Genomic DNA, 429,069 nt, shown 5'->3' with positions numbered 1-429,069 from the left:
ATCTGAGCCATGATCAAACTCTTCAGTTAAAAAGTTTGCTTACTCAAAATCTATTACACTAACAATAACTTAATCATTTCATCGTCCCGAAAGACAACAAAACAACATAAAGCGAATTGACGTGTTAGACGTTTCGCAAGACTTCAATTTTTTGACCATCTCGAATCAGTTAAAAACCAACCCGGACAATCTTCTGAAGCCTCCAGCGAGCGCCCACACAAATTATCTGATTATCTATTTTAAAGAGCGTCTGATTCATCGTTGAACTTGCTTACCTTAGTAAGTTGCAAACCGTTGTTTGCGTCGTTCTCCGTGTCAGTGGGTGCGTATAATACATCCCCAAAAATTCTGTGCAAGCTCTTTTTTTAAATTCTTTTAATAATTTTAGTTTCTTCATAACAAGCCCTAGTTAAACAAAAAGACACCTCAGTGTCTTTCTGTTTAACTCATTGCTTTAGTAGCCTAACCCTCTACCCTACAATACGAACAAATGATGCTTTTTCTTACCCAGCTTAACAAGGAAGTATTTACCGAAGTAACCATTCTCAGCAGTAAAAATATCTGACGCTGCCATATTGTCACCCACCCCTCTTGCGACGCCATTAACAAACACAGAGTTACGCTGTAGTGCATCTTTAACCTGCTTACCGCTAGCAGCCAATCCTGCATCAGCCATTAGACTAGTAAGCGGAGTCTCAGTCAGATCAACCCCAACCAAAGAACTACTTGGCAAACCATCAAGTTGAATTTGCTCAAGATCTTGCTCACTTAATTGGTCTGCCTCACCACTAAATAAGGCATTGGTAATACGTTCGGCAGCTTGCAAACCGTCTTCACCATGAACTAATTTAGTTGCCTCTCGAGCAAGAATAGACTGAGCCTGAGGTTTACCACCACTTTCTTTATCAGCTTTTTCAATTGCATCAATCTCTGCAAGACCTAAAAAGGTAAAAAATTTCAAAAATTTATAAACATCAGCATCCGCAGTATTCAGCCAAAATTGGTAGAATGCATATTGGCTTGTTTTAGTAGAGTCTAACCAAACCGCGCCAGATTCAGTTTTACCAAACTTCGTCCCATCTGATTTTGTAACCAAAGGAACCGTCAAGCCAAAAGTCTGAGATTGATTTTGACGACGTGAAAGATCAATGCCACCAACAATATTTCCCCACTGATCACTCCCCCCAACTTGCAAAGTACAATCGTAAGCTCTATTTAATTCTGCAAAGTCCATCCCCTGTAACAAGGCATAAGAAAATTCTGTAAAAGAAATACCAGCACCTTCTCTATTAAGTCGCTGCTGAACAGACTCTTTATTGATCATTGCATTGACAGAGAAATGCTTACCGATATCTCGCAAAAAATCCAGCACACTCATTTCACCAGCCCAATCGAGATTATTCACCACTCGCGCAGGGTTAGGTACATCATCAAATTTTACAAACTGACTAACTTGCCCTCGAATTTTTTCAGCCCAACTAGCAACAATATCAGATGTATTAAGTTGACGTTCAGCCGCTTTAAAGCTGGGGTCACCAATAAGGCCGGTCGCACCACCGACCAAAGCTATCGGATTGTGCCCTGCATCTTGGAAACGCTTTAACACAAGAAGCGGAACAAGGTGCCCCAAATGCAAGCTGTCTGCGGTCGGATCAAAACCACAATAAAGAGTACGACTTCCACCATCAAGATGTTTTTTGAGCTCATCTTCTGCCGTCATTTGGGCGATAAGTCCGCGAGCTTGCAAGTCATTTAAAAGGTCTTTACTGCTTACAGTCATTATTTTGATCCATATCCTAGTTAGTTTATCTTACTTAAGCATTCAATTATAAAAGTAATGTTGGTAGGATTATAAGGCTTTTATTAAAGATTTTTTCAGGTACGTATTTTGACCAAGCTATTACCAACAAAGCACCTACTCCTAATTTCTGGAGTAAGCGCACTACTCGCCATAGTTCTTATTGCATTTCCTGAAAAGGAAACGGACGATAACAACCTCATATCCATCGAAGCTAACTTTGAGGTGATAGATCAGTCCCAACTTATGTTGCAGGATCTACAAAAACTCACACCCAGAAGCAACGTAACTCCACTAGCCGCCATCCCAGCTAGCGATACAAGTTCCACATACGATATCCCAGCACCTCAAAATCTAGTAAAAAAGAGTAGCCCTGCAACATTTAAAGAACAATCCGTTGAAGTAAAATCAGGAGACTCTCTGTCTAAAGTACTATCACCCGAAGGGATATCTGCACAAGACATCTACAAGGTATCTTTAGCTGACAAAAAACAAAAAACACTACTCCAAATGAGACCTGGACAGACAATTAACTTTACAAAAAATGAGACAACTGGCGAGCTTACACAACTCACTCTCATACTTAATCGACTGGACAGCGTGACCTTTGAACGCGACAACGATAAATTCAACAGAACAGAAACCTCTAAAACACCAGAAATCGTCCAAGCCTATAAAGAAGCAGAGATTAACAACTCACTTTTTGTTGATGGCCTAAAAGCAGGAATCGATCAACCCCTACTTATTGAGTTAGCTAATATTTTTGGTTGGGATATAGACTTTGCTTTAGATATAAGAAAAGGCGACAGCCTTAGTATCCTCTATGAAGAGAACTTCCTTGATGGAGAGAAAATCGGACACGGCAATATAATAGCTGCCCAATTCATCAACAATGGTCGAACCTATCAAGCAATAAGGTTCAAGACAGAGAAGGGAGCAAGCTATTACACACCTGACGGGCTTGCTATGAGAAAAGCATTTATACGTACCCCCGTGGACTTCACAAGAATATCGTCAAAATTCAACCCAAATAGATTACACCCTATTTTCAAAACCAGTCGACCACACAGAGGGGTAGATTATGCCGCTGCAAGCGGCACCCCTGTGAAGGCCGCAGGCGATGGAAAAATATCCTTTGCAGGAAAGCAAAATGGATACGGAAATGTCGTTATTATTGATCATGGCAAAGGCTACCAAACCCTTTATGCCCACCTAAAAGGCTTTGCTAGAGGAACAAAACGTGGAGCCAGAGTTCAACAAGGAAAGATTATTGCATACGTAGGTCAAACCGGCTGGGCAACAGGACCTCACCTACACTATGAATTCAGAATAAATGGCACCCATAAAAACCCAGTAACAGTGAAGCTGCCAAATGATGATCCGATGCCTAAAAACGATTTGAAAAAATACCTACCTTACGCAAAGCAGGTAGTCGTGACACTATCAAACTCACACTCTCCATCGTTTGCACAAAAATTTGCATCCTTAAAAGACTAACATAACACCCTCCCTATGCATGACCCTCATTATTGTATGCGGGACATGCAAGCCACCCCGTCGCCCCTATACTGAGAACAACATAAGACCTATACAAAAAAGGCCCACCTAACAGCGTTAGGCGGGCCTTTAAAACCAATCAAGCTAATTGCTATAGAGCCTTAGCTTTATACACAATGCCAGGATGACACTGAACGATCTCAAAATAATCAGACAACCCACTTAACGCTTCAGACCCACCGAGAAACAAATAACCGCCCGGCTTCAATGAAGCGTGCATCCTTTTTAATATGTCCAGCTTAAGGTCAACGGTGAAATAAATCAGAACATTTCGACAAAAGATGACATCAAACTTACCTAACATAGAAAACGAATCAATAAGGTTTAAGTACTTAAACTCTACACGAGAGCTTAAATGAGGTTTAATTTTCCAAGTTAAGTCATTTATTTTATCAAAATAACGACGCTGCAAATCTGCACCAAGACCTCGAGCAATCGCTAAACTGTCGTACTCTCCCTGCTTTGCATGCTTCAGTATATTAGTACAAATATCTGTCGCCACTATCTTCTCGCCCGGCTTCAATATACCAGGGCGAGAAGACTTAAACTCTTCAATAACCATACTGATCGAATATGGCTCTTGGCCAGTAGAGGATGCCGCAGACCAAATTTTCAAAGGCGCTGCCGTCATTTCTGGCAATACTTTATCTTTTAGGATTGCAAACGGATGAGAATCCCTAAACCAAAGAGTCTCATTTGTTGTCATTGCATTAATGACTTCTTCTTTTAATTTAGATCCACTCAATCTTTCTAGAGCATCAACCAATTGCTCAATCTTAGAAAAGCCTTCTCTCTCCAAGATTTTGCCTAGCCGACTGGCGACTAAATACTGCTTATTATCACTCAGTGAGATACCGCACACTTTCTGCAGGTAGTCTCTGAACCTGATATATCCATTAGGTGTAATTGCATTTGTACTACTGAGCATTAAAACTCCATAAGTGACAGGTTCAAGAAATAGGACTCCGTAACAAAGAGCCTAGAAATTACTCTGACTGTACCTGCACTGTTTCTATCGCTAATCGAGCTAATTCGTCCGGCTGAAACTTCGCTAAGAAGCCATCCGCCCCAACTTTTTTCACCATCGCCTCATTAAACACACCACTTAAGGAGGTATGAAGAAGGATAAATAAATCCTGTAAGCGACTATCATTACGAATTGCCGTTGTTAACGTATAACCATCCATCTCAGGCATCTCGATATCAGAAATAACCATAGAGAACTCCTTAGTTACATCTTTACCCTCCGCCACCATCCCTTGAAGATAAGTAAGTGCTTCACGACCATCACATAAAACAGTAGTCGCAAAACCAACTTGTTCCATACAACGTTTAATCTGCTTACGCGCAACAGAAGAGTCATCAACAATAAGAATATGATGCTTTTGCGCGTTCTCCGTTACACCAGCGTTAACAATACCCTCTGATATATCCTGACGAGTAGGCGCAACTTCAGAGAGTATTTGCTCAACATCAATTATCTCGACCATTTCTTTGTCAACCTGACAAACAGCGGTCAGGTAATTATCATTGGACAAACCCTTTGGAGGTGGCTGAATATCACTCCAGTTCATATTCACAATACGCTCGACACCACGAACCAAGAACCCTTGAATACGACGGTTATATTCCGTAATAATTACAAAGCACTGGCTAATGTTTTCGATTGGGCTAGCCCCTGTCGCCAACCCTAAATCTAAGATTGGGATAGTACCACCACGAATATGCGCCACCCCTCTAACAACAGGAGAGCTGTGAGGCATAGTGGTTAACTTAGGACACTGCAACACTTCCTTAACTTTAAAGACGTTAATGCCATAAATTTGCTTACCATTTAAGCGAAACAACAGCAATTCAAGTCGGTTTTCCCCTACAAGCTGCGTACGTTGGTTAACAGTATCCAAAACTCCAGCCATAAACGCCTCCAAAATGTGTAAACATTGTATGAGGTATTACCTCAAAATTGTTAAAATGCATCATCCAATGATAAAGTGAATTTAAATATTTTACTAACTATCTTATTTATAACGTAATAATAAACAAAGAGTACAAATCATGCTAATTATAAGGCTAATAATAGCCTTCATATACTTCCAAGCTGGGCCGCTACAGGCCGCATCGACAGAAGAACAAATTAACCACTACATAAACCAAGTAGAGATCCCTCGGCTATCAGAAGTATACCCAGATGCAACAATCAACATTACACTAAACAATCTCGCCGCACTTAATTACTTACCAGATTGCGAAAGCAAATCGATCCAAATCAGCAACCAAAGGCCGGAAGCAACGAAACGCACAAACTATGAGGTTAGTTGCGACTCACCAACATGGAAGTCTTATATTCCCGTTACCCAGTCCATAACCATACCAGCAATTAAAACCATCACCCCAATCAATCGCGGCCAAGTCATTTCTAAATCAAATACCGACACCGGCGAAGTGGACATAGCTAACCTAAGAGGACATGTCTATACCAAGAGAAATCCGCCTTATGGCCTAATCGCTTCCCGCAACTTACGTATTAACACCATCATAACAGACGACCTAACCAACCAACCAACCCTGATAAAAAAAGGCGATTCCGTGCTAATTACCGCTAGCAGTGGGACTATTATAGTCAGAATGAACGGAGTTGCTTTGGAAAATGGTATAAAAGGACAACAAATCCGAGTCAAAAACACAAGTTCTGAACGAATTATATACGCCAAAGTTGTAACTAACAGTGAGGTTCTTGTAAACTATTGAGTATAAACTCATCGGCAATCAATAAATTCTTTTTTTAAGGGCTTTTTACTAAAGTTCCTGTAGACCAAGCCGACAATATAGACAGGCAAATCATTAAAGGGCGGAAAACCCAATGGCAATACATTTTACAGGTCTATCAAACCAGAGCACGATCAACAAAAGCGAACGATCGCAAAAAGACGATGCTGCAAGCAGTGCAACAGAAAAACAAAGTGCAGTCCAAAGTGGAGGCACATTAGCAGAAGATACCGTAAAGCTAAGTGGCACGGCTCAAATACTGCAAAACCAGCAATCGAAAATTAACAGCATGCCAGATGTTGATATGGATAAAGTGGAACAAATAAAAAACGCGATTGCATCTGGCGAATACAAAATCGACACACAGAAGCTAGCAAATAATATGGCTTCTATGGATTCGCTGTTCTAGACTGTACAACTTATACAGTCTGTAAACGGTTTGTCTTATGATTCCTATCGCGCCTATATTTGTCAGAAGCAAAGAGATACTGCAAGAGCTCTCTTCGCTTCTTGATAAAGAACGATTGGCATATGGTGAACTGGACAGCGAAGTCATAATCAATCTATCTGAACAAAAGCAGACCCTTCTTGATGAAATGAATTTACTCAATGAGAAAAGAATCAACATTCTCATTAAATTCGATATTGTCGACAGAAAAAAACCCACCGAAGAAGAATTTAAGAATTGGCTTAACAAACAAGATAGCTCAATGGACAGTGTTCGTCTTTTAATGCAAGAGTGCGAAACATTACTCAAGAAATGCAAAACACAAAACAACACCAACGCCCGAGTACTAAACACCCTACAAAAGCGCAACAAGCATCTTTTTGAGTTGCTTCAAGGCCACAGCAGTAAAAATAAAGTGTATACAGCAAGAGGTTCCACTCGCCCAATAAGTAGCAAACACACACTTGGACGCGCTTAAAAATTGATAAAAATCAACATCATACTTTGCTTGCATTTGTATTTTACGACCAATTAATGTATAAATCCTACCTTAAAATAAGTCCTCATAGGTAAACAGGATATACCGGCCGCCTCCTAAGCAGCTATTCCAGGTTCGAGTCCTGGTGGGGACACCATTTTAGATATTCCAAAAAAAAGAGCCTTTCGACTCTTCTCTAAAATCATCTTACCGTCAATAGTCTATTCAACTTCAATAACTTCAAAACTATGCACGATTTTAACACCACCTCTCTCCAACATTAGAGAGGCAGAGCAGTACTCTTCTGCAGATAACTTCACCGCACGAGCAACCACACTTTCTTTAAGGTTACGACCTGTAACGACAAAATGTACTCGAATCTCTGTAAATACCGCAGGAACAGCGTCCGCTCGATCTGCATCAATCTGAGCCACACAGGACACAACATCTTGACGGGATTTTTTTAAAATACCGACTACATCATAAGAGGTACAGCCGCCCAACCCAGCAAGCAAAAGCTCCATCGGCCTTGGCCCAGCCACCTGATTACCGTCAATCTCTACCTTAAAACCAGAACCTGTTTCTGCAGTAAAATGCACATCTTCTTGCCAACTAACATTCGTCTTCATATTTCTACCTTACCTAATTTTGCTACAACCAAAGCTATGGCTACGACTGAAACAGCTCAGCCAATTTTTCACCTGGGTCATCAGCAACCATAAATGCCTCCCCAACTAAAAACGCATGAATACCTTTTTGTCGCATTAACGCCACATCACTACGAGTATGAATCCCGCTCTCTGTCACAATCAATCGATCGGAAGGCACACTTCCCATTAATTCAAACGTATGATCTAAACTAAGTTCAAAGGTATGAAGATCTCGATTATTAATTCCAAGCAATTCTGTTTCAGTATATTCCAAAGCTAAATCCAACTCTGGACGATTATGCACTTCTACTAAAACATCCATACCCAAATCACGAGCCATTTTATCTAGCTCACGTAATTTATCGCCACTTAAACATGCGGCAATAAGTAAGATACAATCTGCACCAATCGCTCTAGATTCTAGCACCTGATACTCATCAACAATGAAATCCTTACGAATCACAGGTAATTTACAGGCTGAACGCGCTTCAACTAAATAATCTTCATGCCCTTTGAAGAAATCACTGTCCGTTAGAACAGATAAACAAGCGGCCCCAGAGCGCTCATAGGAACGAGCGATATCGGCTGGAACAAATGGATCCCTTAATACACCTTTGCTTGGAGAAGCTTGCTTAATCTCAGCAATAACACCAGATTTACCGATCGCTATTTGATGCCTTAGTGCATGAGCAAAACCACGAGGCTCGTTATGAACATTCGCAACAGATGCAGCGACCTCTAAGTTTCCATAAGGTGTATGAGATTTACGCTCAGTAATCTCTTCGTATTTTCGAGCTACAATTTTCTTTAAAATTGTCGGTGTTTCTATTTGCATTAGGCTACCGCTCCTATAATTACAGTGAGTCAGGACTCATAAAACAACGTGTAAAACTAGCCAATTCAGACATCTTAACTTTGGCTGTACCACCACCAATCACGTCTTCCGCAATATTCACCCCTTCCGCTAAACTATCTGCAATACCTGACACGTAAATGGCGGCACCAGCATTTAAAGCTACTATGTCTCTAGCGGGGTTGACCTTCCCTTTGCCATCCAACGCCATTTTCACTAAAGCAAGACTTTCAGTTGCATCGACAGCTTGAATCGTATCAATAGATTGCAATGGAATCCCAAAATCCTCAGGAGAAATTTTATATTCTAGGATCTCTCCATTTTTTAACTCAGCAACATACGTAGGTGCTGCAATACTAATTTCATCCAAACCGTCTTCAGAGTGAACCACCATCACGTGCTCACTTCCAAGCGCCTTTAAAACCTCAGCAATAGGACGAACCCATTTTCGATGAAAAACGCCCATCACTTGGCATTTTGCATTGGCCGGATTCGTTAACGGCCCAAGCAGATTAAAAATAGTACGTGTGCCCATTTCTTTTCGAGGGCCTACCGCGTACTTCATGGCGGAATGGTGATTCGGCGCAAACATAAAACCTAAACCAATTTCTTCAACACAACGGCAAACCTGCGCTGCATCCAGACCAAGATAAATCCCAGCTTGTTCTAGCACATCGGCACTGCCCGATTTCGAAGACACAGAACGCCCACCATGCTTAGCTACCTTGCCACCAGCAGAAGCAACGACAAAAGCCGATGCAGTAGACACATTAAATAAGTTACCACCATCTCCGCCAGTACCACAGGTATCAACCACATGCTCAAGATCCAAATGAACCTTACTGGATAATTCGCGCATAACCTGAGCAGCTGCCGTAATTTCTTCGACCGTTTCACCTTTCATTCTTAGGCCAATTAAAAAACCGCCTATCTGTGCTGGCGTAGCTTTTCCCGTCATGATGCCATTCATCACTATTCGCATCTCATCAGCGCTCAAATCTTGGCGCTCAACAACAGCAGCAATCGCCTTCTGAATATTCACCAGCCTCTCCTATCGTGTAAAAACTATCTTGTTAAGAAATTGGCCAATAAAGCATGGCCCGACTCAGTCAGAATCGACTCAGGATGAAATTGCACTCCTTCAACGGCAAGCGTTTTATGTCGAATTCCCATAATTTCCTCTCTATCACCTGCTACGTTTTGGCTCCAAGCAGTTACCTCTAGACAATCGGGCAGCGTGTCAACAGAAACAACCAAAGAATGATAACGCGTCGCTGTCTGTGGGTTTGGCAAACCAGAAAACACAGAGGTGTTTTGATGATAGATTAACGAGGTTTTACCATGCATAACATTTTTAGCACGAATTACCTCACCACCAAATACCTGACCAATACTTTGATGACCTAAGCAAATACCCAATATTGGAATTTTCCCAGCAAACGCCGCAATGGCAGCCAATGAAACACCCGCTTCATTGGGCGTGCATGGCCCTGGTGAAATTACCAAATGCGAAGGCGCAAGCCGCTCAATTTCTTCAACACTAATTTCATCGTTACGATAAACCTGCACATCCGCACCCAACTCACGAAAATACTGCACAAGGTTGTAAGTAAAAGAATCATAGTTATCAATCATCAATAACATAAAGAAGGGACACGCCTATAAAACAATGTTGATATACCTGCGCCACAATCCAAAGAAGCAGACACAAAAAAAACAGAATGCATTTTCAAAGAATATAAAAACATGCATCTTTAACGTGCGCTAAATTCTACACTGTCATGAACACTCTGTCTCGCCAGACCTCACACTCCTTAGATAGAAGAAACCAAAAACAAGGTACACAACATACTCGATTCTTTCATCCGCTGGTGCAGTAATTTGCCATTCTTATTTCAGCGTTTTGGAAGGTTTTCAATAATATTGAGCAAAAACAAAGCCTTGTTTGATATACAAGTGGTTATACCGCACACTAGAAACCATGTTATCTTTACTGCCATCATTTAGTGTTTTAAGGATGCCCTGTGCATAGCCAAGTCGCCGCCCTCATCGAAACCCTCATTCATGACGAACACTCACCCGAGTCCGTTAACAAGGCCATTTCTGAGTTAACACCAGATGATGTGGCGCTAGCCCTTGAATCCATACCGCTCGTCCAACGACGACAAGCGTGGGCCAATATCAAGCAAGCAAATCGCCTTGATATCTTGGTTGAAATGCGCGGAGAATCTCGCCAGTTATTATTAAAAGAGCTAGACGACTCAGAAATAGAAACGCTGTTCACTGATGTCGACGCTGAAGACCTACTCGAGATAACCGATTCCTTACCAGACCGCTTGGTCGACATTGCTCTAAAGCAGATGGACAATAAGCAACGTGAGTATTACCAACAAGGTATTGTTTACGATGATGATGTTGTCGGTCGTTGGATTGATCACGAGCTGTTAATCGCCTCTCAATCCATTCGTACCTCAGAAGCACTAAGGTTGCTTAAAAAGAGCACTCCAGATTACACAGACATGGTGTATTTAGTAAACAGAACAGGCCGCTGGGTTGGCTGTGTAAAGTTCGACAAGCTATTCAAAGCACAAGGCCATGAACCTATTTCAAGCCTAATTGATGAAGATTGCACCTTCATCCGCGCTGACACAGAACTAACGAAAGCCGCAGAGCTATTAGAACGATCTTCTCTATCGGCACTTCCTGTAGTTGATGAAAATCAAATTTTATTAGGGCGTTTTCACGCAGGACTCGCCATGGAAACATGGCGTTTAGAGCATGAAGCTCAGCAGATGTCGACTGCAGGTCTAAACGAAGAATCAGACTTATTTGCCCCAGTAAAACGCAGCGCAGCAACGCGTGGCATTTGGCTTGGCATAAATTTATTGACGGCATTTTTAGCATCCGCTTTTATCGGGCTATTTGAAGCCACCCTTCAGCAAGTCGTTGCACTCGCCGTATTAATGCCTGTTGTTGCTTCCATGGGTGGCATTGCGGGTAGTCAGACCCTAACCCTGATTGTACGGGGTTTAGCGCTTGGGCAAATAACCCGCAGCAACTTAAAGTCTTTATTATCTAAAGAACTAAAAGTCGGTGGATTAAACGGCATTTTGTGGGCGATTGTCATTGGCGTTGTGACTTTATGGTGGTTCGAAAGCCCAATGCTTGGCATGGTCATTGGCCTAGCCATTATCGTTAATATCATCATGGCAGCCCTATCAGGTGTTTTAATACCGGTCTTACTGGATAAATTACGCATAGACCCAGCGTTATCTGGATCGGTCATTTTAACCACAGTGACCGATATTGCAGGTTTTGTTGCCTTCTTGGGCTTGGGCACCTTATTACTTATATAGTCGAATGTAACTTTCGAACCACTCACGAACAAGACAAAGGTATAGAGAAATAATAATGAACTGGGAAACAATGCAAGTATATTTAGGTCTGGGTGATACTAAGATGCACTGGATCGTTCGAGTCTTTTTAGTGGTACTGACCACTCTCACCATCAACTTTATTGCAACTCGCATTTTAATGCGCATAGACAAACAACTAGAAAAAACCAAAACACCTTGGGATAACGTTTTAATTCACGCTGCGCAAAAACCAATTGGTGTATTCATATGGTTAGCAGGGTTAAGCGTCGCGGCAGAGATATCTGGCAAAGAGTTAGACCCTAACTTCATATCTTTCATTAAGGCGACCCGCGAAGTCGGCATTATTGCCCTGCTAACCTGGTTTGTTTTACGCTGCATCTCCGAAAGTGAAAGAACGCTAACGACTTCAAATAAAATTTCAACCACCGTTGATTACACAACAGCCAGCGCAATCAGCAAGCTGTTACGAGCAACAGTCATTATTACCGCCGTATTAGTAGCGTTACAGACTCTAGGCTATAGCATTTCTGGGGTATTAGCATTTGGCGGTGTAGGCGGCATTGCCGTAGGCTTTGCTGCTAAAGATTTACTGGCTAATTTCTTTGGCGGGTTAATGGTTTACTTAGATCGCCCTTTTGCTATTGGTGACTGGGTTCGTTCACCTGACAAAAACATTGAAGGAACCGTAGAGCACATAGGCTGGCGTCAAACCCGTATTCGTACCTTTGATAAACGCCCTTTATATGTGCCTAATTCAACTTTTTCATTAATTTCAGTCGAAAACCCATCTCGCATGTCCCATCGCCGCATTAACGAGACCATAGGTGTCCGCTATTGCGACTTTAGCCTTCTCTCAACTGTCCTATCTGAGATAAAAGAGATGATTGCCAACCATGAAGACCTAGACACCAACGAAATATATATGGTGAATTTTAACCAGTTCGGTCCATCGTCTCTAGACTTCTTCATTTACGCTTATACAAAAACCGTAGATTGGCGAACTTTTCATGACGTTAAACAAGATGTACTTTTCAAAGCCATGCAGATTATTGAATCACATGACGCTGAAGTTGCCTTCCCGACCCATACGGTTCATATGGCGAATGATAGTCGAATGACACTGTTGTCAGAGCAATCAAAACCATCTGAGCAGAATTCAGCAAAGCAGTCACAGAAAGAACAAGAACCAACACAACAGCCTGCGAACGATCAGGACTCAAAGTAATCCATTAAAATATACACTTAAGCACAAAAAAGGGGGCAAACCAAAAGCAGTTTGACCCCTTTATTTTTCTCAGCAAAGATTGAATCAGACCAACAACTCGGCTAAATCATCAATGATCGCATCAGCACCTAATCCAGCAAGATCAACACCTTGATGATAACCATAGGTCACCAAGGCGCACTTAAAGCCAGCATTGTTTGCAGCGTTATAATCTGTAATGGAATCCCCGATCATTAAGCAGTTTTCAGGCAACGCCTCAATCGACTCGCTGCAATGCAGTAAAGGCATAGCGGATGGCTTTTTCTCTTCTAAGGTGTCACCACCCAACAACCAACCAAACTGCTCTGTCAATTCAAAATGATCCAACATTGGCTTAACAAACACGCTAGGCTTGTTAGTGACCAAAGCAACAGGAACACCGTTATGTTTAAAAGCTTTTAGCAAGGCTTTCACATTGGGGTAAAGCGTCGTGCCGTCGGTCAAATGCGCATGATAGTGTGTCAGAAAAATCCGATACGCCTCTTCATGTCGAGCCGAATCAATCTCCGCCCACTCAAGCGCTTGCATAATCAACTTAGCTGAACCAAAGCCAACCCAGCCACGGACAAGCTCTTCACCTGCAGGCGCTGCACCAAGCTCAACCAAAAAAGCATCCACAGCACCCGCGATATCAGGCACGCTGTCTACTAGGGTACCATCAAGGTCCAAGCAAACAAGTGCTGGCCAACCATCAAACCACTTAGAGAAATAGCTAGGTGTTTTCATTAACGTGTACTCGCCAATTCTTTGCGCATTGTATCGATGACTGATTTATAATCATCTTTGCCAAAAATAGCTGAGCCTGCCACAAACGTGTCTGCACCAGCGCGCGCGATCTCAGCGATGTTCTTTTCACTAACACCACCATCCACTTCAAGACGAATGTCGTAACCGCTGGCATCAATCAGAGCACGAGCTTCGCGCAATTTATCTAAAGTACCAGGAATAAAAGATTGACCGCCAAAGCCTGGGTTAACCGACATTAGCAAAACCATATCAACTTTATCCATCACATACTTTAAATGCTCAAGAGGCGTGGCGGGGTTAAATACCAAACCCGCCTTACACCCACCGTCCCGAATCATTTGCAAAGAGCGATCAATGTGCTCGCTGGCTTCTGGATGAAACGTAATAAAAGACGCCCCAGCCTCGATAAAGTCGCCAATCATACGATCTACTGGCTTCACCATCAGATGTACATCAATGTCAGCAGTTACACCATGCTTGCGTAACGCTTTACAGACCATAGGGCCAATCGTTAAATTAGGAACATAATGATTGTCCATCACATCAAAGTGGATGATGTCGGCTCCAGCCTCCAAGACATTATCGACCTCTTCGCCTAATCGAGCAAAATCGGCAGAAAGGATAGAAGGGGCAATGATAAAATCATTCATATCTGACTCCAGCAGTGACACAATAAAGGTCTCATAATGAAAATTTAGACCGTATTTTAACAAGGCCTTTAAAAGAAGTATTGAAAACAATGAATAAATTTACTGCTTTGCGTCACGCTATCATTGCACTTCTTTCCTTGAGCACAACGTCAAGTCTTTTGGCTGAAGAATCTCAAGCAACGCCTAACGCCCCATCAACCCAACAACAATACACACCAACACAAAACAACAAAGACTATATTATCCCTAAGCCTCAAGCTTCTCGGATTGATGCGCTAAAAACCTCGTTAACAATAAGGCGACTCGACCACCAAATACAAACCTTAGAAGCGGATGGAGCGCCTTTCCTTGCTCTTTATAGACAATCTCTCACCAGTTCAACTCAAGGCTGTGTGATCATGCTGCATTCAGACAATGAACACCCTGATTGGCCTGATGCCATCGCACCGTTACGCAACGCCATGCCCGAATACAGTTGGTGCACCTTATCTATTGAAGTACCCGACATAATCAAACGTGCAGAGCCTGTAAAAATAGACACACCACTAGCAAACAACACACAACCGACAGCGTCTGAATTGCCTAACCAAGCAATCGTTTTTGCTCGTATTCAAGCCGCTATTAATAATGCTCAAACGCGAGACGTCGATCAATTCGTTTTTCTAGGTTATGGCACAGGAGCCAGTTACGCTCTCAGTTTTTTAGTGGCGAATCCAAATGCAGGCGACGCATTAGCACTTATTGACATAGAAGCACCAAAAAACCTATCCAACTATGAGGTCGCACAAAAAATTCGCCAAGTCTCTCTGCCCATACTAGATTATTATGTAAACAAAACAGGTAACGATCAGTTTGCGTTATGGCGCAAACAAGCCGCTAATCAAAGAACAGATAGAAACGGCGAATTCATCCAGATAGACGCCCTACCAGATAGGGTCAATGGAAAAAACAACAAACAATTGTTAGTCCAGCGGGTTCGTGGCTTTTTAAAACAGAACACCACCCAAATAAACCAACGAAAGTCACTACCGGGCGCAAAAAAAGGGCTTTTCTATGAAAGCCCCATAAACAATTAACAATTTAAAAACACGTTTACTTCCGCGCGTTCTTGACCATTTCATAAGCGGACTGAATTTCTTGAGTTCGTTCTTTTGCTAACTCAATCATTTCGTCTGGCAAACCTTTTGAGCTTAACTTGTCAGGGTGATTTTTACTCATGAGACGTCGATAAGCTTTTTTGATATCGGCATCGCTCATCTCTGGCGTCACACCCAAAGCTTCATAGGCTGCCTTCAACAGATCTTTTGACCCCATATTGGACGAGGAGTCATTAGAAGAGGACTGATAACCTTGTCTAAAGTGAGCCTGCTGCTTAACCTGAATGTGTAGCGCCTCAAACTCAGCCACAGACACACCAAGATACGCACAAACTTGTGACACAAATGATTTTTCTTCAACACTAAAATGCCCGTCTGCATAAGCAGATACCAGCAATACCTCTAATAAAGTACGAGTTAAATCACCAGGACCGACAACTTGCTTAAAGTTACTTAAAACAGATGCAAGGTCAAAATTGTCTGATTTACCTTCATTAAATAACTGCTTAGCTTGCTCTTGAGCGGCAGGCGATAATCGTAAACGTTGCATGACAGATTGCGCTAATTGGATCTCAGCTTCGGAAACTTGACCATCTGACTTAGCTAATCGTCCCATCAACAAAAATAATGTACGAAAAAATGTTTCTTGCTGAAGACGCATATCAGCACGACCACGAATACTGCCGAAAGCACCGCCAGTTTGTGCTCTATCAACGACACCACCGACAATAAAGCCAAGCAGACCGCCTAAAAAACCCGCTAAAATATAACCCAAAATTGCGCAAACAATTTTCCACATAAAGATATTTCTCCAGAATCGGTAGCCCCTACGGGCCTGCTTAGATTATCATTTGTCTTATAACGTGGATCCGCTTATGGGCAGCATCCGATTTCGGACAATAATTATTGGCGACAAGTATACCCTGCATGGTTAAGCATTTACGCACCTACGCTTTATTTTTTCAAAGTCTTTTCATATTGCCTCTTGCACACGCGCAAGCAGATCAATGGGACTGGACGCCCAGAGAATCCCTAACGACGGAGCAGCAAGCGCAGCTAAGTCAGTATTGTCAGGGATCCTATATTAACGCCTGGAAAACGAACGACGTCAAAGGGACAAACCTCAAAGCGGACCTTATTGTTCGCGATAAAAATGGGGTTATTCACCTTCAAGGGGCTGCCGAAATCTTACAGCCACAATCTACTTTGTCTGCGAACAAAATAGAAGGTATCCCAAATCAGTATTATCGAGCTACTGGCAATGTAACCCTACGTGGTGAAAACCAACTAATACGCAGTTCAAGCAGTTATATTGGCGACAATGATAATGAACCAACGAAATTCAAAGACGCAAAATTCCTTAGCTATGACAGTCGCGCTCGTATAGAAGCAAAGTCCTTATCTCATAGCCAAGATGGCGTTGTGTTTATCGAAGACGGCTTTTTTACAACTTGCGAACCCAATCAAGAAAGCTGGAAGCTGTTTGGTAGCTCAATTAAACTGGATACAAAAAGTGGATTTGGCACTGCAAAGCACGTACAAATTCGTATCGGTGAACTGCCTATTTTCTATTTTCCTTGGCTGCGCTTCCCAATAAACGACACTCGCCAAACTGGCTTTTTATTCCCTAGCTTTGGCTATTCAGGGACAGATGGCCTTAGCTTTTCAGCACCCTTTTATTGGAATATTGCACCAAACTACGATGCTACAATCACGCCACAATTTATCCAAAACAAGGGAGAAGGAATTGACCTAGAGTTTCGTCATTTAAGCCCGTATGGTGAAACGACATATGAACAATCCACTTTCTCTGATAACGACGAAGGTCAGCAAACTCTTCTGAAGTTAACAACAACACAAAAGTTCAATCAATATTTCAACGCTGGATTTTTATTAGAAGACAACCCAACCAAAAACAAATTTCCAGAAGCAAACAACACCTCGATTGGTGAAAAAGATCATTATGAGCGTAGCGCGTATTTTAGCTTTAATAATGGAAACTTTCTCAATAAAGTCACTTATTTAACTTATCAAACACCAGATAATACCATTGATGAGCCATTTGAATGGTTGCCGCGCATTGATAGCTCATATCGCCTAGCAAACTCTTTTTTAGGCATAGACATAGATGCTCAATACACTGACTTCCATGATCCGGCCGAAGATGATTTCGATGGCAAACGCACAGCATTAAAGGGAGACCTCAAGCTCAATTTAAGTGGTGCTTGGTGGCGTCTTACACCGGGTATTTTGACTCAATATCGAGATTACAACCTTCACAGCTATACAAGTAATACAGACAGCAGCGTCTCTGTCGGACATGCTAGTAGCTACCTTGATTCATCATTGCTTTTTGAGCGCCATTATTTAGACAATCAAACAAAGTGGCGACAAACCCTTGAACCTCGCTTAAGCTACTTGAATTCCCCATTCCAAGCACAAAATCAAATTCCTGTTTTTGATGCAAGCGAACCAACGATGACGTACTCTCAGGCGTTTAGCCATACCCGCTTTAACGGCAATGACCGCATTGGTGATACCGAACAAGTTACGCTTGGTTTAGAAAGCCGTCTGTATGATGAAAACAATAATGAAAAATGGTCGTTTAAAGCCGGTCAGATCTTCTATTTAGAGGACCGTTATGTTGGTATTAGTGGGAATACAGTCAAAGGCTCGGCTGTAGAAGATTCAAAGCGCAGTGACCTACTAACATCGGCTAATTACAATGGCAATCGTTACAGCCTAACGGGAAATATGAATTATAACCTTGACGATAGCGAAGTAAACTTGGCTCAACTCATTGCATCCATGGAACCCGTTGACGATATCAAAATAAACTTAAGTTATTTGTACTCGATCAACAATACAGATTCAGATGACGACGCTAAGCAAGCCAGCATAGGAACCATTTTTCCAATCAACCAAAATTGGTCCATGTATACACAATATACCTACGATTTCTTAAGAGAGGACTCCACCAAAGAGATTATAGGGTTAGGCTATGAAAACTGCTGTATCAAGGTATCAATGAGTTATCAAGATTGGCTCAATGATGACAATGAATTTGATAGAGGCATATTTTTACAATTTATTTTACGTAGTTTAAGCAGTGTAGGTCGCGCTAACAGCAATGGCCACAATATTGCGGATGACTATTGGAACCAAGGAAAAGTTGGATATTAATCATGAAGTTGTTTTCTTTTATTTCTTTCATTCTACTGATATTAATCCCCCTGCAAGCTCTACATGCAGAACCTACAAAAATTGACGGTATAGCAGCCATTGTTGACTCTAAACCTATCTTAGAAAGCGACATCGTGAGCCGCTTTCAGATTGTAAAAGATCGAGTTCCTGGCGGCGTAATGACTGATAATATTCACCGCCAAATACTCAACCAAATGATAGATGAAGCATTGCAGGTCAATTATGCTCGCAAAGTCGGCATGCGAGCCTCTAGCTCTGAAGTGGACAATGCTATCCTAGGCGTAGCGAAAAATATGAACCTTGACTTACAAGGCTTAAAGAATGTCCTTGCAAGCAAAGGTATTAATTACACACGTTACCGTGAGCAAATTGAACAAGAAATCCTAATTAACAACATAAAACGAGAAATTGTTAAAAAGCGTATCGCTATTTCTGACCAAGAAATTAACGACTATCTCAGCTCAGACACTAGTATCACAAAAGAAAAAGATCAGGCACATCTGCGCCATCTACTTATTCGCGCAAGCAACCCCGAAGAAGCAGCAGCAAAAATCAATAGCATTGCCAAAAACATAAATTCTGAAAATGACTTTGTTCAACAAGCGATTGAAAACTCAGATGGCCAATTTGCCATTGAAGGTGGTGATTTGGGGTGGCGTCCACTCAATCAGTTGCCACCACTATTTGTACGAGCATTAGAAACAGAAAAAGGCCCACTAATTGGCCCCTTACAAAGTAATGCAGGCTTTCACCTATTGTGGGTAATTGAAAAGCGCTCTCCAGATGTCACCTTACAGCAACAAACCAAAGCACGACATATCCTAGTTAGGGCAAATGAAATACGAAATATGGATCAAACCAAAGCCCTTGCAGATGAACTTTATAAAAAGTTAGAAAACGGTGCGGACTTCGCTCAATTAGCCAAAGAATATAGCGAAGACCAAGGCTCAACACTACAAGGTGGTGATTTGGGCTGGGTTACCCCAGGTACAATGGTCCCAGAGTTTGAAGACATGATGAAAAAAACCAGTGTCGGAGGTATCAGCAAACCATTCCGTACACAATTTGGCTGGCATATATTAGAAGTTGAAGGCCGCCGTGAAGCCGACATCAGCGACAAAGTGAAACGTAGCAATGCAGAACGCGCTTTAATGGCACAGAAACAAGATATCGTGCTTGGCAATTGGCTTGATGAGCTACGTGCTGACGCCTTTATTGACATTAAAAAATAAGAGAAAACAATGGCACATAATCCGGTAGAGTCATTCCCCATTATTGCCATTACCTCTGGTGAACCCGCAGGTATCGGCCCAGATATTATTTTAACGGCTTTAAACGAGCAGACGTTCTCTGCTCGTTTAATTATCCTCGCGGACCCAGAATTACTGAAAGAAAGAGCGTTAGCTTTAGGTATTACGGCAGACATTCAAACACTCAACAAACCAGAAGATGCCAAAGCACATAAGCAAGGCACTATTAGCGTCTTGCCAATACAAATGGCGAAAAAAGCCATGGCAGGCACTCTGGATATTGCCAACTCAGCCTATGTTTTAGAAACCTTGAAACAAGCGGGAGAAGGCTGCATTCGAAAAGAGTTTGATGCCATTGTTACGCCGCCTGTTCACAAGGGTATTTTGTGCGAAACCGGTGTACACTTTTCTGGGCACACTGAGTTCTTTCAAGCCCAATGCCAGTCTCCTCATGTTGTCATGATGCTAGCGACAGAAGCTATGAAGGTAGCACTAGTAACCACTCACCTACCTTTAAAAGATGTTTCTGCAGCCATTACAGAACAAAGTATAAGCCTTGTAGTGAAAGCACTAAACCAAGATCTCCAAGAGAAATTTGGCGTTGCACAACCTAAAATTTTAGTTTGTGGGCTAAATCCTCATGCAGGTGAAGATGGTCACCTTGGCCGAGAAGAAATTGACGTTATCATTCCGACACTCAATAAGCTGCGCCAAGAGGGTTTAAACCTAATAGGACCGCTACCAGCAGACACACTGTTCACACCAAAATACCTAAATGATGCCGACTGCGCCTTGGCTATGTATCACGATCAAGGCTTACCTGTGTTAAAATACTCAGGTTTTGGTAATGCCGTAAATATTACTTTAGGCTTACCCATTATTCGGACATCCGTCGACCACGGCACAGCCATTGATTTGGCTGGCACAGGCAAAGCAAATAACGGCAGCCTTAAAGTGGCCATTCAACATGCTATTAACATGGCAAATAACGCGAAAAAGTTTTCTAAATGAGCAAACCACAACCCCATAAAGCCAGAAAAAGATTCGGCCAAAACTTCCTTCATGATCACGGTGTTATTCGACGCATTGTAGCCTGTATTGGACCTAAAAAAGGTCAGCGTATCGTTGAGATCGGGCCCGGTAAAGGCGCACTAACGGAAGGTATTATCAGTGTCACTGAGCGCATGGATGTCGTTGAGCTTGATCGAGACCTGATCCCTATTTTAAAAGTGAATCTGTTTCGCTTCCCTGAACTTACTGTTCATGAAGCCGATGCGATGAAGTTTGACTTCACCTCCCTAAGAACAGAAGAACAAGCTATTCGCGTTGTAGGCAACTTACCTTACAACATATCAACTCCGCTTATTTTTCACTTATTAAGCCAAGCGGATGCTATTGAAGACATGCACTTCATGCTTCAGAAAGAAGTTGTCGATCGTTTAGCAGCACGCCCTGGCGACAGCTTATATGGTCGTTTAAGTGTTATGGCTCAGTATTATTGCGCTGTCGAATCACTATTCATCGTTGGGCCAGAATCCTTTGACCCCGCGCCGAAAGTGGATTCTGCGATTGTCAGAATGACGCCACACAAAACGCTGCCTTACCCAGTAAACAACATCAAAATGCTCGAAGATATGGTAAGAATCGGCTTCCAGCAGCGTCGTAAAACCCTGCGCAATAACTATAAAGGCGTGTTAGACAATGATGATTTTGCCGCATTGAACATTGATCCAACACTGCGTCCAGAAAGATTAGACGTAGAAGACTTTGTTCGAATCACCAACTACGTCCTCAAAAAGGAAGGGTAAATGCAAAAATATGATGTCGTGGTTTCCGTTCGCACAGAATACTTAGCTAACCAATCAACACCAGCTGAGTCACGCTATGTATTTGCTTATCATATTTCTATTACCAACTGCGGAACCGAATCAGCCAAGCTTCAAACTCGTCATTGGATAATCACTGATGGCAACGAACAAGTTCAAGAAGTCAAAGGCAGCGGCGTCATTGGAGAATACCCATATTTGGGACCTGGTGAATCATTTCATTACACCAGCGGTACAGTGATGGAAACTGTGGTTGGTAGCATGCAAGGCAGCTATCAGTTTCTGGCCGATGATGGCACAGAGTTCAAAGCCCCTATTCGTCCGTTCACCTTGTCCGTTCCAAACCAGGTTCACTGAGGCTATCTATGGCAACCTATGTTATTGGTGATTTACAAGGCTGTCTGACGCCTCTTGTTCAGCTATTAGAACAAATCAATTACCACCCCGAGCAAGATAAACTTTGGTTCGCTGGGGATTTAATCAACCGCGGTGAGGAATCATTAGAAACACTGCGTTTCATCAAATCTTTAGGCAATAATGCGACCGTAGTTTTAGGTAATCATGACCTTCATTTACTCGCTGTATCTCATGGCTACGGAAAGCTGAAACGTGGCGATACGCTGGCAGAAATACTCACTGCTGGCGATCGTGATGATTTGATGAATTGGTTACGCAATCAACCTCTCTTTCATTATGATGAGCAACTTAATACCGTTATGACTCATGCAGGTATTCCACCTTGCTGGGATTTAATACAGGCACAAGCTCTAGCCAAAGAAGTCGAAGATAAACTGAAATCAGACAGTGTTGATGAATTTTTTGCCACCATGTATGGTAATAAGCCAAATAAATGGAGCGACGACCTAACAGGGCTGGATCGCCTTCGTGCGATTACCAATTATCTAACTCGCATGCGATTCTGCGATGAAAGCAGTAAGCTCGATCTAGAATCAAAAGAAGGCATCAACACAGCCGCGAAAGGCTACGCACCATGGTTTAACTACCCAACAAACGTACCTGAAAACTGCCACATTGTTTTCGGTCACTGGGCCGCACTAGAAGGCAAAACCCAGAAAGAACGCATTCATGCACTTGATACGGGTTGCGTCTGGGGTGGGAGCCTGACCGCATTACGCCTTGAAGACAGACATCGCTTCAGTACACCTTGCACAATTAATCGGAAGAACTCATGACTTACACTTGTATCGACATCGCTGACGCTCTACCAATCATTGAAAGTAACGCTGCTGTCGTAGATATCCGTGACTTGGTTAGCTTTGAAAATAGCCACATGACAAATGCTATTAACCTTACCAATGACAACGTTCAAAATTTCATTGATAACACAGATAAAAACCAACCCGTTATTGTCTGCTGTTATCACGGCAATAGCAGCAAGGGTGCGGCAGAATACCTAGCCTCTCAGGGCTTTAAAGAAGTTTACTCTTTAAATGGCGGCTTTAGTCAATGGAGCGCAATGTTCCCAGACCAATGCGAGACAGGTAACTAAATAACAATGTCACCCTCTTATCAAGTCTACCTCGTAGGCGGCGCTGTCAGAGACGCGCTACTTGAACTTCCAGTGATCGACCATGACTGGGTCGTCACAGGCGCAACACCAGAACAGCTTGAAAGAAAAGGGTTTCAACAAGTAGGAAAACAATTTCCTGTTTTCCTACATCCTAAAAGCAAAGAAGAATACGCCCTTGCCCGCAAAGAAAAAAAGCAAGGCGAAGGCTATACTGGATTTATCTGCGATTTCTCTCCAGATATCAGCTTAGAAGAAGATTTAGAGCGACGAGATCTGACCATCAACGCCATCGCACAAGATAAAAATGGCACCTTAATCGATCCATTTAATGGTCAACAAGACTTGCTCGACCGAGTGTTTCGTCACGTATCCGAAGCCTTCATAGAAGACCCACTACGCGTATTACGAGTCGCTCGTTTTGCAGCACGCTTCCAACATTTTGGCTTTACCATCGCACCAGAAACCCTATCTTTGATGCAAAAAATTAGCGACTCAGGTGAACTATCAACATTGAGTGCAGAACGTATTTGGAAAGAGCTAGAAAAAGCACTAACCACTCGCCATGCCGATGTTTTTTTCTCTGTTTTAAAAGAAGCAAATGCATTAGAAACCCTGTTTCCAGGATTTATTTGGGGGAACAATAAAACACTCACAGACACATTAAATCAGGTAGAGCTGACACCCGCTCAGCGCTGGGCCATTCTTTGTAAAGACACACCACTAGCAAAACTTACTCAACTTCATCAGCGTATTCGTTGCCCCAACCAGTTTAAGATTCTCGCAGAACAAACCCGCTCTTTTTTAGAAAACCAATGCATTCCGATGGATTCTGTTGCGTGGGAAAACTGGTTAACGTCTGTTAATGCCATAAAAAAACCTCAACCATTTATATTACTGATTGAGGTTTTAAGCCATTTAACCAATAGCAAAATTGAGCACTGGCAACTACTACGAAACACAACGGCGACAATCAATGCGGCTGGTTTAATTAAACAAGGCTTAAGCGGCGCTGAACTGGGCCAAGCACTGAAAAAGGTACGCGCCGAAGCGTTAGATAAAACCCTATCGCCACTTATATCCTAATACTGGACCACCTGCTCTCACTTACGAATGCTTAACAACTAGTAAGTGACGGCAGACTTTCGATGAATTTTCACGCCAACTGCCTGCGCTGCAGAAACAGCACCCGGCTTACGCAAGGTCAAGGTGACAGCATTCAACTTAAACTGCCCAATCAACTCTCCGACTAAATGCTCGGCCAAGGTTTCAATTAACTCAAATTGACGTTCAGCACAAAATGCCAGAATATAATTTGAGATAGCCTCATAATCTAGCGTCTTAGCAAGATCGTCCGTTTCAGCTGGAACTCGGTTGTCATGCTCCATTTCCAAATCAAACACTAAATCCTGTTGAATCTTTTTTTCCCACTCATACACGCCTATTACGGCCTGCGTTTTGAGACCTTCAATAAAGACCAAGTCTTTCATATTAAGATTCCTTCAAAGATGGCAATTCAGACAAAGGCCAGCGGGCACGTATCGATAAACTCAATTCCGAAGATTGACCATTTACTAAACGCTGCGCACCTGCATAAGCGATCATAGCACCATTATCGGTACAAAATTCTGGTCGCGCATAGAACACACTGGCCTTAATTTTTTTCAACTGGCTTTCAAGCTGTTCACGTAAGCGCTGATTTGCACTTACGCCACCGGCAATAATTAGTTGCTTCAGCCCTTCCGCTTCCAAAGCTCGACGACATTTAATTACCAAGGTATCAACCACTGCGGTTTCAAACGCTAATGCGGCATCCGCTTTAAACTGCTCATCACAACGATCGTTATCCAATGCATCATGAACGGCCGTCAAAAACGCCGTTTTCAAACCACTAAAACTAAAATCCAAGCCTGGGCGATCAGTCATAGGGCGAGGGAATTTCAACCCTGACTTTGGATCACCCTTTTTTGCCAAGGCAGCTATCTGTGGGCCACCGGGGTAAGGTAAACCTATCATTTTTGCCGCTTTATCAAAGGCCTCACCAGCGGCATCATCAAGTGATTGACCTAATAAACGATATTCACCAATACCATCCACTCGAACCAATTGAGTGTGCCCACCAGAAACCAGTAAAGCAATAAACGGCATCGCTGGTTGAGACTCTTCTAACATAGGCGCTAAAAGATGACCTTCCATGTGATGCACACCCAAAGCAGGAATACCTAACGCATACGCTAAAGAGCGACCAATTGTGGCGCCAGCCATCAAAGCACCAACCAAACCTGGGCCACTGGTATAAGCAATCGCATCCAATTCTGACTTTTTCATTCCCGCTTCTTGTAATACTTCATCAATAAGAGGCAAGGTCTTACGAACATGATCACGAGACGCTAATTCAGGCACCACACCACCGTACTCAGCATGCTGCGCTATTTGAGAATAAATCTTGTGGGCCAACAAGCCATTTTCAGTATCGTAAATCGCGATACCTGTCTCGTCACAAGAGGTTTCTAATCCCAATACTTTCATTAGAATAATCTCATCAATAATTTGAGCGCATTGTACCCTATCTATCTCGACCATTGCAGAGCAAAGAGCGACTTCCTTAGCAAACTACCCAAATGAAATTAGACATGCCAAAGTAAAAGCATTATAATGCGCGCGTTTTAAATGTTTAAATTAAAAGGCAGGTGATTTTTCTAGTTTGGCACATAGCTACTGATGTAAGCACTTCTTATATTTCGTGCTTCTTATGTAAATGATATGGCGATCCAAACACCCTCTTAAAGAATGAATACAGTTACAGACGCGACAATAGTCTGTTCAGGGTTGGGCTTTTTTTAGCCTAGAAAAATCGATCCATAGCGGATCACACTCTGTTCAACAAAAGCGCGCTTTGAAAGCCCAATAAATACGGGTATGATTCACGCCGTTTTTGTGAATGCTTAAACTTTAAAAAAATATTATTGAAGGTAATAACATGCCAGCTGTAAAAGTAAAAGATAACGAACCATTTGACATCGCTCTACGTCGCTTCAAACGCTCTTGTGAAAAAGCAGGTGTTTTGGCTGAAGTTCGTCGTCGTGAATGCTACGAAAAACCAACTACTCTTCGCAAACGTGCTGCAGCCGCTGCTGTTAAACGTCACGCTAAGAAAGTTTCTCGTGAGCAGAAGAAATTCCAACGTTTGTACTAGGCCAATCTGCCGTTTGGCAATTTGCTAAAGAACAAATGTTTGCCTAGACGTTTCTAACATTTAGGCTTATAAAAAACGGCTAGTTAAGCAACTAGCCGTTTTTTTTGTTTCCAAAGAGACCCCAGCACGACACCGCGAGCAACCGTCTCAATGAATTAAAGCACCATGAATTTAAAGAGGATCCTATGTCAGAATTAAAAAAACACATCTCAGACACACTAAAAACAGCGATGCGCGCCAAAGAAAAACAGCGTGTGACCGTAATTCGCACCATTTTATCTGAATGTAAAAAAATTGAAGTCGATGAACGCATTGAGCTAGATGATGCACGCGTATTGGCCGTGTTAGATAAAATGAACAAGCAGCGCAAAGACTCCTACCAACAGTTCATTGACGGTGGCCGCGAAGATCTAGCCGTAGTCGAAAAAGAAGAGATGGTAATCATTAGTGAATTTTTGCCAACGCCATTGACTGATGATGAAGTCGGTGAGATTGTTAAAGCTGCAATTGCAGAAACGGGTGCCAGCTCCATGCAACAAATGGGCGCTGTTATGGCCATTGTAAAACCTCAAGTACAAGGCCGTGCCGACATGGCACAGATCAGCAAACAAGTGAAAGCACAATTAGGCTAATACCATGGCGGGACGCATTCCTGATCAGTTTATAGATGAGCTACTCGCTCGAACCGACTTAACCGACGTGGTTGCGTCTCGTATTAGCTTAAAAAAAACCGGGCAAAATTACAGTGCCCTCTGCCCCTTTCATAATGAAAAAAGCCCTTCTTTTAGCTTAAACCCCAACAAGCAATTTTATTACTGCTTTGGCTGTGGCGCCGGCGGTAACGCCATTTCATTTGTGATGGAACATGATCATGTAGACTTCGTCGATGCGATTGAAACCCTCGCCAAAGACGCTGGTATGGAAGTTCCGAGAGAACAAGGCGCACCAGATAGATATGAGCAAAACGCAGAGCTACTTAAACGCCTCTCTGAAAGCTCACAGTTTTATCAGCAACAATTAACTCAGCACCCTGACAAGAAAAAGGCCACCGACTATTTATCCAAAGACCGTGGACTATCTGGTCAAATTGCCAAAGTATTTGGCTTAGGGTACGCACCATCAGGATGGGACAACCTACTCAAAAAGGTAGGTACACGCGCAGAAAGCCAAGAACAATTATTGCTTGGCGGTATGTTGATTGAAAAGAAAGACCAGCCTGGCCATTATTACGACCGCTTTCGTGATCGTATTATTTTTCCTATACGCGATTCACGAGGTCGAGTTATTGCCTTTGGTGGGCGTGCATTTGGCGATGAAAAACCCAAATACCTAAACTCTCCAGAAACGCCAGTTTTTCAAAAAAGCCAAGAACTTTACGGTTTGTTTGAAGCAAAGCAAAACACGCCTGTACTCGATCAAATTATTGTGGTCGAAGGCTATATGGATGTCATAGTGCTAGCTCAACACGGCATTACCAATGCGGTCGCCACACTAGGAACATCCGTAAATAGCCAACACATACGCAAATTATTTAAACTAGTTAGTAAGGTTGTACTTTGCTTTGATGGCGATAAAGCTGGCCGCTCAGCCGCTATACGAGGCCTAGAAGCTTCCCTTCCTGTTATGCAAGATGAAAAACAGGTGCGTTTTTTATTCTTGCCAGAGGGCGAAGACCCTGACTCTCTTGTTAGAAAAGAAGGTAAAGAAGCCTTTAACCATCGCTTAGATGACGCATCCTCTTTATCACACGTTCTATTTGATCACGCCCGAAATCAAGTCACCCTTGGCGACGAAGAAGGTGAAGCACAGTTTGCCCGCAATGCCATGGAGATGATCAAACAAATTCCGAAAGAGCTAACTTTTCGCTCGGTATTAATTCGCCAATTAAGCGACCAATCTGGCATAGATAGCGAAACACTAGGCAACACCGTTTTCAAAACTCGCCGCCAACACATACCGACGGAAGGTCACGAGCTAACACCTCAAAGCCATACACAGCAAGTTCAACATTTTGATGGCGACACACCAGACCTAAGCCACTACGATTACGAACCCTCTCATGGTGGTTATGATGATTTTCATCATGACGATTACAACGCACCAGCAGCTCAACCCAAGACACAAGGCGCATTTAAAAAACCATTTGGGAAAAAGCCTTTTTCTAAAGGGAAATTCTATAACGACGAGCCCGCACTACCACCTGCAGCGCCGAGTCTCAGTCGAATCAAGCAAGCCTCACTGTGCCTTTTACTGCACCCACACATTGCGAAAGACATTGATTTACCAGACCCATTGGTAAATCAAGCCAATGAAGAGCTGCAGATCTTTTGCAAAATATGGAGATATTTCGCAAAACACCCTAATAAAAACACGGGACATTTGTTAGGTGAAATAACAGATCCAGCCACAATATCGTCTATTTACGCACTATTAAACCACCAAGATGCAACAACCAAGCAAAAAATCACCAATGCGCAACAAGAAGTTCTTGATATGGTTTTAGCATTAGAAAAAAATCTTGGATTAAATAGCAGCATTGCACGGTTGAAAAGTCAGGGGAACGAATCCATAAAGGATAATAGCAGCAAGCAAGAACTGCGAAATTTAATGGATTTAATTAGACAGAAAAAACATTAAACAGCGTTTAATTTTCATTCAAAAAAACAGGATTCGGTGGATAAAAGTGAATAATTTTGTTATAATCCGCGGCTTGCTAAACTCCCAAATGAATTTCTAACGATAGGTTGTCGAATGCCAGACACTCAACAGTCACGTCTCAAAGAGCTGATCTCCAAGGGTAAAGAACAAGGTTACCTAACTTTTTCCGAAGTTAACGACCACCTCCCTGATGACCTTTCAGACCCGGAGCAAGTAGAAGAAATCATTGCCATGATCAACGACATGGGCATTACGGTTTCTGAAGTTGCACCAGATAAAGATAACCTTCTTATGGAAGAAGGTGACGCTACAGATGAAGCTGCAGCGGAAGAAGCTGCCGCCGCCCTAGCCGCAGTAGAAGGTGATATCACCAGAACAACGGATCCAGTGCGTATGTATATGCGTGAAATGGGTACTGTTGAGCTATTGACTCGTGCGGGCGAAATTGCGATTGCCAAGCGTATCGAAGAAGGCACACGCGAAGTCATGGCGGCTATCTCTTACTTTCCAGGTGCGGTAGACGTACTACTAGATGCTTATGCAAAAGTGCAGGAAGAAGAAGGCCGTCTAAGCGATATATTTAGCGGTTTCATCGATGGCGATGGTGAAGAACCTGTTTTCGAGGAAGCCGTAACAGAAGAGCCTGCGATCGAAGAAGACACTGTAGACAGTGATGACGACGATGATGATTCTGAAGACAGCGAAGAAGAAACCGATAACGGTCCTGATCCTGAAGAAACAGCACTGCGCTTCAATGATATTTCACGCATTTACGAAGAGCTAAAAGTCTTGCTAGAAAATAGCAATCGACAAGATCCAGCGGTAAAGAGCAAGCAAGAAGAATTAAGTATCAGCTTTGCTCCTATCAAGCTTGTACCTAAGCTGTTTGATGATTTAATTGATCGTGTTCGTTCGCGTATGGAAAAAGTACGCGACCAAGAGCGCCTTATCATGCAAGTGTGTGTACGCAAAGCGGGCATGCCAAGAACCGAGTTTTTGAAGCGCTTTCCAAGCAATGAGACAAATCCTGATTGGCTTAAGGAGCAAATTGCTTCTGGTGCTGATTACGCTGCATCTCTTGAAGAAAACGAAGCCGAGTTTATGCGTAGCCAGCGCAAGCTTCGTGCTGTTTCAAAAGACACTGGTCTGACCATCGCAGAACTAAAAGAAATCAACCGTCGCATTTCTATCGGGGAAACTCGAGCTCGTCGAGCTAAGAAAGAAATGGTTGAAGCCAACTTACGTTTGGTTATCTCTATCGCGAAAAAGTACACCAACCGTGGCTTGCAGTTCTTGGATCTTATCCAAGAAGGTAATATTGGCCTGATGAAAGCCGTTGATAAATTTGAATATCGTCGTGGTTATAAGTTCTCGACTTATGCTACTTGGTGGATTCGTCAGGCAATCACTCGCTCTATTGCCGATCAGGCTCGTACAATCCGTATTCCAGTACACATGATTGAAACGATTAACAAACTGAATCGTATCTCTCGTCAGATGCTTCAGGAAATGGGACGCGAAGCAACGCCAGAAGAGTTGGCTGCTCGCATGGACATGCCAGAAGATAAAATTCGTAAAGTTCTTAAGATTGCTAAAGAACCGATCTCAATGGAAACACCAATTGGTGATGATGAAGATTCTCACCTAGGTGACTTTATTGAAGACGATGGTGCTGAATCTCCTATTGATATCGCAACTATTGAAGGCTTACGTGAATCAACAACGATGGTACTTGCTGGTCTAACCGCTCGTGAAGCCAAAGTGTTACGTATGCGTTTCGGTATCGATATGAACACCGACCATACTCTTGAAGAGGTTGGTAAACAGTTCGATGTTACTCGTGAGCGTATTCGTCAAATCGAAGCCAAAGCACTACGCAAACTACGTCACCCTAGCCGTTCAGAGCACCTAAGAAGCTTCTTAGACGAATGATACGATTAGCTATAAAAAAACCGCTGCCATAAACAGCGGTTTTTTTATAACCAAAAAATGTTAAAAAAACCCATTAGAACAAGCATAAGCAACAAAACTGTCATACACTCTGATTAGAGTATGGATAAAGACAGTGAGGTTTGGCTTGCTACAAAACCATAATCAAAATAACTCAATTCTCTACCCTCCCTTGGCAGATGCAACATCTAGCCAGCTACTTTCTATAACATTACGATTCGTACCAACTGAAATCCCAGCTCCCCACAAAGCCACAAAGTACCATCTGTTTAGTTCGTTCATTCGCCCTTCAAAAGAAACTTCATGTTCATTGCAGGAGTAATACTCTATGGAAAAAATCTACGTTCTTGATACCAATGTGTTATTGCACGACCCGTTAGCAATTTATGCTTTTGCCGAACACAAGGTCGTTATCCCTATGACCGTCCTTGAAGAGTTAGATGTCATTAAAGACAGGAGAGACAAAGACGTGAGCCGCGAAGCTCGTGTAGCAATCAACACCATTGATAAGATCGTCGGCGATGCCACACCCCGGGAACTGCAAGCAGGCGTTCCAATCAGCACAGTTAGCAATGACACAGACTCCAAACGCTGTGAAGGCTCTTTAGCTATCTACCCGGACCAACAAATTACCCTCACTGACAACGTACCTTTTTTAAATGGCAATCACGACCACGCCAACGACAATCGCATCATCAATGTTGGACTAAGCCTACAGGCCACTCACCCACGATCTTCTGTTTGCCTTGTAACCAAAGACATCAACATGCGCATCAAAGCAAAAGGCTCTGGGCTAGAGCGCGTAGAAGACTATAGAAAAGACAAGGTTCTCGATGACCTCGACTTAATGAGCAAAGGCTATACCCAGTTCAACGGAAGTTTTTGGTCAACGATAGAAAGTGTAAAAACCGAAGCCCATGGCCGTCACACTGTACACGTCATTAACAAAAGCCATTTACCCAACATCTATTTAAATATGTTTGTGGTTGATGATGAAGATTTTATTGGATTTGTAGTCAATCTTGATCAAGAACACGTCTTTTTGCTTGATATCAACAAGCAACATCTGATGAATCAAAATTTCTGGGGCATACTACCACGCAATCTAGAGCAAGCTATGGCGTTTTATCTATTACGCCACGACAACTCCGACTTAATGGTAATGACAGGTCCAGCAGGCTCAGGCAAAACCCTATTGGCTTTAGCTTATGGACTGCAAGTCACTATGGAGGAAAAGCGCTTTAATAAGATCATCGTTGCTAGATCAACTCCACCAATGGCAGAAGATATTGGCTTCTTACCCGGCACAGAAGAAGAGAAGATGGCGCCTTGGCTAGCCGCATTTGATGATAACCTAGAAATATTGCACGGCGCCGACGAGCACTCTTTTAGCAGTATCGATTACGTAAAACAAAAGGCCAACATTCAGTTCAAATCGTTGAACTTCATGCGCGGCCGCTCCTTCAACAACGCTTTAATTATTATCGATGAAGCACAAGGCTTAACACAGTTTCAGCTCAAATCCATCGTAACGCGCGTAGGCAGCAATTCAAAAATCATCGTACTTGGCAACTTGGCACAAATCGATAACAAGTACATAACCCCACTGACATCCGGTTTAACCTATTTAGTCGAAAAAACAAAATCCTTTAAATACGCCAGTATTATGCACGTCAACGGCATAGAACGAAGCCGACTCGCTGAATTTGCTGAAGAGAACCTATAACAATAACAAACACCAACACGCAAAAAAGGGAGAAGAGCCCAAGCTCTTCTCCCTTTTTTATCAATATACAGATTCAGTTGATCTGAATGGATTAACTACTGAGCGACAGATTTCGCCAATTCAGTAATTTCATCCCATTTACCCGCACGAACCAAATCTGTTGGGACAATCCACGAACCACCCACACAAAGCACGTTAGGCAATGCTAAATACTCACGGAAGTTGTCAGCACCAATCCCGCCCGTTGGACAAAATTTAATTTGCGGTAATGGACCACCAAATGCTTTCAATGCTTTCACACCGCCATTCACTTCTGCTGGGAAAAATTTAAAACGGTCATATCCGTATTCCATTCCCAACAAAACATCAGAAATCGTTGCCACAGCAGGTAAGTATGGCACATCGTACTCTTTGCCTACCGCCAATAAATCCGCTGTCATTCCTGGACTAATGATAAATTGAGAGCCCGCTTCGATCGCTTGAATATATTGCTCACGTGAACACACCGTTCCCGCTCCAACAATGGCATCAGGCACTTCCTTACGAAGCGCAGTAATCGCTTCTAAGGCAGCAGGTGTACGCAAAGTAACTTCTAAAACAGGTACACCGCCAGCAACAAGTGCTTTACCAAGTGATACAGCCTGCGCAACATCATCAACAACAATTACAGGGACAACAGGCGTTGCTGTCATTACTTGCTCTGCAGTATAAGAAGTGGTCATATGACTTTCCTTTTTTAAGACTTCTTTGTTTAAGGACTAGTAGTCGTGCCAGTTACGGCCGTCTTTAATTGGCAACGCCATAGACGCTGCAGGACCCCACGAACCAGAAGCATATTCTTTTGGACGCTCACTCGTTTGATTCCAAGCAGACATAATTCCATCCACCCACTTCCAAGCCGCTTCTACTTCATCGTAGCGCATGAACAAAGTGGCATCATTGCGCATTACATCAAGCAATAGACGCTCATAAGCTTCCGGACTACGTTTATCGTTAAATGCTTCCGTCAAACTCAAGTTCAAATCAACTGGTTGAAGAACCATTCCTTCACTCACGCCAGGAACCTTATTCATCACAGTTAAAGAGATCTTCTCTTCTGGCTGAAGACGGATAATCAATTGGTTACGCTGAAGTTGACGGTTACTTTCATCACTAAAGATGCTGTGTGGAACCGCTTTATACTGAATAACAATCTCAGAATAACGCTGCCCCAGACGCTTCCCAGTTCTTAGGTAGAAAGGTACGCCAGCCCAGCGCCAGTTATCAATATCAGCGCGCAAAGCCACAAATGTCTCAGTTCTTGAATTAGGGTTACTCCCCTCTTCATCAAAGTAACCTTGAACATCTTTACCTTTGATCATACCTTTCGCATATTGGCCACGAACGGTTTTAGTGTAAGCATTTGCACCCGCAATTGGACGCAGCGCTTTCAGCACTTTGATTTTTTCATCTCGGACAGAGTCTGCGTCCATTCGACCAGGAGGCTCCATCGCCACCAAGCACAACAGCTGAATCAAATGGTTTTGCACCATGTCACGCATTGCACCGGCTTTATCGTAATAACCCCAGCGCCCTTCAACACCAACAGTTTCCGATACGGTAATCTGCACGTTATCAATGTGTGCACTGTCCCACAAAGGTTCGAAAAGTGTGTTACCAAAGCGAATCGCCAACAGATTTTGTACCGTTTCTTTGCCTAGGTAGTGATCGATACGGAACGCTTGTTGCTCGTTGAAATTCTTCATTACTTCATCGTTTATCGCACGAGAAGACGCAAGATCTCGACCAAGTGGCTTTTCTAAAACAACACGCATACGAGGCGCATTCAAACCATGAGTCGCTAATGACGAACAAATAGAGCCGAATAGGTCTGGAGAAGTGGCAAGGTAAAATACAACATCACGATCCTCACCACCAACTTGATGATCATTCAAGCGAGAGAAGTCAGACTCTTGCTGAGCATCAACAGAAACATAGCTTAAACGCTCTTTGAATCGGGGCCATGTTTTCTCATCACCAATACTTGCAGGTACGAACTCATCAAGCGCTGCTCGAATTTTAGTTTGGTACTCTTCTGTGCTTACTTCTCGTCTCGAAGCACCAATGATGCGGGTCGTCGGAGCAAGTAAACCATCCATATCCAAATGGAACAATGCTGGCAGCAATTTACGCATCGCAAGATCACCACCACCACCAAAAATTACAACATCACAGGCTTTTAAACTGGCCTTCATTCTTTATTCTCCAACTAATCTAGGCTTTCGACACAAGATGGGACGCATAACATGCACACCCCATCAGCCCTGGGTATTCAGACATAACAACAAAAGTCGGAATAGGGGAAACAAACTCTTCCATACGACCTTTGTCTTGCATCGCATCACGGAAATTACTTTTAAGAATCTCATTTAAATAACGAGGCACAATCCCACCGGCGATATAAACGCCACCGCGAGACTCAACCGACAACACTAGGTCTCCGATCACTCGTCCTAAAAACACAAAAAACTGATCTAAAGTGGCAGTCGCTATTGGGTCATTGCCAAGCTTTAGCGCGTCGCCAATCTCAGGGGCGGTTAAGCGTTTTTCAATCCCTTCTCGCAATGCCAGTGCTTCGTATATATTTTCAAGCCCCATACCGGACAAAACACGCTCAGCTGAAACCCGCTTATGGCGCGTCCGAAGAAATTTTAGAATGTCGTCTTCGATGTCATTGCAAGCTGATAAGTCAACATGACCACCCTCGCCAGGCAAAACAATATTAGGCCCATTGTCTTGAGGAACAACACAGGATATCCCTAAGCCAGTTCCAGCCCCAACCACCCAACAAGCCCCTTTAGGGTCGACTGTTGAACTTTCTCCAATGACTACCATATCTTCAGATGTAAGGATTTCTAAGCAATGTCCAACGGCATCAAAATCGTTTAATAAAGCAACTGGTTTATTATCACCAAAATAGGACTGCACTTCATCACGAGTAAATTTCCAAGGATTATTAGAAAACTGTATCACTGGCTGATTGATAGGGCCCGCAATCGCCAAAACAATGGCATCTATTTTATCCATAGAAATACTGCAATTTTCAATGTAGTCAGCTGCAGCATCAAAAAAATTATCGTAATTTTTACAAGGAAGCACTCTAACTTCTAGAGGCTCATATTGATGGATAGGAACCAAAGCAAAACGCGCATTAGTGCCACCAAGATCGGCGATTAAAGCATGGGACATAGACGAACCCTATTTAATTTTTTTGAAATTTTACAACAAAATTGAGGTGAAAAATACCGCAGCCTTGAAAAAATAAGCCTCATAATGTAATAAAATTACAAAATCATCTCAGCCTATTTAAAAACTTAAAGACTTTCGTTGGCACCAATCTTTTACGGTTATTTTTATAATCATAGAGGCGCTCATCTGCCACTTTCAGCAAATGCTTATAGTTACTAGGCGAATCAGACATGACGCTGGCACCACCGTAACTAATAGTAATCGGTACAAGGTTAGATTTATACCTTAATGGATTAGATTGCAGATATTCTTGGATAGATTCCGCTACTAAAATGGCTTGCTCATAGTTTTTACCTGGCATAACGAAAACAAATTCATCACCAGCGAACCGAAAGGCCAAGCCTTGTTTGTGAACGTATTTGAGCAATCGCTTCGCTATATACTCCAATACTTCGTCACCACAATTATGACCTAGTGTGTCATTGATAGACTTAAATGCATCACAATCAATAAATACAACGGTTAGGTCGCGCTCCTGCATTTTAGATCGAGCAAACTCTCGGTCCAACATCAGCTCCAACTGTCGACGATTAAGCAAGCCAGTCAAAGGGTCGCGCGTTGCCAAGTATTCTAGCTTCTCTCTTGCCGTCACGTTACTCAAACAAATAGAAATTTTTATCGCTAATTGATCCAGTAGGAAGGTGTCTTTTGTCGCGGCATCATAACGCGTACTGTCGGAGTCCGCCTGACAAAATAAGCCAACTAGCTCACCGTCAATTGTTAAAGGAGAAATAGCGACCGAAGAAATAATGTCGCGATAAACCGCGGGGATAATTTCCCAACACTGACTTAAATTAGTGTTCACCAAAACCGTTTTATTACTGGATTTGATGATATCTATCATAGAGCGGCGTCTTGTAAAAAGTACCCGATCACGCAGATCTGGCATTTTTTCTAGACTTTCTATTAAATGAGATAAAGGAGCTTCGTTTATTAGGTTTACCCAAACATAGGGAACACTGAACTGCTTCTGTACTTCTTTAGTTAATGTAGAAACGAACTGATCACAACGACCAATCGAAAGAATGCAGCGCTCTATCTCAAAAAATTTACGAGCGATCTCTTCATTGCGTCTAACATTGTCGATCAGTTCGTTAATATCATGCATTCATTATGCCTCACCGCACTGGTGTGTAAGCGGCTCATTTTTCTTAATAGAAGCGCCAAATCCTGAAAAATAATTGATCTATAATGCATTATAGTACGATGCTTACACACTTTGGGCTATACGTTGAACAAAAATTGATAGCCTGACATACAAAAAATAACAATTAAAATACTCTTACTCTCCATACCATTCAAAATGATGGAGTCTGAAGAACTGCAACCAGTTTAGAAAGAGCACGTTCAATTAATTACCTGTTTTCTTTAAGAAAAACCATTTTGTGCCGATAGCGTTATCGAAGATAATTTAATAGGCACATTAATGAATATAAGAGAAATTGTTGAGACACAGGTAACCCAAAGCAGTAAAGCGGGCAATCCGGTTTCTGGCAATGCGCATTTTGCTTTATTAATGAGCCTATTCAATCAACCAGGGCCATCTGTCATAGACACACCTGATGAACTAAGCTTTCATCAGCCACACGCCATTACACGACCAATGCAATTTTCACACAGCATTGGAGAAAATCCGATTGCAAATATCGCCTTACTAAAAGCGTTAAGCTTCGAGCCTTTAGCGCCAGGTCCAGCGTATCAATACGATGCTGTTGAAAGCCTAGAACAGCAAATCAACACTCGCATCTGAATATTTTCTACTAAGACTTTCCTCCAATAGAAACAGAGCATCTCGTAAACAAAGTACTCCACTGCTTAGCATGCAACTGAGACGCCTGCTGATAACGCTGCCATACACCATCAGACTCCGACAAAGAAAATTGATGAGAAAAATCACTCATACCACGACTCAATGGCTCACTGATCTCAAACAAACGGTTCATTAGTGGCAAGACCTGATAAGCTCCACGATTGATCCGCCCCATATAAGGCTGGATAACCTCTACATAATGCGCCTGAAATTGTTGCTTAAGGTACGTTATTGGAGCACCACAAATATCGCCATCCAATGCACTTACTTTGTTGGCAACAAGGTTCAAATAACTGGCAATACGAGCTAGGGAATACAACAATCGTCCAGCGTATTCGCTGTCCATTAATACTTTTAAATCACCTTCAAAAACATTCGCGTCTATCAGTGGCAAATCGGCAAGATTTTCGCCAATATCAAGCAGTCGATTTAAAGCATCTAATAATGCTTGCTGCTCGGCCGTCGAATAATTTAATGGAAGATAGCCATTGGATAAGCCAAAAAAAGCCTCACTCTCTGCACCGTTAAAAAGCGCATTACCAAACGCCTTGGGTAACTCAAGACGTTTTTTTTGTGCTATTTGATTCAGCTCTTTAGACAAGGACTCATTATTAATATCACACGACTCAATGGCACGAATAATGTCCAACTCATATAAAAAGCGCTGACTGTCGGGCATAACTTTACCGAGAATACTGTTCTTTCTTCCTGCAACAATGCCCACATCACACTGTTGCAAAGACAAAAAATCCAATAAACCAATATCAAATTGGGTCAAACTTTGTTGACGATCACGAGAGGCAGGTAAACTAATTGGCATAGCCATTGCTGGAGAAGATAGCGAGACAAATTGCGAACGATTTAAATCCGTTACATATTCAGACAAAACATCTTCTGCTTTAAAACGCGTGTCACAACCCGCTACTCCAGCGAGTATAATGCCGCCTAATAGAATCACTGAAAGAAAAGGTTTTTTTAACATGAACAAGCTACTTATCCAAAAACGAGAAGAAATTTCAGAAACACGCGTCGCAAAGATGGTCTTTCCCGCTACAACCAACCATTATGACACGCTATTCGGCGGCATTGCTTTGCAGTGGATGGACGAAGTTGCCTACATCGCCGCAACTCGCTTTGCCAGAAAAACCATGGTGACCATATCAACAGAGCAAGTCGATTTCAAACAACCTATACCTTCGGGTATTTTAGTCGAATTAATTGCTCGTGTGGTTCATGTTGGCAGAACATCATTGAAAGTAGAAGTGTCGATTTATCTAGAACAGTTGGATAGTGATAAACGCACAAAAGCAGTAACCGGACACTTCAACTTCGTCGCAGTGGATATCAATAAGAAACCTACCCCGATCTTTGATGAAGAAACGAATATTTAAGAAGAGATTGTAATGAGTAGCACTTCGCATTAAGTACTACTCATCACTCGAAATCACTGAGCGTGACGCTTAGCTATTTCTGCAGCCAATTCATCAAAGCTTTTTTCAGCTTCTAATTTTTGAAATAAAGCGGCTTCATTTTTCATAGAAGTACGCAAAATATCTTGCGCTACTTTTCCTGCTTGATCCGGATCTAGACCTACCAAAACAACCAAACCACCGCTAGGCGTAGGCATCTGACGAACCACCTTTGAACCAATCAGCTTTTGCTCAGTTACTTGCTTTGTTACCACACTATTTACACGGTCAACGGTTTCAGCATCGCCAGCGCCCGTTGTCTCGACATACTGCTTAACCATATTTTGCAAATCAACACTAAGCACTTGTGCCAACTCAACACGCGCCGCCGTCGAAGCCATTTGCTTCATGTAATTAGGTCCAGCCGCTGATTTTTCGCTATACCCTACGGCAGACAAAGCTACACCTTCAACAGGAGCACCACACACCCAATCAGGAGCTGGCTGGTTTGAGCCATCCGCAAAAACACAATCAGGAACAGCAGCAACTGGCGTATTCACCACATCTTTACTACAAGCAGCCAAAAGCATACTAGCAGCCAATAAACCTACAACTTTCATCGTCATGACTTTTTCCTTTATCTAAGATTCTGAATTACTAAGAGATAAATAGTGGCAAAATATAACTTAAACATTAAAAACATGATTGTTATTTTAGTCCATTCAGACTATTAAAAACAAAAAAAGGCGCTATAAATAGCGCCCTTTTACATCAATTTACACTAGTAATTACTCAGTGTAAGCTGCTTTTTCTTCTTCAGTTACATCTTTCATAGAAAGCTTGATACGACCACGAGCATCAACATCTAGTACTTTAACGATCACTTCTTGGCCTTCTGAAAGGAAGTCGGTTACCGCACGAATACGCTCTTCAGCGATTTGAGAGATGTGAACCAAACCGTCTTTACCCGGCAAGATATTTACGAATGCACCAAACTCAGCTAGGCGAACAACTTTACCTTTGTAAAGTTTATCCACTTCTGCTTCTGCAGTGATTTCATGAATCTTAAGCAAGGCTGCATCAGAAGCCGCTTTGTCTGCAGCGTAGATACGAACAGTACCATCGTCATCTAGATCGATAGAAGCGCCCGTCTGCTCAGTAATAGAACGGATTGTTGCGCCGCCTTTACCGATAACATCACGGATTTTTTCAGGATCAATTTTGATCGTTGCCATAGAAGGCGCATTTGGAGAAACTTCTGGACGAGCGTAACCAATAACTTTCGCCATTTCACGAAGGATATGCGTACGAGCTTCAAGCGCTTGGCTCAAGGCGATGTCCATAATTTCTTCGTTGATACCTTCGATTTTGATGTCCATTTGAAGCGCAGTGATACCTTCTGCTGTACCCGCTACTTTAAAGTCCATATCGCCAAGATGATCTTCATCACCCAAGATATCAGTCAATACAGCAAAGCCGTCGTCTTCTTTGATAAGACCCATTGCGATACCCGCAACTGGTGCTTTCAGAGGAACACCCGCATCCATCATAGACAAAGACGCACCACAAACAGACGCCATAGAGCTTGAACCGTTAGATTCAGTGATCTCTGACACGATACGAATTGTGTATGGAAATTCATCTTCAGAAGGCAATACCGCTTGAACACCACGACGAGCTAGACGACCGTGACCAATTTCACGACGACCAACACCACCCATACGACCACACTCACCTACAGAGTAAGGAGGGAAGTTATAATGAAGCATGAAGCTGTCTTTGCTTTCGCCCGTCAAACCATCAGTCATTTGTGAGTCACGGCTCGTACCTAGAGTACAAGTTGCAATCGCCTGAGTCTCACCACGTGTAAACAAAGCAGAACCATGAGTTTTGCTTAGCAAACCCACTTCTACGTCAATTGGACGAACAGTTTTGTTGTCACGACCATCAATACGAGGTTTGCCATCGATAACACGACGACGAACGATGCGTTTTTCAAGTTTGGAGAAAGCACCTGTAACATCTGCTTCAGAGAACTCGCCTTCTTCAGTAACAAGCGCCGCAACAGCAGCATTACGAACAACACCTAGTTGAGCGTAACGAGCCATTTTTTCACTGATGCCGTATGCTTCTTCGATTTGAGCTGCGTAACCAGACTGAAGTGCATCAGTCAAAGAAACGTTTGCTGTATCAGCAACCCAATCCCAGCGAGGCTTAGCGCACTCAGCTGCGAATTCAGTAATAGCAGAGATAGCTGATTGCATTTCTTTATGAGCATAAAGAACAGCACCTAGCATTTCGTCTTCTGTAAGCTCTTGCGCTTCAGACTCAACCATCAATACTGCGTCTTTCGTACCCGCTACAACCATGTCTAGCAAAGAACCATCTAGATCAGAATAGCTTGGGTTAAGAACGTAACCAGACTCGTCGTTAAAACCAACACGAGCTGCACCGATAGGACCATTGAATGGGATACCAGAAATAGTCAATGCTGCAGATGTTGCTAACATAGCCGCAATATCAGCGTCTAAATTAGTGTTAGTAGACATTACTGTACAAACAACCTGAACTTCGTTCATGAATCCCTTAGGAAACAATGGACGAATTGGACGGTCGATCAAACGAGAAGTTAACGTTTCTTTTTCAGAAGGACGGCCTTCACGTTTTAGGAAACCACCTGGAATTTTACCAACAGCGTAAGCACGCTCTTGATAATGAACAGATAATGGGAAGAAGTCTTGACCAGGTTTCGCTGATTTAGCACCCACAACAGTAGCAAGTACTTGTGCATCACCAATTGTACAAAGAACAGCACCTGTTGCTTGACGAGCAATGCGGCCTGTTTCTAGCGTTACGGTATCGTTACCGAACTGAAAAGTTTTAGTAGTAATACTCACACGTATTCCTTTTATTAAAAAAAATTCTTCTCCCAAAGACCTCTTTTTAAGCCAGTACTCATATGGACTCTTTTTACTTTTTCATCAAAGAAAAGAAAAGTGCATATGAAGTACAGGCTGTCCCTTGGGAGACCAATAAAAAAAGGGCCATAATCACTTATGGCCCTTTCTCAGTCTTAGCGACGCAGACCTAGTTTTTTGATCAAACTAGTGTAGCGAGTTGCATCTTTACGCTTAAGGTAATCCAACAACTTACGACGCTGGTTTACCATACGGATTAGACCGCGACGAGAATGATGGTCGTGGATATGAGCTTTAAAGTGACCTTGAAGACCTTCAATGTTCTTAGTCAACAATGCTACTTGAACTTCAGGAGAACCAGTGTCACCTTCCGCTACTTGAAACTCTTTTACCAACGCTGCTTTTGATTCTGCAGACAATGCCATAATCTTAATCTCCAAATTAATATGCTATTAAAAGTAAAGGATAGCCGAGCATATTTTCAGTCATCCTAAGCTGACAAGTTTAACACTCTTTTTAGCAGAACTCACTGCTATTTATAAAGAGAACTCGCTAGTATTTACCAATCGATAAGGTCGAATAAACGCACCTTTAATTTGCCCGAGCCCCAAGAAACGCTGCGCTCCCTGATCGTACATTCTCACCACGGTTTCATGCTCTAATGAAACAGGGCTCGGAATGGTTCGACCAAACATCATATCCTTTGTATCTGTCTCAGGTAAATCTACCTTAGCGAAATGCTCCACCGCGGTATCCATAGAGATCAAATGAGAATCTAATGCCTCATAACCCTGCTCAGCAATGGCTTCAAACTCTTCTAACGTCATCATATTCTCCGGTAAGTATCCTGCCGTCGAAATTCGATGTAATGAGTGAAGATGCGCACCACAACCTAACGCCTCACCAATATCCTCACCAATGGTTCGAATATAAGTACCTTTAGAACACTGAATATCAAGCGTCAGTGTATCTTCCGTTCTTGAAACAAGGGTTAGATTTGAAATAGTCACGCTACGGCGCTTCCTTTCTATAACGATGCCCTGACGAGCATATTCATACAAAGGTTTACCTTCGTGTTTTAACGCAGAATACATGGGAGGAATTTGCTCAATGTCACCACGAAATCCGTCTAGAATGCCTTCTAGACACTCATCTGAAAGTGCTGGAATTAAGTCTTCAGTTAAGACCTCACCTTCACGATCACCGGTTGTGGTTCTTTTTCCCAACTGGATGCAGGTTAAATAGCGCTTATTTGCATCTAACAAATATTGAGAAAATTTCGTTGCTTCTCCGAGACACAATGGCAACATTCCTGTTGCCAAAGGGTCAAGCGCCCCAGTATGCCCAGCTTTTGCTGCCTGATAAAGGCGACGGACACGCTGCAACGCTTGGTTCGAACTCAAACCTATCGGCTTGTTCAGTAGAACGATACCGTCCACTGAACGCCATTTTGCTTTAACCATACGAAATTATTACTCGTCTTCGTTACCGTTTTTTGTCTCATCATCACGAATTGCTTCATCAATCAGAGCGGACATGCGTGAACCATTTACAACACTCTGGTCATAATGAAAACGCAAATGCGGCATAACACGAAGTTTTACTTCTTGTGCTAAACGACGACGCAAGAACCCTTTTGCACTATCAAGTGCAGCCTGGTTCTCAGCCAATACTTCTGGCTGGTCATCTTTACCCAATACGGTGTAATAAATATCCGCATAGCCTAAATCTTTTGCTACACGCACTTCGTTGACAGTAACTAATCCTAAACGCGGATCTTTTACTTCAAACTGGATCAAGGACGCCAGCTCCTTTTGGAGCTGGTCACCAATCCGACTAGTACGACTAAATTCGCCTGCCATGATCTTGCCCTATTAAAGCGTACGCGCTACTTCGACGGTTTCAAAAACCTCGATCTTATCGCCTACTTTCACATCGTTGTAGTTCTTCACGCCGATACCACATTCCATACCACGGCTAACGTCATTAACCGCATCTTTGAAACGACGAAGAGACTCAAGTTCACCTTCGTAAATAACAACATCATCACGCAATACACGAATTTGCTTGTTACGGTAAACCGTACCTTCGATAACCATACAGCCGGCAATCAAACCAAACTTAGGTGAACGGAACACATCACGTACTTCTGCAGTACCTTTGATATCCTCACGAAGATCTGGAGACAACATGCCAGACAATGCAGATTTAACATCATCGATAATGTTGTAGATAATACTGTAGTAACGAAGATCGATGCTTTCACGCTCAATAAACTGCTTAGCAGAGTTGTCGGCACGCACATTGAAACCAAAAATCACGGCATCAGAAGCCAAAGCCAAAGTCGCATCCGTTTCAGTGATACCACCAACGCCGCTAGAGACGACATTCACTTTTACTTCGTCAGTGTTCAGATCAGTCAAAGACTTGATCAATGCTTCAAGAGAGCCACGAACGTCTGCCTTAAGAACCACATTCAATGTACGAACTTCGTCTTTGCCCATTTCAGAGAATAAATTCTCCAATTTAGCAGAATGTTGACGAGCAAAGCGCACTTCGCGGTACTTACCTTGGCGGAAGTTTGCTACTTCACGGGCTTTACGCTCATCAGCAACAACGATGAATTCTTCTCCCGCTTCAGGCGTTCCATCAAGACCAAGAATCTCAACAGGAATAGAAGGACCAGCAGAGTTAATTGCCTTACCTGTTTCATCTAACAAAGCACGTACACGACCCATTTGCAGACCGGCCAACACAATGTCACCTTTTTTCAAGGTACCATTTTGAACAAGCAAGGTTGCAACCGAACCGCGACCACGATCAAGACGAGCCTCAACCACAACACCTTTACCAGGAGCACTAGGCACAGCGGTAAGCTCAAGCACTTCTGATTGCAAAAGAATCGCTTCTAGTAGCTCTTCGATACCTTCACCAGATTTGGCAGAAACACCAACAAACTGAACGTCACCGCCCCATTCTTCCGGCACAACTTCTTGTGCAACTAGTTCGTTTTTAACACGATCTATATCTGCACCTTCTTTATCAATCTTGGTGATGGCAACAACCATTGGAACATTACCAGCACGTGCGTGCTGAATCGCTTCAATTGTTTGCGGCATCACACCGTCATCAGCAGCACAAACTAGGATAACGATATCCGTAGCTTTAGCACCACGAGCACGCATAGACGTAAACGCGGCGTGTCCAGGCGTATCCAAGAAACTAACCATGCCATGAGGTGTTTCAACATGATAAGCACCAATGTGCTGAGTGATACCACCTGACTCGCCCGCGGCAACACGAGTAGTACGAATGTAATCAAGTAATGATGTTTTACCATGGTCAACGTGACCCATTACAGTGACTACAGGTGCGCGTTTAATCGATTCACCTTCGTAGTCAATGGCTTCGATCATGTCATTCTCGACTGCATTCTCGTCGATAAACTTAACAGTATGACCCATTTCTTCAACAACTAAGGTTGCTGTATCACGATCAATTGTTTGGTTAATAGTCGCCATCGCGCCCATTTTAAACATGATTTTTATAACTTCAGCGCCTTTCACAGCCATTCTTTCAGCAAGGTCAGCAACCGTGATGCTTTCTGGCAATGCCACTTCGTGGATCATTTTCGCCGTCGGTTTTTGGAAACCATGCTCTTGTTTAGATGGCTTCTTATTCTTACGACCTAATTTACCACGACGAGTAAATTCATCTTCGTCATTCACATTGACACGTGAAGTACGCTTATTGTCTGGATTCACGCGACCACGAGGTTTGTCTTTATCTTTGTCATTATCGTGTCTAACTGGGCCTTTTTTGCCCTTAGGAGCAACAGTAGGCTTTTTACTATCCATTGCTGGTTGAGACACTTTTTTCGCTGCTTTAGGCTGCTTCGGTGATTCCACGGGTTCTGCCGCTCCTGTATCGGAAACATTCTGCTCCGTATCATTGACCGCGCCAGCATCCGCTACGACGGTTTTCACCGCTGCTTCTTGACGCGCTTTTTCTTCGGCTTCAGCCTTCGCTTTGGCCGCCTTCTCTTCTTCTTGCTTACGCTCTAACTCAAGACGCGCTTTCTCTTCTGCTAAACGCTCTTGCTCTTCTGCAAGACGTTTTGCCAACTCTTCCTGCTTCTGAGCTTCTTCATCTACATCATCACGCTTAACATAGGTGCGCTTTTTCTTAACAGCAACATTGACAGCTTTTCCGCCATCACCACGAGACAAGGTACTTGTTGTCTTGCGCTGCAAAGTAATTCGCTGGCTATTCTCGCCCTCTTCACCATGTTGACGCTTTAAATAATTCAATAGCGTTTGCTTTTCAACTTCAGAGACTTCTTGGCTTGCACTCGTTTGAGGTAGGCCAGCGTCTTTCATCTGAGCTAGTAGCTTATCGACTGGTGTATTTACCAGCTCGGATAGTATCTTTACGGTTTGAACTGTCATTAAGTTCCCCCTTATGTACTCAGATTTTATTCAGATTCAGTAAACCAAGGTGCGCGAGCAGTCAGAATAAGACGACCTGCACGCTCTTCAGTCATACCTTCAACGTCAAGCAATTCATCAACCGATTGTTCAGCCAAGTCTTCCATAGTGATAACACCCATAGAAGCAAGAACCAAAGCAAGGTGATTATCCATTCCATCCATCGCCAATAAGTCGGCAGCAGGTTTGGCACCATCTAATTGCTCTTCAGCCTGGAGCGCTTGATTCAGCAAGGCCTCTTTTGCACGTGAACGTAGCTCGTTTACTAAATCTTCATCAAATCCATCGATGTCTAACATTTCTTCCATTGGGATATAAGCGACTTCTTCTAAAGAAGTGAATCCCTCATCAACCATCTGGATCGCCAAATCATCATCGATATCTAATCCAGTAACGAAGATATCAATCAGCTTTTGCGATTCTTCTTGCTGTTTAGCTTCTGCATCTTCGCTGGTCATTACATTCAAAGACCAACCAGTCAAAGTAGACGCCAAACGAACGTTTTGACCATTTCGGCCAATAGCTTGCGCTAAATTATCACTCTTAACAGCCACATCCATAGAATGTGCGTCTTCATCAATAACAATCGAATCCACTTCTGCTGGCGCCATTGCATTGATTACTAACTGAGCAGGATTATCATCCCAAAGTACGATATCAACACGCTCACCATTCATTTCATTTGAAACTGCTTGAACTCGTGCTCCACGCATTCCAACACAAGCACCAATTGGATCAATACGGCGATCGTTTGTTTTTACGGCAATTTTTGCACGTAAACCTGGATCACGAGCAGCACCACGAATTTCAATAACTTCTTCAGAAATCTCTGGCACTTCAAGACGGAATAGCTCAATCATGAATGCTGGATCATTACGGGAAAGAATCAACTGAGCGCCACGGCTGTCATCGCGAATTTCAAGCAACAAAGCACGAATGCGATCATTCATTCTGAAGCTTTCACGGGCAATCAATTGATCTTTTGGCAATGACGCTTCCGCATTTTCGCCAAGATCAATGATCAAGCTATCACGAGTCACTTTTTTAACTTGACCATGAACCAGCCTGCCGACTTTCTCAGAATACAAAGCGACCATTTTAGCACGCTCAGCTTCGCGTACTTTTTGTACGATAACTTGTTTTGCTGTTTGAGCAGCAATACGGCCGAAAACTTCAGACTCAACTTCTTCTTCGTAAATCTCGCCGATAGGCACGCCAAGATTTTGTTCTTCAGAATCATCAATTGTTAACTCAAATGCTGGAGCAGAATAATCTTCATCTGCAACAATATGCCATTGACGGTAAGTTTTATAATCACCTGTACGCTGATCAATAGAGACACGAATTAATGCATCTTCTTCAAAACGGCGTTTGGCAGCACTAGCTAAAGCAATCTCAACGGCTTCGAAAATAACTTGTTTCGGAACATCTTTCTCGTTGGAAACGGCTTCTACTACCAAAAGAATTTCTTTGCTCATCCTTTTAGCCTCTCTTCAAGGTTAATTTTTAAAATTGTGGAACAACATTTGCCTTATCGATCAAATCAATAGGCAATAAGTATTCTTCTTGATCTACGCGAATAACAATATCTTCGCTTTCGATCCCCATTAGTTGCCCTTTAAATTTGCGACGCCCATCGAAAGGCACACGTAAACGCAAAGAAACAATAGAACCGATATAAGCCTGATACTGAGCCAAACTGAATAAAGGCCGATCTAAACCTGGTGACGATACTTCTAGGTTGTACTCCCCTGTAATTGGGTCCTCAACATCTAGAATAGAACTAGCTTGACGGCTAACACGGGCGCAATCTTCTACATCAATCCCTTTTTCATCATCCGTTTCAATGTAAATACGAAGCACAGAATCCTTACCTAAAGATAAGTATTCCATACCCCAAAACTCAAACCCTAAACCCTCAACGACTGGTCGAATAAGTTCTTCTAAAATCGTATATTTTGCTGACAATCGTTTTCTCCGAAAACCAATTTTGTAAAACGCAGAAACAAAAAACGGGCTCTAGGCCCATTTCCATTTATTAACAGTCACAGTACAGATAACAAAAAACCCCATATAGGGGTTCTCAGCACTCTGCTCAAATAAAACTGAGAGAGCATCCTTCCTAAGGAAGGTCGTCAATCCTGACACTAAACACTAAGAACAAACTGGTGCGGATACCTAAACTAGGAAAACCATGAGAAGAATATCTTAAAAAAGAGACTCAAATCTCGACAAACCAGATTGCCCTGCATCAATATCTCGACATCATACACAAAACACGACATCAATTCAAGATTGGTGCGGATGGGGGGACTCGAACCCCCACGAGCATAGCTCACCACCCCCTCAAGGTGGCGCGTCTACCAATTCCGCCACATCCGCAAGTTCACTTAATCATTAACACAAACACTTTATAACAAATACAACCAAATATTATTCAGTTACAGGTAGATCAGATGATGTCTTCTTCTTATCACCCAATTCTGGCAAACCTACCGTTTCATCAACCTGAGGAGCTGAAGGAATAAAATCAAGCGCACCTGAAACACTTTTCGCTTGTTCGCTGGCAAAATAAGCCAATCCGAAACTAGTCAAAAAGAATACCAAAGCAAATACAGCAGTCATTTTTCCGAAGAAACTACCACCACCTTGACTACCAAATACCGTCTGGGACGCACCACCACCAAAAGAGGCGCCAGCGTCCGCACCTTTGCCTTGCTGCAACAAAACCAACGCGATAATCAGAACCGCCGCCAGTACATGCAAAACTAAAATTAGTGCTTCCATTAATTAACCTGCTGTTTTTACAATCGCGATAAATTCTTCTGCATCAAGAGATGCACCACCAACAAGAGCACCATCTACATCAGGCATTTGAAACAAAGCCGAGCTGGTTGATGCTTTAACACTTCCACCATACAAAATCTGTACCTTTTGAGAAACAGACTCCGATGTTTTGGCCAAAAAGGCCCGAATAGCTTTATGAACGTCTTGCGCCTGCTCTGCACTTGCAGACAAACCAGTTCCTATTGCCCATACTGGCTCATAAGCAATAACCATATGCTCAAATGAGTCAATACCGACAACATCAATAACAGCCTGAAGTTGCTGCTCGCAGACTTCTAGGGTTTTGTTTGACTCACGTTCAGCCAATGTTTCACCGATACACAACATGGGAGTCAGACCAAATTCCAAAACCGCTTTTACTTTAGAAGCGACAAGCTCATTTGTTTCGCCATAGAGAGAACGTCTCTCTGAATGACCAAGCAATACATACTTAACCCCAAAGTCACCTAACATCGAAGTGGAGACCTCTCCTGTATAAGCGCCTTTCACTTCTTGACTCACATTCTGCGCAGCTAAAACGATACTGCTGTCAGATGTTAAATCGTTAACTTGTGACAAATAGGGAAAAGATGGAGCAACAACCACTTCAGAGTTAGAATTATCCATCTCAAGCAGGCCGTTAATCAGTGAAACAATAGACTCTTTAGAGCCATTCATTTTCCAGTTACCAGCTACTATTTTCTGACGAATCATATTCTAACCCCTAAATTCGAGGCGCCCATTCTATGGAATGGGCGCTATGGTTTCAAGTATTTATTATCAATCAACACATAAAATTCGTTTTATGCATCCGTTTTAGAAGAAACAACAGAGTTAACCTCTTCAACCAAATATTCAACAAGCTCATCTACGGTATCACTATCTCGACCTTCAACCATTACCCTAATCAAAGGTTCTGTACCGGACGCTCGAAGCAAAACCCTGCCAAGGCCGTTCAAACGCTCATTTGCGATAGCAATCGCTTTTTGCAAAGCTGGCTCTTCATTTGGAACAAAACGCTTAGCAACACGGATATTTTTTAGTTTTTGCGGAAACTTCACCAAGCCAACTAAAAGCTCATCAAGAGCCTTACCTTCTTCAACCATAGCCCGCAATACTTGAAGTGCCGCAATAATACCGTCACCTGTGGTAGTAATTGAGCGACAAACAATATGCCCTGATGGCTCGCCACCCAACACCCAACCATGCTGCATAAGTTTTTCGTTCACATAACGATCTCCGACCGCGGCACGACTAAAGCCAATCCCCGTTTCTGAGAAAGCTAACTCCAAGCCAAAGTTACTCATCAAAGTACCAACAACACCACCACTAAAACGCCCAGTGCGCATCAGATGATTAGCAATAATATACAGAATATCATCACCATCACGCACCACACCGTGACGATCAACCAGTATTAATCGATCCCCATCACCATCTAGAGCAATACCAAGATCAGCTTCTTCGGCCAAAACATTCTTACATAACAATTCAGGCTTAGTCGCACCGCTAAACTCATTGATATTCAAACCATCAGGGTTAGCACCAATAGAAATAACTTCTGCCCCCAGCTCGGAAAAAACTCTAGGAGCAACGTGATAAGTCGCACCGTCAGCACAGTCTACAACGATTTTCAGGCCGCTTAACTGCAAACCAATAGGGAATGTACCTTTACAATATTCTATGTAGCGCCCAGCTGCATCATCAATACGCTTAGCACGACCAATAAGACTAGACTCAACAACCACCATCGGCTGCTCTAGAAAATACTCAATTCGCTCTTCTATCTCATCAGAAATTTTACCACCCTCTGCAGAGAAGAATTTAATCCCATTATCTGTATAAGGATTATGAGACGCACTGATAACAATGCCCGCACTCGCCCGAAAAGTTCGAGTAAGATACGCGATTGCAGGTGTTGGCATAGGACCAACCAAACGCACGTCAGCACCCGCAGCAACAATGCCAGACTCAAGGGCAGACTCAAACATATAACCAGAAATACGAGTATCCTTGCCTATCAGGATTTTTTTATCGTTTTCTTTAAAAACTTGACCAGCAGCCCAACCAAGCTTCAGCATAAACTCTGGCGTAATTGGCGTCGTACCGACTTTTCCACGAATTCCATCTGTACCAAAATATTTACGCATTAAATCTCTCTCTCTCAATACGAGACATCAACGCCAGCATTTCAACATGCGGCTTAACATCATGAACTCTAAAAATACGAGCACCTTTTGAATAAGCAGAAGCATTTGCTCCCATAGTGCCATACAAACGCTCTTCAACTGGTAAACCCAAAGCTTCTCCTATCATAGTCTTTCTCGAAAGACCGATAAGAACGTCAAAACCCATACCGGTAAATATCTCAGTATGCTTAAGCAATGACAAATTATGAGCCAGCGTTTTTCCAAATCCGATACCAGGATCCAAAATAAGGCGAGATCGAGGAATACCCACCAACTCACACTCTTCAACCCTAGACATCAAGTAACTAACCACATCATCCACCACCGACACATAATCCGGTCGATCCTGCATCGTCTGTGGCATACCTTTCATATGCATCAGGCAAATAGGCAACTCAGCTTCAGCCGCCGCCTGCAAAGCGCCTTCACGTTCAAGTGCCCTAACATCATTTATCAACCCCATACCCAAATGAGCTGCACCCCGAATCACCTCTTTCGTACTAGTATCTACAGACACAACGGTGTCGAAGCGTTTTTTTATGGCCTCAACAATAGGCAAAACACGATCCAACTCCTGCTGAGTAGAAACAGGGGCAGCACCAGGACGAGTTGACTCTCCGCCAACATCAATAATACTAGCACCTTCCTGAATCATCCTTTCAGACTGGCGCAAAGCAGAATCCAAGGAATTAAAAGCACCACCATCAGAAAAAGAATCCGGCGTAACATTTAGTATCCCCATAACATGAGGAAGGGACAAGTCTAGCGACTTGTCCCCAAAAGGTATTAACGACATTAAAAAACCATATCAGTAGTTAATAATTTGAGATTATTCACCTGTTGGCTTAGGTGAAGCCTGACCCGAATTAGAATCGAGATCCTCTGACTCACTCTCATTTTCAGAAGCCCCCACCCCAGATGGAGCATCAACCTCGTCACTTACCTTGCCCACATCATCGCCTTTAGAACCAGGATCAGACCAACCCTCAGGCGCAGAAGGCTTTTTGCCATCCATAATCTCTTTGATTTGCTTAGAGTCAATCGTTTCATATTGCATCAAGGCTTCCGACATCACATCAAGCTTAGAGCGATTTTCCTCTAGAATCTGTGTGGCTTTAGCATAACAGCGACTAATAATATCCTGAACTTCGGCATCAATAATTTTACCCGTCTCAGGAGAGAAATAATTTGCCTTGCTGCCTGTTGGCCCAGAGATATAACCACCAGAATTGTCATCTTCTTCGTAAGCAAATGGACCTAGCTTTTCAGACAACCCCCATTTAGTAACCATGTTACGAGCAATACTGGTCGCACGCTCAATATCATTGGAAGCACCAGTGGAAACACCATCAAAACCATGAATCATCTCTTCAGCGATACGACCGCCGTACAAACTACATACCTGGCTTTCAAGGCCACGCTTACTAACACTGTATTTATCTTCTTCAGGTAAATACATGGTGACACCAAGCGCACGGCCACGAGGAATAATAGACACTTTATATACTGGATCATGCTCTGGCATCAAATAGCCGATAATAGTATGACCTGCCTCGTGGTATGCAGTATTGAGCTTTTCTTTATCACTCATCACCATGGTTTTGCGCTCAGCGCCCATGAGAATCTTGTCTTTTGCAAGTTCAAGCTGCTCCATGTTAACCAAACGACGATTAGAGCGAGCTGCAAACAGCGCTGCTTCATTTACCAAGTTCGCCAAATCAGCACCAGAAAAACCTGGCGTACCGCGAGCAATATTTTTTGGTTCAACATCATCATCGCAAGGCACTTTACGCAAATGCACTTTAAGAATCTGCTCACGACCACGAATGTCAGGCAAGCCAACTTGGACTTGTCTATCAAAACGACCAGGACGAAGCAAAGCTGGATCCAATACATCTGGACGGTTAGTCGCAGCAATAACGATAATACCTTCGTTACCTTCAAAACCATCCATTTCAACCAATAGCTGGTTTAATGTCTGCTCACGCTCATCATTACCACCGCCCATACCGGAACCACGGTTACGACCCACAGCATCAATCTCATCGATAAAGATGATGCACGGCGCGTGCTTTTTCGCCTGCTCAAACATGTCACGTACACGAGATGCACCAACACCAACGAACATTTCAACGAAATCAGAACCTGAAATTGTAAAGAAAGGCACTTTTGCTTCACCAGCAATGGCTTTTGCTAGCAAGGTTTTACCCGTACCTGGAGGCCCGCACATCAAAATACCGCGTGGAATTTTACCGCCAAGACGCTGAAACTTACTTGGTTCGCGAAGAAAATCCACCAATTCTGAAGTGTCTTCTTTTGCTTCGTCACAACCAGCAACATCTGCAAAGGTCGTTTTAATCTGATCTTCAGGTAAAAGGCGCGCTTTGGACTTACCAAAAGACATTGGACCACCTTTACCACCGCCACCACCTTGCATTTGGCGCATGAAAAACATGAAAATAGCAAGAATGAGAAGAATAGGAAAACTAGCCACTAACAGTTGTGTCCAAATGCTTTGCTGCTCAGGCATACGCCCCTCAACAACCACATTATTACTCAGCAAATCATCCATAATCTTTGGATCAGCTGCCGCAGGACGAACTGTATCAAAGGTATCGCCGCTAGTTCGGCTACCGCTAATGGTATAACCATCAACAACCACTTTTGCTATACGGCCATCTTGGACTTCTTTCACAAATTCAGAATACGAAATTCGATTCGTGTCAGGTGTCGTATTAAAGTTATTAAACACAGTTAGTAGTACAGCCGCTATAACCAACCACAACAGTATATTTTTCATCATATCGTTCAAGAGCACACCTCTTAAAGGTTATTTTAAATGTCTCTGGCAATCATACCAGAACATACCCTATTAACCTTTATATTGTCTTCCTAATAAGTAAACTTCGCGACTTCTTGCTCGCGACGCATCTGGTTTACGCGTTACTACAGATTCAAATTGAGCCCGCATAGTCTTGAGGTATTCTTCAAACCCCTCTCCCTGGAACACTTTCACCAGAAAATTACCACCTGGACGCAACACTTGAGCCGCCATATCCAAGGCAAGTTCTACAAGATACATAGCTTGTGGCTGATCAGAAGAACTGTTACCACTCATATTGGGGGCCATATCCGAAATTACAAGATCTGCTTTTTGATCTCCAATTTCAGCCAAAATTGCTTCGTATACTTCTTGTTCAGTAAAATCTCCCTGAACAAAACTCACACCCGGCAAAGGAGACATTTCCAAAATATCAGAAGCAACTATTGTCCCGTTATCACCCACTAGCTTTGCCGCCACTTGAGACCACCCCCCAGGAGCGGCACCAAGATCAACAACACGCATCGCGGGCTTAAACAACTTATCCTTGTCATTAATTTCTATCAGCTTATAACTCGCTCGAGAGCGATAGCCATCTTGTTGGGATTTTTTGACATAAGGATCGTCAAAATGTTCCTTCATCCAATTATTACTACTTTTTGATCTTGCCACGTTTTCATCATACCTAAATCAGTCAATATTCCGCTATAATATCGCTTAACCTCTTAAGCCTCCAATAAAGAGGGTCAACTAATATGAGAAATTTTTACTATGAGTCTTACAAACGCCCAAAAAAAGCAATATCGTCTAATCGGCCACGCTCTTAACCCTGTGGTTATGATTGCGGGCAACGGTTTAACAGAGACTGTTCTAACTGAAATAGATCGCGCTCTTGAAGATCACGAACTGATTAAAATACGTATCAGCATTGCTGACCGCGAAGTTCGCTCCGCATTAATTGAAGAAATTAATAAAATAATGAAGTCTGAAACGGTACAAACCATTGGCAAAGTAGCACTTTTCTATCGTGCCGCTTTAAAGCCAAACCCAAAGCTTTCAAACTTACTTCGTTAAGATATGGCTTAGAGATAGTCTATTTTGTGTAAAAATTAGACTATCTCTAAACTCTTCAAACTTACGGCCGATACCTTTGACAGCTAACAAAGGAGTCGTACCATGCTATTTATAGAGGCGCTCAATAGAGCCAGCACTCAGACAAACGAGAGAAAGTTGATCTCTAGAGCCAAATATCGCCCTATAATCAGCAATCAAGATTCTGTCGACTTAAGTTCTGCAGCCCATCAGGTAAAGGAAATACATCTAGATAGCCAAGCAAAATCTCAACTCACGGCATCAGCAAGCGTTTTTGCCAACCTTATAGAGCACGTTCTCAGTCATATTATAAAAAGCAACATGCACATTCACTCCCCTGAGGAGCTCGAATTAGATACGAAAGATTGGACACTTTTTCTACAAGTCCCACCCACAACAAAAGAAAAAAACGAAAAATCAGTGAAATATGTTGCTCCAGAGACATTACAGCACCCACCAGCAAAGCAGCTTATATTTCATATTCCAGTGAAGCCTTCTTACGGCATCCCCATAGATATGACACTCTTATTATCTCCAAATAGCGGCTCCCCAGAAGTGCCAAGCCTATTCCACACCTTCCCGAAAGAAAGTTGGCTTCCAGTTTTGCGCACTCCTTACCCACCTGAATTTTTAGAACAACAGGTCACTCACCACCATATTTTACTTGATCAAGACGGTGAGCCAGATCAGTTATCCCCTCTCTACGTTCACACAAACCAAAGCAAAATCATGGGAGAAAATACATTCCCCCTTCAATTTTTCGGTTTGCGCATTTGGAGATCTAAAAACAACACATTAACGCCTGTTGTCTTAGGAGACAAACAAATTGGCCTGCTATTTGTCGGTCACTACAAGCCAATTGAAGGAAACCCAATTAGCGCAGAAGAAAGAGCCCGGCAAGCGCACAATCTTTACACCAAGGCTTAAGACCCAATATTTAGACAATAAAAAACCCTTCATGCGATCCGCACGAAGGGTTCATTTTATCGACCAAGCCAAACAAAGCGCTTAGAAAGAAAACTAAATACTAAAACTCGCACCACAACCACAGGTCGATGTGGCATTAGGGTTTTGCACAACGAAGCGCGAACCCTCTAAATTTTCTTTATAGTCCACTTCAGATCCAACAAGATATTGGAAACTTAACGGATCAACAACTAAAGTCACTCCATTACGCTGCACTTCGGTATCGTCTTCTTGATGCTCTTCATCAAATGTAAAGCCATACTGAAAGCCAGAGCAACCGCCACCTGTTACATAAACTCGCAACATGAGTCGATCATTCTCTTCTTCTTCAATCAAAGATTGCAACTTTGCCGCTGCTGCGTCTGTAAACTCGATAGGATCAATCGATTCAACCATGCTCATCTCAATACCACTAAAACCATTTCAATAAATGAATTATCCGCTTATCCGAGTAATTTAGTCAAGTATAGATCAATGCTCACGAGTTGAACGGAAGCGTACCTGAGGCCATTTCTCTTCCGCCATCATTAGATTTACTCGTGTTGGCGCCAAATAGGTTAAATGACCACCACCATCAATCGCTAAATTATCACGACACTTGTTTTTAAATTCTTCAAACTTCTTAGCATCATCACATTCAACCCATCGAGCAGTATTAACGTTAACTGGCTCGTAGATACACTCAACCTTGTATTCGTCTTTTAAACGATAAGCAACCACTTCATATTGCAACTGACCCACAGCACCAACAATCAGTTCATTATTACGCTGTGGCATAAATAGCTGAGTGGAACCTTCCTCAGAAAGCTGCTGCAACCCTTTCTGCAGTGCTTTCATTTTCATTGGATCTTTCAAGCGTACACGGCGAAACAATTCTGGTGCGAAGTGAGGAATACCAGTGAACTTCAAATCCTCACCTTCAGTAAAGGTATCACCTATTTGAATTGTGCCATGGTTATGCAAACCAATGATATCGCCAGAAAACGCCTCATCAACACCTTCACGATCACCGGCAGTAAAAGATACGGCATCCGTCACTTTGATATCTTTACCGATACGACAATGGCGCATTTTCATGCCGCGGCTATAGGTCCCTGAACACACTCGCATAAACGCAATACGGTCACGGTGTTTCGGATCCATGTTAGCCTGTATTTTAAAAATAAAGCCGGAGAACTTCTCTTCTTTCGCTTCTACTTTACGAGAGTTTGTTTCGCGGTCAATCGGTGCAGGGGCCCACTTAACAAAACCATCTAGCATTTCACGAACACCAAAGTTGGACAACGCTGTACCAAAGAATACAGGCGTTAATTCACCCGCCAAATACGCATCATGGTCAAATTCATGGCTCGCACCACGAACAAGCTCAATCTCATCCATGTAAGCCGCCCAATCATCACCAAGCAACTCTTTTGCTTCATCAGACTCCAGCCCTTCGATGCGAATATCGTCCATCAAGGTATGACCACGCCCGCGAACAAATACATGAATAGTATCGGTATAAAGGTTATAAACCCCTTTAAAGAAATCACTCATGCCTATAGGCCATGTGATCGGTGCTGCTGCAATTTTCAGCACGTCTTCCACTTCATCCAACAAATCAATCGGATCACGAATATCTCGGTCCATCTTATTGATAAAGGTTAAAATAGGCGTATCTCGAAGACGACAGACGTCCATCAACTTGATCGTGCGATCCTCTACACCTTTCGCCCCATCGATAATCATCAACACAGAATCGACAGCCGTTAACGTGCGGTAAGTATCTTCGGAGAAGTCTTCGTGCCCAGGCGTATCAAGCAGATTGACGGTACGATCTTTGTATGGAAACTGCATAACAGAAGAGGTAATCGAAATACCACGCTGCTTCTCCATTGCCATCCAGTCCGAAGTTGCATGCTTATCCCCTTTGCGGCCTTTTACAGAACCGGCAGTCTGAATAAGCTGACCGAGCAATAGTAGCTTTTCTGTAATGGTTGTTTTACCCGCATCAGGGTGAGATATGATAGCAAATGTACGTCTATCGCTTACTTCATTAAGGAAATTCTGGTCTGCCATTAAAGTGTTCTTTTAGGTTATACGCGGGCTCTAAAACACTCGACCTAAAAGCCTGTGCTCAACCCCGTTATGTTAATCGTGTTTTCGTTGGCGACTATTTTCGCTGATCTCAGCGTTATAAACAATCAATGCCTATGTAATTAATCACTATTTAAAATTTCGTCCAAATTTTTCACCTCTCAAACCAAGTAAACACAGGAATGCATTTACAAATGATTTGCATTACCGTTACTAATAACAATAAAATAATCAAACTTCTGAGTATTGATCAACAAGTCTCAGACATGGTTTTTCAGTTTATCACTGTCAAGATTCGATTAAAAAATGGTAGAGCCTTAAGAATGATAGAGTCTAAAGAACTGCAGTTTAGTATCGGTGGCCGTTCACTATTAACAAATTTCTCGATGACATTTGAACCAGGGAAAATTTATGCCTTGGTTGGTCACAATGGCTCTGGAAAATCCACCCTTTTAAAATTGCTTGCTCAGCAACAAAAACCAACTGCGGGCAATATTTTACTAAATAGCCAATCTATTTCTTCTTGGTCGCAAAAAAAGTTTGCTCAACAAGTGGCCTACCTACCTCAACAAACACCTTCTACAGACAGCCTTTCTGGAAGAGATCTCGTTAGCTTTGGTCGCTACCCTTGGCATGGGTTACTCGGCAGACTGAACAAAGAAGATCAACAATATATTGACGAGGCAATGGATCTAACCGATACCACAAACTACGCAGATAGGCTGGTTGATACCTTATCGGGAGGCGAACGCCAACGTTTATGGCTAGCTATGCTACTCGCTCAACGCACTCAATATCTACTTCTTGACGAGCCTCTTTCGGCACTCGATATCGCACACCAAGTTGACATGCTTAACCTAATAAAAAAGCTAAGTGAAAAACTCAATTTAGGCGTCATTATCGTTATCCACGACATAAACATGGCGGCACGCTTTTGCGATCATATAGTGGCTCTTCATAGTGGTGAAATGATTGCTTCGGGTTCCGTTGATAGCATTTTCAATCAAGATCACCTGCAAAGAATCTACGGTATTAAGATGCATATTTCTGAACATCCCGCTGGCTATCCCATCGCCATGCCTTATTAATTAGTAATCAGGTCGTTGTTATGAAGTCTTACCTTTCCTATCTAATAGTGCTTATTGCCAGCGCCTCTAGTGCTATTGCCATGGCTGCACAAGAGCCAGAAGCAACACAGGATATACCCGCACCATCACTAAGAGTGGCAACTATTGATTGGACACAAACCGAAACATTGTTAGCGCTTGGGGTTCATCCAATTGCCGCGGCACAAGTAATTGACTATAACTCATGGGTAAAAGCACCAGTAATCCCATCAGCTACATTCGACCTGGGTTTACGAACACAGCCAAATCTAGAGCGCTTATCTGAATTAAAGCCTGATCGTATTTTTATATCGCCCATGTTCCAGTCTCTCGAATCCCAGCTATCACGTATTGCGCCAGTCACAAACATTGCTCTCTATAAAAAAAGCAACATTTCATGGCAAGCGCTCAAAGACTTCACGCGCACAATGGCATCACAAACAAAAACAGACAAAGCAGCTGAGAAATTAATCACCCAATCAGAAACAAAGCTTGCCCAATTAGCACAAAAAATTCCGCCGAATACACCAAAGCTCATCATGATTCAATTTATGGATGCTCGTCATGTTCGGGTATTCGGTGACAACAGTATGTATAAAGTCGCTGCCAATGAAATTGGTCTAGACAGTGCCTGGCTTGGTAAAACCAACGCCTGGGGATTTTCTTTAGTTGGTATAGACAAGCTGAACAACATTAAAGGGCAACTTGTTATTATCGACCCTCTTCCAGCAGGTGTAGAGCAACACCTGCAGAATGACCAATTCTGGCAATACTTAGTGAAGCAAACAGGCAACCCCGTTTTAAAGATCTCACCCGTATGGAGTTTTGGCGCCATACCATCAACAGTTAGATTTGCTACCTTACTGACAAATAAGCTTACTAAGGAGGCAAAATAATGCGCCTATTTCCGATAGGACTTATTACTCTATTGGCCGCCTTAGTTTTGCTTTTAATGGGCTGGCAATTGTCGATCACGGGAAATATCACTCAAAACATATTCAGTCTGTTTGAGACAAATTGGCAATCAAATGCATCGGTCACCTTCTCCCTAACTTGGTGGCCGCGCTTATTTACAACGCTTTTATGTGGCGCGGTGCTCGCTGTTGCTGGCGTATTAATGCAGCAAGTTCTTCGCAATCCAATCGCCTCCCCCTCGACACTAGGTGTTGCCAGCGGTGCTAGCTTCAGCCTAATGCTAGCAACAATTTATGCCCCTTGGCTTATTGAACTGTCTCATAGCTTAGTGGCTTTAGCCGGTGGCTTAATTACCATGGGGTTAGTGTTTGCTCTATCTTGGCGCAGAGCCCTATCGCCAACCATCGTCGTAATATCTGGATTGGTGATCAATTTATACTTCAGTGCTTTCAGCACCGTTTTGCTAATGCTGAACCAAGAAAAATTATCAGGCTTGATGATTTGGGGGGCTGGCTCTTTAGTACAGACAGGCTGGGACAATGTCAGCTATTTATTCCCCAGAATTATAGCCGCCGTTATTGTTGCCTTTATTTTTCTTAAACCATTGAGCCTATTAGAATTAACTGAATCAGGCGCAAAAAGCTTAGGCGTATCCTTGGCTAAACTACGTTTTGTTTGCCTTGGCTTAGCGGTGTTGCTTACTTCTTGGGTCGTTGCAAGTGTTGGTGTCATTGGCTTTATTGGTCTCGCCGCTCCCGCTATAACACGGTTAGCAGGCATTCATCGACTCGTTCCTAAACTGATCACTTCCATGATTATTGGCGCACTATTACTCACCCTAGCGGATTTACTAGTACAGCAACTACCCGGAATAATGGCAATGGTTATCCAAACAGGGGCGGCCACAGCAGCACTTGGCGCCCCGTTGATGTTATGGCTTCTTCCAAAACTCTCAATACGCAGTCAAACTCAAGTAGAAACGGTATTAACCAGGCACGTTAACCAAATTAAAAGACTACACAAATCCGCCATCATATGGGCTTGTTGCGTTCTTATTATTGGCTTATTTATTTTTTCCAGCGTCTCTATACAAAGTGATGGTTGGCAATGGCTAGTGCTCAATGGCGACTGGTCGATGTTGGAATGGCGACTGCCGCGGCTAGTAACAGCATTACTAGCTGGAACCATGCTTGCCGTTGCAGGCACAATTATTCAGCGACTCAGCGGAAACCCGATGGCAAGCCCTGAAGTGATAGGCATCAGCTCAGGTACAGCAATCGGCCTGATAGTGACGCTTTATGCAGGCTTAGCCACCAGCACAACAGGGCTTTATATTGGCGGCTTATTAGGCGCATTGGCCACCATGCTTCTGATTATACTTTTAAACAGAAAGTCTGGTTTTCAACCGGAACGAGTGCTCTTAACTGGTGTTGCTATTACCGCACTGATGAATGCCATACAAAGCTTAATTTTAGCGGGTGGAGACCCTCGCAGTTATGAATTCCTTGCTTGGCTTTCCGGTTCTACCTATTACGTAACAGTAGACACTTTATTGCCTCTGCTGATTATTACAGTGCTACTTACCTGCGTCGCTTTTGTATTTTCCAAATGGTTAGACATCTTACCGTTAGGTCAAGCAACGGCTAGCGCTTTGGGTATACGAACAGCTTCATCTCGATTAATTCTATTGTTTTTGGCCGCTTGCTTAACCGTCGCTGCAACCCTAGTCGTTGGACCACTGAGTTTTGTTGGTTTAATGGCGCCTCATTTGGCGCGTCTATTTGGCTTCAGCCGCGCCAAAGAGCACCTTATCGCCGCCGCGTTAGTCGGGGGCTTTCTAATGCTTTTATCAGATTGGCTTGGTCGGCAATGGTTATATCCGCAAGAAATTCCGGCTGGAATGGTCGCCTCTATAATAGGCGGACTGTATTTAATGTGGGGGCTACGACGACTCTAAGCCATCTTACTTATTTAAAATGAGTGACAACACACACAACAAATGAGAATGATAATGCAAATCGAAAGCACTAATTTTACAGAGTTTTTATGAACCTCTTTCGTCAACTCGCCAATAACCAATTTAAGGCACTCTTTCTTGTCGTGTTACTTAGTGTTGCCAGCGCTTTACTTACTCTAGGCGTCATCGCATTTATCCAATACAAATTATTAGTTGCGGTTAACCTAACATCGACTGTCATGTGGCAGTTTTTATTACTCTTAGTGGTATTGCTAACCATAGCAACGTGGGCTCAAGTGGCACTACATAAGCTAGGTCATCAGTTTGTCTATTTGAAACGCTGCCAACTCATCAAGCAATTGATCAATACTGATATTGAGCAAATCGACAATATTGGTAGCGCTCGCCTGCTCGCATCATTGAGCACTGACATTCGCAATGTCACTGTAGGATTTGTCCATCTGCCCCAGCTTATTTACGGCGTTGTACTTACCATAGCAGCAATGGTTTACCTATCTTTTTTATCACTTCCGCTATTTGCAATCAGCTTACTCATACTTTCTCTTACCGCCTTAATTGGCTTTAGCCTCGTCGGGAAAATTACATTTCATATCAAACAAGTACGTGACTATGACGATAAGCTGTACAAAGATTATCAAGCCATTATTGATGGCCGCAAAGAGCTGGCACTCAACCCACATAAAGCAAAGCGCTACTTCGAAGAAGAGTTTTCCCCGAATGCACAACAGTATCGAAATCAGATAACGCAAGCTGATACTTATAATGGCTTTGCCGCTAATATGGCAAACACCTTAATTTTAGCGCTCGTTGGCTTAAATTATTATGCGGCTCTTAACTTTAACTGGGCCAGTTTCGAAGTCGCCTCTTCTTTTGCCCTCGTTATTCTGTTCATGCGCGCCCCTTTAATGACGGCAATCGCTTCCTTACCAACCTTGGTGACAGCGAATGTTTCAATCAAAAAACTAGAGTCCTTGGCTCTGGACAATAACGCTGAGTTTACTCCACAACAAAAAACACTAACCCCGTTCAAAACACTCAGTCTGAAACAGGTCACTTATCAATATCAAACAGATTCAACAGACAAACCATTTCAAGTTGGCCCCATCAATTTTTCTGTCCAGCAAGGGCAAACAATTTTCATTATTGGCGGAAATGGCAGTGGGAAATCGACCTTCGCTCGGTTATTGACTGGCCTCTATCGCCCTCATTCTGGCGAAATACTTATTAACAATGCTCCGGTCCTAGCTGAGCAATGGCCAATATATCGTCTGCAATTTTCCGCTGTTTTTAGTGATTATTATCTTTTTCGCCAGATCGTCAATGGCCATGGTGAGAATATCGACGACGCAGAAATTGATGAATGGTTAGGTCATCTAGAAATGTCCCATAAAGTCTCACATAAAAAAGGACATTTATCAGACACTCGCTACTCTCAAGGACAACGTAAACGACTCGCATTGCTCATGGCGGTCATGGAGCAGCGCGGCTGTATTCTTCTTGATGAATGGGCGGCCGATCAAGATCCAAGATTTAGAAAAATATTCTACCGATCACTCCTACCACGATTAAAAGAACGTGGTGTCACTGTCATCGCAATTACCCATGATGACAAGTATTTCGATTCTGCTGATCGAATTTTCAAAATGGACTTAGGCTCCCTAACCGAGCTCAGCGTTTCTGAACCACAGCAAAACAACACCATTTTTTCACAGATCATTTCTTAGAAATGTAACCCTCAACATATAAAAAAAGGAAAAGACATGAAACCGCGCTTTACCCTGACCCCACTGTCATTTGCTATTGCTTTGGCGCTATCAATCAACACGGCTCATGCAGAAGAAATGGGAACACTTGTTATAGAAGGTGATACAGAACAAAGTTCTACTACCAATAACTTCAACTATGTAAGCAACGTTGCCCAAACGGCGACAAAAACAGACGAAAAAATCACCAAGATTCCTCGCGCCGTTTCCGTTGTAACTCGCGAACAAATGGATGATCGCGCACCGATCAGTATCTCTGATGCCTTGCAATATACGCCAAGCATTCAGACCAACTTCTATGGTGAAGACAACAAACAAGACTGGTTTGTGATTCGTGGATTTAAACAAGCAAATAACGGTTTATACCAAGACGGCACACGCCTTTATTCATCTGGCTTTTATAGCTGGCAAATTGACCCTTTCATGCTGGAGCGTATCGAAGTCTTACGCGGACCTGCTTCCACACTGAATGGTCAAACGCCACCTGGCGGCGTGGTTAATGTCATCAGTAAACGCGCTCAACTTGAAGAGGACTTTGGTTCCGTAACAGGCACGGTAGGCTCCTACGATCGCAAAGAAATCAATCTTGATGTGAACAAAGCCATCAACGATAAACTAGCGTTTCGCATGGTGGCAGTTACCCGTGAGAATGGCACCAAGGTCGACAGTGTAGAAGCGAACCGCACACTACTTGCCCCCTCTTTAGCCTGGAAAATCAGCGACGATACCAAGTTAACCGTGCTTGCAAGTTATCAAAAAGACGACTCGGATCCCTACCTGCAATTTTTACCGATGGAAGGCACCTTAACATCTAACCCAAATGGTAAAATTGGTTATGATACCGCCTTAGGAAATGCTGACTGGGAAACCTTTCAACGTGAACAAACTTCTGTAGGCTATGAGCTAGAGCACGCGTTCAATGACAGCTTAAGCTTCCAGCAGTCTGCGCGTTTTAGCCATATGGATATTAACCTGCGTCAAATGTACTTTGGCCAATATTCGGCCGATGTTGATACTTATGGATCCCTTCTTGACCCAACAAGCAGTAGAAGCGATATTGTTAGATCCGCCTCTACCGCAGATGGCTATTCTAACGCCTTCAACATTGATAACCGTTTTATCTACAAATTTGATGCAGGGAGTACCAAACACACCTTGCTAACAGGTGTCGATTATCAAAGTATTGACACCAATAACAAAGACTATGCATCTGATCCTGTTGTTGCTGATGGAAACAAGATAGTTTCCGGACTTAACATTCCAGATCCTAGGTTCAATATTTATAACCCGAGCTATAGCAACAATATTGTTTTACTAGACAAGAACAACAACTTTGCAACCCTCACAGATGCCGATCTGCAAACCACAAAGACCAAAAATCGTCAGTTAGGCTTCTACCTTCAAGACAAAGCTAACATCACAGACAAGTTCACCGTCATTGCGGGCGCTCGTTATGATGACACCAGCAATGAAACGAACAATACGTCGACCAATACAAAAACGGATATCGACCTCCACCAGTGGACAGGAAATCTAGGGGCGTCTTATCAGCTGGATAACGGTATGGTGCCTTATGCCAATTACGCCCAATCTTTTAACCCGATTCTTGCTTTGGATGCAGACAACAATCCAGCAAAACCAGAAAAAGCAGACAGCTACGAAGTGGGTATAAAATTCAAGCCGCAAAGCTTTGACGGGCAATTTGGTATAGCCGCCTATCAAGTCACCAAAGAAAATCTAAAAAGCGGTGACAGTGGTACAGCTAACTTCCGTCAATTAGGAGAAGTACGAAACCGAGGCATTGAATTTGAAGCGGTTGCTAATCTAAACAGAGCTGTCACGTTAGTCGGCACATTGAGCTATGTAGACTCGGAAGTTACCGAAGACACCAATAGCGCAAATGTCGGCAAAACACCGGCTCAAATCGCCAGTAAGCTGGCTTCTGTCTGGAGTAACTACAGCTTTATCGACGGCATACTAGATGGCTTAAAAGTGGGGGCTGGCGTGCGCTATATCGGTGAAACCTATGCAGACAATACAGAAACCAACAAAGTACCGTCTTATGCCCTTGTCGATGCCATGGCAAGCTACCGAGTAGATAATTATAAGTTCCAATTAGTCGCAAAAAACCTACTCGATAAGGAATACATCGCTACCTGTAGTGGGTTCTGCTACTACGGTGATAGCCGCAACATCATGGCCAGCGTGACTTACGACTGGTAATCGTGCCAATACTCTTTTAGCTTAAAAGAGTATTCCAAATCTAAGAGCCTAGTATTAAACGATACTAGGCTCTTTTTTATCGATTCACTTAAGGTGTAAATGAGAGGATTCAGGCACTCCAGAAGTCCAATCATCGAGTCTAATAGTCGATATAAATAGGCTTTCAGACCAAGCGACAGTAATCACGCCCCAGTCAAAAGAAAAGCTTTTTAGACCATATTGCCTGCCCTGCCAATGCAATGAATAAGACAAATCGCTTAATAAGCTTGGCAGACAATTAATACTATTCAAGTCGTCTATCAAACCGCTTCCACAAGCTTTGAGCAGCGCTTCCTTCGCTGTCCATAACGTAAAAAAACTTTTGCTTCGATCAAGACAACGGTCAAGTTGCTGTATCTCATCTGGGTGGCAGACCATTTCAATCATTGACTCAAGATCCGCCATTTCCCGAAAGCACTCAATGTCCACGCCGATAGCGTTTTTATCACTGGATTCAACAAGAGCAACCACAACAGAATTACCACTGTGACTAAGGTTAAAGGCAATACATTCTTCAACAAAAGGCTTACCAAATGGAGTTTGATCAAAATACCATTCAGATGCGTTTTTGAATGGAAAGTAATGACTCAAAGTCCGTCGTTTAAAAGCATGTGCAAAAGCATATTGCTCACGTAAGTGTTCAAAGCGAAACATTGAGGCACGTTTCTTTTCGCTGTCATCAAGCATGCTATCTACAGGGAAAGCGTTTTCACTAAATGCGATCGTCAATGCCATGCTATTCCCAAGGCTGTAAGCCACTTTCTTGATTCCATTCAAAAGTATAATCTACAAAGGACTTTCGCTTAGCTCGAGAAATACGCTTTGGCGTTCCCAAGGATATAATCCCAAGCACTTGGTCTTTTTCATCCATACCCATTACCTGACGAAGCGCGTCATCCGTTTCTTGAGTATGCCAAATCCCGCCAAAGCCCATTGCGTGAGCAGCCAACAATATATGCTCACACGCCGCTGCCCCCGCCAACTGCTGATCTAATACCGAAACACTCGTATCTTGATTTATAGCGGTATAAACACAAATCATCATTGGCGTATTAATGATCTCTTCAATAAAACGCTGAAAGTAGACTTCATTTTCCACTTCACCATCGTAAATAGTACGAAGCAGTCCCTCTAAATCTTTCATGCCTTGTCCTTGAATCACCACAAACCGCCACGGCTTTAAATTGCCATGATCAGGAACCGTCATAGCAGTCTGTAAAATTTGTGCTAATTCCTCTCTATTTGGCGCAGGCTGTAAAAGACTGCCTCGCGCATAAGAGCGCCGTGTCATTAATGCATCAATAGCATCCATCTTTCATTTTCCTTTTATAAAGCGTTTCAACACCATGCAAACCTATCACGATAAAATACATGAATAATAACACGCTAAGATGAGATTGATTCCTAAAAACGAAAGTTAAAAACAAAACAGAGTAAAAGCTTGTGATGGGACATTTTTGTCCTCAATATAAGCTCAAACCTAGCAATCAGTGCCTATCAAAGTTGGCACTAATTTTTCATTAGGTTGCTTGATAATAAAAACAATAGGACAAATACAGATGGGGATTCCCACTTTTTTACGGCTTCGCAATATAGGCATTGGCGGCAGGCTTTTTTTGGCTTTCGTCTTAATTTCTTCCATCACCATTGTTGCCAGCGGCTTGGCGACAAATACGTATTTACAACTCAGTGATCGCCTTCTTTTATTGAAATATCAGGACATTCCGGGGCTAGATGCTGCGGCTCGATTAAACGATAAAAGCCGCCAAATCGTCGCAACTGCACCGATGCTCGTGACCAGCGATGCCTCTATCTCTAGAGAAAAAACCATGAACGAATTGAGAGTTGCCATTAATGAAATGGATGCACTCATGCGCAATCTACCAGACTACAACCGATATTTTCTTGAACTGATGGCCCAAATTCAAAACAGTCTAACGCTCTTAAATCAAAGTGTTGAACGTCGCGAAGTTATAAGACGCGAGCTGGCAACACAGTCATTGCTGATTTTCCCTTTATTTCAAGATCTTATTTTTCAAGTGGGTCAATTGGAAGGCTCTGCAGAATTAGAGCAAGTCATTAATCGCCTTTACTATTTCTCCGCATTAATAGAAAAAGTCAGCAATGATGCCTCTTTTAATGAACTAGATTACACCTTTTTACGACTTGAAAAATTAGGCTCAGAGATTGCCCAATACCTTACCCTGCTGCCACAGGTGCCTCTACCATTGCGCCAATCGTTACTCGACTTATTAATCATGAGCTCTCGACAAGGCGAACTTTTCCAACTTAAAAATGAAGAGTTAGACTTGCTTTATCAACAAAGTTTTCTATTGGAAAATAGCCAACAACATATCCAACAGCTAGCAGCCCAAATCAATCAATATACAAATTACACCAACACCAGTATTCGAGGCTCTCTTGAAGGTGCTATCAAATCCATCAACAACAGCATTCGCGATATTCTATTACTGTCTCTCATCAGCCTAAGCATTGCTTGTGCTATCTCTTGGTTTTATGTTCGACGCAATGTGTTGCAGCGCATCATCGAACTACAAAGAAATATGCGTGCCATTGCAAGCTCTCAACTGGATACGAAAATACGCATTGTGGGACACGATGAAGTCTCCAGCATGGCTAGAGACTTACAATACTTCCAGAAAACGGCCATAGAAGTAGAAAAAACCAACCAAGTTCTTGCCGCAGAAATAGAAGAAAGAGTAGCGGCAGAAGCGCAGCTAAAAGCGGCTCAGAACGAGCTGGTACAAGCAGGAAAACTCGCGGCATTAGGTCAGCTTGGCGTTGGTATCACCCATGAAATCAACCAGCCATTAACCGCCATCGCCAGCCACTTACACACAGCTGGGCGACACATGGAAAAAGATCAAGTGGACAAAGCGCGAAATAGCTTAGACAAAATTGGCTTACTGCTTACCAAAATCACTCGGATAACCAAACACCTTAAAGCCTTTGCTCGCGTTGCAGGAACAGAATTGACTCCCGTCTGTTTAGACACAGTCATCCAAGATGCCATCGAGCTCATGTCGAGCCAGATCGTCGACCAACATTGCACACTAGATTATCAAACAAACTCAGCGTCACTCTATGTTCTTGCCGAGCCAATCAGGCTAGAACAAGTCATGGTGAATCTAATAAGCAATGGCGTTGACGCCCTATCAAGTGCTCCAGTGAAACAGCTCTCTATCAGAGTATATGAACAAGACGAAAGGATAATGATTGACGTTTGTGACACTGGAATTGGCATAGATGAGAGTCAGTTAGAACAAATTTTCGATCCATTTTTCACTCAAAAAGAAGTTGGCCAAGGGCTCGGTTTAGGCTTATCGATTAGCTACAACATAGTTCAAGATTTTGGCGGCCAAATAAGAGTGACATCCACACCAGAAGCCGGCAGCCGATTTACCTTGGAATTAACAAAGGCAGAAAAATAAATGCTTAATACAATAAAAATAATCATTATCGACGATGATCAAACCATCATCGAAGCATTAACCGAAATGCTCGAGCTTGAAGGCTTCCTGATAGAAAGCTATTTCAGAGCAGACAAAGCCATTAATCTACTTGATAAAAATAGCGCCGCGGTCGTGCTTAGCGATGTCAGAATGCCCCAAATGGACGGCATGAGTTTACTGACTCGCCTTCAACAACTAGACAATGAATTGCCGGTCTTGCTCATGAGCGGTCATGGCGACATCCCAATGGCTATAGAAGCGATGAAAGAAGGCGCTTACGACTTTCTTGAAAAACCACTACAACCAGCCCAACTGATAAGCAAGCTGCAACGTGCTGCAGAAAAAAGACATTTAGTGCTAGAGAACCGGAAACTAAAACAAAATCTCGCTCAACAAACAGGCTTAGCAGCCTTTATTATTGGCGAGTCTGCGGCAATCAAAAATATTCGCCAACATATATCCTCTCTGGCGCAGGCAAACATTGACACTATTATCTATGGTGAAACAGGCTGCGGCAAAGACGTGGTCGCCAGAGCTCTTCACCAGTTCAGTCTTCGTAACAATGGACGATTCATTGCGATTAACTGTGGCGGCATCAGCGAAAGCCTGATTGAAAGCGAGCTTTTTGGGCATGAAGCAGGCTCGTTCACAGGAGCTAATAAGCGTCATATCGGCAAAATTGAAGCAGCCAATGGCGGCACCCTATTTCTGGACGAGATAGAAACCATGCCACTACCGGTTCAAATAAAACTACTGCGTGTATTACAAGAGCGCACCATTGAGCGAGTCGGCAGCACCATGCCAATTCCGGTCGAACTCACGGTTATTGCGGCCAGCAAAGACAATCTCGCTCAACTGGGTGATGAAGGAAAATTTCGTAAAGATCTATTTTACCGTCTCAATGTTGCCAGCCTGACCATTCCACCGCTTAGAGATAGACCAGAAGACATTTTACCGTTATTTCATCACTATGCCCGAAAAGCGGCAGATCATTTTTCCAGAGACCTACCAAGCATCACACCAGCCTATCTGGATTATTTAATTCAGCACCAGTGGCCTGGCAATGTCCGTGAATTAAAAAACTCAGCGGATAGGTTTGTACTCGGGATAAGCGAAACCTCTCTCGCATCGATTAAACGGGATGATGACATAAACGGCAGCTATGAAGAACGTATGGACCAATTCGAGCGCCACATAATAGAAGAAGGGCTCAGAGCCACAAACGGCCTATTAAATGAAGCGGCCGAACTATTAGATATGTCTCGTAAAACGCTCTACCGTAAAATGAAGAAACACCAACTAGAAAAACAGCAGTTTAAAATACTGGAAGACGAAGGACAGGAATGACCCATTTGACATTTTCCAATGAGACTAAAGCGTCCCAAAGATCCTATCCTCACCTAAAGGAAATTCATAAGCCACTGTTTTAAAAGGATTTAAAACTATTGGCATTAGCCTTGCTCTATCTGGATCAATCCTTCATATGTGAAGGATTGATCCATCTCCGACAACGGAACCTCCCGACCGGTGATAACAATAAAAAAATACATCACGAGGAAAAAATAATGCCTATTAAATTATTAACAGGTTTAGTGCTCTCTAGTTCTTTACTATTCGGTGCCAGCTCCGCCCTAGCCGATGATTGCAGCTACCGTGGCGTTCTGGACGATAAGTTCTGCGACGAAAACTACGACCTTGTTGCCGATCTACCAAAAGATTCAAGCCAGTGGAGAGATCCAAGCACCTTAGTATTCACCTACACTCCTGTGGAAGACCCTGCGGTTTATAAAGACGCTTTCAGTGATTTCCAAAAATATCTCAGTGAAGTGACTGGCAAAAAAGTGGTGTATTACACGGTTCATTCCAATGCTGCCGAAGTAGAAGCGTTACGATCTGGCAGATTACACATAGCAGGCTTTTCTACAGGCCCAACCGGCTACGCTGTAAACCTAGGCGGCTTAGTGCCAATCGCTGTCAAAGGCACAGAGGAATCTTTCCAAGGCTACAACCTGATCACCATTGTTCGCAAAGACAGCAACATGACGAAAATGACAGACCTAAAAGGCAAAGTGGTTGCTCATACGTCTGCATCTTCAAACTCTGGCAACTTAGCGCCTCGCGCCATCTTCCCAGCATTAGGACTAACACCAGATAAAGATTATGAAGTGAAATATTCAGGCAAGCATGATCAATCTATTATGGGTGTATTATCAGGAGACTATGATGCTGCGCCTGTCGCCTCAGATGTTTTCAAACGTATGGTTGATGCAAAACGCGTGAGCAAAGATGACTTCCGTATTATTTATACCAGTCCTCGCTTCCCAACCTCATCCTTCGGTTACGCTTATGACCTCAATCCTGAACTGGTTGAGAAAATCAAAAAAGCCTTCTTCACCTTCCGCTTTCCGCCAGAGATGCAAAAAACCTTCGGTGGTGCAGATCGCTTCTTTCCTGTGACGTACAAAGAAGATTGGCAAGTTATCCGCGACATTGCTCATTCGTCTGGTACCGCTTACACCAAAGCAGGACTTAAGCAACTTGCTGAAGCTGATGCTGCTAAAGCCGCAGCAGCTAAACGTAAAAAAGAAGCTGCAAGTAAAAGCCAATAAACGATTAACTCTACTCGTTTAACTTAATTTATAAGACTTATTTATAAGGACTCCAATAGCCTGATAATTCAGGCTATTGGACCTATTCGCCTGTAGGAAATCATCATGTCTGCTACTCAAAACACAGCTGAGCGCTCAAACTTTTTAGAAATTCGAAACTTAAAAAAAGAATACACAGTAGGAAATCCCATTTTAAAAGGGATAGATATTAGCATCACAGAACCTGGCATCATTGCCATCATAGGACCTTCTGGAACAGGCAAAAGCACACTACTTCGCTGCATCAACCGCTTAATCGATCCAACAGATGGACAAATTTTATTTGATGAAGCCGATTTGTGTTTAGCCAAAGGAGCCCAACTACGTAAACTGCGCCGTCAAGTCGGCATGGTATTCCAAGAATACAACCTTGTTGAACGATTAACCGTCATTGAAAATGTTCTAACAGGTCGACTCGGTTACATGTCTGCATGGCATGCTTGGCGAAGAAAATTCAGCCAAGAAGACATTAATACGGCCTTTGAATTATTAGACGCTGTTGGCTTAACAGAGCATGCAAGCAAACGCGCAGATAGCTTGTCTGGCGGCCAACGACAGCGCGTTGGCATCGCTAGAGCGGTTATGCAAAACCCTAAAATCCTCTTAGCTGATGAGCCAACCTCTTCTCTCGATCCAAAAACCGCCGTAGAAATCATGGAGCTGCTAGAGCGCTTCTCAGCAGAAAAAAACATTCCTGCTCTGGTCAATATTCACGATGTAAAACTGGCCAGCCGTTTTGCCAAGCGCATGATAGGTATGAGCAACGGTGTTGTGGTTTACGACGGACCTCCAGAAGGTATTACTGATGAACACCTAAAACAAATTTATGGAGGTGAATCATGGCTGGTATAAACACTCCCCAAAATAGAGAAAACCCGTTTAAACAAAATTGGTTTGTCACCGCAACTTGGCTACTGGTCATTTGTTATGTGCTGTACTCTTTTAACGCTATGGGCCTAAGCTGGGAACGCTTTAACGATGGCTTAGGACACGCAAGCAACTTATTAGGGCGCATGGTGCCACCTAACTTTAGTCGCTGGTCATTGCTAATGAGCGGACTGATAGAGAGCCTTGAAATTGCTATCATTTCCAGTATTTGCGGTATTTTCATTTCATTATTTTTAGGGCTGTTTGCAGCTCGCAATATGATGCCAAGCTGGGTCAGTACACCAGTAAGAACGCTAATTGCACTTTGTCGTACCTTTCATCCAGTGATCATTGCGATCTTGTTTGTTAAAAGTGTGGGATTTGGCGCTTTGGCAGGGATTCTTACCCTTGTGGTGGCCTCAATCGGCTTTATTGCCAAGCTCTTTGCAGAAGCGATTGAAGAAATATCACTTAAACAAGTGGAAGCCATTCGAGCTACTGGCGCAGGTTTTACTAGTATTATTTTATTTTCTGTCATGCCACAGGTGTTTTCTCGCTTTATCGGTTTTTCCACCTATCAACTCGACTCTAACTTACGTAACTCAACCATGGTGGGAATTGTCGGTGCTGGCGGTTTAGGCGGCACACTTTTTTCTGCCTTCCAGCGTTTCGACTATGACTTTGTCGCGGCCATCCTTATTGTCATTATCGCTCTTATCATGTTTGGTGAATTCCTATCCAACATTGTTCGACGCATTTTCCGCTAGTTTGACCTAGGAGCTAATTTTATGAACACAATAGATCATCACTGGCAACGTTTCACGCTTAAGCAAAAACTGTCACGCTATGCCGTTTATTTAGTACTCGTTATAGCCTTTGTACAGTCTATTCAGTCTGTAGAGGTCATTCCTGAATTTCTATTAGATGCACCTGAACAAATGGCGGACATGTTTACCCGCATGTGGCCAATAGACTTTGCTTACTACCCGGTCGCTGTTCATGACGCCATGATAGAGACACTCAATATCGCGACGCTAGGCACTCTCATCACATTGATTTTTGCTATTCCATTAGCCTTGATGAATGCCAGCAACATTGTTAATTCAGCTTGGTGTCACTGGATATCTCGGTTTTTTCTAGTGTCTTCTCGATCAGTTAATTCATTAGTTTGGGCACTGCTTTTTGTCTCTATCTTCGGTCCAGGCGTTATTGCTGGCGTTTTAGCCATTGCCTTTCGCTCTATCGGCTTTGTCGGCAAGTTACTTGGCGAAGCCATAGAAGAAGTAAATATGGGGTCTATCGAAGCATTAAAAGCCACGGGCGCTTCTTGGATGTCTATTTTACTTAAGGGTTACTGGCCTCAAGTGTTACCGGCTTTCTTTAGTATCGTACTATTTCGCTGGGATATTAATGTCCGAGAGTCTGCTGTCTTAGGTTTGGTCGGAGCTGGCGGTATCGGCGTGGTGCTGGATGATTCAATGAACTTATTTCAATGGGATAGAGTTGCTATGTCTCTTTTGGCTATTTTTGTCATCGTCATATTGGCTGAAATTGTTGTGGTAAATATTCGTAAACGCTTACTTTAACACTCTTCTGTAAGAAGTTTTTTGCACAAAAAAGGAGCCTAAGTCGGCTCCTTTTCATTTTAACTAAGCAACGAATTATTTTGTACTTTCATCACTCGATAATGCTTCAGGACGCTTGGAGAAAATACGACGTACAATTACAAAGAATAAAGGTACAAAGAAGATCGCCAATACGGTAGCAGTTAACGTACCACCAACAATACCTGAACCAATTGAGATACGGCTGTTAGCACCAGCTCCTGAAGAAAGAGCCAGCGGCAAGGTTCCCACCATAAACGCCATTGACGTCATAATGATAGGACGTAGACGCAAACGAGCAGCTTGAGCCGCAGCATCCCACACATTGACCCCACGACGATAAGCCGCTTCCGCAAACTCAACAATCAAGATCGCGTTTTTAGAAGACAAACCTATGGTGGTTAATAGAGCGACCTGAAAATACACATCATTTTCTAGGCCACGCAAATGCGCAGCAGCCGCTGAGCCTATTACCCCAAGAGGAATAACTAAAATCACAGAGAAAGGCACAGTCCAGCTCTCATATAGAGCAGCAAGGCATAAAAACACAACAAGAATGGAGATAGCATAAAGCAGTTGTGTCTGACCACTAGATAAACGTTCCTGGTAAGACAATCCACTCCATGAACCAGTTACGCCCGGTAGAGCGTTGGTCACACGTTGTAATTCATCCATTGCCGCGCCAGAACTTACGCCAGGCGCACCGGAACCTTGAATTTCATAAGACGCTAAGCCATTAAAGCGCGATAAGCTTTTCGGTCCATACGTCCATTCACTCTTAGCAAAGGCAGAAAATGGCGTCATGGTATTGTCATTACCGCGAACATACCAGTGTTGCAAATCTTCTGGTGAAGAACGATATTCAGCATCGCCCTGCATGTAAACCGTTTTCACTCGACCACGGTCGATAAAATCATTAACGTAACGACCAGCCCAAGCGCTACTCAAAGTCGAACTAATATCAGACATTGACAAACCAAGCGCTGACGCTTTTTCTTGGTCTATATCAATATGCAACTGCGGCCCTTCAGACTGAGATCCCAAACGCACACCTGTCAAAAGCGGGCTTGCATTCGCATCATTCAACAAAGCATTTCGCATTTCTAATAAATCTTCACGTGTGGTATTACCCGTTGCCTGAAGCTGGAATGTAAAGCCGCTACTTTGACCCAAACCTTGGATAGAAGGTGGTATCAAAGAAAAAATTTGCGCGTCACGTATTCGAGCAAAAGCACCGTATGAACGCCCAACAATAGCGCTAGCGCTATTTGCTGGTCCAACTCGCTCACTCCAATCTTTTAAGGCGATGAATGCTAAGCCTGCATTTTGCCCAGTTCCCATGAAGTTAAAACCTGAGATGGTAAAAATAGCATTAACATTCTTTTTTTCTGTCTCTAGGAAATAGGTTTCAATCTCTCTCATAACCTTATCGGTACGGGACATAGATGCCCCTTCTGGTAAAGACACCATCACCATCACTCGACCTTGGTCTTCTGTTGGTAAAAAGCCTGACGGCAAATTCGTCATCAATCCAGCCAAGCCAGCAACAATTAACCCGTATACCAGCATCCAACGAACTGGCTTTTTAATAATGCGACTAACACCATTGAAATATTTGCCAGTAACACGATCAAAATTACGGTTAAACCAACCACCAAGGCCTTTTTTGCTAGTTTCGTGATTGGCTTTCAACAAGGTGGCACACAAGGCTGGCGTTAAGGTTAAAGCCACCACAACAGACAGCACCATCGATGCAACTATAGTGATAGAGAACTGGCGATAAATAACACCAGTTGAGCCACTAAAGAATGCCATCGGCAAAAATACCGCAGACAAAACAACGGCAATACCTATTAAGGCACTGGTAATCTCTTTCATGGATTTGATCGTCGCCTCTTTGGGAGGCAGTTTCTCTTCTTCCATGACTCGTTCCACGTTCTCCACCACTACAATGGCATCATCTACCAGCAAGCCGATGGAGAGTACAACACCAAACATAGTTAACGTATTTATAGAGAAACCAAACAACTCTAAAACACCAAATGTACCTAAAAGGACAACAGGCACCGCAATCGCCGGTATCAGTGTTGCACGCCAGTTCTGCAAGAAAATGAACATGACAATGATAACGAGAGCAATTGCCTCAAAAAGTGTTTTAACCACTTCCTCAATGGATATTTTAATGAAGTCCGTGTTATCAACAGGGAAAGAAAACTTGTACCCCTCAGGCAAGCTATTGGATAAATCGCTTAATGTCTTCTTAACCGCTTCAGAAGTCGATAAGGCATTCGCGCCCGGTGCTAGCATAACCGCTAAACCAGAAGAAGGATGCCCATTCAAACGAGGGATATATCCATAGGACTCACTGCCCAGCTCAACTCTTGCTACATCACTTAAACGAACCGTTGCACCACTGTCATCGTAAGTCAGAATAATGTCTTTGAACTGCTCAACGGTCTGAAGTTTCGATTGTGCGGTTACTGTAACGTTTAGCTCTTGCCCTTTAATGATTGGGTAAGCACCGAGGCTACCGGCTGCAACTTGCGTATTCTGCGCATTGATAGCCGCAGAAATATCAGAAGGCATTAGGCTATATGACGCAAGTTTTAGCGGATCTAACCAGACACGCATTGCATATTCAGCACCAAACACCTGAATACTACCAACACCATCAACACGAGATACTGGATCTTGAATACTTGATACTAAAAAATCTGAGATATCATTTGCAGAATCTTTATCCGTTTCATCGTAAACAGCAGCAACCATCAAAAAGTCTGAGTTAGCTTTTTTAACAGAAACACCGTTCTGCTGAACGGACGTGGGCAGATTAGATGTAATTTGTTGAATTTTATTCTGTACTTGCACCTGAGCAATATCGGCATCCGTACCTTGCTCGAAGGTCACACTGATGCTGCTTCGGCCACTAGAACTACTGGATGACGAGAAATACAACAGGCCATCAAGACCCGTAAGTTGTTGCTCTAATACCTGAGTAACACTGTTCTCAACCGTTTCGGCTGACGCACCTGAATAAGTAGCAGAAATACTAATAGTCGGCGGTGCAACATTGGGGTATTGAGATATAGGTAAGGTCGTTATCGCACCGAGGCCTGCCAGCATGATCGCGATGGAAATAACCCACGCGAATACCGGACGATTTATAAAAAATTGAGCTAACATAGATTAATTCCCTTGAGCCGCAGAACCATTAGCGTCGACAATAGCACCTGTTTTACTGTCTCGTTTCATCGCAACAGTCGTTACTTCATTACCTGGTTTTGCCTTCATAGAGCCTTCGACAATCACTTTTTCGCCAGCTTTGATACCAGACAGAACCAACCATTGATTTTCTAACGCACGCTCAACGCTTAAAACACGACGTTCAACCACATTTTTATCGTTAACAACCAAAACAATTGGGTTCCCTTTCACATCTCGTGATACCGCTTGTTGAGGCACGAGAAGAGCTGCATTATGTGTCAACTCATGAATCAAGCCACGAACAAACATCCCCGGCAATAATAAGTTATCTGGGTTTGGAAACTCAGCGCGCAACGTTACACTACCAGTAGACTCGTCCACACTAACTTCTCTCGCTTTCAGGCTACCTTGGTATTGGTATTTACTGCCATCTTCAAGAATCAAAGATACTTTATTAGACCCTTTCTCAACATCATCTTGAGCTAGAAAGCTGCGCTGTTTCAACTGATCTAAACTGGTTTGGGATAAATCGACAAAAATAGGATCCAATGAGCGAACTGTTGTCATAACCGTTGCTTGACTACCCGTTACCAAGGCCCCCACAGTCACACGCGATATACCAATTCGTCCATCAATAGGTGATTTGATTTTGGTGTAGCCTAAATTGATTTTAGCGTTTTCCAAAGCCGCTTCAGAACCCTTTTGCTTTGCTCTAGCTTCTAGGTAAGCCACTTGTGCATCATCTAGATCTTGTTGAGAGACATTGTTTTGTTTACGCAGCAAAGTGTAACGCTCTTTTTTCAACTGAGCAGACTCTAGGCTTGCATTCGCTGACTCTAGATCGGCTTGAGCCTGATTGTAAGAAGAGACATAAGTGGAGTCATCCAATTCGTAAAGTAAGTCGCCTGTCTTAACGTTTTGCCCTTCCTCAAAAAAGCGTTTCTTCACAATCCCACCGACTTGAGGACGAATTTCTGCCACCAAACTTGAAGCCGTACGTCCTGGCAATTCAGCGATTAAATCTGTTTTTTGAGGCTCAATTGTCACAACGCCCACTTGGACTTTAGGTGGTGCAGATGGTGCAGCCTCAGACTTAGGAGCCTCCTCCTGACAGCCAGCCAGCAACAAAACAAGTAAGACACTTGAAGCAAATTTAAATTTAGACAACATTGAGGAGACTTCCTTTCGAAATATTGAGAATGATCATTCACAAGCACTATAATATAAGCAATACACCTAATATATGACAAATCGTGCAAATAAATGAGAACTATTAAATTACCATGTAATAACGATCTACGAAAACAATGCATTATTGATGCCATGGAGCAACACGTCCTGACCAAAGGCTTTCATAAGGCAAGCATGAGTGAGATTGCAAAAACAGCAGGATTAAGTGTCGGCCAAATTTACCGTTACTATGCCCACAAAGATGACATTATTTGTGCTTTAGTAGAGCAGCTTACACAAAAAAGGTTACAGTTTATGGCGTCTTTTTTAGATAAAAAAGATTGGCTAGAAAGACACTTTTCTGAAGACAACCCAGAAACTCATAACATGAGAATCATACATACAGAGATCCAAGCAGAAGCCACGCGCAACCCAGTGATTGCTAAAATCTACAGTGAATCTCATCTTCGACTACAAAATCGTGCCGTCGCTATTCTACGATCACGCCATCCAACGATGACAGAAAATGAAGCCATCGCTCGGATTGAAATGCTGGTAACGTTAACGGAAGGATTACTCGTCCGCTGGGATTTTCAAACCAGACCATTTACCACAGAAACAGTCGAAATCTACCGACAAACGCTCGACAACATCTTGCCCGATAGCGTTTAACTAGACAGATTATACTGGTTTAAAAATGGCTCTAATTTGAGGCCAACGACTCACCAGCATTGCGATAAAAATCAAAAAACAACCCAGAATTTGGCCTGACGCCATAGATTCGCTAAACCAGAAAACGGCAAAAATCGCCGTCCAAACCGGCTCCAAGTTCATAATAACTGCCGCATGACTTACCGGGGTTAGACTCATCCCATAAGTTTGCAACAAGAAACGCAAACTACTTGCCACCAAAGTACTGAGCAAAAACCATCCTGCCACGGCTATACTAACACTGTGTGGAAGCGTTTCTGTTAACAGAGAAAGTAACAGTAAAAAACACCCAGCCACACTCAATTGAATGGCTGTTAACACAAGTGCATGCATACGCATGGAAAAGCGAGATAATAAATTTAATTGAAATGCCGAGCCTAAAGCAGCCCCCAAAAAATACAGGTGGGAAAACTCAAAATCCAATCCATTGTTTAAGGCCAAAAAACCCAAACCAACCACAGCAATAGGCAACGCAATCCAAATACTTAAAGGAGGCCTTGCACCAAACATAAAACGCGCAATAACAGGAACCAGCACAACACCAAGACTAGTAATGAAAGCACCCACTCCTAGGTTTGAGCCTTGATCTAGACCAGTAACCCAAAACATCATGGTGACGCCCATCACCAAGCCGACCAAACTCGCTTGCTTAATGTCTTGCCAATCTAAACCACGAAAATACTTTTGCCCAGCAAGAAACAACACAAAACCAGCAACAATAAAGCGCACCCCCATGAAAAAAAGAGGCGGCAAACCAGCCAACGCTTCTTTTGAAAAAATCCAGCCAAAGCCCGCCAGAATAGTCACCAGCACCAATATCAATTCGGCTTTTAAATGAGTACCGTGTTTCAAGAGCTTTCCTTACAGTAAAACGTACAAAAAAATAACAGTTCAATAATTAAACAAACCAATGAGCATGACGCAAAAAAGCCCACACAACCCGTCATATTCACTGGCTGTGTGGGCTTTCCTATCAAATATTTGTACTAGCTAAGACCTTATTTAGCGCCTTTTGGCCAAGCAATAAAAATAGAAATCAAAGCAGCGACAGCTAATATCCAGCTGTATTGAACATAACCAATAAGCTCTAATGGCGACACCTTCGCCAAAGACGACGCTAGTAAAATTTGCGCACCGTAAGGCAAAATCCCCTGCACGACACAGGAGAAAATATCCAACAAACTCGCACTGCGCTTCGGATCGACATTGTAACGTTCGGCAATATTTTTTGCGACAGAACCATTAATTAGAATAGAGACAGTGTTATTGGCTGTACACAAATTGGTTAATGCTACTGCTGCACTGATACTCAACTCACCAGCTCGAGTTGATCCTGCTTTTGCGCCTAAGGCTTTACTTATACGCTCTATTGCACCCACCAACCAATTCAAACCACCTTGGGATTTCATAAGTGCTGCAAGACCACCAATCAACAAGGATAGAATCAAAATTTCCTGCATCCCAGTATAACCCGCATAAATATCAGCAGACAAAGATGCTACAGAATAACCAGGCTGCATGGTCAAACCAATCACACCCGCTAAAATAATACCGCTGAACAGCACTAACATTACATTAACACCAGCAACCGCCAAACCTAAGACAACGACATAAGGCAAAACGCGAATCAAGTCATAGTCTTTAATATCCGTAATCTGCGCATTGCTGCTCTGGAAAAACAACCAAACTAAAGTCACCAAGGCGGCAGGTAAGGCAATTTTAAAATTCATGCGAAATTTATCACGCATGTCACAACCCTGAGTTCGCGTTGCCGCGATAGTGGTATCAGAAATAATCGACAAATTATCGCCAAACATCGCGCCACCAATGACCGTACCTACCGTTAACAGCAAAGGCAAATCGGCGGCTTCAGCAACACCAATAGCGATTGGAGCGATGGCTGCAATCGTTCCCATGGACGTTCCCATAGACGTTGCAACGAATGCGGTGATAACAAACAAACCGGGTAATAATAGCGAAGGCGGAACCACGCTTAAGCCAAAGTTAACGGTGGCATCAACACCACCAACGCTTTTTGCAACGCTAGCGAAGGCCCCAGCCAATAAATAAATCAGCACCATGGTCACAATAGTGTTGTCGCCCACACCTTCAATAAAGGTTTCGATGCGCTGATTAAAGTGCCCTTTGCCTAATAAAATTGCCAATGCAATAGCTGGCAAAATAGCAACAGGCGCTGATATCTGATAGAAGGCAAAATCCACACCTTCAGACTGATACCAAAGGCCGCTGCCGACAAAAAGAACGAGGAAAAGTAACAATGGCAACAATGCCAGAGGAGATTTAGAAGTCATATCGTCTGAGGATTCCAGATTAAGTTAACCCTGCAACTTTTGGTCATAGGGAAGAAAGGCGGGAATGATAGTAAAAAGTAGTCCACGAGACCAATAATAATTAGCAATGTCGTTGTCACAAAACGTTATAACAAAAACAACATGTAATAATGTTTTTTATTCAATATCGCTATATAAGATATTAAGACAACAAAAAGTCCAGTATTAAAACCGCCCGCTATCTGGCCATTCCAATACTGGACTTTGTTGTACGCTATTAAAGACAGCCTATTTATAAGAAAAATTCGGCCTGAACATTATTTTTTTAACTTATAGGCAACCACATAATCGCCAATTGTGGTGCCAATGGAACCATGGCCACCTGCAACCTGAACAACCATTTGCTCACCCTTACTATTTAAATAAGTCATTGGTGTTGCTTGGCCACCCGCTGGTAAACGACCTTTCCATAATTCTTTACCAGTAGACAAGTCATAAGCTCGCAAGTAGTTATCAACAGATGCCGCCATGAAAACCACACCGCCTTCTGTAATCACTGGACCACCAATACCGGGCATGCCCATTTCTACTGGCAACTTCAGTGGCGTCATGTCCTCAATGGTACCGTTTTTATGCTGCCAAACCGTTTTACCTGTTTTAAGGTCAACCCCAGCCACATAACCCCAAGGTGGTTGCTGGCAAGGTACGCCTAATGGTGACAAGAAAGGTTTTAACTCAACCGCATAGTCTGCACCTTCATTAGAGTTAATGCCTTGCTCACCTTTGTTTGCTCCACTCAAATCCGCTCCCTCTCTTGGTTGCAACGTTGAGGTGAAAGCTAAGTAAAGTGGCATACCAAACATTTGCTGGCGCTTAGGATCTACAGCGATACTACCCCAGTTAAACACCCCAAAGTTACCAGGGTAAACAATGGTTCCCTGCTCAGATGGTGGCGTGTATCGACCTTCATAACGCAACTGCTTAAATTGAATCCGACACATTAATTGATCCAGAGGAGTCGCGCCCCACATATCAGTTTCCGTTAACTTAGCAGGCTTAAAAGATAAAGCCGAAGTCGGTTGAGTTTTCGCTGCGTAATCGCCAGGAATGGTACCCTGTGGTGCAGGTTCCTCAGTAATAGGAAAAATAGGTTCACCTGTTTTCCTATTCAACACGTAAACATCACCTTGTTTGGTGGGCACAACTAAAGCAGGCTGTTTGCCCGTTGGCGTGTCTAAATCCAACAACGCGGGTTGAGCTGGTGTGTCCATATCCCATAAATCATGATGAACAAACTGCTGAACCCAAGCGACCTGACCTGTTTCGAGACTCAAAGCCACCACCGAAGTCGCATATTTCTCTTCTGCAGGTGAACGGTACATACCTAATTGGTCAGGTGTGCGGTTCCCCATTGGAAAATACGCTAAACCAAGCTCTTCATCCGCACTGGCAACAGACCAACTATTCGGCGAACTTGTCGCATAAGTTTCGTCTGGCCCAATAGGCGTCGTATCATCTGGATGACCAGAGTCCCAGTTCCACTTCAACTCACCCGTTTTCGCATCGTAAGCGCGAATCACACCAGATGGGGAATTGATATCGTAGTTATCATTCACCGAACCCGCGACAATGACCACGCCACCGGCTACCAATGGTGGTGATGTAGAATAATAATAACCAGACTGTTTAAATGGCATGTTATGCATTAAATCTAATTCGCCATTATCCGCAAAATTAGCACAACGAGCGCCAGTCGTTGGATCGACCGCAACTAAACGGGCATCGGATGTTGGCAAGAACAACTGAGCATCACACTGCATGCTGGTTAAACTTTCAGCTGGTACTGATGACTTTTGAACAAGCGGGAGTTTGGCTGAATTAGAGGGCGGTAAATAAGATACTCCGCGACAAGTCTGATGCTGTCGCTGACTTTCAGCTGGCACTTTTGCATCATATACCCACTGTTCTTCGCCCGTATCCGCATCCAATGCCACAATCCAGTTATGTGGCGTACAGACATAAAGAGCGTTAGCAAGTTTCAACGGTGTAGCTTCGTAAGTCGTTTCACCAACGTCTTGTGGGCCTTTTTTATCACCTGTTTGATATTGCCAAGCGACTTGAAGCTGGTCTGCATTATCTGGTGTAATTTGAGCCAATGGCGAAAAGCGCTGACCTAAGTTACTACGCCCATACGCATTCCACTCCCCCTGATTAACATCGCCAGTATCCGCATCAGACATAGTGACTGAGCGCGTCATCGTGCCTTCAACGGTAGTTGGTGATGTCATGAATAAAGGAGAAATAGTAACCAAGGCCGTTGCAAGCCAAACGGGAAACAATAAGCGCCCGCCACTTTGACGTTTAAAGTACGCCAATAAGATAAGAGGGACCGCCAACACCAAGAAAAGCCCCATTCGTGAAGCTAAAGGCCACCAGCTTAAGCCGGATTCCATAATCGACCAGATTAAGGTGCCAATTAACAACAAAGCATAAATAAGGTTTGCGACTTTATTGCGTTTTTTTAATAACAAAGCTACGGCGATAAAGGCAACGCCAGCAACAACATAATAAAGACTGCCATCTAAAGAAACTAGCCAGCCGCCACCTACTAACAAAGCCAAACCAATGGCTAAAAAGAGTACCGAGAGAACAATCATATGACACAATCCCTTCGAGTTTAATTCGTTCATTGAATCCAGTAAATCAGCAGCAAGGCGACCGCAGAACAGCCGCTCAGCCACTTATTCACCATAGATGATTACAACTCAAAGTAAAAGCGTAGAGCATAAAATGACAAAATAGACTTTTTTCTTACATATTTATCAAATAATGCTTATAACAAGGATCAAATCTTAGTAACGTCATAGCCATATACAGCATCTAACTTAGACTGAATAACATTCGGTGCAAAGCGCCCTGCGGCTTGAAGCGCCTTTAGCTTCATCTTCCCAAACACACCGCCGTGCATGTGATATAAACCGGTGTTGGCTTTAGACATATTCTGAATATTAGTTGCTCTAGGTTTACGAGATTGCTCGTATCTTTGCAAAGCTTCCTTCAAAACATAACGTGATAAACACTCAGCGAGCACATATCCGTCTTCAATCGCCATCGCGGCACCTTGCGCCATGAAAGGCAACATAGGGTGACAAGCATCCCCCAGTAAAACCACTCGACCTTGATGCCAAGTTGATAATTCAGCCCTGCCATTTAAAGCCCATAAAAAAGTACGGCTCGCGGATTTTATTAACTCGCTTACTTCAGGGTGCCAATCTGCAAAAGCACGCTTCAACTCGTTTACATCGCCCTCTTCACGCCATGATTCAGATTGCCAATCACTGCGCTCTTCCACGGCAACAAAGTTCACATAGTCACCGCCGCGCAAATAGTAGCTCACAAAATGACGGCCCGGACCCACCCAAACACAGGCATCCGGCTTGATATCAACCGTTAGATCACTGACCGGGATAACACCACGCCATGCAACTTGCCCCATAAAGGCTGGGCGCTCTTGCCCTAACATTTGCTCACGTACTTTTGAACGAATACCATCGGCACCAATTAACAAATCGGCGTAAAACTCTCGACCCTCTTCGAGCAACAAACAAACCTGTTTGAGTTCGGTATTCTCTCGATAGCCAACCACGGCAGCATTTAATACCAATTCAACACCTGCGTTTGCACAAGCTTCAGCTAAAACCTGATGCAAATCAGCACGATGCAAATGCCAGTAAGGCGCACCATAACGAGCTTCGGCATGCTCCCCCAATGGCGACTTCAGAAAATACTCACCCGACTTATAATCACGGATCGCAGCGTGTTGCGGGACAAAGGCGAATTGGCTCAATTCAGCTTCTAACCCTAAGTGTCGCAAAACTTTTAAAGCATTGGGACTTATTTGCAGTCCAGCGCCAACTTCACCTAGGCTCGCAGCTTGCTCACACACCACGACTTGAATACCTTGCTTAGCCAGCGCCAATGCCGCACACAAGCCTCCAATCCCAGCCCCAGCAATCACAACACTATTCACCTGATCCACTCACCTGCCCTCTTCGTTAATGCTGATTTTTGCAAGAATCAAAAGCGCCATAGTAGCGAATTCTTACCTAAATAAAACCGATCTATATCACTTATGGTGAAACAAAAAATATGGAAATACTTTTCAAATACTATGGCTCGATCCTTGCTATATTTCTCCAGTAGTGCGAAAACATTATAAGTAGCCTAGCAAATCAGGGTAACGATATAGCTAGATTCCACCTTACAAACTAAAGAAGTCTCCCCAATGTGGGGCGGATGCACAAAAAGAGCACGCAAATGTGTGCAAGTTTAAAGCACCCACCTCCGGCTTGATAAAGAGAACGAGGTATACATGGAAAAACTAACGAGCCATTATCAGTCAGCTGATTTTTTTGACGAGTTAATTGATGACAAAGGCACAGCAAGATCTCCTGCAAAACAACTCTTGGGATATCTAGACAGTCTTTCAGAAGACGAACTAGAAAAGAGGCGCCTCACTGCCGAAGCAACAATACAAGAAATGGGCATCAGCTTCACGGTCTACACAGAGGAAGGCAATATAGACAGAGCATGGCCCTTCGATATAGTTCCCCGCACGATAGAAGCCTCAGACTGGAAAATAGCTGAAGCAGGATTAAAACAACGCCTCACCGCCCTTAACCTTTTCATCAACGATCTATACCACGACCAAAACGTCATTAAAGACGGCATCATCCCAGAACACATTATTAAAGACTCCAAAAATTTTAGACCAGAATGTGTTGGCGTATCACCAGCCTACGGCGTATGGGCACATATTTGTGGTACCGATTTAGTACGAGATGAAAACGGCGACTTCTTTGTTTTAGAAGATAACTTACGTGTGCCCTCTGGCGTATCATACATGCTAGAAAACCGCGCCATTACCAAGCGTGTTCTCCCTGAATTGTTTGAAAACGAATCCATCTTACCGGTCGATTCATATACCTCGCAATTGTTTGACACCTTGGCGTCTTTGTCTCCAAGAGACATAGAAAACCCTGAGATCGTAGTGTTAACACCGGGTATTTATAACTCCGCTTATTTTGAACACGCTTTCTTGGCGCAACAAATGGGCGCGGAATTAGTAGAAGGCAGTGATTTGTTTGTCGACAGCGACGACTGCGTCTATATGAAAACCATCGATGGGCCAGAGCGTGTGGATGTGATCTACCGTCGTATTGACGACTTATTCATCGATCCAGAAGCCTTTGATCCAGAATCTGTACTGGGTGTTGCGGGTCTCATGCGTGCATGGCGAGCAGGCAATGTCGCCTTAGCAAACGCACCGGGCGCTGGTGTTGCCGATGACAAAGTCGTTTACGCTTATGTTCCAGCTATTATTCGTTACTACTTAAACGAAGAGCCAATTCTTAACAACGTCGAAACTTTCTTATGTGACGATCCTGAACAGCGAGCCTACGTCCTTGCTAACCTAGATAAATTGGTGGTTAAACCAGCCAACGAATCTGGCGGTTATGGCATGCTGGTTGGTCCTCATTCAACCAAAAAAGAACAAGCACTGTTTGCTGAGCTAATTACTAAAAATCCTCGTAATTACATTGCTCAACCAACATTGAAATTATCCACCGCACCAACGCTTATATCCAAAGGTGTGCTAGAACCTCGCCACTTAGACCTTCGTCCATTCATCTTACAAGCTAAGGATACTTACGTTACCACTGGCGGCTTAACCCGCGTCGCAATGAAAAAAGGCTCCTTGGTCGTTAATTCGTCACAAGGTGGTGGTAGTAAAGACACTTGGATTGTTGAAACAAAGGGGCAGTAATCATGTTATCTAGAGTCGCAGAACGCTTATATTGGAGCGCACGGTATTTGGAACGCGTTGAAAACACGGCCCGCTTGGTCAGTGTTTATGACGACCTATTGTTCGACCTGCCAAAAAACATCGAAGTATCTTGGTATAACTTAATCGAGATACTCAGTGGTGAAGAATTATTCGAACAACGCTATAAAGTCAAAGACGAACGCAACGTGGTGAAATTTCTTTTAGCCGATGACACCAACTTCAACTCCATGTTGTCATCATTGAAAATGGTTAAAGAAAATATTCGTACTACACGTGATGCTGTTCCCAGAGAAACTTGGGAGCTGATAAACGAGCTGGATCTATACGCACAACAGAATATAAAACAAGGCATCAACCGCTCAGGTCGCCATGATTTTCTCAATACCATCATTGAAGGCTGTCAAAAAATCATCGGCCTATTTGCTGGCGCCATGAGACGTGATTCAGGCTGGCACTTTCTCATTATGGGCCGCTATCTAGAGCGAGCCGACATGGGAACCCGTATTCTGGATGCCGCTGTGTCATTAATGCTGCAATCAGAGCCAGAGGCGCGAATACAACTTGGCCAAGTGACTTGGTCAAAAGTATTAAAATCTCAAAGTGCGTATTTGGATTATCGTCGCACCGTTCGAACCTCTATCAACGGAGCGAAAGCAACGACATTCTTGATGAATGACCTTTGTTTCCCAAGGTCTTTGGCTTACTGTTTGGGGCAAATAGGTGAAGCGGCGACAAAATTACCCCGCGCAGGTTTGATTACCGCTCAGGTAGATAAACTTTTAGAGTTTGATTACCCAATCCATAGCTCAGAAGATTTGGATGAAGATTTCCATAACCATCTCAATGATATACAGATTGCCATTATCGAAATAAATCACCAGATCACCGAAAACTGGTTTCATTTTCGGCAAGGAGACGCTGCATGACCATTAGAGTCGCAATACAGCACAAGACTACCTACGAGTTTGATCGTTTTATCAACGTGGCTCCCCACGTGTTAAGACTGCAACCGGCGGCGCACTCACGAACAAAAATTCACGCTTACTCATTGAAAGTGCTGCCAGAAACGCATTTTCTTAATGTGCAACAAGACCCATTTGGTAACTTTCAAACTCGCTTAGTGTTTCCTGAAAAAACCAATAAGTTAGAGTTTTACGTTGAAGTGATCGCCGATATGACGGTCATCAACCCGTTTGACTTCTTCGTGGAAAGCTACGCAGAAGAGTATCCTTTTGCCTACGACAAAGCCCTGAAAAAAGAGCTAGAACCTTATTTACAAGTCACCGAGTCTTGCTCTTTATTAGATAAATGGCTTTCGACCGTTGATCGTAAAAACACACCAATCAACGATTTCCTCGTAGCAATCAATAGTCGCTTAGCGGGAGATATTGGCTACGGAATCCGCCTAGAGCCTGGCGTTCAAACCTGCGAAGAAACTCTGACCCTGAAAAAAGGTTCTTGTCGAGACACCTCTTGGCTATTGGTACAAATTCTTCGCAGCCTTGGTTTAGCAGCGCGCTTCGCATCTGGCTATCTTGTTCAGCTAACCTCTGATGTGAAAGCACTCGACGGCCCATCAGGCCCCGAAGAAGATTTCACCGACTTACACGCATGGTGTGAAGTCTTTTTACCAGGCGCAGGCTGGGTTGGATTAGACCCAACGTCTGGTTTGTTTGCTGGCGAAGGTCACATTCCATTAGCTTGTACTCCAGAGCCAGCTTCCGCAGCACCGATCACAGGCTTAATAGACGAATGTGAATGCGAATTTAGTTACAGCAACATTGTGACTCGTATTCATGAAGATCCTCGTGTAACCAAACCCTATGCCGAAGGCGAATGGGACACCATCAAAGCCCTAGGTTTTGCGGTCGACAAACAGCTTGAAGACGGTGACGTCCGTCTGACAATGGGTGGTGAGCCAACGTTCGTATCCATCGACGACATGGATTCAGAACAGTGGAACACCGGCGCATTGGGTGCAGAAAAACTCAAATTAGCCAAAGACTTGCTAATCAAAATGAAGCAAGAATTCGGTGCTAACGGCCTACTTCATTATGGCCAAGGCAAATGGTATCCGGGTGAAGAAGTACCGCGTTGGGCACTGGGTTGTTTCTGGCGCACCGACGGCGAAGCCCTGTGGAATGATCCGAAATATTTAGCGCGCGTAGACAAAGACTACAAACACACCATCAAAGACGCACAAGCCTTTGGTGAACTCTTGTGTGATAAGCTCGCACTGGATAAGCAATACCTTCAAAGTACTTACGAAGACACCCTGTATTATTTGTGGATGGAGCAATCGCTTCCCGCAGATGCAGACCCAACCAAAGCCGATTTGAAAGACGACTTAGAGCGCCGCCGTCTAGCGAAACTGCTTAGCCGTGGTTTAAGCACTACAACAGGCTACGTTTTACCGTTAGAGTTCGATACAGTAAACAATCGTTGGAACAGTTCACTTTGGCCGATGCGCAGTGACGTTATCACCTTGATTCCAGGCGACAGCCCAATGGGCTATCGTTTGCCGCTGAATTCTTTACCTGCGCAAGCGGAAGAAGATCGCATTCCTGAACGAGATCCGTTCGATCCTCGTCAACCTTTAGCGAACAAAAAAGACAACGCAGTACTAGACAGCGTCGCCAAACAGCACTTCGCTAAAAAAACAGCACCATCAAAACCAGCGTTAGCTCCTGAGAAAACACTTAAAAACGTGATTCGTACCACATTGTGTATCGAACCACGAGATGGGCGCTTGCATGTGTTCATGCCCCCCATGACGCATCTTGAACATTTTGTCGCGGTTCTTGAGCATCTTGAAGCGGTAGCAAAAGCCCTTGATAAACCTATCGTTGTCGAAGGTTACGAGCCACCAAAAGACCCACGTTTGCAAAAGTTTTTGATCACGCCAGATCCAGGTGTTATCGAGGTGAACATTCACCCAGCGGCAAGCTGGAAAGAATTGGTTCACAATACTGAAACCCTGTATCACCAAGCTTATCTTTCTCGCCTTGGCGCAGAAAAATTCATGCTGGATGGTCGCCATACAGGCACTGGTGGTGGTAACCACGTGACACTGGGTGGTCGCACTCCAGCAGACAGTCCTTTGTTGCGCCGCCCTGAATTATTACAAAGTTTAGTCACCTTCTGGCAGCATCATCCTGGCTTGTCCTACCTTTTCTCTGGCATGTTCATTGGCCCAACCAGCCAAGCGCCGCGCCCAGACGAAGGCCGTGATGAAGCCTTGTATGAAATGGAAATTGCTTTCCAAAACATACCGGAAGGCTTAGTAGATGAACCTTGGTTAGCCGATCGTTTAATGCGAAATTTGCTGGTCGACATCACCGGCAACACCCATCGCTCTGAATTTTGTATTGATAAGCTTTACGCGGCTGGCAGCGCCAGTGGTCGCCAAGGTTTATTAGAATTCCGTGGCTTCGAAATGCCGCCACATCCGCATATGTCGCTCGTGCAAATGCTGCTGTTGCGCTGCCTCGTGGCACGTTTCTGGAAGGAACCGTACAAAAAGCCTTTAGTTCGTTGGGGCACCAGCTTGCATGATAAATTCATGCTGCCGCATTTTGTTTGGCAAGATGTGAAAGAAGTGGTCGAAGACCTGCAGCGCCATGGCTTCCCGTTCAAACTTGAATGGCTAGCTCCGTTTGAAGAATTCCGCTTCCCTCATTACGGTCGTCAGCAAATTGATGACATGGAAATTGAACTTCGTTGGGCAATTGAGCCTTGGCATGTTCTTGGTGAAGAAATCACTGGATCGGGCACCGCTCGCTATGTGGACTCTTCCGTCGAACGCTTGCAGGTAAAACTATCCGGTTTAACCGATGGACGTTACGTATTGAGCTGTAATGGTCGCCGCGTGCCGATTCGTTCCACCGGTCGCAAAGGCGAATACGTTGGCGCGGTCCGCTACAAAGCGTGGGCGCCACCATCTGCGTTGCACCCAACATTGGGCACAGACACACCGCTCATATTCGACTTGATTGATACCTGGAATGGCTTATCTGTGGGCGGTTGTACCTATCATGTGTCTCATCCTGGTGGACGAACCTATGATAATGTACCGGTCAACAGCAACGAAGCGGAAGCCCGTCGAGTTAACCGTTTTTGGGATCATGGCTTCACTCAAGGCACGCTATCTCCACCTCCGGCCTTTAGTGCATTACGCGCTTTTTACCCTAATGGAGACGAGCCTCGCACTATGTCGCCACCAGCAGAAGAGCCAATGAATGAATATCCTCATACATTAGATCTAAGGAAGCAGTATAATGTTCTCTAATAATTAATTTTTTAGGCTCAAGCACATTATGCAACTTCAAACAGGTACTTTTATAACGTCGGTCATCGATGAAAAACCGACGTTATCTTCCGCCTATGATAAACCGATAAATGCTTATGATGAGGCCTTCACGGAAGATCGCCAACCGCGCGCGCATTGGGAAACCTTGCTGCGCAACATAAGCAGTCTTTCAGACGAAGAAATGCTCGACCGACAACGTCGTGTCCAGCGTATTCTTCGTGAAGACGGAGCTACCTACAATTTAACCAGCGACCCGCTTACACCCAGTGTTTGGTCGCTGGACCTTATTCCCAATATTATTCCAACCGATGAGTGGCTTGAGATTGAGCAGGGCTTAGCTCAGCGCTCAAACTTACTGGATCTCATTTTAAAAGATCTTTATGGCCCGCAGGAACTACTGAAAAACGGCATTATTCCTTCTGAGATTATTTTTAGTCATCCCGGTTTTTTACGCCAATGCCACGGAGTTATGGTTCCAGGGGCTCATCAATTACTGCACCATGCCGTGGATCTGGTTCGTGACCATAATGGCCAATTTCAAGTTATTGGCGATCGGACCCAAGCACCAAATGGCGCCGGTTATGCACTGGAAAATCGAACAGTTGTGTCTCGTGTTATTCCAAACAGTTTCCGTGATAGTCAAGTACGTCGTCTGGCAGGATTTTTTCAATCCTTCAAAAACATGCTGTCGTCTCTTGCCAGCCAATGGACTGATACGCCACGTATCGTCATGCTGTCTCCCGGCGCTTACAGCAGCACGTATTTCGAGCAAGCTTACTTATCAAACTACCTTGGTTTTCCATTAGTTCAAGGCAGCGATTTAACCGTACGTAATGGCGCAGTTTGGATGAAATCCTTAAACGGCTTAGCTCGTGTCGATGTAATTTTGCGTCGTGTCGATGATGCCTATTGCGATCAAGCCGAACTAAGAGCGGATTCTTTCCTTGGTGTTCCAGGCTTATTAGAAGTGGTTCGAGCAGGAAATGTTGTACTTGCTAACCCATTGGGCAGCGGTATTTTAGAAGCGCCAGCATTAGTAAAATTTTTGCCTGCCATCAGTGAGTTTTTGACAGGCGAACAACTTACTTTACCTTCTGTAGCAACTTGGTGGTGTGGTGATAAAGACGATTTAAATTATGTGATCGCCAATCTTAGTAACCTGATTATCAAGCCTGCGATTCGTAGCAATAGCAGCAACAGTATTTATGGCCACACGCTAAGCGAAAAGCAAAAACTTAATACGATAGAAAAAATTAAAAAAGCCCCGCATTTATATGCAGCACAAAACTATGTACCGGGTTCCATGTCACCCATTTGGTTAAATGGAAAGATACAAGCTAGACCGAGCCTGTTACGCGCTTTCACCGTTGCTAGCCCAACAGGCTACACGGTTATGCCCGGCGGTTTGTCTCGTGCTGGTGAATCGACGAAAGAAGCCATCGTCACCAATATGTCCAGCTCCAAAAGTAAAGATACTTGGATCATCGCAGCGGAACCCGAAGCGCCAAGTAACTTACTCACAGACCAAGTGCTGCTACAAGACGAAGCCTTACAATCAAATTTACCAAGCCGAGTGGTAGAAAACTTATTCTGGATGGGCCGTTATGCCGAACGCGCCGAAATCAGTATGCGCTTGCTACGTACCATTTTTAAACAAATGAATGGTATTGATCCACTACCAGAAGAAAGCCGTCGCATGTTGCTTGAAATGGTATCGACACAAACTGGCTGCTTACCCGGTTTTATAAAAGCGGATGAAAAACTGCTTGCCAACCCTGATGCCGAGCTCGTTTCTATCATTACGGATGGCAGTCGTGCGGGATCAGTCAAAGCCAACCTGCAAGCCATGTTAAGTTGTGGTGAGCAAGTTAAAGAAATGCTGTCTGCTGACACTCGTATCATCATCAATGAGTTGCGTGATCATATTCATGAGCTAGATCGCTCTTATACCAATGGTTTACCTCCCGCGCCGGAAGAATCGCTAGACAGCCTAGTCACTTCCCTATTGGCACTGTCGGGGTTGAACCATGAAAGCATGTTGCGCGGACTAGACTGGACGTTTCAGGAAATTGGTCGCCGGACAGAACGCGCATTGCAAACCGCTACCTTGTTACGCTCGGCACTAACTAAGCCTTTATCATCAGGGCCTCAGCAGCAAATTCTAGAATCTGTTTTATTAAGCGTAGAAGCCCTTATTTCCTTCCGTCGTCGCTACCGAAATCGTGCTCGCGTGGCTTATGGATTAGATCTATTAATGATCGATGGCACCAATCCACGCTCTTTGCTTTATCAAGTAGAACAGCTACGCAAATACATAAGAGAACTGCCCAGAAATGAGACAGCTACGGCAGGTCTAAGCCCTGAAAATAAAATTATTTTAAAATCGCTAAATGATATTCAACTTGCCGATTTGGAAGAGCTTGCCGAAGTAGACATAGACAGCCAAAGCCGTCTGAAGTTAGAACAACTGATGACTGAGCTTTTAGATCAACTTGAGCAATTCACAGTCCTCATTAGCGATAAGTATTTTGACCATACCGCTGGCCCACAGTCATTGACGGCAGCCATCAGAGGAACCAACGTATGAGATACCGCGTTCGTCATATAACAGCATATAGCTATGGGGCACCTGTGAGTCTATGCTACAACATGGCTCACTTATTGCCGCGAGATACACGCAATCAACACTGTTTAAATCAAAAAATACAAATCAATCCGCCGCCAGTTTATCAAAACGATGGCGAAGATTATTTTGGTAATCAGACGTTTTATTTTTCAATTCAAGAAGCCCATAAAAAATTGGTTATTGATGTCACCACCGACTTTGAAATTTCGCCGTTAGATGTACTCCAGTGGCAAACACAAAGCACTCTGACTTGTGGCCAATTACGTGCGCAATTAGACAATCCAAATACTCCCGAACTGCGCATGGCAAAAGAGTATTTATTGGATTCACCGCAAATACGCTGCTCAGAAGATCTAAAAGCCTATGCGCAAAGTACTTTTGCTGATGACAAACCAGTCTTGCAAGCGGCGCTGGCTTTCACCCATAAGATCTTCTCCGAGTTCAAATTCGACCCAACAACTACCACCGTTGCGACACCACTTGAACAAGTTCTTAAACAACGCAGCGGCGTGTGTCAGGATTTCGCCCACTTAGCGATTGGCTGCTTGCGCTCGGTTGGCATTCCAGCACGCTATATGAGCGGCTACTTAGAAACCTTGCCACCACCGGGGCAAGAAAAGCTTGTTGGTGCTGATGCGTCTCATGCTTGGTTCGCCGTACTTATTCCAGAATTAGGCTGGGTAGAATTTGATCCAACTAATGATTTGATGCCAAGCGACCAACATATTGTCACCGCATGGGGACGAGATTATGCCGATGTCACACCATTGCAAGGTGTTATCTTTGAAGGCGGAGGTTCTCAGCAGTTGGCCGTATCAGTGGACGTAAGACGAGTCTAACGAACACCAGCTCTTTGCTCATCATAATAAGGGCATAACCCCCAATTGCAGCACCGTTTAAAAGTGTACAATTATCGGACAAAAGTCATACTACATAGCATGTAGAGCCGATATAAGGTAAGCTTCGCGAAATTCTTGCATAACCTGATTTTTCAGCTTTGCACCTGCCTTTATAAAACATGAGAACATCTATGAGTTTCGACAAACTTGGGCTTTCTGCCCCCATCCTAAAAGCCATTGAAGATCAAGGCTATACTGAGCCGTCTGCAATTCAGGCTCAGGCAATACCTGCCATTCTTGAAGGCCAAGATGTGATGGCCGCGGCCCAAACAGGGACAGGCAAAACAGCCGGTTTTACCCTACCCTTGCTTGAAATTCTAAGTAAAGGCGAACACGCGCAAAGCAATCAAGTCCGTGCCTTAGTACTAACACCAACACGAGAACTCGCCGCTCAAGTCGCAGAAAGCGTAAAGAACTACGGCCAACATTTAGGCCTTAAATCGACCGTCGTATTTGGTGGCGTAAAAATCAACCCTCAAATGATGGCCCTTCGCCGCGGCGCGGATATTCTTATCGCTACGCCTGGCCGTATGATGGATTTGTACAACCAAAAAGCGGTACGTTTCGACAAACTAGAAGTTCTTGTTCTTGACGAAGCCGACCGCATGTTGGACATGGGGTTTATCCATGACATCAAAAAAATCCTAGCGATTTTGCCGAAGAAACGCCAAAACTTATTGTTCTCTGCGACTTTCTCTCCAGAAATACGCCAGCTAGCAAAGGGCTTGGTAAACAACCCTGTTGAAATTTCCGTTACGCCACGCAACGCGACAGCCGTTTCTGTTGAACAATGGTTACACCCTGTCGACAAAAAACGTAAAACTGAATTGTTAATTCAACTGATTGCCCAAGGCCGCTGGGATCAAGCCTTGGTATTTTCTCGCACCAAACACGGTGCCAACAAGATCACCAAACAACTAGAAGACGCCGGCATTCGTGCTAGTGCGATTCACGGCAATAAGAGCCAAGGCGCACGTACTCGCGCTTTATCAGACTTTAAAGAAGGCCGCATTCGTATTCTTGTGGCTACTGACATCGCCGCTCGTGGACTAGACATCGAACAGCTACCTCACGTGGTCAACTTTGACTTACCAGACGTGGCTGAAGATTACGTTCACCGTATTGGTCGTACTGGCCGTGCAGGCGCGACAGGCAAAGCAATTTCATTGGTTGCCGCTGACGAGCTGGATCAATTACGCGCTATTGAACGCTTAACTCAGAAGCTTATTGAACGCCGCTATGAAGATGACTTCATGCCAACACACATGTTGCCTGATACCACTCTGGATACGCGCCCGATCAAACCAAACAAGCCTAAAAAGCCGAAATCACCACGTGATCAACAGGGTGCAGCAAGACAAGGCAATGGCGCAAAGCAAGGTGGCAATCCAGCTAAAGGTAATGCACCTAAGTCTGGTAACCGTCGCCCAGCCGCCCCGAAAGCTGAAATGACACCGGGACAAGGTCTACGTAGCAAGCCTCTAGCGCCAGCACGTCGTAACCGTAAACCAGATTAATACTCGACTAATCTGCTAGTATATATGAAGCCACAGTGAGACTATCTCTCTGTGGCTTTTTTGCAAAAACGCTTAACGAAACTCACCATCATCAAGGACGTGTTATGGGCATAATCATCCTTCCGCTGTTTTTATTTTGGCTAGTCTGCTTTCTTTTCTCTTTTCGAATGGGTTATGTCTTATTGAAAGAGGAAAAACTGTTTGCTTATAAAATATTACCAACGATTGCCGCCATCCTTCTCGCCTTTCTGTATATGAAGCACTCGATCAACCAGTTTGAAAGTAGTGAGTCGCTTTGGGCATTTGAGATAATTTTTTACTTCTTATTTAACCTTAATGCTGCCGCTCTATATTTAGCGGCACTACTCTCTTACTTCACCCTAAGAAAACGAATAAAAAACCCATCGATCAAATCTCTTATTTTCATCATCGCACTGTCTATTTCATTAGGCACCTTACTAGGCGCTTTTGGTAGCGAAGCTTTTATGGAAAAAAACAATATTGAGCAGACCTATTAGAAGAGGGTGACATCTGATTCTCAATTTTAGAAACAGATGTCACTTTGAACAAAAACTAGCTCAGCTTATAAGAGCTAATTTCTTTCAATACACTTTCAAAACGCTCTCCAGCCTGAACAGAACCTTCATCCGTTTTGTTCACCATATCCAGAATTCGCTCAGAACGCTCGCTGACATTTTGAATATTCTTATTAATTTCTTCCGACACCTGAGATTGTTCTTCTGACGCAGTAGCGACACGCTCGATAGTTTGTGCTAATTGCTCAATCGCCTCAAATAAGCCTTGCATCATAGTGACATTCTCAGTCACAACATTCGACGTTTCCGTTGCCATGCTGGCGCACTGTCCCATTGATTGCAGTGCACTCTTGCCAGAACCGACCAAGGCTTCAATCATCGAACGAATCTCTTCAGTTGAATTTTGCGTACGCTGAGCAAGTGTTCTCACTTCATCCGCCACTACCGCAAAACCTCGACCTTGCTCTCCAGCTCGAGCGGCTTCAATGGCTGCATTCAAAGCAAGTAAATTGGTCTGCTCAGCGATGGACTCAATGGTTTGCAATATAGTGCTGATTTCTTCCGTATGATTGGTCACGGACTGCACCGCTTTATGCCCCCCTTCCACTTCGGAAGACAAATTTGCGATGGATTGCAAAATCATCTCCATACGCTCTGAACCCTGAGTACTTTGCTGACGAATACTTTCCGTAGCCTCTGCAGAGGATTGCATATCCTGAGAAATAGTATTACTGGTCAGCGACATTTCTTCTACTGCGGATGCCATAAGGTCCGTTTGATTAAACTGGTCTTTGGTTTCTTGTAGTGCAGTTTTCGAATAGCCACTTAGTACATTCATACTTTCTTTTGATTCAGACGCCATATCTACCATCAAATGAAAAGATTCACTCAAATGGTCTAAATGCATGTTTAAATATTGAATAATCTCGCCCAACTCATCTTTTGACGTATTCTCAATTCGTCCCACCAAATTACGCTCTGAAGAGACATTTGATAACGCTTGGCTAATACGCTCCACCCGTTTGGACAGAGAACGTGTCAACGAGAACGCCAAGAAAATCACCGGTGTAATCAGTACAATAAAACCAATAATCAAACCATTACGATAAAGTTCACTGCGAGACGTTAACGCAGCACTGAGATTATTAATTTCGGAGCTAATTTTATCTGCAACTCCTTTTATCAAACCTATTTTCGCCGTAGCAAGTCCAAACCAATCTGCTGGGCCATTTACAGTAGAAACATCCTTCATCGCCAAAAAAGCATCTGTCGCCTGTGTGACGGCCTTCCAATTATCATTTTTCATCGCCGCATTCAGTAATGCTTCTTCTTTATCTGACGCCGTCACCATAAAGTGTTCTAACTGATGATTCTCATCTTCAATGAAAGCAGCAATCTGAGACTGACGCTTTAATGTTGTAGACTTAGCTGCATACACACCATTTAAAGCACCACGATATTGACCTGCACGCTCCTTCATCCACAATAGACTTAAGCGAGCCTCTAGCGCTTTGGCAATATCTCGATTGCTAATGTCCAAAATAACGCGTTGAATGGAATTTAATGCTTGGCGATTCACCTCTGAATAAAAATCAAACGCGCCATTATCTGCTGCCAAAGCATCGACTTTTTGCCGAACTTGATTCTTGTCTTTCAACATAGCCAAAACAGGCATTCGTAAACGATTTAGACGCTCAGAAGTAAGCTCTTCAAAAGAACCACTCTCTAAGTTTCTCAATGTTGCTTCCGCATTATCCGCCACTTTACGTTGAGCCAATAAAGCATCTCTTCCGCTATTGCCTTTACTGCCTAAAAAGCCGGCACTCAAACCCCGTTCAACTGCAAAATTATGAGCCACACCATCTAAAACAGACGACAACTTCACCATGTCTTCTGCGACATGACCTTCATGAACACCTTCATTTAAATCTTTCACTAAAAAGCCAACAATAATAATGGCAAACAGCGATGGTAAAATACCAACAATGGCTACCGATTGAGACACTTTTAGATTTGAGAATAAGGCCACTAGCCACTCCTTGTCGTTGTTTTTAAGAAAGCTTAGATCAAAATATGCACTTTGCATGCCCAGTAGTTATTTTTTTTACATTATCTAGATTTCAAGTAATTTTCATACTTCCTAGATGTCTATTTAATTCGATATGTTGAAAACAAAAAAACCACCCGAAGGTGGTTTTATATAAACAAAATAACGCTCTGCCATTAACTGTGTTTCAGTTCAGCTTCTGGCACTTCATCTTGTTCAAACACTTTCGAGTCAGTATGACCAAGCCATTTCGAGGTGATACTGCCTGCGGTCATGGCACCATTAACGTTCACAGCGGTACGACCCATATCGATCAAAGGCTCGATAGAAATCAATAAGCCAGCCAACGCAACAGGCATATCCAGCGCAGACAATACGATCAAGGCCGCAAATGTTGCGCCACCACCGATGCCTGCAATACCAAACGAACTGATGGTTACAATAGCAATCAATGAAATGATGAAGCTTGGATCCAACGGATTAATGCCCACTGTTGGTGCGATCATCACTGCCAACATAGCTGGGTACAAACCAGCACAACCATTTTGCCCCATCGTCGCACCAAAAGATGCTGAGAAGTTTGACTCACCTTCACCGTTACCAAGGCGTTTAACCTGAGCATCAATATTCAGTGGAATTGTACCCGCACTAGAGCGAGAGGTGAAAGCGAATAACAATACAGGCAAGACTTTCTTAAAGTAACGCAGCGGTGAAATACCATTAAATGCCAATAGGCATAAATGCATCACTAAAATAAGCGCCAAACCAACATAAGACGCCACAACGAAGTTCAGTAACGTCAGTATGTCATCGACATTAGAACCAGCAACCACCTTAGTCATCAGCGCCAAAATACCATATGGCGTAAGGCTTAACACCATACGAACCAAGGTTCTAACAATAGATTGAGCTACATCAACAAAACGTTCAAAACTCGCACCTAATTCGGGCTCTTTACGAGCAACCGTTACACCAGCCACACCAACAAACGCAGCAAAGATAACTACAGCAATAGTAGAGGTAGGACGACTGCCTGCTAAATCAGCGAAAGGATTGCCCGGGAAGAAAGATGTAATCATGTCAGCAAATGACACACTAGCCAGACCATCAAGACGTGTCTCCAATGCCGCACCACGCGCCATTTCGCGAGCACCTTGCACAATACCATCAGCCGACAAACCAAATAGATTACTGACAAAAACACCGATCAAAGCAGAAACCGCAGTGGTCGCCAACAAGATACCGATAATACCGCCAGACATTTTGCCCAATGAGCCCGTGTCTTTCACCTTGACGATCGCGCCAATGATAGACACTAAAATCAACGGCATAATGATCATCTTCAGCAAGCTAACATAGCCATAACCGACGATATTCACATACTCTAATGTTTCGTTAGCTTCTGTACTGCCAACACCATAGATAAATTGCAATGCGGCACCAAAGGCAACACCCAAACCCAAACCAGTGAATACTTGAGTCGATAACGTCTTTTTCGCTTTTTGCAGTTTGAACAACAACGCGATTAACAAAGCGAACACCGCTAAGTTAATAATGGGATACAACATGGAGAAAAAACCTTAACAAATTAGTCATTGAACACCGGCTCCTTGCTTATCTAAACATCAATAAACACTGAAAACCGACAAGTTGCGGCAATGTTAACAAAATCTTGACTAAATGGATAAGAAGGAAAAATCATTACCTTATATAAGAAAAACGAATAAGGAAGAAACTTGAACGCCTTATAAACACATCCAGAAATCACAAGCCATACCATCTTGGAAATCCCTTCGATCAAGCTCACCAAGAAAGAGTCATGAAAAAAACCAAGCTGACTGAGAACGCCAACAAAGCACAATCCTTCTTGCGCCACTTCGCTATATAACGCAATATATAACGCATCGATATTCATCCTATTTCCAAACAGGTAGATCAGGGTAAAACCATGCGATTATTTAACTCTCTCAGCACCATACTACTCAGTGTTTTGATGTTTAGCCCTTCGAGCTATGCCGAAGAAGTCCACGCTGCCGTTGCATCCAACTTCACTGCCGCCATGAAAGACATCGCCACACAATACGAGGAAGAATCCGGCAATAAAGTTATTTTATCCTTCGGATCTTCCGGTAAATTCTTTGCTCAAATCCAACATGGCGCACCTTTTGATGTCTTTCTATCCGCGGATCAAAACAAACCCGATGCCTTAGAAAAAGCAGGCGCCATAATCCCAAACAGTCGCTTCACCTATGCCATTGGCGCCTTGGCTTTGTGGTCGTCTAAAGCCGATTTCATCGACAACAATGCCGCTCGTTTAAAAAACGGAGATTTTAATAAACTGGCCTTAGCCAACCCAAAGCTGGCGCCTTATGGTGTCGCAGCAATGGAAGTGCTAAAAGGCTTAGGACTCACAGAAAAGACACGATCAAAATGGGTAATGGGCGAAAACATCTCGCAAACCTATCAATTTGTCAGCACGGGGAATACCGATTTAGGATTTGTCGCCCTGTCACAAATAATGAGCAAAGGACACATTAAATCAGGCTCAAGCTGGATTATCCCCTCGGATCAATACAGCCCAATACGCCAAGATGCCGTGCTATTGAAAAAGGCAGACAATAACGCCGCAGCAAAAGGTCTGCTTGACTATCTACGCAGCGACAAAGCCCGTAACATCATCCATTCATACGGTTATAAAACGGAATAACAGCCAATATGCTTTCTGCGTCAGACTTAGAAGCCATTTGGCTAACCTTTAAAGTAGCGACAACTGTTACTGTTATTTTACTGCTCATTGGAACACCCATCGCTTGGTGGCTGGCACGAACCCGCTCCCGCCTAAAAGGGCCAATTAGCGCCATCGTTGCCTTACCACTGGTGTTACCGCCAACCGTGCTAGGGTTTTATCTACTAATCGCCATGGGTCCCAATGGTTTTATTGGTCAATTGACCCAAGAATTAGGTATAGGAACACTGCCCTTTACCTTTTGGGGATTAATCGTGGCGTCTGTGTTTTATTCTCTGCCCTTTGTCGTGCAACCCATACAAAACGCCATAGAAGCCATTGGAGAACGACCATTAGAAGTGGCCGCCACCTTGCGAGCAGGCAGCTGGGATCGTTTTTTTACCGTTGTTTTACCATTAGCGAAACCAGGCTTTATTACCGCGGCTATTTTAGGATTTACGCACACGGTCGGCGAATTTGGCGTTGTCTTAATGATCGGCGGCAACATTCCTGGACAAACTCGCGTGGTATCCGTACAAATTTATGACCATGTTGAAGCCTTGGAATATGATCAAGCTCACAAACTCGCCGCCATCATGATCATCTTTTCTTTTGTGGTGTTGCTCAGCCTTTATAGCTTCCAACGAAAAAACACACTATGGGGAGCGAAATAGCCATGCCAACCAACAAAATCGCTATAGAAAACAAAGAACAAGACCTGCACGCTAAATTTCACCTACAGCACCCAAAATCTCGCTTTGCTTTAAACGTCGATCTCACGTTGCCAGACAGTGGCGTCACCGCTATTTTCGGGCAATCAGGCTCAGGAAAAACCACCCTATTGCGCTGTATTGCCGGATTAGAGAAAGCGCAACAAGGGTATTTTGTGATGAAGGGGGAAACATGGCAAAACGATAATTTTTTCCTACCGACACACAAACGGCCATTAGGCTATGTCTTCCAGGAACCCAGCCTTTTCACCCATTTAACCGCAAAAGGCAATTTAGATTACGCCATTAAACGCAGCGGTATTCCCTTACCAACTGGTTTATATGACCAAGTCATCGACTTAATGGGCATTGAATCCATACTAAAGAATAATTCACAGCAACTGTCTGGCGGTGAAAAACAACGTGTTGCTATCGCGCGTGCCTTATTGATTCAACCCAAATTATTACTGATGGATGAGCCCTTAGCCTCACTGGATAATGCAAGAAAACAAGAGATTTTACCGTACCTAGAAAAGCTGAAGTCCACGCTCAACACGCCCATTTTGTATGTCAGTCACTCAGTCGAAGAAGTGATGCGCCTAGCGGATCATGTTGTACTGATGGAAGATGGCGAAGTCGCCACTCAAGGACAGGTAGAAGAGGTTTTCTCACAACTAACATCACCATTGCTGTTTAATAATAACACTGGCGTCATCTGGCAAGGCCAGATTGTCGAACAAGATGAGAAATGGCACTTATCAAAAGTATCTTGTGCTGGCAGTGACTTATGGATTCGTAACAACGGCGACAGTCTTGGACAGCAGGTTCGAGTCAGAATACTCGCCACCGATGTGAGTCTAACGCTTACGCGTCATGAAGATTCCAGCATATTGAATCGACTGTCCGTCACCGTGCTAGATATTGTTGCCGACAAAGACCCTGCCATGGCGTTAGTCCGCTTACAGACAGAGCAAAACACGCTTATTGCAAGATTGACCTATCGATCCGTTGATCACCTAGCCTTGGTAGCAGGAAAGACGCTCTGGGCGCAAATTAAAAGCGTGGCACTGGTCAGATAATCGAACCTGCGTCACTCATCTTTCAGTAGAATAACGCTTGGCGCTTTGAACAAGGCACAGGCTGCTTGCCCTACTTCCAGCTCTAGCTCTATTGCGCTTATATTCGTGATAACAGCAGACACAGACTTACCACCGCCAATGTCTAATGTCACATCCGTATTCACCGCACCTGGCAACAAACGAGAAATCGTACCGACCAACTTATTACGAGCGCTGGTGACCACCTTGGTATTCGTGCTTAAAATCACTGAGGATGCCTTAATCAAAGCCACCACATCGCTGTTCTTCTCTAACCCAAGCTGCTCAACGCTTTCCTGAGTGATCATCGCAATAATGGATTGATCAGTGCCAATATCCAGCTCAACCTCAGTATTCACAGCCCCAAGAATAATATTGCTAACCGTGCCTCTAAATTGATTTCTTGCACTGGTTCTCACACTCTCACTCCTCATAAAACTCGCCACATCGTTCAGGTTATGCAGTTTATCGCCTAAGCGTTCAATGAATTTTCGATGCTCATCCTGCAAGGCTTGGAAGCCTGAAATCACCCTATGGCCCAACTCGGTTAACAACGTTCCGCCACCTTGCGCACCACCCGTAGAGCGAACTACCAAAGGCTGAGCCGACATATTATTCATCGCATCAATACGATCCCAAGCGGTTTTATAACTGATCCCCACCTGCTTTGCCGCTTTAGAAATCGAACCACACGCATCAATTGCCGCCAGCAACTCAATCTGCGCCGACGCAAAAGGTTTATGCTGCTCGGTTAATAGGAAAACCTCCCCCTTTAACCCAGCCAATGCTGTTTTCTTATCCGTCATAAACACCTGTGTGCTAATCGCATCTAAAATCTTACTAACCAGTTTATATTAAAGACAATTTTAATACCCATGGTATTAAAAAACATCATCAGATAAACCAACGAGAAGAAGTAACAAACTTAATGTCGAGAAAGCATTAATGACATATCAGTCGATATGAAAGTGAGGGTAATGGCTTACACAATTTAGTGTAGGCCATCTATTAGAACACCAAAAAATCGTAGGCAATAAAAAAGCCCCGATACGTCAGTTTTCACTAACTTATCGGGGCTTATTTTATATGGTGGGCCTGCCCCGACTTGAACGGGGGACCTGCCGATTATGAGTCGGATGCTCTAACCAACTGAGCTACAGGCCCTAAAAGCGTTGCAGATTATAGCGATATGCTTGCCTTTTGCCAAGAAGTCGATGCAATTTATGTGTAATAAATTTTCGAAAGTGGTTGATAAACAGGCTGTTTTTCAATCAACCACTTGCCTAGCCCTTTTGTTTTCTGCCTTTTCGCGCTTTCGATTTATCGCTACAAGCAAATTTAAACTCGTTCAAAAGCGTACTTTATTTCGGTATAGGTCACTTTGGTCTTAATCGCTTCTAAGGCAATTAGGTGCAGTAGCTGTTCACGAGTAGTACAAGCATCGGGCAAGATGCTGACTTGATAAGGGTCGGCGGCACCTGAAATGGCGGTATGCGTTACGCAGTTTTGCGTCATCATGCCACAGAAAACCAAGCGGTCGACTTCCAGTTCTTCTAGCAGTTGCGTTAGATTTGTCTCTTGAAATGCATCGGCGTGTGTTTTTGTTACGATAGGCGCATCTGGTGCGGCATCTAAGATAGCTTGGTGTAATTTCACCCCTTCGCTGCCTTCAGCAAATAACGGTGATTCGCTTGCAGCCACATGTTGCACAAGGATCACAGCTGCATCTTGCTCTTTCGCGGCTTGAATAGCGTTAAGTATTTCTTTTAGGGCTTCATCGGCATTCCATAGAGGAAAGCTACCATTAGCGAAGTAGTCGTTTTGTGGATCAATCACTAATAATGCGGTGCGGCTCATTGTTGGCTCCTATTCTGTTGTTTACAAAGACTGTATCAAGAATACTAGAATCGCAAAACGATGGATTCCATTACAGTGTCAAATTTGACATATTAGAAGGCTAAAATGACAAACAGGATAAATCCTTGAAACACTATCAAATCGCTGTGCTTGCTTATCCTCATTCTCTTTTGTCAGCTGTTTATGGTTTTGCAGAAACATTCGAGCTAGCTAATGAAGCCTGTAAAGAATCAGATTTAGAAGTTCGTATCACTACGCATATTTTAAACGAGGCAGATCTACAGAAAGACTTAGGCACGCAATCGCACTATCACGCAGTCTTGTTGCCCCCTAGCTTAAATAAAGCCAGTTATGGCGAAATGAATATCGACATCAATGATTTTTTAATCGCACAGCATCAACAAGGCGCCATACTTTGCAGTGCCTGCGCTGGCGCGTTCTTTTTGGCTTACACTGGCCTCACAGATAAACGCCAATTGACGACGCACTGGGCACTAGAAACGTTATTCAAGGAACGCTTTCCGAAACAAGCAATAGATACGTCTAAGATTTTGATCAATCAAGGCGATATCATTAGCGCTGGCGGCATGATGTCTTGGATGGATCTGGCGCTGGAATTAGTACAAGCTCTCACCAATGCTCATATCGTTCGTCAGCTAGGCAAAACCTTGGTAATTGATACAGGCAACAGAGAACAGCGCTATTATCAGCAGTTTCAGCCAAATTTCGATCACGGCGACGGCGCGATTCTGACCGTTCAGCATCACCTACAAGGGCATTTTGCCAAACGGCAACGCATCGAAAGTATGGCCGCTTTGGCAAAGCTCACACCAAGAACTTTTTTAAGACGCTTTTCAAAATGCACAGAACTCAACCCAAATGAATATCTGCAGCGCGTTCGTATTCAGGCTGCTTGCGATACGTTGGAGCAAACAACATTGCCATTCGAAAGTATTGCGCTGCAAGTGGGTTATGAAGATGTGGGAAGTTGCCGTAAAGCTTTTCAGAAGATAATGGGGTTAACACCCAGTGCGTTTCGTCAGCGTTTTGTATCGTCAATATCTGGCTAATTAAGCGGTTAGCTAAAAAAAGCAAAACCAAAAAGAGTTTTGCTTTGCTCTCAATCGCTACTATTCAGTGGAGATAATTCTATCGACACAACTCAATCAACGATAAACAGCGTTGCGCCTTCAGAGGTTGATGAACGGTGCGGCTCGGCATCATCTGCTACCTGATAACTCATGCCCGCAGATAATACAAAAGTACGACCGTCTTTTAATACTGTTTTCAGCTCGCCACTCATGCAAAAAAGAATGTGACCTTTGGTACACCAATGATCCGCTAAATACCCAGCAGAGTAGGTCACAATTCTAACGCGAATATCGCCGAACTGCTTGGTCTGCCAATAGGCAAAACCGCTTTCACCTTTGTGGGTCGTTTTTTCGACACCTTGCCAATCTGTTACGCCAAAGGGTAAATCTGTAATCTTCATAACGACGCCTTAAAATCCTTCTACTAACAAGAACAATGCCGCTCTATTTCAGCGGCATAACATGAGAAGTAGTAAGCGTTAGCAGACGAGTAAGGTCAAGTACTATATTGAATGTTTAAGCGATCTCTATTTGGTAACAAAATGTCTCTGCCGAACCATGAGAAATTCGGTATTCTAAAGGCGTTTTGTCATAGCCATAAGCCACTCGTTCAATAACAGCAACAGGACTATTTTCCACCGTGTTCAAAGCCATAGCAATGCTCGTGCTGGCAGAGGCTATCGTTAAGGTTTCTTTCGCCGAAGCGATAAGCTGCCCACATTGTTGCTCATAAAATGGGTATAGCAAATTACCAAACTCAGACAATTCTAAATCGATCAAACTAGTGAATAATGACGCAGGCAGCCAAATCTCTTCCGTTAATACCACGCGGGCTTCCAATAAACGCAAACGTTCGAGACAAATCGCCTTGTCATTAACATTTATTTTTAAGGCATCAGCGGCTTGCTGTGGTGGATTTTTGAAGGTTCTGGACAGCAGTTGACTTTCGGGCATAACAAAACGCCCATCGGAAGACATTTGACGGAAAAAGCGAAACAAAGAGGCATTAAAATCAGGACGACGCACAAAAGTGCCACGACCTTGACTACGATAAAGCAAGCCATCGTTAACTAGGGTATCTACCGCTTTACGAATAGTACCGATAGCCACTTCATAGTTTTTTGTTAGTTCACTTTCCGTTGGAATTGGCACATCCGGTAACCAAGCTCCTGAACTAATATTGTCTAGCAATTCATCACGTACCTGTTGATACAGCGGCAATCTATGATCCCGCCCATGCTTAAACAGCGCCATTTTCTTCTCTCTTTAGTAAATTACACCATTCTAATCCCAGCGTAGCGAAGCGTCTATGATTGTTGACTTAATATTCATATAAACATATATTCATCTATATGAATTACATAAGTATACATTTATCCTTACACCAATAAATTTAACAACATGCAGGTAAAGGTTTTTTAATGATTTCCGACACCAATCTGCCAGTAACAGGCATCGACACACATGCGCATATTTTTCGCACTGATTTGCCTATGACTGCTGAACGCAGGTACGCGCCAGACTATAATGCGCTGCCTGAAGACTTCTTAACGCATTTAGCAGGTCATCGTATTTCTCATGGCGTGTTGGTCCAGCCTAGTTTTTTAGGCACTGACAACAGTTTTATGGTGCGAGCATTACGTCAACACCCTGAAAAGCTAAAAGGCATTGCTGTTGTTGATTCCACTATTAGCGATAGTGAATTGGATGCGTTAGACGCTAATGGAGTGGTTGGTATTCGCCTCAACTTAATTAAAAAGCCGTTAGAGAATTACACATCTCTCCTTTGGCAAACCTTCTTAAGCAAATTGGCGCAACGTAAATGGGTCGTGGAGATCCAGCGCGAAATCGACGATTTGGCGACTTTTTTACCAGCTATTCTAGAGTCCGGCGTCGAAGTGATCATTGATCATTTTGCTCGTACAGATGGAGGAATAGATCCATCCAACCCAGCTCACCAAGACTTTTTAGACTTATTAAGCAGTGGCGCACCAATATGGACAAAAGTGTCGGCGGCCTACCGCTGCAATGCCGACATAGAACAAGCAAAAGAAATGCTAGCAATCCTGCGTTCAGCCTATGGTCATTCAGACTACTTTTTATGGGGCAGTGATTGGCCAAACACACAATTTGAAGCGCAGACAAATTACAAAGAACAATACGATTTTATGGAAGATTTACTGCCCAGCATGGATGAGCGGAATAAAGTACTGGTTACTAACCCAAGCAAACTATTTAAGTTTTAACCGCCAACCAAATAAGAACAGTAAAAGAGAAGCATAAAAATGAGTCTACTTGTTGTTGGAGCAATCCTACTATCCATCATCCTTGGTTATAAAACCCGAATTAATATCGGACTTTTTGCCATTGCCTTTGCCTATTTAATTGGTAGTTTTGCGCTTGGACTAAGTCCTAACGACATCATTAAAATGTGGCCGCTGAAGATCTTCTTCATCATTTTCTCTGTGTCCTTGTTTTACAGTTTTGCCATTATTAATGGCACGTTAGAAAAGCTAGCCGAGCATCTTATGTATCGTTGCCGCCGCTTTCCTCACTTGTTGCCGTACGCAATTTATATTACGACAACTATCGTTTCTGCGCTTGGAGCAGGCTACTACACAGTTTTAGCTTTTATGGCGCCTATCACGCTATTACTTTGCCAACGGACAGGCATGAGCATGGTAATTGGTTCTATGTCGGTTGGTTACGGCGCATTAACTGGCGCGAATTTCATGTCTAGCCAAAGCGGCATTATCTTCCGCGGTATCATGGCCAGCGCTGGTGTTACCGAAAACCAAGCCTTCATAAACTCTATTGGCATCTTCTTAAGCACCGCGGTTATTCCGTTAATTGTGATTACCGCATTGGTGTTCTTCACTAAGCACCGTGCTAATGTCGCCAAAAATGACTTCCAAGTAGAACGCCCTACGCCATTCAATAAAGAGCAATCACAAACCTTTATACTCACTCTTATCATGATGGGCTTAGTACTACTTGCACCCATTTCGCATCTTCTATTGCCTGATAATGAGACGATTAACTTTATTAATTCCAAGATGAACATAGGCCTAATCGCCAGCGTGTTCTCTGTTATCGCATTATTATTGAAACTTGGAGACGAGCGTAAAGCCATTGCCTCTGTGCCTTGGTCAACGCTTATTATGATCTGTGGCGTAGGTATGTTGATCTCGGTAGCGATAAAAGCCGGTACAATCAATGACCTTGCCTCTTGGATTGGTACTTCAATCCCAGCCGCTTTGGTGCCCGTTGTATTCGGTATTGTTGCTGCTTTCATGTCCCTTTTTGCCAGTACATTGGGCGTGGTTACGCCAGCGCTTTTCCCAATCGTACCGTCAATTGCACAAAGTCTGTCATTGGATCCGATGATGCTATTCATCTGTATCGTAGTCGGTGCTCAGGCCACAGCCATATCGCCTTTCTCTTCTGGAGGAAGTTTGATTCTAGGCGCTTGCCCAACAGAAGAAAGTCGAACGAAACTGTTCCCTCAACTTCTGTTCCGCGCTGCCCCACTGGGTTTTGCTGCGGCCCTACTCTTTAATTTGCTAATCACTTTTATGCTTTAGTAACGGATAACCTCTTTGGGCGTATGCATCACTGTGATGCTGCGCCTTTTTTTACATATATGGAGATACCCTCATGACTCTTTCTTTGCGCACTCGGATACTGAGTGTCAGCATTCTTGCTGTTGTTATCACAACGGCATATCTAGTCACAGAAACGACCCTTTCTCTGACGCAGCAAATGCGCGATTCATTAGTTAAAGATGTTCGTCATTTCTCAAAAGCCTATGGCGATAACACAAGCGAGTGGCTGAACAGCCGAAAAGTCATTGCGGCTTCGCTTGCTAACACGCTAGAACGAGCACCTGAGCAATCACCTTACATCGCGATTAAACAAGCGTATGACAGTGGTAAATTTGCCTTAACCTATTACGGTAATAATGATGGCAAAATGTATCGTCAAGACCCAGCGTTAGACGCGAAACGTCCGGGTTACGACCCTCGCCAAAAGAGCTGGTATCAAGAAGCAATGAGCATTGGCCAACCAAGTATTCTTGGCCCAAATCTAAGCTCTACGACCAAAGAATTGGTGATCATCTTAACGAATCCCGTCACAAAGAATGGCCAAAACTTTGGTACGGTCGGCGCAAATCTAAGTTTGGATCAATTGTCTAAACAGGTTGCTGAGCTTGAGATTCCAGGTTCTGGCTCTGCCATGATGGTCGCATCCAACAACGACATTATTGCCCATGCTGACAAAGACATGGTAATGAAAAAAGCCGAATCTATTTCCTCTATTTTCGCACCTCGTGCGCTGTCCAAACTTGCAAAAGAAGATAGGCTAGCCGAAGAAACATTAAATGACCGAGAGGTATTTGCTTACGCTCAGAATATCCCTAATACAGATTGGACATTAGTCTTCACCATGGACAAAAGTGAACTAATGGCGCCTGTTTATAAAGTATTGGTTCGTCAGATCATCACTGCATTGGTCCTTCTCGTAGCATTTAGCTGTTTCTTATATTGGTTATTCAAAGTGATATTTAGTGACTTAACGCGCGTCTCTAAAGCCCTACAAGATATATCTAAAGGCAAAGGCGATTTACGCGCTCGTATAGAAGTAAAACGTGACGATGAAATTGGTGTATTAGCACAAGGCTTTAATGACTTTGTGGGTCACATGCATGGTGTGGTTGAACGCTTAAAAGTACTTTCTAAAGACGTCGCAAACGAAGCTCAAAATGTGTCGAACTCATCGACTCAAAGCGCCTCTCGTGTTACCACTCAACAGCAAGAAATCGACATGGTCGCTTCTGCTGTTACTGAAATGGCGGCTGCAACTCACGAAATCGCAGGCAACGCCGAGCAAACAGCCAAAGCCGCTGGTCACTCTGTTGAACTCGGCCAAAAAGGCAGTGCACAAGTACAAAAAAGTCGTAACTCGACTCACCAACTTGCCAATGAAGTGAGCCTTGCTACTGGACAAATTTCTGAATTAGATAATCACGCTCAACAAATTAGTGGCATTCTATCGACCATTACAGGCATCGCAGAGCAAACCAACCTGCTAGCTCTTAATGCCGCGATTGAAGCCGCTCGTGCCGGCGAACATGGCCGAGGCTTTGCTGTAGTTGCAGATGAAGTGCGTACGCTTTCTCAACGTACTCACGCTTCGACCGAAGAAATTCAAAAAATGATTGAGCTGCTACAAGAGCAAACATCAAAAGCGGTTACTTCAATGCAAAACAGCAGCGCCAAAGCACAAACCAGTGTTGCGGATGCTGATGCAGCGACAGAGAGCCTAGAAGAAATTGCCAATGCCATCATCAGTATTTCAGACATGGCGACGCAAATTGCTACCGCTGCAGAAGAACAAACAGCGGTGACCAATGAAATCAGCCAAAACAGCGAGACCATTCGCCAAGTGGCTGCCGATTTAGCCATTGAAAGTAAAACGGGTGTAGAACAATCAAAACGACTTAACCAACTTGCCAAGCAAGTAGACAGCGAAGTCGGCCAGTTCCAGATCTAAGCTTGTAACACTAAAAATTGAATCTTATTTCAACCAAAGCCCCGCAAGGGGCTTTTTTAAATAGTCCGCCTCCCCCATGAGCTATGCTTAGGGTAGGCTAAACAAAGAGGCGAACCATCATGTTTAAAATTAAAGTCATTGGAATCATAACAGCAACGCCCAACTACTTATGTCGATACAAGGTGTGGAGACATTAACTGCAGCGCACAGTGATTATCTGATCTTCCAAACATGAAAAGTATAAAAATAGACAACCTCATTATCGAATATATTATTTGCAATAACGAGGCAGACCATAAATGTTTGTAGAAGATTCACGCCCTCAATGATTTGCTTAGTAATACGCTGCGCCGCTCGGCTTTTTCTTATTCATGTTTTTTATTCAAAGTGTGATAACTATTGCATAAATCTAAGTCAGCCATTGCCACATTAGACTCCAAAGAACTCTAACACTGGCATCTGAGTTTGACCTGAGTATGCATTTAAGCAGCTTACAAGGAAAATCCTCATGCAGTTACTTTAAGTGCGTTTAAAACAAATAAAGTAACTAGATAAGGACCTTAACTTAAAGTCTACACCAACCCTCTTTCTGCCAAGGACACAGGCGAACCATCACCGACGACAAAGTGATCGAGCAATCGCACATCGACGAGGTCTAATGCACGTTTGATTTTATCGGTAATACTGATATCCGCTTGGCTCGGTTCGGCCACACCACTTGGATGGTTATGGGCGAGGATTACCGCTGCAGCGTTGTATTGCAGAGCCGCTTTAACAACTTCACGAGGATAAACCGCAGCCGCATCGATGGTGCCCATAAAAAGCTCTTGATAGCGAATTAATCTGTGTTGCGTATCCAAGAAAAGCACGGCAAAGACTTCTCGCGGAGAGTGACGTAGCTGGGAAGAAAGGTAAGTTCGGACGTGTTCCGCGCTGGTAAACACGGTTTCGCGCATTAGCTGCTCTTGCAGATGGCGCTTAGACATTTCCAGTACAGCTTGCAGTTGAGTATATTTTGCATCCCCTAAGCCAAACCCTTGGCAAAACTCTTCACGGCTCGCCGACATTAAGGAACGTAGTCCACCAAACTGAGACAATACTTGCCGAGCCAGCTCAACAGCACTCATTCCTTGGGTTCCGGTGCGAAGAAAAATAGCTAACAGTTCAGAGTCACTTAAGGCGCCGGCGCCTTGGTGAATTAGTTTCTCACGTGGCCTTTCCTGCTCTGGCCAATGCTTAATACTCATGATCTACTCCTTGATACATGATAATCTTGCTCATATTTAGACATGCAAATAGCAAAGCGGTGATGTAAAACAACCGCAAAAGGCTTCCTGCCTTATTTGTAACCTTATCTATCACAGATCGAATTGAGAAGTTTTTTATGTCAAATCTCGCTCAAAAACGCATTTTATTAGGCATTACAGGCGGCATCGCAGCCTATAAAAGCATAGAGTTAATTCGCTTATTGACCAAGGCTGGTGCTGAGGTGCAAGTTGTATTAACCGACGGTGCAAAAGCTTTTGTGACCGAGATGACACTGCAAGCCATTTCGGGCCACCCAGTACGCAGCACTTTATTAGACCCCAATGCGGAAGCGGGAATGGGGCATATAGAGCTAGCAAAATGGGCTAATTTAATCGTCATTGCACCCGCCTCTGCCGACTTTATGGCCCGTTATGCTCAAGGCATGGCAAACGACTTATTAAGTACCTTGTGCATCGCCACAGAGTCGCCGGTTTTGCTTGCCCCTGCGATGAACCAAGCCATGTGGCGACACCCGGCGACACAAGCCAATGCGTACTTGCTCAATGAGCGAGGCGTTTTAAACATTGGGCCCGCTGATGGCGCGCAAGCTTGTGGAGATATTGGACCTGGGCGAATGAGTGAACCGAGCGATATATTCAATGCTGTTATTATGCATTTCCAAGGCTCGTCTATAGAACAAGATCTAACTGGCCAGCATTGGGTGATTACCGCAGGCCCGACGATGGAAGCCATCGACCCAGTTCGTTTTATCAGCAATCACAGCTCAGGCAAGATGGGTTATGCTCTTGCCGCTGCGGCGATTGCTCGTGGCGCGAAAGTCACACTAATCAGTGGTCCAGTACAAATATCCACACCTGCTAATGCAAATATTATCAATGTAAAAAGCGCTGATGAAATGTTAGCGGCTTGCCAGCAAAGCATGAGCGCTCAAGCGGATGTGTTCATTGGGGCCGCTGCCGTGGCTGACTTTAAAATGAAAGCTGCCAGCAACCAAAAAATGAAAAAGCAGTCCGACACAGAAGAAGTGACTCTGACGCTAGTTAAAAACCCAGACATCATCGCCACACTTGCCCAACACAAGCGCGCAAAAACCATAGTGGGCTTTGCCGCTGAAACGCAAAATGTGATCGAATACGCGAAAAGCAAACTAGAACGAAAAGGCTTGGATATTATTGTCGCCAATGATGTCTCGCGCAGCGACATTGGTTTTAACCAAGATGAAAACCAAGTCACAGTGATTACCAAAGACAAAACTTGGTCACCTGACAAAGCCGCAAAAAGCGAACTAGCAAACCAACTCGTTGAGTTTATTCATCAACATATTAAGTCTTCGTCTTAACAGCATTAATACATTAAGAGCAAAAGAGAAAATAACCATGAAACAAGCGATTCAATTAAAAATCCTGAGCGACAAAATCGGCAAAGAGATTCCATTACCAACTTATGCGACAGAAGGTTCTGCTGGTTTGGATTTGCGCGCTTGCCTTGATCAGGCAATCGACCTTGCACCAGGTGAAACAACACTGCTACCAACTGGCTTGTCTATTTATATCCAAGATCCGAATCTAGCGGCGACCATTCTGCCACGCTCTGGATTAGGCCATAAACATGGCATCGTATTGGGCAATTTGGTTGGTTTAATCGATTCTGATTACCAAGGCGAGCTAATGGTGTCTTGTTGGAACCGCGGCAATACAACATTCACGATCGAGCCGGGTGAGCGTGTTGCTCAGCTTGTTTTATTACCTGTTGTTCAAGCCGAATTTAATATTGTTACTGAATTCGAATGCACCGAACGCGGCGAAGGTGGCTTTGGTCACACAGGCACAAAATAAGCAAAAAACACTCAAAAAAGGTGAGATTAATTCACCTTTTTTGAGTTCGTTACCACATTCATTCACCCTTCCACCATCACACAAACAAAATTAACTTTCATAAGTCTAAACTTCGTCAGTTTCCTACAAATTTCTATAGTTAATCCTTCAGGATCACGCTATTATTTCAAACCTAAGTGGTTGCTTACACTCGTTGTCGGCCTTAGCTGTCAACGTTCTGCCATACTTAGTAAGTATATTCTCTCGTTGATAGAACAATACACCTATCAAGTTTGTATCTTTTTTTGTGCGACCCATTTTTATTTACAGGAGTACATAATCCGTGGCTTTTTCTCGTGAATCTGCTTTAGATGTTGCTAAGGTTTTAAGCGAATCGCTTCCTTACATTCAGCGCTTTGCTGGCAAAACGCTGGTTATTAAATACGGCGGCAATGCCATGACAGATGAAAATCTACAAGCTGGGTTTGCACGAGATATCGTTTTAATGAAAGCCATTGGTATTAACCCTATCGTAGTCCACGGTGGCGGCCCACAAATTGGTGACATGCTGGCTAAGCTGAACATCGAATCAAAATTCATCAATGGCATGCGTGTAACCGATACCGCCACCATGGATGTGGTTGAGATGGTGCTAGGTGGTCAGGTTAACAAAGAAATCGTTAATTTAATTTGTGAAGCTGGCGGTAAAGCCATTGGTATCACAGGTAAAGACAGCCGCTTTATTAAAGCGAAGAAGCTTTTCGTTAAACACCAAGCGGAAGGCATGACCACACCGGAACAAGTGGATATTGGCCACGTTGGCGAAGTTGCCAGCGTCGACACCAGCTTCCTGAAATTCTTTGAGAATAGCGATTTGATCCCTGTTATCGCTCCAATTGGCGTGGATGATGAAGGCAACTCTTACAACATCAATGCTGATCTTGTTGCTGGTAAAGTCGCGGAAGCTGTTGGTGCAGAAAAACTCATGTTGCTGACAAACATTTCAGGCGTACAAGACAAGCAAGGTAATGTGTTAACTGGGCTAAGCACAGCGCAAGTCGACGCATTAATTGCGGACGGCACTATTTATGGCGGCATGTTACCTAAAATTAGCTGCGCACTATCTGCGGTGAATGCCGGCGTCACAAGCGCTCATATTATTGATGGTCGCGTACCGCACGCTACTTTATTAGAAATTTTCACCGACACAGGCGTTGGTACATTAATTTCAAACACCAAGGTTGGTGAATAAAAGCTTTCGCTTTTGTTGGTACTATCACTTAAAGATACTGGCAATTAACAAAACTGGATACGAACAATGAGCAATAAGAAAAACGATCGTCGCACTCAGATATTGCAAGCCCTTGCTCAGATGCTAGAAAGTAGCCCAGGAGCACGTATCACTACGGCGGCTTTGGCGAAGCAAGTTGGTGTATCAGAAGCAGCGTTGTATCGTCATTTTCCCAGTAAAGCTAAGATGTTTGAAGGTTTGATCGAATTTATTGAGGAAAGCCTCTTCACTCGAATCAACCGCATTGCCCAAGAAGAAAGCAACGTGATTACTCGAATTGAGATGATCGTTACTCTGGTATTAGGGTTTGCTGAGCAAAACCCAGGTATGTGCCGTTTGCTAACGGCTGATGCCTTGGCTGGCGAAACAGAGCGTTTGCGGGTTCGTATTACCCAAGTATTTGATCGCATAGAAACTCAGCTAAAACAAGTCATTCGTGAAGCTGACTTAAAACAGGGCTTACGACCAGCAATGGGCGTTGCACCTTGCGCAAACTTTCTTATTGCTATCATTGAAGGAAAAATACGCCATTACGTTCGTAGCGAATTTAAGGTGAAGCCAATGGAAATTTGGCCAGAGCAATGGGCAACATTGGCACAAAACTTGATGCTAAATCGCTAAGGTTTGAGGAGAAACCTCAAACCTTAGTTTTTGTATTAGCATTAAATGCCGTATTGAAGACGATATGCTTTAACGGCATTAAGATGTTTCGCAAATTCAGGAGAATCCTGTTCTGCCAAATACGTCATGATGTCATTTAAAGATACGATACTAATAACAGGCATACCGAAGTCACGTTCGACTTCTTGGATAGCAGACAGTTCACCTTGGCCTCGTTCTTGACGATCCAAGGCGATAAGAACACCAGCCGGAAGGGCGTTGGCTTGTTTAATAATAGCCATCACTTCTCGAATGGCGGTCCCTGCAGTAATAACGTCATCGATAATCATGACGTTACCCGCTAAAGGAGCCCCTACTAGAGAACCACCTTCACCGTGAGTTTTTGCTTCTTTACGGTTGAAAACGTATGGTGTGTCTACATTATGATGGTCATAAAGCGCAACTGCGGTTGTTGTTGCTAAGGGAATGCCTTTATAAGCAGGACCAAATAAAACATCAAATGGAACATTTGCTTCCATTAATGAGGTTGCGTAAAAGCGTCCCAATTTTGCTAATGCTTGGCCAGAACTAAATAGGCCTGCGTTAAAAAAGTAAGGACTTACGCGACCTGATTTAAGCGTAAATTCGCCAAAACGCAGCACATTTTGCTCGATAGCGAATTCGATAAAGTCTCTTTGGTAAGGTTTCATGCCGACTCCAGAAAGATAATAAATAGTACACAACAAAGCGCCGCCGAGAACGAGCGAAGCCATGCCAACATTGGATAGGCGCTAATATAACACACGGCTAGGAATTGTAGGGACCAGAAATGAAGGTCATCAGCCTTAATGTAAACGGTATAAGACAAGCAGCAGAACGCGGCTTTTTTGAATGGATGGTTCGTCAGGACCCAGATGTTGTGTGTCTGCAAGACATACAGGCAGATGAACGCACGTTAAATGACAGTGTATTTTTCCCACCTGGATACAATACATACTTCTTTGACTCCATGGAAAATCCTGAGCAAGCAGGCGTCGCTATCTATTGCAAAACCATGCCTAAAGCCATTATGACAGGCATGGGATTCCCTGAATGCGACTTCGAAGGTCGTTTTATTCAAGCAGATTTCGATAAAGTAAGCATTGGCGCATTCTTGACTCCTCACGGCTCAAACCATGAGGAAGCATTACAAGAACATAAATACCGTTTTATGGAAGGTTTTAAAAACCATCTGATTAAAACTCGACGCAAGCGTCGTGAATTTATTTTCTGCGGTACCGCCAATGTTGCACGTTCACCGATTGATGTGAGCAGCTGGTTCGTCAACCAGCGTAACTCTGGCTTTCTGCCAGAAGAGCGCAAATGGATAAATGAGATTTTCAATGAGCTGGAATACATTGATGCTTTCCGTCAAGTAAACAAGCAAGACAAGCAATATACTTGGTGGCCAGATTATGAACGCGCTTGGAAACTGGATGAAGGCGGTCGTTTAGATTATCAAATCACCACGCCCGGCATCAAAAACCTGATTCAAGGCGGCACGATTTACAAAGGCCAACGTTTTTCAGATCACGCGCCCTTGATCATGGAATACAATATTGATTAAGCCTTGCCTCATTTGTTGAGAGAGCACTGCTCTTTCGCTGGAATGGAAAATCAAAAACAAAAAAGCCCGCTAGACATGACGTTTAATATTTAAACAGTCAATGTCGGCGGGCTTTTTATATTAGGAAGCTTTCTCTTAAATAAGGCGTCTATTCGTCCACCAGAGGCTTGCTCTTCACTTTTAACTTGAGCTGATGGATTCCACCAACCGGAATGCTATAAGCATCGCTAAGGGCATTACCAGCCTCGACACACACGAAACGGCGATAATCATCGTCTTCCATATCTGTACGCTGTTTAGCTATTTCGGCACCGGGATTCCATAACACGGTACTGTTACTGCCTTCTGTGCTAATCACCAGTCTTCTTTGTAGCCCTGTATCGAAGATGCTGCATTTTTCTGGTGCAGAGGTATACACTCTATCCATGTAATCACAAGGAGTCACAACACCTTGCTGTAACTTCTGGTTAGCATTATCAAACTTATCAACATAGCTCACTTGATCTAAGCCGTGAACTTCGGCCGTTTGATTATCTGATACATTAAAATAAGTATGCAGAGCTTCGCTGATTGGCATCGGTTTATCCGACAAATTAGCGGCCGAGAAATTCACTCGAAAACCCTTATCAGAAAAACGGAAAACTTGTCGTAACTCAAAAGCAAATGGCCACATTTCTTCAATTAATGGATGATCTTCAGAAGCCAAGCGAATGACGATTTTCACATCACCATTTTTAAAACGCCCCGCCTCAATAAATTCCCAACGAAAATAACGAGCAAGACCATGCGCTGGGAAATCTGGCTGCGTCTCATTGGCGCCAAACCAAGGCCAACAAACAGGAACACCAAAGTGTCGACGACCAAAACGGCCTTCACCACCAAGATTGGTAGATTGAAATAATAGGTCCTCTTGACCAGCAGGAATAAAGCTCTCCAAATGCCCGCCCCACAAGGCAATAACCGCACTAAAGCCTGGTTGCTCTATGACGATTTCATCGCATTTTCTTAAGCTTGCTGGGCGTATTTCACCACCCAACTCTTCCAACTCTTGCATCAGTCGGCCATTCATCAATAACTCCATTAAGTAATTTTGTACGCCCATATTAACTTTAGACGCCATGATTACAATAGTTTGAGCTTATACTGACAATACAACAAAGCAGATAACCTTATTATGCATCAATAAAGACTTAACCTGATCGCACTTTTACGCTATAAAACACAGCAACTTAGGGCGAGTTTTCCTTAATTGTTAACGTACACTACTTTCATTTTAAAAGGTCATATATTTTTTATGAATCAACATAACGAACTCAAAATGGTCATTGGTTGCGAGGAGTGGTGCGCATTTCCTTCTATTAATATCCCAGCGATCAAAGCTCGAGTTGATTCTGGTGCAAAAACATCATCCATTCATGCGATTAACATTGTACGTTTTGCGCGAGGCGATGAAAGTTGGGTTAGCTTTGAAGTTCATCCTCTACAAAAAAATCGTAAGGTAACCGTTCACTGCGAAGCTCAGCTTGTTGATCAAAGAATTATTAAAAGCTCGAGCGGAGACAAAGAAAGCCGCCCTGTCATTCGCGTACCTCTGACTATTGGCGGTAAAACATGGGAAGCGGAAGTCACGCTGACCAATAGAGACACCATGGGCTATCGAATGCTACTTGGACGCGAAGCCATGATTGGGCGCGCTCTGATCGACCCTGAAGGCCTATGTTTACAGGGTGAGAAACAAGAGGAAACCTTGGTAGAGCTATACAAAATACCCTCCAAGCAGACAGTGAAAAAGAAATAGCAGAAAAACGCCCTCCTTTCTCAGCGAGTACAAAGGAAAGCGCTTGGGTTATTTTTCCAGCGCTTAGATTAGCGCACCCTATTTAGATAGAGCTTGGCTCAGGCGGCGTAGTTTGTGGTTAGCGGCCGATAATGCCATTTTATTGGTTGCGATATCTGTGACATCATAGACCACCAAACATATATTCTTGATTGACCCATCAGGGCTAGTGATCGGACGTATCGCTACGTTCTGAAACATCTTATTCGCAATCCCCGTAATAGGGCGATAACTCTTGAACGGGAAAAAGTGCGGTCGTTGCTCCCAAGATACAAAAATCGGCGTTTTCAAACCAAAAACATTATCCAACTTCTGGTGTAGCCATCCCGTATCTAACTCTGGGTAAAGCGTAAGCAATGATTGCTCTTTAGCTATCGACGAACTCACACCACTATGGTTTTCCATGAAGTTGTTCCATAGCTTTACTCGATATTTCGAGTCCAAAACGACAAGCCCAACATCAATATGATGAAGCATATCAAACATCCAGTGGAGATCTGCCATCCCATCTGCTTCATTACTCATTCGTCTTCCTCAACCAAAAATGACAATAGGTTTTCTAATGTCGGCACAGAGTCTTCAGTGAAAAGCATAATCAAGTCACAACTAATTTGATAGTTTTCCACTTCATAGACAATTTCAACCGCTAACGTTCTTTTCCACGTTGCTTTCTTTTCGTTGATCAAGTCTGCAATTTTAACATGCTGGCCCAATAGCAGCGGATGACTATGGCTAAAGTCGATATTAAGCTGCTTACCAATGGCGGCCATGAATGGCCCCACTAAGACCGAAGATACATCCATCAAGAGTTCTGTTTCCAACTCTCTGGTGATGGTATCTGTTACACCTAATAGTTTCGCCATATCAGGAAAACTAGAATCACTAAAAATAAGCAAGGTTTCAAATGCGATACCAGAGCCGACAAAACCTTGCGATACAGCAGAACAACTGTCGTTTTTGACACTGTAATCCAATGCCATCTGCAATTCACTTACTTCCAAAATGTTCACGGTAGGCACTGGTAGCTTAACAAATACATTTAGCATTTCTGCCAATACACTTGCAGCACGCCCCATCGCAATATTCGAAATTTCTTGTAAACACTCGTTCAGAGTAAACTGCTCAGCCGCTGTCGGCTGTTCAACAACTTTAGCCTGCTGATCAACAACACCAGCAGAAAAAAGCCCCAGAGAAATCAATAGACTGCGCAGCTCTTCAGCCGATGCAGGTTTTTTATGGAAGGCTATTGCCCCCATTTCTTTAACTCGCTGTATTGCTTTTGGCTGCACATCACCGGACACAACAATAACCGCTGGAGTTTGTTCAACCGATTGTAAGGCTTCAAGAGTTTCGTAGCCGTCTTTTACCGGCATATTTAAATCTAAGAATAAAATATCAAAATCTGAGGATGACAATATATCCAGCGCGTCTTGGCCGTCTACTGCAAACTCCACTTCAACATCCCAATCGGTTGGCAATATTCTTGCCAACTGCTTTCGGGCAATTTTGGAATCATCACAAATCAGTACTCGTGTACTCATTACCACTCTCTTTTTGATCGGCGCTACATACCACGTACTATGACACTTAAGACCATGTTTTTAGAAATACAAAAATGTTAAGTCACGTAACCAGAATTAATCAAAACCGTATTTATTATCTAATTTAAAGATAGCACAAACTTCACTTGTCACTTTAAAACGGTAAATTTAAACAAATGATAACAGCGCTCTGGCGACTAAACGCTCATCATACTTATACTGTTTTGCCCCTATCAATGGCGTTCTAATAACCACCACATTTAGACTATTCAATAATTCGCTGTCCAATTCACCATAATTGTATGAATCATCAAGCAATAGATAATCAAGAGCACCAAATGCACCATTGTTATCTGTATCGGCCAAAACAGTAGAAACTAAACGTTTTATGCGCTCCATCAGTGATAAGCCATGTTGTTCTGGGTCTACTCCTAAATTAGGTAAATACACTTTCGGATTAGAGTTTTGGCAAATTGAGCGCCCAACACCTTCAGGCAATAGGTTCGCCAAAAGGCTACTGTAGAAACTCCCCGGTGGGTAACAAATCAAATCTGCGGTTTCTATGGCGTCTTTACGATCATCTGCGATATGGCAATTAGTCGGCACGATATTGCGTAAGCCTTTATTTAACCAAATGCGTTTTATTGGGCTCGACAGCTCATCGGTTTCTTTTCCCGTGATCAAGTGCTGCCCCAAAACGATGTCGCCGTTATCGAGCTCAACCCCCAAATGCAGACTGGCATCCAGTGTGGTTTTCACCTCACCCAACGCCTTAATCAATCGGGAAAACAAAAACACGATAGGGTCTAACTGGTGCTGATTATTTAAATATCCGCCCGCCATGATTAAATTACCAATACTGGCGCCACGTAAATCAAAATCAGCGTGAATTCGGGCCTGAGTCACCGCTAAATGCGTTTGAATCAAGGCTTTCATAGGATTAGGAATACACTCAATTAACGGATGTTCACCCAAAACCAACAATTGCAATTGCTCTCTTAATGCTAATGCTTCTGCCTGTTGAGGAAGACGATGCGTAAACAAGTCATAAACTTCAGGCTGCCCCAATACTGTTTCATCGGCCAACGCCATCAGACGACTGCGCAAATCGCCAACGGCTGGAATATTGAACTCTGCACGTAAACGCGCGGAACTGCCGCCAGAGTCAAAAGGCGTGACTAAATGCACAGAGTGATGTGTGTACTCTTTAAATACTCGGCTGATTTTATTTAACGCCGAGCCACCACTAAAAAACAACACTTTTGGTCCTTGCTCTGGCAAACTCTGATAACGATGAGCACGGACGAGATCAGGCATAATCATACGACGCCAAATACGCATTGAAGTTGTCATACAAAACCTCATCTATAAAACTAATAAAAAAACACCGCTCACCGCTATAGTAGCAAATCAAAAAGCGAAGCGTTGTGACAGTATATTTAAATGAGTGGATATTATCTTCCATTCAGCGCAAATGATAAAATGCCATCTAATAGTACTTTCAACAATAACAAGTATTACTAATAGGAAGCGCCATGGAAACTAAAGCCTCGGGGTCATCTCTTAGCAAAGCATTAAATATGCTAAATCATGTTTGTACGTCTCCAGTACCATTACGTTTTGCAGAGCTAGTTGATCTTTCTGAACTCCCAAAAGCAACCGCACATCGACAATTAAATACCTTACTTGAACACGGTTTAGTGCGCTTTGATGAACACAAACAAGCCTATTATCCGGGTTACGGATTACTTGCCCTTGCTCATCGTACTTGGGCCAATTTGGATATCCGAGACGTGGCAGCAACACCGATGCGAGATTTATGGTCCAGCACACAGGAAACCATTCACCTTGCCGTTTTAGATGGCGCTGATGTTATTTATATCGACAAGCTAGAAAGCCCCAAAAGCTTGCGTCTGTACTCCGCTGTGGGCAAGAAAGGCCCTATCTATTGCACCGGTGTTGGTAAGGCCATGCTGGCATTTATGCCTGCTGACAAACAACCAGCAGTGATCGACGCTCAGGCTTTTTTTAAACATACAGAACACACTCTCACTTCGCCTAATGCGCTAAAAGCCAACCTCGAGCTTATCCGTGAAACCGGCATATCACTCGACTTAGAAGAACATGAGATGGGAATAAAATGCGCAGCTGCGCCTATTTTTAACTCACGCCATGAAGCCGTAGCAGCGATTAGCGTTACCGCTCCAGTTTTTCGTACCAGTGATGATGTTTATGAAAAGATGAAACAGCAAGTCAAACTGGCAGCAAGCACCATATCCAAACGACTTGGCGCTTGCGAGTAAGTAGTCATAACATTTGAGATTTTATAGGGAAAGCGATCATGGCAATGACAGGTTTATTAGCTCTTCTTGATGACATCACCACACTGCTGGACGATGTCGCCGTTTTCTCTAAAGTCGCGGCAAAAAAGACCGCTGGCGTATTAGGTGATGACCTTGCCTTAAACGCCGAGCAAGTGTCTGGCGTCAAAGCCGAACGCGAACTGCCTGTCGTTTGGGCTGTGGCCAAAGGCTCTTTTATCAACAAGCTGATTCTGGTGCCTTTAGCATTGGCCATCAGCGCATTTATACCTTGGTTGATTCAACCTTTATTAATGGCTGGCGGTTTGTATCTGTGTTTTGAAGGTGTGGAAAAAGTGCTCCATGCTTTTAAAGATAACCATGAAGAAAAAGAAACCTTAAGGAAAAACGTCAAGCAAGCAAACTCAGCACAAGAGCTCTTAGCCCTTGAAAAAAGCAAAGTGAAAGGCGCGATTCGAACCGACTTTGTCTTATCAGCAGAAATCATTGTTATCGCGCTAGGCACCGTCGCAGAACAAAGCTTATTAACACAAGCCATGGTGGTGAGTTTGATCGCTTTTATTGTCACCGTCGGTGTGTATTTCTTGGTGGGATTAATTGTGCGCCTTGACGATATAGGACTACACCTCAATCAATCAAAAAACACCTTAATTAAACAACTAGGTTTCGTCATATTGAAAGGCGCGCCAATGCTAATCCGACTGTTAACCATTGTCGGCACCATTGCCATGTTCCTAGTAGGCGGCGGCATTTTTGTTCATGGCTTGCCGACATTGCATCATCTTGCTGACATGGCCGTGTCCGGTGAAATCGCCCAACTCCCATTTATCACGAGCTTGATAAACACCGGTGTTAGCTTTTCTGTTGGCTTAATTCTAGGTGGCCTGGCCGTTGGCATAGCTTCACTTTTTAATAAGATAAAAGAGAGCCAGAAGAAAACCTAAGACACTCAATCAAGCACACGACAAGCAATAAATTAAGCTTGTCGTGCAGACAACACAAACTCCGCCAACTCGGCAAAACCCAAGCCACCCGGTTGCATTGTTTGATAACGAGGACGATGCTGCATAAATTCCAAATGTTCTGCGATATTGGCGACTCCCACACTCAATGGAAAACGCGCAAACATGCTTTCATCATTCGGTGCATCGCCGACATAGAGCACTTGCTCTTGCTGTTGCGCTTCGCTCAGACCATACACGTCACTTAATACTCGCTGCGCCATGGAAAACTTATCATAGCCTTGAGAACACACGTTAATGTGTATTGAGCTTGCCTTAGCGTTTAACCCCATCTCAATCAAAGCGGCCAAGCAAGCATCTTTCTCTTCGACTGCGGCTGGTTTCACATCTTGAGCGTAATCAATCGCAACATCGGTAAGTCGATAAGACTGATCCCTTGCCAAGCGTAAGCGCGGAAATTGCGTTAAAACCTGATTCACCTGAGTCAATATATGCGCTTGTTCAGCACGCATCTCAGACTCTTCACGCCAGAAGGAATACGTAAGATGACGGTCTACTGTTCTGCCAATAAAGCAGGCACCGCCTTCAGTAATCACGCCATCAACAGGGAGCGCTCTGGCAATCATATCCGACCAGCCAGCACAACCACCCGTTACAGGGATCACCTTGATGCCATGCGCTTCCAGTTGCGCTAGTGCTCGTAATGTTTCAACAGGTAACTGACCTTCCCATGTCAGCGTGTCGTCAAAGTCCGTTAAAATAAAACGCAAACCTTGGCATGCACTTTCCTTAATAGAAGAAAGCTCTAAACCAAAATCACCTAACGAAGAAGAAACAGATATCGACATATTCGTCCTAAGAGCAGAGTTTAATTTGAACACCATGAGAGGTGAGTAATTGCGTTTGCGACTCGGTTAGCACATCACTAAATAACCAGTCTATCGCAGCAAAAGGCTGAACTCTCGCCATGGCTTTTCGCCCCCATTTGTGCTGGTCTGCAACCAATAAAGTATGACGACTTTGCTCGACCAAAACACGGCTCACAGCGGCTTCTTCAGGGTCAAAATCCAATATCCCTTGCTCTTCATCCATACCACCACAGCCTAATACGCCGTAATCAAAATAGTATTGGCGCAATCCAAACAAGGTTTCTTCACCTACTAAGTCATGATGCTGATGGCGTAATTTTCCAGCCAAAACACGCACTCTTACCTCAGGGTAATTGCCCAAGATGCTCGCCACCGTTAAGTTGTTGGTAAAGACTTGTAGGTCATGATGAGACACCAAGGCTTTCGCCACATATTCCACTGTGGTGCCAATCCCTAGAAACACTGAGGCACCGTCGGGTATCACCTGAGCAACATTCGCAGCAATCGCCTCTTTCGCATCACTGTTCAAAAACTGGCGATGGTCGAACGGCAAATTTTCCGTACTAGATACTGGTGCAATACCGCCATGTGTACGACGGACAAGATGACGTTCTGCCAGCTGATTAATATCTTTACGTATGGTCTGAGATGAGACATTAAAACGTGCCACCATATCTTCAACCAATAGGGCGTCTTCTTGCTGAACCCAATTTAATATCTGGTTTTGCCTTTCATTTAATCCCACACAACGCCCTTAATTTATTCTGCCAACAGTGATGAGAACTGAGTCGGATCATCGGTAATCACAGCGTCCATTCCCCACTCCCAATGCCGTTCCACTTCCTTTGGGTCATTGGCGGTGTAGCACAGCAATTTATAACCTGCGGCTTTTACCGCTCGCGCCTGAGTTTCAGTCAATCGAGAGTAATCGCAATTCAAACTGTACGCTTTAATAGCCGCAAGCCGTTCTTGCCAGTCGTCAGGAATGTTTTCATATAAAGGAGCGAGGTGACGCTGAGGATCAATCTCGTAACAAAGCTCTAACGCCGCTAAGTTAAAACTGGAAATCATCAGTTTATTGTTGTCTTGCCAATAATCGCGCAACATCGCCATAACAGCAGGCACAATGTTTTCTACATCGGCACTATCGTGTTTAATTTCAAGGTTCAGGCCAAGATTCAACGATTGAATGCATTCCAACGCCTCCAACAAAGTAGGCACTTTCTCACCAGCAAACTTGTCAGAAAACCACGCACCTGCGTCCAGTTGAGCGACCTCGACAGGACGTGCATCACGAGTCACACCCGATCCATTGGTACAGCGATCAAGAGTGTCATCATGAAAAATAACCAACCCACCTTCGGCAATTAAATACACATCAATTTCTACCCAAGTCACCCCTGCTTCAGCAGCAGCTCGGATAGACGCCAAGGTATTTTCAGGTGCCAATAATGCCGCACCACGGTGCCCCATTACTCTGGTATTGAGCACCTTGTCTTTCACAATATAACCGGTAGAAACATTGTCATTTGTCATATCGATCTCACAATCGTTGTTGAGTTTTTGCATCAAATAAGTGCCAATGGGACACTGGTGCCGTTAACCACATAAGGCTATTCACATCTGGCAAATGCGGCCCAGACAAACGCACCACCATAGGCTCGCCATTACCAGATTCGGTCTCTATTTTACCGTGAATTAACGTCTCTGCCCCCAAGGATTCTACCGCTTGGATGCGCAAAGCGAAATCGGCATTGTGTTCATCACTCACTTCCAAATGCTCAGGACGAATTCCCCATACGACGCCACCTCGGTGTTGATGGGACAAAGGTAAAGTTAGCGCCTCTGAGATTTTGATACCTTGCTCAGTAAGATTCGCGTCGATCAAATTCATTGAAGGAGAACCAATAAAGGCCGCCACGAAAGGCGTGGCCGGTTTATTGTATAAATCCATCGGCGTACCAATTTGCTCCGCCTTGCCTTTGTTTAAAACCACCAAGCGATCTGCCAAGGTCATCGCCTCAACTTGATCATGGGTTACATACAAGGTCGTGGTGCCTAATTTACGCTGCAACTGACGAATCTCGACACGCATCTGCACACGTAATTTTGCATCTAGATTAGACAAAGGTTCATCGAACAAAAACACTTTCGGGTCTCGCACCATAGCGCGCCCCATAGCAACACGTTGACGCTGGCCGCCGGATAATTGACGCGGCTTACGCTGTAGTAATTCCGTTAAGCCCAGCATCTGTGCTACATCACTGACCTTTTCAGCAATTTGATCCTTTGGCATACCGCGGTTTTTTAGGCCGTAAGCCATGTTGTCGTACACCGACATATGCGGGTACAAGGCGTAATTCTGAAACACCATGGCGATGTCTCGCTCAGCGGGTTCCTTCTCATTCATGCGCTCGCCACGGATGCGCAGCTCACCAGTGGAAATACTTTCCAGACCTGCCACCATGCGCAGCAAGGTGGATTTACCACAACCAGAAGGGCCGACTAAAACAATAAATTCGCCTTCTTCAATCGTTAAATCGACGCTTGGAATGGCATGATAACCATTAGGGTAAGTCTTACCCACTTTTTCTAAAATAACGTCCGTCATTACTACTTCTCCGAATCCACTAAGCCTTTAACAAACAGCTTCTGCATGCCTATCACCACCGCAACGGGTGGCAACATCGCTAATAAGGTAGTTGCCATAATTTGGTTCCATGCGATATCACCATCGGTCACCGACAGCATGCGCTTAATACTCATCACCAAGGTGTAATAGGCATCGTCTGTGGTGATCAACAAAGGCCATAGATATTGATTCCAACCGTAAATAAACAAGATCACAAACAAGGCCGCAATATTGGTTCGAGACAGCGGCAACAAGATATCGAAAAAGAAACGCCATGGCCCTGCACCGTCCATTCGAGCGGCTTCCACCAGCTCCCCTGGGATGCTTAAAAAACACTGACGAAACAAGAAAGTCGCCGTCGCACTGGCAATCAAAGGCAAGGTTAAACCTGTATAACTGTTAAGCAGATCAAGATTCGCCACCACCTCATAGGTCGGCACAATCCGCACCTCCACGGGCAGCATTAAGGTCATGAAGATGATCCAAAAGCACAGGTTACGAAATGGGAAACGGAAGAACACAATCGCATAAGCTGACAACAAAGAGATGGCGATTTTGCCGAAGGTAATGCCCAGCGCCATAATCAAAGAGTTCAGCATCATAAACCAGACAGGCGTATCCACGCCGTTGCCCGCTTTTTCAAACAATACCGTTCCCCATGTTTGTGCGCCCGCATCGCCAAACCACAAAGGAATATGCCCAACGCCAAACGCCGAAGCAGGATGTGTCGATGCCACCAACGCCATCCAAACAGGCAAGGCTACTAAAGCGATCCCAATCAACAAGGTCGCGTGACTTGCAAAGGTTAACCAAGGTCGATTTTCGATCATGAGTACTGCACCTTACGCTCAATAAAACGAAACTGAATCACCGTCATCAAGCCGACAATCGCCATAAGAACAACCGATTGCGCCGCTGATCCACCCAGATCTAAACCAACAAAACCGTCATCAAATACTTTGTAAACTAAAGTGGTTGTACTTTGCCCTGGACCACCTTTGGTGGTCGCATCGATCACCCCGAAGGTTTCAAAGAAGGCGTACACAAGATTCACTACCAACAAGAAAAACGTCGTCGGAGACAATAGCGGAAAAACAATGGTCCAAAAGCGCTTAAATGGACTCGCACCATCAATCGCTGCTGCTTCAATAAGCGAGCGCGGTACGGCTTGCAAACCAGCAAGGAAAAATAAGAAGTTGTAACTAATTTGCTTCCAAGTCGACGCAATCACCACCAAAATCATCGCTTGGTTACCATCAAGATAATGGTTCCAATCAATACCCGCTGACTTCAACCATAGGGCAATCGGCCCCATGCTCGGATCAAACAAAATCCACCACAAAACACCCGCCAACGCAGGCGCGACAGCATATGGCCAAATTAACAAAGTTTGATACGCCAGCTTGCCACGGATAATACGATCCGCCATCACGGCCAACAACAGCGCTAAAGACATGCCCACAATGGCAACAGAAAAACTGAACACCAAGGTGGTTAACATAGATTGGTAATACAAAGGATCAGAAAATAAATCCGCAAAGTTTTCCAAGCCAATAAACTCTCGACTCAGACCAAAGGCGTCTTCCTGATAAAACGCTTGCTCTAAGGCTTGCTCAGCTGGCCAAAGAAAGAAAATAGCGGTCACCAAGAGCTGGGGCAACAGCAAAAGCCAAGGTAGGCCTTTTTGGGGAAAGGTAACTGTCATCGGACAATCCAAAAAAAAGAAAACGACAAATTAAAAAGAAAAATACGCCATTCAATAAAAAGCGCCCTTATGCAGAAAACATAAGGGCGCTAGTTTTATTTAGTCGTTCGCTTTTTCAAACTTACGAAGTTGCGCGTTACCACGTTCAACAGCGGTATTCAAAGCGGTTTGAGCATCTACATCGCCACTCCAAACAGATTCTAATGCTTCGTCTATGATGCCACGAATCTGTACAAAGTTACCCAAACGCAAACCTTTAGTGTTTTCCGTTGGCGTACCTGTTGTCATTTGGATGACACCCGTTTCCGTACCAGGGTTCGCGGCGTAGAAACCTTGACCTTTGGTCAAATCATACGCGGCCTTAGTAATTGGCAAGTAACCAGAGAACTGATGCCAGTCAGCCTGAACAGATGCACTTGATAGATAGCTTAGGAAAGACGCCACACCTTTGTATTCTTCTTTAGAGTGACCTTGCAATACCCACAAAGACGCGCCACCGATAATGGTATTAGAAGGTTGTTTTACCTTGCCTTCCCAGTAAGGAAGTTCCGCAACACCAAAATCGAATTTCGCATTACGTTTTATGCCAGCGTAACCGGCAGAAGATTCAGTAAACATGGCACATTCTTGGCTATAGAACTTCGCTGCACCATCGTTAGTACGACCTGAATAGCTAAAGATGCCGTTCTTTTGCCATTCGCCCATTTTTGAAATATGCGCAACTTGCAATGGACCATTAAATTTCAACTCGGTTTTCAAACCGCCAAAGCCATTCTCTAACGTAGCAAATGGTACATTGTGACGAGAACTTAAGTTCTCTAGCTGTACCCAAGATTGCCAAGCCGTCGTAAAGCCACAAGATACACCTGATGCTTGCAGTTTCTTAGAAACACTTTCGACATCTTGCCATGTTTTAGGCGCTTGGCTGATGCCCGCTTTTTTGAACAAATCTTTGTTGTAGTAAAGTACAGGCGTAGAACTGTTGAATGGCATAGACAGCATTTGGCCATCACTGTTGGTGTAATAACCTGTCACAGCGCTCAAATAAGCACTTTCATCAAACGATTGACCAGACTCACGCATCAGCTTATATACTGGGTAAATAGCGCCTTTAGCCGCCATCATACTCGCAGTACCTACTTCAAATACCTGAACGATCGCTGGTTGCTGTTTCGCTCGAAACGCGGCAATAGCTGACGTCATCGTCTCTGTGTAATTGCCTTTATAAACTGGCTTCACTTCATAAGCATCTTGGGAGTCGTTAAACGCTTTAGCGATTTCATTTACTTTTTCGCCATTTGCACCACCCATTGCATGCCACCATTCTACTTGTGTGGCGGCAAAGCCTGAACTCGCAATAGATAGACCAACAACCACTGACGCTAACTTCAAATTATGCATTTCCGTGTTCCTCACAATGAGTTTTTATTAGAAAAGAAAGAACGACTATAGAAAGAATATATTTCACTTTGATGATAGTAAGGTTTCATTTGAAATACAATCGCAATTCAAATGAAACTTTCAAACCAACAAATAGCGGAAAAACAAAAGAAAAATGAAGAAAAATAACAGAAATGAAAAAATTATTAGATAAGGATTAACGCAAAATTTCTTGATTCAAAGCCAATACGAGAGCATCAAACTCTTCAGTGAGCGCCACATGGTACGCCGCCAACAAGTCGCTTTCATGCTTTATCACGAGCGCTTCCATCTCTGAGATTAATTGACAAAAGCGATAGCCAGACACTTCCAAAGCGGCGCCTCTTAAGCGATGCGCCACCAGAGCGAAATCATGCCAATCGCCGCCATTAACATGAGCCTGCAGAGTTTTCAGTAAGGTCGTTGCTTCTTTAATAAATTCACCCGCAACCAATGCCATTAATTCGTGGTTATAGGCCAAACGACTTTCGTAATCTGTATTATCAAACACCTTAGGCTCAAACATAACTTAGAATCTCCGTTTCCATACTATTCTCTAAGGAAGCCATTTTGTGAGTATCGCAACTAACTTTTCCTGCGAAATGGGTTTTGCAATATGGTCATTCATGCCAGCCGCGAAACAGTCGTCTTCGTCACCTTTCATGGCATTAGCACTGAGTGCAACAATCGCTACATCAGAAGGCGTTTGCCCATCAGTAAACTGGCGAATAGTTCGCGTCGCTTCATAACCATCCATTACTGGCATCTGGCAATCCATAAAAATCATATCGAATTGAGTCGATTGGGCTTGCTCAACCGCTTCTTGGCCATTTTTCGCCACCACAACCTCTACGCCATACAAGTTCAACAAACCACGGGCAACAATCTGATTGGTCAAATTGTCTTCTGCTAACAATACTTTGGCTTTAAATACTGGCCGACCATCAGGGGTCTTCTCTACTTCACTCGCCATCTCAGGCTCTCCTTCCACTAATGGTTTTAGATTTTCAAGCACGTCCAGCAGTGGCTGCTGAAAGACAGGTTTTGCTAAAGCAGCAACATACACTTCTTTATCAAAATCCATATCTGAACGACCTTGTAGCAATACTCGCTTAATCGCATTTTTCTGACAGAATGCGTTCAATTCAGAGACATCAGAAACTGCCGAAATGACATCAGAGTCCAGTAAAACACAACGCCCTATCCATTCGCTGTCAGCCAGCGCGGTAGCAATACTGTCGTAAGCATTGTGAATAACACCGAATGAATCCAGCAATGCAGCAACATAGTCACGACCGGTTTTATTAGCATAAATTAACGTCACTCTAACAGCTTGTTCTACACCACCCGTTATCAATGGGGTCTGCTCAGCCATTGAAACCACATCAAGTGGTATACGAAACCAAAATTCAGAACCCTGATTTTCTACCGAGTTCAAACCGATTTCGCCACTCATAACTTGAACAATTTCTTTACTGATTGCCAAGCCTAATCCGGTGCCACCAAACTTACGAGTTGTCGACCCATCCGCTTGTTTAAAACGCTGGAACAAATGCTTTTGATTCGTTTCAGAAATACCAATCCCAGAGTCTTTAATACCAACTCGCAAAACAACACTGTTATCAACTAACGGCTCAACCGAAAGGAATAACGCTACCTCACCCTCTTGGGTAAATTTGACAGCGTTAGCCATTAAATTCACCAATACCTGCTTAATACGTAATCTATCACCATAAAGCACCACATTAGGAATAGGTGTCGCTGGCGAATTCAGAACAATACCTTTCTCTTCAGCTTTTAAGACAAAAACACCAGTCACTTCTTCAATTAGCGCCCTTAATTCAAATTCTTGCTTATCTAACTCCAAGGTCCCCATCTCGATCTTAGACAAATCTAAAATGTCATTAATAATATCCAGCAAGGATTCTGCACTTTGCTGAGATATTTTCGCCAAATTCGCCTGCTCAGACTGCAGTTTTGTACTCATCAACAAAGACAAACAGCCAATAACGCCATTTAATGGTGTACGAATTTCGTGGCTCATGTTCGCCAAAAACTCACTTTTAGCGCGGTTGGCTTCTTGTGCTTCTTCTTTGGCTTTACTTTGTTCCAATTCAGAGGCTTTTAAATGCTCGTTTGCCAACTGCAAATCTCGCGTTCTTAATCTCACTCGATTTTCTATTTCCGCCGTGTGGCTACTTACAATCAATAAAAACCAGCCAGCCAAGCCGGAGAACAAAAAGCCACAAGCCAAAACAAATTTCACGATCCAAGGCTGTTTGAAAAAGTAGTTGTCAGTAACTTGATATAACTGCCATTTTTTACCACCGACATCAATATCAAAACGAACAGCGTGACTAAAATCACCCGCACTGTAACGATCTACAACGTCTTGAGCAGACAGGCTCGCTGTCAAATTTTTAGTGACAAGCGTTGGCGTTGAAGAGCCATCATCTAAGTCCACCAAATACAAATCGGTATTAGGTAATAAACCCCGCTCTACAATGGTATTGGTTAATACATCCAGCTCTATTACTGCGGTTGCAACGCCTAAAAAGACATCGGTTTCCCGATCAAAAAATGGCATAAATAATAGAATGGCATGAGAACCTTGTACAAGCTTGAGGGGCGTCGTCGGGTAAGCCTTACGCAACGTTATCGCCTGATCAAGAGCAAAACGTCGGTCAGCCTGAGAGTAAACATCGTAACCCAGTGCCTGCTCGTTCCCCTCCAAAGGACTAATGTAAGTGACGACTATGTGTTGTGACCTGGGTGTAGCAAAAACAAACTGGTTCGCGTCATTTTTTTCCCTAACTCGAAATACTCGATCAGGATAGTCCTTTTGAATATCACGTTCAAAACTGGCTAAGTTTTCACCTGCCATAGCAAAATTCAAACTAACAATGAGTATCGAATCGTCGCGTTGCATCACACTGTTAGCGAACAATTCAAATTCTTTTGCATCCACTTCATCACTGCCTTTGACCAGACCAACAAAGCTATGCAGCATATCCACACTGTTTTTAATACGATTATTGAGCAACACGTCTAACAATTCAGCGTTGGAACGAAACTCTTTCGACTGCTTGTTCCATTCCGAATAACTGCTTCCCCAAGACAAAACAATCGTAAGCACCAAGACAAATAGAAAACCACCCACTAAACGCAGCGGATGTTCGAATTTATTACCAAAATACTGAGGAAAACACACCGCCAACCAAGGCACCATGACCAGTACCCCGATCATATCGCCGCCCCACCAAACTAGCCAATTGGTCAGAAATTCCTCTTTATTAATGATTCCAAAAGAAAGCAGCGACGCTGAACCAACACTGGCACTAATCAAGGTGGACAAAACACCCGCTAAAAAGATAAACCGAACCACTAAGCCAGTACGATGAAATTGGAAAGGCACACCAACAAATCGGCGAACTAAATAGCCGCCAACAAAAGACTGTAACGTTGAACCAAGGGCAATAAGTGCAGGGAGAGAAAAAGCAATAGGATGATTATTAAACCAAGTCGCACCGATATTGAGCAAAAAAGAGCCCAGAAAAATTCCGAACGGTGCTTGTTTAGGAAAAAAGACAGACGCCGCCACCGCCAAACCAGAAGCGGGCCAAATAATCGTCGAATAACCAGGCGAAATCGCAACAGCTAACCCCACAACGCCAAGGATAAAATACCCCAACGCAGTTAAAGCGATAATCGACATCACTTTCATCATACAAACTTGCTCCATCAAAGATGATCTAAGCATAGCTAAAATCACGAATTATGAAGATCTAATATTGGTTACGTTATGTAATAAATCATTAACTTAATAAGCGCAAGAGAAGAGAAGCAAGTGATGAGTATATGGTGCCCAGAGACGGAATCGAACCGCCGACACGAGGATTTTCAATCCTTTCTTTAATCTAATAAATCCAATGAGTTAAGATAATTCACCGTACCTATTATTGGAATGTATTTTTATTACAAGTCAATGGGTTAGTATTTTTTACCGATACTTAATTAGATGGTCCGTCTCCCCCCCTAAGCTATACTTAAGGTAGACTAAACAAACAGGCGAACCATCATGTTTAACATTAAAATCGTAATAACAACGCCCAACTACTTATGTCGATACAAGGTGTGGGGACATTGACGACAGAGCAGTTCTTCTCTGATATTCCAAACATGAACGAGTATAAAAATAGACGACATTTTAAGTAAAAATGATTTTTACTCTTTTCAAAACAATAAGTTACTTTCGGAGGCTATTTTAACATCGTAATATCCGTCAGCACCCACGCACTATTATGTTGAGAAAAACCAATTTTAGGGTAGTAATCCACTGCCTGAGGCGCAGACAATAAAATTAACGAACACTTAGGCTGTAAGGCTTCCTTGGTCATTCGGATCAGCGTTTTACCAATCCCCGTTGCCTGCACAGATTCATCCACTGCCAAGTCCGATAAGTAACAACAAAAGGCAAAATCCGTCACTGAACGCGCCACGCCGACCAAGGCCTCGCCTTGCCATGCGGTAATCAGCAAATTAGCATTTTCCAACATAGCCTTTATTGTTTCAGGCTCATTGATAGGACGACGCGCGCCCAATGTCGTTTTCGCCAGCAACTCCACAAACTGCTTAGCCGTTATAGCCTGATTCACCTTATAAGCGATAGGAAGCGATAACTCGATGGATTGCTCAATAGACATTAGGACACCTTTTTCGATGCGGTAAAACGGCAGCATAAAGTAATTTATGCGTTTATAAAATAAGAAAGTACTTACCTAAAGTTAAGCCTAAACAATAGTAAACACTCAACCAAAACTATCGATCTTTTGATAAAATTCGCAGAGCAACAGCGGCAGCTGAAGTACGGTTTTCAACACCTAGTTTTGGGAAAATTTGCTCTAAGTGCTTGTTGACTGTGCGCGGGCTCATTTCAAGAATTTCAGCGATCTCACGGTTAGTTTTCCCATTGGCAATCCAGTGCAAGACTTCTGACTCGCGATCCGTAAGGTCGAGTTCTTTCTTTAATAAAGCCGGACCGGAGGGTTTGTCTCCGTCTTCAAGACGTAATAGCACTTCTTTTTGTTCGGTGACGCCCATCATTTTCAGCGCCAAGGGGTACTCTAATCCACTGAGTTTCAGCAGGTTCCCCACGGCAGGCTGATGAGCTAACCAGAGGCGTATTTGCAAAGCCAGCTCAGTACTTTGCCATTCACTGCTTGCTCGCGCCTTAGCAAGCAAGGCGTAGGTTTGTGGCGTCGCCCACGCAATTTCACCAGCGTAGGTTGTCGTCATCAAATACTGTCCCATACTGTCCAGTGCGGACTGAGCGTTGTTGCTCAAACGCGCATTAGACAAATGTACACGCATGCGAGCAATCAATTCATTGGGCTGAATCGGCTTGGTAAGATAATCCACACCACCCGCTTCTAAGCCACGTACAATGTCGTCGGTATCGCTCAAACCTGTCATGAAAATAACTGGAATCGACGCCAGACTTTGCTCTGCTTTCAACGCTCGGCAGGTGTCAAAACCATCCATATTCGGCATTATGGCATCGAGCAAAATGATGTCGGGACGAATTCGTCGAGCAATGGTTAAGGCTTGCTTGCCTTCAAGGGCAACAAGCACATCCATATTAGCAGCTTCCAAAGTGTCATGAATTAGGCTCAACGCATCTGGCGAGTCGTCGACCACTAAAACAATGTCACTTTTATTACTCGGGTTCATAGTTGGATTTCTCGCTAACATCACTGATTAAACGTGAGTGTGTTTGTATGTATTGGGCAATCGCGTCGAACTGAAAACTTTGATACAAGCTTTCCAATTGTTGTAAATGGATCGAGTCAATGACATCTGTTTTAGCCAGCTGATCTAGCAAACCGCCGACGCCTTTTTTATAACCCATCTCCGCAAACGCCATCAGTTCGCGCACACTTTCATGGTCTGGAATGCCGGCAGTTTGTTGCTCTTCTAGCCGATTGTGCTCGTGCTCTTCATTGCTGTCAGCGAGCTTTTCCACAAGCCTAGGCGCAGCAACATCGACGTCGGTTTCTTGATAGACCCATTCCAACACTAGCCAATGTTTGATGGCATCCAACAAATCACTGTTGTTAACAGGCTTAACAAGATACTGATTAAACGCTGCTTGCTCATCTGGCTTACGTTGGTTCTCTTTGGCATCAGCAGACAACATAATAATTGGCGCACTATAAGCTCGATCACGTAGCAACTTAGCTAAACTCAACCCATCCATACCGGGCATGGAGACATCTAATACGAATAAATCTGGCGAGCAAGAATCCAGCTCATCCAAGCAAGCCTCAGCGTCGGAGGCTTCCAAAACATTAAAGCCCAGCGGCACGAGAATATCCGACAACAAACCACGTACCACAGGGTCATCGTCTACCACCATAAGAGTACGCTGATAGCCACGGTAACTTACGATGCGTTTGTATTCATAAGCAGAGCCATCTCCTTGGCTCACCCAAGGTAGCATCAAACTGACGCGAAATTCACTGCCTTCGCCCACCACAGAATGTGCCTGCAAATCGCCGCCCATGATGTCTGTTAACAGTTTCACTATGGTCAAGCCCAAGCCTGTGCCAGGTAAATTACCAGTACTGATGTCACGTACTCGCTCGAAAGGATCAAAAATACGTTTTAAGTGGCCTTCTTTAATGCCTACACCCGTATCTCGGATAACAAACTCAGCCACTTGATTACGATAATTGACTTCGAACAATACCGAGCCTTTTGGCGTGTATTTCACGGCATTTGACAACAAGTTAATCAAAATTTGCCGTAAACGCTTTTCATCTGTTATGACATGTTGAGGCAATGGTGCGAGAATTTTTGACTGCAATTGAATGCCTTTGTCACGCGCTTGCATGGCAAACATGCTGTTTAGCTGATCGATTAACTTCGGCAAATCCACCGTATTGCGATATAGATCAAAACGCCCTGCTTCGATCTTGGAAATATCCAATAAACCTTCGATCAAATCCGCCAAATACAAACCACTGCGATGAATAATATCCAAACCATTCTGGTGCCCAGAAGGTGTATTAGCTTTCTCGGATAAGAGTTGTGCATAGCCAATAATAGATTGCAGCGGTGTGCGTAATTCGTGGCTTATTCCTGTGAGATAACGACTTTTTGCCTCATTTGCTCGCTCGGCTTGTTCTTTTGCCCCTTGCAAGGCTCGGTCGGTTTCTTGGTGAGCATCAACTTCACGAATCAATTTTCTTGTTTGCCTATTAGACTCTTTCTGCGCCACCACACGACTTTCATGAGCGAGGACAAACAACCATGATAAGACACCAGAAACGATCAACAGAGTAAAGAACAGCGCCAACATAGTCTCTTTCAACAAGACTTCTTCATTCAGCGATGTCGGTGCCATTTGCGTATAAATCAACATCATCAGTGCGGCATTGATAATATTGATTATTAGCAACAAAGAGGCAAAACGACCAAAGCGAGAGCTCAGCGCCTTAACAAGTCTCTTAGGTAAAAACAGCTTCAAGAAATAGTCACTCTGCTGCCCAATGCTTGCCTGTGGTTTACAGCTATCTAAACAGCGTACATCTAAGGAGCAACACAAAGAACAAATCGGCTGCATGTAGGCAGAACAAAAACTCATGTCTTCCGTTTCGAACGCATTCTCACAAATTCCACAAGTCAGAGTGACATACTTAGGGTTGCGTTGTTTTGCCAGCTCAATCATCGGGATCAATTCAGGGCTTTGGCGCGCTAGGTAATATTTGCCCTTGGTGAGCCATGCAATCAGCGGCACAAACACAAAACAAGAACCCAAGGAAATAAAGTGACACAAGCTTTTCGCCACTTCACCAAAGACACCTAAATAACTCACCAATCCTAATGTCGTCGCGATCAACATCGACCCTGTTCCTACTGGGTTAATGTCGTATAAATGCGCCCGTTTAAACTCCACATAATTAGGGCTTAAACCCAACGGCTTATTGATTAATAAATCCGCTGACAAGCTGCCTAACCAACTCACCGCAGCAATAGCAAACACGCCTAAAATAGCACTTAACGCTTGATAAATGCCTAGCTCCATCAGCAATAATGCAATAGTCACGTTGAATACCAACCAGACCACTCGACCGGGGTGAGAGTGAGTTAAGCGAGAGAAGAAGTTCGACCAAGCAATAGAACCCGCATAGGCGTTGGTTAAATTGATTTTCATCTGACAGATAAACACAAACACCGCCGCCAAAAGCAAAGCGGTGGTAGGCGATGTAGTTAAAAAGAAAAAGATGCGCTGATACAAATAGGTTGGGTCGGTGGCTTGTATCGCTGAAGCGCCATCTGAAATCGCCAAGTAAGCCAAAAACGAACCCAATAGCATTTTAATTGCACCAATAAACACCCAACCTGGGCCCGCTAATATCAGCCAAAACCACCAGCGTCGGCGGTTTTGCTTGGTCTTAATGGGAAAAAAACGTAAGTAATCGACTTGCTCGCCAATCTGCGCCATTAAGGCAAATAAAACAGACGCTGCTGCGCCAAACAGAACCCAATCAAAGTGGGTACTTTGCGGCAAATCCACTGGCGCATATTGCGTCCAGCCTTCGAAATTTTGGTATTCCTGAGTCACCACCACACTGATAGCCGCGACTTGCAGAACCAACCAAATCCACTGGGTTCCGTTTTGAAAGCGACTAATAGCACGAATACCATGCGTTACGATGGGAATCACAAATATCGCCGAGAGCGCATAACCCAAGGCCAAAGGAATGCCTAATAGAACCTCCATTGCAGAGGCCAAAATAGCCGCCTCAATGGCAAAAAATATAAAGGTGAAGGTCGCGTAAATCAGAGAAGTAATGGTCGATCCGAGATAGCCAAAACCAGCGCCTCGGGTCAATAAATCTATGTCCAAACCATGCTTAGCGGAATAATAAGCAATGGGGAAACCCGTGACGAAAAACACCGCCAACACAGTGAGAATAGCTGCCACCGCGTTGGTAAAACCATACGCCAGAGTAATAACCGCAGCCAATCCCTCCAGAGCCAAAAACGCGGTAGCACCGAGCGCAGTATGACCAACACGCTCAATACTCATCGCATGGCCCTGCTTGGAGCCGTTGTCATGCCGAGAAGTGTAGCGTAGAGCGTAATCTTCCATGGTTTGATCGGCGACCCACTTATTGTAGTGGCGTCGCACTTTAAAGATCTTTTGTGCCGCCGTCATAGAATCTCGTGCTTAGACGATAAAATGACGCTTTTTGGCTTAGGAGACAAAAATGAGTTAGGCAAAAGCAAGTACCAAACCCGCTAGCGCAATAGCAGAGCCACTAATGCGCGTCGCTAAAGGCGTACCAATTTTCGTCATCAGCTGACCAAAACCCAGACCAACCGCATGCAAGCCCGCCGTAGCCAAAGCAAAACCCAACGCATATTGCAGACCATTGGCACTCAAAGGCATTTCCATACCATGCGCTGCACCGTGGAATAACGCAAAAGCCCCTGCAATCGCCATGCAAGCCGCTGTTGGTAAACGCTTAGCAAACAACACCAAAGCACCCAATACGACGGCAGACAATAGAATACCTTGTTCAACAAATGGCACATTTAATCCCGCCACCGCTAAGCCGCCGCCCAACAACATAGTCACGACAAACGCCGCTGGAATCGCCCACAAAGCGCGACCACCAATGCTCGCTGCCCAAAGACCAATCGCCACCATGGCCAAAAGATGATCCAAACCGCCCATTGGGTGAGCAAATCCCGTCATAAAGCTGGACGCGTGTTCGTGCCCCGGATGAGCAAGAACAGAACCTGACGCTAATATTGACGCTGCTACCAATAACCCTTTTGTGTTTATTGCCTTCATACCCTTTCTCCTAATACTTGATCAATCTGAACCAAACGATGTTACGAGTGCAGCAGTCGTTTAAACGACCGCCTTCGCTGCAGGTAACGCTTTCGCTTCCAACATCCCTTCCGACACAATAGTCTGAATAATCTCATCCAAACCTTGGGCTTTTTTAAGATTCGAAAAAATAAACGGACGATCGCCGCGTTGAATCTTGGCGTCGTGTGCCATTACCTCCAAAGACGCGCCAACCAAAGGCGCTAGATCGGTTTTATTAATAATCAACAAATCGGACTTGGTAATACCTGGGCCGCCTTTACGAGGAATTTTGTCACCTGCAGAAACGTCAATAACATAAATGGTAAAATCTGATAGCTCTGGGCTAAAGGTCGCACTTAAGTTGTCGCCACCACTTTCCACAAACACCACATCCAATTCCCCATGACGCTCTAGCAATTGATCTATCGCCGCTAAATTCATCGACGCGTCTTCACGGATCGCTGTATGGGGACAACCACCTGTTTCGACACCCAAGATGCGATCCGCATCCAAGGCTTCATGCTGGGTTAAGAACTTTGCATCTTCTTGGGTATAAATATCATTGGTCACCACGGCAATGTTGTAATGGTCACGCATCGCGCTGCATAAAGAACGCAACAACGCGGTTTTACCTGACCCTACTGGACCGCCCACACCTATTCGTAATGTTTGTTTTTTCATTCTGGGTTCCTTTTTAAAAAAATTCGAAATCTTATGGTTGTTATTTCCACTCGCAAAACTACAAAACCAAAATACATACATGAACCAAACACGTAGGCCGGATGAATCGAGGGACGAAGATGTAATCCGGCGTTTAGAGGTGGTTAAAGCGCAAGGCACACCATACAACGCCTGATTACGGTCGTACCTCCCTCATCAGGCCTACAAAATAAAATACACCTAAGACCGAAACAGCCGCGAATATTGTGTTTCGTGTTGAGCACTGGCAATGGCAATGGCAGGTAAACCCGCGCCAATGCGATCTTCATCAATGGTTAACGACATGGCAATCGCCTGTCGAATATCCGTCTGTAATTCACCTAACAATTCTTGTGCTTGCGTTTGCCCAAGGGGCACTAATTTGGTTGCAGCGGCGACTTGGTTTTCCAACCAAGACCAAGCAAAACCGAGTGAAGCAAGATCGGCTTTCAAGCTCCAATGGCTTGCTGCAATGGCAAATAAGGTGACAAAACTCATTTCATCTAAACGCTTAAACGGCGTATCGATTTGCAAACTGCCCATCAAACGAAACAAGGCTTCGCCCATGGCAGTATCGTTTAAGCGCAGTTCTTTGGTTTCTCGACACGCTAAGATCAGATCATTCAGTTCAAATAATCTTTCTGTGTTTTGCTGCTTAGCGGCATCCATACATAACCGCAACACCGGCAAATCCACACGCGCTACTGACTGTTGTAACTGCAAGCCAATCCAGTCTGACACTTCGGTTTTGTTTTTTACCCATCCTTGATCAATGGCGTATTCCATGCCTTGAGAAAAAGCAAAACCGCCCACAGGTAAACCCACGCTGCTTAACTGCAAAAGCCGTAATAAGCTGATGTCAGTGGTGGCAATATTAGTGGTGGCAATGTTAGTGGTGACTGTGCCCATGACTATAAGCTCCAGATTCTGGGACAAACACCGCTTCTTCATGGGTAACGATCAAGCCAAGCATGTGCAGCATGTCTTCTAAAACATGGTCGGGTTTGATGCGTAACCAGCGTTCGCCAATTTGGATTTTGGTGTGACGGTTGCCCAAGTGATAACAGGCTTTGGAAAAAGCTTCCCAATCTTCACAGCTCGCATGGGCAACGTCTTCTACTGCGCCAGTCACTTGAACTATCTTGCCGCATTCGGACTTTAAAAATTCACCGACTAACAGCGGCTTACCACGCTCAAGGAAAACTCGAACTTCTTCGTTATTGTCACCTATCAGTTTCAAGCGCCCACGATCACGCTGTTCATGAGTTAAGGTCACTGTGGTGTGGACTGGATCATGACAATGAGTGCCTAATCTTTCGTAAATATCTAGCATGCTATCTTCCTCAAAAAACGTTCCTAAAAAAGAGCCTAAAAAAGCGTGTAGAGTTGCGCGAGAGGTAACGTCTCCGCTGGCTCGCAGGTTAATAATTCGCCATCAGCGCGTACTTCATAGGTTTGCGGATCAACGGTAATGTTCGGCAGCCAATCGTTATGAATCATGTCGAGTTTGGAAATATTGCGCGTGTTTTTACAGGCCACCAAGGTACGGTCCAAACCGAGTGATTCTTTCAAGCCATTATTCAACGCAGCCTGAGAAACAAAGGTCACAGACGTTGCTGCAGCCGCTTTACCGAATGAACCAAACATAGGGCGATAATGCACCGGCTGTGGCGTCGGAATAGACGCATTTGGGTCGCCCATTGGCGCGCTGGCGATCATGCCGCCTTTAATAATCATCGAAGGTTTCACCGCAAAAAAGGCGGGCTTCCATAAGACTAAATCCGCCATTTTTCCCGGTTCAATCGAGCCAACTTCATGACTAATACCATGGGCAATGGCTGGGTTGATGGTGTACTTGGCAATGTAGCGACGAGCACGGAAATTGTCCGCACCAAGTTCTTGGTCTTCTGGCAATAAGCCAAACTGCTGCTTCATTTTGTGAGCGGTTTGCCAGGTTCGAGTCACTACTTCACCAACGCGTCCCATGGCTTGGGAGTCAGACGAAATCATACTGAACGCACCACGGTCGTGAAGAATGTCTTCCGCCGCAATGGTCTCTTTGCGAATACGTGAATCGGCAAACGCCACGTCTTCTGAAATATTGCTGTCCAAATGGTGACACACCATCAGCATGTCTAAATGCTCATCGACTGTGTTGTGAGTATAAGGGCGTGTTGGGTTGGTTGAAGAAGGTAAAACATTTGGATTAGAGCAAGCTTGAATAATATCAGGGGCATGACCGCCACCCGCGCCTTCAGTGTGATAAGTGTGAATCACCCGATCTTTAAAGGCATCAATGGTGCTGTCGACGAAGCCCGATTCATTCAAGGTGTCAGTATGAATGGCGACTTGTACGTCGTATTTTTCTGCCACACTCAGACAACAATCAATTGACGCTGGTGTGGTGCCCCAATCTTCGTGTAGTTTCAGACCACAAGCACCCGCTTCTAGCTGCTCTTCTAAAGCTTCTGGCAAACTGGCGTTGCCTTTGCCCAAAAAGCCCAAATTCATCGGCATGCTGTCCGTGGCTTGTAACATCTTGCCAAGATACCAAGGCCCCGGCGTACAAGTTGTCGCCTTGGTTCCCGTTGCTGGGCCAGTACCGCCGCCAATCATGGTGGTGACGCCAGAGGTCAAAGCTTCTTCAATTTGTTGTGGACAAATAAAGTGAATGTGCGCGTCGATGCCACCCGCGGTCAAAATAGAACCTTCACCAGCGATCACTTCCGTTCCCGGTCCAACCACAATATCAACGTTATCTTGCACGTCTGGGTTACCGGCTTTACCGACTTTAAAAATACGGCCTTCTTTGATGCCAACGTCGCCTTTTACTATGCCCCAATGATCTAACACCAAGGCATTGGTAATCACTAAATCCACAGCCACGTCGTTGGTCACTTGGCTTTGTCCCATGCCGTCGCGGATAACCTTGCCGCCGCCGAATTTCACTTCGTCGCCATAGACAGTGAAATCTTTTTCCACCTGAATCCAGATATCGGTATCGCCTAAACGCAAACGGTCGCCCGTAGTCGGACCGAACATCTGCGCGTAACTTTGTCTGTCCATCGTCGCCATTATTCTGCTCCTAGCAATGTGCCCATGACTTCACCACGAAAACCATAAATGGTTTTCGTGCCAGCATATTCGACCAGCTCTACTTCACGGCCTTGGCCGGGTTCAAATCGCACTGCGGTACCAGAAGCAATATTCAAGCGAAAGCCTTTAGTCACTGCGCGATCAAAAGATAAAGCGGGATTCACTTCAAAAAAATGATAATGGGAGCCAATTTGTACAGGGCGATCACCGGTATTTTCGACGCGAATTTTCACCGTTTTACGGCCCACATTAAGCTCAATATCACCAGCGGCAACCTGTATTTCACCTGGAATCATGATGTTTTCCTTTTAAAAAAAGAACCTGACACATACGTTTAATGACGTTATGAGCGAAGCCAAGACGAGGCAAAAACAGACGAAAAAGCGGAGTCTATGGGGTTATAAATGAGCATTTTGAGTCTGTTTTTAACAAAGTATTGACGAGCACAGTAGTCATTAATTTATAGGATTATGAACGGTGACTAACTTCGTCCCATCTGGGAACGTCGCTTCCACCTGTACTTCATGGATCAACTCAACCACGCCGTCCATTACTTGTTCCGCACTCAATAAAGTTTTGCCATAGGCCATTAATTCCGCCACGGTTTTACCATCGCGAGCACCTTCGATAATTTCCATAGTGATGTACGCCATGGCTTCGGGGTAATTCAATTTAAGGCCGCGATTCAAACGTCGTTCGGCTAGTAAGGCAGCGGTAAATACCAACAGCTTGTCTTTTTCTCTTGGGAGGAGTTCCATTTTTATGCTCCGTTACTTATCTTTATGATTGTTTTCGTTGAACCAAAAAAGAGCACCCGCACCTTTTTAGGTCGACCAAATTCTCGGTTCATTGGATTCTTTGTTCATTAATGCGGGACGAATATCTCGCCAGCACTGAATAAATAGCTCTTTAACTTGTTCGGAATCATGATGAAGACTGCGAACTAAAATGTACTCGCCTACCAAACTTACGCCACTCAATGACCCATGTTGGGTACAGTGCTGGCGAAGGGCGTCGATCAGTTCGTCGTGATTGACTGAATTAGAAGGTTCCTTTAAATCAAACGGCCCTGCGATCATCAAACCATTAATTGGCTTACCATCTAATCCCGCTTTGGCTGAAAAAACAGCACGGCTACTATCATCAATAACCAATCGTTCACGCACCTTAAGACGATCGTTCTGACGAATCTGAAAGCCTTGTTCTGCCTGCCCTTCGCCAAAATCTTCTTGGTTGGCTGGCAAGCCAAAACAGGTGATTTCCCAGCCGATAAACTTAGCGTTATCCGCAAGATCGATACGATTTTCAAGTCGTGTGTGGGCATTGGGATACAGAATGGTTTCTTGTGGCAACCATTCCATTAAGCTGTTTTCAGCGACGTTCAACTGAGTAATTTGATGTTGTAGCGTTTTATCCTTCCGAGCACGATAAACCCGCCCTGCACCCGGAGTAGTGATCAAAACATGAGTATTTTCGGCTAGGTTTGCCGTAATCGTGAGACAATCCCCCGAAACCAAACCACCTGGAGGATGCAATAAATAGACGTGCGCCGTGTCTCGACCTTCAGGATAAAAAGGCTTTTGCACGTACAAAGGCCCTTTGTGATCACAGGTTTTCAACACGGTACCGCGAGTTGTTTGAGAAAAGCCTAATGTCAGAAATGCATGCCAGTGGGAAGCTTCTCCCCGCTCTGGCATTTGAGTTTCTGGCAGCGGTTTTTGGTCGTATTCTTCTGCCAAAGCAAGATTATGTTTATTATTCATTGATGCCCTATAAGCGTCTTTCGCGTGGCTGCTGATTCCAACCAATGCAAAAATCAGACCGCCAAATACTGCTTTATCAAAGTATCGTTAAGGTTCTCCATTTTATCTGCCGCAACAATGCGTCCCTTTTCCATCAGACGAAACTCTTTACCTACGCGACGAGCGAAACCGAGCTTTTGCTCCACCAAGATAACGGTCAATCCTTCTTCTTCGTTCAGCTTTAAAATCACATCGCCAATTTGCTTAACAATGTTGGGCTGAATGCCTTCGTTAGGCTCGTCCAAGATCAAGACTTTTGGTTCTAATACCAAGGCACGACCGATGGCAAGTTGCTGTTGTTGACCACCAGATAAATCACCACCGCGACGATGAAGCATGTCTTTCAATACTGGAAAAAGCTCGAAGATTTTCTCTGGAATATCCTTTGGAGAGTCTTTCGTGCGCTTACCACGAACAGGCAAACCGATACGCAGGTTTTCTTCCACAGTAAGCATGGGGAAAATGTCTCGACCTTGTGGAACGTAACCAATGCCTGAGTAAGCTCGCTTTTCTGCGCTTTGCTTGTTTAGCGTTTCGCCTTCCATGGTGATGTCGCCACTTTTGATCGGCAGCAACCCCATAATGGCTTTCAGCAAAGTAGTTTTGCCCACGCCATTACGACCCATGATGCAAGTAATCGAGCCGGGGACTATCTCTAAATCCAAACCCCAAAGAATCTGCGTGCCGCCGTAAAGTTGATCAACCTTGTTAATTGAAATCATGCTGTGGCTCCTGTTTTTGCGGCTTCTTCACCAAGGTACACTTCAATAACGTCTTTGTTACTTTGAATCTGATCCATCGTACCTTCCGCCAATACAGAGCCTTGGTGCAAAACGGTGACTGTGCGAGCAATACTGCGCACAAATTCCATATCGTGTTCGACCACAATCACAGTTCGCTCTCCAGCCAGAGAGGTTAGTAGCTCCGCCGTGCGTTCTGTCTCTTGTGCTGTCATGCCAGCTACAGGCTCATCGATCAACAAAAGTCTTGGCTCTGCCACCAACAACATACCGATTTCTAACCATTGTTTTTGACCATGAGACAAGGCACCCGCCAACATGAATCTATGCTTAGCTAAACCAATGGTTTTTAATACTTCATCAATGCGGTCGATTTGTGTCGGTGTTAAACGCGAGAACAAGGTCGGCAAGACACGCTTGTCAGTCTTAAGAGACAACTCCAAATTATCGAACACAGTTTGTTCTTCAAACACGGTTGGCTTTTGGAATTTACGACCAATACCAAGCTGAGCAATTTCCGCTTCGTCTTTATTTAATAAGTTGTGATTCTGCCCAAAGAAAACCGTGCCAGAATCACACTGGGTTTTACCCGTAATCACATCCATCAAAGTGGTTTTACCCGCTCCATTGGCACCGATCAAACAGCGTAATTCGCCATCGTTAATATAAAGATTAAGATTGTTTAGCGCTTTGAAGCCGTCGAAGCTCAAATTCAAATCTTCCACGTACAGAATCATCTGATTACCGACATTTACCTCGGCCTGCGCTGGAGCCAAAAATGGCCAAACCTGATCACGACGGAAGAGTTCACGGGTGCTATCTAACGTACTCATGCTTGTGACTCCTTATTCATCACTGTATTTCGCTTAGCCTTTAGCTGCCCATAAAGCCCCATCAAACCTTTTGGCAAATACAAAGTAACCAGCACAAACATAGCACCTAAGGCGAACAACCAAGCATCGGGCATGATGGCAGTAAAACGAGTTTTCGCGTAGTTCACTAACAAGGCCCCAATCACCGCGCCAATCAAGGTGCCACGACCACCTACCGCTACCCAAATCACCATCTCGATCGAGTTAATGGGGGAGAATTCACCTGGGTTAATAATGCCCACTTGCGGTACATACAAAGCGCCAGCAATGCCAGCGATGACAGCGGAATAAACAAACAACCACACTTTGTATCTATCAGTACGATAGCCGATAAAACGTGAACGGGATTCTGAATCACGAATCGCCAACACCACCTTGCCAAGACGAGAAGACAAAATCTTTTGGCTTACAACAAACACCACAGCCAGCAAGATAGCCGTGATCAAGAACAAGGCAACTCGCGTGCTGTCGGCCTGTAAACTGAAGCCAAGAATTTCTTTAAAATCGGTCAAGCCATTGTTGCCGCCAAAGCCCATTTCGTTACGGAAGAACGCCAACAGCAAGGCATAGGTTAAGGCTTGCGTCATGATGGAAAGATAAACGCCCGTTACACGAGAACGGAACGCTAACCAACCAAACACAAAGGCCAACAAACCAGGCACTAGCACTGCCATTAACATGGCGAACCAGAACTGATCCATGCCCAGCCAAAACCAAGGCAATTCTTTCCAGTCTAAAAACACCATAAAGTCAGGCAACAAAGGATTACCGTAAACCCCGCGATCACCAATTTGACGCATCAAATACATGCCCATCGCGTAACCGCCCAAGGCGAAAAATGCCCCGTGACCTAAACTCAAAATACCGCAATAACCCCAGATAATGTCCACTGCTAGCGCCAGCATGGCGTAGCATAAATACTTGCCCAATAAGGTGATGGTGTAAGTACTGACATAAAAAACTGAGTCAGCGGGTAACAATAGATTCGCCGCCGAAGCCAAAATAGTCACACTCAATAAAATCACCACAAATGGCAGAGTGTGTTTGCCCGTCGAGCGCCCTTCAGAAAACCAAGCTATAAGACGTTTCATTCTGCCGCCCTCCCTTTTTGTGGAAAGAGTCCCTTAGGACGTTTTTGAATAAAGAGAATAATAAACACCAAGACCAGAATAGCTGCGAGAACTGCACCCGTGGTTGGCTCAAGAAATTTCGTTGCGATGCCCAAGGTAAAGGCCGCTACCAAGGTGCCAAGCAAGTTGCCCACGCCACCGAACACCACCACCATGAAAGAATCGATAATGTAAGATTGACCCAAGTTTGGTCCAACGTTGGTCAATTGACTTAACGCCACACCAGCAATACCTGCGATACCAGACCCCAAACCAAAGGTCATCGCATCGACCCAATTGGTTTTTACACCCATAGCTTTTGCCATGTTGCGATTTTGCGAGACAGCACGAACGTTTAGCCCCAGAGAGGTTTTCTTCAATACAATCACCAAGACGATGAACACCAACAAGGCAAAGGCTAAAATATACAAACGGTTTAGCGTTAAAGATAAAACGGGGTTAATTTCCCAAGAGCCACTCATCCAGCTAGGCGTGGATACTTGACGGTTAAGCGGTGAGAAAATCGTCCGTACCAATTGCTGCAAGATCAAACTAATACCAAAAGTGGCCAGCAAGGTTTCCAATGGGCGGCCATGCAAACGACAAATAACTAAGCGCTCTATCAATACGCCCATCAAGCCAGATACTAAAAAGGCAGCTGGAATCGCTACCCAAATCGAGTAATCGATGTAATTCGGCATAATCAACTGCACCACATATGTGGTGTAAGCACCCAACATGATCATTTCGCCGTGAGCCATGTTAATCACGCCCATCACACCAAAAGTAATCGCTAAGCCAATAGATGCCAGCAACAATACCGAGCCAAGGCTCAAACCAAAAAACAACTGATCGACAAAGGCAAAACGATTCACTCGTTGCGCGATTTTTTCTAATGCCGCATTGGCAGCACTCACAACAGCGGCGCTGTCGTCACGGGTAAGTCGAGTCAGCAAGTTGCGTACATCGCTTTCCAAGCTAGTCGACATTTTTTCAATCGCCGCAATACGATTAGAAGGTGCCAACTCCGTTTGTGATGCCGTATTCATAGCAAGCGCCAATCCCATGGCTTCTTTTACTTTTTTGTTCGTCTCATTCGGGTAAAGGCCTTCTAAAACCTCGACCGTGTCGTCATCTAATTTAGACAAGAGCTCTCTAACCGCATTTTCACGCACACTAGGTGACTTTGCAGTGAGTTGAATTCGGGCCATGGCATTGCGTAAATAACCACGTAATTTATTGTTTACTCGAATTTTATCCACATCTCCTTTCTGAAGATCGGTTCGAGTTTGTTGAGTAAATACATCTTTATAAACAGTTTCACCATTCACATCGGACTGACCAACAACCTGACCTTCCGCTTCGATGTAATACAAATTGCCCTCTAATAAAGTACGGAAAAGGGGCAAAACACTGTCGTCAGATGCGGCCTCAATTCTGACCAGAATCGGCTCTACGTCTTTCATTTTGGCTTCACCCAACTCGACTAAAAGAGGGTCCAAAGACGTCGACTCCGCGCCATAGCTGGGAAAGGATAAAAGCCCAAAAAGACAGCAGCAAAGTGCGATGCAATGTTTCACGGTGATACGTCTCAAGGTCATACTCCATGTATCGGAAGGTTTTTAAATCAGAACTCGATTTGAAGAGAAAAATAACTCTCTGACTAGACAAGCTATTCAGCCGCTAGACAGAGAGTCGAGGTTACCCCTGGGAATGGGTCAACTTAATAGTTCTGACCAGAACACGTTTTGGTTTTGGTGTTGTAGTTACCGCACTTAATCGGCGCCGTCCAATCTGAAATCAGATCTTTAGAACCAGGTAAGAAGTCAGACCACGCATCACCCGCCACCACGCCATCGGTTTCCCAAACCACTTCAAACTGACCATCGTCTTGGATCTCGCCAATTAGCACAGGTTTGCTCAAGTGATGGTTTTTGTTCATTACCGCAACACCACCGGTTAGATTTGGCGTTGTTTGGCCGATCATGGCTTGCTCAACCGCATCAACATCTGTTGTGCCCGCTTTCGTTACTGCGTTCGCCCACATTTTGAAACCGATATAAGTCGCTTCCATTGGGTCGTTGGTTACACGATCAGAGTTTTTAGTGTAGGCATGCCACGCTTTAATAAAGGCTTCGTTTTCTGGTGTTTCAACACTTTGGAAATAGTTCCAAGCCGCCAAATGACCAACCAATGGTTTTGTATCTAAACCAGAAAGCTCTTCTTCACCAACAGAGAAAGCCACAACAGGAATGTCTTCTGATGAAATACCTTGGTTACCCAATTCTTTGTAGAAAGGTACATTTGCGTCACCATTGATAGTAGACACCACGGCAGTTTTCATACCTTCGCTACCGAATTTACTGATGTCAGATACGATAGACTGCCAATCAGAATGACCAAATGGCGTGTAGTTGATCATAATGTCTTTTGCTGCAACACCTTTGGCTTTTAGGTACGCCTCAAGAATTTTGTTGGTGGTACGAGGGTAAACGTAATCTGTTCCAGCGAGCACAAAGCGCTCTACGCCAAGATCGTTCATCAAATAATCCACAGCAGGAATCGCCTGTTGGTTTGGCGCAGCCCCTGTGTAAAACACGTTTTTAGACGACTCTTCGCCTTCGTACTGAACTGGGTAAAACATTAAACCGTTCAACTCTTCCAATACTGGCAATACCGATTTACGAGAAACTGATGTCCAACTACCAAAAATCACATCCACTTTGTCTTTGGTTAATAACTCGCGACCTTTTTCTGCAAACAATGGCCAGTTTGATGCTGGGTCAACCACCACAGCTTCGATCTTCTTACCTAACAAACCACCCTTTTTGTTTTGCTCATCCACCATCATCAAGACAGTGTCTTTTAGCGTGGTTTCAGAAATCGCCATGGTGCCAGACAAGGAGTGCAACACACCGACCTTGATTGTGTCTGCCGCCAGCGAAGGAAGCGCAATAAGCGTTGCACCAGAGAGCACAATCGCAGAAGTAAGCGTTTTGATTTTCATAGTTGGAGCCGTCCTATTGTGATTTATAATATTTTTGAGTCTTCAGGTGAGGTTTTTAGAAAACCTCTAATCTGTAGAGCCAGTATTAAAAAATCACTGAAAGAAAGGTATGCGCGAAATGACTTAGCCGTATACGTCATTTGACGTATACGGCGGTTTTGTTCCCTCCCCTTTCTTCAAGGAGAGGGTTAGGGAGGGGTTGCTCTTTGGTTCCATTCGAACGCTTTGTATTCCCAACCTTTATTCCGCCCTGCTGGGCGTGTAACTTTTGCCCAGATCCGCAAAAGTAACCAAAAGGTCTCTTTAAGAGAGATTGCCTCGTAAACCCTTTTGTATAGATATTTGTCTTCTGACCTAACGCACAGAAGGCATAGATTATTTTTGCAATTGTGAGGAAGGACGTTTTTAACTGACTATGAAACTCCATAAGGTCGCGCAATCAGGATTGCGTCGAACTGACTTCATCGGTTTTCGTAGGTCTGCATGAGGGAGGCACGACCGTAATCAGACGATTTAAAGTGGCGCTTTAATTTTTCATATTAAGTCGTTGTTATAAGGCGATATCTGGATATTCGATGCTGAACGAACTAACGTAAACAAAAATCACCTCGGGTAAAAATGAATAAACACTTCTTATAGGACCCCCTTTAACCTAATATTATAAAAAATGCATGCCACGTTATAACATGAAGAACAGGATTAATAATGGACTTCGAAACTAAATCAAAAAATCCTGAGTTTTGGTTTATACAAGCAAACCAAATGTTAGCAGCATCAGAGGCTTTATATTCCTCTTTAAATGATCCGAACTCACTAGAAGAAGCAATGATTGGATACCACAAAGGATCAATGTTTCTTTTAGGAATTTCACTTGAAAATGCCCTTAAAGGAGTTCTGGCGTCCAGAGGAAAATTAAAAGTTGAGCATGATAAAATCTCTTTCCCAAAATGTAAAAACCATGATTTAAACGATATTGCAAAGTTGATAAATATTGAAATGACAAATTATGAATTAGAACTATTAGAACGTTTAAGTATTTATACTATCTGGGCTGGAAAATATGGCACACCATTACGTAAAAGCGAATACTCAAACGCCCAAGGAAAACAGTATCAAAGCGATATAGATTTTGATATTGACAAAAGTTTAATAAGCAAACTTAAAAATACAGCTGATGTACACAATAATTCAGGTTACTAAGTTATAAACTGAATCATAACTTTATGATTTTCACCAAAAGCTTCACTAGCTTATTGACCCTCATCCCTTCAGAAAACTAAGCCTTTCCACACCTCCACCTTTCAACCGCTCTATCAGCCCCATCGCTCCGTCTTTATTTTTCGTTCTATCTGGATAAACGAGGTAGTAGGCTTTTCTTAGTGGAAGTGTGATTGGGCTGAGTGTGATGAGTTGCCCTGTTTTCAGTGCGTTTTGGATGAAGAGTCCTTGGCCGAGTAGTAGGCCTTTGCCTTGTATGGCGGCGTCGATCGCCATGCTGGAGAGGTTGAATTGTGGGCCTTTGTTGGGTTTTCGGTTGTGGTAACCTGCGGCGTTTAGCCAGTCTTGCCAGTTTGGTAGGTATGGATTCTCGTTGCCCCAGTCGATATGGATCATTGGTTTTTCAAGTAAGGTATCTAAATCCCTCTGCGCTATTCCGTTAACGAGTGATGGACTGGCGACTAGGTGTACTTCGTCTTGGAATAGAAAATCGTGGTTCAGTGATTTGTCTTGTTTACCAAAGCTGATGCTGGCGTCACAGCGACTAAGGTTGAAGTCGACCGACGTATGGCTTGCTTCCACTCGTATTTCTAGGTCTGGATGTTGTTCCATTATATGAAGTACTTTGGGCATTAACCATAAGCTAGCAACGGAGGGTAATGTGTGCAGTGTAAAAATCGTTTGCTGATTTAATTGGTCTAAACTGGCTTGTCCACGTTGCAGGCTTTCAATCGCTTGGTTGGCAAAGTATAGGTATTGCTGACCCGCTTGAGTCAGCTCGACACCTAGTTTAGAGCGCTCAAACAGTGTTGCGTCTAGGTGAGATTCTAGCTGTTTTATTTGTTGGCTGACGGCCGCTGGCGTTATGCACAAGGCTTTTGCCGTTTTCGCAAAATTGCCTGTTTGCGCGGCATTTATGAACGTGGTTAAGCTGTTTAGATTAGGCAGTTTTAACATAATACTCTCAAGATAATACTTTCAAACACTGTGCCTTTTTACATGACAGCGCCATCCTACCTTTCAATTTATACCCTTTATTGTTAAGCAAAAATTAATGATAGATATATAAAATATTGATTTAAATATTTTGCTAACGTCATTAATCTGGACGATATCGTTGCCAATATAAAAGATCAAAACCTAAAGAGGAACAGCAATGTCATTATCCAATATTATTAATAAAGCCGCTTATTCTATTGAAGATAATGACTTCAGAGCAGATTGTAAAAAGACTTTGTCTAAAAACGGGGCTTTGGTTTTGCCTGACTTCCTCAATCATAAGGCGATTCAAGCCATTATTGAGGAAGGCGAGGCGAAGAAAGACCTTGCTTGGTATACGAAGTCGACTCATAACGTTTACTTAACAAATACCGATCCTAGTTTCGATGCCGATCATGCGAGAAATAAGCAGGTCATTTCCTCTAAAGGTTGTATTACGGACGATCAAATTTCTGAAAACTCGCCACTACGACAACTTTATGATTCGGCTGTATTTCGAGCCTTTCTTGCCAATGTGTTAGATGAAGAGGCGCTGTATAACTATGCCGACAATCTTTCGTCTATCAACTTACACTTCGCCAGCAAAGGCCAAGAGTTAGGTTGGCACTTCGATAACTCGTCGTTTGCTATTACCTTATTAATTCAAAAACCTGAGAGTGGCGGTGTATTTGAATACATTGAAAACATGCGCAACGCCGATGTTGGTGAGATGAATTACAGCGGTGTCAGTGAGGTTCTCGCGGGACAGAAAAAAGTCAAAGAATTGGCAATCGAACCCGGCGCTTTGGTGCTTTTCCGGGGTCGAAATGCCATTCACCGAGTCACACCAACAAAAGGCGATACCACCCGCATGTTGGCGGTTCTCGCCTATAACTCACAACCCGGAATTACACTCTCCGAAGCGGCTAGAAAAACCTTTTATGGTCGGGTGAATTAATAGACATCCGCTACTTTATGTTCACTTTGGGGGTCTCTCTACCCAACATAGTTAGTTGCGAAACATTTCCTCGATAAATCCGTTTACAGTTGACCGATTAAAAATTAAATTAGTCGCGTTATTTTTGCTGTGAATAGGTCTTTGCTCAATCCTTCTGCCGTGCTAACGGCGCCGCCTATCTCTTCTCCCCAAATACAAAATGTGGATGCTATGAACGAAAACGTTATGAATGTGACTAATAAGCCACCATTCAAGGTGATGGCTATTGCCTGTGTGGTTTGTTTAATCTTAGGTTTTGGAATTCTTAATCCTGGTAGTTTGCCAATTAACTCTGTGGTGTTAGCTATTGGTTTAATGATCTTTCTCTGTGTTGCGCGAGTGCCCGTTACTATTGCCTTGATCGCTTCCGCTTTAGTGGGCGGTTTGCACAGCGGTTTGTCTACTGAAGAAGCCATTGCCGCGATCAATGACAATTTATTAGTCGGCTCACAAGTTGGTATGACCTACATTATGGTTGGTGCGCTTGCTGTTGCTCTTGCTCGCAGCGGTGTGTTGGATTTGCTGGCTAGAAAGCTGGTGAGCATGTTGGGCAATGAAGATACAAAACACCAAAGTAAGGTGAAGTGGCTGCTTTATGGAATTTTCATGGTTGCGTCGCTTTTGTCGCAAAATGCCGTGCCTGTTCATATTGCGTTTATTCCAGTAATGATTCCCCCACTGTTGGTAATTTTTAATAAATTACGCATCGACCGCCGCGCCATTGCCTGTGTATTAGCATGCTCTATCAGTTCGAGTTATTTGTTGTTACCAACTGGCTTTGGGGCAATTTTCTTAAATGAAATCCTGCTAGCAAACGTTAACGACGTTGGTTCTGCCTACGGTTTAGCGGTGACGGCTGACATGGTTCCAAAGGCGATGTTTTTGCCGGTGATGGGGATTCTTGCGGGTATGTTGGTAGCGGTGTTTTTCTCATACCGCAAACCGCGCGACTACACGACGAATGACGTTGCCTTAGAACATCTAGAGAAAACCAAAGACACGGTAATCAAACCATTTCAATTGGTGATGACGCTGATTGCGGTTGCGGTCACTTTGGTGTTTCAAGTCACTTTTGATTCGTTGCTTGTTGGCGCCATGCTTGGCTTTATGATTTTATCCCTTGCCGGTATTTTCCGTTGGGACCAGCAAGACGATGTCTTCACGCAAGGCATGCGCATGATGGTGCAGATTGCAGTGATTATTACCATCGCGTCTGGCTTTGCTGGCGTTTTGGAAGCAACTGGGGAAATTAAGCCTTTGGTACAAGCCTCGGCTGAACTGATTGGCGATCACAAGGCGCTAGCCGCTGCGATTATGTTGATTGTTGGCTTGTTCATTACCATCGGATTTGGTGATTCATTCGCCAGTGTGCCTATTCTTGCGCCCATTTATATTCCCCTTGCTCTGACGCTAGGCTTTTCGCCAATGGCAGCCGTCGCCTTGTTAGGCGCTTCTGCTGCATTGGGTGATGCTGGCTCACCCGCTTCAACTATTACTCTTGGCGCGACCTCTGGCCTCAATGCCGATGGTCAACACGACCACGTGCGTGACTCGGTGATTCCTACCTTTATGCACGCTAACTTTGGCATGGTTATTTTTGCTTGGATTGCCGCAATGGTTCTATAAAAATCGAGCACTTCACGCCAACGCCTTGACCATAATGTGCTGTGGACCCGCAGCACCGCCATGGTAAAGGGTGTTGGTGTCTTCAAACCCACCCTTTAAATACAGTCCCTTGGCGATAGGGTTTTGACAATTTACCGTGAGGTAGATGGTTGAATGATTAGGATAAGCTTCGCTTAGGTAGTTTGATAACGCCAAGATCGCCTGTTTTGCGTAGCCTTTTCCCTGATACTTTTTGTCAATAAAGAAGCTACGCAGGCCGATTGAATTAGATTGACTGACAAAGTCGTATTTTTCTGCGTACGTGGTATCGATCAAAAAGAAGCCAACTACTTGATCCTCGGCGAAAATAACATGGGGACGTATTTGCGCATTAGCGCTTTTTATAATCTCGTCAATGGTGCCAACAAACTGCTTTTGTTCTTCAACAACTCCCAGTGTAATAACGTCTGCTAAGTGCCGAGTCGTCATTTTTTCAATAGTAACCATGCTCTCTCCTTCTCACTATTTTCTTTTTTATCTTGTTGTATTTATTCCATTAGCCCAAATTATAATCAGCTATCCAATTTAAAAGTGGTGTTCTATGTTTTTCATCAAGCTCGTTGTTGCCTTGATCGTTATGCTGGGTCTAGCGATTTATCTCGTTAATTTAAACATTAAATCCAAGGTAAATCCTATCGAGGAAGTCACTTCCGCACCTTATGAAGACTCAAAGTTTCATAATACCGCACCACGTAATCCCATGTCTTTTGCTGACACTGCGGCGTTATGGGTTCGTTTTTTTACTGAGAAAAAAGTCGACACCACACCCGATATCAACATTCCAGTACGTACGGTTAGCCGAGCGAATTTAGACGCACTGAGCGAGGATACGATCCATTTGGTTAAGCTTGGGCATTCTTCTATTTTATTAAAAGTCTATGGAGAGTATTGGCTGATTGACCCTGTATTTTCGGATCGTGCATCACCGTTTCAATTTGTTGGACCAAAACGATTCCATCAGCCGCCAATTAGTTTAGAAGATTTACCGCCTATCGATAAAGTCTTGATTTCCCATAATCATTACGATCATTTAGACAAAGCGAGCATCAAAATTTTGCTCGCGAAAACGCAACAATTTTTGGTACCAAAAGGTGTAGATGGAGATCTAATTAATTGGGGAATCGAGGCCAATAAAATCGTTACATTCGATTGGTGGCAAGAACTTAAGACTCGCCATGGTTTGGTTGCTTTTACACCTACACAACATTTTTCTGGTCGTGGAATGGGCGATGGCAATGCCACCTTGTGGGGATCTTGGGTCATTAAAACACCACAAGAAAGCATTTTCTTCAGCGGTGATTCTGGCTATTTTTCAGGATTTAAAGAGATTGGCGACAAGTACGGGCCCTTTGATCTCACCATGGTAGAAACAGGCGCTTACGATAAAGACTGGGCGGATATCCATATGAAGCCAGAGGAAAGTATTCAAGCACATATGGATTTACAGGGTAAAGTGATGATGCCAATTCATAATGGCACTTTCGATTTGGCATTTCATACCTGGCATGATCCGTTTGATCGGGTAGTTACTGAAGCTGAACGTCGTGAAGTGACGTTAAGTACTCCAGAATTTGGTCGTATATTTTCCATTATCGATTTGCCGCCGTTAACGTCTTGGTGGCAACAGACACCTTAATCAGCACACCTTTCGTCAGACCTCGGCGCTTTGCTATCTTCTGGTAACCAAGCGCTGAAACCATCGTCAATAAAATGCTTTCGCTTCTTCTCGTAGATATTGGATCAGTGTCTGCATTTTTTTGGGTAGGTGACCAAAAGGGTATTGCAGATAAACCGGAAGTGGCTTGCCCTGCCATTCAGGCAAACACGAGACAAACACTTCAGGATGTCGTTTTATATGTTTATCTGCAAAATAATGGGGCAATAAGCCAACACCTTTACCTTGAATAATGGCTTCTGCATGCAAAATATATTGGTCTACCGTAAGACGTGATTGCGGCAGATCAAACGATACATCACCCTCAGTTTTATGCTCTAGGGTGATGTTGTTTTGTTCATTCTTTAAGGTATCAACCCAAGCGTAATGATTAAGCTCTGTCGGGTGATTTAACATACCAATGCGTTTCAAATAGTCTGAGCTGGCATACAAACCTTGACTTAGAGCACCAATCTGCTCAGACCGAAGCTGATCATTAACCGGCTCACCAACCCACACGCATATATCGTTGCTTTTTATTTCTTGGAACAACTGATTGCCAGTGCGGACTTCAATATTGACCTGAGGAAACTCTTCTAGGAAATCAAACATGAGTCCCGAAAACCAACCTCGAACTAGCGTTGTGTGAACATACACAACTAACGACCCACTAATTTCATCTTTCAATTCTTCAACCGCTTTGTGTCCTTCATCGGCGACATGGAGCAGTTTTTTGGCAAACGGCAAGAATTTAATTCCAGCCTCATTGGCAAAAAGTCGATTGGCTTGCCGACGCAGTAAAGGCTGATTTAATGCGTCTTCCAAATGGCTAATACGACGGCTCAGGGTGGATTTTGATACACCTAGTTGTTGAGCACTATCCTTAAGGCTGCCTGTTTCCATAACGGATACAAACGTCCTCACTTCATTTAAATCGTACATTTACTTTCCCTTGACTCATTTTTAAATGCCCTAAACACGGACCCTTTTTATAAGTTGTTGCAAAAAAAGGAACAGAGCGTATCAACACAAAAAAATCATATTGCTAGATAATACAAATGATAAGCATTCTTAATATCTTTTAGGACTTAATTATACAAAATTAGTTCCAACACAACTATGGAGAAATTGTTCATAATGTCCCCTTCAGCTCGCAATTATAAACTTACAACACTAGCTGCGTTAATCAGTGCTACCACTCATTCAGCAACGCTATTAGCAGAAGAGAATACTGTTGACCTAGATAAATTGGTTGTGTCGGCTTCGGGATATGAACAACAAATCACAGATGCCCCAGCGTCTATAACTGTCGTCACACAAAAGGAACTAGAAAAGAAAGCCTATAGAGATGTCACAGATGCCTTGAAAGATGTGCCTGGTGTTATGGTAACGGGCGGTGGCTCATCAAGTGATATATCCATGCGTGGAATGAGCGGCAAATACACTCTTATACTTGTCGATGGAAAGCGCCAAGGCTCACGCGAGACAAGACCAAATAGTGATGGTCCAGGTATCGAGCAAGGCTGGACGCCACCATTATCAGCGGTTGAACGCATCGAAGTAATCCGTGGCCCAATGTCTTCACTGTACGGCTCAGATGCGCTTGGTGGAGTCATTAATATCATCACTAAAAAAGTACAAGATAAATGGGGTGGTGAGCTGTCATTAAGCACGACACGTCAAGACAGTTCAGTGTCAGGAGATAGCCAACAGGCCGACTTGATGCTAAGTGGACCTTTAATCAAAAATACGCTCGGGTTACAACTTTACGGTCAAATTTCACAACGTGATGAAGACGACATTGCTAATGGCTATGCAGATCAAGAAATTACAAATGGTACAGCTAAACTTTCTTGGGTTTTGTCAGAAAACCAGAATCTAACCTTTGAAGCAGGTAAAGAAACACAAAACAGGACGGTCAGTTTAGGAAAATCCGCAGGGGGAAGAGCATCATCTGATAGTGATGTAGAGTACGATCGTGAACACTATGCCATTACACATTCAGCAAGAGTAAATGGTAATAGTATTGAAACATATCTAACCCATGAAGAAGTCGACAACCCAAGTCGTGATATGAACTATCAAAACACGGTACTAAATAACCAAACAATACTACCATTTGACTCTCATGTACTAACCCTTGGCGGTCAATATGATTATCAAAAATTAAAAGACGAAGGTAATGAAGCTGGCAATGGTATCGATGAGCTGACTCGCTGGAATGCTGCGTTATTCGCGGAAGATGAATATTTTATTACTGACAACCTTTCGGTTACCGGTGGCTTACGCTATAACGAAGATGAAAACTATGGCTCCAACGTATCACCGCGTTTGTATAGTAACTGGTCATTCGCTCAAGACTGGACCTTAAAAGGTGGCATAAGCACTGGCTACCGTTCACCAGATCTTCGCCAAGGTAGCGACGGTTGGGGGCAAATATCTGGCCGTGGTTCGGCGCTTATTCTCGGTAACTCTGAACTAAAGCCAGAAGAAAGCACCAGCCACGAGATTGGTCTTTATTGGGATAATCAACAAAGCACTCAAATTAGCGCCACCCTATTCCACACTAACTATAAAGATAAAATTACTGAACAGCGCATTTGTGATACCACTGCAGGAGATGCTAGCTGTTCTTATTCAGGAAACTCTTATACATTTATTAGTGAGCGGACCAACGTAGATCGTGTAGAAATGCAGGGCGTTGAGTTAACCTTATCCCATGAATTCACAGACACACTATTTATTGCAGCTAATTACACCTATACAGATTCCGAACAAAAAACAGGTGATTTTGCTGGTGAACCGCTAAACCGTCTACCAAAACACATGGCTAATGCGACACTGAACTGGGATGCTACTCCAAAGCTTACGTCTTGGACTCGAGTGAACTATCGTGGTAAATCTAGTGAAGGTTTGGTCCGCACGTCAATAGAGGAAGCAATTCCTTCCTATACCTTTGTCGATACAGGTATCAGCTACAGCATCAACAGTGCAGTGTCTGTTTATGCGGGCGTATATAACTTATTTGATAAAAAAGTAGATTACGATACTTACAACAAAGTATTAGACGGTCGTCGTTATAATGCCAAAGTAAAAGTAGTCTTCTAGTTCATGCTCTTTTGAATTTCCCTTTGTGCTAACCGCACAAAAAGACCGCAACCTAGCTTGCGGTCTTTTTTTGTCTTCGCTTTTTGTTATCATTTTTTCTATTTGACCAAATCACAGGCGAAAAAAAACCACGCCCTCCAAAAGAGAGGCGTGGTTTTTATACCATCAACAAAAATTAGTTTTGGTTGATGAAGTAATTAATCACGTAAGCAGGCAGTTCTGCCGCTGGCACAACGATTTGTTCCATTGTGTCACGATCACGAACCGTCACTGGTGAACCTTCTTGTTCGATAGAATCGAAATCGACGGTGACACAGATAGGCGTACCTACTTCATCATGACGACGGTAGCCTTTGCCTACGTTACCTGTGTTTTCATAAAGAATACGACCAAGACCCAACTTCTGCAGCTTGTTCTTCAATTCTTTCGCAAGCGCAACGATCTCTGGCTTGTTCTTCTTAAGCGGCATGATAGCCACTTTAATCGGTGCTAGATGCGGTTTGAACTTAAGTACTGTACGAGACGTACCGTTTGGTAGCTCTTCTTCTGTATAAGCTTCTGTCATCACAGCCAGTAGACCACGGTCTAGACCTGCTGATGGCTCGATACAGAAAGGCACTTCCCATTTGTTCGCTTCGAGATCACGGATAGCCAACTTAGCTGTAGAATGCTCGTTTTTCTTAACTTTTGCAGAAAGACCGAATTCTTCTTGAGCTTTGGTGTGAGAACCTAGATCGTAGTCAGTACGGTTCGCCACGCCTTCTAGTTCTTCAAAGCCATGTGGAAACTTGTACAAGATATCCACAGTAGATTTAGAGTAATGCGCTAAGTCATCGCCAGTCACGTATTCAAACTGGATGTTTTCTTCGGCAAGACCTTGATCCAACCACCACTGTTTACGTGCACCAACCCAGAAGTCATGCCATTTTTCATCTTCACCTGGCTTACAGAAGAATTCCAATTCCATTTGCTCGAATTCACGAACACGGAAGATGAAGTTACGTGGCGTGATTTCGTTACGGAAAGATTTACCAATCTGCGCGATACCGAATGGCAAAGTACGAGAAGTAGAATCAACCACGTTTTTGAAGTTAGTAAAGATACCTTGAGCGGTTTCTGGACGAAGGTAAGTGTAAGACTCTTCGTTCACCATTGGGCCAACGTTGGTTTTGAACATCAAGTTAAAATCGCGAGGCTCAGTCACATTGGTAGAACCACAGTTGTCACAGACTTTGATGTCTTTCATGTGATCGGCACGCATACGAGATTTACACTCGTGGCAATCAACCATTGGATCGGTAAAAGTATCTTCATGACCAGAGTATTTGTAGACGTGTTTGTTTTGAATGATTGCAGCATCCAAACCTTCTACATCGTCACGCTCATAAACCATGGCGCGCCACCAAGCGGCTTTCAGGTTGTTTTTTAATTCAATACCTAGCGGACCGTAATCGTAAGCACCTTGCATACCACCGTAGATTTCACTGCCTTGGAAAATAAATCCGCGACGCTTACATAGGGAGACGAGTTCATCCATTGTTTTAGCTGGCATTTCTAAACACACCTTAAGCAAAATTCGTTAATAAGGACATAAAAGCCGATTAGGCCTCATGTTCAAGTAATAATAGCCGTCCATTGTACTCGTTGACCCTATTTCGCTCAATGGCGATTCCTTGTAAGCAGAGAATAAGTCTTTAAGACATCACTCTGATAAGAGCCAAACAAAAAAATACACGGATATTTAATCTAAACAGTGCATAACAAAAAACTTTACACTTTTATGCACAAAAATAGGACAAAATAAGGAACTGAGGTGCTGTTTTAAAGTCTATTTTGATAGATAATTCGTATTGTTTTCATATTCTCTTTTATACAGTTCTAACTTAAAGGTAACGGCATGCGTTCTTACAAGCCAATAGTAGCCACATTAGCAGTATTGGGCATTATTCCATTTCTCTTCACAACATATTTAAGCCTAACCAATGGTAGTTTCCTTGGTAAATCTGGTGTCACGCTTTTTGCTTCTTATGCTGCGGTTATGATCAGCTTTATTGGCGGCACAATGTGGGGACGATTAATAGAGCTTCCTGAAAGTCGTACTGGCGCAAAACTGCTGATTTGTTCTTTTGTAGCGGTCTTTTTCGCGTGGGTTTCTTTGCTATTAAAAACGCCTGAGCTTTCTGTCGTGCTTTTATTGCTAAGCTTGATCACCATTTTTTGGGTAGATGCGCGTTGGTTAAAACAGTCTAATAATGCAAAACCGTATTACACTTCGCTTAATTTTAGTCTGACCTCAGTTATCTCTATTATGCATTTGCTGGTTCTGTACCCACATTATTAAACCCTTCACCGAAAAATCGGCACTAGCAAACTGATCTAACTCTCTTTTCGCTACGTATCATTACTCGACAAACACATGAAAAGAGTAATGATACATGCTAACCATTTTCTACGATGGCCACTGTCCTCTCTGCGCTGCTGAAATGCAGACGTTGCAATCATTAGATACGCAAAAAAAATTGCAGTTAGAAGACATCCACGCTGATAATTTCACGGATAAATTCCCGTATATTGATCCAGTTGAAGCGGATAAATTGCTTCATGGTCAACTCGCTGATGGCAAAATAATCAAAGGATTAGACGTCACTTGTCTTGCTTGGAAACTAGTAGAAAAACACAAATGGATGCAAATGCTCCGCTGGCCAGTAATTCGTTTTTTTGCCGACATAGGTTACAAATTTTTTGCGCGTTACCGCCACCAAATATCATCCTTTGTGACAGGTAAACCACGCTGCTCATCTTGTCTTAAAGATCGTTGTGACTTGTAAACGATCTTATCTACTTTGCTTATTGTCGGAGTATTAACATGCCCTCTTTCTACGCCTTGGTGATTGGTGCGAGCAGCGCCATTGCTCAAGCTACTATTCAACAGTTCGAAGCCGACCAAGACTGCCTTGGCGTGTTTGCCGTTAGTCGTTCTTTACCACTCCACCCAGTCCATGAAAAAGTTCAATGGCTAGAGTCTGATTATACGGAAGCCAGTATTCAGCAGGTCTGTAAAAAACTGACGCCTTATTCTGGAAAGATAAATAAAGTATTGATCTGCAATGGTATTTTGCATGACGAGAGTATGATGCCAGAAAGAAAGCTAGAAGAAATAAGAGCTTCTCAGCTAGAAACTATATTTCATACAAATACCATCACTCCCATGCTGTGGCTCAGCCAGTTATTACCCGTTTTACAAGGCGAGCAAGCTACACAAGTTGCATTATTTAGTGCTCGAATTGGCAGTATTTCAGATAATAAAACCGGCGGTTGGTACAGTTATCGAGCCTCAAAAGCCGCTCTAAATATGCTCATTCAAACCAGCGCAGTGGAATACGCCAGAAGAGCCAAAAACATCAAGCTCATCGCTTTTCATCCTGGCACCACAGACACACCGCTATCCAAACCTTTTCAACGATCAGTGCCAAAAGACAAACTTTTCACTGCAGACTTTGTTGCCACACAGCTTTTATCCATAATGGAAAATATCGCCATGGACAACAAAGCGGCTTATCTTGATTGGAATAACCAACCGATTGAGTGGTGATATTTCGAACACCACTCAACGATGAAGTAGAGGATGTGTTAAATCATGTCCAAGCTTAAAAACAATCGCTTACTTTCAACACTGGCCGACGGGGAACGATGCACTACGCCACGACCCAATGACGTTGGCCATTCATCGCCTTTCATTAACGCCACATCTCCCACGCTTAATTGATTAATGCGCCCTTTATCATGCAAACCACTATTGTGATCCGTCACATGACTAGCCAATCCTAGGCGATCTCTTATTACATGAGCCTCATGCAGCCATTCACTACCACTTCCTGCGTACGTCGATACCAACCGGCAAGGAATTTTATCGACATGAAAACGCGGACACATTGCATTAGAAAGTACATTTAAGCGCAAGCCCACTTCTTCAAGGTCAAATAAGCACGCAAACATATCAACCAATAACATCACATCTTCCACAAACAGAGCTTTATCTTCAGTGTCAGGCAGCTGCTTAGTTAACATGGCTTTAAGTTGATCTGAATTTCCTTGAGATCTAAAAGCAAAATTCGGGGCAGACACCAATAGAGACTCAGCATATTTTTCCAATAGACCGAGCGGTCTTTGCCAAACAGCCATACTAATATTGTTTTGATAAATATCAGCAAGCACATCTTGATGAGAAGACTTCACCACACCAAGCAAGGTTGGCTTTTTATCAACCTTCTTTTGATCGATCTGTTCAAAATGGCTGACGTTGAAATTAATGCTTTTTAAATCAACTGATTGGGATATTTTTTGTAAACTAAGATTCACCTTCAAAACAACTTCCTCTAAAAATGCAGACAACAAGTAGCGTCAAACTCAACAATGTTACGTTATAACATTTTAAAAATAAAGGATTGAAATGATGCCTCCGAATCCATTAAGTTAGTGCTAATTCAAAAGAGATAGATGCCATGGAACAGCTAGATTCAACCGATCGTAAGATTCTTAATTTGCTGCAACACGATGGCAGTCTGAGTGCGACTCAAGTGGCCGATAAGATCGGCTTGTCTCAATCGCCCTGCTGGCGGCGTATTAATCGTCTGGAACAAGAAGGTTATATTCGCTCGACACAAGCAATTTTAGACAGAAACAAATTGGGGCTGGGCATCGTTGTCTTGGTAAATATCAAACTCTCTTCCCATGGCAGAAAGATGCTGGATGAATTCGAGCAAGCCATTGTCGACTATCCCGAGGTGGTAGAATGCTGGACAATTTCTGGATCAATGGATTACAGCCTAAGGGTGGTGTCCAACAGCATTGAAAGCTATGAGCACTTCTTGCGCAGCCAGTTATTGCAACTGCCACACATTCAAGAAGCACAAAGTCACTTCACTATGCGTGAAGTAAAGAATATCACTACCCTACCATTGGACTTTTAACGATTAGCGCAGCAACCCTCTATTTAAGCAGCGGATCGTCTTTTGGTAATAGCTTTTGAATCCACAACGCGAGCTTGTGTTTCATACTTGGCAAGTCTTCTTTATCCGCTGGCAATGCAACCACCAACTTATCCAATACCAATAAACGATAAATCGCTTCGGTTTTTTCATTGGCAGACATGGTGGAAGAAAAACCCGCATAACCACGTTTCAGAGCATAATTTTCGCCCACTTGAATGGCTTTTTTACTAAGAGCGGCTTCATTTTTAATTTTTTTCATAGCTTTCCCTATTCGTTGCGTGATCAAACAAACCGCTTAAGGGGATTGTCGACATACTTGGTATTCAAATCATTCTCATGACTCTATCAGCTTTTACTACTCAACCAAGCATTTCCAACGAATAAAAGCCAAAAACCACTTAATAAACACAATGTTAGTGACTTTCTTAACACCAAAACATCCCTTATATACGACTAAAGAATAAGAGTAAATTCAAACTATTGTCGACAATCCGGCTTGATAAAACACAAAAACACGACTATAACTAGGATCATTGTCAACAATAAAGCATTTTATCACGCTTATTTTGTCTATAAGAGTAAAGCATGAGTAACCTAATTTCGATCAAATCTGCGACACTGTCTGAAGACATCGCCCAGCAGCTCACCAACGCTATAGTGCAAGGTCATATCTCCCAAGGCAGTAAGATATCTGAGCCAGAACTCGCCAAACAATACGGTGTTTCTCGCGGGCCATTAAGAGAAGCCATCGTCAAACTAGAAGGCCTTGGCCTTGTCACCCGCACTGCCAATGTCGGCGCTCGCGTTATCCAGCTAAACACACAAGACATGCTCGACACCTTCACCATGCGAGAAGCATTAGAAGGCATGGCCGCTCGCTTAGCTGCCAGCAAGATGCCATCTGATGAAATAGACAGCTTGTACGCATTGCTCGATAAGCACCAAGCGCACCTAGATGCCAATCAAGACGAACATTACGTGCAACAAGGTGGCAACGACGATTTTCATTTGCGCATCATTCACGCCAGCGGCAACGCCAAACTTATTCGCTTATTAACAGAAGAATTGTACGCAGTGATTCGCATGTATCGTCGCCATACAGCAGATCAACGCAGCGACCCGCGCCAAGCATTACGCGAACACAAAGCCATTCTAGATGCGATAGCGAATCACGAAGGCGATCTTGCGGAACTGCTGATGCGTCGTCATATCAGCCGCGCCAGCAAATTATTGGAACAAGCAATGGAACATTCTGCCGTTGCTTACCGACCCTAGTAAACTCGTTCTAAAGAGAGAAAAATAATGACAAGACTTTCAGCAGGCGCCCGTTTTAGACAAGCCGTCGCCACACAATCTCCCTTACAAGTCGTCGGCGCGGTAAACGCTTATTGCGCCATGATGGCGGAACAAACGGGCCATCATGCCATTTACTTATCAGGCGGTGGCGTTGCTAACGCATCTTATGGTCTACCCGATTTAGGCATGACAGATTTACACGATGTGTTAGAAGACGTAAGACGCATTACGTCTGCCTCTAACTTACCGCTATTAGTCGACATTGATACTGGCTTTGGTGGCGCCTTTAACATCACCAGAACCATTCAACAAATGGAAAAAGCCGGCGCGGCGGCGGTGCATATTGAAGATCAAGTCCAGCAAAAGCGCTGTGGTCATCGCCCCAATAAAGCCATTGTCAGCCAAGACGAAATGGTCGACCGTGTAAAAGCCTGCGTAGATGCGCGAGTTGACGACGACTTTGTCATCATGGCTCGCACCGATGCTCTGGCTGTAGAAGGCATGGAGTCGGCTATCGAACGCGCCATTGCTTGTGTGGACGCTGGGGCGGACATGATTTTCCCAGAAGCCATGATCACCTTGGATCAATACAAAGAATTTGTCGCTGCGGTGAAAGTGCCTGTATTGGCAAACATCACCGAATTTGGTGCGACACCGCTGTTTAGTAAAGAAGAATTAGCCAGCGCTGGCGTAGATTTGGTGCTTTATCCGCTCAGCGCATTTCGCGCTATGAACAAAGCGGCCCTCAATGTCTATCAACATTTATTAAACGATGGCCACCAGCGCAATGTGGTCGATGAAATGCAAACTCGTAACGAGCTTTACGAATTTCTCAACTACCATGAATACGAAGATAAATTAGACGCACTTTTCTCTAAAAAATAAGAACAGGAGTAGGAAAATGGCTAAAGTACTTTCTGGCGCAGGCCTACGTGGCCAAAGCGCAGGCGAAACCGCACTCTGTACCGTTGGCAAAGCCGCTTCCGGGTTAACCTATCGTGGCTACGATATCGATGTATTAGCAGACAAAGCCAGCTTTGAAGAAGTCGCTTATCTCTTGTTGCATGGTCAGTTACCTAATCGCACTCAACTGCACGATTATGAACAAAGATTAATGAGCTTGCGCAGCTTACCTGACGAGCTAAAAGCGGTATTAGAACTGATTCCCGCCAGTGCTCACCCAATGGATGTGATGCGCACAGGTTGTTCTTTTTTAGGCAACCTTGAACCTGAGCTGCCTTTTGAAAAACAACCTTCGTTGGCGTTACATAGTGCCGATCGATTAGTCGCAACGCTGCCAGCTATGGTGGTTTATTGGTATCGTTTTAGCCACGATGGCGTTCGCGTAAATACACACAATGCCAACGTGCCTTCCTTGGCAGGTCATTTTCTCACCATGCTGCATGACAAAGAACCAAGCCCCCTTCATACCCAAGTTATGAACGCGTCTTTGATCTTATACGCTGAACACGAGTTCAACGCCTCGACCTTTACCGCTCGTGTTTGCGCTTCCACCTTGTCTGACATGTTTTCCTGCGTCACTGGTGGTATTGGCAGCTTACGTGGTCCACTGCATGGTGGCGCCAATGAAGCGGCGATGGACATGATAGAACCATGGAAAACTCCAGACGAAGCCGAAGCGGCCTTGATGCAAAAACTCGCCAATAAAGAAAAAGTCATGGGCTTTGGTCACGCTATTTACAGTGAACGAGATCCTCGCAACGACATCATCAAAAAATGGGCCAAAAAGCTCAGCGAAGACGTCGGCGACGATCACTTGTACGCCGTGTCAGAGCGCTGCGAAGCTGTCATGTGGCGCGAGAAAAAACTCTTCTGCAACGCCGACTTTTTCCACGCTAGCGCGTATCGCTTTATGGGCATTCCCACCAAGTTATTTACGCCTATTTTCGTTTGCTCCCGCGTCACTGGCTGGGCCGCTCACGTGATGGAGCAAAGAGCTAAAAACCGCATTATTAGACCTAGCGCTGATTACACAGGTCCTGAGCATTCTGAGTGGATCGACATCGACGACCGTCATTAATCCAACATAAGCATAAAAAAATTAACGATTAAGGATCACTAATGAGCAACAACGTAGACCTAAACAACCGCCCAGATTATGACCAAGTCATCCAAGATATCGCGGATTATGTACTGAATTTTAAAGTCGAAAGCCAAGAAGCTCTCGACACAGCACGCAATTGTTTAATGGACACCCTCGGCTGTGGTTTGCTTGCCCTACGCTTTCCAGAATGTACTAAACACCTTGGCCCCATTGTACAAGGAACAGTGGTGCCAAATGGTGCTCGCGTTCCAGGTACGTCTTTGTCCCTCGACCCGATGAAAGCCGCGTGGGACATTGGTTGTATCATTCGCTGGTTGGATTACAACGACACTTGGTTGGCGGCAGAATGGGGACATCCATCTGATAACTTAGGCGGTATTTTGGCCGTCGCCGATCACCTTTCACAAGTTCGACTATCCAACGGCGAAAGCCCAATGACCATGCGTGAAGTATTGGAAGCCATGGTGATGGCCCATGAAATCCAAGGCGTTATTGCCCTAGAAAACTCATTCAACCGCGTGGGTTTGTGTCACGTTTTATTAGTTCGTGTGGCCTCGGTTGCAGTGGTTACCAAGATGATGGGCGGTGACAGAGAACAAATCATGGCGGCGATTTCGCAAGCGTGGGTCGATGGTTCTGCCCTGCGGACTTATCGCCATGCGCCAAATGCTGGCTCGCGTAAATCTTGGGCGGCGGGCGATGCAACGTCTCGTGCGGTGCGTTTGGCAGATATGTCAATGCGTGGAGAAATGGGCATTCCCGGTGTGCTTACCGCAGATCAATGGGGCTTTTATGACGTGTCTTTCTCAAAAACCAATAAAGACCAAGCCATCAAGCCTGAAGACAAACGTGAGTTTTCTTTCTCACAAGATTATGGCACGTACGTGATGGAAAACGTCTTATTCAAGATCTCTTTCCCAGCAGAGTTTCACGCTCAAACCGCTGCTGAAGCGGCTGTTACTTTACATCCTTTAGTGAAGGATCGTTTGGCAGAGATCGACAAGATCGTTATTCGTACTCATGAATCTGCCATTCGTATTATTTCCAAGTCTGGCCCATTAGCAAATGCCGCCGACCGCGACCATTGCTTGCAATACATGGCCGCTGTGCCATTGGCCTTTGGTAACTTGATCGCTGAACATTATGAAGATGACTTTCATGCCGCCAACCCCATCATTGATGAGCTGCGCAACAAGATGGAAATCGTTGAAGACAAACGCTTCACCGCAGAGTATTTAGAAGCCGACAAGCGCTCTATTGCCAATGCGATTCAGGTGTTCTTTAAAGATGGCAGCAGCACAGAAGAAGTGGTGGTGGAATACCCAGTCGGACACCGTCGCCGTCGCGAGGAAGGCATTCCTTTGTTAGAGCAGAAGTTTAAGAACAACTTGGCAACACGCTTCCCAAGCCGACAATGCCAAAACATTTTTACGCTCTGCAAGGATCAAGCCGCTCTTGAAAGCACGGCAGTGAATCGCTTCATGGATTTATTTGTTATTGCCTAGGCTTAAACAAGCATTGGCGCTGCCTTGTGGTCACAGTATGATAGTGTGACCACAAGGAAATTTGACTTTTATGCCTGATACCCAGAATGACAAAAACCACCGCCACTGTTTTATTTTAAAAGGCTCGCCTAGCGAGGTTTTGTCAGACTTTCTTCATCTGTGTAAAAACTTCTCTACACCGCTTATTACTGCTCATGATGTGAGCCAATATGACGAATTACTCGCTCCATCGTTAACCAAAAAACAGTTTAAGACTTGTTCTTTTAAACAAACCCGACAAGAGCTCGGCAGCAGTCACGATGCTATTTTGGTGGATTTGACTCATGGAATATCTGCCAGTGCATTGGCTATTTTAGCGGGCACGGTAAGAGGCAATGGTCTCTTTGCCATTGCTCTGCCACATGAAGATTGGTTGTCTATGACAGACCAAGATCTATCGCGCTATTTACCTTGGCCTTTTGAACCAGAGCAAGTAACGTCGTACTTTAAACGTTACCTACTCGATACATTACAAGCCGATGAATCTCCTTTTAACCTTGTAAAATCCAGCGACATGCGGAGCTTACCTAAGCTCAAACCGATAGTTCCCAATGCCCCTCTGACTCAAGAGCAAGCCAACGCTCAGTCCTGTTTATTCGAACAGCGAGCGAAATCCTATGTGCTGATTGCCCCAAGAGGCCGAGGCAAGTCCACTCTATTGGGCGACACTCTGGCAAAACTCATCAACGCAGGAAAACGAGTGGCAATAACCGCGCCGAATCAAGAGGCGATTGTGAGTCTAAAGGCTCGCTTTGAGCAGGTTACTGATCAAGACAGCATGACGCTGCCTTTTTTTGCCCCTGATGCCCTAATAAGCGATTCGACTCACTGGGACTTTCTCTTTGTTGATGAAGCGTCAATGATTCCCTTGCCCTTGCTTATAGCATTAAACGAAAAAGCCCAACACTGCCTTTTCAGCACCACTGATTATGGCTATGAAGGCGCTGGCAAAGGCTTTGGCATTCGGTTTTGTCAGTATTTAACATCGCAAAAAACCACCAAGACACTTGCTTTGCAATCACTCATTTTGAGCCAACCTATTCGATGGGGGGGAAATGACCCACTCGAACACTGGATCAATGATTGCTTCTTTTTAGCCACACCTGAAACTAATACCCAAGGGGCTGAGAGTACGAATGCAGGCACGACTAGCCTGGCAACATATCGTCAACTTACTGGCGCAGATTGGCTGGAGAACACAGACTTACTCGCCGATACATTTCAGTTATTGGTCAGTGCTCATTACCAAACCTCACCTGACAACTTGCGTTGGGTATTAGACGATCCTTCTGTGTCTACGCATCTTTATCTATCAAACGGAAAAGCACAAAGCGTTGCGATTATTACTGCAGAAGGCAACTTACCCAGTGCGCTCAGTCAAGAAGTCATGCAAGGCAAACGCCGCCCAAGAGGCCATTTAGTACCGCAATCTCTGCTGGCTCATGAAGGTATGGAAAACGCAGGACAGTATTGTTACTGGCGCATTAGCCGCATTGCAACAGAGCAAAGCCAACAAAACAAAGGTATTGCGAGTCAATTACTTACGCAGATAGAAAACCTTGCCAATCAGCGATGCGACTTTCTCTGCACCAGTTTTGCGGCCACGCCCGATGTGGTGTCTTTTTGGCTAAAAAATGGTTATTTACCGGTTCGATTGGGAACGAGTAAAGACCAAGCCAGCGGCAGCTACTCTTTGATGATGGTAAAGCCAATGACTCAACACGTCGCCTTGTTAGCGAATGATTGGCAAAACCGTTTTATTGAACAGTTTTTGCTTAACTTGCTGCTGCAATATTTCGATTTATCTTCAGAGTTGATTCTGATCATCCTGAGCCAAAAACATTATGACCAAGATGAGCTTCCCGCTCTGGCGATGTTATCTTCAGAAGACTTGCGGGATATCGCGCTATTTGTAGATCATCATCGTCAATTTGACAGTATTCGACCTATTTTCCTTAAGGCAAGCCTACGCCTTGCCTTAACAGGACAGCTAAGCGCCAAAGATCCAGCCCATCGTCTATTAATTGAGGCTGCTTTAGGCCGTAATATTGAACAGGCTCGTCAAAAAGCGCAATTGTCTGGCAAAAAAGCCATGCACCAAACCTTCAAAAGACTTTTGACGCAGCTGATCAAGTAAAAATGGGTGGCTAACCGCCCATTAAAGATCTGCCTATGTGTGTAATCCCCCCTATTAGATTCCATTGATACAACAGAAAAAATACATAATAAGATATTTTCTACTTAATAATCATATACTTAAATAAAACCTAAAGACTTGGCACAGATTGTGTAAACAGTATGGCTAGCATCGCCTGTTTTGCTTTGTCTGTCGCCGATGAAAAATCAGCAATAAGTCAGGCTAAAAATCAGGTAAACAATAATAATTCAGTTTTTGGAGTTTTATAAAAATGAAAAAAATCAGCCTTGCTCTAACCTCTTTAGCTCTTGCTCTTTCTGCTGGCACAGCGGTTGCGAATTGTGATTCAGGTGAACGCGTTGTCAAATTCAGCCACGTTACTGGTGGTACTACTCACCCTAAAGTGGTTGCTGCAAATAACTTCGCAGAGCGCGTAAACAAAGAAATGAACGGCAAATTGTGTGTTGAAGTTTTCCCTAACTCCACATTGTTTGGTGATTCAAAAGAACTTGAAGCCCTACTTTTAGGCGACGTTCAGCTACTTGCTCCTTCACTGTCTAAGTTCGGTTCGTACACTGATAAATACGGTGTATTTGATCTGCCTTTCATCTTTAAAGACATGGACCACGCTATCCGCTTCACTAAAACCGAAGAAGGCAAAAAGCTACTTACCGAAATGGATGAGTACGCAGGTTTTGTTGGTCTAGGTTACTGGATGTCTGGTATGAAGTATTTTTCTGCCAACAAACCTCTTTTAGTGCCTAGCGATGCGAAAGGTATGAAATTCCGTGTACAAACATCTGACGTTGCAAAACAAATGATTGCCGCTATGGGCGCATCTCCTCAAGCAATGGCGTTCTCTGAAGTGTACGGTGCCTTGCAAACAGGTGTTGTGGATGGCCAAGAAAACACTTGGTCAAACATCTACACGAAAAAATTCTACGAAGTACAAGACAGCACAACGGAAACCAACCACCAGTTGTTGGCTTACTTGTTCATGACATCGTCTGAATTCTTGCAAAGCCTTTCTCCTGAAGACCGCGCGCAATTCACTAAAATTGCTGATGAAGTAACACAAGAAGCAAACTTGAACGTTAAAGCAGCAGAAGCGGCTAACCGTCAAAACATCTTGGATGCTGGCGGAAAAATCAACGTACTGACACCTGCACAACGCCAAGAATGGGTAGATACAATGAAGCCTGTTTGGAAGCAGTTTGAAAGCTACATTGGTAAAGATTTGATTAACGCTGCTGCTGGCGCGTAATCCATTTTTATCCCGCAGTGAGCTGACCTTAACCGGTCAGCTCTTGTGGTTTTATCCTGTGCTTTCTTGATCCTAAATCTCACACCGATGATCGATCCTAGAACCTACAAGACTTGCCACTACTGCACTTTAACTTGTTTTGGTCCACTTAGTTAAGGAGACCCCCATGGCACATTGGCCGCATCTTTATTTACTTATTTTTATTATTGTTCTTTGGCTATTAGAAAAGCGCTTCCCAAAAGTCATGGAGCGAGCAGAAGAAAACCTGCTAATCATCGTTATCTCCTCAATCATGGCGGTATCGTTCGGACAGGTTATAGCTCGTTATGGGTTCAACACTGGCTGGGACGCAGCACTTGAGTTCAATACAGTCGCCTTCTCTTGGTTGATCTTGTTAGGCATGAGCTACGGTATCAAAACCGGTCTTCATCTTGGTGTCGATATCGTCTTAAACGCGGTTCCAAAACCTGTCACAAAAGCACTTTCTTTGTTCGGTGCAGCAGCCGCTATGATGTACGGACTTATCCTCCTCGACTCCACTTGGTTGGCAATGCTTGGGGTAGACGTGAGCGGTGGTGCGATCGAGTATTGGTTGAAAATGTTCAAAATTGGTATAGGTTCAGAAGAACTTCGTTACCCAGAATTTGTACAAGAAATGTTTGGTTTGCGCCCCCGCGTTCACCGTTGGATTGTTCTTGTTATCCTGCCAATCAGCTTGGCTCTACTTTCTTATCGTTCTTTGCAAGCCTTTATCGATATTGCCCGCGGCAAACGAGACATGTTGATCAGTGGCCATGAAGCACAAGATCTTGTTAAAGAAAACCAAAACGTCTTGAAAGACTAGCGCAGGAGCATCATCGTGGAATCAATCATTCTATTTTCATTGGTAATTGTCCTGCTGTTTGTAGGTTTACCCGTTGGTATATCGTTGGGCTTATCGTCCATACTGTTTATTACTTTTTTCTCACACGACTCATTGTCGTCTGTGGCTATTTCTCTATTTGGGGCTGGTCAGCACTATACCTTGCTCGCTATCCCATTTTTCATCATTGCCTCGTCTTATATGTCGACTGGCGGCGTAGCGAAGCGTTTGATTAACTTCGCCATTGCCAGTGTTGGTCACTTCCGTGGTGGCTTGGCGATGGCATCGGTATTGGCGTGTATGATGTTCGCCGCCTTGTCTGGGTCCTCTCCAGCAACGGTTGTTGCCATCGGTACGATTGCCATTGCCGGTATGACACAAGTAGGTTACTCAAAAGAATTTGCAGCGGGCATCATTGCCAACGCGGGTACCTTGGGTATTTTGATCCCACCTTCTATCGTAATGGTGGTATACGCTGCGTCTGTAGACGTATCTGTTGGTCGCATGTTCTTGGCGGGCGTTATCCCAGGTTTGATGGCTGGCGGTATGTTGATGCTAGCTATTTATGTGGTTGCGCGTATCAAAAAGCTACCAGCTGAAGAGTGGAAAGGCTTTGGCAACTTAGTTCGTGGTGGTAAAGAAGCCGGTTGGGGCTTATTCCTTGTCGTGATCATCATGGGTGGTATTTATGGTGGTGTATTCACGCCAACAGAAGCCGCTGTTGTTGCTGCTGTTTACTCTATGTTCATCGCCTTGTTTGTTTATCGCGATATGGGGCCTTTAAAAGGCAAAACATGGACGAACGACAATGATGCTCCTCATGCGCGTGTTGGCTTCAACGGTACGGTTTATGGAGTGTCTTTCTTCCTTGTTTGGGAAATCATGTCATTCTTCGTATTCGCTGACAGCGAAACCGTCACTGGCGGCGATCGTGCGATTTGGGGCGCGATCATGTCTGTCGCTTTGGCCATTTTTTATGTCTACAAACGCTCTAGCAAGCTAGAAGAGTCTATTGGTGCTTGTTTGGCTGCTGGCGTGCCAATCTGGGGCCGTAACCTGTCCATGATGCTACGAGGTTTCTTCCCATCTTTGTTTGGTGAAGAGTCTCGTAAGGTAATGCTAGAAGGCACAAAAACCACCATTATGCTGATGTTTATCATCGCCAATGCTCTGTTGTTTGCTCATACCTTGTCAGCAGAGCGTATTCCTCAAATGATCACTGAGTGGATGCTTGGCGTCGGCTTTAACTGGTTTACCTTCCTAATCGCTGTGAACATTTTGTTGCTAATTGGTGGGCAGTTTATGGAGCCATCGGGTCTATTGGTTATCGTTGCGCCAGTGGTATTCCCTATTGCGATGGAACTGGGCGTTGATCCAATTCACCTTGGTATCATCATGGTAGTAAACATGGAGATCGGTATGATCACACCGCCGATTGGTTTGAACCTGTTTGTTACCTCCGGCATCACCGGCATGAGCTTGGCGCGTGTAGTAAAAGCGGCCATGCCATTTGTATTGGTATTGATGGTGTTCTTGGTGATGGTCACTTACATCCCAGCTCTTTCTACTGCATTGCCGTACAGCATTATGGGACCAGAAATCGTTCAATAACGCTTACGATCCTTCACTGTGTTGTTAAAGACACATGTAAAAAGTTTATAGAGTTTAGCGCCCTTCGGGGCGTTTTTTTTGCCTATCAAAATGAATAATGTGGAATATTTTCATTTTCTTTTCTCTAATTGTTTCTTTAATGACTTCACTCAACTTAATATTTTTGTTTTGATGGAAATAAGATATTCCATTCATCAACAAGGATTTTAATGATGCTATCAACTCGTTGGTTAAAAGCATTCGGTCTTATTCCCTTACTTGCTATTAGCCCTTTTACTTTGGCTGCTGAGCAAGCCGCCGACACGGTTGCACCTGAAGCAGCAAGCGGCACTGAAAAGAAAGCCTTGGCTCAGGCTGAAAAGTTTATGGTGGCCACAGCCAACCCTGAAGCGAGTAAAGCCGGTTACGATGTTTTAAAAGCTGGCGGCTCCGCCATTGATGCTCTGGTGGCTGTACAAATGGTACTCGGTTTAGTTGAGCCTCAATCCTCTGGTTTAGGTGGCGGTGCTTTCGCTGTGTATTATGATGCGACGAATCAAAAGCTCACGACCTTTGACGGCCGTGAAACCGCCCCTCAAGAAGCAACGCCAGAGCTTTTCCAAGATGAAAATGGCAAACCGCTTGCTTTTTACGATGCCGTTGTGGGCGGCCGCTCTGTTGGTACTCCCGGCACGGTTAAGTTAATGGGAGAGCTACACGAACGCTATGGCACTATGCCATGGGAAGATTTATTAGAACCAGCTACAGAACTTGCCCAGAAAGGCTTTATTGTTTCACCTCGTTTAGCGAATGCAGTCAAAGGCAGCGCGGAAAGATTGTCCCGTTATCCCGAAACAAAAAGCTACTTCTTCAACTTAGACGGCACCCCCATCGAGGCTGGCAGCCGCTTACAAAACACGCAATATTATGAAACCCTCCGCTTTCTTGCCACATACGGTGCGGATGAATTCTACACAGGACAAATTGCCAAAAAAATTGTTTCTAAGGTACGTGGTGCATTAGATAACCCTGGTGTTTTGTCTGAACAAGACTTTCTCAGCTATCGCGTCAAAGAGCGCGCTCCTGTGTGCCTACCCTATAAAGAATACGATATTTGCGGCATGGGACCGCCAAGTTCAGGAGCCTTAACAGTTGGCCAAATCCTTGGTATTACCAAGCAATTTGACCTAGCGGCCCTTGGCCCAAATTCTCCTGAAGCATGGCAGATTATCGGCGATGCTTCCCGCCTTGCTTTTGCCGACCGCGGTCGTTACATGGCAGACACTGACTTTGTGCCTATGCCACAAGGTTTATTGGATCAGTCTTATTTAGCCGATCGAGCTAAACTTATCACCAAAGGCAAAGCCTTAGACAGTGTAGATGCTGGTGAGCCTGAGTGGCGTCATCCCATCAAACAAGCTGACGATATTGCAATAGAGCTGCCTTCCACCAGCCACATTTCGATTGTCGATAAAGATGGCAATGCCGTATCTATGACCACCACCATTGAAAATGGCTTTGGTTCAAATATGATGAGCAATGGTTTTTTGCTTAATAATGAGCTGACTGACTTTTCCTTCAAATCTCAACAAGATGGTTACCCAATTGCCAACCGCTTAGAACCGGGCAAACGCCCTCGCTCTTCTATGTCGCCAACCATAGTGATGAAAGATAATAAACCGTATTTAGTGGTCGGCTCACCAGGTGGTTCTCGAATTATCGGCTATGTGGCAAAAACATTGATCGCTCATATGGAGTGGGGAATGGATATTCAACAAGCTATTAACTTGCCAAATATGCTTAACCGCTTTGGCACCTACGATCTTGAAAAAGGTACAGAAGCAGAAACTTATGCAAAAACCCTGACAGACATGGGTTTTAAAGTCTCTGTGCGTGACTTGAATTCTGGAGTGCAAGGCATTGTTGTCGGCAAAGGCAGTTTACTAGGTGGCGCTGACCCAAGACGAGAAGGCTTGGTATTAGGAGATTAACAACGAACAGAACAGGAAACGAAAGAAAATTAGCAGGCCTAGCGGTTTTCTTTCGCTTCATACAACCGATAGCAGTCCCGCCCTGATTCCTTAGCTTCATACAGGGCGAGATCTGCATATTTAAAAGCATTTTCAATGGTACTTTTATGGTAATTACTATTAATAGAAGCGCCAATACTCACACTAAAAGAGACGGAGATGTCGTTATGCTTCACGACAATATCTCTTGTATGCTGACAAATATTTTTTGCCAGTGCCTCAGCAGATTCGGCATCCATGTTAGGCGCAAATATCGCAAACTCTTCACCACCAAGACGACCAACAATGCATGGAGTTGGAGCCAGCTCCCGAAGAATACAACCAAATTTCTGTAATACCTTATCACCGCAAAGATGGCCGTATAGATCATTAATACCTTTAAAGACATCTAAGTCGATCACAAAAAAAGCATACACTGTGTCATTGTTTGACTTGGTGCCCAGCCAATCTTCTATTTGTTTATAAAAAAATCTACGGTTGCAAACAGACGTTAAATCGTCCACCTTGGCCAATCGGCTCATTTCTTTTTCCAAAATATCCAGTTGATAAAACATACCCACCAGATGCCAAGAAAGAAGAGGAGCAAGAAAAATAGGGATAATTGATGCTCGAAAAACATCCTCAAAAAATGAGGTTTGGAAATTAAAAAGTGCTGATATAAGAAGATTACCGGCAGACGCTAAAATTATAGCCAAAATAGTAATGACACAAACCAGTCTCACCCGTCCAAGTTTTTGGAGCCGACCTCTCATACTTATCCTCCCCAGCAAAGAGTGTTCGATCACGCAGTAAGCAAAACCATAGACTGCCAAATTAACCTTAACGCCATTGCGGTCAACACTATATTAAAAATTCGATGAAAGTGACGATCAGGCATACGCTTTAGCACTTTAAGCCCAACCCAAGTACCTATTGCGCCGCTAATAACCATACAAAACAGTAAAGGCAACCAATCAACTAGCGGAAATCCAGCAACTTCAAAAACTGTAATTTTCAGCACATGCTGTAACGACATCGCCGTCGCGAAGGTCGCTACGGTTCGAAAACGATCAGCATGAATCTGCTTGATAAAAGCGGCCACCAAGGGCCCTGTTGCGCCAGCAAACAAAGTAATAAAGGTCGTTACACCGCCTGCAAGGACGGTTCCCCAAGGACCAAGCACCATTTTTGGTAGCTTTGGCCCCCAGCATAAATACAAGATAAATAACGCAATCGTTAAATACATAATAGCAGGTGGTAGCGAAACCAAGACAAAACTGCCAATAAAAGCACCCAACAAGGCACCAGGAACAAATGTTCCTATTAGCTTCCAGTCAATATGACGCCAACTCATCGCCGCTCGACCAGCGTTAGACCCAAGCTGTGCCACGCCATGCAGTGGAATAATAAGCTGTGGCGGTAACACCTGCGCCATCACGCCAAGCAACATAACGCCACCACCCGCGCCAAAACTGGCAGTAAAAAAAGACGTTAATCCAGACACAATAACAAGAAGGATAAATAAGTGCGGAGACACTTGATCAAAAAGCAATGCAGTTAAATTCATATAGTCGACAGGAAATCACATGTAATAAAGGCGGCAGGATAGCAAAATGGGCGTCTGAAATCTCAGGCACCCTATTCTTATTCGTGATACAGAAAATTATTGCTTATAAATATCTTTATCAAGATCGTACTTACGCATCTTGTCGTAAAGCGTTTTGCGCGGTAAACCAAGTGCATCCATCGTCCCTTTGATGGAACCCTTTTGGCGTAACAATTCTTGCTCTAACAAGGTTTTTTCAAATCGTTCCAGCTGCTCTGGGAGCGTCATCACGCCAGGGTTATTTTCATTGATAATGATCTGATCAAACTCGAAAGACCCCGCCTCTCCCATCAGCACATAACGCTCGGCAAGATTACGTAACTCGCGAACATTCCCAGGCCAGTCGTAGCTCAGTAAGCTGTGCATTCTTGCTGCTGAAAGCGCCTCTGACTCACGTTTGTACTGGGCAATCGCCACCAAACAAAAATGCTGCCATAGCAGGGAAATATCGTCTTTCCGCTCGCGCAATGGCGGAATATCCACACGCACTACATTGAGTCGATAATACAAATCTTCACGGAAGGTGCCACCTTCGCTGAGCTGTTTGAGGTCAACCTTGGTCGCGGCCAAAATACGCAGATCCAGATCAATCGCCGTATTAGAGCCTAAACGCTCTAGGCGACGTTCTTCTAACACTCGCAGCAAGCGGATTTGCATCGACATCGGCATGCTTTCAATTTCATCTAAAAAAAGCGTGCCGCCGTTAGCGTGTTCCAGCTTACCAATACGTTGCGTCTTGGCATCCGTAAACGCGCCTTTTTCATGACCAAATAATTCAGACTCCATTATAGAATCTGGCACAGCGCCGCAGTTAATTGCCACAAAAGCATGGCCTCGGCGAGAGCTGTGTTCATGAATATAACGCGCTACCAACTCTTTGCCCGTACCCGTTTCCCCTTGGATAAGAATATCCGCACCAGTGTCAGCCACATGCAACAGTGCCTGACGCAGACGATGGATGCCAGGCGTATTACCGATAATCCGTGGTCCAGGGGCATTTTGCGCCGCCAATTCCAAACGTAAATTACGGTTCTCTAAAGTAAGCTGTCGCTTTTCTGAGGCACGACGTACCACTTCTAGAAAATCTTCATTCGAAAATGGCTTCTCTATAAAGTCATAGGCGCCATCGCGAATGGCGCTCACAGCCATGCTAATATCACCATGCCCAGTGATCAGAATAAAAGGAATTTCCGCGTCTATTTTTTTAACATCTTCAAATAATTCTAAACCGCTTTTACCGGGCAAATTAATATCGCTGACAATCACACCAGACCAATCTAATGACAGTTGTTCAATCACACCTTGCGCAGATGCAAACTCAACGACATCAAAATCTTCAAGCTGTAATGTCTGAGAAATCGCCATGCGAACCGCTTGTTCGTCGTCAATTAGTATTACTTGCTTGCTGTCCGGCATTAGCTTTCCTCTTGAGGATCTTTAGAAGGAGATTGAGATGATTGCTGGTTGTAACGAGGTAGCCTAACACAAAACTCAGCACCGCCAGAGTCTCGATTTTGCGCGCTAATTTGCCCACCCATGGCCTCGACAATACGCTGGCTAATCGACAAACCTAATCCTAATCCTAAGCCTGATGATTTGGACGTGAAAAATGGTTCGAAAAGATGTCGAATGGCGTCATCACTCAGTCCGTTTCCTGAATCTTGGACACAAATAACCACCTGGTTGTCCGTCGAGGTTTGCTCGATACAAACTCGCCGATGATGGTCTGGGGCCTCTAAAATAGCATCTGCAGCGTTAGCCAATAAATTCACCAGAACTTGCTCCAAAAACACCATATCGCCGTTTACGATGAAGCCTTGATCTTCGGTCACCACAAGCTCTATTCCCACTTCTTTATAACGTGGGCTCATAATTTTTAGCGCGCCCATAATCGCGGTTTGCACGGCAATTGGTCCATGCTGAACATCCCCTTTTCGCGCAAAAACTTTAAAGCGAGCAATAATATCACCCATGTGATGACCTAGCTGGCTAATATGCTGTAAGTTGGTATGGGCCTGTTCATATTGACCACGATCTAAGAACTTCAAGCCGTTGCCCGCAAACGCACGAATGGCAGTCAGTGGCTGGTTCAATTCATGATTTAACCCCGCACTTAATTGCCCTAATACCGCAAGCTTGGCGGTTTGTATTAGTTCTCGTTGTGTGCCTTTATGCTCTTCAATTTCATGACGAAGCCGAGTGTTTGCGCCTTGCAGTTCAAAGGTTCGCTCTTTGACCCGCTCTTCAAGCTCGATACGCGCCAGAGTAATATCTTGCTCATAGCGTTTGCGTTCCGTCATGTCATGAAAGGTCACCAAATAACTCGAACGATTCGGCAACTGCATCTTACAAAGGGTCATTTCTACTGGAACCGTTTGATCGGCATAACATAAGCGCCCTTCTCGAGTGAGGACTTCAATGCCCAAATTATTGGTCGCTTCTAAAAAGTTATCGTTAGCCGATAAATCGGAAGCGTCTTCCTCGTCAGGTTGAAATAACACACCGAGCGGCTGACCCACTAAAGGGAATAATGGCTGACCAAGCAGCTTCTCAACCGCGGGGTTAAAAGATTCTATTTTGTGATGCTCGTCCAACGTCACCAAACCTGCTTGCGTATTTTGAATCACCTCCCGAATGTAGGCTTGGTTATGGCGCGTCATTTCATTGGCATCAGAACGTTCTCGCAACATACGTCGACGTAACATAGCCAAACCAAACAACAAGGCCGTAATGGTCACACCACCGGCAAAAATGGTGCGCCATAATGAGATTTCTTCATTGATGATCTTTAACGGCGCAAGAATCGATATTTGAAAACCTAGTAGGCGAATCGGGCGACTCATTCTCAAAAATGACAGGCGCTGCAATTCCTCTTTACCATCAACAACCGTATTTTCTAACACATCGACAATTTGTGATTTTTCATCAAAGCGCTTTTGATAAACAATCGCCAGTTTCTCAATAGATTTACCGTAATAACGCTGGGAATCAGCAATACGTTGTAACTCAGTATGTGACAACTCGCCCAACACCCGGTACAACCAGTTAGGTCGCGAGCTACTAAAAACAATACCATCAGGGTCAAGTAGTAGAAATTCATAATGCTGATTGGCAAAGCGTTTTTCGAATTGAGTCAAATCCACTTTAACAACGGCAATGCCAATAATCGAATCGCCTTCATAGACAGGATACGAAAAGTAGTAACCACGCCGATTCGATGTTGTACCCAGCGCATAATAGCGCCCAGGTTTGCCTTGAATGGCATCTTTGAAGTAAGGGCGAAATGCAAAGTTACGACCAACGAAGCTCGCTGATTCTCGATAGTTTGATGCGGCAATGGTTAGACCATTAGTATCCAGTATGTAACTGTCTGAGGCTTCAGTAATGCGGTTAATCTGTTCAAGCTCACGATTGAGCTGATTAATGTCCGATTCAAAGCCATCCCGCAGGGCTTTTTTCACTCGGTCATTCGATGCCAATAATGTTGGCATGTGTTGGTACTTCGCAATGGCGCTTTCTAACACACTAGCAAGCTGATTTAACTGCTCAAAAGAATCGATACGCAGAGTTTTAATTTGCTGGTTTTTTAGCGCTTCTCCGCCTTTCCAAATCAGTAAAATCACCACTAAAAAGGCCATTAAATAAAGCCAAATTAATCGCTTAGATGAAAATAACCATCTCATGCTAAAACCGAATTTTTCTTTCAATGCTCTCACCTAAAAATATTTTATTGTTTTTATCGCCACGTTTATTTCAGCGAAAGAGGACAAAATGTCACCTTAGATAATCAGGCTTACGCTCTAGAATGAGCAAATGGCAACACCTCTGCAATATGGGATTTATTACACAGTAACATCAACAAACGATCCACTCCTAACGCCACACCTGCGCAATCTGGCAAGCCGTATTCTAAGGCCGTAATGAGTCGCTCATCAAACTGTCGATCAGCCAAACGCATTTGCACACGTGTGTCTTTGTCTTCGGAAAAACGTCTTGCCTGTTCCTTGGCGTCCGTCAATTCATGATAGCCATTGGCCAGTTCCATGCCTTGCCAATACAATTCAAAACGTGCAGCGACTAATTGGCCTTTTTCATCAAAATGAGTCTTGGCAAGTGCCGCTTGCGAGGCAGGATAACTATGAATAAAACAAGGTACAGATTTACCAATAGCAGGCTCTACGACGCTAGAAAAAAGTAATTCCAGCAAAGTGTCTCTATCCTCTTCCTGCAGGCCATATTCTGTGTGTTCATGAGCACATTCTTGCAACTGGAAAAGTGTCGCCCTGAAAGGATCAAGTCCGGTATGACGCAAAAACGCCATTTGATAACTGAGTCGCTCGCACGTCAGAGTCTCATCACGCGATAACACTGACAACAGGTCTTGAATCTCATCCATCAATTGCCAATGATCAAACCCTACTCGATACCATTCCAACATGGTAAATTCGATACTATGACGACGGCCTATTTCCTCGGCGCGGAATACCTTCCCCAACTGATAGATAGAACCCGAACCCGCACACAGCAAACGCTTCATAGCGAACTCTGGCGAGGTTTGTAGATAGTAAGTGAGATCGTCCCCTTGGGAACGAGTTTGACTGGTTAAGACTTCAATATGCGGATCCGTAATGCTACCCAAAGATAAACACTGTGTGTCCACTTCCATAACGTCACGGGCATCAAAAAAAGCACGAATGGCTTTCAGTAACTGCGCGCGCTTTTGTAAAATCGAAAGGTCAGTACTGGGTTGCCACAAAGAAGCGTCGTACATAGAAAAGCACTCTAGAAAATAAAGTGCATGATAGCAAATACAGCGTGAAAAATGGGCTTATTTCCCCTTCAATACCTTAGTTGCCATCTTTATGGCGGCTTTATAACTCTTCGCTAGACATAAAACTAACCGGCCATCACCACCGCTATTGGCTTCATAATAAGCTTGCTCCTCTCTCTGCTTAGGTGACAGTGAAGCGTGAGGAAACGGCACATTAGCAATGCCGTGGTACTTGGTCTCTTTCTGTTTTTGATAAATATCATCGTCCATCTTCGCTCCCCTAATCAGACATATAACTCAATGACTATTGACGACTTCATAGGGTACGAGATATTTTCTTTTCATCAACAAAGCAGAAAAAAAAGGACTTTTCATGAATGAAAAGGTAAATAAAAAGAGTCTCGATTGGAATGACCTGAAACTCTTCCTTGCTGTGGCACGTGAAGGTGGCCTGACTGCTGCTGCAAAATCAACTCAGCGAAGCCCGGCAACATTGGGCAGAAGAATGTATGAGTTAGAACGAAGCATGGAACGTGAGTTGTTTATTAGACATGATCGCGGCTACGAATTGACGCCGGAAGGTAAAAGCTTATTAGACGAGCTAACCTTGGTTGAGAGCCAAATCTATAGGCAAACCACCTCGCCTAGCAAAAATTCCCGCCCCTTAGTGAAAGTTTCCGCAGGGACGTGGACAACGCTTTCATTGATTAAGAATCTAGACATGCTTGTCGGTTCACCGCCAGATATTCTGCTCCGTTTTGTTTCTGCCGAAAAAGTACTCAATATTTCTCACCGAGAGATAGTGATAGGCATCCGCAACCAGCGGCCAAAAGAAGAGGCTCTGGTATGTCGAAAATTAGCACGTGTTGAATTCGCTCTTTATGCAACAAAAAGCGCACCAGACACTTATATAAAGGTAATGGCTGATACTCCGTCGGCGCGCTGGATTCACAACAATACTAGTAACAATGATATTGCTTGCGAAGTAAACAACCCTAGAAACAGTCTTGATTTGGCTCTTGAGGGAAAGGGCATCGCGCTGCTTCCTACCTTTATTGGTGATACTCAGCCGCCCTTACAGCGTATTGGAAATATAGTGGAGGAATTAGGCCACGACCAATGGCTAGTGACCCATCACGAAGACCGCTATTTGCCAGAGGTTAGAAGGTTAATCCAGCGAATCAGCACGGCATTAGATCAATAATAAAAACCTAAGGAGCCAACTTACTCAGCAGTATTTTAATGCCCGCAACGCCAAACATCAGCGCGAAGGCAGCATCAAAGCCGCGTTTCATTTTGAAATAGCCTTGGCGAATCCTTGGGTTGGAAAACAGAACAGCGTAGCCCAAATTTATGCAGGCGCTTTGAATCGTTAATAAGGCAATCACAGACAACAAACCTTGTGTGGAAACCGAACTCGGCATCCCCATGGCAAATAACGATCCTATAAACAAAATCGCTTTAGGATTGGTTAAATGGATAGCCAAACCACGAAGATAAGCTGAGCGTAAAGATGTTTTTTGAGTCTCTAGCGTGGTCAACATTTTGCTCGTATCCGATTTATTAGCCATCGCTGAACGACAAGATTTGTAAGCCAAAAATAATAAATATGCCGCACCAACATAACGTATGCTTTCGAATAGCCAGACATTCGCATACAGCACAGCGCCTAAACCAAAGGCCGCCGAACAAGACCAAAATAGTGAACCTGTTGATATTCCAGATGCCAACGCCAGACCTTGCACGCGCCCCTGATTCATTGACGTCGATGCAATAGCTAAGGTCGCAGGCCCAGGGCTTGCCATAACAACAAAAGCACCAATTAATATCAAGACATAGTGGATTTCTTGCATTATTAAACTCCCTTATATTGCTTAAAAAACAAAATTTTCGGCATTGCCATTTGCCCAACAAACAACCCCAGCAAAATCAAGATTGCTGCGATTATCTGATTCATTTCAATTGGCTCATGGTAAAACCAATAGCCACCTAAGATACCAAACACAGGCACCAATAATGTCATAGGTGCGACCGTCGAAACAGAGTATTTCATGATCATCTTATTCCAAAACCAGTAACCCAAGAGCGTCGTTGGGTAAGCTTGAAATAAAACTGAAAATAGCGTCCATTGAGTAAATTGACTCGTCAATTCAATAATCACTTGCGTGCCTTCGGAAATAACCGCCAAAAACAATAAAGGCAAAGGTGCAAACAGCATTCCCCAGATATTAAAAGCAAAAATCGCTTTGGTATTCGCGCGTTTTACAATCAAGCCATTAATACTCCAAAATACAGAGGCCATTAATACCAGTACCAAGCCTTTGCCAGTCACCGAACCGCCTTCAGCCTGCATAATCAAAGCTAAGCCAATTAGCGCCAATCCAGCGCCGAGTAATTTGTTACGAGTAATGGTTTCGTTTAAACATAACCAACCCACCAGCAAGCTACTGACAATACTCATATCCAATAACAAAGACGCCATGCCCGCCGAGACACCCGCGCCAATCGATAACGTTGTTAACCCCCACACGCCGACACCAAAAGACAAACCGTAAGCGATCAAATAACGCCATGGCACGTCCGGTTTCTTAACAAAAAAGATCAAAGGAAACACCGCAAAGCTAAAACGCAATGCGGTAAGCACTAAAGGATGAACACTGTTCACACCCAGCTTGATCACACTGAAGTTCAATCCCCATAACGCCATCAAGGCAAACAACAACCCAAAGTCTCGTAGTTTCATTATTCGTTCCTAAATTTTCTAATAGTTGGTGAGCGCCACAACATTCCAATAAACGCCGTATTTCGATGAGCTAGGCGCTAGTTTCGAAAAAAACATAGCTTTCCAGTATCACAACGAACTCGCGTGTTGAGTCAGTGTGGTGGTTCCTGAGGTAGGCGATAGTTTCGAAAAGAAGCACCACACTGACTCAACATTGACCCCTAGTATCACTAGAAAACAAAAAAGAACACAGATTCAATTTTCAATAAAAATAAGAGTACAATTCAGGAAAGAGAAATATTTTTGGAGAGGTTATGGCGCTTTACGAGACACTTGCTCAGCATTATATCGACGACATACAAGCGCAAAGACTGCCTGCGGGAAGCCGCTTGCCAGCGTTACGGACCATGGCGAAGCAACATCAAGTCAGCATGACAACGGCAACCAAAACCTACGATTACCTGCAGCAAACAGGTTGGATTTATGCCCAACCGCAATCCGGTTATTTTGTAGCTAATCAACTCGAAAGTACGACCTTTCCAAGTCTCGACATCAAAAGTATTGAACAACGCGACCCGAAACGCTTTGCGCCGTTAAATGGCTATAATCCTGCCTCGGCACTTTTTAGTCCTCTTGGCACCTCAATGATTGCGCCAGAATTACAACCAAGTATCGCCCTACAACGCAGCATAAAGCGCGTCACTCAAAGAGCGGGAAACCATCTATTCCAATATCCAGAGACGCAAGGTGATAAAGGCTTAAGAAGCGCTCTAGCCGAGCACTTTCGTCACTACAACCTTGCTTTTACCGCAGCCGACTTTGTCATCACCAATGGCTGTATCGATGCAGTCAAACTGGCGATAGAAAGCGTGACCAAGGAAGGCGACACTATTGCTATTAGCTCGCCCTGCTTTAGCGGTTTGCTCGATCTACTCAGCGCCCTATCTCGTAAAGTGATTGAAATTCCTATCAGCGATCAAGGCTTGGATTTAGGCCATCTGGAGACCTTATTGCAACAAAGCCTAATTAAAGCGTCACTGTTTAGCACATCAAATATGAACCCAACAGGAATGACATTGCCAATTGAGCAAAAACAAGCTCTCGCCAAACTCGCAGCTCAATACCAAATTCCCATGATAGAAGACGACGTCTATTTCGAATTAGGTCACCAGAAACAACAAGCACTGCCAGCCAAATATTGGGACAAAGAGGGTTACGTGATTTGGTGTGGCTCTTTTTCAAAAACATTAGCTGCAGGACTGCGACTTGGCTGGTGTGTTCCTGGTAGATATTTAACGTCTTATCTGAACCAACATGCCTTAACCAGCTTTGGGGTAAACGGACTTATACAGTCTTGCATGGCAGAGTTTATTAACACGGGGGAATATCGCTCTCATGTGAATAAAATACGTACGGTATTGAATCAACACATCCATCGTTATCAACAATTTTTGATCGAACACTTACCCGCCACAGCGAAAATCAGTGCGCCACAAGGTGGGATTGTGCTTTGGGTGCAAATCCCCAGTTTAAATGCGGTACAGCTTGAAAAAGAAGCCAATAAACAAGGCATCGACATCCGCAGCGGCGCTTGTTTCAGCACCCACGACTTCTATCACGATTGCTTCCGCATTAACTGCGGTTGGCCGCTAGAAAATACTGGGGATAAATACAGTACTTATCAACAATTGATCAGCTTGTGCAAGATAATCAATGATTTGATGAAGGCAGAGGCGTAACTAGATTGGAGCGTTTGCACCTTTACTCCTTTAATCCTAACCTTTAGATCAATAAAAGCGCCCCAAACTCTGTAGGTAAGTTTTAAGAGAAACATAAAGAGGAATATTTGCTATGTCTTATCGCTCTGTAAAATTGGTTAAACGCCCCACTCTAGAAATCACCGAAGATGCCTTCAATATTGTGAGCCAAGATATTCCCACGCCAGCAGGAGGTGAGGTACTGGTAAAACTCTCTCACTTGTCTTTAGACCCTGCCATGCGAGGTTGGATGAGCCCTGATGAAAATAGCTACATTCCACCCGTAAAATTAGGTGACACCATGCGCGCCAGTGGCATTGGTGAAGTGGTTGAATCCAACAATGAGAAATTCCCTGTCGGCACTCGCGTTATGGGGCTTATGGGTCTAACTGAGTATGCGATCAGTGATGGTAATGGCTTGAATGTGATCCCAAAAGAATTACCCGCTGAAGCGATTCTTTCTGTGATTGCCTTGCCTGGCATTACCGCTTATCACGGTGTGTTTGAAGTACTTAAACCCGAAGCAGGTCAAACACTTATCGTCACTGCCGCAGCGGGTTCTGTCGGCTCACTTGTTGGTCAAATGGCTAAAAATCTTGGTTTAACCGTGATTGGTGTCGCAGGTTCGGATGAAAAATGCCAATGGCTTACCAAAGAGCTGGGCTTCGATCACGCGATTAATTACAAAGACGCAGACTTTGTTGAGCAATTGACAAATGCCACACCGAACGGCATCGATCTTTTCTTTGAAAATACGGGCGGCGTGGCACAAGGCCCGATCTTTGAACGCATGAATCCTCATGGTCGTATCTCTGTTTGTGGTCTCATCGCTGACTACCAAAAAGCCGAGCCAGCACCGGGGCCAAGCTGGGTTGGTATCATCAAACGTCGCTTAACCATCCAAGGCTTCACCATGCCAGATCATTTCCATCGTATTCCAGAGTACGGTCAGGCGCTGGGTGCCATGCTAGGAAAAGGCGAGTTGAAATATCGTGCCCACGTCATTGAAGGTATCGAAAGCGCAACCAGCGGTATTAATTTATTGTTTGAAGGTAAAAATACCGGCAAGTTGATCGTTAAGCTATAACGGCTCTCATATAGAAAAACCTTTGCACGAACCGAGTCGTCGTGCAAAGGCTTCTAGCTATAGATCAAACTGCGATGGCAACATCACCACATCTCGAATCGTCACATGACGAGGGCGCGTTAGCATGAAGATGAGAGCGTCAGCCACATCGCTGGCTTCCATCAAGCTGCCTTTCTCCTTGGCTTCTGCCAGTTTGTCAGCGGGCCAATCAGATAATAAAGAGGTAATCACTGGACCTGGCGATACAGAACCAACACGAATGCCATGCTTGCTGACTTGTCTACGAACGGTTTGAACAAAACAATTCATCGCCCACTTTGACGAAGCGTAAACCGGCTCCCAAGGCGTCGGGAAGTGTCCCGCTAACGAACTGGTGATTAAAATATCACCCACGCCTCGTTCAATCATATGCGGCAAAACATCACGTACGTTTTTAATGACCACGTTGATATTCAGATTCAACATTCGATCTATGGCGTCGTTATCGGCATCCACTAGATCACCGCCCACATACAAGCCTGCATTCGCGTGAAAAATATCGATCACTTCGGCTTTTTCTAAAATCCGTGGAACCATGGCGGAACAAGCCACAGGGTCCAGCAAATCTACCGCAAGGGTCATGACTGAATCGCCATGCTTGTCCTGCAACGCTTGAAGTGCCTTTTCGTCGCGGTCAACGATGACGACTCTAGCCCCTTCGGCTATCATGCCTTCAACACTTGCCAACCCAATTCCTGATGCGCCACCGGTGACAACGGCGACTTTTCCGATTAATGCTTTAGACATGTTTATTCTGCTTGTTGTTATTAATAGTAATAACAACACGCTACCACTCTCATGATAAAAAATTCTGCTACTTTTTTGCTTATAACTAAACCAAATAGGGAGATTTCCCAATAAAACCACTTTCAAGTGGGTGTTTCAGGCAATGTTCAATTTTATTGATCATTTACCTCAAAAAACTCCGTTATTCTATTTCTTTTTTTTATATATAGTACCTATCACTTAAATAGAACCTCCCCCTAACAGTAAGGTAAGTAAAAAATGGCATCTTTCATTCAAAACATCACAAACACGACATCTGGTATTGCTAGCACAATTTTGCGTATTCCAGTCGGTCTCATTCTAATGGCTCATGGCGCACAAAAGCTGTTCGCTATGTTTGGCGGTTACGGTCTTGAAGGGACAGGTCAGTTCATGGCGTCTCTTGGTCTTGAGCCTGGTTATTTGATGGCGCTTTTGGCTGGCAGTGCAGAATTCTTTGGTGGTGCTGCGCTAGTAATCGGTTTATTAGTTCGCCCAGCCTCTGCGGTGATTGCCTTCACTATGCTAATGGCAATCATAACTGTGCATATTTCAAACGGTTTATTCATGGCAAACAACGGCTATGAATACGCTCTAACGCTTTTGGTTGTTGCTGTTTCTTTGGTATTCAGCGGCGCTGGTTCTTACTCTGTTGATAAAGTCATTGCGGCTAAATAACTAATTGCTTTACTAAGCTGTAATTATTACAAAAAGCCTCGATCCCTTTTACTAGGATCGAGGCTTTTATTTGGCGGTACTACTGACGATACAAAATCATACCTGCATGATAAAGCACTCCATCTATAAAGGTGCCATCAGCAGTAAAACCTGTGTCATCCCAATACTCAATATCGTCGCCTGTTATTCGATATCGGCCTTCATAGGCCGATTCGATATTTCCTCTGGCTTCTACATAGCGATTGTTAGGCAAAAGCTCATGACGTATATAACCATCTGCTGTCATCCACATGCCAGAATAGCCTTGCCTAGTTTTTGATTCGCTATCCAACATTACTTTCCCGCCTTGTAATAGTGTGCAATCTCCTCCTCTGTAACAACCCACGCATAATTTAGCTCTTGATGAATTTTCCATTCGCCAGAATCACATCTCCAGCCCAATTGAGAACGCCCATTAAATGGAATAACTCCACCACTTTTTTGCGTTATTGTTCCAACAAACCCAATGGTTGTTGAAGACACCTTATCGCCAACAAGTTCACTATGCCCCTCTGTCAGAGCATGTGTCACAGATTCAGCGTTAGCTTGTAGCCCCTCCCAATTAGCACCATAAATCGCGGCATTATCAAATAACTTATTGTCACCAGGAGCAAAGTTATCCCAATAAATACCAGATGGATCTTGCAAGTTATAATAACGGCTCATTTTCGTGGCAAAAATAAACTCAGGAGAATCTGTCTTTTTTTCCCATCCCTTCATAATCCAATGCTTGTGAAGTTCCAATGGAGAGTCTGCACCAGTTTGTGCACAAGTTTGCTCCGCAGCTTGCAGCTGCACAGAACCTAAACTAAAAAAAAGTACTAGAGAAAGAGTCGATTTGAGATGTGTCATAGATCACCTTTTATATTGTCAGAGTAGAATCGAGACATTGCTATGTCTCAACTTGCTTTAACATTATAAAAACGTGATATTGATTAGAGTAGATAGCCATTACTTGACATATTGGTAAGCAAATTATGACAATGAAAATCGACTTGAACATCCTGCCAGTCTTTATAGCCATCGCGGAAGAGCACAATTTCCGAGAGGCTGCCGACAGACTAGGAATAACACGCTCAGCAGTCAGTCAGATGATTAGAAAGCTTGAGGATCAACTAGGCATCGCTTTATTTACCCGAACCACAAGAAGCGTGAAACTAACGGAAGCTGGAGAGCGTCTTTACAGACAAGTACGCCCCCACTTAGAGAATGTAAATTCTTCTTTAGAAAATATTACCAGTCACAACTCCCCACAAGGATTACTAAGAATAGCTTCGACCTCTATTGCAGAGCCTTTTTTATCAGGAAAATTTATTGTCGAGTTCTCAAAAAAGTACCCAGACATTGAGTTGGATATTACAGTCACCGATGATGAGTTTGATATTGTAAAAGCAGGCTTTGATGCAGGAGTTCGTCTTGGCGATAGCTTAGAACAAGATATGATCGCCCTGCCTTTCTGCGGCTTACAAAGAGATATGGCTGTTGCTTCGCCAGACTACATAGCGCAGCAAGGTATTCCAAAACACCCTAAAGACTTACTCAATCATCGCTGCATTGGTTGGCGACCAAAGCTAAACAATCGCCCCTATTATTGGGAGTTTAGTGAAAACGAAAAAGACTTTGAGGTATCGGTAGAGCCTCAAGTCACCACTAATGACTTCCGACTAATGTTGCGTGTTGCACTAGCTGGTGGTGGAATCACTTTTGCGACAGAAGAAGCCTTCCGCCCCTTTATTAAAGCAGGCAAACTCGTGCCTTTACTCGAAGAGTTTCTGCCAACCTTTTCTGGTTTTTATTTCTTTTACCCAAACCGAGAAAACATGGCTCCGAAATTAAGGGCCATGGTAGATTTTGTAAAATCTTGGAAACAGACTAATTGATTACCAAGCTAGCTCTTTAACAGCTCAAAATCGTATAAAAAAGCCCCGATAGTTTCCTATCGGGGCTTTTTTTCATTCATCACGCTAAGCTAGGAATTATTTACCTGTTGCGCGAGAAACGTATTCGCCAGTACGAGTATCAACACGTAGAACTTCGCCAATGTTGATGAACAGAGGAACACGAACCATAGCACCTGTTACCAAGTACGCAGGTTTAGAACCGCCGTTAGCCGTATCGCCTTTTACACCTGGATCAGTGTCTTTCACTTCAAGTTCAATGAAGTTAGGTGCAGCAACAGCCAATGGAGCACCGTTATAAAGAGTAACAACGTATTTCTCTTGCTCTTTTAACCATTTTACTGTGTCGCCAACTGCGGTTTCATCAGCAGCATGTTGTTCAAAAGAACCGTCTACTGCCATGAAGTGCCAGAACTCACCGTCGGTGTACAAATACTCCATATCGGTGTCCATCACATCAGCAGATTCAAGCGTATCACCTGATTTAAAAGTACGTTCCCAAACTCGACCAGAGCGTAAGTTACGCAACTTCAAGCGGTTAAAGGCTTGGCCTTTACCTGGTTTAACGTGTTCGTTATCGATAATCGCACATGGATCACCGTCAACCATTACTTTCGCGCCGTTGCGCATATCGCTGGTAGAAATATTAGCCATACATCCTCACAGTATATTTTTAGAGAAAAGGCTCTGACTGGCGTATCATGTCAGTCTCAAGATCTCTGCGAACTTCTTTTTATGCCATTTAGGACCGCTAAATAGGCAAATAAAAAGAGCGTTTGCAAAGATCTCGAAGAGCCATTGGCCGAATCGGCCCAAATAAGTTGGCGCAATCATAACCTAAATGAACACAATTTTGCAGATATTTGACGTGATCCCTATTCAAACTAAGAACAATTTAAGCTGGTCGCAGCACCTGTCACAGGCCCTAACCTCATTGCCGGAATTGATTGAGCATTTAGGCCTACCGAAAAGCCTAGCTCAACAAGGCAAAGAAGCACATGACAGCTTCAAATTATTGGTACCTCGGCCTTATTTGTCTCGCATTGAATATGGCAATCCAAACGATCCGCTGCTGTTGCAAGTCTTACCCAGCATATCAGAAATGCAGAAAGTCGCAGGTTACACAAAAGACCCACTAGAAGAAGCCGACCACAATCCACAAAAAGCCATCGTGCATAAATACAAACGACGATTGCTCGTCATTACCACTGGTACCTGCGCGGTAAATTGTCGTTACTGCTTCCGTCGTCATTTTCCTTATGGTGACAATCAACTGGCACAAGCTGAATGGCAGTCAGTGATTGATTATTTGCACGATCATCCAGAAGTTAACGAAGTGATCTTGAGTGGCGGCGACCCTTTGATGATGAAAGATAGCTTGCTCGCTGATAAAGTCCGTAAACTTGATGCCTTGCCGCAAATAAAACGTCTGCGCATTCACTCACGATTGCCTGTGGTGATTCCAGATCGCGTTTGCGACGACATGCTGGCGTGGATCAAGTCGAGTCGTCTCGACATCGTGATGGTGTGGCATATTAATCATGCCAATGAAATGGACGAAGAGCTTGCGCAGGCGGCTTATAAGCTAAAAAGAGCCGGAGTCACCCTGCTAAACCAAGGTGTTTTACTAAAAGGCGTCAACGACTCTGTAGAAGCCCAAGTCAACTTGAGCGAGGCGGTTTTTGATGCCGGCATTTTGCCATACTACATGTTCACCTTAGATCCAGTAGAAGGCGCGGCGCATTTTGATATTGCTATCGAAGACGCACAGCGCTTGATGGGACAAGTCGCCGCAGAGCTTCCCGGCTACTTAGTGCCTAGACTCGCCAAGGAAATCCCCGGCAAGCCAGCGAAAAGTGTCTTCGCTCCAACTTTTTAGAACGAATATACTTTATTAACTGTCTTTACCTAAGCAGCGCAATCCGCCCCACTTTTACTTGCTGACGTCGAATGCTCACGTTTGGCGCTAGCTGGTATAAGTCGCCATTTCGACCAATTAATTGATCTGGCACATGACTGAGTTTCGCCACTTCAGCGTGAGCATCCAAATGTTGCGGCTCGCCATGAACCGGAATAGCCAATTGTGGTTGTACCCAAGTATAAAGCTGCTTAAGCTCTTCACGGCAAGGATGACCACTAACATGAATGGTTAAGTCTGTTTCATGGGCTTGCAAGGTGCGGATTTTCCGACCGTTAAATTGCTCGGCTAATCTGTCTATGGCTAGCTCATTACCCGGAATCCGCATGGAACTAAAAATCACCAAATCATCGGCTTCAAGACTCAAATCAAAACAATTATCTGCAGCTAAACGATTCAAGGTAGCCCTTGGCTCCCCTTGGCTTCCAGTCACTACTGCCAGTACTTCTTCTCTTGGCAAATAACCAAGATGCGCGGCATCGATAATCGGTAAATCATCTGGCCAATGTCCAGTTACTCGAGCAGCACTGACCATATTTATCAGCGACCTTCCAATCAAGGCAAGGTATCGGCCCGTCTCTTTTGCTATTTGCCCCAATGCTACTAAACGCGCGACATTACTGCTGAAACACCCCACTACGACACGGTTCTTTTCTGCCTCGATGGTTTTTAATAAGCCATGATAGCAATCGCTTTCTGACGGCGAAAAACCATCCTTCAGCGCATTCGTGGAATCACATACCATGGCAAGAATATTTTCTTTGGCTAGGGCTTTAAAGCCGGAGGGAGAAAAACCGTCACCAAGAATCGGAGTCTTATCAATTTTCCAATCACCTGTATGAAAGATTTTTCCTGCAGGTGTGTCGATGGTCATGGCATAAGGTTCAGGCACAGAATGTGTTAATGCCAACCATTTGACATTAAACACGCCAATTTTTTTGGTTTCATTTTCTTTCACTTCGATAATCGGTACTTGATCAGTTAAGCCCACTTGAACCAACTTACGGCGCAGCACTTCGGCGGTAAATGCCGTGGTGTAAACAGGGCATTTGAAACGCCGCCACAAAAAAGGCAAAGCGCCCACATGGTCTTCATGGGCATGTGTAATAACGATGCCTGCTAAACGCTCTTTTTGCTCGCTGATAAACAGTGGATCGGCACATACTATTTCGGACGTACGCAAATCATCAGGCGTTAATGGCTCATTGAAGGAAACACCGCAATCGACCATCAACCATTGGCCATCGTGACCATAAAGGTTCATGTTCATGCCAATCTCGCCGGTGCCACCTAAAGGCAAAAACCATAAGTCCTCTTGCGAGGGAATCAAAGATGAAATAACGCACTCCTTGTGAATACTAGTCAATCCTCTCTATGGTACGCATTTTTCATCAATATCCCAGCACACTCGTAGCGATTGGATAAAAGAAGCCAAAATAAAAAAACTCTTTCTACTTTTGAGGTAAAAAGAGGTTTTTATCAAATCAGAAAAATCTCAAAAATGGCTTATAGAACTTCTTCACCATTCGCTATCACTGTATCTCGTACGGTTTGAGTATAGTCTTGAGCCTCTTTCAAGATAGCCGCTTCATCTACGGTGAGAATTTTTTTGTCTTCCATGAGGATTTTTCCATCGACTATGCTGTGTCGAACATCGCTAGGATAGGCCGAGTAAACCAAGGCAGAATATGGGTTATACATTGGCACCATATGTGGCGCTTTGGTGTCGACAACAATAATGTCCGCTAGTTTTCCAACTTCCAATGAACCAACGCGATCTTCCATATGCAATGCTTTTGCAGAGCCCATTGTTGCCATATCAATGACTTTAATCGGTGGCATAGCAGCACGATCTTGGTTTACTAACTTATGAACTTTAGCGACCTGACCAAACTCCGCAATCGTACTTAGGTTATTACCGGACATTGGGCCATCTGTACCTAAACCAATGCGTACGCCTTCGTCATACATTTTCAAGGCTGGAGAAACACCTTTCGCCGATTTAATATTCGCGCTCATGTTATGCGCCACGCCCATACCACTTTTTTTAACAAGCTCAATATCATGGTCGTCTACTAGGATCATATGAGCGCCAACTAAATGCTCATTCAAAGCACCAATATCATGCATGTACTGCACTGGGCTTTTACCATCTGCACGCGCTGCAATTTTTTCCTGCTCTGTGTGAGATTCAGCCAAATGAATCAAAACAGGAACACTTTTCTCTTTGGATAAATCCGACACTCGCTGCAATACTTCCGTGGTGTTGGTATAAGGCGCATGAGGTGCAAACGCTGGCGTAATACGTGGGTGATCTTTGTATTCTTCAATGAATTTTAACGCATAGTTAATACCTTCTTCGGCATTTTTCGCATCGGCTACAGGAAACTTAATGACAGTTTCACCAAGCACTACTCGCATGCCAATTTTATCGACCGTTTTCGCCACTTCATCTTCAAAGTAATACATATCAGCGTAAGTCGTCACACCACCACGTAGCATCTCAACGTTACCAAGATTAGCACCGATACGCACCATATCGCGGGTGATAAGCTTGTTTTCAAGAGGGAAAATATAACGATGTAAACGATCTGGCACATCATCTGCCAAAGAACGTAAAACGCTCATAGATACATGTGTGTGGGTGTTGATTAAACCTGGCATGACGATATCCCCATCCACATCCAACACTTTTTCTGCGTCAAATTGGTCCGCTAATGACGCTTCACCCACTGCTAGTATTTTGTTGCCTTTAATTGCGATCACACCATTTTGATAAAGTGTTTTGCTTTTATCCATGGTCAAAATGGTAGCGTCTTTGATTAGCAAGTCGACAGATTCTGCGCCCCAAGATGGCACAGATAACGTCGTTGTTGCTAATACTGCCAATAAGACACTTTTTTTAAACTGCATTCGATTGTCCTTTATTAGATAATGTTCCAAGTTAGTCGTCCTTTAATAGCGACAACATTGCTCAATAATACCTGCATGTTTTATTCCAACACAGACACAAGCTGAAAATCTAGGATGAGAAATTGAATAATATCGGAAGCAAATTTAAGAACGGCCTTGGCAAAGCAGTAACCTACTTTATTTTACTCTCTTGTTTCGCTGTTTTGGTCATCTACGCAGTACAGCGCTTTGGCGGGGATTACGCAGAGCAAAAGATTCAAGAACAACTAGAGCTATCTGGCCTCGCTCCTTTTGTTCACTATGAAAGTGTTCACCTTGATCCCTTCACCCTCACCCCTTCGCTAGAAAATGTCAGTTTTGGTAATGAGTATTCTCCATGGCTAAGATTTGCCAGAATCTCGTTGAACAGCTACCCAATCAAATACCCCGATCTAGATGTGGATTTTTGGATTCAAGAAAGTCCAATAGACAGTCTATCCCGTGATACAAGAAACCTAATGCGTGCTGCTGGAATCGAAACCTTACTGGGCAAAGGCTCTTTTACTTCCAAGGTGGAGGGTAACAAAGTGTCATCAAGCTTCGCGCTAGACATTAAAGATATTGGCAAGCTAGCTTGGGCGTCAGATATAAGTGTATTAGATAAAACCATTGCGATGGATAATCTGCGTTCCGATGTAATTGCTTCTTTTGCATTAGGTCAGCCAGAAGCTCTCCCCATCATTTATGGTGATGCCATCGAAGTGCATTCTTTAAAAGTGGAATACGAAGAGTCAGGATTGATTGCTCATCTGGTCCCTAAGTCAGCGATCTCACGCGACTCAAATGAAAACCAGTTAAACGGGCTGAAATATATGAGCCAAGCATTAGGTCTTGCACCAGCTAACTCAAAAGAAGCAGAGCAGATTGCCGAGACGTTACTGACGTTTTTAAAGCAACCAGAAAAGCTAAATCTAACGCTGTCGCCTTCATCAGCGATTAGCCTAAAAGAGCTCGCACTACTGGCAAACGAAGGTACGCTTTATAAAGACAGTAAGATGGAACTATCAACCAAGTAGAACGCTTATTTACAGCCCAAGTGCGTGGACAAATGGGCTGTAAAAAACGTCTAAAAAGGATTAAACATTTCGCGATAAGATTGGTTAGAAGTCGCTCTGGCGATGCCTTTCACCATTCTGAAAATTGACCAAATCCAGACACCAAGCAACACAATATAACCAATAAAGAAGAACGCTAATATCACACCCACGACACTCCAGAAAATTCCCCACCAAAAAGTACCAATGATATTAGCGTAGTGGTCTTCAAAAAACGTGCCGCGAGCTTCGTCCGCTTTCACCATGGCCCAAATCGCACCAATAAACCAAAACACACCAGTAAATATGCCCAGCAGCATAAAAATATAAGCAATCACTACATTACTTTTAGCATTTTCCTCTCTTGGTGTTAGCGGTTTAAAGCGATTATCAGGCTCAAATCCGGACATATTCAAACACTCCGTTATTCAATAAAATTTTGTCTAATAAGCATAATGGGGATAGTTTGAAAATTATCGCCCTCTTCTTATCAGCTTTATGATTTCTTTTCACTACGAATACTTGTAACGTGGTCTTTTTCCGTTCTGTTTTCACCCATACTGCCAAGGAATACCATGACAAACGTGACGATTTTAGTCGATGTTCAAAATGTCTATTACACCTCGAGACAAGCATTTGGGCGTTCTTTCGACTACAACACTTTTTGGCAACAGGCCACAGAAGGTCGCAATGTAGTCAAGGCTATCGCTTACGCTATAGACCGAGGCGATGAAAAACAGCGTCAGTTTCAAAACATTTTACGTGCGATTGGCTTTGAGGTGAAATTAAAGCCTTTTATTCAGCGCTCGGATGGTTCGGCAAAAGGAGATTGGGATGTGGGCATTGCCATCGATGGCATAGAACATGGCAAAGACAGCGATGTCCTTGTTCTGCTTTCTGGCGATGGCGACTTCGATATTTTGGCAAAAACACTCAGGGAAAAATACCAAACCAGGGTAGAAGTCTACGGTGTTGAATCCTTAACCGCGCAGTCATTAATCAATGCTGCAGATGACTTCACCGCCATCGGTAACAAATTGTTACTTAAATAGATAAAACTCATCTATATTTTTAAGAGAGAATATGTCGCCTTAAGAACCCTTACTGATTATTTTATATACAAAAAGTAAAACATGATAACTCAGACCAACTCCTTATTATTAGAAACAAGAGACATACTGCATAAGTGGCTTAGCCTTGCCACCGGTGCCATTATGATTTTTTTCTGCTTCATTAATGTCGTTATGTTAAACCAAGTAACTATCGGGGTTATTGATGCCGTCTTTGGCCTGCTGAATCTATACTCTTTTAGAAAGGCTTTATTAGAAAAAACGCATGAATGGCATCATTATATGTTGGCTTTTTCAATGACTGCCGTTGTTTTATCTTCCTTTTATTTTGCAGATCTAAGAGCAGGTTCTATCTATTGGCTTCTTATTCTACCGCCTTTATATTGTTTATTAGCAGGTCCTAAACTTGGTCTTTTCTATACAATTATCTTGTCCTTGCCTGCCCTTGCTATTTTATTCATTAAATCTGATACCGAGAACTTCCTCCCCTATCGGGCCATTCTTAATTTCGTATTAGCCTATTTTTTGTCCTACGGTATTTGTTATTTATACGAAAGCCAGTACGCAAAAAGCAGTCTATTACTCGAAAAAATGGCTTTCCAAGACCCATTAACGGGGGCGCAAAACCGTCATGCATTAAAACTGTTCTTTGACAATTTCAATAATGCACCGGTTGATCCATTCTTAAAAGTTGAAACAGAAGAAGCTCGCTTATTGATCATTGATATTGACTATTTTAAAAGCGTAAATGATGAATTTGGTCACGATGTTGGTGATTCAGTGTTACTTGAAATGACTGAACTACTTCACTATTTGACGCATGATGAGCATGTTTATCGTATAGGCGGAGAAGAGTTTCTGATTACTTTAAAAAACCACACACAAAATCAGGCTTATGATTTTGCTGAAAAAATTCGCAAAGAAGTCGAAAAAACAGTATTTCGAGCCCATCTACAAAGCATTAAAATCACCGTCAGTATTGGTATAGCGCAACTCCAAAAAGGCCAATCCTTCAGAGAATTTTTACGAGACGCAGACAAAAACCTCTACTCCGCAAAAAATAAAGGCCGTAATTTGGTCCATTATGGACCTATGCATGTAACCGAGGCGGTTTAGTCGATCATGTTGGCATACAACTTTTTGTCACATATCCTTAAGCGAATTAATTAATGATGACCACAAGACATCTCCCGCAAACGGCAGTGACTCCGGCATCATTCCACAAATGGTTAAGTATCCTAATTTGTGTATTGAACAGCATCTATTTCCTACTTAACATGATTACAATGCAAAAGCTGGGAATTGGTGCCGTACAATTCATTGTCGCTATTTTTAGTGGTTATTGTTTTTATACTTCATCAAAAGGCCTATACCGCCCTTGGCACAGCTACGCTTTGCTTTCATTACTCACTCTCAACATTTTACTTTCTATCGCAATAATGGAGCTCGTAGCCGGTGCAACCTATTGGGGGCTCGCCTTACCCTTCTGGTACTACAGCCTATTTGGCTTAAAAAAAGGCTTTATTTTTAGCGCTGTGGTGGTTTTATTGGCTGCGGTGGTGATATTTATTCGCACCGACACAAATCTATTCATGCCGTTTAGAACTGTGTTTAACTTCACGCTTGTCTATTGCTCAATTTGGCTTGTGTGTCATATTTACGAAGTTCAGAACCAAAAAACCAGTAAGTTTCTACACTCTCTTGCATTACAAGACGACCTGACCGATTTGCAAAATCGTCACGCTCTTAAAGCGGATTTTAGAGCCTTCCATAAAAGTTTCGACTGTCTACACATGCTTATTATTGATATTGACCACTTCAAAAACATCAATGATAAATATGGGCATGATATTGGCGACTCTGTGCTTATTAACGTCGCGAATGTGTTGAAGGAGTGTGTTCAAGGCAAAGAAATATATCGCCTAGGTGGTGAAGAGTTTGTTGTTTTATATAAAGATATTAGTAATATTGAAGCCTACACTAAGGCAGAAGAAATACGCATAGCGATAGAAAGAAACGTATTCTACAGCCACAAAGAAGACATCAAACTGACTGTGAGCATAGGCTTGAGTTCACTTCACCCCGACCATGAATTTGCCTACTTCCTTCGAGCTGCGGATCAAAAACTCTATCAAGCAAAACATGAGGGGCGAAATAGAGTCTGCGGTTAACGGCTAAAGGTTTCCAAAAAAAGCGCTTCAACCTTGTCTCTCGCCCAAGGCGTTTTACGCAAAAACTTAAGACTAGACTTAACCGATGGATCGCTTTTAAAACAATTAATATTGATGCGAATAGCCAACTCTTCCCAACCGTAATGCTCCACCAGATCCGTGACAACCTTCTCTAGTTTAACGCCATGCAAAGGGTTATTAGCTTGTGTTCCGACCATATCTATTTATTCCTGTGACTCAATTAGCAATTTAGCCGAGAGTATACAGCAAGCTATGACAAACTCACTTTTTATTCAAAATTCTCCCCAGCTTGTAGTAAGCTGACGATTAAAATAAATAATACGACGGTATTTGACTATTACAATAAATCCCCGAAAAATAGAGAAAAGTATAGGAGAATGTATTAATGGGTATTTTATCTGGCCTTAAAGGGCTATTTGCTGGCGGCGAAAGCGCACCAGAAAAAACAGAAGACGTCGTAGAACACAAAGGCTTTTCAATTATACCAGCACCGATGAAAGATGGTGGCCAATACAGAGTCGCTGCAACCATTACCAAAGGTGAAGGCGAAGAGCAAAAAACACACAATTTCATTCGCTCAGATTTAATGCCAAACCGCGACGAATGCATTGAAATAACCTTGCGCAAAGCCAAGCTCACCATTGATCAACTGGGTGACAATATTTTCGGCTAATACAAAGGAAAAGTATAATGAGCACACCAATAGGACAACACTGGCAACAAGTAAACGAATGTGAAGACCTATTGGGTGCCGACTTTCGTGCCCGCACTTTTTCTTTTGCTGGACCGAAAACCCAAGTCCACACCACACTCATTCATCACCTTGGCAACCCATCGGCAACCAAAGCCATTTTATACGTACATGGCTACACGGATTATTTTTTCCAAACGGGTTTGGCTGAGCATTTTATCAATTTGGGCTATCGCTTTTATGCCCTGGACTTACAAGGCTATGGCCGCTCTATCCGCCCTTCTACACCGCCAAACTGGTGTGAGTCTATTGAACAATACGGACAAGATTTAGACATTGCCTTAGCAACCATGAAACAAGACGGGGTAGATCAAGTCGTCATACTCGGACATTCCACTGGCGGCTTAGTGGTATCAACTTATTTAGCACAACCTTATGCCTTGCCAGAACGAGAGAGCCATTACAATAAGGCTTTTCCTGACGTGGTTGGGCTCATGCTCAACAGTCCATTCCTTGCTCTGCCTTTTCCACCAGCCGTGTTAAATTTTGTTAGCTGGCCTGTTCGAATTCTGGTTTCTTTATTGCCGTTTTCCTATTTGCGGGCAAAAAAAATCAATATTTACTCAAAGTCTCTGCACACAATATACGACGGTGAATGGGATTACCGCTTGGATTGGAAGCCCTCGCATGGCTTTGATTTATCTTTCCATTGGTTAAGAGAAGTCATTGTTGCGCAGCGTAATCTTGCTAATCAGCGCCTCAGCATACCAACGCTGATGTGCCGTTCAGAAATCAGTACTATTGGAAAACGCACCGTAAAAGAAGTGCAGCTTGGTGATGGTGTATTAGATGTCGACAGCATGCAGCAAGCCGCCAAAAAGACCTTCACCAACCTCACGCAAGTGGCTATTCCCCAAGGTTTCCATGACTTGTATTTGTCTCACCAAACCGCCCGCGATGCTTATTTAGCGGCCATGACGGAATGGTTAAAAACACTCGATGCAAACGCCTAACTAAATAGCCATTACGCCCCCTGACGTCGCATGACCCAATCTAACAAACAAGTTGGTAATACGCGTTTCATAATGACAGCCGCATATGTTGGCATAGTCACGTAATAACGCGCTCTTGGACGAGGTGATTCCAAGGCATGAATCAATTTTTCAACCACTGCACTGGCTGGCAAGGTTTGCGATGAGGTCGCTCCCTCTTTGCTCAAACGCGCAATCGCTTCCGCATAACCTTTTTGGTGACGGCTATTTTCCATATCGATATTGTCTTGCAGAGCAAGCAACGCATTCGCACGGAAACGACTTTCAATGGGGCCAGGTTCAATCAAACTCACTTTTATCGGCGTATCCGACAACTCCAAGCGTAAGGTATCGGTTAGGCCCTCTAAAGCAAATTTACTGGCGTTGTAAGCACCACGGAACGGCGCAGCAACCAAGCCGAGCACAGAGCTATTATTTACAATACGACCGTAACCTTGAGCTAACATGATTTTCAGTACTTTGATCGTAAGTTCATGAGTACCAAAGAAATTACACTCAAACTGTGCTCTTAACGCATCAACCGGCAAATCTTCAATGGCCCCTGGCTGGCCGTAAGCGCCATTATTAAACAAAGCAAAGAGCTGACCATTGGTAATCGCCAGTGTTTCTTGCAAGCCTTTTTCTATTGAAGCCGAATTGGCTAAATCCAACTGAACAACGTGTTTGATGCCTTGAGCTTTTAACGCATCCACGTCGTCTTGTTTACGGCAACTTGCTACCACAAGAAAATCACGCTCTTGAAGCATTCTGGCGGCTTCCAGCCCAATTCCCGTCGAACAACCAGTGATAAGAATAGAATATTGCATTGCGATTCCTTATGAAAAATTCTTCAGTTCTTGGATGTTAACAAAATGCCAAACAAAGTGCTTTTATATTGATTTCGATCACAATCTCAACCCGCACTCCAGCCCATAATCTCTGCTTATAAAATAAACATTAATAGGGATGTCGTATGAAGCTAAGTTCAATCAAAGTAAGCTACAAACTATGGGGACTTATTGCCACTTTAGTCACGTTACTCATCGTTTTTAGCGCGATGGCCTATAGCGAACTGCACAGCGAATTACTCAACGCACGACAATTACAAGTGAAAGAACAAGTCGATAGCGCTTATTCCCTCGTAAAATATTATGGCGACCAAGCAGCTATTATTGGCGAAGAACAAGCTAAACAGTCTGCTTTAGCAGCGCTATCTGCCCTTCGCTTTGGTAACGAAGGCTATTTCTGGGTCAATGACATGCAAGCCAAGTTACTCATGCACCCTTTCAAACCAGAAATCACAGGAAAAAGCATGGCCAATGTGACTGACGTCAATGGCTTTCATCATTGGCAAGCAATGGTCTCTATAGTGAAAAACAAAGGTGAAGGTTATGTTCACTATGCCTACAAAGGCCCACAAGTTTCAAAACCTGAAGACAAAGTCTCTTATGTAAAAGGCTATCAACCTTGGGGCTGGGTCCTTGGCAGTGGCGTGCTATACAGCGGTGTGACAAATATATTTTGGGCGGCAGTGCAAAAATCGGCGGTGATCGAACTGATTCTAGTACTTATTGCTCTTATCGGAAGTGTCACTATTGTACGTAATATCACACGTCCTCTTAAAACTGTGACAGAACACCTTCAGCATATTTCAGATGGTGATCTTACTAAACAACTAGACATGCAACGCGGAGACGAAATAGGTATTCTAGCCAAGGCGGCAAACCGCGCATCTGAATCATTAAACGATACTTTACTCGAAGTCGACCACGCCATCACAGAACTGCAAGCTGTTTGCGTTCAAATGCAAAGTAACAGTCTGCACACCAAGCAAGGAATGGATCACCAATTCCAAGAAGTCGAAATGCTTGCTACCGCCATGAACGAAATGTCTTACTCCATTCGGGACGTCGCACAGCATGCCAAAGACACAGCAGATGCCACACAAACAGTACAAACCATCACCCGTCAAAGCAGCCAAGACTTAGACGCGACAAATGAAGACATTCAAACTCTGACTAAAAACATAGAAGGCGCTAACGACGTCATCATCAAGTTGCTTGAACAAACTGGAGATATCGATTCTGTTTTAGGTGTTATCGGTGATATTTCCGAGCAAACCAACCTACTTGCCTTAAACGCAGCAATCGAAGCGGCTCGCGCAGGAGAACTCGGCCGAGGCTTTGCCGTCGTAGCAGATGAAGTTCGCTCACTGGCCAGCCGAACACAAGGCTCAACGGTCGAGATTCGATCCATTATCGAAAAGCTTCAGCACCAATCAAAAGAAGCATCCACATCCATGGCGACCAGTACTCAACAAGCAGAGCGCGGCGCGGACAGAATGCATGTCGCCGCTGAAAACTTGAAAAACATGTTAATACAAGTAGACGATGTGTCCGCTCGTAGTCATCAAATCGCCTCTGCTGCGGAACAACAAGGTACAGTCGCAGAAGAGATAAATCACAACATTATGGGCATTCGAGAGGTCTCTGAAAAAGTCCTCGAAGATTCTCAACAAGTCTCTGAAGGCAGCACCATGATTGCCAACATGACCGATGACTTAAGCAAAAAAATCAAACAATTCCAGTTTGCTTGATTTCACTTTCTAACCAATTATGAAGAGATGAGCAAAATGCTCTTCTCTTCTTTTCGAAAGACAGTGACTAGCAAAAAATAAAAACCGCATTTAAATCCCCCCCACTTAATACCAATTAGGTAAAGATGCCCTATAGCTAGGATTGTTTACCATAGGCGAAATCATCATTGCGTCGTTACGCTTCAAGAAGAAACTAGGGTAACTTTTCATTCAAAGACACCGATTAAAGTGTCTTTATGTATTCATTTGGTGTCACCCCAAACGACTTAAAAAAACGCTGACTAAAACGTTCTTGAGACTGGTAACCGCAACGAACAGCAATGTCTATTTGCTGTCGATACCCTTGTTGCATCAAGCTAATCGCATGATTCATACGTACTCGAGTCAATAAGGTTCTAAACTGTGTATTTTCATCTTTTAAACGACGAATCAATGTAGCTCGACTCATCGAAAAATGCACGGCGACTTGATCTAATTGATAATCCTGCCATGGCGTTTGTTGCAACAGTTCAGTCACTTTTTGCGCAAAAGGCACAAAATGCCCATCAAAGAGTAGATGTAGCTTCCCTACTTCGGCCAGTTGTTGGTAAAAACCATTTAACCAATACGCTTGAGTCGTTTCACTCAATCCATCCGTATCCAATTCAAACAAAAAATCGAGACTCGCCATCAAAGATCGACTGGGTTTAAAGCTTGGCGTTCGCTGAGCATTCACTGTGATACTAAGCTCTATCATGGCTTCTGGAGGCGGTCGTTGAAAACTCATCTGTGCTGACAAAAAACGCTCTTTAGTCGGCTCGTTTTCAAACGTCAATTGTTGCCCTGCTTTTGTTAACAAAAGTGTTGAGGCATCAAAATCCAACACGTCATCTTGCCAAAATAGCCGTTTTCGCCCTGAGCGAATTTTAAAAAGGCTAGGAGTAAGAATTGCTACATTACGCATTCGCTGTGTTTGCACACCATACATTTGGCTAACTTTAAAAGCAGGGCCCATTTTCACTCCTAGCCGATGATTCGTTAACGATTATAAGGCGCGACTAATACTGCCTTGCCCAGAGCCATACTACGTACCGTATAACCCGCCAGTGCCGGTGAAACATCAGCACTTAAGTCCAGCTTTTCCACAGGTAGTGCCCAAACAGTAAATTGATAACGATGCATATTATCGCCTTTTGGTGGACAAAAACCGCCAAAGCCAACACTACCGTAATCAGATTTAAGCTCTGTCGCACCAAGCTTCGTTAAGTCAGCACCTTGAGCTAAAGACGTAACCGAAGCAGGAATATTAAAAGCCGACCAATGCCACCAGCCACTGCCTGTTGGTGCATCTGGATCGTACACGGTAATAGCGAAGCTCTTCGTCCCCTTAGGTGGATCCGTCCACGCTAATTGAGGAGATTTATTCTCTCCATCACAACCAAAACTATTAAATTCAAACGCCTGTGGGATTTTCTGCCCTTCTTGAATGTCTTGGCTTGTTAGCTCAAACGCATTGCTGCTCATGGAGACCAATCCGCTTAACGCCACCGATATCAGTAATACTTTTTTCATTATTTTCACCTTACTATTTCAACCTTTAAAGTCGTTATAGTAAAGAGCTCAGATAACATAAACCCGACCAAAAACATCTTATTTCAAACAATAATCAATTATTTGATACTTTTCGTAATAAGACACTGTTTTTTCATTTTTTCAAACAAGGACAGAGCAGACAAGAGTTAAGTTTTACATCAACAGGGCTAAAAAATATCTTTTAAATATACCGACACTCAACTATATTAGATACAACTAATATTAAGACATCTTTGACTCAACAACTTCAACGAGGCAAAAAATGACTACTGACTCTCTCTTCCACCCCAGTGTTGTCACGTTTTTTGATAAAGACTCCAATACCTTTTCTTATGTCGTTAAAGATCCGGCCTCTTCTAGCTGCGCCATCGTCGACAGCGTATTGGACTTTGACTATGCATCTGGCGGCACTTCCCATACAGGTGCTGACGAAATTATTGAGTACATCACCACACATAAACTAGAGGTAGAATGGTTAATTGAAACTCATGTCCATGCAGATCACCTTTCTGCAGCACCCTATATTCAAAGCAAAGTCGGTGGCAAAATAGGTATTGGAAAGCAAATCACCATAGTGCAAGACACCTTTGGCAAGATATTCAATGAAGGCACGGCATTTAAATTAGATGGCTCACAATTTGATCACCTGTTTAATGACAATGAACACTATCATGTCGGCTCGATGCTATGTACTGCGCTTCATACGCCAGGCCACACACCAGCTTGTTTCACCCATGTTTTAGGTGATGCGGTTTTTGTTGGCGATACTTTATTTATGCCAGATGCTGGCACTGCACGTGCAGACTTTCCCGGTGGAGATGCAGGCATATTGTTCGATTCGGTACAAAAGATATTGTCGTTACCAGAAGATCATCGCATTTTCATGTGCCATGACTATTGTCCCAACGGTCGCGAACTAGAATATGAAACCACAGTCAAAGCCCAACGCGAATTGAACATTCATGTTAAAAAAGGCATGAGCAAAGAAATCTTTGTGGAATTACGTGAAACCCGTGACAAGACATTGGCCATGCCTCGCCTAATTTTGCCATCGCTGCAAATTAATATGAGAGCGGGACACATGCCTGAACCAGAAGACAATGGTTTGTCGTATCTAAAAGTTCCTTTGAATGCATTCAAATAAAAAATAATTCTATAAAGAGAGTAGCTATGTTACGCAAAATAATCACAGACAACTATTCCGTGTCTGAGCAGATCAGCTTGGACGATGTAGACACCTTAGCAAAATCTGGCGTCACGCTTATTATCTGCAATCGACCCGACGGTGAAGAGGAAGGACAACTTCCATTTGCCGACATTGCCGCATATGCGAAAGAGAAAGATATCCGAGCGGAGCACATCCCCTTTGTAGGCGGACAAATGGCAGAGTCCGATGTCGAAGCTTTTAAAGCAGCCATTCAAAACGCTAAAAACATTCACGCTTATTGTCGAACAGGGAACCGCTCTGGCCAGATTTGGCAAGCGGCGCAATAACCTTTTCTAGCGCCGGATATTCTATTCATGGGCATCGTATTTACCAACGCTAAATAAGGTGACCTAATATATAAACTTGCGATAAAAAAAATCCAATAGCGGCAAAGCTATTGGATTTCTTATGCGCATAATAAAGCTCTAAATTAACGCGGAGCGAATTACTTCTGTGTATAACGATAAAGCGCTTTGTACTCGCTATCGTCTTGCAAGCAATAAAACGAATTGTCTTTTGCACTTAAGATTTGGCAGCTAAAGTCGACACTTTCTTGTTGTTCCCATTCGCTATCACAGCCACTACGGAACTGTGTGTCCGAGCCACTTTCCGTAATCATAAGCATCGAGTGCGACCAGTTAAAACGACTTTCATATACATTACAGCTGTCAGACTCATCCGTATCAACAAAGGTGCCGGTGCCATCTTCATTAAAGGTTTCAATTCCCGTATCAATCCAGTTGCACTGCTCATCTAAGTACTCTACGTTAAAACTGTTTAGCAAATCTTTACGCTTAATATTTTTGATTTCAGCTAAATCTTCAACATACATAGACCAATTACTTTCGTAACCTTTGTCGTTAAAGCCTTCTTGAATATTTAACGTAAATGGCAAGCCACTCAGCGCCGCGGAAGCTGTGTACAAGTCCGTACAATCGCTCCCCATCTTGGCAGTGTATTGCCCAAAATTCATCAGCAAATCGCTTAACTTAGTGCTGTCCATAGCGACGGCAACCATGCCATTTTGAGTCACTTCTTCCGTTGCTAACTGCTCAGCAATTTGTTTACTTTTCTCACCAGTGTAAGCGACTAAATGCTTACCCTTAATCGCCACGAATGCATCAATCGGCAAGCCGCTGTCAGCTAGATTTACTGCACTTCCGTCGGTTGGAATCTGAATACCGCGAAGCATAGGGATATACTGAGCAGCAAGTGCTGCCAATACGTCTGGCTTATCACTGGTAAGAGTCGCAATAGCATCGTATTTCACGCCTATTTGACTGCTCTCATCTTTTGCAAGATCAAAGATACCGACACTCACGCCCGATAAACCTTGCGCCATGCCGGTAAATACAGAAAGTGCGGCAGGGTTCTGTTCACGCAATTTTGTTTGAGCTGTTAGTAATGGTTCACAGCTAAAGTCAGCTTTTGTGAATTGGCGCCACAAGCTCGTCAACACAGGCGAAACAGCATCAGATGCTACTCCAACCCCCAAGCCAATCGTCAAATCATTATCGGCTTTCAAATAACTTGGGATAAAACCACGTAATTTATTTAACTCACCGAGAATGCTGGCATTTTTAATTTCTAATGCGTAAGAGAAGCCTACTGCCATGTCATCGCCTTGAATGTCATAGCTATTCAGGCCAAAGACCACACGTGGGACACCAGACACAATATTGACGATGTCGGCTTTACATTGCATTTGTGCAGCACTCAATTCTGGCAAGTCATCACCCACCAATGCTTTCACTTGTTTGTGAGCGCGGGAGTCTTTATCTAAGATCGCATTCGCAATGTTCTGCAAACTCATATAACCATGAGAAGCCGCTAAGAAGTTATAAGCCTCACCATCGTTCTTCCAACTGTCAGCAGACATAGGCTGCGCAGGTTTCGCCAATGCAAAGCGCTGCTCTTGCGCTCCTTTATCTTCTTTTTGCGATATAACAGCCGCTGTCAGCACCTTATCCTTGATCATAAAACCCAGTTTCAGCACGACATCATCTTTGTTTACCAGCTCAACCGTCGTTAACGCCTGACCAGCAATCGTTTCAGAACCAAGGGTGACATCGGTTTCTTGTGCTGCTTGCTTTATCAGCGTCAAAAACGTCTCTTCATTTTCTAACGCTATACGCGCAACAGGAAAGACCCCATCCAGATAAATAACGCTCGCACCTTCAATATCAAGACCGTAATGTTGGTATATTTCCATGCCACCATTAGGTGCAACGTCGTAATAGTCTTTCACCAACCAATTAACAAAATCCAAGCCCTTACTGGGAGGCAAAGATTCGAGCAACTCCATCACAACTTCGGCGTCGCCATTGCCTTTCAACTGCGCCATCATCTCGTCAGAACTGGTAACAAGTTCTTCATTCGAGACACCGCCTAGAAAAAGCGCCGTATCAGCAGGGACATATTCAATCATGCGGTCGATCGAATTGCCTTTTTGAAACCAGCCAAAAACATCCAAGTTAAAGCCGAATGCGGCAGCGGAAGACAGACAAACCACAACGGCAGCCGCTTTAAAAATTTTTACCTTCATTATGAATCCTTCAAAATGAGCACTTATAAAAATGCATTAAATGATGTTGAAAATCACGTATTTAAAACGGCCAGATTTTAGCGTTAAACAGGATGAAGAGCCATGACAGATGTTAACAACTGTTTAAAGGATATTTATGACGTAAACAGACAACCCCCTAAGTCATCCGCACCCTACAATTTATGACCTTTAACTCAACTTACAATCTGGAGCTACTATGTCTGACTTTATCACCGTCATGCGTGAAACCTGCCCTACCCCTGTGGTAAACGCAACAAAATGGACTCGTATTGGTGGCGATCCGCATACAGTAAACCTAAACGCTTACCTTTCAGCAGACGGCAGCAAAATCATGGGGACTTGGATCTGTACCCCTGGCAAGTTTGAAGTGAACTACGACAAATGGGAATTTTGCCATTTCTTAGAAGGCTACTGCATCATCACACCAGAAGGCGAAGAGCCAAAGCACCTAAAAGCAGGTGATGTATTTGTTATCGAGCCAGGTATGAAAGGTACTTGGGAAGTAGTAGAAACCGTTCGTAAATACTTTGTATTCGCTTAAATAGCACGTCAAAGTAGTCGGTAACAAACGTATCTCAATAAATGCCAGCAAATAGTCGTTTCTGTCTGCTGGCATTTTTTACTAACGGCCACGATCCAGACCATTTAACTGACGAATAATATCCAGAAACAAATCACGACCAACGGGAAGCAACCCATCGGGAAAGTCGTAATCAGGGTTGTGTAATTGCGGGCTAGCTTGCCCAGCACCCAAGGCAAACATAGCTCCTTCTTTGGCTGTCGCGGTAAACTGTCCAAAATCCTCCGACCAACGCATTGGTTCATCTAATAATAAAAAAGGCGTTTGAGTGTTATCACAAGCACAGACGACCAAATCACAGCCTTGTTGAGAGTTCACGCTAGCCTGAAACGCATCATCGTATTCAAACGAAATGCTTAGGTTTTCACTCTTTGCCACAGTTTGAGAAAAGCGCTCGGCTTCCTCTACCAGAGCTTGCATACCTTCATTACTTTCACTGCGCAACGTCACCATAACCACGGCATCGCCTGGCGCCGTACCAAAGGCAATTTCGCCTAATTTTGCGTGGATAACCGTTACCCAATTTCGCCCTGTGGCCACTTGTTGCGGAATCTTTGCTGGCAGAGAGTTCAGTTCTTGGATAATTTTGCACATGGCATTGGCAGGACTGACGCCATTTTCAGGATGCGCCGCGTGGGAGGTTTTGCCTTTTAAATGGATAATCATGCCCCGAGACGCACAATTGAACGTGCCCGCTCGCACTGCAACCTTGCCTAGCTCTAAGCCAGGGTAATTGTGCAATGCAAAAGCATAATCCGGAAGGAGAGCCGCAAAACGCGCATCGTTTACGACTTGAATCGCCCCCATACCAGTTTCTTCTGCCGGTTGAAAACACAGCACGACACGCCCCTTCTTAGGACGATGTTTCGCCAATTCCGCACCCAATGCTGTCACAATACTCATGTGCCCATCATGACCGCATTTATGAGAAACGCCTTTCACCTGTGAGCGGTGTGCAAAGCTATTGGTTTCTTCAATCGGTAAGGCATCCAACTCACTACGAATCAAAGTCGTTGGCCCACTTTCAGCGCCATTGAATACAAACGCCAGACCCGTTCCGCCAAGATCGGTAATAACTTCATCCGCAGAGAAAGCCTGAAACTCTTCGAGAATTCGAGCTGCCGTCGCTTGCTCTTGATTAGACAACTCAGGGTTCTGATGAAGGGTTTTACGTAACGCGATTAACTCATCAAAAGATTGCATAGTTGGGCCTGTTAATTAAGATATTACGAGTGACTTTTGTTGCCGTCATTCCAGTCATCACACATATCAAGATTGTCAAACTTATAAGGGAATTGTACACATCAAAGAGAAAGCATAGGACAAACGTATTTTAGTCATTAAAAATTAAAGCTGCTTTTTCATATTTACCAACTGAAAAAATTGGCCATTAGAAAGCGGCTCTTGAACACGCCCAATCTCGGTAAAACCTCGTTTTCGGTAAAAAGACTCACCCGACAAAGTGGAAGCTAAAAACAACGACTTAACACCTCTTTCAGAGCAATACTTTTCACAATAATCAAACACGCTTGAAGCGACACCTTTTCTGGCATATTCAGGTGCAACAAAGAAGCCTCGAATCTCGGCACTCGTTTCTTCATCCAATGACAAAGATACACCGCCACAGCCAGCAATTCGCCTATCTATTTCGGCAACAAAATACTGTCCAGAGTGGATGAGAGTATCTAAACCACTAATCAACTCCAACGCCGCTTCAATCTCTGATTCCTCATAAAACCCACGCTGAAGCTCACGCGTGGAGCGATTGATTAATGCTTCAATCGACTCTAGCTCTTCTATTTTTGCTGCTCGGATAGTGAGATTCATAGAATAATTTCCTTGTTAACTGCTAGCTAGCTCAAAAGCTCCAAACAATATTTGCGCTATATTTCTATCATACAGAATAGTTCTGGTAAAAATATTCTCTCACACATAGATATAGGACAAGAGTAAACCAAGCGTTGTTTTAAAAAGTTTTCAGGCAATAAAAAAGCGAGCCGCAGCTCGCTTTTTCGATTCCAAAGAAGAGAAAACTAAGTGCTAACCCAAGGCTCTGGAATGATGCTCTAAATGATCGTCGATAAAGCTGGCGATGAAGAAGTAGCTGTGGTCGTAGCCCGGTTGACGACGTAGCGTAATCGGGTGTCCGGCTTTTTCACAGGCTGCTTCTAGGGCTTCTGGTTTAAGTTGTTCTACCAAGAAGTTATCGGCTTCGCCTTGATCAATAAACAATGGTAAGCGCTCACTTGCGTTCTCGATCAGCAAAGTGGCGTCCCATTCGTTCCAAGTGGCTTTGTCTTCACCTAAGTATCCAGTAAAGGCTTTTTCGCCCCAAGGACAGTTAGTTGGATTAACGATCGGTGCGAACGCTGAGACAGATTGATACTTGCCTGGGTTCTTCAACGCGCAAATCAAAGCACCATGCCCACCCATGGAGTGACCAGAGATAGAACGCTTGTCGGTCACAGGAAAGTTGGCTTCAACCAAATGCGGCAGCTCTTGAACCACGTAATCGTACATGTGATACGTGTGCGAATAAGGTTCAACCGTCGCATTGATATAAAACCCTGCCGCAGAACCAAAGTCGTAACTTTCGTGTTCATTTGGATAATCCGTGCCACGAGGGCTGGTATCGGGACAAACAATAGCTAAGCCTAGCTCCGCTGCTTTACGAAAGGCACCCGCTTTTTGCGTGAAGTTCTCATCGTTACAGGTCAGACCTGACAACCAATACAAAACAGGCACTTTTTGCGTTTCTGCTTGTGGTGGTAGGTAAATAGCAAAAGTCATTTCGCTTTTTACTGACAAACTTTCATGCTTATAACGCTTCAACCAACCGCCGAAGCTTTTGGTGCTAGATAAAAGTTCCATATTCTTCTCCTAAACGTTAGCCATTTGCTTGTTTCTGATTAAAGAGTGACAGCAAAATGGCTAACGGGATTAGTTCGACTGATCTTAACGATTACTTTTGGTCAAAAAGGATAACAGTACGAATACTCTCGCCTTTGTGCATCAAGTCAAACGCTTCGTTGATTTGCTCAAGTGGCATAGTGTGCGTTACGAATGGATCGATTTCGATCTTGCCATTCATGTAGTCTTCTACGTAACCTGGTAATTGGCTGCGACCTTTTACGCCACCGAAAGCAGAACCCTTCCAGACTCGACCAGTTACCAATTGGAACGGACGAGTGGAGATTTCTTGGCCTGCGCCAGCAACACCAATGATAATGGATTCACCCCAACCTTTATGGCAGCACTCAAGAGCAGAACGCATCACTTGTACGTTACCGATACACTCGAAAGAGTAATCTACACCGCCGTCTGTCATATCAACAATCACTTGCTGAATTGGCGCGTCAAAGTTTTTCGGGTTAACGCAGTCAGTTGCGCCGAATTGTTTCGCCATCTCGAATTTAGATTCGTTAATGTCGATCGCGATAATGCGAGAAGCACCCGCCATGCGAGCACCTTGGATACAAGACAGACCAATACCGCCAAGACCGAAGATAGCAACGGTATCGCCTTTTTCAACTTTCGCTGTGTTTAGTACCGCACCGATACCTGTTGTGATACCACAACCTAACAAGCAGACTTTCTCTAGTGGCGCATCAACGTGGATTTTTGCCAAAGAGATTTCTGGTACAACGCTGTATTCAGAAAAAGTAGACGTCCCCATGTAATGGAAAATAGGCTCGCCATTGATGCTGAAACGGCTTGTGCCATCTGGCATAAGGCCTTTACCTTGTGTTTCACGAACCGCTTGGCAAAGGTTAGTTTTGCCAGACTTACAGAATTTACACACGCCACATTCAGCTGTGTAAAGTGGGATAACATGATCGCCCACTTTTAGAGTCGTAACGCCTTCGCCTACAGCTTCAACAACACCCGCGCCTTCATGGCCTAGGATTGCAGGGAAAATACCTTCTGGATCTTCACCAGACAAAGTGAACGCATCAGTGTGACAAACACCCGTAGCAACCATGCGAACTAGCACTTCGCCTTTTTGCGGATCTTGAACGTCAACTTCTTCGATTTTAAGAGGTTGGCCTGGGCCCCAAGCAACAGCTGCTTTACATTTCATTGCGTACTCCAAAGTGTGTTTTGATTCATTTTCGATGCAATCAGTGTAGACGCAAATGATTACAAGGATAATGCCCAATTTGGAAAATGATTATTGCTATATAGCAACAATCATTTTAAAAACCTTCATTTTAGTTATAATGTAACAACTCAAGCATCAAGCCAAACCTCTTTTAACGGTACAAAAAGACTATGAAAAACTGGGAAGCCATGGAAGCGTTCGTAGAAGTTGTCAGACAAGGCAGCTTTTCAGCCGCAGCGATAAAGCTTAGCGTATCCGCTTCGCACATTAGTCGATTGATCACCCAACTAGAGGCGGAGCTTGAAACTACCCTACTGTTTCGAACCACACGCCGTATTCGCTTAAGTGACGCGGGTGAGCTTTACTATCAGCATTGTCGCGGCTTGCCAGAAGCGTTAAGTAGCGCCGAAGAAGTCATTTCAACGCTCAATCAAGCTCCTATTGGCTCGTTCAAAATGACCTGTGCCACGACCTTTGGCGAACGTTACATTGCACCATTAATGAATGACTTTCTGCTGAATCATCCAAAGATAGAACTGGATTTTCATCTAACGAACCGATCGGTAGATTTGATAGAGGAAGGTTACGACCTTGCTATTCGCATGGGCGCCATGAAGGACTCAAGCCATTTGTCACGACGTTTATGTGACCGTGAGGAATACCTTTGTGCATCGCGGGAATACATAGACCAACACGGCATGCCGCATACGCTGGCGGAATTAAGCAAACACAGCTGTCTAATTGGTTCAAAAACCCACTGGTTGTTTCAGCAAGATGGGCAACGTAAAGAAGTAAAAGTGAGCAGTAACTGGCGCAGTAATTCAGGCCCAGCTTTACTAGATGCGGTTAGAAAAGGCTTGGGAATTGCTCAGCTACCAGACTATTACGTCGGCGACGACCTTGCCAGTGGCAAGCTCATCCCCTTGTTAACGCAATATCAGTATCCCTACAGCGGTGTTTGGCTGGTTTACCCCAAGGTACGTCAGCCATCGCCGAAGCTACAGAGTATTTGTGACTATTTGATTCAACGCTTTAAACAAGATCCGCCATTTGCCAAATAACTCACGTATGGTTAAATACGCTCCACATACTCATTCTTAAGCATCATTAAGCGAAGCCCATGTTTTCACAAGAAGATCTCGTCCAAGTTGCTCGTCAAACCATGCCATTTGGTAAATACCAAGGCCGTGTGTTGATCGATCTACCAGAAGCCTATTTACTGTGGTTTGCTCACGAAGGTTGGCCGAATGGCAATTTAGGACAATGGTTGCAGCTAGCACTGGAAATCAAAATCAATGGTTTAGAAAAACTGGTCGACCCTTTGCGAAAACCGGCTGAAAAAAAGCCAGACGAACCTAAGGTTCGCATTCGCTTTGATGATTAAACGCCTACTTTCCAATCCTACATTTTCTAAGATTTTTCATTAGGCTTTCGGCTATAAATTAATGTATTGCCGTCTTTATTTCCGTTTCTCTTTAGAACGAATCCAGAACCTTCTGCCACTTTGATAGAAGCAATGTTATCTGCTTTAACTTCCGCCAACAGAGGCTCATCAAAGTAGCGCACCAATTTAGACAACATTTGATGGGCCAAGCCTTTTCCGCGCGCTTCCGGTGCAATGGTCCATGATAGCTCCCACGCATTTCCCAAACGGTCCGCTCGACAAGACCCAACCGCGATTCCATCTACTTCAGCTATCCACAAAAGCCTTTTCTCAGGATTGCTCAAGGATGCTTTTAACCATGCATAATGTGATTCCAACACGACTTCATCGGTGTTATGAGACGCGTGACGGGTTTCTGGATCATTGCGCCATATAAAAAGTTTTTCAGCGTCTTTCATATTGGCAGGTCGTAAACTCACTCGATCTGTCATATTACACCTTATGCATTTTCCTTAATTTTAAGTCTGTTTGAATCTGAGTATACACCTTTGCTTTCTCTCACCAGAGTAATAAATTAAGGTATAAATTTTGCTTAATTCCACACTTACTACATCAACATTATGACAAGGAAAATACACTAAATGGACATAAGAATCGACGATCTATCTGGCCCAGAAGTCAAACAAATACTCACAGATCACCTTGAAGATATGTTTGCCACATCTCCACCAGAATGCGTTTTTGCATTAGATCTAGAAGGACTAAAAAAACCAAACATTACCTTTTGGACCGTTTGGGAAGACAGCCAATTACTCGGCTGTGGTGCACTTAAAACACTAAATGGCACTCACGGTGAAATTAAATCCATGCGTACTACCAGCGCCGCTCGCAAAAAGGGCGTTGCCTCTACCCTACTACGTCATATTCTCGATACAGCCAAGCAAAAAGGACTCAATAAAATCAGCCTAGAAACCGGGTCACAAGACTTTTTCGAGCCAGCTAGAAAGCTTTACGCCAAGCATGACTTTAGTGAATGCGGCCCCTTCTCCGATTACAAACTGGACCCTTACAGCGTATTTATGACCAGAGCGCTTTAATCGAATAAGCCATTACAGTTCCATGGTTTATTTTCTCCATCTGTACATTACAGCCGTTAAATAAGCCCGCTAAACTTTTAGTATTCACGATGAAGAGCGAAGGAGACGGGCATGAAAACGATCGGCATTATTGGTGGCATGAGTTGGGAATCTTCCGCCTTATATTACAAAACCATCAACGAGTTAACCAAACAGCGCCTTGGCGGATTACATTCCGCCAAGATTGTTTTATCCAGTGTCGATTTTGCGGAAATTGAGCGCTTACAACATCAAGGCGATTGGTTACAGTTAGGCGAAATACTCGCTCTAGAAGCCAAGCGATTAGAGCAAGCTCAGGCAGATTTCATTCTTATTGCTACCAACACTATGCACAAGGTAGCGGACGTTGTTCAAAGTGCAATACACACCCCTTTGCTGCATATTGCCGATGCAACAGCCAAGGAGCTTGTGAAGCAGAAGCATCAAAAAGTAGGCTTTATTGGTACACGCTATTCGATGGAAGAAGACTTCTATATTAAGCGTCTAGAGGATCAATATGGTTTAGAGGTAATCACGCCATCGCAGCAAGACAGGGACGAGATACATAGAATTATTTACGAAGAGTTATGCCTTGGGAAAATTCTTCCTGAATCAAGACAGATCTATATCGATATTGTAAATCGCTTACAAGCCAGCGGGGCACAAGCTGTTATCGAAGGCTGCACGGAAATCACTTTATTACTAAAGCAAGAACACGTCGCTGTGCCTTTGTTTGACACCACATACATTCATGCTAAAGCCGCTGTAGATAAGGCATTAGAATAAATAATTAAGCATAAAAAAAGCCAGCGCGAACGCTGGCTCGGGTTTTCTATATTTGGAAAGGGAACAACCAAATAAAGAAACTACAGCCCACCATGAGTTAACTTGGCAGGGTCGAGTAAGGAGAGCAATTCGTCTCGGCTTAACTCTGTTTCTTCTTCTGCAACATCCACCACTGGCCGCCCCTCTTTATAGGCTTTTTTCGCGATTTCCGCTGCTTTTCCATAACCTATAATTGGGTTTAGCGCAGTCACCAAAATAGGATTACGATGCAATGCTTCATTCAATTTATCCTCATTGACCGTTAGCGTGGCGATGGCGTTATCTGCCAATAGCTGCCCGCTGTTTGCCAATAGTTTGATGCTGTTTAATAAGTTCTTAGCAATCATTGGCAGCATAACATTCAGTTCAAAATTACCTGATTGACCGCCAATAGTAATAGCTGCGTCATTACCTATCACCTGTGCCGCGACCATAGCTGTTGCTTCTGGAATCACGGGATTTACTTTACCAGGCATAATGGAAGAACCTGGTTGCAAGGCTTGTAGAGAAATCTCACCTAATCCCGCCAATGGGCCAGAATTCATCCAGCGCAGGTCATTAGCAATTTTCATGTAAGTCACAGCAACCGCCTTTAGCTGGCCGGATAAAGCAACCGCTGTATCTTGGGATCCTATCAGAGCAAAAAAATTGTCGCCTTTGCTAAAAGTCACGTTTGTTAAATAAGACAACTCTTTAGCAAATAGTTCAGCAAATTCTGGATGAGCATTAATCCCCGTCCCGACAGCCGTTCCGCCTTGGGCAAGCTTGGTTGTCTTAGCTTCAAGATAGGTTAAATTATCAATATTGTCTTGTAGCTGTGCCGCCCACGCATGAAATGTTTGATCCAAGCGCACAGGCATGGCATCCATTAAATGCGTGCGGCCTGTTTTAGTGTACTCAGCCAGCGCAGTGCCTTTCTCAAGAATCGTCTCTTTCAAATGGGTCAAAGCAGGCAACAGGTGACCAGTTAATTCTAACGTTGCGCTCACATGGATGGCGCTCGGAATGACATCGTTGCTGCTCTGGCCATAATTTACATGGTCATTGGGATTCACTGCTGAACCGTGATGAGTGCTCGCTAATGTCGCAATCACCTCATTGGCATTCATGTTTGAGCTGGTGCCAGAGCCCGTTTGAAAAACATCCACAGGAAAATGCTGCATAAGATTGTCGCTGTCTAACAGCTCATCACAGGCACTTTGAATCGCTTTCGACATTTCTGGCGTTAGGCATTCAAGAGATTCATTGGCGCGTGCCGCTGCAGCTTTGATTAAGATAAGTGAACGAATGAAGGCTTCCGGCAATGGCTCATCGCTAATTGGAAAGTTATTAATGGCTCTTTGTGTTTGGGCACCATAGAGTGCTTTTTCTGGGACCTCTAATTCGCCCATGCTGTCTTTTTCAATACGCATTTTCATTGGTAAATGATGTCCTTATTGCTCGAAAGAAGAAATAAAGTAATGGCTCAATATTCGTAAACTGTGCTCCATCTTGAAGTAATTCTTAGCATCTTGATACGTTACAATTAGGTGCTTAAGATTCGACAAGGGCAAATACACTTTATCTAAACAGGTCTGACGCCAGTGAGGCGCAATGCTGCTATCACAAACCGTATCCAGCAAAACATTAAATACCCTCTGATGCAGTAAAGTGGCATCGGTAATACTCAAACGCTCAGCGTACTCTTCTGTTAGGTTCAAATAATGATAGAGCACTTCTGGGGAATCTGCACACTGCCCGCCCTGAATGGTTTGCTCGAGTACTGAAAATGGTACTAAATAATGACTCATTGATTCGCCCTCTGTAGATTCCTACACACAAAATATAAATGATAACTATTATCAATAATGTGCAGAAAGGTCTGATCTGTCAAGTTGATGATAACGATTCTTATTAATTTTCAGTATTTGCTGCGCTTAGTTGATCAAAATCAATCACTAGAAGGTACCAGAAACACAAAAGCCCCTGCTATGTCGTCCATAACAGGGGCTTTAAGGAAGTTACTCTCTTGATTCTTAAAAAGTCTTGTTCTTAGTGATGATGACCACCAACACCGTGAGCATGGCCATGCGCAATTTCGTCATTCGTCGCTTCACGAGAGTCTACGATCTGAATGTTGAAAGTTAGATCTTTACCAGATAATGGGTGGTTCAAATCAACAGTAGCGTGCTTCAAGCCAACTTTAACAATCGTCACCTGACGCATGCCTTTGTCAGTTTGTACCATAGCCACCATGCCGGCTTTCCAACGTTTCGCACCTTGTAAATGTTTTACTGGCATTTGTTGCTGACGATCTTCATGGCGTTCGCCGTAAGCATCAGCACAAGCAACAGTGACTTCAAACTCGTCACCAACTTCTTTTCCTTCCATGGCTTTTTCAAGCCCTGGAATAACATTACCGTGACCATGCAAATACGCCGCTGGATCTTTACCCGCCGAAGTTTCGATCAACTCTTCGCCATTACGCAAAGTATAGTGGAATTGAACGACTTGATTGTCTGCAATCGACATGCTGTTTCCTCATTTTTAATTCAATAATTGAGCGCTAGCGCTTATTTTGTCTGGTTCTACTGTATCCGAGCATTATAGTGACTCTATCGAAACTTACCTAGACCCACCTTCATCTAAAAGATAGAAAGCTCTAAGAAATCTTCTTTAATAATGATGTCTTTCACCAATGAAGCTGCGGTTTTCTCAAAAGGAGAATGGTCCAGCACATAAACGGGATGTTCATCGAAATACTGCACTAAAGCTTTTTCAAAATCATCATGCAAAGACCCTAAAGTGGATCGCAGCATTTTGTCATTAAAGCTTGAACCTTCCACCTCAATTTTAGTGATTTTTGGCGCCACCAAATATAGACGGTCTTCTTCAATCCGCACACCGGATTCAAAAGAAGGATTCACTCTCGTTGTGAGTGAAAATTCTTGACCAAATGCAGTCAAGGTACCTGTCATTTTACTAATCAAATCAACCAGCACTAAACCGCCATCGCGCTCGGTAAAATCAATATGTGCCGATGTGACCACAAGATCCAAGTTGAGTGTATTACTGTCTACAGTTAGCTGAATTTGGTTCTGTTGCGGCTCAGCCAGTTGCTTAGCCACTTCCTTATTCACATCATCTTCGCTGACACGAAAACTGTTACATCCCACTAAAAGCACAGAAGTGGACACTAATAAAAATGTCGTAAAGGCTCGAATGTATTTACTCATTCCGCTCTCCTTTCATCACACTCAAGTCACGCCTTTCATACCAAAACCGCATAAAATCTTCTGTGACTTTTTGCTCTATTTCGACCGCTTCATCGGTTGGGCAAAATAGTGAGACAGTAAAAATATTAAACCCTTCAATCGTGGTCGTGATTCGAACTCTGGGCTCAGGGCCCGATATTTTTATGTCCAAACGTTTCTCAATAAGACTGTTATAACGAATTGCCACCTCATGAAAATGCTCACTGTATTCACGAATATTATTGAGGATATGCTCTTTAATTAAAAATAAATTCACATCGTCAGTAGCACGAGAAATTGAGAAAGTATGCGTCACGTATCGACGCATGTAATTCAAGTTTTGTACGGTATGCAGTAATAAAACACTATTAGGAACCACTGTAGTGCGACCAGTATATGTGTAACTGCCGCCTTTCAAATCGACTTCAAATAATGTCGTCGAGAGCCAATCACTGTCGGTTACTTCCCCTTCATAATTGGCAATGCGTATCCAGTCCCCAACCTGATACGGTCTTGTACTGGCACGATAAAAAGCCCCAACGATACAAGCAATAAATTCTTTTGTTGCGATAACCAATGCCACCATGAAAGCAGCAATTGAGATGGCAATATTCTGAAGTTCAGATGACCAAATAAGAACCAGACCGACAACTAAAAACAAATTAAATATGTTGTCGACAGTATTAATTCTTTGGCGTTTTTTATCGTGCTCAATCTTTTGATGAAGTCGAATAGCACGCTTGGTGTAACGTCGAACAATGTAAGACAATAAAATCCAAGCGACTGTTAAAACAATCTCAACATGATCCATCAGAATGGAAAAATCTAATTGGGAAAAATCAACAGACATAAAAGTGTTTCCTTTATTAAGCCCGCTACTTTAACAATCATTGTTAGGATCAACAAACAAAAGCGCTAGACAAGAGATGAAAAATAACTGTATATTTATACAGTATTATTTTTTCACGAGGTGGATTATGCCTGTAATTATTAAATATGTTGTAGAACGCGATGGAATTGAAAAAATGACGTTTACTTCGAAAGCAGAAGCCGATGCGTACGACAAACTGTTGGATACTGCCGAAGCGCTGTATGAAATCCTAGATCAAAGTGAACTAGCAGGAGACCATGGCCAAAAAGAAGCACTTTCCATGTACCTTGCACAAAGCAAAGACTCTATTTTGGACATTTTTAGCAATAAAAAGAAAAGCCCTCAGAAAACCAAAAAAACAAATAAGTCATCCAGTACACAGCTTGACCTAGCGGAAGACACTCCTAAAAAGTCGCTTGAAGACTTAGTCATAGAGCCTGATGAAGATGTGGTGTATGACGAAGAAAGCACCCTTTCCTTTGATGATGAGTTAACAAACTACCGTGAAAGTGATGCCGCATAATGCGGCATCAAAAACCCAAAAAATCAAAAAATCACGCACATAAGTCCGCAACAAAAACACTTTCATTCAAATTAATGAAATATAAGAATGAACGATGCAACCCTGCCTAAAAAAGTGAATTATATATATACAAAAAAGTATTACTTTATCTCTATAAATCCCTGTATCAGTGTTCACATTTGGTGACACTTAGTAAATAATTAGCAAGATACTGACTAATTATTTACAGACGGAAATAAAGTTGATGCAGCTAGCTCTAATATTAATGGTGATCGCGACCTTCAGTATGTGCTCTATGTACTACATATTTACTTATAGAGGAAACATTCGCTACACAAGTTGGTCTGAATATTTGCGTAAAGGGTGGCCAATTTTTGCGCCACTTAATTGCCTACTCTATTTATTTTCCTGCAAAAAAGTCCGTCGACCTATTATCGACACGCTACAATACGAAGAATTAGATGAACTAAGAAAAAACTGGGAAGTCATACGAGATGAGGCACTTACCCTACAGCATAGGGGTGAATTAGAGAACATCAACAAACCTGGATCTGACGCTTCTTATGATTTGGGGTTCCGAACATTCCATAAGTATGGCTGGAGAAAGTATTATTTGAAATGGTATGGATACACCCATACATCAGCACAGCAACAGTGTCCAAAAACCACAGAAATTCTCAGTAAGATTAAGAGCATCAACGGTGCTATGTTTGCTTACATGCCAGCAGGTTCAGAACTCACTCGTCACCTTGATCCAGTTGCCTGCTCTTTACGCTATCATTTGGGACTAGATACACCCAACTCTCGAGACTGCTTTATCAATATCGACGGCGAACAATATGCTTGGCAAGATGGCAAAGACCTACTTTTCGATGAAACCTATCTACACTTTGTGAAAAACAACACAGACCAGAGCCGTCTCATTTTAATGTGTGATTTTGATCGCCCAGTCAACATTTTTGGAAAAATCATTAACTTCTGCTACAAAGTATTGATGAAAGCCTCTGTCGTACCTAATACAGATGAAGACAAAGGTGGCTTAGCAAATAGAATTTTCAAAAATATCACACCACTATTACAACAAAGCAAAGAGCTCAAGAAAACGAACCGAAAGGCTTATAAGCGATTAAAGTATGCTGTAAATACAGCACTGCTTTTAGCGATCATGGGTCTATTAGTTGGCTTTATTCAATTCATATCTTGGTTGATGTAATAGTAGAGTAGAAAAGAAAATGAGATAAGTTCATCTCCTTCTTACCCTAAATCATCTCCGCCTACTAACGATTGGGAGTGATAATCCTTCCAGTCGTTGTTAGCGCCCTTTATTAGCACGAATTTTATACTGCGTTTTGCAGTAGCCGCGAGAAATATCGGGATTGCGCAATGCCGAATGCTTACTCGCGCGCCCTGACACCCTAGCCCGCCAGTTTCTAAAGGCTTTAGATTTAAGATTACTTCGCATTAATAAAATAACATCCGGCTCAGAAAGCCCATAAAGTGTTTGAATGGCTTCAAATGGCGTACGATCTTCCCAAGCCATTTCGATGATTCGTGACATGTCTGGAGCCAAAATATAGTCTGTAGACAAAATCATTCCTTAAGTAATAAACATGATGAGCGTTATACGAAGGGATGAGGTCAACGGATCAACTATTTTTGGCTGCAATTATTTATCGCGGAGAATTACCAGCCTGCCTTACTAACCAATCAAAAAACACCATCGCTGCGCCATGTAATTCCGTCCCAGATCGACGCACTAAATAAAACGATTCGCTGGCTTCAATATCTTTTCTAAACGGAGCGACCAGTTTGCCTTCGTTCAACATACCCTCCACCATAGAAGAACGAGCCAACGCCACACCTTGTCCAAGTTCCGCCATGCGCAAAGTCGAAACAAGCGTATCGAATTGCATCCCGACGGACGAATCGACATTATCCACGCCCATGATATTCAGCCAATAACCCCAACCTTCTTCGTAGCCAATAACATGCAAAAGCGCATGATTCACCAAATCCTCAGGTTCCAACAAAGGCGATTTTTCCATCAATTCAGGAGAACATACCGGAACCAAATTATCCCAAGTCAGTCGTTGCGAAATTAGCCCTGGCCATTCACCATGTCCCCAGCGAATTTCCATATCGTCTTCATCGTCTAGTGCTTGAACCCAAATGTTACTCACGTAGCGAATATCGTAATGGGGATAAGCGGCACTAAAATCCGCAAGTTTGGGCGCTAACCAGTGAGAAAAGAACGACAAACTGCCACACACTTTGATTGTTTGTTTATCGTGCTGAGTAAAGATCTCGTTCGTGCCAACTGTCAAACGAGAAATCGCATCTTTTACCACAGGAAAGTAAGAACGCCCTTCTTCAGTTAGACTCAAACCACGTGGCAGACGTTTAAATAATGACACACCCAAATGACTTTCTAACAAACGAATCTGCTGACTTACTGCCCCTTGGGTCAAGCATAACTCTTCCGCTGCATGCGTGAAATTAAGACATCGAGCCGATACTTCAAAGGTATGCAGCCAATTTAATGGAGGAAGGGATTTCTTACTCATGATGAATACCCAAAAAAGGAGAGAATCTTGACCAACAATTGTGGCCAAGATTTGTCATCAATACTAGGGAAGGTGCGAATAAGTCTACTAAGACTCAGTCTTTCAGAGAAATCGTCAAATAAGGCGCGACTCTGAAGGAATGTAGGTACCTTTCAAAGAGTCGCAACAACATGTGGCGTTTTCTCTGAAAGACCCGCAGGGCATGCTCTAAAAGCCTGTATTCTTTGTTGAGCACCTCGAAAATAGAACCACTATTCCCATTCGGCACTCGCCTCGAAAAACAGGCTTTTATCCACATGCTGAGACAAGAGGACTTGTTCGCACCTTCCCTAGAGGACTTGCCCAAGGAAACGCTGTAGGCGTGGATTTTCAGAACTAAAGAAACGCTCAGGGCTTTCTTCGAAAACTAACTCACCGTCCTCCATGAACACCACGCGGTCAGCCACTTCACGAGCAAAGCCCATTTCATGGGTCACCACCACCATAGTCATACCGTCACCAGCAAGGCTTTTCATAACGTCCAGCACTTCCCCCACCATTTCTGGGTCAAGGGCACTGGTTGGTTCATCAAACAACATAATCTTAGGATGCATAGCTAACGCTCGCGCGATTGCTACGCGCTGCTGCTGACCACCAGACAAGTGCGATGGGTAGTTATTCATGCGTTCAGCTAACCCTACTTTTTTAAGCAACTCACGGCCTTCCTGCTCCGCGACAGTACGAGGTTTTTTCTTCACCTTAATCGGTGACAAAGACACATTCCCCAGCGCCGTTTTGTGCGGAAACAGATTAAAAGACTGAAACACCATGCCCACTTCTTCGCGCACTTTATTAATATTGGTTTTGCGATCCGTCAGGCTCACTTCATCAATATGAATTGTGCCATCAGAAATGGTCTCTAGCTGATTCAAGGTGCGTAAAAATGTCGATTTACCTGAGCCACTTGGCCCAATGATCACCACCACTTCTCCACGATTAATATCGAGAGAGACATTCTTTAAAGCATGGCAACCGTTCGGATAAATCTTATCAATATTACGAGCTTGAATGATGCTCTTATCGGTCATATTAGTCACTGGCAGATAACCTCTTTTCAAGTCGCTGAATAACCCAAGACAAAGTACCGGTTAACACCAAGTACATCAGTGCAACCGCAAACCATACTTCAAATGGTGCGAACGTAGAACTCACCACTTCGCGGCCAGCCTTGGTTAAATCTGTGATGGAAATAACCGACACCAAAGACGAGTCTTTAATCAGGTTAATAAACTGTCCGGCCATTGGCGGTAGAGTACGCTTAAACGCCTGCGGCAAAATCACATTAACCATAGCCTGAACGTAATTCATTCCTAAACTGCGCGCCGCTTCCATTTGACCTGGGCTAATGGACTGAATACCTGAACGTACAATTTCAGCGATATAGGCGCCAGTAAACACAGACAAAGCCGCGACACCTGCCGTAAAACGATCTAGATCCAACACGGTGCCGATAAAAAAGTAGAAGATAAAAATCTGTACTAATAAGGGCGTGCCACGAATCAGCTCAATGTAAGTCACGGACAAATAACGCAACGCAGGATTGGTCGATATTCGAGCTAACCCCGCAAACAATCCGATAATCACAGCAAAGACCAAAGACACCACAGATAATTGTAATGTCATTACTAGCCCCCACGTGAGCGGACCAATATTCCAGTTTTCTACTTCAGCGACAGGATCGCCTTCAAATACCAAATCACCATTACTAACCAACAAATTATCAAACTTCTTGATCACTAACGGATCATCACCGTAATCGGAAGTAACAACCAACTTTCCCTTTTCGATCGTTGCGGAACCATCAAAAGGAGATCGAACCGTTGTCGCTTCGGTGTTGATTATGTACTGCGGAATACGTTCCCAGCGCCAAGTGTAATCAATACTTTTGCTGCCAACATAAATGCCAAAGCCGAGCCCTATAATGATTAGAACAAAGACCGCTTTCCACAAAAGCAAATGAGGTTGTTTTTCCATCGATGAGGAGCCCCGTCGTTTTTTTTACTCACAGAAAATAAATCAAAGAAATAAAAAGTGGCGCTAAACTGCGCCACTTTTTATTGATATGAATCTTACTGAACGTTACTTAACCAAGAATTACTAGCAAACCATTTTTGATAGATTTTATCGTAAGTACCATCACCTTTAATTTGCGCAAGGTAGTTGTTCAAGAAATTCATGAAATCCGGATCACCTTTACGAATTGCAAAACCTAGAGGCTCATAAGTGAAGGACTCGTCTAAATGCACAACCTTACCTTCACTTTGTGACGCGTAAATCGCGTTATATGGCAAATCATAAACGAAAGCATCGGCATTACCATTTACCACTTCTAGAGCCGCTTCTGACTCTGTTTCAAACAGGTTCAATTTGGCTCTGCTCATGTATCGTTTTACAGCGTAATCAGATGTCGCACCCAATTTAGTCGCTACCGTGTATTTAGCATCGTTCAAATCACGATAATTGGTGATTTTAGCTTTTAGCTTAGGGCTCAAAAGAATCGTTTGACCAACCACAATGTAGGGGTCAGTAAAGTTCACTTTCAAGTTGCGCTCTGGCGTGATCGTCATGCCAGAAATGATGATATCGCACTTATCAGTTAACAACGCAGGGATAATGCCATCCCATGCTGTGTTACGAATATCTAGCTTTACACCCATCGCTTTGGCCATGGTTTTCGCGATATCAACGTCAAAACCAACGATGTCGCCTTTTTTATCGCGCATATCAAACGGCATGTAACCCGCTTCAGCACAAACACGTAACTCTCCACGGTTAAGCACTTGATTTAAAGTCGACTTTTCCCACAAATCATTATCTGAAGCTGATGCTAGTGTTGCGCCACATAGAGCCAATGCTGTTATAAATATTTTTTTCATTCTTATATGTCCCCAGTTTATGTAAAAAAACAAACCCTAATTTGTTTTAAATGCATGACCCTAACGCCATTTTCTAGCGGCGCATAATACAGGAGTTGACACTAACAGTCCTATTGAAACGTTAATGTATTCCATCGTATTTTTCATTTTGCTCAAAGTTAAGCCAACTCTGTTTCTAATGAAGTAAGTGCCCTAACTTGTTCAAACGCCTGCTGTAAGTCCGCAATTAAGTCTTCAGTGTCTTCAATCCCCACAGATATCCGCACTAAACCTTCTGAAATTCCCAACGCCAAACGCTCTTCTAACGTGTTTTCAACATGACTCGTGGTTCTGGCTGGCCCATAAATAGTTTCTACTGCCCCCAAATTACCCGCACAATGCGCGTACTGTAATTGCGGCAGTAACACCTTCACCGTATCCATACCACCAACTAGGACAAAACTCACAATCGCTCCAAAGCCTCGCATTTGCTCACAGGCAATAGCATGATTCGGATGACTGACCAGCCCTGGGTAATTCACCGCTTCAACCAAAGGTTCCGTTAATAAGTATTCTGCAATTGCTTGTGCGCTGCTTTGTTGCTGACGCATTCGCAGTGCCAAGGTTTTCATGCCACGAATAATCAAATAAGCCGAAAACGGATCCAATGACGCACCATTAATTTCTCGATAATGACGAACTTTAGTCATTAATTTTTCCGAGCCACAGACCAAACCGCCCATGGCATCGGCGTGACCACTCAAAAACTTGGTTGCACTATGTACTACAATATCGACACCTAACGCCAAAGGACTTTGATTCATTGGCGTCGCAAAAGTGTTATCTGCAATCACCAAGGCGCCTACTTTTTTAGCCGCCGCCACAAGGCGCTTTACATCAACAATTTTCAACGTCGGGTTAGTTGGCGTTTCCAAATACAAGACATCGCAACCTTTAGCGATTTCGGCTTCTATTTGCTCGTGGCTGTGCGTTTCACAAAGCGTCACGCTCACACCCATGCGCGGTAAAAACTCTTCAAAAACTTTATTGGTGCCGCCATAGCTGTCTTTCGTCGATACCACGCGGCAGCCATTCGATAAAAAGGTATACAGCACACCGCTGATCGCCGCCATGCCCGTACTAAAGGCCACCGCCGACTCGGCATTTTCTAAACCGCAAATTTTTGCTTCTAATGTTTCTACGGTTGGATTGCTCATGCGGCTATAAATAAAACCGGGGGCAGCACCCAAAGCAACGTCGTACCATTCATCAATATCTTGGTAGCCATAAGCGGCACTCGCAACAATCGGAGTTTGCGTCGCACGATATGGATGCTCAACTTGTTCGCCGCTCCACACCGAACGCGTTCCACTTCCCGCCTGATCAAAGGTAGGCTTCGCCACTTTATTACTCATTACACATCTCTCACGCTCAACAACTAAACAGCCATTACAGACTCAATTAGATTCCACTATAGCCAAATGAGGAAAACGCGAGAAATCATCTTATCAAGCACTAAGGGTCGGTTTTTTTAATGGATAAAACGTCAGCAGAATGACTTATACTATTCGTTCCTCTACATGTATTTCATAACGTTTAAGGCCTTTAATGAAACCTGCCGCTTCGCCAAATAATACTGTCGATAAAAATATGCTTGGCGTGTTTCGCTACAGCCGTCGCGCCATTGATTTGGTCTGGAAAACTTCCCCAGCGTTAACCATCGGCTTGGCCATGGCAACTCTAGTTGCCGGTGTCACGCCAGCCGCCATGGCGTATGTGGGACAGTTGATCGTGGATGCGGTTGTTGCCGCTATGGAAAGCTACAAACAAGACCAAGTCTTGCATTATCAAACTGCTCTAAGCTACGTGTTATTGGAAGGCATTTTGGTTTTGGTCATTGCTGCCGCGCAACGCGCATTAACCGCTCAGCAGGCCATTTTACAAGGTTTATTAGGTCAAAAAGTCAACTTACTGATCTTAGAGAAAGCCCAAAGCCTAACACTCTCGCATTTTGAAGATTCAGAATTTTACGACAAATTAGTTCGTGCTCGCCGTGAGGCCTCCAGCCGCCCGCTTGCTCTGGTGAATAAAACCTTTGCCCTGCTGCAAAATGCCATTACGTTATCCAGTTTTGCAGTCTTGCTGTGGCATTTTTCACCGTGGGCTCTGGCGTTATTAATTTGTGGGGCTTTGCCTTCTTTTATCGCCGAGGCTAAATTTTCTGGCGATGCCTTTTTGATGTTTCGTTGGCGCTCCCCCGAAGTGCGCCAGCAAAACTATTTAGAAACCTTGCTCGCTCGGGAAGACAACATCAAAGAAGTTCGTCTGTACCAACTGGGCGACCGCTTTTTGCAACGCTACACCGAAATATTCATCAAGCTATTCAGAGAAAGTAAGCGACTGATTTTGCGCCGTGAAAGCTGGGGCTTCGCCCTTGGCGTGATAAGTACCTTGGTGTTTTATGGCGCCTATGGCTGGATCGTCAGTGACACCATTATTGGCGCGATTACTTTGGGTCAAATGACCATGTATTTACTGTTATTCAAACAAGGTCAAAGCTCTGTTTCCGCATCACTTACTTCTATTAGTGGCATGTACGAAGACAATTTATACCTATCCAACCTCTACGAATACCTAGAACAAGAAACACCGCTTTCGACTTCTGGTCTTACGAAAGGACCCATTCCAAACGATGGTATTCGTTTTGAAAACGTCTCTTTCCAATATCCAGGCAATGAAAAACCCGCACTTGCCAATATCAACTTACACATTCGCCCCGGCCACAGCCTCGCGATTGTCGGTGAAAATGGTTCAGGTAAAACCACACTAATCAAACTATTAACGCGACTGTATAACCCAACACAAGGGCGCATTTTGCTAGACGGTTTGGATTTGCTGGAATGGGAAGAAAGCGCACTACTAAAACGTGTTGGGGTGATATTCCAAGACTTTGTGCGCTATCAATTTATTGTTGGTGAAAACATCGGCGCTGGCGACAACGACAGATTTAACGATCAAACCGGCTGGAAAAAAGCGGCCGAACTTGGCAAGGCCACCGACTTTATTGATGAGCTGGAACAAGGTTACCAAACCCAACTTGGCCGCTGGTTCCGTGGCGGACAAGAATTGTCTGGTGGGCAATGGCAAAAAATCGCTTTGGCACGCGCTTTCATGCGCGAAGACGCCGATATTTTGGTGTTAGACGAACCAACAGCGGCAATGGATGCTCAGGCCGAAGCCAATATTTTCCAGCATTTCCAAGAACATACCAAAGACAAAATGGCGATTCTGATTTCACATCGTTTCTCCACTGTGCGTCTCGCGCACGAGATCATTGTCATGGAACATGGGCAAATTAAAGAACGCGGCACCCACAATTCACTATTAGCGCAACAAGGCCAATACGCCCATTTATTTACCTTGCAGGCGCAAGGTTATAAATAGTGATAAACGCTTTTCTAAACTCATTGCCAGCACGCTCAAAACAACAATGCCGCCGCCCAGTAGCACCAAAGCAGAAGGTAATTCATTCAAAATAAACGATGCCATCACCATGGCGGTTGGCGGAATCAAATACAACACAATGGATATTTTACTCACCTCCGAATGCGACAACACATAGGCCCATGCCACATACGCCAAAGCACTTGGGAAGATACCCAAAATCACCACAGCAACATTCACCTTAAAATGGGAAGCCTGCATCGAGTTCAATAAGCCTGGAGAAAATACCAACAAAACCACTGTGCCAGTCCAGACTGTATAACACACCATGGTTAATGTGCTGTAACTCTGCGAATAGCGCTTTTGCAGAATGAAATACACACTCCAAGAACAAGCTGCCACCAAAATCAACAAGCCATTCAGGCTAAAATTGCCGATGCCTTTATCGCCAATAACCACAATCAGCGCACCAATCATACCAATCAATACACAGCTCCAGCGCCATGCATTTATCCGCTCATTTAACACACAGCGCGAAATAATCACGGTGAAAATCGGTGTCGATTGCGCTAACACGCTGGCAGCTCCCGCACTCACGCCACGTTGGCCAAAATTTAACGCAATGTGATGCAAGGCCACGGCAAAAAAGCCAAGAACAAACAACAAGGGAATATCCTTAACTTTAGGTACTTGTACTCCCTGACAAATCGCCACTATTCCCATAAAAATCGAGGCAATAATAAAGCGTAATAATGCTAGCTGACCGGGGGAATAAGACACAAGTCCGATATGAATGCCAATGGGTGAGTACGCCCAACACACCACCACAAACATCGCTGCAATAAACAGCTTAGCCTTCACCGCCATATTCACCTTTTGCATATATCGTCCTTTTTACATTCACTCACCACCAAAGAAGAGGGTAGTATTAAGAGAAAGGCGTAATACGACAATTAACGAATACTGCATCCAGTATTCACTTGGAATGAATGATGGAACTCGCTCAAATTCGAATGTTTAAAATGGTTGCCAATCTTGGCAGTGTGGCGCAAGCGTCCGTTGCATTACACTGCGTTCCTTCTAATGTCACGGCGAGAATTAAAGCCCTGGAAACAGAGCTAAAAACCACCTTGTTTTACCGAGAAGGACGCGGCTTGCGCATTACGCCAGCTGGAGAAGTATTTCTAACCTATGCGGATAAAATTCTATCGCTAACCGAAGAAGCCAAGCGCGCGGTTGACCCAACGTCAGAGCCATCTGGCCCACTGCGAATTGGTGCCATTGAGTCTTCGGCAACCAGTCGTTTACCGCCTATGCTGACAAAGTTTCACACGCAATATCCGAACGTTGAACTGCAATTTAAAACCGGCACTTGGTCACAACTTTTAGACGATATACAACATCACAGACTGGATGGTGCAATTGTCGCCGTTGATATTGACCGATCCTTTGTAGACAGTACGACGTTCTTCAATGAAGATCTGGTGCTTATTTCCTCTGCCTCTGCTGATCCCATCAAATCTGCAAAAGACATCGAAGGAAAAGCCATTTTTATGTGGCCAGAACCTTGCCCATATCGAGCTGCACTAGAAGCATGGCTGAGTAAAAACAAGGTAAAATCGCCCATCAGCAGTATCGCCAGTTATGGCACCATTATTGGCTGCGTTAGCGCTGGAAGCGGCATATCTCTGGTTCCCAAAGGTGTCTACGAGCAATATCAATCGGGCATGGGATTAGTTGGCTATGAATTCGCAGAACTAGATACGATTGAAAACCGCTTTGTTTGGCGTAATGATGGTGGTCATTTTCCAGCGTTAGAAGCCTTCACCCAGATGATTCAACAGAGCATCCACAGCGCCTAATCACCAAGTAACTCACAGGAAAAACCGTTTTGAACCGACGTAACTTTATAAAATCTAGCCTTTTAGTCGCCATGAGCAGTTCACTGCCGAGAGTCGTTCTTGCCGCTACGCCTTCTGCTGGTTTCGACTATGAATTAATCGTCGAAGCGGCCGATGTGAATATCGTATCTGGCGGCAGCACGCCAGCACTTTGCTTTAATGGCGGTTATCCGGCACCTGTGATTCGCGCTAAGCAGCATCAGCCCGTACGTATTCGTGTGATCAACAAGTTAAACGAGCCGACGACAATCCATTGGCATGGCATGAGAATCCCGATTGCCATGGACGGCGTGCCGTTTTTAAGCCAACCGCCTATCATGCCCGGCGAAACCTTCGACTATGAGTTCACGCCACCCGATGCAGGCTCTTTCTGGTATCACCCACACATGAACAGCGTCGAACAGCTTGGCAAAGGCTTGGTTGGCGCATTGATCGTAGATGAAGCTGAGAAGCCAGACTTTGATGAAGATCTGGTGCTTTGTATGAAGAACTGGCACATCAAAGACGATGGTTCTTTCACCGCTTTGACGACGCCACAGAATGCCTTTCGCATGGGAACACCCGGTCGCGTCATGACCATCAATGGTGAAATCCATCCAACTTATGAAGTCCCTGCTGGCGGAGCGATTCGAGTACGCTTGTTAAACGTCGATAACACAGTGATGTACCAAATAAATTCAACCGATCCAGCCGCTCAGATCCTTGCTATTGATGGCAACCCAATTGCAGAGCCCACAGCGTTAACCAATCACATGGCCGCACCGGGGATGCGCCTTGATCTTGGTGTAATAGCTCCGAGCAAGGTCGGAGAAACTGTCACCTTTAAACACAAGAACAAGCCAATGGTGACCATCAAAGCCGTGGCGAGCCAACTTAAAGACCGCGGTTTACCTAAGCTGCCACTCAACCCCATCCCTGCGCTAGATTTAGAGAACGCGGAAACCATTAAATTTGCGTTTGAATGGAACGCCAACATCACGCCGATAGAGAAAGATGGCAAGGTGAGCTACAACTTCTGGACGATGAATCGCCGTTCTTGGGAAGGCATGTCAAAAGGCCATATTCCAGATCCTCTTGCCACATTAGAGCGTGGTAAAACCTATATTTTCGAGCTGTCGAATTTGACCCAATATCACCATCCGATTCATATCCACGGTCATACTTTCACAGTTTTGAAATCGAACAAAAAAGCCATTACACCATTCCATTCGGATACCGTCTTGCTGGGTCAGAATGAAACCGTACTTGCTGCCCTAGTAGCCGATAATCCGGGGCGTTGGATGTATCACTGCCATATCATCGAACACTTAAAGACAGGCTTTATGAGCTTTGTTGAAGTGACGTAAAACAGACAATAAATACCAGATCAATTAGACAAAAGTTGATCTGGTATTTATTAATCAGTACTCATAACTAAATAAAGTCATCGCTACCAAAATCATCAAAGCCGCCCATATCGTCGAACCCTCCTTGATCAAAGCCGCCTGAATCAATATCGCTTTGATCCATATTGGCTTGGTCGAATCCGGCCTGCCCAAAGCCTCGGTTAGGATCTAAACCATCACTTGATTGATCAAAACCTGCCTGACCGAATCCACTTTGGTCTGCGCTACCGCTATCGGCAAAGCTGTCCTGCCCAGCATCTGATGCAGGTCCAATATCAGAAGCCGCAGGTGTTTCGTTAATAACATTGGCCATGTCTGCTTCGGAGTGATGGCTAAACATGTTCATCAACATATTACCAACCACCATACCACCAGCCACACCAGCAGCGGTTTGCAAGGCGCCACCTAAAAAGCTACCAGCACCGGAACGACCTCGACCAACACTTTGCGATTGACTGTCAGCTTGATTCCTTGATTGTTGCCCTCTTGTCTGTTGGTTGCTTGATTGACCAAAGCTTTGTTGAGAGCCATTACCTCTCCCCCAACCTGAACCTTGTTGAACAGATCCTTGAGAAGAAGCCTGCTCGCCACCAAATAGCCCAGATAAGAAACCGCCAGAACTAGGCTTAGCTGATACATTACGCTCCAGTTCTTCAACACGAGCATTTAACTGCTTTAACGCAGCCTCTTGCATAATAATCGTTTGCGCCATGTAGTAAGGCGCTGCGGGATTCGCCACGAGATGTTTATTAATCTGTGCTTCTGCTGCTTTGTCTCGCTCACCAGTGTTTTTCTCTGCCGTATTAATACGCTCAAACAAACTATCAATTAAACCGTTTGCGTCGTTACTCATGTTCTTGTCTCCAACTAAAAATAGTCAGCAGGCAAATGAAAAAAAGAGGCCTGCGATCTCTTAATGATAAGGCTAGGGAATGCGCGAACAAGTGATTAAAGAGTCAGGAAAAAGGAAACAAGGCTTGAAGGAAGATTGAGATTTTTACTTAATTGGATTATCTAAAGAACAACAAACAAAAACGCCAGATCAAGCGAGCTTGATCTGGCGTTTTTTAATGTCAGTAACCTAGTTGCTGAGCTTAGAGCTCTTCGTCGCTTTCTAGGTTTTCTATATCTTCATCTTGCTCATCAGTCGCATCACGTTTTGTGCGTTGTGCTGGTGCGGCTAGAATTTCAAGATAGAACTCAGTCCATTCTTGGCTTTCAGCAAAGCTAATTTTTTCATTAATTTGAGCGACATGAATCTCTTCAGCAAGCGCTTCTGTTTGACCAAAGCGACAATCAAATCCCCAAAAGTCAGCGTATTCTGGCAATTTTTTATTGCGCTCTCTTTTTAGATACTTCTTAACTTCGTTCTTTGTCGCTTCAATTAAACGTGGGTATTTGATGGTTGGATGAGATAGTTTAAATGTCTTTTTCATTGGGATCCTAAAGGATTAAAAGTCAGGAGACGTTGTTGCATGCTCCAATTGCCGAGCATGATAACGGATCGACTTATTTGCCGCCATGGATAAGTCGATAAAATCTCTGCCACGCAAATTATTCTGCCGTATAAGATCGCAACAAACGATGAATAAAAGCCAACTTCTCCCGCACCGCTGGAACCAAGACAAAAGGATACAAATCCGGCTGCCCCATGCCACGGTTCAAGTTGTTTACAGCAAACGTTAACGGCACATATTGCGCAAGAATATCGTCGAAATTATCGTGTCGATAAGGGTCGATATTCACCATCACAGCAAGGTTCTGGCGATTCGCCCCTGCGGGCTGAAGACTCAAACCAAAATCGCTTGCCATCTCTAAAGTATCGACAATATGCAGATAATGCGCCCATGTTTCTGCCCAATCTTCCCAAGGATGAGAAGAAGCGTACACACTCACAAAAGACTGCTGCCAATCTGGATTGGGCGCTTTGTAATGTGCTTCTAATGCATCTGCATAACTAACCGTTTCATCGCCAAAAACAGATCGAAAGTCAGCCAAAACCTGCTCATCATCAAACACCAACCAATCCCAATAATAATGGCCAATTTCATGACGAAAATGACCAATTACGGTCCGATAGGATTCTTGCATGTCTTCGCGCATTTGCTCACGGTCAACCGAGTTGCCTTCTGCGGCATTAATCGTCACCTGTCCAGAAGCGTGGCCTGTCATTGCGCTCACATCTTCTGGCACCACGTTATTTTCAGAAATAAAATCAAACGATAAACCGTCTTCTGGTTCTGTTTTTTTACTCACTAAAGGCAAGCCAAGGCGCAGCAGAGAATACACCAAGCGATGCTTAGCAAACTCCAGTTGTTGCCATGCCTGACGTTCTTCAATTTTCTCTAAATTCGGAATATGGCGGTTCAATTCACAAGCCATACAAAACGTACTGCCGCCCTCTTCCACCATCCAGTTACAGACTTGATGCTGATGGTTTTCGCAGTAATACCATCGCTTTGCGGGAATGGATTTGTCCGCCATAGCATACCAAGCATTATCAACTGACTTTAGCGCACTAATCACCAACTGATCAGGCAAAAAACCCAACGAAGAGGAACATTGCTCACAGTGAGTGTTTTCGAATAACACCGTTTGTCCGCATTGCTGGCAGCTAAAAATTTTCATAAAACTCCTGCTATTAAAAAAATGTCTATAATTGCGCCCTGCTAGGATCATAGTTTACAGTACGTCAAATAACCTACTCTTATACCCACTAAATACAACTATTGAGACGACACATTGCTGAAGAAAAATAACAAGAGCTTCACAACGATTTCAGACGTTGCAAAATACGCCAAAGTGGGTAAGACCAGTGTTTCACGTTACCTCAATGGGGAACAAGACAAATTATCAGATGAGCTACGAGAAAAAATTGCGCAAGCCATCACTCACCTAGATTTTCGTCCTAACCATTCGGCCCGAATGCTCAGAGCGGGACACTCAAAACTCATCGGTCTGTTACTCGCGGATGTGACTAACCCCTATTCCATCGATGTACTGCAAGGGATTGAACATATTTGCCGTCGCGAAGGCTACATGCTGATGGTCTGTAATACTGACAACAAAGAAGATTTACAGGACAGCTATTTATCCTTACTCGAAGCTCACCGAGTCGATGGCATCATCGTCAACACTGCTGGCATGGCACAAAAACAAGTAAACAATTTAAAACGTCTATCTTGCCCTTTGGTATTGGTTGATAGAATCAATACGTCTTTAGGGTTCGATACTATCGGACTCGACAACGAAGCCGCCGCAAACGATGCGTGCGAGCACTTACAAGCCAACGCTTACGAATCCATCTTGGTGGTGACCGAATCCATCGCGATTGATCCTCGCCAAGCAAGGGTCGATGCGATCCAAGCCTTCATAAAAGAAAACGACAACATTACGTGCGATGTCATTGAAATTGAAAAGATGAGCGTTAGTTTGTTAGTCAAGGTCATTGAAGACTTCATCGCCGCTCACCCAAAGCGCAAAAAAGCCATATTCACCACCAATGGTGTCGCTATGATGAGTACCGCGAAAGCCTTGAAACAGTTAGACATTCGTATCGGCTCGCAAATAGGCTTAATCAGCATAGACGACCCAGAATGGGCTCAATTGTTCGAAGGCGGTATTACCGTCATGCGCCAGCCAACGCAACTCATAGGTCAAACCGCTTGCGAGCGATTGCTTGCTAGAGTTCAAGGCAACAACGAAGCCCCACAGCACATAAAGCTCAAAGCCGAACTCGTTATTCGTCATTCCACCTAGCGCCTTTACAAAAAAACATTTAAATAAAAATTATATGATTAAAAAACAACCATATATTTTTTTAAAAGCAATTCACAAACCCTATTCATGGAATCGATTCCATGATACTTTCATCGAATACTATTTGACCTCCATAAACACAAAAACCTCAGGGGCAATCTACATGCAAAATAATCAATCACATTCTTTTGTCACACTTGGCGAAGCCATGGCTATGTTTGTGGCCAAAACACCAGGCCAACTTGCTGACATTGAGGAATTCCACCGCTCTTTAGCTGGGGCGGAAGTTAACGTTGCTATCGGTATGGCGCGTTTAGGCTTTGAAGCCAGCTACATCAGTAAAGTAGGCAAAGACAGCTTTGGTCAATTTATCCGCCAAGCGATTAGCAAAGAAAACATTCGTACCGATTGGATTTCTGAAAGCGCCAATCACGCTACTGGTTTTATGCTGAAAACCAATGTCACCGATGGCAGCGACCCTAAAGTAGAATACTTCCGTCGTAACTCAGCGGCTTCAACTTTAAGTACAGCAGACATAGACAGCGCACTATTTAAAGCCGGTACCCATTTGCATCTAACTGGCATCTCGATAGCAGTATCTAGCACCATGCGTGAAGCGACAAAACACGCCTTAAGCCTAGCCAAAGAACACGGCTGCAGCGTGTCTTTTGACACCAATTTACGCCCTACTTTGTGGCCTGATGAAGCCACTATGATTGCGAATATTAATGAATTTGCCTTTGCCAGCGACATTGTTTTGCCAGGTATAGAAGAAGGTAAAATCCTCGCGGGTAGCGATCAACCAGAAGAGATTGCTGACTTTTACCTTCAACATGGCGTCAAAACGGTTATAGTTAAACTCGGTAGCCAAGGGGCATACTTCAAAACCAATACAGGTGAATCAGGAACGGTTGCAGGCTTCCCAGTGGAAAAAGTGGTCGATACAGTGGGCGCTGGCGATAGCTTTGCCGTTGGCGTAATTTCGGCATTACTCGATGGTAAAACCATGGAGCAAGCTGCTCGTCGCGGAAATCTGCTAGGCTCTTTAACGGTACAAGTTCGTGGTGACAGTGAAGGTTTACCAACTCGCGGCACCCTAGACAATTTGGAAGTAGGTAATTAAAGAAGGGCTCGTAGAATGAAAAAGAAAGTCATTTTATACCGAGACATTCCAATACAGGAACGCCAACGGCTTGAAAAAGAGTTCGACGTCATTTTTTTTGATGGTATTAACGAAGACAACCGTAGTGCTTTTTTAGGTGCTCTTGCCAATGCAGAAGGCTTAATAGGCACCAGCACTAAAATGAGTGCAGAGCTATTGAGCCTTGCACCTAGGCTCAAAGCCGCATCGACGATTTCCGTTGGCACAGATCTATATGATTTGAATTACCTCACCGAGCGTGGCATTCCCTTAATGCACACGCCAGGCGTATTAGACGAAACCACCGCCGATACTATGTTTACGCTGATCATGTGTACTGCAAGACGTGCTGTTGAATTATCTAACATGGTGCGAGAAGGTCGCTGGAACAGCAACATAGGTGAGTCGCTTTACGGCACTGATGTACATGGAAAAACCCTTGGTATTATTGGCATGGGCCGCATTGGTTATGCCATCGCCAAACGCGGACATTTTGGTTTTGACATGAAGATCCAGTACAGCAACCGCAGTCGCAAACCAGACGCAGAGCAAGATCTAAACGCTACTTACATGGACATGGAAGAACTACTCAAAACATCCGATTTTGTTTGCGTGATGACGCCATTAACCGCGGAAACTGAACGATTAATCGGCGCAAAAGAATTCGCTATGATGAAGCCAAATGCCATTTTCATTAATGGGTCTCGTGGCAAAGTTATTGATGAAGCAGCGCTTATCGACGCTCTCAGTAAACGCACCATTCGCGCTGCGGGTTTAGATGTCTTTGAAGTCGAACCTTTACCTGGCGACTCACCGCTTTGCAAACTGGACAATGCGGTGCTTTTCCCACACATAGGATCAGCAACGGCAGAAACACGTCTTGCTATGATTACCTGTGCAGTCGACAACCTGATCAATGCACTCAATGGTGATATCTCGCAGAACTGCGCCAATCAACATTTGTTAAGTAGATAGCCTTTTGGCTATCTACAGCCCCATACCTACTCTATTTCTCCTTCTAAGAACAATAACTTGACCAAAGTCAGCAGCCATAAAAATGACTAATGCTACTCTTTCACTTATGGAAACCACTATAGTCGAGAGGGATAAAATGTCTAACTTACCGGTATTTAAAAACGAAAAAGATCATCTTTATTTGCCATTTATGAGCAGCTTCTATAATGCCTTCGCTCAACCATTTGGCTGGGCGCTGTTCCGCATTATTATCGGCGGCATGCTGGTTGTGGAAGGCTGGCCAAAAATCATTGCTCCTTTTGCTCAAGTGGGCTTTGTGGAAAACCTAGGCTTTTATCCAGGTTGGCTTTGGTCACCCATGTTAGCTGGCATGCAGTTCTTTGGTGGTATGTTCATTGCCGTGGGATTAATCACCCGACCAATCGCAATCGCGAACGCGGTTATGTTGGCCATTACGTTATGGTTCCATGCTGCTCACCCTTATGGCGACGCTTTATTAACTCAAGCTGGTATAGACGCACTAAACGCTGGAAGTGACTTCTTCACACAAAATGGTATAAAACGTTTGGCTGATGGCGGTGGCGCGTTTCTTTCTTCTGTACAACTAAAAGCAGAACTGGCTTCTATCTTCTGGACTGCTGGCGCCCTATTACTTGCCGCGTTTGGCGGGGGCTATTTCTCGCTAGACCGCCTGTTTAAGAAACAGTTCTAAGGCTTTATTCCATAAAAAAGGAAGAGATGTATACCACCTCTTCCTTTCATTAACTCTTATTCTGTCTTTCTAAATAAAAAACTAAAGCACAACCATCTTGTCTTTTAGTTCAGAAAAGCCAAGCTCATCTAAACTCTTAGATACGTGATTAAAGAACGTCGATTCTTTATCGCCATCCCCGCAATGATGTAACATCACTAAGGTACGATTAACCACCCCAATCAAGTTCCCCTTCAATACAGTTATTAGGGGTTCACTCAATGTCATATCCGTATCAAGCGCGCGAACCAAAAGGTCGTATTTATTCAACCGACATTCTACATACGGTTTACAAAGGTCCCAGCGTTCAGCATCAATGAGAAGCTCATCCAGTGAAGAAAATACCTTCTCAGCCAATGACTTGTCGATTTGAGAGTAGCGCTCGAATGTAGCAATAGCATCATCGCAATCTAGCGCTCGGCAAATAGAGACATAATCGCGAAAAAAATCAAAGCTCTTTGTTTCTTCGAACAAGCGTAGCGCTTCATTTTTTCTCACTTCTAAATGGATTTTGGCCTCAGGCAGTTTATTCCCAAGAGCAGCCCATTCAGACAAACAATAAGACGCACGAATGCCACTTAATGAAATATCTTCAGCTAAGGCATGATCGAAGAAATACTCGTATTGGACTAGAGCTTCCGAGTATTTTTCTTTTTTTGCTAATTCTCTTGCTTGGGTAAGAACGTCCCTAATATCACTACTCATTTAATTTCCTTATGTTGAGTCTCAAAATTGTATTTGAACCTCTTACAGATTAATCTTGTTGCCCAGACGACTAAACTCTTTAGAAAGCCAAATATAAGTCACTTTACCAATAATATCAGACTCAGAAAAAGCCCCCCAATAGCGACTGTCATTACTGTTATCTCGCCAATCACCTAAGACAAATACTTGCCCTTCTGGCACCACAGTTTCGGACATAGACATAGAGACTTCGTTGCGTCTAAAGCGCTCATCAACTGAAGCAATAAGCTCGGGTTTACCGTTTAATATCACTTGGCCATTTTCAATAGCCACTCTATCATTCCCTAGGGCTACCACTCGTTGAGTAAACAAGGTTTGTCTGTTATTTGGATAACGAAACACCACGACATCACCCACGTTTAAAGACAATTTTTTTGTATCAACAGCAATGTAATCGCCAGGCTGAAGCGTCGGCATCATAGAACGGGAGGGAACCTGATAAAGCTCAAAACCCAACAAGGCACCACGAGACGAGATAAGCGTTTGACCAAGAAACAAGATCAAAGCCAGTATAATCAGGTAGCAATACCAGCGGTTATAAGGCTTCAGTTCGTAGGTTTTATTTGCCAAGGCAAGTCTCACAGCACTGAGCATGGCATACAAATAAAGGCACAGTAAAAAGGCTATGAAAAACCAAATACCATAGGCAGTTGAAAGCCAGCCAAGCTTACCAAATACAAATAACCCACCAAATTGTAGAAAAAACAGCCATAACCCTTTTTTCAAATTCCCTGCATACACATGTCCAAATCCCGGCGATAAGATCGACAACATCAAGGCCCAAATAGGGCTTCTTTTCTTTACGTTTTGCTTCCCTTCAATCATTAATAAAGCTCTTCTTTATCAGCTTATACTTTACCTGCGCCCCGTTATAAAACCGAACGAAATCGAGAAAAACGCGCGGCATCAATAATTGACCAAAGATGTAAAATTCCGCCAACTAACCACATAAAGAACAAAATCACCGTTGCCCCTAATGCATAGCTCACAAAGACGGTTACAAAAAAGAACAGCGCCATAAAGATACGTCCCTGCACCAACTGACCTAATCCAGGAATAAAAACATTACAAAGTGCAGCAATCACATTGCCACCTGAACCTTGACCAGACATAAGAGCTCCCATCATAAAACCACTAAAAAATTAAGAATAAGGACAAAACAGATAAATGAAAAGCAACTTCCATTACCAGGGAAGATGCGAACAAGTCCTCTTGTCTCAGCATGTGGATAAAAGCCTGTTGTTCGAGGAGAGTGCCGAATGTGAATAGTGGTTCTATTTTCGAGGTGCTCAACAAAGAATACAGGCTTTTAGACCATGCCCTGCGGGTCTTTCAGAGCTTACTATTAAAAATAACAGGCCACATATCGTTGCGACTCTTTGAAAGGTACCTACATTCCTTCAGAGTCGCGCCTTATTTGACGATTTCTCTGAAAGACTGAGGCTTAGTAGACTTATTCGCACCTTCCCTAAAAATACGCTTTCTTATCCTGATAGGCTTGTTTGATGTGCTCTATCAATAGCCTCAACTTTTCCGGAAGGTATTTAGTAAAAGGGTAAATAGCGTAAACGCCCAGTTGCCGGGGTTGGTAATCCGGTAAAATGGTGACTAACTTGCCTTGCTGCAAATCTTCATACACACAGCAACGCGGCACATAGACGATCCCAAAACCAGCCAAGGCAGCCTTGCGTAATGCTTGGGCGTTATTCGTGGCGAAACTACCGCTGATGCGTACACTTTCTTCAATGTTGTTTCGAGTAAAGCGCCAATCAAACGAGCCTTGGGCTTGGTAGGTGTAAGCTAAGCAATTATGATCTTTAAGTGCTTCTAAGCTGCTGACGTCACCACGACGCTCGATGTAACTTGGCGAGCAACAGACTACCCAATTTGATTGAATCAAAGGCTTGGCAATTAGGCTTGAATCTTCCAACTTGCCGGTTCGAATCGCCAGATCTAACCCCTCGCCAACCAAATCCACAAAATCATTTTCAAGACGCATATCCACGTTGATATTGGGGTATTTCTGACAAAACTCCGCCACTGCTTCCGCCAATAGCAACTCGCCAGATATCGTCGGCACGGACATTTTTATTGTGCCCGTTACCCCTTGGCTAAACGCCGACACCGAAGCAATGGCATCGCTCACTTGGCCTTCAATATTTTTGGCGTGAACGTATAAGCTCTCCCCCGCTTCGGTCAAACTGAGCCGTCTTGTGGTGCGATGAATCAACTGAGCACCAAGATCTTGTTCCAGCTTGCTGATGCGTTTGCTCAACGCTGGCGTCGATAGACCCGCTTGCTGCGCTGCTTTATTAAACGAACCCGCATCGGCAACGTTCACGAAAAGCGTTAAATCGGCTGCGTTCAATGTCGTGCCCCTTTTTTATTAAGACGTTTTTAGAAAGAGTTTATTAGTTTATGTCGTATTTATTATAAATAGAACACAGTCTATAGTTAACAAAAAATAAAAGGAGCTGAATCCATGCGTCTCAAAGACTGCCACAACTTCCAAGACTTTCGCACCCTAGCCAAAAAACGCCTACCAAGCCCGATCTTCAATTACATTGATGGTGGCGCCGACGACGAGACAACTTACCGCCGCAACACAGCCGCATTTGAAACTTGTGATCTAGTGCCCAGCGTCCTGACTGGCGTAAAAGACGTGGACTTGTCAGTTACCGTTATGGGGCAAAAACTCGCCCTGCCAATATACTGTTCGCCTACTGCCTTACAGCGATTATTCCATCACGATGGTGAAAGAGCCGTCGCCAATGCCGCGGAAAAATACGGCACCATGTTTGGCGTATCATCTCTTGGCACAGTGAGCATGGAAGAAATCGCAAAGCAAACCACCACACCTCAGGTCTATCAGTTTTACTTTCATAAAGACCGAGAGCTCAATCGCGCCATGATGCAACGCGCCAAAGACGCAGGCGTGCAAGTGATGATGTTAACAGTTGACTCCATTACTGGAGGCAACCGAGAACGCGACCTTCGCACAGGTTTCGCCATTCCTTTTAAATTGAACCTCAAAGGCATGCTGCAATTTGTTCTCAAACCCATGTGGGGCATTAACTACGTAACCCACGAGAAATTCCGTTTGCCGCAGCTCGACGAACATGTCGACATGGGATCAGGTGCAACTTCGATTGGCGACTACTTTACCAACATGCTCGACCCATCAATGAACTGGGACGACGTAGCGGAAATGGTGAAATTCTGGGACGGAGAGTTTTGCTTAAAAGGCATCATGAGCCGAGAAGACGCCCGCAAAGCGGTGGAAATTGGCTGCACTGGTGTGATCATTTCCAACCATGGCGGACGTCAACTGGATGGTTCGCGCAGCTCATTCGACCAACTCGCAGAAATTGTCGATGAAGTGGGCGATGAAATAGATGTCATCTTCGACAGCGGCGTGCAACGGGGTACTCACGTACTCAAAGCCTTATCTCTTGGCGCCAAAGCCGTCGGCATCGGCCGCATGTACTTATACCCACTCGCCGCCGCTGGACAACCTGGCGTTGAACGCGCACTTGGACTCATGAAAGCCGAACTCGAACGGGACATGAAACTCATGGGCAAAACATCAATTGATCAACTAACAAAAGAGAACTTGCGGTTTAGGTCTTAGCCTTCGACATATTGGTTAATAGATTTGGCTCTGCAACGACTATCGTGGAGCTAATCTTGGATCAATAGAAAAGGCGACTCGTTGAGCAGTCTCCGTAAATTCTCGACATTTATGGTGTTTAGGATTTAGTAACGCACAAAAGTCACCCGATATAACACTGGGTACCAATAATACAAGGCTTTCAGCACTTTCTAGCCATTCCGCCCCCATATCGGCTAATTCTTGCGGAGCTGGATAATCTCTCCAATTGTCTGGTAAATCACTCTCTTGAAACGCCATGATCAGTTCTTCTGGAACATCGATGGACAACATCGCGAACTGATCCAAGGCTTTTGCATCCGTTAAATGCGCAACTGTTTCAAGTAGACAGACAGACTTTGATTCACCTAAATACACACAATCAAATCCTTTTGGGTTCCAGCGACCGCCATAAGTTCTTGCGCCATAACCATCAAACGCCGTATCAGCAAACTCCATTTTGCACAAACGATAGAGCTTCATTAGATGATTACCCCATGTTTAATTCTACCGATAAGGTCTATCACCGCTTCTTGCCCTAGCGGATATTTCGCGTAATCAGCAGGGCTTATGCCACCGAGCGCAATGGCTGGTGTATTAAGCCAGTTTTCGGCCTTTTGTTTGTCTTGATCAAACAAATTTAATGCGGCATCAATGATTCGAGCAGCATTATAAACTTTGACTGCAGAAGCCCCCGTCCATTTTGTACGCGCTTTAGTGTGGCGACTTAAAGTCCCTCTATCAACTCCTGCCGCTTTCAGCACGGTAGCCTGCTTGATCTGTGCCTGTTTAACAATGCGTCCAAGAAAAGCAAAGTCGAACCCTTCTGCTAATTGATTTGACGCACTCACTGGATCATTAGACAAAGCTAATGCAGGCAGAAGCCCTACTTTTTCTTTTTTACTGGGTTTAAAAGCTCGAATTGCCATAAAACCTCCAAATTATGATGCGGTTGCAACATTTATTGTAGCGTTTGCATCAAGATGCGCAAGTCACACTCCTTAAAAAAGTGCTATATCTCGCATTGAGAACCATTCGGATAATGTGAAACCATCGACTCTTGAGCGTTTTACTAACGCTCTGGGGAAAAAACTAGAAGTTCGCTTGGCGTGATTTTTTCATCAGCAAAGCAACAGAAAACCACCAACAACGCCACATAACATATTCGCGCCAGTGTCAAAGTGAGACATTGTTTGCAGCCTTTTGTCACACAGCTAAAACTACAAATCTCCCACTAAGTCTCTCCATTGCTGACGATAAAGGTTAAGCAGTGGTTTTATTTGCGCGTCACACAGGGCAAGGCTGAGGCGGCCTTTTAGTTTTAGGCTCTTGTTAGACAGCAAGGCTGCGCCGCCGGAGGTGCCGGTAACATCCCGAGAGGCGTAAATTTCGTTTTGGCTGCGCATGCAGGCCAATAAGGTTAGGAAGTTAACATTATTGCTGAATGCGCCTTCGACAATCACGGTGTCGCTGCTGTCCATTAGATCCAAACAATAATCCGTCATCAAGGCCACGTACACATCCGCCAAAGCAGACTGCTGAGCAGGCGTTAATTCAATGCCTCGGTCAATAATGCGCCCTTCGCAGTGGGCAAATGGCCCGCCGCCTTTGGCAAAGGCAGGAATAGCCAAAATACCGTTTTCTAAAATGAAGTTCACATCGCTCAAGGTCGCTTTATTGTCGCTGCGCAGTTGCTCCCATTCACGTCCACCCATAAAGCGAATCGTCGGCGTGGCACGGCCAAGAGCGTCCACATTGGCGAGCATGTCTTTGTCTTCGTGTAATGAATCCAGCTTGCCATTGATGGTGGCGATGACCGTCCAAGTGCCGCTAGACACTACGGTGAGTTTTTCCATCGGCTGACCGATGTAAGGCACTAACGAGGCGTTGGAGTCATGGATGCCATTGAAAATGACACAACTCGTAGGCAAGCCAATTTCTTTGGCTAAGCCAGGTAAAATGGTACCAAGCTTGGCACCAGTCTCTATGACTTCAGGAAAGCGCTCCGCCCATTTTTGTTGTTCACAAAAAGTAGAAAACTGACAGCTGGTCGGATTCCACAGATCGGTATGACAACCTAACGAGGTGACTTCAGCGGCTTTATTTCCACTGAGTTTATAACCCCAATATTGCGGATACAAAAGTAGTGAATCGACTGTTGCAAACTCATCTGCAAAGCGTTTTTGCTGCCAGAACAATTGCGCCCCTAAGTTCAAGCCTTGGGGCAATCTCGGACTAAAAGATTCACTAAAATCTGGGCGTGCAGCGTCGTATTCTTCTTTTAACTCAGACACACCATCGTATTCATAATCCAGAATCGGCAAGGCAAGTTGGTCGCCCTTCATACAGGCAATGGTAGCCCCATGTGTCGTAATCGCAATGCTGGCAATAAAGTAGCGCTGGGCTAAATCGGCAAGGGTGTCTTTGATCCATTGCCATATTGAATCCACATCCACATGTGGATATGGCGGCGTATCAACCACGCCATTAACACGCTTTTCAATATGCAATAACGCGCCAGTTTGCCCGTCCATTAGGCAGATTTTAATGTTGGTTTTACCAATATCTAAAACCGCCACCACGCGCGTTTTATCAGGCTGCAACACATTAAAACGAAACACTTCTTGCAACGCATCGGCGACAGGTTCAAACGATGGTGTTTTGGTTTCCATAATGTCCGCCATGTATTCCCACCAACGCTGCATCACAGGATGATCCGCTAAGGCTTGTGAATCCAGATCGTCTGCGTCGAAAGTGGCATACAATCGGTTTTCGTTTCGATCACTCTCATTAGCATCCAAGTGAATATAATAATTACGGATGCCATGTTGCTTAAGATGCTCCGCCAATTCTGGCCAAAGTTCATCATGACGTTTTTTGTATTCTTCTTCACAGCCTTTGTGTAAATACATTACTGAGGCATATCTCATAACGCTTTTGCCTCTTTTCGTTTTAGGGAAGTTTTATACATAGTAATCAGTACTGGTAAACTCACAACAGTGATTAACATCACGCCAACGATAATCGTCATGACGATGCCTGGAATATTCAACAGCCCCATACCAAAGGTGACCAAACCCATTAGAATCACCGCCAACACCACGCCAGCAATGCTTCCGCTGCCGCCAAGGATGCTCACGCCCCCTAGAACCACCATGGTAATAATGCTGAGTTCCCAACCCATGGCGATACTTGGGCGCGTGCTGCCCAAACGTGAAGTAAGCAGAATAGAGGCAACACCAGACATCACACCGACCAAGGTAAACAGGATCAAACGATGTTTATCCACCTTGATCCCCGAATAATAAGATGCCGTCGGGTTATTACCAATCGCATAGGTGTAACGACCAAACGTAGTGCGATGCAGCAACCAATAAAACACCAAAGCAAAGAAAGCAAATAGAACCAGTTCAAACGAGAACACCCAATAAACATAACCTTGCCCAAAGAACTCGAAGCCATCTGGATAGTCACGTACAACTTGGTCGCCCAACAAGATATAGCTAATACCACGAAATAAACTCATGGTACCGATTGTCACCACAATGGAGGGAATTTTGAAACGCGTCACCAAGACACCATTAAACAGACCGCAAGCCGCACCCGCCAAAATACCAAGAAATGCGACCGCATAAACGGGTGCGCCCATTTGTGCGACTAACCCCATCAAGGTACTGGAAAGCGAAATAATCGCCGCCACAGAAATATCAATTTCTTTGGCAATAATCAGCATCGCCATCGGCAAAGCGATTAAGGCTTTTTCGGTAAAATTAAAGGTCGCGTCAGATAAATTCCAAGGATCTAAAAAGTAAGGGGATAAATAAGAATTCATCACGCACACTAAAAAGACGATTAAGACCAAAAAACTTTCCCAGCGTAGCAAGCCCTGTAGTTTGCTGGTAAACATTGAATCCGGCGTTGCTGATTTTTTTATTGTTGTATCCATATGCGCCTCTAATTAGCTCGTATTTCGTCATTTGCATTGGGGTTACGTAAGATAATCCTCGCCTTATCTTTGCCAGATGTTGCATTGGCAATGACGGCGATAATAATGACCAAACCAGAAATCGCCATTTGCCAAAACGGTGAGACACCAATAATTGGCAAGGCGTTATTCACCACGCCGATAAATAAGGCGCCAATCACGCAGCCCACCACAGAGCCCAAACCGCCAACGATACTCACACCACCAATCACGCACGCCGCGATTACTTGCAGTTCAAAGCCATTGGCTACGTCCACATAGGCAACTGCAAAGCGCGAAACCCACAAATAACCACATAATCCAGACAAGGTACCCGACACTAAAAAAGCATAAAATTGCACCTTACCCACGTTTACACCTGAGTAAAATGCGGCCATTGGATTGCCGCCGGCAGAATAGAAATTACGTCCCCATACACTGAACTTCATCGCCCAGAAAAATAAGATAATGGCAGCGACGGCCATCCAGCCAAGCACGGGCATGGATAAAATTTCATAGCGGGGTAAACCTATAAAAGACTCACTCATTTGGTGAGAGTTCACCCAGGCGCCGTCCGATAACAAAAAGGTCGCGCCACGATAAATGCTCATGGTACCAAGGGTAATAACAATAGAAGGCACTTTTAATAGCCAAACAAATAAGCCATTAATCGCCCCTAGCAAGGCGCCAATAAACAAGGATAAAAATATCAGTAATGCCATAGGAAGTTCTGGAAAATATTGATTCACCATGGCCACAAACATGCCAGTAAAAGCCACATTGGCCGCTACAGACAAATCAATGCAACGGGTTAGAATCACCAACATCTGCCCCAGAGCTAGCATGATCAGAATTGAGGTGTCATTAAAAATACTGACACTATTCGATAGACTAATAAAATCAGGACTGATCACTCCGACACCAAAAAACATCGCCAGCACAATGATACTGAGCACGCCTTCACGGGAGTAAATTAAACGTTTTAACATGTCACACTTCCCCCCGTTGCAAGAGAAACCACCTTCTCTGGTGTCGCGTCAGCCCGAGATAATTCCCCGACAATTAGGCCTTCGTTCATCACCAATATACGATCTGACATACCAAGAATTTCTGGTAACTCCGACGACACCATGATCACAGACAAGCCTGAATCCACCAGCTCAGACATAAACTCATGCACAGCCGCTTTCGAGCCTATATCAATACCTTTGGTTGGCTCATCCAAAATAATGACTTTCGGGTTGGTGGCGAGCCATTTAGCAATAACGACTTTTTGTTGATTACCACCTGAGAGATTCATCACCTTTTCGTCCCAACAAGATGCTTTAACCTGCAAGCGCTCACAATATTGGCGAGCCAGCGCCATCTCGCCTTCTTGGTCGATTTGCCCGTGCTTCGCTAAACGCTCCATCTGCGGCAAACTAACGTTCTGATAAATGGGTAATTCAAGCACTATGCCTTGTTTCTGACGCTCTTCTGGCACATACACAATGCCGTTATCAATAGCCTCTTTGGGTGAGTGAATAATCACTTCTTTACCATTCATTTTGACAGAGCCAGTCACATGATCCGTGGTACCAAACAAAGCCTGCATCACTTCCGTTCTGCCAGAACCTACCAGACCATAAACGCCAAGGATCTCACCTTTTTTAAGGCTAAAACTAATATCGGCAAATTCCGTTGTGTGACATAAGTTACTAACTTTTAAAAGTGTTTCGCCAATTTCTACGTCTTTTTTGGGGTACGTTGCTTCGATGCTACGCGCCACCATCATTTCCACCAACTGCGCTTCATTGGTGTCTTTGATAAAACCTTCTCCCACATAACTACCATCACGAAACACGGTATAGCGATCTGCCAAGGTGAAAATTTCATCAAACTTGTGGGTTATAAAAAGAATCGCTTTGCCTTGATCTCTTAACGTATTTACCAGTTCATAAAGCTCGTGAATTTCATGATGAGATAACGCCGCCGTCGGCTCATCCAAAATCACTACTTTGGCATCAACAGACAAAGCGCGAGCGATACCGACCATGTGTTTTTGGCCAATACTTAATTCGCGTAAAATTTGATTAGGGTTCATGTGAGCATTGATTGACGACAGAATTTCTTGAGAACGAGTCACCATCGCAGGCCAATCAATGGAAAAATGTTTGCTCATCGGGCCTTTTTTCATTGGGTAATTACCCAAAAAGATATTTTCGGCCACCGTCAGATCATCAAACAACACGGTTTCTTGATGAATCGCAGTGATGCCTAAAGCATGAGAATCGTGAGGGGAATGAAACTGCACAGACTTGCCATTAAAAATAATTTCCCCACCATCCGGCTGATAAATGCCAGTCATGGTTTTTACTAGAGTCGATTTACCTGCGCCGTTTTCACCGATCAAAGCGGTCACTTGGCCAGGATAAAGATGAAGGTCGACACCATCCAGTGCTTTCACACCTGGAAAAACCTTACTCACCTTTTTTAGACTAAAAATTGCATTGTTCATAACGGCTGCTCTTATTGTTATTCATTATGAAATTATTGAACGAGTAAAACCCCACCCTAACCCTCCCCTTCATAAGGGGAGGGAACAAAAACTCTTAGTGCCTCCTCATGCTAAGGGGGAGGTTGGGAAGGCTCTGTTCTAAGCCCCCCAACCTAGCCCTCCCCTTCATAAGAGGAGGGAATAAAAACTCTTAGCTCCTCCCCCTGCTAAGGGGGAGGCTGGGAGGGGGTCAATAGCTACTAGAAAATTGAAGAGAATTCATCAACGTTTGAAGCATCGTAGATAAAGGGCTTCGCCATTGCGCCGTCGCCATTTTTGTCTAGCTCAAGCGTGCCCATACGACCCATTGGAATTTCGGTTTTCGTGCCTTTGCCTTTCACAAGGTTGTAAGCCAGCATGGTTGCTGAATAACCAAGATCGATTGGGTTCCAGATAGCAAAGCTATGAATTGCACCACTGTGCACATGACCTGCTAATTCAGAAGGAAGACCCAAACCAGTCACGTACACTTTGCCTGTTAATCCCAAATCGCTAACAGCTTGCGCTGCGGCCAAAATACCGACAGTCGTTGGTGCCACAATAACATCTAGATCAGGGTGGTTTTTGATTAAGGCGGTGGCTTCACGGAAACTCTTATCCGCTAAGTCATCACCGTAAACCGTATCGACAAGTTTTAGGTTAGGGAATTTGCTAAGGGATTTTTTCATCTCACCAATCCAAATATTTTGGTTGGTCGAGGTTGGCGTTGCGCTCAGGATGGCAAAAGTACCAGATTTTTTGCCTTTGGCTTTAATAGCGTCAGCAGCAAGCTGCACATTCATTTCGCCAATCAGACTATTACTAGAAGGGTTTAAATGAACTTGGCGACCTTCTTTGCCAACACCAGAGTCCCAAGAAATGACTTTAATGCCTCGCTGTTGGGCCTTTTTCAAGGAAGGAACCAAGGCATCCGCATCGTTTGCAGACACGGCAATCGCATCAACACGCTGCGCGATCAGCGAGTTGATGATTTCAATCTGACCTTCAGCTGTGGTCGAAGTTGGCCCAGTGTAGATAATCTCCACATCGCCTAACTCTTTTTTAGCTTCTTCTGCACCGCGGTACGCCGCTTCGAAAAAGCCAATACCTAATGCTTTCACTAACAACGCCACTCGAACCTGATCCGCTGCATACGTACCAGAAGCAAATAAAGTTGCAGAAGCCAACACACATGCCGTGATGAGTTTGTTTTTCATAATTATCTCCAAGAGCGCGCTCATCGTCACACAACAAGAAGTTGTCGTATCCGAGACGCGGTTTATTGTTTTTGTTGTTCTACTATGATTAATCGACACCCTGCCGCCTTGATCACTTCTTTACTCTTGTTATCTATTCCATCGTCCGTGATGACGATATCTATCTGTGAAAGAGGACAAATGATCATACTTGATCGGTTTTGAAATTTTGTACTATCAACCAAAAGCACCCGCTGATCTGCTCGATTTATCAATTTCATTACCGCTTGTACGATTTGTGGATCTGTCTCCATCACACCGTGAGAATTAATGCCATATGCACCAATAAAAAGAACATCCGCGTACGTGTGGTTGGAAATATCATCTGGGAACGGACTCAAAATAATGTTCTGTTCCCGATGGATTTTTCCGCTCGGCACGGTCACGCTGCACTTACTCTTTTTAATCAATTGATCGGCAATGGAAAACGAATTGGTCAGCACTTGCAGCTTTAAGCCACGCATAAACTCAGACATAGCCGCTGTCGTTGTGCCGCCGCTGATCATTATTGACATATTGTCCGATAATAAATCCACCGCCGCTTTCGCAATACAACGCTTTATGTCCATGTTAATCGTTTGACTAACCGAGTAAGGCCTTCCCAATAAACTCACATCAGATGGAGGATTAATGGCTTCCGCCCCACCTCGCACCCGACGCAGTCTCTTTTGCTTGTCTAAAAAGCTGATATCTCTTCGAACTGTTGCTTCTGAAGCGCCTAACACGTCGGCTAGGTGCGCTACCGTCACAATCGGTCGAGCTTCAACTTCAGACAAGATCACTCTATGCCTTTCAATTTCGTGCATCGATTAAATCCCTCGATAATCAATATAATTAATTTTCAATCATTATCAAGCACTATTGATCATAAAAACACATAAAAAGATAAAAAATGCTTGAAAATGATTATTTTTGTTTTAACATGAAATCTATCAATCATTCTAACCCGCTGATTGTTCATAACAAAAATAAAATTTAAGTCTTTGATAAATGGCCATAAAACAGAGCTTTAGGCTGTTAAATAAGACAAAACTTGAGGTTAAACGATGTCTACTAATTTACTCCCCAATCTTTGGAACGATGCTGAAGCGGCTCTTCTAAGCGAACCAGAATTATTGCAATATCGATCAAACTTGCTTGGTTCTGACATGCGCGTGACCAACTACGGTGGCGGCAATACCTCAGCAAAAATCGAAATGAACGACACGCTTACCGGAGAAAAAGCCACTGTATTGTGGGTAAAAGGTTCTGGCGGCGACATTGGTTCTATGGGGTTAGATGGCTTTTCAACACTTTATATGGATAAGCTGAATCAGCTTTTACCGCTTTACCGCGGCTTAGAGTTTGAAGATGAAATGGTGGCTTACCTGCCACACTGTACTTACAACCTAAACTCCCGCGCAGCCAGTATCGATACACCGCTTCATGCTTATTTACCTTACCTTCATGTTGACCATCTTCACCCAGACGCGGTGATTGCTATTGCGGCAAGCAAAAACAGCAAACAACTGACAGAAGACATTTTCAACGGTGAGATTGGCTGGCTTCCTTGGCGCCGTCCAGGTTTTCAGCTGGGCATGGATTTACACAAAATCGCCACTGAAAATCCACACCTAAAAGGTGTCGTACTAGAAAGCCACGGCCTGTTTACGTGGTCGAATGGCAACAAAGATTGTTACCTAAACTCGCTGAATATTATTAACAAAGCGCAAACGTGGCTAGAACAAAAAAGTGCTGGCAAAGCCGCCTTTGGTGGCGAGCTATTCAAGACTCTGCCTAATGACAAACGCCAACAAGTCGTTTCGAGCTTAATGCCACTCATTCGAGGCAAAACCAGCGAAAAACAACGTCAAATTGGTCACTTCAATGCATCCGAAGAAGTGTTGCAGTTCGTCAATTCGAAAGACTTAGACCGTCTTGCTAAACTTGGCACCTCTTGTCCTGACCACTTCTTACGCACGAAAATTCGTCCATTTGTTGTGGCTTATGATCCGCAAAAAGACAACCTAGACGAAGTCATCGAATCGCTGGATAAAAGCCTTGCTGATTACCGTGAAGATTACGCGGGCTATTATAACCGTTGTAAACGCGATAACAGCCCAGCTATGCGCGATCCAAACCCAGTCATTTATCTAATTCCAGGCGTTGGCATGTTGTCGTTCGCAAAAGACAAAGCCACGGCACGAATTGCTGGCGAGTTCTATGTTAATGCGATTAATGTAATGCGCGGCGCAGACAGCGTGAGCGAATACGTTGGCTTGCCAGAACAAGAAGCCTTCGATATTGAATACTGGTTATTGGAAGAAGCCAAACTGCAGCGTATGCCAAAACCAAAATCCTTAGCGGGTCATATCGCCTTGGTGACAGGTGCGGCTGGCGGTATTGGTCTTGCTACAGCAAAACGTCTAGCCAAAGAAGGAGCCAACATAGTATTGATGGACATCGACGAAGACGCTCTGACGACAGCAAAGGCAGACATCATCGGTGAATTTGGGAAAGATTCCGCGTCTAGCATCAAGATGGATGTGACCAACGAAGACGATGTGATCCGTGCAGTGAAACATTGCGCTGTCGCCTTTGGTGGCTTGGATATTGTTGTCTCCAATGCAGGCATCGCCTCTTCCGCACCATTAGAAGAAACGTCTCTTGCCCTATGGAATAAAAACCAAAGCATCTTATCTACAGGGTATTTCTTGGTTGCTCGCGAAGCCTTTAGTCTGTTAAAACAACAGGATATGGGCGGAAACATGGTATTTATTGCCAGTAAAAACGGTTTGGTTGCCAGTGCAAACGCCAGCGCCTATTGCGTAGCAAAAGCGTCTGAGATTCAGCTTGCGCGCTGCGTTGCACTAGAAGGCGCACCACTTGGTATTCGTTCAAACGTAGTTAACCCAGACGCAGTGTTGCGTGGTTCAAAAATTTGGACTGGTAAATGGAAAGAAGAAAGAGCCAGCGCTTACAAACTATCGACCGATGATTTAGAAGAACATTATCGCCAACGCAGTATGCTGAAGCTGAATGTTTTCCCTGAAGACATCGCCGAGGCCATTTACTTCTTTGCGTCTGACGCGTCGTCTAAATCGACAGGTAATATTCTGAATGTTGATGCGGGGCATGCGCCATCTTTTACTCGCTAGTTCAGTGAAAAGAACCTTATCTCCAAAGAGTAACGAGGACTTTGCGCATATAGAAACTTCGCGCAAAGTCCCTAAAAATAAAAAAGGATTCACCATGAAACAGCTCATTGATCAAAACTTGCTGCAAGAACACAACGCCAAGCAGGAAGCCGCCGTCACAAGTGATTACAACGCGTTGGCGGAAAAACTGGATCGCTCCGGCATCAAAATCGACACTATTTTAGAGCAAGCTAAGCAATTTACCGTCGCTGTTCCATCTTGGGGAGTAGGCACAGGTGGCACGCGCTTCGCTCGCTTCCCAGGCTTAGGCGAACCACGCAATATTTTCGAAAAGCTGGATGATTGTTCTGTTATTCAATTGCTGTCACAAGCTACACCGGCGGTGTCTCTACATATTCCTTGGGATCGTCCAAAAGATCCAAACGAACTTCGCCAGTATGCCGAACAATACGGCCTGCATTTTGACGCGATGAATTCCAACACCTTCCAAGATCAAATTGGCCAAGAAGAATCCTATAAATTCGGTAGTTTGACCCATACGGATAAAGCCGTACGCGAACAAGCCATTGCTCACAATATCGATGTCGTCGAACTTGGCCAAAAACTAGGTTCAAAAGCACTTACTGTGTGGGTGGGTGATGGCTCAAACTTTCCTGGCCAACAACACTTTAAAAACAGCTTCACGCATTATTTAGAAAGCATCAAAGAAGTTTACAAAAGCCTACCAGACGACTGGCACATGCTGTTAGAACACAAAATTTTTGAGCCAGCGTTTTACTCTACCGTAATTCAAGATTGGGGCAGTAACTACCTTGCAGCGAAAGAAACGGGCGAGCGTTGTATGTCATTGGTGGATTTGGGACACCACGCACCGAACGTCAATATTGAAATGATCGTTAGCCGTCTTGCGCAATTCGGCAAGCTTGGCGGATTCCACTTTAACGACAGTAAATACGGTGATGACGATTTAGACAGCGGCTCTATCAATCCTTATCAGCTGTTCTTGATCTTCAACGAGCTAACAGACATTCGAGCGCAAGATCCTGCCTACAGCCCATTCTACATGCTGGATCAATCTCACAACGTGACCGACCCTGTAGAAAGCTTGATGTACAGTGCGGCCGAAGTGCAACGCGCTTTTGTAAAAAGCTTGTTAGTAGATCGCAAAGCCTTAACGCATTATCAGAACGAAAACGATGCCATGATGGCACAGGCCAGCTTGAAGCAAGCCTATAACTTGGATGTCGAGCCAATCTTACAAATGGCTCGTTTACAAGCAGGTGGTGCCATCGACCCTGTCCGCTGCTACCGTGAAAGCGGATACCGCGCTGCCGTTGCCAAATCTCGACCTGCAGATCCGAATAAAACAGGCTCAGGGATTGTGTAACTAACGGACAAAAGCGCACACAAAATAAAGTCACTGTCAGAAAATATAGTCTTTCGTAGAGGCTATATTTTTTTAATCAATTTTATTTTAGAAACGCCATTTTATTAAAAGTGATAAAACTTCCAATAAAATTTACACATTCGTTTCAAGTTGATATTTTGTGATCTATATTGAGTCTAACCATTACAAAACCCAAAAATAGAAAGGGATTAGCAATGCATGAATTACTAAGAGAAAAGAAGCATGTTGTTTCACGCGATCAAGTCGTCGAAGCAATCGATCTTTTAACTCAAAATCTCATTAATATTGAAGACACTACTGGTGACTTTCTGCTGCGCCTTGAGGACGGTCGAGTGATCGACACCAAAGGCTGGGCTGGCTGGGAATGGACTCATGGCATTGGCTTATATGGCTTGTTCAAGTATTGGCAAATCACCAATAACCCAGACACTCTAAAAATCATCCAAGACTGGTTCGAACAACGCCTGAGTGAAGGCACGCCAACCAAAAACATTAACACGGTTGCGCCCTTTTTAACGCTGGCTTGTTTGCATGAACGTACGCCAAAAGAGTCTTGGCTGCCGTATTTGGAAGAATGGGCGGAATGGGTCATGTACGAAATGCCACGCGTGCAAGAAGGCGGCCTTCAGCACATCGTTTATAACAGCGTAAACCACAACCAAATGTGGGACGACACCTTAATGATGAGCGTCCTGCCGCTCGCCAAGATAGGGAAATTACTTAATAAACCCGATTATGTGGAAGAAGCAAAATACCAGTTTCTGACTCATATCCAATATCTAATGGATTCAAAAAGCGGCCTGTGGTTTCACGGCTGGACGTTCGAAGGTAACCACAACTTTGCCGATGCTTTATGGGCTCGCGGTAATAGCTGGGTCACCATTGTGATTCCAGAATTCATCGAATTGCTAGATTTGGCTGAGAACGATCCGATTCGCCGTTTCTTGCTGTCTACTTTAGAACGCCAAGTCAAAGCCCTGAGCGAACTACAACACAGCGATGGTCTCTGGCACACCTTGTTAGACGATAGCAGCACTTACCTAGAAGCATCCGCGTCTGCAGGGTTTGCCTATGGCATTTTAAAAGCCGTACGCAAACGTTATCTCTCTAGTGACTATTTACCTATTGCGGAAAAAGCCATCAAAGCGGTCTATGGCAACATTGACGCACAAGGTGAACTACAAAACACCTCTTTTGGCACCGCCATGGGTGACGATTTAGAGTATTACAAAAACATCAAAATCACCTCTATGCCTTATGGGCAAGCCATGGCGATTTTATGTCTTAGCGAGAGTCTACGTCGCTATATCTAGCTATGTTTTAAAAAAGCAAAAACCATTATCAATTTCTTAAAAACAATAAACATAAGAAGGATAAGAAAATGAAAAATAAACTATTTACCACGGCACTTACCCTAATCAGCTTAGGGCTAGCATCGGCATCCGCTTATGCGGAGAACTTACGTTTTGGCTACGCGAGCAACGCGACACCCACCGTTGAAGCGATGAAAAAATTTGCTGAGTTGGTTGATCAGAAAACAAAAGGCGATGTCACTGTCACCTTTTTCCCTGACAGCCAATTAGGTGGCGAACGTGAAATGGTCGAGCTACTACAAGCAGGCCTGCTAGACATGACCAAAGTCAGTGGCGGCCTAATGGAAAGCTTTGCTCCTGTTTATGGTGTCTTTTCCATGCCGTACTTATTTGATAGCCAAGAGCATTTCTACAATGTGATGGATAATCCAAAAATCACCACACCGATTTATGAATCTTCAAAAGGCGAAGGGATTTTGGGGCTAACCTATTACGACAGTGGCGCTCGTAGTTTCTATACCTCAGAAAAAATCATCCGTAATGTGGACGACCTAAAAGGTCTCAAAATTCGCGTAATGCAAAGCCCAACGTCTATCAAAATGGTAAAAATGCTCGGAGGCTCACCTATCGCTATGGGACAAGCTGACGTCTACTCGTCAATTCAACAAGGCGTATTAGATGGTGCGGAGAACAATGAGTTTGCCCTAACGATTGCTCGTCATGCCGAAGTCGCAAAACATTATTCTTATGACGTACATTCTCGTGTGCCAGATATCGTGTTGATCTCTAAAGCAACCATGGATCGCTTAACACCAGACCAGCGTAAAGCGGTTAAAGAAGCGGCAAAAGAGTCTACTGAGTTCCAAAAGAAAGCCTGGACAAAAGCCGTTAACAACGCAAAAACCATGAGCGAAGAAAAATTTGGTGTGACCTTTTATTACCCAGATGTTAGCGAGTTTCAAGCGGCCGTTCAGCCAATGTATGAAGAGCTAAAATCCGATCCGGCAAAATATAAGGTTTATCAGGCAATCCGCCAGCAAGCGGAGTCAAAATAATGCCCAAAATAAGACGTTTCCTAGACATCTGTCTAGGGACAACGTGTTCTTTCTTACTCCTTAGTATGGTCGTGATACTTAGCTGGCAGGTAATCAGCCGTTATGTATTCAACGACCCTTCGACTTACACCGAAGAGTTACTAAGGTTAGGATTGGTCTGGTTGTCTCTATTAGGAGCGGCTTATTCTGCTGGCCGCGGTTCTCATATGGCCATTGATCTACTGCGCGATATTTCGCGCGGTAGATTTCAAAAACTCCTTAAGATGTTAGTCCCTATCAGCTTTATTATTTTCAGCATTTACGTACTGATTCTGGGTGGTTTACACAGCATGCAAATCGCTTCGAAACAACTCTCCGCTGTACTGCAAATGCCGATGTCGAGTTTTTACGCGGCTTTACCCGTCTGCGGAGTATTGCTGATTTTGTACGCTATTTTGAATTTGATTGATGTATTAAAAGAGCCAATGAACAGCAAGACTGGCTCTGATATCGATCAACCACTAAGCATGGGAGAATAAACATGGCGGGTGAAGCGAGCCTTGTGCTCATTATTACGTTTTCTATCCTGTCTCTTTTAGGGTTACCACTGGCTATCTCCTTGGTTGCCTCGTCATTGGCAGCAGTCACCATGATGGTGCCAGTGGATATGGCGCTCTTTACTTCTGCCCAAAAAATGGTGGCGAGTTTAGACAGTTTTTCTCTATTAGCCGTACCATTTTTTATTCTCTCTGGCGTCATCATGAACTCCGGCGGCATTGCCATTCGCTTGGTTAACTTCGCAAAACTCATGGCTGGACGTATTCCAGGCTCTTTAGCGCAAACCAACATCGCGGGTAACGTATTATTTGGCTGTATTTCAGGCTCGGCCATTGCGGCGTCTACTTCAATTGGTAGTGTTATGGTGCCGATTCAAGCCAAAGAAGGCTATGACAGATCCTTTGCCGCGGCTGTGAATATCGCTTCGGCCCCAACGGGCATGTTGGTACCACCAACCACAGCCTTTATCATTTACTCGTTAATTTCTGGTGGTACTTCTGTCGCGGCCTTGTTCTTGGGTGGCGCTGTAGCGGGTGTTATTTGGGCGCTGGGCTTGGTGTTGGTCACAATTATTATTGCAAAAAAGCGCAAATACCCTTTATCAGATCGAGTGCCTTTTAAAGAAGCTGTTAAGATCACTCTTGATGCAATTCCTAGCTTATTTCTCATCGTCTTTATTATTGGTGGGATTGTTATGGGCGTGGTGACGCCGGTAGAAGCCTCAGGTATTGCGGTCATTTACACCATGATTTTGGCGTTCTTCATCCATAAAACCACACCACTTCGTGCCTTGCCTAAGTTCCTAATCGAAACATCGCACATTACTGGCACCATCATGTTGCTTTTAGCGGCATCTGCCACTCTGTCTTTTGCCATGGCATTCACGGGTATTCCTGCAGCGATATCCGCTTTGATCCTCGGGATTTCTAACGATCCGATCATGGTTATGCTGATCATCAATATCTTATTACTGGTGATAGGCTGCTTTATGGACATTGGACCAGCAATCTTGATCTTCACGCCGATCTTGCTACCGATTGCCATGAAAGTAGGCTACGACCCTGTTCACTTCGGTGTCGTAATGGTGTTTAACCTTGCTATCGGCACGATCACACCGCCTGTCGGGACCGGCTTATTCGTCGGGGCGACGGTTGCCAAGGTGAAAGTCGAAAAGGTCATTGTCGCACTCGCGCCTTTCTACTTCGTTCTATTTAGCTTACTCGCACTGATCTCTTACGTGCCTGTCATCACGCTATTCTTACCGAAGTTCTTCGGTCTATGAGGATATAAAACTAACAACTCGATTAAGAATCGTTTGAAACAAAAGAATGGGAAACAATAAAGGCGCTTCATTACTGAAGCGCCTTTATTTTTGGAAGCTGGTGAATACTGCTTGGGTTAAATCAGTGAGCGTACGTAAGCTTCGATCTCTGGATTTTGGTTATTGTCAAAGAAGCATTGCTGGAAGCGACTTCCTGCTACGGCGGTGCGAACCAATTCTTGATCCATCGCTTTTAACCCATCCAAGTAGCTGTCTTTCATTGTCGCCGCTTTCACTTGATTAAGGATACCCGCATTTTTCACTTGCGGCTCTCTTCTCTCTACTGGATAACCCTGCCCACGAGGACCTGAGAATGCTTTTTCGAAAATGTAGCGAGCATTCAATTCTGCCGCCCAACCAAATCCTTTAGCGAACGCCATAGCAATAGCATTGCCATTGTTAATTTGATTAAACAGAAACGCGTCAGATGGTTCTAAGCAATAGCCACATACCACGCCAGGGTGAGCATTTAACGACATCATAGCGCCCTGTCCTGTGCCGCAACCAGAAACCACAAAGTCCACTGAGTTTGAATTCAACAAAAGGCTAGCCATGATACCTAAGTGGATATAAGTTAGGTGATGATCGTTCTCGCCATCCATTCCGACATTAAATACATCATGATCAAATGGCTCTACAGCTGTATTGAGCTGCTCCAAAATCGTTGCGTTTTTACCCGCTTGGCTATTCTCCATCATTAATGCAATTTTCATCATTCTCTCCTAATTTTGTCTGAATAATTATCAGCAATTATTGTTGTAGAGGCTACGGTGTCGCAGTCCTGAATTAATAAGTCATACCACTCAACTATACCAATAGAAAAACAATATTCAATATTTTTCACAATACAATAAAATAAAAATGAAATGATGTTTCAATAAAATAAAATTAACATTGTCATTTGAAAATTGTTCTTCTAGTATAGCTCTACAATATGAAAAACAGCCGCGATGCATGCTGCTATCACTATAATAAAGAGGAAGTACTATGTTCGATCTGACGGGTAAAGTAGCCATTGTCACTGGATGCAATACAGGTCTGGGACAAGGCATGGCGTTAGCACTAGCCAATGCAGGCGCAGACATCGTTGGTGTTAATAGAAGCGACCCTGCAGAAACAATCGATTTGATCCAAAAAGCAGGTCGGAAATTTCACAACGTAAATGCAGACATGAGCAAGATGGACAGTGTTGATCATGTTATAAAAGAGGCCGTTGCAGCCTTTGGAAAAGTCGATATCCTTGTCAATAATGCTGGCATCATTCGTCGTAATGACGCATTAGATTTTACCGAAAAAGACTGGGATGAGGTCATGGATCTCAATATCAAATCACTCTTCTTCATGTGCCAAGGCTTTGCTAAACAAATTATTGCTCAGGGAACACCTGGTAATATTATTAACATCGCTTCTATGTTGTCCTACCAAGGTGGTATTCGAGTACCTTCATACACCGCATCGAAAAGTGGCGTTATGGGCGTAACAAAATCACTCGCTAATGAATGGGCAAAACATGGCATCAATGTAAATGCCATTGCACCAGGCTACATGGCGACCAACAACACTGAAGCATTAAGAGCCAACGAGAGCAGGTCCGAAGAAATTTTAGGCAGAATCCCTGCTGCCCGCTGGGGAACACCAGAAGATATGGCCGGCCCTATCGTCTTTTTAGCATCTGAAGCCTCTCGTTATGTTCACGGCTATACCATTGCCGTCGATGGTGGTTGGCTTGCACGTTAACGTGCATTTATATGGGATGGGGTGTTGTTGAATAAAAAAATGTCATATAGTAAATAGACAAAATCCCATTTCAAAAAAAATGAAACTTATGAAGAACGAAGAAAACGCCCTGCAAATTGAACCTGTTTCATCTGTGATGAAGATGTTCGCCATTATCACGGCTTTAGCTGAACACAAGTCGCTTGGTATTACAGAATTATCTCAAATAGTCATGAGCTCAAAGAGCACTGTCTATCGTTTCCTACAAACCATGAAAATGCTGGGATTTGTTTCCCAAGAAGGCGACGATGACCGCTACTGGCTCACGCTTAAGCTATTTGAAGTCAGTTCAAAAGCATTAGAATACGTTGATCTAGTGTCTTTGACCGAGCCATATATGGCAAGCATTGGCGAGAAGACAAAAGAAGCACTGCATTTGGGCGTACGTGATGGGGATAGTATTATCTATATCTACAAAGTCGATGCGCAATATAACTTACGAATGCAGTCACGCATTGGCGGGCGTAACCCATTATATTCAACGGCGATTGGTAAAGTGCTTTTAGCAGAACGTTCTGAAAGCGATATCAGACAAATCTTTGAAAAAGTGGACTTTATTCCTTCCACTGCAAAGACCCATGTCTCTGTTGATTCGCTGTTGGAAGAGCTAAACGACGTAAAAAAACAAGGTTATGGCGTCGATAATGAAGAACAAGAAGAAGGACTTCGTTGCATCGCGGCTCCTATATACGACAGACTGGGCAATGTTATAGCTGGGCTCAGCGTATCCTTTCCGACATTGCGCCACTCTAGCGAAAAGTTTGATCAATATGTTAGCTTGCTGCAAGATGCAGCAAGCAGTATTTCTGAGAAGCTAGGCTACAAAAATAGTTAACGAAAATAGCTACAAAAAGGATTAGGCGGATTTTATCCGCCTAATCCGCCCTCCTTTTACAGCAAAGCCTAATAACTGATTGCTCACCAAGACAACACAGGCATCGCCAATCACTTGCCAGTGATTCAACCTATCTGCTTAATCAAGTCCACAATTTCTTGCTTCGCTTTTTCGAGCGACGCAGCATGACGATCATCTGCAAATTCCTGGTACTCAGAACCAATTTCATAAAACCGATCTACCCCCAAATACTTGGCTAATTGTTTAATATGAGGGCCTAAGTGGTTCATCTGTTCACGAACACCACCAAAGCCAAAACCGAACTCTCCGGATGATGTTAGTAGTACTAGGGTTTTCCCTGACAAAATAGGCTCAATAGGGAAGTCTCCTCGCGCTAAATCAAAGGTAAAAGTCTTATTCACTCTCAACATTTGATCAAACCATGCCTTCAATACTGCTGGCATACCGTAGTTATACATGGGGGCGGTAATGAGGATGATATCCGCTTGAGCCACTTCATCAAAATACCTATCGGACTCAGCTAATACTAGCTGCTGTGACTCGCTTCTGTTTTGCTCTGGGGTGAATGCCGCAGCAATCCAATCTTGGCAAATAAAGCTTGGCGGATTAAGACCTAGATCGCGATAGACCACTTTATCTTGATGATTTTTATTCATCCATGCTTTTATAAAACACCGTCCGAATGACTTCGAAATCGAATTATAGCTTGCCGTCGAATTATCAGTACGACGTACACTAGAATCCATATGTAAGATATTTTTCATATTTTATGCCTCTTCTAACTCATAAGTAGTAGGCACAGTGTGTTCAGTAATTATTGTCGTGACAAAGGGCAATATTTTTCTTATAAAGTAGATATTCTCATCTATAGAGTGTTTTATGTTCCAGCTTCTACCCTCATTGAATGCTATAAAAGCCTTCGAAGCTGCCGCTCGATTAAACAGCTTCAAAGACGCCGCCAATGAATTGAATGTGACGCCGACAGCGATTTCACATCAAATCAGAGCACTTGAAGACACCTTAAATATACGATTATTTGAGCGAAAAACGCGAGCAGTCACATTAACGAGAGAAGGAGAATTACTGGCAGTAACAGCCAACCAATCTTTACAAGACTTACTATCAACAGTGAATCAGCTGAAAGGCTCACCTCGCACTTTAACCATCAGCACAACCAGTTCGTTTGCTGCTATGTGGTTAGTACCTAATCTTGCTGACTTTCAAGCAGAGTCTCCTGACATCAACATTCAAATTAGAGCCGAAGAATCACTCATAGATATAGAGCATGATAGACGTGTTGATATGGCGATTCGCTACGGTGAACTACCTAAAGAAGATGAAAGGAAAGCGCTTATTCACCAACCCTTGTTTCAAGAATATCTTGGCTTTTTTGCGACCCCAGAATATTGGAAAAAACATAGTGAAAATCCAGCCGCGTCGGTGTTTTTCTGCACTCAATGGAAAAACCCAAAACTACCAATGTTAGGGATAGAAGAGGCAATAAAAAAAACCACTCCTAATACACTACCAAGTATCCGTTATTTCAATGATGAAAACCTAACCGCACAGGCAGCCTTGTCTAGTCAAGGTATTGCTCTCATAAGTCAACTTGCTGTCGCCAACTCAGTCAAAAATACTTGGTTAACCCAAGGCAAAGAAGAAATGGCGGCAACTATTACTGGCTTACATTACTACTTAGTAATACCCAAGCGATTACAAGCCAACCAAGCCGTAAAGAGCTTTAAGGACTGGCTTCAACGCACACTAACTTAGAAACACGATAATACCTCTCTTTAAGAGCCTATTTCCTTATACAAATACTTACGACATGTTCTCTCATCCATTCTGTTAAGCACAAAGACCAATGCACTAATCACGGCCACTGAAAAAACAATTCGCCCCCAAAAGATCGTCATAAAGTCAGCGCCAATTAAAAGAACCAGCAAAGTATCTTCAATCAAGCTGTGCAATAAATTCAACAACATCATGGCGACGAAAATATCTCTGGGAGAAATATGACCTCGTTTTGCTTCGTTAATAAGCAAACCGCCGCCAAAGGAAAGGCCTAGTGTAATCCCAACAACCGTTAAGTTTGTTGCCTCTCGGCTGATTCCAAGCACAGACAAAACAGGCTTAAGTAACATTCCCATGAGTTTTTCGATGCCAAGCAATTTCAGCAAACGTAACAGTGTCATTAACACAGCAATGACCACAAAAATCATCGCAAGACTTTGAAGTTGGTCAACCGCCCAGGCCATATAGCTAGGATCACTGGTTGGTGTATGTTTCCACACAGTGTGCGCAGTTGTGTTTAATAGATCTCCACTTTGATAAATGTGATGAAGTATCCAACCCATTAATAAACCACCACCCAGACGAATCACTAGTGTCGCAACAATACCTACTCCAGCTTTTTTAGCCACCGCCACCTCTACTGGCAATGAATGTGCGAGCAGCAATAACGTTCCTAAAATAGAGACTTGAGCAACGGTTAAGTCGGCATCCATACTCATAAATACCACAAGCCCAGCGTACATATTGGTAACCAGTGTTGTTGCCCACACCAACCCCATTTCACTGGGCAAGCCAACCAAAGACATAACAGGACTCAACCAGCCACTTAGCAGTTCTATACCACCAAACTCTTCAATAACCTTGATCACGATAATCATCGGAATCATGATCTTATAAAGCGTCCAGGTGACATCAATGATCTCGTTCCAGAGACCATTCCACAAAAGTCCAATCCAACGGGATATACGTTTATTCACTTCTCTTGCTCCAAACAATGTATGGATGAAGTCTATTGAGATAAGAAGAAATATGTTGATCAATTTAATAATTGATAACGCCTAATATTTTTAATATAAAAGCTATTAAGAAATTTCCATTCGTATAACTAATATTTTGAGAAATATATGGAATTAGACAAAATAGACCGAAAAATCCTAGTTATCTTGCAGCGTAATAATCGCATCGCAAATGTTGAACTGGCCGAAGAAGTAGGACTATCGCCACCAGCTTGCCATAAAAGAGTAAAACGACTGAGGGATGACAAGATCATCATCGGTGACGTTGCTATTGTGAACCCCGAACTGAGCGGCAATAAATTGACTCTTCTAGTATCAGTAGAAATGGAGCGGGATCGAAAAGATGTGTACGATGCTTTTAAACGCGTCGTTAGCAAAGCGCCAGAAGTGAGACACTGCTACCAAATCACAGGCGGCTATGATTTTATGATGGTCGTCACTGTGCCAGATATCCAAGCTTTTGAAAGCTTTGTCGATAGAGTGCTTCATACCGAAGCTAATATTCGAAAATTCCAAACCTCGGTATCGCTACGAACGGTGAAATCCTCAACAGAGATTCATTTGAAGGAATAAATTACGCAGAAGGTCTTCATCATCGTTAAACCTTTTTACGGAAGGCATGTAATAACAACCAGTTAATTGGTCGCTACACTGCTAATTTCCGGGTGATGATTGACGTGCCCTGATACTTCTTTATTACTAATAAAATCGTTAAGTGCTGATATAGGTAAAGGATGGCTAAAAAAGTACCCTTGGTAAGATAAGCAGCCAACAGAATGAAGCAATGTTAACTGCTCCTCACTTTCCACTCCTTCTGCAATCACCGAGAGTTTTAAGTTTTGACTGAGGTCAAGAAGCGTATTAATAATGGCAAGGCTGCGTTTATCAGACAACAAATCGCTAACAAATGACTTATCAATCTTCAACTGATCCAATGGTAAACGCTTGAGTAAGCTTAGCGAAGAATAACCCGTTCCAAAATCGTCAAGTGACCACGTAATGCCAACCTCTTTCAACGCTTGCATTTTTTTCACCACAAGGTCGATATCATCAACCAATGCGGTTTCAGTCAGTTCCAGCTTCAATTTCGATGGGGCAGCACCACTCAAGAACAAAATACTCTTCACTTCCTGAACAAAGTCTGGCTGACGAAATTGCGTAACGCTGACATTCACAGCGATAGTAAGATGATTGGTCTGCGGTGACTGTGCCCACTCCGCTAACTGAGCACAGGCGGTACGCAAGCCCCATTCACCAATAGGAATGATCAATCCTGTTTCTTCGGCCAATGGAATAAACTCCATCGGAGAAATACTTCCCCTAGTGGGATGATTCCAACGCAACAGCGCTTCTACACCAAAAATACGACCCGTAATATCAACCTGAGGCTGATAGTGAAAATGATATTCACCACGGGCAATGGCTTGACGCATATCGCTCTCCAATGCGCTTCGAGCATTCATATTCGCCTGCATCATGGCAATAACAACACTAACACCCACCACGCCAGTAAGATGGTTTATCCACACACCAACCATGCGCCCTTCCATAGGAGCTGCCAAGTCAGTCGAAGGAATTGGCATCACATTAAGCGCTAAAGCAAGAAAGATAACCAGGCCAACAATAGGCAAGAGAACGCGTAGATAGATTCTTTCTCGGTGAAAAATAAGAAAGGTCGCAGCAACCACAGGTAGCAAGTTCATATGAACAGAACGAGGCACGCCATTCATAGGAATATCACTCAAAGACGCGAGCACCACCACAAACAATAGAGCATGGCACATAATAATTGCAGCACTGCGCAGATGATTACCATAAGCCAGCACAAGAATTGTGATTCCAATAATAAATGAAAGCAGATTTATAAAGAAATGCGGTAGGTTTACTTGGGTCAAATAATATAAGCCCCAAATAAGGCTGCAAAAAACAGTCGCATAACCACCAAATAAAATGAGGTTCTTTACTCGTTTATTATGGCGGCCTCTCGGCGTCCATTTAGATATATCGTCTTTCACAAGACGGGAGAGGTTACTACACAGACTTCTCAAATAAAGATCCTTCTACACCGAACAAAAACCGATAAAGTACCACTTAAAAATCTAGGGGATCGGCACAACCAAATGACATATATAAATTATTAACTTTTTCTAACCCAAGACCACCAAAAACACGATAGCCATCAATTCTGCGCCAAAGAGGTTTGTAGGTAATCATCACAGACATCTAGCTCATAAACCGTTTTCGACTTAACTAAACAATTTCGCATTTCTTTACGGGCACGTTGGTAACTCTCGTCATCAAGGTCGCTAATTTTTTCCCATTGCTCTCGGCTTGGCCATTGTGCATAACCCACCAAAACATTGGATTTATCGGACGTATGCAACCTTGAGCCAAAGCTGCCACAGTTCTTATAAATCGCTTTTGTCACTTCAAGCCATGCCGCACGAAAAGACGTTTCTGTCCCTTCTTTGATTTCAAACTCATAAACAGCGATGAACATCTTTTACCCCTTGGTCACTGACATTTCGTATAGTGTTTATGCATTAAAATAGCATTTCAAATAATAACAAACATTAACACTTTGTTACATTATATATTCAAGCAACTCAAACATGTGGCTACTTTAAATAGAGCCCAGTTGGTTTAGATCAATTACTCTAGGGGCATAGTAGATACTTTTCATTTTTGCTCGATGTAGAACGTATCCAGAAAGGCTCAGAAGATGCCGTCGATATCAAAAAGCTTTCAATCAACGATTTACAACAGCTAAGCAAATTAGTAAATCGTTTTAGCATCTAGTACTAGTTAAAAATAGTGTAAACCGTTGATCAAAATATCATGGCATAAACCTAACGTGACTAAGAAAAATAGCCCGTTAGGTGAGCCAATATAGTTTTTATTAGGCCATTAAAGCGGCATAAGGCGGTGTGGTTTCTCGATGTTGAAAGGATAAAATCAGTGGATTTTTAATCACGCCTTCATCGATGTTTATAGCGCGGCGAATGGTTTCGTTTTGCTGCCAATGCTCACGGCCTTCTAAGACGTTTTCTAAGTAGACAATCAAGGCGGCAGAAATCGAGCGTGTCGCGCTTTCCCACAAGTAGCTTGGCGTATGATCGACCGCATAATAGTCGATAGTGTTGTACTGAAACATTGGCTCTTGGAAGCTGGTCGGCTTGGCAAAGAAAAAGCCCATACCTTCGTCACAGCTCACATCGATAATCAAACAATTTGGCTTCAACGACTCGGCTTCGGATTCGATAATAAAGTTAGTCGGATGGTCTGTTTCTTGGAAAGTCCCATTTACTATGATATCCGTTTCAGTGATCAACTCCGTCAAAGGACGAATCGTACCATCGTGCTCAACCACCACCATACGCGCTTCGTCCTTTTGACCTTCGCGAACTTTCACGTAATGACAATCGAGCACTTCTTCACGTACTTCATGATCTGGTCGCTGAATACAAATAGTAATATCACGAAATCCGTGAGCTTTAAGTGCGTATATCGCACCGCGGCTGACTGCGCCAAAGCTAAAAATGATGACCTTACGTTGATTGCCATAATGCCCATCAATGCCTTTTAACTGCAAAGCATGAATCACCGCGCAATAGCCAGCCATCTCGTTATTTTTATAAAAGGTATGACGACCAACTTGCCCTGATGGTGACCAGACAAACATATCTTCAAAAGCGATCAGAGTGAGTTTGCGATCTAACGCTGCTTGAGTAATTTCACGTTGCTGAACACAATGAACATACCCCCACAGAATACCGCCTTCACGTAATTCTTCTAAATCGGCCAATACTGGTTTGGCAATAATCACGGCACCAATGTCGGCCAAAATTTCATGCCTTGTGGCAATACCGCCTGTTTGCGCAGCGATTTCATCATCAGAAATATTAAACGCGGTGCCATAGCCTTCTTCAAAGATCAAACGATGACGAAGGTATTCAGGAATACGCCCTAAATGCTCAGGATGAATGGGGTAACGACGTTCATCTGTTTTTCTAGACGTGCCGATCACGCCGAAAGTTAATTGACTCATACTGTTTCCTTTAAAAAAATAAAACCTGTTTGAGTTCATAAACGCACGATCAAAACGCTGACAAACTGATGTTAATGCTTAGAGTGAAATGGTTGTGTCATCTATTGATGGATAAAAGATATGAAGTGGTCTGATATAAATTCTTAGCGGTAAACGCTAGTCGATCATGACGGGCATGGATCAATGCGGAGACAAACCATGGTAACACCAAAGCCAGTCAATAAGTGGTTAATCCTGACATTACCAATAAAAAGGTGGCACATAGTGCCACCTTGATGAGTTTTCTTTATGCGGCAAACAAATGTTTAAACTGGTCTCGCAATAGATTTTTCTGAACTTTGCCCATGGTGTTTCTTGGCAACTCATCAATGACAACAAACTCCTTCGGCTGCTTAAAGCGCGCCAAAGATTGAGCAATATTTTTCTCTATTGAAGCTACATCTAATGCCACACCAGGTTTTGCAATGAGAACCGCTACAACCGTTTCACCAAAGTCTGTATGCGGCACGCCGATCACAGCACTCTCTAATACACCCTCTTCTTCGTCGAGCAACAATTCCAACTCTTTAGGGTAGATGTTATAGCCACCAGAAATAATCAGATCTTTATTGCGACCAACGATATGAACATAGCCATCTTCATCGATAAGCCCTAAATCACCAGTAATAAAGAAACCATTTTCTCGTAACTCTTCAGCCGTTTTTTCGGGCATTTGCCAGTAGCCTTTGAAGACGTTAGGTCCACGAACCTCGATAAGCCCAATTTCACCTTGAGGTAGCGTTTCCCCTGTATCCATATCGGTAATTTTTACCTCGGTTCCCGGTAAAGGAAGACCAACAGTGCCGGCTCGACGCTCTCCATCATAAGGATTAGAGGTATTCATATTGGTTTCCGTCATGCCATAACGTTCCAAAATACGATGCCCTGTTCGTTCTTCAAACTCAATATGAGTATCAGCCAACAAAGGCGCACTGCCTGAGATAAACAAACGCATAGGTTGAGCAAGTGACTTAGTGAAACGAGGATCACCTAATAAACGCGTGTAAAAGGTTGGAACCCCCATCATAACGGTCGCCTGAGGCATTAAATTCAACATGACATCGAGATCAAATTTTGGCAAGAATATGATTTTATTGCCTGCCGTCAATGACACGTTGGTCGCGACAAACAAACCATGTGTATGAAAAATAGGCAGTGCGTGAAGCAACACATCTTGCTCAGTAAAGCGCCACTCTTTGGCAAGCGCCTGTGAGTTGGACAACAAGTTACCCTGTGTCAACATCGCCCCTTTTGAACGACCTGTCGTACCAGAGGTGTAAAGGAAAGAAGCCAAGTCATCTTCTTCACGAGGCACAGTATCAAACTCTGTCGGCATAGATAGCGCTAATACAGAAAACTCGCCGGAACCGTCTTCGTTCAGCGTTTTCAATATCGCGCCACAAGCGGCAGCGACAGGTTGCAATGACACCGCATGTTTCTCGTCACAAAGTAATACTTTCGCGCGACTGTCTTCGACAAAGTAAGACACTTCATCCGCGGTATAAGCGGTATTTAAAGGTAAAAAAACCACGCCAGCTTGCGCGCAGGCGGCATACACAGCCAAGGCTTGTGGAGATTTCGCAATTTGTACGGCGAGACAATCATCAGGCTGTAATCCTAACTGAACCAATGTATGGGCGTATTGCGAGGCCAATTCAAGAAACTCATTATGAGTCATGGTCGAGCCATCAGGCTGTTGTAAAAAAACCGATGCTTTGCCTTTATGCTTACCAAATAAGCGATCGTAAAGTGGGTTTGTCATTGTTACTCTCCTTTTTTTCTAGTTGCGATTGAAGCACTCATCGCATGTACCGCATCCGATGCTACTACTTTCTGTTCAGTGACAAATTTTTCGTGATTTTTTGATACTTTATCTAGGTCGTATAAATAATTAACCATGGCTCCATTTGACTGTTTCAAGCCATTCGGCGATATGTCTGCATCCGCATGGACAGCCTGAATCATCGCACCGTTACCGAGATGGAAACGCGTCACTGGATCCAAGGGTTTGCCGTCCGAATGCTTCGCATTTAGCAAATAATGTGCTGCTAAAGCTTGGTCTTTGCCCTGCCCTAACGTCCCCACACCAGAACTATTAACCCACTTAGCTAAACCGGGTATTGGCGACAGGGTCACAAAGGTTTCTAGGTTTTCCAAGTCTTTAGCAAGATTCGCTGCGACTTGCTTGATGAGGAAATTACCAAACGATATTCCTGCCAACCCTGGCTGACAGTTGGAAATAGAATAAAAAACCGCCGTGTCAGCCTCATCCGCTTCAATGACGTCGCGATCGGTAGTTAATAAAGATTGGATAGAGTTTGCTGTGCCTTTGGTTAATGCAACCTCGACAAAAATTAATGGTTCATCCGCCATAGTAGGATGAAAAAAACCGTAACAACGACGGTCTGAGGGTTTTAAACGTTGGCGTAAATCATCCCAACTATCAATGGCGTGCACAGCTTCATAGGCGATGATTTTTTCCAAAATACTGGCGGGACTATCCCAATTAATGGGACGTAAAACCAAAAAGCCACGATTAAACCAAGAGGTAAATAGATGATTAAAATCTACATCTAAAATGCCCAATGAAGCATCTTCTTTGGTGGCCTTTAATAGGTCTTCGCGCATTTTTACTAATTTAGGCGTCGCTCCCGGCACTTGATTAAAACGACGAATAAGCTCTTGTCGTCTTGGCTCGGATGCAGAAGCAAAGGCCTTATAAGTCTGTTTGCTTGGCTGCTGTTGATATTCTGCCAAAGCAGCAATCACATCATCAGAGACGACTTCTAAACCGTGGGTCATAAACTCGAATAATTCACGTTTTTCATCACTGGACATGTGATCATATCGATCGAGGATGTTCCTCGCTAACGCGCCACCAGACACTTCACCATGACGAGTGAGCAAATCCTGACACATGGCTTTTACTGTTCGATTATCTTCTTCGTTAGATCGCGCCTTGCGATAACGACGGTCAAAAACAGAAGAAAACAGCTCTGTAAAAAAATTCATATAATTAGCTCTCGTTGTTTTTATGCGATTCCATTCTTATAAAATCCACCGCCGCTGCTGGGAAGTGAAGATTAATCACACTAATCTTTATGAAGACACCTACAAAGAAGAGTTTTGAAATAATATCCTTGGCATTTAAGCAAAGCAAAAAAACTCTTCACTTCATGTTGAAGAAACGCATATCTACATGATTCACCGAAATAATAGTCAGGCAAACTAACGACCTCGTATACTGACAAGAACTGACATAACACTCCGATAAAATGCCCCCACTCCCCATTAGTAAGGAAATTCAAACATGACAGAACCTTTTAAAAATCTCTTTAATCACAGCGTAATTAAGAGCATGGCAGAACACTTTCAGCTCCATTGGGAAGCATTCGATAAAAAGGGGTTTATTGCTACTGCGTGCCATCAGCTTGAGACCCTAGAACTAAAAGCACGCTCACAACAAATTACCGACGCCATGAGCCAATTTTTGCCAAAAGATTTCGAACACGCGGGTCAAATTTTACTCGACTCTTTAGCGCCAGAATTCGAAGAAGGTAACGCGATCGAAAATAGTGGTATCTCTGGCTGGGCAGTAATGCCAATGGGAGATTATGTAGGTATTCATGGTCTTGATCATCACGAACTTTCCATGCGCTTGCTGAATGCAATGACACGTCGCTTCACGGCTGAGTTTAGCATTCGTTTTTTCTTATTAGCATCACAGGAAGAAACCCTCTCGACACTCAGAGGTTGGCTTCAAGATGATAATAAACACGTGCGACGCCTTATCTCCGAGGGCACTCGACCTCGCTTACCTTGGGCCATGCAGTTACCGCGCTTTATTGAGAATCCAACACCAGTAATTGAATTACTTGAAGAACTGAAAGACGACCCAGAAGAATACGTGCGACGCTCGGTGGCAAATAACCTCAATGACATCGCTAAGGATCACCCAGACCGTGTGGCCGATATTGCAAGTGTATGGATGCAAGGCGCGGATATAAACCGTCAGAAGCTGATACGTCATGCTTGTCGTACCTTGTTAAAACAAGGCAACCCTAAGGCACTTATCGTTTTTGGCTATACTCAACCAAAGCTCGGCCATATAAAACTGGAAATACATGACGAACAGGTAAGATTGAACAGTCATCTAGAATTTTCATTGCAGCTTGAGTCCACCAGCGAAGAGGATCAATCCTTAATGATTGATTACGTTATTCATCACCAAAAAAAGACAGGCAAAACCACGCCTAAAGTATTTAAGTGGAAAAACACAACTTTGCGGGCCAATAAAAACCTCTCTATTAGTAAAAAACACCCTTTCAAAAACATCACGACTCGTGTGTATTATGATGGTCTCCATGAGGTGGAAATTCTTATCAATGGCCAATCGGTTGCCAAGAAGAGCTTTTTTTTATCGACTGGCTAACCAGCCATCACGCAATTTCGCCCCGCACCTTTAGCTTCGTAAAGTAAAACATCGGCACGTTTTACAATGCTATTTTGATCGTCAAAATCTTGATAATCGGTCACGCCCAAACTAATGGTGAATGGCGGCAAGTTGCCTTCATTAAGGGCCCCGACCTTTTTACGAAGCTGCTCTGCCAACATACCAGCATCTTCTAGATTGGTATCTCTTACTAAAACGGCAAACTCTTCACCACCCACTCGAAACAAGACGTCGGTTTCTCTTAAGCGTTTTCGCAATGCGTTAACCAATAACTTAAGCACGTTATCGCCAACATCATGACCATGGGTATCATTGATCTTTTTAAAGTGGTCGACATCTAACAGAATCAAACTAAAATGATGACCACGATTAGCTAGCGCCAACTCATCTTTGATTTGTTCATCCCATTTGTGTCGGTTATAAGCGCCAGTCAGTTTGTCACGGGTCGCCAGTTCTATTAATTGCGTTTCCACTTCATCACGACTTTCTTTTTCCATGGAAAATCGCCCCATTAAAAGCGTTAAGTCTTTTTCTAACTCTTCGAGTTCATCAGAACCTTTATGACGAATTGTCTCGTTACTTTCATCAGTAGAGATAGAGCGATGCAGTGTCTCTATTTGACCTCTTAAAGAACCTACTTTTCGACGAAAAGACAAAATTGTATGGAGCGTTAAATAACCACCAATAGCAAACGCCGAAACACCTAATAGAGCATTGATGATCATAAAATCACGTTCTTGCTTTTCAACTGTGGCAGCAACTTTAATGGTTAGTAAGTCGATATCAGCAAGAAAATGATCCGTTTGAGCATCTAAAAGAGTATCTTGCTTTTCCAATGCATCCCATGTGCTTTTAAAATGGTCACGACCTTGCTGTACGAAGTGGGAGAACAAGTTTTCAAAACTCAATCGGTGGTTGTGCAGTGCATTCACTTTTTCGATTAAAGCCTGATGATCACTTTGATTTATACGAACACTGCCATACTGCATGCCGTTATGAAGTATGCTGACAGCTTTATCAAGCCCAGCAGAAAGTCGCTCGCTAAAGTCGTTAAAGCCTTTCAGACTTTTTACCTTATTCGACTCATTGTCAAAAAATGCTAGACCTTGCTGGCGTATCGTTTCGACTAAAATATGCTGCTTAAGCTGCAACATTTCTACTTCAGCAATAAGCTCAGTCAGCGGAATATCAATCTCGGCAACTTCATGCATTTCGGTATAAATTTTCTGCGTTTGATAGGCTGAATAAAGAATCACCACAAACAGAAATGACAAAAGAATAAACGATAAGCTGCTAACTTTTCGTGTCATAGAGGCATTTAACCAATTAAACATAAAGGGTTCTTGATCAACGTTAATAAAGTTAAAAAGAGCGAAAGGGAATAGAGGCTCTCTTAGTAGAATTACATACTAGCATAATTAAAAGCCCTAAAAATGAGGATATAGGGCTCAAAAAGCCAGCATTTAGCCAGCTTTGGTTTGATTTCGTCCCGCCTCTTTGGCTTCGTATAACAAGACATCTGCACGTTTTACGATGCCATCTTGATCATCAGAGTCTTGATACTCAGTCACTCCCAAACTAACGGTAAAAGCAGGCACCTTGTTTTCATGTAAAGACTCAACGTTTTTGCGCAACATTTCAGCTAATTTAGTGGCATCAGCAAGATGTGTATCTCTCAGCAAAATAGCAAACTCTTCTCCACCCACTCTGAACAAGATATCTGTTTCACGAAGTCGTCTTCTTAGACAGTTAACTAATAGCTTTAAAACACCGTCGCCTACATCGTGACCGTGACTATCGTTAATCTTTTTAAAATTGTCTACATCCAACAAGATCAAACTAAAATAATGACCACGGTTCGCCAATGCTAATTCATCCTTAATATGTTCATCCCATTTATGGCGATTAAATACGCCAGTCAGCTTGTCTCGTGTTGCCAGCTCAAGCAGCTGGGTTTCTACTTCATCGCGGTTTTCTTTTTCTAGACACAAACGCGTCATTAAGATTTTTAAATCTTTTTCCAGCTCATCTAGCTCATCAAAGCCCTTATTGAATACAACTCGCTCATTTTCATCAGCCGAAATTGAGCGATGGAGAGAATCGATGTGCCCTCGCAAAGAGCCAACTTTACGACGAAACGACAAGATGGTGTAAATCGTCAAATAGCCACCGATTGTAAACGCCAAAAAGCCGAGAATGGCATTAACAATCATAAAATGCTGCTCATGTTGTTCAACCGTCGCCGCCACTTTGATAGTGATTTGATCAATATTAACGAGCAAATCATCAGCCTCTTTATCCAGCAGATAATATTGCTTTTCTAGTTCATCCCAGGGGTGGCCTAAGCCTTCCTTGGCTTGCTTTAAAAATAGCGAAAATGCGTTTTCCACACTTATTCTATGTACCTGCAGTGTTTTAATATGCTGGATTAAGGCCTGATGATCAGCCACATTAATACGCACACTGCCAAACCTCATGCCCACATGAAGAATACTCATTGCTTTATCGAGCTGTGCCGACAGTTTATGACTAAATTCATCGAAACCTTTCATACTTTTCGCTTGCAACGCTTCATTAGTAAAAAAAGCTTCACCTTGCTGACGAATAGTTTCCATAAGTAAATGCTGTTTGAGCTGTAAAATTTCTACATCAGCAATGATCTGAGAAAGCGGAATATCGATCTCAGCGACCTCTTGCATTTCTTTGTAGATTTTCTGCGTTTGATACGCTGAATAAAGAATCACCACAAAAAGAAAAGACAAAAGAACAAAGGATAGACTCGTTATTTTTCGTGTCATTGAGATATTTAACCAACTAAACATAGAAGAGGTCTTAATAAATGAGATGAACATGGGAAGAGCTTAGTGACAGAACAACCCGCTCAGTGAAAGAAACATTAAAACATGCATTTTAACATAAAGTTACAAAATTTAATGCAATTAAGAATCAAGCATAGACTTGCTACAGTGGGCTCGAAAAACTAACAAATAAATAACGTAAAAGTATTGGTCAGAACAGAATAAACTAGCTATAAATGATTATAGACGAGCAAAATCAGCCGTAAAATGAACAATGCTCCAAGGATATTCAACGAATGCTCTATAGATTAATCTTAACCTTATTTCTCACTCTTAGCGTATTGGTAACAAAAGATGCTCTTGCTGAAAAGCAGGCAACCATTATCTATGATGCTGAAATGCCTCAAATAAACGATCCCACAAAAGGCAGCTACGCCCAATTAGCCAGTTTAATTGATAAATATAGAGCGCAAAGCCCAAGTACATTTTTTATTTTCGGTGGAGATAGCCTCGGGCCGAGTATGATTTCCTCTATGGATAGAGGCGCCCATATTATTGATGTACTTAACAGTTTAGCGCCTAATGTCATGGCCGTTTCAAAACGTGAATTGAGCTATGAAGAAGACGAACTTATTTTGCGCACTTATGAAGCTGCTTTTCCTATTGTATCAAGCAATCTATTCGAGCCTGATACTCAGCAAGTTCCTGAAGGTATTAAAGCCTACGCCATACTTCAACAAGGCCAAGTGAAACTGGGCTTTATGTCTATCCTAGATCCCATCATTCTAGAAAAATACCCTACGAAAAGGCTCGAAGTCGCTGAACCTGAAAGCGTTATCAGAGAGACCGTTAAAAAAATCAGAGAGCAAAATGTCGACTTGATCGTTATGCATTACTCCACCTACACCCCTCTTATTGACCAGCTGCTGGCCGAAGGCGTGATTGATGTTGCACTCTTTAAAGATCAAAACTTTGACTCAAGCGTCCACTCAAGGAGCTCAAAACACCAAAATAACATACAGGTTACGGAAAAATCCTACGCGTCCGTCATTCGGCTTGCTTGGCAAGAAGGTAGCCCAAGCGATAGCCTCACCATTAAAAGCGCCACAGTCAACATTACGGATTTGCCTTCGAAACCACAGGTTTTACAGCAAGAAGCACAATACGACAATCGACTTAACTCCTTGTTGAACGAAGCTGTGGGCACGACCAATACGTCCATTGATCTGGATAGAAAAACACTGCGCACCTCTGAAAATAACTTTGCAAATTTCGTCGCGGATAGCTTTAAGCGATTTACTGGCGCTCAAATCACCCTTATTAATAGCGGAACCTTTCGTGGAAACAAGCAAATCAAAGAGGGGCAGCAAATAACCATCAAAGACATGCGACTAATGCTTCCCTACCGGAACACAGTTAAGCTGATAGAAGCAACAGGCCAACAGATCAGTGAGGCTCTTGAGCACGGACTGGATGGATTGGAACAACACAGTGGACAATTTCTACAGGTGGCTGGTATTAAGGTAACATATGACTCAACACTGCCAGTTGGACAGAGATTATTGTCTGTCACTCTAAACGATAAACCACTTAATCCCACACAAACTTACAGGGTAGCGACTCTCGATTATTTATTAAGGGGCGGAGATGGCTTTACCATGTTCAAATACAGCAAGATATTAACCTACTCGCAAACCTCAAACTTAATCCTCTCAGACATTATGACGGTTGAAATACAACAACAAGAAATCATAGAACCTAAAGTAGATGGGCGCTTAAAAGACGTATCAATGGACTTATGAATAAACAAGACCGAACGACATTTTTTCCGATACCGAATGCGAAACAAGGTCGTCGATTAAGCTTAGGTAAGCAGCTGAGTGTATTAATGCTCGTCGTCCTGCTGCTTTTCATTTCTGTTGGCTTCGTATTACAAACTCGTTTAGAGCAAACTCAGCTAGTCCTTAATGATTTGACCCTGACGACTATACCTGCCATGAACAGTTCGACACGAGGCGTATTAAAGTCCAGTGAGTTGTTATTAGCACTTGAATCGCTGACCTCTGCAAGATCGCCAGCGGAAAGAAGAATTGCTGAGCTAGAAGTTCAAAAAAAGATTGATGAATCCACTAAGGATATTGGTTATAAAAATCAAACAGAAATATTACTACTCAAATCCATTCGAGAGGAAACCATAAGCCTCAATCAACTGATTGACCAGAAGCTTGATCTAGCTAACCAAATAAATATCGATTTAAGTTCCTTATGGGATCTAAAAAAACACGCAGAATACATTAAGATTAAACAAGATAAATCAGAAGAAAAAGATCGCAACCAACTAACACAATGGAAAATTGCTTTCCTAGAAGTGATATCGCTCGCTTATCGTATAACCACAACAGAAAGACTCAGCGACTTACAAGAAATACATCGCAACCTTGAACGTCACCTTAATGTTTTAGATAGTGTAGAGACAAACCTATCGAAAAAAAATAAAGTAACAATCCAATCAATAAACGCAAACCTAAGAGATATACTATCGGATCCAGAAAACCTAACAGAGCTGCGAGCCAATTACTTGCGCGTCATGGGGCGAGCACGCGGCCGTGAGCATTTTATTCGCAATATGATCAGTGATTACAGCAATATAACCAACCAACTTTCTCTTAATGAACATCAAAACTTACAGATCAAAGCGGCTGAACTTGACCAAGGAATGCATAATCAAAAAACTTGGTTTATTAGCGGATTTCTTCTATTGGCAGGAATGGTGATAGCCACATTGGCTTTTTACTCTAATGCGATTAAGCGTTTGAAAAAATTGACTCGAAAAATCCATCGTATGACAGAAGACTCAAATGATAATACATTGTACATGGATGAGATCGATGAGTTATTTCAAGCATTTGATGCGTTTTCCGAAACAATTGATATGCAAACACGTCGCTTAGAAACACTCTCACTTACCGACGGCTTGACTAGCGTAGCAAACAGGCGGGCCTTCGATCTACATTTATCCGCGCAGCTAGCTACTCAAAAAAATACCCAATACGACTTGTCAATTTTATTGATTGATATCGACTATTTTAAGCAATACAACGACTATTATGGTCATATTAGTGGCGATGAAGCATTACAAAAAATAGCAGCTATATTGGACAATTCAATTGATAAAAAAACGGATTTGACCGCACGTTATGGCGGAGAAGAATTTGTCATCGTACTAACGGATAAAAATGTAATAAAAGCCAAACAGATTACGCAACAAATACAACAAAATCTAAACCTTGCAAATATTGAGCATAAAGGTAGCGAACTTTATCAAACCATTACTGTAAGCATAGGCATAGTGACAATACATCAAGGAGAAACCACTGACACAGACACATTAATGAAAAAAGCGGACACGGCATTGTATCATTCTAAACATCACGGCCGTAACAGAGCGACTCACTTCAATGACATAACATAATTATCCGTAACGTTTAGGCTTTGGCTTTTCCTATGCGCTTCAGCAGTATCAAAATGATCACCAAAGCAAAAACACCAAGAATAGAGCCAGTAAAGCCAACACTTTCTAAACCAACAAGCTGAATAACCTGACCACCCACCAGTGCTCCCGCACCAATTCCTAAATTAATAATGCCCGAATACAACGACATAATAATATCCGCTGCCGTATCATCTACTTTCAACACTCGTATTTGCATACTCAAGCCTATAATCATCAGAGACGCGCCCCAAAGAAGAACACTGGTAATGAGTAAAGAGGAACTTGGTGACACAAAATACAAAGCCCCCATACACAAGGATGCAATAACTACACTACAAACCAACATCAAAGTATTGGCTTTTTCACCAAAGTAGCTAAACAGTATACTGCCGACAATCCCAGCCATACCAAATAGCAGCAACAGTAACGTAGTGAATTGACCACTGGCTGAGCCGACCTCTTTTAAGAAGGGCTCAATGTAACTGTAAGCCGTGTAATGTGCAGAAAATATCATGAAGATAAACAAATACATGCCTAGCAATACTTTATTACGAAGCACCTCTGGCACTTTACTCAGTGACCCCGAAAACAAACTAGGTAGATTAGGCAATAAACGGTACATGGCCAGCATGATAATTAATGCGATGACCGCAATCACCGCAAAAGTAGTTCGCCACCCCAAAAGTTGACCAATAATACGGCCCGCAGGCACACCAAGCACCATGGCCAAGCCAGTACCTGTTGCCAGTACACTCAATGCAAAGGTATGTTTTCCTTGCGGCGCAACACGAATCGCAATAGAAGCAGTAATCGACCAAAACACCGCATGAGCAAATGCAATTCCGATACGACTTATCAATAAAGTCGTAAAACTCCACGCAACGACCGACAAAATATGACTCGCAATAAACAAAGCGAACAAGCCTAGCAATAACGTCTTGCGCTCTAATTTACGCGTCATCAGCATCATTGGCAGCGACATCAGCGCCACAATCCATGCATACACAGTCAACATCCAACCAACATGAGCAGGCGAAACAGAAAAACTCTCAGCGATATCCGTCAACAACCCAACTGGCACAAACTCTGTGGTATTAAAAATAAAAGCACTGAAACCAAGCACAAAAACGCGCAAGTATTGAACACGACGAGAAGCCGTATCCTCATTAGAAGAGGTTGATATCATGGTGTCCTGCAGGAATGTGAGAGACTAGAAAGGCGACTATTTTCCACTTTTTTAAGCATAACGGAATAGTGAAATATGAATGTATTTTGATAGTTTCGTTAATACTGAATTGGATAAATAAAATATTTAAAACACGTCATATAGGTTTATAAGAAAAAAATACTCAAATACGCTTTCTAAACCTATAAATTGTTTTGATTTTTTACAAAAAATGCCATACAACAGTGCATCTAAAGTGATGCAAATCGCACAACCCCCATGCATTACAATTAACCTGTGTGGAAGGAACCAATATGAATAACTTATCCGTAAAAGCGAAATTCATTACTCTTACTTTATCCATCATTGTTATATTTTTGGTGGCATTAAGCTTAATAAAAGTCAAAAGCACGCAATTAGCTGACCGCTTTGACCAATTTTACGAAGAAAACCATAATGTCTCACTAAACTTGGAACGAGTGAAAGAAGCACAAGTAAATATCGTGCTCAATGTACGAGGCCTACAAATTGCTTATCTACTCTCACTCGATAAACAAATTCCAGGTTATCTAGACGCTATTTCGAAAAGCTACAATACAACACCATCGCTCATGAATGAGCTAAATAAAGGTCTTCCTAAGCAATCAGACGAATCGAAAAAGCTTCATACTCTGGTCAAAGACTTTCAAAGCAAGACAAAGACTTTTGTTAGCACAATGGAAAATTCAGCTGACCACAAAGCCCCCTTCCCAGTCTTTTCTGCTTTCATCGGCTCCTATAATGATCTAATGACATACTTCACTGCACTCACAGACAAAACAAACGAAGAAGTCATCAATGCCAAACAACAAACAGAAGACCTGATTGCAGAAATAGATATGAGCTTCTGGCTTTCTATCTTAGTCGCCTTGGTGATTTCCATGACGCTTAGCTATTTAATATCCAATAATATAGTACGTGGTATTTTAGCGGTTCGTGACGCTGCGCAAAATATGGCACAAGGCCACCTCAATAAACCCGTGAAAGTATCAGGCAGTGATGAAATAGCAGAGCTTGGCAATGCGATAAATACGTCAGCTGAAAACTTACGCAAAGTCCTTACGGGTGTGCTTAGTTCGGTAGAAAAGGTTAATGAAAACAGCAAAGATGTCTTAAAAGTAAACCAAGAAGTTGGTGAATATTCCGTCCATATTATGGACAACACAACTCAAGTGGTCGTAGCACTAGATCAGATGTCTGCTAATAACCGCACCATTGCTGACAATACACAGCAATCTGCTCAGGCCGCCAGTGACATTCGCACTGTTGCACAAAATAGTTTAACAACGGCCAATGGCACTTTAGATGCGATTAACCAATTAGTTTCTTCATTAAAAGAAACGGGTGACGTTGTTACTAAACTACGCCAAGAAACAAGCAACATAGAAACCATTTTAGATGTGATTCGTAGTATCGCAGAGCAAACTAACTTACTTGCTCTAAATGCCGCTATTGAAGCAGCACGCGCTGGTGAACAAGGTCGAGGCTTTGCCGTGGTAGCTGATGAGGTGCGAACACTAGCACAACGTTCACAAGACAGTGTCAATGAAATTGAAACCCTCCTAGCGCAGTTAAGCACAGCCAGTGGTCAAGCAGTAAACCGCATGGAAGTCAGCTTCAAACTAGTAGAGTCCTCCAAAGAACAAGTCGAAAAAACCAACGAGCTCACTGGCAATATTTTAGCAGGCATTGAGCAAGTATCTGAACAAGCTCAACACATAGCCCAATCCATAGAAGAACAAATGGAAGTATCCGAAGACATCACCAAGAAAATGCATTCAGTACAAAGCCTAACAAATCAAAGCGCGGAAATGGCCAAACGTTCTGGCATTAATATGGCCGAAAGCAGTGTTGATGTGCAGCAGCAGCTAAGCTTCTTCAAACTCTAACGTTAGGCCGAACAATATCCAATATCGTATGCACCTGACCGTTATCAAACAGTCAGGTGCTTTAACGGCTTACCCATTTACTCTTTTCTATTACGATAGCCTCACAGAATCCGACACGGCTTAGTTAAACTCCTACACTTTTTTACAGTACTTCCAAATCAGCTATGAGACGATATTAACTAGTAAATAAATACCTACGAGTACAAATGACGTCTGCTATTTTATATTTTTCACCTCAACTAGCATCATGGAAGTTTCAATTCGACACACTTTTATCCACTTGTGGACAAGTTGTCGACTGGCAAGCTATACAGAATATCGATCAATCTCCTACTTCATCCATTGTGTTGATTGAAGAAAAAGACATTAGGGAAAAAGATTGGCCATTATTGGCGTCCAGAAAAGCTATTATCATTGTCGATGAATGGAACTTGGATTGTAGCGTTAAATGGATACAAAGAGGTGCAACAAACTGCTTTGCTCGCAATGACGAACAACTTGCCGCTTGGCTAATATCTGAGTTGTCAAAATTTGCATTGAGTCGATCCAATCGAACGGAAGATGATACTTTGCAAGTCATCATAGATGCGATTCCAGCCCCTATTTTTTTCAAAGATCATTTGCATATTTACCGAGGCTGCAACAATGCATTTTGCCAGTTTATAGGACACTCACGAGAAGAGATTATTGGGTGTTCCGTCTATGATATCGCTCCTAAGCACCTTGCAGACACATATTATGAAGCCGACTGTAAGCTACTAGCCCAAGGTGGTACTCAACGCTATGAAGCAGAAGTTCTTCTTTGTGATGGGTCTATTCATGAAATCGAATTCAATAAAGCCGTCTTCACAGATTCAAATGGGCAAGCCATAGGTCAAGTTGGTGTTATGTTAGACGTAACCGAACGCAACCAACTTATTAGCCAATTAGATAAAGCCACGCGTACAGACCCTCTAACAGGTACCTCAAATCGCAGAGAATTTAATCTCATTATTCATGATGAGCTAAATCAGCAAAAACACGCTGAAAAAAGACTCTGTTTAATAACTCTGGATATCGATTTTTTCAAAAAAATCAATGATAGATTTGGTCATAGCGGAGGCGATCAAGCCCTGCAATTAATAGCTAATTGGCTGCAAAAAAAGCTCAGGTCAACGGATACCTTATTTCGGGTTGGTGGCGAAGAGTTTTATATTTTGATGCGAGAAACTGATATGGATAATGCCTTCAAAATAGCAGAGAGACTGTGTAAAGACATGGCAACTCACACCTTCCAGATCAACCAACAAGCTGTTCACATCACACTATCTGCAGGCGTAATTGAATTAGACCCAACAACAGATCTAGAAAGCTCTCTCGACAAGGTAGATAAAGCTTTATACGAGGCAAAGTCTGACGGTCGAAACTGCGTTTGCCCAGTATTTACGTAGCATATTTTTATATTAAAAATTAACATTAACGGGAACGATTTCCATTACCCTTTGTCATAATGGAAGTAATTCACCAATTAACAGACTTTCCCACTACGTAAATAGGTACTTGTAATGAAACGTCCAACAATAAAAACATCGCTTTTCACTCTAGCTGGTGCAACAACTATGCTCGCTTTGAGCAGCACTTCTGCCCAAGCCAGTGGCGAGGTCAATGTCTATTCAGCGCGCAGCGAAGCGCTAATTGCTCCTTTGCTAGACATTTATGCAAAAGAAAATAACGTCAAAGTAAACCTAATTACCGGCAGTGCAGATGCTTTATTGAGCCGCCTGCAGTCAGAAGGAGATGCCAGCCCAGCGGATGTATTTATCACTGTGGATGCCGGACGTCTATATCGAGCAAAAGAAGCCGGTGTGCTCCAGGCGTTTGAAACAAGCAACTTAAATAAAGTTGTACCTGATCATCTCAAAGACCGTGACGGTTACTGGTACGGATTGTCTCAGCGTGCTCGCGTGATACTTTATAATCCTGAAACCGTCTCCGCTGCTGATTTATCGACATACGAAGACCTAGCTGATCCTAAGTGGAAAGGAAAAATTTGCATTCGCTCTTCTAGCAACATCTACAACCAATCTTTGGTTGCTTCCATGATCGACGCTAATGGAGAAAAACAAACGTTAGAATGGATCAAAGGTCTAGTTGCGAACTTCGCACGTCCACCAGCTGGCGGCGACACAGATCAGATCAAAGCAGCTGCCGCAGGCGTTTGTGACATCGCTGTCGCAAATACCTATTACTTTGGCCGTTTAGGTTTAAGTGACAAACCTGACGAACGCGCTGTTTTTGATAAGCTAAAAATGTTCTGGCCAAACCAAGCGGCCAACGAGCGTGGCGCTCACGTCAATGTCAGCGGTATTGGCATCACAGCATCTTCTAAAAACACCGACAACGCCAAACAATTAATCGACTTCTTAACCAATAAGCAAAGCCAAGAATGGTACGCCAACGTGAACAACGAATACGCCGTGATTGAAGGCGTGGCGCCACCAAAAAGCCTAGCGACGTTTGGTGAATTCAAAGCTGATAAAGTGTCTTTGAGTGTATTAGGTGAAAACAACCGCCAAGCGGTTAAACTAATGGACCAAGGTGGCTGGAAATAAATTAAGCTTTCCACCTCACAGCAAAAAAGAGAAGAGGCGCTACGGCGCCTCTTCTTCCATCAAATTCCAAAATGCTTCGACCAGCGGATTTTTCAAGCTTTTCTTTAATGTAAACAAACCGATGTCGTATGGCTCCAACTCAGGCTTCACATCCAACACCTTAATTCGATCTACCAGCGGACTGTTATCCAAGACGATTTTTGGTACTACACCAATTCCAAAACCTAAGCTCACCATGCTCACAATCGCCTCATTACCGGTGACTTGTGCATAAATCCTTGGCGCGATGTCGAGTTGACGAAACCATTCATCAATACGCGTTCGAGACACTCCACTTTCAGAAAGGATCATCGGGATATTTGCCCACTCTTCTGGCGACGTTGGGGTATTGGTCGGAACATTCGGCACTTGCTGCTCCAGGGGCGCAATAAACAACAAAGGCGAGATGGCGATCTGCTTAAAGTCCAACCCTCGTGGTAAATTCGCAGGGCGGGCAGCAATGGTAATATCCTCTTTGCCATCCAGAATATGTGCAATCGCATGTTCTGGATCGCCCGTACGCAATTTGATTTCAATCGCTGGATAGGCAATACGAAAACGACGCAGCAATTCATACAAAAAACTATAACTGGCCGTGACTGAACCATACAGGCTGATTTCACCGCTCAGTTGGTCGGAATTATCCGTCAATTCATGGCGAATCAAATTCCATTGTCGGCTGGTATCGCGAGCGTATTTGAGAAATTTCTGCCCTTCTTGAGTCAATGCCACTGTACGATTATCACGGTTAAACAAAGCCACGCCGAGCTCGTCTTCTAAGTGTCGGATGTTTCGTGACATGGCAGAAATACTAATGTGACATTCGTCACTGGCGCGCCCGAAATTCAACGTTTCCGCTAAGGCGAGAAATTGCTTAAGCGTTTTTATATTCATAATGAAGCCTGCCCCCAATTGCTATTTACTCATCATAAATCATGATTGCAAAAAATGGGATACTATATTGCGAATATATCAATTTACGAAAAGGTTCTACTAGGATAGATTAACCCTACTCGCAGAACGTCAGGAAAATCATTGCTTGGCGACTGTGTCATCCATTTTTAATATCAGCGTGTTTTTATCGCCGGTACATTAATTTAAAAGGTGTGTTTACCATGGCTAATTACTTCAATACTTTGCCGCTACGCGAGCAACTAGCTCAACTAGCAAAATGTCGCTTCATGAACAGCTCTGAATTTGCAGACGGCGTAGAAGCGCTTAAAGGCAAAAAACTCGTTGTTATCGGTTGTGGCGCACAAGGTCTTAACCAAGGCTTGAACCTTCGCGATTCAGGTCTAGACGTTTCTTACGCTTTGCGTCCTGAAGCCATTGCACAAAAACGTCAGTCTTGGAAAAATGCTACTGAAAACGGTTTTGTTGTAGGTACTTACGAAGATTTGATCCCGACTGCTGATGTTGTATTGAACCTTACTCCTGATAAGCAACACACTCCAGTTGTTACAGCGGTTATGCCTCTTATGAAGCAAGGCGCTTGCCTATCTTACTCTCACGGTTTCAACATCGTAGAAGAAGGCATGCAGATCCGTGACGACCTTACTGTAATCATGGTTGCACCTAAGTGCCCAGGTTCTGAAGTTCGCGCTGAATACGTTCGTGGTTTTGGTGTTCCAACACTTATCGCGGTTCACGAAGACAACGACCCTAAAGGCGAAGGTCTTGCACTAGCGAAAGCGTACGCAGTTGGTACTGGCGGTCACAAAGCAGGCGTTTTGATGTCTTCTTTCATCGCTGAAGTTAAATCCGACCTTATGGGTGAGCAAACTATCCTTTGTGGTATGTTGCAGACTGGCTCTATCCTTTGCTTCGACAAAATGGTTGAAGAAGGCATCGACGCTGGCTACGCATCTCGTTTGATCCAATTCGGTTGGGAAACCATCACTGAAGCATTGAAATACGGCGGCGTGACTAACATGCTAGATCGTCTTTCTAACCCAGCTAAGATCAAAGCATTCGATCTTTCTGAAGAGCTAAAAGTGATCATGCGTCCTTTGTACAACAAACACCAAGATGACATCATCAACGGCACTTTCTCTCGCGTAATGATGGAAGACTGGGCGAACGATGATAAAAACCTTCTTCAATGGCGTGCAGACACAGCGGAAACTAACTTCGAGAAAACACCAGCTGGCGATGTAGAAATTTCTGAACAAGAATTCTTCGACAACGGTATCTTGATGGTGGCTATGGTTAAAGCGGGCGTTGAGCTTGCTTTCGAAACCATGACTGCTGCAGGCATCATTGCTGAATCGGCTTACTACGAGTCTCTACACGAAACGCCACTAATCGCGAACACCATCGCTCGTAAGAAATTGTACGAAATGAACGCGACAATCTCTGACACAGCGGAATACGGTTGCTACCTATACAACCACGCTTGTGTTCCATTATTGGCTGACTTCATGAAAGACATCAAAACCGACGTTATCGGTAAAGGTCTTTCTTTAGAAGACACTGGCGTTGATAACAAGCGCTTGATCGAAGTAAACACAGCACTTCGCTCTCACCCAGTAGAAGCGGTTGGTTCGGTTCTTCGTGGCCACATGGCGGATATGAAAAAGATCGTTTAATACGATTATTGCGCTCGCCAATACTTTGTTAAACCAAGTATTGGCGGACTCATAACATCGTAATTTACCCATAAAAGCCGAGCTTCAAAACTCGGCTTTTTTGTCTCTATTTGTTATCAACAAAACATTAGGAAATACCATGGACAGCATCCGCTTAGACAATATTCTCTTCAACAAGGTAACGGTGAACTTTGATGATCGCTTTACGCTAAGTGAGATTAACTGGACCATTGAACCTAACCAACATTGGGTGATCACTGGCACCAACGGATCAGGCAAATCTGCTTTGGCCGCCGTGCTTGCTGGAGTGGGCGATATTGAAAACGGTACAGTCACTGGTCTTCCAAAAAACGTCGGATTGGTGTCTTTTGAAGCCCAAGCCGAATTGATCGCTAAAGAACTAAAAAAAGACGACGCCGACATCATGGATGTGATTTCCCTCGGCACCCCCGTTCATGAAATGATCTTCGACAACTGCCAAGACTCTGAACTGGCTCACTCTCTTGTAGAAAAGTTCGGCCTAAGCAAACTACTCGACCGCGCCTTTCGTAAGCTGTCTACTGGCGAAACCCGCAAAGTCATGCTGATTCGCGCTTTATCCAGCAAGCCAGATTTGCTTATCTTAGACGAACCCTTCGATGGCTTAGACGTGGATACGCTTGCCATGCTGCAAGCACATCTAGCGTCCATCATAGACACCACACCGATGGTCCTGGTGCTAAACCGCTTTGACGAGATGCCAGACTTCATCACTCACGTCGCCTATATGGACAATGGCAAGCTGGCTCTTACAGTAGACAAAAAAGACGAAAACGCCTTCAACGAGCTTTATCAATTACTGCATTTGAAAACCACCGATCTCAGCGTGCCAGAGGCCGACCCAGCGAACAAACTACCAGTACTCGATCCAAGCCAACCGCTCGTCAAGCTGAACCAAGCGACCATCAAATACGGCGATACCGTGATTGTCGATAAACTGGATTGGACCATTGAGCGCGGCCAACATTGGCAACTTAGCGGCCCCAATGGCAGCGGCAAAACCTGCGTCTTGTCTTTGATCACTGGCGATCATCCACAATGCTACACCAACGACATTTTTGTCTTCGGATTCCAGCGTGGGAACGGCGAAAGCATCTGGCAGATCAAACAATTTATCGGCTATGTTTCCACGGCACTGCAATGGGAATACCGCGTCAGCACCAGTTGTAAAAACGTTATTATTTCCGGCTTCTACGACAGCATCGGCATGTACAGCAAATCTACCGATAACCAGAAGCAAATTGCAGATCAATGGCTTGAACTACTCGGCATGAAAGACCGCGCCGACCAGCCCTTCAACAAACTCTCATACGGCGACCAGCGTTTACTACTCATCGCCCGCGCCATGGTCAAACACCCGCCATTATTGATCCTAGATGAACCCTGCCTCGGCCTAGACGACATGAACCGCCAACTTGTCCTCGCGCTGATCGAGAAAATTTGTGAAGGGAAAGAAACCACAGTGCTCTACGTCAACCACCACGCAGAAGATCAGATCAAAGGGATAGAGAACTACTTGGGATTGAAGAAGAACGACTAGCTTAAAGCTAAATGAGGCAAGACCTCTCAAAAGTTTTTGACAAAAAAACAAGATGATAGAAAGTCGTATTTATTAGCGATAAGATACGCAAGTCATCAACAATGAAACCTATAGGGAACACTGTGAACCATACTCTACGCTCAATTACTATTGCACTGGCTTGTGTCGCTAGCTTGTCTGCTAACGCGGATCCAAAAACACCAGGTACGCATAAAGGCTACTCCACTATCGATATGACCTCTGCGGGCATGCCAGCAGATGTGAAGATGATTTCTGTTGCGGATATCAAGAAGGAACTGCAAGGCAAAGCGCCTTTTGCCGTTGGTTTAGATATTGATGACACTAGCTTGTTCAGTACACCAGTTTTTTATCGTGGTCAGCAAGAATTTTCCCCAAATGGTTACTCTTACCTATCGAATCAAGACTTTTGGGATAAAGCAAACTGTGGTTGGGATGCATTCAGCATGCCTAAAAATATTGCTAAAGAGTTGATTGCCATGCACCAAGAACGTGGTGATAGCATTTATTTCATCACTGGTCGTACCGGTTCTGACTGTAACTTCACCACGGAATATTTGAAAAAGGCGTTTGATATCAAAGACATGCACGATGTCATTTTTGCAGGATCAAGCCGTACTGAATACACAAAAACCAAGTACATCAAAGAGAATAACATCAAGATGTATTATGGTGATGCAGATGGTGACATTATTTCGGCCCGTAATGCGGGCGCTGAAGGCATTCGTGTAATGCGTGCGGCTAACTCTAGCTACAAGCCAATTCCAAAAAATGGCATTTATGGCGAACGAGTGTTAAAAGACTCTCAGTACTAATACTCATACCACTTAGTAGCAAAAAGCCGAAAATCATTGGATTTTCGGCTTTTTGCTTTTCTACTCTTACGCTACTGACTCTATCTCAACGCTATCTGGTTGCAGACATAATCTCTCACTGGTTGAATTGCTATCGCTTAACGGAAAACCGCCAACGGCTTGAGCAATCCAATCCGCTGCGTTTGGAATGATGTCTACTAGTTGAGGAAGGTCATTAACACATAAGAACTTGATGTCTGGATCTGTCGCTCTCTTCAGTAACGCCAGTGTGTCGGCTTGAGGTCGCCCTTTTCCCTGCCCACTTACGATGTGAAGATGATCATCTTCGGCGCTAAGCTTGGCTTCCTTATTCAATATACAGGCATGGTTATGCAGTCCCTGTGGGAAAAATTGAGCTAAGTTTCGAAATCTGTATTTAATATTATTGAGGAACTCATCGGGATAGCGAGCAAACAATTCGGCCATCTTTGAACGTAGAAAAGGATGGACGACATGGGCAGCAGAGAACAACTCAGAAGCCGGAATCCCAATAATTTTAGCTGCATTCACCTGCATAAAGTAATGAAATTTCGCGGGATCAACGCGTGCTTCACTGCCGCTAATTCGCTCACTAAAATCAGCCCATTTGCCTCGCAAAACAGGCGCTAGTCCATCAAACACATCAGTCGGTTTTAAAGATGCAGCCAAGAATACATCGTCGTTAAAGTAGATGAATCGCTCACTCAGCCCCTCAATTCGCCACAACATACTTTCAATGGCCAAAGAATTAAAGGTGGGTAACACGTGAGTGAATCCTGCAAAAATGTCTGCATGATAAGCCAGATGCACTTTAGCTTGAATGTTTTCTGAAAGGCTCGATAAATCAGGGCCTTTATCATCAACGACAATCCAGATTTTACCTATCCAAGGAGCATGATTTTCAATCGATTGAATGCAATACAGGATTTCATCGTTACACATCCACCTATGAGGATTCGACGCATTTTCATTCAATGGCAAAGATTCCATTGCCATATATTTTTGTCGTTTTTGTCTATGTTTCGCATCACTCCCATCCACCCAAGTGATCACTGCATCAATAGGTTCAAACTGGAGTTCGGTTGTATTACTTAGCATTTCAATATCCGTGCATGACGATGTCTTTGCTGATGCAAATAGTGGCTCAGGCTGATCGTCGAACGAGTCAATTCTAGGTGGGTCAACTCTTCAATGAGTTGAGCTGATAGTGAATCTATCGGTTGTTTTCTAGCTATTCGAAAGGAATAAAACTGTCTTACATTATTTTTCCAATGATACCTTATACTTGCTAAGCAGAGCTTGCTCTTTTTTGCCCTTCATCGCCAAGCGACCTTGATTCCAAACATTGATCAATTCTTGTCTTTTTTTAGAGGGAATTTTATTTGAAAAGATAGGCATTTCAACTAGGTTTTTCTCTAAGCTTGGATGCACGACTACGAGGTCATCGTTTAAGTTCAGCTGGTTTAAAACATACTGCAGGACGAGCTCGTTATCTGCATATAAATCGACGCGATTTTATTTAATCATCTGAAAGATACGATCAACGACATCATCATAACCCGCGATGACTTCAACAAAGTTAGCGTTTTTCGGGTCATCGATATAGTTTTGATAGCCAGCACTCATCGAGCTGTAATCCCAACCAGGACCAGTTGCGATTCGTTTTCCATTTAAAGATTGGATACCTTGATAACGCCAAGGATCATTCTTTCGAACAACAAAAGCACTGGCGTAGGAAAAAGTTGCTTCATCGGCGTAGCTAAAGCCTTTCTCTGAATTCTTCGAATAGAGATATTCTGGCAACATATCACATAACCCTTCGGCTACCATGTCCAACCCTCTTGCTAGAGGTACTTCAAAGTATTCGAGGGCATATCCTTTTGAAGAGTATATTTGCTCAACCATGTCGATGACGACACCACGCTCAGGAGCTTCTTTTGTTGGGAATATTGTCATCGGTGGCCACTGGTCGTAACACACTTTTAGTGTCTTCGCATGGCTAACACTCGACACGCCAGCTACCAAGGCAAACATAAGGAGGGATAGCATTCTTAGTTTATTACCTTTCAACACGATCTCTCCCCTTATCTTTCGCTCCGTAGAGCTTCAAATCGGCACGTTTAAACAATTCATCAATTGACTGATCTTCAGGCTCCGATGATTCAACACCAAGGCTTACAGTATAAGTGACTGTCTTATCTTCCACTTCTAACGCAGCATCACTTATAGTTTGACGTATTTTATCAGCAAGCTGGCAGGCAGCATCCAATCCGGTATCTGGAAGAAATATAGCGAACTCTTCGCCGCCCACTCTACCAAGAAGGTCTGATTTTCTTAAAAAGCCCTAAAGTGTTTGGGTAAAGTGGATGAGTACTTTGTCCCCGATAAAATGCCCATAGGTATCATTGATCCGCTTAAAGTAATCTAAATCCATCAAAATAAAGGATACGGTCGATTTTTTATCTCGGGAGTGAACAAGTTTTTTTTGCGCTGTTTCAAAAAAACTCCCTCGATTTAAGACATCCGTCAAAGAATCCCTTGTTGCGAGGTATTTGAGTTTTTCATTGAGAATTTGTAGGTCTTCGGTACGTTTTGCCACGGCATTCTCTAACCAGTCTCGCTTGGCTTGCTCGTCTTCTAACAATCGTTCTCTGTCCGAAGACATAGCGGAAAGCATATTATTCATATGTTCTTGAAGCTGACTAAGTTCGTTATTTTCAGCGTTCGATAAATGAATACGCTTACTGATACTTGTGCTTAACTGCACCTCATTCACTTGCAACATTAGCTCCCTTAAAGGTGTTGCTAAATAGCGGTCAAAAGCCCAAATAAACAGCCAGAATAAGACAGTTAACTTGATGAATGCGGTAATAGCAATTAAAGCAAAGCCGAACCAAACTCGTTCTAGCACCACACCTGAGGATGAATAAAGTACCAGCGTACCAAGAGGTATACTTTCGCGATTTAGAGTCCAGCTTAATGCTGATGTCGAATCAAAAATAGACAGTGGAACAGAGCTAGAGTCGTAGAATCTTTTCGATATTATACTTTGCGAATTTTGGTCTAAAACATCCACACCTTCAATAATTGGCATTTGAATCAGCCCCGAGGTGAGCGAATCTAACTGGTTGCGGTTGTACTGCCACAAGCTAGTCGAAATAGGACCCCGAACCGTTGCTTCCAATTGCTGTAATTCACTGACAATAGCATCCTGCGTTTTCAGATATTCGCTCAAAAACTGTAAACTTGTGATTAGAAGGGTAACAACCAAATAAATGGAAAAAATCACACGCATCATTTTTTGGGAGAGATTGTTTGGACGCAGAAACCTTACAAACATTAAAAACGGACCTTTCCATTAAACTTTAAGCTAAAGTTTACCTTAGATGTTTCCCGTGCTAAATGAAATCTACTTATCTACAACAAAGAAAAACCTCTGCTTACATATTTTGTATTTTTCTAGCTATGTTAAATAATTTAATGAAGTCCGCCTAAACCAATCAGACTTACATTGCGATGCAATTCTTTACAGTCTTGATATTGCTTCTTATCTGCCCAAAGCCGACTATTGAATTATTAGAGTAAATTCAATGAATTAAGAGGCAATCCTAAAATGAAAAAGAATTTACACCCTTTTGATAGAGCGATAAGAGGTGTTATCGGGGTTGTGTTTACTGGTTTTGCCCTATTCAACGGCGACTACTTAGAAGAGCCTATATTAGAAGCATTAATCGGCGTATTTGGTGCACTCAACTTAATATCCCTTCTATCAGGATGGTGTCCAATTTACCACGTTGCAGGCATTAGCTCCTGCAAAAATAAGTAATAAGTCTTCCACAGACTCAAGGTTTTTATGCCTCCACTATTAGAACTACAAAGAGACAAATCCTTCCGCTTAAAGCTGATACTCGTTTGTCTTACCGTGGCATTAACTGTCTCTACTATTTATGTGGTTGTGTCCTATCGACTAGCGGCAGACTTAGGGTTAAAAACAGCCTTGGACTCACTGCATCGTCAAGCCATGTTGTTGCAAGGAGAACTTCTCTTAAACGATAAAGAAAATTCAAAAAAGCAGCTCTCTGAGCTTGTAGAGCTTGTGTATTTTAATGATCACCTAGACACTTCCGAGTTTTACTTAAACATCACTGGACCTGATTTACAGTGGTCTATTAGCAATGAAATAAACACCTCTCAGTTAGAGCGTTTATTATCAAGATTGTCATTGCACACTGACCAACATGGGCAAATGAAAGGTATGCCAAACGGATTAGAAACACTAGATAACAAGCAATTCCTTTGGCAAAAAATCTACGGTGACACACACCAAATAACAATTATTAAAACGTCGAAAGACATCGACGACATACTCGCCATTGTGATGAAGCGACTAATCATTACCTCTATTATCGTTTTCTGGTTAGCCACTTGGTTTGCACTCACCCTATCCTCTTGGATGAATAAACGTGTTCAGGATAAAAACGATGCCCTTGCTCATTTGGCTACCCATGATTCGTTAACCGGATTACCTAACCGACTTTTTATTAAGAACATGATGAAAGACATCTTGCCTGACCCGTTAGACAAAAAGTCTTTAAAATCACGAAATGTAGACGAATCAACACTCACCCAAGCTTGCCTTTTTGTCATCGATTTAGACAAATTCAAAGAAGTGAACGATACATTTGGACATACAGCAGGCGATGTTCTTTTAGTAAAATTCGCTCAAAAACTGAAAGAAGTCATAGATAACACACAAACGCTTGTTCGATTTGGTGGTGATAAGTTCATCATTTGGGCGCCTGAGGTAAGTCTAGAGCAAGCTAAAAACCTTGTACAAAAGCTAATCATTACCTGTAATGAACCAGTAATGATCAACAAACTCGCAATTAGTACAGGCGCTAGTATTGGCATTTCACATTATCCAAGCCAAGCAACAGATCCAGAATCTTTAATCCTTTATGCAGATACAGCCATGGATGAAGCAAAGCAAAATCGCAGTGGTTGGAGCATGTTCAGTGAAAGAAATATACAATGCGGTCGACAGCGCTTAAAGCTCCGTGCTGATTTAGATAACGCATTGTTTGATAGGCAAATTAAGCTTCATTATCAGCCTAAAGTGTCACTTATAAATGGTCATATTATTGGCATAGAAGCATTAGCTCGCTGGCATCATCCAACAGATGGCATTCTATCTCCAGTACATTTTATTGAGTTAATCGAGCAAAGTGGTCGCGTTCAAGAATTTGGCCGTTACGTTATTGCAAACGCAATTGAACAGCTTGGCCTTTGGCACCAACAGGGACTGTTTACACCTATTGCGATTAACCTATCTCCTTACAATTTACTTGACCCGAGTCTATTAGACTTCACCCTTCGGCTCCTTAAAAATCATAAGATTGAAGCAAATAAGCTGGAAATAGAGCTAATCGAATCTGCAACCAGCATCAACATAGAATTCATATCTCAAAGTCTAAATGACTTTAAAGAAGCTGGGATTAAATTAGCCATAGACGATTTTGGAACAGGTATGAGCTCTTTGTCTTACATCAGCGATCTCAATGTAAACCACATAAAAATTGACCGATCTTTTATTGATGGCGTAGAGCAGGATATTAGAAAACAAGCCGTCGTGTCATCTGTCATCATGCTGGCAAATTCTTTTGGATGCGAAGTCATAGCGGAAGGCATAGAAAATAAATTCCAAGCTGAAATGCTGATCAACATGGGTTGTCTATATGGCCAAGGCTATTATTACGCCAAGCCAATGACGGCAGAAAAAATGCAAGCCATGTTACAGGCTGATGCTGCTCTGCCACTCTAAAGCGCTTTCCTCAAATACAGCAAGACGTAATCACTCACTCGTATTAACTTGACCTAACCCAAAAACTCACACAATATTAAGCTTCATTTAAATACTTAAGGAGATTATTGATGATTGTATTCAACTCAACGCCGATTAAGACTGCACAGAGTATCAGACTTTAGAATAGCGCTAGACGTTTTACCGTTTTTCTTTGAACTGCCCCTCTTATAAGATTTCTTTCGGGACATCTTTCTTTGCACTGTCTCATCCGGCGTTTTTAGTTTTATCTAACTAATTTTTGTATCTTTAGCCGGAGCTAAAACATTGAATATATCTAGATTACAACCTTTAGGTTGGAGCCATTTTTTCCTGCAACAAACGGACACTCAAACGTTAGAAAAACTACAATCTAACGAATTACAGGTCTTTCGAATCAGTGCGATTCATCGTTCGGTCATCAAAGGCTTAGGTGGCAATTGGGAAGAAGGCGAAGTGGAACTGCTTTGCCCAGAAAGCTTTCAACCAGTCAGCGAACATTTTTGTGTCGGTGATTGGGTGATCGTAGAACAAGCTCATGAGCACTTTCGTATCATTGAAGTATTAGACGCGAAAAACCAACTAGAACGCTTGAGCAACCAGAAACGGCAACTCATGGCGGCGAATTTGGACTACCTTTTTATTGTCACCAGCGCAAACAGTGACTTTAGCCTCAAACGATTAGAGCGCTATCTCGCTATGGCTTATGATGCCAATATCGAGCCTGTCATCGTGCTTAATAAGAGCGATTTAACCGATAATGTCGACGACTTTTTAGATCAAATTCGTGATTTAAAAGTCCATAACATAGTCGGTATTTCGATGTTACAGCCAGACTCTCTTTTGTTACTTAAGCATTACCTGACTGCTGGCACAACCATTGCGATGGTTGGCTCCTCAGGTGTCGGCAAGTCTTCGTTAATCAATGCGCTTTTCAATCAAGCGGTCGGGATAGAGGTAATTGATCAAAACAGCATTAGAATGATCGAAGACATTCAGACCATAGGAGGCATTCGTGACGATGATGACAAAGGCAAGCACACCACAACGTCTCGGCAACTGCTGATTAATGCAGACGGCGTGTTGTTCATCGATACACCAGGTATTCGTGAGTTACAGCTACTTAATGCCCAAGACGGTTTAGAGATAGCCTTCCACGACATTGTACAACTGGCCCAACACTGCAAATTTAACAATTGCTCTCACCAAACAGAACCTGGCTGCAAGATCTTAAATGCCTTAGGGAATGGTGAATTAGCTCAATCTCACTGGGACAATTACCAAAAGCTACTAAAAGAGGACGCATTTAATGCCCGTTCAGCTCAAGGAGCCTATGCTCAGAAGCAGCATATGAAAACCTTTAGCAAAGCCATTAATAGAGTCCAATCAAAGCACCGACAAGACAAAGGAAGATAAAGCCTAAAGAAAGAGGCTCCTCATGAGCCTCTTTCTTAAATTAATATTTCACTAACCCACTGCTAATTAAATGCGATTCAGTAGATCTGTCTTTTTTGAATTGTATTCGTTATCCGAAATAGCACCCATATCACGTAACTTCGCTAACTTTTCAATCAACTGAATCACTTCATCAACAGAAGATGCATTAGTCAAATTCTGAGGAGCTTGCATTGCAGGTGCTGGCGTAAACGCCATTTGTGCAGGCGGAGCCACAAAGTTATTCTGTGGTGCTAAGTTTTGCTGTGCTGACTGTTGTGATGCTTGATTGTTCGTATTTGAGTTAGACGAAGAACCAGCCCCAGAAACAATAGGTAAGGTATTCACCGGAATCGTGCCGTATTGACTGGAAAAAGTCAGAGATGAATTACCACCCTGCTGCTGGCTTATGCCACCGATGTTGTTGTCTAACGTATCGTAAACCGTCACATTGCCATTCACTTCAACTGCAAGACGATTCGGAAAAATAGCGTAACGCGTACTGTTTTGCGCACCGCTGCTAAAAGGCTGACCAAGATCGCCCGGCCACCATTGATTACTGGATTTTGAGCCTTTCGGTAGCGGCATGAACACTTGCATATTAGCCAAGCCGTTAGCCAATTCATTACACAGATTGTCCACTGTCGATTTCAAACCATAGTTGAACATATCACCGACCATGGTCATACCGCCACGCATCCACTGACCGCCGCCGCCTAGCTCAGGGCAATTAAATTGTGCCATTGAACCATTACCATTGTTGACGGCGATTAGCATATGCATGACAGCATCGAAACTTAGGTTGTATCGACGGGAAAGGGAGTTAACTAGGTTTTGTCCATCTTGCGTTAAATTTTGCATGGTAAAGCTCTCTAAATGAGACGTAGAGCTGTTCTCTTTTATCTTGCCGCTGCAAAAAAAAGGCAAACATCGCCTCGTACATGGACAAAAACAAAGAGTAGGTTGCAGCATCATGCTGGCCAACAGGTTTCGTAGAGCACCACTCTAACACATGCACGCCTTACAAAATGGTGACACGACACTGAATAGGCGTAAATAATTGTTTATTTTTCGAACAAGTATTTTTTATCGCCAATAAAAAAGGAATAAGCCAGTAAAAGGCTTATTCCTTCATAAAAACGCACCATTACAGCACTCTTTTTTACTCGATAAGGCCATCGAAATCAGATGCATCATGACGCTCTTGAAGTTGCGCGCCATCACCAAAAGACTTATTCACAATGCGGCCACGCTGAACCGCTGGACGTTGCTCGATTGCTTTAGCCCAACGCAGTACGTTTTTATAACTAGTAACATCAAGAAACTCTGCGGCATCGTACAAATTGCCCAACACTAAATTGCCATACCAAGGCCAAATCGCGATATCCGCGATTGAGTATTCTTCGCCCGCCATGTAAGTGTTATTGGCTAATTGCTTATCCAACACATCCAACTGACGCTTGGTTTCCATCGTAAAGCGATCGATCGGGTATTGCATTTTAGTCGGCGCATACGCATAAAAATGACCAAAACCACCGCCTAGATACGGAGCAGAGCCCATTTGCCAGAATAACCAGTTACGGCATTCTGTTTTTGCCGCTAGGTCTTTTGGCACCAAAGCATCAAACTTTTCCGCTAAATATTGCAGGATAGAACCAGACTCAAATACACGAGTCGGTGGCGTTGTACTGTGATCCATCAAGGCAGGGATTTTAGAGTTTGGATTGATTTCAACAAAGCCTGAACCAAATTGATTACCTTCGCCGATGTTAATCAAATAAGCATCGTATTCAGCAGCACTGATTCCTAGCGCCAATAGCTCTTCCAGCATGATGGTGACTTTTTGGCCATTCGGTGTCGCTAAAGAATGAAGCTGCAGTGAGTGTTTGCCTACCGGCAAAACCTTTTCGTGGGTCGCTCCGGATATAGGACGATTTATGCTAGCAAACTTGCCACCGCTTTCTGCATCCCATTGCCATACTTTTGGTGGGACGTACTCTTCATTTTTAATAGAGTCAGAACTCATAACATCTCCTAAAATTATTAGTCAGCGAAAAAGTCACTCTCGCAATTAATGTTCAACAAAAGCTCGCTCGATTACATAATCCCCTGGCACACCAATCTTTGGTGATTCTGTAAAACCAAGTTCATCAAGCAAGGTTGACGTGTCTTTAAGCATACTTGGGCTGCCACAAATCATGACTCGATCATGCAATGGGTTCAACTGAGGCAAGCCAATATCTTCAGCTAGCTTACCACTGCGAATCAAATCTGTCAGACGTCCCTGATTACGGAACGGTTCACGAGTAACGGTTGGGTAATAAATTAGCTTGTCTCTTACTTGCTCACCAAAGAATTCATTTTCTGGTAATTCTTTTTCAATAAAGTCAGCATATGCCAATTCACTTACATGGCGAACACCGTGAATCAATACAATTTTTTCGTACTGCTCGTAGGCATCAAAATCTTGAATGACACTTAAGAAAGGCGCTAAACCTGTGCCAGTAGACAACAAATACAAGTTTTTACCAGGGTGTAAGTCACGAGTTACCAAGGTACCAGTTGGTTTGCGGCTAACCAAAACATCATCACCCACTTTTAAATGCTGTAAGCGTGAAGTCAGTGGTCCATTGGGGACTTTGATACTAAAAAACTCTAAATGCTCTTCGTAGTTAGGGCTAGCGATACTGTAAGCACGCATCAAAGGGCGCGTTTCTGTTTCTAAGCCAATCATCACAAACTGACCATTATCGAAACGCAAACTTGGGTTGCGTGTGACTTTAAAGCTGAAGAGATTTTCATCCCAATGATGAACGCTTAATACACGCTCAGTAACAAATGCACTCATGGCCCCTCCAATTAAATAATCTGATTAGGTTGCATACTACAGCACGCTCTTATATTCACTTAATCGATATTTTAAATGACTTTAATATGCTAAGCATATATAGATAACAATAATATGGTAAGTATGTCATTCAAATGGACAGCAAATACGTTAGGAAGTAGGAAGGTAAAATTCATTGTAAGAAAAGAGCTCTGCTGTACGTCAAAGATTCAGCAGCATAAGAAAGACTCTATTGCTAACCGCGTTATCCAACAGGCGCGCTCACATGATAATAAGGACACCCGACATGAAAACTCGACATTTATTCAGTAACACCTTTGGTTTACTGCTGCTTAGTGGAGCAGCTACTTTTAGTAGTCTATCCCAAGCCGCACCACAAACCATGATAGTCGCTGGCGGCTGCTTTTGGTGTGTAGAATCTGATTTTGAATTAGTTCAAGGCGTCAGCGATGTTGTCTCTGGTTACATAGGAGGTCACACCGACAACCCAACCTATAAACAAGTCTCCTCAGGAAATACAGGCCATTTTGAAGCCGTCGTGATCAATTTTGATGATGACGTGGTTTCACTAAAAGCATTAGCAGATTATTACTGGAAAACCATCGACCCAACCGATGCCGCAGGCCAATTTTGTGACAAAGGCTCACCCTACAAGACAGCGATGTTTTACCAAGATGACCAACAAAAAGCGGTTTTTGAAGCCTCTTTGGCAAAAGTAGAAAAGTCAAAACCCTTTAAAGACGATATTGTGACCGAGATTCTACCTGCCAAAAAGTTTTACCCAGCAGAGGAATACCATCAGAGCTACTACACAAAGAACCCGATTCGCTACGCTTACTATCGCGCAAGCTGTGGTCGTGACAGTCGTATTGAAGATTTATGGGGCGAAGTCGCTAGTAAGAAATACCATTAAAAAAGTAAAAAGAACTCAGCCTATTTTAGGCTGAGTTCTTTCATCCCTCCTCATTTTTTTTGCCATCTATCTCATTCATCTATTCCAGCATGCTCACCAATCGATTACGACCTGTTCAAAATATGTTCTGCCTTTTCGTACTATCAGCAAAGCGTTTTTTACCTACGTTAAGCGCATAGAAAATGAAGCAAATAGGTAAGTAGCGCCGAAATCCTAGCCTTTCCCCCGTCCATACAGCACATTGATAACGCAACTCACGAAGTTCTAAAAAAGTAACTAAAAGGAGTTATATAATGAAAAAGTTTATCCCAGTAATCGCAGGTAGCATCGCTTTAGCTTCTCTAAGTGGCGTAGTAAAAGCAGAAGATATGTCTGAAAATAACAGCGGTCTTTATGTGGGTGGTAACTATGGTTATCTTAAAGTAGAAAGTGATGACGACTTCGACGACAACAACGATGTAGTACAAGGCATTGTCGGTTATCGATTTAATTCCTTCCTTGCATTAGAAGGTAGCTACATTGATTTTGGTAAATATGGCGGCAGTGCGGCTAGCGCATCCACAACGGGTTATACCGCTGCTCTAAAAGGAACCTTGCCGATTACTCAAACGACTGAATTGTTTGTTAAAGCAGGTCAACTATGGCACGAAACCGATTACAACGTTGCCTCAATAAAAGGCAGCTCAGACGATAGAAGTTTGTTCGCTGGTGCCGGTGTTAATTTTAACGTAACAGAAAACTTATTGTTAAACGCGCAATACACCTGGTATGACGTCGATCTAAACGCGGATAACGTTTCTTCTGATTCTAAATTTGAAACAGACTTCAACCAAGCCAGTGTCGGTGCTGAATACCGCTTCTAATCAAACCATTTCTCAGTACAAAGAAGGACTTATCCTATTGGGTAAGTCCTTCTTCTTTTATGAACAATCGTTCTCTTTTGGCCTTTGACCCTTCTCTTCTAAATCTCTAGTATCTATGCATCTCATTTTTAAAAGATGCCGCATATGAACCCTATTCTTCAAGCCCAAACTAATCACAAGTCCATTCGTCAATACACAGAGCAAGCCATTGATGAAGCGTTACTGATGCAGCTTATTCAAAGCGCTCAAGGCGCAGCCTCTTCAAGTTTTATTCAGGCCTACTCTCTTGTTCAAATAACAGACCAAAACAATCGACAAAAAATTGCCACGCTCGCAGGCGGGCAAAAATGGGTAGAATCAGCCGCGGAATTTTTTATTATTTGTGCCGACCTTACTCGTGTTGAATATTGCAGCCTAGAACAAGGCTTAGGTGAATTAGAAGGCAATACGGAACACTTTATTGCCGCAACAACCGATGCAACGTTTTTTGCCCAGAACCTAATGCTAGGTGCTGAATCCGTTGGCCTTGGAGCCGTGTTTATCGGTGGCATTCGCAACGACCCTGAACAAGTCGCTGAACTGCTAAACTTGCCAGACCAAGTCTATCCAATTTTCGGCCTTTGCCTCGGCTATCCCGACGCGGAACCGGATCTAAAACCTCGCTTACCCGTGGATGTTATCCTTCATAAAGACAGCTACGACAACAGCCGTTGCGCACAAGATGTAAAAGCCTACGACGCACAAATGCAGGCTTACTACCAAAGTCGTGGTGATAATCAAAAAAGCAGTAATTGGTCAGAACAAACCGCTGCAGCGGTGCAAAAAAAGAAACGCGAACATATGCTAAGCTTCTTGCAGCAGCGTGGCTTTTTGAAACGCTAGCAAGCACAAAATGAATTGTTAATAACCGAAGGGAAAAAAAATGATTTCTAATGTACCTAATGTTGTTTTTAAAACTCGTATTCGTAACGAAGAGTTAGGCGGACCAAACCCATTTGAGTGGAAAGATGTCACCACTGCTGACTTGTTCAGCAACAAGAAAGTCGTTGTTTTTTCTTTACCGGGTGCATTCACCCCAACTTGCTCAACGTCTCACCTACCTCGCTATGAAGAACTTTACGAAGACTTTAAAGCACAAGGCGTTGATGCGGTAATTTGTGTTTCTGTAAACGATGCCTTCGTCATGTTCCAATGGGGCAAAAGCCAGAACGCAAAAAACGTTTTCCTTTTACCTGACGGCAACGGCGACTTCACTCGCCAAATGGGCATGCTCGTTAAGAAAGACAACCTAGGTTTTGGTATGCGCAGCTGGCGTTACTCTATGCTTGTCGAAAACGGCGAGATCAAGAAAATGTTCTCCGAAGCGGGCTTCCAAGACGACGCTCCAAGCGATCCATTTGAAGTATCTGATGCCGACACCATGTTGAACTACTTGAAAAGCAACTAATTCAAAGCGTTAATGAATTGGCCAATAAAAAGCAGACGTTTGAAAAAACGTCTGCTTTTTTGTTTATGATTTTGAGTGTCCGGACAAGCGATTCACTGGCGCAAGCGCATCTAACAGCTCACTCCTCTCCCCTTCAATCGCCTGAACCAATAACTCAGACGTTGTTGGACCAAGAGTGAATCCTTGATGCCCATGACCGAAATGAAACCACAAGCCTTTATGATTTGGCGCTTCACCAACAAGTGGCAGCATGTCGGGCATACAAGGCCGAGTCCCCATCCATTGCGGCTCTTCTACTTGCTCACCTAATTCGATAATTTCATTCAATGCAGCCGATCCGCGTTTAAGCTGGCTTGTGTCCATTGGCGAATTCAGCGGAACTAAAGCCGCACCGGTTGTCACCCTTAAACCTTTCACCATCGGCGCCGCCAGCACACCATTTGCTACATCTAAAAATGGCCGTTGCAGTATTTTAGGCGCATTAAAATGGCCGTGATAACCACGCTTGTATACCATAGGAATTCGATAACCAAAGCGCTTTAATAACTCTGGTGACCAAGGCCCAAGCGCTACCACCACTTGCTCAGCTTTAAGCTCACCCTCATTGGTGAGTATTTGCCAACCCTTCGCTGTATGCTGCAAGGTATTGGCGTCACCCGTGACAAAACGACCACCTCGCTTAACAAATAAATCACAGTAGGCTTTGGTTAACGCTCCAGGAGAAGTGCAACTCCAGCTTTGCGTATAATGCACCGCGCCCGCTGGCGCTTTCTTCAACGAGGGCTCTTCTTTCAAATAGCCTTTGCCGTCAAAAATATTCGAGGTGACACCATATTCACTAAGCAAAAAACTGGCTTTTTTAGAGGCTTTCTCAAACTCAGCATCGTCTCTGTGCAACATGACAAGACCACAGCGAGAGATCAAATGCTCAGACTCAGAGTCACGAATTAAAGGGGCATGATCTGCCGTGGAACGAATCGTTAATTGGGAATGAACACGAGAAATCTTAGCGTGTTTTTCGGCTGATGAATGACAAAAATACGACCATAAAGCAGGCAGCATAGGTAACGCTCCGCTCATTTTCCAAGTCACGTCATTACTTATTTCCAGTGCATATTTAAACAGCGTCACCAAATCCCTTGGCAAAGCATACGGCTCTGCTGCCTCAACTTGGATCATACCCGCATTACCGTAACTGGTCTCAAGACCAGCATCGGCACGATCTACAATGGTTACCTGATGGCCTCGCGCCTGCAACGCTAAGGCGCTACTCGCTCCAACCATTCCTGCGCCTAATACAAGAAATTCCGCCATATCCCTACCTCGACATCATTTCAATGGAAAATAATCTTCTCTCATCACTATAGCAATTATATTTTATGACGTAGCAAGAGATTCACCGATTTCAGCATAACCTTTAGTCAACTAGAATATCTTCTGGTAAAAATCCCTGCTCCACCAATTGCGTCAAAAGCACCTTGGTACGCTCTCGAAACATATCTCGCAATAAACGCACCGTTGGCGTAATAGACTGCCGACTTGGGCTTATCAACCACAGCTCACCTTGAGGGACTTTATAGTCTGCTAACAAAGGCACTACGCGACCAGCGAGTAAATCATTGGCAATATCCAACGAAGATTTTATCGCGACCCCTTTACCTGCTACGCACCAACGCCTCACCAAATCACCATCGTTCGCAGCACAATAGGCTTTCGGCTTAATCTTGTAGGATCGTTCTACACCTGATTCTTTAAATGAGAAGTGCCAAGTATCGTTCAAGATATTTTGTAGCTGATAAAACAGACCTTGGTGATTCAGCAAGTCTTTAGGGTTTTGCGGTGTACCCTGTAATTCCAAGTAACTTGGACTGGCGACCAATAAACGCGGTACGTTACAGATTTTAAAGCCATAGACATTGGAATCTGCTGGCGCACCATAACGCAGAGCAATATCCAACGCATCTCGATAAAAATCGACATTGCTGTCGCTAATATGTGCCCGCAGTGTCACTTTTGGGTGCTGCACCATAAAGTCATCCACCCAAGGAATCGCGATATTGCGCCCCAAGTCAGACGAAACAGCTAAGCGAATTTCACCACTAATAATATCCAGATCATTATGAATAGTTTGTTTTGCTTGATCCAACATAGACATAGCTGCAATACACTGGGGTAAGTAACGCTCTCCGGCACTAGAAAGTCGTAGATGGCGCGTAGTACGCACAAACAACTCAACACCAAGCGCAGCCTCTATTCGCTTAACAGCGGCGCTCGCTGTGGCCATTTGCATGTCTAAATGCGTGGCTGCAGCCGTAATACTGCGAAACTCCGCTACTTTAAGCACGACTCGAAGATCTTCAAGCTGCATGAACTACCTCCTGTTGGATAAGAAAACCACCGCTTATTATCAATTAATATTTGATAATAATTCAATGAAAACCCTGTTTTTCATTTAGTAGAGTCTCGCTACTATAGCGCCATTGAATTGAGCGACTCTAGCTTTCTAGGTTGCCAAACAGTTTTACTTATTTTGGAGAGAGAAGATGCCACACCAGATTATTACTGATCTAGAAAAACGCCATACAGCAAAACATTACGATGCCGTGCAGAAAATTCCTCAGGCCGATTTAGACGTTATCTACGAAGCAATGCGCCTATCACCTTCTTCTATTAACTCGCAGCCATGGAAATTTATCGTGATTGAAAGCGATGCGGCAAAACAGCGCTTCCACGATACCTTTGCGAACAAATTCCAGTTCAACCAAAAACACGCCAAAGACGCTTCGCACATTATTTTATTTGCACACAAAACTCACTACAGCCGTGAAGACTACGCAAATATTGTGGATAAAGGCATTGAAGATGGCCGCACCAAACCCGAAAACAGAGAACAAGCTTTTGGCGGTTTTGTGTTTGCAGAAATGAACATGGACGAAAATGGTAACAACGCTGCGTGGACAAAGTCACAAACTTACATCGCACTTGGTAATGTTATGCACACTGCCGCTCGCCTTGGTATTGATTCCACGCCTATGGAAGGTGTTGACCCAGAATTGATCGGAGAAATCTTCAGTGCAGAACTGGAAGGTTACCAATGCGACGTCGCACTCGCGATCGGTTATCACCACAAAGACGAAGACTACAACGCCGCATTGCCTAAATCGCGTCTAGCAATGAAAGACGTAGTAACCGTACTTTAAAGCTTATTTAAAAAGCAAAAAGAGCAAGCCATGAAAGTGACTTGCTCTTTTTTATACTTAAAAAATAGCGCATGCAAAATAAGCTTAAATATACTGTTTTTAAAAACTAGAATTTGGTTCAGCTAAAAACTCCAACTCTTCATAAGACGATTTTCTACCTAAAATGGCGTTTCTGTGTGGATAACGCCCGAAACGATCCACAATTTTTTTGTGTTTTAACTCGAAATCTAAATTATTAACAATACCCAGTTCACTAAATAACGTTACCGCTTGCTCATGAATTACAGCAGATTCACTGTGCATAAAGGGCATATATAAAAAACTTCTTTCGGTGGCAGACAGTTCGACGTCAAAACCATTAGCAATTGCCACTTGAGCCAGCGCCAAGGCCATAGGATCAGCAGCGAAGGATTCTGGTTGATCGCGGTAAATGTTACGGGAAAATTGGTCCAGTATAATTACTTCTGCTAAAGCACCTTTAGGGGAATGACGCCAAACAGACAGTTCTCCTTGAATCGCTTGTCTATGAAGCGCACCGAAACGATCTTTTATTGTATTATCAAAATCGATATCTTTCTCAAACCACTGCGCTGGTTCTATCTCGTCAAACCAAAATTTCAAAACATTTTGATACATAACGTCAGCCCCAAATTTACCGAGTAAGTAGAAATATAGTGCTTAAAATCAGCAAATTCCAATCACTCTATTTTTAATATCATAGGCAGACTAAAGCTTAATAGCCAATAAAGCCTCAATCACACCTGCAACTACAATCAGGGGAGCCAAATTCGATCTCAGAACCTGCTTGTTCATGCTGCATGAATCACCACAACACGAAAATCCGTTAAACAACAAGATCCGCCTCAAAAGGTCGAGGAACAGAATCGAATAAGATACTTTGTACATCAATGATCAGAGCGGCGAAGGTCATAAATCCGACTCTACTATGGAAAAAAATGAATTTTTTATACGCATATTATTCAATAAAGCGCCTATCATATGTATAGTCTGCTTTAAATTTTTTAGGTCTAATCGTAATGACTTTTTCAGCAAGAGAGGCGTCAAAATTATTCACAAGCACTAAGCTATCCGCCTTGGCAGATGGTGACTTCTCTTATGTTATAAGAGTTGCTCAACAGTATTTGGGTGTTGATCATATTTCCGATATTAAAGATATTTTCAACCTAGTTCACAAGAAACTAAGCCAAGAATACCGCTCTGAATACTATTTCAAAAATGCAATTGCTAAAAGACACTTACTAGGAAAACATTCTTTATCGACAGCAACAATGCTATCGGAGTTTAGAGTAGGAAGAAGTAAAGCTGATTGTGTCATTGTAAATGGTAAGTCTACTTGTTACGAAATAAAATCCGAGTTCGACACCTTAAACAGACTTAACACTCAACTAATTGATTATCTTAAGGTTTTTGATGAAGTTTATGTTGTATGCGCAAATAAAAATCTTGCGAGCGTTTTAGAAAACTCAGATCCACGAGTGGGAGTTCTCGTGTTAACGTCAAAGAACTATCTAAGCGAAAAGCGCACTCCTACACCAAGAAAAGAACCAATCGATGTCGAAATTCTGATTAAATCTCTACGAAAAGCAGAATATTTAGACATTGTTGAATCGATGGGGTTTCCAGTCCCAGAGGTCCCAAACAGCAGACTACAAAGTGAGTGTAAATCACTATTAACAAATGTTGACCCTAAAAAGCTTTCTAAAGCTTTTCTAAATGTGATAAAAAAGACTCGAAGAAATGATGAGGATCTGATCAAGTCTCTGCCTAACTCTTTGGTTAATGCGGCTATCAGCTATCAATTTTCTAGTGGTCAAATAAATGCATTGAAGCGCATTTTCAACAACGATATGGAGAGAATATGTATTACCCCTTCCTACGAGGAAAGCAATTTGAATTAATTGCACTTCGAGAACTTTCTAACATCATTTCTTCTTCATTGTTTCGACCTATCTTAGAACCAGTTAGAACAAATCTTGCCCCTCTTTTAAGAACAATTGATCACCTAAACCAAAAAGAAATCATTCCAATTATTCTTATTAACCCCACCGTGGGTGACTATAAAGATGCTTGGTCATCACTAAAAGAAAAACTAGAAGATAGTAATTTAGTTTTTTTACCATGTATTCAGATTAAGAGTGGTAATTCAGATGAAGTAGAAAAGATACTTCAAACTATCTCTGGTCCATATGCTCTTCAAATTACCCAAGGAATAGATCAAACTTCTATTTCGCTATCTTTGAACGCCGAGTTAACCATAGCAGATTATAAATCACCTCCAGCAGCATTAGCTCGTATAAGAAACTTAGTATTACTTGGAGAAGATTCTTTTAGGAAGCAAAAAAGAAATGCCGACTACACATCTGAATCTACTTTTTCATACCTACATTCAACGTACAAAACTCAAGAAAATGTAATTGGGTTCGGTGATTACACCATTATGAGCAATGAGTACACAGAAACTGGTGGACCGGCATACGTTGTTACAATTCATGTTTCATACATTGACTATGAGAGATTTGATGAAATGTTTGTACGCCATTATTCATCTACAGATGATGGAACACCTTCCAACCCTGCAGGAAAGTTTGCGGAAGCATTAGAATTATTTATCAATGAAGCGGATAAGGCACCCGATTTATTTTATGATTCGCTCGGCATAAAGGAATTCCGAAAACTACATGAAAGCGAACATTTCCCTGGACTCGGACAAGTTAAAAAGCTTTCGATAGAACACCATATAGAAACCATCTGTAACTATTTGGATAAAAATCAATGATATATTGCTGTTCTAATTGCTTCACGGATGTTGCAATTCAAGAGCTTATTTACAGAGAGGCTACGGTAAAAAGTTGCTCTTTTTGTGGGTCTAATAAAGTTCCATGCACCAGTCCAGAAAGCCTAACAGGCTTATTCGAATTAATTCTTAATTGTATTCAAGAGGATACTGAAGGATATTCATTAGCGACAATATATAAAAATGATCTAAAAATTCTGTCCAATTCAGTTTTAAATCCAAATGATCTTATGATATCTATTATGGGTGAAAATTATCGTAATAAAAGTTTCAAACTATTGGAAAGTATCACTGAGTATCGAACAGCTTGGGATAATTTTAAAGATAACCTGATTAAAGAAAATAGGTTTTTTCCAAGCAACTCATTATTCAGAAAAATATTTACAGCGAACATTACTAATGATGGAATTATATCTAAAGAAGCATCAATTTTTCTTCGAACTGTAGATGCATTGAGTCAAACTATAAATGAAAATTTCATTTTCTATAGAGCCCGAATATCAAACAATGTACTAAGTGCTCGTGAGATGGGTCCCCCTCCTTATGATTTAGCCAGTGCTGGTCGAGCAAACCCTGTAGGGATTCCTTATTTATATATCGCAGAAGACTGTACAACATGTTTAAAAGAAGTCAGACCAAGTAATGGATCAACTATATACTTATCTGAAATACAACCTAGACAAGAATTAAAACTTGTAGATTTGACAAACCCAAAGCTAGAGATTGCACTCTTAAAGTTTGATGAAGAAGAAATTGAGTTAGTTTTAAAGTGTCTTAACCTACTCCAGCAATTTTCAGAAGAACTTTCAAAGCCTGTACTACCTGAAAAATCACATTTAGAGTATATCCCTACTCAATTCATTTGTGAATATCTTCGAACACTGAAGTCATATGATGGTTTAGTTTTTAATAGTTCATATGGTAATGGTAGGAATGTTGTTTTATTTTCAGACGAAAATATAATCATTAATGAACCTAGTATATTAAAAGTAACATCTGTAGACGTACAAGTTGAAAGAGGTTAAATAAGATAGCTAAACTTAAAACTAGCTCTACTAATTATAAGTTTACAGAGTTCATTTACGATTTAGGACTACCCATGCAGCGCTTTAGCGCACACTCTGGGTCGGCCTCGACGATTTTAAGTAAAGCGCGAGCTGGCCCCGTTGGATGACGACGACCTTGTTCCCAATTTTCTAATGTGCGTTTGCTAACACCCAGAAGACTGGCGAAGCGACTTTGACTCAAACCTGTTTTAGTGCGAATTGCCTTCACTGCTGGGTCTGCGAATTCTGCGATTCGTGCCGCTGTGGATTGGCCTTTTATGATGTTATCGGCTTGTTGTACGCTTTCAAGTAACTCATTAAACATGTTGTCATTCACTGTGGTCACCTTTCAATAACGACTATTACATCACCAAATTATACGCCATTGGCGTGACCTGTCGATTAATAATCAAACAGTAATAGATAACCGAAGATGACGCTCCATTGCACTATCGTCAAGAAAAAAGAGGCTAACTATCGTATCAAAAAAAAATCCCCATGCCGTTTCCACAACATGGGGACTCTTGACTCTTAAACTATGAAACAGCTGAGGTTATAAACTAAGGTGCTGACAGGCCTCAATCACGTCTTTAAGCTGTTGCTGAATAAGTGGGCGTTTCTGTTCATCAAGCTGATACTCAGATTGCTTGGCTAACTCATCGTTAATGTAAGTTGCTTGAGAGAGTTCGAGCTGGATGGCGTGAATACCATCGCTTGGCTGGCCGAAATAGCGAGTGATGTAACCGCCTTTGAAACGGCCATTGAGCACTTGCGTGTAGTTTGGTCGCAATATTTGCGTGACGGCATTGGCGATTGCTGCGTCGCACGCTTTGCCTTCATTAGTGCCCCAGTTAAAATCTGGCAGTGTGCCTTCAAACAACATAGGTACTTCAGCGGCAATACTGTGTGCATCGAACAATATAGCATAGCCGAATTTGGCTTTGAGTCGAGCGAGTTCTTGCTCAATCGTGCCATGATAGGGCTTCCAAATATGCTCTTTGCAAAAGGCTTTATGTTCGTCACTTGGCACCTTGCCTTCGGCAAAAACAGGCGTGTCTTCAAATAAAATATCGGGGAACAAGCCCGTGGTTTTCGTCGCGTAAAGTGGCTTATCATCATAGGGACGATTAAGGTCAATGACATAACGAGAGTAATTCGCCTTGATAAATCCTACCCCTAGAGACTCTAAAAAATCATAAAGCTCAGGAATGAACCAATCCGTATCCGGCAGTTTTTTGGCTTGATCTGTCAAACCGAATTGCACCTCTGTCGTTAAGTTCAAACCAGAATGCGGCATGCTGACCAGCAAAGGCGAATCGCCCTGAATAAAATCAAATGCCGGTACGGTTAATACGTCATGCGTTGTCATTATGTTTCCTCTTAACTACTTTTGCCTTCATAGATTCTATTTTTTACTAGATTGCCGCCAAGCCAATAGCTTAACTCGCCAGGGCTTTCTACATCCCAGCACACAAAATCGGCAACTTTCCCGATTTCTAAACTACCATGAGTATCTGCTATACCCAATGCTTTTGCTGCATGAATTGTCGCACCAGCCAAAGACTCTTCTGGCGTTAATGCAAACAAGGTACACGCCATGTTCATCATCAGTCGAAGCGATAACGCGGGCGAGGTTCCGGGGTTTGCATCCGTGGCAATTACCATAGGCACGCCATATTGACGCAGCAAGTCAATTGGCGGACGTTGGGTTTCTTTTAGTGTAAAAAACGCCCCTGGCAATAACACGGCAACCGTGCCAGATTCAGCCATGGCTTTTACATCTGACTCTTCAATAAACTCAATGTGATCCGCCGACAAAGCCTTGAAAGACGATGCCATAGCAGTACCACCTAACGAAGACAATTGCTCTGCATGGATTTTCACCGGTAAGCCCAATGACTCTGCGGTTTTAAAGTAACGTGCTACTTGCTCGGTGCTAAAGGCAATACCTTCACAAAAGGCATCAACGGCATCGGCTACGCCCAATTCCGCGATTTTTGGTAACACCGTCTCGCAAAGGTAATCGATATACGCGTCTTTATCGTCAAATTCTGGTGGCATCGCATGCGCAGCCAAACAAGTTCGCTTGATCGTAACTGGCCATACATCGCCTAATTTTCCTGCAACACTGAGCATTTTCAATTCTGAATCGAGGGACAGGCCATAGCCAGATTTGATCTCAACTGTGGTCACGCCGTCGGCCATGAGACTTTTCAGTCGACGGGATGCACTGGTAATTAGCTCTGCTTCGCTGGCGTCACGAGTCGCCTTAACAGAAGAAGCAATTCCGCCGCCCTGCTTGGCAATGTCTTGATAACTTACGCCATTTAGTCGTTGTTCGAATTCGCCTGCGCGGTTGCCGCCAAACACTAAATGCGTGTGGCAATCGATCAAACCCGGCGTAATCCAACCGCCGCCTAAATCGTGTTCAGTCTGAGCCTCGTAGGCTGGCAGGTCATGCGCTTCGCCAATCCAAGCAATGCAGCCGCCGACTATACCAATCGCGGCATTTTCTATCACGCTATAACGACCATTTGCCATGGTCGCCACTTGCGCGTTGCGCCATAAACTGTCTAATTTCATAGAAGAACCTTGAGTCATATTTTCTGTCATGCTGTGTGCCATAGCCCCTCTTTTTCGCTCAATTTTTATAACGATTATTGATGTAACAGCATCATAGTAAAAACGAAAAAAGCAGTTCCTAAAGAACTGCTTTTTGAATCTAATTCAGCAGATTACACAACCAAACTTGGTAACAAGCCATCAGGCATGGTGTCGTTATGAACCGCTTCCAACAGCAGCTCATTCGCTTTTTCAATATCGGTCGCGAAGTAACGATCTTTATCATAGAAAGGCACACGAGCACGTAAAGTGGCACGAGCGTTTTCTAGACGTTTGCTGGATTTCAATGGTGCGCGGAAGTCCAAGCCTTGTACCGCAGACAAAATTTCCACTGCTAAGATACCGCGGGTATTTTCCGCCATGTCTTTCAAGCGACGCGCTGCGAAGGTCGCCATAGAAACGTGATCTTCTTGGTTCGCCGATGTTGGTAAGCTATCAACAGACGCAGGGTGTGCGTAGGTTTTATTCTCGCTCGCCAATGCCGCTGCAGTTACTTGCGCAATCATGAAACCAGAGTTTACACCGCCATTGTCTACTAGAAACGGAGGCAGTTTGCTCAAGTTACTGTCGATCAACAACGCCATACGACGTTCTGACAAACTACCAATTTCAGCAATCGCCAAAGCAAGGTTATCTGCCGCCATAGCGACAGGCTCTGCATGGAAATTACCACCTGAAATGATGTCACCTTCAGCGGCGAATACTAATGGATTATCGGATACAGAATTGGCTTCAACACACAAGACTTTCGACGTGCTGCGAATTTGCTCTAGGCATGCACCCATAACTTGCGGCTGACAACGAAGAGAATACGGATCTTGGACTTTTTCACAGCCTTGGTGAGAATCGCCCAACTCTGATGTTTCGCCTAATAGGTGACGATACGCTGCCGCGGCATCCATTTGCGTTTGATGCCCGCGCACTTCATGAATTCGCGCATCGAATGGGCTACGGCTACCAAGCGCTGCTTCCACAGACAAAGAGCCACACACAACAGCGGACGCAAACAAATCTTCCGCTTCAAATAAACCTTCTAGGGCAAAAGCCGTCGATGCTTGCGTGCCGTTTAACAGTGCTAGACCTTCTTTTGGTGCTAAAGCAATTGGCTCAAGCCCTGCGATAGACAAAGCGGCTTGACCAGAAATGACTTCACCACGGTAGCGAGCTTTGCCTTCTCCTAGCAAAATCGTACTCATGTGCGCCAACGGTGCTAAATCACCCGACGCGCCTACCGAACCTTTTTTAGGAATGCATGGATACACTTCTTTATTAATCAAGGTCAGCAACGCTTGAATCACTTCAAGACGAATACCAGAGAAACCACGCGCAAGGCTGTTTACCTTCAATGCCATAATTAGTTTGACGGTTTTGTCTTCCATCAGCTGACCGATGCCCGCTGCATGAGACAGTACGATACTGCGTTGTAACTCGTCCAAATCTTCTGGCGCGATACGTGTATTCGCCAACAAACCAAAACCTGTGTTAATACCGTATACCGTGCGGTTTTGTGCAATCACATCGTTAACCACTTGTGTGCTGGCGTGAATCGCAGGGAAAGCGCTTTCGTCTAGAGTCAATTTAACGTGACGACGGCTGATTTGACGCAATTCATTAAGCGTCAATTGACCTGGTTTTATGGTTAATTCAAACATGGTGTTCCTCAATCTTTTTATTCTCAAATCAAAACGCCGGATAACGGTCATACTTCCCTCATCCGGCCTACAAATTCCCCATCAAACAAAGGTGTGAAACAAGCTGCGCCCAAGGATGGGCACAGTAGACCATTGCCTACATGGATGTAGGCTGGTCGGCGTTTTCTATCCTTGTTTGATGATCAACAGCATATTATTTAGCTTGAGCGCCAGTGATCATTGGCAAGTTAAGCCCCTGCTCTTTCGCGCAATCAATCGCAATATCATAACCCGCATCCGCATGACGCATCACGCCAGTCGCAGGGTCGTTATGCAACACGCGAGCAATACGCTCAGCGGCGTCATCACTACCATCACACACAATTACCATGCCGGAATGCTGAGAGAAGCCCATACCAACGCCGCCACCGTGGTGCAAAGATACCCAAGTTGCGCCAGATGCTGTGTTTAATAAAGCATTCAATAGTGGCCAATCCGAAACAGCGTCAGAGCCGTCTTTCATACCTTCTGTTTCACGGTTCGGACTGGATACAGAACCAGAGTCCAAATGGTCACGACCAATAACAATTGGCGCAGACAATTCACCGCTACGCACCATTTCGTTAAAGGCTAGACCAAGTTTCGCGCGCTGACCAAGACCCACCCAACAAATACGCGCTGGCAAACCTTGGAACTGAATACGTTCACGCGCCATGTCTAACCAATGATGTAAATGTTCATCGTCCGCGATCACCTCTTTTACTTTGGCATCGGTTTTATAGATATCTTCTGGGTCGCCAGACAAAGCTGCCCAACGGAAAGGCCCGATACCACGACAGAACAAAGGACGAATGTAAGCAGGTACAAACCCTGGGAAATCAAAAGCGTTTTCGATACCTTCTTCCATCGCCATTTGGCGAATGTTGTTACCGTAATCAAAGGTCGGCACGCCCATTTTTTGGAAATCCAACATGGCTTGAACGTGTTTAGCCATGGATTGTTTCGCGGCTTTTACAATGGCCTGAGGTTCTGTCTGAGATTTTTCTCGGTACTCTTTCCAGCTCATGCCCAATGGCAAGTAGCCGTTTAATGGATCGTGGGCCGAGGTCTGATCCGTTACCATATCTGGACGAATGCCACGTTTTACCATTTCTGGCAGAATTTCGGCCGCGTTGCCGCAAAGCGCGATAGACACGGCTTTGCCTTCTGCAGTGTATTTTTTGATACGCGCCATAGCGTCGTCTAGGTCTGTCGCTTGTTCATCCACATAGCGAGTACGCAAACGGAAATCGATACGGCTTTGCTGACATTCGATATTCAATGAACACGCGCCAGCCAAAGTCGCCGCTAGTGGCTGAGCACCACCCATGCCACCAAGACCTGCCGTTAATACCCAGCGACCAGCCAATTTACCATCGTAATGCTGACGACCTGCTTCAACAAAGGTTTCGTAAGTGCCTTGCACAATGCCTTGGCTACCAATGTAAATCCAAGAGCCTGCTGTCATTTGGCCGTACATCGCCAAGCCTTTTGCGTCTAGCTCGTTAAAATGTTCCCAGTTGGCCCAATGTGGCACTAGGTTTGAGTTAGCGATTAATACACGAGGTGCGTTGCTGTGGGTTTTGAAAACGCCCACTGGCTTACCAGATTGCACCAGCAAAGTTTCATCTTCTTCTAGCTCTTTTAGGGATTCAACGATCTTGTCATAACTTTCCCAATCACGTGCTGCACGACCGATACCACCGTAAACCACTAATTCTTCTGGGTTTTCTGCTACATCAGGATCAAGGTTGTTCATCAACATACGCATTGGCGCTTCCGTGAACCAAGATTTGGCAGTCAGTGTTGTTCCTGTTGCGGCTTTTACGACACCTGCGCGGTAACGTTTTTGAGCGAGTGTTTGCTTAGTCATTTTTTCACCTATCAAAGAATGTCTTTTTTATTCTGCTTAAAGAAATATTCAACTAACATGTATATACAATTAACTTAAAGATAGAATCTAACTTTTCTAGATGCAAGCCATTTTTTTAAATAAATCGAGTTGAAATCAACAGTAGTGGATAATCAATCAAACTAAAAATGAAAAAAATCCTTATGAAACAACCATTAAAAACAGCATAAAATAGATAGGTAATAAACCCTACATAAACACACTTGTATATACATTGTGTTTTCAATTACACTCAAAATACCAATATTTATTAGGGAATGACTTGTGACCAGCCAACACACCACTCATTGCGACAAGGTTCAATACTATTTTGCACAACGCGCTTTGCTCTCTTCTGGCTGGGCAAAAGACGTGCTTTTCTCGGTAAAAGAGGGTCAGTTTCTCTCTTTTGCAGCAGACAGTGCTCCGACGGCAGAGTGCCATATTTTATCTGGCCCCGTCTTACCCACACTGGCTAATGTGCATTCCCACGCGTTCCAGCGAGTCATGGCTGGCGCCGCCGAAGTCAGTTTAAATCCGAATGATAGTTTCTGGAGCTGGCGTGATTTGATGTACAAAATCGTGCAAAAGCTGACCCCAGACGATGCGCATATTATCGCCAAACAGCTTTATATCGACATGCTAAAAGCCGGTTACACTCAAGTCGGAGAGTTTCACTATCTGCATCATGATATTGGCGGAAAACATTATGGGCAGCTTGGCGAAATGTCGAATCAGATCATCGCCGCAGCTGACGAATCAGGAATGGGATTAACCCTATTACCCGTGCTGTATTCACACTCGGGCTTTGGCGGACAAGCTCCCAATACGGGACAAGCGCGTTTTATCAACAGCACAGATTCGTATCTGGCGTTGCATCAAGCCTGCGATAAAGCGCTGACAAATCACCCTCGCCATAAGTTGGGCATTTGCTTTCACTCACTGCGCGCAGTGACCAAGCCGCAAATTGAGACTGTACTCTCTGCGTTAAAAAAGGACTCTCCAATACATATCCACATCGCGGAGCAACAAAAAGAAGTGCAAGACAGTCTCGCCTTCAGTGGTCAACGCCCAGTGGAATGGCTGCACAATGAAATCGGCTTAAATGAGCGCTGGTGCTTGGTTCACGCCACTCATCTCACCGATTCTGAGCGTCAGTCTATCGCCACCAGCCAAGCGGTAGCTGGACTTTGCCCAACCACCGAAGCGAACCTTGGTGATGGCGTTTTCCCAGGCGTGGCCTTCGAGCAAGAAAGCGGTCGTTGGGGCATTGGCTCGGACAGTCATGTGAGTTTATCGATTGTCGAAGAATTACGCACTTATGAATACGGACAGCGCCTACGGGATCAACAGCGTAACCGCTTGTATCGCTCCGACCAAACTAGCGTTGGCGACAATATTTACCAGCAAGCCTTGCTGGGCGGCAACCAAGCCTGCGACGTGTCATTAGGATTAGCTGAAGGTAACCGTGCTGACTTTATGGTGCTCGACGAATCTCATCCTTTTATCGCAGCGAGCGAAGCCAAAGACCTGCTCAATCGCTGGCTCTTCGCCACTAATGAAAACCTTGTGAAAGACGTGTTTGTCGCTGGCAATCACACTATTAAAAACTTCCGCCACCAGCAAGAAGACAGCAGCCGCTTGGCCTTTACTCAAGTTATTAAAAAGGCCATGTATCATGCCTAGCATCATTATTATAGAGCAAGCAGAATACCAGCGAATGCCATGGAAAAACGGCCTTGGGGAAACTCTAGAAATTCAACGTTATGAAGATAACGATGGCCTGCGTTTTCGTATCAGCCAAGCGTCTGTGGTTGAAAATGGCGTATTTTCAGACTTCAGCGGATTGCATCGTACCCTGGTCTTACTATCTGGCGAAGGCATGGCTCTGGAACACACGAATAGCAGTGACAATCACCTTAACATTCTCAGCAAGCCTTTAGACATAGCACGCTTTTCAGGCGGGGATGAAACACTTGCCACACTGAAAAACGGCAAGATTGAAGACCTGAACATCATGGTGAGAGACACAGACACGCAAGCCAAAGTTCAGGCATGCACAGCGCTCTGCTTTCTCTCATTTTCAAACAACACCTTGTTTAATGGTTTGTATGTTTGTGAAGACAGCGTGCTTGAAATAGAGAATGCCGACGCTATGTCAGTCAAAGCACACAGCATGGTGATTGGATCAGAAAACATTAACGCCACATTAAGAAAAGGCAGTGGCGTTTTCATCAAAATTACTAAGTTGGATTAACGGCCAAAATGCCCGAATAATTGGAAGCGAGAGCCTGGGTGGAGTAAACGCGCAGCGGTGACTATGTCATCGCCCGCCCAAGTACGACGCTTTATTTGCAAACAAGGCTCTGAGCCTCGAATTTGCAGTCGTTCGCATTCAATAGCATTAGGCAAAATAGCTTCCACCAAATGCTCACCTTCTGTCATTGGCGCCACGCTCATTAGATATTCATAAGGCGTGTGTTTGGCAAAATCTTGTTTATCATAATCTGGCGCTAACGTCGTATTAACAATGCGTTCTTCTATTTGAATCGGCAAATCGTTTTCAAAGTGCAAAACGACGGAGCGGAAAATCCCATGATTGGTTCGAACACCAAGCGTCATAGCTTCTTCCATGGTGGCTTTGGCCGCTTCCAGTACTAATAACTCAGAATGATGTTTATGGCCGCGAGCAGCCACCTCTTCTGCGATGTTATGAACCTCAAACAAGGCTGAGTGAGCTTTTTTCTCTGCTACAAAAGTGCCAAGACCTTGATGACGAACAAGATACCCTTCTGCCGTCAACTCTCTTAGTGCACGATTTACCGTCATACGACTTACGCCTAATGCCTTAACCACTTCTGCTTCAGAGGGAACGCGTTGATTCGTTTGCCACTCACCAGAAGAAATCTTCATCGTAATCGCCTGCTTTAACTTGGCGTATATCGGCAAAGGGGCATCCGGTAGATCGTCAAATAAATTAAGTAAATTAGAAGTTGTTACGTCAGACACTAAGGTTTCCATATGATCATGTGTTTATAAAAATTTCTATTGCTGGCAATAATAGCAAATATCCAGCCTGTCTATACAATTAAATCAGCAAAGCTAAATAGGCATCATCCATAATGCGGCCAACCAAGAAAGGCCCATTAATAAAGAAAAAATAATGCCCCAGCGTGGCGTCTTTACCTCAACCGATGTCATTGTCTGATGCTTTTTTCGACCGTGCACCATAGCATCAATAAGACGCTCTTTTAGACATAGCTCATGGTACAGCACAGCAAGTACATGCACAGCGACTAAACCAAGCAAGACGTTGGGTAAAAAGCGATGGATAGACGCTAACTGACTGGCAAACTCTTCTGGCACCAGAGCATTAAAAGGCCCGAACCAAAATACTTCATCGCTAGTAAACAACCCAGTTCCCCACTGAACCGAAAGTGCGAGTAATAAAACCACCACCATTAAGGCGCCAATGGGGTTATGACCTAGATATTTCTTAGGTCGACCAGATAACATAGACTTAGCGAAGCGAAAAACCACTTTTGGCCCTTTCACAAACTGACTAAAGCGCGCGTAGTAGGAGCCATAAAAGCCATAAAGTACACGAGCAATAATCACCGCCGACAAACCATAGCCCATATAAAAATGGTACTGGACATAATCACTTTCTGATTTTCCTGTGACAATTAAACCCGTAAACAAAAGCACTATCAGCCAATGGCTAATTCGCACAGGCCAATCCCATACCAGTGTCGACTTCATCTTAATTATCCTCATTGTGCTCGTAGACTGCTCAAAAATCGCTCGCTTGCAATATAGAGACATTAAACACTATGCTGTGAAAAGCAAGAATCTGATTGCCTAATATCTGCGATTAGACGATAAACATGCATCTCTGGGCATTATCAATATTCGAAGGCGAGGCAAAAACATGGTTGTCATTGTATTCCTGATTATATTTTGCATTGTGTTGTTTTTAACATACTTACTAACCTGTAAGGGGCGTTTCTTTAGCCGACAAAATGCCGTAATTGGTGCGCCTATTGATATGGTCGCAGAAGATTTAAGCGACCTTACTAACTGGCAAAACTGGCTACCTTGGTTCATTTATGAACCCAAAGCCCATATTGATTATGAATACTTACATTCCGGCATCCATTCCGTTTTTCCCACCTGTTTAGTTTGGCAAGGTAAGCTTATTAAAGAGGGCTATATCACTTTAGAACCAGCTCGCTCTGGTGCTCATTATTTTCATACATTATTAGAAGCCCCAGCTTTTTACCCGAACGACGTACATTTCAATATTGAGCTCACCAAGCAAAAAGAACGCACTTTGGTGACCATTCAAATCACTGGTAAGCTACCTTTTTTTAGCCGCTGGAAGCAAAAACACTACAGCATCTGCGCAGAAAAAGACGCAGAACTCGCCCTACTAAAATTATTGGCTTACCTAAATAAATACAGCACAGCATCCAGCCATGAATACAACGCGCCAAGCTTTGAATGGCTTGATAAGTCGAAGCTAGAGAATATCGATGCGGTGACTCGTCCCTTCATCGTGAGCAACCAGCCGATGTCGCAAAAAATGGATCAAGGTTTCCATGACTTGATAACCGAGCTTGGCCCAGAAAATCCACCAGCCGGCCCAAGCTTTGCACTTTACGAAAAGGCCGATATTAACCACCATTACTTCTCCGGCCGATTAGGTATCCCTGTGCAAAACCTAGTGCCGTGTGAGCTGTGTCCAGAGCGTATTGTCTTACGCGGTAACTATTTGCATCTACGCTATGAAGGCGACTACCAAAACCTTTCTTTAGCGTGGCATGTTTTGTACAACTTTATGCGCATACAAAACTTAAAACGAGATAGGAGACACTACGGTGTAGAAATATTTGAGGTTGGGCCAGCTCAGACAAACAACTCAAAGGACTACATTACCTCGGTATATTTACCCATCAAATAATTGGCTTAGCCGCTTTTTTATGGGACAGTCTTATCTAAAGTGACCATAATCTAACAAGTAAGGAAGTGCAGACGTGACAAAACTTTATCCATTAATCGACAGCGTGATACGCATCATGCTGACCATCGTTTTTTTCTATATTTTTAAGCACTTCATGAATATTCAAAATGATTTGTTACTGGCCTTCGTTTCCGTACTTTGTGGCTTCGTGGCTTTCCGTGGTTTAGTATTTCTCTTCAACAAACTAACAGCCAAAAAACAAGAATGACAAACTGAAAATATAGCGTGCTTTAATATCCTTCCCCCTGAAAATATTACGACGCAGATTTAATGGATATAAATTCTGTGTTCTAGCTAACACTTGTCAACCAACATGAGTTTTTCTATGACCACACTCTATCAAGAACACCTAACCGTTCTTATAAATCGATATGAAAACGCCATGGCGTATTTCGGCCTAGACGGCATTGTCTTAGCATCAGGGGAAAAAAGTTATTACTTTCAGGATGATCATACTCACCCTTTTCATGCCTATTCTGGCGCACAACAATGGCTTCCTTTTACCCTAGGTGCAGAAACCTATGTGGTGCTAAAAGCGGGCGAGAAACCAACCTTAATTTGGCCTGTTCGTGACGATTTTTGGCACGCGCCAAATCCTGTTCCGAGCGGCGATTGGCAGCAAGATTGGAACATTGTTACAGCGAAAAAAACGGATAAATGCTTTACCGATTTACCCAAACAAACGGCATGGCTTGGCCCACAAGCCATGTCATTCGCTGTCGCTTGTGAGGGTTTAAAAGCCTACGTAGATTTTGACAAAGCAGTGAAGACAGACTTCGAGATTCAAGCTATGCGTCAAGCTAGCATTCGCGGCGCAGCTGGTCATATCGCGGCGAAAGAAGCTTTCTTAGCGGGCATGAGCGAGCTAGAGATCCATCTTGCATTTTTACAAGCCAGCCAACAAACCGCCACACAAGAACCTTACCCAGGAATCGTCGGTTTAAATGAGCACGCGGCTGTGCTGCACTATGAGCATAAATCCATAGCGAGAATACCTGACTCTCGCACATTGTTAATTGACGCCGGCGCCAACCAACATGGCTATGCCAGTGACATCACTCGTACCTTTACCCGCCATGATGATGACTTCAACGCTTTGATCAATGATCTAGATATAATGGAGCAAAAGCTTTGCCGCAGCGCCATGTCTGGCGTTGCTTTTAAAGATTTGCATCAAGATACCCTCGCAGGCATTGCGTCTTTGCTGCGCGAACATAAAATTTGTGCGTTAAGCGTCGAAGAACAATTAGCCAAGCGCATCCCACAAGTCTTCTTTCCTCATGGTTTGGGGCATTTACTGGGCTTGCAGGTTCATGATGTAGGTGGCCATCAGATCGATCAAGCTGGAACGTTAAGCAAGCCAGATGACAATGCCCCGTTTTTACGCCTGACACGTACACTGGAAAAAAACATGGTAATTACCATCGAACCCGGTTTGTATTTTATTCCGATGCTACTGGATAAAATGCAAGCAGAAGTACCCAATCATGGTTGTGATATGAAACGCATTCAGCAATTCATGCCTTATGGCGGCATTCGCATTGAAGACAATGTGGTGGTGAAAAATGACCAGCCCGAGAACCTCACTCGCATCGCCTTTTCCAATCAAGCCTAAGCAAAATCGTTTACTTCTTCATCAATATCAAAGGATTGATATTGATGAAGCCTCCAATCTTACTTTTTTCTGGCCGAATCTCCCGTAATTTACATATTTAAACTTAGTCATCTATAACTAAAAGACAATAAAATGAGTAAAATATGGAATACATACAGTATTTATCAATAATCACTCATCGGCTAAGGTTACAACGGTTGCAAAATATCTGTTTAAGGATTAATCAGGTATTTATAGACGATAATAAAAAAAACACTAACCAAGCCAAAACCATCGCAAGATGGACGCTACAGAGGCCCCTAATGAAAAAAACAACAATTGCGTTACTAGCAGCACTATCCCTTACTTCCAGTCTAACTCTCGCTGATTATCCTACCAAAGACATTCAAGGCATTATCCAATGGGGAGCCGGTGGCTCAACTGATACGGTTATGCGCTCTATTGCCCCACACGTTGAAAAAGAGCTTGGAGGCGATATCATCCTGACCAACAAAACTGGCGGTGTTGGTGCTATTGCGACTAAATATGTCAATGCGAAAAAAGCCGACGGTTACACCCTTCTGATGGGTGCCGAAAATCCTCAGATGTATAAAATCCTAGGGCTTTCCAATATCGACTACAGCGATATGATTGCAATAAATGTATTGGCTCGTGGGACGCCAATTATTGTGGCAAACAACGACGCACCATTTAATACCATGCAAGAACTCATCGAGTATACAAAAGCTCATCCAGGCGAAGTAAAATTCGGCTCTACAGGCCCTGGCGGATTAACCTCTATTGTGACTGCCATGCTGGACTCTCAAGTCAAACTAAACTACATCAGCATTCCGTACAATGGTGATGGTCCAGCGTTAACAGCACTACAAGGTGGTGCTATTGATGTAATGCCTGCTGTATTAGGCGCGACCATCGAACAAATTAAAGCGGGCCGAATGAAAGCCATCAGCCTTGTCGACGTGGAGTCAAATAAGCTACTTCCTGACCTTGCGCCTATTACCGATGCATTACCAGGTATGAAATCTTACTTACCATGGGGACCTTTCTTTGGCGTGTTCGTAAAAAAAGGCACACCAGATGAAGCCGTAGAAAAACTACAAGCGGCCTTCCAAAAAGCTGCTTACAACAAGGACTTTGTTGACCTAATGCAAAAGCGCGGTTTTACCATCATGAATATTTCTGGTAAAGAAGCTGATTACTTCCTAGAAGCTTACCGTTCAACGTCTTCTTGGCTAGTACATGACGCTGGTTTTAGTAAGTTCTCACCAGAAGAGTTTGGCATCCGTAAACCATAAGGCAGCCACTCCTTTTTGATCCTAGACGCGACTTACTCACTGTAAGCGCGTCCCATCTTTTGTTTTATCTGGAGTTACAATGTCCAGTCAATCTCCTTCATTAACAACTCGCAAACCCGGCGAGCGTATTTTTTGTTTTCTGCTGGTTTTAGGAAGTGTTTATCTGTTTTGGCAAGCTTATAAAATTTCAGGCTTCAGCTCGTTAAGCTCTCCTGGCGCTTTTCCACTTGCCGCCTCCGCTGCCATGGTACTGGCATCCTGCGTGACGTTTTTGAATACGCTGAAAGCACCAGCCGCAGAAGATGTTCGTTTCGTTTATCACTGCTTCCCGCCAGTAGTGGCGTTTATTATGGCGTTGATTCTCATCTATTCAGTGGTTTTAGAAAGTCTAGGATTCGTTCTGACAAGCTTTGTTTTTCTGTTTATTTCCATCCAGTTTTTATATCGACGCAGTCCACTCACGACGCTCGCTATTACATTGCTATCACTGATTGTTGTGTACATTATTTTCCGCCTCGTTTTTCAAGTCGTGCTTCCCGAAGGCATAATGCCTGAGCGCGAAATTCTATCCTCAATAACATCTTTGTGGAGATAGTCATCTTATGGATGCTTTTAATTATTTCGCCATGTCTTGGCTGTCCCCAGAATTACTAGGCTTAACAGCGCTAGGTACTTTCTTAGGGATTTATGTCGGCGCGATTCCCGGCTTATCGGTCACTATGGCCGTTTCTATTTTGATCTCGTTTACGTTCTCATGGGACGTGAATTACGCACTGTGTCTTATGGTTGGCGTCTATATGGGCGGAGTTTATGGTGGTTCTCGTACCGCTATATTACTCAATATCCCAGGCGCACCTTCCGCGATTGCTACGGCATTAGACGGTTACCCGTTGGCGAAAAAAGGCTTAGCTGGGGAAGCCATTGGTTTGTCTACGGTTATGTCCGTGGTCGGTGGTTTTGTCGGCATTATCGTCTTGGCGATTGCGGCACCGACAGTGAGTGAGTTTGCCATCACCTTTCAACCACGTGATTACATGATGTTGGGCATACTCGGCATTATGTTAGTAGGCTCTTTGTCTGGTAGCAGTTTGGCACGAGGTATTTTTGCGGGCGCTCTTGGACTATTGATAGGTACCGTTGGTCTAGACCCTATGACAGCTGAGGAGCGCTTTACGTTTGGCGTGGTCGAGCTTTGGGATGGCATTAACCCTGTTGCGGTGATGATTGGTATGTTTGGTATCTCTGAAGCCTTGCATCAGTTACACCATATGAACAAAGCCGTAGTGAAGCAGAAGATATCTCGCATCATTCCGAAATGGTCAGACATTAAAAAGTACATGCCACTTAGTCTACAAACGTCTTTCATTGGCGTCATTGTAGGAGCGTTACCCGGAACAGGTGGTGATATTGCCGCTCTGATGGCTTACGACCACGCTAAACGCGTTACCAAAAATCCAAAAGTCCCATTTGGAGAAGGCGCCAAAGAAGGCTTGATCGCACCAGAATCGGCGAATAACGCCGCAGTCGGTGGTGCTTATATTCCAATGTTAACTTTGGGAATTCCTGGCGACGCAGTAACCGCGGTATTCATTGGCGCCTTGTTTATACATGGTTTGAATCCAGGTCCTTTGCTGTTAGTCGAACAACCTCACATGTTCTGGTTTACCGTCGGCAACCTAACATTAGCCAATATTTTCGTGCTGATCTTTGGCTTAACTGGCATCAAACTATTCTCGAAAATCGTCGAATGCCCTAAAGGCATTTTGATTCCGCTGATTTTCCTTTTATCTATTGTTGGCGCTTATGCAATTAACAATGCCATTACAGATATTTGGTGGATGTTAGCCTTTGGCGTGTTTGGCTACTTTATGCGCCTCTATGGTTTTCCGGTTGGCCCTGTAATCTTAGGTGTAATTCTGAGTTCACTAACCGATGAAAACTGGCGTCGTGCCATTCTGACGGAGCGCGGCAGCGTGAGCGATTTGTTTATCAATATGCTCCATAGCCCACTATCAACCGTATTGTTCAGCGTGATTGTATTGATCCTCTTTACTAAATCTCCTATTTGGACGAAATGGTTAAAACGGAAAGTTTTTCGCCCATCTGCATAGCTTTTTATTAGCAATAAACAAACACCGGCTGTCTCGTTTAATCAATGACACAGCCGGTTTTTTTAGGCTCCACCATTCAAAAATACTTATTATTGATTCTTGGCTAATCCTTCAATTTACATCTGAAAGCGCCATATTGTTGATTCTTATCGCCAAAACGAACCAATCTGGAGCAATAAAAACCATAAAAAAACCAATACGGTGCAAGCCTAAAATATCAAGATTAAATAAAACACTGTTTTATTCTTTATATCCAGTCGAATTATAATGTCACTTTATAAGTTTGCAGTACATCAAACTAAAGTTTTAAATTGAGAAAACAATGGCAAAAAAATTGCTTTTTTAAAGCTCCCCTAAGCGCCTGCAACGAAGTAGTGCTTAACGCAATGGAGCGATATAGACATGAGTTTGAAAAGCAATCAGATGTTACTTTCAGCAAAAGAACGTCGTTGGTTACCTTGGTTTGGCAATACTGGTCGACTCTCTCTTTTTTGGTCATGCTACTTAAATAAAGAAACCTATCCTAATATCGAAAAAACCTTTGAAAGCATTGCCAACACAAGGGTAAAACTACTCAATACTTGGGTAAATAATCAATGGTCGCAGTTGGATGTTTTGTTAGAAATCATCACCGGCTCATTCCCACATATTGAACAAGAAGCGCTAGAAGAACGCCTAAACATAGTGCCTGATGTATCCGAATATTTTGTGATTGATACTCAAGGCAAAGTGCTCAAATCCACATACAAAGATCGCGTTAATAAAATAGACTTACAAGCTAAAGCAGTAGAAGCTGGCTTAAATCATCAGTTCCTCCATGGACCTTATGTGGACCAAAACACGCTAAGCATTGGTGCTTCCAGCTCAAAATTCCATGATGCCGTGACGCTGATGTTCTATCTGCCAATTAAACAAAACGGTGTCAGCGTAGGTGCCATTTGCGCTCGTGTTCCCAATGATGTTGTTGGCGACCTGATTCAGCGCGAAGCCGGACATATTTATAAAGAATCCGGCGACAACTATTTGTTCATGGTGAAATCTGAGTTCGACAAATCCCTACTACCCGGAACAGCGCTTTCCCGTTCACGTTTTGAAGACAATACCTTCAGCCATGGAGAGAATCTAAAAGGCGGAATCACAACAAATTGGGGAGCTGTAAAAGTTCAACAGCATACCGAATTTGAAATCCGCTTTACTGACCCAGCAACAAAAGAATTGCATCCAGGGGTACGAGAAACCATTAAAAACGGTCAGAATCTTTTTGTAACTTACCCAGGCTATTCTGACTATCGACACATTCCCGTTATCGGTAAAGGCGTCACCTTTCAGTTAAAAGGCAGCCCAGACACATGGGGAATGATGTGTGAAGGCGATTTGGAAGAAGTCTATCGTCGTCGCTCTATCAATCTAAAATTAATGAAAAGCTACCTAATGGCCTCCAGTGTTCCTCTTGTCGTTAGTACCTCATTACAAGCCTACACCAATTTATCCATCGTCTTGACCAGCGTGGCGGCTTTCGCCAGCTTAGGCGTTGCTGGGCTGCTGTTTAATAGGCTCAGCACCAAAAAAATAAGCAGCAGCATGAGCCAAATGACGGAAGTAATTCAAACCATCGCAGAGGGTGAAGGCAACCTTAAGCAGCGTCTTGACGACGATCTTGCCAACGACGAAACCGGCGATATGGGACGCTGGATGAACAGCTTTATAGATAATCTTGATACCACTATGGGACAAGTTATCTCTGCCAGCACCAACGTTAAAAAGTCTAATGACTTTATGGTTCGTACTAATGAAGAAGCTAGTCAAGCCTCACATTATCTCGAGTCCACCGTAGAAAGCATGCTTAACGTATTTCAACAACAAATAAACGAAGTGCAAAACGCATCGAAAACCGCGGATGATTTGAAGCAAGCGATGAATCAAGTAGCAGCAGAAACACAATCTCGCTTGCTAGACGCCAAAAAAGGCACACAAGAAATACGCGATGTAGTACGTGCCACGGCGGAATCAGTAAAGTCACTAGATCAAAAAACCAATGAAGTTGCCGGTATCATTACCACCATCTCGGACATCACCAACCAAACTAATTTATTGGCATTAAACGCCGCTATTGAGGCCGCAAGAGCGGGCGAACATGGACGTGGATTTTCCGTGGTGGCCGATGAAGTACGCAGTCTAGCGTCCAAAACAGCCGCCGCTGCAGAAGAAATACAATCCATGCTAGAAGGTATTCAGGAAGAAACACGCAGTGCGGTGAGTTTTATGGAAAAAGGCGCAGAAAATGTCGATAAAAATCTCATGGCAAACGAACAAACCAACACTGGCGACAGTGCCTTGTATGCCTTAGTCGACACCATGTTTGAGACTATTTTATTGCTCAATGAAAGCAACAAAGAAAATGCAAAAACTGCCCATGAAATGGGTGCAGCGACAGAACAAATGCAACGCTCGATTGCTGCACTACAAAGACGCTCGTCCCGCGTTGGATTGTCAGCATTAAAACTCAACTCGCTGGTTGGTCAGTTCCAAGTAACCGCCAAATAACAAAAAGACGCAACTGTCTTTTTCACTTTATTAAAGCAAAAAAAACCGGAGGAAGTTTCCTTCCTCCGGCATAGTTTCCTCACAAAAGGATACGCCTAAAATACATCATTCCCCGCAATGACAATGATTTATTTTTTCTCTTGGCGCGCCTGTGAGGCAAGACGGACAAATGCATTCGCTTCGCCATAACGGCTGTAATTACCAACTCGTTGTACAACTTCAAAAAAGACGCCATGCACTTCTTCTGTATAAAAATGGAAGAATTCACCTTCGTCATTTTGGTCATACATGATGTTGTGTGACTGCAATTTTTTAATCATCTCTGCAGGCAAGCCAAAGCGCGCTTCAATATCACGATAATAGTTCTGTGGGATTGGCAGCTGTTTTTCGCTATCAATGTTTTTTGCCGCAGCAAAAATATCATCACAAGCAAACGCAATTTGATGCACACCAGAACCTTTTGATTTCTGAATAAAACGCTGCGCCGACGCGCCACGAGCGTTGGTCATATTCAATGGAATACGTACACGTTTGTCTTTACTTAGCGCGGTACGACTCACGACCAACCCATGAATGTCCGGCAAGTCTTGACTGGCATCGATATCGAAGCCAAACAAGGACTTATAAAAGAAAGTCGCCGATAGAAAATCGGTATTGGAAACCGTTTGGCCAATGTGATCAAAGCGGGTTAAGCCAACGCCTGTTTCGCCTTGAATGCCCTGAATCGGTTTGAAATCCACTTCGAAAAAACGCACTGCAGCATCTGCTGAAACAAGGTACACCAAGCTATCACCAATACCGCGAAGCGCTGGGATATTTAATTCGCCAGGGCCTGCCTGATTATCAAAACGCTCAACTCGATAACGCTCAGCAAGAGACAAAGTAGCTTTGACGTTTTCAGAGGCAAACGCCATAGCACAAACCGATACTCCATGCTTTTGGAAATGCTCGTGAGCTTGGCTTTTCGGCTCGCGATTAAGGATCAGGTTAATATTGCCCTGGCGCATCAAGCTAACGTTTTTAGAACGGTGTTTGTGTGTTTCATGGAAACCCAACTGAGCCAAAGTATTGGTAAGCGCTTCTCCGCTTTCGCCTTCAATCGCAAATTCAATAAACTCAACATCGCTGACTTGTGGTGCAATAATCGGAGCGTTTTTTTCTTCACGTTTACTCACCGTTTGGTCATCAAGCCAAATCAATGAACGCATGCCATCAATGGCTTTTTCTAGTGGAGAAGAAGAACGGAATTCATCGTTGAAAATTTCATGAGACAAATAGTCATCAAACCCTTTGTCTTTCAAAACTTGTAAAAACTCGACCACTGGCATATCGCCTTGGCCGGGGAAACAACGGAAATGTCGGCTGTATTGCAATACGTCCATTTGTAAACTTGGTGCATCGGCCACTTGCACCAGCGCGATTTTGTTTAACGGAATCTCATCACGCAAAACATCTAGGGTATTACCACGGGAAAACATGTGGAAAGTATCTAAAATAATACCCAAATTCGGGTGATCAACACGCTTCACCAGATCCCATGCTTCATGGTAATCGGCAATATGGTAACCCCAAGCAAGGGCTTCATAACCCAGCATGATGCCTTCTTTCTTGGCTATTTCAGCAAGAGCAAATAAGTCCGCCGCGCAAACGTCACGATCTGCAGAAGAGTAAGGCTGCACGTTACTGCAAAACAACAAACGATTCGTACCCAACTCATGAGCGACATCAATTTTGTGCTGCAGCATCTTTGCCTTTTGCGAACGCATTGGCTCAGGCATGCCTTCCATATCACGAAATGGTTGTAAGGCAATAATTTCCAAGCCTAAATCTTGCGCCATACGACGCACATCTTTTGGCGTACCATCGAACTGAGTTAAGTCATTTTCGAAGATTTCCACGCCTTGAAAGCCGGCTTTTGCCGCCGCTTCAAATTTTTCTCTCAGCGTGCCAGATATGGTAACGGTTGCGAGTGCTGTTTTCATTCTTACGCCCTGACTGTCTACATTTCATAACGAAAACGATATATTAGAAACAAAGCTGTTTTTTGCTTCTATATTTACTAACATTGATGCTAGCACAAGATTTTCGTATTGAGAGTCATATTAAGAATGAAATAAAGCGCTAAAAATATATCGAAAAAGGAATACATAACACCTTTTAAAAGGCGCAACATAGGAGTGTAATATAGGAAAATCATTCCCTTATTAGCGCTTGTAACGAGCCTGATTCCTTAGCGTTTCTTACTTAGTGGCTGACTACCTAATAGCCAATTAGCAGCGACTGAAACCATGCGTGTACGATGGGAGACTTTTTATGTTAGAAAACCGTATTAAATATCGCCACCTTCAATGTTTTTTAGAAGTCACTCGCCAAGGCAGCGTCGTTCGCGCCGCCGATGTCTTAGCGCTCACCCAGCCCGCTGTATCAAAAAAACTCAAAGAACTAGAAGACATTCTGGGCGTCAGACTTTTAGAGCGCAGTAAAAAAGGCGTTGAATTGACACCGTTCGGCAATGTGTTTCTAGAGCATGCCAGCACCAGTGTTGCTGCATTACGAGAAGGCACCGAACGTGTCGCCCAAGCGCAACAAAAAGGCATCAGCCGTATTAGTATTGGTGTGTTACCGACCGTCGCGACCAGTATTTTGCCAGAATCCGTGAAGCGCTTTCGCACTGGGGGAATTGATGTTCGTCTGCACTTGGTTTCTGGGCCAAACGCCTTGTTAATGAGCCAACTAAGAGTCGGCGAATTGGATTTAGTAGTTGGTCGCTTAGGTGTTCCTGAAGCCATGTCTGGCTTGTCATTTCAGCATTTGTACTCGGAACAGGTCACCTTTACCGTTCGTCCGAACCACCCATTACTAACAAAAGAAAACTTCCAAATCAGTGATATCGCTGATTACACTGTGCTCTACCCGCCAAAAGGTTCCATTACCGCACCTTATGTAGATCGTTTTTTATTATCCCAAGGGGTTAGCACTCTCACCGATAGAATCGACACCGTATCAGATTCATTTGGTAAGGAGTTTATTCGCAACAACGATGCAGTGTGGATCATTTCCCGTGGCGTAGTAGCGCGAGAAATTTCGGATGGCGAACTGGATGAATTGCCTATCGACACAAAAGAAACATTAGGTGCAGTTGGCCTTACAACACGTGCTGACTCGGTTCCCTCTATGGCACTTAAGATGTTTATGAATGCCATTCGAGATACGGCACAAACCTTAGACAGCTATTACAAACCCATTGATCATCACCATAAAGATGGCCCAGCCATTTAAACTGCTCTTTTAGTTACAAAAACAGGAACCTTAGATGCTGACTATTGTTGCAATCACTACTCCAATTTTTATCATGATTATGTTGGGGTACTTTGCGGTTCGCGTTAAGTTGGTTCCTGGTGACACCATTGCGGGCATGGCGAAAATCGTCATGTATTTCACGCTTCCTGCATTGATTTTTAGCACCTTGGCCAGAATGGAATTTAATGAGGTTATTGTCCCAACCTATCTTGCCACATACGCCATTGGTTCAATCTTAACCCTTCTTATTGGAATGGTGATTAGCTTAAAAATAATGGGGCGTTCTTTAATAGAGAGTACGTTGAAAGGCGCGGGAATGTCCTGTTCAAACTCGGCATTTTTCGCTTATCCTGTGATGCTACTGGCCTTTAGTGATCCCCCAACGGCAGCATTTGCCATGTCATTAATCATAGAAAACATTCTGGTTCTGCCAATCACCTTTGTGATTCTAGAAATAAGCGCTTCCAGAGGACAAGGCTTAAAACCCTCCTACATGCTCTATACCGTGGTAAAAAGGTTGATCAAAAATCCGTTGATTTTGGCCGTCACTGGCGGTGTATTAGCCTCGACCTTTCATCTAGAATTGCCTGCTGTGATTGATCGAGTATTGGTCATGCTATCCGGAGCATCTGCCACACTCGCACTCATTGTGCTTGGAGGTTCATTAGTCGGAACCAGCCTAACAGGCAATGCCAAAGACATTTGCTTTGTCACCACAGGAAAACTCGTACTACATCCATTGATGATTGCTGTCGTGGCACTCTTTATGCCAGAAATGGACCGTAACCTGCTGCTCGGTGGTATCTTGATTGCAGCCGTTCCTATGATGAGTATTTATCCCATTATCGGTAGCCAGTATGGATTCCGTTCTCTTTGTGCAAGTATTTTATTGATCACCACACTGGCGTCATTCGTCACGCTTGCCGTTATTTTGTCTCTGATGGGCTTAAGCTAAGACCATCAGAAAGACAAAATGGATTATAAATGAGTATTTTGAATCTGTTTTTAACAAAGTATTAGCAAGCACTAAGCTTTGATCTTATGCACTAAGCCCTGAATCCCCAACACATACCCTTGAACGCCCATACCAACGACAATTCCCGTTGCTGCAGGGGAAATATAAGAATGATGACGGAAGGCTTCACGAGCGTGTACATTGGAAATGTGGACTTCAATCACTGGCACATCCGCGCCTTTTATTGCGTCGTGAAGCGCAACAGATGTATGAGTATAAGCACCTGGATTAAATACTACGCCCAACACTTCACCCGCTTTAATGCGACGACCAGCTTCATGAATGAGGTCAATCAAAACACCTTCATGGTTAGATTGATGGCATTCCACCTCATGACCTAATGATGCCGCCGCTTCACGACACATCGCTTCAACATCAGCGAGCGTCTCGTAACCATAAGTTGCTGGCTCACGAGTGCCAAGTAAATTTAAATTTGGACCGTTTAATACCATGATGGTAGACATAATAATTGCTCCTATAAATCAACATAAATATTCAAACAAACTGGGGGATGGTCTTACTCTTATACAAAGAATCGCAATAAGACGCTCAAGGTAAAAAATGACAACACAGTGGTTATTAACAAAGTGCTGGCGCAAAAAGTGCGCGCGCCATATGCCCCGCAAACAATGGGATAAGTGCTAAACATAGGCACTGAAGCGAATATAATTACCGCGATTTTGAATTCGTTTGCCATGTTAGGTGTAAGCAACAAGAACAAGGTAACCAGCACTGGAAACAGCACTAACTTACCAGCAGCCACCAGCAAAATAGGGCTTAGTTGACCTTTAATAGATACGCCAACTAAAGAGCCGCCAATCACAATAAGCGCCGCTGCAGAAGCCGATGCAGCCAGTAAATCCAAGCCTTTGCCAATAAAGTTCGGCAAACCTAGTTCAAAAATAGAAAACGTTAGGCCAGCGACTAACGCAATTAATAATGGATTAGTCGAGATGCGCTTTAAAACAACAATGAAAAGCGCTTTACCACTGCTTTCACTCTTACCCAACACTGTTTCTATAAAAATTAAGCAAATTGGCAGAAAGATAATATTTTCGACCATCAACGACATCACAAATGCCTGCGTCAAAGGAGGATCAAAAAACTGTAATAGGACAGGGAAGCCAATAAAAGCGCTGTTTGACATGGTTGCCCCAACACCTCTTACGCCAGCATCAACCAAACCACTTTTAAGCAATCGCCAGCTCAGCAACACAGTAATAAAAAAAGTCGCTAAACCACTCGCTGCATACACAGTAAGATAGTCAAAATGCAGGACTTCTTTCAGCTCCATGCTAGATAATTTCATAAAAATCAAAGCAGGCAAGGCAAGATACAAAACAAAACGACTTAACCCAGGAATTGCAGCTTGCGGTAGAAAGGAATATCGAACACAGATAAATCCCACAAATATCAAAAAAAAGATCGGTGCTGTGATGTTTATTACAGCTTCCATGTCACCATATCCTCGTGGTTTATTGCGTTATATGCTTTTAACTCGGCTAGAGTTTTCATCATAGAAATCATATCGAATAAGCGTTAAGCGATAGCTTTAGATTTTGTATTGAGTGATATTTTTTCAGGATCTGGTAGGACCAACCCTTTCTGAATATGCGAATCTAAGATAGTCAATACTGACTCAATTTCATCATCAAGAAGGTGTTTAAGCAATTTCTGATGTTCTTCTACAGAGGCTTGGCCGCGAAATGGCCGGCGGTGTAACGCCAACACCTGATAACGCATATAAAGTTCAATCACTGATGCGTGGTAACGAATCAACTGCTGAGAACCACAATGAGACACCATGGTAACGTGAAAGTCTCGGTCGGCTTTTTCCCATGCCTGAACATGGCTACCTTCGTCTTCCATCATCAGCTTTTCAACACAGTTCAAACGAAAATGCGCGCTGATCAAAGCGGACTTCCATTCCATTTGACCCGCTGAATTTTCCATGGATTTACGTACAGCCGACAGTTCTAGCATCTGTCTCAGCTCTAATAATTCATGTAAATCTGCAGTTGATACAGGTTTTACGGTAAACCCTTTTTGATCTACGAACAGCACAAAACCATCGGACACAAGACGCATCAAGGTCTCACGTAAAGTATTCACACTGGCATTATAACGGATGCGTAAAGCGTTTAATTTAAGCTTTTCACCGGGTGAAAGCTTTCCCGTCACAATATCTGAACGCAACTGTTCATAAACAGATTGCCCAACCAATTTACGGTCATCGGAGTTAATCATAGAAAATTCAAAGGGCCTTTCTTTTTTTTATAAGACATTCGCACTATAACACGAGCAAAGGCATTCTAATGTATAGGCAAACAGAAAGACGCCATCTGGCGTCTTTTTTGTCATGTATTCTATGGATTAATAATCTCTAGATAAGCGAACTAACTACATCGTATTTTTCACGAAACTGATCCCATACAGGTTTCACATCCGTGACTTCTTGGCCGGTAAAAATTTCAAAGGCATCAATGCCTTGATAAAAAAACAAGTCAAAGCCAGACACTATTTGCAGACCTTTCTTATTAGCCTCTATCAAAAACTCAGTATCCATTGGTGTATAAACCGCATCAAAAGCCCACTTTTGCCCTTGAATTAGTTCAGCCGCCAATGGCATGCCAGGCGTTTTCAAGTGCCCAACAGGCGTGCAGTTTACCAATCCATCGACTTCAGCGGCCGCCGCGGCAATGTCTGCTTTAGCCACAACACGCGCCTTATAGCCGGCTTCATTAATAGCATCGACCAAAGATTGAGCGTTGCGTTCACTCAAATCAGTGACCAACACTTCTGTCGCACCCACTTCAAACAAGGCAAAACCGATCGCTCGGCCTACACCACCAGCACCAATCATCAATACTTTACCTGCTGGCAAACCTCCAACACGGCCTTTATAGCCGCGAATAAAACCAGTATAATCGGTGTTGAAAGCACACACTTTGCCGTCTTTTAGCAGCAAAGTATTACTCGCACCGACTTTCTTTACCGCGTCGTTTACTTCGTCTGCACTGTCGATAGCGATTTGCTTATAGGGAAACGTTACATTCGTACCGATAAAACCTAAGGCCCGAATTTCTGCAAGCTTGGCGTTAAAAGATTCGGCGGTATCGTCTTCAGGCACTTGTAACTGGTAATCCACTGGCAACTTATTCAGTTCACCCAACATCATGTGTAAAGAAGGAGATCGAGAAGCAGCAATAGCCTGACCAATTAGACCTAAATGTAACATTGTGATTGCCTCCTACGTATTCCCAAAAAGAATGTAATAATGTTATTGCGTGAGTCCTAAAGGGAATAAAAAACGCTCCCTTTACTAAAGTAGAGGAAGCGTATACCAAAACTCATGATTTGTTGTATGACAATTTGGCATGTATTTTAATTGGAAAAATTATATCAGCATAGATTCTTTTGATACCGCATCTGTTGTAGCCAACCATTGCAATCCAGCCCCAGTGTTTGAAATCGGCAAATGATAACTAGGATACCGCTCAGTTAACGTGCCCTGTAATGCGCCACGCATTGCCAGACTCAACACCTTTAAAAGCTATTTTTCCTTTTAAGCCAAAATAGATAACTTGGTCATATACTCTCATCCATCACCCTTTTTCCATTTGAAAAATAGAACGTATGAATATTGGCATTTTTCTAATAAGAGGACTATTTTAGGCTAATACATTATAAAGTGAGTATTTACCCCTTCTTTATAATTTATTTGCTATTCATTTTTGATATAGTTAATAAAAAATAAGGAGATCTCATGGAGATAGCAATTCCTAACCTACGGCATTTGCGCGTATTTCTTGCGGTCGCAGAGCTAAAAAGCATCACCCGAGCTTCTGAACATATCTTTTTATCTCAGCCAGCTATCACTCAAGCGATCGCCAAGCTAGAAGGGTTATTGAACGCATCGCTTTTTGAGCGACATTCAGATGGTATGTATCCCACTCCGTCGGGTGAAGTGTGGCAAAAACGTGTCGGCCGAGCGATCGATCATATTCAAACCGCTACACAAGAAATCGTTAAAGACACGACTCAAAAAGAACGCTCACCTAAAAATCTCATAGCCTTAATTAGCACAACCCAATTAAGAGCGTTAATTGCCGTGAGCGAAGCACAAAACTTCAGCATTGCCAGCCGGAATTTGGCCGTATCACAATCATCGGTACATCGTGCCGCTCGCGATTTAGAGCGCCTACTCGGCGTTGTGTTATTCGAAAAAAACAGTCTTGGTACCAGTGCGACAAAAGCGGCACAAACGTTATCCAAAGCCACCAAACTGGCTTTTAGTGAATTGCGCCAAGGGATATATGAGATCAATGCCTTACAAAGCAAAGATGTCAGTACCATCACTATTGGCAGTATGCCATTGGCTCGTATGACTATTTTACCTAAATCGATTTTGCAGTTTAACGAACGTCACCCTGATGTGAACATCAATGTCACCGAAGGTCCCTACGCCGATTTGCTTCACCACTTACGCCAAGGTGACATCGATATTATCTTAGGTGCATTACGTCATCCAACACCAGCTGACGACGTCGTTCAAGAGGAGTTATGGGCACCGCCATTGTCAGTGGTGGCTCGTAAAGATCACCCATTAATGAACAAACAACATATCAGCGCACAAGATCTCGCTGAGTTTGCTTGGGTTGTTCCCGCCAAAGGCACACCCACTCGACAAGCCTTCGAAGACATTTTCAACGACGCCGGTATCGCACTACCTACACGCTTAGTTGAGTCCAGTTCGCAGATACTGATTCGTGAGTTATTAATCGAAAGTGATCGTCTAACATTAATCTCTGCACACCAAGTGGAGCGCGAAATTAATATTGAATTACTCAATGTAATCAATTTTCCACTGGATCATACTCGTCGACCAATTGGGCTTTGTGTCCGAAAAAGCTGGCTTCCGACCGTCACACAATCCCATTTCCTTAGTTTATTACGCGATATTTCAGAACGTTTTCGATGACGTTTTTGAAAGACATCATTGCAAAAAATGAATAGCTTATGCGGTTTATGGATTATGCCCATTAGGTGTCGAATGTTAGATTTGTTATTAATATAAACCTAAATTTCGTTCAATAATAACGACATGAAATCTTGAATAGGAGCAGACTAATGAGAATTTGTATCGCTGGCGCATCTGGCGCTTTCGGCATGAAACACATGGACGCCATTGCGGCGATCGAAGGTGCAGAAGTCGTTTCTGTCGTTGGCACTAAAATCGATGCGATTAAAGCCTTTGCTGAAGAGCGCGGCGTTCCTCACTACACGACAGACCTTGCAGAAAGCTTAGCTCGTGACGACGTTGACGCTGTCATCCTAGCAACACCAACGCAAATGCACGCTGCGCAAACTATCCAATGCCTAGAAGCTGGCAAACATGTTATGTCTGAAATCCCAATGGCAGACAACATCGAAGACGCTCGCAAAGTGGTTGAAGTGCAGAAAAAAACGGGTCTAGTAGCGATGGCTGGTCACACTCGCCGTTTTAACCCTTCCCACCAGTGGATCCACAATAAAATCATGGCGGGTGAATTAAACGTTCAACAAATGGACGTGCAAACTTACTTTTTCCGTCGCTCGAACAAAAATGCTCTTGGCAAAGCCCGCTCTTGGACCGACCATCTACTTTGGCACCATGCTTGCCACACAGTGGATTTGTTCCAATACCAAACAGGTGAAACAGCCAGCAAAGTACAAGCACTACAAGGCCCAATCCATCCTGAACTTGGCATTGCCATGGACATGAGCATTGGCATGAAAGTGCCTAACGGCGCAATCTGTACCTTGTCATTGTCATTCAACAACGATGGTCCATTCGGTACTTTTTTCCGTTATATTTGCGACAACGGTACTTATATCGCACGTTACGACGATCTATTTGACGGCAGCGAAAACAAGATTGACCTATCTGGCGTAGCGGTTTCAAATAATGGCATCGAACTACAAGACAGAGAATTCATTGCAGCGATTCAAGAAGGTCGTGCACCAAACTCTTGTGTGACTCAAGCCATTGAAGCGATGGAAACGCTACATCGCCTGGAAGAATGTCTAGAAGCCTAAGGCGCAATAGTCTAAAGTGACAAGACTCTAAAGTGACTCAACAACACTCAAACGGGGAGCTTCGGCTCCCTGTTTTTATTAAGGATATTGTTATGTCAAAACACCCTCACTTAGCCAGCCCCAAAATCGGCTTAGGCTGCATGAACCTATCACATGCTTATGGCTCACCGGTTGAAGAAGATCAAGCTATCAAGGCACTTCATCAAGCTTTTGAGATGGGCTATCGCCATTTTGATACCGCGACTTTATATGGCGGCGGCAAAAATGAGCTTTTGGTTGGCAAAGCACTAAAAGATCGCCGAGATGAAATCTTTCTCGCCAGCAAATGCGGCATGGCAATGGTCGATGGTAAAAAAGAGATAAACGGCCGACCAGAAAACATCCGCAAGCAATGCGAAGACAGCCTAAAACGCCTGCAAACAGATCACATCGATTTGTATTATTTGCATCGTCGTGACTTCAATGTGCCAATCGAAGAAAGCGCTGGCGCACTGGGTGAGCTAGTAAAAGAAGGCAAAATTGGCGCCATCGGTTTATCCGAAGTGTCCGCCGAAACGTTAACCCGTGCCCATAGCGAATACCCGATTAGCGCCCTTCAGTCTGAATACTCTTTGTGGACACGCAATCCAGAAATCGCCGTACTAGAAGCTTGTAAGAAACTAGACATTACTTTTGTCGCTTTCAGCCCAGTCGCACGCGGATTTTTAACCGGTACTCTGAAAGACATCGCGGATTTAGAAGCCAAAGACATTCGTAATAACATGCCGCGCTTTAATGCCGAGCATTACCCGAATAATCTTGCCTTGTTGAACGATTATTTTGCCCTAGCGAAAGACATCGGCTGCACACCAGCACAACTTGCTCTGGCTTGGCTAACAGCAAAAGACGATAATATTGTCCCTATTCCGGGCACTCGTTCGGTTAATCATATGAGAGACAATTTTGAAGCGGCGCAATTAAAGCTGGATGCCAAACAAGTGAGCTTGTTAGACGAGATGATCAATCAACATAACGTCCATGGCACACGCTATACCGCTGCCCAACAAGCCGAAATCGATACAGAAGAGTTTTAACCTTAGCAAACCTGCTCAACCAATAAAAAGCCCCTTTGTCGATACAAAGGGGCTTTGTTTTTAAAGCGTTTTCTAGGGTATTAACCGAACTTAGATTTACGCAATCTCAATTAGCATTTCACCCGGGGTAACTCGGTCGCCTTTCTTAACAAAAACCCCTTTCACCGTACCTGCCACATTGGCATGTACTTCGGTTTCCATCTTCATCGCTTCCGTGACGAGTACAGCTTGACCCGCTGTTACCGTGTCGCCTTCTTTGACCAAGACATCAATGATATTACCTGGCATTGCTGCGCTAACATGGCCAGGCTCTGTCGCACGAGAACGACCCGCACCACCTTCAGCAACGTATTCATTCAGAGATTCGAATACCACTTCTTCAGGCATACCATCCAAAGACAAGTACAACTTGCGCTTACCAACCCCAAAGTCACCCACGCCGGTGATTTCCACGTTGTAAACCTCACCATGCACATCAATCTTGAACTCGGTTGCCAATCCACCCGCCGCCGCGCCTTGACCCGCTTGCTCTGGCGGTAGCAAAACTTCTGGAACCAATGTCCCGTCAGCTCGTTGCTGTAAGAATTCACGACCTAGTTCAGGAAACATAGCAAAAGTCAGTACATCTTCTTCTGATTTCGCTAACTCACCGATCTCATTGCGCAACTTATATAGCTCCGGCGACAAGGAATCCGCTGGGCGAGCGTCGTTAACCGCTTCATTGCCTACGGCTTTCTTTTGCACTTCTGGGTTTACCGCTGCTGGCGGCTGACCGTAACCACCTAACAAATAGCGTTTTACTTCATTGGTAATAGTTTTATAACGCTGACCTGCCAATACGTTATAAACCGCTTGAGTCCCCACGATTTGCGAGGTTGGCGTTACCAGGGGCGGATAACCAAGGTCGGCACGCACACGAGGAATTTCATCAAATACCTCTCGAATCTTATCTAAGGCATTTTGCTCTTTCAGCTGATTCGCCAAATTAGACATCATGCCACCCGGCACTTGGTTAACCTGAACAGACACATCTTCGCGAGTAAATTCACTTTCAAATTGATGATACTTTTTACGAACTTCACGGAAGTAATCGGCAATCTCTGACAACAAGGCCAAGTCTAAACCCGTATCGTAATCGGTGTCTTTTAAAGCCGCCACTTGAGTCTCAGTCGCTGGGTGGCTGGTACCACTGGCAAAAGATGAAATCGCCGTATCAATACGGTCCGCTCCCGCTTCGATGGCTTTAAGCTGACACAAGGGTGCCAATCCTGACGTCGAATGACTGTGAACCACCAAAGGCAAATCAACCGCTTCTTTGATCGCTTTTACCAAGTCATACGTAGCGTAAGGCGTTAACAAACCCGCCATGTCCTTAATAGCAATAGAATCGGCCCCCATGGCTTGCATGGCTTTGGCTTGCTCGACAAACAAAGCGAGTGTGTGCACAGGACTGGTCGTATAACAAATGGTGCCTTGCGCATGCTTGCCGACTTTTTTTACCGCTTTCATGGCCGTTTCGATATTGCGTAGATCGTTTAGCGCATCAAAGACACGGAAAACATCGATGCCGTTATCCGCTGCTTTTTGTACAAAAGCTTCGACAACATCGTCAGCATAATGGCGATAGCCCAGTAGGTTTTGGCCACGTAATAACATTTGCAAACGAGTATTTGGCAAGGCCGTTCGAAGCTGGCGCAAACGCTCCCAAGGGTCTTCTTTTAGAAAACGTACGCAAGCATCAAAAGTCGCACCGCCCCACACTTCTAAAGACCAGAAACCAACTTGATCGAGCTTCTCACAAATCGGCAACATGTCTTCCGTACGCATACGAGTAGCGATAAGGGATTGGTGAGCATCACGCAAGGTGACATCTGTCACTTCTATTTTTTGTTTAACTTGACTCATTTTTCTTCCTCCTGCGGATTATCGACCAACGTGCGCTGCAATAGCGGCTGCCAACACCAAAGCGATGTCACTTGGATGGCGTCTAACAGAATAATTTAATAGCTCGGGATGCGCTGGAACGAACCCCGTATTGAACTCGCCCTTAATAAAGTCTGGATGTTTGAGAATTTGCTGATAGTAATTGGCCGTGGTTTTAATACCATGCAAACGCATATCATCAATAGCTCGACGACCTCGCGCCACCATTTCATCCCAGGTCAATGCCCACACCACCAGCTTCAAACACATGGAATCAAAGTAAGGCGGAATCTCGTAACCCGTATAAATCGCCGTATCAACACGAACACCTGGACCACCTGGTGCGTAGTAATGGGTAATACGTCCAAAGCTAGGTAAAAAGTCATTCTTAGGATCTTCCGCATTGATACGAAATTGCATCGCATAGCCACGGTAACTTATGTCTTCTTGGCGGAAGCTAAGCGGCGAACCAGCCGCTATACGAAGCTGTTCACGCACAATATCAACACCTGTTATTTGTTCGGTAATCGTGTGCTCAACCTGAACTCGCGTATTCATTTCCATGAAATACACTTCATTGCCAGACAATAAGAACTCCACTGTACCTGCGTTGACATAGCCTACTGCTTTGGCTGCTCGCACCGCGAGATCACAAATATATTGACGTTGTTCAGGGGTGAGTTGTGGGCTTGGCGCAATCTCTATGAGCTTTTGGTTACGACGCTGAATCGAGCAATCACGTTCATATAAATGAATCGCATCACCTTGGGAATCCGCCAAAATTTGCACTTCAATATGACAAGGGTCAACGATGCATTTCTCTAAAAACACTTCTGCAGAACCAAACGCTTTGGTCGCTTCCGAGATAACCCGAGGATATTGCGAGGTTAATTCTTCTGGGGTATCACAACGTCGAATACCTCGACCGCCACCACCTGAGGTTGCCTTAATCATCACCGGATAACCCACTTTCCCAGCAAGAGCAAGCGCCTCTTCAAGGTTGGCTAAATTTCCTTCAGAGCCAGGTGTAATTGGAATACCCGCCGCACGCATACTGTCACGGGCTTGGGTTTTATCGCCCATTTTATGAATAACAGACGAATGAGGGCCGATAAAGGTAACGCCTTTTTGCTCACACAATTCAGCAAAATGCGCATTTTCAGATAAAAAACCATAACCAGGGTGGATCGCATCACAACCCGTTTCTATGGCTAAGTTCACTAGACGCAAAGGGTCTAAATAACCGGCAAGTGGATCATCGCCTAACGAGTAAGACTCGTCTGCACGCTTGGCATGCAACGCATATCGATCCGGTTCCGTAAATATCGCGACAGAGCGAATCCCAGCCTCTGAGCAAGCGCGAATGATACGAACCGCAATTTCACCTCGGTTAGCGATCAACACTTTTTTTAACATGAGTCACTCCTTTCTTGTTTGAAGAGATCACTGCACAAGGTAGCGAGAACAACTTTTGTACAAATATCTCTGAATATTCAGGCTACTCAAAGATCAACCAAAGTAAAAATTGATATTACGACATTTATGTATAAGCTATCCGTGATAGATAAGCGCTAATAGATAAACCAAGGGGAAACAAAAACAATGCCTCAAAGTGTACAAAGCCTAGTCAACCGCCTTACTTTTAGACAATTACAAGTATTTAAAAGTGTTTTTGAATTGAGTAGCTACAGCCGAGCTGGCGACATGCTGGGATTGAGTCAACCCGCCGTGAGTAATCAAATACGACAGCTTGAAAGTGCATTAGAACAACCGCTGTTTGAATACGTTGGTCGCCAACTTTACAGCACTGCGACGGCCAAGCGATTAGCCAAATGCATTCACGCCATGTTTGATGAAATACAGCGCTTTCAGGACGATTTATCCGAAGAAGCTGGGCTGATATCCGGTGAGTTGAATTTGGTGGCCGTGAGTACAGCGCAGTATGTGGTGCCTTATTTGCTTCGGGCCTATACTAGCCTGCATCCAAACGTCACCATAAATGTGAAAGTCATGAACCGCGCCGCCGCCATTGAGCGCCTTAGTGAGAGCCATGATGAACTAGCCATTATGGGCATGGTACCAAATGATAAGCCTATGTTTAGCATACCATTTTTGGACAACGAGCTCATCGCCGTCGTGCCACAAAACCACCCATTCCTTGCTCTGGAGGACATCTCATTAAACACCTTTTTAGAGCACAATTTACTGCTACGAGAACCAGGTTCAGGCAGTCGATTAGCTCTCGAGTTACATTGCCAAAAACAACGTATTCGCTTACAAGCAGAAATGGAAATCGGTTCTAACGACGCCATAAAACACGCCGTTATTGCAGGGCTTGGCGTCGCGGTATTACCCAAGCTTGGCATCCTTTCTGAATTGACACTCGGAACCTTAATCGAAGTACCGATCAAAGACTTTCCCCTTCGCCGATCCTGGTGCTTGATCCACCCACAGGGACGCCACCCCACTCCTGCGATGCGATCTTTTATTGATTATATTCAACAAAATATCGGCCAGTTTGAAGCCATGTTCTCAAGAATGAAAAGTAGATAGTCCGTCTCATTTTAATAAAAACCACATCATTGCATACGTTTAACAATTCTTCTTTCAAATAGATTATTACGTAAATATATAAACCATTCACATACATTACACGTATACAACAAATCACCAACATTAAATCAAGACCAAACTGTATAAATTCTATACACCTTGTAGGGAAATGACTACAAAATCAAAACAGCACACTGACTACACTAATTGAGGAAGCACCATGTTTTTTACCAATAAAGATAAAACAATCGCCAAAAACAAAGCGGTAGAACAGGCACTTTCTCAACATGAAAACAAAGCCTTTATTAGCGCTATGGAAAAATTTTGCGCCACCATTAGCTTTTTACCTGACGGAACAATTCTCGATGCCAATTCGTTATTCCTTAACGCTACAGGCTATTCCCTAGAAGAAGTAAAAGGGCAAAAACATGCACTATTCTGCCCTTCTCAAGTGACTTCGAGCCAAGATTACAAACATTTCTGGTCAGATTTAGCTGCAGGCAAAAGCAAACAAGGCACCGTCTTACGTAGACGTAAAGATGGCTCAGAAATCTGGCTTGAAGCAACTTATTTTCCCGTTGAAGTCGATGGCGTGGTGACCAAAGTGGTCAAAATTGCCACGGATGTCACTAAAGAAAAGCGTACAGCAGATAGTCAATTAGCCGTGTATAACGCCATTGATAGGTCATCTGCCACTATTGAATTCACCCCTGACGGCACAGTAATTACGGCCAATGATAACTTTTTAAGTGCAATGGGTTATCAGTCCACCAAAGAAATTATCGGTCAGGCGCATCGCAAATTTTGTACTAATGAGTTCTATGAAAAGCATCCGAATTTTTGGGCAGAGTTAGCGAATGGAGACTTTAAAACAGGACAATTTGAGCGAGTTAGCAAACAAGGTCAAACTGTGTGGCTAGAAGCCAGCTATAACCCCATTTTCGATCAATTTGGTAAGGTTGTAAAAGTCCTTAAAGTTGCCTCTGACATTACAGAGCGTGTGAACACGCAACTCGCTATTCAACACGCGGCAGAAGTAGCTCACTCCACGTCAGTAGAAACTGCTCAAGTTTCAGAGAATGGCGCTCAAATTTTACGTCGCACAGTCGAAACGTCAGACAAAATTGTGGCCGATGTTGAAGTTTCTACCGAGTTGATCGAACAATTAAACCATCAGTCTGAAAGTATCGCCAAGATAGTGACAACCATTGGGTCTATTGCTGATCAAACCAATTTACTGGCATTAAACGCCGCTATTGAAGCCGCTCGCGCTGGTGAAAATGGTCGTGGGTTTGCGGTAGTGGCCGACGAGGTTCGAACACTAGCAGCAAGAACAAGCAAATCAACGATCGAAATTGATGACATGGTAAAACAGAACAGCAACTTAACTCGTCAAGCCAAAGACAGTATGAGCAAGGTGAGTGAACGCTCTAAAGAGAATGCGCAATTTATAGATGAAGCATCCGGCATCATTGATGAAATCCTGAAAGGCGCGATACACGTTTCCAATACCGTTAACAAATTATTGGATATTGAGAAAAACTAAAAAAAATCCGCTATCTATTATCGTAGATAGCGGATTTTTTATATTCACCATGGAATGCTCTAACAAGAAGATTTGTTACTTCGGCATTTCATGCTCTAACAACATCAAACCAGAACCAGTATTCGAAATTGGCGCATGGTAATTTCGATGCAGCTCGGTCACTTTACCCAGTAAAGTACCACGCATCGCAATCAGCATATTCAGCTCTACCGCTTGCGATCCGCCTTGCTCAACAAGATCCAAGTTGGTGTATTTCGTTAAGGCTTCTGGGTCAGACACCAATTTATCAAGACAATCAATATCAAAAGTACGGTTGATAATGCCCGCACGCTCGCCGTCTAACTGATGAGACATACCACCAGTACCAAAGACAACCACATTAAGATCGTCTTCGAAAGACGCCACAGCACGACCGATCGCTTTGCCCAATTCAAACGTACGCTTAGGTTGCGGCATTGGATATTGTTCACAGTTGATACAGACAGGAATGACTTTTACATGCCCATACTGATGACCTGGCCACATAAGATTCAGCGGAACCGTTAAACCATGATCTACCTTCATTTCTTGGCAGATAGTCATGTCAAAACCTTCGTCGACAATGCTGTTGGCAATGTGCCAAGACAAATCTGACTCACCAGTCACTGGCGGAATGGTAGGAATCCCCCAGCCTTCATCTGCGTTATAATATTCGTCTGCAACCCCCATCGCAAAGGTCGGCTTTTTATCAATGAAAAATTCCAAACCGTGATCGTTGTAAAACAAAATGATAACGTCAGGCTTTTTCTCATTTAACCAATCTCGTACTGGCGGATAACCATCAAAAAACGGTTTCCAATACGGCGTTTCTTCCAACCCATTTGCCATTGCGTTCGCAATCGCAGGGATATGAGAAGTCGTTATTGCACCAATAATGTTAGCCATTAGACCTCTCCTCGCCCATTTTTTTCTAGCATTGCTTTGAATTCATCAGTGCTCATACCGGTTTGTAATCCACCAATATCTTGCATGTTTAGCTTTAGCAAACCAGTAAACTTTGCTAAATAATAAATACTGCCACCTTCACGCAAAAGCCCAATCACATCTCTATTACGAATGGCTTCTTTTTGCGCTTCTGTGAGTTTGAATTTTTCACAGTAAGCTTCTGGATCTGCATTAAATTCATCACGTGCTACTTGCTCATTAAACGAGTAACACATTTTATTTAAGCCATAGCCTTTCTTGGCCATTTGGCCATCAAAAAGGTACGTCCCTTGAAACTGTCGATCTGTATAGTTACTAGCCATCTTGCTAACCTCTATTTTTATACTTTTCGGCGAAGCTTGGATTACTTCCAATACAGACGCATTGGATTATCCACCAGCAACGCTTGCTGTAGTTCAGGCGTTGGCGCGATATGTGGAATAACATCCACAAGGTGACCGTCGTTTGGCGCCTCTACTTTCATATTTGGATGCGGCCAATCGGTTCCCCACAATACGCGGTCAGAGAACCTCTCAACCAAGGTACGGGCAAAAGGATAGACATCAGAATAATCAGGCGCATGTTGCGTTAAACGCTCTGGACAACTTACCTTACACCATACATTGTCGTTGTCCGCCATGAAGTTAACAAAGCGCTGAAAGTCAGGGTGATCAACACCATTGGCAACATTTGGCGTACCCATGTGGTCAACCACAATGGTGGTATTCAATTCTTTCAAGAAAGGAATCAAGTCTTCTAAATCCGCCGCTTCGAAATAGACAACAATGTGCCAACCGAAAGGGCGAATTTTCTCAGCTATAGAGAAAAACACTTCTCTTGGCGTGCTATCAACAAGGCGTTTCACAAAGTTAAAACGTACACCGCGAACACCCGCTGCATGCATTTTTTCAATATCTTCATGAGTTATTGAGTCATCAACAAACGCCACACCACGTGCTAAATCACCCGCTGTCTCTAAGGCATCGATCAACGCGGAATTATCGGTACTATGACAAGATGCTTGAACAATCACATTGCGAGAAAAACCCAAATGATCACGCAGCGCAAACAACTGTTCTTTGGATGCGTCGCAAGGCGTGTATTTACGTTTTGGATGGTAGGGAAATTTATCCGCTGGACCAAAAACGTGACAATGCGCATCTACCGCACCCGCTGGCGCTTTAAAAGTAGGTACGCTTGGGTTTGCGTAAAATGGAATATAATCTTTGTCCATCATGTTCAAATACCTGTTTTATTATTCGTTCTAATTAACCAGTCTTCTGTTTGACCAGTCGTTATATCGTCCATAGAAGAAAGACAACTAAAGGCCGTTGCTATGAGCAAACACTTGCCCATCAAACAGCTTTCTCGCGGTGCGTAGAATAGCCGCAGAGCCAACATCACCATTTTCTTCTTGATCTAAAATTACGGTCATCGCACCAATCGGATGCTCAACATCCAAGGTCATACGCGCACTAGGTTCAAACTTAGCCACTTCATTAGCCGGCGAACCTTTCAGAACCGCCGCTGTCGCTACGCTTACCGCCCCCAAGACCCCAATAGAGGCATGGCAACGATGAGGAATAAAAGTACGTGTTGAAATAGCACCTCCGTTTGTCGCGGCACTCACCATGGTCATTTTAGGTACCGACTTCTCTTTTACATCGCCTAAGTTCATCATAGAGCCCACTTGCAAACGGATGGATTCTAGCTTGGCACGTAACACATCATTAGCTTCAAGCTCTTCACGAGATTCTGTTCCCGTAATCCCCATATCCGCAGCGCGCATAATCACCACAGGCATTCCGTTGTCGATGCAAGTTACTTCTATGCCATCAATTACATCGACTACGTTCCCCGTTGGTAACAAAGCACCACAACTTGATCCTGCGGTATCTTGAAATACAATTGGAACCGCCGCAGAAAAGCCGGGCACGCCATCAATGCGAGCATCACCTTCGTACTGCACTTCACCGTCTTTGACAAACACACGTGCTACTGCGATTTGACCTGTGTTTTCCATGAAAATACGTACGGAGGTTTCGCCCTCTTGCGCTTCAACCAAGCCGCGCTCAATGGCAAACGGCGCAATACCCGCTAAAATATTGCCGCAGTTTTGCGCATCGGTCACAATCGCCTGATCAACAAATACCTGTAAAAACAAGTAATCTACATCAGCGTCGTCACGTGCAGATTTTTTCACCACTGCCACTTTGGATGCCAATGGATCAGCCCCACCGATTCCGTCAATTTGACGCTCATCTGGCGAGCCCATCACCCGCAACAAAAACTGCGCACGCGCATCAACATCAGCAGGTAAATCTTCCGCTAAAAAGTAAGCCCCTTTTGATGTGCCGCCACGCATCCACATACAAGGCGCACTTTTTAAAACGCCTGTATGTTTAGACATATTTTAGGCCTTTCTCTTTTAGGCGAGGGCGCATTTCATAAATATCTAGACCCAATTCGCCATTCGCCATTCGTACGCGTTTTGACTCTTCATTCGCCATACGCTTACGAGATAATTCCAACACTTCAGCCGCATTCTCACGACGCACAACAACCACACCGTCATCGTCGGCTACAATCACATCACCTGGGTTAACCAAGGCATCCGCGCAAACCATAGGCACGTTAACAGAACCGACGGTTTCTTTAATCGTCCCTTCTGCAAACACCGCTTTTGACCAAACAGGAAAATTCATTTCACGTAGGTCACGAGTATCACGAACACCGCCCTCGATAATCAAACCCACCACGCCACGAGACTGAGCAGATGTTGCTAACAGATCACCAAAAAAACCATGATTGGAAGGAGACGTTGGCGCAAAGACCATCACATCCCCTGCTTTACATTGCTCAATGGCAACATGCATCATCCAGTTATCGCCCGCCGCACCAGAAATTGTGACCGCAGACCCCGCAATGGTTTTATCCATTTGGATTGGGCGCATGTAATGTGCCAATAAACCAACACGACCTTGAGATTCATGAATGGTCGCTACGCCGCATTCGGCCAAACCGTCAATGACAGCTTGGTCAGCTCGTTCAATATTTTGTACTACTACATTGTTTCGCATGATGCTTTCCTATCCTTTTAATCGTTAGCCTTACGCCTTTAATCTAGAAAAAACGCTACGAGCATTGTCTTCAAAGATAGCTTGTTTCTGCTCCGCGGATAACACGGTGTTGTTGTCGATATAACGTTTTGTATCGTCAAAATAGTGACCAGATTCTGGGTCAATACCGCGTACCGCACCAATCATTTCAGAAGCAAACAAAATGTTCTTAGTAGGAATAATATCAAGAAGTAGATCAATACCACGCTGATGATAAACACAGGTATCAAAGTAGATGTTATTCAACATGCGCTCAGCAAGGTCAAAACCTTGATCTTGCGCCATGCCACGGAAACGTCCCCAATGATAAGGAACAGCACCGCCGCCATGAGGGATAATGATTTTTAGCTCCGGGAAATCTTTAAAAACATCGGACATCATCAATTGCTGGAAGCCAGTAGTATCTGCGCCTAAATAATGCGATCCAGTGGTGTGGAAACAATCGTTACATGCCGCGCTTACATGGATCATCGCAGGAATGTCGTATTCGCACATTTTTTCATAGATAGGATAGAAAGAGCGATCACCGAGAGACTTATCTTGCCAGTAACCGCCGCTTGGATCTGGGTTCAAGTTGATACCAATAAAGCCCATTTCTTCAACCGTACGAACGATCTCAGCAACAGACTTGCCTGGATCAACACCAGGAGATTGCGGCAATTGCGCAACTGGTGCAAAGTTCTCAGGAAACAAGTCACAAACACGGCGAATCAAATCGTTCTGATGTTCTGTCCAGTATTGGCTAGTGTATTCATTACCAATATGGTGTCCCATCCAACTAGCGCGGGGAGAGAAAATAGTCAGATCAGTGCCACGCTCTTGCTGTAAACGCAGCTGGTTATTGATAATGCTGTCGCGAATTTCATCATCCGAAACAATCACTTTACCTTTTTCACCAACAAAAGCAGGATCTTTAGCGACCTGTGCTTTTTGTTTATCACGGTATTCACCTACACCAGGCGGCGTCGTTGTATAATGTCCATGGCAATCTATAATCATGTTACTACTCTCTATTCTTATTAAGGGTAACAAACGTTGCGAAGTAAAAAGGATTGCATAAATGATATGCTTTAACTTTACTTTATGAGCACAGCCGTTCAATCACAATCTGTCCAGAGTATTCTTGCATGCTATCGATTTGGCTATTTCATTTTGGCCAAAAGGGTATTGCATTTTGATATAGCTGTTTTTTAGTACAATGAGAACAGCTGCTCATTTCATATATTTATCAGGAAGAACCTGACACAAAAAACCGTCTGAGCTTTCTTGAAAAAATACATAAGACTATGATTTTTATAAATTTTTACATATATCAAAAAACTTATTAATTTTTTATATTCCTTTTTCGATATACAAGGAACATAAAAAATTCATTTCTAAAAAAGCAAAAACTACGACATTTTGGTTATGTTGCTTATCAAAGCAGACTGAAAAGTAAATTTTGAGCGAAACTCAAAGGCGAAATGTAGACCCAGCTCATATTGAGGTAATTGTGAGCCTCAAGAAAAAAATATAGGGTATTTTTAAAATGATCCTATATTATTTAGAGGGCTTATAAATGCTAGTTTCAATACAGGACAGCCTACCTTACTGCAAAGCAGGGTAGAAAATACAAAAATAAAACAACCGGGGCACAAGATCCCGAGCTTGGAGACGTTAAAATGAATCTAACAAAAAAAATCACACTTGGTTTAATTGCCGCTGGTGCTGTAAGCAGTGTTAGTGCAGCTGACCTAACCCTGACTATTGGTCACGTAGATCCTCAAGATTGGACAACCTCTAAAAAAGGCGCCGCAACTGAAGTGTTCAAAAACTTAGTTGAAGCGGAGTCTGGCGGTCGCATTGAAGTCAATGTATACCCTTCTGGCCAACTTGGCGGTGAAACTGATCTTGTTCAGTCTGCTCAGGAAGGCACATTGAGCATGGCGATGGTATCTGGCGCCTTTGCTAAAGTATGTAAAGAAGCATCTGTACTAGAAATTCCTTACCTATTCCCATCAGCCCCTGTGGCCTGGGAAGTTCTAGACGGCGAATTCGGTAAAGCATTGTCTGAACATTGCTTAGAAGAAAGCGGACTACGCACACTGGCTTATGGCGAAACAGGCTTCCGTAACTTCACCAACTCAAAGCGTCCTGTTGCTGAACCAAAAGATTTGAGTGGTTTAAAAATCCGCGTTCAAACTCTACCGCTATACGTTGAAATGGTAAAAGCGATGGGAGCAGAACCTACGCCAATCGCTTGGCCTGAAGTGCCATCAGCATTAACGACGGGTGTAGTTGACGGACAAGAAAACCCTGTGAGTGTTATCGAAGCGAATAAATTCTACGAGTTCCAAAAATATCTAACACTAGACGGTCACGTATACGGCACAGACTTCTTGCTAATCAATGAAGATCTTTATCAATCATTAAGTGATGAAGACCGTGCTATTATTGACCGTGCAGCAAAAGTTGCAGGCACTTTAGGCCGCGCAGTTCAGCAGTTTAATTCTGCGAAAGGTCTTAAATCTCTTGCAGCAAACGGCATGCAAATCACCACTCCAACACCAGCACAAATGGCTAAGTTCCGTGATGTTGCGCAACCAGCGGTTATCAACTGGTTAAAAGGTGAAGTACAGCCAGAGTGGATCGAACGCGCTCAAATGTCTGTAAAAGTTGTTAGTAATTCGCAATAAGTTCAGTACTTGATATCAAATAATCGAAAGCTATTCTATAGCTTTCGATTATTTTTCTTTTGTCACAACCCGGAAAGCTCACCATGAAGCGCCTCTACAAAAATACTCTCGCAATGTTAACTGGCACCTCCTTATTCGTTATCTTTGGCGTTGTTTTAGTCAGTAGCTTGAGCCGTTACTTATTTAACTCACCGATCCAATGGAGCGAGGAAGTCGCAAAATACGCCATGATCTACGGCACTATGTTTGGTATGGCATTGTGTTATTTAGAAGGTATTCATATTCGTTTTACTTTTTTAGAAGATATGGTTTCCGCCAAAATTCGTCATGCCTTGCATTTCATATCTGACGTTATCGCACTCGTAAGTGGCTGCGTACTAACCTATTCCGGCTACATTTTCATGATGAAACGAGGTGCAATACAAGCGCCTGGCACAGGCATTCAAATGTACTATTTCCAAGTAGCCATGGTTATCGGTGGTGCGTGCCTTGCGATAGCTGCACTTATCCGTCTCGTCGAGTATTTTCAATCTGAAACGTTAGAGAAAGGGCAATAATCATGCTAGGTTTTGGGATTCTTCTTGTTCTTTTGTTTATTGGCAGCCCTATTGCGTTCGCCATTTTATTAGGCGTTGTAGGTCATATTTACACACTACCCTTTAATGTCAGTCTCGTCGCTCAACGGATTTTTAGCGGACTAGATTCTTTCTCTATTTTAGCGATCCCACTTTTTGTTCTGGCAGGAGAGCTAATGAATGAAAGTGGTATCACTGGCCGAATCATCAACTTTGCCAATGCATTAGTTGGTCACATGAAAGCGGGCCTTGCTCACGTAAATATCTGGGCGTCGGTCATTTTTGCAGGATTATCAGGTTCAGCCGTTGCAGATACATCGGCACTTGGACGTGTGTTTATCCCTACTATGGAAAAAGAAGGCTACCCGCGTGCTTTTGCAGCGGCATTGACGGCCGCATCGTCCGTTATTGGGCCGATGATTCCACCAAGCATTCCGGTCATCATTTACGCACTTATCACCACAGGCGTCTCTGTTCCTGCTCTCTTCCTTGCTGGCGTGGCACCAGGCTTGCTGCTTGCTGTCGGCTTGTCTGTGTATGTTTATGTTTTTGCTGGTCACTACGCACCACTAAAAGAAAAACTGTCCATGAAAGAGCGCTGGAAGGCCTTTGTTGAAGCATGGATTCCACTGTTCATGCCGATATTCATTGTTGGCTCCATTCTAACGGGTATTGTTACACCTACAGAAGCGGCTGCTTTTGCCGCTGCTTATGCCTTGTTAGCTGGTATATTCATACTGAAAAGCCTAAAAATATCGCACCTGCCACGCATTTTCATTCGAGCGATGCGTGACTCGTCTGTGATTCTGATTGTGATAGGTGTGGTCGCAGCAGCGAACTGGTTATTAACCTTCTCAAGAGTACCTCAAACGGTCAGCCAAATGGTGCTGGAACAAGTGTCTAGCCCTTGGATGTTCTTGATCCTAGTGAACGTCATTTTGTTAGTTGTTGGCCTGTTCCTTGAAGGGATAGCAGCAATGCTAATATTGCTACCGATTCTGCACCCTATTGCAATGAGCCTTGGTATTGATCCAGTCCACTTTGGCATTGTGGTAATTTTCAACCTGATGATAGGACTTGTCACACCGCCGATGGGAATTTGTCTATTCGTTTCTAACTCGATAGCCAATGTAGGGATAGCTGCTATTTCGAGACAGATCATGCCACTTTTCTTAGTAGAACTGGCCGTCTTGATCTTGATTACCTTTGTGCCAAGCACGGTAACATTCTTACCAACGTTATTTGGTTACTGACGGGAAGCAATTAGCCATAAATTTTAGAGATAAAAAAAACGACGCGATGCGTCGTTTTTTTTGGCTATCTGTTTTTAACCTAACTAAAAAAATTTAATAAAAAACTTATAACTGAGATAAAACGTATTCTGCAGAGCTAACTTTGTATTCACCCGGCTCATCCAACCATAAATGCTGAATGATCCCATTAGTCACTAGCATCGCATAACGGCGACTACGAATGCCCATTTTAGCCGCCGAAATATCCAGCTCTAATCCCATAGAACAAGTAAATTCAGCCAAACCATCAGCAGCCATGATTAGGTTTTCAGCGTTGTTCGCTTTCCCCCAAGCATTCATAACAAAAACATCGTTTACCGAAAGACAAACGATCTCGTCTATTCCTTTGTCTTTTAACGCATCAAAATGCACAACAAAACCGGGCAAATGACTTGCACTGCACGTTGGCGTAAAAGCACCAGGAACGGCAAACATCAGTATTGTTTTACCAGAAAAAAATTCTATAACATCGATTGTCTCTGGCCCTTCTTCACCCATCACTTGGAAAGAGCCATGCGGCAACATATCACCCATAAGAATCGACATAAACGTTATCTCCACAGAATTTGGTTGCCCTAATACTAACGCAACCTAACTGAGAAAAACCATTAAACAATCTTAAATTGACTAAGTAGCTGTTTCTGGTGAGAAGCCAGTTTGGACAAGCCTTCGCTGTCTCTTTCGCTCTGATCTGAGCCCTGTGCCGCTTGCTCAGACATCTCCGATATTTCTAATACATTTTGCTTAATTTCTTGCGCAACCGCAGATTGCTCTTCGGCAGCCGTTGCAATTTGGGTACTTAAATCACGAATCTCAGCCATGCTACTTTGCAATTCAACCAGCGACAATCCCACTGTGCGCGCTTCTTCGACGCTAGAAGTAGCGCTTTTACGACTCTCCTCCATACTGCCAACGGTCTTTGTCACGCCTTGCTGCAACTGCGCAATAACCGTTTGAATTTCTTCAGTAGAGCTGTGAGTTCGTGTAGCCAAAGTCCGTACTTCATCAGCGACCACTGCGAAGCCTCGACCTTGCTCGCCAGCACGCGCCGCTTCAATGGCCGCATTTAACGCCAGCAGGTTCGTCTGCTCTGCAATACCTTGAATCACTTCTAAAATACGATCGATACTTTTTGAATGTTCATCAAGCTCATTCACCACAGTTGTGGACGCTTCAATCTGTTCGAGAAGGTGTTCAATCTTATGAATATTAGTATCCATTTGTTCACGGTTTTGATTGGCTCTTTGATCAACTGATTGAATCTGACGCAAAATTACTTCCGAACTTTGTGCAACCTGATCAACCGTAGACACCATTTCGGACATAGAAGAAGCCACTTCAGTGGTTCTTTCGTTTTGCGCGCCCATCAAGCGCTTAGAGTCACTTGCTAAGCGAACATTGCTGCCAGCAGATTCCGCTACTTCATTCGATGCTTGGTCAATTTCAGACATCACTTTCTGCAGCTTCTCCACCAGCCCGTTCACCCAAGTAGATAACTCACCAAACTCGTCTTTGGTTTTAACTTTACTACGCTGGGTAAAATCACCGTCCGAAATATTCCCCAACACTTTCATTACTTCTTTAAGTGGTAAACGGATACTACGGCTTACCCACAACGCCACCAGCACCGCAATAATGACAGAAATAACGAGAACAACTTCGATAATCAAAGTGGACAAAGACGCAGCATCACTTGCTTCCTGTTTTGCTGTATCCCCGATAGAAGACGCTTCAGCAAGTAACTTTTGCACCGATGTGTTCACCACGTCCATGCTGTCTGATAATTGCTTGGCAAGTACTTCGGACTCTTGGACTAAGCGGGCATTTTTGTAAAACTTAGCGATAACCCCATCATCAGAAATAACCCCTACCTCAATTTCGCTAACCAAGCCATTAATATTGTCATCATTTAGGTAAGATTGCTTATCCTTCAGGCTGGTGATAATTGACGCCATTGAGTCTCGAAGCTCTTGCATCCTTTCTAAGTTGCGCAGATCAAAATAATCATTCACGGTGACCTGTAAACTTTCCACTTGGCTATGCATATAAGAAGCTGCAAATTGAATTTCTGGGGTATCTCCATCCGCCACCAACAGCTCCAAGTCTTCTGCAGCGAATAAGATAGAGTCTTTTAAATCAAGCTTTTCATTTGGAATCCCAGCCTGTAGCTCCAACATTTTTTTGTGATTAGAGAAGGCGATGTCGGTAGAACTAAAAAAGTCCTTCACTTCTGTATTGATATTTTCCAAGACACCGCTCATAGCAGGAAAACCTTGCAACTGAGTGGAAAGCTGTTCAGAAACATCATTAAATCTTTGCTTATAATTCAAAAAACGTTCAGATAGACTCTCTAATGAATCCGGCGATTTACTCAATAAATACTGTAACACCGCCGCATTTGATAAATTTAAATCTTCTTTTAATGCATTACTTGTTGATGAGATGGACGCAACGTTTCCTGTCACTACATTTAATCTGTCTTCAATTTTATTGATACCAAAAAAACCCGATGTGGCAATCATCAATAAAAGCAATAATAAAATACCAAAGCCAAACAGAATCCTTTGGATTACGGATAACGACATAAATCGACCTCTACTCTAAATAAAAGCTAGTGTATTTCTCGCCTGCGCACACGGTGACAGCACATACAAAACAATGGAAACTGACCAATCATACAGGAAAATAATAACAATTTACTTACAATTATTAACACTATAAAGTCTTAAAATTTACTTAAAGAAGGCGAATTTATTTAAAAGAACATCGAGTATTGCATTGATTTCTTTCAACCCGCCAATCTGGTAAATTTACCGTCTCTCTATTTGAATTCGACCCGCACTTTATGGATTGCCCCTTATACGAAAAAATTGCCAACCAGATTGAACATCAAGTTCATGAAGGTATTTTCTTACCAGGAGCAAAGATTCCATCGGTTCGTAAATCCAGCAAACAAATGGAAGTCAGTGTCGCTACCGTACTACAAGCTTATAGCTTGTTAGAAGATCGAGGCGTCATTAAAGCACGTCCACAAAAAGGCTATTTCGTTCAAGAGACTCAACTGCAGCCAATAGAGCCTGCAAAAATTGAACCGACTCAGAACGATGGCACTATTCATGCCTTACTACGTCGCTTATTGCACGCCTCTCAAGACGGCAATATCATTCAATTTGGCGCAGCAATACCCAAAAGCCAGTTCTTACCGATTAGGCAGCTACAACGCTCTGTCGGGCGCCTAATGCGTTTAGAACCAGAAATATGTGCCGCATATGAGTTCACCCCTGGATCACTCAGCTTACGCCGCCAGATAGCCATTCGCATGCTAGACAGCGGCTGCCAACTGCAACCCGATGACATTACCATTACCTTGGGTTGCCAAAACGCCTTAATGCTTTCACTGCAGGCGGTCGCAAAAGCTGGCGATACCATTGCCATCGAAAGCCCAGCGTATCATGGGGTATTACAAATTATTGAGGTGTTGAATTTAAAAGCCGTTGAGATACCTTGCTCCGCGGAAACAGGCATAGACTTAGATGTATTGGAAAGCGCAGCCAAAGAGTGGGATATTAAAGCCTGTGTGGTAACACCAAATAATCAAAATCCGATTGGCGCTACGCTCAATCACCAAGCCAGACTACGCATTCTCAGTCAATCAATTCAATACGGCTTTACTTTAATTGAAGACGATGTCTACGGTGAGTTGAGTTATAAAGACAAACGCGAACGCTCACTAAAGGCTGACGATCAAAACAACACTGTCATCTACTGCAGTTCTTTTTCTAAAAGTATCGCCCCAGGATTTCGTATTGGTTGGATTGTCGGCGGCCCCTTTCAAACGCAGATTGAGCATTACGCGTATGTTCAATCTCTTGCGATCCCCACATTAACGCAAACAGCTATCGCTAATTTCCTAGAAAACGGCGCGTATGATCGTCATTTACGAAAAACCCGACAGTCTTATCAAGACAACCTTGCACGCTGTCAGGCACTCATACGAGAGCACTTTCCTACCGGCACTAAAACCTCCACTCCAAAAGGTGGATTTTTATTATGGGTCACCTTACCTGACACGATAAACGCCATGACACTCCATTCTCAAGCCTTAGAAATTGGCATTGGCCTCCTGCCCGGTTTAGCGTTCAGTTTAACGGCACAATTCAACCATCATTTTCGATTAAATTACGCACTAAATTGGGACAATAAAACCGACGCCGCACTAAAAGAACTCGGTAAACTTTGCCAGCTTCAGCCCCCTAGGCTAGGCTAATACAGAGTTCTACAAAATTAAAATTGCAAAGTATCTGAAAGCGTTTTTCTGTATATAAGTAAAAGTTATGATTTAAGCGTTAGACATCCTAAAATTCGTCTGTACAGACAGGGCAAAAAGCGTACAATTCGCATTCTTTTTTAAACACTCTGCCTTCTTGGCCGATAACATGAATATCTGAAATAGTAGCTGGCTTGTTGCGATGGAATTTGTTGCACATCCGAGAGACCTTCCGTTAGACATTACACTAATAGAAGATCAGCCCTTTCCTCAAATGACTGAAGATAGAGCTGGGTTTGTCGGTATCACATATGTCACCCTTCGTCCATTTGATAATGGACGCTCGGTAAGAATTACATTGGAAGAAATCGACCCAAACTTTTGCGTGTCTGGCCGTATAGCTTGGTGCACGAAAGAAACAGACGGCTACCACATCGCCATCGAATTCCCGACCAAAGAAGAGTGTTACTGTGTTCGCATGATCGAACAACTCTCTCAGATAGAACATTACCGACGCCAAGCAAAAACCGAAGGTCGACGACTCAACTACAATGAAGCCGCCGCCGAATGGATACAAAAATTCGCAGCCAGTTTTCCTGCGTTTACTATTTAATTCTTCTATTTTTAAAAGACACTATTCAATAAGACTTTATGACAACAACACTTTCTCAGCGTGATATTGATATCATCACAACACAGCTCGGACGTACTCCTAGTGGCATCAGCGCCATTGCGCATTATTCACCTAACGGTATTCCTCAAGTATTGGAAATGGAAACTTGGGTTTTCGAACAACCATTCCCTACCCTTTATTGGCTTTCTAGCAAAGCCATAGACAAAGCGTTGGCAAAAATAGAAAGTCATGGTGTCGTAAAAGAGCTTGAACAGCGAATCAAAGAAGACGAAACATTACGAGAAGCCCATTACGCTTCCCACCGTGATTACATTGCGAGACGCTGGGAAGTCATGAGCGACGAGCACAAAGCCATTATAGAAGAGAAAGGCTTTAAGCCTTTGTTTGATAAGTTAGGTATCGGCGGTATAGCAAATTGGGATCAAGTACGATGCTTACACATGCAATATGCCCATCATCTTGCAGGTAACAACGTGATCGGCCGTATTCTAGACGAAGAATATGGCATGAAAGCCATCGCTGACGCAGAATAATAGCCATTAAAACAGACATAAAAAAAGGGGAGTGACCTGATGAGTCACTCCCCTTTTTTATTTTATAAGATCTACTTACTTCAAACTTTTTAGTATGTCTTTTAATTCTTCTGGTGTTTTTGCTTTTGGCAACACCTCACGAATACGATTGAATGCCGCTTGAGCAACCGCAGGACGCTGCGCATAAGTTGTCAATGCTCCACCAGTCCAACCAGCCAGCTTCACCATTTCGTTCTTGAAGTGATTACCGCTTACGCCATGGCCACCTAAGTTCATTAGTGCGTCTTCAATTTCTAAGTAGCTTGGGCGATCTCCACCAAACTTCATAAAATCATCTTGTTGTACTTCGGCAAACTGTTTCGACATTCTCTAAGCCCTTTGTGAAAAAACATCCTTTGTTAAAGTTAGCTATATTTGCCTTCTTGCACAAGATAAAGCATGTATCAAATCGTAAAAATCAGTCTCGTGTGCGCACACGATCCACCGCTTTTTGCCAACCTTGGTACAATTTATCTCCCGTACCTTTTTCCATTGTAGGCTCGAAACACTTATCGGCCTTCCACAAAACTTCAACCTCATCCAAAGATTGATAAAGTCCAACTTGCAAACCCGCTAAAAACGCAGCACCCAATGCCGTGGTTTCTGTCACGCAGGGGCGCTCTACTGTGATTTCTAATAAATCACTTAAAAACTGCACCATAACATCATTGATTACCATGCCACCATCAACACGCAAAGAACTGAAGGTCGCGCCATCTTGCGCCATCGCCCCAACTAAATCTCTTGTCTGATAACACACAGAGCGCAAACCAGCACTAACGATATCCGCAACGCTCGTATCACGAGTTAATCCAATCATTGCACCACGAGCATCAGGATCCCAATATGGAGCACCTAATCCTGTAAAAGCAGGCACTAAATAAACGGAGTCGTCATTCAATGCTTGTTTAGCCAGACTTTGCGTTTCTTTGGCATCATCAAATAATTTCAGACCATCACGTAACCACTGAATTGCCGCGCCAGCCACAAAAATACTGCCCTCTAAGGCATAAGTAACTTTTCCGTTTAAACGATAACCTACGGTAGTCAGCAGTTTGTGTTCCGATCGAATGGCTTTATCACCCGTATTCAAAATCATGAAACAACCGGTGCCATAGGTACTTTTTACCATGCCGGGAGTAAAACATGCTTGTCCAACCAATGCCGCTTGCTGATCACCTGCGATGCCATTTACTGGAATTTCTGCGCCCAACCAAGAAGAATCAATAACACCAAAATCCGCACTACAATCCATCACTTCTGGGAACAGCACGCCACCAATACCTAATAGCTCAATCAGCTCATCATCCCATTCTTGCGTATGAATGTTGAATGCCATAGTACGAGCCGCATTTGTCGCATCGGTTTTATGGGATTTGCCGTTGGTTAACCGCCACAATAAAAAACTATCGACCGTACCAAAAGCCAAACGACCCGCCTGAGCTTTTTCACGAGCGCCATCAACATTATCCAAAATCCAACGAATCTTAGTCGCCGAAAAATAGGGATCAATTAGCAACCCCGTTTTCTCTTGTACTTTTTCACCCAGACCTTGTTCACTTAAAGACTGGCAGAACACACTAGTGCGTCGATCTTGCCAAACAATGGCGTTATAAACTGGCTCACCTGTTTCTGTGTCCCATAAGATCGTTGTTTCACGCTGATTCGTGATACCTATGGTTGCTATCGCTTGCGCATCTATCCCTGTATCCTTGAGAACAGAGCGACACACGGCTAAAGTAGACGACCAAATATCTTCGGGATTATGCTCAACCCAACCATCATTAGGGAATATTTGTGGGAACTCCTGCTGAGATTGGCCAACACGAGCGCCTTTTTCATCAAACAGAATAGCCCGAGAACTGGTGGTGCCTTGGTCGATAGCCAGAATATAATGTGTCATGGTGAATTCTCTTTGAAATCACAGTCACTCAAGAAAGTAAGCGACTTAATTGTTGTTTTGTTTTTTGAACATGAATATTCAAATACGAATATTCTCTATTAAAAACCAATGCGCACTCGTTTAGCAAGCCTCGTTTAACAAGTAATGTCTTTTACCAGGAGAAGAAAACAAGATGGGCCAACTTTCTCGCCAAGACAATATTGTCGCCATAGTGAAAGAAAAGGGATACGTGACAATAGACGAATTGGCCAGCCAGTTTGCCGTCACACCGCAAACCATTCGTCGTGATATTAATGAATTAGCAAAGGCTGATCAAATACGCAGACACCATGGTGGCGCGAGCTATGACTCCAGCACAACCAACGTAGCCTACGCTACCCGACAAATTCTACAACTTCCCGCGAAAGAGCAAATAGCCAAACGAATCGCAGCCGAAATTCCCAACCATGCCTCTTTGTTTATCAACATTGGTACCACAACAGAAACCGTTGCACGGGAACTCCTCAACCATCAAGGTTTGCAAGTTATCACCAACAACCTCAATGTGGCTGCGATTTTAAGCGGAAAAGAAGACTTTACGGTCATTATTGCCGGTGGAACAGTTCGTTCCCGAGACGGCGGAGTAATGGGTGAAGCGACAATCGATTTCATTAACCAGTTCCGCGTGGACTTTGGCATCATTGGTATCAGTGGCATTGACCCTAACGATGGCTCATTATTAGACTACGATTACCAAGAGGTACGAGTTGCTCAAAGCATTATTAATAACTCACGTACCGTTTTTCTCGCTGCTGACAGCGCAAAATTTGGTCGTAATGCCGTTGTGCGATTAGGCAACATTACCCAAGTCGACAGAGTATTTACTGACGAACAGCCCCCCAAAGCCATCATAAAACTAATGAAAGAACACAAAGTTCGATTAGAAATCTGCACGCCCAAGTAATCCTTGGGCGTCACGTTATTGCGACCATCTCTATTATCCAACAGCAACTTTATCTCTTCTTCAAACCCAAAAAAGATCAAACCTTCACCAAAACTTCACAAAGCATTGTTGTCATAATGGCTCCAGAGGTTTAATATCGAACACAAATGTTCACTTTCGAACATAAACATTCGCATTTTTGATCGTGAGGCTTAGTATGAATCACTCCCATTTTGACTTATTTGTTGTTGGCGGCGGCATTAACGGCACAGGAATAGCCGCTGATGCTGCAGGACGAGGCCTACATGTTGGTCTTTGTGAAATGGGAGATTTGGCGCATGCTACATCATCATCGAGCAGCAAACTGATTCATGGTGGTTTACGGTATCTCGAGCATTATGAATTTCGCCTTGTAAAAGAAGCGCTAACAGAACGTGAAGTATTACTAAAAGTCGCTCCTCATCTTGTCACGCCGATGCGCTTTCAAATGCCTCACAGACCGCACCTACGTCCAGCTTGGCTGATTCGTATCGGCTTATTCCTTTACGATAACCTTGGAAAACGTGACACACTTTTAGGATCAAAAGGCGTTAAGTACGGCTCAGACAGCCCACTAAAAGACGATATTAAACAGGGGTTTGAATATTCAGACTGCTGGGTTGATGATGCCCGCTTAGTGGTAACCAATGCTTTAAGCGCCCAACAAAATGGCGCATCTATTTTTGCTCGCACTCGCTGTACATCAGCAAAACGTGTCGACAACCAATGGCACATCAGCCTAGAAGATCAAATTACCAAAGAAACTCGCGAAATTACCGCCACAGCGTTAGTCAACGCGGCGGGCCCTTGGGTATCGTCATTCATCGAAACCAAAGTAGAAAGAAAAGCGCCTTACGGTATTCGCATGATCAAAGGTAGCCACATTGTAGTACCAAAACTTTATCAGCACTCAAACGCCTTCATCATGCAAAACACAGATAAGCGTATTGTTTTCGCAATTCCTTACCGTGAACACTACACACTGCTAGGCACTACGGACGTGGAATACAAAGGTGATCCAAATGAGGTGGCTATTTCTGAAGAAGAAACTCAGTACATTTTAAAGGTTGCAAATGACCACTTCAAAAAAACACTCTCTCCAGCTGACGTGGTTTGGAGTTATTCAGGTGTAAGACCCTTACTAGAAGATGAATCTTCTGATCCATCCGCCGTAACACGTGATTACACATTGCACCTTGATGACCAAGATCACCAAGCTCCATTGCTAAGCATTTTTGGCGGAAAAATCACCACCTACAGAAAATTAGCCCTATCCGCGATGAGAAAGCTTACCCCTTACTTTGATAACCTTGGGGATGAATGGACCCACAGCAAACCATTACCAGGTGGCGATCTAGGTATGTCTCTTGATGGCTTCGCGATGAAACTACAACAAGATTATCCTTTTATCGGAGCACAACTTGCTCATCGTTTTGCTAATAGCTACGGTACGTTGACAAATACCCTACTAGAGGAAGCTAAGTCAGAAGCCGATCTTGGTCAGCATTTCGGTAATCAGCTCTATCAAGTAGAAGTAGACTACTTAATTAATCATGAATGGTCGCACTCAGCCGAAGATATACTATGGCGTCGAACCAAACTTGGTCTTGAATTTACACCAGACCAAGTGGACACACTGGAAAGCTATGTCCAGAGCAAGATTTAATTTAGCGCCATAGAGAAACGTTAAATCACTTCTGATTAGCCCGTCTAAACGATTGTTTATGCGGGCTTTTTTTGCTCTACTAAGCACACTACACCGCTGCCATTTAACAGGACCCCAAACGCAATGGACTATGTTTTCTTCGATATCTCTATTTGGATCTATCTTGCCCTCTTTGGCGCGGCGTTTATTGCCGGTGCAATAGATGCTATCGCGGGCGGCGGTGGTCTCATTACAGTACCGGTTTTATTGGCGGCTGGTCTCTCTCCAGCAGAGGCATTGGCGACGAACAAACTCCAAGGCTGTGCAGGAACCGTCTCTGCGTCTTATCACTTTATAAAAAAAGGCCAAGTTAAACTGTCTGATATGTGGTTGCCCATCTTAATGACGGCCATCGGCGCTATTTGCGGCACGCTATTAGTCTCGTATTTAGACAGTAGTTTACTACTCAAAGCCGTCCCGATTATATTAATCGCCGTTGCCATTTTCTTTTTCTTTTTACCTAAAGTTCAACCTTATATTGCCAGTAAATTTTCACTCACTCATATACAGTTTGCGGTGATTATCGGTACCAGCATTGGCTTTTACGATGGTTTGATTGGTCCAGGAACTGGCGCTTTCTTCTCTACCGCCTATTTGTGTTTGATGGGGCTGACCGTAGTTTCAGCAACCGCCCACACCAAAGTACTCAACGCGACCAGTAACTTAGCATCACTGGCGATGTTCGCCTTTAGCGGCCACCTTATTTGGGCATTAGGTATTGTGATGGGAATTGGGCAGTGGTTTGGTGCGCAAATTGGCTCTCGCCTTGTCATCACCAAGGGCGCGAAGCTGATTCGCCCTATGGTGATTATTATGTGTTTGGCGATTTCCGTTAAATTACTATTGGATAACTAATTAGCACTAGCTCAGATCATTGGGCTTCGTCAAAGCATCCTCTGGTGAATATTCGTAGCACTGAGCAACCAACCAGCTAAGCAGCTGCTGAACTGGCTCCCGTTGACGCTGCATTTCAGGGCAAACGAACAAGTAAGCGTGGCCTTCGTCCAATGTTTCCGAAAACGGCATCACTAAACGTCCCTGCTGAATATCATCCATCACCAAAGGCGTCCTACCTAAAGCAACGCCTTGTCCAGCAATGGCGGCTTGGACAGCGAGATCACCACGGTTAAAACTAATCCCGCGAGAAGGCTTAATGCCTTTTGCATTAGCCAGCAACAGCCACTTCTCCCATTCCGCATAAGGGCTAGAAAAGCGCCACTCAGAGTCATCGTTTAATAAAGGCACTTGCGCCAATTGATTGGCTTCAGTCAAAGCACGCTGCTGTACAAACGCAGGACTGCAAACAGGAAAGACCTTATCTTTCATCAATGGAACAATGTGCCCTTTGGAGCTATGAACATGACTATGGACGATTGCCACATCAATGCGATCACGCTGAAAGTTCACCTCTCTGTCATTTGCTTGGATACGAAGCTGCAAATCGGGGTAAGCTTCCTGCAAGCTACCCAACCGAGGAATTAACCATTTGGTGGCAAAAGATGGCATGACAGACACGGTTAAAATATTAGACGTTTCTTCTTCCTGTAGCTCTAACACTAAATCATTAATTTCAGTAAAACTATGATTGAGCTGCACCGCTAAGCGAGCACCCGCCACCGTCAATTCTAGGCGTCGATGGTAACGAATAAACAACGTCAACTTCAAACGCTCTTCTAACTGACGAATTTGCTGACTGACAGCCCCCTGCGTTAAATGCATTTCTTGCGCGGCTTTGGTAAAACTCAAATGACGTGCCGCGATAGCAAAAGTACCTAACCCAGCCAATGGAATAGACTTCATAAAACAATCACCATAAGACAATCTCAGCTACTGCAAAATAAAAAGATCACCATCCCAAAAAACCATCTCCAAAACCATTAAACATTTTTATCATTTCATTAATAAACAATAACTTAGTAGATTGAAGAGTGATTTTATGAAATTTCAAAACAACAAAATAAAAAAACTGAATCTATTTTGCATTAATTTAACTAATCCAACAAATCAATTTATATCGTTTGTAACACTTATCTAAATCGATAAAATTATCGAATCTCTTAGGTTGAACAGCGACCTAATATTTATCAATACAGCCCTAACTGTATTGCCTCTAAAACATGCCCCACAGTCATGTTTTAGATGAATATCACCATTCCCCACAGGATGATGTTATTCGCAACTGCTAGTTACTTTTGTTGAAGCCGGACCTTGTCCGGCTTTTTTTTGCTTCAAAAAAAATACCTAAAAATTTGAAGCAAAAAAAACGGCAACCCTAAGGGTTGCCGTTGAATAACACATGTTAAATGTGTCCGATCATTTCTTAAGCTGCTTTGTCTTTTATCAATTCAGCTTTAGTAAAATTTGCTTGAGCAAGCTTCTCCATCAAGCGCACAACCTGACAGCTGTAGCCGTATTCGTTATCGTACCAAACGTATAATGTTGCTTGGTTGCCACGAACTTTTGTCGACAAAGAGTCCAAGATACCTGCCTGCTGTGAGCCGATGAAGTCAGAGCTCACTGCATCACACTCTTCGCTGTAACCAATTTGACCTGTCAATTCAGCGCTGTTGGATGCTTCTTTCAACAGCTGATTAATCGCTTCAACAGAGGCTGCAGATTTCAAGTTCAGACTTAATACTGCAATAGAAACGTTGATAACAGGAACTCGAATCGCACTACCGCTTAACTTACCTTCTAAAGACGGAATCGCTTTTGACACTGCTTTTGCCGCGCCAGTTTCAGTCATAACCATGTTCATGCCCGCAGCACGACCACGGCGATCACCTTTGTGGATATTATCAATTAGGTTTTGATCATTTGTGTAAGCGTGAACCGTTTCGACATGACCAGATTCGATACCGTATGATTGCTCCAAAACAGACAAAATAGGCGTAATCGCGTTTGTTGTGCAGGATGCTGCAGAAACAATGCGGTCAGTGTCTTTTATATCGCTATCGTTTACACCGAATACGATATTTTTCATTTCTTTGCCTGGAGCCGTCAGTACAACGCGCTCAATCCCTGGACGATTCAAGTGAACACTCAAACCGTCGTGGTCACGCCAGCGGCCAGTATTATCAACAAGCAATGCCTTGTTAATACCATGGGCTTGGTAATCAACTTCAGCAGGATCAGAAGCATAAATAATTTTAACCGGTGAGCCATTGATGATCAGAGCTTGATTCTCTTCATCTACTTTTACCAAGCCATCATATACGCCGTGAACAGAATCATATTTAAGCAAACTAGCACGCTTAGCAAGATCATTGTCGCACGCTTTGCGTACCACAATTGCAGCTAATGACATGCCAGGAGTAGTATGGCCAAGAGTACACATACGGCGAGCAAGCAAACGACCGATACGGCCAAACCCATAAAGAACAACAGGCGTCTCAGTACCATCGTTTGACTGAGCCGCAAGTACAGATTCAACATCCGCCTCGGCAATCAAAGACTCTAGCTCTACCACGGCATTAGCGGTGTCACTTGCCAACACTTGCTCTAACACTTGATAAACTTGAGCAAGATCCAGTTCAGGATGCTGATCAAACGCCGCCATTAAACCCGTTACAGAATCTGCCATTAAGGTATTTCCTGCCAACTGAATTTTTACTGCTTTCTCACGACCAAGTTTACCTAAAAGAGGAATCATAGATTCTGCTTGTGAAAGTGCTTGTAACCAAGTGCTTGTCATTTTCTGCCCCCGAAAAAAGACTCTGTAATATCAATATGAGCGCAGTCTAACGGCAGGCTAAGACAAAAACAAATTGTAAGAAGACAACAAAAAACCTTTAAAAACGGGTATTTAGCGTGTTTTTTTATATAAATAACGAAATAACAAAGAAGGTATAGAAACTTTACTACATAATCAAGCCATTACATGGAAGATACCTAGTATTGGCACGATTATGTTGTAATTTGGCAACGAAAACTGACAGGAAATTTCATGAATTATTTTACAAATGACGCTTTCTTTCAGCCAAAACACCCAAAAGACAAAAACAAAACAGGATTAAAGCCGGGCGATATACCAAATCAACGCGCGTAATCCCCCAGTAAACTAATGGCTGACTCCATAAAGTGAGAAGCCCATAACCAAAAGTACACATCAAAATAAACGCCATCACCCGAGCCAAAAACACCCAAGAAGACACCAATCTTTTTAGAAAACCATTTACCTTATCGCCGTAAACGACCAAACAAGTAGCAACTAACGCTAAAGAGATGTCCTGAAGATAAGGCTGAAGGAAATGCGCAAAACGAAGATTAAGATCAAGAATAAACATAGATAAGTAACTACACGATAAACAAACTAAGGGTTATTGGTTTTTACGAGACAAAGCTTCAACATCAATTTGCCCAGAACGAGTGGCAACTTTTGGACTCTCATCAACATACATTAGAGACACGTCATAAGTCGTATTATGAAGTTCAATCATGGTGCCATCGGTAAACAACCATTTTGAACGCCCAATACCATTATTAAGAACACCTTCGCTAGGATTTCCATACTTACGGGTAAGCAAGTCACCTAACGCTTTGCGCTTTTCTTTACTTTCCACAACACCAGACAACAGAGCCTGACGAACGTAACCCGACCCGTTTGAGTAAATCGTCGCATTGGTTACTCCCAAAATACCTTCAGGCCCCAGGCTGTAACTTACGACACCATCCTTATAAGACGGATAACTGCTTAAGCCCATACTGTTCAGCTGTTTATTTAGTTGAGAGACACTCAAATCATTCAATGGCAAACCAAACAGTTCGGCCATATCAGCAACCCTAGAGGCGGTACTCGATTCAGCCTTAGCGAGTGTTGCAGCCACCATAGACAGAGCAAAAGCGAACATAGCAAACACTGAGGCAATTTTAGTGGACATTAATCCTTCCTTTGAGACAAGACTCATAAGTTTGGCAGACCAAAAAGGCCAAACTTGATATATAATACAACACTATAAACTCCTTCAACTCAAGGAGTACCAAAACTTTATTTTCTGAGGTAATACATGGCTCTTGTTATTGGCATCACCGGCGTTTCTGGCAGCGGAAAAAGCCGACTTTGTTCTTTATTAGCGGAAGGTCAAGGTGACAAAATCACCGTCCTATGCCAAGACAGTTTCTATAATGGGTGTGGCAGTATCGATCCAGACGTTTATAACTTTGATGATCTAAGCTCGCTAGACCTTGAAAGCATCACTCTGGCAATTCATAACTGCAAAAACCGCCAGCAACCAAATGAAATTCCAGTGTACGACCATTCACAACACAGACGTACTGGCTACCGTAATCTAGATCCAACACACGTTGTTCTCGTGGAAGGTCATATGATGTTCCAAGACCCTGGCATTCGTGATGCCGTTGACTACCTTTTGTATGTCGACACGGATATGGACATCGCCATTGTACGTCGCCTGAAGCGCGATATTGCAGAACGCGGACGAGATGTAAATGAAGTAACAAGCCGTTACATGCGTCATGTTCGTCAGGCATCACTTAAAACAATCGACATTCGTAGCAAAGCGGATTTCATTATTCCAAACAACAAAAGCTTCACTAACGCAGCAAGCTTATTGCGTAACCACATAGACTACTTACTCAAAGAAAAAGGCGCGAAATAGGCTCATCAACCGCCAGTCAATATTCCACCGAGTTGGCAATATTGACTGGACAATATATGTCACACCAGAAAAAATCAAAGAAACATCCTCTTTAAAGCCTGTATTTTAGGCAAGCTATTATTGATCTAAATCAACGAAGTAGCTTTAAATCCCCCGCATAACAAGCATCGTCGATATCTGAATTTGAACATGTCGTATTTGGTCACATCTCCCCCCTAAATATCAGTGAGGATAGCGCCATAATTACAACGGTAAACAAGGAATGCCTAAAAGCTAACCTTAAATTATCGGTTCAACGAGAGAAGCGACATTAACTCAGCTTTGTTATAGAGGGTCACTCTAATGAATCAAAATGATCTACTAAATATACGTTACGCGACTGTTCAAGAAGCACGCACAGAAATGTCAAAACTGCTTGAGGCTCGCCCTGCAAACTACTCGTTGGACGCCCCACTATACAACGACCCACATATGTTCCGCGTCGATATAGAGGAAATATTCCAGAAAGAGTGGCTGTTTGTTGGTATGACCAGCGAAGTGCCAAACCGAGGCGATTATTTCACCGTTGAGATCGCACAAAATCCAATCTTGATCGTTCGCGATGCAGATGGCTCTGTGAATGCATTCCACAACACTTGTCGTCACCGGGGCTCGCGTGTCTGCTTAGAGCATCGTGGCAAAGTGGCAAATCTAGTCTGCCCTTACCACCAGTGGACCTACGATCTCAAAGGAAACCTGTTATTTGCAGGTAGCGAAATGGGCGATAGCTTTGACAAATCTCAGCACGGCCTTAAAAAAGCACACTGTAAAACCGCAGGTGGCTTCATCTTTATTGCTCTTGGAAAAGAAGAACCTAAAGGTGACTTTGATGAGTTCCTGGCAACATTGGAAGAGTACATGGCTCCTTACGACGTAGAAAATACGAAGCTGGCCGCGGAATCAAACATGTATGAGAAAGCCAACTGGAAGCTCGTTCTGGAAAACAACCGTGAATGCTATCACTGTGTTGGTAGCCATCCTGAGCTGCTAAATACTATCCTAGAATGGGATGACACAAACGACCCACGCGCACCACAAGATTTCCTAGATCACTACGCAGATCAGGCCGCTAAATGGGATGAAGAAGGCATTCCACATGAACACCGTAGCTTCGGACCCGGCAAGCGTAACCGCATTGTTCGTATGCCGTTAAAGAAAGGCACAAAAGTAATGACAATTGATGGTGAAGTAGGCTGCAAGAAAATGCTCGGCAATATCAAAAACCCTGAGCTAGGTTCTATGCGTATACTGCACCTACCCAACTCTTGGAATCACATGCAATCTGACCACTTTATTGTGTTCCGCGTACTGCCGATATCCGCACAAGAATCTATGGTGACCACGAAATGGTTCGTACATAAAGACGCAGTGGAAGGTGAAGATTACGACCCAGATCGACTACGCCAAGTTTGGGATGCCACTAATGATCAAGACAGAATTCTTGGTGAGGAAAACCAATTGGGGATTAACTCCATAGGTTACCAACCGGGCCCATACTCTGAAACATTCGAATTCGGTGTAATGAACTTCCAAGAATGGTACACAGACACCATTCAAAATAACCTGAAAAAATAAGGTTAAGATCGCACTTCAGACCAAATAAAAAAGGCGCCAAATTGGCGCCTTTTTATATTACTAGCACAGTAAAATGGCTATTTCTTAATATCGTCAAAGAAACGTTTCACACCATCAAACCAGCTTTTTTGCTTAGGAGAATGGTCAGTACCTTCCCCCATACTATCAGCCAATTCCGTGAACAGCTCTTTTTGGCGAGAAGTAAGATTCACAGGCGTTTCAACAACAGCCTTACAAATCAAGTCCCCTACTGGGCCACCACGAACAGGCTTAACACCCTTGTTACGTAGACGGAACAATTTACCTGACTGACACTCAGCAGTGACTTTTAGTCGAACACGGCCATCTAGCGTCGGTACATCAATTTCGCCACCCAATGCCGCTGTTGTAAAGCTAATAGGCACTTCACAATATAAGTTCGCACCATCGCGCTCAAAAATAGCATGTGGTTTAACAGAGACTTGAACAAACAAATCACCCGCTGGACCACCCTGAGTTCCCGCTTCACCTTCACCTGACAAACGAATACGATCGCCCGTATCTACGCCAGCAGGAATTTTAACATTCAGCGTTTTATATTCTTGAACACGGCCTTGACCATGACAATCTCGGCAAGGATCACTGATCACTTGGCCTGCGCCATGACATTCTGGACAAGCCTGTTGAACAGAGAAAAAGCCTTGTGACATACGTACTTGACCCGCACCACCACAAGTTCCACACGTCTTAGGTGTCGAACCTTTCTTAGCACCAGAACCATCACAAGTCTTACAGTTTACTAAGGTTGGTATGCGGATTTTTTCTTCGCATCCCCAAACCGCTTGTTCAAGATCAAGCTCTAAGGTGTAACGTAAATCGGAGCCACGACGAGTTCGACTTTGACCGCCACCACCGCCGCCAAAAATATCACCGAATACATCACCAAAAATATCACTAAAACCACCCGCTCCAGCGCCGCCGCCATAGCCACCAGCTTGACCATTTACACCGTCATGACCGAATCGATCGTAGGCCGCGCGCTTGTCATCAGAAGACAATATTTCATAGGCTTCAGCCAGCTCTTTGAACTTATCAAGTGCTTCTGGGTTGTCTGGGTTCTTATCTGGGTGGTACTTATTCGCTAAAGAACGATAAGCTTTTTTAATGTCTTTCTTATCCGCGTCTTTGGCCACCCCAAGAACGTCGTAATAGTCTCTTTTGCTCATCGCAGGAGTCCCGAATTAAAAAGTCCGAATTGAAAAGTCTGAATTAAAAATATGAATTGAAGAGTTTCAAACGAAGGTATGAATCAAAAAACTGAAATTGAAATATATGCCGCTTAAAACTAATCAATTTAAAACAGTTTAAATAGCAAAGCACGGTCTAAAACCGTGCTCGCCATAAACAGCCCCATGATTAATGGGGAAATAAGAGCTTAGCGCTTATTTTTTGTCTTCTTTCACTTCTTCGAATTCCGCGTCTACCGCATCATCCTGAGACTTAGCTTGTTCGCCTTCAGCTGGTTGCTCACCGGCTTCAGCTTCTGCGTACATCTTCTGAGCCAAAGTACCAGATGCTTGAGTCAACGCATTTGTTTTCTCTTCGATCTTCTCTTTGTCGTTAGACGTTAGCGCTTCTTCAAGTTCAGTGATCGCTGCTTCAATCGCTTCTTTCTCTTCCGCTGTTGCTTTATCGCCAGCATCAGTCAAAGTTTTACGAGTAGCGTGAATCATGCCGTCAGCTGTGTTACGAACTTGTACAAGCTCTTCGAACTTACGATCTTCTTCAGCATTCGCTTCAGCGTCTTGAACCATTTTTTCAACTTCTTCATCGCTCAAACCAGAAGACGATTTGATAACGATAGACTGTTCTTTACCAGTCGCCTTGTCTTTCGCAGATACACTCAAGATACCGTTGGCATCGATATCGAAGCTTACTTCGATTTGTGGCACACCACGTGGAGCAGGTGGAATGTCAGCCAAGTCGAAACGACCTAGAGATTTGTTCTGAGACGCTTGCTTACGCTCGCCTTGTAATGCGTGGATTGTTACCGCATTTTGATTGTCTTCTGCTGTCGAGAACGTCTGAGATTTCTTAGTAGGAATCGTCGTGTTTTTCTCGATCAATGCCGTCATTACACCACCCATTGTCTCGATACCTAGAGACAGAGGCGTAACGTCTAGAAGAAGCACGTCTTTAACATCACCAGAAAGTACCGCACCTTGAATAGAAGCACCAATTGCAACAGCTTCGTCAGGGTTCACGTCTTTACGTGGCTCTTTACCGAAGAACTCAGTTACTTTCGCTTGTACTAGTGGCATACGAGTCTGACCACCAACCAAGATAACTTCGTCGATATCAGAAGCAGAAAGGTCTGCATCTTTCAATGCTTGACGGCAAGGCTCAAGAGACTTCATCACAAGCTCTTCAACCAAAGACTCCAACTTAGAACGAGTCAATTTAACGTTCAAGTGTTTAGGGCCCGTTGCGTCAGCAGTGATATAAGGCAAGTTAACTTCTGTTTGAGAAGAAGAAGACAACTCAACTTTCGCTTTTTCACCCGCTTCTTTCAAACGTTGTAGCGCTAGTGGATCATTGTGTAGATCGATACCAGACGTTTTCTTGAATTCTGCTGCTAGGTATTCGATTACGCGCATATCGAAATCTTCACCACCTAGGAAAGTATCACCGTTTGTAGACAATACTTCGAATTGCTTTTCGCCATCTACGTCAGCAATTTCTATGATAGAGATATCGAACGTACCACCACCAAGGTCATAAACCGCGATAGTAGAATCACCAGAGCTCTTGTCTAGGCCGTAAGCCAAGGCAGCCGCTGTTGGCTCGTTGATAATACGTTTCACTTCAAGACCTGCAATTTTACCCGCATCTTTTGTAGCTTGGCGCTGAGAATCGTTGAAGTAAGCAGGAACCGTAATAACCGCTTCTGTTACTTTCTCGCCTAGATAGTCTTCTGCTGTCTTCTTCATTTTCTTAAGAACTTCAGCAGAAATTTGTGGTGGTGCTTTTTTGTCGCCTTTTACTTCTACCCAAGCGTCACCGTTGTCCGCAGAAATAATTTTGTAAGGCACCATAGAGATGTCTTTTTGAACCACGTCGTCTTTAAACTTACGACCGATCAAACGCTTAACCGCAAACAAAGTATTTGTTGGGTTTGTTACCGCTTGACGCTTAGCAGATTGACCAACCAGAACTTCACCGTCATCAGAAAATGCGACGATAGAAGGTGTGGTGCGATCGCCTTCAGCGTTTTCAATAACGCGAGCTTTTTCGCCATCCAATACGGCAACACAAGAGTTCGTTGTACCTAAGTCAATACCAATGATTCTACCCATGGTTTGTATCTCCAATAAATTCGTTTATGACGATGATAATTCTGTATTTGGGTACGCTTAAAAGTATTTCAAGCGTCCAGTGTCAAAAAAATGACAGTATTTTTAAGCGGCGCTTGAAACCACAACCATTGCTGGGCGCAATAAGCGGCCATTGATTGTGTAACCCTTCTGCACGACATCCATAACGGTGTTTGCTTCTAGTTCAGGGTTTGGCACCATAGTGATCGCTTGATGCAACTCAGGATTGAACGGTTCGCCGTGTGGATCAACCACTTTCACTTCAAAACGAGCCAATGTCTCAAGCAAATCTTTCAACGTCAGTTCTACACCTTCACGAACAGGGTCAGACTCACCTGTGTCTGGCGCAGAAGTTAAAGCGCGCTCAAGATTGTCCGCCACGTTCACAATAGATTTAGCAAACTTTTCTAAACCAAATTTGTGCGCTTTTTCGACATCTTGTTCTGCACGACGACGTACATTTTGTGCATCTGCATGAGCGCGAAGTGCCGCTTCTTTATACTGAGCGACTTCTTCTAACGCTTTTGCAAGTTCATCATTTTCAGTCACTTCTTCTAAAGTCTCTACTTCAGGCTCTAAAAGTTCTTCTACTGATTCGTTTTGCGTTTCGCTTTTCAAATCTTGCTCCGCGTCTAGATTAGGATTTTTTTGCTGCTCACTCATTCTTCAACTCCAAATAACAGAAACAATTCTTTGTCTGTGCAGGTTATATGGGGACAGCTTTTTACCTTTCAACACTATAGCCGTATTAATTTCATGGGAATTTAATTTACTGACAGTACTTGTCAAAAAACAACCAAGTACTGTATAAATAACCATATAAATATATTCTCTCTTTGGAGCACTCTATGCTGACCAGCATCGCTATTTCCAACTTCGCCATTGTTGAATCCCTAGAACTGGAATTCAAAAAAGGCATGACCGTGATCTCAGGTGAAACAGGAGCAGGCAAATCCATTATGGTGGATGCCTTATCGCTTTGTTTAGGTGATCGTACCGATGCTGCCGTTGTAAGACATGGACAAAAAAAAGCCGATATAAGTGCCAGCTTTGATATACAACATTATCCGCACGTCCATAAATGGCTAGAAGAAAGAGATTTAGAGCACGATCAGCACTGCATCTTACGCCGTGTAATCAGCAAAGAAGGTCGCTCCAAAGCGTACATCAATGGCCGCCCTTGCACGTTAAGTGACCTAAAAGACGTCGGTAGCCAACTGGTCGATATCCACGGACAACACGAGCATCAGTCGTTACTTAAAAAGAACGCCCAAAGACAACAGCTAGATGAATATGGCCGACTAACGGACTTGAGTAAAAAAGTCAGTCTGCAATACTCAACGTGGCGACAACTCAAAGAAGAATTATCAGCTCAGCAAAACCGCTCATCGGAACAAGATGCCAAAATCCAACTTTTGTCTTACCAAGCACAAGAGTTGCAACAGCTTGACCTAAAAGAAGGTGAAATCGAAGCGCTAGAAAACGAACAAGCGTTTTTATCGAACATTGCTGACTCTCAATTTAAAGCCTATCAAGCCAGCGGTATTTTGATTGATAGCGACGAAGGCAATGTCTGCTCTTTATTGCACCAAGCCATTAATAGCGCCAGCCAAATTCGTCCGGCCACCAAAGAACTAGAAAACGCACTAGAAATGATGAATGTGGCATTAATCCAAGCCCAAGAAGCCGCGGACAGCCTGCACCATTACCAAGACACGTTAGAACAAAACCCAGAACGTCTAAGCGATATAGAACAACGTCTTTCTGATATTTACGACACAGCTCGTAAACACAGAACCTTGCCAGAAGGCCTTATCTCCCTTCGTGAAAGTGTCGAAGCGGAATTGAACAGCCTACAAGGCAGTGAAGAAAGCTTAGAGTCACTCAAAGAAAAAGAAGAGCAAGCCTATGAAAAACTCACAGCGCTTGCGACCACATTGACTGAAAAACGCATTATCGCCAAAGACGAATTAGCACAACAAGTCGAAGAGCAGATACATGGATTAGGCATGCCACATGCGCGCTTCTTTATTCAATGCCAACCGCTCAATCAAGTTTCTGCCAATGGTTTTGAAGACATCGAATACATGATCGCATCCAACCCAGGACAACCCGCACAGCCATTGCGCAAAGTTGCCTCAGGCGGTGAATTGTCACGTATTAGTTTAGGCATTCAAGTGGTTACCGCTCATACATCAATTATTCCAACACTGGTATTTGATGAAGTCGACGTGGGTATCAGCGGTGGCATTGCTGAAGTGGTTGGTCGCATGCTGCGCTCTGTAGGCAAACGCGGACAAGTCTTCTGTGTGACTCACTTAGCACAAGTGGCTGCTCAAGGTAATCAACATTTACGAGTCAGCAAACTGGTTGAAGATGAAGCAACGTCTTCTCAGGTCGAACTCCTTAAGGATCAAGATCGCACACAAGAGATTGCACGCCTATTAGGTGGTCTAGAACTCACAGAGCAAACCCTAGCGCACGCACGCGAGATGCTTGGTAACGTCCAACTGCAGTAGCCTCAGCCAGTCATCGAGAAAGAGTAAAAACGAAAAAAGGGCCTAAACTCTGCTATTTAGGCCCTTCTCATTTACATCCTGATGGGATGTAAATGTTTATTTCTTCTTTGGACGCACGTAAAGAATCAAGCTGTGGTCTTCAATATCAAAGCCATGCTCTTCAGCGATTTCATGCTGGCGCTTTTCAATGATTGGATCAACAAATTCAATGACTCTGCCTGTTTCTAAACAAATCATGTGATCGTGGTGATCCCCCTTCGCCAATTCAAAAACAGCGGTGCCTGCTTCAAAATGATGACGTTGTACCAAACCTGCAGTTTCAAACTGAGTTAGCACACGGTAAACTGTTGCCAGACCAACATCTTCACCTTGATCAAGCAGAGTGCGATAGACGTCATCAGCACTCATATGGCGGTCGCCCGCACCTTCAAGAATTTGTAAAATTTTAACTCGTGGAAGAGTTACCTTAAGTCCCGCTTTCTTTAGCTCTTGATTTTCGCTAGTCATGAGTCATTCTCTATTCGATCTTGTTGATAATTACTTTATCATTAGCACACCAGAGTAAGGATAATACAAATGAAAAAATCAGTTTTACTATTATGCGCAGCGCTTTCACTCAGCGCATGCAGTTTATTTCCACCACCTTACAAGGTTCCGGTAACACAAGGAAACCTTGTAACGAAAGAACAGCTATCTCAGTTACAAATTGGCATGTCTGAATCTCAGGTAACTTACCTACTGGGTAACCCAATGCTAAGAGACACCTTCAAGCCAAACGAATGGCATTACCTATATACTGCTTTGTACGCCACACCAGAAACCCAAACAAGTGATGTAACCGACCTAGTGCTCACTTTCAAAGATGGCGTTTTAACACAAATCAAAAACAACTAATCTTTCGTTGTTTTCGCTGCACGGTTGGCCCTAGCTTGTTTTGGGTCAACCTTCAGCTCACGATACAGCTCGACTCGCTCGCCTTCTTTTAATGCTTGCTCTTCCGCATTTCGCACTGCTTTACCAAAAATGCCGACCTTTACCGTTTCGACATCTACATCAGGAAAAAATACCTGAATATTTGAACGGCGCACGGCATCACGTACCGTACAACCTTCTTCAACCTCTAGGGCAATAATTTTTTGCTTTTCAGGCAAAGCATACGCTACTTCAACTCTCATACTATTCACCGTATACCACTTTTGCACGCTTACTGAAAGAATCCACCATGGTATTGGCTATTTGGCTAAACACACCACCAAAAGCAAATTTCAGCATACCGCTTAATTCAAATTCAATACTCAGCATGATTTTGCAACTCGTTGGAGACAACTCCGTAAAAGTCCATACGCCATGCAAACTCTTAAACGGCCCTTTTACCAAGGTCATTTCGATACGACTAAACTCTTCCAAAAAATTCTTCGTCGTAAACGATTGTCGCACTGGCCCTTTCCCTACATCTAAAGACGCCACAATTTCTGTTGGTGTTTTCGACACTAATGTAGAGCTCAAACACCCAGGCAAAAACTCAGGATAACCATCAATATCGTTTACCAAGGCAAACATTTGCTCGCAACTGTAATTTACATGTGCAAATCGTTCTATATGACTCAAACTACACTCCTATCCAGCCAGCAAGGGTAATCACAATCATTGCTGGAATACTTATGTATTTCAATGTCTTATACCACCATTGAAAATGACTTGCTTGCTTTGTAATCATCTCATTTTGCAACATGGAATGCGGAATAAACCAAGCCACTAAAACAGACAGCAAAATGGCGCCTAACGGCAAAAGAATCAAAGACGTAAACTCATCGAGCAACTCGAAGAAATTCAATCCAAAGACAATCTTGCTGTCCCAATGATTAAAAGACAACAGCACCGCAATACCAACAAACCAGACCGCAATCCCCATAAATAGGGCGGCCTTTAAGCGCGCGATATAAAATTTTTCATGCAACCAAGCAACGAACAATTCTAACATGGAAATGGCCGACGTAAGCGCAGCCACCACCAACAATAAAAAGAATACACCCGCGAAAAATTGACCACCTGGCAAGCCACCAAAAATGATAGGCAAAGAAACAAAGGTCAAACTCGGCCCAGCTTCAACATCAATATTAAACGAGAACACCAATGGGAAAATGACCAAACCGGCCAAAATAGCCACCAGCAAATCCACACCCACAACGATGCTACAAGCGCGAGCAATGGACATACGTTTACTCATATAGGCACCATAGGCAAACATAGCACCCATGCCAACGCTCAAACTAAACAAAGCCAGCCCAACCGCAGACAACACCACATCAAAGGTAATATCCTGCCAAGACCAATGGAACATAAAGTCTAGCGCTGCATTCATGTTACCAATGGTCATGGAATAAAATGCCAATAGAAGCAGGGTCACCACCAAAACGGGCAACAAGATCCGCACCACAGCAGACAAGCCACGCGTTACCGACTGCCCAACCGTTAATACCACTAACCCCATAAACACTGAATGCCATAACAGCATTTCTGTTGGTGTGGCTAACAATGTATCAAACATGCTGGACGCGCCAACTTGCGTAATCTCTTTAAAATCACCAGCTAACGCGCGATCTAAATAAGCCAGAGACCAGCCCGCAATCACGCTGTAAAAAGTCAGAATCAAAAAACCCGTTATACCAGCCAACCAAGGCACAAACACCCAAGCAGGATGAACAATGCGACGCTCACTTAAATCGTTTACCGTATCAATAGGGTTAGAACGAACCGTGCGACCCAAAGCCACTTCGGCCATCAACACCGGCAAGCCGACCAGCAACAAACACAAGCAATACACAAACAAAAATGCACCGCCGCCGTTTTGCCCGAGCACATAGGGAAACTTCCAAATGTTCCCCAATCCCACCGCCGATCCACTGGCCGCAAAAATAAATATCCACGGACTTGACCAGATACCTTGTAAACATCGACTTTCAGGCATAAATTTAGGCTCTAAATACACAAGATGTGTTTAAGGATAGGAATAAAACGCATACGTGGCCAACACATAAGCGCTACCTAACCAGACAAATTAATTAACAAGTGCGAATTTTCCAACATTCAGGCGCATACCTCAAGAAAAGCATAGGTTTTTGCCACTATCGACCGTATAATTTCCAACTATGAGTAAAGTAAAGAAAAAATCCAGCAGCACGGGCACCATCGCGCTTAACAAACGTGCAAAATACGACTACTTTGTCGACCAGAAGTTCGAAGCCGGTTTGGTTTTATCTGGTTGGGAAGTAAAAAGCCTGCGCGAAGGCAAAGCCCAATTAGTAGACTCCTTCGTCATCATTCACCAAAACGAAGCGTGGCTCGTCGGTGCGCGTATTACGCCACTGCTTAGCGCCTCAACGCATGTCGTTTGTGAACCGATGCGACAACGCAAGCTTTTGCTGAATCGCAAAGAACTTGACCGGATCATCCAAGTCACCGAGCAAAAAGGCAAAACCTGTGCGGCCATGGCGCTGTACTGGAAAGGCAACAAGATAAAATGCGAAGTCGCCTTGGTAACCGGTAAAAAAGAACACGATAAACGTGATACCGAGCGTGATCGTGATTGGTCAAGAGACAAAGAACGACTAATGAAACACAGTGCTTAGTCTTTAAGATTCATAGGCTATACTTAATACGGTATGAATATGAACACACTAAGCATTTCAGCGTTATCTCTAGCGTAAGCACATTGTTTGCGATAGACTAGCGTTACCTTTTTGGGGGCGACATGGTTTCGACGTCGGTTACAAACCCAAAGGTGCATGTCGAGAGTGATGCGTGATCTCGTTAATCCCCCGCATCAATTTTATAGTCGCAAACGACGAAAACTACGCTTTAGCAGCCTAAACCGCTGCTAGTGTGCTGCCCTCAGGTTGCTTGTAGCCAGAGATTCTGCAGTATCATAAATTACAAGATGCTAACTGATGCCCCGCCTAGGGATAAGGTTCTAAGATTAAGTAGGCTCGCCATTAACACCCTGTCCTTCGGGCGGTTCGTGGTCAAATAATAGAAGTGACTATGCATGTAGAGCCGATGGCAGAGGACTGACGGACGGGGGTTCGACCCCCCCCGCCTCCACCACTTAAGTGGTTGATTTATGAGAAAAACATAAGTCAAACAGTGTAGATATGACCACAAAATGTCTACGAAAAACCAAAAAAAGCCGCTACCTAATCAGTAGCGGCTTTTTTCCTTGCAACCTATATTGCACTTAAACTGTTTATTGAGTATGGTTAAATACTTAATAAACAAGCGCAAGGGTATGCAACAATGGATCAAAGTAACGCTGCAAATGATAATGTAGTGGATATGCAACAGCAGATACAAGATGAAACTGAGCAAAATGCGCTTGAGATGTATCAAATTGTTTTCAAAATTGCTCAACATTTTATTGAGCAATCTAGGCTATACTCTATAGAAGAATTATTAGAGCATAATGATCCTACATACGAAGAGATAGCGAAAAACACTAAAGCTTTAGCTAAGCTGATGGAGTCTGTTGCCGATCTAGGTGGATGGAATGAAGAGCGAATTGCACTAAACGCAAAACAAGCTGCTATTTATATGTCTCAAATGGCAATAGCGATTGTACAAAATAATGAACGTGATTTAAAAATAGCTCGTAACCACCTTGAATCTATAACTTTCGTTTGATAGTATCCTTGATCAAATTTCATTCATTTTGTATCTATATTCAAAAATATAGAGTATATAGGTACTAAATTAAAAGCACATAAAAGTTTACTGCGACAACTTGGCCTTTAGGGCCTATTTGTCGTACAACCAAGGAGGAGCAATATGAAAGACAACACTCAAGAAAAACAGCGCCTGATTAAAGAGGCCACTAAATGCGCTAAGCGCATCGAGGCTCTCCTATTATCAGTAGATGCGCGCCTAGCGTATAAGACAAAGAAAGCTGCGTAAGCTTACTTGGTACCTTTAAAAAGCCACTAAACTAGTGGCTTTTTTTATGCCTGTAACGTCACTTCTGCACCAATGGATTGAGCGTTACGGCTTCTTGCAAATGGTCAGGAGCCAAATGAGAGTAACGCATAGTAATTCTTATATCACTATGCCCCAAGATTCGCTGTAGTGTCAGTATATTCCCACCATTGATCATGAAATGACTTGCGAAAGAGTGCCTTAAAACATGGGCAGCCTGACCTTTAGGGAGTTCAATTTTTGTTCGTTTCAATGCTCGTCTAAAACTACCTATTGAACTAGTAAACAAAGGTCGATTAGTCGCTTTGGGGGCGTGTTTCTTAAGTCGCTCAAAAAGCCAATCAGCTACTGGAATAGTTCTATTTTTACCATTTTTGGTATCGTTGAAGGTCACTTTTCCATCACGAACATTTCCAGAGGTAAGCCCTTCAGCCTCCCCCCACCTCGCACCAGTACACAAACAAATTAATGCAATCAGCTCCACATGCTCATTCTCACATTGCTTAATAGATTCCATTAATTCTTCAATTTGTTCAGTTGCTAGGTAGGAAAGCTCTCTTTCAGGAATTTTTATCAAAGAGATATCATCTAGAGGATTGGAATAGGAGATTTCACCATTCTTTTTAAGAGAGTTAAACAATGCCCCTAAGTAACCTAATTCATTATTTAATGTCTTGGGAGATCTACCCTGCTCGCTTCGCATAGCTCGCCAATGAGCAAACTCTTTAGATGTTAATTTACGAGCAATCGGGTTGCCGATCCCTTCAACCATTGAATCTAGCTTACGCTTTCTTCGTTCACCATCTTTTAGATACTGACCCGTTAACTTAAACCATACCTCAACAAGCTCAGATAAACGCCTGTTATCAGATGAGCTTTCGTTCCAATCTTTATCTGAACTCGCTTTAGCTAGAATGTGTTTTTCAAACCGTTGTGCTTCAATACGGGTATCAAACTTCTTTCTTACCCGTTTTCCTTCTCGGCCATTTGGATAAAGATCAACGAGCCATTTGTTTTCTACTTTTTTGATTGTCATTTCTTAATTATTTAACCTTTTAAAATTAAGGCCAGAGGTAATCACCTCCTGCTTTCCACTCTTCAAAGCGCTCTTTCAGACTCTGAGATTTGACTTCATTTAACTCAGTAAAAAATAAATCCTGAACTCCTTCAGCTTTTTCAAATTGATCATTATTAAGACCTTTAAATTGAGCATTTTGGATTAGGTCTTCATTAATCCCTTTTACCCAAACTCGAAAGTCTCTCAATTCATTACGACCGCCATGGTTACTATCAAAATTTAGGTAACCACTTGATAGCCAAAGAGAGCCTCTGTTTACTTTCTCTGAGGCATACATTTTTAACATCGATTCTTCTAGTTCAATCAGTACTGCTAAGCCATTGACTTGGTCTAGGTTTTGGATAAACGTTAGCTTTCCATGCTTTATGTAAGCTGGGCTTATAATAGAAAATGCCATATATCGAGGATCACAAACCTCAATAATATTAGCCCTGTCTGCCAACTTTGAGTTTGGCGTGATCTGAGGGGCTCTAGGAAGCGCACTTCCAGTCAATAGCCACAACGCATATTGAGGCCATGATTTTACAACCTTCTCTAAGGTGTCACTCCGAGGTATTTTTCCTTCGTGCTCAATTCCCTCTATAGTCCTGTGGGATAAATCAATTTTTTCTCCAAAGTCCTTTCTGGATAACCCTAGCGCCTCTCTCATCACTAAAAGTCTATTTGAGATCGTCATGTACGCCTCGCTAAATTACATCAATTAAAAAACAATAAAATACCCTCTAATAATGCGGGTATCAATAATTAAAGTATATATTTTACTCCTAAAAACAAAAAAATATAAAAACGAGGGTTGATTGACCTCTTTTTTTTAACTATAGTGCCTAAAAACTAATCATGTATAGGGTTACTAAGATGAGTGATTATGAATTAGATGACAAGATGAAGAAGCGCTTCGTATTAATAGCGGAGAAGTTTACAACATCGGCAAGTGAGGGCGTAATTACAAAAGAACGCTACCTAACGATGCTTACCTTGCTTAATCACTTCTACTCCTTGCCAGTACCATTAACACAAAACCATTGGAATACCGTAAAAGAAAACATGATTGAAGCCCTTGAAATCGAGACTCAGGTTGTCACAACCGTTATTAGAAATAATCATACAATTGCCTCAAATGAGAATTAGTTATGACGTCAATGCCCATAGCAATTGCACTACCTTTGATATCCCAAGAACAATTCTCAGAGTTGGTTGGACTATCTCAGGATGTTGTAAGAGGTTGGATCGATAAAGGCCTGATTCCAACAGTTAAGATAGGACGTAGAAGGCTAATAAATGTTGCAAACTCGACTCAGGCGGCCGACCTTATTACTAACAAACGCTCAATTTCAACCGTTGCTCAAGTCTCAAATGGTCAAACGCTGTTACTAGGTGGCCTTGTAACAGAAGAGGAAAGAACCATTGAGACAGGCGTCCCCCTTCTTAAAGACATACCATTTTTAGGCGCTTTATTTAGATCAGAGCAAACTGTCAAAACACAAAAAGAACTCACTATGATGATCAGGACGACATTACTTTGACCAGGCTTAAATCATGACTGTGATCAAAAATAAAGAATTGTATGAAGCATTGTTAGAAGCAGGAGCAAGTACAGACAAGGCGGCATCTGCAGCAATGTCTCTTGCTCACTATCACAATGAAATAAAAAAAAAATTCATTGAATTGAAAAAAGGCATGACTTTTCTCAAATTGGCAGTTCTATTTATTATTGTGCTAGAAACCATCCAGTATTAAAAATACTCATAAAAACACTAATAATCGTGGATTGATCTTACTAAAAGCGCTTAAAATTATTCCTTCAAAAATATAAGCGCTAAATGGAATTAATTTATGGATCAGAAAGCACCACAAGAGCTTCAGGCACAAGAAGCTTCTCAGGCAACGGAGCCACCTCATACATCGGAAGCGCCTCAGACAACAAAATCAACTGAAGTGTCTGATATAAAGCCCCTGAGCAAAAATGAAATATTAATTCAAATTCTTCAGATATTTGGATTGTTAAGCATTATCGGAGTTTTCATTGTATGGCTTATTGCCACTTTGGCTATGAATTCATATTTTGGTGCCTTTCTTATTGATGTCTCAAAAATTTCATCGATAGAGTCTACATGGATTTTTGCAGTTCAGCACTTTACACCGTTTATGAAAAAGGGCTTAGTTGTTTTAATAGCAACTACAGTTCTAATTTATTTACTATTAAATAAAGACTTCAAGTTCAAAAGTCCGTTAGTTCCTTATATTTTATCTATTCTTTTAGCGTCTTCAATTTCCTCCATAATATTTATTATCTTGCTTTTCTTTAATTCAAACTCTGGTCATATGCTAGCTAAAATTGATCAAGAAAAATTCAACAATGGAATGTTATTTCCAATGTCGATAGAAATGGACTCTCCAAAAGAAAATAGAACTTGTGTAGTTTTATTGGGTGATATATCTGAATTTTCAGTAATAATCGGATCTGGTAGGAGCATTTCTCTTATAAAACGAAAAAATATAAAATCAATGTCTCCAATGCTTATGGAAACCCCCTATGTCAGTGAAGCCTCCAATGTCAGTGAAGACTCCAATGTCAGTGAAGACTCCAATGTCAGTGAAACCTCCAATGTCAGTGAAGCTAGCCATCCTCTTAAAGTTGGCTGTCCAGAGTTCTTAGCTAATGGTAAGTTCCCAACACTAAACGTAGAGCACTCATATCTTCTCAACAAGTGGTGGTCATTAATAAAATGGACTTTCGAATAGAAGTTTAATGTCTACATTTTGACTACTACGCTATGTAATACAGTGGTTTAAAGTGGTTTTATCATTCCTTCAGCTATCGCTAAACCCACAGTATTACACTACAATCCACTATGGCTTATGGATGGTATGGGTTCGACCCCCCCCGCCTCCACCAATTAAAGGCTTGATTTTAAAAGGGTTTGCACTTTTTAAAATGAAGTCGGTGCACATATGAGGCACCAAATTTAGAACCACCTTCGGGTGGTTTTTTATTGCCTGTGATTTTCATCAACCAACACGAAAAAGACAATAGATACAACGACTTAACAGCTATTTTTAACGCCTTGCCCCCCATTTTCTCGTTAACAACTTAAAAACTGCGACTCACGCAGAAAAACTTTAAATATGAGCTAAGACTAATATAGTGCAGGCCGCTATGCTGCTCAGCGTTCGTATATGGTTGAGCCTTGTCCATTTAATTAGGTACTCATCCCATGATTGCTGCAGGCTGAAAGTGTCCTTTTCACTTAGTTTTAGCTTGTTGTTGAGCGGTACATTGCCAAACGCTGTCACAAAGAACATACCGATGATGTAAACCACTGCCGCGCATACCTCTAATAGAGATTGGCCTTCTTGCCAGTCCACCAGCGACCAAGGAATCAATAAGGCAAACCAAAAGGTTGATATGAAAAATAATGGCATAAAGGCAGTATTCAAAATGACGTCATTGATTTCATTCATCACTTTTGCCCCTTGGGGCTTGGACAATTCAGCCAACGACGTCATAACCACCACCGAAAAAGCAAAATAAATACCCGCCATAATCCCAGTCATCACGATTAATACCGTAATCATTCCCACTCTCCTACAAATTTGTCATCTACGGCTAGTTTGCCGCTGACCATACGCCTGTTTTGGCGGTTCTTGCCACGTAATCCTCAAAACGTCGAGCGGGGCGACCAAGCACGTTTTCAACGGTGTTGGTGGTGCTTTCGTTACGACCGTCTAGCACGTTTTCAAACAATTCATTCAGTAACCAAGCAATGTCATCTGGCAATCCTTGGGATTTGGCTCTTTGTATGTAGGCCTCGACAGGCGTCGTTTGAAAAGCGATATTACGATTGCTCGCGGTGCCAATAGCTTTCACACAATACGCAAAGGACAAAAGCTCAGGCCCTGTCACTTCGAATAATTGGTTTCGAAGGCTTGGCTGGGTCAAGGCCGCAACGGCCACATCGGCAATGTCGTTTACATCAATAAAAGGTTCGTCGGCTTTCGGTTCTGGCAACAGCAGTTCGCCTGCTTTTAATCCATCAAGCATAAAGCTCTCACTAAAGTTCTGCATGAACCAGCTCGCCCGTACAACATTCCAATCCAATCCACTGTTTATCACTACATTTTCAGCGTGTTGTGCCCCCTCTTCTCCACGGCCAGACAACAAGACAATGTGCTTCACGCCAACGGATTTCGCCAATGCCACAAAGTCACGCACATCACTTTCTGCCTGAGGAACGGCTAAGTCTGGAAAGTAAGTAACGTAGGCTGTTTTTGCACCTTCTAGCGCCTGTTTCCAACCAGATTGGTCTGCCCAGTCGAATGCATAATCACTGTTACGAGATAGGCCTCGCGCTTCATAACCAAGTTGCTTCAAACCTTGCAAAACGCGCTGACCTGTTTTGCCGGTTGCCCCCACTACTGCGAAGGTGTCATTTGCGGTGATGGTTTGATTTGTCATGATCTTTCTCCTTACTTATTCGTTGTCGTTTGTGTATTTCATTTAAGAATGGAATCAGTGTACGAAGAATAATCTTGATGTTTAATGCTTGTATTTCTATATTTGTTTGCAGTTCGTCTAAAATTTCATTTTTATGAGGCACCCGTGCAAAACACTTATCAACGAGACATTCCCCAGCCAAGCGATACATTAGGGGAAACACTGTATTCACTTAGGCTAAATGGCTTGGTGTACGCCTGTTCAGAGTTAAGTGCTCCGTGGGGTATAGAAATGCCCCCCATGCAGGGCAAAATGATGTTTCACATTGTGACGCAAGGCTCTTGCTTATTAATCTCACCCAACCATGCGGAGGTGCTGCTGAAACCTGGAGATCTGGTACTGTTACCGAAGGGAGAAGGTCATCAAATTTGTTCCGACACAGAGATTCATTGCCAACCTTTTTTTGATATTCCCGTTAGCAAAGTGTCTGATCGATTCGAATTTATGAACTACGGTGGCGGAGGTGAGCAAACATTGCTGACATGTGGCGTGCTCAGTTTTGATCATATTATTGGAAAAAAACTGGTCTCGCAGTTACCCCCGTTGATTCATATGCGAAGTGATAATGGTCAATTGCCCAGCTCGCTACAAGCCCTGGCTCAACTCATGGCTGACGAAGCAACAAATCTTGCTGCTGGCGGCGAAACCGTGGTCGCGCATTTGGCCGATATCATTGTAATAAAAGCGATTCGTCACTGGATTGAGCACTCTCCTGATGGAAGCAAAGGTTGGCTCGGTGCGCTGAAAGACCCGAAAATTGGCAAGGCACTGGCTGCTATGCACGCCCATCCAGAGTCCAGCTGGACAATTGATCGTCTTGCCGAGCAAGCAGGAATGTCACGTTCTGGGTTTTCTGCGCGGTTTACCGAGGTAGTTGGCACCTCAGCAAAGCAGTATTTAACTGAATGGCGAATGAGCCTAGCCCGCATGAAGGTAATGCAATCGCCTGTTCCACTAATGGATTTGGCCGAAGAATTAGGCTATCAGTCCGAAGCCGCGTTTTCACGCGCTTACAAGCGCGTATTTGGTGTCTCGCCCTTGCGCCCTGCTCGTGCAGAAGCGACAGAACAAGTGCCACGTTAGAGTAAGGTTTTTGAAAAACAGGTGAAAGGTGGAGCGTTGATCTCGGCTTTGCACGCTATCTGTGTTTTTATATTTTTTGGAAAATTTTTATTGATACGTCATGGAGCTCGCGGTTATGAAGTTTTTCTCTATGTTGATGCTGTTTTCAGTGTTTGTTGCGGGCTGTTCGTCGAATGTGAAGTTGGCAGGGCAAAATGTCAGTAATGTTGACGCCAGTGTAGACATCGATAAATCAGCCGCCATTGCTGTGGTTCCCAGTAAGGATGGCGATCAACTGACCAATAAACGCTACATTCCCGATATTGTCAGTGCATTGAAAGAGCGTGGATTCACTGATGTCTCAGGCACTCAAAGCAACCCTGATTATCACCTGTCGATAAATTTCACGTCGGAAGAAACCACTGAGACGAAGAAAGTCCCTGTGTTTAACAACGACAGAAACGTTCCTTATACCGTTTGCCATAGAAACCCAAAGACAGACGCACGAACCTGCGTCACACGTTATCGTCAATTTATGGAACCTATTGTCAGCGGTTACGATAAAGTCGAAACGCCTACGAAGGTTTATACTTTTCAGTACAAGCTGACAGACAAGAAAAACAATCTAATTTTAGATTCTAGTAACACCGTGGTGCATCCGACATGCTCCAAATGGAAAATGTTTGAGTTCTTAGCCAAAGAAACCATCGCCAGGGCGAATTTTAATGATCCGGTCGACAAGCCTTATGCGGTCGAAATGAAAGAAGGCTATAGCTGCGAGTAAATCCATTCTAAATCAACAAGCTAGAAGTATCGTTTCTGGCTTGTTGTTATTTTATATTTCGCTTTATGCTTTGCTGCTGCGCTTTTCTTTGATTCCGCTTACTACTTATTGATCTTAGCCGTTAAGCATCTATAAGAAATCGTTATCATCTTTTCAGTCTCTTTCTGCGTATCCATCTATACTGTGTATAAGCCACTTTTGTTTGGGCGTGGCTGTATCAGGACTTTTTCCAAATCCATTACGCTCACTCTGTGAGGCAAGGGGGAATCCATGATCAATCATGTTTGGGGTCTTATTCATCATCCAGATAAGGAATGGCGCGAGATAAACAAAGAGCATGAATCGGTAAGTCACTTGTACTTACACCATGTTCTTTGGATGGCGGCCATTCCGGTTGTCAGCACCTTTATTGGGACGACGCAGTTTGGTTGGACGTTCGGCGGAGAGGAAGCCATTAAGGTATCTATTATGGATGGCCTTGGCTTAGGTGTGTTGTTTTACGCACTGATTCTGCTCGCAGTGGCAATGGTCGGCAGTTTAATTCATTGGATGGCGCGAAATTTTCCAAATCGCCCTCCACTTCAGGAATGTATCGTCTTTGCCGGTTACATTGCTACGCCTATGTTTTTAAGTGGTATTTTTGCCATTTATCCGATCATTTGGCTGTGTTTGCTCGCCTGCGTAGCAGGTGTGGCTTATACCGGTTATCTATTGTATCGCGGTACACCAAGCTTTCTGGGTATTAGCCATAAACAAGGCTTTATTCTCTCTAGCACAACACTTGGTATCGGGGTTTTAGTATTAGAAGCTTTGTTGGCAGCCGTGGTGTTACTTTGGAGTTTAGGTTCTGAACACAGTATCGTGTGGAGCTTCTTCCAATAGGGTTCTTTTTAGCCTTCTAAACTAGCAAAAACGCGCCTTTCTTAAGCAAGCACCGGAACTTTTTCCGCTGCTTGCTTTCTTATGCCTACTTATTGTTGTCATTAATTTGTGATACTTTTCTTCTGACTGCGGTTTTAGGCTATTGATTAAATTGATAAAAGGCTATGCTTACAGAATCATTACTTTGCCAGTTTGTAGAGTAAGTTATTTTGAAGTATTACTCGTAGAGAACGATTGTTAGGATAACAAGCATGCTCGCACAGCACATTCACAATATATTATGGCTTACTAGAAAGGAGTTTTGCCTTTGAGTTCACTTATCTGGCTACCTTTTCTTCCTTTATTAGGTACGTTAATCCCCCTTATTACCGCTCGTTTTAGTCGTACAGCTTGTGCGTTTATGACAGCTGCATTGCCAGCTCTAACTCTTTTCTTAGTGCTTTCTCACGCGGGTGATATTTTCCAAGGCGAACGCTTTTTAGCTGCGATACCCTGGATTCCTGCTATAGGCCTAGAGCTTGCCTTCCGTTTAGATGGTTTGGCCTTACTCTTCTCTATTTTGATTCTGGGCATTGGCTTACTGGTTATTCTGTATGCGCGCTATTATTTATCCGCGGCAGACTCCATTGGTAAGTTTTACTCGTACCTTATTCTCTTCATGTTCGCCATGCTCGGCGTAGTACTGTCTGATAACTTGATTCAGCTGTGGTTTTTCTGGGAATTAACCAGTATCAGTTCATTCTTGCTGATTAGTTTCTGGGGGCACAAGACAGAAGCTAGAAAAGGCGCAAGAATGGCGCTAGCGGTGACAGGCGCTGGCGGTTTGGCATTATTAGCTGGTTTGCTCATTCTAGGCAGTACTGTGGGAAGCTTTAGCCTTCAGGATGTTTTAGACAGTGGCGACTTAATCAAAGCCAGTGCGAACTATCCCGTCATTGTGATTCTTGTATTGCTTGGTGCCTTTACAAAATCCGCTCAGTTCCCATTCCATTTTTGGCTACCGAATGCCATGGCAGCGCCTACGCCTGTGAGTGCGTATCTTCACTCTGCAACCATGGTAAAAGCGGGTATCTTCTTGATGGCGCGTTTTTACCCTGCACTGGCGGATACAGACCTTTGGTTCTTAATTGTCAGCCTAACGGGCTTGGCGACCTTCCTGGTTGGTGCTTACATTGCTATCTTCCAGCATGATTTAAAAGGCTTGTTGGCTTATTCGACCATCAGTCATTTAGGCTTAATCACCTTATTGCTCGGTATGGGGACAGACCTAGCGGCTGTGGCTGCTATTTTCCATGTTATCAACCACGCTATATTCAAGGCTTCTTTGTTTATGGCGGCGGGCATTATTGATCATGAATCTGGCTCGCGCGATATGCGTCAGCTGAATGGCCTATGGAAATACATGCCTTATACAGCGACCTTGGCCATGGTGGCGTCAGCGTCGATGGCGGGTGTGCCATTGATGAATGGTTTCTTGTCGAAAGAGATGTTTTTCACAGAAACACTGCATCAGGCCTCTCTTGGTTCTTTGTCTTGGTTTATTCCAGTATTAGCAACCTTAGGCGGCGTGTTTGCGGTTGCCTACTCTATGCGCTTTATTCATGATGTGTTCTTTAATGGCGAGCCCATTAACTTACCTAAAACCCCTCATGAGCCACCACGCTATATGCGTGTACCAGTAGAGGTTTTGGTTGGACTTTGTTTGGTTGTCGGTATTTTCCCAAGCTTAATCGTTGGCGACCTATTATTTGCTGCCGCTGGTGCAACGTTAAATGGTCCGGCCCCCACTTATAGCCTTGCCATTTGGCATGGTTTTAACTTCCCTCTATTAATGAGTTTGATTGCCTTGATTGGCGGTTTGTACATGTATCACAACCGCTCTCACATGTTTAAGTTCCAAGCGCAATTTCCTACCAGTGATCCTAAATTGGTGTTTGAAGGAGTGGTTCAATACCTGACAAACAAAGCCAGCCGCATTATTGCTTTCACAGAGAACGGTTCATTGCAGCGTTATATTTTCTTTGTCTTAGCTTTCGCTATTGTGATGACAGCGTCTACTTTGATGAAACTCAATACCACGGCAGGACAACGCCCTGAGATTCCGCTTGATGCTTTGTCTATCACTTGCGCTGTGTTGCTATGTGTTTCTGCTTTAGCCACTGTGATATGGCACAGAAGACGGGTTATCGCTTTGCTTACCTTGTCTGTTGTCGGTTTGATTGTGTCTTTGGCGTTTGCTCAGTTTTCAGCGCCAGATTTGGCCCTTACTCAGCTTTCAGTTGAAGTTGTGACGGTGATATTGTTGATCTTGGCATTGTTCTTTTTGCCACAAAATACACCGAAAGAATCCTCTCCTCGTCGGGTGGTTCGTGACTTAAGCCTCGCATCGTTAATTGGTGGTGTAATCGGTACTATTTCTTATGCCTTGATGACTCGTCCGCTTGATACGATTTCGACCTTTTTCACCGAAAATAGTAAAACTGGTGGCGGCGGAACCAATGTCGTTAACGTAATTTTGGTGGATTTCCGTGGCTTCGATACCCTTGGTGAAATTACTGTGTTGGGTATCGCGGCATTGGGGATTTACAAGTTGATCGCTAAAATGCGTCTTTATATGCCATCCAGTGACGGCAATGGCTTAGCTTGGTCGGAAGACAGATACCCTATTCTTTTGGCGGTTATCTCACAGAGTTTATTGCCATTAGCCTTGTTGGTGTCTGCCTATATTTTCTTACGCGGACACAACATGCCAGGCGGTGGTTTTATTGCTGGCTTAATTACATCGGTTGCCATTATTCAGCAATATGTAGCGCACGGTGTTGAATGGATTAAGACTCGTATCAAGCTGGATTATCAAATGATGATTGGTTCAGGCATTGGTATTGCGACCCTAAGCGGTTTAGGTAGTTGGGTCTTTGGCCATACTTTCCTATCGTCTTGGTTCGATTACTTCTACTTACCAGTGATTGGTAAATTCGAATTAGCCAGTGCCATGGTTTTTGATCTTGGTGTTTTCCTCACTGTAGTAGGTGCAACTATGTTGATCCTTGCCAATCTAGGTCAGTTGACCACCAGTGAGCGTCCTACTCAAAAGGAGCATGATTAATGGAAGGTTTATACGCATTTTGCGTTGGCTTATTAACTGCCTGCGGAATCTTTCTTGCATTACGAGGCCGCACTTTTTCTGTGGTTATCGGCTTAACTCTACTGTCTTATGCGGTGAACTTGTTCTTGTTTGCCAGCGGCCGACTCAAACTCAATGCGGCCGCTGTGCTTGGTGAATCGGAGCAATACAGTGACCCGCTACCTCAAGCCTTGGTACTAACGGCCATTGTTATTGGTTTTGCCATGACGGCATTCGCTGTAATTTTAGCCATGCGTGCTCGCGCCGATTTAGGTAACGATCATGTTGATGGTACCTTGCCAGCCCGTCCAGGCGATGCTTCGAAGAAATCTGGAGGGAGCCAATAAATGCAGCACCTGAGCATTTTTCCGATTCTGATTCCTTTGTTATTTGGCGCCATCATGTTGTTGCCGCCAATTTCACGCGACATCAATTCACAACGTATTACCTCAATCATTGGCACCTTATTTTTACTAATTTCGTCCGCTGTTTTACTGTACAAAATAAATGCTGAAGGCGTTCAGCTTTATGCCTTAGGCGGCTGGCAAGCCCCTTTTGGTATTGCTTTAGTGGCAGATAAGGTTTCTAGTCTTCTTGTATTGTTAACGGCCTTTTTGGCCTTCTGTGTGATGCTCTATGCTGTCGCAGGACAAGACAAAGGTGGCGCGTATTTTCATCCATTATTTATGTTCCAAATCATGGGCATTAATGGTGCTTTCTTAACAGGCGATATCTTTAACTTATTCGTCTTTTTTGAAGTCTTGTTAATCGCGTCCTACGCGCTGTTAATTCACGCTGGCGGGAAACAGAAAACGCAGGCCGCTTTGCACTATGTCATTCTTAACCTTGTTGGTTCTAGCCTCTTCTTGTTCGGCCTTGGTATTTTATATGGCACGCTTGGTACGCTAAATATGGCGGACATGGCAATAAAAGTCGGTCAATTACAGGGTGAAACAGCGACATTAGCAAAAACTGGTGCGTTGTTATTATTGGTCGTATTCGGCTTAAAAGCCGCCATGCTACCAATGCATTTTTGGTTACCGAAAACCTACGCCAGTGCCAGTGCGCCAGTCGCCGCACTATTTGCCATTATGACTAAGGTGGGGATTTACAGTATTTTCCGCGTCTATACGGTTGTTTTTGGCGACGATGCTGGTGAACTGGCTAATATTGCGACGCCTTGGTTATGGCCTTTAGCATTACTAACCATCGCCATTGGTACCGTAGGCGTGTTTGCGAGCCCAGGAATCAAGACACTCAGCGCAAATTTAGTCATTGTTTCCAGCGGCAGTTTGCTCGCTTGTGCCGCGATCAATTCCGAAGCTGCAACATCAGCCGCTCTGTATTACATGGTACACAGTACATTGGCATCCGCAGGGTTATTTTTGCTCGCCGATGTTATGTCTCGCCAGCGAGGTAAAGCCGAAGACCGTTTTGTGCGCTCACGCCCATTTGTTCAACCTAGATTACTTGGCTTTGGCTTTTCTATTGCAGCTTTGGCGTTAGTCGGTATGCCGCCGCTGTCTGGGTTTGTTGGCAAAATCATGATTCTGCAAGCCACACAATCTTCAGCGCAAACCATGTGGGTTTGGCCTTTGATTTTGATTGGTAGCTTGGCGGCTTTGATTACTTTCTCAAGAGCAGGTACGACACTATTTTGGCGCCATAATGGCAGCGCTGTCGCTGAAGCTGAGCCAGCTAAAACACCGGAGATCATAGGTATTGCACTGCTATTGTTAGCCACACCTGTTTTAGTGTTGTTCGGTGGCGATATTAGTGAATTTACTCAGCAAGCAGCAGAACATCTTCACGATATACAAGCGTCTGCTTACGCTTTATTACCAGGAGTAGCCCAATGAAGTTATTCCCTATGCCATTCCACAGCTTATTACTGTTTGTAGTTTGGTTGTTATTGAACAATTCCGTCAGTGCTGGTCACATGGTGTTGGCTGCGTTTTTTGCCATTGCTATTCCTTTGCTTGTGAATAGTATGCGTGATGAGCACCCAAAAATCCTTAAGCCTTGGTTGGCGATTCGCTATGTTCTTATGGTGCTGAAAGATATTTTGGTTGCCAATGTGGAAGTAGCTCTACTGATTATTGGTCCAATCAAGAAGCTAAAACCTGGCTTCGTCGCGATTCCGATTAATATAGACTCAGATTTAGGCATCACTATTTTAGCAAGCACAGTGTCTCTGACACCGGGCACCGTAAGCGCAGAAGTATCGAAAGACAAAGCCTGGTTATATGTGCATTCACTTCACCTAGATGACGAAGCTGAACTGATTAAATCGGTTAAGCAACGCTATGAAAAGCCAATCAAGGAGATATTTGGATGCTAAAAATAACCATCACCATCGTGGCGGTATGTATTTGCATCGCGCTGATTTTGAATTTATGGCGTCTTTTAAAAGGCCCTACCATATCAGACCGAATTCTGGCGCTCGATACCATGTACATCAACGCCATCGCACTTATTTTACTCTACGGCATTTATGTGGGAAGCGCTTTGTATTTTGAAGCGGCGCTCTTAATCGCCATGCTTGGATTTGTCAGTACTGCGGCACTATGTAAATACTTACTTCGCGGCGACATCATAGAATAAGGATCAGTTATGCCTTTTTATCTCGAAATTATCATTTGTTTGTCTTTGCTTGTTGGCGGCGCTTTTCTACTGATAGGCTCTTATGGTCTTGCCCGTTTGCCTGACATTTACATGCGTTTGCACAGCCCAACTAAGGCATCAACATTGGGCATCACAGGTGTTTTGGTAGCATCGATGATCTTTCAAAGTCACTTGAAAGGGTTCCTTTCCATTCAAGAGTTTTTGATCACATTGTTCCTGTTGATTACGGCACCGGTTGCTGCAAATATGATTGCCAAAACAGCGCTACATCACCGTACTAAGCCCTTAGAGAAAACCAAAAACCAAGAGCTTATGGAAACGATCCGTAATAGAGAAACACCTAATCAGTCACAGGACGAGAAGTAAGTAACTTAGCGATATCAGCATTCGCCATAGGTTTATGAAAATAGTAGCCTTGGAATACCTCGCAGCCTAATGACTTCAACATCTCTGCCTGCGGAGCGGTTTCTACGCCCTCCGCGACAATACTAAGATCCAAACTGCGTGCTAAGTGAATAATGGTTTCACAGATTTTTGCGTCTTCAATATGCCGATCACACTCTTCAACAAACGACTGGTCGAGCTTCAAGATATCTAATGGAAGTCGCTTCAAATAACTTAATGACGAATACCCAGTCCCAAAATCATCTATCGATATCTTAATATTCAACGCCTTCAATTCGGCCATGACTTCAATGCAGCGCTGAATGTCCTGTAGAAGAACGCCCTCTGTGATTTCAATCTCTAATAAACGACCTTCCATATCATAGGCTTTTAGTTGCTGTGAAATATAAGACACCAGAGAATCCGATACCAAATGTCGCCCTGAAAGATTTACTGCGATAGGAACAATATGCAAACCTTGCTCACGCCATACCTTTTGCTGTTGCAAAACCTGATCGATCACCCATTCGTCAATTTTAATGATTAGATTAGATTCTTCTGCAATAGGTATAAAGTCAGCGGGAGAAATAAGCCCTTTACTCGGATGATTCCAACGGATAAGCGCTTCCAATCCGAGAATGTTGTTTTTCTCCATAAGCACTTTTGGTTGGAAGACCAAAGAAAACTGCTCAGATGCCAGTGCATCATTAATTTCTTTCTCGAAGCCAAACTTTTTCGTGACAATATTGGCCATTTCTGGCGTGAAAAACTGCGCATTATCACGGCCTTTTTCCTTTGCCCAATACATCGCAATATCCGCTTGCTGAATCAACTTATCAGCATCCAGGCTTGGCTCATCCTCACGAGTATGGGTAATGCCTATACTGGTTGGTATGGTGAAATACTGTTCATTTAAATACACTGGCGCTCGCATCGCTTCCAAAATTTGCTGAGCTCGCTGAGCTAAACGACTTTCAGTAACATTCTCTGTCATCATGAAGACAAATTCATCGCCGCCCCAGCGAGCAATAACATCAAACTGATCCGATACTCCAATTAACCGCCTTGCAACTTCACAAAGCAATTCATCACCGGCTTTGTGGCCTAATGTGTCATTAATAATCTTAAAGTTATCCAAATCTAAGAACAGCAATCCAACAGACGTTTTTTGCTTAGTTGCAAAGAGCAAGGCGCTAATCAAAGATTCCATTAAATAAGTACGATTGTACAAACTGGTTAATGGGTCACTGTAAGCTAAAAACTTCAAACGCTCTTGTAGCTTCACATGACGTGTCATGTCTCTAATATGAAGTGTGTACTCACTTTCTTGCGAAGTTTCTGTATTCGCTTTAGTAATGGCTATTTCAGCTGGGAAGTCATTATTCGGACTACGCTGTAAACGAAATGGGTTTCGTCTGTTCAGGATCAAACCATTTGACGTTGAGAAACCAGAGTTTAAGCTTTCAAAAATTTTCTTCCTGTCTTCTTCTCGTATAAATAGGCCGATAAAGCTTTTGCCTTCCACTTGTTTTTTCAGGCAACCAAAGGTTCTCTCGGCAGCTGGGTTAAACTCCATCACAGAACCAAAACGGTTAATTGTCACAATACAATCCATTGACGAATTTAATATCGCCGACTTACGTATTTCACTTTCTTGAAAGCGCATCAATGCGTTATCTCGCTGTGCAATTTCACTGCTCACACGATCAATAACTTGGTTGTATTTTCGAGCAATCTGCCCAACTTCGGTAAAAGGCTCTTCTGGTACAGGTTTTGAAAAGTCAGCATTATTCTGCTGGTATTGCATGGAAGTGAGTAAATCAAATAGTTCTGTTGTGGCTCTATGCTCAGCCACATTGAGACCTTGCTCTTCTTGCTCTTTGCTTGCTCGCAGTGGCATAAGACGATTGAGCAACCACATGCCAGCATAGCCCACTACAAAACAATAGATACCAACGACCACAATACCTAGTGCTTGCACCCCAAGCTGTCCTAAGACTCCCAAACCATTATCAATTTTATCCGTTTGACCAAACAGCGCGACACTCAAAGTCCCCCAAATTCCAGCAAACAAATGGGCAGGAACCACATCAAGAGCATCATCTAAGCGCCAGCGCTCCATCAGTAAACTACCGAAGTACACAACCACACCAGAAACAGCACCAATAATCACGGAGGCTCCTGGCGACACTACATGACAAGAAGCCGTGATCCCGACTAAGCCCGCAATGGTGCCATTTAATACAAAACCCACTTCGATATAGCCATCACGGAAATAATTAATAGCGGCGGCAATGAGTGCCCCCCACGCCGCAGAAATGAAGGTGTTAAGAAGGATAATCGGCACGTCATCGGTTAGTGCTAATGTACTACCACCATTAAAGCCTATCCAACCAAACCAAATTAATAGCGTCCCTAAAGCAGACAAAGGAAGGTTATTACCGGGCGGTAAACGGATGCCTTCTTCGAAGCGCCCCATTCGAGGTCCAATTATGATGATCGCAGCCAGAGCAACCCAGCCACCAACAGAATGAACAACGGTAGAGCCTGCAAAGTCAATAAAACCAAGAGTCTCCAGCCAACCCTTCGGACCATCTGAAGGATAAACGCCTGACCAAGTCCAGTGCCCAACAATCGGGTAAATAAACGCACTTAACACAACTGTGATTGCGAGATAGCCGATAAATGTCATGCGCTCGGCAACCGCTCCCGACGTGAGCGTCGAAGCGGTACCACAAAACATCATCTGAAAAAGGAAAAAGCTGATTTGCCAAGGCGTGTGTTGATCATCAAAAAAGAAATCGCTGATACCAAACAAACCCGCAACCGAGTCACCAAACATGATGCCAAAGCCGAACAACCAAAATAACGTGGTCGAGATAATAAAATCGGAGATGTTTTTTGCCGCAACGTTAATGCTATTTTTACTGCGAATACGACCGCTTTCTAAGCACAAAAAACCAGCCTGCATCATAAATACAAGCGCAGAGGCCACCAACAACCAATAATATTCTGCCATATACATCCTAAACAGTTAAAGCCGCACCAAAAAAGGTCATATTAAGTAACCTGATATAAACAACACGCACCACGCAAGAGCTAAGAGCACAAGTGTAAAGACAAGCCCCAGCAAAGGAAGGTGCGAATATACCCTCTTGCCTCAGTATGTAGATAAAAGCCGGTTATTCGAAGCGAGTACCGAATGTGAATAGTTAACCTATTTTCGAGGTGCCCACCAAAGAATACAGACTTTTAGACTATATCCTCGGCAACGCCTCCTGCATTGCCCTAATTACCTACATCCATGTGGGTACACGGGTCTTTCAGAGCTTACTATTAAAAATAACAGGCCACATGTCGTTACGGCTCTTCGAAAGGTACTAGATTCCTTCAGGGCCGCGTCTTATATGACAATTTCCCTGTAAAGACTAAGGCTTAGTAGACTTATTCACGCCTTCCCTATCTTAGTTATTCAATAGTTAAGCCAACTATTGAAATTCGCCGATTATAAAAAAGCAGAACAACAAAAAAGGCCACTCAAATGTAATTGAGCAGCCTTTTCCAAACAACCGTCATTTTGTAACCAAACTAAATAGAATTATCCATTTAAAGTAAGAACATTCGTTTTACTAATACGGTGACGATAAATTTCACGAAGATATTTAATTGCGTTTTTAACATTATTTATATCCAAACGGATATCATTAATAGAAACAAAACGTTGGTTATTATCAATCAACTCACGGTACTTTTTCTCGTACATTGGTTTAATTGCATACCAGTTAGTGTCTAGAATTTTCGCTGGATTTTCATAAGTCGTAAAGTACTTATCTACCAAAGCATCATCAAAATCATCATCTTGAATCATTTGAATAATTGCTTTATCGATTTCATCTGTGTATCGGTAATCATCACGGGCAAAACAGCGCTTCATGTAAGCAACCATTAGAGTCAAAAAGTCATCACTCAAACATGGGCTTTTGGCAATTAGTGTTGTTAATGACAAGTTTGCCGATGCACCAATAACAAGCGCATAACGCTTTAATGTTGTATTAGGGCATAGGCGATTCAAGTGCATTTTTAAACGATTCAATGCAGTGAAAGATAACTTGTAGTCTCTAGGCAATGAAATAATAGAGACAATTGACGAACAGTTCTTAAAGAAATGCAGGTGGTTCAGAGAGCTCGCATCATAACCACTCTTGCGATAATCCTTAATCGCTTCTCGGTATCTATCCGATTCTACCGGCAACACGCTAACACCCTCAATCGCGGAAGTGTCGTTATTAAAATGCGGTAACTCAATCGAACGGCAGAACAAGTCATCGATATCAACGCTATCTTGGCGTGTACCTTCGTTGACGACGCTTTCAGCATAAGCCACGGCAACGGGACCCGCTAAACTCATAAACAAGTCGTTAGCGTCCAAGCGAATGGTTTCAGCAATATCAATACCGGCTCGACGGAAGTAGTCTTCGTCGTAATCAGTAGTGACCGCTTGAGCAGTCAAGATGTTAAAAATTTGTTGGGAAATATACTGGTTAGCGTATTTTTCCATGGTATTTACATCAATGTTATCTGAATCACCGCCGTTCTCTTCTTCTGCATAACGCATAATATCATTAGATATCAGCATCATAGAGTTCCATGGGCGAATACGCTCCATCACATCGGCAGGTACTTCGTCGTCTTCACGCTCTTCGTTGTACGAGAAATTCCATTCTTCTGAAATATACTTGGTCAGCAAACGGCCAGCGTTAATATGCAAGGCCTCGGAAATCTCAACATTTTTTCCAGAAATATTCGGTAGAATACAAATACCAGACGTGAAGATAGGTTCAAATACAAAGCTATGACGTTTATCCGCCACTTGGCTATGGTCTGAGCGATAGTCGAACGTTTTGCTCAAGTAAGAAAATTGTTGCGCCAAGCCAAATTCAGATGCCATACCAGAACCGGTACCGCCGCCAGCACTAAAGATATAAAAATACAGTCGTGACTGGTTGGCTTTAATTCCGCAGGAATCAACCAAATAAGAGTGCATCTGTTTCCAGCTTTCATTACGGAAAGTGGTCGCGTCTTTATTTAGAATAATCTTCGCTAAATATTGCCCTAAAATAGGAGCATTACCTGCGCCACCAGCATGCACTTCAGACAAGTCCATTATTTGTAATTTGGTGTACTCTTCTAAAAACTTCGTTCTTCCTTCTTGGTTAGAAAAACGAATTCGACCTTCAATATCTTTATCCAAATCGCCCAATAAAACGATAGGTTCAATAAGAAAAACTGGTTTAAAACCGTCTTTATCTTCAAGAGGCAAATGCTTACGAATCCAGCGCATAGGTCTGAATTCACTCTCGCTATTTAATATCTCTTGGTTTTCTACTTCACGCATGTAGCTTGTTCTAGCATCGTAAACTAGCGATGCAACATCTAAGGCGATATTAGAACCACAGCGTCCCAAACCAATTAGGCAAACAGATGGAAACACCTGCTCCTTTGCGCCCTCTTCATCTGTCACCTGCGGATGGATTCGATTACGAACAACGTCTAGATTTTCTAAGATCTGTTCTAAGTTTGTCTCAGTAAAATAAAGATGTTCTATTGGGAGATTGTCTTGGCTCATGCGACATCCTTTTTGAAGCAAATAACTTACAACAGATAATCATCCACGTTATCAATGATATAGACATGACACAAAGCAGAATGCTCACCTGTTAAATCCACTATTTAATTAATTGTCTTGCTAATAGACATTGTGCAAACAATATCATCCTTACATAACAATGACACTAATATGGTGAATGTGTGCACAAAATAAATAAAAAAATGACAGGTTTAAAACTTACTTCTTACTTAAAGAGGAACAGTAGACCGATTTAGCAAAATACACGCTACTGTCTGCATCCATACTTGATTTGAGATAATAAAAGCAGCAAACATACACTTAGCTCGTTTTTTGTACTATTCTATAGAATATCTCAAACAACTATCTCGGGTGGCTGTTTTGTCGATCTCAACTGTGTCTAGCAATCCTTTGTATCTGCCTAGCATGACGGCTTCGGCAGATACTTCTGTGCGCCAAGAATCGCAGCGGCAACCACAAGACTCCGTTCAACTGTCTGATCGAGCAAAACAACTGCTAACCACACAACTTGAACCTAAAGAATCAGAAGAGAAAGACGAAGAAGGGAAAGAATCTATTCAAATTTCGTCCAGCATTGGGCGACTATCACGAGTCACTGGACTTCAGAGAGAAGAAGTCGCTGCCTTGTATCGATCAATTGATAAATTAACCTAAGCTCAGGCAACGACTTTTTACCAGACTTAACTAAAGGTCAGAGTGTACCCGTTAACAACCAGAGATTCAGCTTCGCGTTGAAGATTGGCTAAAGTAAGGGGCCTACTATCTAACCATTCAGGTAAGAACTCTGCATGGAGGTTTTTGTCATCCGCTTTTAAGGTGAAAATCGGCATGTCACCTTCTTTTCTATCGTGGTGCAGTAAAATAGACAATCTCAATAAAATGGATAAGCGATCTAAGTCTTGTTGATCACTTTTTGTAAAACGGTAATCTAAAGACTGAGTAAACTTACGACGATGTCGCAGAATCAAATTCGCTAACGCTTGCTGTTCTTGCTGAGAAAATCCTGGCATATCCGATTCACGAATAATATAAGCACCATGTTTATGATAGCGGCTGTGTGAAATGCCAGCCCCCACTTCATGAAGCAGCCCCGCCCAACGCAATAAATCTTCGCTGGAAATACTGTTAAGATTCCAATCGTCTTTGACTTGAGCCAATGCAGATAAAGCCGTATGTGTGACGAGTTTTGCTTGCTCTGTATCGATATGATATTGGTTCAACATATAGTTAACAGTACGCTCACGAATATCGGTTTCAGCGTAACGTCCCATGATGTCGTACAGCACACCTTCTCTTAATGCGCCGCTAGAGAAATCCATTTGTTTAATGTCAAAGCACTCAAACACGGCCGTTAATATAGCGATACCTGCAGCAAAGGTACTTTTTCGTTCAGGCTTAAGACCTGGCAAGTCAATGTTATCGGAATGGCCAGCAGCAAATAGCGCTTTTTGGATTTGCTTCAGAGCCTTTGGTGTAATGCCCTTTTTGCTCCAATTGTTTTCCTTAACAATATTAAAAGCCGCTTTAGCTGTACCAGACGAACCAATTGCCACATCCCAAGTTTCATCAATATAATCATCTTGAATACTGAGTAGCTCTAAACGCGCTGCGGTTACCGCTTTCTGAAAATTAGATTTATTAATCACCCCATCATCAAAAAAACGTTGCTTGAAACTCACACAGCCCATGTGGAGGCTTTCCGTTAAGATTGGCTCTAAGTGCTTACCAATGATAAATTCGGTACTGCCGCCGCCAATATCCACCACTAGACGTTGGGCGTCACCATGGTCCATGGTTCTAGAGACACCCACATAAATAAGACGAGCTTCTTCTCGACCGGCTATAATTTCGACAGGATGGCTCATGATGTCCATTGCTTTGCCAATGAAGTCGTAGCGGTTTTTGGCAACCCGCAAAGCATTGGTTCCCACCACTCGAACAGAGCCTGGCGGCATATCTTCAATGACTTGAGCAAATTGCGCTAAACAATCCAATCCTCGCTGTTGGGAATCGTCATCCAAATGACCATTAACCAAACCTGCGGCCAACTGAACCTTTTCCCCAAATTCTCCAGTAATTCTTAACTGCCCATGAGTTACTTGAGCGATAACCATATGAAAACTGTTTGACCCTAAGTCTATGGCCGCAATTTTTTCAAATGGGAAGTCATGAGATTGTTGCAAAAAGAGTGATTGCATTCAGAAAGCCTTATGATGCCGAAGTCTTAATAAGCACAAGAGTATATCAGTTACTTACTGATGTCATTGGCTACAAAATACCAAAAACAACGGAGTATTTGATGAATTTTTTATAAAATTTAGCGCCTTTTAATGAAAATCAAGACCCGTTAATGCTTTAATTTTAAAAAAACACTCCGCTGAAGCCGCGGAAAACCTGTGTTTGATCAAAAAATTACCAGAAAGTGTTTTTTTCCTGAGTTTCACTATAGACCTCGCCTTTAAGTCGAACTATAGTATGGATGGTCTCGATAGTGATAAATCAGTAACCAGATCACATTTAGATCCCAATCAAATTGTTTCGCGCTGTATTGGCTTTTGCCCTATCCGGGCTTGTTTAAACCAGAACAAAATTATAACCATCTTGTTCTTTGTTTTTAATGCCGAGTAGCTGATACATTGTAAAATACTTCCAGACACAAATTATTGTTATTAATTGATTAACTCTAATTCCGTCAATTTTCCTCAAATGAGCAAATACAAAACCCGTTTATGAACCTTACCGACTTAAAACAGAAATCAGTACACGAACTTTTAGAAATCGCAGCAGAGATGGGCCTAGACAACATGGCTCGTTCGCGTAAGCAAGATGTCATTTTCGCAATCCTAAAGCGTCATGCAAAAGGTGGGGAAGACATTTATGGCGACGGTATCTTAGAGATTCTTCAAGATGGCTTTGGCTTCCTTCGTTCACCTGACTGTTCATACTTAGCAGGCCCGGACGACATTTATGTATCACCAAGCCAAATCCGACGCTTCAATCTACGAACTGGCGATACTATTGCCGGAAAAATTCGTCCACCTAAAGATGGCGAACGTTACTTTGCTCTACTAAAAGTCAACGAAATCAACTTTGATAAGCCAGAAAGCGTTCGTAACAAAATTCTTTTTGAAAACTTAACACCTCTATTCCCTGATGAACGCTTATTGATGGAAGCTGGCAACGGCTCTACTGAAGACGTAACATCTCGTATCATTGATCTTGTTGCCCCAATGGGTAAAGGTCAGCGTGCATTGGTCGTTTCTCCGCCAAAAGCGGGTAAAACATTCATGTTGCAGAACATTGCCAATGCCATTACTCGTAACAACCCTGAATGTCATTTAATTGTGTTGCTGATTGACGAACGTCCTGAAGAAGTAACCGAAATGTCTCGTACTGTTCGCGGTGAAGTGGTTGCCTCTACGTTTGATGAGCCACCAGCACGCCATGTTCAAGTCGCTGAAATGGTTATCGAAAAAGCAAAACGCTTAGTTGAACACAAACGCGATGTTGTGATCCTGTTGGATTCCATCACACGTTTGGCTCGTGCCTACAACACTGTTATCCCGTCATCAGGCAAAGTATTGACAGGTGGTGTGGATGCAAACGCACTAGAACGTCCAAAACGTTTCTTTGGTGCGGCACGTAATATCGAAGAAGGCGGTAGCTTAACTATTATTGCAACGGCTCTTGTCGATACGGGTTCTAAAATGGATGAAGTTATCTTTGAAGAATTCAAAGGTACTGGTAACTCCGAATTGCACCTAGATCGTAAAATTGCTGAGAAACGCACTTTCCCTGCCATCAACATCCGTCGCTCTGGTACTCGTCGTGAAGACTTGCTGACCTCTGAAGACGAGCTTCAACGTATGTGGATTCTTCGTAAACTGTTGAACCCTATGGAAGATGTTGCAGCAACAGAATTTTTGATTGACCGTCTAAAAGTGACTCAAACCAATGATGAGTTTTTTGAGTCAATGAAAGGCAAAAATAAGTAAGTAGTTATTTCTGCAGCAAAAAGTCTGCGGTAAAAAAGCCACTTCCTGAAGTGGTTTTTTTTTACTTAAAGAATCAACCTAATTCCACCGCCACGACCTTAAAGTGAGCGTGACTTATATTGGAGTCGTTTAAATGAAAGAGATCACCGCGACGGTAAATGCTGTTGAATTAATCCAAAAAAATGTATATCAGATTACCTTAAAAGTAGAAAACCTAACCTTCGAGGCTGGTCAATATCTGATGGTGGTATTGCCAACTGGCGAGCAAGTTCCTTATTCCATTGGTAGCGCTCCACACGAACTACCTTATTTAACGCTGTATGTTCTTGTCTCTGACTCCGCTTCTCTTGCTAATAAGGTAGTTGAACACATCAAGTCCAGCGATAACATTACCGTTAAAGCGCCGGGCGGTGACTGCCATATTGCAAATGGTATTCTGGACTCAAATCCAGAAAACATTTTACTCATTGCTGGCGGAACCGGTTTTGCTCAAATTAAAAGTTTGTATAGTCATTTAGTCGAGCAGAATTTTACTGGCCATGTCTCGTTCTACTGGGGACTGAGAACTTCAGAAGATGTTTTTGCTCAAGAGTGGTTAGAAGAAGCACACAAGTACACTCCATTTACGCTAGACGTTATAGTGAACGAAACGGGCGACGCTTGGCATGGTCGCAGTGGCTGGCTATATGAAGCAGTTCTGGAAGATCATCCAGATCTAAGTAAAAGTGCCGCCTTTATCAGCGGTTCCGTTGGCATGGTGTATGGCACTTTTGATCAATTGGAACTAAAAGGTCTTAGCAAAGAAAACTGCTTTTCAGACGTTTTTGCTTATGCTCCGCACCCAGATAAGCCAGCGCTCTAGTCTCACAGATTGAAATTGATCAGGCTGCTATCAGCTAAATGTGGTTGATCAAAAAAGGGAGCACCAAACGTATTTGGTGCTCCCTTTTTATTTACTCGTACATCATCAATCACTAAGCGGCGGAATTGACGGTTTCCCACAACGCTTTAATATTTTCCTGATCGCCATCGGTTACACCTTCGGCTTCCAGCGTGTCTTGCAAGATCTCAGTGAAAGCTTGGTCAAACTCATCACTCCCTACTCCTTCTGTACTACTATGTAAGCCCAAAAGACCTAGAAGATAAGCGCAGTAAAATAGCTGATCGCCCTCTTCTGCTTGGTGCTCCATATCTCGTAATCTGTCACACAACTGATCTGCGCGCTCAGCAAAGGTTATTGTCATATTCAATCTCACAATGATGATATTAATTTAATATACAAAAAAGCTGGGTATTCCCAGCTTTTTGAAAACGTACTCTATCAAGGTAAATTACGTTAAGGCTTTAAGTTCAGCGTCTCTAATGTATTCGCTCGAATAGAAAGAAGTAAGTCGGTATTTTCTACCAGTGATTCACCGTAAGAAGGTACCATTTCTTTCATTTTCCCTTTCCACTCAGGCGATTCGATACGCTCTGGGAAACAACGCTCTAAAATACCAATCATAGTATTCACTGTCGTAGAAGCCCCTGGAGAAGCACCTAACAAAGCGGCAAGAGAACCATCTTCAGTTGTAATTGCTTCGGTTCCGAATTCAAGTTTCCCGCCCAATTTATCATCTTTCTTGATAATTTGGACACGTTGCCCAGCGTATGCAAGCTCCCAGTCTTCATCTTTCGCATCAGGGAAAAACTGACGTAAAGAATTACAACGGTCTTTATGAGATTGCATAACTTCACTGATCAAGTAGCGAGTTAGGTCCATATTATTCTTACCAACGCTTAACATTGGCTTGATGTTGCTAAAGCGAACACTCTTAGGCAAATCAAAAAATGAACCTGTTTTTAGGAACTTCGTCGTAAAACCAGCAAATGGACCAAACAAAATGGCTTTTTTTCCGTCGATAATACGCGTATCCAAGTGAGGCACTGACATCGGAGGCGCACCTATAGGCGCAGCGCCATATACTTTGGCAAAATGCTGTTCAACCAACTCTGGTTTCTCACACACTAACCACTGACCACTTACAGGGAAACCACCAAAACCTTTACCTTCCTTAACTTCTGCTTTCTGTAGCAAAGGCAAAGCGCCACCACCGGCACCTAGGAAAACAAATTTCGCATCAATGGTTTTACGAGCACCACTTTGCTCAATTTCAACATCCCAGCGGCCATCAGATCGTTTTTGCAAATCTTTAACTTCGCAGTTTAGGCTTAACTCAAAGTTATCTAAGCCTTCTAAATGCTTGCTCATGTTACGAGCAATGGCGCCAAAGTTTACATCTGCGCCATGTTCGATTCGTGTGGCAGCAAGTGGTTCACTGTCATCACGGTTATTCATGACAAGAGGCATCCATTCTTTCATTTTTTCACGGTCTTCTGTGTATTGCATTTCTTTGAAAGCAGGATGGGCACTCATTGCGGCATGACGTGCTTTTAACATGTCAACGTTACGCTGTCCCCATACAAAACTCTGATGCGGCACACGATGAATAAACTCCTGAGGCGCTGGCATCAAGCCTTGCTTTACAAGATAAGACCAAAACTGAAGACTGATCTCAAAGGCAGCGTTAATTGTGACCGCTTTGTCTATATTGACAGAGCCATCCGTATTTTCGGAAGTATAGTTAAGTTCGCAGTATGCAGCATGGCCTGTACCGGCATTGTTCCAACCATCGGTACTTTCCTTTGCTACACCTCCTAAACGCTCAACCATTAGTATGGTCATGCTAGGATCCAATTGCTTTAGTAACACTCCTAGGGTGGTGCTCATGGCACCGCCCCCGACTAGTAAAACGTCTACAGAATTTGAGGTCATATGATTTCGCCGTGTCATAGCCAATTGTGAATTTGAGAGGGATACAGAAAAGGAGCTTTTGGCCAGCAGCAGTATTTATGAATGTACTACTTTACTTTCTCCACCCTCTCCTCAGAACGCCTTTGCTCGTACGCTGACAGTACAATAGAAAATCAGCTTAATAAGGGATTCTGAGCAGGTGTGATTCAATTATACGGATTTTAAAAGTAATGTCTTGAGACCTTAGTATAAGAATGTAGATATATTCACAATTCAACTTTCACAATAGTGGTCATTTTATTGACTTTAGCGACAAGAAAGACGATGTTAACAACATTAAGAAAAAACATGCTTCGATTTTGCTGCTATATTTAAAAAGTAATGTTCAGTATAAATATACTAAATTCTATATTTTATGTGCTGGGGAGTGTGGCTATGAAAGCGAAAGATATCATGGTGAAGAATGTCATCTGTGTCGAAATGGATGAACGCTTACCCAATGTCAGACAAATTATGGAAACAAATGGCTTCCACCATCTACCCGTTATAGAAAAAGGAAAACTGGTTGGTATCATTTCCGATAGAGATTTATTGCGCCTCATCAGCCCTTTTATAGACAGTGTCTCTGAGCAACCAAGAGACTTAGACACGTTAAATCGCGCGGCACATCAGGTCATGACCCGACAACCGATTGTGGTAAAAGCAGAAACACCGATAGAAGAGATTGTCGCTTGGTTAAAGAAAGTAGACATTTCCTGTCTACCAGTAACCGACAACGAAGACCATGTCATTGGCATTATTTCGTGGCGCGACCTTGTTAGTCACGCCACGTTTAAAGATTAATGCGTTTGAGCTTGATCGCCTAAAGAGTCGATTAAATCTTCCTCTTTGAATTCATATTTTTCCGCACAGAACTGACAGTCGACTTTTATACAACCTTGCTCAATTAAAATCTCACGAACCTCTTCTGCACCCAAGGACATGACGGCATCTAGAGTACGTTGACGAGAGCATGAACAGCCGAACTGCATGACTTTGCTGTCGTATAAGCGAACTTCTTCTTCATGATATAGGCGATGAAGTAGCTCACCTGTTTCAAGGCCAAGCAATTCGTCTTCTTTGACCGTAGACGCTAGGTGAGTCAAACGATCCCACGCATCTTCATCTCCTTCTTTTGCTTGCTCGGCCGGCAAACGCTGCAAGAACAGACCACCACATTGTGCGCCATTCGCAGCTAGCCATACTCGGCTTGGTAACTGTTCAGATTGGGAAAAATACTGTTCAAGACATTCGGACAAAGTGTCGCCAATAATCTCAACGATACCTTGATAACGCTGCCCATTACGTGGCTGGATAGTAATCGCTAAATAACCACCCTCAAGCACTTCTTTTAAAGAAATGACTTCAGGTACTTCTTGGTTATCATCCCACTGAGCAATACCACGCAGGTTTTGATTTTCATCACATTCCGTCATCAAGGTAGACAAAAAGCCATTACCCTTCGCTTGAATCGATAACACGCCGTCTATTTTGATAATATCCCTTAACAAGGCGATTGCTGCGACAAACTCACCTAAGAGCTTTTCTAGCGACAGCGGGTACTCTTTACGTTTAATAATTTCTTGATACGCGTCGTTCAGCAATACTCGCTCGCCACGGACATTACTGTTATCAAAGGAAAAACGCTGAATTTCATTGATAGTTACATTGTTCACTAGACACACCTTGATCAGACTAAAAAAGCCCGACTTAAAAAGTTCAAATTAATATTGTCGCTATTTTACCCTTGGGGCGACTAATCATCCACTTTAAACCGTGTATAAACTGGGAATATGCACGCTTGCTATTTCGTTTAGTCTGTCGGCACTCTAAAATGTTCATATTGTACTTTTTATTGAAAAAAAGCTTAAAGCAGCCAACATCACTTCTCATTAATTAGAGATAAGAGATTCCTAGTTTTTATGATCCAATTTACTGAAGTTAGTTTACAGCGCGGTACTCAGTTCCTCCTTGAAGACACTGACCTCACCATTTTCGAAGGTCAAAAAGTCGGTCTTATTGGTGCCAATGGCGCAGGCAAATCCTCTTTATTCGCCATGATTAAAGGTGAGCTACATGCTGACACAGGGGAAGTAATACTTCCGGGCCAACGCCGTATCGCCTTTATGGCTCAAGAAGTAGAAGAAACACAACGCAGTGCTTTGGATTATTGCCTAGATGGCGACGACAAACTCAGAGAGATAGAAAATAATATTGCTAAAGCACAGGCGAGTGGAGACGACCATGCTCATGCTAGCTGGCTAGGCGAATACGAAAATGCTCATGGCTATACAGCACAATCACGTGGCGAGACACTACTACAAGGCCTAGGTTTCAAGATGTCAGACATGCAAAGACCTGTGTCGGACTTCTCGGGTGGTTGGCGAATTCGTCTTAACCTTGCCAAAGCTTTAATGTGCCCTTCCGACGTCCTTTTGCTAGATGAGCCTACCAACCACTTGGATTTGGATGCCGTGATGTGGCTGGAAAACTGGCTACGCCAATACCCAGGCACCTTACTATTGATATCCCATGATAGGGATTTCTTAGATGGCATTTGTAGCCATATTGTTCACCTTTATCAAAAGCAACTGGTACTTTATAAGGGTAACTATTCTGACTACGAGCGCCAACGTGCTGAACACCTAGCACAACAACAAGCCAACTATGAGAAACAACAAGAGAAACGTGCGCATCTACAGCAATATGTCGACCGCTTTCGATATAAGGCTGACAAAGCCAAACAAGCTCAGAGCCGCTTGAAAATGCTCGAGAAGATGGAGATTATCGGTCCTGCGCACATAGACTCACAATTTGAATTTTCCATTCCTGTTGCCGAGAAAACCTCGCAGCTGCTGATTAATTTATCCCAAGCTGATTTGGGCTACACTTCCGAAACTGGCGAGAAAACCGTTCAACTTGGCAATACCAACTTCGCACTTCGAGATGGGCAACGTATTGGTCTGCTTGGACCTAATGGCGCCGGTAAATCGACTCTAATAAAGTCCATTGTCGGGGAAATCGGCATTCTAGCGGGTGATCGAATCTTGGGGGAAAACTTAAAAATCGGTTATTTCTCACAGCACCAACTAAGCGCTCTCGATTTAGAAGCCTCGCCGCTGTTACATATTCAACGCTTAACACCAAAAGTACTAGAAAGTGACATTCGTCGTTACTTAGGCGGCTTTGGGTTTATTGGTGACGACGCACTACGTGCGGTCAAAGGCTTTTCAGGCGGTGAAAAAGCACGCTTGGCCTTAGCGTTAATTTCTTGGACCAAACCAAACCTATTAGTACTCGATGAGCCAACCAACCACTTGGACATAGAGATGCGCCAAGCGCTAACAGAAGCCCTACAAGAATTTCCTGGCTCAATCCTGCTGGTATCCCACGACCGCCACCTTCTTAATAGTACGGTTGATGAATTTTATCTTGTCGCTGACCATCAAATCCAAGCGTTCGATGGCGATTTACCGACGTACCATGCATGGCTGCAAGCACGACAAGCCAGTGCTGCACAACTTGAAAAAGGCGAATTAGCAGTCGACAAAATAGACAAAGTAGACCGCAAGGAAGAGCGCCGCAAAGCCGCAGAAATGCGTGAAAAGCTTCGCCCACTTCGCAAGCAAATAGAAAAATATGAAAAGGCCGCTCAAGCAGCACAAGAGCACCTTGATCGCATTGCGCAAGAAATGGCTGATTCCACTCTTTACGAGGCAGACCAAAGAGACAAATTGCAAAGCTTACTAAGTGACGAAGCGAAATGGAAAAAAGCCCAAGCGGAGAGTGAAGAAGCTTGGTTCGAAGCGCAAGAGGAGCTAGAAGAAGCCGAAGCACAACTGGCCTAAGCTCAAACCCAAAAAAGAACGGATAAACAAAGACTAAGTGCTAGAAATCCGTAAAGTTTTGTCCTAACACAAAGCTTTTCATCTAGCACTGACTTAATATTGTAACAATAGTAAAGTACATTCCTACACAGCGAAAAGGAGAGATATTGGATGACATTTCCATACACTCGTATGCGTCGCATGCGTAAAAATGATTTTTCTCGCCGTCTGATGCGCGAACATCACCTTACAGTAGACGATTTAATCTACCCGATGTTTGTTCTTGAAGGCAATAATGTGCGTGAAGCCATTCCCTCCATGCCAAACATTGATCGTGTTTCCATCGACTTATTGTTGAAAGAAGCTGAAGAATTAGTTGAACTGGGCATTCCTACCATTGCTTTGTTTCCCTACATCGAAGCCGACAAGAAATCACTTCACGCCGAAGAAGCCTATAATCCAAATGGTTTAATCCAACGCGCCGTTCGTGCCTTAAAAGAAGCTTTCCCGGAACTTGGTGTATTAACAGATGTAGCGCTAGACCCTTATACCACACACGGACAAGACGGCATTATTGATGATTCAGGCTACGTCTTGAATGACATCACAGTCGACACTCTTGTAAAACAAGCCCTTTCACATGCTAAAGCTGGTGCAGATGTTGTTGCGCCATCCGACATGATGGACGGACGAATTGGCGAAATCCGTGATGAACTTGAAGCTGAAGGCCTTATTAACACTTTGATCATGGCCTATGCCGCTAAATACGCTTCGGCTTATTACGGCCCATTCCGTGACGCGATTGGCTCAAGTGGCAACCTTGGTAAAGGCAATAAATTTACCTACCAGATTGATCCCGCTAACTCTAACGAAGCGATCCGCGAAGTCATGTTGGATATCGAGGAAGGCGCGGATATGGTCATGGTAAAACCCGGCATGCCTTATTTAGATATTGTCCGCCGAGTAAAAACAGAACTTGAAGTACCAACGTTTGCTTATCAAGTAAGCGGAGAGTACGCAATGCACATGGCCGCCTTTCAAAATGGTTGGCTAGACAAAGATACGGTAATGATGGAATCACTCCTAGTGTTCAAACGCGCTGGTGCAGATGGCATCCTAACTTACTTTGCAAAAGATGCAGCACGCCTGCTGAAATCTAAAAGCTAACGCCTTTTAGTACAAATAAACACACAGAATCGGTGACCAGCAGGCTGCGTTGGTGTAATTTGTTATCATATGCCTACATACTGTAGGCAAAGGAACAATGATACCAACAACACAATAAAACGGTATTTAGAGAGAATTAAAGCGCATGTCTGAGCAGTCGGTGAACGAAATAGATAAAAAAGAACCAATTCCTAGTCCACCTTTAGAATTGGATGCAGAGCTTGTTTTAGAGCCCATTCCTGAACAACCACAAGATCCTAATAAGGTAGCAATTGAAGAACGCTTACCTGAAGAGATTGACTTGGCTGATCCTGAACTCTACTTCAACCGCGAGTTAAGCCACCTACAATTTAACGCGCGCGTGCTTGAACAAGCTATGGATGAAAACCACCCAATCCTAAACAGATTGATGTTTCTGTGTATCTTTAGCTCAAACATGGATGAATTTTTCGAAATCCGTGTAGCGGGTCTAAAAAGCCAATTAGAATACAGCCGTGAAAAAAATGGCCCAGACGGCATGCACCCGAAAAAAGTGCTTGGGTTAATTAGCGACCATGCCCACAAGCTGGTACGTCGCCAGTACCGTATTCTCAACGATATCATTTTGCCTAAACTGGCGACTGAAAATGTAAAATTCATTCGCCGCACCGTCTGGAATGAGAAACAAGCGGCTTGGGTAAAACGCTATTTCCGTGACAATGTGTTGCCCATCATCAGTCCAATTGGACTCGATCCAGCACACCCATTTCCAAGACTAGCAAACAAAACGTTTAACTTTGTTGTTGAATTAGAAGGTCGCGATGCTTTTGGACGAGAAAATGGTCTCGCCATTGTTCCAGCACCAAGCTCGCTACCTCGTTTGGTCAAATTACCAGACGAAGTGTGTGAAGGCGGGGATAACCTTGTCTTTCTTTCTTCTATCATTCACGCCCATGCGGATCAGTTATTCCCTGGAATGACAGTCAAAGGCTGTTTCCAATTCCGCCTTACCCGTAATGCGGATTTAGAAGTAGATTCCGACGACATCGGTGTCGACCTGGCCGGTGCATTGCGAACCGAGTTACAAAGTCGTCATTATGGTAGTTCGGTGCGATTAGAAATTGCCGAAAACTGCCCTCTTCATATCGTCGACTCTTTGCTAAAGCAATTTGATTTAGAACAGCAAGATTTGTATCGCATTGATGGTCCAGTGAATCTTAGCCGTCTTATGGCTGTACTAGAATTAGTTGATCGCCCAGACCTAATGTACCCTCCTTTTTCGCCAGGTTTGCCTAGAAAACTGGCCAGCTCTGGCGGGTTATTCGAGGCGATTCGCCAACGTGATTATCTGCTGATGCATCCGTTTGAAAGCTTTTCGCCTGTTATTGATTTATTGAGCGAAGCAGCAAAAGATCCAAGCGTTGTCGCTATTCGTCAGACGTTATACAGAACGGGGTCTCGCTCGCCGATTGCCAATGCATTGGTTGAGGCCGCTCGTAACGGCAAAGAAGTCACTGTGGTCATCGAATTACGCGCTCGCTTTGATGAAGCAGAAAACTTAGCCTTAGCAAGCCGCTTACAGGACGCTGGTGCCATTGTTGTCTATGGTGTTGTTCGTCATAAAACCCATGCAAAAATGATCCTAATCGTCCGTAGAGAAGGCGCAGACCTAACTCGTTACGTTCACCTAGGCACAGGTAACTATCACGCAGGTAATGCTCGTCTCTACACAGACTATAGCTTTATGACCTGCGATAAAGAGATTGGCGATGATGTTCATCGCGTTTTCCAGCAGCTCACAGGGATGAGCAAAGAATTAAAAGTGAAGAAGCTATTACACGCTCCTTTCACTCTTCGTGACCGTTTGTTAGACATGATAAACAGAGAAGCAGAAAACGCACTTAAAGGTGACCCATCTCGGATCATCATTAAAGTGAATTCGTTAACAGAACAAAGACTGGTTCAATCTCTTTATAAAGCGTCTCAAGCAGGGGTAAAAATAGACCTAATTGTTCGCGGTATCTGTACATTACGTCCAGGAATCAAAGGAATTTCTTCCAATATTCGCGTGAGAAGTGTCATCGGGCGATTCCTAGAACACACCCGAGTGTATTACTTCTACAACAACCGTAATCCTCAGGTTTATCTATCCAGCGCCGATGGTATGGATCGAAACTTAAACAACCGCATTGAAGTCGCCTTCCCTCTTCAGGATTATAAACAGACTCGCCGAGTGAAAAAGGAACTTGAATATTACCTAACAGATAATACGCAAAGCTGGATTCTACAAAGCGATGGCTCATATCAGTTATCCAAACCAAGAAAAGGTGAATATCGTAGCGCTCAACGAGTACTACTTAGTGAGTTAGCTGACAATACTCGATAATTCAAAGCACCACTATACATATACATAAAAGCCCAGCATCTCAAGCTGGGCTTTTTTTTACAAAAAACTTATTCATACCCTTACAATCAAGCACACTAGCTTTCAAGTAATAACAATACTTTACTTCATATTATCAGCTTAAAGTTTGTAATATGGCTAAAGATTATCAAAAGCCCCTCTCTAAACTGGAATAATTATTAATCTAAACAGAGTTTGTTTACTAGCCTTATAAATACGACTGTACTCAACCTATTAACGACACTTGTATATTAAACATACAAAACATCAAATAGAATGAGTAATAATTACGAAAATTTCTTCCATAATGACAGGATCATGTTATGAACAAATTAACAAAGTTTTTTTCGGCTCTAGCATTAACAATCCCTCTTACAGTACAAGCTCAAACCGTTGAACTCACTACAATGAACTGGCCGCCATTCTATGCAGAAAGCCTAGAGAAAGGCGGCTTCATTACAGCCATTGTAGAAGAAGCGCTTGCTGAATCAGGTTATGACTCTACAATCGAATTCACAGGCTGGCAAAATGCATTGGACAACGCGAAAAATGGTGATAAAGACGCGATTGTCGGCGGTTATTACTCAGAAGAAAGAGCAAAAGATTACTATTTCTCAATTCCTATCTATACCGTTCTTGCTGGCCTAATCAAGAAGCCAGATTTTCCTCAGAGCAATTACTCTTCATTTGAAGAGCTTGATCAATACACTATTGCTAAACTGAAAGGAACTGTAATCGGTGAATCATTTGATAACTTTCCGTTCTCAAAAATTAAGGAATACGCAGAAGTTTCTGATGCCGTTAAAGCACTAGATTCCGGTGAAGTTCAACTATATGCAGATAGCTTAGCTGTTGCAAAAGAAGCTGCTAAAGCTGCTGGTATTGATGGTTCTCAACTACAAATCCTTCTTCCTCCTTTAGAAGAAAATGACTTATATCTATTGATACCAAAATCAGCTCAAAATGCAGAAGCACTTCGTGATGCTTTTAATAAGGGCCTAATATCACTTCAAGGCTCTGGCCGTTACAATGAAATCTTAACTGAGTTTAATCAACAGTAATTAGAACTAGCTCCAACAAAGCCCTGAAAGTAAGCCGCTCACTATTATGAGCAGAGCAACTTTCAGGGCTTTTTATTTTGGCAATCCCCTCATACACACTTCCAGAACGCACATTCACACCTTCGCACAGACAACTAAGCACACGTTTTATTTGCTACTGGATTCACGCTGACGCGTTGTACCAAAGAATAATCGCAAGTAACCGAACACAAAGCAGCTAACTACGCTGCTTTACTAAGGTGACTTCACATTTCCTTAATTCGAAGAAAGCCCCGACAGCGTTAGCTATCAGGGCCTTCTTAATTTAAAGCTTGATGATATTTATCCCCTTGCGGGATGCTTATCCCCTAGTAGGACGACCATCGTCGATGGCGAGCGCCCGCGGCGAATAAAGCGTCACTTCTGAACGCCTGTGGCGAGTAAAAAGCGGGATGGGGGCAGCTGGTTCAATCTCTTCGTATTCGAGTTTTCTCCAGACGAAAAAAAGCCCTGACAGCGTTAGCTATCAGGGCCTTCTTAATTTAAAGCTTGACGACGACCTACTCTCACATGGGATCTCCCACACTACCATCGGCGATGGCGCTTTTCACTTCTGAGTTCGGGAT

At 43.5% G+C, this 429,069-nt stretch carries 393 protein-coding genes, 3 tRNA genes, 1 rRNA gene, 1 other RNA gene and 1 pseudogene; 192 read left to right on the top strand and 207 right to left on the bottom strand.

The features are described 5' to 3' along the window. Positions 1 to 475 precede the first annotated feature (475 nt). Complete coding sequence (tyrS, locus tag AC2A4J_RS06405) at positions 476 to 1,780, bottom strand: tyrosine--tRNA ligase (RefSeq protein WP_484175359.1); 1,305 nt, start codon at positions 1,778 to 1,780, stop codon at positions 476 to 478. Positions 1,781 to 1,888: 108 nt separating this feature from the next. Between tyrS and AC2A4J_RS06400 the strand changes: the two genes are divergently transcribed. After that, positions 1,889 to 3,295 carry a peptidoglycan DD-metalloendopeptidase family protein gene (locus tag AC2A4J_RS06400; protein WP_484175358.1) on the top strand — a complete coding sequence of 469 codons (1,407 nt, stop codon included), beginning with the start codon at positions 1,889 to 1,891 and terminating at the stop codon, positions 3,293 to 3,295. 151 nt (positions 3,296 to 3,446) lie between these two features. Here AC2A4J_RS06400 and AC2A4J_RS06395 read toward each other — a convergent pair whose 3' ends face one another. Both AC2A4J_RS06395 and AC2A4J_RS06390 read right to left on the bottom strand, forming a co-directional pair. Further along, positions 3,447 to 4,283 (bottom strand): CheR family methyltransferase, encoded by an 837-nt coding sequence (locus AC2A4J_RS06395; protein ID WP_484175357.1) that lies wholly within the window; start codon positions 4,281 to 4,283, stop codon positions 3,447 to 3,449. Between the two features lie 58 nt (positions 4,284 to 4,341). Next, positions 4,342 to 5,271, bottom strand: coding sequence for a chemotaxis protein CheV (locus tag AC2A4J_RS06390; protein WP_484175356.1), 930 nt, complete (start codon positions 5,269 to 5,271; stop codon positions 4,342 to 4,344). A gap of 139 nt (positions 5,272 to 5,410) precedes the next feature. Between AC2A4J_RS06390 and flgA the strand changes: the two genes are divergently transcribed. The 4 genes from flgA to AC2A4J_RS06370 all read left to right on the top strand — a co-directional run bounded on the left by flgA (position 5,411) and on the right by AC2A4J_RS06370 (position 7,204). Beyond that, on the top strand, positions 5,411 to 6,103 hold the full coding sequence (gene flgA / locus AC2A4J_RS06385) for a flagellar basal body P-ring formation chaperone FlgA (RefSeq protein WP_484175355.1): 693 nt from the start codon (positions 5,411 to 5,413) through the stop codon (positions 6,101 to 6,103). Between the two features lie 112 nt (positions 6,104 to 6,215). Continuing rightward, positions 6,216 to 6,530, top strand: coding sequence for a flagellar biosynthesis anti-sigma factor FlgM (gene flgM / locus AC2A4J_RS06380; protein ID WP_484175354.1), 315 nt, complete (start codon positions 6,216 to 6,218; stop codon positions 6,528 to 6,530). A gap of 37 nt (positions 6,531 to 6,567) precedes the next feature. Continuing rightward, on the top strand, positions 6,568 to 7,047 hold the full coding sequence (locus AC2A4J_RS06375) for a flagella synthesis protein FlgN (RefSeq protein WP_484175353.1): 480 nt from the start codon (positions 6,568 to 6,570) through the stop codon (positions 7,045 to 7,047). 81 nt (positions 7,048 to 7,128) lie between these two features. After that, positions 7,129 to 7,204: transfer RNA gene (locus tag AC2A4J_RS06370), tRNA-Arg, on the top strand. 64 nt (positions 7,205 to 7,268) lie between these two features. Here the strand turns inward: AC2A4J_RS06370 and AC2A4J_RS06365 are convergent. Genes AC2A4J_RS06365 through AC2A4J_RS06350 form a run of 4 tightly spaced genes read right to left on the bottom strand, consistent with a single transcriptional unit; the run spans position 7,269 to position 10,194 of the window. Continuing rightward, positions 7,269 to 7,676 (bottom strand): OsmC family protein, encoded by a 408-nt coding sequence (locus AC2A4J_RS06365; protein ID WP_255826183.1) that lies wholly within the window; start codon positions 7,674 to 7,676, stop codon positions 7,269 to 7,271. Between the two features lie 40 nt (positions 7,677 to 7,716). Then, positions 7,717 to 8,532, bottom strand: coding sequence for an indole-3-glycerol phosphate synthase TrpC (gene trpC / locus AC2A4J_RS06360; RefSeq protein WP_484175352.1), 816 nt, complete (start codon positions 8,530 to 8,532; stop codon positions 7,717 to 7,719). 19 nt (positions 8,533 to 8,551) lie between these two features. Further along, positions 8,552 to 9,592 carry an anthranilate phosphoribosyltransferase gene (trpD, locus tag AC2A4J_RS06355; protein WP_484175351.1) on the bottom strand — a complete coding sequence of 347 codons (1,041 nt, stop codon included), beginning with the start codon at positions 9,590 to 9,592 and terminating at the stop codon, positions 8,552 to 8,554. Between the two features lie 23 nt (positions 9,593 to 9,615). Next, the gene (locus AC2A4J_RS06350) at positions 9,616 to 10,194 is read right to left on the bottom strand and encodes an aminodeoxychorismate/anthranilate synthase component II (RefSeq protein ID WP_484175350.1); all 579 of its coding nucleotides are present in this window, start codon (positions 10,192 to 10,194) and stop codon (positions 9,616 to 9,618) included. A 380-nt stretch (positions 10,195 to 10,574) separates the two neighbouring features. On the opposite strand from AC2A4J_RS06350, the gene AC2A4J_RS06345 reads away from it, so the two are divergent. Both AC2A4J_RS06345 and AC2A4J_RS06340 read left to right on the top strand, forming a co-directional pair. Further along, the gene (locus AC2A4J_RS06345; protein WP_484175349.1) at positions 10,575 to 11,906 is read left to right on the top strand and encodes a magnesium transporter; all 1,332 of its coding nucleotides are present in this window, start codon (positions 10,575 to 10,577) and stop codon (positions 11,904 to 11,906) included. A gap of 55 nt (positions 11,907 to 11,961) precedes the next feature. Continuing rightward, positions 11,962 to 13,152, top strand: a complete 1,191-nt coding sequence (locus tag AC2A4J_RS06340) for a mechanosensitive ion channel family protein (protein WP_484175348.1) — start codon at positions 11,962 to 11,964, stop codon at positions 13,150 to 13,152. An 84-nt stretch (positions 13,153 to 13,236) separates the two neighbouring features. On the opposite strand, the gene AC2A4J_RS06335 is transcribed toward AC2A4J_RS06340, so the two are convergent. Beyond that, on the bottom strand, positions 13,237 to 13,917 hold the full coding sequence (locus tag AC2A4J_RS06335; protein ID WP_484175347.1) for a phosphoglycolate phosphatase: 681 nt from the start codon (positions 13,915 to 13,917) through the stop codon (positions 13,237 to 13,239). Beyond that, a complete protein-coding gene (rpe, locus tag AC2A4J_RS06330) occupies positions 13,917 to 14,588 on the bottom strand; it encodes a ribulose-phosphate 3-epimerase (protein ID WP_255826195.1) in 672 nt (223 codons plus the stop codon). Before rpe ends, AC2A4J_RS06335 begins: the two co-directional genes overlap by 1 nt. An 89-nt stretch (positions 14,589 to 14,677) precedes the next feature. Here rpe and AC2A4J_RS06325 point away from each other — a divergent pair, with 89 nt between their 5' ends. Beyond that, a complete protein-coding gene (locus AC2A4J_RS06325) occupies positions 14,678 to 15,664 on the top strand; it encodes a DUF3530 family protein (RefSeq protein WP_484175346.1) in 987 nt (328 codons plus the stop codon). 16 nt (positions 15,665 to 15,680) lie between these two features. On the opposite strand, the gene djlA is transcribed toward AC2A4J_RS06325, so the two are convergent. Beyond that, positions 15,681 to 16,484 (bottom strand): co-chaperone DjlA, encoded by an 804-nt coding sequence (djlA, locus tag AC2A4J_RS06320; RefSeq protein ID WP_255826199.1) that lies wholly within the window; start codon positions 16,482 to 16,484, stop codon positions 15,681 to 15,683. A gap of 128 nt (positions 16,485 to 16,612) precedes the next feature. Between djlA and AC2A4J_RS06315 the strand changes: the two genes are divergently transcribed. The 8 genes from AC2A4J_RS06315 to AC2A4J_RS06280 are packed head-to-tail and all read left to right on the top strand — an operon-like array spanning position 16,613 to position 24,579. Further along, positions 16,613 to 18,868, top strand: coding sequence for an LPS-assembly protein LptD (locus AC2A4J_RS06315; RefSeq protein ID WP_484175345.1), 2,256 nt, complete (start codon positions 16,613 to 16,615; stop codon positions 18,866 to 18,868). A gap of 2 nt (positions 18,869 to 18,870) precedes the next feature. Next, positions 18,871 to 20,121, top strand: a complete 1,251-nt coding sequence (locus AC2A4J_RS06310; protein ID WP_484175344.1) for a peptidylprolyl isomerase — start codon at positions 18,871 to 18,873, stop codon at positions 20,119 to 20,121. Between the two features lie 9 nt (positions 20,122 to 20,130). Continuing rightward, positions 20,131 to 21,150 (top strand): 4-hydroxythreonine-4-phosphate dehydrogenase PdxA, encoded by a 1,020-nt coding sequence (gene pdxA / locus AC2A4J_RS06305; protein WP_484175343.1) that lies wholly within the window; start codon positions 20,131 to 20,133, stop codon positions 21,148 to 21,150. Next, a complete protein-coding gene (gene rsmA, locus AC2A4J_RS06300; RefSeq protein ID WP_484175342.1) occupies positions 21,147 to 21,947 on the top strand; it encodes a 16S rRNA (adenine(1518)-N(6)/adenine(1519)-N(6))-dimethyltransferase RsmA in 801 nt (266 codons plus the stop codon). Before pdxA ends, rsmA begins: the two co-directional genes overlap by 4 nt. Next, on the top strand, positions 21,948 to 22,322 hold the full coding sequence (gene apaG / locus AC2A4J_RS06295) for a Co2+/Mg2+ efflux protein ApaG (protein ID WP_255826209.1): 375 nt from the start codon (positions 21,948 to 21,950) through the stop codon (positions 22,320 to 22,322). It abuts the gene before it with no gap. An 8-nt stretch (positions 22,323 to 22,330) separates the two neighbouring features. Continuing rightward, positions 22,331 to 23,158, top strand: a complete 828-nt coding sequence (locus tag AC2A4J_RS06290) for a symmetrical bis(5'-nucleosyl)-tetraphosphatase (RefSeq protein ID WP_484175341.1) — start codon at positions 22,331 to 22,333, stop codon at positions 23,156 to 23,158. Further along, complete coding sequence (gene glpE / locus AC2A4J_RS06285; RefSeq protein WP_255826213.1) at positions 23,155 to 23,475, top strand: thiosulfate sulfurtransferase GlpE; 321 nt, start codon at positions 23,155 to 23,157, stop codon at positions 23,473 to 23,475. The genes AC2A4J_RS06290 and glpE overlap by 4 nt, the downstream gene beginning before the upstream one ends. A gap of 6 nt (positions 23,476 to 23,481) precedes the next feature. Beyond that, the gene (locus AC2A4J_RS06280; protein WP_255826215.1) at positions 23,482 to 24,579 is read left to right on the top strand and encodes a tRNA nucleotidyltransferase/poly(A) polymerase-related protein; all 1,098 of its coding nucleotides are present in this window, start codon (positions 23,482 to 23,484) and stop codon (positions 24,577 to 24,579) included. Between the two features lie 38 nt (positions 24,580 to 24,617). On the opposite strand, the gene folB is transcribed toward AC2A4J_RS06280, so the two are convergent. Then, on the bottom strand, positions 24,618 to 24,983 hold the full coding sequence (gene folB / locus AC2A4J_RS06275) for a dihydroneopterin aldolase (RefSeq protein WP_212917910.1): 366 nt from the start codon (positions 24,981 to 24,983) through the stop codon (positions 24,618 to 24,620). A 1-nt stretch (position 24,984) separates the two neighbouring features. Further along, positions 24,985 to 26,022 carry a tRNA (adenosine(37)-N6)-threonylcarbamoyltransferase complex transferase subunit TsaD gene (tsaD, locus tag AC2A4J_RS06270; RefSeq protein ID WP_255826221.1) on the bottom strand — a complete coding sequence of 346 codons (1,038 nt, stop codon included), beginning with the start codon at positions 26,020 to 26,022 and terminating at the stop codon, positions 24,985 to 24,987. Positions 26,023 to 26,473: 451 nt separating this feature from the next. Here tsaD and rpsU point away from each other — a divergent pair, with 451 nt between their 5' ends. The 5 genes from rpsU (at position 26,474) to AC2A4J_RS06245 (ending at position 33,023) form a co-directional block, all read left to right on the top strand. Beyond that, the gene (rpsU, locus tag AC2A4J_RS06265) at positions 26,474 to 26,689 is read left to right on the top strand and encodes a 30S ribosomal protein S21 (RefSeq protein WP_009835737.1); all 216 of its coding nucleotides are present in this window, start codon (positions 26,474 to 26,476) and stop codon (positions 26,687 to 26,689) included. A gap of 185 nt (positions 26,690 to 26,874) precedes the next feature. Then, the gene (locus AC2A4J_RS06260) at positions 26,875 to 27,321 is read left to right on the top strand and encodes a GatB/YqeY domain-containing protein (protein WP_255826239.1); all 447 of its coding nucleotides are present in this window, start codon (positions 26,875 to 26,877) and stop codon (positions 27,319 to 27,321) included. 4 nt (positions 27,322 to 27,325) lie between these two features. After that, positions 27,326 to 29,326: a DNA primase gene (gene dnaG, locus AC2A4J_RS06255; protein WP_484175340.1), complete on the top strand. Its 2,001-nt coding sequence runs from the start codon at positions 27,326 to 27,328 to the stop codon at positions 29,324 to 29,326. Positions 29,327 to 29,440: 114 nt separating this feature from the next. Continuing rightward, entirely contained in the window at positions 29,441 to 31,279 is a 1,839-nt protein-coding gene (rpoD, locus tag AC2A4J_RS06250; protein WP_484175339.1) for an RNA polymerase sigma factor RpoD, read from the top strand. A 346-nt stretch (positions 31,280 to 31,625) separates the two neighbouring features. Beyond that, a complete protein-coding gene (locus tag AC2A4J_RS06245) occupies positions 31,626 to 33,023 on the top strand; it encodes a PhoH family protein (protein WP_255826245.1) in 1,398 nt (465 codons plus the stop codon). Between the two features lie 95 nt (positions 33,024 to 33,118). On the opposite strand, the gene AC2A4J_RS06240 is transcribed toward AC2A4J_RS06245, so the two are convergent. From AC2A4J_RS06240 to AC2A4J_RS06225, 4 genes are all read right to left on the bottom strand, one after another. After that, positions 33,119 to 33,745 carry a bifunctional 4-hydroxy-2-oxoglutarate aldolase/2-dehydro-3-deoxy-phosphogluconate aldolase gene (locus AC2A4J_RS06240; protein ID WP_255826247.1) on the bottom strand — a complete coding sequence of 209 codons (627 nt, stop codon included), beginning with the start codon at positions 33,743 to 33,745 and terminating at the stop codon, positions 33,119 to 33,121. A gap of 36 nt (positions 33,746 to 33,781) precedes the next feature. Further along, positions 33,782 to 35,257, bottom strand: a complete 1,476-nt coding sequence (zwf, locus tag AC2A4J_RS06235) for a glucose-6-phosphate dehydrogenase (RefSeq protein WP_255826249.1) — start codon at positions 35,255 to 35,257, stop codon at positions 33,782 to 33,784. 19 nt (positions 35,258 to 35,276) lie between these two features. Then, positions 35,277 to 36,251, bottom strand: a complete 975-nt coding sequence (gene glk, locus AC2A4J_RS06230) for a glucokinase (RefSeq protein WP_255826251.1) — start codon at positions 36,249 to 36,251, stop codon at positions 35,277 to 35,279. Between the two features lie 103 nt (positions 36,252 to 36,354). Then, positions 36,355 to 37,419, bottom strand: coding sequence for a sensor domain-containing diguanylate cyclase (locus AC2A4J_RS06225; RefSeq protein ID WP_255826253.1), 1,065 nt, complete (start codon positions 37,417 to 37,419; stop codon positions 36,355 to 36,357). A gap of 318 nt (positions 37,420 to 37,737) precedes the next feature. On the opposite strand from AC2A4J_RS06225, the gene AC2A4J_RS06220 reads away from it, so the two are divergent. Continuing rightward, complete coding sequence (locus AC2A4J_RS06220) at positions 37,738 to 38,061, top strand: hypothetical protein (protein ID WP_255826255.1); 324 nt, start codon at positions 37,738 to 37,740, stop codon at positions 38,059 to 38,061. Positions 38,062 to 38,071: 10 nt separating this feature from the next. Here the strand turns inward: AC2A4J_RS06220 and AC2A4J_RS06215 are convergent, their stop codons facing one another. Beyond that, positions 38,072 to 39,103 carry a DUF3080 family protein gene (locus AC2A4J_RS06215; protein WP_255826257.1) on the bottom strand — a complete coding sequence of 344 codons (1,032 nt, stop codon included), beginning with the start codon at positions 39,101 to 39,103 and terminating at the stop codon, positions 38,072 to 38,074. On the opposite strand from AC2A4J_RS06215, the gene AC2A4J_RS06210 reads away from it, so the two are divergent. After that, positions 39,102 to 39,512 carry an acyl-CoA thioesterase gene (locus AC2A4J_RS06210; RefSeq protein ID WP_255826259.1) on the top strand — a complete coding sequence of 137 codons (411 nt, stop codon included), beginning with the start codon at positions 39,102 to 39,104 and terminating at the stop codon, positions 39,510 to 39,512. The two genes, AC2A4J_RS06215 and AC2A4J_RS06210, sit on opposite strands and share 2 nt — an antisense overlap. Positions 39,513 to 39,565: 53 nt before the next feature. Here AC2A4J_RS06210 and AC2A4J_RS06205 read toward each other — a convergent pair whose 3' ends face one another. The 15 genes from AC2A4J_RS06205 to rlmE all read right to left on the bottom strand — a co-directional run bounded on the left by AC2A4J_RS06205 (position 39,566) and on the right by rlmE (position 55,443). Next, entirely contained in the window at positions 39,566 to 40,156 is a 591-nt protein-coding gene (locus tag AC2A4J_RS06205; RefSeq protein ID WP_484175338.1) for an LPP20 family lipoprotein, read from the bottom strand. Between the two features lie 162 nt (positions 40,157 to 40,318). After that, positions 40,319 to 42,427, bottom strand: a complete 2,109-nt coding sequence (gene pnp, locus AC2A4J_RS06200; RefSeq protein WP_255826263.1) for a polyribonucleotide nucleotidyltransferase — start codon at positions 42,425 to 42,427, stop codon at positions 40,319 to 40,321. 176 nt (positions 42,428 to 42,603) lie between these two features. After that, on the bottom strand, positions 42,604 to 42,873 hold the full coding sequence (gene rpsO, locus AC2A4J_RS06195; protein WP_255826265.1) for a 30S ribosomal protein S15: 270 nt from the start codon (positions 42,871 to 42,873) through the stop codon (positions 42,604 to 42,606). 111 nt (positions 42,874 to 42,984) lie between these two features. Further along, entirely contained in the window at positions 42,985 to 43,911 is a 927-nt protein-coding gene (gene truB / locus AC2A4J_RS06190) for a tRNA pseudouridine(55) synthase TruB (protein ID WP_484175337.1), read from the bottom strand. Positions 43,912 to 43,920: 9 nt separating this feature from the next. Further along, entirely contained in the window at positions 43,921 to 44,310 is a 390-nt protein-coding gene (rbfA, locus tag AC2A4J_RS06185) for a 30S ribosome-binding factor RbfA (protein ID WP_012068746.1), read from the bottom strand. Positions 44,311 to 44,322: 12 nt separating this feature from the next. Then, the gene (gene infB, locus AC2A4J_RS06180; RefSeq protein ID WP_255826271.1) at positions 44,323 to 46,896 is read right to left on the bottom strand and encodes a translation initiation factor IF-2; all 2,574 of its coding nucleotides are present in this window, start codon (positions 46,894 to 46,896) and stop codon (positions 44,323 to 44,325) included. A 26-nt stretch (positions 46,897 to 46,922) separates the two neighbouring features. Beyond that, on the bottom strand, positions 46,923 to 48,413 hold the full coding sequence (gene nusA, locus AC2A4J_RS06175) for a transcription termination factor NusA (protein WP_255826273.1): 1,491 nt from the start codon (positions 48,411 to 48,413) through the stop codon (positions 46,923 to 46,925). Positions 48,414 to 48,441: 28 nt separating this feature from the next. Next, the gene (gene rimP / locus AC2A4J_RS06170) at positions 48,442 to 48,903 is read right to left on the bottom strand and encodes a ribosome maturation factor RimP (protein ID WP_255826275.1); all 462 of its coding nucleotides are present in this window, start codon (positions 48,901 to 48,903) and stop codon (positions 48,442 to 48,444) included. Positions 48,904 to 49,231: 328 nt separating this feature from the next. After that, positions 49,232 to 49,317, bottom strand: a tRNA-Leu gene (locus AC2A4J_RS06165). Between the two features lie 51 nt (positions 49,318 to 49,368). Continuing rightward, entirely contained in the window at positions 49,369 to 49,722 is a 354-nt protein-coding gene (gene secG, locus AC2A4J_RS06160; RefSeq protein ID WP_484175336.1) for a preprotein translocase subunit SecG, read from the bottom strand. A gap of 3 nt (positions 49,723 to 49,725) precedes the next feature. After that, positions 49,726 to 50,475 carry a triose-phosphate isomerase gene (tpiA, locus tag AC2A4J_RS06155; RefSeq protein WP_484175335.1) on the bottom strand — a complete coding sequence of 250 codons (750 nt, stop codon included), beginning with the start codon at positions 50,473 to 50,475 and terminating at the stop codon, positions 49,726 to 49,728. Positions 50,476 to 50,564: 89 nt separating this feature from the next. Next, positions 50,565 to 51,911 carry a phosphoglucosamine mutase gene (gene glmM, locus AC2A4J_RS06150; RefSeq protein ID WP_255826279.1) on the bottom strand — a complete coding sequence of 449 codons (1,347 nt, stop codon included), beginning with the start codon at positions 51,909 to 51,911 and terminating at the stop codon, positions 50,565 to 50,567. Then, positions 51,904 to 52,746: a dihydropteroate synthase gene (folP, locus tag AC2A4J_RS06145; RefSeq protein WP_484175334.1), complete on the bottom strand. Its 843-nt coding sequence runs from the start codon at positions 52,744 to 52,746 to the stop codon at positions 51,904 to 51,906. The genes glmM and folP overlap by 8 nt, the downstream gene beginning before the upstream one ends. A gap of 33 nt (positions 52,747 to 52,779) precedes the next feature. Beyond that, positions 52,780 to 54,762 (bottom strand): ATP-dependent zinc metalloprotease FtsH, encoded by a 1,983-nt coding sequence (gene ftsH, locus AC2A4J_RS06140; RefSeq protein WP_255826281.1) that lies wholly within the window; start codon positions 54,760 to 54,762, stop codon positions 52,780 to 52,782. 60 nt (positions 54,763 to 54,822) lie between these two features. Further along, a complete protein-coding gene (gene rlmE, locus AC2A4J_RS06135; protein WP_255826282.1) occupies positions 54,823 to 55,443 on the bottom strand; it encodes a 23S rRNA (uridine(2552)-2'-O)-methyltransferase RlmE in 621 nt (206 codons plus the stop codon). Between the two features lie 99 nt (positions 55,444 to 55,542). Here rlmE and AC2A4J_RS06130 point away from each other — a divergent pair, with 99 nt between their 5' ends. Both AC2A4J_RS06130 and AC2A4J_RS06125 read left to right on the top strand, forming a co-directional pair. After that, a complete protein-coding gene (locus AC2A4J_RS06130) occupies positions 55,543 to 55,845 on the top strand; it encodes a YhbY family RNA-binding protein (protein ID WP_255826283.1) in 303 nt (100 codons plus the stop codon). Between the two features lie 102 nt (positions 55,846 to 55,947). After that, the gene (locus tag AC2A4J_RS06125; RefSeq protein ID WP_484175333.1) at positions 55,948 to 56,790 is read left to right on the top strand and encodes a hypothetical protein; all 843 of its coding nucleotides are present in this window, start codon (positions 55,948 to 55,950) and stop codon (positions 56,788 to 56,790) included. A gap of 93 nt (positions 56,791 to 56,883) precedes the next feature. On the opposite strand, the gene erpA is transcribed toward AC2A4J_RS06125, so the two are convergent. Together erpA and AC2A4J_RS06115 are read right to left on the bottom strand one after the other, a co-directional pair. Continuing rightward, positions 56,884 to 57,231, bottom strand: a complete 348-nt coding sequence (gene erpA / locus AC2A4J_RS06120) for an iron-sulfur cluster insertion protein ErpA (protein WP_226753440.1) — start codon at positions 57,229 to 57,231, stop codon at positions 56,884 to 56,886. A gap of 69 nt (positions 57,232 to 57,300) precedes the next feature. Beyond that, positions 57,301 to 58,887 carry a peptide chain release factor 3 gene (locus AC2A4J_RS06115; RefSeq protein WP_255826286.1) on the bottom strand — a complete coding sequence of 529 codons (1,587 nt, stop codon included), beginning with the start codon at positions 58,885 to 58,887 and terminating at the stop codon, positions 57,301 to 57,303. Between the two features lie 341 nt (positions 58,888 to 59,228). On the opposite strand from AC2A4J_RS06115, the gene AC2A4J_RS06110 reads away from it, so the two are divergent. The 5 genes from AC2A4J_RS06110 to AC2A4J_RS06090 all read left to right on the top strand — a co-directional run bounded on the left by AC2A4J_RS06110 (position 59,229) and on the right by AC2A4J_RS06090 (position 66,890). Then, positions 59,229 to 59,993, top strand: a complete 765-nt coding sequence (locus tag AC2A4J_RS06110; protein ID WP_484175332.1) for an ABC transporter ATP-binding protein — start codon at positions 59,229 to 59,231, stop codon at positions 59,991 to 59,993. 20 nt (positions 59,994 to 60,013) lie between these two features. Then, a complete protein-coding gene (locus tag AC2A4J_RS06105; RefSeq protein ID WP_484175331.1) occupies positions 60,014 to 60,907 on the top strand; it encodes an ABC transporter substrate-binding protein in 894 nt (297 codons plus the stop codon). Further along, complete coding sequence (gene fhuB, locus AC2A4J_RS06100; RefSeq protein WP_484175330.1) at positions 60,907 to 62,883, top strand: Fe(3+)-hydroxamate ABC transporter permease FhuB; 1,977 nt, start codon at positions 60,907 to 60,909, stop codon at positions 62,881 to 62,883. The genes AC2A4J_RS06105 and fhuB overlap by 1 nt, the downstream gene beginning before the upstream one ends. Before the next feature lie 89 nt (positions 62,884 to 62,972). Next, positions 62,973 to 64,628, top strand: coding sequence for a multidrug ABC transporter permease/ATP-binding protein (locus tag AC2A4J_RS06095; protein WP_484175329.1), 1,656 nt, complete (start codon positions 62,973 to 62,975; stop codon positions 64,626 to 64,628). A 36-nt stretch (positions 64,629 to 64,664) separates the two neighbouring features. Then, positions 64,665 to 66,890 carry a TonB-dependent siderophore receptor gene (locus tag AC2A4J_RS06090; RefSeq protein WP_484175328.1) on the top strand — a complete coding sequence of 742 codons (2,226 nt, stop codon included), beginning with the start codon at positions 64,665 to 64,667 and terminating at the stop codon, positions 66,888 to 66,890. Positions 66,891 to 66,974: 84 nt separating this feature from the next. Here AC2A4J_RS06090 and AC2A4J_RS06085 read toward each other — a convergent pair whose 3' ends face one another. Further along, positions 66,975 to 67,664: a 4'-phosphopantetheinyl transferase family protein gene (locus tag AC2A4J_RS06085; protein ID WP_484175327.1), complete on the bottom strand. Its 690-nt coding sequence runs from the start codon at positions 67,662 to 67,664 to the stop codon at positions 66,975 to 66,977. A 1-nt stretch (position 67,665) separates the two neighbouring features. After that, a complete protein-coding gene (locus AC2A4J_RS06080; protein WP_484175326.1) occupies positions 67,666 to 68,241 on the bottom strand; it encodes a nitroreductase family protein in 576 nt (191 codons plus the stop codon). A 247-nt stretch (positions 68,242 to 68,488) separates the two neighbouring features. On the opposite strand from AC2A4J_RS06080, the gene AC2A4J_RS06075 reads away from it, so the two are divergent. The 6 genes from AC2A4J_RS06075 to phnE (AC2A4J_RS06050) all read left to right on the top strand — a co-directional run bounded on the left by AC2A4J_RS06075 (position 68,489) and on the right by phnE (AC2A4J_RS06050) (position 75,503). After that, positions 68,489 to 70,381 (top strand): ATP-binding protein, encoded by a 1,893-nt coding sequence (locus AC2A4J_RS06075; protein ID WP_484175325.1) that lies wholly within the window; start codon positions 68,489 to 68,491, stop codon positions 70,379 to 70,381. Then, positions 70,382 to 71,749, top strand: a complete 1,368-nt coding sequence (locus AC2A4J_RS06070) for a sigma-54-dependent transcriptional regulator (protein ID WP_205113598.1) — start codon at positions 70,382 to 70,384, stop codon at positions 71,747 to 71,749. It begins immediately after the preceding gene. A 218-nt stretch (positions 71,750 to 71,967) separates the two neighbouring features. Continuing rightward, positions 71,968 to 73,011 carry a phosphate/phosphite/phosphonate ABC transporter substrate-binding protein gene (phnD, locus tag AC2A4J_RS06065; RefSeq protein WP_484175324.1) on the top strand — a complete coding sequence of 348 codons (1,044 nt, stop codon included), beginning with the start codon at positions 71,968 to 71,970 and terminating at the stop codon, positions 73,009 to 73,011. 105 nt (positions 73,012 to 73,116) lie between these two features. Next, entirely contained in the window at positions 73,117 to 73,902 is a 786-nt protein-coding gene (phnC, locus tag AC2A4J_RS06060) for a phosphonate ABC transporter ATP-binding protein (RefSeq protein WP_484175323.1), read from the top strand. Then, positions 73,890 to 74,684 (top strand): phosphonate ABC transporter, permease protein PhnE, encoded by a 795-nt coding sequence (gene phnE, locus AC2A4J_RS06055; protein WP_255826296.1) that lies wholly within the window; start codon positions 73,890 to 73,892, stop codon positions 74,682 to 74,684. Before phnC ends, phnE (AC2A4J_RS06055) begins: the two co-directional genes overlap by 13 nt. 21 nt (positions 74,685 to 74,705) lie before the next feature. Continuing rightward, a complete protein-coding gene (phnE, locus tag AC2A4J_RS06050) occupies positions 74,706 to 75,503 on the top strand; it encodes a phosphonate ABC transporter, permease protein PhnE (protein WP_255826297.1) in 798 nt (265 codons plus the stop codon). A 75-nt stretch (positions 75,504 to 75,578) separates the two neighbouring features. On the opposite strand, the gene AC2A4J_RS06045 is transcribed toward phnE (AC2A4J_RS06050), so the two are convergent. Both AC2A4J_RS06045 and AC2A4J_RS06040 read right to left on the bottom strand, forming a co-directional pair. Continuing rightward, on the bottom strand, positions 75,579 to 78,704 hold the full coding sequence (locus AC2A4J_RS06045) for an efflux RND transporter permease subunit (RefSeq protein WP_484175322.1): 3,126 nt from the start codon (positions 78,702 to 78,704) through the stop codon (positions 75,579 to 75,581). A gap of 3 nt (positions 78,705 to 78,707) precedes the next feature. Continuing rightward, positions 78,708 to 79,895 carry an efflux RND transporter periplasmic adaptor subunit gene (locus tag AC2A4J_RS06040; protein WP_484175321.1) on the bottom strand — a complete coding sequence of 396 codons (1,188 nt, stop codon included), beginning with the start codon at positions 79,893 to 79,895 and terminating at the stop codon, positions 78,708 to 78,710. 93 nt (positions 79,896 to 79,988) lie between these two features. On the opposite strand from AC2A4J_RS06040, the gene AC2A4J_RS06035 reads away from it, so the two are divergent. Beyond that, a complete protein-coding gene (locus tag AC2A4J_RS06035; protein ID WP_255826300.1) occupies positions 79,989 to 80,567 on the top strand; it encodes a TetR/AcrR family transcriptional regulator in 579 nt (192 codons plus the stop codon). A gap of 9 nt (positions 80,568 to 80,576) precedes the next feature. Here the strand turns inward: AC2A4J_RS06035 and AC2A4J_RS06030 are convergent, their stop codons facing one another. The 4 genes from AC2A4J_RS06030 to AC2A4J_RS06015 form a co-directional block, all read right to left on the bottom strand. Continuing rightward, complete coding sequence (locus tag AC2A4J_RS06030; RefSeq protein ID WP_484175320.1) at positions 80,577 to 81,458, bottom strand: DMT family transporter; 882 nt, start codon at positions 81,456 to 81,458, stop codon at positions 80,577 to 80,579. 146 nt (positions 81,459 to 81,604) lie between these two features. Continuing rightward, on the bottom strand, positions 81,605 to 82,918 hold the full coding sequence (locus AC2A4J_RS06025; protein WP_255826302.1) for a Na+/H+ antiporter NhaC family protein: 1,314 nt from the start codon (positions 82,916 to 82,918) through the stop codon (positions 81,605 to 81,607). Between the two features lie 296 nt (positions 82,919 to 83,214). Next, positions 83,215 to 85,638 (bottom strand): glucose/quinate/shikimate family membrane-bound PQQ-dependent dehydrogenase, encoded by a 2,424-nt coding sequence (locus tag AC2A4J_RS06020; RefSeq protein ID WP_484175319.1) that lies wholly within the window; start codon positions 85,636 to 85,638, stop codon positions 83,215 to 83,217. Positions 85,639 to 85,742: 104 nt separating this feature from the next. After that, the gene (locus tag AC2A4J_RS06015) at positions 85,743 to 86,936 is read right to left on the bottom strand and encodes an FAD-dependent monooxygenase (protein ID WP_484175318.1); all 1,194 of its coding nucleotides are present in this window, start codon (positions 86,934 to 86,936) and stop codon (positions 85,743 to 85,745) included. 333 nt (positions 86,937 to 87,269) lie between these two features. On the opposite strand from AC2A4J_RS06015, the gene AC2A4J_RS06010 reads away from it, so the two are divergent. The 7 genes from AC2A4J_RS06010 (at position 87,270) to AC2A4J_RS05980 (ending at position 98,614) form a co-directional block, all read left to right on the top strand. Beyond that, complete coding sequence (locus AC2A4J_RS06010; RefSeq protein ID WP_484175317.1) at positions 87,270 to 88,724, top strand: circularly permuted type 2 ATP-grasp protein; 1,455 nt, start codon at positions 87,270 to 87,272, stop codon at positions 88,722 to 88,724. Between the two features lie 2 nt (positions 88,725 to 88,726). Further along, positions 88,727 to 89,671 (top strand): alpha-E domain-containing protein, encoded by a 945-nt coding sequence (locus AC2A4J_RS06005; RefSeq protein WP_484175316.1) that lies wholly within the window; start codon positions 88,727 to 88,729, stop codon positions 89,669 to 89,671. Then, entirely contained in the window at positions 89,668 to 93,033 is a 3,366-nt protein-coding gene (locus AC2A4J_RS06000; protein ID WP_484175315.1) for a transglutaminase family protein, read from the top strand. Before AC2A4J_RS06005 ends, AC2A4J_RS06000 begins: the two co-directional genes overlap by 4 nt. 28 nt (positions 93,034 to 93,061) lie before the next feature. After that, a complete protein-coding gene (locus AC2A4J_RS05995; RefSeq protein WP_484175314.1) occupies positions 93,062 to 95,641 on the top strand; it encodes a circularly permuted type 2 ATP-grasp protein in 2,580 nt (859 codons plus the stop codon). After that, positions 95,638 to 96,519, top strand: a complete 882-nt coding sequence (locus AC2A4J_RS05990; protein WP_484175313.1) for a transglutaminase family protein — start codon at positions 95,638 to 95,640, stop codon at positions 96,517 to 96,519. The genes AC2A4J_RS05995 and AC2A4J_RS05990 overlap by 4 nt, the downstream gene beginning before the upstream one ends. A gap of 191 nt (positions 96,520 to 96,710) precedes the next feature. Next, positions 96,711 to 98,096, top strand: a complete 1,386-nt coding sequence (locus AC2A4J_RS05985) for a DEAD/DEAH box helicase (RefSeq protein WP_255826309.1) — start codon at positions 96,711 to 96,713, stop codon at positions 98,094 to 98,096. A gap of 104 nt (positions 98,097 to 98,200) precedes the next feature. Further along, positions 98,201 to 98,614 carry a hypothetical protein gene (locus AC2A4J_RS05980; protein ID WP_484175312.1) on the top strand — a complete coding sequence of 138 codons (414 nt, stop codon included), beginning with the start codon at positions 98,201 to 98,203 and terminating at the stop codon, positions 98,612 to 98,614. Between the two features lie 55 nt (positions 98,615 to 98,669). Here AC2A4J_RS05980 and AC2A4J_RS05975 read toward each other — a convergent pair whose 3' ends face one another. From AC2A4J_RS05975 to AC2A4J_RS05965, 3 genes are all read right to left on the bottom strand, one after another. Continuing rightward, positions 98,670 to 100,661 carry a methyl-accepting chemotaxis protein gene (locus AC2A4J_RS05975; RefSeq protein ID WP_484175311.1) on the bottom strand — a complete coding sequence of 664 codons (1,992 nt, stop codon included), beginning with the start codon at positions 100,659 to 100,661 and terminating at the stop codon, positions 98,670 to 98,672. A 194-nt stretch (positions 100,662 to 100,855) separates the two neighbouring features. Then, entirely contained in the window at positions 100,856 to 102,247 is a 1,392-nt protein-coding gene (locus AC2A4J_RS05970; protein ID WP_484175310.1) for an L-cystine transporter, read from the bottom strand. A gap of 50 nt (positions 102,248 to 102,297) precedes the next feature. Then, the gene (locus AC2A4J_RS05965) at positions 102,298 to 102,594 is read right to left on the bottom strand and encodes a hypothetical protein (RefSeq protein ID WP_484175309.1); all 297 of its coding nucleotides are present in this window, start codon (positions 102,592 to 102,594) and stop codon (positions 102,298 to 102,300) included. A gap of 33 nt (positions 102,595 to 102,627) precedes the next feature. Here AC2A4J_RS05965 and modA point away from each other — a divergent pair, with 33 nt between their 5' ends. From modA to modC, 3 genes are read left to right on the top strand one after another with little or no spacing between them, the layout of a single operon-like run. Then, complete coding sequence (modA, locus tag AC2A4J_RS05960) at positions 102,628 to 103,386, top strand: molybdate ABC transporter substrate-binding protein (RefSeq protein WP_484175308.1); 759 nt, start codon at positions 102,628 to 102,630, stop codon at positions 103,384 to 103,386. An 8-nt stretch (positions 103,387 to 103,394) separates the two neighbouring features. Then, the gene (gene modB, locus AC2A4J_RS05955) at positions 103,395 to 104,078 is read left to right on the top strand and encodes a molybdate ABC transporter permease subunit (RefSeq protein WP_114412330.1); all 684 of its coding nucleotides are present in this window, start codon (positions 103,395 to 103,397) and stop codon (positions 104,076 to 104,078) included. 2 nt (positions 104,079 to 104,080) lie between these two features. Further along, positions 104,081 to 105,193: a molybdenum ABC transporter ATP-binding protein gene (modC, locus tag AC2A4J_RS05950; RefSeq protein ID WP_484175307.1), complete on the top strand. Its 1,113-nt coding sequence runs from the start codon at positions 104,081 to 104,083 to the stop codon at positions 105,191 to 105,193. 11 nt (positions 105,194 to 105,204) lie between these two features. Here modC and AC2A4J_RS05945 read toward each other — a convergent pair whose 3' ends face one another. The 3 genes from AC2A4J_RS05945 to AC2A4J_RS05935 form a co-directional block, all read right to left on the bottom strand. After that, entirely contained in the window at positions 105,205 to 106,017 is an 813-nt protein-coding gene (locus tag AC2A4J_RS05945) for a TOBE domain-containing protein (RefSeq protein WP_484175306.1), read from the bottom strand. Between the two features lie 281 nt (positions 106,018 to 106,298). Next, positions 106,299 to 106,375 (bottom strand) — tRNA-Ile (locus tag AC2A4J_RS05940). Between the two features lie 174 nt (positions 106,376 to 106,549). Next, positions 106,550 to 107,068 carry a cysteine hydrolase family protein gene (locus AC2A4J_RS05935; RefSeq protein ID WP_484175305.1) on the bottom strand — a complete coding sequence of 173 codons (519 nt, stop codon included), beginning with the start codon at positions 107,066 to 107,068 and terminating at the stop codon, positions 106,550 to 106,552. 125 nt (positions 107,069 to 107,193) lie between these two features. Here AC2A4J_RS05935 and AC2A4J_RS05930 point away from each other — a divergent pair, with 125 nt between their 5' ends. After that, positions 107,194 to 108,138, top strand: a complete 945-nt coding sequence (locus tag AC2A4J_RS05930) for a GlxA family transcriptional regulator (RefSeq protein WP_484175304.1) — start codon at positions 107,194 to 107,196, stop codon at positions 108,136 to 108,138. A gap of 92 nt (positions 108,139 to 108,230) precedes the next feature. Here AC2A4J_RS05930 and AC2A4J_RS05925 read toward each other — a convergent pair whose 3' ends face one another. Both AC2A4J_RS05925 and AC2A4J_RS05920 read right to left on the bottom strand, forming a co-directional pair. After that, a complete protein-coding gene (locus AC2A4J_RS05925; RefSeq protein ID WP_137169199.1) occupies positions 108,231 to 108,560 on the bottom strand; it encodes a DHCW motif cupin fold protein in 330 nt (109 codons plus the stop codon). A gap of 115 nt (positions 108,561 to 108,675) precedes the next feature. Beyond that, positions 108,676 to 109,413 carry a GntR family transcriptional regulator gene (locus tag AC2A4J_RS05920; RefSeq protein ID WP_484175303.1) on the bottom strand — a complete coding sequence of 246 codons (738 nt, stop codon included), beginning with the start codon at positions 109,411 to 109,413 and terminating at the stop codon, positions 108,676 to 108,678. A 167-nt stretch (positions 109,414 to 109,580) separates the two neighbouring features. Between AC2A4J_RS05920 and AC2A4J_RS05915 the strand changes: the two genes are divergently transcribed. The 3 genes from AC2A4J_RS05915 (at position 109,581) to AC2A4J_RS05905 (ending at position 113,712) form a co-directional block, all read left to right on the top strand. Continuing rightward, the gene (locus AC2A4J_RS05915) at positions 109,581 to 110,405 is read left to right on the top strand and encodes an amidohydrolase family protein (protein WP_484175302.1); all 825 of its coding nucleotides are present in this window, start codon (positions 109,581 to 109,583) and stop codon (positions 110,403 to 110,405) included. 39 nt (positions 110,406 to 110,444) lie between these two features. Beyond that, entirely contained in the window at positions 110,445 to 111,743 is a 1,299-nt protein-coding gene (locus tag AC2A4J_RS05910) for an SLC13 family permease (RefSeq protein ID WP_484175301.1), read from the top strand. A 73-nt stretch (positions 111,744 to 111,816) separates the two neighbouring features. Then, the gene (locus AC2A4J_RS05905; protein ID WP_484175300.1) at positions 111,817 to 113,712 is read left to right on the top strand and encodes a methyl-accepting chemotaxis protein; all 1,896 of its coding nucleotides are present in this window, start codon (positions 111,817 to 111,819) and stop codon (positions 113,710 to 113,712) included. 572 nt (positions 113,713 to 114,284) lie between these two features. Here the strand turns inward: AC2A4J_RS05905 and radC are convergent. After that, positions 114,285 to 114,959 (bottom strand): RadC family protein, encoded by a 675-nt coding sequence (radC, locus tag AC2A4J_RS05900; protein ID WP_484175299.1) that lies wholly within the window; start codon positions 114,957 to 114,959, stop codon positions 114,285 to 114,287. 137 nt (positions 114,960 to 115,096) lie between these two features. Here radC and coaBC point away from each other — a divergent pair, with 137 nt between their 5' ends. The 4 genes from coaBC to slmA all read left to right on the top strand — a co-directional run bounded on the left by coaBC (position 115,097) and on the right by slmA (position 118,707). Beyond that, a complete protein-coding gene (coaBC, locus tag AC2A4J_RS05895) occupies positions 115,097 to 116,320 on the top strand; it encodes a bifunctional phosphopantothenoylcysteine decarboxylase/phosphopantothenate--cysteine ligase CoaBC (protein WP_484175298.1) in 1,224 nt (407 codons plus the stop codon). Between the two features lie 37 nt (positions 116,321 to 116,357). Beyond that, positions 116,358 to 116,816, top strand: coding sequence for a dUTP diphosphatase (dut, locus tag AC2A4J_RS05890; RefSeq protein WP_484175297.1), 459 nt, complete (start codon positions 116,358 to 116,360; stop codon positions 116,814 to 116,816). 322 nt (positions 116,817 to 117,138) lie between these two features. Beyond that, on the top strand, positions 117,139 to 118,047 hold the full coding sequence (argB, locus tag AC2A4J_RS05885; protein ID WP_255827794.1) for an acetylglutamate kinase: 909 nt from the start codon (positions 117,139 to 117,141) through the stop codon (positions 118,045 to 118,047). A 66-nt stretch (positions 118,048 to 118,113) separates the two neighbouring features. Continuing rightward, positions 118,114 to 118,707 carry a nucleoid occlusion factor SlmA gene (gene slmA, locus AC2A4J_RS05880; RefSeq protein WP_484175296.1) on the top strand — a complete coding sequence of 198 codons (594 nt, stop codon included), beginning with the start codon at positions 118,114 to 118,116 and terminating at the stop codon, positions 118,705 to 118,707. Positions 118,708 to 118,748: 41 nt separating this feature from the next. Here the strand turns inward: slmA and pyrE are convergent, their stop codons facing one another. Next, positions 118,749 to 119,396 carry an orotate phosphoribosyltransferase gene (gene pyrE, locus AC2A4J_RS05875; protein WP_484175295.1) on the bottom strand — a complete coding sequence of 216 codons (648 nt, stop codon included), beginning with the start codon at positions 119,394 to 119,396 and terminating at the stop codon, positions 118,749 to 118,751. A gap of 119 nt (positions 119,397 to 119,515) precedes the next feature. Between pyrE and AC2A4J_RS05870 the strand changes: the two genes are divergently transcribed. Next, positions 119,516 to 120,292 (top strand): exodeoxyribonuclease III, encoded by a 777-nt coding sequence (locus tag AC2A4J_RS05870; protein WP_011978447.1) that lies wholly within the window; start codon positions 119,516 to 119,518, stop codon positions 120,290 to 120,292. Between the two features lie 148 nt (positions 120,293 to 120,440). On the opposite strand, the gene AC2A4J_RS05865 is transcribed toward AC2A4J_RS05870, so the two are convergent. Further along, positions 120,441 to 121,412 carry a D-hexose-6-phosphate mutarotase gene (locus AC2A4J_RS05865; RefSeq protein WP_484175294.1) on the bottom strand — a complete coding sequence of 324 codons (972 nt, stop codon included), beginning with the start codon at positions 121,410 to 121,412 and terminating at the stop codon, positions 120,441 to 120,443. A 174-nt stretch (positions 121,413 to 121,586) separates the two neighbouring features. Here AC2A4J_RS05865 and AC2A4J_RS05860 point away from each other — a divergent pair, with 174 nt between their 5' ends. Then, positions 121,587 to 122,090: an ATP-dependent zinc protease family protein gene (locus tag AC2A4J_RS05860; RefSeq protein WP_484175293.1), complete on the top strand. Its 504-nt coding sequence runs from the start codon at positions 121,587 to 121,589 to the stop codon at positions 122,088 to 122,090. A 78-nt stretch (positions 122,091 to 122,168) separates the two neighbouring features. Here the strand turns inward: AC2A4J_RS05860 and AC2A4J_RS05855 are convergent, their stop codons facing one another. From AC2A4J_RS05855 to AC2A4J_RS05845, 3 genes are all read right to left on the bottom strand, one after another. Continuing rightward, positions 122,169 to 122,654 (bottom strand): hypothetical protein, encoded by a 486-nt coding sequence (locus tag AC2A4J_RS05855; protein ID WP_484175292.1) that lies wholly within the window; start codon positions 122,652 to 122,654, stop codon positions 122,169 to 122,171. Continuing rightward, positions 122,651 to 123,670 carry a response regulator gene (locus AC2A4J_RS05850; protein WP_484175291.1) on the bottom strand — a complete coding sequence of 340 codons (1,020 nt, stop codon included), beginning with the start codon at positions 123,668 to 123,670 and terminating at the stop codon, positions 122,651 to 122,653. The genes AC2A4J_RS05855 and AC2A4J_RS05850 overlap by 4 nt, the downstream gene beginning before the upstream one ends. A 168-nt stretch (positions 123,671 to 123,838) precedes the next feature. After that, positions 123,839 to 125,023, bottom strand: a complete 1,185-nt coding sequence (locus tag AC2A4J_RS05845; RefSeq protein WP_484175290.1) for a GAK system CofD-like protein — start codon at positions 125,021 to 125,023, stop codon at positions 123,839 to 123,841. Positions 125,024 to 125,205: 182 nt separating this feature from the next. Here AC2A4J_RS05845 and AC2A4J_RS05840 point away from each other — a divergent pair, with 182 nt between their 5' ends. Beyond that, positions 125,206 to 125,973 carry an IclR family transcriptional regulator gene (locus tag AC2A4J_RS05840; protein ID WP_484175289.1) on the top strand — a complete coding sequence of 256 codons (768 nt, stop codon included), beginning with the start codon at positions 125,206 to 125,208 and terminating at the stop codon, positions 125,971 to 125,973. A 38-nt stretch (positions 125,974 to 126,011) separates the two neighbouring features. Next, positions 126,012 to 126,935: a DUF808 domain-containing protein gene (locus AC2A4J_RS05835; protein ID WP_484175288.1), complete on the top strand. Its 924-nt coding sequence runs from the start codon at positions 126,012 to 126,014 to the stop codon at positions 126,933 to 126,935. Positions 126,936 to 126,967: 32 nt separating this feature from the next. Here AC2A4J_RS05835 and AC2A4J_RS05830 read toward each other — a convergent pair whose 3' ends face one another. The 9 genes from AC2A4J_RS05830 to AC2A4J_RS05790 all read right to left on the bottom strand — a co-directional run bounded on the left by AC2A4J_RS05830 (position 126,968) and on the right by AC2A4J_RS05790 (position 137,305). After that, a complete protein-coding gene (locus tag AC2A4J_RS05830) occupies positions 126,968 to 127,801 on the bottom strand; it encodes an HAD family hydrolase (protein ID WP_484175287.1) in 834 nt (277 codons plus the stop codon). Between the two features lie 7 nt (positions 127,802 to 127,808). After that, entirely contained in the window at positions 127,809 to 128,567 is a 759-nt protein-coding gene (locus AC2A4J_RS05825; protein WP_484175286.1) for a DeoR/GlpR family DNA-binding transcription regulator, read from the bottom strand. Between the two features lie 14 nt (positions 128,568 to 128,581). Continuing rightward, entirely contained in the window at positions 128,582 to 129,358 is a 777-nt protein-coding gene (locus AC2A4J_RS05820; RefSeq protein ID WP_484175285.1) for a glycerophosphoryl diester phosphodiesterase, read from the bottom strand. Between the two features lie 7 nt (positions 129,359 to 129,365). Beyond that, on the bottom strand, positions 129,366 to 130,433 hold the full coding sequence (locus AC2A4J_RS05815) for a sn-glycerol-3-phosphate import ATP-binding protein UgpC (RefSeq protein ID WP_484175284.1): 1,068 nt from the start codon (positions 130,431 to 130,433) through the stop codon (positions 129,366 to 129,368). Positions 130,434 to 130,435: 2 nt separating this feature from the next. Next, the gene (ugpE, locus tag AC2A4J_RS05810) at positions 130,436 to 131,284 is read right to left on the bottom strand and encodes a sn-glycerol-3-phosphate ABC transporter permease UgpE (protein WP_484175283.1); all 849 of its coding nucleotides are present in this window, start codon (positions 131,282 to 131,284) and stop codon (positions 130,436 to 130,438) included. Next, positions 131,281 to 132,159, bottom strand: a complete 879-nt coding sequence (gene ugpA, locus AC2A4J_RS05805) for a sn-glycerol-3-phosphate ABC transporter permease UgpA (RefSeq protein WP_484175282.1) — start codon at positions 132,157 to 132,159, stop codon at positions 131,281 to 131,283. The genes ugpE and ugpA overlap by 4 nt, the downstream gene beginning before the upstream one ends. A 99-nt stretch (positions 132,160 to 132,258) precedes the next feature. Further along, entirely contained in the window at positions 132,259 to 133,560 is a 1,302-nt protein-coding gene (gene ugpB / locus AC2A4J_RS05800) for a sn-glycerol-3-phosphate ABC transporter substrate-binding protein UgpB (RefSeq protein ID WP_255827778.1), read from the bottom strand. A gap of 196 nt (positions 133,561 to 133,756) precedes the next feature. Next, positions 133,757 to 134,104, bottom strand: coding sequence for an Hpt domain-containing protein (locus tag AC2A4J_RS05795; RefSeq protein WP_484175281.1), 348 nt, complete (start codon positions 134,102 to 134,104; stop codon positions 133,757 to 133,759). A gap of 30 nt (positions 134,105 to 134,134) precedes the next feature. Continuing rightward, positions 134,135 to 137,305 (bottom strand): ATP-binding protein, encoded by a 3,171-nt coding sequence (locus AC2A4J_RS05790; protein WP_484175280.1) that lies wholly within the window; start codon positions 137,303 to 137,305, stop codon positions 134,135 to 134,137. Positions 137,306 to 137,697: 392 nt separating this feature from the next. On the opposite strand from AC2A4J_RS05790, the gene AC2A4J_RS05785 reads away from it, so the two are divergent. Then, positions 137,698 to 137,793 (top strand): hypothetical protein, encoded by a 96-nt coding sequence (locus AC2A4J_RS05785; protein ID WP_484175279.1) that lies wholly within the window; start codon positions 137,698 to 137,700, stop codon positions 137,791 to 137,793. A 44-nt stretch (positions 137,794 to 137,837) separates the two neighbouring features. On the opposite strand, the gene AC2A4J_RS05780 is transcribed toward AC2A4J_RS05785, so the two are convergent. The 16 genes from AC2A4J_RS05780 to urtA all read right to left on the bottom strand — a co-directional run bounded on the left by AC2A4J_RS05780 (position 137,838) and on the right by urtA (position 154,789). Further along, entirely contained in the window at positions 137,838 to 138,281 is a 444-nt protein-coding gene (locus tag AC2A4J_RS05780) for a GNAT family N-acetyltransferase (RefSeq protein ID WP_484175278.1), read from the bottom strand. 115 nt (positions 138,282 to 138,396) lie between these two features. After that, positions 138,397 to 139,308, bottom strand: coding sequence for a response regulator (locus AC2A4J_RS05775; RefSeq protein ID WP_484175277.1), 912 nt, complete (start codon positions 139,306 to 139,308; stop codon positions 138,397 to 138,399). Further along, complete coding sequence (locus tag AC2A4J_RS05770; protein ID WP_484175276.1) at positions 139,295 to 142,801, bottom strand: hybrid sensor histidine kinase/response regulator; 3,507 nt, start codon at positions 142,799 to 142,801, stop codon at positions 139,295 to 139,297. The genes AC2A4J_RS05775 and AC2A4J_RS05770 overlap by 14 nt, the downstream gene beginning before the upstream one ends. 57 nt (positions 142,802 to 142,858) lie before the next feature. Next, entirely contained in the window at positions 142,859 to 143,443 is a 585-nt protein-coding gene (locus AC2A4J_RS05765) for a HupE/UreJ family protein (RefSeq protein ID WP_484175275.1), read from the bottom strand. Between the two features lie 60 nt (positions 143,444 to 143,503). Then, complete coding sequence (ureG, locus tag AC2A4J_RS05760; RefSeq protein ID WP_484175274.1) at positions 143,504 to 144,145, bottom strand: urease accessory protein UreG; 642 nt, start codon at positions 144,143 to 144,145, stop codon at positions 143,504 to 143,506. Positions 144,146 to 144,364: 219 nt separating this feature from the next. Then, positions 144,365 to 145,072 (bottom strand): urease accessory protein UreF, encoded by a 708-nt coding sequence (locus tag AC2A4J_RS05755; RefSeq protein ID WP_484175273.1) that lies wholly within the window; start codon positions 145,070 to 145,072, stop codon positions 144,365 to 144,367. Continuing rightward, positions 145,053 to 145,496: an urease accessory protein UreE gene (ureE, locus tag AC2A4J_RS05750; protein ID WP_484175272.1), complete on the bottom strand. Its 444-nt coding sequence runs from the start codon at positions 145,494 to 145,496 to the stop codon at positions 145,053 to 145,055. The genes AC2A4J_RS05755 and ureE overlap by 20 nt, the downstream gene beginning before the upstream one ends. Positions 145,497 to 145,531: 35 nt before the next feature. Continuing rightward, the gene (gene ureC, locus AC2A4J_RS05745) at positions 145,532 to 147,238 is read right to left on the bottom strand and encodes an urease subunit alpha (RefSeq protein ID WP_484175271.1); all 1,707 of its coding nucleotides are present in this window, start codon (positions 147,236 to 147,238) and stop codon (positions 145,532 to 145,534) included. Beyond that, entirely contained in the window at positions 147,238 to 147,555 is a 318-nt protein-coding gene (locus tag AC2A4J_RS05740) for an urease subunit beta (protein ID WP_484175270.1), read from the bottom strand. Before AC2A4J_RS05740 ends, ureC begins: the two co-directional genes overlap by 1 nt. A 159-nt stretch (positions 147,556 to 147,714) precedes the next feature. Continuing rightward, complete coding sequence (locus AC2A4J_RS05735) at positions 147,715 to 148,017, bottom strand: urease subunit gamma (protein ID WP_110575688.1); 303 nt, start codon at positions 148,015 to 148,017, stop codon at positions 147,715 to 147,717. A 66-nt stretch (positions 148,018 to 148,083) separates the two neighbouring features. Then, on the bottom strand, positions 148,084 to 149,022 hold the full coding sequence (locus AC2A4J_RS05730; protein WP_484175269.1) for an urease accessory protein UreD: 939 nt from the start codon (positions 149,020 to 149,022) through the stop codon (positions 148,084 to 148,086). A 53-nt stretch (positions 149,023 to 149,075) separates the two neighbouring features. After that, positions 149,076 to 149,783 carry an urea ABC transporter ATP-binding subunit UrtE gene (gene urtE / locus AC2A4J_RS05725; RefSeq protein ID WP_114412365.1) on the bottom strand — a complete coding sequence of 236 codons (708 nt, stop codon included), beginning with the start codon at positions 149,781 to 149,783 and terminating at the stop codon, positions 149,076 to 149,078. Further along, the gene (urtD, locus tag AC2A4J_RS05720) at positions 149,780 to 150,634 is read right to left on the bottom strand and encodes an urea ABC transporter ATP-binding protein UrtD (protein ID WP_484175268.1); all 855 of its coding nucleotides are present in this window, start codon (positions 150,632 to 150,634) and stop codon (positions 149,780 to 149,782) included. Before urtD ends, urtE begins: the two co-directional genes overlap by 4 nt. Beyond that, positions 150,631 to 151,764, bottom strand: a complete 1,134-nt coding sequence (gene urtC, locus AC2A4J_RS05715; protein WP_484175267.1) for an urea ABC transporter permease subunit UrtC — start codon at positions 151,762 to 151,764, stop codon at positions 150,631 to 150,633. The genes urtD and urtC overlap by 4 nt, the downstream gene beginning before the upstream one ends. Beyond that, positions 151,761 to 153,383, bottom strand: a complete 1,623-nt coding sequence (urtB, locus tag AC2A4J_RS05710) for an urea ABC transporter permease subunit UrtB (protein WP_484175266.1) — start codon at positions 153,381 to 153,383, stop codon at positions 151,761 to 151,763. The genes urtC and urtB overlap by 4 nt, the downstream gene beginning before the upstream one ends. A gap of 122 nt (positions 153,384 to 153,505) precedes the next feature. Continuing rightward, positions 153,506 to 154,789, bottom strand: coding sequence for an urea ABC transporter substrate-binding protein (urtA, locus tag AC2A4J_RS05705; protein WP_484175265.1), 1,284 nt, complete (start codon positions 154,787 to 154,789; stop codon positions 153,506 to 153,508). Between the two features lie 705 nt (positions 154,790 to 155,494). On the opposite strand from urtA, the gene AC2A4J_RS05700 reads away from it, so the two are divergent. Next, entirely contained in the window at positions 155,495 to 155,989 is a 495-nt protein-coding gene (locus tag AC2A4J_RS05700) for a hypothetical protein (RefSeq protein WP_484175264.1), read from the top strand. Between the two features lie 60 nt (positions 155,990 to 156,049). Here AC2A4J_RS05700 and AC2A4J_RS05695 read toward each other — a convergent pair whose 3' ends face one another. Beyond that, complete coding sequence (locus AC2A4J_RS05695) at positions 156,050 to 156,964, bottom strand: LysR family transcriptional regulator (RefSeq protein WP_484175263.1); 915 nt, start codon at positions 156,962 to 156,964, stop codon at positions 156,050 to 156,052. A 199-nt stretch (positions 156,965 to 157,163) separates the two neighbouring features. Here AC2A4J_RS05695 and AC2A4J_RS05690 point away from each other — a divergent pair, with 199 nt between their 5' ends. Next, complete coding sequence (locus tag AC2A4J_RS05690) at positions 157,164 to 157,943, top strand: HalD/BesD family halogenase (RefSeq protein WP_484175262.1); 780 nt, start codon at positions 157,164 to 157,166, stop codon at positions 157,941 to 157,943. Between the two features lie 324 nt (positions 157,944 to 158,267). Then, entirely contained in the window at positions 158,268 to 159,608 is a 1,341-nt protein-coding gene (locus AC2A4J_RS05685; protein WP_484175363.1) for a Na+/H+ antiporter family protein, read from the top strand. 12 nt (positions 159,609 to 159,620) lie between these two features. Here AC2A4J_RS05685 and AC2A4J_RS05680 read toward each other — a convergent pair whose 3' ends face one another. Further along, positions 159,621 to 160,094: a GNAT family N-acetyltransferase gene (locus tag AC2A4J_RS05680; protein ID WP_484175261.1), complete on the bottom strand. Its 474-nt coding sequence runs from the start codon at positions 160,092 to 160,094 to the stop codon at positions 159,621 to 159,623. 94 nt (positions 160,095 to 160,188) lie between these two features. Here AC2A4J_RS05680 and AC2A4J_RS05675 point away from each other — a divergent pair, with 94 nt between their 5' ends. Then, entirely contained in the window at positions 160,189 to 161,283 is a 1,095-nt protein-coding gene (locus AC2A4J_RS05675) for an MBL fold metallo-hydrolase (RefSeq protein WP_484175260.1), read from the top strand. Positions 161,284 to 161,349: 66 nt separating this feature from the next. Here the strand turns inward: AC2A4J_RS05675 and AC2A4J_RS05670 are convergent, their stop codons facing one another. After that, positions 161,350 to 162,243 carry a LysR family transcriptional regulator gene (locus AC2A4J_RS05670; RefSeq protein WP_484175259.1) on the bottom strand — a complete coding sequence of 298 codons (894 nt, stop codon included), beginning with the start codon at positions 162,241 to 162,243 and terminating at the stop codon, positions 161,350 to 161,352. Between the two features lie 195 nt (positions 162,244 to 162,438). Between AC2A4J_RS05670 and AC2A4J_RS05665 the strand changes: the two genes are divergently transcribed. Beyond that, positions 162,439 to 164,409: a ligand-gated channel protein gene (locus tag AC2A4J_RS05665; RefSeq protein WP_484175258.1), complete on the top strand. Its 1,971-nt coding sequence runs from the start codon at positions 162,439 to 162,441 to the stop codon at positions 164,407 to 164,409. A gap of 175 nt (positions 164,410 to 164,584) precedes the next feature. Here AC2A4J_RS05665 and AC2A4J_RS05660 read toward each other — a convergent pair whose 3' ends face one another. Then, positions 164,585 to 165,961, bottom strand: a complete 1,377-nt coding sequence (locus AC2A4J_RS05660) for a glycine--tRNA ligase (RefSeq protein WP_484175257.1) — start codon at positions 165,959 to 165,961, stop codon at positions 164,585 to 164,587. Between the two features lie 345 nt (positions 165,962 to 166,306). Here AC2A4J_RS05660 and AC2A4J_RS05655 point away from each other — a divergent pair, with 345 nt between their 5' ends. From AC2A4J_RS05655 to AC2A4J_RS05645, 3 genes are all read left to right on the top strand, one after another. Next, on the top strand, positions 166,307 to 166,750 hold the full coding sequence (locus tag AC2A4J_RS05655; protein WP_484175256.1) for a DUF3429 domain-containing protein: 444 nt from the start codon (positions 166,307 to 166,309) through the stop codon (positions 166,748 to 166,750). Positions 166,751 to 166,844: 94 nt separating this feature from the next. After that, on the top strand, positions 166,845 to 167,237 hold the full coding sequence (locus AC2A4J_RS05650) for a thiol-disulfide oxidoreductase DCC family protein (protein WP_484175255.1): 393 nt from the start codon (positions 166,845 to 166,847) through the stop codon (positions 167,235 to 167,237). A gap of 38 nt (positions 167,238 to 167,275) precedes the next feature. After that, complete coding sequence (locus tag AC2A4J_RS05645; protein ID WP_255828077.1) at positions 167,276 to 168,001, top strand: SDR family NAD(P)-dependent oxidoreductase; 726 nt, start codon at positions 167,276 to 167,278, stop codon at positions 167,999 to 168,001. Between the two features lie 38 nt (positions 168,002 to 168,039). Here the strand turns inward: AC2A4J_RS05645 and AC2A4J_RS05640 are convergent, their stop codons facing one another. Next, complete coding sequence (locus tag AC2A4J_RS05640; RefSeq protein WP_484175362.1) at positions 168,040 to 168,768, bottom strand: DUF1826 domain-containing protein; 729 nt, start codon at positions 168,766 to 168,768, stop codon at positions 168,040 to 168,042. Positions 168,769 to 168,911: 143 nt separating this feature from the next. Between AC2A4J_RS05640 and AC2A4J_RS05635 the strand changes: the two genes are divergently transcribed. Beyond that, positions 168,912 to 169,379: an Lrp/AsnC family transcriptional regulator gene (locus AC2A4J_RS05635; RefSeq protein WP_255828076.1), complete on the top strand. Its 468-nt coding sequence runs from the start codon at positions 168,912 to 168,914 to the stop codon at positions 169,377 to 169,379. 19 nt (positions 169,380 to 169,398) lie between these two features. On the opposite strand, the gene AC2A4J_RS05630 is transcribed toward AC2A4J_RS05635, so the two are convergent. Continuing rightward, positions 169,399 to 169,659 carry a DUF5062 family protein gene (locus tag AC2A4J_RS05630; RefSeq protein WP_168822450.1) on the bottom strand — a complete coding sequence of 87 codons (261 nt, stop codon included), beginning with the start codon at positions 169,657 to 169,659 and terminating at the stop codon, positions 169,399 to 169,401. A 326-nt stretch (positions 169,660 to 169,985) separates the two neighbouring features. Between AC2A4J_RS05630 and AC2A4J_RS05625 the strand changes: the two genes are divergently transcribed. From AC2A4J_RS05625 to ggt, 9 genes are all read left to right on the top strand, one after another. After that, the gene (locus AC2A4J_RS05625; protein WP_255828075.1) at positions 169,986 to 170,675 is read left to right on the top strand and encodes a GntR family transcriptional regulator; all 690 of its coding nucleotides are present in this window, start codon (positions 169,986 to 169,988) and stop codon (positions 170,673 to 170,675) included. A 27-nt stretch (positions 170,676 to 170,702) separates the two neighbouring features. After that, positions 170,703 to 171,581, top strand: a complete 879-nt coding sequence (prpB, locus tag AC2A4J_RS05620; protein ID WP_255828074.1) for a methylisocitrate lyase — start codon at positions 170,703 to 170,705, stop codon at positions 171,579 to 171,581. A 16-nt stretch (positions 171,582 to 171,597) separates the two neighbouring features. Continuing rightward, entirely contained in the window at positions 171,598 to 172,737 is a 1,140-nt protein-coding gene (prpC, locus tag AC2A4J_RS05615) for a bifunctional 2-methylcitrate synthase/citrate synthase (RefSeq protein ID WP_255828073.1), read from the top strand. A gap of 41 nt (positions 172,738 to 172,778) precedes the next feature. Further along, the gene (gene prpD / locus AC2A4J_RS05610) at positions 172,779 to 174,266 is read left to right on the top strand and encodes a 2-methylcitrate dehydratase (protein WP_484175254.1); all 1,488 of its coding nucleotides are present in this window, start codon (positions 172,779 to 172,781) and stop codon (positions 174,264 to 174,266) included. Between the two features lie 70 nt (positions 174,267 to 174,336). Continuing rightward, positions 174,337 to 176,442, top strand: coding sequence for a tRNA(Met) cytidine acetyltransferase TmcA (locus tag AC2A4J_RS05605; protein WP_484175253.1), 2,106 nt, complete (start codon positions 174,337 to 174,339; stop codon positions 176,440 to 176,442). A gap of 271 nt (positions 176,443 to 176,713) precedes the next feature. Beyond that, entirely contained in the window at positions 176,714 to 177,706 is a 993-nt protein-coding gene (locus AC2A4J_RS05600) for a TRAP transporter substrate-binding protein (protein ID WP_255828070.1), read from the top strand. Between the two features lie 166 nt (positions 177,707 to 177,872). After that, complete coding sequence (locus AC2A4J_RS05595) at positions 177,873 to 178,550, top strand: TRAP transporter small permease (protein ID WP_255828069.1); 678 nt, start codon at positions 177,873 to 177,875, stop codon at positions 178,548 to 178,550. A gap of 15 nt (positions 178,551 to 178,565) precedes the next feature. After that, a complete protein-coding gene (locus AC2A4J_RS05590; protein WP_255828068.1) occupies positions 178,566 to 180,179 on the top strand; it encodes a TRAP transporter large permease in 1,614 nt (537 codons plus the stop codon). A gap of 209 nt (positions 180,180 to 180,388) precedes the next feature. Further along, positions 180,389 to 182,149, top strand: coding sequence for a gamma-glutamyltransferase (gene ggt / locus AC2A4J_RS05585; protein ID WP_484175252.1), 1,761 nt, complete (start codon positions 180,389 to 180,391; stop codon positions 182,147 to 182,149). 38 nt (positions 182,150 to 182,187) lie between these two features. On the opposite strand, the gene AC2A4J_RS05580 is transcribed toward ggt, so the two are convergent. The 6 genes from AC2A4J_RS05580 to AC2A4J_RS05555 all read right to left on the bottom strand — a co-directional run bounded on the left by AC2A4J_RS05580 (position 182,188) and on the right by AC2A4J_RS05555 (position 188,814). Then, positions 182,188 to 182,940 carry a GGDEF domain-containing protein gene (locus AC2A4J_RS05580; protein WP_484175251.1) on the bottom strand — a complete coding sequence of 251 codons (753 nt, stop codon included), beginning with the start codon at positions 182,938 to 182,940 and terminating at the stop codon, positions 182,188 to 182,190. A 29-nt stretch (positions 182,941 to 182,969) separates the two neighbouring features. Next, positions 182,970 to 183,734 (bottom strand): sulfite exporter TauE/SafE family protein, encoded by a 765-nt coding sequence (locus AC2A4J_RS05575; protein ID WP_484175250.1) that lies wholly within the window; start codon positions 183,732 to 183,734, stop codon positions 182,970 to 182,972. Positions 183,735 to 183,830: 96 nt separating this feature from the next. Further along, positions 183,831 to 185,189, bottom strand: a complete 1,359-nt coding sequence (locus tag AC2A4J_RS05570; RefSeq protein ID WP_255828064.1) for a sigma-54-dependent transcriptional regulator — start codon at positions 185,187 to 185,189, stop codon at positions 183,831 to 183,833. Beyond that, entirely contained in the window at positions 185,189 to 187,489 is a 2,301-nt protein-coding gene (locus AC2A4J_RS05565) for an ATP-binding protein (RefSeq protein WP_484175249.1), read from the bottom strand. The genes AC2A4J_RS05570 and AC2A4J_RS05565 overlap by 1 nt, the downstream gene beginning before the upstream one ends. A gap of 77 nt (positions 187,490 to 187,566) precedes the next feature. Beyond that, positions 187,567 to 188,544, bottom strand: coding sequence for an EF-P lysine aminoacylase EpmA (gene epmA / locus AC2A4J_RS05560; protein ID WP_484175248.1), 978 nt, complete (start codon positions 188,542 to 188,544; stop codon positions 187,567 to 187,569). A 57-nt stretch (positions 188,545 to 188,601) separates the two neighbouring features. After that, positions 188,602 to 188,814: a hypothetical protein gene (locus tag AC2A4J_RS05555; RefSeq protein ID WP_484175247.1), complete on the bottom strand. Its 213-nt coding sequence runs from the start codon at positions 188,812 to 188,814 to the stop codon at positions 188,602 to 188,604. A 103-nt stretch (positions 188,815 to 188,917) separates the two neighbouring features. On the opposite strand from AC2A4J_RS05555, the gene AC2A4J_RS05550 reads away from it, so the two are divergent. Beyond that, on the top strand, positions 188,918 to 189,748 hold the full coding sequence (locus tag AC2A4J_RS05550; RefSeq protein ID WP_484175246.1) for a LysR family transcriptional regulator: 831 nt from the start codon (positions 188,918 to 188,920) through the stop codon (positions 189,746 to 189,748). 7 nt (positions 189,749 to 189,755) lie between these two features. Here the strand turns inward: AC2A4J_RS05550 and AC2A4J_RS05545 are convergent, their stop codons facing one another. Then, positions 189,756 to 190,397, bottom strand: a complete 642-nt coding sequence (locus AC2A4J_RS05545; protein WP_484175245.1) for a LysE family translocator — start codon at positions 190,395 to 190,397, stop codon at positions 189,756 to 189,758. A gap of 2 nt (positions 190,398 to 190,399) precedes the next feature. After that, entirely contained in the window at positions 190,400 to 191,287 is an 888-nt protein-coding gene (locus tag AC2A4J_RS05540; protein ID WP_484175244.1) for an EamA family transporter, read from the bottom strand. Between the two features lie 293 nt (positions 191,288 to 191,580). On the opposite strand from AC2A4J_RS05540, the gene AC2A4J_RS05535 reads away from it, so the two are divergent. Together AC2A4J_RS05535 and AC2A4J_RS05530 are read left to right on the top strand one after the other, a co-directional pair. Continuing rightward, positions 191,581 to 193,005 carry an aminotransferase-like domain-containing protein gene (locus AC2A4J_RS05535; RefSeq protein ID WP_484175243.1) on the top strand — a complete coding sequence of 475 codons (1,425 nt, stop codon included), beginning with the start codon at positions 191,581 to 191,583 and terminating at the stop codon, positions 193,003 to 193,005. Positions 193,006 to 193,117: 112 nt separating this feature from the next. Further along, complete coding sequence (locus AC2A4J_RS05530) at positions 193,118 to 194,110, top strand: NADP-dependent oxidoreductase (protein ID WP_484175242.1); 993 nt, start codon at positions 193,118 to 193,120, stop codon at positions 194,108 to 194,110. Positions 194,111 to 194,167: 57 nt separating this feature from the next. Here AC2A4J_RS05530 and AC2A4J_RS05525 read toward each other — a convergent pair whose 3' ends face one another. Further along, positions 194,168 to 194,896: an SDR family oxidoreductase gene (locus tag AC2A4J_RS05525; RefSeq protein ID WP_255828055.1), complete on the bottom strand. Its 729-nt coding sequence runs from the start codon at positions 194,894 to 194,896 to the stop codon at positions 194,168 to 194,170. Positions 194,897 to 195,154: 258 nt separating this feature from the next. Between AC2A4J_RS05525 and AC2A4J_RS05520 the strand changes: the two genes are divergently transcribed. Then, complete coding sequence (locus AC2A4J_RS05520) at positions 195,155 to 195,592, top strand: DoxX family protein (protein WP_484175241.1); 438 nt, start codon at positions 195,155 to 195,157, stop codon at positions 195,590 to 195,592. Positions 195,593 to 195,671: 79 nt separating this feature from the next. On the opposite strand, the gene AC2A4J_RS05515 is transcribed toward AC2A4J_RS05520, so the two are convergent. Both AC2A4J_RS05515 and AC2A4J_RS05510 read right to left on the bottom strand, forming a co-directional pair. Further along, positions 195,672 to 195,926 (bottom strand): Atu4866 domain-containing protein, encoded by a 255-nt coding sequence (locus AC2A4J_RS05515; protein WP_484175240.1) that lies wholly within the window; start codon positions 195,924 to 195,926, stop codon positions 195,672 to 195,674. Beyond that, positions 195,926 to 196,483 carry a hypothetical protein gene (locus AC2A4J_RS05510; protein WP_484175239.1) on the bottom strand — a complete coding sequence of 186 codons (558 nt, stop codon included), beginning with the start codon at positions 196,481 to 196,483 and terminating at the stop codon, positions 195,926 to 195,928. Before AC2A4J_RS05510 ends, AC2A4J_RS05515 begins: the two co-directional genes overlap by 1 nt. 125 nt (positions 196,484 to 196,608) lie before the next feature. Between AC2A4J_RS05510 and AC2A4J_RS05505 the strand changes: the two genes are divergently transcribed. Beyond that, the gene (locus AC2A4J_RS05505; protein ID WP_484175238.1) at positions 196,609 to 197,511 is read left to right on the top strand and encodes a LysR family transcriptional regulator; all 903 of its coding nucleotides are present in this window, start codon (positions 196,609 to 196,611) and stop codon (positions 197,509 to 197,511) included. A gap of 96 nt (positions 197,512 to 197,607) precedes the next feature. Here the strand turns inward: AC2A4J_RS05505 and efp are convergent, their stop codons facing one another. Then, positions 197,608 to 198,183 (bottom strand): elongation factor P, encoded by a 576-nt coding sequence (efp, locus tag AC2A4J_RS05500; protein WP_255828052.1) that lies wholly within the window; start codon positions 198,181 to 198,183, stop codon positions 197,608 to 197,610. Positions 198,184 to 198,370: 187 nt separating this feature from the next. On the opposite strand from efp, the gene epmB reads away from it, so the two are divergent. After that, complete coding sequence (gene epmB / locus AC2A4J_RS05495) at positions 198,371 to 199,408, top strand: EF-P beta-lysylation protein EpmB (RefSeq protein ID WP_484175237.1); 1,038 nt, start codon at positions 198,371 to 198,373, stop codon at positions 199,406 to 199,408. Between the two features lie 25 nt (positions 199,409 to 199,433). Here epmB and AC2A4J_RS05490 read toward each other — a convergent pair whose 3' ends face one another. After that, a complete protein-coding gene (locus AC2A4J_RS05490; protein ID WP_484175236.1) occupies positions 199,434 to 200,777 on the bottom strand; it encodes a ribonuclease J in 1,344 nt (447 codons plus the stop codon). A gap of 176 nt (positions 200,778 to 200,953) precedes the next feature. Continuing rightward, entirely contained in the window at positions 200,954 to 202,360 is a 1,407-nt protein-coding gene (locus AC2A4J_RS05485) for an amidohydrolase (protein WP_484175235.1), read from the bottom strand. Between the two features lie 122 nt (positions 202,361 to 202,482). Here AC2A4J_RS05485 and AC2A4J_RS05480 point away from each other — a divergent pair, with 122 nt between their 5' ends. Further along, entirely contained in the window at positions 202,483 to 203,415 is a 933-nt protein-coding gene (locus AC2A4J_RS05480) for a hypothetical protein (protein ID WP_484175234.1), read from the top strand. A 50-nt stretch (positions 203,416 to 203,465) separates the two neighbouring features. On the opposite strand, the gene AC2A4J_RS05475 is transcribed toward AC2A4J_RS05480, so the two are convergent. Further along, complete coding sequence (locus AC2A4J_RS05475) at positions 203,466 to 203,843, bottom strand: DUF4870 family protein (RefSeq protein ID WP_114412415.1); 378 nt, start codon at positions 203,841 to 203,843, stop codon at positions 203,466 to 203,468. Positions 203,844 to 204,008: 165 nt separating this feature from the next. Here AC2A4J_RS05475 and AC2A4J_RS05470 point away from each other — a divergent pair, with 165 nt between their 5' ends. The 3 genes from AC2A4J_RS05470 (at position 204,009) to AC2A4J_RS05460 (ending at position 206,674) form a co-directional block, all read left to right on the top strand. Next, positions 204,009 to 204,485, top strand: coding sequence for a LabA-like NYN domain-containing protein (locus tag AC2A4J_RS05470; RefSeq protein WP_484175233.1), 477 nt, complete (start codon positions 204,009 to 204,011; stop codon positions 204,483 to 204,485). 81 nt (positions 204,486 to 204,566) lie between these two features. Beyond that, entirely contained in the window at positions 204,567 to 205,619 is a 1,053-nt protein-coding gene (locus tag AC2A4J_RS05465; protein WP_370646881.1) for a GGDEF domain-containing protein, read from the top strand. A gap of 53 nt (positions 205,620 to 205,672) precedes the next feature. Further along, the gene (locus tag AC2A4J_RS05460) at positions 205,673 to 206,674 is read left to right on the top strand and encodes a GGDEF domain-containing protein (protein WP_484175232.1); all 1,002 of its coding nucleotides are present in this window, start codon (positions 205,673 to 205,675) and stop codon (positions 206,672 to 206,674) included. On the opposite strand, the gene AC2A4J_RS05455 is transcribed toward AC2A4J_RS05460, so the two are convergent. Then, a complete protein-coding gene (locus AC2A4J_RS05455; RefSeq protein ID WP_110575768.1) occupies positions 206,671 to 206,892 on the bottom strand; it encodes a VF530 family protein in 222 nt (73 codons plus the stop codon). The two genes, AC2A4J_RS05460 and AC2A4J_RS05455, sit on opposite strands and share 4 nt — an antisense overlap. A gap of 188 nt (positions 206,893 to 207,080) precedes the next feature. Here AC2A4J_RS05455 and AC2A4J_RS05450 point away from each other — a divergent pair, with 188 nt between their 5' ends. Both AC2A4J_RS05450 and AC2A4J_RS05445 read left to right on the top strand, forming a co-directional pair. Beyond that, positions 207,081 to 207,368, top strand: coding sequence for an HlyU family transcriptional regulator (locus AC2A4J_RS05450; RefSeq protein WP_255828037.1), 288 nt, complete (start codon positions 207,081 to 207,083; stop codon positions 207,366 to 207,368). A gap of 17 nt (positions 207,369 to 207,385) precedes the next feature. After that, positions 207,386 to 208,399: an alpha/beta hydrolase gene (locus AC2A4J_RS05445; RefSeq protein ID WP_255828036.1), complete on the top strand. Its 1,014-nt coding sequence runs from the start codon at positions 207,386 to 207,388 to the stop codon at positions 208,397 to 208,399. Positions 208,400 to 208,410: 11 nt separating this feature from the next. On the opposite strand, the gene AC2A4J_RS05440 is transcribed toward AC2A4J_RS05445, so the two are convergent. Next, positions 208,411 to 209,244 (bottom strand): SDR family NAD(P)-dependent oxidoreductase, encoded by an 834-nt coding sequence (locus tag AC2A4J_RS05440; RefSeq protein WP_484175231.1) that lies wholly within the window; start codon positions 209,242 to 209,244, stop codon positions 208,411 to 208,413. A 146-nt stretch (positions 209,245 to 209,390) separates the two neighbouring features. On the opposite strand from AC2A4J_RS05440, the gene AC2A4J_RS05435 reads away from it, so the two are divergent. After that, positions 209,391 to 211,013, top strand: a complete 1,623-nt coding sequence (locus AC2A4J_RS05435) for a methyl-accepting chemotaxis protein (protein ID WP_484175230.1) — start codon at positions 209,391 to 209,393, stop codon at positions 211,011 to 211,013. 223 nt (positions 211,014 to 211,236) lie between these two features. On the opposite strand, the gene AC2A4J_RS05430 is transcribed toward AC2A4J_RS05435, so the two are convergent. Both AC2A4J_RS05430 and AC2A4J_RS05425 read right to left on the bottom strand, forming a co-directional pair. Further along, a complete protein-coding gene (locus AC2A4J_RS05430) occupies positions 211,237 to 212,007 on the bottom strand; it encodes a helix-turn-helix transcriptional regulator (RefSeq protein WP_484175229.1) in 771 nt (256 codons plus the stop codon). Between the two features lie 23 nt (positions 212,008 to 212,030). Then, positions 212,031 to 212,564: a YbhB/YbcL family Raf kinase inhibitor-like protein gene (locus tag AC2A4J_RS05425; protein ID WP_484175228.1), complete on the bottom strand. Its 534-nt coding sequence runs from the start codon at positions 212,562 to 212,564 to the stop codon at positions 212,031 to 212,033. Positions 212,565 to 212,847: 283 nt separating this feature from the next. Here AC2A4J_RS05425 and AC2A4J_RS05420 point away from each other — a divergent pair, with 283 nt between their 5' ends. Beyond that, positions 212,848 to 213,729, top strand: coding sequence for an MBL fold metallo-hydrolase (locus AC2A4J_RS05420; protein WP_484175227.1), 882 nt, complete (start codon positions 212,848 to 212,850; stop codon positions 213,727 to 213,729). A 26-nt stretch (positions 213,730 to 213,755) separates the two neighbouring features. Beyond that, complete coding sequence (locus AC2A4J_RS05415; protein WP_255828030.1) at positions 213,756 to 214,079, top strand: protein tyrosine phosphatase family protein; 324 nt, start codon at positions 213,756 to 213,758, stop codon at positions 214,077 to 214,079. Positions 214,080 to 214,237: 158 nt separating this feature from the next. Here AC2A4J_RS05415 and AC2A4J_RS05410 read toward each other — a convergent pair whose 3' ends face one another. Beyond that, positions 214,238 to 216,337, bottom strand: a complete 2,100-nt coding sequence (locus tag AC2A4J_RS05410) for a hypothetical protein (RefSeq protein ID WP_484175226.1) — start codon at positions 216,335 to 216,337, stop codon at positions 214,238 to 214,240. 217 nt (positions 216,338 to 216,554) lie between these two features. Between AC2A4J_RS05410 and AC2A4J_RS05405 the strand changes: the two genes are divergently transcribed. Continuing rightward, positions 216,555 to 216,899, top strand: a complete 345-nt coding sequence (locus AC2A4J_RS05405; protein WP_110575810.1) for a cupin domain-containing protein — start codon at positions 216,555 to 216,557, stop codon at positions 216,897 to 216,899. A gap of 81 nt (positions 216,900 to 216,980) precedes the next feature. On the opposite strand, the gene AC2A4J_RS05400 is transcribed toward AC2A4J_RS05405, so the two are convergent. From AC2A4J_RS05400 to AC2A4J_RS05385, 4 genes are all read right to left on the bottom strand, one after another. Beyond that, on the bottom strand, positions 216,981 to 218,141 hold the full coding sequence (locus tag AC2A4J_RS05400) for an amidohydrolase (RefSeq protein WP_255828028.1): 1,161 nt from the start codon (positions 218,139 to 218,141) through the stop codon (positions 216,981 to 216,983). A gap of 144 nt (positions 218,142 to 218,285) precedes the next feature. After that, complete coding sequence (locus AC2A4J_RS05395; RefSeq protein ID WP_205113511.1) at positions 218,286 to 218,765, bottom strand: GNAT family N-acetyltransferase; 480 nt, start codon at positions 218,763 to 218,765, stop codon at positions 218,286 to 218,288. Between the two features lie 213 nt (positions 218,766 to 218,978). Beyond that, the gene (gene fghA / locus AC2A4J_RS05390) at positions 218,979 to 219,809 is read right to left on the bottom strand and encodes an S-formylglutathione hydrolase (protein ID WP_484175225.1); all 831 of its coding nucleotides are present in this window, start codon (positions 219,807 to 219,809) and stop codon (positions 218,979 to 218,981) included. 91 nt (positions 219,810 to 219,900) lie between these two features. Beyond that, the gene (locus tag AC2A4J_RS05385) at positions 219,901 to 221,019 is read right to left on the bottom strand and encodes an S-(hydroxymethyl)glutathione dehydrogenase/class III alcohol dehydrogenase (protein ID WP_484175224.1); all 1,119 of its coding nucleotides are present in this window, start codon (positions 221,017 to 221,019) and stop codon (positions 219,901 to 219,903) included. Between the two features lie 191 nt (positions 221,020 to 221,210). Between AC2A4J_RS05385 and AC2A4J_RS05380 the strand changes: the two genes are divergently transcribed. Continuing rightward, positions 221,211 to 222,101 (top strand): LysR family transcriptional regulator, encoded by an 891-nt coding sequence (locus tag AC2A4J_RS05380; protein ID WP_255826357.1) that lies wholly within the window; start codon positions 221,211 to 221,213, stop codon positions 222,099 to 222,101. 59 nt (positions 222,102 to 222,160) lie between these two features. Next, positions 222,161 to 222,424, top strand: a complete 264-nt coding sequence (locus AC2A4J_RS05375) for a DUF3820 family protein (RefSeq protein ID WP_110575824.1) — start codon at positions 222,161 to 222,163, stop codon at positions 222,422 to 222,424. A 26-nt stretch (positions 222,425 to 222,450) separates the two neighbouring features. Here the strand turns inward: AC2A4J_RS05375 and AC2A4J_RS05370 are convergent, their stop codons facing one another. Further along, positions 222,451 to 222,915 (bottom strand): GNAT family N-acetyltransferase, encoded by a 465-nt coding sequence (locus AC2A4J_RS05370; RefSeq protein ID WP_484175223.1) that lies wholly within the window; start codon positions 222,913 to 222,915, stop codon positions 222,451 to 222,453. A 150-nt stretch (positions 222,916 to 223,065) separates the two neighbouring features. Between AC2A4J_RS05370 and AC2A4J_RS05365 the strand changes: the two genes are divergently transcribed. Next, the gene (locus AC2A4J_RS05365) at positions 223,066 to 223,521 is read left to right on the top strand and encodes a GNAT family N-acetyltransferase (protein WP_484175222.1); all 456 of its coding nucleotides are present in this window, start codon (positions 223,066 to 223,068) and stop codon (positions 223,519 to 223,521) included. Positions 223,522 to 223,632: 111 nt separating this feature from the next. Next, entirely contained in the window at positions 223,633 to 224,325 is a 693-nt protein-coding gene (locus AC2A4J_RS05360; protein ID WP_484175221.1) for an aspartate/glutamate racemase family protein, read from the top strand. An 80-nt stretch (positions 224,326 to 224,405) separates the two neighbouring features. On the opposite strand, the gene AC2A4J_RS05355 is transcribed toward AC2A4J_RS05360, so the two are convergent. The 5 genes from AC2A4J_RS05355 to AC2A4J_RS05335 form a co-directional block, all read right to left on the bottom strand. Beyond that, complete coding sequence (locus AC2A4J_RS05355; protein ID WP_484175220.1) at positions 224,406 to 225,782, bottom strand: class II fumarate hydratase; 1,377 nt, start codon at positions 225,780 to 225,782, stop codon at positions 224,406 to 224,408. A 15-nt stretch (positions 225,783 to 225,797) separates the two neighbouring features. After that, entirely contained in the window at positions 225,798 to 226,154 is a 357-nt protein-coding gene (locus AC2A4J_RS05350; RefSeq protein WP_255826370.1) for a hypothetical protein, read from the bottom strand. Between the two features lie 241 nt (positions 226,155 to 226,395). Beyond that, positions 226,396 to 226,875 (bottom strand): FKBP-type peptidyl-prolyl cis-trans isomerase, encoded by a 480-nt coding sequence (locus AC2A4J_RS05345; RefSeq protein ID WP_484175219.1) that lies wholly within the window; start codon positions 226,873 to 226,875, stop codon positions 226,396 to 226,398. Positions 226,876 to 226,988: 113 nt separating this feature from the next. Next, a complete protein-coding gene (locus AC2A4J_RS05340) occupies positions 226,989 to 227,579 on the bottom strand; it encodes a DUF1439 domain-containing protein (RefSeq protein WP_484175218.1) in 591 nt (196 codons plus the stop codon). Continuing rightward, complete coding sequence (locus AC2A4J_RS05335) at positions 227,572 to 228,447, bottom strand: mechanosensitive ion channel family protein (RefSeq protein ID WP_484175217.1); 876 nt, start codon at positions 228,445 to 228,447, stop codon at positions 227,572 to 227,574. The genes AC2A4J_RS05340 and AC2A4J_RS05335 overlap by 8 nt, the downstream gene beginning before the upstream one ends. A 127-nt stretch (positions 228,448 to 228,574) precedes the next feature. Between AC2A4J_RS05335 and AC2A4J_RS05330 the strand changes: the two genes are divergently transcribed. After that, positions 228,575 to 228,991, top strand: coding sequence for a YebG family protein (locus AC2A4J_RS05330; RefSeq protein ID WP_370646836.1), 417 nt, complete (start codon positions 228,575 to 228,577; stop codon positions 228,989 to 228,991). A gap of 244 nt (positions 228,992 to 229,235) precedes the next feature. Continuing rightward, positions 229,236 to 230,204, top strand: coding sequence for an aspartyl/asparaginyl beta-hydroxylase domain-containing protein (locus tag AC2A4J_RS05325; protein WP_484175216.1), 969 nt, complete (start codon positions 229,236 to 229,238; stop codon positions 230,202 to 230,204). Positions 230,205 to 230,303: 99 nt separating this feature from the next. Here the strand turns inward: AC2A4J_RS05325 and AC2A4J_RS05320 are convergent, their stop codons facing one another. The 6 genes from AC2A4J_RS05320 to AC2A4J_RS05295 all read right to left on the bottom strand — a co-directional run bounded on the left by AC2A4J_RS05320 (position 230,304) and on the right by AC2A4J_RS05295 (position 235,864). Continuing rightward, positions 230,304 to 230,549 carry a TIGR03643 family protein gene (locus tag AC2A4J_RS05320; RefSeq protein ID WP_484175361.1) on the bottom strand — a complete coding sequence of 82 codons (246 nt, stop codon included), beginning with the start codon at positions 230,547 to 230,549 and terminating at the stop codon, positions 230,304 to 230,306. Between the two features lie 112 nt (positions 230,550 to 230,661). After that, positions 230,662 to 231,555 (bottom strand): LysR substrate-binding domain-containing protein, encoded by an 894-nt coding sequence (locus tag AC2A4J_RS05315; protein ID WP_484175215.1) that lies wholly within the window; start codon positions 231,553 to 231,555, stop codon positions 230,662 to 230,664. Between the two features lie 329 nt (positions 231,556 to 231,884). Then, positions 231,885 to 232,622, bottom strand: coding sequence for an amino acid ABC transporter ATP-binding protein (locus AC2A4J_RS05310; RefSeq protein ID WP_484175214.1), 738 nt, complete (start codon positions 232,620 to 232,622; stop codon positions 231,885 to 231,887). 1 nt (position 232,623) lies between these two features. Next, positions 232,624 to 233,568: an amino acid ABC transporter permease gene (locus AC2A4J_RS05305; protein WP_255826382.1), complete on the bottom strand. Its 945-nt coding sequence runs from the start codon at positions 233,566 to 233,568 to the stop codon at positions 232,624 to 232,626. A 95-nt stretch (positions 233,569 to 233,663) separates the two neighbouring features. Continuing rightward, positions 233,664 to 234,470, bottom strand: coding sequence for a transporter substrate-binding domain-containing protein (locus AC2A4J_RS05300; RefSeq protein ID WP_484175213.1), 807 nt, complete (start codon positions 234,468 to 234,470; stop codon positions 233,664 to 233,666). 158 nt (positions 234,471 to 234,628) lie between these two features. After that, a complete protein-coding gene (locus AC2A4J_RS05295; RefSeq protein WP_484175212.1) occupies positions 234,629 to 235,864 on the bottom strand; it encodes a cystathionine gamma-synthase family protein in 1,236 nt (411 codons plus the stop codon). A gap of 193 nt (positions 235,865 to 236,057) precedes the next feature. Here AC2A4J_RS05295 and AC2A4J_RS05290 point away from each other — a divergent pair, with 193 nt between their 5' ends. Then, positions 236,058 to 237,893, top strand: coding sequence for an ABC transporter ATP-binding protein (locus tag AC2A4J_RS05290; protein WP_484175211.1), 1,836 nt, complete (start codon positions 236,058 to 236,060; stop codon positions 237,891 to 237,893). Here AC2A4J_RS05290 and AC2A4J_RS05285 read toward each other — a convergent pair. Continuing rightward, positions 237,861 to 238,775 (bottom strand): DMT family transporter, encoded by a 915-nt coding sequence (locus AC2A4J_RS05285; RefSeq protein ID WP_484175210.1) that lies wholly within the window; start codon positions 238,773 to 238,775, stop codon positions 237,861 to 237,863. The two genes, AC2A4J_RS05290 and AC2A4J_RS05285, sit on opposite strands and share 33 nt — an antisense overlap. Before the next feature lie 110 nt (positions 238,776 to 238,885). Here AC2A4J_RS05285 and AC2A4J_RS05280 point away from each other — a divergent pair, with 110 nt between their 5' ends. Both AC2A4J_RS05280 and AC2A4J_RS05275 read left to right on the top strand, forming a co-directional pair. Further along, positions 238,886 to 239,755: a LysR family transcriptional regulator gene (locus AC2A4J_RS05280; protein WP_484175209.1), complete on the top strand. Its 870-nt coding sequence runs from the start codon at positions 238,886 to 238,888 to the stop codon at positions 239,753 to 239,755. A 29-nt stretch (positions 239,756 to 239,784) separates the two neighbouring features. Next, positions 239,785 to 241,140, top strand: a complete 1,356-nt coding sequence (locus tag AC2A4J_RS05275) for a multicopper oxidase family protein (protein WP_255826390.1) — start codon at positions 239,785 to 239,787, stop codon at positions 241,138 to 241,140. Positions 241,141 to 241,207: 67 nt separating this feature from the next. Here the strand turns inward: AC2A4J_RS05275 and AC2A4J_RS05270 are convergent, their stop codons facing one another. From AC2A4J_RS05270 to AC2A4J_RS05260, 3 genes are all read right to left on the bottom strand, one after another. Continuing rightward, entirely contained in the window at positions 241,208 to 242,032 is an 825-nt protein-coding gene (locus tag AC2A4J_RS05270; RefSeq protein ID WP_255826392.1) for a DUF2076 domain-containing protein, read from the bottom strand. A 241-nt stretch (positions 242,033 to 242,273) separates the two neighbouring features. Further along, entirely contained in the window at positions 242,274 to 242,615 is a 342-nt protein-coding gene (locus tag AC2A4J_RS05265) for a DUF6172 family protein (RefSeq protein WP_484175208.1), read from the bottom strand. Positions 242,616 to 242,733: 118 nt separating this feature from the next. Continuing rightward, a complete protein-coding gene (locus tag AC2A4J_RS05260) occupies positions 242,734 to 243,807 on the bottom strand; it encodes a zinc-binding metallopeptidase family protein (RefSeq protein ID WP_484175207.1) in 1,074 nt (357 codons plus the stop codon). A gap of 114 nt (positions 243,808 to 243,921) precedes the next feature. On the opposite strand from AC2A4J_RS05260, the gene AC2A4J_RS05255 reads away from it, so the two are divergent. The 4 genes from AC2A4J_RS05255 to AC2A4J_RS05240 all read left to right on the top strand — a co-directional run bounded on the left by AC2A4J_RS05255 (position 243,922) and on the right by AC2A4J_RS05240 (position 247,766). Continuing rightward, positions 243,922 to 244,938 carry a LacI family DNA-binding transcriptional regulator gene (locus AC2A4J_RS05255; protein WP_255826398.1) on the top strand — a complete coding sequence of 339 codons (1,017 nt, stop codon included), beginning with the start codon at positions 243,922 to 243,924 and terminating at the stop codon, positions 244,936 to 244,938. A gap of 163 nt (positions 244,939 to 245,101) precedes the next feature. Next, positions 245,102 to 246,061, top strand: coding sequence for a sugar kinase (locus tag AC2A4J_RS05250; protein ID WP_484175206.1), 960 nt, complete (start codon positions 245,102 to 245,104; stop codon positions 246,059 to 246,061). 15 nt (positions 246,062 to 246,076) lie between these two features. After that, positions 246,077 to 247,054 (top strand): 2-hydroxyacid dehydrogenase, encoded by a 978-nt coding sequence (locus tag AC2A4J_RS05245; RefSeq protein ID WP_484175205.1) that lies wholly within the window; start codon positions 246,077 to 246,079, stop codon positions 247,052 to 247,054. A 136-nt stretch (positions 247,055 to 247,190) separates the two neighbouring features. Continuing rightward, a complete protein-coding gene (locus tag AC2A4J_RS05240) occupies positions 247,191 to 247,766 on the top strand; it encodes a DoxX family protein (protein WP_255826404.1) in 576 nt (191 codons plus the stop codon). Between the two features lie 81 nt (positions 247,767 to 247,847). Here the strand turns inward: AC2A4J_RS05240 and AC2A4J_RS05235 are convergent, their stop codons facing one another. The 4 genes from AC2A4J_RS05235 to AC2A4J_RS05220 all read right to left on the bottom strand — a co-directional run bounded on the left by AC2A4J_RS05235 (position 247,848) and on the right by AC2A4J_RS05220 (position 250,917). Then, a complete protein-coding gene (locus AC2A4J_RS05235; protein WP_255826405.1) occupies positions 247,848 to 248,510 on the bottom strand; it encodes a hypothetical protein in 663 nt (220 codons plus the stop codon). A 42-nt stretch (positions 248,511 to 248,552) separates the two neighbouring features. Further along, positions 248,553 to 249,374 (bottom strand): signal peptidase I, encoded by an 822-nt coding sequence (lepB, locus tag AC2A4J_RS05230; RefSeq protein ID WP_484175204.1) that lies wholly within the window; start codon positions 249,372 to 249,374, stop codon positions 248,553 to 248,555. A gap of 44 nt (positions 249,375 to 249,418) precedes the next feature. Further along, on the bottom strand, positions 249,419 to 249,661 hold the full coding sequence (locus AC2A4J_RS05225; RefSeq protein ID WP_114411221.1) for a hypothetical protein: 243 nt from the start codon (positions 249,659 to 249,661) through the stop codon (positions 249,419 to 249,421). Between the two features lie 356 nt (positions 249,662 to 250,017). After that, complete coding sequence (locus tag AC2A4J_RS05220) at positions 250,018 to 250,917, bottom strand: LysR family transcriptional regulator (RefSeq protein ID WP_484175203.1); 900 nt, start codon at positions 250,915 to 250,917, stop codon at positions 250,018 to 250,020. Positions 250,918 to 251,031: 114 nt separating this feature from the next. Between AC2A4J_RS05220 and AC2A4J_RS05215 the strand changes: the two genes are divergently transcribed. Next, positions 251,032 to 252,180 (top strand): alpha-hydroxy acid oxidase, encoded by a 1,149-nt coding sequence (locus AC2A4J_RS05215; RefSeq protein ID WP_113917879.1) that lies wholly within the window; start codon positions 251,032 to 251,034, stop codon positions 252,178 to 252,180. Between the two features lie 39 nt (positions 252,181 to 252,219). On the opposite strand, the gene AC2A4J_RS05210 is transcribed toward AC2A4J_RS05215, so the two are convergent. The 8 genes from AC2A4J_RS05210 to AC2A4J_RS05175 all read right to left on the bottom strand — a co-directional run bounded on the left by AC2A4J_RS05210 (position 252,220) and on the right by AC2A4J_RS05175 (position 260,715). Then, complete coding sequence (locus tag AC2A4J_RS05210; protein ID WP_484175202.1) at positions 252,220 to 252,681, bottom strand: RES family NAD+ phosphorylase; 462 nt, start codon at positions 252,679 to 252,681, stop codon at positions 252,220 to 252,222. After that, on the bottom strand, positions 252,681 to 253,127 hold the full coding sequence (locus tag AC2A4J_RS05205; RefSeq protein WP_255826416.1) for an antitoxin Xre/MbcA/ParS toxin-binding domain-containing protein: 447 nt from the start codon (positions 253,125 to 253,127) through the stop codon (positions 252,681 to 252,683). Before AC2A4J_RS05205 ends, AC2A4J_RS05210 begins: the two co-directional genes overlap by 1 nt. Before the next feature lie 291 nt (positions 253,128 to 253,418). Next, on the bottom strand, positions 253,419 to 255,128 hold the full coding sequence (locus AC2A4J_RS05200) for an L-rhamnose mutarotase (protein ID WP_484175201.1): 1,710 nt from the start codon (positions 255,126 to 255,128) through the stop codon (positions 253,419 to 253,421). Beyond that, a complete protein-coding gene (locus AC2A4J_RS05195) occupies positions 255,125 to 256,144 on the bottom strand; it encodes an ABC transporter permease (RefSeq protein ID WP_484175200.1) in 1,020 nt (339 codons plus the stop codon). Before AC2A4J_RS05195 ends, AC2A4J_RS05200 begins: the two co-directional genes overlap by 4 nt. Before the next feature lie 8 nt (positions 256,145 to 256,152). After that, positions 256,153 to 257,151, bottom strand: coding sequence for an ABC transporter permease (locus AC2A4J_RS05190; RefSeq protein WP_484175199.1), 999 nt, complete (start codon positions 257,149 to 257,151; stop codon positions 256,153 to 256,155). Further along, entirely contained in the window at positions 257,145 to 258,659 is a 1,515-nt protein-coding gene (locus tag AC2A4J_RS05185; protein ID WP_484175198.1) for a sugar ABC transporter ATP-binding protein, read from the bottom strand. The genes AC2A4J_RS05190 and AC2A4J_RS05185 overlap by 7 nt, the downstream gene beginning before the upstream one ends. 239 nt (positions 258,660 to 258,898) lie before the next feature. Continuing rightward, positions 258,899 to 259,894, bottom strand: coding sequence for a rhamnose ABC transporter substrate-binding protein (gene rhaS / locus AC2A4J_RS05180; RefSeq protein WP_255826426.1), 996 nt, complete (start codon positions 259,892 to 259,894; stop codon positions 258,899 to 258,901). A gap of 62 nt (positions 259,895 to 259,956) precedes the next feature. Continuing rightward, positions 259,957 to 260,715, bottom strand: coding sequence for a DeoR/GlpR family DNA-binding transcription regulator (locus tag AC2A4J_RS05175; protein WP_484175197.1), 759 nt, complete (start codon positions 260,713 to 260,715; stop codon positions 259,957 to 259,959). A 264-nt stretch (positions 260,716 to 260,979) separates the two neighbouring features. Here AC2A4J_RS05175 and AC2A4J_RS05170 point away from each other — a divergent pair, with 264 nt between their 5' ends. From AC2A4J_RS05170 to AC2A4J_RS05145, 6 genes are all read left to right on the top strand, one after another. After that, positions 260,980 to 263,070: a bifunctional rhamnulose-1-phosphate aldolase/short-chain dehydrogenase gene (locus tag AC2A4J_RS05170; protein ID WP_484175196.1), complete on the top strand. Its 2,091-nt coding sequence runs from the start codon at positions 260,980 to 260,982 to the stop codon at positions 263,068 to 263,070. A 94-nt stretch (positions 263,071 to 263,164) separates the two neighbouring features. Then, positions 263,165 to 264,457: an L-rhamnose catabolism isomerase gene (gene rhaI, locus AC2A4J_RS05165; RefSeq protein WP_484175195.1), complete on the top strand. Its 1,293-nt coding sequence runs from the start codon at positions 263,165 to 263,167 to the stop codon at positions 264,455 to 264,457. Between the two features lie 215 nt (positions 264,458 to 264,672). Further along, positions 264,673 to 265,791, top strand: coding sequence for a beta-galactosidase BglB (gene bglB, locus AC2A4J_RS05160; RefSeq protein WP_484175194.1), 1,119 nt, complete (start codon positions 264,673 to 264,675; stop codon positions 265,789 to 265,791). Between the two features lie 68 nt (positions 265,792 to 265,859). Next, a complete protein-coding gene (locus AC2A4J_RS05155) occupies positions 265,860 to 266,846 on the top strand; it encodes a TRAP transporter substrate-binding protein (RefSeq protein ID WP_484175193.1) in 987 nt (328 codons plus the stop codon). Then, positions 266,846 to 267,364 (top strand): TRAP transporter small permease, encoded by a 519-nt coding sequence (locus tag AC2A4J_RS05150; RefSeq protein WP_484175192.1) that lies wholly within the window; start codon positions 266,846 to 266,848, stop codon positions 267,362 to 267,364. The genes AC2A4J_RS05155 and AC2A4J_RS05150 overlap by 1 nt, the downstream gene beginning before the upstream one ends. Before the next feature lie 2 nt (positions 267,365 to 267,366). Next, the gene (locus tag AC2A4J_RS05145) at positions 267,367 to 268,665 is read left to right on the top strand and encodes a TRAP transporter large permease (RefSeq protein ID WP_484175191.1); all 1,299 of its coding nucleotides are present in this window, start codon (positions 267,367 to 267,369) and stop codon (positions 268,663 to 268,665) included. A gap of 116 nt (positions 268,666 to 268,781) precedes the next feature. On the opposite strand, the gene AC2A4J_RS05140 is transcribed toward AC2A4J_RS05145, so the two are convergent. Continuing rightward, positions 268,782 to 269,417, bottom strand: a complete 636-nt coding sequence (locus AC2A4J_RS05140) for an RpiB/LacA/LacB family sugar-phosphate isomerase (protein ID WP_484175190.1) — start codon at positions 269,415 to 269,417, stop codon at positions 268,782 to 268,784. A gap of 274 nt (positions 269,418 to 269,691) precedes the next feature. Between AC2A4J_RS05140 and kduD the strand changes: the two genes are divergently transcribed. Both kduD and kdgR read left to right on the top strand, forming a co-directional pair. Continuing rightward, complete coding sequence (kduD, locus tag AC2A4J_RS05135; protein WP_114411240.1) at positions 269,692 to 270,441, top strand: 2-dehydro-3-deoxy-D-gluconate 5-dehydrogenase KduD; 750 nt, start codon at positions 269,692 to 269,694, stop codon at positions 270,439 to 270,441. Between the two features lie 88 nt (positions 270,442 to 270,529). Next, on the top strand, positions 270,530 to 271,315 hold the full coding sequence (gene kdgR / locus AC2A4J_RS05130; RefSeq protein ID WP_484175189.1) for a DNA-binding transcriptional regulator KdgR: 786 nt from the start codon (positions 270,530 to 270,532) through the stop codon (positions 271,313 to 271,315). A 125-nt stretch (positions 271,316 to 271,440) separates the two neighbouring features. Here the strand turns inward: kdgR and AC2A4J_RS05125 are convergent, their stop codons facing one another. Continuing rightward, on the bottom strand, positions 271,441 to 272,100 hold the full coding sequence (locus tag AC2A4J_RS05125; protein WP_484175188.1) for an FMN-dependent NADH-azoreductase: 660 nt from the start codon (positions 272,098 to 272,100) through the stop codon (positions 271,441 to 271,443). Positions 272,101 to 272,215: 115 nt separating this feature from the next. Between AC2A4J_RS05125 and AC2A4J_RS05120 the strand changes: the two genes are divergently transcribed. Beyond that, positions 272,216 to 273,109 carry a LysR substrate-binding domain-containing protein gene (locus AC2A4J_RS05120; RefSeq protein ID WP_484175187.1) on the top strand — a complete coding sequence of 298 codons (894 nt, stop codon included), beginning with the start codon at positions 272,216 to 272,218 and terminating at the stop codon, positions 273,107 to 273,109. A 20-nt stretch (positions 273,110 to 273,129) separates the two neighbouring features. Here the strand turns inward: AC2A4J_RS05120 and AC2A4J_RS05115 are convergent, their stop codons facing one another. Beyond that, a complete protein-coding gene (locus AC2A4J_RS05115) occupies positions 273,130 to 274,107 on the bottom strand; it encodes a hypothetical protein (RefSeq protein WP_484175186.1) in 978 nt (325 codons plus the stop codon). 147 nt (positions 274,108 to 274,254) lie between these two features. Here AC2A4J_RS05115 and AC2A4J_RS05110 point away from each other — a divergent pair, with 147 nt between their 5' ends. Next, positions 274,255 to 274,719, top strand: coding sequence for an Lrp/AsnC family transcriptional regulator (locus AC2A4J_RS05110; RefSeq protein WP_484175185.1), 465 nt, complete (start codon positions 274,255 to 274,257; stop codon positions 274,717 to 274,719). 62 nt (positions 274,720 to 274,781) lie between these two features. Here AC2A4J_RS05110 and AC2A4J_RS05105 read toward each other — a convergent pair whose 3' ends face one another. The 5 genes from AC2A4J_RS05105 to AC2A4J_RS05085 all read right to left on the bottom strand — a co-directional run bounded on the left by AC2A4J_RS05105 (position 274,782) and on the right by AC2A4J_RS05085 (position 281,245). After that, on the bottom strand, positions 274,782 to 276,041 hold the full coding sequence (locus tag AC2A4J_RS05105) for a putative bifunctional diguanylate cyclase/phosphodiesterase (RefSeq protein ID WP_484175184.1): 1,260 nt from the start codon (positions 276,039 to 276,041) through the stop codon (positions 274,782 to 274,784). Positions 276,042 to 276,325: 284 nt separating this feature from the next. Continuing rightward, positions 276,326 to 276,646, bottom strand: a complete 321-nt coding sequence (locus AC2A4J_RS05100; protein ID WP_484175183.1) for an antibiotic biosynthesis monooxygenase — start codon at positions 276,644 to 276,646, stop codon at positions 276,326 to 276,328. A gap of 399 nt (positions 276,647 to 277,045) precedes the next feature. Next, entirely contained in the window at positions 277,046 to 278,194 is a 1,149-nt protein-coding gene (locus tag AC2A4J_RS05095; protein WP_484175182.1) for a N(5)-(carboxyethyl)ornithine synthase, read from the bottom strand. Positions 278,195 to 278,480: 286 nt separating this feature from the next. Beyond that, the gene (locus AC2A4J_RS05090; RefSeq protein WP_484175181.1) at positions 278,481 to 279,995 is read right to left on the bottom strand and encodes a malonate--CoA ligase; all 1,515 of its coding nucleotides are present in this window, start codon (positions 279,993 to 279,995) and stop codon (positions 278,481 to 278,483) included. A 2-nt stretch (positions 279,996 to 279,997) separates the two neighbouring features. Then, positions 279,998 to 281,245 (bottom strand): malonyl-CoA decarboxylase, encoded by a 1,248-nt coding sequence (locus AC2A4J_RS05085; protein ID WP_484175180.1) that lies wholly within the window; start codon positions 281,243 to 281,245, stop codon positions 279,998 to 280,000. A gap of 298 nt (positions 281,246 to 281,543) precedes the next feature. Here AC2A4J_RS05085 and AC2A4J_RS05080 point away from each other — a divergent pair, with 298 nt between their 5' ends. Further along, positions 281,544 to 282,665, top strand: coding sequence for a DNA alkylation repair protein (locus AC2A4J_RS05080; protein ID WP_484175179.1), 1,122 nt, complete (start codon positions 281,544 to 281,546; stop codon positions 282,663 to 282,665). Here AC2A4J_RS05080 and AC2A4J_RS05075 read toward each other — a convergent pair. Further along, complete coding sequence (locus AC2A4J_RS05075) at positions 282,662 to 284,020, bottom strand: GGDEF domain-containing protein (RefSeq protein WP_484175178.1); 1,359 nt, start codon at positions 284,018 to 284,020, stop codon at positions 282,662 to 282,664. The genes AC2A4J_RS05080 and AC2A4J_RS05075 overlap by 4 nt on opposite strands. A gap of 129 nt (positions 284,021 to 284,149) precedes the next feature. Next, on the bottom strand, positions 284,150 to 285,508 hold the full coding sequence (locus AC2A4J_RS05070) for a GGDEF domain-containing protein (RefSeq protein WP_484175177.1): 1,359 nt from the start codon (positions 285,506 to 285,508) through the stop codon (positions 284,150 to 284,152). Positions 285,509 to 285,780: 272 nt separating this feature from the next. On the opposite strand from AC2A4J_RS05070, the gene AC2A4J_RS05065 reads away from it, so the two are divergent. After that, positions 285,781 to 287,286, top strand: coding sequence for a bifunctional metallophosphatase/5'-nucleotidase (locus AC2A4J_RS05065; protein WP_484175176.1), 1,506 nt, complete (start codon positions 285,781 to 285,783; stop codon positions 287,284 to 287,286). Further along, on the top strand, positions 287,283 to 288,956 hold the full coding sequence (locus AC2A4J_RS05060) for a diguanylate cyclase domain-containing protein (RefSeq protein ID WP_484175175.1): 1,674 nt from the start codon (positions 287,283 to 287,285) through the stop codon (positions 288,954 to 288,956). Before AC2A4J_RS05065 ends, AC2A4J_RS05060 begins: the two co-directional genes overlap by 4 nt. A 13-nt stretch (positions 288,957 to 288,969) precedes the next feature. On the opposite strand, the gene AC2A4J_RS05055 is transcribed toward AC2A4J_RS05060, so the two are convergent. Beyond that, on the bottom strand, positions 288,970 to 290,163 hold the full coding sequence (locus AC2A4J_RS05055; protein WP_484175174.1) for a sugar transporter: 1,194 nt from the start codon (positions 290,161 to 290,163) through the stop codon (positions 288,970 to 288,972). Between the two features lie 293 nt (positions 290,164 to 290,456). On the opposite strand from AC2A4J_RS05055, the gene AC2A4J_RS05050 reads away from it, so the two are divergent. The 3 genes from AC2A4J_RS05050 to AC2A4J_RS05040 all read left to right on the top strand — a co-directional run bounded on the left by AC2A4J_RS05050 (position 290,457) and on the right by AC2A4J_RS05040 (position 294,661). Continuing rightward, positions 290,457 to 292,070, top strand: coding sequence for a methyl-accepting chemotaxis protein (locus tag AC2A4J_RS05050; protein WP_484175173.1), 1,614 nt, complete (start codon positions 290,457 to 290,459; stop codon positions 292,068 to 292,070). A gap of 206 nt (positions 292,071 to 292,276) precedes the next feature. Further along, positions 292,277 to 293,500, top strand: coding sequence for a GGDEF domain-containing protein (locus AC2A4J_RS05045; RefSeq protein ID WP_484175172.1), 1,224 nt, complete (start codon positions 292,277 to 292,279; stop codon positions 293,498 to 293,500). A 114-nt stretch (positions 293,501 to 293,614) separates the two neighbouring features. Further along, entirely contained in the window at positions 293,615 to 294,661 is a 1,047-nt protein-coding gene (locus AC2A4J_RS05040; RefSeq protein WP_484175171.1) for a Fe(3+) ABC transporter substrate-binding protein, read from the top strand. 39 nt (positions 294,662 to 294,700) lie between these two features. Here the strand turns inward: AC2A4J_RS05040 and ilvY are convergent, their stop codons facing one another. Then, on the bottom strand, positions 294,701 to 295,594 hold the full coding sequence (gene ilvY, locus AC2A4J_RS05035; protein WP_484175170.1) for an HTH-type transcriptional activator IlvY: 894 nt from the start codon (positions 295,592 to 295,594) through the stop codon (positions 294,701 to 294,703). Between the two features lie 221 nt (positions 295,595 to 295,815). Here ilvY and ilvC point away from each other — a divergent pair, with 221 nt between their 5' ends. The 3 genes from ilvC (at position 295,816) to aphA (ending at position 299,700) form a co-directional block, all read left to right on the top strand. Beyond that, positions 295,816 to 297,288, top strand: coding sequence for a ketol-acid reductoisomerase (ilvC, locus tag AC2A4J_RS05030; protein ID WP_484175169.1), 1,473 nt, complete (start codon positions 295,816 to 295,818; stop codon positions 297,286 to 297,288). A 139-nt stretch (positions 297,289 to 297,427) separates the two neighbouring features. Next, a complete protein-coding gene (gene modF / locus AC2A4J_RS05025; protein WP_484175168.1) occupies positions 297,428 to 298,867 on the top strand; it encodes a molybdate ABC transporter ATP-binding protein ModF in 1,440 nt (479 codons plus the stop codon). 122 nt (positions 298,868 to 298,989) lie between these two features. Further along, on the top strand, positions 298,990 to 299,700 hold the full coding sequence (aphA, locus tag AC2A4J_RS05020; RefSeq protein WP_484175167.1) for an acid phosphatase AphA: 711 nt from the start codon (positions 298,990 to 298,992) through the stop codon (positions 299,698 to 299,700). 66 nt (positions 299,701 to 299,766) lie between these two features. Here the strand turns inward: aphA and AC2A4J_RS05015 are convergent, their stop codons facing one another. From AC2A4J_RS05015 to AC2A4J_RS05005, 3 genes and pseudogenes are all read right to left on the bottom strand, one after another. Beyond that, positions 299,767 to 300,816, bottom strand: a complete 1,050-nt coding sequence (locus tag AC2A4J_RS05015; RefSeq protein WP_484175166.1) for a Stealth CR1 domain-containing protein — start codon at positions 300,814 to 300,816, stop codon at positions 299,767 to 299,769. 417 nt (positions 300,817 to 301,233) lie between these two features. Continuing rightward, the gene (locus AC2A4J_RS05010; protein ID WP_484175165.1) at positions 301,234 to 301,791 is read right to left on the bottom strand and encodes a substrate-binding periplasmic protein; all 558 of its coding nucleotides are present in this window, start codon (positions 301,789 to 301,791) and stop codon (positions 301,234 to 301,236) included. Then, positions 301,778 to 302,812: pseudogene (locus AC2A4J_RS05005) on the bottom strand (GGDEF domain-containing protein). Before AC2A4J_RS05005 ends, AC2A4J_RS05010 begins: the two are co-directional and overlap by 14 nt. A 519-nt stretch (positions 302,813 to 303,331) precedes the next feature. Between AC2A4J_RS05005 and AC2A4J_RS05000 the strand changes: the two are divergent. From AC2A4J_RS05000 to rsgA, 3 genes are all read left to right on the top strand, one after another. Then, entirely contained in the window at positions 303,332 to 303,544 is a 213-nt protein-coding gene (locus AC2A4J_RS05000; protein WP_484175164.1) for a YgaP family membrane protein, read from the top strand. A 27-nt stretch (positions 303,545 to 303,571) separates the two neighbouring features. Continuing rightward, the gene (locus tag AC2A4J_RS04995) at positions 303,572 to 305,539 is read left to right on the top strand and encodes a putative bifunctional diguanylate cyclase/phosphodiesterase (RefSeq protein ID WP_484175163.1); all 1,968 of its coding nucleotides are present in this window, start codon (positions 303,572 to 303,574) and stop codon (positions 305,537 to 305,539) included. A 306-nt stretch (positions 305,540 to 305,845) separates the two neighbouring features. Continuing rightward, positions 305,846 to 306,973: a ribosome small subunit-dependent GTPase A gene (gene rsgA / locus AC2A4J_RS04990; protein ID WP_484175162.1), complete on the top strand. Its 1,128-nt coding sequence runs from the start codon at positions 305,846 to 305,848 to the stop codon at positions 306,971 to 306,973. Between the two features lie 66 nt (positions 306,974 to 307,039). On the opposite strand, the gene AC2A4J_RS04985 is transcribed toward rsgA, so the two are convergent. The 3 genes from AC2A4J_RS04985 to AC2A4J_RS04975 form a co-directional block, all read right to left on the bottom strand. After that, positions 307,040 to 307,852, bottom strand: a complete 813-nt coding sequence (locus AC2A4J_RS04985; RefSeq protein WP_484175161.1) for an SHOCT domain-containing protein — start codon at positions 307,850 to 307,852, stop codon at positions 307,040 to 307,042. A gap of 301 nt (positions 307,853 to 308,153) precedes the next feature. After that, positions 308,154 to 309,017: a glutathione-dependent disulfide-bond oxidoreductase gene (yghU, locus tag AC2A4J_RS04980; RefSeq protein ID WP_484175160.1), complete on the bottom strand. Its 864-nt coding sequence runs from the start codon at positions 309,015 to 309,017 to the stop codon at positions 308,154 to 308,156. 45 nt (positions 309,018 to 309,062) lie between these two features. Next, a complete protein-coding gene (locus AC2A4J_RS04975) occupies positions 309,063 to 309,839 on the bottom strand; it encodes a ferredoxin--NADP reductase (protein WP_484175159.1) in 777 nt (258 codons plus the stop codon). Positions 309,840 to 310,125: 286 nt separating this feature from the next. Between AC2A4J_RS04975 and msrA the strand changes: the two genes are divergently transcribed. From msrA to AC2A4J_RS04955, 4 genes are all read left to right on the top strand, one after another. After that, the gene (msrA, locus tag AC2A4J_RS04970; RefSeq protein ID WP_484175158.1) at positions 310,126 to 310,752 is read left to right on the top strand and encodes a peptide-methionine (S)-S-oxide reductase MsrA; all 627 of its coding nucleotides are present in this window, start codon (positions 310,126 to 310,128) and stop codon (positions 310,750 to 310,752) included. Between the two features lie 293 nt (positions 310,753 to 311,045). Beyond that, positions 311,046 to 311,615, top strand: a complete 570-nt coding sequence (locus AC2A4J_RS04965; protein WP_441806933.1) for a porin family protein — start codon at positions 311,046 to 311,048, stop codon at positions 311,613 to 311,615. Positions 311,616 to 311,759: 144 nt separating this feature from the next. After that, on the top strand, positions 311,760 to 312,497 hold the full coding sequence (gene nfsA, locus AC2A4J_RS04960) for an oxygen-insensitive NADPH nitroreductase (RefSeq protein WP_484175157.1): 738 nt from the start codon (positions 311,760 to 311,762) through the stop codon (positions 312,495 to 312,497). Between the two features lie 40 nt (positions 312,498 to 312,537). Further along, positions 312,538 to 313,062 (top strand): redoxin family protein, encoded by a 525-nt coding sequence (locus AC2A4J_RS04955; RefSeq protein ID WP_484175156.1) that lies wholly within the window; start codon positions 312,538 to 312,540, stop codon positions 313,060 to 313,062. Positions 313,063 to 313,125: 63 nt separating this feature from the next. Here AC2A4J_RS04955 and AC2A4J_RS04950 read toward each other — a convergent pair whose 3' ends face one another. Continuing rightward, positions 313,126 to 314,376 carry an NAD(P)/FAD-dependent oxidoreductase gene (locus AC2A4J_RS04950; protein WP_484175155.1) on the bottom strand — a complete coding sequence of 417 codons (1,251 nt, stop codon included), beginning with the start codon at positions 314,374 to 314,376 and terminating at the stop codon, positions 313,126 to 313,128. Between the two features lie 103 nt (positions 314,377 to 314,479). Beyond that, positions 314,480 to 315,430, bottom strand: coding sequence for a LysR family transcriptional regulator (locus AC2A4J_RS04945; protein ID WP_484175154.1), 951 nt, complete (start codon positions 315,428 to 315,430; stop codon positions 314,480 to 314,482). A 175-nt stretch (positions 315,431 to 315,605) separates the two neighbouring features. Between AC2A4J_RS04945 and AC2A4J_RS04940 the strand changes: the two genes are divergently transcribed. Continuing rightward, positions 315,606 to 316,262, top strand: a complete 657-nt coding sequence (locus tag AC2A4J_RS04940; protein ID WP_484175153.1) for an NAD(P)H-dependent oxidoreductase — start codon at positions 315,606 to 315,608, stop codon at positions 316,260 to 316,262. Positions 316,263 to 316,361: 99 nt separating this feature from the next. Here AC2A4J_RS04940 and AC2A4J_RS04935 read toward each other — a convergent pair whose 3' ends face one another. Beyond that, a complete protein-coding gene (locus tag AC2A4J_RS04935) occupies positions 316,362 to 316,898 on the bottom strand; it encodes a DUF924 family protein (protein ID WP_484175152.1) in 537 nt (178 codons plus the stop codon). 401 nt (positions 316,899 to 317,299) lie between these two features. Here AC2A4J_RS04935 and AC2A4J_RS04930 point away from each other — a divergent pair, with 401 nt between their 5' ends. From AC2A4J_RS04930 to AC2A4J_RS04920, 3 genes are read left to right on the top strand one after another with little or no spacing between them, the layout of a single operon-like run. Next, positions 317,300 to 318,181, top strand: coding sequence for a sce7726 family protein (locus tag AC2A4J_RS04930; protein ID WP_484175151.1), 882 nt, complete (start codon positions 317,300 to 317,302; stop codon positions 318,179 to 318,181). Beyond that, positions 318,142 to 319,059 carry a sce7725 family protein gene (locus AC2A4J_RS04925; protein ID WP_484175150.1) on the top strand — a complete coding sequence of 306 codons (918 nt, stop codon included), beginning with the start codon at positions 318,142 to 318,144 and terminating at the stop codon, positions 319,057 to 319,059. Before AC2A4J_RS04930 ends, AC2A4J_RS04925 begins: the two co-directional genes overlap by 40 nt. Then, positions 319,056 to 320,102: an RES family NAD+ phosphorylase gene (locus AC2A4J_RS04920; protein WP_484175149.1), complete on the top strand. Its 1,047-nt coding sequence runs from the start codon at positions 319,056 to 319,058 to the stop codon at positions 320,100 to 320,102. The genes AC2A4J_RS04925 and AC2A4J_RS04920 overlap by 4 nt, the downstream gene beginning before the upstream one ends. Positions 320,103 to 320,157: 55 nt before the next feature. On the opposite strand, the gene nadS is transcribed toward AC2A4J_RS04920, so the two are convergent. The 5 genes from nadS to hutU all read right to left on the bottom strand — a co-directional run bounded on the left by nadS (position 320,158) and on the right by hutU (position 326,288). Continuing rightward, positions 320,158 to 320,460, bottom strand: a complete 303-nt coding sequence (nadS, locus tag AC2A4J_RS04915) for a NadS family protein (RefSeq protein WP_484175148.1) — start codon at positions 320,458 to 320,460, stop codon at positions 320,158 to 320,160. 216 nt (positions 320,461 to 320,676) lie between these two features. Continuing rightward, complete coding sequence (hutG, locus tag AC2A4J_RS04910) at positions 320,677 to 321,492, bottom strand: N-formylglutamate deformylase (protein ID WP_484175147.1); 816 nt, start codon at positions 321,490 to 321,492, stop codon at positions 320,677 to 320,679. An 11-nt stretch (positions 321,493 to 321,503) separates the two neighbouring features. Continuing rightward, entirely contained in the window at positions 321,504 to 322,724 is a 1,221-nt protein-coding gene (gene hutI, locus AC2A4J_RS04905; RefSeq protein ID WP_484175360.1) for an imidazolonepropionase, read from the bottom strand. 134 nt (positions 322,725 to 322,858) lie between these two features. After that, the gene (gene hutH, locus AC2A4J_RS04900) at positions 322,859 to 324,397 is read right to left on the bottom strand and encodes a histidine ammonia-lyase (RefSeq protein ID WP_484175146.1); all 1,539 of its coding nucleotides are present in this window, start codon (positions 324,395 to 324,397) and stop codon (positions 322,859 to 322,861) included. Positions 324,398 to 324,590: 193 nt separating this feature from the next. Then, on the bottom strand, positions 324,591 to 326,288 hold the full coding sequence (hutU, locus tag AC2A4J_RS04895; RefSeq protein ID WP_484175145.1) for a urocanate hydratase: 1,698 nt from the start codon (positions 326,286 to 326,288) through the stop codon (positions 324,591 to 324,593). Between the two features lie 303 nt (positions 326,289 to 326,591). Between hutU and AC2A4J_RS04890 the strand changes: the two genes are divergently transcribed. After that, positions 326,592 to 327,992 (top strand): formimidoylglutamate deiminase, encoded by a 1,401-nt coding sequence (locus AC2A4J_RS04890; RefSeq protein ID WP_484175144.1) that lies wholly within the window; start codon positions 326,592 to 326,594, stop codon positions 327,990 to 327,992. After that, positions 327,985 to 328,563 carry a HutD/Ves family protein gene (locus tag AC2A4J_RS04885; RefSeq protein WP_484175143.1) on the top strand — a complete coding sequence of 193 codons (579 nt, stop codon included), beginning with the start codon at positions 327,985 to 327,987 and terminating at the stop codon, positions 328,561 to 328,563. The genes AC2A4J_RS04890 and AC2A4J_RS04885 overlap by 8 nt, the downstream gene beginning before the upstream one ends. On the opposite strand, the gene hutC is transcribed toward AC2A4J_RS04885, so the two are convergent. Further along, on the bottom strand, positions 328,560 to 329,315 hold the full coding sequence (hutC, locus tag AC2A4J_RS04880) for a histidine utilization transcriptional repressor HutC (protein ID WP_239543963.1): 756 nt from the start codon (positions 329,313 to 329,315) through the stop codon (positions 328,560 to 328,562). The two genes, AC2A4J_RS04885 and hutC, sit on opposite strands and share 4 nt — an antisense overlap. Before the next feature lie 93 nt (positions 329,316 to 329,408). Continuing rightward, positions 329,409 to 330,068 (bottom strand): cytochrome b/b6 domain-containing protein, encoded by a 660-nt coding sequence (locus AC2A4J_RS04875; protein ID WP_484175142.1) that lies wholly within the window; start codon positions 330,066 to 330,068, stop codon positions 329,409 to 329,411. A 169-nt stretch (positions 330,069 to 330,237) separates the two neighbouring features. Between AC2A4J_RS04875 and AC2A4J_RS04870 the strand changes: the two genes are divergently transcribed. The 7 genes from AC2A4J_RS04870 to AC2A4J_RS04840 all read left to right on the top strand — a co-directional run bounded on the left by AC2A4J_RS04870 (position 330,238) and on the right by AC2A4J_RS04840 (position 338,894). Continuing rightward, positions 330,238 to 331,269 carry an AraC family transcriptional regulator gene (locus AC2A4J_RS04870; RefSeq protein ID WP_484175141.1) on the top strand — a complete coding sequence of 344 codons (1,032 nt, stop codon included), beginning with the start codon at positions 330,238 to 330,240 and terminating at the stop codon, positions 331,267 to 331,269. Between the two features lie 73 nt (positions 331,270 to 331,342). Beyond that, positions 331,343 to 331,537, top strand: coding sequence for a hypothetical protein (locus AC2A4J_RS04865; RefSeq protein ID WP_484175140.1), 195 nt, complete (start codon positions 331,343 to 331,345; stop codon positions 331,535 to 331,537). A 117-nt stretch (positions 331,538 to 331,654) separates the two neighbouring features. After that, the gene (gene pepQ, locus AC2A4J_RS04860) at positions 331,655 to 332,944 is read left to right on the top strand and encodes a Xaa-Pro dipeptidase (protein WP_484175139.1); all 1,290 of its coding nucleotides are present in this window, start codon (positions 331,655 to 331,657) and stop codon (positions 332,942 to 332,944) included. 302 nt (positions 332,945 to 333,246) lie between these two features. After that, positions 333,247 to 334,239, top strand: a complete 993-nt coding sequence (locus tag AC2A4J_RS04855) for a tripartite tricarboxylate transporter substrate binding protein (protein WP_212916578.1) — start codon at positions 333,247 to 333,249, stop codon at positions 334,237 to 334,239. A 79-nt stretch (positions 334,240 to 334,318) separates the two neighbouring features. Beyond that, positions 334,319 to 334,834 carry a tripartite tricarboxylate transporter TctB family protein gene (locus AC2A4J_RS04850; protein ID WP_212916579.1) on the top strand — a complete coding sequence of 172 codons (516 nt, stop codon included), beginning with the start codon at positions 334,319 to 334,321 and terminating at the stop codon, positions 334,832 to 334,834. A 7-nt stretch (positions 334,835 to 334,841) separates the two neighbouring features. Next, entirely contained in the window at positions 334,842 to 336,350 is a 1,509-nt protein-coding gene (locus tag AC2A4J_RS04845) for a tripartite tricarboxylate transporter permease (RefSeq protein ID WP_212916580.1), read from the top strand. A 402-nt stretch (positions 336,351 to 336,752) separates the two neighbouring features. After that, positions 336,753 to 338,894, top strand: a complete 2,142-nt coding sequence (locus AC2A4J_RS04840) for a methyl-accepting chemotaxis protein (RefSeq protein ID WP_484175138.1) — start codon at positions 336,753 to 336,755, stop codon at positions 338,892 to 338,894. 128 nt (positions 338,895 to 339,022) lie between these two features. On the opposite strand, the gene AC2A4J_RS04835 is transcribed toward AC2A4J_RS04840, so the two are convergent. Continuing rightward, positions 339,023 to 340,876 carry a bifunctional sugar phosphate isomerase/epimerase/4-hydroxyphenylpyruvate dioxygenase family protein gene (locus AC2A4J_RS04835; protein WP_484175137.1) on the bottom strand — a complete coding sequence of 618 codons (1,854 nt, stop codon included), beginning with the start codon at positions 340,874 to 340,876 and terminating at the stop codon, positions 339,023 to 339,025. Positions 340,877 to 341,207: 331 nt separating this feature from the next. Between AC2A4J_RS04835 and pcaQ the strand changes: the two genes are divergently transcribed. Beyond that, positions 341,208 to 342,173: a pca operon transcription factor PcaQ gene (gene pcaQ / locus AC2A4J_RS04830; protein WP_484175136.1), complete on the top strand. Its 966-nt coding sequence runs from the start codon at positions 341,208 to 341,210 to the stop codon at positions 342,171 to 342,173. 34 nt (positions 342,174 to 342,207) lie between these two features. Further along, positions 342,208 to 343,149, top strand: coding sequence for an AEC family transporter (locus AC2A4J_RS04825; protein ID WP_219703785.1), 942 nt, complete (start codon positions 342,208 to 342,210; stop codon positions 343,147 to 343,149). 71 nt (positions 343,150 to 343,220) lie between these two features. Here the strand turns inward: AC2A4J_RS04825 and aroQ are convergent, their stop codons facing one another. The 5 genes from aroQ to AC2A4J_RS04800 all read right to left on the bottom strand — a co-directional run bounded on the left by aroQ (position 343,221) and on the right by AC2A4J_RS04800 (position 346,753). Further along, entirely contained in the window at positions 343,221 to 343,673 is a 453-nt protein-coding gene (gene aroQ / locus AC2A4J_RS04820; protein ID WP_212916585.1) for a type II 3-dehydroquinate dehydratase, read from the bottom strand. A gap of 59 nt (positions 343,674 to 343,732) precedes the next feature. Beyond that, positions 343,733 to 344,665: an AEC family transporter gene (locus AC2A4J_RS04815; RefSeq protein ID WP_484175135.1), complete on the bottom strand. Its 933-nt coding sequence runs from the start codon at positions 344,663 to 344,665 to the stop codon at positions 343,733 to 343,735. Positions 344,666 to 344,748: 83 nt separating this feature from the next. Next, positions 344,749 to 345,456, bottom strand: coding sequence for a GntR family transcriptional regulator (locus AC2A4J_RS04810; RefSeq protein ID WP_484175134.1), 708 nt, complete (start codon positions 345,454 to 345,456; stop codon positions 344,749 to 344,751). Between the two features lie 136 nt (positions 345,457 to 345,592). Further along, a complete protein-coding gene (locus tag AC2A4J_RS04805; RefSeq protein ID WP_484175133.1) occupies positions 345,593 to 346,447 on the bottom strand; it encodes a shikimate dehydrogenase family protein in 855 nt (284 codons plus the stop codon). A 159-nt stretch (positions 346,448 to 346,606) separates the two neighbouring features. Next, positions 346,607 to 346,753: a hypothetical protein gene (locus AC2A4J_RS04800; RefSeq protein ID WP_484175132.1), complete on the bottom strand. Its 147-nt coding sequence runs from the start codon at positions 346,751 to 346,753 to the stop codon at positions 346,607 to 346,609. A 222-nt stretch (positions 346,754 to 346,975) separates the two neighbouring features. Between AC2A4J_RS04800 and AC2A4J_RS04795 the strand changes: the two genes are divergently transcribed. From AC2A4J_RS04795 to AC2A4J_RS04785, 3 genes are all read left to right on the top strand, one after another. Then, entirely contained in the window at positions 346,976 to 348,190 is a 1,215-nt protein-coding gene (locus AC2A4J_RS04795) for a LysR family transcriptional regulator (RefSeq protein WP_484175131.1), read from the top strand. 149 nt (positions 348,191 to 348,339) lie between these two features. Further along, on the top strand, positions 348,340 to 349,287 hold the full coding sequence (locus AC2A4J_RS04790) for a Gfo/Idh/MocA family oxidoreductase (RefSeq protein WP_114411294.1): 948 nt from the start codon (positions 348,340 to 348,342) through the stop codon (positions 349,285 to 349,287). Between the two features lie 92 nt (positions 349,288 to 349,379). Next, a complete protein-coding gene (locus AC2A4J_RS04785; protein ID WP_484175130.1) occupies positions 349,380 to 350,360 on the top strand; it encodes an aldo/keto reductase in 981 nt (326 codons plus the stop codon). A 96-nt stretch (positions 350,361 to 350,456) separates the two neighbouring features. Here AC2A4J_RS04785 and oadA read toward each other — a convergent pair whose 3' ends face one another. Beyond that, positions 350,457 to 352,265 (bottom strand): sodium-extruding oxaloacetate decarboxylase subunit alpha, encoded by a 1,809-nt coding sequence (oadA, locus tag AC2A4J_RS04780; RefSeq protein WP_484175129.1) that lies wholly within the window; start codon positions 352,263 to 352,265, stop codon positions 350,457 to 350,459. An 18-nt stretch (positions 352,266 to 352,283) separates the two neighbouring features. After that, on the bottom strand, positions 352,284 to 353,699 hold the full coding sequence (locus tag AC2A4J_RS04775) for an acetyl-CoA carboxylase biotin carboxylase subunit (RefSeq protein ID WP_484175128.1): 1,416 nt from the start codon (positions 353,697 to 353,699) through the stop codon (positions 352,284 to 352,286). Between the two features lie 186 nt (positions 353,700 to 353,885). On the opposite strand from AC2A4J_RS04775, the gene AC2A4J_RS04770 reads away from it, so the two are divergent. Together AC2A4J_RS04770 and AC2A4J_RS04765 are read left to right on the top strand one after the other, a co-directional pair. Continuing rightward, positions 353,886 to 354,836 carry a LysR family transcriptional regulator gene (locus AC2A4J_RS04770; protein ID WP_484175127.1) on the top strand — a complete coding sequence of 317 codons (951 nt, stop codon included), beginning with the start codon at positions 353,886 to 353,888 and terminating at the stop codon, positions 354,834 to 354,836. A gap of 220 nt (positions 354,837 to 355,056) precedes the next feature. Then, complete coding sequence (locus AC2A4J_RS04765; protein WP_484175126.1) at positions 355,057 to 356,382, top strand: methyl-accepting chemotaxis protein; 1,326 nt, start codon at positions 355,057 to 355,059, stop codon at positions 356,380 to 356,382. Between the two features lie 75 nt (positions 356,383 to 356,457). Here the strand turns inward: AC2A4J_RS04765 and AC2A4J_RS04760 are convergent, their stop codons facing one another. The 6 genes from AC2A4J_RS04760 to AC2A4J_RS04735 all read right to left on the bottom strand — a co-directional run bounded on the left by AC2A4J_RS04760 (position 356,458) and on the right by AC2A4J_RS04735 (position 361,463). Further along, the gene (locus AC2A4J_RS04760; protein ID WP_484175125.1) at positions 356,458 to 357,306 is read right to left on the bottom strand and encodes a class III extradiol dioxygenase family protein; all 849 of its coding nucleotides are present in this window, start codon (positions 357,304 to 357,306) and stop codon (positions 356,458 to 356,460) included. Beyond that, on the bottom strand, positions 357,306 to 357,668 hold the full coding sequence (locus AC2A4J_RS04755; RefSeq protein WP_114411300.1) for a protocatechuate 4,5-dioxygenase subunit alpha: 363 nt from the start codon (positions 357,666 to 357,668) through the stop codon (positions 357,306 to 357,308). Before AC2A4J_RS04755 ends, AC2A4J_RS04760 begins: the two co-directional genes overlap by 1 nt. A 41-nt stretch (positions 357,669 to 357,709) precedes the next feature. Beyond that, positions 357,710 to 358,582 (bottom strand): amidohydrolase family protein, encoded by an 873-nt coding sequence (locus tag AC2A4J_RS04750; protein WP_484175124.1) that lies wholly within the window; start codon positions 358,580 to 358,582, stop codon positions 357,710 to 357,712. Positions 358,583 to 358,666: 84 nt separating this feature from the next. Beyond that, on the bottom strand, positions 358,667 to 359,755 hold the full coding sequence (locus tag AC2A4J_RS04745) for a 4-oxalomesaconate tautomerase (RefSeq protein ID WP_484175123.1): 1,089 nt from the start codon (positions 359,753 to 359,755) through the stop codon (positions 358,667 to 358,669). Next, positions 359,748 to 360,425 carry a 4-carboxy-4-hydroxy-2-oxoadipate aldolase/oxaloacetate decarboxylase gene (locus tag AC2A4J_RS04740; protein WP_123095018.1) on the bottom strand — a complete coding sequence of 226 codons (678 nt, stop codon included), beginning with the start codon at positions 360,423 to 360,425 and terminating at the stop codon, positions 359,748 to 359,750. The genes AC2A4J_RS04745 and AC2A4J_RS04740 overlap by 8 nt, the downstream gene beginning before the upstream one ends. Before the next feature lie 30 nt (positions 360,426 to 360,455). Beyond that, positions 360,456 to 361,463, bottom strand: coding sequence for an amidohydrolase family protein (locus AC2A4J_RS04735; RefSeq protein ID WP_484175122.1), 1,008 nt, complete (start codon positions 361,461 to 361,463; stop codon positions 360,456 to 360,458). Positions 361,464 to 362,125: 662 nt separating this feature from the next. Between AC2A4J_RS04735 and AC2A4J_RS04730 the strand changes: the two genes are divergently transcribed. The 3 genes from AC2A4J_RS04730 to AC2A4J_RS04720 all read left to right on the top strand — a co-directional run bounded on the left by AC2A4J_RS04730 (position 362,126) and on the right by AC2A4J_RS04720 (position 364,967). Then, the gene (locus AC2A4J_RS04730) at positions 362,126 to 363,139 is read left to right on the top strand and encodes a DctP family TRAP transporter solute-binding subunit (RefSeq protein WP_255826609.1); all 1,014 of its coding nucleotides are present in this window, start codon (positions 362,126 to 362,128) and stop codon (positions 363,137 to 363,139) included. 83 nt (positions 363,140 to 363,222) lie between these two features. Next, positions 363,223 to 363,696 (top strand): TRAP transporter small permease, encoded by a 474-nt coding sequence (locus tag AC2A4J_RS04725; protein WP_255826610.1) that lies wholly within the window; start codon positions 363,223 to 363,225, stop codon positions 363,694 to 363,696. A 2-nt stretch (positions 363,697 to 363,698) separates the two neighbouring features. Next, a complete protein-coding gene (locus AC2A4J_RS04720; protein ID WP_255826611.1) occupies positions 363,699 to 364,967 on the top strand; it encodes a TRAP transporter large permease in 1,269 nt (422 codons plus the stop codon). Between the two features lie 105 nt (positions 364,968 to 365,072). On the opposite strand, the gene AC2A4J_RS04715 is transcribed toward AC2A4J_RS04720, so the two are convergent. Both AC2A4J_RS04715 and AC2A4J_RS04710 read right to left on the bottom strand, forming a co-directional pair. Further along, positions 365,073 to 365,552: a peroxiredoxin gene (locus tag AC2A4J_RS04715; RefSeq protein WP_255826613.1), complete on the bottom strand. Its 480-nt coding sequence runs from the start codon at positions 365,550 to 365,552 to the stop codon at positions 365,073 to 365,075. 62 nt (positions 365,553 to 365,614) lie between these two features. Next, positions 365,615 to 367,591: a methyl-accepting chemotaxis protein gene (locus AC2A4J_RS04710; protein WP_484175121.1), complete on the bottom strand. Its 1,977-nt coding sequence runs from the start codon at positions 367,589 to 367,591 to the stop codon at positions 365,615 to 365,617. Positions 367,592 to 367,851: 260 nt separating this feature from the next. Here AC2A4J_RS04710 and AC2A4J_RS04705 point away from each other — a divergent pair, with 260 nt between their 5' ends. The 3 genes from AC2A4J_RS04705 (at position 367,852) to AC2A4J_RS04695 (ending at position 370,440) form a co-directional block, all read left to right on the top strand. After that, the gene (locus AC2A4J_RS04705) at positions 367,852 to 369,273 is read left to right on the top strand and encodes an aminotransferase-like domain-containing protein (RefSeq protein ID WP_255826615.1); all 1,422 of its coding nucleotides are present in this window, start codon (positions 367,852 to 367,854) and stop codon (positions 369,271 to 369,273) included. A gap of 202 nt (positions 369,274 to 369,475) precedes the next feature. Next, on the top strand, positions 369,476 to 369,886 hold the full coding sequence (locus tag AC2A4J_RS04700; RefSeq protein ID WP_255826616.1) for an energy transducer TonB: 411 nt from the start codon (positions 369,476 to 369,478) through the stop codon (positions 369,884 to 369,886). 38 nt (positions 369,887 to 369,924) lie between these two features. Next, positions 369,925 to 370,440, top strand: a complete 516-nt coding sequence (locus AC2A4J_RS04695) for a DUF501 domain-containing protein (RefSeq protein ID WP_255826617.1) — start codon at positions 369,925 to 369,927, stop codon at positions 370,438 to 370,440. 75 nt (positions 370,441 to 370,515) lie between these two features. Here AC2A4J_RS04695 and AC2A4J_RS04690 read toward each other — a convergent pair whose 3' ends face one another. Together AC2A4J_RS04690 and glpK are read right to left on the bottom strand one after the other, a co-directional pair. Next, positions 370,516 to 370,806: a hypothetical protein gene (locus AC2A4J_RS04690; RefSeq protein WP_255826618.1), complete on the bottom strand. Its 291-nt coding sequence runs from the start codon at positions 370,804 to 370,806 to the stop codon at positions 370,516 to 370,518. Between the two features lie 91 nt (positions 370,807 to 370,897). Next, positions 370,898 to 372,382: a glycerol kinase GlpK gene (gene glpK, locus AC2A4J_RS04685; RefSeq protein ID WP_484175120.1), complete on the bottom strand. Its 1,485-nt coding sequence runs from the start codon at positions 372,380 to 372,382 to the stop codon at positions 370,898 to 370,900. Positions 372,383 to 372,554: 172 nt separating this feature from the next. On the opposite strand from glpK, the gene AC2A4J_RS04680 reads away from it, so the two are divergent. The 3 genes from AC2A4J_RS04680 (at position 372,555) to AC2A4J_RS04670 (ending at position 375,903) form a co-directional block, all read left to right on the top strand. Then, positions 372,555 to 373,325: a DeoR/GlpR family transcriptional regulator gene (locus tag AC2A4J_RS04680; RefSeq protein ID WP_255826620.1), complete on the top strand. Its 771-nt coding sequence runs from the start codon at positions 372,555 to 372,557 to the stop codon at positions 373,323 to 373,325. Positions 373,326 to 373,521: 196 nt separating this feature from the next. Then, a complete protein-coding gene (glpD, locus tag AC2A4J_RS04675; RefSeq protein ID WP_255826622.1) occupies positions 373,522 to 375,009 on the top strand; it encodes a glycerol-3-phosphate dehydrogenase in 1,488 nt (495 codons plus the stop codon). A gap of 123 nt (positions 375,010 to 375,132) precedes the next feature. Continuing rightward, positions 375,133 to 375,903, top strand: coding sequence for a TSUP family transporter (locus AC2A4J_RS04670; RefSeq protein ID WP_255826623.1), 771 nt, complete (start codon positions 375,133 to 375,135; stop codon positions 375,901 to 375,903). Positions 375,904 to 375,909: 6 nt separating this feature from the next. On the opposite strand, the gene gcvA is transcribed toward AC2A4J_RS04670, so the two are convergent. The 4 genes from gcvA to AC2A4J_RS04650 all read right to left on the bottom strand — a co-directional run bounded on the left by gcvA (position 375,910) and on the right by AC2A4J_RS04650 (position 379,928). Next, complete coding sequence (gene gcvA, locus AC2A4J_RS04665; protein ID WP_484175119.1) at positions 375,910 to 376,848, bottom strand: transcriptional regulator GcvA; 939 nt, start codon at positions 376,846 to 376,848, stop codon at positions 375,910 to 375,912. A 520-nt stretch (positions 376,849 to 377,368) separates the two neighbouring features. After that, a complete protein-coding gene (locus AC2A4J_RS04660; protein WP_484175118.1) occupies positions 377,369 to 378,742 on the bottom strand; it encodes a glyceraldehyde-3-phosphate dehydrogenase in 1,374 nt (457 codons plus the stop codon). A 262-nt stretch (positions 378,743 to 379,004) separates the two neighbouring features. Beyond that, a complete protein-coding gene (locus AC2A4J_RS04655; RefSeq protein ID WP_484175117.1) occupies positions 379,005 to 379,334 on the bottom strand; it encodes a DUF3392 domain-containing protein in 330 nt (109 codons plus the stop codon). 33 nt (positions 379,335 to 379,367) lie between these two features. After that, positions 379,368 to 379,928, bottom strand: coding sequence for a uridine kinase (locus AC2A4J_RS04650; protein WP_484175116.1), 561 nt, complete (start codon positions 379,926 to 379,928; stop codon positions 379,368 to 379,370). A 126-nt stretch (positions 379,929 to 380,054) separates the two neighbouring features. Between AC2A4J_RS04650 and AC2A4J_RS04645 the strand changes: the two genes are divergently transcribed. Both AC2A4J_RS04645 and AC2A4J_RS04640 read left to right on the top strand, forming a co-directional pair. After that, positions 380,055 to 380,666, top strand: coding sequence for a uridine kinase family protein (locus AC2A4J_RS04645; protein WP_255826628.1), 612 nt, complete (start codon positions 380,055 to 380,057; stop codon positions 380,664 to 380,666). Positions 380,667 to 381,008: 342 nt separating this feature from the next. Continuing rightward, positions 381,009 to 382,280 (top strand): aromatic ring-hydroxylating oxygenase subunit alpha, encoded by a 1,272-nt coding sequence (locus AC2A4J_RS04640; RefSeq protein ID WP_484175115.1) that lies wholly within the window; start codon positions 381,009 to 381,011, stop codon positions 382,278 to 382,280. Positions 382,281 to 382,357: 77 nt separating this feature from the next. On the opposite strand, the gene dnaJ is transcribed toward AC2A4J_RS04640, so the two are convergent. The 3 genes from dnaJ to grpE form a co-directional block, all read right to left on the bottom strand. Next, the gene (gene dnaJ, locus AC2A4J_RS04635) at positions 382,358 to 383,485 is read right to left on the bottom strand and encodes a molecular chaperone DnaJ (protein WP_255826632.1); all 1,128 of its coding nucleotides are present in this window, start codon (positions 383,483 to 383,485) and stop codon (positions 382,358 to 382,360) included. A 216-nt stretch (positions 383,486 to 383,701) separates the two neighbouring features. Further along, on the bottom strand, positions 383,702 to 385,615 hold the full coding sequence (gene dnaK / locus AC2A4J_RS04630; protein WP_484175114.1) for a molecular chaperone DnaK: 1,914 nt from the start codon (positions 385,613 to 385,615) through the stop codon (positions 383,702 to 383,704). A 102-nt stretch (positions 385,616 to 385,717) separates the two neighbouring features. Continuing rightward, on the bottom strand, positions 385,718 to 386,296 hold the full coding sequence (gene grpE / locus AC2A4J_RS04625; protein WP_255826634.1) for a nucleotide exchange factor GrpE: 579 nt from the start codon (positions 386,294 to 386,296) through the stop codon (positions 385,718 to 385,720). Between the two features lie 185 nt (positions 386,297 to 386,481). On the opposite strand from grpE, the gene recN reads away from it, so the two are divergent. Beyond that, the gene (gene recN, locus AC2A4J_RS04620) at positions 386,482 to 388,152 is read left to right on the top strand and encodes a DNA repair protein RecN (RefSeq protein WP_484175113.1); all 1,671 of its coding nucleotides are present in this window, start codon (positions 386,482 to 386,484) and stop codon (positions 388,150 to 388,152) included. Positions 388,153 to 388,248: 96 nt separating this feature from the next. Here the strand turns inward: recN and fur are convergent, their stop codons facing one another. After that, positions 388,249 to 388,659, bottom strand: coding sequence for a ferric iron uptake transcriptional regulator (fur, locus tag AC2A4J_RS04615; RefSeq protein WP_255826636.1), 411 nt, complete (start codon positions 388,657 to 388,659; stop codon positions 388,249 to 388,251). A gap of 69 nt (positions 388,660 to 388,728) precedes the next feature. On the opposite strand from fur, the gene AC2A4J_RS04610 reads away from it, so the two are divergent. Beyond that, the gene (locus tag AC2A4J_RS04610; protein ID WP_255826638.1) at positions 388,729 to 389,046 is read left to right on the top strand and encodes an outer membrane protein assembly factor BamE; all 318 of its coding nucleotides are present in this window, start codon (positions 388,729 to 388,731) and stop codon (positions 389,044 to 389,046) included. On the opposite strand, the gene AC2A4J_RS04605 is transcribed toward AC2A4J_RS04610, so the two are convergent. From AC2A4J_RS04605 to AC2A4J_RS04595, 3 genes are read right to left on the bottom strand one after another with little or no spacing between them, the layout of a single operon-like run. Then, complete coding sequence (locus AC2A4J_RS04605; protein ID WP_484175112.1) at positions 389,043 to 389,327, bottom strand: RnfH family protein; 285 nt, start codon at positions 389,325 to 389,327, stop codon at positions 389,043 to 389,045. The two genes, AC2A4J_RS04610 and AC2A4J_RS04605, sit on opposite strands and share 4 nt — an antisense overlap. 1 nt (position 389,328) lies before the next feature. Continuing rightward, entirely contained in the window at positions 389,329 to 389,760 is a 432-nt protein-coding gene (locus AC2A4J_RS04600; protein ID WP_484175111.1) for a type II toxin-antitoxin system RatA family toxin, read from the bottom strand. A gap of 1 nt (position 389,761) precedes the next feature. Beyond that, on the bottom strand, positions 389,762 to 391,120 hold the full coding sequence (locus AC2A4J_RS04595; protein ID WP_484175110.1) for a sodium-dependent transporter: 1,359 nt from the start codon (positions 391,118 to 391,120) through the stop codon (positions 389,762 to 389,764). Positions 391,121 to 391,301: 181 nt separating this feature from the next. Between AC2A4J_RS04595 and smpB the strand changes: the two genes are divergently transcribed. The 4 genes from smpB (at position 391,302) to AC2A4J_RS04575 (ending at position 393,099) form a co-directional block, all read left to right on the top strand. Beyond that, a complete protein-coding gene (gene smpB, locus AC2A4J_RS04590; protein WP_212916627.1) occupies positions 391,302 to 391,781 on the top strand; it encodes an SsrA-binding protein SmpB in 480 nt (159 codons plus the stop codon). Positions 391,782 to 391,894: 113 nt separating this feature from the next. Beyond that, positions 391,895 to 392,256: a transfer-messenger RNA gene (ssrA, locus tag AC2A4J_RS04585) on the top strand. Positions 392,257 to 392,445: 189 nt separating this feature from the next. Further along, entirely contained in the window at positions 392,446 to 392,829 is a 384-nt protein-coding gene (locus tag AC2A4J_RS04580; RefSeq protein ID WP_484175109.1) for a hypothetical protein, read from the top strand. 144 nt (positions 392,830 to 392,973) lie between these two features. Beyond that, positions 392,974 to 393,099, top strand: coding sequence for a hypothetical protein (locus AC2A4J_RS04575; RefSeq protein ID WP_484175108.1), 126 nt, complete (start codon positions 392,974 to 392,976; stop codon positions 393,097 to 393,099). A 58-nt stretch (positions 393,100 to 393,157) separates the two neighbouring features. Here AC2A4J_RS04575 and AC2A4J_RS04570 read toward each other — a convergent pair whose 3' ends face one another. Further along, positions 393,158 to 394,153 (bottom strand): phage integrase, encoded by a 996-nt coding sequence (locus AC2A4J_RS04570; RefSeq protein ID WP_484175107.1) that lies wholly within the window; start codon positions 394,151 to 394,153, stop codon positions 393,158 to 393,160. Positions 394,154 to 394,178: 25 nt separating this feature from the next. Next, positions 394,179 to 394,871, bottom strand: coding sequence for a helix-turn-helix domain-containing protein (locus tag AC2A4J_RS04565; RefSeq protein WP_484175106.1), 693 nt, complete (start codon positions 394,869 to 394,871; stop codon positions 394,179 to 394,181). A gap of 179 nt (positions 394,872 to 395,050) precedes the next feature. Here AC2A4J_RS04565 and AC2A4J_RS04560 point away from each other — a divergent pair, with 179 nt between their 5' ends. The 4 genes from AC2A4J_RS04560 to AC2A4J_RS04545 all read left to right on the top strand — a co-directional run bounded on the left by AC2A4J_RS04560 (position 395,051) and on the right by AC2A4J_RS04545 (position 396,937). Then, positions 395,051 to 395,323 (top strand): hypothetical protein, encoded by a 273-nt coding sequence (locus AC2A4J_RS04560; RefSeq protein ID WP_484175105.1) that lies wholly within the window; start codon positions 395,051 to 395,053, stop codon positions 395,321 to 395,323. 2 nt (positions 395,324 to 395,325) lie between these two features. Further along, complete coding sequence (locus tag AC2A4J_RS04555) at positions 395,326 to 395,718, top strand: helix-turn-helix domain-containing protein (RefSeq protein WP_484175104.1); 393 nt, start codon at positions 395,326 to 395,328, stop codon at positions 395,716 to 395,718. Between the two features lie 13 nt (positions 395,719 to 395,731). After that, positions 395,732 to 395,932, top strand: a complete 201-nt coding sequence (locus AC2A4J_RS04550; RefSeq protein WP_484175103.1) for a hypothetical protein — start codon at positions 395,732 to 395,734, stop codon at positions 395,930 to 395,932. 96 nt (positions 395,933 to 396,028) lie between these two features. Beyond that, a complete protein-coding gene (locus AC2A4J_RS04545) occupies positions 396,029 to 396,937 on the top strand; it encodes a hypothetical protein (RefSeq protein WP_484175102.1) in 909 nt (302 codons plus the stop codon). 378 nt (positions 396,938 to 397,315) lie between these two features. Here the strand turns inward: AC2A4J_RS04545 and AC2A4J_RS04540 are convergent, their stop codons facing one another. Both AC2A4J_RS04540 and AC2A4J_RS04535 read right to left on the bottom strand, forming a co-directional pair. After that, entirely contained in the window at positions 397,316 to 397,771 is a 456-nt protein-coding gene (locus AC2A4J_RS04540; RefSeq protein WP_484175101.1) for an anthrone oxygenase family protein, read from the bottom strand. Positions 397,772 to 397,802: 31 nt separating this feature from the next. After that, positions 397,803 to 398,651 (bottom strand): NmrA family NAD(P)-binding protein, encoded by an 849-nt coding sequence (locus tag AC2A4J_RS04535; RefSeq protein WP_205113389.1) that lies wholly within the window; start codon positions 398,649 to 398,651, stop codon positions 397,803 to 397,805. Positions 398,652 to 398,795: 144 nt separating this feature from the next. Here AC2A4J_RS04535 and AC2A4J_RS04530 point away from each other — a divergent pair, with 144 nt between their 5' ends. The 9 genes from AC2A4J_RS04530 to AC2A4J_RS04490 all read left to right on the top strand — a co-directional run bounded on the left by AC2A4J_RS04530 (position 398,796) and on the right by AC2A4J_RS04490 (position 407,533). Beyond that, a complete protein-coding gene (locus tag AC2A4J_RS04530; RefSeq protein WP_239543962.1) occupies positions 398,796 to 399,773 on the top strand; it encodes an AraC family transcriptional regulator in 978 nt (325 codons plus the stop codon). A gap of 115 nt (positions 399,774 to 399,888) precedes the next feature. Next, complete coding sequence (locus tag AC2A4J_RS04525; RefSeq protein ID WP_484175100.1) at positions 399,889 to 400,536, top strand: hypothetical protein; 648 nt, start codon at positions 399,889 to 399,891, stop codon at positions 400,534 to 400,536. A gap of 270 nt (positions 400,537 to 400,806) precedes the next feature. Next, positions 400,807 to 401,418: a Yip1 family protein gene (locus AC2A4J_RS04520; protein ID WP_484175099.1), complete on the top strand. Its 612-nt coding sequence runs from the start codon at positions 400,807 to 400,809 to the stop codon at positions 401,416 to 401,418. A 307-nt stretch (positions 401,419 to 401,725) separates the two neighbouring features. After that, positions 401,726 to 404,524 (top strand): monovalent cation/H+ antiporter subunit A, encoded by a 2,799-nt coding sequence (locus AC2A4J_RS04515; protein ID WP_484175098.1) that lies wholly within the window; start codon positions 401,726 to 401,728, stop codon positions 404,522 to 404,524. Then, a complete protein-coding gene (locus AC2A4J_RS04510; protein WP_255826646.1) occupies positions 404,524 to 404,889 on the top strand; it encodes a Na+/H+ antiporter subunit C in 366 nt (121 codons plus the stop codon). The genes AC2A4J_RS04515 and AC2A4J_RS04510 overlap by 1 nt, the downstream gene beginning before the upstream one ends. Further along, positions 404,890 to 406,401 (top strand): monovalent cation/H+ antiporter subunit D, encoded by a 1,512-nt coding sequence (locus tag AC2A4J_RS04505; protein WP_484175097.1) that lies wholly within the window; start codon positions 404,890 to 404,892, stop codon positions 406,399 to 406,401. After that, a complete protein-coding gene (locus AC2A4J_RS04500) occupies positions 406,398 to 406,883 on the top strand; it encodes a Na+/H+ antiporter subunit E (RefSeq protein ID WP_484175096.1) in 486 nt (161 codons plus the stop codon). Before AC2A4J_RS04505 ends, AC2A4J_RS04500 begins: the two co-directional genes overlap by 4 nt. Next, positions 406,877 to 407,146: a K+/H+ antiporter subunit F gene (locus AC2A4J_RS04495; protein ID WP_255826649.1), complete on the top strand. Its 270-nt coding sequence runs from the start codon at positions 406,877 to 406,879 to the stop codon at positions 407,144 to 407,146. Before AC2A4J_RS04500 ends, AC2A4J_RS04495 begins: the two co-directional genes overlap by 7 nt. Positions 407,147 to 407,155: 9 nt before the next feature. Next, the gene (locus tag AC2A4J_RS04490; protein ID WP_484175095.1) at positions 407,156 to 407,533 is read left to right on the top strand and encodes a Na+/H+ antiporter subunit G; all 378 of its coding nucleotides are present in this window, start codon (positions 407,156 to 407,158) and stop codon (positions 407,531 to 407,533) included. Here AC2A4J_RS04490 and amt read toward each other — a convergent pair. After that, complete coding sequence (gene amt / locus AC2A4J_RS04485) at positions 407,508 to 410,570, bottom strand: ammonium transporter (RefSeq protein WP_484175094.1); 3,063 nt, start codon at positions 410,568 to 410,570, stop codon at positions 407,508 to 407,510. The two genes, AC2A4J_RS04490 and amt, sit on opposite strands and share 26 nt — an antisense overlap. A gap of 579 nt (positions 410,571 to 411,149) precedes the next feature. Beyond that, the gene (locus tag AC2A4J_RS04480) at positions 411,150 to 413,177 is read right to left on the bottom strand and encodes a hypothetical protein (RefSeq protein WP_484175093.1); all 2,028 of its coding nucleotides are present in this window, start codon (positions 413,175 to 413,177) and stop codon (positions 411,150 to 411,152) included. A gap of 381 nt (positions 413,178 to 413,558) precedes the next feature. On the opposite strand from AC2A4J_RS04480, the gene AC2A4J_RS04475 reads away from it, so the two are divergent. After that, the gene (locus AC2A4J_RS04475; protein ID WP_484175092.1) at positions 413,559 to 413,852 is read left to right on the top strand and encodes a hypothetical protein; all 294 of its coding nucleotides are present in this window, start codon (positions 413,559 to 413,561) and stop codon (positions 413,850 to 413,852) included. A 26-nt stretch (positions 413,853 to 413,878) separates the two neighbouring features. Here AC2A4J_RS04475 and ppx read toward each other — a convergent pair whose 3' ends face one another. After that, positions 413,879 to 415,396 (bottom strand): exopolyphosphatase, encoded by a 1,518-nt coding sequence (ppx, locus tag AC2A4J_RS04470; protein ID WP_484175091.1) that lies wholly within the window; start codon positions 415,394 to 415,396, stop codon positions 413,879 to 413,881. Between the two features lie 531 nt (positions 415,397 to 415,927). On the opposite strand from ppx, the gene rho reads away from it, so the two are divergent. Then, positions 415,928 to 417,193 (top strand): transcription termination factor Rho, encoded by a 1,266-nt coding sequence (rho, locus tag AC2A4J_RS04465; RefSeq protein ID WP_255826661.1) that lies wholly within the window; start codon positions 415,928 to 415,930, stop codon positions 417,191 to 417,193. 133 nt (positions 417,194 to 417,326) lie between these two features. After that, positions 417,327 to 418,055: an NAD(P)H-flavin reductase gene (locus AC2A4J_RS04460; protein WP_255826663.1), complete on the top strand. Its 729-nt coding sequence runs from the start codon at positions 417,327 to 417,329 to the stop codon at positions 418,053 to 418,055. 112 nt (positions 418,056 to 418,167) lie between these two features. Here the strand turns inward: AC2A4J_RS04460 and AC2A4J_RS04455 are convergent, their stop codons facing one another. Beyond that, complete coding sequence (locus AC2A4J_RS04455; protein ID WP_255826665.1) at positions 418,168 to 418,437, bottom strand: hypothetical protein; 270 nt, start codon at positions 418,435 to 418,437, stop codon at positions 418,168 to 418,170. A gap of 92 nt (positions 418,438 to 418,529) precedes the next feature. Then, positions 418,530 to 420,080 carry a malate dehydrogenase (quinone) gene (mqo, locus tag AC2A4J_RS04450; RefSeq protein WP_255826667.1) on the bottom strand — a complete coding sequence of 517 codons (1,551 nt, stop codon included), beginning with the start codon at positions 420,078 to 420,080 and terminating at the stop codon, positions 418,530 to 418,532. Between the two features lie 342 nt (positions 420,081 to 420,422). On the opposite strand from mqo, the gene AC2A4J_RS04445 reads away from it, so the two are divergent. Further along, on the top strand, positions 420,423 to 420,830 hold the full coding sequence (locus AC2A4J_RS04445; RefSeq protein ID WP_484175090.1) for a CBS domain-containing protein: 408 nt from the start codon (positions 420,423 to 420,425) through the stop codon (positions 420,828 to 420,830). On the opposite strand, the gene hslO is transcribed toward AC2A4J_RS04445, so the two are convergent. Then, a complete protein-coding gene (gene hslO, locus AC2A4J_RS04440; protein ID WP_255826671.1) occupies positions 420,827 to 421,702 on the bottom strand; it encodes an Hsp33 family molecular chaperone HslO in 876 nt (291 codons plus the stop codon). The two genes, AC2A4J_RS04445 and hslO, sit on opposite strands and share 4 nt — an antisense overlap. Positions 421,703 to 421,948: 246 nt before the next feature. On the opposite strand from hslO, the gene AC2A4J_RS04435 reads away from it, so the two are divergent. The 4 genes from AC2A4J_RS04435 to AC2A4J_RS04420 all read left to right on the top strand — a co-directional run bounded on the left by AC2A4J_RS04435 (position 421,949) and on the right by AC2A4J_RS04420 (position 428,464). After that, a complete protein-coding gene (locus tag AC2A4J_RS04435; protein WP_484175089.1) occupies positions 421,949 to 423,874 on the top strand; it encodes an ABC-F family ATP-binding cassette domain-containing protein in 1,926 nt (641 codons plus the stop codon). Positions 423,875 to 424,024: 150 nt separating this feature from the next. Next, a complete protein-coding gene (gene hemB / locus AC2A4J_RS04430) occupies positions 424,025 to 425,020 on the top strand; it encodes a porphobilinogen synthase (RefSeq protein WP_484175088.1) in 996 nt (331 codons plus the stop codon). A 145-nt stretch (positions 425,021 to 425,165) separates the two neighbouring features. Further along, positions 425,166 to 427,385 (top strand): polyphosphate kinase 1, encoded by a 2,220-nt coding sequence (ppk1, locus tag AC2A4J_RS04425; RefSeq protein ID WP_255826676.1) that lies wholly within the window; start codon positions 425,166 to 425,168, stop codon positions 427,383 to 427,385. A gap of 341 nt (positions 427,386 to 427,726) precedes the next feature. Further along, entirely contained in the window at positions 427,727 to 428,464 is a 738-nt protein-coding gene (locus tag AC2A4J_RS04420; RefSeq protein ID WP_255826678.1) for a substrate-binding periplasmic protein, read from the top strand. A 526-nt stretch (positions 428,465 to 428,990) separates the two neighbouring features. Here the strand turns inward: AC2A4J_RS04420 and rrf are convergent. Beyond that, positions 428,991 to 429,069, bottom strand: a 5S ribosomal RNA gene (gene rrf / locus AC2A4J_RS04415); the annotation flags it as partial.

The organism is Marinomonas sp. ATLA20 (genome assembly GCF_057180105.1).
The sequence above is the reverse complement of the archived record's forward strand: the minus strand, read 5'-3'. Positions and strand labels throughout refer to the sequence as shown.

Excerpts from the sequence above, each read along its gene's own strand:
- AC2A4J_RS05085 (WP_484175180.1), bottom strand. The coding sequence starts at position 281,245 with ATGAATTTTTTTACAGAGCTGTTTTCTTCTGTTTTTGACCGTCGTTAT.
- AC2A4J_RS05575 (WP_484175250.1), bottom strand. The coding sequence starts at position 183,734 with ATGAATTTAACTGCATTGCTTTTTGATCAAGTGTCTCCGCACTTATTT.
- smpB (WP_212916627.1), top strand. The coding sequence starts at position 391,302 with ATGAGTAAAGTAAAGAAAAAATCCAGCAGCACGGGCACCATCGCGCTT.
- AC2A4J_RS06280 (WP_255826215.1), top strand. The coding sequence starts at position 23,482 with ATGTCACCCTCTTATCAAGTCTACCTCGTAGGCGGCGCTGTCAGAGAC.
- AC2A4J_RS06080 (WP_484175326.1), bottom strand. The coding sequence starts at position 68,241 with ATGGATGCTATTGATGCATTAATGACACGGCGCTCTTATGCGCGAGGC.
- ugpB (WP_255827778.1), bottom strand. The coding sequence starts at position 133,560 with ATGCATAATTTGAAGTTAGCGTCAGTGGTTGTTGGTCTATCTATTGCG.
- AC2A4J_RS05385 (WP_484175224.1), bottom strand. The coding sequence starts at position 221,019 with ATGAAATGTAAAGCAGCTGTTGCTTGGGGCCCAGGCCAACCTCTTAAA.
- AC2A4J_RS05605 (WP_484175253.1), top strand. The coding sequence starts at position 174,337 with ATGCCTGATACCCAGAATGACAAAAACCACCGCCACTGTTTTATTTTA.
- oadA (WP_484175129.1), bottom strand. The coding sequence starts at position 352,265 with ATGAGTCAAGTTAAACAAAAAATAGAAGTGACAGATGTCACCTTGCGT.
- AC2A4J_RS05405 (WP_110575810.1), top strand. The coding sequence starts at position 216,555 with ATGTCTGACTTTATCACCGTCATGCGTGAAACCTGCCCTACCCCTGTG.
- AC2A4J_RS05075 (WP_484175178.1), bottom strand. The coding sequence starts at position 284,020 with ATGTTTAATTGGTTAAATGCCTCTATGACACGAAAAGTTAGCAGCTTA.
- AC2A4J_RS05320 (WP_484175361.1), bottom strand. The coding sequence starts at position 230,549 with ATGTCACGAATCATCGAAATGGCTTGGGAAGATCGTACGCCATTTGAA.
- AC2A4J_RS05510 (WP_484175239.1), bottom strand. The coding sequence starts at position 196,483 with ATGACACATCTCAAATCGACTCTTTCTCTAGTACTTTTTTTTAGTTTA.
- rho (WP_255826661.1), top strand. The coding sequence starts at position 415,928 with ATGAACCTTACCGACTTAAAACAGAAATCAGTACACGAACTTTTAGAA.
- AC2A4J_RS04920 (WP_484175149.1), top strand. The coding sequence starts at position 319,056 with ATGATATATTGCTGTTCTAATTGCTTCACGGATGTTGCAATTCAAGAG.
- AC2A4J_RS05905 (WP_484175300.1), top strand. The coding sequence starts at position 111,817 with ATGACTCTTTCTTTGCGCACTCGGATACTGAGTGTCAGCATTCTTGCT.
- rpoD (WP_484175339.1), top strand. The coding sequence starts at position 29,441 with ATGCCAGACACTCAACAGTCACGTCTCAAAGAGCTGATCTCCAAGGGT.
- AC2A4J_RS04845 (WP_212916580.1), top strand. The coding sequence starts at position 334,842 with ATGGATGCTTTTAATTATTTCGCCATGTCTTGGCTGTCCCCAGAATTA.
- hutG (WP_484175147.1), bottom strand. The coding sequence starts at position 321,492 with ATGACAACGCATGACGTATTAACCGTACCGGCATTTGATTTTATTCAG.
- AC2A4J_RS04535 (WP_205113389.1), bottom strand. The coding sequence starts at position 398,651 with ATGACAAATCAAACCATCACCGCAAATGACACCTTCGCAGTAGTGGGG.
- AC2A4J_RS05080 (WP_484175179.1), top strand. The coding sequence starts at position 281,544 with ATGACAGAACCTTTTAAAAATCTCTTTAATCACAGCGTAATTAAGAGC.
- AC2A4J_RS04610 (WP_255826638.1), top strand. The coding sequence starts at position 388,729 with ATGAAAAAATCAGTTTTACTATTATGCGCAGCGCTTTCACTCAGCGCA.
- AC2A4J_RS04480 (WP_484175093.1), bottom strand. The coding sequence starts at position 413,177 with ATGAGCCAAGACAATCTCCCAATAGAACATCTTTATTTTACTGAGACA.
- AC2A4J_RS05515 (WP_484175240.1), bottom strand. The coding sequence starts at position 195,926 with ATGTTGGATAGCGAATCAAAAACTAGGCAAGGCTATTCTGGCATGTGG.
- bglB (WP_484175194.1), top strand. The coding sequence starts at position 264,673 with ATGCATGAATTACTAAGAGAAAAGAAGCATGTTGTTTCACGCGATCAA.
- AC2A4J_RS05790 (WP_484175280.1), bottom strand. The coding sequence starts at position 137,305 with ATGATGAAAGTGATGTCGATTATCGCTTTAACTGCGTTGGGGTATTTT.
- AC2A4J_RS04810 (WP_484175134.1), bottom strand. The coding sequence starts at position 345,456 with ATGATTAACTCCGATGACCGTAAATTGGTTGGGCAATCTGTTTATGAA.
- pyrE (WP_484175295.1), bottom strand. The coding sequence starts at position 119,396 with ATGAAACCTTACCAAAGAGACTTTATCGAATTCGCTATCGAGCAAAAT.
- AC2A4J_RS05070 (WP_484175177.1), bottom strand. The coding sequence starts at position 285,508 with ATGTTTAGTTGGTTAAATATCTCAATGACACGAAAAATAACGAGTCTA.
- modF (WP_484175168.1), top strand. The coding sequence starts at position 297,428 with ATGGACAGCATCCGCTTAGACAATATTCTCTTCAACAAGGTAACGGTG.
- AC2A4J_RS04720 (WP_255826611.1), top strand. The coding sequence starts at position 363,699 with ATGCTAGGTTTTGGGATTCTTCTTGTTCTTTTGTTTATTGGCAGCCCT.
- AC2A4J_RS05170 (WP_484175196.1), top strand. The coding sequence starts at position 260,980 with ATGTCTACTAATTTACTCCCCAATCTTTGGAACGATGCTGAAGCGGCT.
- AC2A4J_RS05835 (WP_484175288.1), top strand. The coding sequence starts at position 126,012 with ATGGCAATGACAGGTTTATTAGCTCTTCTTGATGACATCACCACACTG.
- AC2A4J_RS04955 (WP_484175156.1), top strand. The coding sequence starts at position 312,538 with ATGATTTCTAATGTACCTAATGTTGTTTTTAAAACTCGTATTCGTAAC.
- AC2A4J_RS05680 (WP_484175261.1), bottom strand. The coding sequence starts at position 160,094 with ATGGTTACTATTGAAAAAATGACGACTCGGCACTTAGCAGACGTTATT.
- AC2A4J_RS04740 (WP_123095018.1), bottom strand. The coding sequence starts at position 360,425 with ATGCGAAACAATGTAGTAGTACAAAATATTGAACGAGCTGACCAAGCT.
- flgM (WP_484175354.1), top strand. The coding sequence starts at position 6,216 with ATGGCAATACATTTTACAGGTCTATCAAACCAGAGCACGATCAACAAA.
- prpB (WP_255828074.1), top strand. The coding sequence starts at position 170,703 with ATGACAAGACTTTCAGCAGGCGCCCGTTTTAGACAAGCCGTCGCCACA.
- AC2A4J_RS05915 (WP_484175302.1), top strand. The coding sequence starts at position 109,581 with ATGATTTCCGACACCAATCTGCCAGTAACAGGCATCGACACACATGCG.
- AC2A4J_RS05000 (WP_484175164.1), top strand. The coding sequence starts at position 303,332 with ATGAAAAAGAATTTACACCCTTTTGATAGAGCGATAAGAGGTGTTATC.
- AC2A4J_RS04775 (WP_484175128.1), bottom strand. The coding sequence starts at position 353,699 with ATGTTAAAAAAAGTGTTGATCGCTAACCGAGGTGAAATTGCGGTTCGT.
- AC2A4J_RS04870 (WP_484175141.1), top strand. The coding sequence starts at position 330,238 with ATGGTTGTCATTGTATTCCTGATTATATTTTGCATTGTGTTGTTTTTA.
- lepB (WP_484175204.1), bottom strand. The coding sequence starts at position 249,374 with ATGATTGAAGGGAAGCAAAACGTAAAGAAAAGAAGCCCTATTTGGGCC.
- AC2A4J_RS04690 (WP_255826618.1), bottom strand. The coding sequence starts at position 370,806 with ATGTCGAAACAGTTTGCCGAAGTACAACAAGATGATTTTATGAAGTTT.
- AC2A4J_RS05415 (WP_255828030.1), top strand. The coding sequence starts at position 213,756 with ATGTTACGCAAAATAATCACAGACAACTATTCCGTGTCTGAGCAGATC.
- AC2A4J_RS04505 (WP_484175097.1), top strand. The coding sequence starts at position 404,890 with ATGCAGCACCTGAGCATTTTTCCGATTCTGATTCCTTTGTTATTTGGC.
- rhaS (WP_255826426.1), bottom strand. The coding sequence starts at position 259,894 with ATGAAAAACAAACTCATCACGGCATGTGTGTTGGCTTCTGCAACTTTA.
- AC2A4J_RS04565 (WP_484175106.1), bottom strand. The coding sequence starts at position 394,871 with ATGACGATCTCAAATAGACTTTTAGTGATGAGAGAGGCGCTAGGGTTA.
- AC2A4J_RS05665 (WP_484175258.1), top strand. The coding sequence starts at position 162,439 with ATGTCCCCTTCAGCTCGCAATTATAAACTTACAACACTAGCTGCGTTA.
- phnC (WP_484175323.1), top strand. The coding sequence starts at position 73,117 with ATGTCTGCTACTCAAAACACAGCTGAGCGCTCAAACTTTTTAGAAATT.
- AC2A4J_RS04975 (WP_484175159.1), bottom strand. The coding sequence starts at position 309,839 with ATGAGTGCATTTGTTACTGAGCGTGTATTAAGCGTTCATCATTGGGAT.
- AC2A4J_RS06335 (WP_484175347.1), bottom strand. The coding sequence starts at position 13,917 with ATGAAAACACCTAGCTATTTCTCTAAGTGGTTTGATGGTTGGCCAGCA.
- AC2A4J_RS05700 (WP_484175264.1), top strand. The coding sequence starts at position 155,495 with ATGGACTTCGAAACTAAATCAAAAAATCCTGAGTTTTGGTTTATACAA.
- kdgR (WP_484175189.1), top strand. The coding sequence starts at position 270,530 with ATGAAGAACGAAGAAAACGCCCTGCAAATTGAACCTGTTTCATCTGTG.
- AC2A4J_RS05465 (WP_370646881.1), top strand. The coding sequence starts at position 204,567 with ATGATAACTCAGACCAACTCCTTATTATTAGAAACAAGAGACATACTG.
- AC2A4J_RS05985 (WP_255826309.1), top strand. The coding sequence starts at position 96,711 with ATGAGTTTCGACAAACTTGGGCTTTCTGCCCCCATCCTAAAAGCCATT.
- hutU (WP_484175145.1), bottom strand. The coding sequence starts at position 326,288 with ATGACTAAGCAAACACTCGCTCAAAAACGTTACCGCGCAGGTGTCGTA.
- AC2A4J_RS06210 (WP_255826259.1), top strand. The coding sequence starts at position 39,102 with ATGAACAAGCTACTTATCCAAAAACGAGAAGAAATTTCAGAAACACGC.
- urtC (WP_484175267.1), bottom strand. The coding sequence starts at position 151,764 with ATGAAACGTCTTATAGCTTGGTTTTCTGAAGGGCGCTCGACGGGCAAA.
- prpD (WP_484175254.1), top strand. The coding sequence starts at position 172,779 with ATGAGCAACAACGTAGACCTAAACAACCGCCCAGATTATGACCAAGTC.
- AC2A4J_RS05270 (WP_255826392.1), bottom strand. The coding sequence starts at position 242,032 with ATGAGTAACGACGCAAACGGTTTAATTGATAGTTTGTTTGAGCGTATT.
- AC2A4J_RS06395 (WP_484175357.1), bottom strand. The coding sequence starts at position 4,283 with ATGCTCAGTAGTACAAATGCAATTACACCTAATGGATATATCAGGTTC.
- AC2A4J_RS04595 (WP_484175110.1), bottom strand. The coding sequence starts at position 391,120 with ATGCCTGAAAGTCGATGTTTACAAGGTATCTGGTCAAGTCCGTGGATA.
- AC2A4J_RS06125 (WP_484175333.1), top strand. The coding sequence starts at position 55,948 with ATGCTATTTATAGAGGCGCTCAATAGAGCCAGCACTCAGACAAACGAG.
- rhaI (WP_484175195.1), top strand. The coding sequence starts at position 263,165 with ATGAAACAGCTCATTGATCAAAACTTGCTGCAAGAACACAACGCCAAG.
- tsaD (WP_255826221.1), bottom strand. The coding sequence starts at position 26,022 with ATGAAAGTATTGGGATTAGAAACCTCTTGTGACGAGACAGGTATCGCG.
- zwf (WP_255826249.1), bottom strand. The coding sequence starts at position 35,257 with ATGAAGGCCAGTTTAAAAGCCTGTGATGTTGTAATTTTTGGTGGTGGT.
- ilvY (WP_484175170.1), bottom strand. The coding sequence starts at position 295,594 with ATGAATATAAAAACGCTTAAGCAATTTCTCGCCTTAGCGGAAACGTTG.
- AC2A4J_RS04700 (WP_255826616.1), top strand. The coding sequence starts at position 369,476 with ATGGAATTTGTTGCACATCCGAGAGACCTTCCGTTAGACATTACACTA.
- AC2A4J_RS06375 (WP_484175353.1), top strand. The coding sequence starts at position 6,568 with ATGATTCCTATCGCGCCTATATTTGTCAGAAGCAAAGAGATACTGCAA.
- AC2A4J_RS05195 (WP_484175200.1), bottom strand. The coding sequence starts at position 256,144 with ATGGATACAACAATAAAAAAATCAGCAACGCCGGATTCAATGTTTACC.
- tpiA (WP_484175335.1), bottom strand. The coding sequence starts at position 50,475 with ATGATTCGTCAGAAAATAGTAGCTGGTAACTGGAAAATGAATGGCTCT.
- AC2A4J_RS05425 (WP_484175228.1), bottom strand. The coding sequence starts at position 212,564 with ATGAAAAAAGTATTACTGATATCGGTGGCGTTAAGCGGATTGGTCTCC.
- AC2A4J_RS04755 (WP_114411300.1), bottom strand. The coding sequence starts at position 357,668 with ATGGCTAGTAACTATACAGATCGACAGTTTCAAGGGACGTACCTTTTT.
- AC2A4J_RS05350 (WP_255826370.1), bottom strand. The coding sequence starts at position 226,154 with ATGAGTCATTATTTAGTACCATTTTCAGTACTCGAGCAAACCATTCAG.
- glk (WP_255826251.1), bottom strand. The coding sequence starts at position 36,251 with ATGTCCCATGCTTTAATCGCCGATCTTGGTGGCACTAATGCGCGTTTT.
- AC2A4J_RS05785 (WP_484175279.1), top strand. The coding sequence starts at position 137,698 with ATGTCGATACAAGGTGTGGGGACATTGACGACAGAGCAGTTCTTCTCT.
- trpC (WP_484175352.1), bottom strand. The coding sequence starts at position 8,532 with ATGCAAATAGAAACACCGACAATTTTAAAGAAAATTGTAGCTCGAAAA.
- AC2A4J_RS05450 (WP_255828037.1), top strand. The coding sequence starts at position 207,081 with ATGGGTATTTTATCTGGCCTTAAAGGGCTATTTGCTGGCGGCGAAAGC.
- AC2A4J_RS05380 (WP_255826357.1), top strand. The coding sequence starts at position 221,211 with ATGAAAAACTGGGAAGCCATGGAAGCGTTCGTAGAAGTTGTCAGACAA.
- AC2A4J_RS05535 (WP_484175243.1), top strand. The coding sequence starts at position 191,581 with ATGGCGCTTTACGAGACACTTGCTCAGCATTATATCGACGACATACAA.
- AC2A4J_RS05205 (WP_255826416.1), bottom strand. The coding sequence starts at position 253,127 with ATGGCAATTCGAGCTTTTAAACCCAGTAAAAAAGAAAAAGTAGGGCTT.
- AC2A4J_RS05305 (WP_255826382.1), bottom strand. The coding sequence starts at position 233,568 with ATGGAAAAACAACCTCATTTGCTTTTGTGGAAAGCGGTCTTTGTTCTA.
- AC2A4J_RS05980 (WP_484175312.1), top strand. The coding sequence starts at position 98,201 with ATGGGCATAATCATCCTTCCGCTGTTTTTATTTTGGCTAGTCTGCTTT.
- AC2A4J_RS05445 (WP_255828036.1), top strand. The coding sequence starts at position 207,386 with ATGAGCACACCAATAGGACAACACTGGCAACAAGTAAACGAATGTGAA.
- AC2A4J_RS04455 (WP_255826665.1), bottom strand. The coding sequence starts at position 418,437 with ATGACAATAACCTTTGCTGAGCGCGCAGATCAGTTGTGTGACAGATTA.
- AC2A4J_RS05925 (WP_137169199.1), bottom strand. The coding sequence starts at position 108,560 with ATGAAGATTACAGATTTACCCTTTGGCGTAACAGATTGGCAAGGTGTC.
- AC2A4J_RS05740 (WP_484175270.1), bottom strand. The coding sequence starts at position 147,555 with ATGATTCCAGGTGAAATACAGGTTGCCGCTGGTGATATTGAGCTTAAT.
- AC2A4J_RS06315 (WP_484175345.1), top strand. The coding sequence starts at position 16,613 with ATGGTTAAGCATTTACGCACCTACGCTTTATTTTTTCAAAGTCTTTTC.
- AC2A4J_RS05455 (WP_110575768.1), bottom strand. The coding sequence starts at position 206,892 with ATGGTCGGAACACAAGCTAATAACCCTTTGCATGGCGTTAAACTAGAG.
- AC2A4J_RS05470 (WP_484175233.1), top strand. The coding sequence starts at position 204,009 with ATGACAAACGTGACGATTTTAGTCGATGTTCAAAATGTCTATTACACC.
- AC2A4J_RS05140 (WP_484175190.1), bottom strand. The coding sequence starts at position 269,417 with ATGAAAATTGCATTAATGATGGAGAATAGCCAAGCGGGTAAAAACGCA.
- AC2A4J_RS05830 (WP_484175287.1), bottom strand. The coding sequence starts at position 127,801 with ATGTCGATATCTGTTTCTTCTTCGTTAGGTGATTTTGGTTTAGAGCTT.
- AC2A4J_RS04655 (WP_484175117.1), bottom strand. The coding sequence starts at position 379,334 with ATGTTTATTCTTGATCTTAATCTTCGTTTTGCGCATTTCCTTCAGCCT.
- AC2A4J_RS04825 (WP_219703785.1), top strand. The coding sequence starts at position 342,208 with ATGCTGACTATTGTTGCAATCACTACTCCAATTTTTATCATGATTATG.
- urtB (WP_484175266.1), bottom strand. The coding sequence starts at position 153,383 with ATGACCTTGAGACGTATCACCGTGAAACATTGCATCGCACTTTGCTGC.
- kduD (WP_114411240.1), top strand. The coding sequence starts at position 269,692 with ATGTTCGATCTGACGGGTAAAGTAGCCATTGTCACTGGATGCAATACA.
- AC2A4J_RS05780 (WP_484175278.1), bottom strand. The coding sequence starts at position 138,281 with ATGTCTATTGAGCAATCCATCGAGTTATCGCTTCCTATCGCTTATAAG.
- AC2A4J_RS05250 (WP_484175206.1), top strand. The coding sequence starts at position 245,102 with ATGCAAAATAATCAATCACATTCTTTTGTCACACTTGGCGAAGCCATG.
- AC2A4J_RS05670 (WP_484175259.1), bottom strand. The coding sequence starts at position 162,243 with ATGTACGATTTAAATGAAGTGAGGACGTTTGTATCCGTTATGGAAACA.
- AC2A4J_RS06225 (WP_255826253.1), bottom strand. The coding sequence starts at position 37,419 with ATGCATGATATTAACGAACTGATCGACAATGTTAGACGCAATGAAGAG.
- AC2A4J_RS05555 (WP_484175247.1), bottom strand. The coding sequence starts at position 188,814 with ATGGACGATGATATTTATCAAAAACAGAAAGAGACCAAGTACCACGGC.
- AC2A4J_RS04930 (WP_484175151.1), top strand. The coding sequence starts at position 317,300 with ATGACTTTTTCAGCAAGAGAGGCGTCAAAATTATTCACAAGCACTAAG.
- rpe (WP_255826195.1), bottom strand. The coding sequence starts at position 14,588 with ATGAATGATTTTATCATTGCCCCTTCTATCCTTTCTGCCGATTTTGCT.
- AC2A4J_RS04555 (WP_484175104.1), top strand. The coding sequence starts at position 395,326 with ATGACGTCAATGCCCATAGCAATTGCACTACCTTTGATATCCCAAGAA.
- AC2A4J_RS06010 (WP_484175317.1), top strand. The coding sequence starts at position 87,270 with ATGGAAAAACTAACGAGCCATTATCAGTCAGCTGATTTTTTTGACGAG.
- AC2A4J_RS05840 (WP_484175289.1), top strand. The coding sequence starts at position 125,206 with ATGGAAACTAAAGCCTCGGGGTCATCTCTTAGCAAAGCATTAAATATG.
- AC2A4J_RS05400 (WP_255828028.1), bottom strand. The coding sequence starts at position 218,141 with ATGCAATCTTTTGATGAGTTAATCGCGTTACGTAAAACCCTTCATCAG.
- AC2A4J_RS05355 (WP_484175220.1), bottom strand. The coding sequence starts at position 225,782 with ATGAAAATGCGTATTGAAAAAGACAGCATGGGCGAATTAGAGGTCCCA.
- rbfA (WP_012068746.1), bottom strand. The coding sequence starts at position 44,310 with ATGGCAGGCGAATTTAGTCGTACTAGTCGGATTGGTGACCAGCTCCAA.
- AC2A4J_RS04420 (WP_255826678.1), top strand. The coding sequence starts at position 427,727 with ATGAACAAATTAACAAAGTTTTTTTCGGCTCTAGCATTAACAATCCCT.
- AC2A4J_RS04510 (WP_255826646.1), top strand. The coding sequence starts at position 404,524 with ATGGAAGGTTTATACGCATTTTGCGTTGGCTTATTAACTGCCTGCGGA.
- AC2A4J_RS04805 (WP_484175133.1), bottom strand. The coding sequence starts at position 346,447 with ATGTTACATTTAGGTCTAATTGGTCAGGCTATTGCTGCTTCTCGATCT.
- AC2A4J_RS05965 (WP_484175309.1), bottom strand. The coding sequence starts at position 102,594 with ATGAATATCGATGCGTTATATATTGCGTTATATAGCGAAGTGGCGCAA.
- dut (WP_484175297.1), top strand. The coding sequence starts at position 116,358 with ATGAAACAAGCGATTCAATTAAAAATCCTGAGCGACAAAATCGGCAAA.
- AC2A4J_RS05570 (WP_255828064.1), bottom strand. The coding sequence starts at position 185,189 with ATGCCGGACAGCAAGCAAGTAATACTAATTGACGACGAACAAGCGGTT.
- AC2A4J_RS05650 (WP_484175255.1), top strand. The coding sequence starts at position 166,845 with ATGCTAACCATTTTCTACGATGGCCACTGTCCTCTCTGCGCTGCTGAA.
- modC (WP_484175307.1), top strand. The coding sequence starts at position 104,081 with ATGCCAACCAACAAAATCGCTATAGAAAACAAAGAACAAGACCTGCAC.
- AC2A4J_RS06290 (WP_484175341.1), top strand. The coding sequence starts at position 22,331 with ATGGCAACCTATGTTATTGGTGATTTACAAGGCTGTCTGACGCCTCTT.
- glpD (WP_255826622.1), top strand. The coding sequence starts at position 373,522 with ATGAATCACTCCCATTTTGACTTATTTGTTGTTGGCGGCGGCATTAAC.
- AC2A4J_RS06070 (WP_205113598.1), top strand. The coding sequence starts at position 70,382 with ATGCTTAATACAATAAAAATAATCATTATCGACGATGATCAAACCATC.
- AC2A4J_RS05155 (WP_484175193.1), top strand. The coding sequence starts at position 265,860 with ATGAAAAATAAACTATTTACCACGGCACTTACCCTAATCAGCTTAGGG.
- AC2A4J_RS04650 (WP_484175116.1), bottom strand. The coding sequence starts at position 379,928 with ATGTCCACTAAAATTGCCTCAGTGTTTGCTATGTTCGCTTTTGCTCTG.
- phnE (WP_255826296.1), top strand. The coding sequence starts at position 73,890 with ATGGCTGGTATAAACACTCCCCAAAATAGAGAAAACCCGTTTAAACAA.
- ppk1 (WP_255826676.1), top strand. The coding sequence starts at position 425,166 with ATGTCTGAGCAGTCGGTGAACGAAATAGATAAAAAAGAACCAATTCCT.
- hutH (WP_484175146.1), bottom strand. The coding sequence starts at position 324,397 with ATGTTTGAATTAACCATAAAACCAGGTCAATTGACGCTTAATGAATTG.
- AC2A4J_RS04645 (WP_255826628.1), top strand. The coding sequence starts at position 380,055 with ATGGCTCTTGTTATTGGCATCACCGGCGTTTCTGGCAGCGGAAAAAGC.
- AC2A4J_RS05060 (WP_484175175.1), top strand. The coding sequence starts at position 287,283 with ATGAATAAACAAGACCGAACGACATTTTTTCCGATACCGAATGCGAAA.
- dnaJ (WP_255826632.1), bottom strand. The coding sequence starts at position 383,485 with ATGAGCAAAAGAGACTATTACGACGTTCTTGGGGTGGCCAAAGACGCG.
- AC2A4J_RS05360 (WP_484175221.1), top strand. The coding sequence starts at position 223,633 with ATGAAAACGATCGGCATTATTGGTGGCATGAGTTGGGAATCTTCCGCC.
- AC2A4J_RS05395 (WP_205113511.1), bottom strand. The coding sequence starts at position 218,765 with ATGAATCTCACTATCCGAGCAGCAAAAATAGAAGAGCTAGAGTCGATT.
- AC2A4J_RS04985 (WP_484175161.1), bottom strand. The coding sequence starts at position 307,852 with ATGCAAAATTTAACGCAAGATGGACAAAACCTAGTTAACTCCCTTTCC.
- AC2A4J_RS05645 (WP_255828077.1), top strand. The coding sequence starts at position 167,276 with ATGCCCTCTTTCTACGCCTTGGTGATTGGTGCGAGCAGCGCCATTGCT.
- nusA (WP_255826273.1), bottom strand. The coding sequence starts at position 48,413 with ATGAGCAAAGAAATTCTTTTGGTAGTAGAAGCCGTTTCCAACGAGAAA.
- AC2A4J_RS05860 (WP_484175293.1), top strand. The coding sequence starts at position 121,587 with ATGAATCAACATAACGAACTCAAAATGGTCATTGGTTGCGAGGAGTGG.
- AC2A4J_RS06215 (WP_255826257.1), bottom strand. The coding sequence starts at position 39,103 with ATGTTAAAAAAACCTTTTCTTTCAGTGATTCTATTAGGCGGCATTATA.
- AC2A4J_RS04435 (WP_484175089.1), top strand. The coding sequence starts at position 421,949 with ATGATCCAATTTACTGAAGTTAGTTTACAGCGCGGTACTCAGTTCCTC.
- AC2A4J_RS05970 (WP_484175310.1), bottom strand. The coding sequence starts at position 102,247 with ATGTTGTATCCCATTATTAACTTAGCGGTGTTCGCTTTGTTAATCGCG.
- AC2A4J_RS06000 (WP_484175315.1), top strand. The coding sequence starts at position 89,668 with ATGACCATTAGAGTCGCAATACAGCACAAGACTACCTACGAGTTTGAT.
- AC2A4J_RS04940 (WP_484175153.1), top strand. The coding sequence starts at position 315,606 with ATGCCACACCAGATTATTACTGATCTAGAAAAACGCCATACAGCAAAA.
- aroQ (WP_212916585.1), bottom strand. The coding sequence starts at position 343,673 with ATGTCTACCATCATGGTATTAAACGGTCCAAATTTAAATTTACTTGGC.
- AC2A4J_RS05015 (WP_484175166.1), bottom strand. The coding sequence starts at position 300,816 with ATGCTAAGTAATACAACCGAACTCCAGTTTGAACCTATTGATGCAGTG.
- pcaQ (WP_484175136.1), top strand. The coding sequence starts at position 341,208 with ATGTTAGAAAACCGTATTAAATATCGCCACCTTCAATGTTTTTTAGAA.
- AC2A4J_RS04695 (WP_255826617.1), top strand. The coding sequence starts at position 369,925 with ATGACAACAACACTTTCTCAGCGTGATATTGATATCATCACAACACAG.
- AC2A4J_RS05330 (WP_370646836.1), top strand. The coding sequence starts at position 228,575 with ATGCCTGTAATTATTAAATATGTTGTAGAACGCGATGGAATTGAAAAA.
- AC2A4J_RS05730 (WP_484175269.1), bottom strand. The coding sequence starts at position 149,022 with ATGAATAATAAACATAATCTTGCTTTGGCAGAAGAATACGACCAAAAA.
- AC2A4J_RS04570 (WP_484175107.1), bottom strand. The coding sequence starts at position 394,153 with ATGACAATCAAAAAAGTAGAAAACAAATGGCTCGTTGATCTTTATCCA.
- nfsA (WP_484175157.1), top strand. The coding sequence starts at position 311,760 with ATGAACCCTATTCTTCAAGCCCAAACTAATCACAAGTCCATTCGTCAA.
- AC2A4J_RS06365 (WP_255826183.1), bottom strand. The coding sequence starts at position 7,676 with ATGAAGACGAATGTTAGTTGGCAAGAAGATGTGCATTTTACTGCAGAA.
- folP (WP_484175334.1), bottom strand. The coding sequence starts at position 52,746 with ATGTCGTTAATACCTTTTGGGGACAAGTCGCTAGACTTGTCCCTTCCT.
- AC2A4J_RS05110 (WP_484175185.1), top strand. The coding sequence starts at position 274,255 with ATGGAATTAGACAAAATAGACCGAAAAATCCTAGTTATCTTGCAGCGT.
- AC2A4J_RS04935 (WP_484175152.1), bottom strand. The coding sequence starts at position 316,898 with ATGTATCAAAATGTTTTGAAATTTTGGTTTGACGAGATAGAACCAGCG.
- recN (WP_484175113.1), top strand. The coding sequence starts at position 386,482 with ATGCTGACCAGCATCGCTATTTCCAACTTCGCCATTGTTGAATCCCTA.
- AC2A4J_RS04995 (WP_484175163.1), top strand. The coding sequence starts at position 303,572 with ATGCCTCCACTATTAGAACTACAAAGAGACAAATCCTTCCGCTTAAAG.
- AC2A4J_RS06005 (WP_484175316.1), top strand. The coding sequence starts at position 88,727 with ATGTTATCTAGAGTCGCAGAACGCTTATATTGGAGCGCACGGTATTTG.
- AC2A4J_RS05920 (WP_484175303.1), bottom strand. The coding sequence starts at position 109,413 with ATGGCGCTGTTTAAGCATGGGCGGGATCATAGATTGCCGCTGTATCAA.
- AC2A4J_RS06390 (WP_484175356.1), bottom strand. The coding sequence starts at position 5,271 with ATGGCTGGAGTTTTGGATACTGTTAACCAACGTACGCAGCTTGTAGGG.
- AC2A4J_RS06130 (WP_255826283.1), top strand. The coding sequence starts at position 55,543 with ATGAGTCTTACAAACGCCCAAAAAAAGCAATATCGTCTAATCGGCCAC.
- AC2A4J_RS05475 (WP_114412415.1), bottom strand. The coding sequence starts at position 203,843 with ATGTCCGGATTTGAGCCTGATAATCGCTTTAAACCGCTAACACCAAGA.
- AC2A4J_RS06310 (WP_484175344.1), top strand. The coding sequence starts at position 18,871 with ATGAAGTTGTTTTCTTTTATTTCTTTCATTCTACTGATATTAATCCCC.
- AC2A4J_RS04640 (WP_484175115.1), top strand. The coding sequence starts at position 381,009 with ATGAATCAAAATGATCTACTAAATATACGTTACGCGACTGTTCAAGAA.
- AC2A4J_RS05040 (WP_484175171.1), top strand. The coding sequence starts at position 293,615 with ATGAAACGTCCAACAATAAAAACATCGCTTTTCACTCTAGCTGGTGCA.
- urtE (WP_114412365.1), bottom strand. The coding sequence starts at position 149,783 with ATGATTTCAATTAACAAGGTTGATCAACTTTACGGCGGCACGCAGATT.
- AC2A4J_RS05145 (WP_484175191.1), top strand. The coding sequence starts at position 267,367 with ATGGCGGGTGAAGCGAGCCTTGTGCTCATTATTACGTTTTCTATCCTG.
- AC2A4J_RS04550 (WP_484175103.1), top strand. The coding sequence starts at position 395,732 with ATGACTGTGATCAAAAATAAAGAATTGTATGAAGCATTGTTAGAAGCA.
- AC2A4J_RS05770 (WP_484175276.1), bottom strand. The coding sequence starts at position 142,801 with ATGACGGCGGCACAAAAGATCTTTAAAGTGCGACGCCACTACAATAAG.
- AC2A4J_RS05765 (WP_484175275.1), bottom strand. The coding sequence starts at position 143,443 with ATGAAGGCAATAAACACAAAAGGGTTATTGGTAGCAGCGTCAATATTA.
- AC2A4J_RS04770 (WP_484175127.1), top strand. The coding sequence starts at position 353,886 with ATGCCTCAAAGTGTACAAAGCCTAGTCAACCGCCTTACTTTTAGACAA.
- AC2A4J_RS05045 (WP_484175172.1), top strand. The coding sequence starts at position 292,277 with ATGACGTCTGCTATTTTATATTTTTCACCTCAACTAGCATCATGGAAG.
- AC2A4J_RS05095 (WP_484175182.1), bottom strand. The coding sequence starts at position 278,194 with ATGAGTCAATTAACTTTCGGCGTGATCGGCACGTCTAGAAAAACAGAT.
- AC2A4J_RS05935 (WP_484175305.1), bottom strand. The coding sequence starts at position 107,068 with ATGAGCCGCACCGCATTATTAGTGATTGATCCACAAAACGACTACTTC.
- slmA (WP_484175296.1), top strand. The coding sequence starts at position 118,114 with ATGAGCAATAAGAAAAACGATCGTCGCACTCAGATATTGCAAGCCCTT.
- phnD (WP_484175324.1), top strand. The coding sequence starts at position 71,968 with ATGCCTATTAAATTATTAACAGGTTTAGTGCTCTCTAGTTCTTTACTA.
- gcvA (WP_484175119.1), bottom strand. The coding sequence starts at position 376,848 with ATGAAGTCTATTCCATTGGCTGGGTTAGGTACTTTTGCTATCGCGGCA.
- AC2A4J_RS05325 (WP_484175216.1), top strand. The coding sequence starts at position 229,236 with ATGCAGCTAGCTCTAATATTAATGGTGATCGCGACCTTCAGTATGTGC.
- dnaK (WP_484175114.1), bottom strand. The coding sequence starts at position 385,615 with ATGGGTAGAATCATTGGTATTGACTTAGGTACAACGAACTCTTGTGTT.
- AC2A4J_RS05755 (WP_484175273.1), bottom strand. The coding sequence starts at position 145,072 with ATGGGCACAGTCACCACTAACATTGCCACCACTAATATTGCCACCACT.
- AC2A4J_RS05630 (WP_168822450.1), bottom strand. The coding sequence starts at position 169,659 with ATGAAAAAAATTAAAAATGAAGCCGCTCTTAGTAAAAAAGCCATTCAA.
- rpsU (WP_009835737.1), top strand. The coding sequence starts at position 26,474 with ATGCCAGCTGTAAAAGTAAAAGATAACGAACCATTTGACATCGCTCTA.
- pdxA (WP_484175343.1), top strand. The coding sequence starts at position 20,131 with ATGGCACATAATCCGGTAGAGTCATTCCCCATTATTGCCATTACCTCT.
- urtD (WP_484175268.1), bottom strand. The coding sequence starts at position 150,634 with ATGAGTACGTTAGATAGCACCCGTGAACTCTTCCGTCGTGATCAGGTT.
- ppx (WP_484175091.1), bottom strand. The coding sequence starts at position 415,396 with ATGCAATCACTCTTTTTGCAACAATCTCATGACTTCCCATTTGAAAAA.
- AC2A4J_RS05285 (WP_484175210.1), bottom strand. The coding sequence starts at position 238,775 with ATGCAAAAGGTGAATATGGCGGTGAAGGCTAAGCTGTTTATTGCAGCG.
- AC2A4J_RS05675 (WP_484175260.1), top strand. The coding sequence starts at position 160,189 with ATGTTTTTCATCAAGCTCGTTGTTGCCTTGATCGTTATGCTGGGTCTA.
- AC2A4J_RS04660 (WP_484175118.1), bottom strand. The coding sequence starts at position 378,742 with ATGACAAGCACTTGGTTACAAGCACTTTCACAAGCAGAATCTATGATT.
- AC2A4J_RS05660 (WP_484175257.1), bottom strand. The coding sequence starts at position 165,961 with ATGCCAGCTAAAACAATGGATGAACTCGTCTCCCTATGTAAGCGTCGC.
- AC2A4J_RS05995 (WP_484175314.1), top strand. The coding sequence starts at position 93,062 with ATGCAACTTCAAACAGGTACTTTTATAACGTCGGTCATCGATGAAAAA.
- coaBC (WP_484175298.1), top strand. The coding sequence starts at position 115,097 with ATGTCAAATCTCGCTCAAAAACGCATTTTATTAGGCATTACAGGCGGC.
- dnaG (WP_484175340.1), top strand. The coding sequence starts at position 27,326 with ATGGCGGGACGCATTCCTGATCAGTTTATAGATGAGCTACTCGCTCGA.
- AC2A4J_RS05065 (WP_484175176.1), top strand. The coding sequence starts at position 285,781 with ATGCTCTATAGATTAATCTTAACCTTATTTCTCACTCTTAGCGTATTG.
- AC2A4J_RS04580 (WP_484175109.1), top strand. The coding sequence starts at position 392,446 with ATGGATCAAAGTAACGCTGCAAATGATAATGTAGTGGATATGCAACAG.
- AC2A4J_RS06325 (WP_484175346.1), top strand. The coding sequence starts at position 14,678 with ATGAATAAATTTACTGCTTTGCGTCACGCTATCATTGCACTTCTTTCC.
- AC2A4J_RS05870 (WP_011978447.1), top strand. The coding sequence starts at position 119,516 with ATGAAGGTCATCAGCCTTAATGTAAACGGTATAAGACAAGCAGCAGAA.
- ureG (WP_484175274.1), bottom strand. The coding sequence starts at position 144,145 with ATGAAAAAACAAACATTACGAATAGGTGTGGGCGGTCCAGTAGGGTCA.
- prpC (WP_255828073.1), top strand. The coding sequence starts at position 171,598 with ATGGCTAAAGTACTTTCTGGCGCAGGCCTACGTGGCCAAAGCGCAGGC.
- radC (WP_484175299.1), bottom strand. The coding sequence starts at position 114,959 with ATGAGTATTAAGCATTGGCCAGAGCAGGAAAGGCCACGTGAGAAACTA.
- AC2A4J_RS04765 (WP_484175126.1), top strand. The coding sequence starts at position 355,057 with ATGTTTTTTACCAATAAAGATAAAACAATCGCCAAAAACAAAGCGGTA.
- AC2A4J_RS04490 (WP_484175095.1), top strand. The coding sequence starts at position 407,156 with ATGCCTTTTTATCTCGAAATTATCATTTGTTTGTCTTTGCTTGTTGGC.
- AC2A4J_RS05050 (WP_484175173.1), top strand. The coding sequence starts at position 290,457 with ATGAATAACTTATCCGTAAAAGCGAAATTCATTACTCTTACTTTATCC.
- AC2A4J_RS05440 (WP_484175231.1), bottom strand. The coding sequence starts at position 209,244 with ATGCAATATTCTATTCTTATCACTGGTTGTTCGACGGGAATTGGGCTG.
- AC2A4J_RS04795 (WP_484175131.1), top strand. The coding sequence starts at position 346,976 with ATGGAGATAGCAATTCCTAACCTACGGCATTTGCGCGTATTTCTTGCG.
- AC2A4J_RS04520 (WP_484175099.1), top strand. The coding sequence starts at position 400,807 with ATGATCAATCATGTTTGGGGTCTTATTCATCATCCAGATAAGGAATGG.
- folB (WP_212917910.1), bottom strand. The coding sequence starts at position 24,983 with ATGAAAGACTTGGTCTTTATTGAAGGTCTCAAAACGCAGGCCGTAATA.
- AC2A4J_RS05265 (WP_484175208.1), bottom strand. The coding sequence starts at position 242,615 with ATGAAAAAGACATTTAAACTATCTCATCCAACCATCAAATACCCACGT.
- hutI (WP_484175360.1), bottom strand. The coding sequence starts at position 322,724 with ATGACTCAAGGTTCTTCTATGAAATTAGACAGTTTATGGCGCAACGCG.
- AC2A4J_RS05335 (WP_484175217.1), bottom strand. The coding sequence starts at position 228,447 with ATGTCTGTTGATTTTTCCCAATTAGATTTTTCCATTCTGATGGATCAT.
- glpE (WP_255826213.1), top strand. The coding sequence starts at position 23,155 with ATGACTTACACTTGTATCGACATCGCTGACGCTCTACCAATCATTGAA.
- AC2A4J_RS04950 (WP_484175155.1), bottom strand. The coding sequence starts at position 314,376 with ATGGCGGAATTTCTTGTATTAGGCGCAGGAATGGTTGGAGCGAGTAGC.
- ureC (WP_484175271.1), bottom strand. The coding sequence starts at position 147,238 with ATGGCGACGATGGACAGACAAAGTTACGCGCAGATGTTCGGTCCGACT.
- AC2A4J_RS05370 (WP_484175223.1), bottom strand. The coding sequence starts at position 222,915 with ATGACAGATCGAGTGAGTTTACGACCTGCCAATATGAAAGACGCTGAA.
- ureE (WP_484175272.1), bottom strand. The coding sequence starts at position 145,496 with ATGCTAGATATTTACGAAAGATTAGGCACTCATTGTCATGATCCAGTC.
- AC2A4J_RS05845 (WP_484175290.1), bottom strand. The coding sequence starts at position 125,023 with ATGACAACTTCAATGCGTATTTGGCGTCGTATGATTATGCCTGATCTC.
- AC2A4J_RS05460 (WP_484175232.1), top strand. The coding sequence starts at position 205,673 with ATGATGACCACAAGACATCTCCCGCAAACGGCAGTGACTCCGGCATCA.
- AC2A4J_RS04875 (WP_484175142.1), bottom strand. The coding sequence starts at position 330,068 with ATGAAGTCGACACTGGTATGGGATTGGCCTGTGCGAATTAGCCATTGG.
- AC2A4J_RS05260 (WP_484175207.1), bottom strand. The coding sequence starts at position 243,807 with ATGAAAATTTTTAGCTGCCAGCAATGCGGACAAACGGTGTTATTCGAA.
- AC2A4J_RS04835 (WP_484175137.1), bottom strand. The coding sequence starts at position 340,876 with ATGAAAACAGCACTCGCAACCGTTACCATATCTGGCACGCTGAGAGAA.
- AC2A4J_RS06040 (WP_484175321.1), bottom strand. The coding sequence starts at position 79,895 with ATGTTGTCTAAATTTAAATTTGCTTCAAGTGTCTTACTTGTTTTGTTG.
- AC2A4J_RS04575 (WP_484175108.1), top strand. The coding sequence starts at position 392,974 with ATGAAAGACAACACTCAAGAAAAACAGCGCCTGATTAAAGAGGCCACT.
- ugpA (WP_484175282.1), bottom strand. The coding sequence starts at position 132,159 with ATGACAGTTACCTTTCCCCAAAAAGGCCTACCTTGGCTTTTGCTGTTG.
- AC2A4J_RS05190 (WP_484175199.1), bottom strand. The coding sequence starts at position 257,151 with ATGTTAAAACGTTTAATTTACTCCCGTGAAGGCGTGCTCAGTATCATT.
- AC2A4J_RS04855 (WP_212916578.1), top strand. The coding sequence starts at position 333,247 with ATGAAAAAAACAACAATTGCGTTACTAGCAGCACTATCCCTTACTTCC.
- AC2A4J_RS04540 (WP_484175101.1), bottom strand. The coding sequence starts at position 397,771 with ATGATTACGGTATTAATCGTGATGACTGGGATTATGGCGGGTATTTAT.
- AC2A4J_RS04710 (WP_484175121.1), bottom strand. The coding sequence starts at position 367,591 with ATGTCGTTATCCGTAATCCAAAGGATTCTGTTTGGCTTTGGTATTTTA.
- AC2A4J_RS05365 (WP_484175222.1), top strand. The coding sequence starts at position 223,066 with ATGGACATAAGAATCGACGATCTATCTGGCCCAGAAGTCAAACAAATA.
- AC2A4J_RS05775 (WP_484175277.1), bottom strand. The coding sequence starts at position 139,308 with ATGAACCCGAGTAATAAAAGTGACATTGTTTTAGTGGTCGACGACTCG.
- rpsO (WP_255826265.1), bottom strand. The coding sequence starts at position 42,873 with ATGGCATTGTCTGCAGAATCAAAAGCAGCGTTGGTAAAAGAGTTTCAA.
- AC2A4J_RS05530 (WP_484175242.1), top strand. The coding sequence starts at position 193,118 with ATGTCTTATCGCTCTGTAAAATTGGTTAAACGCCCCACTCTAGAAATC.
- AC2A4J_RS04725 (WP_255826610.1), top strand. The coding sequence starts at position 363,223 with ATGAAGCGCCTCTACAAAAATACTCTCGCAATGTTAACTGGCACCTCC.
- AC2A4J_RS05420 (WP_484175227.1), top strand. The coding sequence starts at position 212,848 with ATGACTACTGACTCTCTCTTCCACCCCAGTGTTGTCACGTTTTTTGAT.
- ggt (WP_484175252.1), top strand. The coding sequence starts at position 180,389 with ATGATGCTATCAACTCGTTGGTTAAAAGCATTCGGTCTTATTCCCTTA.
- AC2A4J_RS04745 (WP_484175123.1), bottom strand. The coding sequence starts at position 359,755 with ATGTCTAAACATACAGGCGTTTTAAAAAGTGCGCCTTGTATGTGGATG.
- rsmA (WP_484175342.1), top strand. The coding sequence starts at position 21,147 with ATGAGCAAACCACAACCCCATAAAGCCAGAAAAAGATTCGGCCAAAAC.
- AC2A4J_RS06025 (WP_255826302.1), bottom strand. The coding sequence starts at position 82,918 with ATGACTTCTAAATCTCCTCTGGCATTGTTGCCATTGTTACTTTTCCTC.
- AC2A4J_RS05945 (WP_484175306.1), bottom strand. The coding sequence starts at position 106,017 with ATGACGGATAAGAAAACAGCATTGGCTGGGTTAAAGGGGGAGGTTTTC.
- AC2A4J_RS05240 (WP_255826404.1), top strand. The coding sequence starts at position 247,191 with ATGTCTAACTTACCGGTATTTAAAAACGAAAAAGATCATCTTTATTTG.
- AC2A4J_RS05215 (WP_113917879.1), top strand. The coding sequence starts at position 251,032 with ATGCGTCTCAAAGACTGCCACAACTTCCAAGACTTTCGCACCCTAGCC.
- AC2A4J_RS05340 (WP_484175218.1), bottom strand. The coding sequence starts at position 227,579 with ATGAGTAAATACATTCGAGCCTTTACGACATTTTTATTAGTGTCCACT.
- AC2A4J_RS05655 (WP_484175256.1), top strand. The coding sequence starts at position 166,307 with ATGCGTTCTTACAAGCCAATAGTAGCCACATTAGCAGTATTGGGCATT.
- AC2A4J_RS04445 (WP_484175090.1), top strand. The coding sequence starts at position 420,423 with ATGAAAGCGAAAGATATCATGGTGAAGAATGTCATCTGTGTCGAAATG.
- AC2A4J_RS04925 (WP_484175150.1), top strand. The coding sequence starts at position 318,142 with ATGTATTACCCCTTCCTACGAGGAAAGCAATTTGAATTAATTGCACTT.
- AC2A4J_RS05300 (WP_484175213.1), bottom strand. The coding sequence starts at position 234,470 with ATGAAAAAAATATTTATAACAGCATTGGCTCTATGTGGCGCAACACTA.
- AC2A4J_RS05910 (WP_484175301.1), top strand. The coding sequence starts at position 110,445 with ATGAGTCTACTTGTTGTTGGAGCAATCCTACTATCCATCATCCTTGGT.
- AC2A4J_RS05525 (WP_255828055.1), bottom strand. The coding sequence starts at position 194,896 with ATGTCTAAAGCATTAATCGGAAAAGTCGCCGTTGTCACCGGTGGCGCA.
- flgA (WP_484175355.1), top strand. The coding sequence starts at position 5,411 with ATGCTAATTATAAGGCTAATAATAGCCTTCATATACTTCCAAGCTGGG.
- AC2A4J_RS05435 (WP_484175230.1), top strand. The coding sequence starts at position 209,391 with ATGAAGCTAAGTTCAATCAAAGTAAGCTACAAACTATGGGGACTTATT.
- AC2A4J_RS06090 (WP_484175328.1), top strand. The coding sequence starts at position 64,665 with ATGAAACCGCGCTTTACCCTGACCCCACTGTCATTTGCTATTGCTTTG.
- AC2A4J_RS05410 (WP_484175226.1), bottom strand. The coding sequence starts at position 216,337 with ATGAAGGTAAAAATTTTTAAAGCGGCTGCCGTTGTGGTTTGTCTGTCT.
- AC2A4J_RS04785 (WP_484175130.1), top strand. The coding sequence starts at position 349,380 with ATGTCAAAACACCCTCACTTAGCCAGCCCCAAAATCGGCTTAGGCTGC.
- AC2A4J_RS05375 (WP_110575824.1), top strand. The coding sequence starts at position 222,161 with ATGTTTTCACAAGAAGATCTCGTCCAAGTTGCTCGTCAAACCATGCCA.
- AC2A4J_RS04715 (WP_255826613.1), bottom strand. The coding sequence starts at position 365,552 with ATGTCGATTCTTATGGGTGATATGTTGCCGCATGGCTCTTTCCAAGTG.
- epmB (WP_484175237.1), top strand. The coding sequence starts at position 198,371 with ATGAACACAATTTTGCAGATATTTGACGTGATCCCTATTCAAACTAAG.
- glpK (WP_484175120.1), bottom strand. The coding sequence starts at position 372,382 with ATGACACATTATATTCTGGCTATCGACCAAGGCACCACCAGTTCTCGG.
- AC2A4J_RS06240 (WP_255826247.1), bottom strand. The coding sequence starts at position 33,745 with ATGACCACTTCTTATACTGCAGAGCAAGTAATGACAGCAACGCCTGTT.
- AC2A4J_RS06220 (WP_255826255.1), top strand. The coding sequence starts at position 37,738 with ATGAATATAAGAGAAATTGTTGAGACACAGGTAACCCAAAGCAGTAAA.
- modB (WP_114412330.1), top strand. The coding sequence starts at position 103,395 with ATGCTTTCTGCGTCAGACTTAGAAGCCATTTGGCTAACCTTTAAAGTA.
- AC2A4J_RS05150 (WP_484175192.1), top strand. The coding sequence starts at position 266,846 with ATGCCCAAAATAAGACGTTTCCTAGACATCTGTCTAGGGACAACGTGT.
- AC2A4J_RS04965 (WP_441806933.1), top strand. The coding sequence starts at position 311,046 with ATGAAAAAGTTTATCCCAGTAATCGCAGGTAGCATCGCTTTAGCTTCT.
- AC2A4J_RS05225 (WP_114411221.1), bottom strand. The coding sequence starts at position 249,661 with ATGTCTGGTCAAGGTTCAGGTGGCAATGTGATTGCTGCACTTTGTAAT.
- AC2A4J_RS05235 (WP_255826405.1), bottom strand. The coding sequence starts at position 248,510 with ATGAGTAGTGATATTAGGGACGTTCTTACCCAAGCAAGAGAATTAGCA.
- AC2A4J_RS05125 (WP_484175188.1), bottom strand. The coding sequence starts at position 272,100 with ATGAAAAATATCTTACATATGGATTCTAGTGTACGTCGTACTGATAAT.
- grpE (WP_255826634.1), bottom strand. The coding sequence starts at position 386,296 with ATGAGTGAGCAGCAAAAAAATCCTAATCTAGACGCGGAGCAAGATTTG.
- AC2A4J_RS04840 (WP_484175138.1), top strand. The coding sequence starts at position 336,753 with ATGAGTTTGAAAAGCAATCAGATGTTACTTTCAGCAAAAGAACGTCGT.
- AC2A4J_RS04500 (WP_484175096.1), top strand. The coding sequence starts at position 406,398 with ATGAAGTTATTCCCTATGCCATTCCACAGCTTATTACTGTTTGTAGTT.
- secG (WP_484175336.1), bottom strand. The coding sequence starts at position 49,722 with ATGGAAGCACTAATTTTAGTTTTGCATGTACTGGCGGCGGTTCTGATT.
- AC2A4J_RS06085 (WP_484175327.1), bottom strand. The coding sequence starts at position 67,664 with ATGGCATTGACGATCGCATTTAGTGAAAACGCTTTCCCTGTAGATAGC.
- AC2A4J_RS04605 (WP_484175112.1), bottom strand. The coding sequence starts at position 389,327 with ATGAGAGTTGAAGTAGCGTATGCTTTGCCTGAAAAGCAAAAAATTATT.
- AC2A4J_RS06110 (WP_484175332.1), top strand. The coding sequence starts at position 59,229 with ATGATAGAGTCTAAAGAACTGCAGTTTAGTATCGGTGGCCGTTCACTA.
- infB (WP_255826271.1), bottom strand. The coding sequence starts at position 46,896 with ATGACAGTTCAAACCGTAAAGATACTATCCGAGCTGGTAAATACACCA.
- ilvC (WP_484175169.1), top strand. The coding sequence starts at position 295,816 with ATGGCTAATTACTTCAATACTTTGCCGCTACGCGAGCAACTAGCTCAA.
- AC2A4J_RS05990 (WP_484175313.1), top strand. The coding sequence starts at position 95,638 with ATGAGATACCGCGTTCGTCATATAACAGCATATAGCTATGGGGCACCT.
- AC2A4J_RS05545 (WP_484175245.1), bottom strand. The coding sequence starts at position 190,397 with ATGCAAGAAATCCACTATGTCTTGATATTAATTGGTGCTTTTGTTGTT.
- AC2A4J_RS06350 (WP_484175350.1), bottom strand. The coding sequence starts at position 10,194 with ATGTTATTGATGATTGATAACTATGATTCTTTTACTTACAACCTTGTG.
- AC2A4J_RS05485 (WP_484175235.1), bottom strand. The coding sequence starts at position 202,360 with ATGCAGTTTAAAAAAAGTGTCTTATTGGCAGTATTAGCAACAACGACG.
- fur (WP_255826636.1), bottom strand. The coding sequence starts at position 388,659 with ATGACTAGCGAAAATCAAGAGCTAAAGAAAGCGGGACTTAAGGTAACT.
- AC2A4J_RS05540 (WP_484175244.1), bottom strand. The coding sequence starts at position 191,287 with ATGAAACTACGAGACTTTGGGTTGTTGTTTGCCTTGATGGCGTTATGG.
- AC2A4J_RS05100 (WP_484175183.1), bottom strand. The coding sequence starts at position 276,646 with ATGTTCATCGCTGTTTATGAGTTTGAAATCAAAGAAGGGACAGAAACG.
- AC2A4J_RS05090 (WP_484175181.1), bottom strand. The coding sequence starts at position 279,995 with ATGACAAACCCACTTTACGATCGCTTATTTGGTAAGCATAAAGGCAAA.
- AC2A4J_RS05520 (WP_484175241.1), top strand. The coding sequence starts at position 195,155 with ATGGCATCTTTCATTCAAAACATCACAAACACGACATCTGGTATTGCT.
- glmM (WP_255826279.1), bottom strand. The coding sequence starts at position 51,911 with ATGCGTAAATATTTTGGTACAGATGGAATTCGTGGAAAAGTCGGTACG.
- phnE (WP_255826297.1), top strand. The coding sequence starts at position 74,706 with ATGAACACAATAGATCATCACTGGCAACGTTTCACGCTTAAGCAAAAA.
- AC2A4J_RS05595 (WP_255828069.1), top strand. The coding sequence starts at position 177,873 with ATGGCACATTGGCCGCATCTTTATTTACTTATTTTTATTATTGTTCTT.
- AC2A4J_RS05430 (WP_484175229.1), bottom strand. The coding sequence starts at position 212,007 with ATGGGCCCTGCTTTTAAAGTTAGCCAAATGTATGGTGTGCAAACACAG.
- modA (WP_484175308.1), top strand. The coding sequence starts at position 102,628 with ATGCGATTATTTAACTCTCTCAGCACCATACTACTCAGTGTTTTGATG.
- AC2A4J_RS06045 (WP_484175322.1), bottom strand. The coding sequence starts at position 78,704 with ATGTTAGCTCAATTTTTTATAAATCGTCCGGTATTCGCGTGGGTTATT.
- AC2A4J_RS04885 (WP_484175143.1), top strand. The coding sequence starts at position 327,985 with ATGCCTAGCATCATTATTATAGAGCAAGCAGAATACCAGCGAATGCCA.
- AC2A4J_RS05120 (WP_484175187.1), top strand. The coding sequence starts at position 272,216 with ATGTTCCAGCTTCTACCCTCATTGAATGCTATAAAAGCCTTCGAAGCT.
- AC2A4J_RS05550 (WP_484175246.1), top strand. The coding sequence starts at position 188,918 with ATGAATGAAAAGGTAAATAAAAAGAGTCTCGATTGGAATGACCTGAAA.
- apaG (WP_255826209.1), top strand. The coding sequence starts at position 21,948 with ATGCAAAAATATGATGTCGTGGTTTCCGTTCGCACAGAATACTTAGCT.
- AC2A4J_RS05850 (WP_484175291.1), bottom strand. The coding sequence starts at position 123,670 with ATGAGTACACGAGTACTGATTTGTGATGATTCCAAAATTGCCCGAAAG.
- epmA (WP_484175248.1), bottom strand. The coding sequence starts at position 188,544 with ATGTACGACGCTTCTTTGTGGCAACCCAGTACTGACCTTTCGATTTTA.
- AC2A4J_RS04545 (WP_484175102.1), top strand. The coding sequence starts at position 396,029 with ATGGATCAGAAAGCACCACAAGAGCTTCAGGCACAAGAAGCTTCTCAG.
- AC2A4J_RS06205 (WP_484175338.1), bottom strand. The coding sequence starts at position 40,156 with ATGACGATGAAAGTTGTAGGTTTATTGGCTGCTAGTATGCTTTTGGCT.
- AC2A4J_RS05690 (WP_484175262.1), top strand. The coding sequence starts at position 157,164 with ATGTCATTATCCAATATTATTAATAAAGCCGCTTATTCTATTGAAGAT.
- AC2A4J_RS04790 (WP_114411294.1), top strand. The coding sequence starts at position 348,340 with ATGAGAATTTGTATCGCTGGCGCATCTGGCGCTTTCGGCATGAAACAC.
- AC2A4J_RS04735 (WP_484175122.1), bottom strand. The coding sequence starts at position 361,463 with ATGATTATAGATTGCCATGGACATTATACAACGACGCCGCCTGGTGTA.
- AC2A4J_RS05580 (WP_484175251.1), bottom strand. The coding sequence starts at position 182,940 with ATGAGAGGTCGGCTCCAAAAACTTGGACGGGTGAGACTGGTTTGTGTC.
- AC2A4J_RS04705 (WP_255826615.1), top strand. The coding sequence starts at position 367,852 with ATGGATTGCCCCTTATACGAAAAAATTGCCAACCAGATTGAACATCAA.
- AC2A4J_RS06340 (WP_484175348.1), top strand. The coding sequence starts at position 11,962 with ATGAACTGGGAAACAATGCAAGTATATTTAGGTCTGGGTGATACTAAG.
- AC2A4J_RS05815 (WP_484175284.1), bottom strand. The coding sequence starts at position 130,433 with ATGACGGACGTTATTTTAGAAAAAGTGGGTAAGACTTACCCTAATGGT.
- AC2A4J_RS05200 (WP_484175201.1), bottom strand. The coding sequence starts at position 255,128 with ATGAGATATGCCTCAGTAATGTATTTACACAAAGGCTGTGAAGAAGAA.
- pepQ (WP_484175139.1), top strand. The coding sequence starts at position 331,655 with ATGACCACACTCTATCAAGAACACCTAACCGTTCTTATAAATCGATAT.
- AC2A4J_RS04850 (WP_212916579.1), top strand. The coding sequence starts at position 334,319 with ATGTCCAGTCAATCTCCTTCATTAACAACTCGCAAACCCGGCGAGCGT.
- AC2A4J_RS06095 (WP_484175329.1), top strand. The coding sequence starts at position 62,973 with ATGAACCTCTTTCGTCAACTCGCCAATAACCAATTTAAGGCACTCTTT.
- AC2A4J_RS05210 (WP_484175202.1), bottom strand. The coding sequence starts at position 252,681 with ATGAAGCTCTATCGTTTGTGCAAAATGGAGTTTGCTGATACGGCGTTT.
- AC2A4J_RS05635 (WP_255828076.1), top strand. The coding sequence starts at position 168,912 with ATGGAACAGCTAGATTCAACCGATCGTAAGATTCTTAATTTGCTGCAA.
- AC2A4J_RS05855 (WP_484175292.1), bottom strand. The coding sequence starts at position 122,654 with ATGAGTAATGAAGCAGATGGGATGGCAGATCTCCACTGGATGTTTGAT.
- AC2A4J_RS05695 (WP_484175263.1), bottom strand. The coding sequence starts at position 156,964 with ATGTTAAAACTGCCTAATCTAAACAGCTTAACCACGTTCATAAATGCC.
- hemB (WP_484175088.1), top strand. The coding sequence starts at position 424,025 with ATGACATTTCCATACACTCGTATGCGTCGCATGCGTAAAAATGATTTT.
- AC2A4J_RS05735 (WP_110575688.1), bottom strand. The coding sequence starts at position 148,017 with ATGGAACTCCTCCCAAGAGAAAAAGACAAGCTGTTGGTATTTACCGCT.
- ugpE (WP_484175283.1), bottom strand. The coding sequence starts at position 131,284 with ATGATCGAAAATCGACCTTGGTTAACCTTTGCAAGTCACGCGACCTTG.
- AC2A4J_RS04945 (WP_484175154.1), bottom strand. The coding sequence starts at position 315,430 with ATGCAGCTTGAAGATCTTCGAGTCGTGCTTAAAGTAGCGGAGTTTCGC.
- AC2A4J_RS05820 (WP_484175285.1), bottom strand. The coding sequence starts at position 129,358 with ATGACAAATGACAATGTTTCTACCGGTTATATTGTGAAAGACAAGGTG.
- fghA (WP_484175225.1), bottom strand. The coding sequence starts at position 219,809 with ATGGAACTTTTATCTAGCACCAAAAGCTTCGGCGGTTGGTTGAAGCGT.
- AC2A4J_RS05055 (WP_484175174.1), bottom strand. The coding sequence starts at position 290,163 with ATGATATCAACCTCTTCTAATGAGGATACGGCTTCTCGTCGTGTTCAA.
- AC2A4J_RS06260 (WP_255826239.1), top strand. The coding sequence starts at position 26,875 with ATGTCAGAATTAAAAAAACACATCTCAGACACACTAAAAACAGCGATG.
- AC2A4J_RS04730 (WP_255826609.1), top strand. The coding sequence starts at position 362,126 with ATGAATCTAACAAAAAAAATCACACTTGGTTTAATTGCCGCTGGTGCT.
- AC2A4J_RS04760 (WP_484175125.1), bottom strand. The coding sequence starts at position 357,306 with ATGGCTAACATTATTGGTGCAATAACGACTTCTCATATCCCTGCGATT.
- AC2A4J_RS05315 (WP_484175215.1), bottom strand. The coding sequence starts at position 231,555 with ATGAGTAAGAAATCCCTTCCTCCATTAAATTGGCTGCATACCTTTGAA.
- fhuB (WP_484175330.1), top strand. The coding sequence starts at position 60,907 with ATGCGCCTATTTCCGATAGGACTTATTACTCTATTGGCCGCCTTAGTT.
- AC2A4J_RS05290 (WP_484175211.1), top strand. The coding sequence starts at position 236,058 with ATGAAACCTGCCGCTTCGCCAAATAATACTGTCGATAAAAATATGCTT.
- AC2A4J_RS05600 (WP_255828070.1), top strand. The coding sequence starts at position 176,714 with ATGAAAAAAATCAGCCTTGCTCTAACCTCTTTAGCTCTTGCTCTTTCT.
- AC2A4J_RS06035 (WP_255826300.1), top strand. The coding sequence starts at position 79,989 with ATGAGAACTATTAAATTACCATGTAATAACGATCTACGAAAACAATGC.
- AC2A4J_RS05310 (WP_484175214.1), bottom strand. The coding sequence starts at position 232,622 with ATGACCGATAAGAGCATCATTCAAGCTCGTAATATTGATAAGATTTAT.
- AC2A4J_RS06105 (WP_484175331.1), top strand. The coding sequence starts at position 60,014 with ATGAAGTCTTACCTTTCCTATCTAATAGTGCTTATTGCCAGCGCCTCT.
- AC2A4J_RS05185 (WP_484175198.1), bottom strand. The coding sequence starts at position 258,659 with ATGAACAATGCAATTTTTAGTCTAAAAAAGGTGAGTAAGGTTTTTCCA.
- AC2A4J_RS04750 (WP_484175124.1), bottom strand. The coding sequence starts at position 358,582 with ATGATGGACAAAGATTATATTCCATTTTACGCAAACCCAAGCGTACCT.
- yghU (WP_484175160.1), bottom strand. The coding sequence starts at position 309,017 with ATGAGTTCTGACTCTATTAAAAATGAAGAGTACGTCCCACCAAAAGTA.
- AC2A4J_RS05280 (WP_484175209.1), top strand. The coding sequence starts at position 238,886 with ATGGAACTCGCTCAAATTCGAATGTTTAAAATGGTTGCCAATCTTGGC.
- truB (WP_484175337.1), bottom strand. The coding sequence starts at position 43,911 with ATGGTTAAAGCAAAATGGCGTTCAGTGGACGGTATCGTTCTACTGAAC.
- AC2A4J_RS06245 (WP_255826245.1), top strand. The coding sequence starts at position 31,626 with ATGGAAAAAATCTACGTTCTTGATACCAATGTGTTATTGCACGACCCG.
- efp (WP_255828052.1), bottom strand. The coding sequence starts at position 198,183 with ATGGCTAATATTTCTACCAGCGATATGCGCAACGGCGCGAAAGTAATG.
- AC2A4J_RS04670 (WP_255826623.1), top strand. The coding sequence starts at position 375,133 with ATGGACTATGTTTTCTTCGATATCTCTATTTGGATCTATCTTGCCCTC.
- amt (WP_484175094.1), bottom strand. The coding sequence starts at position 410,570 with ATGGCAGAATATTATTGGTTGTTGGTGGCCTCTGCGCTTGTATTTATG.
- AC2A4J_RS05625 (WP_255828075.1), top strand. The coding sequence starts at position 169,986 with ATGAGTAACCTAATTTCGATCAAATCTGCGACACTGTCTGAAGACATC.
- AC2A4J_RS05865 (WP_484175294.1), bottom strand. The coding sequence starts at position 121,412 with ATGGCGTCTAAAGTTAATATGGGCGTACAAAATTACTTAATGGAGTTA.
- AC2A4J_RS05505 (WP_484175238.1), top strand. The coding sequence starts at position 196,609 with ATGACAATGAAAATCGACTTGAACATCCTGCCAGTCTTTATAGCCATC.
- AC2A4J_RS05245 (WP_484175205.1), top strand. The coding sequence starts at position 246,077 with ATGAAAAAGAAAGTCATTTTATACCGAGACATTCCAATACAGGAACGC.
- AC2A4J_RS04495 (WP_255826649.1), top strand. The coding sequence starts at position 406,877 with ATGCTAAAAATAACCATCACCATCGTGGCGGTATGTATTTGCATCGCG.
- AC2A4J_RS04680 (WP_255826620.1), top strand. The coding sequence starts at position 372,555 with ATGGGCCAACTTTCTCGCCAAGACAATATTGTCGCCATAGTGAAAGAA.
- djlA (WP_255826199.1), bottom strand. The coding sequence starts at position 16,484 with ATGTGGAAAATTGTTTGCGCAATTTTGGGTTATATTTTAGCGGGTTTT.
- AC2A4J_RS04460 (WP_255826663.1), top strand. The coding sequence starts at position 417,327 with ATGAAAGAGATCACCGCGACGGTAAATGCTGTTGAATTAATCCAAAAA.
- erpA (WP_226753440.1), bottom strand. The coding sequence starts at position 57,231 with ATGAGCATGGTTGAATCGATTGATCCTATCGAGTTTACAGACGCAGCA.
- urtA (WP_484175265.1), bottom strand. The coding sequence starts at position 154,789 with ATGAAAATCAAAACGCTTACTTCTGCGATTGTGCTCTCTGGTGCAACG.
- msrA (WP_484175158.1), top strand. The coding sequence starts at position 310,126 with ATGAAAACTCGACATTTATTCAGTAACACCTTTGGTTTACTGCTGCTT.
- tyrS (WP_484175359.1), bottom strand. The coding sequence starts at position 1,780 with ATGACTGTAAGCAGTAAAGACCTTTTAAATGACTTGCAAGCTCGCGGA.
- AC2A4J_RS05795 (WP_484175281.1), bottom strand. The coding sequence starts at position 134,104 with ATGTTTGAGCCTAAGGTGTTTGATAATACAGATTACGAAAGTCGTTTG.
- AC2A4J_RS06075 (WP_484175325.1), top strand. The coding sequence starts at position 68,489 with ATGGGGATTCCCACTTTTTTACGGCTTCGCAATATAGGCATTGGCGGC.
- AC2A4J_RS05345 (WP_484175219.1), bottom strand. The coding sequence starts at position 226,875 with ATGTCGATTGCAGACAATCAAGTCGTTCAATTCCACTATACTTTGCGT.
- AC2A4J_RS04560 (WP_484175105.1), top strand. The coding sequence starts at position 395,051 with ATGAGTGATTATGAATTAGATGACAAGATGAAGAAGCGCTTCGTATTA.
- AC2A4J_RS06115 (WP_255826286.1), bottom strand. The coding sequence starts at position 58,887 with ATGGCAGACCAGAATTTCCTTAATGAAGTAAGCGATAGACGTACATTT.
- AC2A4J_RS05295 (WP_484175212.1), bottom strand. The coding sequence starts at position 235,864 with ATGAGTAATAAAGTGGCGAAGCCTACCTTTGATCAGGCGGGAAGTGGA.
- AC2A4J_RS04525 (WP_484175100.1), top strand. The coding sequence starts at position 399,889 with ATGAAGTTTTTCTCTATGTTGATGCTGTTTTCAGTGTTTGTTGCGGGC.
- AC2A4J_RS04815 (WP_484175135.1), bottom strand. The coding sequence starts at position 344,665 with ATGGAAGCTGTAATAAACATCACAGCACCGATCTTTTTTTTGATATTT.